Origin of the sequence: Micromonospora sp. WMMD1120, assembly GCF_029626235.1 — a bacterium.
Classification (GTDB): domain Bacteria; phylum Actinomycetota; class Actinomycetes; order Mycobacteriales; family Micromonosporaceae; genus Micromonospora.
In genome coordinates, this window is sequence record NZ_JARUBO010000005.1 from 3,684,967 (window position 1) to 4,141,257 (window position 456,291).

A 456,291-nucleotide genomic window follows, 5' to 3' on the forward strand; every position below is an offset into this window, starting at 1 on the left:
GGCCGGCGGCGCGATGGTCGAAACGGTGGTCTGCGCTATCGATCGCGAGCAGGGCGGGCGTGAGAATCTGGCGGCCGAAGGGCTGCGCTTGCACGCCGCCCTCACCCGTCGCGACCTGGAATCGTCCCCGCCGGGCTGATCGTCTGACAAGCCAGCTGCTTCACCGCCGTGCCATGCGCCCCGGGAGTGCCGCCCCGGCCGAGGCGCTTCGGGTGCGGACCGAGGGGTTCGTCGTGGCGTGGCGAGCTACCGGATCAGCGGTCTTCGTCGCCTTCGGTGGGGCGTGGCGGGCGGTTGTGCTTGGCCCACTCGTCGACCTCGTCCGCGTCCCAGATCGTCGTTCCGATCAACCGGGCGATCGGCTCGGGGAAGCCCGGTCGGCGGGTGATCTGGAGGACCCGCTGCCGCGACACGTTGAACAGGGCGGCTAACTCACCAGGCCCGTACAAGCGCGGTCGCTTCACGGCCTGAAAGTAGGCGTATCTAAAGCTTGACTATTGCCACTTACAGATTGACAAGTGAGGGAGAGGTGGTGTGTGGTGGAGTAGTCCATACCAGGCGACAGCAGATCGTCAGGAGGCCAGGTGCCGAAGCACGTGCCGTACGACGACTACCTGCTGGCCGTGGCGCTGACTCTGGCGCGCCGGCACCGTCCGGTCTGGTCGTGGAGGCATTGGCGGCGGATCTGCCGCTGTGGGGCGGATCTGCCGTGCCGTGCCCGCCACCGCATCCCGATCCGCCGAGGCTTCTGGCCGGGGGAGGAGCAGGAGTGACCACGCACGCCCCGGTCCTTCCGCTGTGGATCTGCGGTGGCTGCGACTCACTTTGGCCCTGCCGGACCCGGCGCACCGAGCTGGTTGCCGAGTTCGACGGCGCACCTGTGTCGTTGGCCCTCTACATGGGGTCCTACCTGATCTGGGCGGCCGAGGACCTGACCTGGGTGCCCGCCGGGCTGCTGCATCGGCGCTTCCTGGGCTGGATCCGGTGAGCCTGATCCGGCGGGGTGACGAACGGTTCCACCACAGCGACAACTCGCACAAGTGGATCCCGCCCGAACCGGACCACGACCAGGAGGTCTGGACCGAGATGGTCCGGCAGCACCAACTCCAGCACCTGGAGGAGGTCTCCAGCCGCAGGAAGCCCTCTCGATCATTTGATGCTGAGTAGTTGCAGGCGAACCGGGCTGACTACTCAGCATCAAATGATCTTGAATTTGGCGGCGGAACGCCCTACTGGCTCGCGTTCGACGATGCCGGATCACCAGGGCGGTTTGCCCAACGGAGTCAGTCGGTCGGCAGCAGCGGTCGCATGAACGTTCGCTCGTACCGCACGACACAACCCGACTCGTCGCGGATGCGGTCGGCGGCGACGAACTCCGGGTCGTCGCCGAACCGGGCGCGGTAACGCTCGTAGGCCGCCAGGCTCTCGAAGCTGAACAGCGCCTCGGCCTTGTCACTGGCGCCCTCGGCGGGCAGGAAATAGCCATGGTGCACACCACCGTGCTCGGCCACCAACCGCATCCATGTTCGGGCGAAGTCCTCGAACGCGTCGATCTGCGCGGGGTCGATCGTGTAGTGCACGACGCAGGTGATCATTCGATCACCATAGGGGAGTGCCTCGGTAACACCTGTGCTCCGCCGTACGAAGAAGGGGTGTGAGGGTTACGAGGGAGGGCTGCCGGTGAGTGAGCCGAGCCAAGTCGACGACGACATCTCCGGCATCGGTGCCGATCCGGTCGCCTTCGAGGTCTTCTACCGCCGGCACCTGGAGGCGGTGGGCCGGTTCGTGGCGCGGCGGGTCGACGATCCACACCTCGCCGCGGACCTGACCGCCGACGTGTTCCTGGCGGTGATCGAGTCGGCGGCCGGCTACCGGCCGGATCGGGGGAGCCAGATCGGCTGGCTGTACGGGGTGGCCCGCAACGTCATCGGCGACGAGCGACGTCGGGCGGCCCAACGGTTGCGGGTGCACGGCCGCCTGGCCGGACGACGCGACCTCGGGCCCGATGACATCGCCCGCATCGAGGAGCGGATCGACGCCGAGTCGGCCGCCCGGCGTACCTGTCGGGCGTTGGGCGAGCTACCCGAGGGCACCCGGACGCTTGTCGAACTCGTCGCGGTGGACGGCCTCACCGTCGCGGAGGCGGCGACGGTGCTCGGGATGTCGCCGGTCGCCGCCCGGGTGCGCCTGCACCGGGCCCGCCGTGTCGTCCGCGCCGTGCTCGCCCGACCGGCCGCCACCCTCGCTTGATGAGACGGAGCTGACGATGAACGAGACCGAACTGTCGCCGCGGGGTTTCGAGGAGCAACTTCTCCGGGACCTGACGGCACACGTCGCCCAACGGGCCGAGGTGGTGTCGGTGGCCCGTCCGGCCCGACGCCGTACCCGGCTCCTGGGCGGTTGGCGTCTCGCCGGAGCGTTCGGGCTGGCGGTGACGCTGACCGTCGGCGCGCTGGCGGTGCAGACGATGAGGGTGGGCGAACAGCCGCCGCCCACGGCGAGCGCGTCGGAGATCTTCCGGCTGGCCGCCGACGCCGCCCGGCAGCAGCCGGAGCTCACCGCACGGCCCGACCAGTACGTCTTCACGGAGTCCCTGGCGACGTTCCGCGAGCTGCCGGCCAGCGGCCCGTACCGAACCATCCGGAACCAACTGTGGCAGTCGGCCGGCGGAATCGCGTACACGCAGGGACGTTATCGACCGGAGACCGATCCGAACGGGTGGAGCGAACTGAGGGTGCTGCGCATCGACGATCCCGACGATCCCGAGAAGGAACTCGACGCGTTCCAGCCGCCCGCGTACCACGGTGACCTGCCCACCGATCCGGACGAGCTGTTTCGATACCTTCGGGAACACCCGGTCGACCTGCATCTCTCCGAAGGCGCCGACGAGGAGGCCGTCTACGGGGACGAGAGCATGGCGTACACGACCGCGCGGTCGATGCTCCGCGGTTACGTGCCGCCCCGGACGCTCGCGGCGCTGTTCGAGGTGCTGGCACGGCAGCCCGGAGCGGTCGTCATCTCGGGCGACGTGGTGGACGCGGCCGGCCGTCATGGGGTGGCGATCCGGATGCCCGGTGTCATCGGGGGCAACATGGACCTCATCTTCGACCGGGACTCCCACGTCTACCTCGGCACCCGAGGGTCGGTGATACGCGACGGCAAGGAGTCCCTGTACGACGCCGTCGCGGTGCTGCGTATCGCCATCGTCGACCGGCCGGGCCAGGTGCCCTGAGCGACGACGGGCCCGCAGGGCCGGACCGGTCAGGGCTGGGTGAACAGGGGACCGTAGTTCGAGCGGAACATCTGCTCGCCGAGCCGCCGCATGACCAGGTCACGCAACGCGGGTGGGAGCCCGGTGGCCCGGTCCCGCCGGTGGGTCTGGCTGAGCACCCAGTCGGTACGCGGGCGACGCCGCGCCTCGTACCCCCGCAACGCCTCGGCGACGGAGTCGGCGGCGGCCAACGACGATGCCAGCACGACGGCGTCCTCCAGGGCCATCGCCGCTCCCTGGGCCATGTTCGGCGAGGTGGCGTGGGCGGCGTCGCCGATCAGCAGCACCGGACCCCGGGTCCAGGAGTCGAGCACGACCTCCTGGTTCGGGCCGGCGTGCACTGTGCTGTCGTCGTGGTCGAGGGCCTTGAGCATGATGGCGGCCGGCTCGGTGAACGTCGCGGCGACGTCGTCGCGCCAGCCTGGCCGATCGACCGCCGGGCCGTCGTTGTAGTAGCAGTACGTCTGCTCGGCGCTGATCGGAATGGTCAGGAACTGCCTGCCGCGCCCCAACTGCACCGACCAGAACGGTTCGTCGTCGATCCGGGGCGCCACCCACCGGTACGCGTACTGGCCGAGGTCACGGGCCGGGTGGCCGTCGAAGGCCAGCCGGCGGACCGCCGAGTGCACCCCGTCCGCGCCGATCACCAGGTCGTACCGTCCGGCACTGCCGTCGTCGAACTCGACGGCGATCAGATCGCCCTCCCGCGCGAGCGCCACCGGTTGGCGGCCCCAGCGGATCGGGGCGTCGGCGACGCCGGCGAGCAGCGCCCGGTGCAGCAGTGCCCGGGGCAGTGACACGCACGGCCCGACGCCCTGCCACAGCGCGGCCACGTCGATGTCGAAGAGGCGCCGGCCCCGCTGGTTGGCGCTGCGCTGACGCCTGATCTCCACGGCGACGTCGGCGACCGGTTCCCGGAAATTGAGCACGTCGAGCACCCGTGTCGCGTTGCCGGTCAGGTAGATGCCGGCGCCGGAGTCGGTCGGCCCGGAGGCCCGTTCGACCACGTCGACGGTCGCGCCCCAGTCCCGCAACGCGGCAACCGTCGCCAGCCCGGCGACGCCCCCGCCGACGATCAGTACCCGGACACCAGTTCCCCGCACGACCCGGTCCTCCCGTCAACATCACCCCGCTGAGCTGCTGCTCAGAGCGCCGACCGAGGCAGCACTCTACGAGGCGCGCCGGAACGGGGGCTGAACCGGCGGAAAAAGGCTGCGAAGATCACGCTCATGACAACCGCCGAGGCGTACGTCGAATTCGCCAGCCGCGAGGCGCACGGTGTCTCGCCCGCGTACGAGCGTCTGTCGCTGGCGGTGTCCCGTGACGACGAGCTGCTCGCCCTGCTCGACCGGCTCCCGCCGGGCAAACGGCAGCCGAACCTGCTGTTCGGCGTCGTCCGCTGGCTCGGTGGCCCGGTCGACGACCCGGCCGCGTTCCACGACTACGCCGTGTCGCACTGGCCCGCCGTCGAGGCGGAGCTGCTCACCCGGGCCACCCAGACCAACGAGGCCGGCCGGTGCGCGCTGCTGCTGCCGGTGCTCGCCGCGCTGCCGCAGCCTCTCGCCCTACTGGAGGTCGGTGCGTCGGCCGGCCTCTGCCTCTACCCGGACCGGTACGCGTACCGCTACGGCGAGCACGGTGTGGGTTCGGGCGAGCCGGTGCTGGAGTGCGCCGCCGACGGGCTGACGCCGCCGACCCGCGTACCCGATGTGGTGTGGCGGGCCGGCCTGGACCTCAACCCGCTCGACGTGACCGACGGCGGCGACGTGTCCTGGTTGGACGCGTTGATCTGGCCGGAGCAGGAGCACCGGCGGGACCGGTTGCGGGCCGCGGTGGCGGTCGCGGCGGCCGACCCGCCGCTGCTGGTCCGCGGCGATCTGGTGGACGACCTGCCGGCGCTCGCCGCACGGGCGCCGGCCGGCGCGACGCTCGTGGTGTTCCACACCTCGGTCCTCTACCAGGTGCCGCCGCCACGCCGGGAGGCGTTCGCCCGGCTGGTCCGCGAGCTACCCGGGCACTGGGTCGCGATCGAGGGCCCGGACGTGCTCCGGTACGACGGGCTGCCGACCCCGCCGAGCGACGCGCTGCACAACGTCCTCGCCCTGGACGGCCGGCCGCTGGCCTGGACCAGGGGGCACGGCCAGGCGATGACCTGGTTCGGCTGAGCGCGCCGACGTGTCACGCCGCACCGTGACGCGCGCCGACGTGTCACGCCGCACCGTGACGCGCCCGACGTGTCACGCCGCACCGCTCAGCCCGTCGGTTCGGGCAGCCGGGCACGCAGGGCCTGGAGGAACCAGTCCACCGCCGGTGTCACCGGAACGCCTGTCGACCAGCCGTTGACGACCGACAGCAGGTCGAGGTACCGGTCCCGACGGGGATCGTTCGCGACGGTCAGCCGGTCCCACAGCCACCGGCGCAACGCGGCGTCGTCGGCTCGTCGGTGCAGCCGCGCGTACCGGTCGGTGGCCGCCGCGACCACACCGTCGGCCTCCGGACCGAACGGATCGAGACCGGCCGCGAGGGCGGGGGCCACCACGTCCCGGACCACAGCGACGGCGTCCGGGCGGGGCAGCCCCGGGACGTCGTGGTCGGCGGCGTGCTGCCGGGTCAACCGTCGCATGCTCGCCCGGAAGGTGGGGTCCCGGCACAGCTCGGCCAGCTCCAACCATGCCTCGATCTGCGCGGTGGTGGGGTCCTCGGGCAGCTCCGGCGTCATCGACACCAGCACACCCGAACACGCGGGCCGGTCACCCAGGTCGGCGAAGAGCGTGCCGAGGAAGTCCTCGACAAGCTGCCTCCGTTCCTGGGCGGTGAGCCGGGCCAACCGGTGCAGCTCCTCCATCTCCGCCGGCCCCGCCCCGCGTCGCGCCGCCAACGTGAGCACCGCCTGGCGCAGCCGGAGCACCCGGATCTGCACCGCCACCGCCTCGGCGTGCGTGGCGGCCACCTCGCGCAGCGGCACCTCATGGTTCACCACCCGCCGGATGGCGGCGAGATCCACGCCGAGGTCGCGCAGCGTACGGACCAGCTCCAGCCGGGCCACGGCGTCCGGACCGAACCGCCGGTAGCCGGCCGGGCTCCGGTCGGTCGGTGGCACGATCCCGCTGTCGGCGTAGTACCGGATTGTCCTGACGCTCAACCCGGTCCGCCGGGCCAGGTCACCGATCGTCTGTCGCGTCTCCCCGCTCATGCCCCCACCCTCGTGTCTCCCTCCGGTGGAGACTCAAGCCGCCGCCGGGCCGGCGAGGAAGGTCGTGATCGTCGCGGTGAACGCCTCGGGGTCGTCCAGCCACGGGTAGTGCCCCGCGCCCGGTTGAACGACCATCTCGGCGTGCGGAATCAGCTCCTCGAGCTGCGCCACCAGGCCCGGCGGCGCGCCCAGGTCAACCTCACCGGCGAGCAACAGCACCGGCTCTCGGCGCACGGCAAGCGCGGCACGGGTGGCCGGCGGGTCGAAGGCGCCGTCGGCGCCGAAGATCCGCGCCGCCTCCTCGTTGCGCTGACCGGGCTCGGCCGCCTGGTGGGCCCTCGCCGCCTCGTCCCACCGGCCGTAGAAGAACGGCGCGATCTCCTGCCAGGCGTCGGCGCTGGCGCGGCCCGCCACCATGGCGTCCAGCGCCGCTGCCGCCGCCGGGAACCACGGCTCGCCCACCCGGGCCCGGGTGACCTCCTGACGCAGGGCGGCGGTCGCCGTCAGACCGACCGCCCGGGTGCTCGGGGTGACCAGCGCGAGCCGGCCCACCCGCTCGGGGTGGCGGGTCGCGTACTGGAGTGCCACGTTCGCCCCGGCGGAGTGCCCGAGCACGTCCAGCCGATCCAGACCCAGATGCCGGCGCAGTGCCTCCACGTCGTCGACCAGCCGGTCGCAGCGGTAGGTGGAGACGTCCGCCGGGACGGCCGAGTGGCCGGTGCCGCGACTGTCAGGAATGACGAGCGTCCGGTGTACGCCCAGACCACCGAGGTCACCGAGGTACGCCGAGTCGCGCATCGGACCGCCCGGCAGGCAGACCAGCGGATCGCCGCCGCCGACGGTCCGGTAGGTGAGGCTGGTTCCGTCGGCCGCGGTGAACGAGGTCATGAGCACACCGTGTCAGGGCCGGCCGTCCAGCGGAACCCGTTCCCGGTGGCGTCCCTAGACTGCTGCGGTGAGCGGAGAGCGGAAACCCCTGGCCGACCGGCCGCTCACCGAGCCGCACCCGTCCCGGCTGCCGCCCGAGCACCCCGACCGGGCCGGAATCCTCGCCGCGCACGCCGCCGCGCTCGCCGCCGGGGAGGCCGGCTACCTGGACCCGGCGAGCGGGTTGTTCGTGCTCAGCGCGGCCTTCCTGGCCCGCCGCGGCACGTGCTGTGGACGCGGCTGCCGGCACTGCCCGTACGTGGACGATCCACCGTCCGGATAGGCGTCGGCGAGGGCTTCCGCACGCCACCGACACCCCGTACGGTGTCCGACGGGCATCTGGCGGGCGCCTTGTGCCGTCGGTCGGTTCGAGAGGGTGAAGCGTGCGCGGGCGGATCATGGTCGGCGGGCTGGCGGGGCTGCTGGTGAGCGGGTGCTCCGCCGAGGCCGAGCCGCCACGGGTGCCGCCACCGGTGCCGCCCGCGGTGCAGGCCGCGGCGGCCTCCTCCGGCGGCGCCTGCCGGTTGCTGGACTTCGGGGTGATCGAGCAGGTGACCAAGGTGCGCTTCGACGTGGCGGCAGCCAGCGAGCAGGGCGACACCCACAGCTGTGTGGTCCGGGCTGCGGGCGCGACGCTGCCGGAGCTGACCCTCAGCGTGTCCGAGACCACGATCGACAAGGCCACCTTCGCCGCGGACGTGGTGCCGGACCGGGCGGCGAAGGTCACCGGGCTGGGCCAGCAGGCGTACCAGCGCACCACCGCCTCCGCGAGTGGCCGGGGACCGGGCGCCGAGGTGGGCTGGCTGGCCGCCGATGGCCGACTGGCGACGTTGGGCTGGACCGCTGCGCGGGGCAGCGAGCGTGCGGCGGTGGAGAAGCTGACCGGCAGCCTGACCGCGCTGGCCAAGAAGGTCGACACCCGGGCGCTGTGACGCCTGGGTGCCGCGTGTGTCAGTTGGCGGCGACGAAGACCCGGGAGGCGACCTCGCGGGGGAGCCGGACCCGGTCGCCGGAGCGGTCGATCGACACCCCGTCGCGCTCCTGGGCGACCGTCACGGTGGCGCCCGGGTCGACACCGGCGGCGTGCAACTGGCGCAGCACGTCGCCGTCGGTCTGCACGCTCTCGCAGATCCGGCGGACCACGACCGGCCCGGAGAGGCCGGGGAATGCCAGGTTGCGCTCGCTCTCGCCGATCTCGGGCGTCTCCGCCTCGGGTGAGCCCAACCCCTCCAGACCGGGGATCGGGTTGCCGTACGGCGAGCGGGTCGGCCGGTTGAGCAGGTCGTAGACCCGCTTCTCCACCGCGTCACTCATCACGTGCTCCCACCGGCAGGCCTCTTCGTGGGCCTCCTCGTAGGGCATCCCGATGACGTTGACCAGCAGCAGCTCGGCCAGGCGGTGCTTGCGCATCACGGACACGGCCGTGTTGCGGCCCAGCGCGGTGAGGGTGAGGTGCCGGTCACCTTCGACGGTGAGCAGCCCGTCACGCTCCATCCGGGCGACGGTCTGGCTCACGGTGGGGCCGCTCTGGCGTAGCCGCTCGGCGATGCGGGCACGCAGCGGTGGCACCCCTTCCTCTTCCAACTCGAGGATGGTGCGCAGATACATCTCGGTCGTGTCGACCAGGTCGTGAGACTTCATAGCTTCAGCGGCCCTCCGGTGAACGATGGTACCTCGCCGGCCCGACCGGCAGCCGTCGCCGAACCGCGTGCCGCACGGCCGATTGGTGTTTGATGGTCGCCATGTCCGGTACCCAGGAGCCGCTGGTCGAGGTCGATCGGCTCGGCGTCGAGCTCGACCACGCCGATCCCCCCACCCTGCTCGACGTCCGCTGGCGGCTCGCCGGTCCGCCCGGCCACGCCGACTACCTCGCCGGTCACCTGCCCGGGGCGGTCTTCGTCGATCTGGACACCGCCCTCTGCGGGCCGCCGGGCGCGGCCGGCCGGCACCCCCTGCCCGACCCGGCCGCCCTCCAGGCCGCGCTGCGGGCCGCCGGCGTCCGCGCCGGTCACCCCGTCGTGGTGTACGACGGCGGCGACGGCATGGCCGCCGCGCGGGCCTGGTGGACGTTGCGCTGGGCAGGGCACCGGTCGGTGCGCCTGCTGCACGGCGGTTATCCGGCCTGGGTCGCCGCCGGCCGGCCGGTCTCCACCGACCCGCCGAACCCGCTCCCCGGCGACGTCGTGGTCCGCCCCGGTGAGCTGCCGGTGCTCGACGCGGGGCAGGCCGCCGCGCTGGCCGCCGCCGACGACGCCGTGCTGCTGGACGTGCGGGTGGCGCCCCGCTACCGGGGTGAGGTGGAGCCGATCGACCCGGTCGCCGGGCACGTGCCGGGCGCCGCGAACCTGCCCGCCGGGGAGTACGTCGGCCCGGACGGCCGGTTCGTGACCGCCGACGTGTTGCGGGAGCGGTTCGCGGCCGCCGGGGTGAGCGCTGCGCGCGCGGTCGGGGCGTACTGCGGCTCCGGGGTGACCGCCGCGCAGGCGGTGCTCGCCCTGCACCTGGCCGGCCGTACGGACGCGGCGCTCTACGTCGGATCGTGGAGCAACTGGGTGGCCGACAGCACCCGACCGGTCGCCTCCGGGCCGACGCCTGGCGGCTGACCAGCGCGTGCGGTGGGTGGTTGCCGGGCCTCGTGCGACGATGGGCTGATGTCCGACGACACTGTGGTTGTGTGGGACGAGTCGCTGCTCGCCTACGACATGGGTGACCATCCACTCGACCCGGTCCGGGTGGAGCTGACCATGGCCCTCGCCCGCGAACTGGGCGTCCTGGCCCGGCCCGGGGTACGCGTGGTCAAGCCGGTGCCCGCCGACGATGCCCTGCTCACCCGGGTGCACGACCCGGCCTACCTCGCCGCGGTGCGCAACGCCCCGCGCGACCCGCTCTTCGCCGGCTACGGGCTGGGCACCTCCGACAACCCGGTCTTCGAGGGCATGCACGAGGCCAGCGCGCTGATCGCCGGCGCGACGGTCGTGGCCGCCGAGGCGGTGTGGCGCGGCGAGGCCCGGCGGGCGGTGAACGTGGCCGGTGGCCTGCACCACGCGATGTCCGCCCGGGCCTCCGGGTTCTGCGTCTACAACGACCCCGCGGTGGCGATCGCCCGCCTGCTCGACCTGGGCGCGGAGCGGATCGCGTACGTGGACGTCGACGTGCACCACGGCGACGGGGTGCAGCAGATCTTCTGGGACGACCCCCGGGTGCTCACCGTCAGCCTGCACGAGACGCCGCTGGCTCTCTTTCCGGGCAGCGGTTTCCCCGACGAGACGGGTGGGCCGGGCGCGCAGGGCAGCGCTGTCAACATGCCGCTGCCGCCGGGTGTCGACAACAGCGGCTGGCAGCGGGCGTTCCACGCGATCGTGCCGTCGGTGCTGCGCACGTTCCGGCCGCAGGTGCTGGTCAGCCAGTGCGGCGCCGACGGGCACCGGCTGGACCCGCTCGCCGACCTCAACCTGACGGTGGACGGCCAGCGCGCCACCTACCTGGCGTTGCGTGCCCTCGCCGACGAGCTGTGCGACGGCCGGTGGGTGGCCACCGGCGGCGGTGGGTACGCGCTCGTCGAGGTGGTGCCCCGCGCCTGGACCCACCTGTTGGCGGTGGCCACCGGTCACCCCGTCGACCCGGCCACCCTCACCCCGCCCGCCTGGCGTGACCTGGCCGCCGCGCGTCGCCCCGGCCGGGAGGTGCCGCTGCGGATGACCGACGATGCCGACCCGTCGTACGAGCCGTGGCAGCCCACCGGCGAGCCGAACGCGGTGGACCGGGCGATCGCGGCCACCCGCAAGACGGTGTTCCCGCTGCTCGGGCTCGACCCGCACGATCCGCGGGACTGAGCCGGGGCCGACTCCGGTGACGAGCGTGGACCACCCCGTCGACGTGCTGCTCAGCGACGGCAGCACGGTCCAGTTGCGACCCATCGAGCCGACCGACGCGCCGGGCATCGTGGCGATGCACAGCCGGTTCTCCGAGCGCACCCGTTACCTGCGCTACTTCTCGCCGTACCCGCGTATCCCGGAACGGGACCTGGTCCGGTTCGTCACCGTGGACCACCGGGACCGGGAGGCGTTCGTGGTGCTGGCCGGCGACCGGATCGTCGCCGTCGGCCGGTACGAGCGGCTCGGCCCGCAGGCGCCCGAGGCGGAGGTGGCCTTCGTGGTGGAGGACGCCTACCAGGGCCGGGGCATCGGTTCGGTGCTGATGGAGCATCTGGCGGAGGCCGCCCGCCGCAACGACATCATGAGCTTCGTCGCGGAGGTGCTACCGGCCAACGGGACGATGCTGCGGGTCTTCGCCGACTTCGGCTACCAGGTCCAGCGCGAGTACGCCGACGGCGTGGTGCACCTCAGCTTCCCGATCGCGCCCACCGAGGCGACCCTCGAGGTGCAGCGCGGCCGGGAGCACCGCACCGAGGCCCGCTCGATAGCCCGGTTGCTCGCCCCGCGTGGCATCGCCGTCTACGGCGCCAGCGCCACCGGCCAGGGCGTCGGCGCGGCGGTGCTCGGGCACCTGCGCGACGGCGGTTTCACCGGCGCGGTGGTGCCAGTGCATCCGAGCGCGTCGACGGTGGCCGGGCTGCGGGCGTACCCGTCGGCGCGCGACGCCGCGACGCCGCTGGACCTGGCCGTGGTGGCGGTCCCGCCGTCGGCGGCGACAGCCGTGGTCGCCGACGCCGCGGCCGCCGGGGTGCACGGCCTGGTGGTCATCTCCGCCGGCTTCGCCGAGGCCGGCGCCGAGGGCGCGGCCAGCCAACGGGCGCTGGTCCGCGCGGCGCACGCCGCGGGCATGCGGGTCGTCGGCCCGAACTGCCTGGGGGTGGCCAACACCGACCCGACGGTACGCCTCAACGCCACCCTCGCCCCGGCGCTGCCGCCGGCCGGCCGGGTCGGCATCTTCAGTCAGTCCGGCGCGTTCGGAGTGGCGCTGCTCGCCGAGTCGGACCGGCGTGGTCTCGGGCTGTCCAGCTTCGTCTCGGCGGGGAACCGGGCCGACGTCTCCGGCAACGACCTCCTGCAGTACTGGCAGGACGACAGCGGCACGGACGTGATCATGTTGTACCTGGAGACCTTCGGTAACCCGCGCAAGTTCGCCCGGCTGGCCCGGCGGATCGGCCGCGCCAAGCCGGTGGTCGCGCTCGCCGCACCGGCCCGCCCGGTCGGGGTCTTCGGTGCTGCCGGACCGGACGAGGTGGCGGTGGCCGCGCTGTTCGCCCAGTCCGGGGTGATCCGGGTGGACACCGTCGGAGAACTGCTCGACGTGGGTGTGCTGCTGGCCAACCAGCCGCTGCCGGCGGGCGGTCGGGTCGGTGTGGTCGGCAACTCGTCGGCCCTGACCGGCCTCGCCGCCACCGCGTGCGTCGGGCACGGCCTGACCGTCGCGGACGGCTATCCCCGCGACGTCGGGCCGAGCGCCGGCGCCGCCGAGTTCGCCGCGGCGCTCGCCGAGACGGCCGGCGACCCCTGGGTGGATGCCCTGGTGGTGGTCTTCGCACCGGCCCTGCCCGGCCAACTGACCGACCTGGACGCCGACGTGACCGCCGCGCTGCCGGCCGCCCTCGCGCAGGGCAAGCCGACAGTGGCGACGTTCCTGGTCGGGCGGCTGCCGTCGGGCGTTCCGGCGTACGGCGGCGTGGAGGAGGCGGTGCGGGCTCTCGCCCGGGTGCACCGGTACGCCGAGTGGCTGCGCCGCCCGCCCGGAACGGTGCCCGAGCTGCCCGGCATCGATCGGGACGCCGCGCACACCGCCCTGCGCGCCGACACCACCGACCCGGGCCCGCTGCTGGCCGCGTACGGCATCGACGTGGTGGCCTCGGTGCCCGTCGACTCGGTCGACGCGGCCGTCGACGCGGCCGTACACCTGGGTTTTCCGGTGGCGCTCAAGGCGGCGGCCCCCGGGCTGCGGCACCGGCTCGACCTCGGCGCGGTCCGCCTCGACCTACCCGACGAGCCGAGCCTCCGGCGGGCGTACGCGGAGGTGGCGGCGACGTTCGGCGCGGACGCGCTGGTCCAGCCGATGGTCAGGCCCGGGGTGGCCTGCGTGGTGGAGATGGTGGAGGACCCGGCGTTCGGGCCGGTGGTCGGTTTCGGTCTCGGCGGGGTGGCCACCGAACTGCTCGGCGACCGGGCCTGGCGGGCGGTGCCGCTTACCGACATCGACGCCGCCGAGCTGGTCGACGAGCCCCGCGCGGCGCCCCTGCTGCGCGGGCACCGGGGCGCCGCGCCGGTCGACCACTCGGCGCTGGTGGAGCTGCTGCTGCGGGTGGGTCAGCTCGCCGACGAGCAGCCCCGGGTGCGCTCGCTGACCCTCAATCCGGTGCTCGCCCGCCCGGACGGCATCTCGATCCTGCACGCCGAGGTACGCGTCGGCGGCGCGGCCGTACGCCCCGACACCGGCCCGCGCCGCCTCTGACCGGACCCGTTCAGGCGCGGCTGGAGATCTGCTGGACTCCCCACGAGTTGCCGTCCGGGTCGGTGAAGAACACGAAGCCGACGTTGTCCAGTGGATGCGGCGTGGGCCGCGGGTTCACGCCGACCACCTGGATCTCGCTGACCTTGACCCCACTGTCGACCAGGTGCGCCCGGGCCCGCTCGATGTCGGGCACCACCAGTTGCAGGCCCTTGAGCGAGCCCGGCGGCATGTCCGGTACGACACCCTCGCCGATCACGATCGAGCAGCCCGAGCCCGGCGGGGTCAGCTGGATCAGGCGCTGGCCGTCACCGATCACCGTGTCGTGGTCCACCGTGAAGCCGAGCTGGTCGGCGTAGAACGCCTTGGCGCGGTCCAGATCCGAAACCGGCACGATCACCACTTCCAGCGTCCAGTTCATCAGGCTCTCCTCACGTCGTCGTGGAACCGGTGCCGCTAGCCTCACACACCCGACAGCAGGGGAGGCCCCGGCGAACCGCCGGAGCCTCCCCTGGGAACCGGGTGCCTCAGCAGGCGTACGCCTCGAGGCGCTGGGCCCGCTCCGGAGCGCGCAACTTGAGCAGCGTGCCCTTCTCGATCTGCCGGATCCGCTCCCGGGACAGGCCGAACTCCCGGCCGACCTCGTCCAGGGTGCGCTGCCGGCCGTCGTCCAGACCGAACCGCAGCCGGATGACCGCCTGCTCCCGCTGGGACAGCGTGGCCAGCACGACGCTCACCTCGTTGCGCAGCTCGCCCTGGGCGGCGGCGTCGCCCGCGTCGGCACGGGGATCCACAGCGGCCACGAAGTCGCCGAGGGCGCTCTCACCGTCGTCGCCGACCGCCTGGTCCAGGCTCACCGGCTCCCGGTCGTACGAGATCAGCTCGATGACCTGGATCTCCGGGATCTCCAGCGCGCGGGCGACCTCCGCGACCGTCGGCTCGCGGCCGAGCGTGACCGACAGCTCGCGGCGGGCCCGGACCATCCGGTTGACCTGCTCGACCATGTGCACCGGGATGCGGATGGTGCGGGCCTGGTCGGCCATGGCGCGGGTGATGGCCTGCCGGATCCACCAGGTGGCGTACGTGGAGAACTTGTAGCCCTTGGTGTAGTCGAACTTCTCGACCGCGCGGATCAGGCCGAGGTTGCCCTCCTGGATCAGGTCGAGGAACGCCATGCCCCGGCCGGTGTAGCGCTTGGCGATGCTGACCACCAGCCGCAGGTTCGCCTCCAACAGGTGATCCTTGGCCGCCCGCCCCTCAGCGACGATCAGCTCCAGGTCGGCCCGCAACTCGGCGGAGACCGGGGTGCAGGTGGCGAGCTTCTCGTCGGCGAACAGCCCGGCCTCGATGCGTCGGGCCAGGTCGACCTCCTGCGCGGCGGTCAGCAGCTTCGTCCGGCCGATGCCGTTGAGGTAGGCCCGGACCAGGTCGGTGGAGATGCCGCGCTCGTCGGTGGCGTCCAGGTCGACGAGGCCCTCGACGGTCCCGTCGGTGTCGGTCGTGGTGGCCTGTCGCTTCCGCTGTTCCGTCATCTGCAGGACCATCTCTGTCTCCCCGTTTCCACGTCTGTGCCGTGCCTCCGGCCCAGTGGTGCCGGTGTGAGAACAGCTTGGCGGGCGGGGCGTAAAACGGGAGTGAGGCGATCGGGCACCCGACAGGAATCGGTCGGACCGGTGGTGCGGTGTGTCGTCAGGTCCCGTGCTTGTCGGTGACGGTTACGTTGCGGACGGTCGACCACAGCGGTCGGTGGGGACGAGTGATGGAGGACGGCGTGGTCTTCAAACGGCTGATGAAGGCGATGGGTGTCGGCGGCCCGTCGGTGCAGACGGTGCTGGTCGACCCGAGCTGCCGTCCCGGCGGCCGGTTGGAGGGCCGCATCGAGGTGCTGGGCGGGGAGCACCAGGTCGACATCGACCACGTCAGCCTCGGGCTGGTGACCCGCGTCGAGGTCGAGAGCGGCGACAACGACTACGACACCACGCAGGAGTTCCACCGCCAGCGAATCACCGGCGCGTTCCGGCTGGAGCCGGGGCAGCGCTACGACCTTCCGTTCCGCTTCGACGTGCCGTGGGAGACACCGGTCACCGAGCTGTACGGCCAACACCTGCACGGGATGACGATGGGCCTGCGTACCGAGTTGGAAGTCGCCCGCGCCGTCGACGCCGGGGACCTGGACGCCGTGTCGGTGCACCCGCTGCCGGCGCAGGAGCGAGTGCTCGACGGGTTGCTACGGCTGGGCTTCCGCTTTGCGCGCGCCGATGTGGAGCGTGGCCACATCTACGGGGTACGCCAGACACTGCCGTTCTACCAGGAGATCGAGTTCGACCCGGCACCCCGGTACGCACGCTCGATCAACCAGTTGGAGGTCACGTTCATCGCCGACGCCCGGCAGCTACAGGTGGTGCTGGAGGTCGACAAGCGCGGCGGCGTCTTCAGCGAGGGCCGGGACGCCTTCGGCCGGTTCACTGTCGACCACGCCACCGCCGACAGCACCGACTGGCCGACCGAACTGGACAGTTGGCTCCAACAGTCCCTAACCCGCCGAGGCCTCTTCTCCTAACAGCCCCCCGGCCCTCCGCCCCGCCCCGCCCTCCGCCCCGCCCCGTCCTCCGCCCCGCCCCGTCCTCTCCGCCCGGTTGATCATGAAGTTATGGCCAGGACACGCCGGGTGGTTTCTAGGCTTCAGTGCAACTGATCTTGGTTGGGCTGGGGGTGCTGGTGGCGAGGCCGGGTGTGGTGACGTTTGGGCATCGGCAGGTGTTGGAGCATCTGTGGGGGGCAGGGCGGACGATTTCGCAGATCGCGGGTGTGCTTGGGGTGTCGGTGAGCACGGTCTCGCGGGAGGTGGGCCGGTATCACAGTGCCCGGCATGGGACGAAGAACCCGTTGGGGCGGTCGTTGCCGTCGGGGCGGGCTCGGGCGCCGTATCGGTGGGGGTATCAGGCGCAGTGGGCGCAGCGGCGTGCTGACGCGGCGCGGCGTCGGCCGAAGGCGACGAAGTTGGGGGCCGGGACGCGGCTGCGGCAGGTGGTGCGGGGCAGACTGGCGCGTAGGTGGTCTCCGACGCAGATCGCCGCGTGGCTGCGGGCCATGTTCGCTGACCGGCCGGAGTTGCAGGTGTCTCACGAGACGATCTACCAGGCGATCTACGTTCAGTCGCGGGGCAGCCTGCGGGAGGAGTTGACTCGGCAGGTCGCTCTGCGCTCGGGACGCGCCGACCGGCGTGCCCAGTCGCGGCTGGCGGCAGCGGATCGGGGCCGCCGCCCCTGGATCGGGGACCTGCACATCAGTAACCGGCCCGCCGAGGCCACCGACCGGGCCGTGCCGGGTCACTGGGAAGGTGATCTGGTCATCGGCAAGGGCGGCCGCTCGGCGATCGTGACACTGGTCGAACGCGCCACCCGCTACGTGATGCTCGGCGCGCTGCCGCACGGGCGTGACACCGAAGCCGTCATCGGCGTGCTCACCGACCTCGCCGCCCGACTACCGACGCACCTACGCCGCTCACTGACCTGGGACCAAGGCAGCGAGATGGCCGCCCACGCGGTCTTCACCGTCGCCACCGGCTGCCCGGTCTACTTCTGCGACCCCCACAGCCCCTGGCAACGCGGCAGCAACGAGAACACCAACGGCCTGCTACGCCAGTACTTCCCCAAAGGCAGCTACGACTTCCGCAGCATCAACCAGAGCGGCCTCGACGAGATCGCCCACGAACTGAACACCCGCCCCCGCCAAACACTCGACTGGGCAACCCCAGCCGAACGCCTAGACCACCTCATCGCCGCCTAACGATTGCACTCACCCCTTGACCCCAAGCCGACGTGGTTGGCAATAACTTCATGATCAACGGGGCGGGGGCGGGCGGGGCGGGGCAGGGGCAGGGGCGGGTAGGGGTGGGGCGGGTGGGGTTGGGGGTGTTAGAGGTCTAGGAGGAGGGTTTGGGGGCCGATGTTGACGCTTTCCACGTGCATGTGGGTGCGGAAGCGGCCGGTTTCGACAGTCGCCCCGCGTTGCCGGAGCGCGTCGACGACCGCCGTCACCAGTGGCTCGGCCACCTCGGCGGGGGCGGCGGCGAGCCAGCTGGGGCGGCGGCCCTTGCGGGCGTCGCCGTAGAGCGTGAACTGGCTGACCACCAGGATCGGCGCGCCGGTGTCGGCGGCGGACCGTTCGTTGTCCAGGATGCGCAGCTCGTGCACCTTGCGGGCCATCGTCTGCGCGGTCGTCGTCGTGTCCGTGTGGGTCACTCCGAGCAGTACCAGCAGGCCGTTCTCGATCGCGCCGACCACTTCGCCGTCCACTGCCACGCTGGCCCGCCCGACGGTCTGCACCACGGCACGCATCAGGTCAACACCGTCCCGCCAACCACGGCACCGGCAGCGACCGCCACGGCACCGGAAGCGACCGCCTCACCAACCGCGGCACCGGCAGCGACCGCCCCGGTACCGTCAACCGCCGCGCCGCCCGCGACCGCCCCGGTACCGTCAACCGCCGCGCCGCCCGCGACCGCCCCGGTACCGTCAACCGCCGCGCCGCCCGCGACCGCCGGAGCGTCGCCCGGGGCCACCCGGGTCACGGGGCCACCCGCTCGATGAAGCCGCGTTCCACCAGGTGCGCCACGATCGGGCCGGCGGCCTCGGCCATCTCGTCCGGTTCGACGTCGTGCGCGGCCGCCAGCAGGGCGATCTGGTCGCGTAGCGGCAACCGGCCGTCCGCGCCGCCGACAAGGGCGAGCACCAGCGGGTCGATCTCCTCGGTCCAGCGCAGCCCCTGCGGCATGGCGAGGACCTGCCGGTCCACCGCCCACCCCTCGTCGCCCATGGTCGCCTCCTGCCGCAGCTGCAGGCCCTCGGCGGCCCGGTAGCGCTCGGCGAGCAACTGTTCGGTGTCGCGTACCCGGAGGAAGTCCTGGCGGTCGAACCAGGCGGCGATCTGGTCGCCCAGCGGTGGACGTACCCGTTGCCGCAGGTCCTCCACCCGGACCACCGGATCGGCGTGCCCGCTGCGCCGCAGCGACACGATGCCGAAGCCGATCCCCTCCACCTTGTGCGCGTCGAACCAGTCGAGCCAGGCGGCCATCCGCTGCGGGTCGGCGCGCTCGCCGACGTCGGTGAGCCACAGGTCGACGTACGCCATCGGGTCGGCCACCTCACGCTGGATCACCCAGGCGTCCAGGCCGGTGCCGGCGAACCAGCCGGCGACCCGCTCGTCCCACTCCTCGCCGGCGACGTGCACCCAGTTCGCGAGGTACTGCATGGTGCCACCCTCGGTGAGCAGGTTCGGGGCGGCCGCCGCCAGTTCGGCGCCGATCGCGTCACCGACCCGACCCGAGTCGCGGTAGACGTGCGTGGTGGTGCCGGGCCCGACCACGAACGGTGGGTTGCTCACCACCAGGTCGAAGCGTCGACCGGCCACCGGCGCGACCAGGTCACCGTGCAGCAACTCCCAGTCCTGGCCGTTGAGCGCAGCGGTGGTCGCGGCGAAGCGCAGCGCACGCTCCGAGAGGTCGGTGGCGGTCACCGAGGCGGCGTGGGTGGCCAGGTGCAGGGCTTGGACACCGGAGCCGGTGCCGAGGTCCAGCGCGGTGTCGACCGGCCGTCGCATGGTCGCGCCGATCAGGGTCTGGGTGGCGCCACCGATACCGAGGACGTGCTCGGCGTGCAGCGGGCGCCCCGGCCGTGCGCTGGCCGGCACGTCGGCGAGCACCCACCAGTCGTCGCCGTACGGCTCCAGGTCGACACCGGCGCGTAGCCCGTCGCCGTGCCGCTCGACGAGTCCACCGGACAGCGCCTCCTCGAGGCTCAGCGGTGCCAGCGCGGCGGCCACTGCCGCCTCCGACTCGGTCTGGTCACAGATGAACACCCGGATCAGGGTGGCGAGCGGGTCACGCTCCTCGGTGGCGCGCAGCGCGGCCCGGTAGTCGTTGCGGGCCACCGCGCCGGTGGCCTGCGCGCCGAGCCGCCCGGCGATGCCGTTGCTGGTGAACCCGGCCCGGGTCAGCGCCGTCCGGAGCGCGTCGACGCCGGCGGGGGAGAGCAGCATGTCGTGTTCGTCCACCCGGACATCCTGCCTCCTGCGCCGTCCCGCGTCGGTGCCACCCGCCGGTAACCTCGGGGCGTCGCTGCCCGCTCAGGCGGCGGGGACAGGCAGGATGGTCCGTATGACGCTTGTGCTGCCCATCGACCCGGAAGCCAACAAGCTGCTGGAACGCAGTCCGCTGGCCCTGCTCCTCGGCATGGTCCTCGACCAGCAGGTGCCGATGGAGAAGGCGTTCTCGTCGCCGTACGTGCTGAGTCGGCGGCTCGGCCACGAACTGGACGCGGCGGAGTTGGCCGGGTACGACCCCGAGGCGCTCGTCGCGCTGTTCGCCCAACCGCCCGCGCTGCACCGGTTCCCGAAGGCGATGGCGGCGCGGGTGCAGGAGGTCTGCCAGGTGCTGGTGGAGCGCTACGACGGCGACGCGGCGCTGCTCTGGTCCGACGTCGCGGACGGGTCGGAGTTGCTGCGCCGGGTGTCCGCGCTGCCCGGTTTCGGGAGGCAGAAGGCGCAGATCTTCGTGGCCCTGCTCGGCAAGCGGTTCGGGGTGACCCCGCAGGACTGGCGGCAGGCGGCCGGAGACTACGGCGACCCGGGCGCGCGCCGGTCGGTGGCCGACGTCACCGACGCCGACTCGCTGCGTCAGGTGCGGGAGTACAAGCAGCAGATGAAGGCGGCGGCCAAGGCCGAGAAGGGCTGACGTTCAGGCGGCGGTGGGGTGGGCCAGCGAGGCCAGCGCCCGACGCACGTCGGCGAGCGAGACGGTGGCGGAGTCGTCCAGGTCGGCGAGGCCGGCCTCGATCCACTGGCGCATCAGCGTGGTGACGCCGATGCCCCGGGCGTCGGCGGCGGCCCGGACCCGCTCGTACGTCTCCAGGGGCAGCCGGACGGACCGGCTCACCATCGGCACGTCGGTGTCGGGGGTGGGTAGGTCCACCGCCGGGCTCTCGTCGATCAGGTCGGCGATCCGGTCGTCGCCGCCGTGGAACTGCTTGGTCGCGTCGTTTCGGTGCATCGTCACGGCCCCCCTATCGGCGAGATCTCCGCACGGCCTCGTCGTAGCGCTTGGACTCGACGTCGCTCAGCTCACGGGCGGAGAGGATGTCCCAGTCGTTGTCGGTGCCATCCGCCTCGGCGAGCAGCACCGCCAGTCGGCGGCCCCGACGGGCGGCGGCGTAGACCACCATCACGTCGTCGCCCAGATGGCGGATGACCCGTCGGGCGCTGTGCAGCGCCTCCCAGACTTCCCCGGGCGTGACGTCGTAGACCCTCAGGTTGGCCAACGCCTCGTCGGTGAAGCTGAACCTGCTGCCCACGACCGGGAGCGTACCACGCACGTAACACGGGATGGGATGGGTCGAAGTTCGCTGATCAAGGACCTGCGGTGACAGGATGAGTTGTCATCCCCTCGAGGAGGTCCGCGGTGAAGCGTCAGGCGTACCAGCCGATCCTGATCACCGATGCGTCGCGCAGCCAGGACGACCAGCTCACCAGCCGGCAGCGCCGGTACGCCCTGATGATGGGCATCCGGGTGCTCTGCGTGATCGCCGGCGCGATCCTGGTCGGCGCGAAGGCTCCGCTGCTCTGGCTCTGGCTGCCGCTGTGCGGCGTCGGCATGGTGCTCATTCCCTGGCTGGCCGTGCTGCTGGCCAACGACCGGCCGCCGAAGGAGGAGCACCGGCTGGCCAACCGGTTCCACCCGCGCCAGCGGGACGACACCCCGCCGATGAGCCTGACCGCCGAGGAGCGTCCGCACAAGATCATCGACGCCGAGCCCTGACCCGTCCGCGGGCCAGGGCTCGATCCGTCGCTGTGGTCGCCGGACGGCGACTACGGATGGGGCCGCGCTCCGACGGTGGAGACGGCCAGCGCGCCCAGATCGGTGGCGCGGCTGAGCGCAGCGGTCGGAGTGGCGCCGGCGAGCCAGGCGGTGAGCAGGCCCGCCGCGAACGCGTCCCCCGCCCCGGTGACGTCCGCCACCGCCACCCGGCGGGCCGGGGCCGCGCAGACGGCCGCCGTGCGGTCGACCCAGACCGCGCCGGCCGCGCCGCGCTTGACCACGACCCGCCGCGCCGTCGCCGACAACGCCCGCCCCTGCGCCGCCGGGTCGAGCCCGCCGGCCAGCACCGTGGCCTCGTCCGCGTTGACCAGGAGCAGGTCGATCTCGCGTACCCAACTCAGGAACGCCGCGGCGCCGACCCGCCGCAGCGGCGCCGCGGAGGCCGCGTCGACGCTCGTGGTGAGCCCGCGCTCGCGGGCGGCGGCCAACGCCCGCAGCCCCGCGCCGCGCGACTCCGGGTCCAGCAGGGTGTACGCGGACAGGTGCAGATGCCCGGCGTCGGGCACCCCGGCGAGGGCGCTGTCGACGTGCGCGGCGCTCAGTCGCAGGTTCGCGCCCCGCTGGCTGACCATGGTCCGCTCGTCGCCGTCGGCCAGCACGATGACGGTGCCGGTCGGGAGGCCCTCGACCCGGTCGACGGCGCAGTCGACGCCGGCCTGGCGCAACTCGGCCACCCGGACCCGCCCCGCGTCGTCGTCACCCACGGCGCCGACGAGCGTGACGTCGACCCGCTGCGCGGCGATCCACGCGGCGGTGTTGGCCGCCTGACCGCCGCCGCCGATACTGATTTCGGCGCCGGTGTCGGAGCCGGCCACCAGCGGCCCGGAGAGCACGGCGACCACGTCGGTGAGCACGTCCCCGACCACAACCACCCGGGCCGGTCGGGTCATGCGGGGGCGGTGGTGTTGCGGGCGGCGGCGGCGACCGCGATCCGCGCGGCCAGGTCGGCGTTGCGCAGGATGATCCGGACGTTCACCGCCAGGCTGGCTCCCTCGGTGGCCGAGTGGAAGTGCGCGAGCAGGTACGGGGTGACGGCCTTGCCGGTGATCCCGTCCCGCTCCAGCAGGGCCAGGCCGTCGGCGAGGGTGCGGTCGTGCAGCTCCGGGTCGAGCTGCTCGTCGACCGGCAGCGGGTTGGCGATGAGCACCCCACCGGTGTGTACGGCCTGCCCGTCGCGGGCGGCGAGCACGGCCGCCACCTGCTCCGGCGAGTCCACCGACCAGTCCAGGTCGAAGCCCGCGTCGGTGAGGTAGAAGCCGGGGAACCGACGGGTGCGGTAACCGATCACGGCGACCCCGAGGGTCTCCAGGCGCTCCAGCGTGGCGCCCACGTCGAGGATCGACTTGACCCCGGCGCAGACCACCGCGATCGGAGTCTGCGCGAGGGTGACCAGGTCGGCGGACTCGTCGAACGTGTGCGCGGCCTCCCGGTGCACCCCGCCCAGGCCGCCGGTGGCGAACACCCCGATGCCGGCGGCGGCGGCCACCGCGCTGGTCGCCGCCACGGTGGTCGCGCCGTCCGCGCCGGTCGCGGCCGCCACCGCCAGGTCACGGACCGAGAGCTTGCTCACGCCGTCGACGGTGGCCAGCCGGGTGAGCTGCGTGTCGTCCAAGCCGACCACCAGCTCGCCGCCGATCATGCCGATCGTCGCCGGAACGGCCCCGGCGGCGCGGACCGTCTCCTCGATCTCCCTGGCCACCCGCAGGTTCTCCGGCCGGGGCAGCCCGTGCGAGACGATGGTGCTCTCCAGGGCGACGACGGGTCGACCGGCACGCAGGGCTTCGGCGACCTCGGTGCCACAAGTGATGCGAAAGTCATTCACACGGGCACCGTACGGGGTCGCACCGCCGCTGGCCTCAAGTGGACCCGTCCGTGACGACCTGCCAAACTTGGCGGTTGGAGGTGCAGTCGTGAGCACAGAGGTTCTCGAGCGTCCGGAGCTGAAGGACGCCGACACCGGTCCCGAGATGTTCCATTACGTCCGTAAGGAGAAGATCGCCGAAAGTGCCGTCATGGGCACGTTCGTCGTCGCTCTGTGCGGCGAGACCTTCCCGGTCACCAAGGCGGCCAAGCCGGGTTCGCCGGTCTGCCCGAAGTGCAAGGAGATCTACGACTCGTACAGCGAGTAACAGTCGGCCGGAGTCGCGGCCGGCGACGTAGCCTGCGGCGGTGACCACCTCCACCGCGCTGCTCCTCGCCGACCTGACCGGGGTCGCGGTCTTCGCCGCCTCCGGCGCCTCGGCGGCGGTGGCCAAGCGGCTGGACCTGTTCGGTGTCGCGTTCGTCGGCTTCGTGGCCGCCCTCGGCGGTGGGATCATCCGGGACCTGGTCATCGACGAGGTCCCGCCACTGGCCTTCGCCGACTGGCGGTACGCGGCCACCGCCGCGATCACCGCGCTCGCCGTCTTCTGGCTGCACCCGCAACTGGCCCGCCTGCGTACGACGGTCCTCGTGCTGGACGCGGCCGGCCTGGCGCTGTTCACCGTCACCGGAACGCTCAAGGCGCTCGACGCCCGGGTGCCGGCGGTCGGTGCCTGCCTCATCGGCATGCTGACCGCCATCGGCGGCGGGCTCGGGCGGGATCTGCTCACCGCCGAGATCCCCGTCGTCCTGCGGCGCGAGATCTACGCGCTGGCCGCGCTGGCCGGCTCGGTCACCGTGGTGCTGCTGTACGTCACCGGGCAGGCCGCGCCCGCCCCACTGACCGTCGCCGCCCTGCTGGTCTTCGGGCTGCGTCTCCTCGCGCTGCGTCGACGCTGGTCGGCACCGGTGGCGACGCTGCGGCCACCACGTACCGGTGACCCGGAGTGGTGACGCCTTCCACTCCGGTGGTGGAGGCGACCAGCGTGGTGTCGCCTGGGCCCTCCGGCCCGCGCTGGTTATGCTGAGTCGGCCTTCGCGGCAGCTTCTGCGCGGAGGCGTTTTCATGGGCGGCGGATACTCGTGGCCCTCGCCCGGGGTCCGCCGTCGTGCGGTCGGAGAGGAGCTTCGCGTGGCAGCCCGGACGCCGGTGCTCGAGACGTTCCCTGCCCTACGTGCCTGGCAACGCAAGGCGCTGGTGGAGTACCTGCGCCGGCGTTCCGAGGACTTCACCGCCGTCGCCACCCCCGGCGCCGGCAAGACCACCTTCGCCCTGCGGATCGCGGCGGAACTGCTGGCCGACGGCACCGTCGAGGCGGTCACCGTGGTCGCGCCGACCGAGCACCTGAAGACCCAGTGGGCCGAGGCCGCCGCCCGGGTGGGCATCCAGCTCGACGCCGCGTTCCGCAACGCCGACGTGCACTCCGCCGCCGACTTCCACGGGGCGGTGATCACCTACGCGCAGGTCGGGATGGCCCCGCAGGTGCACCGGCGGCGCACGATGACCCGGCGCACCCTGGTCATCCTCGACGAGATCCACCACGCCGGCGACTCCCGTACCTGGGGCGACGGGGTGAAGGCCGCGTTCGAGCCCGCCGTACGCCGGCTGATGCTCACCGGTACGCCGTTCCGCTCCGACGACAACCCCATCCCGTTCGTCAGCTACGAGCGGGGCGGGGACGGGTTGCTGCGCTCCCGCGCCGACTCGGTGTACGGCTACTCCGACGCGCTGCGCGACGGCGTCGTCCGGCCGGTGCTCTTCCTGGCCTACTCCGGGGAGACCCGCTGGCGAACCAACGCGGGAGACGAGTTGGCGGCCCGACTGGGCGAGCCGATGACCCAGGACCTGGTGGCGCAGGCCTGGCGTACCGCCCTGGACCCGGCCGGCGACTGGATGCCGCAGGTGCTGCGGGCCGCCGACGCGCGGCTCACCGTGCTGCGCAACGCCGGCATGCCCGACGCCGGTGGCCTGATCATCGCCACCGATCAGCAGACCGCCCGCTCGTACGCCAAGCTGATCGAGCAGGTGACCGGCGAGAAGGCCGCCGTGGTGCTCTCCGACGACCTGGGGGCGTCCGCCCGGATCGCGACGTTCGCGGCGTCCGACCAGCGCTGGTTGGTGGCGGTGCGAATGGTGTCCGAGGGCGTCGACATCCCCCGACTGGCGGTCGGGGTCTACGCCACCAGCGCCAGCACCCCGCTCTACTTCGCCCAGGCGATCGGCCGGTTCGTCCGGGCCCGCCGGCCGGGCGAGACCGCGTCGGTCTTCCTGCCCAGCGTGCCGCACCTGCTCGGGCTGGCCAGCGAGATGGAGACCGAGCGCGACCACGTGCTCGGCAAGCCCAAGGAAGCCGACGGCTTCGACGACGACCTGCTGGAACGGGCGCAGCGCGACGACCAGGCCAGCGGGGAGCTGGAGAAGCGGTTCGCCGCGCTCTCCGCCACCGCCGAACTGGATCAGGTGATCTTCGACGGCGCGTCGTTCGGCACCGCGGCCCAGGCCGGCACCCCCGAGGAGGAGGAATACCTCGGCCTGCCCGGTCTGCTCACCGCCGACCAGGTCTCGCTGCTGCTGACCAAGCGGCAGGCCGCCCAACTCGCCGCCCAACGTCGTCGTACCGCCGAACGGGCCGCTGAGCCGGCCGCTGCGCCCACGGCAGCGCCGCCGGCACCAATGAGTGCCGCCCAGCGCCGCGTGGCGCTCAGACGCCAGCTCAACGCTCTGGTGGCCGCCCGGCACCACCGCACCGGCCAGCCGCACGGCAAGATCCATGCCGAGCTGCGCCGACTCTGCGGTGGCCCGCCGAGCGCCCAAGCCACCATCGAGCAGCTGGAGGAACGCATCGCCACCGTGCAGACCCTCTAGACCGCCCGAGCGGGCGCTGTCCGGTGACCTGATCGGCGGCTTCAGCCTGGCGGTTCTGGTCCGGCGGTTTTCGTCCGGTGTTGTTGGCTGTGCGCTGGTGGTCCCCATCCCGGCGTCGCCGGCCGCTGCGAACGGTTTGAGCCCGGCGGGGGGCTGCCCCGGCGGGCCCTGCGCTCGGGAACTCTGTCGCGTCGGCACCGCCTCCCGGTCCGTGCGGAGTCGGGCGCGCCGCTGCCCATCCCGGCCCTCGCGGTCTTCCGTGGTGTCCGCCCCTTGATCGCGCTCGATCCTGGATTGAGTGGTCTCAGCGTGTCGGCGAGGCCACTACATCGTGGTTCGAGCACGATCTTCGGCGCGGGGCGCGGGGCGCGGGGCGCGGGGCGCGGGGCGCGGGGCGCGGGGCGCGGGGCGCGGGGCGCGGGGCGCGGGGCGCGGGGCGCGGGGCGCGGGGCGCGGGGCGCGGGGCGCGGGGCGCGGGGCGCGGGGCGCGGGGCGCGGGGCGCGGGGCGCGGGGCGCGGGGCGCGGGGCGCGGGGCGCGGGGCGCGGTCCCGGCTCTGTCGATCATGAAGTTATTGCCCGCCCACTCGGCGTGTCGTGGTCACAACTTCATGATCGACCAGGCCGGCCCCGACGCGGCCCGGCCCGGACGCGGCCCGGCCGGGTCAGGCCGGACCAGGGCCGGGGTGGTAGCAAGAAGCCGGCCGGAGGCACCCTCGGGGTGCCTCCGGCCGGCTATGTCGGTTGGTTGCTGATCTAGTTCGCCATCAGATCGGCGCCACGCCAGCTGAAATCGGGATCAGTCGCGAACCGCTCGGTGATCTTCACGAGATCCTCCGCGTACTTGTTCGCGTGGTGTCCGCAGAACACCAGCTCGCTTCCACCCGCCAGAGTGATCCGGAGCTTCCCGGCAGCATTGCAGCGGTCGCACCGTTCATCGGCGGCTGGGGGCGCCACCGTCTCGGGCGGCGGCGTGAGGGTCGGGGTCATCGCCTTCCTCCTCTGGTCGTCACCGATGAACAATCTCTTCGGTCGTTGCTCACCTATCGTGCAACACCCTTACTAGGCACTGCCTTCCCTGTGTGCCCGCGGGGGACCGAGGTCACACCTGGAAGGGACAGTGTGCCGTGCACCCAGGGTGCCACGTCAACGATCACATTCGTGCATCCGGACGATCACCATCTGGTGTTGCACGCCAGGTGATCAAAACGACACGTTGGGTTGACGAAACCCGGTCAGTCCAGGTAATCCCGGAGAACCTGCGACCGGGACGGGTGACGCAGCTTGGACATCGTCTTGGACTCGATCTGCCGGATCCGTTCCCGGGTCACCCCGTAGACCTGGCCGATCTCGTCCAGCGTCCGTGGCTGGCCGTCGGTCAGGCCGAAGCGCAGGCGTACCACACCCGCCTCACGCTCGGAGAGCGTCTGCAGCACCTGCTGGAGCTGGTCCTGCAGGAGCGAGAACGACACCGCGTCGACGGCGACCACGGCCTCGGAGTCCTCGATGAAGTCGCCGAGCTGGCTGTCGCCCTCGTCACCGATGGTCTGGTCCAGTGAGATGGGCTCCCGAGCGTACTGCTGGATCTCCAGCACCTTCTCGGGTGTGATGTCCATCTCCTTGGCCAGCTCCTCCGGGGTGGGCTCGCGGCCCAGGTCCTGGAGCAGCTCGCGCTGGATGCGGCCGAGCTTGTTGATGACCTCGACCATGTGCACCGGGATGCGGATGGTGCGGGCCTGGTCGGCCATGGCGCGGGTGATGGCCTGCCGGATCCACCAGGTGGCGTACGTGGAGAACTTGTAGCCCTTGGTGTAGTCGAACTTCTCGACCGCGCGGATCAGGCCGAGGTTGCCCTCCTGGATCAGGTCGAGGAACGCCATGCCCCGGCCGGTGTAGCGCTTGGCCAGCGACACCACCAGCCGCAGGTTCGCCTCCAGGAGGTGGTTCTTGGCCCGCTCACCGTCCCGGGAGATCCAGCCCAGGTCACGGACCATCTCCCGGGCGAGCTTCTCCTCGCCCTCGTCGGCCGCCCGCAGCCGCTCGGCGGCGTAGAGCCCGGCCTCGATTCGCTTGGCCAGCTCCACCTCCTGCTCGGCGTTGAGCAGCGGAACCTTGCCGATCTGCTTCAGGTACGCCCGGACGGAGTCGGCGGAGGCGGTCAGCTCGGCGTCGCGGCGGGCCTGCTTGAGCGCCTCGGACTCCTCGTCGTCCCACTCGAAGTCGTTGTCGGTCGCCGAGGCGGCGGCGTCGGTCTCGGCGGCCTGGGCCAGCTCGGCCGGCTCCTCCACGACGACGTCCTCGATCGCGGCGGCCAGCTCCTCCGGGTCGATGTCGCCCTCGGCGCCCTCGCCCTTGGCCTTCGCGGCGGTCTTGGTCGGCTTCGCGCCAGCGGCGGCGGCCACCGTCGCCTTGGTGGCCCGGGTCGACTTGGTCGCCTTCGCCGGCGTGGCCGCCTCGGCGGGGCTGCCGGTGGCCTTGCGAGCGGCCACCTTGCGCGGTGCCGGAGTCGCCGGAGCGTCGTCCGCGGCGGGCGCCTGCTTCGGGGCCGGCGCGGCGGCCTTCTTGGTGGTCTTGGCGGTGGTGGCCCGGGATGCCGGCGTGGTCGAGCGGGCCGCGGCGACACGGCGGCGGGTGCTCGCCGAGCCGTCCACCACGACTGTCACTCCCGCCTCGGAGAGCGCCCGCAGGATCTTCTTGGCCTGGGCCGGAGTCACCTCGGCGGACTCGACGGTGCGCGCGAGCTGAGCCGACGTGAGCTGGCCACCGGCGCTCTGCGCGTGGGCGATCAGGGTGTCGGTGAGCGAGCGAACGTCGGCGCCGGGCTGGCGGGGTTCTGTCACGAATGACCTTCCGGAGGCGAAGAGCGGGCACGGCGGGTTCGTCCGGCGCAGCGAGGGTTACCGCGCCGGGCGGTGTGGTTGAGGGACCCTCGTGTCACGGTCCGGCCGGTGCTCGGCGGTCCGTGCCGCGTGGGCAGGGGTGAATTGTAACGCCGTCTGCGGCGATCATCCTGCTCCGCACCGCGTACCGCAGGTGGGGAGGGTCGGTGCGGCGGAGATGTGGACTTTGACGTAAGGATAACCGTGCTCACGATGGCGGGCGGCCCTCGCCGAGCACGGCGGCGGGCGGATCGCGACCGAACTGTTGTGTGAGCAGCCAAGACCGGGCCAGCCTTGCGGTGCCGCGGGCGCGGTTGGGCGGAGGCTGCCCGCCGGGCATGGACAGGGGCGCTATGCACTTAAGCGACAATACCAAGCGAAACGGTCATATTGCGTAGGCTCCGCGACCCGGCGCGTCCAGACGGATGAGGGCGTACTGGGCCGGGCCGGTAGTTTCACCCCGCCACGACACACCCGGAGTGCGGAAAGAGGCGAACCATGACCAACTCGGCACCCACGCCGCAGGAACTGCTCGCGATCGCGGTCGAGGTTGCCCGGGACGCGGCGGACACCGCGTACCGGATGCGCGTCGAGGGGGTCGAGGTGGCCGCGACCAAGAGCACCGTCACCGATGTGGTCACCGCCGCCGACCGGGCGGTCGAGCGCCAGATCCTCGACGCGCTCGCCGCGCGGCGGCCGGGCGACTCGGTGCTCGGCGAGGAGTACGGCGAGAAGGCCCCGGGGGAGGCCCGCAACGGCGTGCGCTGGATCATCGATCCCATCGACGGGACGGTCAACTACCTGTACGGGCTGCGTCACTCCGCTGTCTCGCTGGCGGTCGAGGTGGACGGGGTGGTGGTCGCCGGCGTCGTCCGCAACCTCTACACCGGCGAGGAATGGACCGCCACCGCCGGCGGCGGGGCCTGGCGCGACGGGGTCCGACTGCGCTGCTCCGGCGAGACCGACCTGGGTCAGGCGCTCGTCGGCACCGGCTTCGGTTACGACGCCGCCCGCCGTGCCCACCAGGCGAAGGTGGTCGCCGGGCTGATCGCCCACGTGCGGGACATCCGCCGGCTCGGCGCCGCCGCGATCGATCTGTGCCTGGTCGCGGAGGGGCGGCTCGACGCGTACTTCGAGAAGGGGCTCGCGGCGTGGGACCTGGCGGCGGGCGGGCTGGTGGCCGCCGAGGCGGGGGTCCGCGTCGCCGGCCTGGCCGGTCGTGCGCCGGGTCCCGACCTGGTCGTCGCGGCCCCACCCGCGCTCTTCGCGCCGCTGCACGACCGGCTGGCCGCGCTGGACGCCTCCGGCGGACCCTGACCCGTGCCGCGCCGCACGGCCTCGATCCGGGCCGGGTGCTCGACGGCCGGGCGCCGGGCCGTTACTTCTTCGCCGGCGGGGACGGGCAGGAGCCCTTGGGCGCCACCGGCGGGCCGGAGTCGCCGAGCGACTGGTTGACCTCGGTGGTGGTGGCGAGCTGCTGGAAGCCGTTGCCGAGCACCACGTCCACGGTGTCGTCGGCGCGCTTCGGGTCGTAGCCGGGCACGGCGTCGTTGAGGAAGTACGCCTGCAGCAGGTGCGCGGAGCCGACGCCCTTCGGGCCGAAGCGCAACACCGCGACGCCGTCGACCTGCTTCTTCTCGGTCGAGGTCTTCTTGACCTGGAACTGCCTGTTGCTGAACTCGTCGGCGACGGTGCGGGCGAGGCCCGGCTGGTCGGTGCCGTTGATCACGTTGATCTTGACGTCCTTGCGCTCGCGCAGCGTCAGGTCCGCCAGCGGCCACCCCTCCGGGCAACCGGCCGCGGTGCCCGCGTTGCCCTGGCTGTCGCGGACCACGGCCACGACGACGAAGACCAGGGCGATGATCGCCAGCAGGCCGACGACGACGAGCGCTCGCACGCGCGCAAAACTCATCAGGGCACTCCCGGGACCTCAGGTGGGTGGCGGCGGCCGGGAGCTGTCGCTCAGGCCGCCGGCCGTCGAATACGCCGCTGAGGTTAACGGTTGTCCGGCCGTCGCGTGGAAACAGTCCGACATGCCGGCGCGGCGACCGCGAAGGAGGTACTACTACCCCTATCTTCGTGTCGCCTGGATCACATTGGGAACAACTTCGCGTGCGGGGGCGTACATCTCAGCCGCAAGGGCGGTATACATGCCTCGCCCAAGGGGGGGTAAGGTTCCGCGCTCGCAGGGGAGTCGCCCCGGCGGGCTCGACCCGTTCGGTCCCCGGGTCGGGTGCCCGACACAAGTGGTGGCCGGCCAGCGGAACCGAAACAGCGTCGTCCGGCGTTACAACCGGAAGCGACAACATCGATATGGGAGAGTGAAACCGATGGCCACCGACTACGACGCCCCGCGTCGCGACGAGGTCGACCTCGGCGAGGACAGCCTGGAAGAGCTCAAGGCCCGGCGCGTCGACTCACAGTCGGGCGCGGTGGACGTCGACGAGGCCGAGGTGGCCGAGAGCTTCGAGCTGCCCGGCGCCGATCTGGCCGACGAGGAGCTCACGGTCAAGGTGCTTCCGATGCAGCAGGACGAGTTCCGGTGCGCCCGCTGCTTCCTGGTCCACCACCGTAGCCAGCTGGCAGTCGAGCGTAACGGCGAGTTGATCTGCCGCGAGTGCGTCTGACAACCACGACACCGGCGGCGGCCTCCGGAACGGGGCCGCCGCTACCGGTGTAGGCATGCGGCGGCGGTGGGTACCTGCTTGACTCGAAGCGGGTAGCCACAGCACCGGGAGGTCCGATGAGCGATCGAGGCGGCACCACCGACGGCGGCGCGGACGACCTCGGCGCCACCGACGGCGGCCCGGACGACCTCGGCGCCACCGTCGCGGCGCTGACCGCGGACGACATCCAGCCCGCCCGACGCCGCCAACTGTTGACCCGAATGGTCGGCCAGGCCCGCGCACGCGGCATCTCCGACCTGTTCAAGCCCCGTGCCGCCGTGCGCTGGATGGTCGACACGGTGGCCGAGGTCGCCCCGCACGTACCGGTGCGGGATCTGGACACGCTGCGCCGGCACTTCCCCGGTCTGGACGACGCCGCCCTGGCCGACCGGCTGGTCCGCAACGCGTCGCGGACCACCGCCGCCATCGGCGCGGCCGGAGGGGGCGTCGCCGCCGTCGAGTGGACGGTCGCCCCGACCCTGCTCTCGGCGCCCGTGCTGCTCGCCGCCGAGACGGTGGCGGTGGTGGCGGTGGAGTTGAAGCTGGTCGGCGAGCTGCACGAGCTCCACGGGGTGGCGCTACCCGGCTCCGGCAGCCAGCGGGCGGTCGCCCTGGTGCACTCCTGGGCCACGCAGCGCGGGGTCAACCCGATGGTGCCCGGCGTGGGGGTGGGAGCGGTGCTCGGCACCGCAGCCCGCAAGGAGCTGCGGGAGATGTTGCTGCGGCGGTTCGGTCGCAACCTCACCACCCTCGGGCCGTTCCTGACCGGCGCGGCGGTGGCCAGCTTCCTCAACCGCCGGGCCACCCAGCAGATGGCCGAGCAACTCCAGGTCGACCTGCGTCGGCGGGGCATCGCCCGACCCGCGCCCCCGCCGGCCCTGCCCGGGCCGCCGACCGGCACCTGAGCGGGTGTACACGGCTGGTCAGGCCGATCCACCCGGCGGCGGGCCGGAGACCGACTCGGCGTCCCGCGCGGCCAGCACCGCCTCGGCCAGCTCGACCGGGTGCCGCGTGCTCACCACCCAGAACGGGGTCGGGTCGGCGGGGTCGTCGAGGACGACCTGCACCGCGCCACTGATCCACGGCCGCTGCACCACGAAGGCGAGCGGGTCCGCGCCGACACCCAGCACCTCCCGGCGGCCGGCGGCGTCCAGCGGCACCACGTCGGCCACGAACCGCGCCGGCAGGCGGGCGTCGTCGACCCGCAGCTCCGAGTCGACCACCCCGACCCGGATCCGACCCAGCCACCACAGCCCGCCGGCGGTGAGAGGCAGCAGCACGGCGAAGGGCAGCCAGGCCCGGACCCCGGCGGCGCCCATCCAGATCTCGACGGCCAGCAGGGCGGCGGCCACCAGCCCGGCCAGCCACAGCCACCAGGGCAGATCCAGCCGCTCGGCGTACGACGCGCCGGTGGCGGCCGGCGGCTGACCGGCGGACGGGGACTGCGACATGCTCACTCCTGCGAGGGTACGGCGCACGGCGGCTCCCTGAACCGGCAGGATGGCAGGGTCACCCCGAGAACCCGACGAAAGAGGGGACAAGTGACCGACGTCGTACCCGTGCCCGTGCGGCTGCTCGATGCGGAGCTGCCGCTGCCCACGTACGCCCATCCCGGTGATGCCGGCGCGGACCTGGTGGCGGCCGCGGACGTGGAGCTGCCGCCCGGCGGCCGCGCCCTGGTGCCCACCGGCGTGGCCGTCGCGCTGCCGGAGGGGTACGTGGGCCTGGTCCATCCCCGCTCCGGTCTGGCGGCCAGGCTCGGCGTGACGGTGCTCAACGCGCCCGGTACGGTCGACGCCGGCTACCGGGGTGAGATCCTGGTCAACCTGATCAACCATGATCGGGACGCGCCGGCGAAGATCTCCCGCGGCGACCGGATCGCGCAGCTCGTGGTCCAGCGGGTCGCGCGGGCGCGGTTCGAGCCGGTGGTCGAGCTGCCCGAGTCCCGGCGCGGGACCGGCGGGCACGGGTCGACCGGCGGGCACGCCGGGCTGGTGCCGTCGCCGACGGGCCAGGACCGGGTCGAGAGGCGACCCGACGAGCCGGGCCGCGGGCAGACGGAAGAGATGGCAGGGTGAGTGTGAACAGCGGAGGGCGGGCGCAGTGATCTTCTCCCGAAAGCGGGCCGATGCCGGGCGGCAGACCCGCGACGAGCGGGCCGTCGAGGCTCCGGACCAGGGCGATGTGTCGCCGACGCTGGCGCGCGGCCCGTACGACGTCTCGGAGAGCTACGACGACCAGCAGCGGCTCGATCTGGGCAGCCTGCGCATTCCGGCCATCGCCGAGGTCGAGGTGCGGGTGCAGGCCGACCCGCAGGGCGTGATCCAGCAGGTCGTGCTGGTGCACGGGGACAACGCGCTCCAACTGGGCGTCTTCGCCGCCCCCCGGTCCGAGGGGATCTGGGACGAGGTGCGCGAGGAGATCCGGCAGTCGCTGCTGCGCGACGGGGCGAGCGCGCGGGAGGTGGACGGTGAGTACGGCGCGGAGCTACAGGCCCAGGTGCGTACCCCGGACGGGGTGACGAACCTGCGGTTCGTCGGCGTGGACGGGCCGCGCTGGATGGTGCGCGGCGTGTTCCAGGGCCCGGTGGCCACCGAGTCGGCGCTGTCCGGCCCGCTCGTGGAGTGCCTGGACGGCCTGGTCGTCGACCGCGGCCAGGACGCGAGGCCGGTCCGGGAGCCGCTGCCGCTGCGGCTGCCCCCGGAGATCGCCGACCAGGCGGGCGACGCCGCCGGCGAGCCGAGCCAGGCCTGAGCCACCCGCACCGACCCGCCGGAACCGGACTCGTCGGCGTACGCTGGCGGCACGGTCCCGGCGCCGCCAGGGCCGGGTCGGTGAGCGGAGAGGGTGACGCGGAGGTCATGACGACCGACGAGAGCAGGGTGTCGCTGCGGCGCCTCCTGCAACGGTTCACCGCCAGCGAGGCTGAGATCGACGCGCAGGAGCTGCGTCGGGAGAGCGCCGAGTGCGGCGGCATCCCGGCGCAGCAGTGTTCCCGGGGGCAGCTCGTCTCGGTCGCCGGTCGGCTGCGCACCGTGGTCTACACGCCGCGCACCAACCTGCCCACCCTCGAGGCCGACCTGTACGACGGCAGCGACGTGGTCACCCTGGTCTGGTTGGGGCGACGGCACATCGCGGGGATCGAGCCGGGCCGGCACCTGACCGCGCGCGGCCGGGTGGCGGTACGGGACGACCGCAAGGTCATCTACAACCCCTACTACGAGCTGGACTCGCCCAAGTGACGGCGGTGCGGACGGAAGGCCGGCGATGACGACGGGACAGCACCGGGCGGCCCAACCGGAGACCGACCCGCCGGAGGAGGAGCCGCTGCCGACGATCGCCGAGCAGATGGCCGACCAACTCGGCGGCTGGCGCGGCCTGGTCGAGTCCAGCATCCCGGTCGTCGTCTTCGTCTTCGCCAACATCATCGGTGAGCTGCGGCCGGCGGTGATCGCTTCGGTCGCCGTCGCGCTGCTGATCGCCGGGCTGCGGCTGGCCCAGCGCCGGCCGGTCCGGCACGCCGTCAACGGGCTGTTCGGTGTCGGTGTCGGCGCGGCCATCGCCTGGCGGACCGGTGACGAACGCGACTTCTACCTCCCCGGCATCCTCTACGGCATCGGGTACGGGGTCGCGCTGCTGATCTCGGCGGCCATCCGGCAGCCGCTCGTGGGCTGGATCTGGTCCGTGCTGGTCGCCAAGGGCCGTTCGGAGTGGCGCACCGACCCGAAGCTGGTGCGCACCTTCACCCAGCTGACCGTGCTCTGGGGCGTGGTCTGGCTGGCCAAGGTGGGCGTGCAGGCCGGTCTCTACCTCGCCCACCAGGACACCGCGCTGGGCGTGGCCCGGCTGGTGTTGGGCTACCCGCCGTACGCGCTGCTGTTGCTCATCACGGTCTGGACGGTGCGCCGGGCCACCCGCGAGGCGCCGCCGACCCCGCTGCCCAGCGTCTGAGGGAGCGCGGGCCGGTCGGTCGTCGGGTCAGCGGGAGCTACGCGTCCGTTCGACGCTGTCGGCACCGAGGATCACCGCGCGGACCTCGTCCTCGACCTCCGCGGTGCACACGAAGATCAGCTCGTCGCCCGCCTCGATCGGGTCGTCCGGGCTGGGCACCAGGACCCGCTTGCCGCGCAGGATCGCGACCAGCGCCGAGTCGCGGGGCAGCGGCACGGCGTGCAGCGGCTGACCGACGTACGGCGCGGTCGGCGGCAACGTGATCTCGACCAGGTTCGCCTCGCCCTGGCGGAACGTCATCAGGCGGACCAGGTCGCCGACGGTGACCGCCTCCTCGACCAGCGCGGCCATCACCCGTGGCTTGCTCACCGCGACGTCCACGCCCCACTGCTCGGTGAACAGCCACTCGTTCTCCGCCCGGTTGACCCGAGCGACCACGCGGGGTACCGCGAACTCGGTCTTGGCCAGCAGCGACAGCACCAGGTTGGTCTTGTCGTCGCCGGTCGCCGCGACCACCACGTCGCACCCGGCGACGTTGGCCTCCTCCAGGCTGGTCAGCTCACAGGCGTCGGCGAGCACCCACTCGGCGGCCGGCACCCGGTCCGGACGCAGCATCTTGGGTTGGCGCTCGATCAACATCACCTGGTGGCCGTTGTCGATCAACTCCTGGGCGATCGAGCGACCCACGTTGCCCGCGCCCGCGATGGCGACCCGCATGGCTCAGTGCCCTCCTTCCGGCGGCGTCGCCGCCACCGACGTGACAGACGCCGCGATGTCGTCGCTGACCAGCATGAACACCTGGTCGCCCTCCTGCACGACGGTAGATCCGGTGGGCAGCGTGCCGATGCCGAAGCGGATCAGGTAGGCCACCCGGGCCCCGGACGCCTCCTCCAACGCCCGCACCGGCCGGCCGATCCAGTCCTTGTGCACCGGCACCTCGATGATCGACACGGTGCTCGTGGGGTCGCGGAAGATCTCCACGTTGCCCTCCGGCACCAGGTGCCGCAGCATCCGGTCGGCCGTCCAGCGCACCGTCGCCACGGTGGGGATGCCCAGCCGCTCGTAGACCTGTGCCCGGCGCTGGTCGTAGATGCGGGCGGCGACCCGGGACACGCCGAACGTCTCGCGGGCCAGCCGGGCCGAGATGATGTTGGAGTTGTCGCCGCTGGACACCGCGGCGAAGGCGTCCGCCCGCTCGATGCCGGCCTGCCGGAGCACCTCGCCGTCGAAACCGGCGCCGGTGACGGTGATCCCGGCGAAGTCGGGGCCGAGCCGGCGGAAGGCGTCGGCGTCCTGGTCGATGACCGCGACCGAGTGCCCCCGGGACTCGAGGCTGTGGGCGAGGGTAGACCCGACCCGGCCACACCCCATGATCACGACGTGCACGCTGTCCCTCCCACAGTGCGTACCACTCCCGCTGCCGGTGACCTTCCGAGTGCGAGCCTGCCACGTCCCGATGGGCGGCGGGGACCGACCGTACCCCGTCGTGCCGGACCGCGGTGATCGCCCACCCCGGTGTTCCCATCGTGGTGGTCGTACCCTTGGCGTTCGTGGCCAGTCCCACCTCGCTGGTGAAGCGACTTCTCCTCGGTCGACCGTTCCGGTCCGACCGGCTGCAGCACACCCTCCTGCCGAAGCGCATCGCGCTGCCGGTGTTCGCCTCCGACGCGCTGTCCAGCGTCGCGTACGCGCCCGACGAGATCCTGCTGACCCTCTCCATCGCCGGGGCCTCGGCGTACGTGTTCTCCCCGTGGATCGCCATCGCGGTGGTCGTGGTGATGCTCACGGTGGTGGCGAGCTACCGGCAGAACGTGTACGCCTACCCCTCCGGCGGCGGCGACTACGAGGTGGCCACCGTCAACCTGGGCCCGAAGTTCGGCGTCGGGGTGGCCAGCGCGCTGCTGGTCGACTACGTGCTCACGGTGGCGGTGTCGGTCTCCTCCGGGGTCGCCAACCTCGGCTCGGTGGTGCCGTTCGTGGCCACCCACAAGGTCATGATCGCGGTGCTGGCGGTGGTGTTGTTGACCGCCGTCAACCTGCGCGGCCTGCGCGAGTCGGGCACCGCGTTCGCCATTCCCACCTACGGCTTCGTGATCGTGATGGGCGGGATGCTGCTCACCGGGCTGATCCGGGTCTTCGTGCTGGGCGACGAGCTGCGCGCGCCGAGCGCCGACCTGGTGATCCAGGCCGAGCACAGTGTGACCGGTTTCGCGCTGGTCTTCCTCCTGCTGCGGACGTTCAGCTCGGGCGCCGCCGCGCTCACCGGTGTGGAGGCGATCTCCAACGGCGTACCGGCGTTCAAGGCCCCGAAGAGCCGCAACGCCGCCACCACCCTGCTGCTGCTCGGCACGATCGCGGTGAGCCTGCTGGTCGGGATCATCTGGCTGGCCCGGCTGACCCACCTGCAGTTCGTCGAGGACCCGGCTCTGCAGATCGTCTCCGGCCCGGACGGGTACGTGCAGAAGACGGTCACCACCCAGCTCGGCGAGACGGTCTTCGGCTCCGGGTCGATCCTGCTCTACGTGGTGGCCGGGATGACCGCCCTGATCCTCTTCCTGGCCGCGAACACCGCGTTCAACGGCTTCCCGGTGCTCGGCTCGATCCTCGCCCAGGACCGCTACCTGCCCCGCCAGTTCCACACCCGGGGCGACCGGTTGGCGTTCTCCAACGGCATCACCTTCCTCGCCCTCTTCGCGATCGTGCTGATCGTCGGCTTCCAGGCCGAGGTGACGAAGCTGATCCAGCTCTACATCGTCGGGGTCTTCGTCTCGTTCACCGTCTCCCAGGCCGGCATGATCCGGCACTGGAACCGGCACCTGCGCACCGAGCGGGACCCGGAGAGACGCCGCCGGATGCAGCGGTCCCGGGCGATCAACACCTTCGGCGCGGGCCTGACCGGCACCGTGTTGGTGATCGTCCTGGTCACGAAGTTCCTTCTCGGCGCGTGGATCGCGATCGCCGCGATGGCGGTGATCTACGCGCTGATGCTCGCCATCCGCCGGCACTACGACCGGATCGCCGTCGAGCTCACCCCGCCGGTCGAGAGCCGGGCCGTGCTGCCCGCCCGCAACCACGCGATCGTGCTGGTCAGCAAGCTGCACCAGCCGACGTTGCGGGCCATCGCGTACGCCCGGGCCACCCGGCCGGACACGCTGACCGCGGTCACCGTCAACGTCGACGAGAACGACACCCGGGACCTCCAGGCCGACTGGGAGCGGCGGGAGATGGCCATCCCGCTCACCGTGATCGACTCGCCGTACCGGGAGATCACCCGGCCGATCCTCGACTTCGTCGCCTCCACCCGCCGTCAGTCGCCCCGGGACGTGGTCACCGTCTTCATTCCGGAGTACGTGGTCGGCCGCTGGTGGGAGAACCTGTTGCACAACCAGAGCGCGCTGCGCCTCAAGGGCCGGCTGCTCTTCGAACCGGGGGTGATGGTGGTCAGCGTGCCGTGGCAGCTCGCCTCGACGGCGAGCAAGAACCTGGACCGCCTGGACGCGGCGCTGTCCCGGACACCGGCGCGTGGACCCCGGCGTACCGCCGCGCCGGTGGCCCCCGCGGCGTCCGCCGAGACCGGCCCGGCGGGCCGGGGGAGCGACGATGACTGACCGGGGCGCGGAGCGCGGCACGGCAGCGGGCCCGGCGTCGGCGGCGTCGGCGGCTCCGTCGGCGGCGGCACGGTCGTCGGCGGCGGCGGCACGGTCGTCGGCGGCACGGTCGTCGGCGGCGGCTCCGTCGGCGGCGGCGTTCCCGGCCGGCCTGGCCGAGGCGGAGCGGGTCGAGCTGACCGTCGACGCCGTCGCTCCCGGCGGGCACTGCGTCGCCCGGGTGGACGGGCAGGTGGTCTTCGTCCGGCACGCGCTTCCCGGGGAACGGGTCATCGCCGAGGTCACCGAGGTGCACCGGGGGTTCGTCCGGGCCGACGCGGTGACCGTGCTGGACCCCTCGCCGGACCGGGTCGAGCCACAGTGCCCGTACGCGAAGCCGGGCGCCTGCGGGGGTTGCGACCTGCAACACGTCTCCCCGGCCGGGCAGCTGGCCTGGAAGACCGCCGTGGTGCGCGAGCAACTGACCCGCCTCGGCGGGCTCACCGAGGCCGAGCTGGACCGGCTCGGCGTCCGGGTCGAGGCGCTGCCCGGCGGGCTGCTGGGCTGGCGGTCCCGGGTGCGCTACGCGGTCGACGCCGCCGACCGCGCCGGCCTGCTCAAGCACCGCTCGCACGAGGTGGTGCCGATCGACCGGTGCCGGATCGCCCACCCGGCCATCCAGCAGTTGCCGGTGCTCACCTCCACCGGCGCGTCCTGGCCGGCCGCCGAGGCGGTGGAGACCGTCGCCAGCACCGGCGGGGACGTGACGGTCACCGAGGTCCGCGACGGGGCGTCCACCCCGGTCAGTGGTCCGACCGAGGTACGCGAGGTGGCCGCCGGACGGGACTGGACGCTGCCCGCGTCCGCGTTCTGGCAGGTGCACCCGGCCGCGGCGGACACCCTCGCGACGGCGGTGCTGGAACTGCTCGACCCACGACCGGGCGAGGTCGCCTGGGACCTCTACGGCGGCGCGGGGCTGTTCGCCGCCGGGTTGGCCGCCAGGGTCGGTCCGACCGGTCGGGTGACACTGGTCGAGGCTGCCGCCCAGGGCGTGGCTGCCGCCCGGTCGAACCTCGCCGACCTGCCCACCGTCGAGGTGGTGTCCGCCCGGGTGGAGACCGCGCTGGCCCGCCGCCGGATCACCGGCCCGGTCGACGTGGTGGTGCTCGACCCACCGCGCTCCGGCGCCGGGGCCCCGGTGGTCCGCGCGCTGGTCGCCGCCGGCCCGCGCGCCGTCGCGTACGTGGCCTGCGACCCGGCCGCCTTCGCCCGGGACGTCCGTACCTTCGCCGGCCTCGGTTGGCGGCTGGCGGCGCTGCGCGGATTCGACCTGTTTCCGATGACACAGCACGTCGAGCAGGTCGGTCTGCTGCTGCCGCCGGCCGGGCGCTGACCCGCCCGGTGCGTACCGCGCTGACCTGGCGCGTCACCGGGCGCCGGCCGTCGGTCGCCGGTGCCCGGCCGGAGGGTGGCCCGCGTCGACCGGCGGGCAGTCGGGGGATTCCGGGGCTCGGGCCAGGCTGCGGAGTATCGGATGGCCGATAGACTCTCCGGTCATGAGTGTTGAAGAGGACACGGCCAACCACGGCCGGCTGCTGGGGACGGTCCGCGGTCCGCAGGACGTCAAGCGGATGTCCGGCGAGGAACTGGACGTCCTCGCCGCCGAGATCCGGGACTTCCTGATCGCCAAGGTGTCCCGCACCGGCGGGCACGTCGGGCCCAACCTCGGTGTGGTGGAGCTGACGCTCGCCATGCATCGCGTCTTCGACTCCCCCCGCGACCGGCTCCTGTTCGACACCGGCCACCAGGCGTACGTCCACAAGATCATTACTGGGCGGCAGGCCGGCTTCGACAAGCTCCGCCAGCGCGGCGGCCTCTCCGGCTACCCCAGCCAGGCGGAGAGCGAGCACGACCTCATCGAGAACTCGCACGCCTCCACCGCGCTCTCCTACGCCGACGGCCTCGCCAAGGCGTACGCCCTGCGGGGTGAGACGCGCAGCGTCGTGGCAGTGGTCGGCGACGGCGCGCTGACCGGCGGCATGTGCTGGGAGGCGTTGAACAACATCGCCACCGCCGGCAACTCGCTGGTGATCGTGGTCAACGACAACGGCCGGTCCTACTCGCCCACCATTGGCGGACTGGCCGACCACCTCTCCTCGCTGCGGCTGAACCCGGGCTACGAGAAGGTCCTCGACACGGTCAAGGACGCCCTCGGCTCCACCCCGCTGGTCGGCAAGCCGATGTACGAGGTGCTGCACGCCGTCAAGAAGGGCATCAAGGACGCGGTCGCCCCGCAGGCGATGTTCGAGGACCTCGGCATCAAGTACGTGGGCCCGGTGGACGGGCACGACGTGGCGGCGGTCGAGGCCGCGCTGCGCGCGGCGAAGAACTTCGGCGGCCCGGTGATCGTGCACGCGGTCACCCGCAAGGGGTACGGCTACCGCCCCGCCGAGGAGGACGACGCCGACTGCCTGCACGGCCCGAGCAGCGCCTTCGACGTGGAGACCGGCGCGCTGCTGGCCGCCCCGTCGGTGAAGTGGACGCACGTCTTCGCCGACGAGCTGCTGGCCGTCGCCGACGAGCGTCCGGACGTGGTGGGCATCACCGCCGCGATGGCCGAGCCGACCGGCATCGCCAAGCTGGCCCGCAAGTACCCCGAGCGGGTGTACGACGTGGGCATCGCCGAGCAGCACGCCGCCACCTCGGCGGCCGGGCTGGCGCTCGGCGGCCTGCACCCGGTGGTCGCCGTCTACGCCACCTTCCTCAACCGCGCCTTCGACCAGGTCCTGCTGGACGTGGCGATGCACAAGCTGCCGGTGACCTTCGTGCTGGACCGGGCGGGCATCACCGGCCCGGACGGTCCCAGCCACTACGGCATCTGGGACATGTCGGTCTTCGGCGTGGTGCCCGGGTTGCGCATCGCCGCTCCCCGTGACGCCACCACGCTGCGCGAGGAGCTGCGCGAGGCGGTCGCCGTCGACAACGGCCCGACCGTGCTGCGCTTCCCGACCGGCGCGGTCGCCGCCGACCTCCCGGCGCTGCGCCGGGTCGGGCCGGTCGACGTACTCGCCGAGTCCGCCCGTACCGACGTGCTGCTCGTCGCCGTCGGCTCCTTCGGCCAGCTCGGGATGGAGGTGGCCGCCCGGGTCGCCGAGCACGGCTACGGCGTCACCGTCGTCGACCCCCGCTGGGTGCGTCCGATCCCGGCGGAGCTGGTCGAGCTGGCCGCCCGCCACCGGCTCGTGGTCAGCGTCGAGGACGGCGTGCGGGTCGGCGGGGTGGGTGACGCGCTCGCCCAGGCGATGCGCGACGCCGACGTCCGGGTTCCGCTGAAGGACCTGGGTGTTCCCGCCGACTGGCACCCGCACGGTACCCGGGCGCAGATCCTCGCCGACCTGGGCCTGACCGCCCAGGACGTGGCCCGCGACGTCACCGGCTGGATCTCCGGGCTGGACGCCACCACCGGGGATCGCCTGACCCCGACCAGCAACGCCTCGGCACAGAACTGATCCAGACGGCGGCGGGCGGCACCCCTGAGGGGGCGCCGCCCGCCGCACGTGTCAGAACCTAGCCCGCCGCCCCGCGCCCCGCGCCCCGCGCCCCCGCCGCCGTATTTCTCGGCGATCTTGCACTTGCTGCTGCGACAAATGCTTCTCAATCACTCATAACCGCTACCGAAAGTGCAAGATCGCGGGACGGGGCGGGACGGGGCGGGACGGGGCAAGGCGAGGCGGGACAAGGCGAGGCGGCGCGCGCGGCGCGGCGGGGCGCCCCGGCGATCTTGCACTTGCTGCTGCGACAAATGCTTCTCAACCACCCAAAACCACGACCGAAAGTGCAAGATCGCGGGGAGCGGGGAGCGGGGAGCGGGGTGGGTTTTAGCGGGGGGTTACTGAGCGGTAGTGGGTTTTGTCGGTGTTGGCGAGGCTGTAGGTCTGGGAGCGGGACGGGCTGGGGATGACCGCCAGGCCGGGGCGCTCGACCAGCACGGGAGTGCCCGGCGGGACGGAGAGCGAGCTGTCCCGGGTGGGTCGCCAGCTCAGCACGACGAGCGGCTGACCGGGGACGGGCAGTTCGTACGCCTGCAACGGGGTGGCCCGGTCGGCGGGTGACACCACCGGCGCGCTGCCGTCCGCCGGCCGGTAGACCACGGCGGTCATCGCGCCGGCGTCGGTGTCCCAGCTGAGCTGCTGCAACTCCGCCGGTGCGCCACCGCCGAGGGCGACCTCGCCCAGTGAGCGTACGGTGAGCTTCGCCATCGGCCAGGAGGTCGGCACGGAGCGCGGGGCGTCCCGGTCGCCGATCCGTCGGGGGATGCTGCCGAACGGCCCCCGGTCACCGGCGAGCACGCAGGTGTCCAGCCCGGTGAGGGCCCGCCGGCCGGTGCCGGACTCGTCGCGTACCAATGGGTAGCGGGGGTCGGCGGTGCCGGTGCCCAGGTCGAGCAGCCGGTCGGCGGCGCGGCCCCGGGGCAGCGACTCGGTGGCGCGCAGGGTGGCGGTGACGCCGACCGCGGTGCAGGAGGGCACGTCGACGGGGGCGCTCAGGCCGTCCGCGATGGACACCGTCCGGTCCTTCGGCCCGAGCAGGGTCTGCACCCGGGCGGAGACCAGGTAGCGCCGGCCGCCGCCCGTCTGCACGGGCAGCACGTCGGAGTAGACGAGGTAGCCCGGGTCGGTGTACTCGGTGGCGCGGGTGATCGTGTACCGGTCGCCGTCGCGGGTGAGTTGCAGCAGCCAGGAGGCGCTCTCGCCGGGCACGTCGGCGGCGACGAGCGCCACCGTGGCGCCGTCGATCCGGCCGGAGAAGAGGATGCCGGACGAGGGCAGGTGCACCCGGTCGTCAGCCGGCGACCGCCAGTCCCGGACCGCCGCCGTGACCGCCGCCGTCGCCGCGGCGTCCCCGGACAGGTCGCCTCGGGGCGGCCACACCGCGAGGGTGCCGTCCAGGCTGTCGTAGCCGACCCGGAGGTCCTGCGGCTTCCGGTCGGCGACCGGGCCGCAGGCCGTGCCGGCCAGCAGTGCGCCCAGCAGGACGGGAAGCGCCCTGCCGTACCGACGGCCTGAGGTCACCTGGCCCGCCCCCGATCGCTGCACCGTCGCTGTCGGAAAGCGTCATAGTACGAGATGTCCGGTGCGCGGCAGCAGGTGGCCGCCGTCCACGCCACCACAATGGACACCACCGGGGTTTTAGTGCGTTTTGGTTACTCCGGTAGACTCCGCCGACTGTGACGCCTGCCGAGTCCCGCGCCCTGCCCGCGCCGCACCCGGAGACGGCAGCCGACTCCGACGAGCCGGTGGGCTACCACACACCGGTCGGGCTCGTGGCCGGCCCGTCCACGCTCACCGATGCCTCCACCGACGAGGTCGAGGTCGATGGCGGCGCGCCCGACACCTCGCCGGGGAGCGCGACCGGCCAACCCACGCGGACGCGGTGGCGGCGGTGGACCCGACCCCGGCAGTGGACCCGACCTCGGCAGTGGACCCGACGGCGGCAACACCTGGCGGTGGGCGGGCTGTTCCTGCTCGTCGCGCTCTGGGTGACCAGCCGGATCTGGATGGACCCCGCCGGCCGGGTGGCCTCGCTCTACACCGGTGACCCGGCCCAGGTGCAGTTCTTCCTCGCCCACTCGGTACGGGTGGTGCTGCACGGCGAGTACCCGTTCTACACCGAGCAGTTCAACTACCCGGACGGCGTCAACCTGATGGCCAACACGGCCGTGCTGGCGCTGGGCATCCCGATGGTGCCGGTGACGCTGCTGTTCGGGCCGGCGGTCTCCTTCGTGGTGCTGGTCACGCTGGGCCTCGCCGGCACCGCGATGGCCTGGTACCTCATGCTCTCCCGGCACCTGGTGCGTACGCCGCTGGCGGCCGCCGTCGGCGGTTGGTTCTGCGGGTTCTCGCCGGCGATGCTCTCGCACGCCAGTTGGCACCCGAACATCATCAGCCAGTTCCTGCTGCCGTTCATCGTCTGGCGGGTGCTGGTGATCACCCGCTCCCGCCGGCCGGTGCGGGACGGGGCGGTGCTCGCCCTGCTGGTCACCGCGCAGGCGTTCATCAACGAGGAGATCCTGCTCTTCACGGCGCTGGCCTGCGGTGTCTTCCTGCTCGCGGTGCTCGCCCAGGAGCCGGCCCGCTGGCGGGCGGCGTGGCGGCCCCTGGCCGTCGGCGTGGCGACCTGCGCGCTGCTGGCCGGGGCGCTGCTGGCCTACCCCCTGTACGTGCAGTTCGCCGGGCCGATGGCCTATCACGGCCTCAGTGACGCGGTGCGGGACTACGGCAACGACGTCGCCGCGTTCTTCGCCCAGGGATCGCCCACGCTCGGCGGCAACCAGCGCGCCAACATCAACCTGGCGCCGAACTACTCGGAGGAGAACGCCTTCTTCGGCTGGAGCCTGTCGCTGCTCGCCATCGGCATCGTGGTGTGGCTGCGCCGGGAGGTGATCGTACGGGCGCTCGCGGCGACCGGAGTCTTCTTCGCCGTGCTCTCTCTCGGCGAGCGGGTCTCCTGGTGGGACCGCGAGCTGATCACCGGGCCGTGGCAGTGGCTGGTCCACCTGCCGCTGCTCGACGCGGTGGTGCCGACCCGGTTCGGGCTGATCACCAGCGTGGTCGTCGGCCTGCTGCTGGCGCTCGCCGTGGAGCGGGCCTGGGCGCTGCGTCCGGCCGACCGGCGCACCGTACGGACGCTCACCGCCGCCGGCGTGGCGTTCGCGTTGCTGCCGATCGCCCCGATGCCGCTGCGGATGGTCTCCCGGCCTCCGGTTCCGGACTTCATCACCGCCGACCGGTGGCGGGCGTACGTCGGGCCGGACCAGACGCTCGTGCCGATCCCGGTGCCGAGCATGGGCAACACGCACGGCATGCGCTGGGCGGCGTCCACGAACCTCGATTTCAAGATCCCCGGCGGCTACTTCCTCGCGCCCCGCAACGCCAACACCGGCGACCCCGGTCGGTTCGGTGGCCGGCCCAGCGGGATGGGTCAGTTGCTGGAGGAGGTGGCGACCACCGGGCGTACGCCGAAGCTCGACGACCGGCAGCGCCGACGCTTCACCGACGAGCTGCGGCACTGGCGGGCGGCGATCCTGGTGCTGCCGCTGCGGCAGCAGAACGCCGAGCCGCTGCGCCGTACCGTCGAGGAGCTGGTCGGTCCGGGCCGCCAGGAGCTGGATGTCTGGGTCTGGGACGTCCGGACGCTCAGCGACCGCTCGGTCTGATGACCACCGGGACGACGTCCCCGACCACCTCGTCCCCGGCGCCGGTCGGCACGTCCCGGCCGGCCTGGCCGGCGCACCTGCTGGTGGTGTCCGGCTATCTGGGCCTCGCCGTCGCGCTGACCGGCGGGCAGTGGGGTCACCCGTGGCGGCTGTTCCACCAGGCCGGTGACCAGATCCTCTTCGAGTGGATGCTGGCCCACGCGGCGCACGCCGTCGTCGCGGGGGAGAACCCGCTCTACAGCGCCGCGTTGAACGCGCCCGACGGGGTCAACCTGATGGCGAACACCTCGCTGCTCGGCCTGGGTGTTCCGCTGACCCCGGTCACCCTGCTGTTCGGCTCGCAGGTGGCGTTCTGCGTGGTGGTCGTCTGCTGCCTCGCCGGCACCGCCGCCGCCTGGTACGCGCTGCTGCGCCGCCGGCTGGTCGGCAGCCGGGCCGCGGCGGCGGTCGGCGGACTGGTCTGCGGCTTCGCGCCGGGCATGGTCGCCCAGGCGGGGGCCCACCCGCACATCGCCGCGCAGTTCCTGGTCCCGCCGATCCTCGCCCTGGTGTTCCGGCCCGGCGGCGACACGCCGCGGCACGGGTGGCGGTGCGGCGTCGCCCTCGGACTGCTGATCGTCTGGCAGGTCTTCATCGGCGAGGAGGTGCTCGTCTTCCTGGCGCTCGCGGCCGGGGTCTTCGCGTTGGCGTACGCGCTCGCCGACCGGGCGGCCGCCCGGCGGCTCGCCCCGGCGCTGCTCGTCCGGCTGGCGGTGGCGGCCGGGGTGGCGGTGGTGCTGCTGGCGTACCCGCTGTGGTTCCAGTTCCACGGCCCGCAGCACTACACCGGGATGGCGTTCGCCACGCACGGTTTCCAGTTGGACGCCGCGTCGTTCACCGCCTCGGCCCGGCAGACGGTGCTCGGCGACGACTGGCTGCCGGGGCTGCTGTCACCGAACCCGACCGAGGAGAACTCGTTCTTCGGCCCGGGACTGCTGGTGCTCGCCGTGGTGATCGTGCTCTGGCAGTGGCGGCGGCCACTGGTGCGGGCTCTGGCCGTCTGCGGGGTGCTCTTCGCGGCGCTCTCGCTCGGCAACGAGCTGCGGGTGGACGGCGACGCCACCGGCATCCCGGGACCGTACCGGCTGGTCGCCGAGCTGCCCCTGCTGGATCTCGCGGTGCCGGCCCGGTTCGCGCTGGTCTGCGTACCGGTGCTGGGTGTGCTGGTGGCGCTCTCGATGGACCGGGTCGCTTCCGGGTCCACCGTCGCGGCGGGTCCGCCGGTGCGGCTGCTGTGGGCCGGCGCGGTCAGCGCCGCGTTGCTGCCCCTGCTCCCGACGCCGATCCGGGTGGTGCCGGTCGCCCCGGTGCCGGCGTTCGTCGCCGACGGTGGCTGGCGGGCGCTGGTGCCACCGGGACGGACGGTGGTCGCGGTGCCGCCGGTCACCGGCGCCGGACGCAGTCCGGTCATGCTCTGGTCGGCCCGGACCGGTCTGGCGTTCTCCGCGCCGGGCGGCTACTTCATCGGCCCCAGCGGCCCGGACGACACGGCGGCCCGGTGGGGCGCACCGGACCGACCCACGTCGGTGCTGCTGCGCGGGGTCGCCGACACCGGCGCGGTGCCGGTCGTCACCGAGGAGGACCGCCGGCGGGCCGTCGAGGACCTGCGGCACTGGCGCGCCGCGGTGGTGGTGCTCGGCCAGGTCGAGCACGGGGACCCGGTCCGGCGGACCGTCGACGACCTGCTCGGCCCGGGGCGTCCGGTCGACGGCGGGTGGCTGTGGGACGTCCGGGACCGCGCCGGTTGAGCTAACCCACCAGGGCGCGCACGTCCCAGACCCAGACGTCGTCGACCCGCTGCGCCGGCCCGAGCAGGCCGGTGACCAGCTCGCGCAGCACCGCCTCGCTCGGGTGCGCCCCGAGCACCACCACCGACGCCCGCCAGAACCGCAGGTCCTCGACGGCCTGCCGGCGGTTCTCCTCGGTGAGCGGCGGGACCGCGCCACGGTCCATGGTGGCGTAGATGAGCGTGCTGGTGGGCCGGTTCGGCGCGCCGAAGACCCCTTCGCCCAGCTCGTTCGGGCCGATGAAGTAACCGCCCGGCACCGGGAACTCCTGCCCGGTCAGCGCGCTCCACCGCAGCGTCGGCAGCCCGTGCACGTTGCTCGGGATCGGCACCGGCACCAGGGTGCGCCCCGCCGGCACGTACGGCCGCCAGCCGCCGGCGGTGATGAAGTGCGGCGGCGGGTCGATCTGCTGGGCGGGCAACGGGCGGGGGAACAGCGGCAGCACGGCAAGGGCCACCGCCGCGTACCCCAGCGGGCGCAGCCACCGCCGACGGGCCGCGACCGGCGCGGGGGCGGCCGGGCCGTCGGACGCCGCCGGCTCGCCCGCGCGGGGGGCCGGCACCCGCGGCCGGTCGCCCGCCGCACGCCCCTGGCGGTACGCGGCGTCCCAGGTCAACGCGAGGAGTACGCCGACCGCGGCGGCCACCACGAGCGCCAGGCGGGTCGGCATCATCATCTCGACGAGCGGCAGGTCGTCGGAGACGTACGACCACGGGCCGGGGATGTCGGTCTCGACACCGTCGAAGCGCACCCACGGCCCGATCGAGGCCACCGTGAACACCACGACGAGCACCGCGACGATCCGGGCGGCCAGCGAGCGGCGCACGAGCAGCGCCAGCGCCACCAGCGCGAGCAGCACCAGCGGCCAGCCGAACCAGGTGTTCTGCTCGGTCAACCCGATCGTCTTCTCCACCGCCGGGTCACCGGCCCAGGTGTCCCGGGCGAAGGTGACGAAGGCGACCAGGTCCTCGCCCCAGTTGTGGAAGACGCCACCCTGTAGGCCGCGGTAGGACTGCGGGCCGTTGAACTGGAACCAGATCGGGTACGCGGTGAGCGCCAGCGCCAGCCCGCCGGCGACACCGAGCCCGGCCAGGAACGTGCCGGCGACGGCCCGGGTGGCCCGGGGCCGTTGCACGGCGTACGCCAGCACGACGACCAGGCAGGCCAGCGCGGTGAGCAGCAGCATCTCCTCGTTGATGAAGATCTGGTACGCCACCAGCGCGCCGAGCACCAGCCCGTTGCGTCGCCAGCGGCCCGGCTCACCGAGGCGGAGCACCCGCACCACGATCAGCGGCAGCAGGAAGTTGGACACGAAGTTGGGCTGGCCGTTGGCGTGGTGGACGATGCCCGGCGCGAAACCGAGGAACGCGCCGCCGACGAAGGCCGCCGCCCGGGAGCGCACCAGGTGGCGGGAGAGCATCCAGTACGCGGTGCCGGCGGTGGCGGCCAGCGCCCCGCCGAGGTACAGCGCGTACATCACCTGGGGGCCGAGCAGCATGGTCAGCGGGGCCAGCGGCAGTGTCACCCCGAGCAGCGAGGTGTTGGCCATCATGTTCACCCCGTCCGGGGCGTTCTGACGGGCCGTGAACAGCGGGTTCTCCAGGTGCCGCACCGAGTACGCGCCGTGCGCGAACAGCCACTCGAACCAGCTGTGGTCGGTGGGCAGGTGCGAGGAGACCCGACCGTTGACGTCGCCCCAGTAGTTGAGGCAGACGAAGACGCCCAGCAGCGCATAGGCTCCGAGGGTCAGCAGGTCGGCTCGGGCCGGGCGGCGTCGGGGCCGCCGTGTCGACTCGACCTCGGTCCGGTCGGCGTCGGTTACGGGATTCAGCGAGGGGTCTACCACCGGCAAGGCCACGACGCGCCATCGTACAGGCGCGGGTGCGTCGTTTTGTCGGGCCGGTGTGCGTACGGTCGATGTGCCGGACGTCGGGTGGTCGGCCAGCCGCACGCGGTGACGGAGGGACGATCCTTGGCGATCATCGAGTTGGGTGCGGTCAGGGACGTGCCGGCGGCGCCGGGGCGCCGGCCGCCCGCCGTCGGCCGCCGGCTGCGCGGCGCCGTGGTGCTGCTGCTCGCCCTGGTGGTGCTGGCCAGCTCCACCCGGTTGCCGCAGCGCAGCGTGGCAGTCGTGCCGGCGTCGCGCACCGCGACGGCGTACCTCACCGAGCACGACGTCTTCGTGGTCGACCCGCCGACAGCCGACGGGCCGCGCCACCTCACCGCGTACGCTCAGCCGACGTCGGACGGCGGGGTGCGGCGGCGCTGGCAGGCGTCGTTGGTCGGCCACGGTGACTACCTCGACGTGCGGACCGAGTGGGGGTTGGTGCTGACGATGGCGGTCACCGCACCGAACCGCCTGTTCCAGACCACCGCCTTCGACGCCGCGACGGGCCGCCAGCGGTGGCAGCAACCGGGGGCGCCGCAGCCGGTCGACGGCGGCGGTCTGCTGTTGACCGACGTACGGGAGAACGGGTCCGGCGCGTTGCGCCGGGTCGAGCCCGACAGCGGAGCGGTGCTGTGGTCCGTCCCGATCCCGTCGGCCGCCAATCCCGCCTATCACCTCGTTCGGGGTCGGGTCGACCGGTTCGTGCTGCTCCAACCCACCGGCGAGGTGCAGGTGTACGACGCCCGCACCGGCCGCCTGCTGCGCAGCGTGGACACGCTGCCCGGCGACCGGTCGGCGTTCCAGCGGGTGCAGGTCGTCGACGACCTGCTGCTGCTCGTGCCGCCCGGCAGCACCAGCCTGGTGAGCTTCGCGCTGGCCGAGTTGACGCCACTGTGGACGGCCGAGGTGCCGCTGGTGTCCCACGTGCTCGGCTGCGGCGGTCTGCTCTGCGCGGTGCCGCAGACCGGCGGCCTCCAGGTGCTCGACCCGGACACCGGCGCGGTGCGCTGGTCGGAGCCGGGTCAGGACGTGCTGGCCGACGTCCGGCGGGACCGGTTGCTGGTGGCGGTGCCCGGCCGGGGGTACGCGGTGCGCGACGCGGCGACCGGGCGGACCCGCACCGACCTCGGCGAGTGGGCGCTGATGCCGGTGCTCCGGCCGGACGATCCGCTGGTCGGCACCCGGCAGGGCGATGACGGCCGGTTGGTCGTCGCCGAACTCGACCTGCTGGCGGGCCGAGCGCGGGTCGTCGACGTGCTGCCCGGCGTCGCCGGTAGCTGCCAGGCGTCCCTGCCGGTCCTGCTCTGCCAGCGTCTCGACGGTACGACAGCGCTCTGGAGGTTGACACGGTGACCGGCCCGGTGATCGACCTCGGCGTGTTGCGGCAGGAGACCGACCCGGAGCCGCCGCCCCGCCGGCCGGGCAGACTCCGTCGACCCCGCGCCGACGGCCGGCCGCTGCGGTGCGCGCTGGCCCTGCTGTTCGTGCTGGTCACACTCGCCGCCGCTGCCGCGCCACCGCCCCGACGGACGCCGGTGACGCTGCCGGTCCCGGCCGGCGCCGACGTGCTCGTCGACGGTGACCTGCTGCTGAGCGTCGAGTCGACCGGCGCCGTGCCGATGCAGCGGCGGCTGTCCGCGTACCGGCTGCCCGAGGGTGCGCCGATCTGGCAGGCGTCACTGCCGTCCGAGGCCCGCTACTTCGGGCTCGTCCTGCTTGGCGACATGGTGCTGGCCACCGGGTACGAGGTCGGCCCGCAGGGTCGCGGAGCCGTGAGTATCGCGCTGGACCGGGCGACCGGCGCGTACCGGTGGCAACAGCCGGGTCGCGGCACGGCGCTGACCGACGGCAGCCTGCTGTTGCAGTCCGGCGGCGAGGGCGAGCCGGTCAGCATCCGCGCCGTCGATCCCTGCTGCGGCACCGTGCGGTGGCAGTTGCCACCGACCGCCGACGTCGAGATCCAGCACGCCGGGCGGGAACCGGACCGGGTGGTGCTCAGCCGGCGGACCGGGCCGACCGAGGTCCGCGAGGCGACCACCGGGAGGGTGCTGGCGCGCGCCGACCTCCGCCCGTCCGGCGGTGGCCCGCTCGGCTACGTCCAGGTGCAGGGCGACCAGTTGTTGACCATCGGTGGCGAGCCGACGGTGGTCACCGCGTACGGCCTGGACCGGCTGGACCGGCGCTGGAGCGCCAGTGTCGGGCGGGTCGAGTTCGCCATGGACTGCGGCCCGGTCCTGTGCCTGCGCACCGGCGCCGACGAGTTGCTGGCGGTCGACCCGGCGACCGGCGCGACGCGCTGGCGCAGTGACCGCTGGCGGTGGGGTTGGCCCTACCAGGGGCGGCTGATGGTCAGCACCAGCGGCGGTGGCACCGCCGAGCGGTACCTCGTGCTCGACGCGCTGACCGGCCGTCAGGTGGCCGACCTGGGCCGGTGGGAGCTGTACCAGATCGATGCCGGAGGCCGGTTGCTCGGCGTCCGCCAGCGCCCCGACGGTGGAGTGGTCGTCGGCGAGCTGGACGTCGGCGCCGCGCGGGTGCGGGTCCGCGACGTGCTCCCGCGCGCCGCCGGGGCTTGTCAGGGAATCAGCGGCAACCTGCTGTGCGCCGGGCCGGACGGCTCGTACCAGCTCTGGAGGTTGCGCGACTGAGCGCCGGCGCCGCCGGCGCCGGGCGGCGACTGACGACTGTTGCCGGTCGGCGCTAGGTTGTCGGTGGTCAGCAGCGAGGAGGCCGGGAATGCGGGTACTGGTGGTGGAGGACGAGCGCAACCTCGCCGACGCTATCGCGCGCGGGTTGCGCAAGCGGGGGATGGCCGTCGACGTGGCGTACGACGGCGACGCCGGGCACGAGGCCGCGTTCGTCACCCGGTACGACGTGGTGGTGCTCGACCGTGACCTGCCCGGAGTGCACGGCGACCAGATCTGCGCCGACCTGGCCGCCTCGGGCGCGCTGACCCGGGTGCTGATGCTCACCGCGAGCGGCACGGTGGCCGACCGGGTGGAGGGGTTGCAGCTCGGCGCGGACGACTACCTGCCCAAACCGTTCGCCTTCGACGAGCTGGTCGCCCGGGTGCAGGCGTTGGGCCGGCGGGCCACCCCGGCGGCCCCGCCGGTGCTCGAACTGGCCGACCTGGTGCTCGATCCGGCCCGCCGGGTGGCCACCCGCGCCGGGATGCCGGTGGACCTCACCAACAAGGAGTTCGGGGTGCTCAGCGAGCTGCTGAAGGCGCGCGGGGCGGTGGTGTCGAGCGAGGAGCTGCTGGAACGGGTCTGGGACGCCAACACCGACCCGTTCACCACGATCGTCCGGGTCACCGTGATGACCCTGCGCAAGAAGCTCGGCGACCCGCCCCTGATCGAGACGGTGGTCGGCGCGGGCTACCGCACCGCCGAGGTCCGGGCGTGAGCGCGAGGAGTGAGCCGGGTTTGCGAGCCCCGCAGTCGCGCACAGAGGTGGAACGGTGAGTCGGCGGTTGCGGCCTACCCTGCGGTTGCGGCTGACGCTGCTCAACGGGGTGCTGCTGATCGGCGCCGGAGCGATCCTGGTGCTGCTGGCCTGGCTGCTGGTCCGTGACGCGCTGCGTCCCACCGACGAACTGGTGCCCGGCACGACGGTGTTGCTCTCCGACGGCCGGCAGCTGGACGCCGCCCAGTGGCAACGGCAACTCGTCGACGCCGCCTCCGGTGAGTTGCTGGCCAAGGGTCTTGTCGCGTTGCTGGCGATCAGCGTGGTCGGGGTGGCCGGGGCGTATGCGGTAGCGGGCCGGGCGCTGCGCCCACTGCACCAGGTGACCGCCACCGCACAGCGCCTCGGCGAGGCGACCCTGGACCAGCGGATCGGTTACTCGGGCGCCGACGACGAGGTGGCCGAGCTGGCCAAGACGTTCGACGCCATGCTGGACCGGATCGCGTCCGCGTTCGAGGCGCAGAAACGTTTCGTGGCGAACGCCTCGCACGAGCTGCGGACGCCGCTGGCGGTGATGCGGACCGAGATCGATGTCACGCTCAGCGACGACGAGGCGGACGCCGCCGAGTACCGGCGGATGGCGACGGTGGTCAGGGACGCCTCCGAACGGGCCAACAGCCTGGTGGACGCGCTGCTGGTGCTGGCCCGCAGCGAGGCGCAGGCGGGGCGGCGGCTGGGCCGGCGTACCGAGTGTGACCTCGCCGCCGGCACCGCCAACGCGCTCTCGGCGATGCGCCGCGAGGTGGAACGGATCGGCCTGCGGGTGCAGACCTCACTGAAGCCCGCGCCGGTCGTCGGCGACCCCGGTCTGCTGGACCGGCTGGCCGGCAACCTGATCGAGAACGCGGTCCGCTACAACCACCTGCACGGCCGGCTCTGGGTGCGTACCGGCACCGACGGCGACCGGTCCTGGCTGGTCGTGGGCAACACCGGCTTCGAGGTGGACCAGGCCGACGTCCCCGGGCTGTTCGAGCCGTTCCGGCGCGGTGGCCGGGAGCGTACCGGCGCCCGTGGCTCCGGGCTGGGGCTGTCGATCGTCCGGGCGGTCTGCGACGCGCACGGTGGCACCGTACGGGTGATCGCCCAGCCCGGCGGCGGCCTGGAGGTGACGGTGACCCTGCCGTCGGCGGACGTGCCCGGCCCGGTGCCCGCCGCCGGCTGAAACGGGGTTGCGCGCGACGCGCACCCGCTGGCAAGATCACCGAGTCGGCTCAGAGTGTGAAGGGGGGTGCGTCGATGTCCACCGTTCCAGGCTCCGCACCTCTGGTGGTCGCAGGCTGACCCGGGCGGCGGAGCGTCCTCATCCGAACATGGAGGACCACCCGTGTATCCACGGATCCGCAACATCAGTTTCGATTGTCACGACACGTACGCCCTGGCCGGCTTCTGGTCGGCGGTGCTCGGCTACGCACGGCACGGCGCGGACGCCCCCGGTGATCCGGAGGCGGCCCTGGTGCCGGCGGGCGGCACCACCCCCCACCTGTTCTTCCAAAAGGTGCCGGAGGACAAGGTGACCAAGAACCGGGTCCACATCTGTCTGGAACCGGTCGACCGGACCCGGGACGAGGAGGTCGAGCGGGTGCTCGACCTCGGGGCCACGATGGTCGCCGACCGACGGCTTGCCGACGGAACGGGCTGGGCGGTGCTCGCCGACCCGGAGGGCAACGAGTTCTGCGTACTTCGCAGCTCCGGCGAACGTGTCGCCACCACCACTGTGGAGGACCACCAGTGAGCTCGACGATTCACAACATCAGCATCGACTGTTCCGACACGTACGCGCTGGCCGGCTTCTGGGCGCAGGTCTTCGACTGCCCCCGGCAGCCGGACGACTTCCCCGGTGACCCTGAGGCGATGCTCCTGCCGCCGGGCGGCCCGGAGGTGCTGTTCATCGCCGTGCCCGAGGGCAAGACGGTGAAGAACCGGCTGCACCTTGACCTGCAACCCGCCGACCGGACCCGCGCCGAGGAGGTCGAGCGACTGCTCGGCATCGGGGCGACGTTCGTCGCCGACCACGTCGGCCCGACCGGTGGGGGTTGGGTGGTGCTCGCCGACCCGGAGGGCAACGAGTTCTGTGTGCTCGGCAACGCGGCCGAGCGTGCGGCGGCAGCGGCGGCGCGGGCCGCCGCGCAGCACGCCTGACCCTTTTGGTACGACGCGGGACCCCGGCCACCCTCGGGTGGTCGGGGCCCCGATCGTCCGGCTCAGGAGCGCTGCTCGACCTGGCCCCGGATCGTGATGAACTCGGCCTTCGCCTGGTCGGCGGACTTGAAGTACAGCACCACCAGGCCCAGGCTGCCCCGGTCAGCCCAGAGGCAGATGCCCAGCGGCACGGTCTCGGCGGTGCCGTCCCCGCAGCGCGCCTCACCGCCGAGCGGACCCGCCTCGACCGGCGTCATGTTGGCCACGGTGAGCTGCTTGGCGAGCCCGGTCACCGCGTCGTCGAGCTCCTTCTCGGGGTCCGTCATCAGCCCCGACACCCCAGCGATCATGACCAGGTCCCGCTTGGTCGGATCGCCGTAGAACGCGCCCACGGCGCTGGTCTCGTTCTGCGCCTGCGACTTCATCCCGGTGACCAGGTCATCGGCGGCCGACTGGAGCTCCGGGTCGGTGATCTTCGGCCGGCCGGCGAGGGTGGCCGGCGCGACCACCCGGGTCTTGGTGGCGTCGACCACGTCGCCCACGTCGTCCTTGACGGCGATCCAGGTGATGGCCACACCGCCGACGCAGAGCACCAGCACCACGGCCAGCACGATCAGCACGATCTTGCCGACGTTCGACTTCTTCGCCGGCGGCGGGCCGGCGGCCAGGTGCGGGTCGCCGTACGGCGAACCGGCCTGCGCGGGTGGGAAGCCCTGCTGCTGCGGCGCCGGCCAACCGCCCTGTTGCTGTTGCTCTTGCGGCGGCGGCGGCCAGCCGCCCGGCTGCCCCTGCTGCGGCTGCGGCGACCAGCCGCCGGGCTGCCCCTGCTGCGGCGGCGGCCAGCCGCCGGGCTGCTGCGGCGGGTGGGACGGATCGTGCGGCGGCCCGTAGGGATTGGCCGGCGGCTGGGACATCTGTCAGCTCCAAGATGGGGGTGCGGAACGCGTGATCCTAACCCGTGTGGCGATCCCGGCGTTGTCCCTGCGTAGGCCCCATTCGGCGGCTGGTTGCCGACAAACGGTCGCGGTGGCCGAACCGTCCGTCGTGGACGGCCCGACCACCGCGACGGTGGAGCGACGAGCGGTCAGGCGGACAGGCTCGCCACCCCGCGCGGCAGGAACCGCTGCCCGGTGACCCGTTCGGAGGTGCCGCTACGGTCCAGGTACGGCGTGACGCCGCCCAGGTGGAACGGCCAGCCGGCACCGAGGATCATGCACAGGTCGATGTCCTGCGCCTCGGCCACCACGTTCTCGTCCAGCATCAGCCGGATCTCCTGCGCGAGCGCGTCCAGCGCGTTCTGCCGTACCTGCTCGGCGGTGAGCGGCTGGTCGCCGACCACGAGCAGCTTGGCGACCTCGGCGTTGATCTGGTCGTCGACGACGAGTGGCTGACCCGAGTCGGCGATCCGCTTCAGGTTCTCGCTGACCCCGAACCGGTCCGGGTACGCCGCGTGCAGCGTCCCGCCCACGTGGTAGGCGACCGCCGGCCCGACGAGCTGAAGCAGGGCCAGCGGGCGCATCGGCAGACCCAGCGGGTCCAGGGCGCTGTCCGCGACGTCCAGCGGGGTGCCGGCGTCGACAGCGGCGAAGACGGTGCCCAGGAAACGGGTGAGCAGCCGGTTCACCACGAACGCCGGGGCGTCCTTGACCAGGACGCTCGACTTCTTGAGCTGCTTGCCGACCGCGAAGGCGGTAGCCAGGGTCGCGTCGTCGGTGCGCTCGCCCCGGACGATCTCCAGCAGCGGCAGCACCGCGACCGGGTTGAAGAAGTGGAAACCCACCACCCGCTCGGGGTGCTCCAACTCGGCGGCCATCTCGGTGATCGACAGCGAGCTGGTGTTGGTGGCGAGCACCGTCTCCGGGGAGACGATCTTCTCCAGCTCGGCCCAGACCTGCTTCTTGACGCCCAGGTCCTCGAAGACCGCCTCGATGACGAAGTCCGCGTCGGCGAAGGCGCTCTTGTCGACAGTGCCGCTGACCAGGCCGTACAGCTTGGCGGCGGTGTTCTTGTCCATCCGGCCCTTGGTGACGGCCTTCTCGATCTGGGTGTGCACATAGCCGACACCCTTGTCCACGCGGGACTGGTCGAGGTCGGTCATCACCACCGGCACCTGGAGGCGGCGGGCGAACAGCAGCGCCAACTGGCTGGCCATCAGGCCGGCGCCGACGATGCCGACCTTGGTGATCGTGCGGGCCAGGCTCCGGTCCGGCGCGCCGGCCGGGCGCTTGGCCCGCCGCTGCACCAGGTCGAACGCGTACAGGCCGCTGCGCAGCTCCTCGGAGAAGACCAGGTCCGCGAGGGCCTCGTCCTCGGCGGCGGTGCCGGTGGCGAAGTCCGCGTCCTTCGCCGTCTCCAGCAGGTCCAGCGCCTTGTACGCGGCCGGAACCGCGCCGTGCAGCCGCTGGTTGAGGGTCTCCCGGGCGAAGTAGAGCACACCCGCCCACATGTCCTTGTCGACCTCGGGCCGGGTCACGGTCACCTGACCGCGCACCACGCCGGCGGCCCACTCCAGGGATCGCTCCAGGAAGTCGGCCGGCTCCAGCAGCACGTCCGCGATGCCCATCTCGGCGGCCTGCTTCGGCTTGAGCATCTTGTTCTGCATCAGCGGGTTCTGGATGATCACCTGGGTGGCGGCGGGGATGCCGATCAGGTTCGGCAGCAGTTGGGTGCCGCCCCAGCCCGGCACCAGACCGAGCGACACCTCGGGCAGCGCCAGCGCGGCCGCCCCGCCGGACAGCGTCCGGTAGTGGCAGTGCAACGCCAACTCCAGGCCGCCGCCCATCGCCGCGCCGTTGACGAACGCGAAGGTGGGCACCGCGCTGTCCTTGAGCCGCGCGAAGACCCGGTGACCGAGCCGGCCGATCTCCAACGCCTGCGCGCGGTCGGCGAGCTGCGGCAGGCCGACGATGTCAGCGCCCACACAGAAGATGTACGGCTTGCCGGTGACCGCGATGAACGCCGGGTCGGCGGCGAGCGCGGCGGTGATCGCCTCGTCCAGGCTGGCCAGCCCGCCCGGACCAAAGGTGTTCGGCTTGGTGTGGTCGAAGCCGTTGTCCAGAGTGATCAGGGCGGCGGGCCGGTCCAGCCCCGGCACGTTCACCTGGCGCAGCAGCGCCTTCGTGACGACCTCGTTCGGCGCCTTCACTTGTCGCCCTCCCAGTGTGGGTTCTCCCAGATGACCGTGCCGCCCATGCCGATGCCGATGCACATCGCGGTGAGGCCGTAGCGGACCTCGGGGTGCTCGGCGAACTGGCGGGCCAACTGGGTCATCAGCCGTACGCCGGAGGACGCGAGCGGGTGACCGATGGCGATCGCGCCGCCCCACGGGTTGACCCGGGGGTCGTCGTCGGCGATGCCGAAGTGGTCGAGGAAGGCGAGCACCTGCACGGCGAACGCCTCGTTCAGCTCGAACAGGCCGATGTCCTCGATGCTCAGCCCGGCCAGGCGCAGCGCCTTCTCCGTCGACGGGATCGGGCCGACGCCCATCACCTCGGGCTCGACGCCGACGAAGCCGAACGACACCAGCCGCATCGCTACCGGCAGGCCCAGCTCGCGGGCGGTCGCCTCGTCGGCCAGCAGGCTGGCGGTGGCGCCGTCGTTCAGGCCGGCCGCGTTACCGGCGGTGACCTTGCCGTGCGGGCGGAACGGCGTCTTCAGGGTGGCGAGCTTCTCCATCGACGTGTCCCGCGGGGCCTCGTCCACCGTGGCCAGGCCCCAGCCGCCCTCGGCGTCGCGGATCGACATCGGGACCAGGTCGTCCTGGAGCTTGCCGTTGGCGTACGCCTTGGCGGTCTTCTGCTGCGAGGCGAGCGCGAACGCGTCGGTGCGCTCCTTGGTGATGTGCGGAACCAGGTCGTGCAGGTTCTCCGCGGTCGCGCCCATGACCAGCGCGGACGGGTCGACGAGCTTCTCGGCGATGATGCGCGGGTTGGGGTCGACACCCTCACCCATCGGGTGCCGGCCCATGTGCTCGACACCGCCGGCGATGGCCACGTCGTACGCGCCCATGGCGATGCCGCTGGCCACCGTGGTGACCGCTGTCATCGCGCCCGCGCACATCCGGTCGATGGCGAAACCGGGGACGGTCTTGGGCAGCCCGGCCAGCAGGGCGGCAGTGCGGCCGATGGTCAGGCCCTGGTCGCCGATCTGGGTGGTGGCCGCGACGGCGACCTCCTCCACGCGCTCCGGCGGCAGCTGCGGGTTGCGACGCAGCAGCTCCCGGATGCAGCGGATCACCAGATCGTCGGCGCGGGTGTTGGCGTACATGCCACCCGCCTTGCCGAACGGGGTACGGACGCCGTCGACGAAGACGACATCCCGAACTTCACGGGGCACTGGAGCCTCCTTTTCGACCATGATTCGGCCTGCGCGCCGCGAGGCGGCGCTCCGGACCGAATGAGGGTCGGCCGGCACGGGCACGTTCCCCCGAATGCTACTTGCCAGTAACCAACCCCGACCCCGCCCCCCACTGTGGCCCACCCCACACCGCCCCCTGCCCCCCGGTCCCCCTGCCCCCGGTCTCCCGGTTGATCATGAAGTTGTGGTCACGACACGCCGGGTGGTTTCTAGGCTTCAGTGCAACTGATCTTGGTTGGGCTGGGGGTGCTGGTGGCGAGGCCGGGTGTGGTGACGTTTGGGCATCGGCAGGTGTTGGAGCATCTGTGGGGGGCAGGGCGGACGATTTCGCAGATCGCGGGTGTGCTCGGGGTGTCGGTGAGCACGGTCTCGCGGGAGGTGGGCCGGTATCACAGTGCCCGGCATGGGACGAAGAACCCGTTGGGGCGGTCGTTGCCGTCGGGGCGGGCTCGGGCGCCGTATCGGTGGGGGTATCAGGCGCAGTGGGCGCAGCGGCGTGCTGACGCGGCGCGGCGTCGGCCGAAGGCGACGAAGTTGGGGGCCGGGACGCGGCTGCGGCAGGTGGTGCGGGGCAGACTGGCGCGTAGGTGGTCTCCGACGCAGATCGCCGCGTGGCTGCGGGCCATGTTCGCTGACCGGCCGGAGTTGCAGGTGTCTCACGAGACGATCTACCAGGCGATCTACGTTCAGTCGCGGGGCAGCCTGCGGGAGGAGTTGACTCGGCAGGTCGCTCTGCGCTCGGGACGCGCCGACCGGCGTGCCCAGTCGCGGCTGGCGGCAGCGGATCGGGGCCGCCGCCCCTGGATCGGGGACCTGCACATCAGTAACCGGCCCGCCGAGGCCACCGACCGGGCCGTGCCGGGTCACTGGGAAGGTGATCTGGTCATCGGCAAGGGCGGCCGCTCGGCGATCGTGACACTGGTCGAACGCGCCACCCGCTACGTGATGCTCGGCGCGCTGCCGCACGGGCGTGACACCGAAGCCGTCATCGGCGTGCTCACCGACCTCACCGCCCGACTACCGACGCACCTACGCCGCTCACTGACCTGGGACCAAGGCAGCGAGATGGCCGCCCACGCGGTCTTCACCGTCGCCACCGGCTGCCCGGTCTACTTCTGCGACCCCCACAGCCCCTGGCAACGCGGCAGCAACGAGAACACCAACGGCCTGCTACGCCAGTACTTCCCCAAAGGCAGCTACGACTTCCGCAGCATCAACCAGAGCGGCCTCGACGAGATCGCCCACGAACTGAACACCCGCCCCCGCCAAACACTCGACTGGGCAACCCCAGCCGAACGCCTAGACCACCTCATCGCCGCCTAACGATTGCACTCACCCCTTGACCCCAAGCCGGTCCGGGTGGCTATAACTTCATGATCAACGGGGCGAGGCGGGCGAGGCGGGGCGAGGCGGGCGAGGCGGGCGGGGCGGGCGGGGGCGGGGCGGGGCAGGGCGGGGGGAGGGGGCAGGGTCGTTAGGGGGTGGGGGAGAGGGCTTGGGTTAGGTCGGGGGTTAGGAGTTTGATCTGCCACTCGCGGGCGTTGAGGCCGCGCAGGGTTTCCGCCACCGTCTCCTCGCTCAGGTCCTCGGGCGGGGTCCAGGCCAGTCGGCGGATCGAGTCCGGGGTGATCAGGTTTTCCGGGGGGAGGTTGTGCGCGCCGGAGATGCGGACCACCACCTCCCGGCAGCGGGCCAGCCGACCGGCCGCCACCGGGTCCCGTTCCGCCCAGCGGTGCGGCGGGGGCGGACCCTCCACCGTCGGCGCCACCGGCAGCGAGTCGTCAGGCAGCTGCCGGGCCTCGTCGAGCGCGGTGAGCCAGGTACGGGCCAACCGGCGCACCGACCGGCCGCCGAAACCGGGCAGGGTCAGCAGCGTCTTCTCGTCCTTCGGGTCCAGCTCCGCCGCGGCGATGATCGCCGAGTCGGGCAGCACCCGGCCGGGCGCGGCGTCCCGCCGGGCGGCGATCTGGTCCCGCGCGTACCACATCGAGCGGACCCGGGCCTGGGCGCGCGCCCCGCGCAGCCGGTGGATGCCCGAGGTGCGTCGCCACGGCTCGGCACGCACCCGGGGCGGACGCGCGCCGGTGCGTACCAGCGCGGCGAACTCCTCCGCGGCCCAGTCCGACTTGCCCTGCCGGCTCAGCTCGGCGTCGAGCGCGTCGCGCAGGTCGGTCAGCAACTCCACGTCGAGGGCGGCGTACGTCAGCCACGACTCGGGCAGCGGCCGGCTCGACCAGTCGGCCGCCGAGTGGTGCTTCTCCAGCGTGAACCCGAGCAGTTGCTCGGTCAGCGCGGCCAGCCCGACACGTTCGAACCCGGCCAGCCGGGCTGCCAACTCGGTGTCGAACAGCCGGCGCGGGCGCAACCCCACCTCGGCCAGGCAGGGCAGATCCTGGCTGGCCGCGTGGAGCACCCACTCGGCCTCGCCGATGACCGCGTCCAGCGCGCCGAGGTCGGGCAGGGGCAGCGGGTCGATGAGCACGGTGCCCGCGCCGGCCCGCCGGAGCTGCACGAGGTAGGCGCGTTGGCTGTAGCGGTAGCCGGAGGCCCGTTCGGCGTCCAGCGCGACGGGACCGGTGCCGGCCGCGAAGCGGGCCACGACCTCGGCGAGCTGGGCCGGTGTCGCGACCGGTTCGGGCGTGCCGTCACGGGGGGCGGTCAGCGGAACTGGCCCACCGGCGGACGGGTCGGCTCCCTCGCCCGCCGGCTGCGGCTGGGCCGACGGCGGCTGCTGAGGTGCGTTTCCCGGAAGGTCCTCGGTGGGCCGACGGCGCAGGGGTGGTTCGTCGGTCACCTGCCAACCCTAGTGCGCGCGGTGATCCTGCGCGTGCAGCCGGTCCGGCGTGTGTCGGTCAGGTGTCCGCGAGGTGTCCGTCGGAGGACCGGACATCCGGGCGGATCACCGCTCGTTCCGGCTCAGGCCGCGCCCGCGGGACGGCGGTCGGACAGCGCGGTCACGCCGGGCGGGGGAAGGCCGGCGGTGGAGGCGAGCAGCGCGCACCAGCCGAGCAGGTGGGGGGTCAGGTCGTCGTCGACCGGCGTCCAGGAGGCGCGGATCTCGATGTCGCCGATGGTCGGCGGCCCGGCGAGGTCGCCGAACCGGGTCGACATGGTCTGCGTCACCGTCCCGCCGATCGCCCGGTGGCCGGCGTCCTGCGCCTCCAGCGCGTCGGTGAGCCAGGTCCAGCCGACCCCGGGCAGCAGCGGGTCGGCGGCCAGGTCCACCTCCAACTCGGCGGTCACGTAGGTGACCAGCCGCAGGGTGCCCTGCCACGCCTCGTGCCCGACCGGGTTGTGCAGCAGGATCAGTCGGCCGGTCGCCACCTCGTCCTCGTCGCGCAGCACCGTCGCGGAGAGCGCGAACGCGTACGGGGCCAGGCGTTGGGGTGCGCCGACCTCCTCCAGCGTGATCTCCGGGCGGGGGGTCGCCGACCGCAGCCCGGCGACCGCGCGGGCGAACGTCTCCGGGAGCGCGATCGGGGGGGCCATGTCGGCAGCCTATGCCGCTGTCCGTCCCCCGCTTCGACGGCGCGCCGAGGCGCGTGCGGGGCGCGGGGCGTAAGGAACGGTGCCCTTCCTCTCACCCCCACCCGGAGCAGGGTGGTGGGCGTGGCACGATTGCGGCGATGACCACGGACACCACGGGCACTGCCGCCCGAGACGGAGACTCCCGCCCCGGCGGACCGGCCGACTCGCCCCTCATCCGGGCCTGTCGACGACAACCCGGCCCGCACACCCCGGTCTGGTTCATGCGCCAGGCCGGCCGTTCCCTGCCGGAGTACCGGGAGATCCGGGCCAGCGTGCCGATGCTGGAGTCCTGCCGCCGGCCGGATCTGGTCACCGAGATCACCCTCCAGCCGGTGCGCCGGCACGGCGTCGACGCGGCCATCCTGTTCAGCGACATCGTGGTGCCCGTCGCGGCGGCCGGCATCGACCTGGACATCGTGCCGGGCACCGGCCCGGTGGTCGCCGAGCCGATCCGCTCCGCCGCCGACGTGCAGCGGATCAACCCGATCACCCGCGACGACGTCCCGTACGTTGACGAGGCCGTCCGACGACTGGTGGTCGAGCTGGGCGACACCCCGCTGATCGGGTTCGCCGGCGCGCCGTTCACGCTGGCCAGTTACCTGGTCGAGGGCGGGCCGTCGCGGACACACGCGAAGACCAAGGCGCTGATGTACGGCGACGAGGAGCTGTGGAACGCGCTCTGCGCCCGGCTGGCCGAGGTGACCCTGGCCTTCCTCCGGGTGCAGATCGAGGCCGGCGTCTCCGCCGTGCAGCTCTTCGACTCGTGGGCCGGCGCGCTCTCCGAGGCCGACTACCGCCGCTACGTGCTGCCGCACTCGACGGCCGTGCTGAGCGGGCTGGCGGACGCCGGGGTGCCGCGGATCCACTTCGGGGTGGGCACCGCCGAGCTGCTCGGTGCGATGGGCGAGGCCGGCGCGGACGTGGTCGGCGTCGACTGGCGTACCCCGCTCGATGTGGCCAGCCGCCGGATCGGGCCGGACCGGGCGGTGCAGGGCAACCTGGACCCGGCCGTGCTGCTCGCGCCGTGGCCGGTGGTGGAGGCCGAGGTGCGCCGCATCCTGGAGCAGGGCCGGGCGGCCCCCGGGCACGTCTTCAACCTCGGCCACGGGGTGCTGCCGGAGACCGACCCGGACGTGCTGACCCGGGTCGTCGCGCTGGTGCACGAGCTGTCCAGTCGCCGGGCCGACCAGGGCTGAGCGGGCGATGCGGCAGCCCTGGCGGGTGGCGGTGGTCGGCGGCGGGATCGCCGGGCTGGCCGCCGCGGTCCGCCTGCGGGACCGCGCGCCCGCCGGCACCGAGATCACCGTGTACGAGCAGTCCGGCGCGCTGGGCGGCAAGGTGCGCACCGGTGAGCTGGCCGGTCAACCGGTGGAGTTCGGCGCCGAGTCGTTCCTGATGCGCGACCCCACCGGCGCCGAGAGCGCGGTGGTCGCGTTGATCCGCCGGCTCGGGCTGGGCGAGCGGATCGTGCACCCCACTGTGGGTCAGGCCGCACTGGTCGTCGACGGCGGATTGCGCCCCATCCCGGGCGGCACACTGGTGGGCGTACCCGGGGATCTGGACCGGGTGACCACCGTCGCCCGCCCGCTCGCGGACGCCGACGCCGACGGCGGCCGGCCGCTGGTCGGGCCGGACGCGGACGTCTCGGTGGGCGCGCTGGTCCGCTCCCGCTTCGGCGACGAGGTCGTCGAGCGGCTGGTCGACCCGATGCTGGGTGGCGTGTACGCGGGCCGCGCCGACGACCTCTCCCTGGTCACCACGATGCCGGCGCTGGCCCGCGCGGCCCGGGTGGAGCACACCCTGGTGGGCGCGGTCCGGGCGGCGCAGGCCGCCGCGCCGCGTGCGCCGGGCGCTCCGGTCTTCGGCACCCTGGCCGGTGGGCTGAGCACACTGGTCGAGGCGGCGGTGGCGGCCAGCGGCGCGACGGTACGGCGCAACGCCGCCGTCCGTGAGCTGACCCCGAGCGGTGACGGCTGGCGGCTCACCGTCGGCCCGACCCGGGACCCCGAGCTGGTGGACGTGGACGCCGTGGTGCTGGCGGTGCCGGCGCGACCGGCCGCCCGGCTGCTCGCCGGCCCCGCGCCGGCGGTGGCGGCGGGCGTCGGCGCGCTCGACTACGCGAGCGTCGCGCTGGTCACCATGGCCTTGCCGCAGCCCCGCCTGCCCGAGCTGTCCGGCTTCCTGGTGCCGAGCACCGAGGGCCTGCTGATCAAGGCGGCGACCTTCTTCACCACCAAGTGGGGGCACCTGCGCCGGCCGGACGGGCTGGCGCTGGTACGCGCCTCGGTGGGCCGCTACCGCGAGGAGGAGCAGCTCCAGCGCCCGGACGCGGACCTGTCGGCCACCGTGCACCGGGAGCTGTCGGCGGTGCTCGGCACCCCGCTGCCCGCCCCGGTCGACGGGCACGTGCAGCGGTGGGGCGGCGGGCTGCCCCAGTACGCTCCGGGGCACGCGGACCGGCTCGCCGCCGCGCGTACGGCGCTGCGCGCCGCGTACCCCACAGTGACCCTGGCCGGCGCCGGTTACGACGGCGTCGGCATCCCGGTCTGCGTCCGCTCCGGCGAGACCGCGGCCGAAGAGATCATCACAGCACTGGGAGGATCGGCGAGATGACCGAGCAGACCAACGCGGCCCGGTTGCGGGAGCTGAACGACAGCATCCGCTACACGATGTGGTCGGTGTTCCGGGCCAGCTCCCCGCTGCCGTCGCTGCGCGACAACGTCACGGGTGAGGTCGAGTCCCTCTTCGGCGAGCTGGCCGGCAAGGACGTGGTGGTCCGGGGCGTGTACGACGTCTCCGGGCTGCGCGCCGACGCGGACGTGATGATCTGGTGGCACTCGGCCTCCAGCGACGCGTTGCAGGACGCGTACCTGCGGTTCCGTCGCACCACGCTGGGACGGGCGCTGACCCCGGTGTGGTCGCAGATGGCGCTGCACCGGCCGGCGGAGTTCAACAAGAGCCACATCCCGGCGTTCCTGGCCGGCGAGGAGGCCCGCCCCTACCTCTGCGTGTACCCGTTCGTCCGCTCCTACGAGTGGTACCTGCTGCCCGACGCCGAGCGGCGTGAGCTGCTGGCCGAACACGGGAAGATGGCCCGCGGCTACCCCGACGTACGGGCCAACACCGTCGCGTCGTTCGCGCTCGGCGACTACGAGTGGATGCTCGCCTTCGAGGCCGACGAACTGCACCGCATCGTCGACCTCATGCGCGACCTGCGCGCCTCGGGCGCCCGTCGCCACGTCCGCGAAGAGGTCCCCTTCTACACCGGCCGCCGCCGCTCGGTAGCCGAGATCGTCAACTGCCTCGTCTGAACCCTCCCGCCCCGCCCCGCCCCGCCCCGCCCCGCCCCGCCCGCCCCACCCTCCGCGATCTTGCACTTTCGGTCGCCCTTTTGCGACTTATGCCCCCGTTTGCCGGGACAGTTAGTGCAAGATCGCGGCGAGGGGGGGTGTGGGGCCTGAGGGGTGTGGGCGCGAGGTTAGAGGGGGCGGAGCATGACCTGTTCGCGGTGTACGCCGTCAGGCAGGAGGTCGCCCGGTTCGTCGGTCTGGGCGAAGCCGGTTCGGTGGTAGAGGGCCTTCGCCGGCGCGTTGTGTGGCATGACGGTGAGCCGTAACCAGTCGGCGCCGCTCTCGCGGGCCCAGCGCGCCACGGCGTCCACCAACAGGTGGCCGACCTTCCGGCCGCGTGCCTCGGGGTGCACCCACATCGAGATCAGCTCCATGGTCAGCGGGTCGGCCGTGGGCACGCCGCTGGACATCCCCACCGGCCGCCCGTCCAGCACGGCCACCAGGTTGTGCGAGCCGGGGATGCCCAGCCGGTCGCGCCAGCGTTGCTCGCGGTCGCCGTCGCCCTGCCAGTCGGCGAGCCGGGAGCAAAACGCCTCGGGGGCCTCGGTGAGGGCGGCCAGTCGCAGCTCACGCCACATCGGCCAGTCGTCGGGAGTGAGCGCGCGGATCTCGACCATGGGGCGATGGTGCCCGGTCGGGGCGGCCGGGCACCATCGCATTTTCCCGCCGTCCGGCGCCGCGCCCCCGCCCGGGTGCGGCGCCGGACGGGGAATCAGCTGGCCGTCGTGCAGGTGACCAGCGGAACCGGGTTGCTGCCGTTCCACGAGCCGAGGAATCCGAACGTCGCGCTCGCTCCGGCGGCAAGGCTGCCGTTGTTACTGGTGTTACGTGCGGTGACCTGCGTGCCGCTGCTGCTGACCGTGGCGTTCCACGACGAGGTGACCCGCTGGCCGTCGCCGTAGTTCCAACTCACCGACCAGCCCTGGATGGGCGATCCGCCCGCGGTGACCTTGACCTCGGCCTGGAAGCCGCCGGTCCACTGGCCGGTGACCTGGTAGGTCGCGGTGCAAGCCCCGGCCGGCGGCGTCGTCGGGGGCGGGGTGGTGGGTGGGGGAGTGGTGGGCGGCGGGGTGGTCGGCGGCGGCGTGGTCGGGGGCGGGGTGCTCGTGCCGCCGAAGTCGACGTCGCTGCACAGGTAGTAGGACTGGTCCAGGTGACTGGCCTGCCAGACGGTGTAGACGATGTGTCGGCCGCTGCGTCCGGGCGCGCTGACCGGGATCTGAATCGAGACGCCACCGCTGTCCTGGTTCCACTGCGAGGCCGGGGTGTTGCCGATCTGACCGGCCAACTCCAGGTCGCTCCAGCGCAGCGGTTGGGTGGCCGCGTTGAAGCCCTGCCGGGTCACGTACACCCGGATGTAGTCGGCGCCGTGGCGGGCCTGGTCGAGGAAGCGCAGCCGGAAGCTGTTCGCCACCGACGTGGTCTTCCAGGCGCCGATGGTGTCCAGCGCGTTGTAACGGGGGCTCTGGGTCCGTCCGCCGCTGCACAGCTGGCCGTCGGGCACGGCCGCCTGGTGGTTGCCCGCGACGCCCTCGCGGTACAGCCCGTTCCAGTTCCACATGGCGGACGGGTCGGCCTGCCAGGCCTGCCAGCACATCGGGTCCTCGGTGGCCATCCGGGGGTTCTGGAAGTCGCTGCCCCAGCGCTGCCAGCAGCCGTAGTTACGCGACGCCGGGTCGACGACCGACCCGTGCGCCGAGGCGGACGGGGCCAGCACGGCGGTCAGTGCGGTCGTCAGCAGAAGTGTGGTGGCTGCCGCGATGGCGAGCAGCCAGAGCACCCGTGGTGATCGGGCGAGAGTGGACATGGAGCCCCCGGGGGGATGTGGTCGGACGACGACACCCGGATCGACGGGAGTTGCCCACTCCCGTGCCTGTTCGCTGGCTCCCGCGACGGCGCTACCCGGAACACTGCCAGGTCGATCGTCAGGCGTCAATGACCTTCCGCCGCATGGGCGTGTGCGGGATGCCGTCCTCGACGTACTCCGGGCCGCTGGCGGTGAAGCCGAAGCGCTGGTAGAAGCCGACCAGGTGCGACTGGGCCTCCAGCACGCACGGTCGGTCGCCGACGATCTCCAGCGCCGCCGTCATCAGTCGGCCGGCGTGCCCGCCGCCGCGCGCCGCCGGCGCCGCCACGACCCGACCGATCCGGGCGGTGCCGTCCGGGTCGGCCAGGATTCGCAGGTACGCCAGCGGCGCGTCACCGTCGGTCAGCCAGACGTGCCGGGTGCCCGGCTCGACGTCGCGCCCGTCGAGTTCCGGGTACGGGCAGCGCTGCTCGACGACGAACACGTCGACGCGCAGCTTGAGCAGGTCGTGGAAGGTGCGGGTGTCCAGGTCGGCGAAGGACGCGGTCTGGATCTCCGTGGTCTGGGAGGGCACCCGACGATGGTAGGCCGCGTCATCGGGTGCCCGGCCGGGGTGGCAGGTAGCTGGCGGCCACCGCGCTGAGCAGCAGCACGCCGCCGACGATCACCGGAAGCGGCAGCGGCTCGTGCAGCAGCGCCACCGCGAGCGCCGCGGCGGTCAGCGGTTCGAGCAGGGTCAGTACGGCGGCCACGCTCCCCGGGGTGGTGCGCAGCCCGGCGTAGAACAACGCGTACGCCACCGCTGTGGTGATCACGCCGAGGTGCAGCAGCAGCGCCACGGTGTCGGGGCGTACCGGCACGCCGATTCCGGAGACCAGGGCGAACGGCGCCAGGGTGAGCGCGCCGATCACGGTGGAGATGGTGGTCAGTGTCATCGGTGCGGTGTGCTGCGACACCTGCCGGCTGATCAGGGTGGTCACCGCGTACCCGAGGCCGGAGCCGGCCGCCGCGAGCAGGCCGAGCAGTGCGGCGGGCGCCGCCGCGCCGGGGTCGGCCGTCGCGGTGGTGATCAGCACGAGGCCGGTGACGGCCACGACCAGCGTGCCGAGGCGCAGCGGGCCGGGGACCTGTCGGGCGCGGGCCGACTCCCAGGCCACGGCGAGCACCGGGGCCAACCCCAGGCTGACGAGGGTGGCCACGCTGACCCCGGCCCAGGCCACGGCGGCGAAGTAGAGCGCCTGGTAGAGGCCGAGGCCGACGCCGGTGAGCAGCAGCGGTACGGGTGCGGCGCGCAGGGCGGCCAGGAGCGTGGGCAGTCGGCCGGCGGCGCACGCCAGCAGGACGAGCGCGGCGATGGCGAGGCGGTGGAAGCCGATGCTCACCGGGCTGAGCCCGGTGCTGTCGTGCAGGAGTCGCACCGCCACGCCGGTGGTGCCCCACAGCACGCCGGTGACGGTGATCTGGATCAGGCCGGTGCGGGCCTGGGGGACTGCCGGCGCCGGGGCGGCCGGGCGCGCGGTACGGGATAGGGACACGGATGCGCTCCGAAGGGTGAGCCGTTGACGGGGACGACGTCGACGGAGCGCGTACGACAGGATGGCCGAGCGGGGTCAGGTCACCCGGTCGACGAGAGGCGCGGCGCTCCGCTCAGGAGCGCGGCGGGGGCAGGACGCCCAGGATCGGTCGCATGGCGACGACCGTACCCCAGGAAGGGTGGTCGGCGCGGTCAGGCCGGGCGGGCGCCGACGGCGTCGCGGATCTCGGCGCCCTCGGCGCCCTCGACCGCGCGGGCGCAGTGCGCGCAGCAGAAGAACCGCCCGTTGACCTCGACACCGTGCCCGGAGATCTTGACCTGGCAGTGCTCACAGATCGGTGCCATGCGGTGGATCGCGCACTCGAACGAGTCGAAGGTGTGCACGTCGCCACTGACGGTGTGCACCTCGAACGCCATCCAGTAGTCGTTCCCGCAGACCTCACAGGTGGCCATCGAAATCTCCTTGGATCGGGACGGATGCCTACAGAATTGCCCAGTTCCCGACCTCGTCGCGGGGGAACGGGCATTCCGGCGGCGTGTCGGCGGGGAAGTGTCGCCCGTTGTGCCGGGTGAACCGCCGCGACTCCGGGAGGATCACAGTGATCAAGCGCAACCGGCTCTTCGGCACCCAGACCCGGGTCACCTTCTGCCTGCCCCGGGACGTTCCGCCCGGACCGGTCAGCGTCGTCGGCTCCTTCAACGACTGGCAGCCGGGTCGGCACGAGTTGGTGGCCCGCCGGGACGGCACCCGGACGGTGACGGTGCGGCTGCCGCCGGGGGAGCACCGGTTCCGCTATCTCGGCAGCGGCGGCGTGTGGTTGGACGACGAGTCGGCCGACGAGGTCGACGACCGGGGCAGCCTGCTGCGACTCTGACGACGAAAGTCGCCACCATCGATGTATTTATCGATGACAGTCTTTACTGTTAACAATGTTTAAATTACTTTGAGGGGCACCTCACCGGATTCGCCGAAGGAGCTGCCCGATGCGTCGAAGAATCAGCGTCCCGCTGGTGGCGGCAGGTGCCGTCGCCGCCACCCTCACCGTCGCCGCGCCCGCGCAGGCGCACGGCTACGTCTCCGCCCCGCCGAGCCGGCAGGCGCTCTGCGCCCAGGGCCGGGTGCCCGACTGTGGGCAGATCAAGTACGAGCCGCAGAGCGTCGAAGGGCCCAAGGGCCTGCGCAGCTGCCACGCCGGCATCTCGCAGTTCGCCGTCCTGAACGACGACAGCCGGGGCTGGCCGGCCACCTCGGTGGGCAGCTCACTGACCTTCACCTGGGTGAACACCGCCCGGCACGCCACCAGCAACTGGGAGTACTGGATCGGCAACACCCGGGTCGGCGTGGTCAACGGCAACAACCAGCAGCCCGGCGCCACCGTGTCGCACACGGTCAACCTCGGCGGGTTCTCCGGCCGGCAGAAGATCCTCGCGGTGTGGAACATCTCCGACACGGCGAACGCGTTCTACTCCTGCGTCGACGTGCAGATCGGCGGCGGCGGCTCGAACCCCACCCCCACGCCGACCCCGACGGCGACCCCACGGCCCACCCCGACCCCGACGCCGACCAACCCGCCCACCCAGGGCGGCACGTGGGCGAGCGGCCGGGCGTACCAGGTCGGCGACCAGGTCACCTACGGCGGCGCGACGTACCGCTGCCGGCAGGCGCACACAGCGATCCCGGGCTGGGAGCCGCCGAACGTGCCGGCGCTCTGGCAACAGGTCTGACCGCGCGGGTGCGGCCCCCGGGTCGCACCCGCGTCGCCACCCCCGCGTGAAGGGAGCCCGGCATGCGCCGTCGTACCCCGTTGGTCCTCCTCGTCGCCCTGCTGCTCGGCGGCGGCGCCTGCGCAGCCTCGCCCACCCCCCGGCCGCAACCGGCCCTCGCGTCCCCGGCCGGCTCGGCGGCGGCCGGGGCCGCGCCGGAGGCGGACCCGATGAGTGGCATCGACGTGGTGTTCCTGAGCACGATGGTCGGGCACAGCGAACGGACGTTGCAGATCGTCCGGCTGGCCCGCGACCGGGTGCGCGACGACAGCCTGCGCACGCTGGCCGCCGCCATCGAGGCGACCGAGGCCGACGAGCTGGCCGCCATGCGCCGGTGGCTGCCCACCGACGGGCCGGGCGCCAGCGCCGCCGCGCACCACCACGACGGGCACGGCGACGACGCGGCGCTCGACCGGCTCCGGGCCGCGCCGGCCGCCGACGTCGACCGGGTCCTGCGCCAGGTGCTCGCGGACCACCAGCGCTGGGCCGCCGACCTGGCCCGGGCCCAGGTCGGCGTCGGCCGCGACGAACGGGTCCGCGACCTGGCCCGGCGCATCGAACAGTCCCGGACCGCCGAGGTCGAGCTTCTCGGGGGTACGCGGTGAGTGGCTGGCGGGCCGCGCGGACGACTCAGGTCAGCGGGGTTCCAGCCGCACCGAGATCGAGTTGACGCAGTGCCGGGTGTCCTTCGGGGTGAAGCCCTCGCCGTGGAAGACGTGCCCCAGGTGGCTGTCGCAGCGGGCGCAGCGGATCTCCGTACGCGACATGCCGAGGCTGCGGTCCTCGATCTCCTTCACCCGGCCCGGGATGGCGTCGTCGAAGCTCGGCCACCCGCAGTGCGAGTCGAACTTCGTGTCGCTGGAGAACAGCTCCAGACCGCAGGCCCGACAGTGGTAGACACCCGCGGTCTTCGTGTCCACGTACTCGCCGGTCCACGGGCGTTCGGTGCCGGCCTCGCGCAGGACGTGGAACTCCTCGGGGGTCAACCGGACCCGCCACTCGTCCTCGGTCTTCGGCAGCTCGTTGTCGTCAAGACTCACCCGCCAACGGTACGTCGAACGTCGGGGGCGTGGCATATGGTCGCGAGATGGCGGGCACCAGGGCGGCGGTCACCGAGGTCGAGGTGGCCGGCCACAGCGTACGGCTGAGCAGTCCGGATCGGGTGATCTTCCCGGCGCGCGGGTTCACCAAGGCGGACGTCTTCCACTACTACCTGTCGGTCGGCGACGGGATCATGCGTGCCCTGGGCAACCGGCCCACCACCCTGCAACGCTTTCCCGAGGGCATCGAGGGCGGGGCGTTCTTCCAGAAACGGGTGCCGACCCGAGGGGTCCCGCCGTGGGTGTCCACCGCGCAGATCACCTTCCCCAGCGGTCGGAGCGCCGACGAGCTGTGCCCGGCCGACCTGGCGCACGTGGCCTGGGCCGCGCAGATGGGCACCATCGTGTTCCACCCGTGGCCGGTGCGCGCCGCCGACGTCGACCGACCCGACGAGCTGCGCATCGACCTGGACCCGCAGCCCGGCACCGACTTCGCCGACGCGGCGCGGGCGGCCGGCGAGGTCCGGGCGCTCCTCGACGAGCTGGGCGTGACCGGTTGGCCGAAGACCTCCGGCGGTCGGGGAGTGCACGTCTATCTGCGCATCCAGCCCCGCTGGACGTTCACCGAGGTGCGCCGCGCCACCATCGCGCTGGCCCGGGAGGTGGAGCGCCGCAACCCCGACCTGGTGACCACCGCCTGGTGGAAGGAGGAGCGCGGCAGCCGGGTCTTCGTCGACTACAACCAGATGGCCCGCGACCGCACGATCGCCTGCGCCTACTCGCTGCGGGCCAACGCGCGGGCCACCGTCTCCACCCCGGTGAGCTGGGACGAGCTGCCCGACGTCGACCCGGACGACTTCGACCTGCGCACCGTGCCGGCCCGGCTGACCGAGCGCGGCGACCCGCACGCCGGCATCGACGACCACCCGTGGGACATCACGCCCCTGCTGGAGTGGGCCGAGCGCGACGCCGCCGCCGGCCAGGGCGACCTGCCCTACCCGCCGGACCACCCGAAGATGCCCGGCGAGCCGAAACGGGTGCAGCCCAGCCGCGCCAAGCGCACCCCCGACGAGGGCTGACGGCCCGCTCTCGTTCACCCGGGCGGGTGTGCCGTCCACGCCAGGAACCTGGTGAACAGCTCCCGTGGGTCGGGTCCCGGGTCGGGGTTGAGTGCGTACAGGTCGGCCGTCGCGTCGAACAACTGGCTCGCCAGGTAGACCGACAACCCCACCCGATCCGTCCCGTACTGCGCCCGCAGCAACATCCGGGCGAGCGGGCACGGCCAGGCGCCGGCACAGACCCGGCACAGCCACGTGGGCCGGCGCGGCAGGTGCTGATGCACCGGGTGCAGGCCGCTCAGCGGTCCGCCGAGAGGCGACTGATCATCCGACGTAGACATGCCCCTAACGGTGACCGGTAAGTTGACCCGGGTCAAGGAGTCGGGTCATCTGTTTACCGTCCGCCTTATGGATCTGGTGGGCGCTGCGGAGATTCGCGCGATGCTGGGCGGCATCAGCAAGCAGCGCGTTTACGTGATTACCAGCCACCGGAACTTTCCAGAGCCCGTAGCTGACCTGGTGCAGGGCAAGGTCTGGCGACGGTCGGACGTGGTGGCGTGGATCAGGGAGCACCGGCCGGAGTTGGCCGAGGACTGACCGGTTCCGCGGGGCCGGTTTCTGTCGTACACCTGTTCTAGAATTTGCTGGTGATCGATGAGTTGGCGCGGGCGGAGGCTGCGGTCGCGGCCTGCGCCGACGCCCCGGCCTGGGCGCTCGCCGAGCGCGATCTGATCACGGTGCTCGACGCCACGCACCGGGTGCAGCAGCGCCTCGCGGCGGTGCAGGTGGCGGTGGTCCGCGAGCTGGACGGGCGGGGCACGGCGGTCGAGCGGGGCGCGTCCTCGACGACGGTGTGGCTGCGCGAGCGCCTGCGCCTCGATGTCTCGGCCGCGCGCCGGCTGGTCGGCCTCGCGGCCTCGCTCGACGTCGCGCCGCCCGGGGTGCGCGCGGCGCTCGCCGACGCGAGCGTCACCGTGGAGCAGGCCCGGGTCATCGCCGACACCGCCGCCACGGTGTCGGTGACGGCCGGGCCGGAGGTCGCCGACAAGGCCGTCGATGTGCTCGTCGATTGGGCGCGGCGGTTCGATCCGACAGTGCTGCGCCGGTTGGGCACCCGGATTCTCGACCACGTCGCGCCCGACCTCGCCGACGCCGCCGCGAGGGCCGCGCTGGCCGCCGAGGCCGACCGCGCCGCCCGGGACCGGCACCTCACCCTCTCCACCCGGGCCGACGGCCGCCTACGCCTCACCGGCACCCTCGACGCCGAGACCGCCGGCCTGCTCCGCGCCGCGATCGACCCGCTGAGCGTGCCCGCCGGCCCCGACGACACCCGCTCACCCGAGCAACGCCGCCACGACGCCCTCGCCGACGTGTGCCGCCTCGCCCTACGCACCGGCGACCTGCCCGAGCACGGCGGCGACCCCGCCCAGGTCGTCATTACCACCGGTTATGACGCGTTGGCCGGTCAGGTGGGCGCCGGAGCGCTCGACACCGGCCTGCACCTCACTCCCGACACCGTGCGCCGGCTCGCCTGCGACGCCACAGTCCTGCCCGCCGTCCTCGGCGGCGCCGGCCAGGTCCTCGACGTCGGCCGACAACGCCGACTCGTCACCGGCCCCCTGCGCCGGGCCCTCATCCTGCGTGACGGCGGGTGCGCCTTCCCCGGCTGCGACCGGCCACCACGCTGGTGCGACGCCCACCACATCCGGCACTGGGCCGACGGCGGCACCACCAGCCTCGACAACGCCGTCCTGCTCTGCGGTCACCACCACCGCCACCTCCACCGGACGCAGTGGAGAGTCCGGCTCGGCGACGACGGACACCCGGAGTTCGTCCCACCCGCCTGGCTCGACCCCGACCAGCTTCCGCGCCGCAACCACTACCACCGACGAACATAGGCACCGCCGCCGTAGCCGTGCCGCCGCTCGGCGGCTTGGCCGCTCCGCCGCTTGGTCGCGCCGTCGTGCCGCCGTGCCGCCGCTTGGTCGTGCCGCCGTGCCGCCGCTTGGTCGCGCCGCCGCTTGGTCGCGCCGCCGCTTGGTCGCGCCGTCGCGCCGCCGTGCCGCCGCTTGGTCGCTTCGCCAGTCGGCGGCTTGGCCGTGCCGCCGTGCCGCCCGACAAGCTGCGCCACCTCGGCCCGGTCAGCGGCCTCGGCGCGCGCATCCGCGCCGGCCGGGCCAGTTGACGTTGTCGATACCCTTCAGGGCCGGACGGGGGAGGGTCACGCATGCTCAGGGACGTCAGATCGGTACGGGTGCTCGCCTACTTCCCGTGTCAGTTGTCCACCCGGTCCGGGCCCGCGGGTGCGGTGCCCGCCGGGTGGAGCGTCACCGACGGCCTCGACGACCTCGCGCTCCAGCCGTACGGTCAACGGCTGCTCGACGAGCTGCTGGGCAGCATGCCCCGGCCGACGATGCACATCAGCGGCGGCCCGGAGCTCCTGCGGGTGGCCGGGGAGGAGGTCGACGCCTCCCTGCTGCCCACCTCGGAGGCGGGCGCGTGGCAGGTGGTGTCGGCCCGGATCAGCGTCTGGAACGTCGACTGTGGTCTGCTCTGCGTCACCTACCAGCTCCCGGACGGGATCGTCGGCGGCGTCGACGACCTGGTCGTCGAGGTCGCCGCGCCGGTGCAGCGGATGGTGCCCGCCGTGACACGTCTGCTGCGCGCCGTCCTGCCGGCGCCGGACGGCGCGGACGAGGTGTTCGTCCTCTGGGCCAACACCACGTTCGCCGTCCAGGTGGACCCGGACTGCGAGCCGGCGCGACGGCGGGCCATCGCCGAGGTGTTCACCCCGGACGGTGTCGACTGCACGCCGGACGGCATGCGGGACGGCGTGTTGCGGGTCGGCACGCACACCACGGCGGTGGTCAGTCACTTCGGGTCCCGTCCGGCAGCGCTGTTGGCGCGGTTGACCGGTGTGCACCACGTCTGCTGGGCCGCGGCGCTGCGCTACGACGCGGTGTTGTCGGCCGAGCTGTCGCAGATCGAGCCGGGGCGAGCCGGCCTGTCGATGAGCGCCCTGGAGGAGCAGGCCAAGCGCATCCTCAGCGGATACCACCGCATCCGCCTGTTCCGGCTCGGGTACTCCTCGGTGGAGGCGCACCTCGACGCGGCCGGCGGCACCGTCTGGAACGCGCTGGAGCAGCAGTGGAAGTTCCGGCTCGTGCTCACCGTGCTGGACGAGCGACTCGACTTCGTCCGGACGTTGCACCAGCAACTGGTCGGCCGTCTCCAGGACCGCCGCTCCCGACTGCTCAACGAGTTGGTGCTGGCCTTCACCTTCCTGAACATCTTCGCCATCGTGCTCGCCGCGCTGACCTTCGTGGCGCTGCCGAGCCTCGACGTGGGACTCCTGGCCGCGACGATCGCCGTGGTGATGCTGGTCGTGAACCTCAGCGCGTACCTCGTCTTCCGGCGTCAGATCAACGATCCGGGTCGGCACGCGGGAGCGCCGACCGACGCGTGACCGGCCGCCGACCGCGCTGGCGCGCGCCTGGTGCCCCGTCCATGTGGATCGTCTCGTACTAGCCTCTCTCGCATGGCCTTGCGACCCGACGAGTTCTACGACCACGCGCTCGCCGCAGCGGACGACGAGCGTCGGCTGCCCCTGGCACGGATGACGGGGTGGGACATCAGTCCGTTCGAGCCGGACGGGCTGCGCGTCGCGTCGCTGCGACCGCCGGTGCTCCCGGAGCCGCCCCGGCACGGCGAGGACGCCGCGAGCTGCGACCTCTGCCGCCAGCGCGACGACGGCATCTGGTTCAACGAGCGGTGGCGGCTCACCCGGGTCCAGGGGGTGGGCGTCCCGCTGGTGCTCATGCTGTTGCCGCTCGACCACCACGACATGGCGGATCTGCCGGACGAGCTGGCCGCCGAGCTGGGGTTGTTGAGCACCCGGATCGTCCGTCACGTGCAGGCGCTCCCGCACATCTCGCGGGCGCACGTCTACCGCTTCGGGGACGGCGCCGCCCACCTGCACGTCTGGTTCTTCGCCCGGCCCGCCGGGCAGGCCCAGTTGTTCGGGTCGTGGCTGGTCGCCTGGGACGACCTGCTGCCGGAGTATCCGGCGGACCTGGCCGACGCGGACGCCGCGCTGGTGGCGGACGCGTTGGTCGCGTCCCATGGCGGCCGTCGGGTGTCGGACCCGGCGGCTAGCCTGCCGGCATGACGAGCGCCGAGCTGGATGAGTTGGTCGTCGCGGACGCCGACGCGTTGCGGGACTGGTTGTCGGCCAACCACGCCACCTCGCCCGGCGTCTGGCTCGCCCTGACCAGGAAGGGCGGCACGGTCACCACGCTGACCTGGCAGCAGGCGGTCGACGAGGCCCTCTGCTTCGGCTGGATCGACGGGCAGGCCCGCAAGCGGGACGAGGAGTCCTCCTGGATCCGGTTCACCCCGCGCCGCCCGCGCAGCTCCTGGTCCCAACGCAACGTCGCGAACGTGGCGCGCCTGGAGGAGCAGGGCCGGATGCGGCCGTCGGGCCGTGCGGCGGTGGAGGCGGCGAAGGCGGACGGCCGGTGGGCGGCGGCCTACGCCCCGCCGTCCGAGGCGGAGGTGCCGGCCGACCTGCTCGCCGCCATCGCCGCCGAGCCCGCCGCCCAGGCGATGCTCGACGTCCTCACCAAGGCCAACCGGTTCGCCCTCATCCATCGCCTCAACGCCGTCAAGCGCGCCGAGACCCGGGAACGCAAGATCCGCGAGTTCGTCGCCATGCTGGCCCGGCACGAGACGTTCTACCCGCAGAAGGCGAGGCCTGTGGCATCGGGCGAGGCGATCGGAACCGATTGACTTTCGATAGGTAACGAGCGAAACTCGATGCATGGTTACAGAGCATCGAGCGGTTGCCGCTCTCCGGGTCTTTCTCGTGGTGTTGTTCGGGGTCCTCGTGGTGTTCCAGACCCTCTCGCTGCCCGGGCAGTTCGCCCACATGGCCGCCGAGTCGCCACAGGACGCGCATCTCCGCTGGCCGGCGACCGCCGTGACGGTCTTCTGGGTGCTGTGCGTCCAGGTGGTCATCGTCGCGACGTGGCAGCTGCTCAGCCTGGTCAAGAACGACCGCATCTTCACCCCGGCGTCGCTGAAGTGGGTGGACGCGATCGTGTGGGCCATCGCCGCCGCGTGGGTGGTGCTGGTGGCGGTCTTCCTCTGGGTCGGCTTCAACGCGGACGACCCCGGGCTGCCGCTGCTGCTGTTCCTGCTCACCGTGGGCGTGACGGTGCTGGGGCTGCTGATGGTGGTGATGCGGGCGCTGCTACGGCAGGCCACCTCACTGCGTACCGACATGGAGGCGGTGATCTGATGCCCATCATCGTCCGCATCGACGTGGAGTTGGCGAAGCGCAAGATGAGCGTCGGCGAGTTCGCCGAGCGCGTCGGCCTCACCCCCGCCAACGTGGCGGTGCTCAAGAACGGCCGCGCCAAGGCGGTGCGCTTCAGCACCCTCGAGGCGATGTGCCGGGTGCTCGAGTGCCAGCCCGGAGACCTGCTCGAGTGGGTGGAGGAGGAAACCCCATGAAATACGCCCTGATCGTCGGCATCGTCCTCGCGGTCGCGCTCGGCGTCACCGTCGTCGTGCTCGGCGGCGCCGACGATTCCCCGGGTCTCCAGCTCATCGGCGTCGGGCTGGTGGTCTGCGCCGTGGTGTTCGGCGTCCGCTCGCTCCGGCGTCGCGGCTGACCCGTCCCGACAGTCGCCCGGCTCCGGCCGACCCATCCCCAGTAACGATCAAGTAACGGGCGCGAACCTTTCCCGGGAGGTGAGCTGTCTTGATGGTCGTCGGCCCGCCAGGGCCAGGGGAGGCGTCGGATGAAGTTGGTGTGGAGGCGGGCCCGCGAGGCGCGAGGGCTGCTGGTCGCGGCAGTGATCGCGGCCCTCGTCGCCGTCGCGTTGGTCACCGGGCTGTCCGACTACAACCGCCGGGCGGTGGAGGCCGGGCAGCGGGCGCTGATCGCCGCCGCGCCCGCCGAGGAGCGCGGCCTGCTGGTCAGCGGCTCCGGCGGACGCGACGCGGCCGAGTTCGCCGAGCGGGACTCGGCGGTACGCGCCAGCTTCGCCGACGGGTTCGCCGGTGTCCCGGTCAGCGTCGCGACCGCCCGGTACGGCACCGGCCGGGAGCTGACCGGAGACCTCGGACAGGTGTCCCGGCCGGACGACGAACCGATCTTCGCCAACCTGGCCACGCTCGACGACCTCGCCGGTCACGCGGAGCTGACCAGCGGCGCCTGGCCCCGCCCCGGGTCGAACCCCGTCCAGGTGAGCCTGCCGGAGCGGGTCGCGGGCACGCTGGGCCTCAGCGTCGGCGACCGCGTCCCGGTACGCGACCGTGCCACCGAGCGACGTGGCGAACTGGTCCTCGCCGGCACCTGGCGGCCTCGCGACCCGACCGACGCGTACTGGCTGCTGGCCCCCGGTGTCGGGGCGGGCAGCGCCGGCTCCGGCACCTCCTATGGGCCGTTCGCGCTCGACCCGGCCGACTTCGCCAGCACCTTCCCGGGCGCGGTGTCGGTGTCCTGGCTGGCCCAACCGGACCTCGGCGGCGTCGACACCGCCGACCTGCCCGCCGTCCGGGCGGCCCTCACCGAGGCGACAGCGGCCGTCCCCGAGGCCGCCCGGCTCGGCAGCTCCGCGCAGGTGGCGACCAAGATGGAGACGCTGCTGGACCGGATCACCCGCGCCGACCTGGTGGGCCGGTCCTCGCTGGCCACCCCGCTGCTGCTCATCCTGGTGCTCGGCGGGTACGCCCTGGTGCTGGTCGCCGCCCTCCTGCACGAGGACCGCAGACCGCAGACCGCGCTGCTGCGCGCCCGTGGCGCGGCCCGTCGGCAGTTGGCCGGCCTGGCCGCCCGCGAGGCGACACTCGTCGTCGCCCCGGCCGCGGTGCTCGGTCCGCTGATCGCCGGTGTGGCGCTGCACCACGTCCGCCCCGGCGGGTCGGACGACCTCGCCACCGCCGGCGGCAACAGCACACTCGTGTGGGCGGCGGCAGCGGCCACCGCCGCCGGCTGTCTCGTCGCCATGGTGCTGCCGACCCTGCGCGGCGCAGGCACGTACGTCGCCGACATGGCGGCCCGGTCCCGCCCGAACCGCGCGGCGAGCGTGCAGCGTGCCAGCGTCGACCTGGTGCTGGTGGCCCTCGCCGTGCTCGCCTGGGCGCAGCTGCGCCGGTACGCGTCCCCGCTGGCCGGCTCGGGCGGACGGCTCGGGCTCGACCCGCTCCTGGTCGCCGCCCCGACGCTCGGTGTGCTGGCCGGCGCCGTGCTGGCGCTGCGGGTGCTCCCGCCGCTCACCCGGTTCGCCGAGCGGTTCGTCGACAGGCGTCCCTGGACGGCCACCATGTTCGGCATGTGGCAGGCCGGTCGGCGTCCACACGCCGGCCCGGTGCTGCTGCTCGCCCTCGCCGTCGGCGGTAGCACCCTGGCCTGGTCCCTGATCAGCACCGGGGAACGGTCCCAGGTGGAGCAGGCCGGCCACACCGTCGGCGCCGACCTGCGGGTGACCGAACGGACCGGGACCGCCCCGCCCGGCCGGGCCGGTGAACTCGCCGCCCTGCCCGGCGTGAACCGGGTGCTGCCGGCGTGGCGGGACGAGATCCGGGTCGGGCGGGAGGACCTGTCGGCGACCGTGATCGGCATCGATCCGGCGAGCGCGCCGGGCGTCGTCCGGCTCGCCGACCGCCTCGGCGACGGGACGGCGGCGGAGCGGTACCGCCGGATGGTCGGCGCGCGGGGCGAGCCGGCCGGCATCGAACTACCGGCCGGAACGCGGGCCATCACCGGCACGGTCCGTACCCCGGTGGCCGACGCCGTGCGGCCGCTGAAGGTCGCGGTGACGCTCCTGGTCACCACCCCCGACGGGCTCGCCCTGCGGTTGCCGGCGGCCGACGCCGACAGCGACGGCCGGGCCACCCGGTTCACCGTACGGCTGCCCGAGCTGGGCGGGGCACGGCTGCGGCTGGCCGGTTTCGAGGCCGACGGTGGACTCGCCGCCGGCAACTCCTACCGACTCCAGGTGGACGGGCTGGCGGCGGTCACCGCCGACGGCGTCAACCAGCCGGTCGAGGTGGGCGGCGACTGGGTCATGTCGGCCCCGGGGGAGAAGCCCACCCCGGTGGGGACCAACGGCACCGGGTTCGCCACGGACCGCGCGGTCGAGGTGATTCCCGGCGGCCAGTTCGCGTACCAGCCGACCACCCGGTTCGCCGTCGTACCGGCCGGCGGGAACACGCCGGTGGCGGTGCTGATGACACCGGGGGTCCGCAACGCGCTCAGCCTGCGGGTCGGCGACACCGTCGACCTGACCCTCTCCGGGGCGACGCTGCCGGTGCGCCTGGTCGGCGAACTGGCCGCGGTGCCGGCCACCACCGGGGAGGGCGTCCTGCTCGACCTGCCCGCCGCCGTCGACGCGATGATCCGCGGCAGCGGCACGGTGCGACCCGTACCGGAGTGGTGGGTCGGCGCCGCCGACGCGACCGCCGCTGCCGACGCCGCCAGTGACCTGCCGGGAGTGACGGTGCTCAACCGGGAGGCGACGGTCGAGTCGGCCGCCGACGACCCGTACTGGCAGGGCTCGCGTACCGGAATGCTGGCCGCCGCGCTCGGCGCGGTGCTGCTCGCCCTCGTCGGCCTGGTGGTGGACGTCTGGGCCACCGCCCGGCGTCGGATCGGCGAGTTCGCGGTCCTGCACACCCTCGGCGCGACGCCCCGGCTGATGGCCCGGGCGCTGCTGGCCGAACAGACCTTCCTCGCCGGCATCGGCGTGACGGTCGGGTTGGCGCTCGGCGCCGCGGTCGGCGCGACGATGGCCCCACTCGTCATCCTCACCCCGGCCGCCGGCCGGCCGATCCCCCCGGCGACGTTCGCGCTGCCCTGGGTGCCGATCGGCCTGACCGCCGCCGGTCTGCTGCTGGCGGCGCTCGCCCTCAGCGCGTTCATCGCCACCGGCATCCGTCAGCGGGTGGCGGCGGCGCAGCTACGAATCGGGGGAGAACGATGAGCGTCGGCGCGGCGGTCCGGCGGGTCCGGGCGTACGGCGGGCAGTTCCTGCTCCTGGGGGTGCTGACCCTGGTGGTCACGCTGCTCATCAGCGGGGTGCCCCGGCTGGTCAACAGGCTCGCCGAACAGGGACTGCGGGCGCAGTTGAGCAGCGAGGCGCCCGCGCGTCGGGACATCTCGTACGCCTCGGAGGCGGTGACCGCCCCGGCCAAGCGGACGGCGATGGACAGCGCGGCCGAGCGGTTCGACGCCCTCGGCGCGGAGCTGCCGCCGCCGGTGCGGTCCGGGGTGACCGAGCGGTGGTACGCCGTGGAGAACCCGCCGGCCCGGGTGGTCGGACCGGACCTCGCGGCCCGCAACCTGCTCGTGGACCTGGGGCTGCGGGCGGTGCCGGGCGTGCAGGGCGCGGGCACCCTGGTCGAGGGGGCGTGGCCGAGCGAGACGTACGTGCCGGACCGGCCGATCGAGGTGGCGCTCGACGCCGACGTGGCGGCCAAGCTGAACCTGCGCGCCGGCAGCCAACTGCGCATCGGCCTCGCCGACGAGAACGGCACCCTGTCCGACGCCGAGCCGATGGTGGTGTCGGGGCTGTTCCGCCCCGCCGACCGGGCGGACGGCCTCTGGGACGGGCTGCCACCCCTGCTGCAGGTCATCGAACCGCTCGGCGACGGCGAGCCGTTCACCATAGTCGGTGTGGTCGCCCAGTCGGCCCTCAACAAGCGGGCCGCCGAGGGCTGGCCGATCCAGTCCACCTGGCGCTACCGGCTCGGCGTCGACACCATCGGCGCCCGGCACCTGGATCGGATGATCGACGGCCTCCAGGAGGTGCAGCGCCGTAGGCCGGCGGACCTCACCGTCGCGCTCGGCGTCGACGTGCCGCTGCGCGCGTTCGCCGCCCAGGTCGACGCCGCCCGGACCCTGCTCGCGGTGATCGCGGCCGGGGTCCTGGCCACGCTGGCCGGGCTCATCGTGCTCGCGGCCAGCCTCGCCATCCGACGGCGACGCGCGGAGTTCGCGCTGCTGCGCGCGCGTGGCGGCGCGGCCACCGCCGGCGCCCGGCGCAGCCTCGCCGAAGCGGCGCTGGTGGTGCCGGTCGCCGCCGTCCTGGGCTGGTGGCTGGGCACCCTGTTCCCCGGTGACCCGGACCCCACCGCGCCGTACGCCATCGCCGCGACCGCACTGGTCACGCTGGCGCTGCCACTGGCGACGCTCGCCGTACCGGCCGGTCAGGCGGCGCGCCGGGACCTCGTCCGGGTCCGCCCGTCGGCCCGCCGGGTCACCATCGAGGTCTCGCTGCTGCTGCTGGCCGGGCTCGCCGCGGTGCTGCTGCGCCGACGGGGGCTGACCCTCGGCGAGGTGGACCCACTGCTGGTGTCGGTGCCGGTGCTGCTCGCCGTCGCGGCGGCGGTGCTCGCGCTGCGCGCGTACCCCTGGCCGTTGTTGCTGATCAGCCGGCTGGCCGCGGGTACCCGGGGCAGTGTCGCGTTCCTCGGCACCGCGCGCGCCGGCCGTTCGGCGGTCGCCGCCCCGCTGGTGGTCGTGGTGTTGGCCATCGGCACCGCGGCGTTCTGCGCTGTCGTCGCGGCCGGCGTGGACGCGAGCCGGGCGCGGGCGGCCGAGCAGATCGTGCCCGCCGACGCGGTGATCCGCGGCGAGCGGTTCGCCCCCGACACGGTGGACGAACTGGGCCGCCTGCCGGGTGTGCGGGCCGTCACGCCGGTGCTGGAGACCGACGAACGGCTGGCATCCGACGAGCTCGGCACCGACGCGCGGCTCGCGCAGACGGCGGTGCTGCTCGTCGACGGGGCGGGCCTGGACACGGTGGCTCGCGAGTCCGCGGTGGACCTGCCGATCCCGGCCGCGCTGCGCGCCGCCCGGCCCGGCCCGGGGGCGCTGCCGGCGATCGTCTCGCCGGCCGTCGCCGCCGACCTGACCAAGGCCGGCCTGGACGACTCCGCCTTCGTGGAGGTCCAGGGTCAGCGGTACGAGTTCCGGGTGGCCGGCACCGAGGAGGGGTTCGCGCTGCTGTCGGCGGACGCCAGCCGGTTCGTGATCCTGCCGTGGCAGGCGCTGCCGGCGCGGAACACCGCTCCGGTGCCCACCAGCCTGCTGGTCGCCGGTGACGCGCTGGACGCGGAGGCGCTACGCGTCGCCGGTAACCAGGGGCAGGAGCGCTACCAGCGCGAAGGCACCGTCACCGGCCGGGACCGGCCCCTCAGCGTCACCGTCGACACCCGGGCCGACGTCCGCCGGAATCTCAGCGACGGAGGCGCGAACGGGGTCCTGGCCTTCGGGTTCGTCGCCGGAGCTGCCGGCGGCACCGTGCTCGGGTTGCTGGCCATCGCGTTCACGGTGCTGGCCGGCGCGCGTGCCCGGGGTCAGGTGCTGTCCCGGCTACGCACCCTCGGCCTGTCCCGCCGGCAGTGGCGGGGGCTGTTGCTGGTCGAGCTGACCCCGCTGGTCGCGGTGTCGGTGCTCACCGGCGCGCTGGTCGGCGCGGTGCTGCCCGTGCTGCTCAACCCGGTGCTCGGCCTGTCCGCGTTCACCAGTGGTGTGCCGGTCCGGGTGGCCTTCGAACCCAGCCTGATCGCCGCGGTGCTCGCGCTCGGGGCGGTCGCCCTCGGCTTCGCGGTCGCCGTGGAGGCCCTGAACAACCGCCGGTTGCGCCTCGGTGAGGTGCTTCGGCTCGGAGAGGAGAGCTGAGATGACAGCCACCGCCCAGACGCCACTGGTGCCGGACCTGGCCGCCCTGCAACAGCGGGCAGCGCAACGTGCCGCCGAGCGGGCCGGCGGGCAGGACCGCCTGCGCGGGCACATCGTCTGCGACGGTCTGGTGCGCATCTTCAAGACCGAGGGGGTGGAGGTGGTCGCCCTACAGGGGCTCGACCTGGTCATCGACCGGGGCGAGCTGGTGGCGATCGTCGGCGCCTCCGGGTCGGGCAAGTCGACGTTGCTCAACATCCTCTCCGGGCTGGACACCCCGACCGCCGGCATCGCCCGGGTGGCCGACTACGACCTGCTCTCGCTGTCGGCTAAGCGGCGGCTCAGCTACCGGCGGGAGCTGGTCGGGTTCGTCTGGCAGCAGACCGGCCGCAACCTGCTGCCGTACCTCAGCGCGCTGGAGAACGTCGAACTGCCGATGCAGTTGGCCGGGAAACGCAGCCGGCGGGCACGCCGTCAACGGGCCCGGGAACTGCTCGACCTGGTCGGCGTGGGGTACTGCGCCGACCGGCGGCCGGGGCAGCTCAGCGGCGGCGAGCAGCAGCGGGTCGCGGTGGCGGTGGCGGTGGCCAACGACCCGGAGGTGCTGTTCGCCGACGAGCCGACGGGTGAGCTGGACGAGGCGACCGGCGCCGAGGTCTTCGCGGCGCTGCGCACCATCAACGCCGAGCTGGGCGTGACCATCGTGGTGGTCACCCACGACCACGCCGTGGCCACGCAGGTCCGCCGGACCGTCGCGATCCGCGACGGCCGGACCGCCTCGGAGGTACGCCGGACCGCGCGCATCGGCGCGGACGGCAGCACCGAACTGGTCAGCGAGGAGTACGCGGTGCTGGACCGCAACGGCCGGATGCAGTTGCCGGCGGCGTTCGTCGACGCGCTGTCGCTGAAGGAACGCGTCCGGCTCGACCTGGAGCCGGACCATGTGCAGGTACGGCCCGGTGACCGGGCCGCCGACGAGCGGGGAGCACGGGCATGAGCGGGCGGGACATGGTGGTGACCGGCGCGGCCGGTTCCGGCGGCGCGTCGGCGACGGGTCCGGACGAGGTGGTCCGGGTCAGCGGTGTGAGCCGGACGTTCGGCCGGGGCGAGCACGCCGTGCACGCGGTGCGGGACGTCTCGTTCACCGCCCACCGGGGCGAGTTGGTCGCCATCCGGGGGCGTTCCGGGGCGGGTAAGACCACCCTGCTGAACCTGGTCGGCGGTCTGGACCGGCCGGACAGCGGTCAGGTGACCGTGGCCGGGCACGAGGTGACAGCGGCCGGTGAGGCGGAGCTGCTGAAGCTGCGCCGGGGCACCGTCGGATTCGTGTTCCAGACCTTCGGGCTGGTGCCGATCCTCTCCGCCGCCGAGAACGTGGGCGTGCCGCTGCGGTTGGCGCAGGTGCCGGCCGCCGAGCGGGAACAGCGCGTCGCGGTGCTGCTGGAGCTGGTGGGCCTGGGCGGGCACGCGGCGCAGCGCCCGTACGAGCTGTCCGGTGGCCAGCAGCAGCGGGTCGCGGTGGCCCGCGCGCTCGCCAACGAACCGGATCTGCTCATCGCCGACGAACCCACCGGCCAGCTCGACTCGGAGACCGGGCGGTCCATCATGGATCTGCTGCGCGCCGTGGTGCACGCCCGGGGCATGACGGCCCTGGTCGCCACGCACGACCCGGCCCTGATCGACCTCGCCGACCGGGTCCTCGTCCTGCGCGACGGACGCCTGGTCGACGGCTGACCGCTGCTCTCGGCTGAACTCTGGTCCGCTGCCCTCCGCGTGGTCCGTGGTCCGCGGTCCGTGCTTTTCATCCTGCGGCTTGGTCAGAATCGACTGGCCGTCGTGGTCTGTTCGCTCCCTGTAGAGCTGCCCCAGATATGGACCGTGCGGCGGCGGGTGGGGCGGGACGGGGCGGAACCGGGACGGGGCGGAACCGGGACGGGGCGGAACCGGGATGGGACGTGGCGGTGGTCGTTGGGCCTGCCGTCGACACGGCTACGGCCCCAGCGGCATCATCGGCCCAGAGTTCGCTGCCGGAGAAGTTCCGCTGCCGCGGTGGTCTCGCTGCCCCAGAATCGGGGCAGCTCTACAGGCAATGAGAACGAACATCGGGGCCCGACGTTCGCCCGCCGACTCCGGCCAGCGCGCCGGCGGTCAGAGGGCGAGCTTCATGCCCTCGTGGCTGGCCACGAAGCCGAGGCCCAGATAGAAGCGGTGCGCGTCGGTGCGGGTCTTGTCGGTGGTGAGCTGCACCAGCGCACAGCCGCGTTGCCGGGCCTGGTCGATTGCCCAGGTCATCAGGTCCCGGCCCAGCCCCTGGCCGCGCCGGTCGGAGCGAACCCGGACCGACTCGATCAGGGACCGTTCGGCGCCGTGCCGACCGAGGCCGGGGATGTAGGTGATCTGCAGGCAGCCGACTACCTCACCACGGTGCTCGGCGACGATCAGGTGGTTGCGCGGGTCCGCCTCGATGTCAGCGAACGCCCGCTCGTAGGCGTCGTCGACAGCGGTGAAGTCGCGGGCCTTACCCAGGACGTCATCGGCGAGCAGGGCGATGACGGCCGGCAGGTCTGCCCGGACCGCCTCCCGGTAGATCACGTCGGTCATGTCGTGATCTTGGCACAGGCCGTCAGCGGGCCGGGCAGCGCTTCCCCTCCGCCGGCACGGTCAGGTCGATCAGGTAGGCGTCGACGGCGTCGGTGATGCAGGACGTCTGCGGGTAGGCCGTGTGCCCCTCGCCCTCCCAGGTGAGCACCCGGCCGACCCCCAGCATGGAGGCGAGCCGTGGGGTCTGCTCGTACGGCGTCGCCGGGTCGCCGGTGGTGCCGACCACCACGATCGGCGGCGCGCCGTCGGCCTTCCCGGTCGGGTACGGGTCACGCCCGCCCGGCCACTCGACACAGCTCAGCATGCCGACCGCGAGCGCCGGCCCGAACAGCGGGTATTTCGCCCGCCACTGCGACTGCAACCGCCGGATCTGCTCCCGGCTCGGCTTCTCGGTCTCGTCCGCGCAGTTGATCGCCAGGTTGGCGTCGAACAGGTTGGAGTAGTGCCCGTCGTCCTCCCGGCCGGCGTACGAGTCGGCGAGCCGGAACACGTCCTTCGGGTCGCCCTCGGCCAGCCGGTCGATCGCCCGCGCCAGCTCCTGCCAGCCGGACTCCGTGTAGAGCGACGAGATGACCGCGTAGAACACCCAGCCGGCGGTGGCCTCCCGCCCGTCCGCTCCGCGTACCGGAGAGACCCTGGCCTTGTCGATGGCCGACGTCACCGCGGCGCGCGCGTCCGGGGCGATGGGGCAGCGGCCGGCGTTCGCCGCGCACCAGCGGGTGAAGTTGGTGAAGGCCCGCTCGAAGCCACGGGCCTGGCTCTCCGAGCCCTCCACCAGCCGTTGCTGCGGGTCGACAGCGCCGTCGAGCACCAGCGCCCGCACCCGCTGGGGGTAGAGCTGGGCGTACGTCGCGCCCAGCAGGGTGCCGTAGGAGTAGCCGAGGTAGGTGAGCTTGTCGTCGCCCACCGCGGCGCGGACCGCGTCCATGTCGCGGGCGGCCTGCTCGGTGCCGTACAGCGGGAGTTGGTCGCCGTAGCGGTCCCCGCAGCCGCGCCCGATCCGCTGGCTCAGACCGACGAAGTCGTCGAACGCCCGCTGGCTCGTCGGGTCGGGGTCGAAGCCGAAGCTGGCGTCCAGGTCGGCGTCGGAGATGCACTTCACCGGGCTGGACCGGGACACCCCACGCGGGTCGAAGCCGACGATGTCGAAGCGCTCGGTGATCGACGCGGGCAGCCCGCCGAACTGGGTGCCGAAGGAGAGATAGACGGCGGTGTCGACGCCGGAGCCGCCCGGCCCGCCCGGGTTGACCACCAGCGAGCCCACCCGGTCGCGCTGCTTGCTGGACCGGGCGCGCAACAGGGCGATCTCGAAGGTCTGCCCCGCGCCCGGCCCGGCGGTCGCCCCGGTGCCGGTGCCCCAGTCCCTCGGCACCGCGATGCGGGCGCAGTCGTAGCGCATGTCCGGCGCGCCGCGCCCGACCAGCTCCTCGGGGATCTCCGGGCAGGGCCGCCAGGTCGGCGCGCTGCCGGTCGGCGCGGCCTCGCCCTGCACCTCGGTGCGCGGCGCGAACGCCGGCAGCGTGCAGCCGGCGGTGAGCAGCGCGGCCACGGCGAAGCCGGCCATCGTACGACGGACGCGGCGGGCCCGTTCGGCGGTGCGGGTCACGTGGTCCTCCGGGATCGGGTCGACGGTCAGGCTACGCCGAGCCGGTGGCGGCCCGGTCCACGGTGGTGGCCGGGTCGCCGCGCAGCACCTGGTCCACGTCGAAGCGGATCGGACGGTCGAGCTGGTCGTAGCGGCACGAGCGGGGATCGCGGTCCGGACGCCAGCGGACGAACTGGGCGGTGTGCCGGAACCGCTCGCCCTCCATCGCGTCGTAGCCCACCTCGACCACCAGCTCCGGGCGCACCGGCTCCCATTCCAGGTTCTTCGTGCCGGTCCACCGGCTCACCCCGCCGGGGATGCGTTGGCCGCGCTCGTGGTCGCCGTGCACCCACGGGTGCTCGCCGCCGGTGTCCCGGTAGGGCGCCAGCTCGTCGAGCAGCTCGGCGCGGCGGGCCATGCTGAACGACGCGCTCACCCCCACGTGGTGCAGGACGCCCGCGTCGTCGTAGAGGCCGAGCAGCAGCGAGCCCACCACCGGGCCGGACTTGTGCCAGCGGAAGCCGGCGACCACCGCGTCGGCGGTGCGGGAGTGCTTGACCTTGAACATCAGCCGCTTGCCCGGCTCGTACGGCAGGTCGGCGGGCTTGACGATCAACCCGTCCAGCCCGGCGCCCTCGAAGACGTCGAACCAGCGACGGGCGATCTCCGGGTCGGTGGTGACCTGGGTGACGTGCACCGGCGGGCGCACCCCGGCCAGCGCCTCGACCAGCCGCTCCCGGCGGCGCGGGTAGGGCTCGTCGAGCAGCGCCTCGTCGCCGATCGCCAGCAGGTCGAAGGCGACGAAGTCGGCCGGGGTGGTCTCGGCCAGCATCTTCACCCGGGACGCGGCCGGGTGCACGCGCTGGGCCAGCAGCTCGAAATCCAGCCGGGGCTGGCCGCCCGGCCCGTCGCGCCGGATCACGATCAGCTCCCCGTCGACCGCGCACCGCTGCGGGAGCTGCCGCCGGGCCTGCTCGACCACCTCGGGGAAGTAACGGGTCATCGACTTGCCGCCCCGGCTGGCCAGCTCGACCTCGTCGCCGTCGCGGAACACGATGCACCGGAACCCGTCCCACTTGGGCTCGTAGGTCACCCCGGGTGTGGTGGGCAGCTTGGCGACGCTCTTGGCCAGCATCGGCTCGACCGGCGGGTTGATCGGCAGGTCCACGCCGACCAGTCAATCAGACGGCACCGACAGCCGTGAGGCACATCACCGTGGCCGGCAGGGCGGCGTGTCCCCGTACGCGCCGCTCGTCCCGGCCGGGCGAATCACATAGCCGCAGGTCAGAGCTACTTTCGCGAGGTGTCCGAGTGGGTCTGTGACTGCTGCGGGCGGTGGCGGGTGAGCGTGGAGCTGATCCGGGGCCGCTACCGGTACCGGCTCACCCGCCGCTACCCGCAGCGGTTCGGCGGGGGCCGCAACGTGCTCGGCGAGGTCGGTTCGGTGGCGGAGCTGGAGGAGCTGCTGCGGAGACAGACCCCGCTGACCCTGGCCGACCTGCACGAGGCCGCCTGAGCGCCGTCCCGGCGTCCACTCAGGACCCCGATATGCTGCCCCGAACGGGTCGCCACGGGAGGCACACCATGCGGTTCGCTACCGACACGGAGATCGCCGCCGACGTCGAACAGGTCTGGGCGGTGCTCGCCGACGTGCCGCGCTGGCCGGAGTGGACCGCCTCCGTGACGCGGGCCGAGCGGGGTGAGCCGGGGCCGCTCGCCGTCGGCGCGACCGCACGACTGACCCAGCCGAAGTTGCGGCCGGCCCTCTGGCGGGTCACCGAGCTGACCGACCGGCGGGCGTTCGTCTGGGTCTCCGACTCCCCGGGGGTACGGACCACCGGCGAGCACCTGTTGGTGCCGCTACCCGACGGGCGTACCCGTGTCGAGCTGGCGATCGACCAGTCCGGCCCGCTGTCCGGCCTGATCGGCCGGCTGTACGGCGGGTTGCTGCGCCGCTACCTGCGGATGGAGGCTGACGGGCTCAGGCGTCGCTGTGAGCGGGGCTGACGGCCGGGGCGGCCGTACCCTGACCGTGTCCGATGGGGGTTGAGGAGGAGTGGTGGCCGAGCTGACGTACCCCGAGGTGGGCTCGACCCGGCACGGGGCGCTGCCCGGCGGGTACCACCACCTGCGCCACCGGTTCCCGTTGCCGGCGGGCTGCTTCGACGTCGCGGCCGAGGCGGTGCTGAGTTGGCGGTTGCACCGGGCCGCCGGCGTCCGGATGCGCACCGACGCCCCGCGCGCCACCGAAGGCGTGCTGGTCAGCGCCGGCCTGGGCGTCGGCCCGGCCCGCGTCTGGGGGCCGTGCCGGGTGGTCTGGAGCGAGGAGTCGCCGGGGCTCGCGGGCTTCGGCTACGGCACCCTTGCCGGGCACCCGGAGCGGGGTGAGGAGGCGTTCGTGGTCGGCCACGACGACGACGGCACCGTCTGGTTCGAGGTACGCGCGTTCAGTCGCCCGGCCCGCTGGTTCACCCGTGCCGGCGGGCCGGCTGTCCGGGCGGTGCAGCACACGTACGCGTGGTGGCTCGGCCGCACCCTGCGCCGGCTCTGCGCGACCCGCTGACCGCGGCGCCCCCTGCTCAGTAGCGGGCGAAGGAGCGGATCGGCGCGCGCGGGCCGTACTTCGGCGCCTGGATGCCGGCGGCTGCCAGCAGGAGACACACCCGACCCCGGTGACCTCGGAACGGCTTCAGCAGCTCCAGCAGCCGGGCGTCGTCGCCCCTGGGCTCGCCCGCCAGCGCCCAGGCCACGGTGTTCGGGATGTGGTAGTCCCCGACGCTCACCGCGTCCGGGTCCCCGTACGCGATCCGGACCACCTCGGCGGCGGTCCAGGGGCCGATGCCCGGGATGGCCGTCAACCGGCGGGTGGCCTCGGCGGTGTCGACGCAGCGCTCCAACCGGTCGGCGAGCGCCGCGGCGCGGCGGAGCGTGTCGGCCCGCCGCTGCTCCACCCCGAACGGGTGGAACACCCAGTACGGGGTGGCGGCGACGGCGGCGGGTGTGGGCGGCAGGAGCAGCGGCTGGAACGGACCGGGCGCCGGCTCCCGGAAGTGCCGCACGGTGGCCGCGTACGCCCGGTAGGCCTCCTTGCCGGTGACCTTCTGCTCGAAGATCGCCCGCAGCAGCCGGGGAAACACCTGCCCGGTCGCGGGCATCCGGAGCCCGCGGTGCTCCCGGGCCAGCCGGGCGACCACCGGGTGCGCCTCGGCCAGCTCGGCGAAGCCGGTCAGGTCGTCGCGGAGCCCCGCGATCGCGTCGGCGCGGGCCAGGACGTGCTCGGCGCCCGGCCCGTAGCCCTCGGCGAGCAACGCGCCGTCGGCGGGCCGCAGCGCGAGCGTGGCCGGCCCGTCCGGGGTACGGGTGGCCCACCAGAACGTGCCGGCGGCCACCCGGGCGCACGGGTCGTACGGGCTGAAGGTGAGCGCGTGGACCGAAGCGGCCAGCCGGTAGCCGACCGGAGGGTGCAACACCCTGGTCGCGGCGGCTTCGGTGGCGGTCACCCGCCCACTCTGCCACGTGCCGGACGGGACGCCGGCACCACCGGTGTGCCGACGTCCCGGGTACGACGGTGGCCGGCCGCGCCCTCCCCGGCGACGACCGACCACCGTGACCTCGCGGCGATCCGGGCTCAGTACGAGTAGCCCGACCCGCCCGCGTCGCTGGCGCCGCTGTTCGACGGGGGCGCGACAGCCTTCGGCGTGGAGGTGGGCAGGCAGCTCAGGTTCTTCTTGCCGTCCGGCTGGACCACGAACCAGGTGCCGCCGACGGCCTGACCCTTCCACTGGCCGGGCTTCTTGTCGCCGATGTAGCGGTACACCGGCCAGCCGCCGATGGTGAGCTGGCGGGTGCCGTCCTGACGGGTCACGCTGCCGACCTTGTCGTCGGAGACGCCGGTCAGCTGCGGGTTGCCGTCGGTCAGCGACGGCGGCCACACCTCGGCGCACTTGTCGACGCAGTTCGACGACGGCGGGTCGGCGGTGTCCTTGTCGAAGCGGTACAGGATCCAGCCGTCCTCGTCGGTGACCACCTTGCCCATCCGGGGGACGCTCTTGCCGGTCAACTTCTCGGTCAGGTCGACGTTCGCGGGCGGGGCCTCGGCGGCCGGCGCCTCGGCGGACGGCGACGCCTCCGCCTCGACCGATGCGGTGGGCTCGGCCGCGGCGACGGCGACCGGCTCCGCCGCGCTCGAGTTCGCGGGGTCGTAACCCGCGGGAGCGCAGGCCGTAAGTGCGACCATCGCGCTCGCGACGATGACGGTCCGCTTCATCTGTGCCACGTGCCCTCCTCATTCTTGGCAGTTCGCCCATTGGTACGGCGGGCAGACTGTCAAGGTTGAACGAGTAACAGTGGTCAATTTCACTGAGGTTGATCTGAACCGAACGGGGCTGTGCTGCGTACGCCCCCGCGAACGGTTCCGCCGGCAACGACAGATCGGCGCCGGCCATTGTGACAATGACCGGCGCCGACAGCGTACGCGGATTACAGCGGTACGGTGACCAGCGGACTCGCCACGCCATTGGCGTCCACCGACTGCACCTGGAGTTGCTTGATGTCGGTCGTCAGGGCCGACGTCGACGCGCTCAGCTCAAGGCCCTGCGGCCGGGTGTTGGTGCCGTAACCGCCCTCCGGCACCGACCAGGTGGAAATGACCTCGGTGCTGGCATTTTTGCGCACCACCACCAGTCGGCAGACCCGCGGCCCGGGCAACCTCCGCATGCTGAAGTTGATCCGGGTGCCGTACTCCCGCTTCACCAGGAACATCGTCGTCTGCACGCCCGTCGTCGGGTCGGTCGCGTCGACCTGGTCGCCCTCCTCCTCGGTGCCGCCCACGCCCGGACCGCTCGGCGCGGCCGTCGGCCCGCTCGTCGGCGGGTCGCTCGGCGTGCTCGGCGTCGACTCGGCGAGCACCCCCGGCGGCTGCTCGTTTCCGGCCACCTGAACGAAGCCGTAGCCGCTCAGGCCACCGAACACCACCACCGCGGCGGCCGTCGCGAGCATCTGCCGGAACCGGGTACGTCGCCGGTCCGCCCGGACCGCGCCCAACGTCCGGTTCAGCAGACCCGGGTCGGTGGCGGTCTGCTCCAGCGCCATCATCGTCTCGCCGTCGATGTCGGAGAGCAGGCCGACCACCGGCACCATCGTCTCCAACTCGGCCGCACACGCCCAGCAGGTGGCGAGATGCTCCTCGAACCGCTCCGTGTCCTGCTCGTCGAGCACGCCGAGCGCGTACGCCGCGACGTCCATGTGATCCGGCCGGCTCATTCTGTCACCCCCCGCTCCTGCAGAGCCGTGCGCAGCGCGCGCAGCGCGTAGTAGACCCTCGACTTGGCCGTGCCGAGCGGCAACCCCAACTCCTCGGCCGCCTCCGGCACCGTCCGCCCCCGGAAGTACGTCGAGATCAGGATCTCCCGGTGCGACTGACTGAGCGTACGCAGGGCGTCCGCCACCGTCATCGTGCGCAGCACCCGTTCGGTGCTGTCCGCCTCGGCGAACGCGGTGAGGTCACGGTCGTACGTCTCCGGCGGCCGGGCCTCCTGGCTGCGGTGCTCGTCGATGGCGATGCGCCGGGCCACGGTGACCAACCAGGGCCGCAACGAACCCTGCCCCTGGGTGCCCAGGCGGTGCGCGTTGCGCCACGCCCGCAGCAGCGTCTCCTGGACGATGTCCTCCGCGCGCTGCCGGTCCCCCCCGGTGAGGCGCATGACGAACATCAGCAACGGACCGGCGTGCTCGGCGTAGAGCTGCCTGATCAACTGGTCGGAGTGGTTGGCCTCGGTGGACGTCGCCTGATGGCGTCCGGGCGCCGGTCGGGGCGTCACCGGACCATTCTGGCGAGACGTCGCCCGCGCGTCGACCCCCCGGGCAGACGAGGTCGACCGTGACGTCGGCCGCGCTGACAACCAGTCAGCGCGTACCGCGTCGCCGTGCCAACCGGCCGCCACTGCGTGCATGCAGACCTCCGGGATTTCCGTGACCGACGCCGGCCCATGAGGCGGGCCGCCCGGTGGTACGCACGACCGACCGGAACGGATCAACGAACGGCGGAAAATTTTCCCGGCTGCGGTGTGGACGCTCAGCGGCGTACCGAGAAAAGGCCCGGCGGTGGCGGGTCGGAGCCGGTGGCGTCGGCGTCCCGCACGACCGCCGCGCCGCCGGCGAACCGGTCCAGCTCGTCGCCGGCCACCACCCGACCGGGGAACCAGTCGCCGGCGGCACGCCGGGACAACTCCGGAACCGGTGGTGTGGTCCGCCCCGCGACCAGCACCAGGTTTCCGTACCGCCGCCCGCGCAGCACCGCCGCGTCACCCACCAGGCACGCCTGCGGCAGCACCGAGCGGACCGTGGCCACCTGCCCGCGGGCGTGCCGCAGCGGCGGGCCGTCGGCCAGGTTCGCCAGGTACCACCCGGTGGGGCGCAGCACCCGGGCCACCTCGGCGGCATACTCCACCGAGGTCAGGTGCGCCGGGGTACGCGCGCCGGCGAACACGTCGGCGACCACCACGTCGTAACTCGCCTCCCGGGTGGCCGCCAGCACGGCCCGCGCGTCCTGCACCCGGACCCGCAACCGCCCGTCCGACGGCCACGGCGCCACCCGGCGGACCAGCTCCACCAGAGCGCCGTCCACCTCGGACACCCGCTGGGTGGACCCCGGCCGGGTGGCCGACACGTACCGGGGCAGGGTCAGGGCCCCGCCACCCAGGTGCAGCACCCGCAGCGGTACGCCGGCCGGGGCGATCAGGTCGACGGCGGCGGCCAGCCGCCGGACGTACTCGAACTCCAGGTGCGTGGGGTCGGTCAGATCGACGTGCGACTGCGGCGCGCCGTCCAGCAGCAGCGTCCACGAACCGGGCCGGTCCGGGGCCGGGACCAGCTCCGCCAGCCCGGTGTCCACCTGCTCGACCACCCGGTCACCGGCCCGCTTACGCCCCATCGCGGATCCCCACCCTCACCGGGCCGCGCGGGCCGCGGCGGTCAGCGCGCGGTGCAGCAGCCGGGCATCGCCGAGCAGGGCCCGCAGCCTGCGCTCCAGGCCGGCGATCGGGATCAGGTTCTGCGGGGCCCGCGGGTCCTTGTAGGGCGTGGAGGCGAAGCGGGGCAACGTCACCAGCGACAGGTCGGCCAGCTCGATCGCCGCCTCGACGGGCAGGTCGGGGGAGCACTCCACCCGGACGATCCCGGCCCACGGCGCGCCCACCGCCACCGGCAGCCGCAAATACCACGACCAGCCACCCCAGGCGGTGCCCAGCCGGAACACCGGCGACCGCTCACCGGACGCCAGGCCGGTCACCACCGCCGTCAGCCGGGCGTCCAGATACTGACTGTGCTGCGTCTTGATGTAGCCCAGGGTGCGGGGCAACTGCCGGCGACTACGCAGCGGACCGTCCACCACCAGCAGGTCGCCGTCCACCCGCGCGGCGTCGGAGACCGCCACCTCCAACGCGGTCAGCGGGGCCTGCACCGCCGCCGGCAACTTCGCCAACTCACCGGAGCCACCCACCCGGTGCACCGGGTACCGGACCGCGCCCGCCACCACGTCCTGCGCCGACGGGCTCGCCGTGAACAGCCCCCGGCCCACCCGGGTGCCCGCCAACTGCGCCGCGCCGTTACCCAGGTCGCACCGGACCACCCCGGCCGCGTACGAGGCGGCCAACCCGGGAAACGAGCCGCCGTCGGTCTCGGCCGTCCAGATGCTCGCGTCGATCCGGCGGACCCCGTCGACGAGCAACACCACGTCCGGCGCCCGCACCCCGGGGCGTACCCCGATCGCCCGCCAGTCCACAGCGGGCAGCTCCACGTCCGCGTCGACCTGCTGGCTGCTCGGCGCGGCCGGGCCGGCGGCGGACGCCTCGAACGACGCCCCGTAGGCCGGGTCCCACGAATCGACGAAGAACGAGGCGTCGCTCCTCGCGCTCACCGGCCGGTCCGTTCCACGCGGGCGGACCGGGCGTCCTTGCGCACCTCGAAGCGGACCGGAATCCGCTCGGCCAGCGCCGACACGTGGGTCACCACGCCGACCATCCGGTCGCCCCTGGCGGCCAGGTTCTCCAGTGTGGCCGCCACCGTGTCCAGGGTGGCGGCGTCCAACGTGCCGAAGCCCTCGTCCAGGACGATCGACTCCAGGCTCGCCGCCGTCGTCGACATCCCGGCCAACTGCTCGGAGAGCGCCAACGCCAGCGCCAGCGACGCCTGGAACGTCTCGCCGCCGGAGAGGGTCCGCACACCCCGACGCAGGCCCGCGTCGTGGTGGTCGACGACGGCGAACTCGCCCTTGTCGTGCACCAGCTCGTACTGCCCGCCGGAGAGCTCCCGCAGGATGCCCGACGCGCCGTCGACCAGCAGGTCCAGCGCCTCGGCCAGCAGCCACCGCTCGAAGTTGTTGGCCCGCAGGTGCCCGGCGAGGGCGCGGGCGACCCGCGCCTCCCGCTCGTGCCCGGCCCGCTGCTCGCGCAGCTCCCCGGCCTGCTCCCGGCGCTCCACCAGTCGCCGGCGGTCCGCGTCGGCCCGCTCCACCGCGACGGTCGCCGCGTGCACCGGATCGTCGCCGACCGGCACGTCGGCCGCCGCGAAGAGCGCCGCCATGTCCCGCTGCACCGCCTCCGCCACGGCCTCGGCCTCGGCGACGGCGGCGGCCCGGCCGGCCCGATCGGCGCGCCGCCGGTCCGCCTCGGCTGTCGCCCAGCCGGTCAGCGCCGTCCACGCGGCGGCCACGTCGTCCCGGTCGGCCGCCGGTGGACCGAAGCGGGCCAGCCCGTCCCGGGTGGTGTCGAAGGCACGCCACCCGGCCCGCAGCCGCTCCTCCGCGGCGTCCACACCGGCCCGGGCCCGGCGCGCGGCCTCCCGGCCGGCCCGGACCGCCGTCGCCGCCTCCTCCAGGGCCCCGCGCAACCGGGCGTGCTCGGCCAACTCCCGCCGCAGCACAGCCGGCTCGGCCGCACCGGCGAGCTGATCGTCCAACTCGGCCAGCCGGGCCTCCAACTGCTGCTGCTGGGCCCGCGCCCGCACCAGCAGGCGCTCCAACTCCCGGGCCGCCTCGTCCCGTTGCCGCACCGCCGCCTGCGCGGCCTTCGTCGCGGCCCGGGCCGCCTTGCCCGCCGCCGTCGCCGCCACCACCGCCGAATCGGCGGGCACCGCCGGCACCCGCGCCACCGGCTGCTCGCACACCGGGCAGGCCGCGCCCTCGTGCAGGTGCACCCGCAGGCTGACCGCCAGATCGGTGGCCTTCGCCTCCTCGTGCGCCCGGAACGCCGCCTCCAACGCGGCGTCGGCCCGCTCGGCGTCCGCGCGGGCGGCCTCCAGGGCGGCCACCGCCGTCGCGTGCTCGTCGTCCGCCGTGCGCACCGCCGCGCGGACCGTGTCGGCCTCGCCGGCCAACCGGTCCCGATCGTCGTACGCCCGCAGCAGCAGTCGCAGCGCGCTCTCGTCGCCGGCGCCGGCCAACTCGCCGCGCAGCTTGTCCTCGCGCTCCTCGGCCAACGCCACGGCGGTGGCCGCCGCCTCGGCGTCGGCCCGCGCGGCGGTGACCGCGCGCGCCACGGCGGCCACCCCGGCCGGCGCGCGTACCCCTGTCAGCACGGCCAGCTCGTCGTCGAGAGCGGTCAGCGCCGCCGTCGCCTCCCGTGCGGCGACCCGGGCCGCCGACAACCGCGGCACCGCGGCGGTCACGGCGGCGGCCAGCTCGGTCATCCGGTCGACCCGGGCGTCGGCCTCGGTCAACGCCTCGTCGCCCACGTCGGCCAGCCCGGCGAGGACCTGGTCGACCGCCTCCAACCGGGCGTCCGCCTGCGCCGCGCGGGCCGTCGCCCGCTTCTGCACCTCCTCGTAGACGCCGAGGCCGAGCAGATTGACCAGGATCTGCTGCCGGGTCGCCGGCTTGGCGTGCAAAAAGTCGGCGAACTGCCCCTGCGGCAGCACGACGCAGCTGGTGAACTGCTCGTACGGCAGCCCGACCGCCTCCAGCACCGCCTGCTCCATCTCGGCGGGGGTGCCGGCCAGCACCTCGCCGAGGTCGTCCGGGCTCAGGCCGGTGTCCAGTTTGGTCACGTCGAAGCCGGCGGGCATCACCTGCAAACCGGCGTTCGCGGTCTTGACGTTGCCCCGGCCGTCCCGGCGCACCACCCGGGTCGCCACGTACCGGGCGCCGCCGGACTCGAAGACCAACCGCACCCGCGCCTCGGTCGCCGACGGCGCCAGCGCGTTCGCCAAACCCCGGGTCCCGCCCCAGCGGGGCACCGTGCCGTAGAGGGCGAAACAGATGGCGTCCAGCACCGTGGACTTGCCGGAGCCGGTGGGGCCGATCAGGGCGAAGAAGTCGGCGTCGGTGAAGTCGATGGTGGTCTCGTCCCGGAAGACGGTGAACCCGGCCAGGTCCAGACGCATCGGACGCATCAGTGCTCGACCTCCTCGAACAGCTCGTCGAAGAGCTCCCGGACGCCCTCGTCGTCGTGGCCACGGCTGTCCAGGTAGTCGCCGAACAACTCCCGGGGCGAACGCCCGGACCGCTGCGCGACGCGCGCTCCGCTGCCCGGAGCGGCCAGCAGCTCCGGGTCGATCCGGATCTCCAGCGCCCGGGGGAGCAGCTCCTGGACCTCCTCACGCAGACCCGCGCGGGGCTGCTCCCGCACAAACACCCGCAGCCAGGCGTCCGGCGCCTCGATCTCGGCGAGCTGGGCCAGGGTGCCGCGCACCGTCCGCAGCGCGCTCGCCGCGGTCACCGGCACCTCCCGCACCCGGGCCGCGGTGCTGGCCGTCACCTCCACCACAGTCACCGAGGGGACGTTCTCCTGCTCGCCGAAGTCCACGGCGAGCGGGCTGCCGCTGTAGCGCACCGGGCAGGGCCCCTCGACCCGCTGCGCCCGGTGCAGGTGGCCCAGCGCCACGTAGTGCGCGGTGGCCGGAAACACGGTGGCCGGCACGGCGTAGCCCAGCACGGTGTGCGCGTCGCGCTCGCCACCACCGGCGGCGGCGCCGGTCACCGTCAGGTGCGCGGTCACCAGGTGCACCCGGTCCGGTTCGGTGAAACCCTCGGTGAGCCGCCCCAGCACCCGGCCCAGGTGGTCGGCGTACGTCTGGTTGGCCTCGGCGGCGGTCAGCTCGTACATCTCCAGCGCGCGGACCGCGTAGCGCTGGGACAGGAACGGCAGCGCGGCCAGCCGCCAGCGCTCCCCGTCGGCGGTGACGCCGTCGATCACGTGCTCGTCCGGGTTTTCCCGCACGCTGCCGCGCAGCGTGATGCCGGCGGCCTCCGCCCAGGGACGCAACGCGTCCAGCGCCGGGCCGTTGTCGTGGTTGCCACCGATCGCGACCACGTCCGCGCCGGTGCGCCGCAGCGCCGTCAACGCCCGGGTGACCAGGCGGGTCGCCTCCGAGGTGGGGGCGGCCGTGTCGTAGAGGTCACCCGCGACGATCACCAGATCCGGCTGCTCGGCGCGGGCGATGTCGATCACCCCGGCCAGCACGGCCTTGTGCTCCTCGGCCCGGGACTGCCCCTTGAGCACCTTTCCCACGTGCCAGTCGGAGGTGTGCAGGATCTTCATGGGTGTGCCGGCCCCCAGCTAGAACGGGATGTCGTCGTCGGTGCCGCCGCGACCGGAACCCACCACGGCGAACGGATCGGCGGACTGGGTGATCGAGCGCAGCGTCTCCGATGGCGCCCGGCCCGCCTCGGAGACCCGGGTGGCCCACGCCGGGAACGGGAACTCCAGGCAGAGCGGGACCGGGATGTCCGGCTGGTTGACGAACATGGTGCCCGGCTTCGCCAGCAACGCGCGTTGGCGCTGCGCGGGTGGGAGGAAGCCGTATTCCGGGCGGGACGCCTCGGCCGGGTCGAGCCGACCGACCACCCGGATCGCCGAGTTGGTGACGATCCGCCGCTCCACCTCGCTCGCCGTCTGCTGCGCGCCGATCAGGATCACACCGAGTGAGCGGCCCCGCTCGGCGATGTCGAGCAGCACCTCCTTGATCGGGGAGGAGCCCTCGCGGGGGGCGTACTTGTTCAACTCGTCGAGGACCACGAAGAGCAACGGCTTCGCGGTGCCCGCCTTCTCCTTGCGCTCGAACTCGCTCTTCAGCGTCACACCGACCACGAACCGCTGCGCGCGGTCCGGCAGGTTGTGCAGGTCGACCACGGTGACCTGGGCCGACTCGCTGGTGTTGATCGAGTGCGGGCGGCGGGCGGCGAGATCGCCGCGGATCAGCCGGGCGAGGTCCTTCTTGCTGCCGATCAACCGCCGGGCGAACGCGTTGACGGTGCCCAGACCCACCGCGCTGCCCGCCCAGTCGGAACGGGTCTCGTCGTCGTTGAGCTGGTCGACGATGTGGTCGACCAGGTCGCCGTACGAGCCCAGCCGGACCCCGTCGATGCTCACCCCGCCGTCGGCGGGCTGGGCGTGGCGGGCCAGGTGCGCGGCCACCGAGTGGACCACCATCGTGTACTGCTGGCGCTCGTCGTCGGCGTCGGCGAAGACGTACGGCAGCAGCCGGTCGGCGCAGAACTCGCTCAACGTCCAGTAGAACGAGTCCACCCCGGTCAGCCGGCTGCTGACATCCGGGGTGCCGGCCGCGTCACCGACCCGGGGCGGCGCGTAGACCCGGACGTCGGGGAAGGCCCCGGCGTTCAGGCCGAGCTTCGCATACGCCGCGCGGGTGGGCTCGTCCAGCCGCGTGTTGGGGTGGTCGAGGAAGAGCAGGTCCTCACCCTTGACGTTGAAGATCAGCGCCTTGGCGTTGACCGCGTCGCCGCCCAGCACGCCGGAACGGAAGACCGAGTAGAGCAGGAAGGTGGCGAAACTGGTCTTGGTGGCCACCCCGGAGATGCCGGAAATGGAGACGTGCGCGCCCCGGCTGCCGTCGAGGAAGTCGGCGTTGAGGTAGACCGGCACCCCGTCCCGACCCATCCCCATCGGAATGCGTCGCTCCATCCGGTCGAAGTGCAGCGCGCGGGCCCGCGCGTCGCCCTCGGCCCGGTGCACCACCGCGCCCGGTGTCGGCGGCACGTAGAGCTCCGGGTCGACCCGGGTGGTGGTGATCTCGGCTGCCTCCTGCACCATTGCCGGCAGTGTGCCGTCGGCGATGGCGAACACGTCGGAGTCGAACTGGGCGCCCTCGTGCCGGGCGCGCACCTGGGTGACCACGCCGGCGATCGTCACCGGCTCGCGGTCGGGCAGGTCCCGTCGGGTGACCACCACGTCGTCGAGCTGGAGATAGCTGCCGGGGGTCACGGCCGTCCAGAACTGCAACGGGGTGGCGTCGGCGGTGCCCAGCACCCGCCCGACCGCCTCGCCCGGAGTGTCGAGGTCGGCGTCGGTCATCGGGCGAGGCGGGTCGGTCGGGCACTACGGTCGGCACGCATGCAGTGCATCCTGCCCGAGGAGTACGACAGGTCGCCACGCGACGCGGCGGAGGACACCAGACGCCGTCACACCGGCGACGGTGGGTGTGCGGCCGGACGACCGCCGGTCACCGACGGGCGTGGCGGAGCAGGAGCACGCCGTCGTCGGCGGCGAGCACGTGTCGCAGCGGCAGGTGTCGGGGCGGCGCCTCGGCTCCGCTGGTGATCCGTCCCGGGCCGGGGCCGGCGAGCAGCGGCGCGACGGTGAGGCACAACTCGTCCACCAGGTCGGCGGCGGTGAGCGCGCCGAACAGTTGCGGGCCACCCTCACAGAGCAGCTGGGTCAGCCCACGCCGGTGCAGCTCGGCGAGGCCGGCGGCCAGGTCGATGCGCTCGCTGTCGCCGCGTACCAGGTCGGCGACGTCGACCAGGCCGGGCGGTGGCTCGGCCTCGGCGTGGGTGAGCACGATCGGGCGGGTCGGAGCGTCGGCGAAGGCGGCCTGCGCCGGGTCCAGGTCGAGCGAGCCGGAGACGACCACGAGCGTCGGATACTCGGCCAGGCCGTGCTCGCGCCGCCAGGCGCGGCGGCGCTCGTCGAGGCGGATCGCCCGGTACCCCTCGTGGCGCAGCGTTCCGGCGGCCACCACCAGAGCGTCGCAGACCATCCGGAGCAGGCCGAACACCCGCTTGTCCGGCTCGCCGGAGAGCCCGGCGGAGTAGCCGTCCACGGTGACCGCGCCGTCCAGGCTGGCGACGAAGTTGACCCGCAGGCGGGGGCCGTCGGCACGGCCGTAGAGCGCGGTCAGCTCGGCGTCGTCAAGCGGCTCCGTCGACGGCTGCGGCCAGAGCCGCCGGATCGGGATTCCGACGTTCATTCGCCGGCCGGACCGGTGACCGGAGGGGTCGGTTGGGCGGTACGGTGCTGGCAGTCGCACCAGTTCCGGCCCGGGCAGTCGTCGTGTCGCCGGGCCCGGCACGCTCGGCAGATCATGCTCGCAGCCTAAGCCGCGGGAGGGTAGGACAGCATGCCGCGTCAGATCTTCCAGCTGAAGATGTCCCTCGCCGGCGTCCGCCCGCCGGTGTGGCGGCGGGTGCTCGTGCCGGCCGGCTACACGCTCGACCGCCTGCACCGGGTGGTGCAGCACGCCATGGGCTGGCGGGACTGCCACCTGCACTCGTTCGAGATCGACGCCGTGCAGTACGGCGAACCGGATCCGGACGGCGAGTTGGCGCTGCACGACGAGTTGGACGTCCGGCTGGACGCGGTGCTCGGCAAGGGCAGCCGGTTCTCCTACACGTACGACTTCGGCGACTGGTGGGAGCACGACCTGGTCGTGGAGGACGCGCTGACCGCCGACCCCGACGAGCGGTACCCGGTCTGTCTGGCCGGTGAGCGCGCCTGCCCGCCGGAGGGTGTCGGCGGGCCGCCGGGTTACCAGGCGCTGCTGGTGGCCCTGGACGGCCGGACCGGCGTCCCGGACCTCGACGAGCCACGGCACGCGCTGCTCCTCGACTGGGCCGGCCCGACCTTCGACCCGTCCCGCTTCGACCCCGACGGCGCCACCACGCTCCTGCGGCGCTTCTGCTGACTCCGGCGCCCCGCCGTCGCCGGTCGGGGGAGTGGCGTCGGGTACGCCGTCAATTCCCTTGATCACCAGGTCGGGGCGGTGGACGTCATCGGCGGTAACGATCTGGGAACGCTCCCATCGTCCTATTGACACTCCCGTTACCCGCCGGCAATCTCATGGGAGCGCTCCCGAGGTGGCGTGGGTCACGCAGAGATCCCCCGACCCGGAGCGATCGGCAACCCCCCACCACACACATCCAGCCTCACCACCGAAAAGAGGGGTCAGCGAATGAGTGTCACCACGCGGCGTACCCGCCTGGCGGCCGCTGCCCTGGCCGCGATCACCGCAATCGGCGGTCTCGCGGCCTGCGGCAACGACGACGACAAGCCGGCGGCCGGCGAGAAGCCGGCCAAGCTGGTCGTCGACACCTTCGGCGAATTCGGCTACGAAGAGCTCGTCAAGCAGTACGAGAAGGACACCGGCATCAAGGTCGAGCTGCGCAAGACCGCGCAGCTCGCCGAGTACCGGCCGAAGCTTGTCCGCTACCTCGCCACCGGCAAGGGCGCGGCGGACGTCACCGCCCTGGAAGAGGGCATCCTCAACGAGTTCAAGGCCAACCCGCGCAACTGGGCCGACCTCAACCCGCTGGTGGCCGACCACTCGAAGGAATACCTGCCCTGGAAGTGGGAGCTGGGCAAGGCGCCGGACGGCCGGCTGATCGGCCTGCCGACCGACGTCGGCAGCCTCGCCGTCTGCTACCGCAAGGACCTGTTCCAGGCGGCCGGCCTGCCCACCGAGCGCGACCAGGTGTCGGCGCTCTGGCCGGACTGGAAGGGCTTCCACGACGCCGGTCTGAAGTACAAGCAGGGCAGCGGCGGCAAGGCGTTCATCGACTCGATCACCGCCGTCTCCAACGGCGTGATGTTCCAGGGCAACGGTGATCTGTTCTACGACAAGGAGAACAACATCATCGCGGACACCAGCCCCGCGGTGAAGAACGCCTGGGACACCGCCACCTCGATGGTGGACATCTCCGCCAAGGCGTCCACCTGGTCGCCGGAGTGGTCGGGTGGCTTCAAGCAGGGCACCTTCGCGGCCACCTTCTGCCCGTCCTGGATGCTCGGCATCGTGTCGGAGAACTCCGGCGCGGCCAACAAGGGCAAGTGGGATGTCGCGTCCGTGCCGGGTGGCGGCGGTAACTGGGGTGGCTCCTGGCTCGCGGTTCCGGAGCAGAGCAAGTACCCGAAGGAGGCGGCGAAGCTCGCCGAGTTCCTGACCAGCGCCAAGAGCCAGGTGGAGGCCTTCAAGGCCAAGGGCCCGCTGCCCACCCACCTGGAGGCGCTGAAGAACGAGGCGTTCACCAGCTACACCAACGAGTACTTCAGCAACGCGCCGACCGGCAAGATCTTCGGGGAGAGCGTCGCCAAGATCCAGCCGACCTACCTGGGCCCGAAGCACCAGGCGGTCAAGGAGAACGCGCTCGAGCCGGCCCTGCGGGCGTTCGAGAGCGGGCAGGCCGACAAGGCGAAGGCCTGGGAGCAGTTCACGAAGGACGCAAAGACTCAGGGTGCCTTCTGAGTGATTCTCCGCCGGTGGCGTTCGGGACTCGACTTCCCGGACGCCACCGGCCGGTCCCCTCCGCGTAGCGCCCTGCGCGAGGGCCCCCGGGCCTCGCCGGAAAAGGAAATTCGTATGAGCCTGTCGGCCACGACGGCGCCGCCGTCGCCAGCAGCACCGCACTCCCCGGACGTCTCGCCCCGGCATCGCCGGCAGCGGTCCCTCAACCGCCTCGACATGAAGTTCTCGCCGTACCTCTACATCGCGCCGTTCTTCGTGATCTTCGGCGCGTTCGGGCTGTACCCGATGGTGCGTACCGCCTGGATGTCCCTGCACGACTGGGACATGATCGGCGACCACTCGTTCATCGGCTTCGACAACTACACCCGGTTGTTCTCCGACGAGTACTTCTGGAACGCGCTGGTCAACACGTTGGGCATCTTCGCCCTGTCGACCATTCCGCAGCTGTTGCTCGCCCTCTTCCTGGCGAACCTGCTCAACCGGACCTTCCTGCGCGCCAAGACCTTCTTCCGGATGGCCATCTTCATGCCGAACGTGGTGTCGGTGGCCGCTGTCGCGATCGTCTTCGGGATGCTGTTCCAGCGGGAGTTCGGCCTGTTCAACTGGCTGCTCGGCCTCGTCGGTGTCGACCCTGTCGACTGGGACTCGCAGCGGTGGAGCTCGTGGTTCGCCATCTCCTCGATGGTCAACTGGCGGTGGACCGGCTACAACACGCTGATCCTGCTCGCCGGCATGCAGGCGATCCCGAAGGACCTCTACGAGGCCGCGGCCATCGACGGCGCCAGCCAGTGGCGGCAGTTCTGGCAGATCACCCTGCCGATGCTCAAGCCCACCTTCATCTTCGTGGTCATCCTGTCCACGATCGGCGGGATGCAGCTCTTCACCGAGCCGCTGCTCTTCGGCAACGGCAACATCATCGGCGGCAACCAGCGGGAGTTCCAGACGCTGGCCATGTACATGTACGAGATGGGCATCTCGAACCTCAACACCGCCGGCTACGGAGCCGCGGTCGCCTGGGCGATCTTCATGATCATTGTCGTGGTGTCGCTGTTCAACTTCCTACTCGTCCGCCGCTCGGCGAAGTGAGGAGAGATCGATGATCTCGGCTTCCCAGCGCCTGTGGCGCACCAGCCCGCTCACCTACGTGGCGCTCGTCCTGGCCGCGCTGCTGTCGATCTACCCGTTCTACTACATGATGGTGATCGGCACCCGCAGCCTGGAGTCCATCAACGACGTGCCGCCGCCGCTCACCCCGGGCGGAGCGTTCGGCGACAACTTCGGGCGGGTGCTCGACAACGACGCCGCCAACTTCCTCACCGGCATGCTGAACTCGATCATCGTCTCGTCGGTGGTCACCCTGTCGGTGGTGCTCACCGGTTCGCTGGCCGGGTTCGCCTTCGCCAAACTGCGGTTCCGGGGCAGCAACGCCCTCCTGCTGGCGATCATCGTCACCATGATGATCCCGACCCAGATGGGGCTCATCCCGCTCTGGGGCATGATGCAGGACCTGGGGTGGTACGACACCCTCTACGCGGTCACGGTGCCGTTCCTGGTCAGCGCCTTCGGCGTGTTCATGATGCGGCAGTACGCCAGCCAGGCCATCTCCGACGAGCTGATCGAGGCCGGTCGCGTCGACGGGGCCAGCACGTTCCGGATCTACTGGAACATCGTGCTGCCCGCGCTGCGTCCCGCCGCCGGCGTCCTCGGTCTGCTGACCTTCATGGAGACCTGGAACTCGTTCCTCTGGCCGTACGCCATCCTCACCCCGGAGAACCCGACCCTTCAGGTCTCGCTCTCCTTCCTCTCCTACGCCTACTACACCGACTACTCCCAGGTGTTCGCCGCCACGGCGATCGGAACCATCCCCCTGGTGCTCGTTTTCCTCGTGTTCGGCCGCCAGATCATCGGCGGGATCATGGAAGGTGCCGTCAAGTCGTGAGCAACCCCGCCAGCCCACCCGCCGTCGACGTCCTCGACGAGCGGCCCGGGCTGACCTTTCCACCCGGATTCCTGTGGGGGGCCGCGACGGCGGCGTACCAGATCGAGGGGGCCGCGGCCGTGGACGGTCGCACCCCGTCGATCTGGGACACCTTCAGCCACACCGACGGTCGGGTCGTCGCCGGGCACACCGGCGACGTGGCCTGCGACCACTACCACCGGCTGGGCGACGACGTCGCGCTGATGGCCGAGCTTGGCCTGAAGTCGTACCGTTTCTCGGTCTCCTGGTCGCGGGTGCAGCCCGGCGGCACCGGCGCGGCCAACCCGCAGGGCCTGGACTTCTACCGGCGACTCGTCGACGAGCTGCTGGCCAACGGCATCGAGCCGTGGCTGACGCTCTACCACTGGGACCTCCCGCAACCCCTGGAGGACGCCGGCGGCTGGCCGGCCCGGGACACCGCGGCCCGCTTCGCCGACTACACCGAGCTGGTGGCCGACGCGCTCGGTGACCGGGTGCGCTACTGGACCACGCTGAACGAGCCGTGGTGCTCCGCGTTCCTCGGTTACGGGTCCGGCGTGCACGCCCCCGGCCGCACCGACGGGGCGGACGCGGTACGCGCCGGGCACCACCTGATGCTCGGGCACGGCCTGGCCGTGCAGGCGTTGCGGGCCATCCGGCCGACCGCCGAGGTGGGGGTGACCGTCAACCTCTACCCGGTCGACCCGGCCAGCGACACCGCCGCCGACGCCGACGCGGCCCGACGGATCGACGGGCTGGCCAACCGGTTCTTCCTGGACCCGCTGCTGCGCGGGTCGTACCCGGAGGACCTGGTCGCCGACCTGCGCCCGGTCACCGACTTCACGCACGTGCGCGACGGCGACCTGGCGACCATCTCCACCCCGCTGGACCTGGTCGGCATCAACTACTACAGCCGGCACGTGGTCGCCGCGCCGACCGACGGCGGGCAGGTCGACCCGGGGCCCTCGTGCTGGCCGGGTAGCGAGGACGTCCGGTTCGTCACCCGAGGTGTCCCGGTCACCGACATGGGCTGGGAGATCGACGCTCCGGGCCTGGTCGAGACGTTGCGCCGGGTGCACGGATACACCGATCTACCCCTGTACGTCACCGAGAACGGCTCCGCGTTCGTCGACGAGGTGGTCGACGGTGAGGTCGACGACGTCGACCGGTTGGCCTTCTTCGAGGCACACCTGCGTACCGCGCACGAGGCGATCGACGCCGGGGTGCCCCTGCGGGGATACTTTGCCTGGTCGCTGATGGATAATTTCGAATGGGCCTGGGGTTACACCAAGCGCTTCGGCATGATCCATGTCGACTACGACAGCCAGGTCCGTACCCTCAAGTCCAGCGCCAAGTGGTACGCCTCGGTGATCCGGCGCAATGGTCTGGCCGCACAATAGGCTCGGGCCAGCCATCAGGACGGTCCTGGTGTCCACCTCACGCAGGTGGCGCCGGGTCCGCCCGCCGTCGGAGGAGCAGACGATGACAACGCAGCGCACCCGGTCGCTCGGGCGCCCGACCCTCGACGCGGTCGCGGCGCGTGCCGGCGTCGGCCGGGGCACCGTCTCCCGCGTGGTCAACGGCTCACCGCAGGTCAGTCCGGAGGCCCGGGCCGCGGTCCAACAGGCCATCGCCGAGCTGGGGTACGTGCCGAACCGGGCCGCCCGCGCGCTGGTCACCCAACGGACCGACTCCGTCGCGCTCGTGGTCTCCGAGTCCGGCGAGCGGGTCTTCACCGAACCGTTCTTCGCCGCGATCGTACGGGGCATCAGCTCCGGGCTGCTGGAAACCCCGATGCAGCTCTGGTTGGCCATGGCACAGTCGCCGGTCGAGCGGGAACGGGTCGAGCACCACCTGACCAACCAGCACGTCGACGGCGTACTGCTGCTGTCGTTGCACGACTCCGACCCGCTGCCGACCCTGCTGGAGGAGCGCGGCCTGCCCGCGGTGCTCGGCGGCCGGCCGGCCCGGATGCTGCAACCCGGCGCCCAACCGGCGTGGTTCGTCGACGTGGACAACGCCGGCGGGGCCCGGCAGGCGGTGGAATACCTGGCCACCCAGGGCCGGCGGCGCATCGCCACCATCGCCGGCACGCAGGACATGGGCGTCGGCCTGGCCCGGTTGGCCGGTTACACCGAGGCCATCAAGGCCACCGGGGTCGGCGTCAACCCCGACCTGATCGCGTACGGCGACTTCAGCGAGGGCAGCGGTGCCGCCGCCATGGGCCGGCTGCTGGAGGCCTGCCCGGACCTGGACGCGGTCTTCGTCGCGTCCGACCTGATGGCGTTCGGGGCGCTGCGGACCCTGCGCGAGGCCGGCCGGCGGGTGCCGGAGGACGTCGCGGTGATCGGCTTCGACGACGCGACGATCGCCGTGCAGGCGGACCCGCCTCTGACCACGGTCTTCCAGCCGGTGGAGGAGATGGGCCGACAGATGGCCCGCCTGCTGGTCGCCCGCATCCGCGGTGAGGACCTCCCCGCCCCGCACGTGGTGCTGGACACCCAGCTCATCCACCGCGCCTCCGCCTAACCCAACCCCCGCCGCCTGCCCCCCCGGCGGCCTGGCCCCGGCTGGCCCGCCCCCGGCTGGCCTGGCCCCGGCTGGCCTGGCCCCGGCTGGCCTGGCCCCGGCTGGCCTGGCCCCGGCTGGCCTGGCCCCGGCTGGCCTGGCCCCGGCTGGCCTGGCCCCGTTGATCATGAAGTTATTACCACTCGTGTCGGCGTGTCGCGACAACAACTTCATGATCAACCGGAGTGGCGCGGGTTTCTGTGCCTGACCTGCGCCAAGATCGTGCTACATCCTGGTTGTAGTGGCCTCCGGCCGCCGGGTTACCACTACAACCAGGATGTTGCGCGACCGTGGGGGCGTGGGGGCGTGGGGGCGTGAGGGCGTGAGGGCGAGGTGCAGGCCGCCGAGGCCGGGCACGTCAGGCGCGGTCCATCGGGGTCCGGCTCGCCCTTGCCACGTCCGTGCCGGCTCGCCCTTGCCACGTCCGTGCCGGCTCGCCCTTGGCACGTCCGTGCCGGCTCGCCCTTGGCACGTCCGTGCCGGCTCGCCCTTGGCACGTCCGTGCCGGCTCGGTCTGTGTCCGTGCCGGCTCGGTCTGTGTCTGTGCCGGCTCCATCGCCTCCGTCGGGGCTCGGTCGCGTCCGTCCCCGCTCGGCGACGTCCGTCCGGGTTCGGCTCGGCCGTGCCCGGTTCATGGCCGGGTCGGCCATGCCGGTTCGTGGCCGGCTGGTGGCCGCCGCAGGTCAGGTTGCCCGCCGGAAGAAATGGTGGCCGGGTCCGGGGTGGGCGCGGGTGGTGGGGAGAGGGCTGGTTCTCAGGTCGGAGTGGGCAGCCAGCGGCGTAGTTCGCGCTTGGCCAGGGAGTTGCGGTGGACCTCGTCGGGACCGTCGGCCAGGCGTAGGGTGCGCGCCTGCGTCCAGAGGGCGGCCAGGGGGGTGTCCTGGCTGACGCCGGCCCCGCCGTACCCCTGGATGGCCTTGTCGATCACCCACTCCGCCATGGCCGGTGTGCCGATCTTGATGGCCTGGATCTCGGTGTGCGCGCCCTTGTTGCCGACGGTGTCCATCAGCCAGGCCGTCTTGAGCACCAGCAGCCGGGCCTGCTCGATGCGGACCCGGGACTCGGCGATCCACTCCCGGACCACGCCCTGCTCGGCGAGGGGCCGGCCGAAGGCGACCCGCCCGAGCGCCCGCTTGCAGAGCAACTCCAGTGCCCGCTCAGCCATCCCGATCAACCGCATGCAGTGGTGGATCCGGCCCGGCCCGAGGCGGGCCTGCGCGATGGCGAAGCCGGCGCCCTCGGCGCCGATCAGGTTCTCCGCCGGCACCCGGACGTCGGTGAAGTCGATCTCGGCGTGCCCGCCGTGGGAACCGTCGGTGTAGCCGAAGACGGTCATCCCGCGCCGTACGTGCACGCCGGGGGTGTCCCGGGGGACCAGCACCATGCTCTGCTGGCGGTGCCGCTCGGCGCCCGGGTCGGTCTTGCCCATCACGATGAAGATCTCGCAGCGGGGGTCCATCGCGCCGGACGACCACCACTTGCGACCGTTGATCACGAACTCGTCGCCGTCGCGGGTGATCCGGGTGGCGACGTTCGTGGCGTCGGAGGAGGCGACGTCCGGCTCGGTCATGCAGAACGCGGACCGGATCTGCCCCTCCAGCAGCGGCATGAGCCAGCGCTCGCGCTGCGCGTCGGAGCCGAACTCGGCCAGCAGCTCCATGTTGCCGGTGTCCGGCGCGGCGCAGTTGAGCGCCTCCGGCGCCAGGTGGGGGCTGCGTCCGGTCAGCTCGGCCAGGGGCGCGTACTGGAGGTTGGTCAGGCCGGCGCCGTAGCGCCGGTCGGGCAGGAACAGGTTCCACAGGCCGCGCTTGCGGGCCTCCGCCTTCAGCTCGGCCAACACCGGGGTACGCGACCAGGGGTCCCCGGCGGCCACCTGCTCGGCGTGTACGGCCTCGGCCGGGTGGACGTGTTCGGTGAGGAACCGGGTCAGCTCGTCGCGCAGCTCCTCGGTCCGACTGTCGTAGGCGAAGTCCATCACCGCTCCCTGGCGGCGGTCAGCCCGTGCGCGACCAGCGGTGCCACCATCTCGCCGATCCGGTCGAAGCCCTCGCCGAGCGTCTGCCCGAGCGTGTGCCGGTAGTGGATGCCCTCACAGATGACGGCGAGCTTGAAGCAGCCGAGCGCCACGTGCCAGTGCAGCGGCCCGACGTCCACGTCGCTGCGTCCGGCGTACCTTTCGATCAGTTCGGCGCCGCTGGGGAAGCCGGCCCGCGGGCCGAGCCCGTCGGCGACCGGATTGCCGTCGGCGGTGTCGCTGCCGCCCAGCACGTCCCAGTAGGTCAGCAGCAGGCCCAGGTCGGCCAGGGGGTCACCGAGGGTGGCCATCTCCCAGTCGAGCACCGCGTGGACGGCCACCGGGTCGGCCGAGGCGAGGAGATTGTCCAGCCGGTAGTCGCCGTGCACGATCCGGCCCGCGTTCGCGCCCTCCGGCGCGGTCGCGGCGAGGAGGTCCCGCAACTCCTCGATGCCGGGCAGCGGGCGGCTGCGCGAGCGGTCGAGCTGCCCTGCCCAGCGACGGACCTGTCGGGCCAGGTAGCCCTCGGGGCGGCCGAAGTCGCCGAGCCCGACCGCTGACGGTTCGACGCGGTGCAGCGCGGCGAGCGTGTCCATCATCGCCATCGCGAGGGCGCGGCGGCGCTCGTCGCCCAGCGGGTCGGTCTGCGCGCGGGTGCGGAACACCTCGCCGGGCATCCGTTCCATGAGGTAGAACGGCGCGCCGATCACCTCGGGGTCGGCGCAGAGCAGCAGCGCGCCCGGGACCGGCACCTCGGTCGGCGCCAGAGCCGAGATGACCCGGAACTCGCGGGCCATGTCGTGCGCGGTGGCGAGCACGTGCCCCAGCGGTGGGCGGCGCAGCACGACCTCGCGGTCGCCGAGGCGCAGCAGGTAGGTGAGGTTGGACTTGCCGCCGGCGATCAGCTCGGCGCGCGGCGGCCCGACCGCCAGCTCGGGCCGGTGCCGCGCCAGGTAGGCGTGCAGGCGGTCGAGTGCGACCCCGGCGGGAGGGTCGGGGACGGCCGCCGGCCGCGACACGTCGACGGCCGGATCGCTCATCCGACTAGTTGATGGCAGCCCGCTCACGTTGTCAAGGTCAGATTTTGCCCTCGGGACATGCCTCTGCAACAGGGACGAAATGGTCAACTACCAGGCTGAGTCCAGCCTGCCGGCCGCTCTTTCCGCCGGCCCGCCGAGCGGAGGGACAGACATGTTGCTGCGAGTTCGGGTCACCCTGCCGGACCGTCCGGGCACGCTCGGGCAGGTCGCCCGGACGCTGGGCATCTCCGGGGCGGACATCGTCCAGGTGGTGGTCCTCGAACGGCTCGGCGGGCGTGCGGTCGACGATTTCACTGTGGTCTGGCCGGGCGCGGGGCGGGTGGAGCGGCTGCTGGCCGGTCTCGCGGCGATACCGGGCGTGCGGGTGGACGGCGTGTGGCGGGCGATCGGCGCGCCCACCACCACCGGGCAGGACGCGGAGCTGCTGGCCCAGGTGGCCGCCAACCCGGCCGACGGGTTGGCCACCCTTGTCGACGCGGTGCCCGGTCTGCTCGCCGCCGACTGGGCGGTGGCCGCCGTGGTGCCCGTCGACTGGGCGTCCAACGGGGGCGGCGGGGCCACCGTGGGGCACGCGAGCTGGCGCGCGCCCGTACCCCCGCGGTTGCCGGAGGTGACCCCGCTGCGCGGTCGGTCGATGACCATGCCCGACGGCACCCACCACGCGATCGCGCCGTTCGGCCGGGCGGGCCTGGTGCTGGTCGCGGCCCGGGAGCACAACGAGACCCTGTCGGCGGCGGCGTTCCACAGCACCGAGGTGGACCGGCTCACCCAGCTCGTCCGGGCCTGCGCGGTGATCCTCGGTGACCGGCTGGACCTGGTCGGCGCGCCACCGGTGGTCACCGGCCCGTGAGCGGTCGCCGACCCGTGGCCGGCCCGAGGAGTTTCCCGGGCGACACGGCCGGGCAACCGGGCGGCAACAGGCGGCGGTGAGGCTCGTACCCTGGGAAGGGAGCCAACCATGGCGTTGTGGCGGATCCGGGCGACTGTGGACGACCGGCCGGGGTACCTGTCGGTCCTGACGGCGAGCCTCGCGCTGCGCGGGGTCAACATCCTGACCGTGCAGGTGCAGCCCACCGAGCAGGGCGCGGTGGACGACTTCCTGGTCGACGCGCCGGACGCGCTGGACGAGGCCGAGCTGGTCGCGGCCGTCGAGCGGGGGCGGGGTCGGGACTGCTGGGTGGCGCGCAGCGAGGCGCGCGGGCTGGTCGACCAGCCCGCCCGGATGCTCGCGCTGGCCAACCGCCTGGTGCGGGACCCGGACGCGACGGCCGAGGTGTTGCAGGCGCTGCTCGGCGCCGACGTCGTTAGCTGGCGGCCGGCGGCGGCCGAGGTACGACTGGGCATCGACGGCACCAGCATGGTGCTGGCCGACCCGGCGGGCGGTTCGTTCGCGCTGCGCCGGGCCGCGCCCGACTTCACCCCGGCGGAGTACGCGCGGGCGCAGGCCCTGGTCGAGCTGGCGGCCACCGTCGACGCGCGGCGCTGTCGCAGTCACGTCGAGGGCGCCTGCGGGGCGCCGGACGCGTAGCCCGACTTCCCGCGCCCGTCGCGGGTGGCGGGCTGGCCGGTGCGGTAGGGGCGGTTGCCCGACCAGGTTCGACGAGCGGGCTTCCCAAGCGTTGGCGGGGCCATTACATTGTCGGTTATCCATGGGAGCGCTTCCATGACTCCCGTGGACACACCGCCACCCCGCTGTCGCCGGTGGCCGAGCCGCCCGCACGCCGTCCCGCGTCGGTGCGACCGCCGGCGGCGCCTCCGACAGGAGTCCGCCAATGCGCCACCTGACCTGGCCGTCCAGCGGTCACCCCGGTCGGTCACCGGTCGCCGACCAGCCCTGGCCCCGACGGTTGCTGTCGGCCGGCGTCGCACTGCTGACGGGCCTCTCGCTCGCGGTCGTCGCGCCGCCGCCCCTGCCGGCCGCCGCGGCCACCTACAACTACGCCGAGGCGTTGCAGAAGTCGCTGCTCTTCTACGAGGCGCAGCAGTCCGGCGAGCTGCCGGACTGGAACCGGGTCTCCTGGCGCGGCGACAGCGCGCTCACCGACGGCGCCGGCACGGGTGTGGACCTCACCGGCGGCTGGTACGACGCCGGCGACCACGTCAAGTTCGGCTTCCCGATGGCGTTCAGCGCCACGATGCTCGCCTGGGGCGCGGTGGAGTACCGCAGTGGCTACGCCTCCTCCGGGCAGCTCCCGCACCTGCTCAACAACCTGCGCTTCGTCAACGACTACTTCATCAAGGCGCACCCGTCGCCGAACGTCCTCTACGGGCAGGTCGGCAAGGGCGACGACGACCACAAGTGGTGGGGTCCGGCCGAGGTGATGCCGATGGCGCGGCCCGCGTACAAGATCGATGCGAGCTGTGGCGGCGCGGACCTGGCGGGGGAGACGGCGGCGGCGATGGCCGCCTCCTCGATGGTGTTCCGGCCCACCGACGCGACCTACGCCGACCGGCTGCTCACCCACGCGCGCCAGCTCTACACCTTCGCCGACACGGTGCGGAAGTCCTACCACGAGTGCATCACCGACGCGACCAGCTTCTACCGGTCCTGGAGCGGCTGGCAGGACGAGCTGGTCTGGGGCGCGATCTGGTTGTACCGGGCCACCGGCGACGCCAGCTACCTGGCCAAGGCCGAGAGCGAGTACGACAAGCTCGGCACCGAGAACCAGAGCACCACCCGCTCCTACAAGTGGACCATCGCCTGGGACAACAAGCAGTTCGGGGCGTACGTGCTGCTGGCGAACCTGACCGGCAAGCAGAAGTACGTCGACGACGCCAACCGGTGGTTGGACTACTGGACCGTCGGGGTGAACGGGCAGCGGGTTCCGTATTCTCCGGGCGGGATGGCGGTGCTCGACTCCTGGGGCGCGCTGCGCTACGCGGCCAACACCTCCTTCGCCGCGCTGGTCTACAGCGACAAGACCACCGACACCACCCGCAAGGCGCGTTACCACGACTTCGCCGTCCGGCAGATCAACTACGCGCTCGGCGACAACCCGCGCAACTCCAGCTACGTGATCGGGTTCGGCGCCAACCCCCCGCGCAACCCGCACCACCGCACCGCGCACGGCTCCTGGTGGGACAGCCAGACGGTGCCCGTGGAGACCCGGCACACCCTGTACGGCGCGCTGGTCGGCGGACCGTCCTCGGCCAACGACGCGTACAGCGACAGCCGGTCGGACTACGTGATGAACGAGGTGGCGACCGACTACAACGCCGGCTTCACGTCCGCGCTGGTGCGGCTCTACTCCGAGTACGGCGGCACGCCGCTGGCGAACTTCCCGGTCGCCGAGACGCCGGACATCGACGAGATGACGGTGGAGACCACTGTGGCCCAGGCCGAGCCGCGGGCCACCGGGCTCAAGGTGATGGTCTACAACAAGTCGGCGTTCCCGGCCCGCGCGCTGACCAACGGGAAGTTCCGGTACTACTTCCGGCCCGACGGCACCGGTCCGGTGCAGGTCACCCCCGGCTACACCCAGGGCTGCCCGTCCCCGACCACCGCCAAGCAGTTCAGCGGCGACATCTGGTACGTCGAGGTGGACTGCACCGGCTACACGATCGCCCCGGCCGGCCAGTCGCAGCACCGGATGGAGGTCCAGTTCAAGATCGGTGTGCCGGAGGGCGGCACCTGGAACCCCACGAACGACCCGTCGTACCAGGCCACCGCCGGGCCCAACCGCAAGGTGCCGCTCTACGCCGGTAGCACCCGGATCTGGGGCGAGGAGCCGGGGCCGGTGGTGCCGGACACCACGGCGCCGACCGTCCCGGGCACCCCTGCCGCGTCCGCCGTCACGTCGAGCGGGCTCACGCTGACCTGGGCGGCGTCCACCGACACGGGCGGCAGCGGCCTGGCCGGCTACGAGATCACCCAGTCGCAGACGGGCAGCGACGCGCTGGTGCTGCGGACCGCCACCACCAACACGCTCGCGGTGACCGGGCTGGTGCCGGAGCGGACGTACCAGTTCACGGTGCGGGCCCTCGACGGCGCCGGCAACCGGTCCGCGTCGTCGGCTGCCCTCAGCGTCACCACGCCGGCCGGACCGGCACCGGACACCACCGCGCCGACCGCGCCCGGCACCCCGGTCGCCTCGGCGGTCACCGCCACCGGGCTCACGCTGAGCTGGGCCGCGTCGACCGACAACGTCGGCGTCACCGGCTACCGTGTCTACCGGGAGGCCGGCGCCACCGACGCGCTGGTGGGCTCACCGACCGGCACCACCGTCGCGGTGTCCGGGCTGACCGCCTCGACCGCGTACCAGTTCTACGTGGTGGCGGTGGACGCGGCGGGCAACACCTCCGCGGCGTCCGCGCCGGTCGCGGTGACCACCGCGGCCCCGCCGGTCGGCGGCGCCTGCTCGGTGGGGTACGCCAGCACCGACTGGAGCACCGGCTTCACCGCCAACGTCTCGATCACCAACACCGGCACCACGGCGATCAACGGCTGGACGCTGCGGTTCAGCTTCGCCAACGGGCAGACGGTCAGCCAGGGCTGGTCGGCGACGGTGACCCAGAGCGGCGCGGCGGTCACCGCCACGAACCTGTCCTACAACGGCACGATCGCGCCGGGCGCGACGGTGAGCTTCGGCTTCAACGGCACGCACGGCGGCACCAACCCGAAGCCGACGGCCTTCACCGTCAACAACACCGCCTGCACGGTGGCCTGAGCCGCCGGCTGGGGTCTTGGACAGTTCCCGTCCCCGCCGGACGGGAACTGTCCAGGCTCCGCGGGCGGTTCACGGGAGGTGTTCTGCCGCCAGTTGACGCAACACTTCGTGCAGCCGGGGGGCCAGAGCGCGGGCGTACGTGGCGGTCAGGTGGTGCGCGTCGCGGTAGACGAGCACCCCGTCGAGCACCGCGGGACACCGTTCGGTGGGGCAGATGTCGGCGTTGAGATCGGCGAGGCGGACGGCGGGTAGCGCGGCGGCGGCGCGTTCCTGGGGGATGCCCCAGGTGAGCGCGCGTTCCCGGGGCTGCGCGCAGGCACTGAGCCGCTCCCGGTTGGCCGAGGCGCACTCGGCCATGTCCACCTGGAACGCCGGGGTGTCCCGGATGACGACAAGCGGCAGGCCGGCCCCGCTCACCTCGGCCCAGGTCCGCGACAACGCCGCAGTCTGGGCGTCCGTCGTCGCCGTCCCGGGCGCCGGTGTGCTGCCGTCGACGAGCGGGATCTGGGTAACGCTGGAGACGATGAGCAGCCGGGGACGCCGCTCGCCGGTGAGAGCCGTCCGCAACCGGCGGTTCCACTCCGTACAGCTGTGGTCCGGCCGCCCGGCGACGCTGATCGGCGTGCTCAGGAAGGAGCAGGCCGTCTTGATGTAGGTGACCAGCCGCCAGCCCCGCTCGGCCGCGATGACCTGGAGGGCCGGTACCCAGTGCGCCGCGTGGGAGTCGCCGGCCAGCGCCACCTCGACCGACGAGTCCCGGTCGCCGTAGACGCAGCTGCGCAGGCTCGCGTCCGAGGCCTGGGTGACGCAGTCGTCGCGGTAGACGTCGGCGACGTCGTCGCGGGCGTGCAGCGGGTCGGGGGTGATGCGGGCCGGACTGTCCACCGGCACCGCGCCCGCCGGGGCGGCCTCGACGGGTGGGGCCGGCGGCCGGACCGCCAGGTGCAGTCCGATTCCGGCGCAGGCGGTGAGGCTGGTGGCGACCAACCCCAGGCGCAGGACACGGGCCCGGGACAGCCGCGCGTACCGGAAGGGGTTCTCCACCAGGCGGTAGGTCAGCACCGCCGGGACCGCCGAACAGACAATCATGGCGAGTCCGGCGGTCGTGTCCAGCGGGCCCCAGCGCGCTTCCGCCACCACCAGCAGCGGCCAGTGCCACAGGTACCACGAGTACGACGCGGCCCCGACCGCCCGTGTCGGCCGCCTGTTGAGCAGCAGGGCCGGTCCGTACCGTCCGGCGCCGGGCCCGGCCGCGATGATCGCGACGGCGCCGAGGGTGGGCGCCAGCGCCAGGTAGCCGGGGTAGGCCGCAGTCTCCGGCCGGATCAGCATCGCGCTGAGGGCGACAGCGGCCATACCGGCCCAGCCGAGCGCGATCGCGGCCGGACGCGGCAGCCGGGACAGGCGTCCACCCAGGATCGCCAGCGCGCCGCCCAACGCCAGTTCCCACCCGCGGGTGGTGGTGACGAGGTACGCCCGCGCGGGTTCGGTCTGACTCAGGTGGATCGACCAGGCCAGCGACGGGATGCCGACCATCGCGAGGGCGGCGAGCAGGGGCGCGGACAGCCTGTCGTCGAGGAACCGTCCGCGGTGCCGGCCCGGCCGCCCGGGCGAGGTCGTGCGCCGGATGCCCGGGGACGTACGCCGGGCGACACCGAGGGCGACGACGAGCAGGAGCAGCGGCCACACCAGGTAGAACTGCTCCTCCACGGCCAGCGACCAGTAGTGCTGGAGGATGCTGGGCGCCTGCTCGGAACGCAGGTAGTCGGTGGACTGCTCGACCAGCCGCCAGTTCATCGCGTAGCCGGCGCTGGCCAGCGCGTCCAGGGCGGTCCCGGCCCAGCGGATCGGGGGCAGGAACAGGTAGGTGAGCAGGAGGCTCGCCACTAGGACGACGGTGGCGGCCGGCAGGAGCCGTTTGGCGCGTCGGGCGTAGAAGTCGACGACGCGGATCCGGCCGGTCCGGCGGATCTCGTCGACGAGGAGGCCGGTGATCAGGAAACCGGAGATGACGAAGAAGACGTCGACGGCGACGAAGCCGGCGGGAAGCGCGGGGATGCCGGCGTGCCCGACCAGCACCAGCACCAGGGCGAGGCCCCGCAGCCCTTCGATGTCGCCACGGAACCGGCCGGCGAGAACCGGGCCGGCGCTCCTGACTGGTCCGGCCGTCGGCACGCTCATCAACGCACGATAAGCGCGACTTGTCCGTTATGGGGGGGATGTGGCCAACGGTAGTGCCACTCGCGTCCGGCGCGTTGCGCTGGGGCCCGGGACTGCTACGAGCGGGCTCACTCCACCAGGTCGTCGGCGAGCAGGTCCATCAGCAGGCCGTCGTGCCAACGCCCGTCCGCGCCGCGCTCGTAGCGGCGCAGCACCCCGACCGGCCGGAAACCCGCCTTCGCGTACGCCCTGATGGCGGCGCTGTTCGCGGCGGCCGGGTCGATGGTGAAGCGGTGGTGACCGTACTCGTCGATCAGGTGCCGGGCCAGGGTGCGGATCGCGTCCACACCCAGACCGACCCCGCGCTCCGCCGGATCGAGGAAGACGTCCAGGCTCGCGTGCCGGTAGTCCGGGTCCGACTCGGCGTACCACTGGATCGCGCCGATCACCCGGCCGTCGTGCTCGATCGCGTAGACGTGCAGGTCGACGTCGGCCAGGTCGGCGTGGACGGAGTCGGACAGGTCGTCGCCGCCGCGCCACCACCGGCGTACCTCCGGGTCGGCCCGGATGGCCGCGAGGGCCGGCACGTCCGCGACCGTCGCCGGCCGCAGGGTCACCGCCCGCCCCCGCAGCACGGCTCAGCCCCGGCTCTCGCCGTGCTCGACGCAGACGGCCGACCAGCCCACCGGCAGCACCTGGACCTTCATCCGACGTCGGCACCGGGGGCAGAAGCGGGGCGGCTCCAACTCACGGGCCGACGCGCAGGCCGGGTGCGCGGTGGCCGTCGTCGGCTCACCGCACCTGTCACACCACAGGTCCGTCGTCGTCATCGTCGTCACAGCGTGGCAGACAGCGCCTTGACCGGCATCTTCAATTCCTCCAGCAGGTCGAGGTCGGCGGTCGCCGGTCGACCCAGTGTGGTCAGGTAGTTGCCGACGATCACCGCGTTGATGCCGCCGAGCAGCCCGTCGCGGGTGCCCAGGTCACCGAGGGTGATCTCGCGTCCGCCGGCGTACCGCAGGATGGTGCGCGGCATGGCCAGCCGGAACGCGGCGATGGCGCGCAGCGCGTCCTTGCCCTCGACCACCGGACGGTCACCGAGCGGGGTGCCGGGACGCGGATTGAGGAAGTTGAGCGGCACCTCGTGCGGGGCCAGCTCGGCGAGCTGCGCGGCGAACTCGGCCCGCTGCTCGACGGTCTCGCCGAGACCGAGGATGCCGCCGCAGCACACCTCCATGCCGGAGTCGCGGACCATCCGCAGCGTCTCCCAGCGCTCCTCCCAGGAGTGCGTGGTGACCACGTTCGGGAAGTACGACCGGCAGGTCTCCAGGTTGTGGTTGTAGCGGTGCACGCCCATGTCGACGAGGTCGTCGACCTGCTCCTGGGTGAGCATGCCCAGTGAGGCGGCGACCTGGATGTCGACCTCGGCCTTGATGGCGGCGACGCCCTCGCGCATCTGCTTCATGAGCCGGGCGTCCGGGCCGCGTACCGCCGCGACGATGCAGAACTCGGTGGCGCCGGTCTTGGCGGTCTGCTTCGCCGCCTCGACCAGCGACGGGATGTCCAGCCAGACCGAACGCACCGGGGAGGTGAACAGGCCCGACTGGGAGCAGAAGTGGCAGTCCTCCGGGCAGCCGCCGGTCTTGAGCGAGACGATCCCCTCGACCTCGACCTCCGGGCCGCACCAGCGCATCCGCACCTCGTGGGCGAGTTGCAGGGCGGCGGGCAGGTGCTCGTCGGGCAGATTCAACACGGCGAGAATGCCGGCCTGGTCGAGGCCGACACCGTCACCCAGGACCTGGGTCCGGGCCTGGTCGAGGATCTCTGGCATGGCTCGTACCCTACTAGGCCCGTTCCGGACCTCCAGGTCGAGCCGTCGCGGGCCGGCCAGGGGCTCCAGGGCAGGCCTGGGCGCCCCGATCAGCCGCAACGGCCTGGCAGCCCGGGTGCCGGCGGCCGACTGGATTCGTCGGGCCGGTGGTGGCGGGTGGTAATTTCGCCCGGCGGGTGTCGGGTCGACCGGCAGGGACTCGGTGGAGGGGTGACGGTGGCGGACTGGCTGGCGGCGCTCGACCGCCGCGCGCAGCTGCGGGCGAAGGCCGGGCTCACCCGGCGACTGCACCCGCGCCCCGCCGATGACCAGATGATCGATCTGGCCGGCAACGACTACCTCGGCCTGGCCGCCCACCCGGAGGTCACCGCCGCGGCCACCGCGGCCCTCTCGGCGTACGGGCTGGGGGCGACCGGGTCGCGTCTGGTGCGCGGCTCCACCGACGCGCACCACGCGCTGGAGGACGAGCTGGCCCGCTGGCTGGGCACCGATCGCGCGCTCGTCTTCTCCAGCGGATACCTGGCCAACCTCGGCGCGCTGCGGGCCCTCGTCCAGCCCCGGACACTGCTCGTCAGCGACGCGCACAACCACGCGTCCCTGATCGACGGCTGTCGCATCTCCGGCGCGGAGACGGTGGTCACCCGGCACGCCGACGTGGACGCTGTCGCCGCCGCGCTCGCTGCCGCTCCGGGCCGACCGGCGGTGGTGGTGACCGAGTCGGTCTTCTCGGTCGACGGTGACCTCGCTCCGCTGGCCCGGCTGCACGCGGTGGCCCGCCGCCACGGCGCGTTGCTGCTCGTCGACGACGCGCACGCGCTGGGAGTGGTCGGCCCGTCCGGCGCGGGCGCGGTGGCCGCCGCCGGTCTGGCCGGCGAGCCCGACGTGGTGATCACCGCCACCCTGTCGAAGGCGCTCGGTGGCGCGGGTGGCGTCGTCGCCGGCCCGGCCGAGTTCGTCAGGCACCTGGTCGAGACCGGGCGCACGTTCATCTTCGATACGGCGCTGCCACCGGCGGTAGCGGCCGGCGTGCACGCGGCGCTGCGGCTGGCGCGAGCCGGCGACGACACGCGCGCGGAGCTGTCCGACCGGGCGGCGGTGGCGGTCGCCCGGCTGCGGGCGGCCGGGCTGACCGTGTCCGCCCCGGACGCGGCGGTGGTGTCGGTGACCGCCCCCGGGCCGGAGGCGGCGAGCGCCTGGGCCGCGGACTGCCGGGACCGGGGCGTCGCGGTGGGCTGCTTCCGGCCCCCGTCCACCCCGGACACCCGCTCCCGCCTGCGGCTCACGATCAGCGCAGGAGTGCACCGCGCCGAGTTCGAGCGGGCCCTGGACGTCGTCGTGGAGTGTGCACCGTGAGCGCGAGGAGTGAGCCGGGTTTGCGAGCCCCGCAGTCGCGAACAGAGGTGGCACCGTGAGTGGTTGGCAGGGGCCGGTGTTGGTCACCGGCACGGACACCGAGGTCGGTAAGACGGTGGCGACCGCGGCGATCGCGGCCGCGGCGCAGGCCGCCGGGTTGCGGGTGGCGGTCATCAAACCGGGCCAGACCGGTACGGCCGGCGGGGAGCCCGGCGACGTGGACGCCGTCAACCGGCTGGCCGCCCCGCTGACCGGTCGGACGCTGGCCAGCTTCCCGGACCCGCTCGCCCCGCTGGCCGCCGCCCGGGTCGCCGACCTGCCACCGCTGGAGTTGTACGCGGCGGTGGACGCGGTGCGCGAGGAAACCGACAAGCACGACCTGGTGCTGGTCGAGGGCGCGGGTGGGCTGCTCGTGCCGATGGGGCTGCGCCCGTCCGGGGAGCCGTGGACGATGGCCGACCTGGCGGTGTCGCTCGGCGCGCCCGCCGTGGTGGTGGCCCGCGCCGGGCTGGGCACGCTCAACCACACCGCGCTGACCCTGGAGGCGCTGGACCGGCGGGCGGTGCCGGCCGGCGTGGTGATCGGCGCCTGGCCGGCCCGGCCGGAGCTGGTGCACTGGACGAACCTCACCGACCTGGTGCCGAACCTGCTCGGCGCGTTGCCCGACGGCGCCGGCGCCATGGACCCGGGCGTGTTCCGGCGCTCCGCGCCCGGGTGGCTCACCCCGGCTCTGCACGGGGTGCTCGACGACTGGCGGGTCTGGGCCGAGGAGAGCGGCTGAACACCTGACTTTCGTCGGTGTCCGCCCAGGTCGGGCGTGGGTAGCCTGACCGCCGTGCGGATCCTCGACTCCGCGCCGCCGGGTCTGTCGGACCGGCGGCGTCGCCTGCTGCTGGACGTGCTGCTCTGGGTGGTGGTCGCCGCCCCGGTCGGCTACGCGGGGGTCAGCCCGCCCTACCCGGGGTACGCGGTTCCGCTGCTGGCCGGCAAGCTGCTGGTGCTCGCCGTGGCGGTGCTGGCGAGTCGGCGGCATCCGCTGGTCGCCGTGGTGCTGGTGCTGCTCGGGCCGCTGGTCGACGGCAACTTCGTGTTCGCCATCCCGGTGTTCAGCTATCTCGCGGGCCGGCGCGGCACCGGCGTCGGCCCGGCGGTGACGGTCTTCCTGCTGGTCGCGGCGGGCGGCACGGCGCTGAACCTGGTGCTGCTCGGCACCGGCGCGGCCACCTGGTTCCTGCTCGCCTCGGTGCTGCTCTTCGCCGCCGTGTTCCCCTGGCTGGTCGGGCGGTACCGGCGTCAGCAGCGGGAGTTGGCCGACGCGGGCCGCCGGCACGTCGAGGCGTTGGTTCGTGAGGAGCGCGGCGCAGCCGAGCGGATCCGGCTGCGGGAGCGGGCGCGGATCGCCGGCGAGATGCACGACTCCCTCGGTCACGACCTGAGCCTGATCGCGCTGCGCGCCGCCGCCCTGGAGGTCGCCGCCGACCTGGACGACCGGCACCGGGTCGCGGCGGGGGAGTTGCGGGCCAGCGTCTCGGCCGCCACCGAGCGGCTGCACGAGATCATCGGGGTGCTCCGGGAGGACTGTGGCGGGTCGCTGCGCCCGAGTGGGGAGACCGTCGCCGACCTGGTCGACGGCGCCCGGGAGGCGGGCCTGGCGGTACGGCTGGACGCCGCCCCGGCGGTCGCCGAGCTGCCGGCGATGACCGGTCACGCGGCGCACCGCGTGGTCCGGGAGGCGTTGACGAACGCGGCCCGGTACGCGCCGGGCGCCGCCGTCGACGTACGCCTGACGCGGGACGGTGACCGGGTCGCGGTGAGCGTGGTCAACGACGCCGCGCCGGCCGGGCCGCTGCCCGGACCACGGTCGCGGGGCAGTGGGCTGCTGGCGCTCGCCGAGCGGGTTCGGCTCGCCGGCGGGACGCTCGACGCCGGTCACCGGCCCGATGGCGGTTTCGCGGTGCGGGCGGTGTTGCCGGCCACCGCGCCGCCGCCGGACGCGATCGAGCCGGGCGCACCTGCCGAGGAGCCGCTCGGTCGCCCGGAGCGGGGGCTGGAGGCCGAGCGGCGGCTGCACGACGCCCGTCGCCGGGTCCGGCGCAGCCTGCTCGTGGCGCTCCTCGCGCCGGCCGGCTTCGCTCTGGTGCTCTCGCTCGTCTACTACCCGGTGGCGACCGCGGGAACGGTGCTGGACCGGGCCACCTTCGAGCGGATGCCCGTCGGTACGGCCCGTGCCGACCTGGCCGGGCTGCCCCGGCGGCAGGTGGAACGCCCGATGTCGGACGACCGGTCGGACTGCGAGTACTACACCGACGGGAACTTCCCCCTCGCGCAGCCGACCTGGCGGCTGTGCTTCACCGATGGTCGGCTGACCAGCAAGGAGTGGATCGCGTAGTGCGCACCGACATGACCGGAGCGGCGCCGGTCCGGGTGGTCCTGGCCGACGACGAGGCGATGATCCGGGCCGGCGTCCGGGCCATCCTCGGCACCGATCCGACAATCGCAGTGGTCGCCGAGGCCGGCGACGGGCACGCGGCGGTGGAGCTGGTCCGTGCCCATCGACCCCGGGTGGCGCTGCTGGACATCCGGATGCCGCGGCTGGACGGGCTCGCCGCCGCCGCCGAGATCCGCCGACTGGCGCCGGACACCGCGACGATCATGCTGACCACGTTCGGCGAGGACGACCACGTGGCCCGGGCGCTCGGGCACGGCGCGAGTGGTTTCCTGCTCAAGGCGGGCGACCCGCGGGAGCTGCTCGCCGGCGTGCACGCGGTCGCCGACGGCGGGGCGTACCTGTCACCGAGGGTGGCCCGTCGGGTCATCGAGCTGGGGGCGGGGCGACTGGCCCGCCGGCCGGCCGCGCGGGACCGGACGGCGGGGCTGACCGAGCGGGAACGCGAGGTGCTGGCGCTGGTCGGGGCGGGGCTGTCGAACGCCGAGATCGCCCGCCGGCTGCACCTGGTGGAGGGCACCGTGAAGAGCTACCTCACCAGCATCTTCACCCGGCTGGACGTGCGTAACCGGGTGCAGGCGGCGATCCTCGCGTACGAGGCGGGGCTGGTCGACGGCTGAGCGGGGACCGGCACCCGGCCCCCGCCCAGCCCGCACCCCGCTACGCGTCGCGACGGCGCAGCGCGACCCGGCCCAGCACCAGCGCGGCGGCGGCCCAGCCGGCGAGCAGGAGCAACCCGACCAGGCTCGGGTACGGGTCGGTGTCGCCGAGCATGAAGTGCCGCCCGGCCACACCGGGGAACACGTCGGCGATCCGGTTCAGCACCTCGATGTCCGGCTCCTGGAGGGACAGCGGCACGATCATCAGCGTGGCGAGGAGCACGACGACGGTGAGCACCGCGCTGCGCAGCAGCGCGCCGAGGCCCAGCGCGAGCACACCGATCAGCGCCAGGTAGACGGCGACCCGCACGATGTCGCCGATCGTGCCGGCGGCCGGTGCGCTGCCCCACTCGCCGAGCACCGGCCGGGCGACCAGGGCCCCGACGCCACCGAGCAGCAGGCCGAGGGCGAAGGTGACCGCCGCGGCGACCACCGCCTTGGCCAGCAGCACCCGGCCCCGGGACGGGGTGCACTGCAACGTGGTCCGGATGGTGCCGCTGGTGAACTCGGCGGTGATCGCCAGCAGACCCAGGGCGAGCACCGCGTACTGGGTCAGCTCGACCGAGTCGACCAGCACGCTGCCGAGGGTGACGACGCCCCGGTCGTCGGTCGGGTCGTCGTTGGTGTTCGCGTTGGCGACGTAGATCGCCAGTTGACCGGCGCTCGCGGCCATCACCAGCAGCCCGGCCAGCGCCGTCCACCAGCTGCTGCGGACCGAGGTGAGCTTGGTCCACTCGGCGGCCACGACGCCGGGACGCGGAAGTGTCCTCATCGCCGCGCACCCCCGCCCGCGTACTCGACGCTGTCGGCGGTCAGCTCCATGAACGCCTGCTCCAGCGACGCGCCGTGCGCGCTCAGCTCGTGCAGTCGTACCCCCAGCTCGTGGGCCAGGTCCCCGACCCGGTCCGGGCTGGTGCCGGTGACCGTCAGCTCGTCGCGGCCGGCGGCCTGGACGGTCGCGCCGGCGGCGGTGAGACGCGCGGCGAGGCTGGCCAGCCCGTCCGGGTGCGGGCTGCGCACCCGGACCGCGACGGCGCCGCGCGCGACCACCTCGTCCGTCGGCGCGTCGGCGAGCAGCCGTCCCCGGCCGATCACCACGAGCTGGTCGGCGGTGAGCTGCATCTCGCTCATCAGGTGGCTGGAGACGAAGACCGTCCGTCCCTGCTCGGCGAGCGACCGCATCAGCTGCCGCACCCAGCGCACCCCGTCCGGGTCGAGGCCGTTCACCGGCTCGTCGAACATCAGCACCGGCGGGTCGCCGAGCAGCGCGCCGGCGATGCCGAGCCGTTGCCCCATGCCGAGCGAGAGGGTGCGTCCCGGCTTGCCGGCGGCCCGCCCGTCCAGCCCGACGGTGTCCAGCACCTCGTCGACCCGGCGCAGCGGGATGTCGTTGCTCTGCGCCATGGCCCGCAGGTGCGCCCGGCCGGACCGGGACGGGTGGATGGCACGGGCGTCGAGCAGCGCGCCCACCTCGTGCAGCGGTCGGCGCAGCTCCCGGTACGCGCGCCCGCCGACCAGCGCCTGCCCGGAGGTCGGACGGTCCAGGCCGAGGATCATGCGCATGGTGGTGGATTTGCCGGCCCCGTTGGGGCCGAGGAAACCGGTGACCCGTCCGGGTGCGATGTCGACTGTCAACGCGTCGACGGCGACGGTCGACCCGAACCGTTTCGTCAACCCACGTAGTGTGATCATGCGCTGACGCTAGGCGGGGAGTTGGTTGTCGCGTCGCGTTCGAACGGCAGCGGGTGACCCTGACCTTCGTCAGGTCGGCGACGACGTGGTCACCGGATGTAGTCGGTGAGTAGGGCCGGGGTGAGCCCCGACCGATGGATCGCCTTCAGGGCCGCGAGCAGGTCGTCCATCAGCGCCGGCCGGAAGTGCATGAGCAGGATGTCGCCGGGCCGCACCACCTTCTCGGGGGTCTGGTAGCGGACCTTCCCCTCGTGCACGGTCTCGGTCCAGTGCAGGACGGCCTTCGCGCCGCAGTCGTACGCGGCCCGCAGGGTGGTGGAGTCGTGTTCGCCGAACGGCGGGCGGAACAGCGTCGACCGCCTGCCGAACAACGTCTCCAGCCGGTCCGCCGCGCCGCAGATCTCCCGCTTCTGGTGGTCGTACGAGCGGCCGGCCAGGGAGGTGTGGTTGATGGTGTGGTTCTCGACGACCCCGCCGGCCACCTGGATCGCCCGGAAGTAGACGTCGTGCTCCTCGGCCGCCGGCGAGTTGAGGAACATGGTGACCGGGATGTGCGCCCGCCAGACGAACTCGGCCACCGCCGGTGGACGGGCCAGACCCCCGTCGTCGATGGTGATGAAGGCGACCTTCTGCTCCGTCGGCAGACGGTGCCAGAACGCGGCGGTGCCGGTGGTGGGCAACGGCACCGGTTGCGGCGGTGGGGCGGCGGGGAAGGTCGGGACCTGGGACACGTACCACTCCAGGCTCCCCGGCGCGGGCCGCGCCGGGGGCGACGCCGATGGCGTGGGCTGTGTCGTGGTCGACGGCGTCGGCGTCCCTGCGGACGGGCTCGGCTGGTCCGCTGTGATCCGTCGGGCGTGCAGTGCCGGGTCGGCTGTGCAGGCGCTCAGCGCGAGCAGGGTCAGAAGTGTGACGACGGCGGAGATCCGGCGCGCAGGGGTCGCAGACACGCCCGGAAACCTACCGAGGCGCGGTCAGGCCCGGTCAGCCGGTGCGCGACGGACCACGAAGGCGTCCGGCATCCGGAAGGTCAGGTTGTCCGGGCACCAGGGCGCGCGGACCACGTTCACCCCGTCCAGCAGCGACGTCGCCTCGGCCACCACCACCGCCGCCTCCATCCGGGCCAGCACGTCCCCCACGCAGCGGTGCGCGCCCGCCCCGAACGCCAGGTGCCGGCGGGACCCACGCTGGCCCGGCCGGAACTCGTCGGGGAACGGCACGACGGCTGGGTCCCGGCCGGCGCGGGCCAGCCACAGCACCAGGCTGCTGCCGGCCGGCACCTCCGTCCCGCCCAGGGCGCTGTCTGTCGCGGCCACCCGCCGCCAGGTGACGATCGGCGGTTCCAGCCGCAGCCCCTCCTCGACCACGTCGGCCACGGCGACGTCACCGGCGCGCAGCCCGGCCCGTACCCCGGGCTCGCCGGCCAGTCGGTGCAGCAGCAGGGTGAGGAACTGCGAGGTGGTCTCCTGCCCGGCGACGAGCAGGAAGAAGAGCGCGCCGACCACCACGTCGGGCGGGTGCCCGGCCGCGCGCAGCTCGGCGGCGAGCCCGCCGCCGGTGGCCGCGAAGGCGCGCAGCACGCTGTGGAAGCGGCCCACCTCGGCGGCGAGCGCCACCTGCCGGTCGGCGTCCAGCGGCGCCCAGAACAGCTCCAACGCGGCGCGGGCGAACTCCTTGACCACGTCGACCGACGCGTCCGGCAGCTCGACCAGCCGGGCGAGCACCAGCAGCGGCAGGTCGGCGGCGAGCGTCGCGTACAGGTCGACCGGCTCGCCGGCGTCGAGCGCGGCGCCGATGCCCGCGACCCGATCGTGAACCAGCGTGGTGAGCCACTGGCGTTGCGCGGCGACCCGGGCCGGGCGCAGCGCGTCGGCGACGATCGCCCGAATCGCCGGGTGGTCGACGCCGGAGTTGTTCGCCAGGGTCGGCGGTAGCCGGAACCGGTGCCCGGCGAGCACCCGGAGCGCGGTCACCGGCATCGGTGTCACCGCGTCCAGCGCGTTGTCCGGCCGGTAGGTGACCGGGTCGGCGAGAACCTGGCGGACCAGCGCGTGCCGGGTGACCACCAGGTGGGTGCCGCCGACGTGGTCCGGCACCCGGGCCACGTCCGGCCACGCGGGGTCGGACACCTGCGTCCAGCTGCGGAACAGCACCCGGACACGCTAGCCGGAGGCTCCCGGCAACCCGGCTCGCAGCCGCCAGACGGTGGTGCGCTTCACCCGTACGCTCTCCAGCGCCTCCGGCACCGGCACGTCGTACGCCGCCAGCTCGTCGAAGCGGTCCCGGGGCAGGAACGCCCGACCGGGGTCACCGACGAGCGCCGGCGCGCCGGCCCTGGTGGCGCGGAGCAGGAACCGCAGCACCCGGCGGGCCATCGCGGCGCTGTAGAAGACGTCCCCGGCGAGCACCACCTCGGCGTCCCCGGCGTCGGAGTCGAGGATGTCGCCGAACTCGGCGTCGACGCGTACCCCGTTGGCCTCGGCGTTGAGGGCGACGGCCGCGACGGCCAGCTCGTCGACCTCGACGGCCCGCACGGACGCCGCGCCGGCCCGCGCGGCGGCGATGGCCACCAGGCCGGAGCCGGAGGCGAGGTCGAGCACCCGGCGGCCGGCGACCAGCTCCGGGTGGTCGGTCACGTACCGGGCGAGGGCCTGCCCACCCGCCCAGGCGAAAGCCCAGAACGGCGGCGGCCGGTCGGTGGAGAACTGGCCCTCGGTCAGCTCCCACAGCCCGATCGGCTCGTCCGCCTGGTGCAGGCGCACCTCGGGGACGAAGGCGACCGGAGCCAGCCGGGCGTGCAGCCGGACGAACGTGCTGGAGAGCTCGGACACCCGGCGATTCTCGCGTACCGGCGATCCGGGCGAGTCGGCGGCACCGGTGAGGGGTTCACCACTCTCGGTGAAAACACCACTCGCCATTGCCGCTCGATGCGAAGACACCCGTCTGTCCGGCCCGCCCGCTTCCTCCTAGCGTTGCCGGAAAGGACGAGAAGGAGCGAGGTGGTGGTGATCGTGTGGCGGTACGCGCTGCGGGTCGGGGCGTTGGTTGCCGGCGTGACCGGGACGGTGCTGACCCTGGGCACACCGGCGCAGGCGGCCTTCGCCACCGAGTTGGGCGGGCTGCCCGGACAGTTCACCGCCGGTGAGCAGGTACGGACCATCTCCGCTGTGGTCTCGCAGACGGACCGGCGTGGCGGGTGCGCGAAGGTGCGCTGGTCGATGGTGCTCAGCGTGCAGGGCATCCGGCTCGACCAGGTGAAGATGGACCGGGTGGAGGAGAACGGCGAGTTCCCCGTGGAGATCCGCGCCGATGGTGACACCGCCCGGCTGACCGACCGGCAACTCGACCCGGGCACGCTCTGCCCGGGTCGCACCGTCACGGCCCGCTACCGGGTGGCCTTCGACCGGGACGTCACCCAGGGACGGGTGACGCTCGCCGCCGAGGCGTACGACGTCAACCTCCGCCTGCTGGCCCGGCAGACGGCCACCCGCTCGGTGGTGGGGGCGGCCGTGCCGACCAGGTCGCCGAAGCCGAGCGCGACGACAGCGGCTCCCACCGAGACCGCGAGCGCGCCGGCCGAGAGCGCGGACACGGCGACCGAGGAGCCGGTGGTCGACTACCCGGCGGACGCCGTGCCTCCGGCGGCCAGTCGCCCGGTGTCGCAGTCCGGTGGGTTCGGTGTGGTGCAGGCCGCGTTCCTGCTCGGCGGGCTGCTGCTGTCGCTCGGGGTGGGGTTGCTGCTGCGACTGCGCCACCTGGCCCGGGAGAGCGCAGGCGAGGTCGACGACCCACCCGTGGACCGGCGTTGGGAGCGCCCGGTCGCCGTCGACCCCTGGCGACCGGCCCGCCGCTGATCGGGGGCGGTGGGGCCGACGGGACGACCCGCCGGCCCCACCGTGGTCACGACGAGAACGCCTGGAACTCGGCGATCCGGACCTGGTTGCGCGCCGGGCTGGCGGTCGCGCAGTCGGTCGTGGTGGCCGGGTCGTCGTCCTGCTCACCCGCGTACTGCGGGCCGCCGGTGCACTGGCTCGCCAGCACCTCCAGGCGCAGGTGGGTGGCGACAGTGGTGGGCACCGCGAACGAGCGGAGGTTGATGTCCCGGCTGTACGCCCGGTACGCCCCGCCGGGGAACGCGTCGGCGGCGCTGGTGTAGATGCGTCGCCAGCGCGCCGGGTCGGCGCAGTCGGTCGTCGTCGCGTCGCAGGCGGACACCGCGAACGAGCGCAGCGCGCTGAGCGCGTTCTGGCTGCCGGTGTCGGCGTCACCGGTGCTCGCCGGGCGCAGCATCGCGCTGACGTTCACCCGCCTGACCGGCTGCGGAGCGCCCCCGGCCAGCGCCACGGTGAGCTGCCGGCCGGCGACCCCGTCCAGCGAGGCCCAGTTCGTCGCCTCGGTGTCGTCGGCGACCCGGTCCAGGTTGACCCCGTCACCGCTGATCGTCGCCCCGGCGGCGGTCGAGGCCAGGTTGCGGCTCAACCGCAGGTCGACGTACCCCTGCTTGCCGGCCGTGGCGACCACGCTGAGCCGCTGGTGGCCGAAGCCCGGCGCGACGGCGAGCAGGTCGTACGTGCCGGCGACCAGCTCCACGGTGTCCGGGATCGGCGTCGCCGGGTCGGTGTCGGCGACCGGCACGGCACGCGCCTCGTAGTGTCCGACGTAGACCCGGATCGGCGCGTCGGCGCTGTCCCCGCGCGGGCGCAGGGTGAACGTCGCGTTGCCGCCCTGCGGAGCGGCGAAGCTCGGCGTCGGGTCGGTGTCGCCGGCGCCGTTGGTGGCGGCGTCCCGGCCCATCCCGGAGCGGGCGAACTCGGCCCAGATCAGGTCCTGGTTGGCGCCGCCGAAGCGGAGCCGGTCGGCGGTGAGCATGTTGTCCCGCATGTCGAGCATGCTGACCTGGCTGGCGGCCTGGAGCAGGAACGAGTCGAAGACCAGTTGCGACCAGCGCCGGTTGCCCGGGCACTGGTCCGCGGCGACAGTGCCCTGCGCGCAGTCGAGCTGCCGCTGCGGTGTGCCGATGCCGTAGCGCTTGACCAGCGCGGAGCGGACCCGGAAGTTGGTGGCCCCCCAGATCTCCCCGTCGGCGTGCACCGCGGGGCCACCGGTGTTGTAACCGATGTCGGAGTAGTTGAGCGGGCTGCGGCTCAGGTCGTAGTTGCGGATGCCGCTGACCAGGTTGCCGGTGACATAACCACCGGTGATGAAGGGCGTCTCGCCCGGCGCGCGCAGCCCGTGCTGGAACAGGTACTCGGCGGCGAGCAGGTCGCCCCACGACTCACCCATGGCCCCGCCCTGGTGGCCGCTGATCCCGCTGTCCGGACCGGCGATCATCCGGTTGGTGATCGCGTGGGTGTACTCGTGGCCGATCACCGTCATGTCGTAGTCGCCGTCCACACAGGGCGGGTACGGCCCGCCCGCCTGCGGCTGCCACAGGTACATGTTCGTGGTCGGCGGCAGCCCGTCGCGCGGGGTGCCCTGGTTGGCGTTGTTCCGGTTGCCGGTCAGCGCGCCCTGCTGGGCGCGGCCCTGCTCGGCGTCGCCACCCAGCCCGGACGCGGTGAGGTTGACCGCCTGGAGGTTCCACGCCGACTCGGTGAAGCCCAGCCGGTACGACCAGTCGTGCATCCGGTTGTGCATGGCGAACAGGTTGGCGATCGACGCGTCGGCGTCGTTGCGCTGGGCGGAGGTGAACACCGCCGGGTTGCACTTCGCCTGGTGCCACTGATCCGTGAACGGGTATTCGTAGCGCCGCTCCGGGCTGGGGGCGGCCGGGACGACAGGGGTGTTCGCGCCCCAGGAGAGCACCGTGTTGGCCGAGTTGCCGCGCGAGGTGAAGGTCGGTGTCGCGGTGGCCGCGTCGACGTCCCACGGTTGGCCGGTGGCCGGGTCGCGGGAGGCCGCCTGGCAGCCGGGCGCCGGGTCGCCGCACCAGCGCACCCTCGGGTCCACCCCGGGGCCGAGGTCACGCGGCGGGGTGGCGGGGAACACCGCCCAGCTCGGGTTGTCCGAGTCGAAGTCGACGAGGTCCTCGCGGACCAGCACCCGCCCGGTGATGCCGTCCACGTAGCTGGTGAACGCGGCCGGGTGCTCGGTGTCCGCGCCGATCATGGTCACCTCGTAGGCGGCCCGTGCCCCGTCCAGCGGGGTGGGCACGGCGACCTGCCGGACGGTGTGACTGGCCACCGCGTCGGCGGTCAGCCCGACGTCGGCGAGCGCGGCCGCGTACGCCTGCTCGGCGGTGCGGGTGGCGGGCGCCGGCGCGGCGGTGTCGCGGGCCAGCGACGAGCTGACCGAGAGCACCGTCCGGTCGGCGACCGCGAGGGTGACCAGCCCGTCCGGGCCGGCCGGCAGGTCACCGAAGCGCTGCCGCAGGGTGACCACGCTGCCGCTGCCGATCTGCCGGACCAGCACCCGCTCCATCCGGGTCACCGAGGCGGCGTCCATGCCGAAGAGGTCGCTGTTGGCGGTCAGGTAGGCGCGGGCGGCGGCCTCCGGGTCGGCGGGCAGCCCGGTGGCGAGCGGGGCGCGGCCGGGGCCGAGCGCCTGCGGGGTGCCGAGCCGGTTCCACCGGACGTCGGGGTCGGCGGCCCGGGCCAGGCCGCGCTGGCGGGCGTCGGGCGCCGCCGTGCCGATGCGGTTGTCGGCGTCGGCGGGTTCGTGCTGCCCCTGCGCGAACGGCCCGGACGTGCGTTCGGCGGACGCGGCGCCGCCGGCCGGAGCCGCGCTGCTGACGCCGGTGGGGAGCAGCGCGGCGACCGTCGTCGTCGCCAGGATGGCGATGAGCCGGCGTCGACGCCGGCTCATCGGGGGTGACCACTCCGGTTGTGACACGGGACCTCCTCGTGGGAGCGGGATGGCCGGCGATCGCCGACATCGCTGCGCGGTGACGCATGCGCATCTGTGAATATCAGTCGATCGAGGTCACGGCAAGGTCCGGGCTACCGCCGAGGTCGCGAGTTCGAGACGCGTCAAATTTACAAAGAATCTACTATTGTAAATTCGCCGCTCTGCTGGCACTGTCGGGGCAGGACCCGAGCGCGGGAGGTGGCCATGGCCGTCGATGCCGACCCGACCGTCGAGCCCGCCGACTGGCGGGACCCCCGCAAACCGCTCTGGCCGCTGGCGCTGCTGGTGCCGGCGCTGCCCTTCGCCGGCTTCGTCCTCTGGCGCGCCGGCGTCGGCGCCTCGTCCTGGTGGCTCACGCCGGTCGTCGTCTTCGGGCTGATCCCGGTGATCGACCTGCTGCTCGGCGACGACCGGCAGAACCCACCGGAGGAGGCGGTGCCCCGGCTGTCCGCCGACGGCTACTACCGCTGGCTGACCTACCTCTACCTGCCGGCCCAGTACGCGGCCCTGGTGCTCTGCTGCGCGGTGTGGACCGGCGACGCGCTCTCGGTGGCCGGCGCGGCCGGTCTGGTCGCCACCGTCGGCGTGGTCAACGGCATCGCCATCAACACCGCCCACGAGCTCGGCCACAAGCGGGAACGGGTGGAGCGCTGGTTGTCCAAGGTGGCGTTGGCGCCGACCGGGTACGGGCACTTCTTCGTCGAGCACAACCGGGGTCACCACGTACGGGTCGCCACCCGGGAGGACCCGGCCAGCTCCCGGCTGGGGGAGGGTTTCTGGGCGTTCTGGCCGCGTACCGTCTTCGGCAGCCTGCGCTCGGCGTGGCGGTTGGAGACCGCCCGGTTCCGGGTGCGTGGCCGATCCCCGTGGACCCTCCGCAACGAGCTGTTCAACGCCTGGGCGCTGACCCTGCTGCTGTACGTGGCGCTGACCCTGGCCTTCGGCCCTGGTGTGCTGCCGTTCCTGGCGCTCCAGGCGGTGGTCGGCTTCACCCTGCTGGAGGTGGTCAACTACCTGGAGCACTACGGTCTGGCGCGGCAACGCACGCCTGCCGGCCGCTACGAGCGGGTCGACCCACGGCACAGCTGGAACAGTGACCGCACGGTCACCAACGTCTTCCTCTTCCAGCTCCAGCGGCACAGTGACCACCACGCCAACCCGCTGCGCCGCTACCAGACGCTACGGAGCTTCGACGTCTCGCCGCGGTTGCCGGCCGGCTACGCCACGATGGTGGTCGTCGCGCTGGTGCCGCCGCTGTGGCGGAGGGTGATGGATCGCCGGGTGCTCGCCCACTACGACGGCGACCGGACCCGGGCCAACCTGCACCGCCGGGGCTGACCTCAGTTCGGCGCCCAGTCCGGGTCGCGGCCGAAGGCGGCCAGCAGGTGGTCCTGTTCGTCGGCGTCGTCGGGCACCGACACCCCGCCGCGGACCAGGTTGTTGCGCCGGTAGTCGTCGATCTCGCCGGCGAACCACCGGGCGGCGGCGTGCACCGCGTCCGGGTCGAGCCGGGGCTGGGCGCCGATCGCGACCGCCACGTCCCATCCGTGGATGAGGTGTTCGGCGAGGAGCTGCTGGAGGTATTCGGCGGCCGGGGTGTCGCCGGCGGAGAGGTGCACCGTGCGGTCGACGGCGCCGGGATGGGTGGCGGCGATCTCGGCCTGCGCGGCGGCCTCCCGGGCCATCCCGATCGGGTCGGCGCCGAGCTGGTCGCCGTCGAGCCGGTCGCCGACCTCACCGATGGTCCGGCCGGCGAGCAGCGGGACGCTCCACCGGTCCTCGGTCACCACGTGGTTCACCAGCGTGCGGACGTCCCAGTCGGAGCAGGGCGTCGGGTCGGACCACTGGCCGGGTTGGATCTGGTCCACCCGGTCGACGAACTCGGCCAGGCTCCGGCGGTACGCCTCCAGCAGATCCATGCTGCGATTGTTCCGGCCTGCGGGGCCCGAGGAGCCGTTTTCGCCCGTCCCGGTGCCGCCGGCCGCCCGGCTCAGTCCAGGTCGGCCGGGTCCAGGCCGAGTTCCCGGGCGGTGACCAGGCGGACCCACTCGCCGAACTGCCGGCGGGAGATCACCCGGTCGTGGACGGCGAGCTGGACGGCCAGGCCGTCCATCACCGCGCTGATCCGCCAGGCGGCCCCGTCCGGGTCGGCGCACTGGAAGGTGCCGTCGGCCACCCCGGCGGAGATCACCGCGGCCAGGTCCTGCCGCCAGCGCAGGTCGAGCCGGCGGGACACCTTCTCCAACTCCGGGGTACGCAGCGACTCGGACCAGCCGTCGATCCACATCGACCAGGCGGTGGCCCGGCCGGCCGGGGTGTAGAGCTTGAGGATCCGGCGGAGCTTGGTCAGCGGCGGGGCCGCGGAGCGGGTCACCGCGTCCAGTCGGGCCAGATCCTGTTCGACCGCGTACGCGAAAGCCTGCGCGAGCAAGCGCTCCTTCGTCGCGAAGTGGTAGAACACCAACGCCTGACTGACGCCTGCGGCGTTCGCCACGTCCGCCGTCCGGGTGTTGGCCAGACCGCGCTCCACGATCACGTCGCAGGCGGTGCGCAGCAGGGCATCCAGGCGGATCTCGGCCGCACGTCTCGTCACGACCGTTACCGTAGCCCATGTGACTGAACACGAACAGTTACCACCGCGCGCCGATTCGCGCGGTGACAGTCGGAAGCCGGACACTTCCTCGGGGTGTCGTCGGTCGTTCCACAAGTGGTGTTCATCGAGGTCCGCAGCCTGGCCCCGACCTGCTGGGATATCCACCGACGGCCATGCGACACGGTGATGACGATGATTGCGTGCTGATGTCGGAATGTGACGCGCGGTGATGACCCGTGGAGCAGCGGGGCAGCCCCCTAGGAAGCTTGCCGGTAGTGGTCCCGACCCGTTCCGAACCCCTGCGACGCGCTTCCGCCACCGCGTCCGGCTCTGCTCCGACGGTTCCGCGCGGCTCCGGTCCGGAGGTGCCGCCCGGCCGTTCCGGGGTGCGGCGGGACGCGCCGAGGTGACCCCGAGTTGGCAGACGTTCGCCGGCTCGGCTAAAGTTCTCATCCGTCACCGGGGAACACCCGGGGGCGTGCGGACGTAGCGCAGCTGGTAGCGCATCACCTTGCCAAGGTGAGGGTCGCGGGTTCGAATCCCGTCGTCCGCTCGGAGATGCCGCCACGCATGACGGGGGCAACCTCGGTGGGGTGGCCGAGAGGCGAGGCAACGGCCTGCAAAGCCGTGTACGCGGGTTCAAATCCCGTCCCCACCTCGGCAAAAAAGCTCGGGCGATTGGCGCAGTGGGAGCGCGCTTCCTTGACACGGAAGAGGTCACTGGTTCAAACCCAGTATCGCCCACCACAGAGAACGGCCCGTGACCGGAAGACCCGGTCACGGGCCGTTCTGGTATGCGGCGGTGACCGCACCAAACGCTGCGCCGGTAGCCGATTCCGCGCACGATCTCCACCCGCAGCATGGCGTCGACGGCGGTTCCGGCTAGCCGGCCTCGCGGAGCAGCGCCTCGGCGAGGTCGGTGCGGGCGCTGATCAGCGTCCGGCCCCGCCGGTGGGTCAGCACCAGGCCGGCCGCCCGCAACGCGCCGAGGTGCTGGGAGACGCCGCCGGCCGTCATCCCACTGCGCCGGGCCAGCTCGGTGGTGCTCAGCGGAGCGACCAACTCGGTGAGCAGCCGGCCGGCTCGTGGCACGGACGACCTCACAGCGGAGGGGCGACGTCCCGCCGCTCCTCGACGTGGCGGTACTCCACCGGCTGCTCGGTGGTCGTGACCACCTGGCGGCGGCGACCCCAGATCAGCGTGGTCATGATCAGGCCGAGCACGCCCGCGCCCATCAGGATCCAGCCGACCACGTCGAGGTTGATGCCGCCGACGCTGGCGTCGAGCGCGAAAGTGAGGATCGCGCCGAGCGCGATCAGGAAGATGCTGGTGCCGATACCCACGACAGCCTCCTTAGGGGGTGTGGTGCGCTGTCGAGGTTCTTCAGTACCCCGCTGCCAACCAGCGCAATCGCGACAGTCCAGGGGGCCGCGCGAGGCGATCTTGGCATCGGGTAGAGTTTCCCCCGTCGCCGGCGCTCGTCGGCGACGTGCGGACGTAGCGCAGCTGGTAGCGCATCACCTTGCCAAGGTGAGGGTCGCGGGTTCGAATCCCGTCGTCCGCTCGCGATCCACCCCCGACCGCCGACTCGGGCGGTCACCACGGGCGATTGGCGCAGTGGGAGCGCGCTTCCTTGACACGGAAGAGGTCACTGGTTCAAACCCAGTATCGCCCACCATCAGTAGAAGAACGCGTCGCCTGAGGCCCGCCACCGGACAGCCGGTGGCGGGCCTCAGCGGTTCAGCCCACTACTCGCCGGCGCGGAGCACCTCGCTGAGCCGGTCGCGTCGGCGCAGTGTCGACTCGACAGGCACGACGGTGGCGGCCGCCGCCACCAGCGCCGCGCCCAGCAGGCCCAGCAACCACCACGGCACGACCGCCGTCGGGTCGGCGGCCTGGCCGGTGAGCAGCCGCAGGTCGAGCGGGCCGAGTGTCAGTCGGGCGAGCAGGACCCCGAGGAGCGGGCCGCACACCGCGGCGACCACCACCGGCGGCAGCAGCTCCCCGGCGGCGACCCAGCGGGCGTCGCGGGGCCGCAGGCCGAGGGTCCGCAGCCGGGTCAGGGTCTGCCACCGCTCGGACGCGCCGGCGGCCGCCGCGAGCGCGAGGCCGAGCACTCCCAGCGCCAGCAGCACCGCGACGGCCGTCCACGACAGCCCGAGCAGCCCGGCGGTCAGCGGCGCCACCCGCTGCTCCCGCAGGACGTCGGCCCGCAGCACCACATCGGCCGCGACACCGCTGTTCGACACGGCCCGCGCCGCGCCGGGACCGGTCACCCAGACGGTGTTCGGTACGGCGGGCAGCCCGGCCCGGCCGAGCGCCGTGGCGTCCACGATGACGACGTCGCCGGCGCCGCCGACGGGGGGAGCGGTACCGACCACGGCGAGACGGATCGCCGGGGCGTCCTCCCGCGGAAGTTGTAGGCGGGTGCCGATCCGCGGCGCACCGCCGCTGGACCGGACCAACGCGGGGACGTCCCCGGAGCCGGGTGCGGTGAGCCGGGCCAGCGCCGGCGCGTCGGGCAGCGGGGTGCTGGCCAGCAGGCGCTGGAACGCGGCGGCGTCCACGACCACCAGGCGGGGGGTGAGCGGTGCCGACTCGCTGAAGACGCGGGCCGAGTCGGTCACCCGCGCGACGACGACCTGCCCCACCCCGGGCGCGGCGGCGATGCGCTCGGCGAGCGCGGGCGTGGCGGCCTCGGCGTCCGCGGCGACGTCGAGCCGGGCGTCGGCGCCGACGGTGCTCCACGCGCCGTCGGCCAGACCCCGGGTGACGGTGCCGGAGAGGATGAGCGCGAACGACGCGAGCGCGGTCGTGCTGACCAGCACCAGCAGCGGCAGGGCGCGGCCGGCCGTCGTGGCCGCCCGGGCGGCGCCGAACACGGCCAGCGGGCGGCGCGAGCGCAGCGCCTGCCGGAGCGCGAGCCGCGCTCCGAGGGGCAGCAGCCGGAGCAGGACGAGCGCGCCGACGAGCGCGCCCAGGGCGAGGAAGCTGGTCGGCAGGATCAGGTCCCCGGTCAGCGCGCCGGGCTGCCCGTCGGCGGCGACGGGCAGCAGCCCGCCCTGGTGCAGGGTGACGAGGGCGGCGACGGCGGCGGCCAGGACAGCGGCCTCCACCGCGGCGCGGCGTAGCTGGCCGGTGGCCCGCATCCAGCGCCGAGCAGCGGGGTTGGCGGGTTGCCGCCGGTCGCGGCTGGCCCGGGAGGCGGCGAGGGTGCCGAACGCCGGAGCGGCGACGACGCCGGCCAGGACCACGGGAGCAGCCCAGGCCCAGGAGACGCCCGTGGTGCCCACGCGGGCGAGCACGAGCCCCACGGCGGCGGCCGACACGGACACCACAGCGGACTCGATGACCAGCTCCGCGCCGAGGTCGGGCAGCGCCGCCCCGCGCTGCCGGGCGGCGCCCAACACCGGGGTACGGCGGCGGGCCAGCAGGTCGGCGGCGAGCAGCAGGACCAGCACCGTGGCGGTCAGCATCCCGACGAGCAGGACGGCGGCCTGCGCCAGGGCGGCGCCGACGCGGCCCCGGGCGTCGCGCAGTGTGGCGTCGAGCTGGGACTCCCACCGCAGGGAGTCGTCGCGCGCACCGGACGAGCCGGAGGCCGCCTTCAGCGTGACCACCCGAGCGGCGAGCGTCGCGGTGCTGTCCCAGGTGAGCGCGGCGGGTTCGGGAGCGAAGTGGATCGTGCGCCGGAGCTGGTCCTCGTCGACGGCGAGCCGGGCGTCCGGTAACGAGTCGCGGGACAGCAGACCGGCGAAGCGGGTGATCCCCACGCCGTCGGCGCCGGGCACGGGGCGCAGCAGCGCCGGGGCGAGCCGCCAGGCGGGATCGGTGCCGTCCGCGGGCCGGTAGATGCCGCTGATCCGGACGTCCCTGTCGTGGCCCTGGCCGTCGACGACCGGGATCCGATCACCGGGACCCAGGTCGAGCGCGGCGGCGTCCGCCTCGGAGAGGCCGACCTGCACCGGCCAGGGCGGTCCGTCGGAGGAGGTCTCGACGAACTCGTCCGGGACAGCGGCACCGGGAGCGGTGCCGGCGACCCAGGTCACCGCCGGGCCACCGGCATCCCCGGCCAGGTAGGTGAAGTGGAACGTACGTGGGGCGGTGCCGTCGGTGACGGTGAGGATCGGGCCGTCGACGACCGCGACGGGCGGGAGCAACGCGGCGTCGAGGTCGGGCCCGAGCGCGTCGGTCGCGCGGGCGCGGAGGTCGTCGACGTCGTCGGCGAGGCGGGCGGTGCGCACCCGTCCGCCGGTCGGGCCGTCGTCGCGTGCCCAGTCGGCGTGGACGCGGACGTTCGAGTCGGTGCCGGCGCGGCGGACCGCGTCCTGGACGGCGTCGTCGGCGGCGACGCGGAGCAGCGCCGGCACGGCCCCGGCGAGCAGCACGACGGCCGCGATGACGGCGGCGGTGAGCAGCAGCGGTCCCGCGTCGGCCCGGCCACGACCGCGGATGCTGGGCCAGTGCGGCGCCGGCCACCGGCGGGCCAGCCACCCGTTCACGGCGTCACCCGCAGGTGCGCGGCGTCGGCCCGGCGGACCTGCACGGTGACCACGACGGCGACCGCCAGCAGGCAGCCGGCCAGCAGTACGCCGAGCAGCGCGGCCTCGGCCGGCCACGGCCAGTGTGGCTGGGCGGCCGGCACCGGCGCGGCGCCGGTGTCGGAGCGTACGAGCGGGGGCGCGATGACACGGGTGGCGAGCCCGCCGACGGCCGTGCCCGCCGCGAGCAGCGGCAGCAGAACCCCGGCGTGCTGCCCGAACAGCACGGCCCGGATGCCGCGCCGGGACATCCCCAGACCGCGCAGCCGCGCCACCTCGACCGCGCGGGCCCGCAGGTCACAGGTGACGTGCAGGACGACGCCGGCGAGCAGCAGCAGGGCCGCGGCCGGGACGACGAGGCGCAGCGCGGCCGGCAGCCCGGCCCGCAGCGGGCCACCGGCGAGGCGGGCGGTCTGTGCCTCCAGGGTCGTGACGGTGCCCAGGTGCAGGGCGGTGGCCCGCTCGGCGGCGGTGCCGGCGGGGTGGCCGACCCACCAGGCGTCGACCGGGAACGTCAGGTCGCCGGTCACGGCGCGGGCGCGCGACAGCGTGTCCAGGTCGGCCAGGACGGCGACGGCGCCGGGGGCGGACGGCACCGTCGGCACGACCTCGGTGACGATGATCGGGACGGGTGTGGTGCCGACGGTGACGCTGAGTTGGCTGCCGTTGTCGACGCCGACCTCGTTGGCGAAGCGGGCGGAGACGGCGACGGGCACCCGACCGGGGTCGGGGAAGGCGGTGGCGACCAGGGTCCGGGAGGCGTCGTCGGCACCGCCGAGGTCCACCGTCGCGGCCATCCGCAGCGCGGTTCCGGTCGGCGTGGCGGACAGCAGGACGCTGGGGTCGATCAGCTTGCCCGGGACCGGCGGCGCGGACGTGGCGGTCCAGTCCGATCCGTCGGTGGGGCGCTGCGCCGACCCGGCCGGCGGCACGGTGAGGGTTACGGCGACGGCCACGCGTCCGCCGGCCGGGTCGCCGGTGACCGGCAGGGCCACCGCGACGAGACGCAGCCCGTCAGCCGTCGCGCAGGCGGGCAGCCGAACCTCCCGGCCGTCGAGCGGTACGGCGGGACCGGCGCAGGGCGTCCGGAGGCCGGTGGCGTCCTGGAGCAGCAGTTGGGGCGTCACGCTGAGCGGGCTGCCACCGGCGCTGGTCCCGCTGAGGACGAGCGGGGCGCCGGCCGGGATGGCGAGGCCGGTGGCGCGGGTGCGGGGGGCCAGCGCCGCGCCCACGTCCGCCCAGTCCCGGTCACCGTCCAGCCGCCCGCGCAGCAGCGCGTCGGCGCGCGTGGTGTCGACGGCGACCAGGCGCGGCGCGTCGCCGGCGGTGCCGAGCCACTGGCCGACAGTGGTGCCCCGGTTGATGGCGGGGCTCACCGCTCCCGCGGTGGCCGTGCCGACGACAGCGCCCTCTCCCGCCGCCGGCGCCGTGCCGAGGGTGAGTGCCAGGTCCGTTCCGACGGACAGCGCGGCCTGGTCGCGCTGCGACTGGTGCCACGTCCGGTCGAAGGCGAGCCCGAAGGTTCCGGCAGCGCAGGCCAGCCCGACGAGCAGCCCGGCGGCGACCGCCTGTGGCCGGCGGGCGGCCTCGGCGACCGCCAGGGGAATCGCCAGCCCGCGGGCGCGGTACGCGAGCCGGTCCGCGCCGCGCAGGGCGGGCAGCACCACCCGCAGGACCAGGGCGGCGCCCGCGGTGAGCAGCAGCGCCGGTGCGAGCACCCGGACCGCGTCGGCCCGGACGGTGGCGGCGGCGGGCTGCGCGTACAGCTGCCACCACCCGACGGCGGCGAATACCGCGAGCAGCAGGTCGGCGCCGGATCGGGCCAGCAGTTCGCGGCCGCTGCGCCGGTCGCCGGCCGCCGGGACGGGCCGGACCGCCAGGGCGGTGAGCACCGCGGCGAGCAGCAGCGCGCCGCCGGCGACCGCGAGGACCTGGACGCCGGTGACGGCGGGGCGGACGGCCAGGCCGGCGGCGTCCAGCGGTGGCAGGTGGGTCAGGCCGGCGTGCAGGACCGACGAGGCCGGTACGGCGAGCCCGGCGGCGACGGCGGCGACGAGCCCCGCCTCGACCGTGGCGGTGGCGGCGAGTTGGCGACGGCTGGTGCCGAGGGCGGACCGCAGGGCGGTCTCCTCGGCGCGGATGCCCGCGACCAGCCGGCCGGCGAGGACGAGCGCCGTCGCGGTCAGCACGCCGCCGAGGACGGCGACGGCGAGCACGACGGCGCCGGTGGCGTGCCGTTGGTCGGCGGCGGCGCGCAGGGTCAGCGGCAAATCGGCGGCGACGCGCGCGAGCTGGACACGGTCGCCGAGGGTGGCGGCCAGCCGGCGGTCGGCGGTGCGCACGGCCGCGGCGGCGGTCTCCAGCTTGCGGCGGGTCCCGTGCGACAGGTCCGGATGGGCGGTGACCTGCATCCGGTCGACTGTGGCGCCGGTGGTGACCAGGTCGTCGAGGTCGACGAGGAACGGGCCGTAGGCGTTGACGGGCTGGAGGAAACGGCCGTCGCGGTAGCCGGTGGCGGCGCCGGCCGCGGCCAGTGGGTCGCGGTCCCAGCCGCGCCCGGCCAGCGGGCGTACCACCCCGACGACTGTCACGTCGATGGCCGGGACGGGCGCGTGGGCCAGCTCGGCGCCGAGGCGCACCCGGCTACCGGGGGTGAGGCCGAGCAGCCGGGCGGTGGACTCCAGCAGCACCGCGTCGCCCGGCTGCCGCGGCCAGCGTCCGTCGACCAGTTCGGCTCGGGTCGGCAGGTCGTCCAGCCCGGACAGGTACGCCTGCGCGGGGACCGTGGTGCCCGGGGCGAGCGTGGGTGGCAGCGCCCGCAGCACCGTCGACGCCCGGGTGGCGGTCGTCACCGGGAACGGGGCGAGAGCGGAGTTCACGGCGGTACGGGTGTCGGCGGCGACGGACGACGCGTCCGGGCCCTCGACGGTGCCGGTGTAGACGGTCACGTCGACGTCGGCGGGATCGGCGCGGGCCATGGCGACCTCCAGCGCCCGCTCGGCGGTGCGGGTGACCAGCAGGGTGCAGGCGCCCAGCACCGTCGCGCCGATCGTGACGACCCCGAGCAGGGCTGCCAGCAACGGCCACTGCGCGCGGGCGCGCCGGCCGACCAGCCTCAGCATCGTGGCGTCACCCGGCGTCCGGCACCGGCGCGTACGGCTGCCCGGCCGCCTGTTCGTCGAGGTGCCCGTCGTGGATGCGGATCACCCTGTCGGCCAGGGACATCATCACCGGGTCGTGCGTCGACACCAGGACGGTGACGCCCTCGGATTCCACCACCGCGCGCAGCAGGGCCATCACCGACAGGCCCGTCTCGGCGTCCAGTTGCCCGGTGGGCTCGTCGGCGAGCAGGAGCCGGGGCGAGGCGGCCAGCGCACGGGCGATGGCCACCCGCTGCTGCTGCCCGCCGGACAACTCGGTCGGCCGCTGCCGGGCGTGGTCGGCGAGACCGATCAGCTCCAGCAGCAACCCGACGCGGCGCTCACGCTCGGCCGGGGCGACGCGGGCCAGCCGCAGCGGCGCGGCGACGTTCTCCGCCGCCGACAGCACCGGGATCAACCCGAAGCTCTGGAAGACGTACGACACCCGCTCGCGCCGCAGCCGGGACAGGCCGTCCTCGTCGAGCGCGGTGACGTCGGCGCCGTCGACGTGCACGGTGCCCTCGTCCGGGCGGTCCAGGCCGCCGACGACGTTGAGCAGGGTGGTCTTGCCCGAGCCGGATCGGCCGACGAGCGCCACCATCGAACCGGCGGCCACGTCGAACGACACCCCGCGCAGGGCGTGCACGACGCTCGGCCCGGTGTGGAACCGGCGGTGTACGTCGCGCACGCGCAGCAGCGGCTCGCCGCTCATTCGCCGTTTCCCGCATCGGGGCGGATCGTGATGTGGTCGGGCTCCAGGGCCAGCCGGACCCGGCGGGTCAGCGCCAGCGCCTCGCGGAACTCGCGGGGCACCTGGACCCGCCCGGCCCGGTCCATCACGGCGTACTCCTCGGCGACGAGCTGCGTGTCGCCCTCCGCGTCGGTGGTGGTGCGCCGCAGCACCTCGCTGCTGGTGCGCCCGTCCCGGATCGCGACGGTCCGTTCGACCTGGCCGCTGACCTCGGGGTCGTGGGTCACCACGACGACGGTGACGCCGTAGCGCCGGTTGACGTCGCGCAGCACGCCGAAGACCTCCGCGGAGGTCGCCGCGTCCAGCTCGCCGGTCGGCTCGTCGGCGAGCAGGACCTTCGGCTGGTTGGCCAGCGCCACAGCGATCGCGACCCGCATCTGCTGCCCTCCGGAGAGCTGCCCGGGGCGGCGCTCGGCGCAGTCGGCGACGCCGAGGCTGTCCAGCAGTTCGGCAGCGCGCTCCCGGCGCTCCCTCTTCGGGGTACGGGCCGCCGTCATCGGCAGGTCGACCATCTCCCGAGCGGTCAGGTAGGGGATCAGGTTGCTCGCCGTCTGCTGCCGGACGAACCCGACGGTGCGCCGCCGGTACTCCACCCGGTCGGCGCGGGACATCGCCAGCAGGTTCCACCTGTCGACCCGGACCCGACCGGCGGTGGGGGCGTCGAGGCCGGCCAGGATGGACAGCAGCGTCGACTTGCCGGACCCGGACGCCCCGACGACGGCGACCAGCTCGCCGCTCCGCACGGCCAGGTCCAGCCCCTGTAGGGCCTGCACCTCGATCGAGCCGGTCTGGTAGATCCGTACCAGGTTCTCGCAGACGATCAGCGCGTCCCGGCCGAACTCCGGCGCCCGCGCGGAGGGCTGCGGCAGGGTGAGCATTGAAGCAGTCTCGCAACCGGTGGCTCCGTTGACCATGCCCGGGGTGGCTTTCCCGCAACTCGGGGGAGGGTCTGCGGGAGCGGATGGCGAACCTGCCGGGTCTCCGCGCCGACTGAACAGGCGAAGGAGGGCCGATGAGCGATGAGTTGCTGGTGGTCCGCTGTCAGTTGGGCGAGCGGGAGGCGTTCGTCGAGTTGGTGCGGGGCTGGCATCCGGCGGTCGAGCGGTACGTCGTGCGGATGCTTGGCCGGTCCGACGACGACGTGGTGCAGGAGATCTGGCTGGCGGTCGTCAGGGGGCTGCCGAAGCTGCGCCAACCGGACCGCTTCACCCCGTGGCTGTTCGCCATCGCGCGCCGGGCGGCGCTGGCCCGGACCACGACGGAGGGTGGCTGAACGTCGGGGCGCCCCACGGCCGCCGGAGCCGGTGTCCGCACGGGCGCGTTCAGGCCGGCACCACCGGCAGGTCCAGCACGTCGGCGATGTCGCGTCGGGGGGTCGGCCGGCCGGGCTGGCCGTACCCGACGCGCAGCACCATCTGCGGAGTGCCGAACCGCCCCAACGCCAGCCGTAGCTGCTCCCGCGCCGAGGGCACCTCGATCGGCTGGGAGAGCAACGACACGCTGAGCCCGTCGTCGGTGGCGGTGAGCAGCAGTCGTTGCAGCGCCTGCCCGGCGACCACCTGGTCCACCGCGCTGTTGCCGGCCGAGCCCAGCACGCCCACCAGGGGCTCCGGCTCGAAGTCCCGCCCGGGGGCGCGGTCGCGTCCACCGTATCCGCGGGACGGGAGGACGTCCTGGGGTTCGCTGTGCGGGCCGCCGGCCGCGACGGGCACACCGTCGGGGCTGGGCTCGTCTCGCAGCCACCGTTCCCGTTCGGCCCGGTACGCGGGGTCGCGCTCCAGCACCCGGTGCGCGCCCCGGGCGACCTCGCCGAGCGCGGAGACCGCGCTCACCCCGATCAGCAGTTCCAGCCAGCACTGCTCGCCCCGGGCCGCCTCGCCGAGCCGCCACCGCGCGTCGGCCGGCACCGGGTCGGGCCAGAACGGCAGTCGGTTGCTGAACCGGCGCGGGATGGCCGCGTACAGGCTCTGCTCGGCGGGGGTGGGCCGGCGCGGCAGGTCCGGCACCAGCCGGGCCAGCAGATCCGGCTCGGCCGGGTCGGGGCGCAGCCGCACCCGCGCCGGCAGGCCGGTCACCGCCAGCGCCATCCGCAGGTTGAACACCAGCGCGCCGCAGGCGATCCGGACCCCCCACCCGCTCGGGTCGGTGGCCGGCAGCCGGCGCGTCGGGTCGGCCAGCACCTCGATGCCGCCGTCGCGCAGCCGCAGCCGCCACGGTTGGGTGTTGTGCAGCGACGGCGCCCGCACCGCGTCGACGGCGGCGGCCCGCAGGTGCGCCGGGGTGTAGCCGGTGTCCATGGGTGGTGCTCCTCTCCCGCTGGGCCGACCGGGTGCGGTCACCACGGCCGGTGTATCCACCCTCCGCCGTCGCCGGGAGGGCGAGCAGGGCCGGACGTCCCGAGCCGCCGGGCCGACCGCCCACGACCACCGGGTTCGTGGTGGTCGGGACCTTCGGCCCGTGTGCCGGGGCCGGGGCACCGGGTAGAAACGACTGATGATCCGTGTGTTCCTCCTCGACGACCACGAGGTCGTCCGCCGGGGCCTGGCCGACCTGTTGCAGAGCGGCGGCGACATCGAGGTGGTCGGCGAGTCCGGCTCCGCGCAGGAGGCGGCCCGGCGCATCCCGGCCCTGCGGCCCGACGTGGCGATCCTCGACGCCCGGCTGCCCGACGGCAACGGCATCGACGTGTGTCGCGACGTCCGCGCCGTCGACTCGTCCATCAAGGGCCTCATCCTCACCTCCTACGAGGACGACGAGGCGCTGTTCGCGGCGATCATGGCGGGTGCCGCCGGCTACGTGCTCAAGCAGATCCGCGGCACCGACCTGGTGGACGCGGTGCGCCGGGTGTCGGCCGGGCAGTCGCTGCTCGACCCGGCGATCACCACCCGGGTGTTGGAGCGCATCCGCAACGGCGTCGAGCAGCCGCGTGAGCTGAGGTCGCTCACCGAGCAGGAACGGCGGATCCTGGAGTACGTGGCCGAGGGGCTGACCAACCGGGAGATCGCGGCCAGGATGTTCCTGGCGGAGAAGACGGTGAAGAACTACATGTCCAGCGTGCTGGCCAAGCTGGGCCTGGAGCGCCGCACCCAGGCCGCCGTCCTGGCCACCCGCCTGCTCGGCAGGAGCACCTGATCGTCCGCTCAGTCGCGCAGCGGCACGCTCCACCGCAGTCGGGTGCCGTGCGGCTCGACCGGGCCGACCTCGAACGTGCCGCCGTGGCCCTCGGCGCGTTCCCGCAGGTTCACCAGGCCACCGCGGGCGGCGGCGCCGTCGCAGCCCACCCCGTCGTCGGTGACCGTGAGGCTCACCCGCCCGGCGTCGGCCTGTACGACGACGTCGACCCGGCTGGCCCCCGCGTGGCGGACCACGTTGGACAGCGCCTCCCGCAGCACGGCGGTGAGATCGGGGCGGATCGGGTCCGGGACGGCGCTGTCCACCGGGCCGATCAGCTCCAGGCGCGGCGGGAACCCGAGCGACCCGGTGGCCCGCTCGACGGCGTCCCGGAGCTCGGTACGCAGCGCGGCGGTCATCGGGGTCCGCAGCTCGAAGATGGTCCGGCGGATGTCGCGGATGGTGGCGTCCAGGTCGTCCACCGCCGCGTTGATCCGCTTGGCCACCTCGGGTCGGGACATCATCGGCGCGGCGCTCTGGAGTTGCAGACCGGTGGCGAACAGCCGCTGGATCACCACGTCGTGTAGGTCGCGGGCGATCCGCTCACGATCCTCCAGGACCACCAGCAACTCGCGTTCCTCCTGGCCGCGGGCCCGTTCCATGGCCAGCGCCGCCTGCCCGGCGAAGCTGCCGAGCAGCGCCACCTCGTCGTCGCTGGCGCCGCCGCCGCGCTCCGGTCGGTGCGCGACGACCAGCACGCCGTGCAGGGTCTCGGCGGTGGCCAGCGGCGAGATCACCGCCGGCCCGGTGTGCAGCAGCGCCGGCCACGGCGCGGCGTGCGCCAGGTCGTCGACCTGGTCGTGGCTGCCCTGCGCGACGGCCTCGCCGAAGCTGGTGTCGGCGGCCGGCAGGGCCGTGCCGATCAGGGCCGGCGCCTGCTCGTCGAGGCCGTCGACGACCTCGACGGTGAACCGCTCCGCGTCGTCGTCGTAGAGCAGCACCAGCGCCACCTCCGCCTCGGCGACCTCCCGGGCCCGGCGGGCGACGAGCGCCAGCGCGTCGGTACGGCGCACCTCGCCGAGCAGCACCGAGGTGATCTCCGCGGTCGCGGCGAGCCACCGTTCCCGGCGGTGCGCCAGGGCGTAGAGACGGGCGTTCTCGATGGCCACGCCGGCGGCCGCTGCGAGCGCGACGACGATCTCCTCGTCGTCCTCGGTGAACTGCGCGTCGCCCTGCTTCTCGGCGAGGTAGAGATTGCCGAAGACCTGGTCGCGGATGCGCACCGGCACGCCGAGGAAGCTGTGCATGGGCGGGTGGTTGGCCGGGAAGCCGTAGGAGCGCGGGTGCTGGGTGATGTCCGGCATCCGCAGCGGCCGGGGATCGTCGATGAGCAGGCCGAGCACGCCGCGCCCATGCGGCAGGTCGCCGATGCGTTCGTGCTGCTCGGGCGTGATGCCGTGCACGATGAAGTCGTGCAGCAGCCGGTCCGGGCCGACGACGCCGAGCGCGCCGTAGCGCGCGCCGACCAGCTCGCAGGCGGACTGCACGATACGACGCAGGGTGGTGCGCAGGTCCAGGTTGGTGCCGATGCCGACCACCGCGTCGAGCAGGGCGCGCAGCCGCTCCCGGCTGGTGACCACCTCGCCGACCCGGTCCAGCATCTCCTGCAGAAGCTCGTCGAGATGGACGCGGGACAGCGGGCTCAGGCCGAGCGACGGGGTCGCCGACGGGTCCTGTCGGGGCGGCGGCACGCTGCTGGTCATCGGGGGATGGTAGCGCCGGTGCCCTCGTCCCCGGACCCCCTCAGCGGACGGCTGACGTGTCGACCACCTGCGCGGTGGTCAGTCGCGGCGTGTGCGGTGGCCCGGCGTGCGCCGGGTCCGCGATGCCCAACCGGAGGACCAGGTACGGGAAGCCGATCCCGGCGAGCAGTTGACGCAGCGTCTGCCGGGTGCCCGGCACCTCCACCGCCGCGCTGAGCGGCACCACCGACACGCCGGCCCGGGTGGCGGTGAGCCAGCCGGCGGAGAGCGCCTCGCCCGCGCGCAGCCAACTGCCCCGCTCGTCCTCGTCGCCGTGCAGCATCGCGTACACCGCCGCCTGGTCGTGGCCCGGACCGATGGGCAGGCTGCCCGAGCGGCCGAATTCGCGGCCCGGCACTGTGGTCTGCGAGGGCTGCTCGGGCAGCACCTCTGACGGCAGCCCGGTGCCGGCGCCGGCCCGGCCCGTCCAGTACGCCAGTTCGGCGCGCATCTCCGGTTCCTCCGCCTCGACCGCGTGGGCCTGCCCGGCCGCGGCGGCCACCTCCAGCACCTGGTCACGGTCGAGGACCCGCATCCGGCAGCCCTCGGCGGTCACCGCGTGGGTGATCTGCTCGATCGCGGCGGTCGGCACCGGCTCGTCGCTGACCGGCCGCCGGTCGGTGTGCCGTATCCGCATGCACTGCACCAGGCGCATGGCGTCCGGGTCGGCGGTGCTGCGGCTCAGGTCGGTCAGCCGGGCCATCAACTCGCTGTCGTCCGGGTCGGGCAGCCGTCGCACCGCGGCGCGCCACCCCTGCGCGGCCAGCGCGATCCGGGCGTGGTGCAGGGCGGTGCCACAGCTGATCGCGAGCAGCCGGCCGTCCGGGTCGGAGGCGGCGAGCTGCCGGTCGGCGACCGAGCGCAGTTCGAGCGCGTCGGGGAGCACCCGCCACCGCCACGGCTGGGTGTTGTGCACCGAGGGGGCGTGGCCGGCGGTGGCGGCGGCCTCCGCCAGCGCGGTGGTCAGTTCGCTCTCCTGACTCATGCTCACGACCTTTCCGTCTCTGCTCATCGTGCCTCACGACGCGGTGCCGCGCGGTGGGTTGCCGCTCCATCCTGTGGCAATCCGGTGCGCTCCCGCACGGGCCGTAGGTCCCGCCCGTACCGGGTCGTACCGCCCGGACGAATCAGGCGGTGTGGCGTCGGTGCGCGGCGGTGGGCTGCGACGATGCGCAGATGGCAGCGGAGCCGACCGAGTGCGTCGAGCCGCAGCCGGCGCGCGGCCGCGTCCGGCGGTGGTGGGCGTGGACGCCGCTGTTCGGGCTCGGTGTGGCGGTACTCGCCGGCGCCGCGCTGCGGATCGGCGGGCAGCGGACCGCCGCCGAGGCGATCTGGGCGGCCGTCACGGTGGCCGCGCTGCTCCCCGCCGCGTGGTCGATGCTGCGCTCGCTGTGGCGTCGGCACTTCGGCGTCGACGTGATCGCCGTGCTGGCCCTGGCCGGCGCGCTCGCGGTCGGGGAGTACCTGGCCGGGGCGGTCATCGCGGTGATGCTGGCGACCGGACGCTCGCTGGAGGCGTACGCGCAGCGCCGCGCCACCCGCGACCTGCGGGCGCTCCTGGCCCGAGCCCCGCGTACCGCCCGTCGACGGGGGGCGGGAGGCGGCGTCGAGGTGGTGCCGCTGGATCAGGTGGAGGCGGCGGACCGGCTGCTCGTCGGCCCCGGCGACGCGGTGCCGGTGGACGGGACCCTGGACGAGGCGGCCACCCTGGACGAGTCGGTGGTGACGGGCGAGTCCCGGCTGCTCCAGCGGGCGGCCGGGGAGACGGTCGCCAGCGGCGTGGTGAACGCGGGGGCCGCGTTCGGGATGCGGGCGACGAGGAACGCGGCGCAGAGCACGTACGCCGGCATCGTGCGGTTGGCCGAGGAGGCGACGGCGCACAAGGCCCCGATGGTCCGGCTCGCCGACCGGTACGCCGCCGCGTTCGTACCGTTCACGCTGGTCCTGGCCGGGCTGGCCGGGCTGCTCGCCGGTGACGTCGTCCGGTCGGTCGCGGTCTTGGTGGTGGCCACCCCCTGCCCGCTGCTGCTGGCCACCCCGATCGCCATCGTCTCCGGGTTGTCCCGGGTGGCCCGGCGTGGCGTGCTGGTCCGTGACGGCGGCTCACTGGAACTGCTCGGCCGGGCCCGTACCCTGCTGGTGGACAAGACCGGCACGCTCACCGCCGGCCGCCCGCGGGCGGCCGAGACCGTCGTCGCCCCCGGCGGCGACCGGGACGAGGCGCTGCGGCTGGCGGCCTCGGTGGAACAGCTCTCCCCGCACGTGCTGGCCGCCGCGCTGGTCCGGCAGGCCCGGGAGCGCGGGCTGGCGCTGACCGAACCGGCGGACGTGACCGAGGAGCCGGGCCGGGGGGTCACCGGCCGGGTCGACGGCCGGTTGGTCAGTGTCGGTCAGGTCACCGGCGAGCTACCGGACTGGGCGGACCGGGCGCGGGCCCGCGCCGAACTGGCCGGCTGGTCGACGGTGTGGGTCAGCGCCGAGGACGCGGTGCTCGGCGCGATCCTGCTGGAGGATCCGGTACGCCCCGACGCCCGCCGGACCGTGCGCCGGCTGCGCGCGGCGGGGCTGCGGCGGATCGTGCTGGTCACCGGCGACCGACCGACGACCGCCGCGCAGGTGGCGGCAGCCGTCGGCGTGGACGACACGCTCGCCCGCTGCACACCGCGGCAGAAGGTCGATCGGGTCCGGGCGGAGGCCGACCGGGCGGTGACGGTGATGGTCGGCGACGGGGTGAACGACGCCCCGGCGCTGGCCCAGGCGCACGTGGGCGTGGCGATGGGCGCGACCGGGGCGAGAGCCTCGGCGGACGTCGCGGACGCGGTGCTCACCGTGGACCGGCTGGACCGGCTCGCGGACGCTGTGGAGATCGCCCGGTACGCCCGCCGGATCGCCGTGCAGAGCGCCGTCGTCGGGATGGGACTGGCCGTGCTGGCGATGCTCGCCGCGGCGGCCGGCCGGCTTCCCCCGGTGGTCGGCGCGTTCCTTCAGGAGGGCATCGACGTGCTGGTGATCCTCAACGCGCTGCGGGCCCTGCGGGGTGGACTGCGCCGCCGTGCCGTCGCGCCGCGTACCCGGGAACTGCTCGCCCGTGCCGCCGAGGAGCACCGGGCGGTACGCGAGGTGCTGGCCGGGCTGCGCGACACCGCCGACCTGGTCGCCACCGACCCGGCCTCGCCGGGGTGCCTGCCGGCGGTACGGGAGACGCACCGCCGCCTGACCGAACAGGTGCTGCCGCACGAGGATGCCGAGGACCGGCAGCTCTACCCCGCGCTGACCGAGCCGTTGGGCAGCGGCGAGGCGACCTCCACGATGAGCCGCGCGCACGTGGAGATCCGTCGTCAGGTCGACCTGCTCGGCGTTCAACTCGGGCAGTCCGACGACGGTCGGCTGCGCCGAGACCAGGTCCCGGACCTGCTCGCCACCCTGTACGGGTTGGACGCCGTGCTGCGCCTGCACCTGGCGCAGGAAGAGGAGGAGTTCTTCAGCCTCGACCCGGCCGAGCCGGCGCCCGAGCGGCGCTGACGCGGGCCGCGGTCGGCTCGGGACGACTCCGGCGTCCCTCAGCGTTCGCGGACCACCGCGACCGGGCAGTTGGCGTGTTGGATGAGCTGTTGGCTGACCGACCCGAGCAGCATGCCGGCCAGCCCACCCCGGCCGCGGCTGCCGACCACCACCAGCCGCGCGTCGCGGCTCGCCGCGATCAGCGTCGACGCCGGGCTGCCCGCGACCAGGTCGACGGTGATGTCCAGCTCGGGAAAGGTCCGCCGCCACGGCTCCAGCGCCGCCTCGACGGACGCCCGCTCGTCGGGGACCCCGGCCGCCCCACCGGGGCCCGGTGTCCAGGCGTGCAGGACGCGGAGCGGCACCCGCCGTCGCGCTGCCCGTTCGGCAGCGAAACCGAGCGCCACCAGCGACGGGTCCGAACCGTCCACACCGACCGCCACCGGGCCGTCCGGCCCGCCGGCCGTCCCGTCGCGGACCACCACCACCGGGCAGCGCGCGTGCGCGGCGACCGACACCGCCGTGGACCCGGCCAGCAGACCACCGAACCCGCCGTGGCCCCGGCTGCCGAGCACCAGCAGGCCCGCCTCGGCCGAGCGTTCCTGCAACACCAGGGCGGGCGGGCCGTCGTACACCTCGCCGGTGACCGTCAGGCCCGGGTTCGCGGCGGCGGCGTCGGCCGCCGCGCCGCGGACCAGGTCGTCGACCTGACGGCGGGCGGTGTCGTCCGGCCACACGCCGGGGGCCACGCCGGGACCGACCCAGCCGGCCACTGTCAGCCATTCGAAGACGTACGCCAGCCGCACCGGTTGTCCGCTGTGCCGGGCCTCCTCCAGCGCCCAGTTCAGGGCCACCGAGGCGTCGGTGGAGCCGTCGTAGCCGACCAGGATCTCCGCGTCGCGCACGGGTCCTCCTTCAGGGGTTGGTGGGATCGGTCTCGCGGACCCAGCGCCACTCCGCGACCCGGGGGTCGTCCTCGCCGTACTGGCGGGTGTAGTCGCGGGCCGCCTGCCGGGCGTCGGCCATCTGCTGGCGCAGGTGCGCGGCGCGGGCGGCCAGCCCGGGCACCCGGTCGATGACGTCGATGACCAGGTGGAAGCGGTCCAGGTCGTTGAGCATCACCATGTCGAAGGGCGTGGTCGTGGTGCCCTCCTCCTTGTAGCCGCGCACGTGCAGGTTCTCGTGGTTGGTACGGCGGTAGGTGAGCCGGTGGATCAGCCACGGGTAGCCGTGGTAGGCGAAGATGACCGGGCGGTCCTTGGTGAAGATGGTGTCGAACTCGTTGTCGGTCAGGCCGTGCGGGTGCTCGGTGTCCGGCTGGAGTCGCATCAGGTCGACAACGTTCACCAGTCGCACGGTCAGCTCCGGCAGGTGCCGGCGCAGCAGGTCGGCGGCGGCCAGCGTCTCCAGGGTGGGTACGTCTCCGCAGCAGGCGAGCACGACGTCCGGTTCGTTGCCGGCGTCGTTGCTGGCCCACTCCCAGATGCCCAGACCGCGCCGGGTGTGTTGGATCGCCTCGGTCATGGTCAGCCAGTTCGGCGCCGGTTGCTTACCGGCCACCACCACGTTGATGTAGTGCCGGCTGCGCAGGCAGTGGTCCATGGTGGCGAGCAGCGTGTTGGCGTCCGGCGGCAGGTAGACCCGGACCACCTCGGCCTTCTTGTTCACCACGTGGTCGATGAAGCCCGGGTCCTGGTGCGAGAAGCCGTTGTGGTCCTGGCGCCAGACGTGGCTGGACAGCAGGTAGTTCAGCGAGGCGATCGGCTGTCGCCAGGGGATGGCCCGGGTCACCTTCAGCCACTTGGCGTGCTGGTTGACCATCGAGTCGACGATGTGGATGAAGGCCTCGTAGCTGGTGAACACACCGTGCCGGCCGGTCAGTAGGTAGCCCTCCAGCCAGCCCTGACACAGGTGCTCGGAGAGCACCTCCAGCACCCGGCCGTCGGGGGAGAGGTGGTCGTCGCCGGGAACCGTGGCGGCCACCCAGGCCCGGTCGGTCACCTCGAAGGCGGCGCCCAGCCGGTTGGACGTCACCTCGTCCGGCCCGAACAGTCGGAACGTCTGCGGGTTGGCGCTGATGACGTCGCGGATCCACGGCCCGAGCGCCCCGGTCGCGCCCACCATCGGCTGGCCGGGCTCGGGGACCTCCACCGCGTAGTCACGGAAGTCCGGCAGGGTCAGGTCGCGTAACACCACGCCGCCGTTGGTGACCGGGTTGGCGCTCATCCGGCGGTCCCCACGCGGGGGCAGCGTGAGCAGTTCGTCGACCGGCGCGCCGGTCACGTCGAACAGCTCCTCCGGCCGGTAGCTGCGCAGCCAGTGTTCCAGCTCGGCCAGGTGCGCCGGATTGTCGCGGACCCCGGACAGCGGCACCTGGTGGGCGCGGTAGGTGCCCTCCACCTGGGCGCCGTCGACGTCGCGCGGACCGGTCCAGCCCTTCGGCGTACGCAGGACGATCATCGGCCAGCGGGGACGTTCGACGGCGCCGCCGGAGCGCACCCCGCGCTGGATCGACGCGATCTCGTCCAGCGCCCGGTCCATCGTGGCGGCGAGCGCGCGGTGCACCTGCGGCGGGTCGTCGCCGGCCACCACGTACGGCTGGTAACCCGACCCGCGCAGCAGGTCGAGCAGGTCGGTCTCGGGGATCCGGGACAGCACGGTCGGGTTGGCGATCTTGTAGCCGTTGAGGTGCAGGATCGGCAGCACCGCGCCGTCGCGGGCCGGGTTGAGGAACACGTTGGAGAGCCAGCTACCGGCCAGCGGCCCGGTCTCCGCCTCACCGTCGCCGATCACGCAGGCCACCACCAGGTCCGGGTTGTCGAACGCGGCGCCGTAGGCGTGGCTCAGCGCGTACCCCAGCTCCCCGCCCTCGTGGATCGAGCCCGGCACGTCCGCCGCGACGTGGCTGGGGATGCCACCCGGGAAGGAGAACTGGCGGAACAGCCTGGCCATGCCGACCTCGTCGCGCCCCACGTCGTGGTAGCGCTCCGACCAGGTGCCCTCCAGCCAGGTGTTGGCCACGATCGCTGGGCCGCCGTGGCCGGGCCCGGTGACCAGCATGGCGTTCAGGTCGCGCGCCACGATCACGCGGTTCAGGTGGGCGTAGATCAGGTTGAGCCCGGGGCTGGTGCCCCAGTGCCCGAGCAGCCGCGGCTTGATGTCGTCGGGGGTCAGCGGGTCGCGCAGCAGCGGGTTGTCCAGCAGGTAGATCTGCCCGACGGTCAGGTAGTTCGCGGCGCGCCAGTAGGCGTCCAGCCGGCGCAGCTCGTCGTCGGTGAGGGCGTGGCGTACGTCGGGAGCGGTATCCATCAGGCTGCCTCTCGCGGTTGGGAGTGGGGCGTCCGGTGTCCAGCCTGGCCGCCGCGGACGCCCTCGGGTCAGGGCCGTTGGTCCCTCGACGAGGAGGGCTGCGACCCGGTCAGTGGCATCGTGGCGAGACCGCGGACGACGACCACCGGCGCCGGGGAGTGGTAGAGCAGGGATTGGGCGACCGCGCCCAGCATGGCCCGGCCGGGTTCGTCACCGCGGGCGGCGACGAGCGCCAGCTGCGCGGCGCGGGACGTGTCGACGAGCACGGCGCCGGGGTCGCCGCGTACCACGCGACACTCGGTCGGCACCCCGCCGTGCCGGTCGGTGTGCTGGGCCAGGGCCGCGCCGAACTGCTCGGCGACCGCGTCGGTGTCCTCGTCGTCCTCGACGACGCGAAGCGCCAGCAGGCGGGCGTCCCGACCGGCGGCACAGCGCAGCGCCCATCGCAGGGCGAGGTGGGAGCTGGACGAGCCGTCCACGCCGACCAGCACCGGGCCGTCCGGCGGCGGCTCGCGCCGGACCACCAGCAGGGGGCAGCCGGCCCGGGCGGCCAACTGCACGGCCGGCGTGTCGGCCGGGACGCACTGGCCGCTGCCGGCGATGCCGCTGTCACCGACGGCCAGCAGGAAGGCGCTCTCCGAGCGGCGGATGAGGGTGGGCAGCATGGCGCCCGCGACGATCTCGCCGCGGACGGTCAGCCCCGGCTCCGCCTGGTGCGCGCGTTGGGCGGCCTGGGTGATCAGTTTCTCGGCCTGGTCGCGTGGAGCGGCGACGGTGTCGGCGGAGAAGGCGGCGTGCCAGTCGAAGGTGTGCAGCAGGTGCAGCGGTCGGCCGTGTCCGGCGGCCTCCCGCGCGGCGTGGTCGACGATCGGGAGGTCGAGGTCCGACCCGAGGCCGACCAGCACCGCGGCGTCGGCGGGTGCGGCCATCCGATATCACCTCCCGGGCGTCGCGCCCGGCACGACCAAGCTGTCCCTGACCGAGCGTAGTCGGATGAGCACGGTGGCGGAGCCGGATCGAGCGGCTGCGTCGCCCACACCGTCAACCAGGGTTGACACGGTCGGCACTGTCAACGTATGTTGACAGCATGAGTCAGGCGACCGAACTCGCGGCGGCAGCCGGCAGCACCGACCCCCGGGTCGGGCTGCGCGCCGTCCGCGCGCTGCGCCGGCTGCTCGAGCGGCTCGAGGTGGTCCAGGTGGACAACGCCCGTCGACAGGGCTGGTCCTGGCAGGAGATCGCCGACGCGCTCGAGGTCAGCCGGCAGGCGGTGCACAAGAAGCACGCCGGGCGACCGGCGGTCAACACATCCTGGGAGGCGTGATGTTCGAACGGTTCACCGACCGGGCGCGCGACGTGGTGCGGCGGGCGCTGGAGGAGGCGCGGGCCGAGGGTCAACGGCCCGTCGGCACCGAGCACCTGCTGCTCGCCCTCCTCGACGACGATGCCGGCCTGGCCAGCCGGGTGCTCGCCGACGCCGGTGTGCGCGCCGACGACCTGCGCGAACGCGTCCGCGCGCACACCGCCACCGGCGGCGCCGGTCTCGGCGACGCCGACGCGGCGGCCCTCCGGGAGATCGGCATCGACCTGGCCGCCATCGTGGCCCGCATCGAGCAGTCCTTCGGCCCGGACGCGCTGCGCGAGGCGGTGCCGGCGCCCCGCCGTCGCTGGGGGCGCAAGCGCTACCTCGGCACCCCGTTCTCGCCCCGCTCGAAGAAGGCGCTGGAGTTGTCCCTGCGGGAGGCGTTGCGCCTGCGCCACAGGCACATCGGCACCGAGCACATCCTGCTCGGGGTGCTGCGGGAGGGCGGCGGGCTGGGCGCGTTGGTGCTCACCGAGTCCGGCGTCGACCTCGACGACCTGCGCCGGCGGGTGGAGGCGGCGCTGCGTACGGCGGCGTGACTGGCACGGCCGACCTGAAACCTGATTGTGGCACTTCCGACGCCTGTCGATCGCCGGGTCGCCGGAGCGGCCCGCATGCCGCACACTGGCGCCGTGGATGCTGGACAGGACAGGCGGCCCGCGGGCGGTGACGGTGGGCTGCGCTCCGCCGTGGTGGTCAACCCGTCGAAGGTCGACGATCTCGACGAGCTGCGCCGCACCGTCGACGACGCCCTCACCGCGGCCGGCTGGCCCGCGCCGCAGTGGCACGAGACGACAGTCGACGACCCGGGCCGGGGGCAGACCGAGCAGGCCGTCAAGGACGGCGTCGACCTGGTCTTCGCCTGTGGCGGCGACGGCACCGTGATGTCCTGCGTCAGCGGGTTGGTCGGCACCGACGTCGCCCTCGCCGTGCTGCCGCAGGGCACCGGCAACCTGCTCGCCGCCAACCTCGGGCTCTCCACCGACCTGGCCGCCGGGTTGCAGGTCGCCGTCGAGCGCGGTCGACGGCTGCTCGACGTCGGCGCCGTGGAGGACAAATACTTCACGGTGATGGCCGGCATGGGCTTCGACGCGCAGATGCTCGCCGCCACCAACGAGACCACCAAGGCCCGCATCGGCTGGCCGGCGTACGTGGTGGGCGCCGCCCGTCACCTACGGGACCGGCCGATGCGGGTGCAGATCCGGATCGACGACCGCCCGCCGGTCCGCCGACGGGCGCGCTCGGTTCTGATCGCCAACGTCGGCCGGCTCCAGGGCGGGGTGACCCTGCTGACCGAGGCCGAACCGGACGACGGCTGGCTCGACGTCGCCGTGCTCACCCCGCGCAGTCTGCGACACTGGCTCGCGCTCGGCTGGGCGGTGATCCGCCGCAGCGGTCAGGTGCCCCGGCTGGAGGTGTTCCGCGGCCGGCGGGTCGTGGTCACCAGCAACCGGGCCCAGCCCCGCGAGCTGGACGGCGACCTGATCGCCCCCGGCCGGCAGCTCCGGGCCGAGGTCCGCCCGCGGGCGCTCTGGCTCTGCGTCCCGCAGCCCGAGGAGGCCCCGGACCTGGCCGTCGACGCCGAGGGTGCCGGGGAGCGGGGCGAGCAGCTGATCGAGGAAGCGCGCCGTGAGTAGCACCCGGATCGTGCCGGAGACGCGCCTGATGGCGGACGAGGAGCTGTCCGCCGACGACGCCTGGCACACACTGCGCCGGCAGGGCGGCTGGCACCTGCTACGCGACGCGTTCATCAGGTTCCGCTACGGCGACGGGTTCAGCCACTCCCGGGCGTTCGCGCTGCAACTCTGCCTCGCCGTGGTGCCGTTCCTGATCGCCCTCACCGGGCTGATCTCCGAGCTGGGCGTCGAGGAGGGCGGCCAGGTGGTCGCCGACACCGTCCTGGCGCTCACCCCCGGGCAGAGCGCGCAGATGGTCGCCGAGCTGCTCGGCGAGGGCGAACGCGTCGAGGACGCCGGCGAGCTGGCGCTCACCCTCGGTCTGCTCACCGGGCTGGTCGCGCTGACCACCACGATGGCCCAGATCGAGCGGGGCGCCAACCGCATCTACGGTGTGGAACGGGACCGGCCGGCGCTGCGCAAATACCTGCGGGCCGCCGTGCTGGCCGTCACCGCCGGCCTGCCCGCGCTCGCCGGCTTCCTGATCCTGGTCGGTGGCGGCGCGATGGGCGACTCGGTACGCGAACACTACGAGTGGGGTTCGCTCGCCCACGGCATCTGGGACGTGATCCGCTTCCCGCTGAGCCTCGGGCTGACCGTCCTCGCCGTCGCCGTGCTCTTCCGGCACGCGCCCCGCCGCAACCAGCCCGGCGTGTCCTGGCTGCTGTTCGGCGCCGGAATCGCCACCGCCCTGTGGTGGTCGGCCAGCCTGCTGCTCGCCGGGTACGTGCGGTTCAGTGACGGTTTCGGGCAGACCTACGGCGCGTTGACCGGCATGATGGCGCTGCTGCTGTGGGCCAACCTGACCGGGATGGCGCTCTTCGGCGGGCTGGCCTTCGCCGCCCAACTGGAGGCGCTGCGCATCGGCGTGCAGGAGCCGGCCCAACCGGACCTGTGGGAGCCCGACACCGACCGCGTCGGGCTGTTCGACACCGGGGACATGACCGCCCTTTAGGGCGCGTGTCAAAGCCCCTGGCCGGACGAGGACTTTGACACACGCCCCAGCCCCGCCGCGTGTACGGCGGACGCGGATCGGGTAGAAGCGCCTCGCCAACGGCGACAAGGGAGGTGCGGGATGACCGCGGTCAAAGAGGTGGCGCGGCGTCCGATCGGTCATTTCGCCGAGCGGAGCATCGCCGGTCTGCTGGCGGTCACCGGCGCCGGGGTGGCCTTCGGCCTGCTCCTGCTGCTGGTCCGGACGCGGTGGAGCCCCCTGCAGGACGCCGACCACGCGCTCGCCGAGTGGTTCAACGGGCTCGTCGCCCCGCACCACGCGCTGGTCACCGTCCTCCAGGCGGTCACCGACCTGGGCGGCCGGCCGATCCTCATCTGGTTGGTCACCATCGCCGTGGTCGGGCTGCTGATCCGGCGTCAGCCCCGGCTCGCCGTCTACCTGATCATCACCGGCGTCGGCGGCCTGATCCTGGACCCGTCCCTGAAGACGCTCGTCGGCCGACTCCGCCCGGTGGTGGACGTGCCGATCGCCAGCGCGCCGGGCAACAGCTTCCCGAGCGGGCACGCGCTCGGCTCGTTCGTCGCGTACGGGGCGCTGCTGCTGGTGTTCCTCCCGGCGATGGCGCCGCGCTGGCGTAAGCCGGCGATCGTCGGAGTGGGCGTGCTGGTTGCCCTCATCGGCCTGACCCGGATCGCGCTGGGCGTGCACTTCGTCTCCGACGTGGTGGCCGCCTGGCTGCTCGGCGCCGCCTGGCTGGGCGTCACCGCGTACGCGTTCCGGCTGTGGCGTCGCGAGCGGGGCCGGCCGGTGCCGCCGCTGACCGAGGGCCTGGAGCCGGAGGCGGGCCACGACATCGCCCCGGCCCCGGCCGAGGAGCACGTGCTGGCCCATCCCCGCTCGGCGGTGGCCGAGCTGCTGGTCGGCTGGGTGCTCGTCTTCGGCGCCCTCTACGGCTTCGGCATGTACGTCAGTTACCACGCCAAGGGCACCTTCCTCGACACCCTCGACACCGACGTGCCGCGCTGGTTCGCCGACCGGCACACCGACGCGTTGACCGAGGTGAGCTGGTGGTGGAGCAAGTTCGGTGACACCCACGCCATCCTGCTGATCTCGCTGGTGTTCTGCCCGCTGGTGCTGGCGGTGTGGCGGCGCTGGCGGCCGGTGCTCTTCGTGGCGCTGGCGATGGTGGGTGAGCTGACCCTCTTCCTCGCCTCCGCGCGAGCCGTCGACCGGCCCCGCCCGGCCGTGGAGAACCTGGACGGTCCGATGCCCACCTCGTCGTTCCCGTCCGGACACATCGCCGCCACGATCTGCGTCTGGTTGGCGATCACCCTCATCGTGTTCCCGCGTACCGACCGCTGGTGGCGGTGGATCTTCGTGGGGCTGGCCGTGCTCATGCCGGTCGGGGTGGCCACCTCCCGGATGTACCGGGGGATGCACCACCCGACCGACTTCATGGGCGCGATCCTGCTCTCGGCGCTCTGGATCGGGCTGCTCTACTTCGTCGTTCGTCCGAACGCCGACCTCGCCGAGGGCAACCGGCCGGCCATCGAGTCGGAGGACGTGGACACCCTCGACGACGAGCTGGCGCGGGCCGGCCGACCCGGCTGAGGGCCGTCGTGCTGCGGGTGATGACCTGGAACATCCGCACCGGCGGCCGGGATCGCGGCGGCGTCGACCGGCTGGACGGGGTGGTCCGGGTCGTCGACGCGCAGGCGCCGGACGTGCTGGCCCTCCAGGAGCTGCGGGGCTTCGACAGTGACGGGCTGATGGCCGACGTGGCGGACCGGGTGGGGATGACACCCCACCTGGCCCGGTCGTGCGTCGGGCAACCGGTGGCGGTGCTGGTCCGGCCGCCGTACCGGCTCCTCGACGCGGGGACGCTGCGCCGGCCGTTCCACCACGCCGCCGCCCGCGTGGTGGTGGCCACCGCCGCCGGGCCGCTGACCGTGCTCGGCGCCCACCTATATCCGTACTCCGGTGGCCGTCGGCAGATGGAGGTCGACTGGCTGGTCGCCGCGCTGCGCCGCGCCCCGGGGCCGCTGACCCTCGTCGCCGGTGACCTCAACTCGCTCGACCCGGCTGTCGACCACACCGCCCGGCTCGCCGGTCTGCCCGCCCTGTACCGGCGGCGGCACCTGCGCCGACGCGGCGGCGCGGTGGACACCCGCGCGGTCGCCCGACTGCTCGACGCCGGTCTGGTCGACCTCTGGCCCGCCCGCAACGCCGACGCGCCGGAGGCCGACGGTCACACAGTGCCGACCGGCCTGGGTGGGGCCGAGTTCGCCGGGATGCGGCTCGACTACCTGCTCGCCAGCCCGGCGTTGGCGCAGCGGGCCGGCGCCTGCCGGGTGGTCCGCGACGACGGGGCCGGCACCGCGTCCGACCACTACCCCGTCATAGCCGACCTGGACCTCGCCGCCGGCTGAGCCGACGGTCCGCCGGTCCGCGTGCAACCGGCATCGCGTCCGCGCCCATCCAAGGGTGACAGTGTCGGAGCGCCTCAGAGCACCAGGTTGAGCAGCACGGTCAGCACCACCGAGGCCAGGATCGAGAAGAGGATCATCAGGAGGCAGCCGAGGCCGCCGCCGAGCGGGCGGATCTCCACGTTGCCGAAGCGCATCTGGTTCACCTGTCCGTGAGAACGGGAAGCGGGGCGAGCAGGCGGCGGATCACGTCCGCCACCGCTGTCGGATGTGTCGTCGGCGCGTTGTGCGGCGCACCGGCGACCACGGCCACCTCGGCGTCCGGCACCAGCCGGGCCGCCTGGTCGCGCCACGCCCCCGGCGCGACCGGGTCCTGGGCACCGCCGAGCACCACCGTCGGCGCGGCGATCCGCACCAGGTCCGCCTCGATGGCGTTGCGGACCGAGTGCGACAGCGTCGCGAGGACCCGCCAGGGTCGGGCGTTCCAGACGTCCCGCACCAGGATCGGGGCCTGCAACGGCGCCTCACGGGTGCTGTCCACCAGCCACCGGCCGACCTGCGCCCGGCGGGAGCGGGCGGTCGGGTCGCTGGTCGGCCCGGCCAGCACCAGCGCGCGTACCGCGTCCGGCTGGGTCGCGGCGAGCGCGGCGGCCACCTCCGCGCCGAACGAGTGCCCGAGCAGACAGACCGGCGGCAACCCGTACGCGGCCAGCCAGGCCGACAGGTGCGCGGCGTGCCGGCGCACGTCGTACGCGCGGCGGGGGTGCTCGCTCAGGCCGAAGCCGGGCAGGTCCGGCACGTACACCGGATGGGTGCCGGCGAGCGCGGCGGCCAGCGGGGTGAGATACCGGTGCGAGACGGCCAGCCCGTGCACCAGCACCACGGGCGGCGCGTCGGTCCCCGGGCGGACGCCGAGCCGGGTGTGGGTGCGCAGCCCGTCGACGCGCCGCCAGTCACTGGTCAACCCCGCCGCCGGCTCGGGCGCGGCCATGGCGAGGCGCAGCTCGGCGAGCCCGAACGTGCCGGGGAAGAAACTCACAGTTCGCGCAGCCGGGGCAGCAACTGGTCCTGCGCCCAATCCAGGAACATGGGCTGGCCGTCCCCGCCGACCTGGATGATCGCCACGTGCGTGAAGCCCGCGTCGACGTACTTGCGGAACGCCTCGACGTGCGCGTCGACGTCCGGGCCGCAGGTGATGCCCTCGGCGACGTCCTCCTCCCTGACGAACTGGGTGGCGGCGGCGAAGGACTCCGGGCCGGGCAGGTCGGCGTTGACCTTCCAACCCATCCCGAACCAGCGGAACTGGTCGTGCACGATCTTGCGGCACTCCGCCTCGTCCGGCCCGTAGCAGATGGCCACCTGCCCGTACCGGGGCTGGCCGGCGCCGCCGGCGTCGTCGTACATCTCGATGATGTGCCGGTCGGGCTCGGTGGCGATGATGCCGTTGCCGTAGTCGGCGGCGAGCGTCGCGGACTGCCGACCGGACGCGGCGACGGCCATCGGCACCGGCCGCTCGGGACGGTCCCAGACGTAGGCGTCGGGCACGTCGAAGTGGTTGCCGGAGAAGGTCAGCGTCTCGCCGTTGAGCAGCGGTCGGATGATCTGCAACGCCTCCTCGAACATCTCGTGCCGCTGCTGCACGTGTGGCCAGCCGCCGACCACGTGCTCGTTCAGGTTCTCCCCGGCGCCCAGGCCGAGGGTGAACCGACCGTCCGAGAGCACCCCTACGGTGCTGGCCTTCTGCGCGATGACCGCCGGGTGGTAGCGGCGGATCGGGCAGGTCACGAAGGACATCAGCTCCGCGCGGGAGGTGGCGTGGGCGACCGCGCCGAGCACCGACCAGGCGTACGGGGAGTGGCCCTGCGAGTCCAGCCAGGGGTAGTAGTGGTCGGACATCACCAATTGGTCGAAGCCGGCCGCCTCGGCCCTCACCGCGTGGTCCACCAGCTGCTTGGGACCGGCCTGCTCGCACATCAGGGTGTAGCCGACGTTGACCATCCTGGTTTCCCCTTCCCACCGACGGATCGTTCCCGGGATACCCCGCTGGGCGGCGCTCAACCCTCCGTCCGGTTCACCCCCGGAGTGCTTGACGGATCGGGGTGAGCTGCCTACCGTCGCTCTTAACCGGTTAAGACCCGGAGGGTGGCGCGCATCCTGTGGTGGGGATGATCGCCCCGCGACGGCCCGCGCCCGCGTGGGCCGTTGCGGCTGTCTGGGTCACTGGTTCGCCGTACTGAACCGGTTGCGACGGCAAACCCATCGCCCTACGCTGATGCCTGCGCCGAGAGTCGGGCGCGGCTGCCGGGCTGCAGCCGCCTTCCCCTGTCACGTCCCACCCCTGTCGGGCACCGGGGGTCCCCCCTGAGGAAGGCCATGAAGACTCGACTCTCCGTCGCCGGCGCGGCAGTGTTGGCGATGCTCGTCGCCGCGCTGACGTTCGGCCAGCCGGCGCAGGCCGCGGCCGGTTTCTCCGTCGCCAACGGCAAGCTGTACGACGCCAACGGCGCCGAATTCGTGATGCGCGGCGTCAACCACGCGCACACCTGGTACCCGCAGCAGACCAGCTCGTTCGCCGACGTGAAGGCGCTCGGCGCGAACACCGTGCGTGTGGTGCTCTCCAGCGGCGACCGGTGGACCCGCAACACCAACGCCGACGTCGCCAACGTCATCTCGCTGTGCCGGGCCAACCGGCTGATCTGTGTGCTGGAGGTGCACGACACCACCGGGTACGGCGAGCAGAGCGGGGCGATCACCCTCGCCCGCGCCGTCGACTACTGGCTCAGCATCGCCGACGTCCTCACCGGCCAGGAGCCGTACGTCATCGTCAACATCGGCAACGAGCCGTACGGCAACCAGAACTACGCCTCGTGGGCCACCGACAACGCCGCCGCGATCAAGCGCCTGCGCGCCGGCGGGCTGACCCACACGATCATGGTGGACGCGCCGAACTGGGGCCAGGACTGGTCGTTCACCATGCGCGACAACGCCGCGTCGGTCTTCGCCGCGGACCCGGCGCGCAACACCGTCTTCTCCGTCCACATGTACGGGGTGTTCGACACCGCCGCGGAGATCAGCGACTACCTGGGCCGGTTCCGCGCCGCCGGGCTGCCCATAGTGGTCGGCGAGTTCGGCTTCAACCACTCCGACGGGGACCCGGACGAGGACGCCATTCTCGCGTACAGCCAGGCCAACGGGATCGGCTGGCTGGGCTGGTCGTGGAGTGGTAACGGCGGCGGCGTCGAATACCTCGACCTGGCCACCAACTTCAACCCGGCCAACCTGACCACCTGGGGGCAGCGGCTGTTCAACGGGGTCAACGGCATCCGGCAGACCGCCCGGGAGGCCAGCGTCTTCGGCGGCACCCCGCCGCCGACCACGCCCCCGCCCACCACGCCTCCACCGACGACGCCCCCGCCCGCCGGTGGGTGTACGGCGACGTACACGGTGACCAACCAGTGGCAGGGCGGCTTCCAGGGCGAGGTACGGGTGACCGCCGGCGCCAGCGCGATCACGGGCTGGACCACCCGGTGGACCTTCGCCAACGGCCAGAGCGTCACCCAGTCCTGGAACACCGCGCTGACCAGCAGCGGAGCCACGGTGACCGCGCGCAACGTGGGGCACAACGGCCGACTCGCGGCCGGCGCCAGCGCCAGCTTCGGCTTCCTCGGTAGCTGGACCGGCAGCAACACCACACCGCAGGTGAGCTGCACCGCCAGTTGACCATCAGACCGGTGGCCGGGTCCGATCCGGGCCCGGCCAACGGCATCCGTCAGGGTCAGTGCTCCCCGGTCAGGTTCACGATGACCACCCCGGCGATGATCAGAGCGATGCCGGTGAGCTTGACCGGGCCCACCGACTCGCCGAGGAACACCGCCCCGATCGCGACGATCGTCGCGGTGCCCAGGCCCGACCAGAGGGCGTACGCGACGCCCACCGGTATCTCCCGGACGGCCTGGGCCAGCAGGAGGAACGCCAGCGCGTACCCGGTCAGGCAGCCCAGCGTCGGCCAGAGGCGGGTGAAGCCGGCGGTGCTCTTGATCAGGCTGGTCGCCAACACCTCGGCGAGGATGGCGATCCCCAGCAGCACGTACGCCATAGGTGTCGCGCCATCCTTCCTGGTCGGTGACATCGTCCGCGCCCAGGCTAGTGCCGTCGGAAGCCGGCCGGCGCTCACCGCCGCCGACTCCGCCAAGAGGCTGGCAGGGCAGATCTGGGACAGTTCCCGCCCGCGCACCGGCACGTGTCCACGAAGGACAGTGCGTGCGGCGTCAGCCGGGGCCTGATCCGGCGGCGAGGCGGGCCGCCCGCATGGTGAGGTAGAGCTGTTCCGGACGGCTGCTCGTCCGCGCGGCGGCGTCCCGGTAGTCGACGATCGCCCGCGCCCGGTCGCCGGCCATCTCGTGCAGGTGGGCGCGAGCGGCGGCGAGCCGGTGCTGGCCGGCCAGTCGTGGGTCGTCGGCGAGCGCGTCGAGGGCGGCCAGTCCGGCGGCCGGCCCGTGCACCATGGCGGTCGCGACGGCCCGGTTGAGGGCCACCACCGGAGTGCCGGCCAGGCGTTCCAGCACCTCGTAGAGCGCCAGGATCTGCGGCCAGTCGGTCTGCTCGGTGTTCGGCGCCTCGTCGTGCAGCGCGGCGATGGCGGCCTGCACCTGGTACGGGCCGACCGGTCCGCGCGGGAGCGCCCGGGTGACGAGGGCGACGCCCTCGTCGATCGCCGCCGCGTCCCAGCGGCTCCGGTCCTGGTCGGCCAGCGAGATCAGCTCACCGGACGGCCCGGTCCGCGCCGGCCCGCGTGCCTCGGTGAGCAGCATCAGCGCCAGCAGACCCGCCGACTCGCTGTCGTCGGGCAGCATCGTGTGCAGCGCACGGGTCAACCGGATGGCCTCCGCCGCGAGGTCGACCCGGCGCAGGTCCGGGCCGGTGGTGCTGGTGTGCCCCTCGGTGAAGACCAGGTAGAGCACCTGGCGGACGGCCGCCAACCGTTCGGCGCGCTCCGCCGGCTCGGGCATCCGGAACGGCAGCCCGGAGGTCGTGATGCGGTGCTTGGCGCGGCTGATCCGCTGCGCCATTGTCGCCTCCGGCACCAGGAACGCGCGGGCGATCTCGGCGGTGCTCAGGCCACCGACGGCGCGCAGGGTCAGCGCGACCGCCGACGCCGGGGCGAGCGCCGGGTGGCAGCAGAGGAAGAGCAGCACCAGTGTGTCGTCCCGCTCGGCGGTCAGCTCCTCGTCCGCCGGGGAGGCGTACCGCCGGTCGTCCGGGTCCTGCCGGGCGACCAGGTCCTCGCGGCGGCGGCGGGCCTGCTCGCCGCGGACCAGTTCGATCATCCGGCGGTAGCCGACCTGGATCAGCCAACCCCGCGGGTTCGCCGGCAGTCCCTCGGTCGGCCACTGCGTGGCGGCGGCGAGCAGCGCCTCCTGTACGGCGTCCTCGGCGGTGGCGAAGTCGCCGAAGCGGCGGGTGAGCACGCCGAGGACCTGCGGCGCCAGATCGCGCAGCAGGTCCTCGACGTGGGTGTCGACGGTCAGCCCTCACACCTCCTGCGGCGGGGCGGACATCACCGGGTGCACCTCGATCGGCATGTTCAGCGGCCGACCACCCGGGCCGGGCGCCGTGGAGATGTACGCGGCCAGCTCCACCGCCCGCTCCGGGCTCGCGCAGTCCACGACCCAGAAGCCGGCCAGGAACTCCTTCGTCTCGGCGAACGGCCCCTCGGTCACCACCGGCGCCCCGCCGTCCCCGGCGCGGACGATCCGGGCCTGCTGCGGACCGCCGAGGCCCTGCCCGTCGACCCACTCACCGGCGGCGGTCAGCTTGTCGTTGACCTCGCCCATGAAGGCGATGTGCGCCCGGATCTCCTCCGGGGTCCAGGTGTCGATGCTCGGGAAGTCGGTCCCGGCGGCGCTGAACTGCATCAGCAGCATGTACTTCATCGTCGTACTCCTCACGACCGCGCACCCGTCGTCGGTGCTCTCACACTGAGGTAGAAGCCAGCGACACCGTTCTCGACACTCCGCGCACAGAAATTTCTAGCCGGCCTCGTCCACCTCGAGCACCAGGCTCTGCTCCGGGTGCAGGGAGGGTATCTGCACGCCCACCCGGGCCAGCGCGGCCCCGCTCACCGTGACACCTTCGGCCAGCCAGGCAGGCCCGGACAGGTCGATGGCCGCCGGGGCCGGCACGTCCGGGACCGGCCGGACCCGGTACCGCCGGGCCGGGTCCAGGCCGGGCAGCCGCACCGCGCCGGGCACCTGCGTCACCGACGTGGTCAGGCGCGCCACCGCGTACACCGCTCGGGTCTGGTCGGTCGCGACCACGCCGTGCGCCCAGACGGCCGGGTCCGGGTGGTCGACCCGGACCACCCGGCCGGCGTGCAGCAGCGGGCGCAGCCGTTTGTGCAGCGCCACCCAGGCGGCCAGCTCGGCCTGCTCGGCGGCGCTGATCGAGGCGATGTCCCACTCGATGCCGTGGTGGCCGAAGAGCGCTGTCGCGGCCCGGAACCCCAGATCGTGTACGCGTCTGGTGGTGTGCGAGCGCTCCGGGCCGATGTGCGTGCCGATCAGCTCCGGCGGCAGCAGCAACCCCGTCCACCGCTGGATGCCGAGCCGTTCCAGGGCGTCGTTGCAGTCGCTGGCCCAGACCCGGTCGGTACGGGCCAGGATGGCCAGGTCCACCCGCGCGCCGCCGGACGAGCAGCTCTCGATCTCCACGCCCGGGTGACGCCGGCGCAGCTCGTCGAGGAGCCGGTAGACGGCGAGGGTCTGCCCGTGCACCCCGGGCCGGCCGTGGTGCCCCGCCTCGGTGAGGTCCCGGTTCTGGTCCCACTTGAGATACCTGATCCCGGGGTGGGCGCTGAGCAGCGTGTCGAGTCGTTCCCACACGTAGTCGTACGCCTCGGGGCGGCCCAGGTCGAGCGCCTGCTGGTGACGCCAGGCCGGTGGCAGACGCCCCGGCACGGCCAGCACCCAGTCGGGGTGCGCGCGGAACAGGTCCGAGTCGGGGTTGACCATCTCCGGCTCGACCCAGAGCCCGAACTCCAGGCCCCGGCCGGTCACGTGTTCGATCAGCGGTAGCAGGCCGTCGGGCCAGACGGTCTCGTCGACGTACCAGTCACCGAGCCCGGCGGTGTCGTCGCGCCGGCCGCGGAACCAGCCGTCGTCGAGCACGAACCGCTCCACACCGATCCGCGCGGCCCGGTCGGCGAGCGCCCGCAGGCGGTCCAGGTCGTGGTCGAAGTACACCGCCTCCCAGACGTTGAGGGTCACCGGTCGGGGGGAGCGCGGGTGCCCGGGACGGGCCCGCAGGTGGGTGTGCAGCACGTCGCTGAGCCCGTCCAGCCCGGCGTCGGACCAGACCGCGTAGAGCACTGGAGTGTCGTACGACTCGCCGGGGGCGAGCCGGATCTCCCCGGGAGCCAGTAGCTCCCCACCACCGAGGGTCGACTCCCCGGTGGGCCGGCGCTCGGCGACGGTGACGTGGTTCCCGCTCCACGCGGTGTGCACCGCCCAGACCTCACCGTGGCCGAAACCGAACCCGGCGGTGCCGGCCACCAGCAGCAGCGGGGCGTCGTGCCCGGTCCGGCCGTGTCGCCCCTCGCGGACCCAGGCGCCGTGCTGCCACCGGTGCCGCTGCGGCGAGCGTTCGCGGCACCACCGGCCGGTCAGGTCGAGCAGTTCGGTGGCGACCGCTGGGACCGGCAGCACCGGCGTCAGCTCCCGCACCTCGTACGCGCGGTCGCCGTCGTTGCGCAGCCGGTGCCGCAGGGTCAGCAGGCCGTACGGGTCGAGGGTGAGTTCGATGGTCAGTCCGAGGCCGGCGGCCGGGTCCGACGCCCGTACCGTCACCCGGGCCGGCCCCTCGGCGGGCTGGTCGACGTCGAGACCGTCCAGCCGGAACGCGGTGGACCAGTCGGCGCCATCCCGGTGCCCGGCCAGCCCCGGTCGACCGCTCCAACCGGCGCTCGCCTCGGGCAGCAGGGACAGCACTGTCGGCGCGTCGAAGCTGCTGGGCACCACCGGTGGCACCGTGGCGCGGGTGAGCTGGCGCAGGCCCTCGTCGTCGAGGTCGCCGACGTCGCCGCCCCAGTGCACGACCCGGGGCAGCCCCGGGCCGCGCGCGTCGAGCACCAGGCTGGTCCGCGCGCGGCGCAGGTGCAGGATCGTCATCCTTTGGAGGCTCCCAGGGTCAGGCCCCGAACGAAGTGCCGCTGGAGCATAAAGAAGATCACCAGGGTGGGGATCGCGACGAGGACGCTGCCCGCCGAGACCAGGTTGTTGTCGGTGAAGAACTCGCCGCGCAGGTTGTTGAGTGAGCTGGTCACCGGGAACTTGTCGCCGGTGCGCATGAGGACGGTGGCCCAGAAGAACTCGTTGTAGATCCAGGTCACCTCCAGGGTCGCCAGCGCGGCCAGGGCCGGCCGGCACAGCGGCATGGTGACCTGCCAGTACTGCCGCCAGACGCTCGCCCCGTCGACCATCGCGGCCTCGTACAGGTCGCTCGGCAGCGCCTTCATGTAGTTGCTCAGCACGAAGACGCAGAAGCCACACTGGAAGGCCACGTTGATCAGGATCAGCCCCCAGTAGCTGTCGTAGAGCAGCTCGGAGTCGCTCAGGAACTCCGGCAACGGCACCTGCGTGAACAGTCGGAACAGCGGGATGAGCAGCGCCTGCTGGGGGAGCAGGTTGGCGGCGGTGAACACCCCGAGCAGCACGAGGTTGAGCTTCCAACCGAACCGGGCGATGACGAACGCCACGCAGGAGGCGAGGAAGAGGGTGAGCAGCACGGCCGGAACGGTGATGTAGACCGAGTTGAGGAAGTGCTGGCCGAACTCCGCCGTCCGCCAGGCGGTGACGTAGTTGTCGATCGTCCAGCCGCCGAAGGAGACGTACCCGTTGGCGGCGGTGTAGTCGTACGAGCGGAACGACGTCAGGATCGCCCAGCCGATCGGGAAGAGCCAGGCCAGCGAGATGACGATGAGGAAGCCGTGCAGCACCATCCGTGCCGGGGTCACTGTGCGGCGGCGGGCCGCGGCGTCGACGCTCATTCGCGGTTCTCCCTCATCACTGTCGCCAGGTAGATGGTGATGAAGACGAGCGAGACGACCAGCATGATCGTCGCGAGTGCCGAGCCGAAGCCGATCCGGCTCGCCTCGCCCACCACGTTCTGGGTGACCAGCGCGGAGATCAGCTCCAAGCCGTTGCGGCCCTTGTTGACCACCCAGACCAGGTCGAACGCGCGCAGCGACTCGATCACGGTCACCACCAGCACGATGATGTTGATCGGCCGCAGCACCGGGAACACCACCCGGAAGAAGGTGCGGCTCTCCGACGCGCCGTCGACCGCCGCGGCCTCGCGCAGCGACGGGTCCACGCCCTTCAGGCCGGCGAGGTAGAGCAGCATGATGTAGCCGACGTGCCGCCAGCCGGAGGCGACCAGGACCGCCCAGATGTTGACGTTCGAGTCGCCGTACCAGTCGACGTTGCTGCCGAAGACGGCGTTGATCAGTCCTTGGTCGCGCGAGTAGAGCAGTTGCCAGACGAAGCCGATCAGCGCCAGCGAGAGCACCACCGGCAGGTAGAGCGCGGTCTGGTAGAAGCGGCTGCCGCGCAGCTCCTTGTCGAGCAGGACGGCCAGGAACATGCCGAACGGGGTGGCGACCACGAACAACGCCGCCAGCCAGAGCAGGTTGTGCTGGATGGCCGGCACGAACGGCGGGTAGATGTTGACCACGTCGCTGTAGTTGCGTCCGCCGACGAACTCGATCTCGTTGAGTGGGCCGATGCCGTCCCAGTTGGTGCCGGAGAGCAGCACGGTGGCCGCCGCCGGCAGCCAGACGAACCCGGTGACGAGCAGCAGCGGGACGAGCACCATCAGCGTGATGACCACGCGGTCGGTACGGGACAGGAGCCGTAGCCGTCGGCGGCGGCCACCGGTGGAGGTGGTCGTCGCCGGCGGCGGCACGGCGCGATCCGCTTGGATCAGGGGCAGGTCGGACACGATGTCCTCCCCCTTCCGCCGTCAGTCAGTGAAGATCGACTTCTTCTGGTTCTCGATGGACGTGGTGAGCCCGCCGATGTCCTTCGGGTCCTTGATGAACTGCTGGAGCGCCGGGATGATCACCGTCGAGGCGAAGTCCGGCCGGGTGTCCCGGTCGAGGAACTGGGCGATCTCGGTGGCCGACCCGACCAGTTCGGCGGCCTTTTTCTGCAGGGCCGTGTAGCCGCCGACGTTCGCGCCGCTGTTGGCGACGAGGACGGCTGGGTCGTTCTTCAGCGTGATGTCGGCGGACTCCTTGCCGCCGAGGTATTCGAGCAGCTTGCGCGCGTTGTCCTCGTTCTTGGGCTTGCGGGCCATCATGTAGCCGTCGATCGGAGCGTCCAACGCCTTGGCGCCGATCGCCGGGTCGATCTCCGGGAACGTGAAGAAGTCGAGGTCGTCCTGCTCCTCGTTGCTGAACTGCTGACCGACGAAGAGGCCGAGCAGGTACATCCCGCTCTTCTTCTGCTGCAACGACTGGGCGGCCTCCTGCCAGGTGCGCCCGAGCGCGTCCGGCTGGTGCAGGGGGAGCAGGCCGGCCCAGGTGTCGAAGACCTTCCTGACCTTGTCGGAGGTCCACGCCTCCTTTCCGGCCATCAGGTCGACGTGGAACTGGTAGCCGTTGATCCGCAGGTTGAGGATGTCGAAGGTGCCCATCGCCGGCCAACCGTCCTTGTCGGCGAAGGCGATCGGGGTCAGGCCGTCCTTCTTCATCTGCGCGCCGAGGGCGGTGAAGTCGCTGAGGGTCTTCGGCACCTGGTAGCCGTACTGCTGCCAGACCGACTTGCGGTAGAAGACCGCCCACGGGTAGTACGTCGCCGGGACGAAGTACTGCTTGCCGTCGTCCCCCGTGGACGCCTTCTTGAAGGCGTCGGAGAAGCCGGAGAGCTTGCCCCACACGTCGCTGATGTCACCGGTCAGGCCCTTCGCGGCGAAGAAGCGCATCCGGTAGCCGGCGAACCAGGTGAACACGTCGTCCGGCTTGCCCTGCAGGTAGTTGTTGATGTTCTCCTGGAACGTGTTGTGGTCGACGGTGTTCACCGCGACCTGGACGCCGGAGGCGGTCTTGAACCCGTCGGTGACCTTGGCCAGGACGTCCTTCGGCTTCGGGTCGGACTGGTTCGAGCCCAGCGAGACGTCTGTGCTGGACCCGCCGGAGCCGGAGTCGTCGCCGCAGCCGGCGAGCATGCCGGTGCCGAGCAACGCGCCGGTGCCGGCCGCGCCGGCCAGCAGCGCGCGCCGGTTGATGCCGGCGACCGAGGGCGGTACGAGTCGAGCCAGGTACTCGGCTTGGGATCGGGGACGGGACATCGGTGCCTCCTGTTGATGAAGAGGTGCTAGACCCAACGGTCATCAGGGGTGGTGAAGGCAGGTCCGGCGTCGTGATCACACAAAGATCCACCGAGAATCCACATTGGCGAACACGAACGGCCATTGGGGCCTCAAGCTACCTGCCCGTCGGGCGCTGTCAATAGGGCAGTTCGCCTCCGCTGACCCAGTCGTGATACGGCTGTTACCCGACAGGAGGCAAAAGAAGATCAATGTTGGAACCTGTTGACTTCCGCCGCACGGGGGGTGCACGCTCAGCTGTCATGCGGCGATGGCAGGGCGACGGCATCTCTTTCGGCGGCGACTACAACCCCGAGCAGTGGCCCGAGGAGACCTGGTCGGAGGACGTCGACCTGATGCGTCGGGCCGGGGTCAACCTGGTCTCCGTCGGGATCTTCTCCTGGGCACTGCTGGAGCCGACCCCGGGACGATTCGAGTTCGGCTGGCTGGACCGGGTGCTGGGCCTGCTGCACGACGGGGGCGTCCAGGTCGACCTGGCCACCGCGACGGCCAGCCCGCCACCCTGGCTGGCCCGACAGCACCCGCAGACGCTGCCCCGCCGGGCCGACGGCGTGACCCTGTGGCCGGGCGGCCGGCAGGCGTACTGCCCCAGTTCGCCGATCTTCCGGGAGCGGTCGCTGGACCTGGTCCGCGCGGTCGCCGGCCGGTACGCCGAGCACCCCGCCGTCGTCATGTGGCACGTCTCCAACGAGCTGGGCTGCCACAACGTGCACTGCTACTGCGACGTCAGCGCCGAGGCGTTCCGGGGCTGGCTGCGCGAGCGCTACGGCGACCTGGACCGGCTCAACGACGCCTGGGGCACCGCGTTCTGGAGCCAACGCTACGGCGACTGGGCCGAGATCAATCCGCCGCGCGCCGCGCCGACCTTCGCCAACCCCACCCAGCAGCTCGACTTCCTGCGGTTCTCCTCCGACGAGCAGCGCGCCCAGTTGCGCGCCGAACGCGAGGTGCTGAGGACGCTGGTCCGCCAGCCGGTCACCACCAACTTCATGATCGGCCTGGGCGTGAAGCACATGGACTACCACTCCTGGGCCGCCGACGTGGACCTGGTCTCCAACGACCACTACCTGACCGCCGCCGACCCGCTGGCACACCTCGGACTGGCGCTCGCCGCCGACCACACCCGGGGCGTCGCCGGCGGCGCGCCGTGGCTGCTGATGGAGCACTCCACGAGCGCCGTCAACTGGCAGCCCCGCAACGTGGCCAAGCTGCCCGGGCAGCTCCGCCGCAACAGTCTCGCGCACGTGGCCCGGGGCGCCGACGGGGTGCTCTTCTTCCAGTGGCGCGCCTCCCGGGCGGGAGCCGAGAAGTTCCACTCCGCCCTGGTCCCGCACGCCGGGCCAAACACCAAGGTGTTCCGCGAGGTCTGCCAGCTCGGCGCCGACCTCAGGGCGCTCGCCGAGGTGCGCGGCAGCCGGGTCGACGCCGACGTGGCGATCCTGTTCGACTGGGAGGCGTGGTGGGCGGTCGAGCTGGATTCGCACCCCAGCGTCGACGTCACCTACGCCGACCGGTTGAACGCCCTGTACGGCGCGCTTTGGCGGGCCGGCGTCACCGCCGACATCGTCCACCCGTCGGCCGACCTCGGTGGCTACCGGCTGGTCCTGGCGCCGACCCTCTACCTGGTTCGGGACGCCGACGCCGAGGCGCTACAGCGCTACGTCGAGGCCGGCGGCACGGCGCTGGTCACCTACTTCAGCGGGATCGTGGACGCCAACGACCACATCCGGCTGGGCGGCTACCCGGGTGCGTTCCGGGATCTGCTCGGCGTGCGGACCGAGGAGTTCTTCCCGCTGCGCGAGGGTGAGCGGGTGCACCTCGACGACGGCAGCGTGGCCGACGTGTGGACCGAGTGGCTGCACGCCGAGGGCGCGGACGTGCTCGCGTCGTACACCGATGGGCCCCTGCCGGGCGTGCCGGCGCTGACCCGGAACGCGGTGGGCGACGGCGCCGCCTGGTACGTCGGCACCCGGCTGGACGAGCCGGCCACCGACCGGCTGGTCGCCCGGCTGCTCGCCGAGGCCGACGTCCGCCCGGCGGCGCCGGCGCCGTCCGGGGTGGAGGTGGTACGCCGCCGCGACGGCGACCGGACCTGGCTGTTCGCAATCAACCACACCGACGACGAGGTACGCGTCGCGGCGACCGGCGTCGACCTGTTGACCGGCGGGCGTTGCGGCGGTGAGCTGGGTCTGCCGGCCGGTGGGGTGGCCGTCGTCCGGGAGGACCGGGCCGACGGGCCGAGCTGACCCCGGCGACGGTCACGGCGCGAAGGAGGTTCCCAGATGCTCGCCCAGCAGCGGCAGACCGCCATCCTCGATCTGATCCGCCAACGTGGCGGCGTACGGGTGAGTCACCTGGTCAGCAGGTTCGGCGTGTCCGACATGACGATCCGGCGCGACCTGGAGGTGTTGGCCGAGCGCGGCCTGGTGGACAAGGTGCACGGCGGGGCGACCCTCGCCGGGCCGGGCTCGGCCGACGAGCCCGGCTTCGCCGCCAAGTCGATCCGCCAGCAGGCGGAGAAGCGGGCCATCGCCGAGCGGGCCGCGACGATGGTGGAGCCCGGGATGGCCATCGCGCTCTCCGCCGGCACCACCACCGCCGCGCTGGCCACGCTCCTGTCCGACGTACGCGGGCTGACTGTGGTGACCAACTCGATCCCGGTGGCCGACGCGCTCTACCAGGACCCGCGCGCCGACCAGACAGTCGTGCTGACCGGCGGCATCCGTACCCCGTCGGACGCGTTGACCGGGCCGGTCGCCGAGGCGGCGATCAGCGCCCTCAACGTCGACCTGCTCTTCCTCGGCGTGCACGGGCTCAGCCCGCGTACCGGCCTCACCACGCCGAACCTGCTGGAGGCGGGCGTCAACAGGTGCCTCATCGGCGCCGCCCGCCGGCTGGTGGTCCTCGCCGACCACACCAAGTGGGAGACGATCGGCATCGCCACCATCGCCCCGCTGGAGGCCGCCGACGTCCTGATCACCGACGCGGGCCTGCCGGCGGAGGCCCGCACCACGATCGGCGAACAGGTCGGCGAACTCGTCGTCGTGGACCCGTGACAGTGATCGACTCGGGTTTCTGAAAGTCGGGGTGTTCTCTTCGGCGGGACACCCCGACTTCTAGGAACACGAGTCGATCACCCTGTCACCGGCTCGCGGGCGTCTAGGGTTCGTCGACGGGCAGGCAGCCGCCGTCGTGGTCGGCCCGCCGCCCGCACCGCCGGCGCTCCGGCATGATCCGGTCGCAGAGAACCCAGTGTCGTACGTGCTGCGCGTCCTCGGCCGACACGGTGGTGCCGCCGACGTCGACCTGTGGCGTCGGAGCCAGCGACCGGGCGAGCCGACGGGCCAGGCTCAGCGCCTCGGTCAGGTCGGCGACCGCCACCGGCAGGTGGATCACATGCCGGGGTGGCGGTTCGGCCGAGTCGGTCGGCTCGGTGAAGGCCAGCGCGGCGGCCCGGGGCAGCGGTACGAAGATGCACTCCGGCGGGATCACCACTGCCGCCTCTCGGGCCAGGCGCTCTGCCGGGCCCGCAGCGCACGCTTGACCCGCGCGTTCTCCTCGCTGAGCAGCGCCAGATCGTGGTGCAGCGCAGTCAGGTCGAGCGCAATCCGGTGCAGGAACCGCCGCACCTCCCGGGGGTCGAGGCCCCGACGGCCGAAGCCCACGGTGGCGAACTGATGGTCGCGTACGTGCCGCGGATGCAGCCGGCCACCGTCGTGGAACGCGCCTCTGATCATCGGGCACCTCTCCTCATCGGTCGATGGGTGGGTCGGGGTCGCGAGAGCGCCCTTCTTCGTGGTAGGTATTCGGTCAAGTCGGTTCGGAGCCGGGATTCCGCATATCCCGACGCTCTAGTTGAGACCCGACGAGAGCCGGTATGCGACTGCCACTCGCGAGGCCGTCTCTCGTCACCTTCTCGGCTGTTGGCACAGCCGCGGTTGCCGTGTTGGCACCGGGTATCCCGGGGACCGGCGATCACCCTCACCCGGAGGCCACGTTTCCACTGGCCTCGGCATTGGTGCAACGACACCAACAAGTCCGTCATGAGGGACGTCGAAAGAGGGGACCCATGCCCGCCAGGCGTGAATCGTTCGTCCAGACATTGCGTGCCCAGTGGCTCGGCCAGCAGATGCGTCAGTTGCGGGAACAGCGCGGCATCACGCTCAAGCAGGCGGCCGAGTTTCTGGAGCGGGACTTCTCGTCCATCGCCCGCTGGGAGCGTGCCGAGTGGCCGTTTCGACGGGGAGTTGTCGAATCTCTCCTCGACCTGTACGGCGAGCACGACGGGCGGGAACGCAACCGCTTCCTCCAGCTCGCCGAAGACGCCTGGCGGACCGACCGTTGGGACGACGACTACGACGAGTTGGTGGACGCCTCATTCATCGACTTTCCCTGGTTGGAGACTAGAGCCGAGCGCATCTGCTCGTGGGATGCCTTTCTCATGCCGGGGCTCATGCAGACGGCGGCCTACGCGGAAGCCGTGATCCGTAACGCCGAGGGAGAACAGGCGACAGGCTTCTCGATCAGCAAGTGGCTGCAATTGAGGATTGACCGTCAGCGTGTGCTCACACGCGAGCCCGCCGTCCGGGTAGCGGCCGTCATCGACGAGAGCGTTCTTCGTCGACCAGTCGGGAGCCCTGCCGTGATGCGCGGCCAACTACAGCACCTCGCCGAGTTGATGCGACGGCAGAACATCGACGTCCGCGTTCTGCCGTCACGGGTCGGCCTGCACGCCGGGCTCGACGGCTCGTTCGTCCTTTTCCCGATGCCCAAGCCCTACCCCGAGGTGGCCTATGCCGAGACTCGGGGTGGGCGCCGGTTCATGGAATCTCCGAAGTCGAGACGTTACGCGCTTGCGTACCATCGCCTTCAGGATGTCGCGCTTGGTCGGCGCGAGACGGCCGAGCTGATCGCGAAGATCACGGAGGAACTGCCATGAACGAGGCACTGCCGGCCGTGGCCTGGCACATCAGCACTCAGAGCAACAGCAACGGCGGAAGCTGTGTCGAGGCGGGGCCGGTTCTGGACGGCTCTGGCCGGGTGGCGGTGCGCGACAGCAAGGACCGCGCGGCGGCGACCCTGGTCTACCCGGCAGACGGGTGGATGTCCTTCGTAGCCGGGGTGAAGGACGGCGACTTCGTAAGCACCGAGCCCTTGATCGACTCGGGTTCCTGAAACTCGGGCTGTTCCGGTCGTGGTGACAGCCCGAGTTTCAGGAACCCGAGTCGATCAAGAACTGGGTGGCGCTGCGTGCGGGTCGGCGGGCACCATCCGGTGGTGGGAGCGCGCGGGTTGGCGGACGTGTTCGACCGGGCAGTGCAACGGTTGCGTCGTACCGTCGAGAATGGCGACTCTGACGACGGCTCGGAGCTGCTCCGGCAGGCGGCCGACGGGGGGGCGTCGGCGGTCCGCCTGGCGGTCGGGCACCTTGCCGATCCGGACCGCGTCGTGCGCGCGGCGGCGTGCGACCTGCTCGGCTTCGCGAGCGACGTGCACGGGGACGACCTGCGCGCGGATGCCGCGGCGGCCCTGATCTCGCTGGCCGCCACCGAGACCGATCACGAGGTGCACTGCTCGATCGCCCGCGCGTTGGGCGCCACCTGCGACCCTCGCACCCTGCCGACCCTGGTCACGCTCGCGCGCAGCCCCGACAGCGACGTACGGTTCCAGGTCGCCGTCGCGGTGCCGGCGGTCCTCGACGATCCTCCGGCCGAAGCCGGCGAGGCGGTGCTGATCGACCTGTGCAGCGACCCCGACGCGAGGGTGCGGGAGTGGGCCACGTTCGGGCTCGGCTGGGTGAGCACCGCCGACGGGAACGCCGTTCGGCAGGCGCTGTGGGACCGTACCCGCGATGTCGACCCGGAGGTCCGCGCGGAGGGCGCCCGAGGGCTGGCCCGGCGGCGGGACGCTCGGGCGCTTCCCCTGGTACGCGAACTTCTCGCCCAGGACGAGGTCCACAACTTCACCTTCGAGGCCGCCGCCTACCTCGGTGACCCGTCACTGCTGCCACTGTTGGAGGGCTTCGATTCCGACGCCGACCGCGTCGCCGAGGCCCTGCTCGAGTGCGATCCGGTGCGTCGTTCCCAGCGCGACGAGTCTGCGTGGCGGCTCTTCGACGCCATCCACCGCCGTCGCCCCGACCTGCGGCTCACCATTTTCGGCGAGCGGTGCGACCTCGGTCTGCACCTCGACGTCACCGGCGGCTCGGGCGTCACCGGCCACTGGTTCGCGGATGCGCTGCTCAGTCGGGCAGGGAACGATCCGGATCGGGCCGCCGAGCTGGTGATTACGGCGGTTCAACGCTGATCGACTCGGGTTTCTGAAAGTCGGGGTGTCACCACGACCGGGAGACCACGATTTCCGTGAACCCGAGTCGACCAAGCGCGGGAAGGGGGCGCGGACACGGCGCGCTTCACAGCCACCTCACAGGGGGTCTGGATAGGGTGCCGTTCGAGTCAACGTCCGACTCCAGCCTGGAGCGGTCGGCGTCGCACAGGAGTTCCGATGGTCTTCAAGAAGATGTTGAGCGCGTTCGGTGTGGGCGGTCCCAGTGTGGACACTGTGCTGACCAACCCCAACACCCGGCCCGGCCTCACCCTCGACGGGCAGGTCAACCTGGTCGGCGGTGACGCCCCGGCGGCCATCGAGCAGGTGGTGATCGGTCTCGTGACGCGGGTCGAGGTCGAGGGGCACGACACCGAGTACGCGGGCACCATGGAGTTTCACCGGATGGCGGTGAGCGGCGCGTTCGAGCTGGCCCCGAAGCAGCAGCTGTCGATCCCGTTCCAGCTCCCGGTGCCGTGGGAGACCCCGATCACCGACGTGTACGGGCAGCGCCTGCACGGCATGACGATGGGCCTGCGCACCGAGCTGGCCGTCGCCCGAGCTGTCGACAAGAGCGACCTGGACCAGGTGGCGGTGCACCCGCTGCCGGTGCACGAGCGGATCCTGGAGGCGTTCCAGCGCCTCGGTTTCGGGTTCAAGCACGCCGACCTGGAGCGTGGGCACATCCGGGGTGTGCAGCAGACGCTGCCGTTCTACCAGGAGATCGAGTTCTTCGCCTCCCCGCAGTATTCGAGCAGCATCCGCGAGGTCGAGCTGACCTTCGTGACCAGCCAGCGCGGCGTCGAGGTCATCCTGGAGTGCGACAAGCGCGGCGGGTTCCTCAGCTCCGGGCACGACGTGTTCGGCCGCTACCAGGTGTCGCACGCCGACGCCGACCGGGTGGACTGGACGCAGGTCGTGGACGGCTGGCTGCGGGAGACGACCTCCCACTACGGCAACCTGCGCGCGCAGTACGGCCACGGCCACGGGTACGGCCCGGGTCACGGGCACGGCCGCGGCGGAATGGGCGGCATGGTGGCCGGCGCGGCGCTCGGCGTCGCCGGCGGCATGATCGCCGGCGAGATGATCGAGGACGCCTTCGAGGGCGACTTCGGCGACTTCGGCGGCGACGAGTAACAGCCACCGACGACAGTGGCCTCCGGGAGATGCTCCCGGAGGCCACTGTGTTCCCGTACCACGGGGTCAGTGCTTGCTGCGCTCCTTGCCGGACCGGCGCGCGGAGCCGGCCTTCGACAGACCACGGCTGACCAGGTAGCCACCGGTCAGAATGGTCAGGAACAGCCACGCCTGGCTCGGGTTGTCGATGTTCAACCCGTTGGTGGTGCCGCCCCGCCAGAACGCGGAGATCACCAGCAGCGCGACAGCGGCGGCGTAGACCCAGAATTCCGTCGTCAGGAACGCCTGCTTGGTCTCCGTACCCGGCGACGGCATCGGGTCGCGGTGCCCGTCCCGCATCGACGGCATCTGCTGGGTCGGCATGTCCCGCATCGCGGCGGGGTTCTGCGGGTCGTTCATGGGCCGGTTCATCGGCCGGGTGGAAGCAGCCTGCGTGCTCATCTGGTCCTCCTCAGGATGCGATGAGTCGTTCCTGCTTTTCCCTCGCCCCGCTACCGCGTGTCGGCCACGGCACGGTTGGCTGTCATGGCGGGGACGACCATCGACTACCCGACGCCGCCGAGCAGGTAACACCGATCGCCGGCCGGAAAAATCCGGCCGGCGATCGGGCTGGTCGGGGTCAGCGCAGGCCGTTGCGGATGGCCACCCGCACCAGCAGGTCCGGGTCGTCGGTGATGAGGCCGTCGACGCCGAGGTCGATCACCCGCTGCATGACCGCCGCGTCATCGACGGTGTACGGGATCACCTTCAGGCTGTCCCGCGTCTGCAGGGTCCGGACGTCCGGTCCGTGGAAGTATGCCGGGTTCTCCCGCAGGTACCAGTCGGTCGAGGCGACGGTGCCCTGCTTCGGGTCGTGCACCTGCCAGTTGGCCGACACGGTGCCCGCGCCCGCGGCCCGGGTCAGCCTGCCCAGGTCCTGGTACTTCCACCAGTCCAGCCCGCCGGTCCACGGGCTCTTCACCGACGGGTCGCCGTACACCGCCTGGAGCGAGCACTCGTCGGCGAGGCTCGCGCACTCGGCCGGGCCGTACTGCCAGACCAGGGCGACGGTGCCGATCCGCCGGTCGAGCTGGCGGGCGTACGTGATGGTGCGCCAGTCGAACGACTGGATGGTGGCCCGGCTGGTGAAGCCGGCCCGCTGGATCGCGTCGACGAGCTTGCGGGTGAAGCTGCGGTACGGCTCGGTGTCGTTCACCACCGGGCTGATCTTCGTCTCGATGTTCATCCCGATGTCGGTCCGCCCGCTCGCCCTCACCAGGGCGAAGACCTCGTCCAGGGTGGGGATCCGGGCGCCCGGCGCGGGCACCTGGGCGGGCAGCTCGGGCAGCGTCTTCGTGCCGCAGTCAACGGTCTTGAGCTGCGCCAGGGTCAGCTCGTGCACCGGCTTGCCCACGTACGGGAACATCGGGTCGTTACGGCGCACCGGCCTGGTGTCGACGCAGTGCGACCCGTTGACGGTGCGGTCGTGCAGCACCACGAGCGTGCCGTCGGCGGTGACCCCGGTGTCCAGCTCCAGCGTGGAGATGGCCCGGTTGGACAGCGCGTTCGCGAACGCGGGCAGGGTGTTCTCCGGCCGGGTGGCCCGACCGCCCCGGTGCGCCTGGATGTCGAACGGGGCCGCGTACGCCTTCGGCAGCCGGTAGCCGCGCTGCGCCAGCACCCCCCGCAGCCGGTCCGGGTAGTCGGTGATGATGCCGTCCACGCCGTCGTCGATCAGCTTGGTCATGGTCGGCACGTCGTCGACGGTCCACGGGATCACAGTGATCCCGTAGCGGTGCGCCCGCGTGACCATCTCCTTCGTCACGTACGGCTGGTAGCCCGGGTCGGTGACGGTGCCGTTCTGCGGCATGCCGTGCACCGGCGAGAAGGCGCTCGCGCCGAAGCTGCGGATCGCCTCGATCGGGTCGCCGCCGAAGTCGTCGATGTCCAGCCCGCCCAGCCACGGCGAGGCGCCCGGCTGACCGGTCTGCAGGAAGTCGTAGTTGGTCAGGGCGACCAGCGGCAGCTTCGGCTCGACCTGGCGCATGCGCATCAGCGCGCCCCAGTCGAAGCTCTGGATGGTGACCTGCCTGAGCAGCCCGGCGGCGCGGACCTCGGCCGCGGTGACCTGGACGAACTGCTCGCGGGGCGCGGTCTCGGCCGGCGCGCCGGCCTCCACCTTGGTCTCGACGTTGAGCGTCACGTCCTTCGCCCGGTAGCGGTTCACCAGCGCGAAGACCTCACGCAGCAGCGGCATCCGGGCGCCCGGGACGGCGAGCTGGCCGGGCTTGTCCGGCAGCGTCTTCGAACCGCAGTCGAGCGAGCGCACCTGGGCCAGGCTGAGCGTGTTGACGTACTTCCCGACGTACGGGAACTCCGGGTCACCCGGCGTCACCGGGGCGGTGTCGACGCACTTGGCGCCGCTGACCTTCCGGTCGTGGGTGACGACGGCCTGGCCGTCCTCGGTGATCTGCACGTCCAGTTCGAGGGTGCTCACCCCGAGTTGCAGGGCGTTGCCGAAGGAGGCGAGGGTGTTCTCCACCCGCAGCCCGAGGCCGCCCCGGTGGGCCTGCACGTCGAATGTCCGGTCCGGTCGCGGCTTCGCCTGGGCGGGCACCGCGAGCCCGGTCGTCACCGTCGCGGCCACCAGGGCCGCGACGGCGGTACGGCGTACTGTGCGCACGCTATCCCCTCCTGCCGGCGGGCATCTCCCACCGGTCGCCGGCCAGCATGGGCAGCGCGGGCGGCGGGCAGGCGGCCGGTGGGCGGCGCGCCGGTGAACCGCCGTGGACGACCTCAGGGCCGGGCCGGGTTTGGTCGGCCGGTGGCCGGGCACGCAGTCGGTTCCACAGCTTCTGCGAGGTGATGGACGTGCGTGAGGACGACATGCGGCAGGACGCCGCCCGCGAGGCCGAGGACCGGATCGCCGGCGGCGTGTACGGCAAGGGCGCCCTCGACGAGGTGACGGTGCCCCGCACCGATGTGGAGAGCCAGATCCAGCGCGACGACCCGCTCGATCCGGCGGACGAACGGATCGATCCGCGGGTGCTGCACGACGGCGGTCCGGTCGGCGGGCAGGGCGCGGTGACCACCACCGGCGGCACCGCCGGGCCGGCGAGCGTACGCCGGGTGGCCCGGCAGCCGGAGCGGCACCGGGGCATCGTCGCCCCGACCACCACCGGTGACGCCACCACCGGCGGCCTGAGCACCCCGATGGGCGGTGGCACCAGCGACCAGTCCACGTCCGCCACCGGCCCGGCCAAGTCCATCCGGGACCGGTCCTCCGACTGACCACCCCGCGCCGCCCCCGTTCGACAAGGGTGTCGGCGGGGGCGGCGCGTCCGTCGGTCAGCGCGGGCGCAGGACGCCCAGGCGTTGGGTGGCACGCGTGAGCGCCACGTACAGGTCGCTGCGCCCGCGCGGGGACTCGGCGACCATCCGGTCCGGGTCGACCACCAGCACCGAGTCGAACTCCAACCCCTTGGCCTGGGCGACGGTCAGCACCACCACCCGACTCTCCAACTCCGGGTGCTCACCCACCGCGGCCTCGGGCACCGCGGCGGTCACCGCCGCGCCCAGCTCGCCCACCCGGCCCGCCGGCACCAGGACACCGAGCCGGCCGTCGGTCAGCCCGGCCGCCTCCCGGGTGACCTCGGCGACCAACTCCGCCGCCAACCGCTCGTCGGGCACCGTCCGGTCCCACGGGGGTACGCCGCTCTCGCGCACCGAGCGCGGCGGACGCAGCGCCGGGTCGATAGCGGCCAGCACGTCGGCGGCGACCGCCATGATCTCGGATGGGGTGCGGTAGCTGACCGTCAACTCGGTCAGCCGCCACCGCTGCGCGACGTACGGGGCGAGGGCGTCCGCCCAGGACGGTGTGCCGCTGAGCGCGCCGGTCTGGGCGACGTCCCCGACGATCGTCATCGACCGGCTCGGGCAGCGGCGCATCAACAGCCGCCAGGCCATCGGCGACAACTCCTGCGCCTCGTCCACGATGACGTGCCCGAACGCCCAGGTCCGGTCCGCGGCGGCCCGCTGCGCGGTGGTCAGCCGGTCCGCCTCCTCCTGCCGTTCCAGCAGCCGGTCGGCGTCGATCAGGTCGGTCACGCCGAGGATCTCGCCGCCCTCGGCCTCGTCCTCGACGTCGATCGAGCGGGAGCCCCGGGCGATCTCCAGCACGCCCTCGGCGTACTCCCGTTCCATCATCCGGATGCGGTCCCGCCGGGCGGCGGCGGCGCGCTCGTCCTCGCCGAGCAGCTCGGCGGCCTCGTCCAGCAACGGGACGTCGGCCGGCGTCCAACCCCCCGGCTCCCGGTGCAGCAGCGCCCGCTCGTCGGCGCTGAGCATCGGCGCGGCGGCGGCGATCCGGTCCGGGTCGGCGTACAGGTCGGCGAGCAGCCGCTGCGGGGTCAGCACCGGCCACAGCCGGTCGAGCGCGGCCTGGATCTCCGGCTCCTCACGCAGCTCCCGCCGGATCTCGGCCCGGTCGGCCTCGTCGAGGAGGTTGTCCCCGCCCAGCGGGTCGGCGCCGATGCGTTCGGCCACCTGCTCGGCGAGCGCGTGCACGATCTCCACGTCGAACAGCGCGCGGGCCAGGTTGTGCGGCCGGTCGATTCGACGCACCCGGTCCCGGGCGGCCCGTACGGTCTCCGGGTCGAGGGTCAGCGTCTCCCGCTCGACCTCGATCTCCAACGGCTCGTCGGGCACCCACTGCCGGTCCCGCACGGCCAGCGCCACCACCTCGGCCAACGCCGCCCGGCCCTTCAGCGCCGCGGTTTCGGCCGGTTCGGTCCGGCGGGCGTTCACACCGGGAAAAAGATCAGCCTGGGTACGCAGCAGCACGCCGGTCTCGGCCAGCGTCGGCAACACCTGGGAGATGTAGCGCAGGAAGGTCGCGTTCGGGCCGACCAGCAGCACGCCCCGGCTGGAGAGTTCGCGGCGGTGCGTGTAGAGCAGGTACGCCGCCCGGTGCAGCGCGACAGCGGTCTTGCCGGTTCCGGGGCCGCCCTGCACCACCATGACGCCCGGCAGTTCCGCCCGGATGATCTCGTCCTGCTCGGCCTGGATGGTCTCGACGATGTCGCGCATCCGGCCGGTCCGGCCCGCGTTCAGAGCGGCGAACAGCGACGCCTCGCCGGTCAGCTCCTCGTGGGCGCCGGGGGAGGCGGTGTCGATGTCGAGCACCTCGTCGTTGAGCCCGGTCACCTTGCGCTGCCGGGTACGCAGGTGCCGACGACGGCGTACGCCCTGGGGGTTGGCGGCGGTGGCGAGGTAGAACGGGCGGGCGGCGGGGGCCCGCCAGTCCATCAGCAGGGGGTCGTAGTCGCCGCTGGTGTCGAAGATGCCGATCCGGCCGATGTAGCGGCGGGAGTCGTCGTCACCGTCGAGACGGCCGAAGCAGAGCCCGTTCTCCACGGCGGAGAACTGCTCGACCTGGTCGGCGTACATCGCCACCGAGCTGTCGCGCTGTGAGCGGTCCTGGAGGGTGCCGCCGGTGTTGCGCAACTCCGCGGTGAGCCGGCTCGCGGCCTGCTCACGCAGCCCGTCCAGTCGGTCGTAGAGCATCGAGACGTACTCCTGCTCGCGACCGATCTCGTCGTCGAGCGGCAATTCGCCGGAACCGCCGGAGTGCCTTGACAAGCCGTCTCCCTAAAGATTAGAATCCTTTGCAGGAACGGCTTTCAGCCGTTCTTTTTTGTGCCCTCGAACTGTTGAAGATAGCGCGTTCCGCCGGTCCGCACCAAGCCGGTCGGTCCGGCGCGCCGGTGATCGCGAGGTGGCGGCGACATGATCCTGCGAGCCGGCCAGCGAGTGGTGTTCATCGGCGACAGCATCACCGACTGCGGGCGGCGCGACGCCGCCGCGCCCTACGGCGACGGCTACATGAGCCTGGTCCGTGCCTTCGTCGACGCCCGGCACCCCGAGCTGGAGCTGACCTGGGTCAACCGGGGTGTGAGCGGGGACACCGTGCGGGACCTGGCCGCCCGCTGGGAGGACGACGCCATCGCCGAGCGCCCCGACTGGCTCGCGGTGCTGATCGGCATCAACGACATCTGGCGACACTACGGTGACCGGCCGCACGAGGCGGTCGGCATCGAGGAATACGAGCGCACCCTGCGGGACCTGCTCCGCCGGGCGGTCACCGCCACCGGCTGCCGGTTGATCCTCGGCGACCCGTTCTTCATCGAGCCCGACCGCGCCGTCCCCCAGCGCGCAGACACCGACCGGTACGCGGCGGTGATGGCGGGTCTGGCCGCCGAGTTCGACGCGGTGCACGTCGCCAACCAGGCGGCGTTCGACAGGGTGTTGGCGGTGAGCCCGGCGCGACGCTGGGCCGACGACCGGGTTCACCCGTACCTGCCCGGCCACGCCGTGCTGGCCGACGCCTACCTCACCGCCCTCGGCGCGGTCGCCCACTGACCAGGGGTGCGTCGCGCACCCCGCGCGTGGTCCTCCGCGTGCCCGGTGGCTGGATGTACTGAAGAGCGGTATACCTCACAGGCATATTCATACCCATGAGGTATACCGCTCACCAGCGTGTCCGCCCCGACGCGGAGACCGTGCGGATCAGCCGCGGGCGACCTGGTAGAGCCGCTCCGGAGTGACCGCACCGGCCAGCACCCGACCGTCGTCGGTGAGCAGCACGGTGACCAGCTTGCTGCTGAACAACCGACCGCTACCCCAGTCACCGCTGACCGCGGGCAGCCCGCCGAGCAGCTTCGCCACGTCGACGTCGGGTGCGGCGCCGGTCGGCTTCGCGCTGGCCGGCCTGCCGCCGGGGCGGGCGTCGACCCGGGCGACCAGGACCGTGGTCCAACCCTCGCCCACCGCGCGGACCGGCGGCTCACCGCCGGGTACGCCGTGGCCAGGGCGCTCCGGCGCCGGCCGCTCGGCCTTCTCCTCGGTGACGGTCACCCCCGGCGGCGGGTTGAACCGGAACTGGTCGGCGTCGGGGCGACGGTAGTCGACCTGCGTGAAGGCCACCTCGAAGGCCGGCTTGTCGCTGCCCTTGGCGAGCACCTCGAAGCGCAGCGGCACGTGCTGCCTGGCGTCGATGGCGATCCGTAGTTGGTGCACCAGCGAATCGGTGTCGCGCGGCTGGAGCACCAACTCGTACGCGTCCTGACCGGCGACCGTCGCCGAACGGCCGACGCTGACCTCGGTGCTCGGGTCGATCGCGCCCAACGCCAGGTCGGCGGCCTGCTGCGGGGTGGCCGGCAGGTTCGGCACGCGCTCGGCGGCGGGCTTCACGGCCCCGGGGTCGCCCAGCGTGAGGTGGCGGGCGGTGTTGGTGTGGCTCTGCCAGGTCCACACGTCCCGGCCGTCGCGGATCAGGTCCTGCTCGCCGAGGGTGTCCAGCAACGCGACCCGCTGCTTGTCCGGGCCGGAATACCAGACCCGCAGCGTGTGCGTGCCGCTCAGCAGGGTGGTCAGTTCGTTGCCGGGCACCAGCCCGACGAGTTCTGGCAGACCGAGGTCGGCGCGCTGCACGACGGTCCCGGACAACCCCTCCAGCCGGGAGGTCTGGAGATCGACGAGCAACTGGGCGGCGGTACGGGGCGGCAGGCTCGGCTCGGCCTCGGCGGCGAACGTGCCGACTGCTGCGCCACCGCCGATGACGGCGACGGCCGCGGTGGCCGGGACCAGCCACCGAAGGACGGGACGGCTTCTCAGGACGGACATGGTGGCACCTCCTGAGCCCATCCTGCCCCCACCCTGCTGTGAACGCGCTGAGGACGCCGAAGGATCGATTGACCCGGGTGGCACCCTTGAGCTGTGCGTGTGCTGGTGGTGGAGGACGAGGCCCGGTTGGCGACCGCGCTCCAGCGTGGCCTCCAGGCGGAGGGATTCGCCGTGGACGTGGCCGGGACCGGCCCGACCGGGCTGGAGGCGGCCCGACACGGCGGGTACGACGCGATGATCCTCGACGTGATGTTGCCGGGCCTCTCCGGCTACGAGCTGGTTCGGCGGTTGCGCGCCGAGCAGCACTGGTTGCCGGTGCTGATGCTCTCCGCCAAGGACGGCGAGTACGACCAGGCCGACGGCCTCGACTGCGGCGCCGACGACTACCTGACCAAGCCCTTCTCGTACGTGGTGCTGCTGGCCAGGCTGCGGGCGTTGCTGCGTCGGGGCGCGCCGGAGCGGCCGACCGTGCTGACCGTCGGAGACCTGCGGCTGGACCCGGCCCGCCGGCGGGTCACCCGCGCGGACACCGAGGTGGCGTTGACCGCGCGGGAGTTCGCGCTCCTGGACTACCTGATGCGCCGCCCCGGCCAGGTGATCTCCAAGGTCGAGTTGCTGGACCACGTCTGGGACGCCAGCCTGGAGACCGCGCCGAACGCCGTCGAGGTGTACGTCGGCTACCTGCGACGCAAGCTCGGCCGGGACCGACTGGAAACCGTTCGGGGTGCCGGCTACCGGTTGGCGACGTGACCACCACCGGCCGGGCGTCCGTCGCCCGGGGGTGGCGCCGCTGGGCGCCGATGCTCGGGCTGCGCGGGCGACTGCTGGCGATCGGCGTGTTCGGCCTCACCGTCGGGCTGGCCCTGGGCGGGATGGTGCTGCTCGGCGCGCTCGGCTACGTGCTCGAGCGGACCGTCGACACCGAGGCGTTCCGGACCGCCGACGCCGTCGCGTTGCTCGCCGCCGAGGACGCGCTGCCCGATCCGCTGCCGGTGGCCGGAGGACAGGTCCGGGTGCAGGTGATCGACGCGCAGGGGCGGATCCGGGCCGCCTCGATCGACGCCGATCGGATGGTGCCGATGGTCCGGCCCGAGCGGCTGAACCGCGACGGCCGGCAGCGACTGGAGGCGGCGGCGGAGCGGGTCGGGCTGGTCGGCCCGGTCCGGGTGGTCGCCGTGCCGGCCGGCACGGCGGACGACCCGCGCTTCGTGCTGGTCGCCCGTTCGATGGCCGACGTGCGACACAGCATGCACGTGGTCCGGACCATCCTGTTGATCGCGTTTCCGCTGCTGGTGGCGGTGCTCGCCGCTGTGGCGTGGCGGGTGGTCGGCGCCACCCTGCGGCCGGTCGAGGCGTTACGCCGAGGCGCCGAGGAGATCACCGGGCGGGCCGGCGCCGGTCGACTGCCGCTGCCCGCGTCGGCCGACGAGATCCACCGCCTGGCGGTCACCCTCAACGGCATGCTCGACCGGCTGGAGTCCGCCCGCGCCCGTCAGCGGGCCTTCGTCTCCGACGCCGCCCACGAGCTGCGCAGCCCGTTGACCAACATCCGTACCGAGCTGGAGGTCGCCCAGCGACTGGCGGACCGCACGGACTGGACGGCGGTGACCAGCAATCTGCTCGCCGACACCGACCGGTTGAGCCGGCTGGTGGACGACCTCCTGCTGCTGGCCCGGCTGGACGAGACCCCGCCGGTCCGGGGGACCGGTCCGGTGGAGCTGGGCGCCCTGCTGGCCGAGGTCGCGGGCCGCTACCCGTCGCCGCCGGTGCGGGTGACGCCGTCGGCGGGCCCGCTCTGGACGGTCGGCAACCCCGACGAGCTGCGGCGGGTGCTGGCGAACCTGGTCGACAACGCGGTGCGGCACGCGTACACGAGCGTGGTTCTCGCGGCCGGGGCCGGCGGACCCGGCGCCCACCTGGTGACGGTGACCGACGACGGCCCGGGGATTCCCGCGGCGGACCGGGAACGGGTCTTCGACCGGTTCACCCGGCTGGACGACGGGCGCGCCCGCGACGCGGGCGGGGCCGGTCTGGGCCTGGCCATCGTCCGGGAGCTGGTCCGGCGCGCGGGCGGCACCATCAGCCTGACCGACGCCGCCGACCAGCAGGGGCTGCGGGTGCGCCTGTCGCTGCCGGCGTTACCGGCCGACGAGGACTGTCACCCCGGAGGGGACGCCCGGTGACGGCGACCGGGCGGTGCGCGGCGCGGCGGTCGGGTCAGCGGCGGCGGGTGCAGACCTGCGGGGAGCGGGCCACGGTGTCGGTGGACCAGGCGACGGCGACGGTGAAGCAGAAGTCGTTGGTGCGGTTGAGCGCGTAGACGACGAAGCTCGTCGTGCCGGCCGGCAGCGTCGCGAAGATGTTGTGCGGCTGGCCGGTGCGTCCACCCGCGATGACCACCGGGCCCTCGCCGCCGGCCGGGTAGGTCCACTTCAGCGCGACGCTGTCCCGGTTGTCACGCAGGGTCACGTCGCTGGGCGGGGTGCCGGGCGACACCAGGGCATCGGCGGACGGGGGCGCCGCCCCGTTCGCGGTCGGCGCGGGGCTGGTGGTGGGGGAGACGCTGGCCGGTGGCGGGGTGGGCTCGTCGTCGCCGCCGACCCGGGCCACCCCGGCGATCACCGCCGCCGCGCCGAGCAGCACCACGGCCACGCCGGCCACCAGCACCGGCACCAGCCGGTTGCGCTGCTCCGGCGGGGCCCGGTGCACCGGCACCGGCAGCAGCCGCGACGGGGTGTACGGGTCCGGCGGCGCGTACGGATCGGTGGGCACGTCGGGTCGGCGCAGGCGGTACACCCCGGACTGCTCCGCGTCGCCGCCGGCCAGGCCGACCACCGACGGGGGAACCGGCGGCTCGAAATGCGCCGCGTCCTCCTCCGGCGCGGGCGGCCAACCGACCCCCGTCGACCCGACCGGCTCGTCGGCGGGTGTCCGCGGATTCGGCACCGCGCCACCGGCGGCCGCCGCGTGCTGGGGCGTCGACGGCTGGTAGCCCGACTCGGCCGACGGCCCCTCGTGCGGCGGCGTGCGGGCCGCCGGCACCACCGGCGTGTCGCGGGCCGTGGGCGGGTTGTCGGCGCAGACGTGGTCGGGATTGGCCGCCGCCCGGGCCAGGGACGCCACCTGCGCGGCGAGGGGGTCGTCGGCGGGCAGGTGTTGCCGGCACAGCTCGCGGGCGAGCGCCAGGTTGTCGTGGGCCTCGGCGAACTGCCCGCAGTCCCGCTGCATCGCGCCGAGCCGCGCCAGCATCTTGATGCCGCTGGGGTGGCCGTCGCCGTACACCTCGCGGTGCAGCTCCCAGGCGTCCTGGAGGCGGTCGCGGGCCACCGTGCACTGGCCGCGCGCGTACTCCACGGTGGCCAGGTCGGCGTGCGCGGCGAGCACCCGCAGCGACTCCGGGCCGTCCTGCGCGGTCAGCTCGATGATGACTTCCTGGTAGAGCCGTGCGGCCCGGGAGTGGCTGCCGACCCGGTGCAGCACCGCGGCCAGGGTCGCCGCGGCGGCGACCGTACGCGGGTCGGCGCGGCCGTGCAGTCGGGTGGTGGCCGCGTACGCGAATGCGGCCCAGCCACGGGCCGAGTGCGGCTCGCCGAGCGCGATCAACACCCGCGCCTGGAGGCTGGCCGCCTCGGCCAGCTCGGCTGTGGCGTTGGCGGGGCGGGGGTCGGCGTCGGTGAGCGCGTCGGACAGCAGTCGCTGCGCGCCGGCGAGATCGCCGGCTGACACGAGGTGGTGCGCCTGATCAGTCAGTTCACCGAAGCCGGAGGACACGCCCCATCGTGCTCGTCTGACGACGGTAAGTACAAGACCCGGGCCGGTGTCGATTGGTCAGGATCCGGTCAGGTGCTCGGCCAGGGTCTCGCTGATCCGGCGTAGTTGGTCGACCTGGGCGGGGCTCAACGCGTCGAACAGGTGTCGGCGTACACCTTCGACGTGGCCGGGCGCGGCGGCGGCGAGGGTGGCGAAACCCTCGTCGGTGAGGACGGCGATCTGCCCGCGCCGGTCGGTGGGGCAGTCCTCGCGACGGACCCAGCCGGCGGCCTCCAGCCGGGCCACGGCGTGCGAGAGCCGGCTGCGCGACGAGCCGGCGGCCTGGGCCAGCTCGCTCATCCGCAGTTGGCGGCCGGGGGCCTCGGAGAGCTGGACCAGGATCTCGTAGTAGGCGTGCGGCATGCCCGCCTCGCGTTGCAGCTCCCGGTCCAACGTGTCCATCAGCACCCGGGAGGCGGTGAGGTAGGCGCGCCAGGTGCGTTGCTCGTCAGGGTCCAGCCAGCGGGTCATGACAGTCATCATACCTCTTGTAGTTGAAGGCTCAACAAATTCACGCTAGTCTCGGGAGCATGGGTATCCACCGGCTCAACCACGCGGTCCTCTACGTCAGTGACCTCGCCCGCAGCGTCGCGTTCTACACCGACGTGCTGGGCTTCCGTCCGGTGCCGATGACTCCGGACGGCTTCCGGGGCGCCGCCTTCCTCCAGGCGCCCGACTCCACGAACGATCACGACCTGGGCCTGTTCGAGATCGGCGCCGCCGCCGGGCGGTCCACCGCCGGTCGTGCCACCGTCGGCCTCTACCACCTCGCCTGGGAGGTGGACACCCTCGACGAGCTGGCCGCCACCGCCGAGCGGCTCGCCGCCGCCGGGGCGCTGGCCGGCACCTCCGACCACGGCACCACCAAGAGCCTCTACGGCAGAGACCCGGACGGTCTGGAGTTCGAGGTGGTCTGGCTGGTCCCGGCCGACCTGCTCGACGACACCGCATTGGCCGCCCGCAAACGGATCGGTCGGCTCGACCTGGACGCCGAGCGGCGGCGCTACGGCGGGCAGACCCACGGTGGGGTGGGGATCTCCGTCCCGGTCTGACCCGCCGTACGGTAGAACGGACCGATGTCTACCGACTACCTGCGCGAGCTGCTGGTCCGCCAGTTGGCCACCTGGCTGCCCACGGCCCTGCGCCGCTCGCGGCGGGCCACCGTCGCGCTCGCCGGCGTCGACGCGGAGGTCGCCGAGGCGGTGTTGCGGTTGGTCGGCGGCCACGCCGACCACCTGCGCGGCCGGCAGCTGACGCTGGTGGTGCTGGCCGACGGCGCGCCCGAGCTGCCGACCCGGCTCGGCCCGGTCGAGGCGGAGCTGCCCGCCGAGGTCACCGTGCACCTGCTGCCCGGTGACCCGGGGCGGCTCCCGGTCGCGATCAAGGCGGCGGGGGCGGCCGGCGCGCCGCTGTTCTCCTTCGTGGACCTGCCCGGAGCGGTGCCCCCGGCCCTGCTCACCGCCGCCGCCAACGGGCGCGCCGGGGAGCTTCTGCTGCGCACTGACCGCAGCGCCCGGGCCGCGCTCGTCGCCGCCGGGTTCCCGCTCGTCGCCGAGGTGACGCCGGTGTTGCCGGCGGATGCGTCGATCGGGCTGCTCGCCCACGCCAGCCGATCCGACCGGAGCCTGGAGGTGGTCCGGGACGCGCTCTGGACGGTCGGCGCCGCGTTCGACGTCGGCTACCGCGATCCGAGCGGCGCGTCGGTCGACGTGTCCGGCACGCCCGATCTCGAACCGCTGGCCCGTGAGCTGCTGGCCGAGCTACGCCGGGGCGGGTCGCGCCCGGTCACCGAGCTGCGCCGGCACACGGTGACCGCGACCGTCTACCGGGCCGCCCACGCCAACCAGGCGCTGACCGATCTGCTGGACGCGGGAGAGGTGCGCCGCGACCGCGACGCCGGCCGCCTGGCCGGCGACGAGCTGATCACCCCAACCCCCTAACCCGGTCCCCCAAGCCACGCGATCTTGCAGTTCCTGTCGCGGCATAAGGGATGTTCCTCGTGAAACGGCAACCCAAAGTGCAAGATCGCCGGAGTCGGGCCGGGGTGGGGTGGGGTGGGGGCGGAGACGCCGAGCGGGGTGCCGGTGCGTGCACCGGCACCCCGCTCGGCTCCCGGGAGGCTACGACCGGGCCTTGTCCTGCTTCCAGGACAGCGGGCCGGGCAGGTCGACTCGGTGCGCCCGCGCCTTGGAGTTCCAGGACCAGCGCCCGATCTTGATGCTCCACGAGGAGAAGCCGTTCTCGGTGAAGTTCAGGATGATCGGTCCGTACTTCTTGCGCTTCCGAAACATGAGGCCCATCGGGAGGTCTCCCCTCGTCATCGTTCCCTGCCGTGTCGAGATCGAACATTCCCGAACGGGCGACTTCCGAAACCCTCTCGCCGTCCGGCCTGGACGGTGCCGGGCGCGACCTTCAATCCTTATTGAACACACCTCGGTAGACGCTGTTCGGCGCTGTGAGCCTGGTCAGCGGGGCTGCCACGCGTCCGGCAGCGCGGTCAGCCTGCGCACGTGCGCGGGCAGTCGACCGCTGACGATCTCGGCGAGGCTCACCTCGTCGACCACCCGCCGCACCGCGGCGCGGACCGCCACCCAGAGGCCGGGCAGGTTCTCCGCCGAGCCCTCGTACCGCGTCTCCTCCGGGCGCAGCCCGCGTACCCCGGCCAGCGGGCCCTCGACGGCGCGCAGCACCGCGCCGACAGTCACCTCGCGCGGCGGGCGGGCCAGCGTGTAACCGCCCTCGGCGCCGCGCTGCGCGCGGACGAGGCCGGCCCGGCGTAGATCCGCCAGGATCGCCTCCAGGAACTTGCGGGGCATGTCCTGCTCCGCGGCGATGGCCTGGGTGGACAGCAACGATGGGTACGCGGTGGCGAGGCTCAGCGCCGCCCGTACCGCGTAGTCGCCGCGCGCGGAGATCTGCACGGTGTCATCATGCCCGCCCCGGGCCGCCGGGCCGGGCAGCGGGCGGTCCGGGTCTCGCGGTGTGACCGCCGTTGGTGGTCTCGACGGTGCCGGAGCGGAACCGCCCGCCGTTGGCGCCCGTCGGCTCGGCCGGCGGTCGCTGGCGGACCACCCGGTTGCCCGCCGGCTGGTCGCGGGCGGCCCGGAAGGCGCCGGGGCTCACCCCGACCTCGCGGGTGAAGAAGCGGCCGAAGTTCGTGGGCTCGGAGAAGCCGAGGTGCCTGCCGATCTGCGCGATCGGCTGGTCCGTCGCGGCCAGGAGGCGAGCGGCCTGCAACGCGACCCGCTCGTCGATGACCTGCTTGGCGCTGCGACCGGTGACGGCCAGGCAGGCCCGGGTCAGGGTACGCACCGAGCACCCGAGGCCGGCGGCATAGTCCTCCACCCGCCGGGTGTGCGGGTAGCCGTGCTCCACCTCCCGGTGGAACCGGTGGAACGTCTCCTCCTCGGGCCGGGCCGGTGACCGGTCGGCCTGGGCCAGCGCCAGCCGCAGCAACAGCACCGCCAACTGGTGCCGCAGCAGCGCGCGGGCGGTGGGACCGTCGGGGTGCCGCTGACAGTCCACCACCAACTGGCTCACCTCGTTGATCACCGCGTCCTCGTCCTCACCGGCCAACTGGCGCCAGGTCACGGCCGTGGCCAGGTCGAGGTCGACGTCGCGCAACGCGTGCGGGTCCCAGGCCACCACCGTCGCGTCGAACTGTGGGCCGACGCAGCGCAACACCTGACCGGGGCGTACCCGTAACAACGTGCCGGGCCGACAGGGCAGCGGGTGGAAGTCCAGCTCCGCGTCGCCGTGCCCACGAGTGGTCAGGATCAGCAGCTCCCGCTCGACGATCACCGGGCGACGCCAGCCCGTATCGCCGGCGAGGCCGGCCAGCGCGAACGTGGCGATCTCGTCGGTGCGGGGGGACGTTCCGATCGGCGGCGCGGGGGAGGGACCGGTGAAGAGCATCGCTAGCGACGGTAGCCCGAACCGCAGGTCATCGCATCCCGGTCGAGCCAGGGGGCGGAATCCGCGGGAAACCGCGGGCTTGTCGCGGTCCCGGTGGTCGGGCTACGTTACCCGGCGGTAGTGCCGTCCGTTGGTGGGGGAACCACGCCCGCCGGGCCGGCGAGCCCCGCCGACTCGCGATGGGATGGGCATGACGCAGCTGTTCTCGGTCGAAGGAAAGACGGTACTGGTCACCGGCGGATCGCGGGGGATCGGCCTGATGATCGCCCAGGGCTTCGTCCGGGCCGGCGCACACGTGATCATCTCGTCCCGTAAGGCGGACGTCTGTGCGGCGGTCGCCAAGGAACTCTCCGCCGAGGGCCGCTGCGACGCCATCCCCGTCGACCTCGGCGACGACGCCGGCGCCGAGGCGCTGGCCGCCGCCGTCCGCGACCGCTTCGACCGCCTCGACGTGCTGGTCAACAACGCGGGCGCGACCTGGGGCGCGCCGCTGGAAAACTACCCGGAGGCCGCGTTCGACAAGCTCTGGGCGGTCAACGTCAAGGCCGTCTTCCGGCTCACCACCGCGCTGCTGCCGGCGCTGCGCGCCGCCGCCAGCGCCGACGACCCGGCCCGCGTGATCAACATCGGGTCGATCGACGGCATCCGGGTGCCGTGGATGGAGGTGTACGCGTACTCGGCCACCAAGGCGGCCGTGCACATGCTCACCCGCAGCCTCGCCCACCAACTGGCCGGCGAGCAGATCACCGTCAACGCGATCGCGCCCGGCCCCTTCGAGAGCAAGATGATGGCGTTCGCGCTCGACGACCCGGAGAGCCGCGCCGCGATCGAGCAGCAGGTCCCGCTGGGCCGCATCGGCCGCCCCGAGGACATGGCCGGCACCGCCATCTACCTGGCCTCACGGGCTGGTGCGTACCTCACCGGCGCGGTCATCCCCGTCGACGGCGGCATCACCACCCACGGTTGAGCACCGGCTGGCCCCGGGGCGGGCTGTGCGCGTACCCCCGGGCATGCCGGGGCCGCGCGGACTCGGCAGATCCGCGCGGCCCCGGTTCGCTCGTTTCAGCGACCGGCGAGCAGCCGGTTCACCGCCGTGTCGACGTCCAGGTGCTCGGCCTCCCGGCCGCGCGGGACGACGACGTACGTGCGTCGAAGGAAACGCACCAGGACGCTGCGCGGCACCTCGAAGAGGGCGTTGCCGTCCGGTGACGAGAGGGCCAGCGCGACGAAGTCGCCGCGCGGTGTGGCCCAGGGCCAGACCCGCACATCCCCGATGCCGGCCGGCTCGTCCAGGCCGGTGACCAGAAGTTCGCGAGCGAACGACCAGCTCACCGCCTCACCTCCGGCCGATTCGGCATGGAACAGGACATGGACCGCATACGGGTCAGCAGGGTCGTAACGCAGGCTGGCACGCACCGGCAAGGCGGTGGCGTCAGGCGCGACGAGCCTTAGCGACGTCTCGACCTCTACGGTCGTCGGTCGGATGACACTCATGGACGTTCTCCCCCCGGCACCGCTGCGGAACGCGCGTGTCCCGCTTTTCCCATACTCAGGTGCTACTCCTGGCTACGCTCCGCCATACGCTGACTTCACCCAGTGGTGGGAAGGGGGACGGAAAGCCCGCGTGAATGTGAGGATTCATGTAGGATTTCCGGTTCTGCCCAGTGCGTGATGCCGCCCGGCATCGGGTGGCTCAGTCGTCGACTTACTCCGGTAACGTCCAGTCGGGCGTTGCAGTGACGGGCCCGAGCGACACTGGGGAGTGAAATGGTGGCGAACCGATCCTCAATGGATCCGGCGACGGCACCCGGCCCACCGAAAGTCGCGGTCCGGGCAGCCGAAAAGCGGGGGTACGCAGTGCCGAAGGAGCAACCCGAGCTGGCCAGACGGTCGAAGCCCGGCGGCGGTGGTGTCGACCGCCCCGGTGGCGGTGGCGCTCGTGCCCGCGGAGGCCGGGCCGGCGCCGGCGGCGGTCGTGGCGGTGCTGGCGGCGATGCTGGTGGCGCCGGCGGCGTCGGTCGCGGTGGCGGCGTGGCCGTCCAGGACCCGCCGCGTCGTCCCCGCTGGCGGGAGCGGATCGCCCTCACCCTCGAACTCATCCGGGCCAATCCGACCGGCCGGATCGCGCTCAAGATATTCATCGCGATCGCCGGGGCGCTCGTGGTGACCATCGGCATCGCCCTCATCCCGCTACCAGGGCCGGGTTGGCTGCTGGTGATCGCCGGGCTCGGCATCTGGGCCGTCGAATACCACTGGGCCCGCCGGCTGCTCGGCTTCACCCGCCGCCACGTCCACGGTTGGACGCGCTGGGTGACCCGACAGTCACTGCTGGTGCGAGTCGTGCTCGGCTCCGTGGGGCTGGTCTTCGTGGCGACAGTGGTCTGGCTGTCGCTGAAGTACAGCCTCGGCATCGACGTGATCGCCGAGGCGATGCACTACCTCGCGACGCACTGACCCCGGATTTCCGGTCCGGTTCCACGATCGGGTAGAGTCAGTGTCGCTGAGGGCGATTAGCTCAGTGGGAGAGCGCTTCGTTCACACCGAAGAGGTCGCTGGTTCGATACCAGCATCGCCCACCCTTAGTTCGCGCAGGTCAGAAGCCCGTTGCCGGCTCAGTCGGTAACGGGCTTCGCCGTATGTGCTGCTCACATTGGGAGCAGATTGGGAGCATGGCGCTGCCGCCGATGGTTGCCTGACATCTCTAGAGTCCTCGTCTGGCGTTCGTCGACGTCCGTCCGCTCGGGTCCATTGCTGGTGAACTCCCTTCGCGACCAGGTTGGATACATCTCAAACGGTCGGTCCTCGGCGACTGGAGTCCCCGCAGCTGACCGGAGCACCCGTACGTGTGTGAGGAGGACACGCGGGTCGCAGGAAACAGCAGCTCGAACGGCGGAGCGCCCCACGCGCGTGAGGAGGCCGGAACGCCCAGAGCGTGCGCGGGAGATGCGCGCATAAGGGGCGTGGGCCGTCGACGCCTGCCACAAGGCAACGGGGCAGCACGTCCCGGCACCCGCCGGAAGTAGAGGCAACGCGGTTTGTCGAGATCGCCGTCCTCAGCGCTGTCGGCTCCGTCTGAAAACTTCAGGCGGAGCCGACAGGCCCATTGAAGAGAGCCAGTCCCATCGACGTACCGCTTTTGGCCGTCGGTGCTGCTGTCGGTATGGCCCCGGAAGGCGAGACTCAAGTTCCATCAGCAGTTTTCTGACCAGGGCTCCTGCTGGGAGACCTCTTCGGGATGCTCGGAGGCGTCAGCGTTGGCACCTCCCGGCGGCAGCAGAACGGTGTCCGCGCATGGCCGAAGGGCGGCCCGTCGTCGCGGCGGGCCGCCCTTTGTCCAAGCCTCAGACGGGGGGAAACGCCCTGACCAGGCGCTTCGGGGTGGAGACCTCTCGGCGGACCCGAAGCCATCAGCGTTGGCACCCCGAGGAGGGGGTAGGGCGGCGTCCGCTCAGGCCGATGAGCGTGCAGCTGATCTGTCGAGATGCGCTCAGCCTCCTCTTCGGAACGGGCGACTGATCACGTGCTGCTGATCTGCTGCCTCACTTGGGTGAGTGAACGTTGTGCGACGGAGGTGCAGGGCGAAGGCGGTGATCCAGGTCCAGCCAAGTCCGATGGTGAGACGCTGGTACAGGCCGCGGTGTTCGGAGACGGCCAGACCTTGGATGAGTAGAAGCATGGTCACGCCGGCTATTGCGCTGATTATCGCCCAGATCCAGGACCGACGCCGGGCAGAGTGAAACGCCCAGGTGAAGGTCAGGAGCGGTAGGGATAGGAAAACAACGCTGCCTGCGGCGTTGTGGGCGGTGCCGTGCCAGGTGTGCCGGGCCTGCCCGGCGACATCGGTGGTGAACAGCCCGGACGCGATGAGGGCAACACCGAACAGGCCGGTCAGGGCCGCCGCGATCCAGGCGGCCGAGCGGGGGTGCAGGACGCGGCGTATACCGAGGGCGAATGCCACGAACAGTGAGCCGCACACGAGGAAGTTGGTGATCTGGATCCATCCGGTCGACCCGAGTGCCAATTCGCTGGCGGCTTGGCGGATCGGACGGTATCCGGGCTGTAGCGCGCCGCCAACGAGGATCACGATGACGAACAGAGGCCCGGCGGCGGCGCCGCACGCGAGGAGCCGCCGGGTGGTGACGTTTTCCTTCATGACTCCATTGGGCGTGCGGGACCGAACTTGTGGTAGCGGCCGCCGTCGGTCGGTGTGGCGACGATGGTGGCGGTTTCGAACCTACTTTCGTCGGTATGGGCAGGACGGGGTGCTCGGTTCCGGCCTACCGTTGCCGCCGTGGTGGGAGTTGGCTGGAGTTGGGCGGAGCCGGTCGTGAAGCGGGATGACTTGCCGAGGCGGCGGCTGGTTGACGCTGTCGTGGTGGCGGTCGCGTTGCTCGCCGGTCTGGTGTTGCTGGCCGGGCCGACCGCCGACCTGCCCGGCGGCTACGGCCTCACACCGGTGGTCTTCGCGGCGACGGCCGGCGCGCTGTTTTGGCGCCGGAGCGCACCGGTCACGGTGGCCTGGCTTGCTTTCGCTGGCAGCGCCGTCCTGGCCGCCGTCGAGACCCTCGCACCGGGCGACTCGATCCGGCCGGGCGAAAACACGATCATGTTCCTCACTCCCGCCGCCCCGTTCGCGGCCTACGCGGTCGCGGCCTACGCCGCTCGTCGCGTTCGAGGCTGGGCGGCGGTGGTTGCTCTCGCGGCTGCGGCCACGGCACCGTTGCCGCCGCCTTGGGCGCGACTACGCTCCGGCCTGGTGCTGCTGGGTGTGCCGGTCCTTCTCGGCCTTTACCTGGCAGCACGCCGCCGCATGGTCAACATGCTGCGCGAGCGGGCCCGGTGGGCCGAGGCTGACCGGTACGCCGCAGCCGAGCGGGCCGCCGCAGGTGAACGTGAGCGGCTCACCGCCGAGATGCACGATGTGGTGACGCATCAGGTCACCCTCATCGTGCTGGAGGCCGGGGCGCTCGGGCTGACCGCAGCCGATGTGGCGACTCGGGTGGCCGCGGAGCGGATCCGAGAGGCCGGTTGCGCGGCACTCGACGACCTTCGCGACCTGGTCCGGGTCCTGCCTGAGCAGCCGTCAGTCCGGGAGCCGGTGCCGGTACTGCTGCCCGATTTGCGACCACTGGTAGGCCCGGCGGCTCTGGAGGTGACGGGTACCCCGGTGTCGGTGTCCCCAGCGGTCGGGCAGGCGGTGGTCCGGGTCGTCCAGGAAGCGCTGACCAACGTGAGGAAACACGCGCCGGGTGCCCGTATAGAGGTGGGGGTGCAGTACGAGGGCGGCGGCGTGCGAGTTGTTGTCCGCAACGGAGTGGTTCGGTCGACGGCGGATGCGCGGCTGGCCGCTTCCGGGTCGGGAACCGGGCTGCACGGGTTGCGGCGTCGGGTCGAGTTGCTTGGCGGCACGTTCATGGCCGGGCCCGAGCCTGGCGGCGGTTTCACGCTGCGGGCGTGGCTGCCCGGCGTACAACACGACGGGTCGTCATGATCCGGGTCGTGGTGGCCGATGACGATCCGTTGGTCGGTGCGCACCTGCGCACAATCCTGGCGAGCGCCGGCGACATTGAGGTGGTCGACATCGTGGCAGACGGGGCCGCGGCGGTAGAGGCAGCCATCCGGCACCGTCCGGACCTGGTCCTGATGGACCTGCGCATGCCGGGCGTCAACGGACTGGTCGCCACTGATCAGATCGCCGCCCTGAACCCGGCCCCGTTCGTGGTGGTGCTGACCACGTTCACGGCCGATCGGTATGTGGCTGCCGCGCTGCGCGCCGGAGCCAGCGGGTACGTGCTCAAAACCACGCCGCCGCGCGAGTTCGTCGACCTCATCCGCACCGCCGCCGCCGGCCACACGATCCTGCCGCCCGGTGCGGCCCGGGTCCTGCTGCCCGCCGGCCCGTCGGTGACGCTGCCGAACAGCCTGTCCGAACGGGACCGGGAGATCCTGACCGGCCTGGGCCAGGGCCTGACCAACGCGCAATTGGCGGCCCAACTGCACCTCACCGAAGCCACCATCAAGGGCTACGTCTCGCGGGTCCTTACCCGACTCGGCTGCACCAACCGGACCGAGGCGGCCCTCCTCGCCCAGCGCGCCGGACTCGTCAAGTACGAATAGTCCGAGGCCAGCGGCACGCGGGATTCGCTGGTTGACCGCTTGATCGAGTGCACGCTCATGCCGCGATCTGCGCGACTGCGGCTGAACTGTTGGACCCTGGTTGAGCCGTTTCGGGAGCCCGCTCACTGTGAGGGGGCTCCCCGGAGCCTGGCCCGGCTTGAACGGTGCTGCCATCCCTGGTCAGTGACGTGCGGTACCGGCGCCGCACGTTGGGCAGGCCGGCCTCCGAGGCTAATGCGTCCAAGACCTGATGGAGGATCCATTTACATCGGGGATTGTTCCCGCTCTCCATTCTGGTAGGCCCGACCGTCAGCCATGGTCGTAGCGGCGGGGAGGTGGCTTCTGCGGTCGCCGTACCTCGGGCCAGTGTCCGCGATTCCGCGAGAAACGACTGCGGGATTAACCATCGCCGGTCGCCCGCCGCAGCTTAGTTGTGACGACGATCTGCCGGGCGGCGGCATGGACTGCGGCGGCCAAGTCATCGACGGTGATGCCGGCCGGTGGCGGCACGAGTGCATCCGGGTCAGGGTCGACACCGTCAAGGCGCAGCAGGGCGTGGAAGTGCACGCCTGCCCGGCGCTGCATCTCGGCGACCTTGCCGTGCGACACCCGGACCGGCGGCACCCGGCGCACTGTGCCGGAGCCGGTGGCGACCTGGACGAAGGGGATGCCGCGACGTCGGCAAAGGGCGGCGAGGTGACGTTCGACGGCCTGTTTGGTGCGCCGCCACAGCTCGCCCGAGAAGTAGTTCCAGACGGCCTGGTGCTCGTGGTCGTAGCAGTCCAGACACAACGGCTGCCCGAGCCGCGGATCGTCGGCGTCGTGGCGGACGAAACACGCCGCGAGCTGCCCGTGCTGGCAGGTGCCGGCGGCGCTTCGGGCGCGACACGGGGCGGGCCGGCAGTCGCAGCGCTGCCGCGTGGCGCAGGTGTGGCGGGCGACGTGGCGGTGGTGAACCGCGCCGAAGGACGGGGCGGTGAAGGTGGCGAAGGCGACTGGGTGTCGACCAACCGAGTCGGCTACGCCCTTGCCGCCGGTCAGGCCGCAGCGGACAACCTGGTAGGCGTCGCCAGCGTAGACCCAGGCGCAGTCGCGGCACTGCGATTCGCGGCGGTTGCCGCACGCCTTGTAGAGCGCGTGGTCAGGCAGCTCGTCGGTCTGGAGTTGGCTGGTAATGCGGCCCGTGGTCGTCTCGACGGCCGCGAGGGTCCCGGTAAGTCGGATTGGCCGAGCGCAGCCGCCGGCAGCGGCGATGTGCTCAAGCCAGCCGGAGAATTCCGGGGTGGCGGCGCGGTGCAGGGCTTGGGCGTTCCGGCCGACGGCGAGGCCGGACCGGTGCAGAGTGAGCGGGGTGGGCACGGTCTTCTCTTCAGGGGGTGGCAGGGACGGGAGACGAAGCACCACCAGCCGTGGACGTTGGTCCGCTGGTGGTGTTCGTCGTGTCTCCTGGCACCGCCGGGAGGGCGGCTGACGCCGGAGGGCGGGTTCGTGGTGGTGCCACGTCCCGCCGATGGTTGTGTCCTCTCGCGTTCGTCGAGCTGGTGATGAAGGCCGGCACGGGTGAGGAGCCTGGAATGTCGGCATCGGAGCGGTTGCCGCAGGCTGTCCCCACCCGTGTAGGTGTGCGAACCCGGGCCATCGCGGACGGCAGTTATGCCGTGCTGGGCCGCTCAGTGGATTCGGAGAACCGGCACGGCGGCTGGTGCGACCGGGAGCCGGCGGGATGTGACCCGCATCAGCGGCAGGAAGGCCGCTCGGCATCTCCGAGGTCGAGTCCAGCGATTCGGCAGGAAGGCCGCGCTGGCGTGCTCGACGAGCGCCAGAGTAGCACCGGGTGCCGACACGTCAACCTGCCGTGATGTCCTCGGATGGAGGTGGGGCGGCTGGCTGCCGGCGGTGTAGGAGGACTTTCTGTACGTCTATCAAGGCGGCCCCGAGACGGGCCGCAAGCGCCGCCGCCTGGGCGCGCGTCCGTCTCTCCAGTTATGGAGTTCAAGAAGACCGACAGCGGCGGCGAGTTGGAGTGAGGCGGCCGGGACGCGCTGGCGCCATGGGCGCCTGCGGTGAACGGCAAGGTCGAGATCGGCCTCGAGGAGGATGGGGTTCACGTCAGCGTCGACCGGGACGGCTTCCCCCATCTCGGAGTCATTCAGTACAAGCCTGATACCGATCCGATGTTCCTCGCCAGAGACCGGGCACGCGGCGGGCCCGAACTCATGGCGCCGTTCGTACCCAACACGCACGACCAGTGGATCAACGGCCAGCGCCCGCGGCCAAAGTCGTGCTGCGTGACGGATGTCTCCGGATGATCAGGTGGTTGGTTAGAAATCTCGCGCTCTGTGCCGGGCTGCTCCTGGTGGCGTGCCTATTCTATGGAGCGGTGTACGAAGGCGCGACTGCGAACTCAGTGATTCGGAGCATCCTGGTAAGGGTTGGTGTACCGACGGCACTCATGTCCGTGCTGCTGTTCCTCATCGGCCAGCGGGTCTCGCCGGCCGCTTATCGGCTGGCGGCACTCAGCGGCGCCCTTGTCGCAGGCTGCGCCGGTCTGCTGGGGGATTACCGGGTGCTCACCGTTCAACTCACCACTCAGGTGGTGTTCGGGACGCTGATGTCGAAACCGAAACCGAAACCGAAACCGTAGCCGTAAGCGATCTGTGTAGCGTGGTGGGGGCGGGGTGACGGCTCCGCCCCCACTCTCGTGCCGCCTGCCGAAGTGCCAGCCGGTGTCGAATCTGGCTGCCCGCACGGTTGCTAAAGTGGACCGCATGCCGCGCATCGAGATGACTACGACAGTCCGGGCGACTCGCGAGGCCGTGTTCGACGCGAGTGTGGATGTCGATCTGCACACCAGGTCCATGGGCGCCAGCGCCGAACGAGCGATCGATGGCGTCATGACCGGCCGGTTGAAAGTCGGTGACACGGTCAGGTGGCAGGCGGTCCACTTTGGCATCCCATGGCGCATGACCGTGCGGATAACCCAATTCCGTCGGCCGTCGTACTTCGTCGACGAGCAGGTCCGTGGCCCATTCACCCAATGGCGCCACGAGCACAACTTCATGCCCGATCCAACAGACCCGTCCATCACTGTCATGCGGGACGTCATCGGTTTCATTGCGCCGGCAGGACCCGTAGGGGCCGTCGTGGCACACCTGATTTTGAAGCCGTATCTTCAGCGCCTCATCGGGCGCCGTAATGCGTTTTTGGCGGCGTCTGTCACCGGGAGCGCGTGCACCACTGAATGATCGCCCCGTTGACGCCGCTGGGGCGGCTCTCGTCCCTTAGGTTCACGACGCCCGCCTGTGCTGAATCGACGTCTTCCGATGCATAGGCTCCGGCAAGCCGTAGCACCTCATTACGACATGAGGAAGTGACGAGGCGAAGACGCTTGTCGCGGGCCGGTTCGTGCGGGCCGAGCCGCTGGCGACGGGCCGGGCAGTTCGAAGAGGGCTGCTGTCGGAGGTCAGACGAAGGCCAGTTAGTCCTCGGTCATCGCGATGACCGTCTGTTCGATGCGTGCCGGCGGCTCGTTGGGTGAGCACCCCTCAAGACATCCGGATCTGCCGGCGACCCAGCCACCCGAATCTGTCGCCGACCGGGCGGACGGCAGTCACAGGCGGGCAGACGCGGAGTGCGTGCGTGGATGTTGCTCCTCATGACCTGGTATCAGTCGCAGTGGTCTGCTGCTGCCACACAGCCCGGCGAGGCCCGAAGTCGGATTGGTTCGCCTTTCCGAGGCCTGCCGCCCGATCTGGCCTCGTTGGGCCATACGTATGGCCGACTCCGCGACGCGTCGATGATCGCTGGCGTTGCCAGATGGTTTCCTGTCCCGTCTCTTCATTCCGCGCAAAGTCCGACGCGCTGTTCATCCGGTCCGATCGGCGAAGCGGGTGGTCCGCATGGCTGTCCGAAGAGCGTGCGTAGGGCCAGCTACGATGCTTCGCGGATCGCCAACCCAATAGGCGCGTTGAAGTATCACGCGGTCGAGCGGCCCATCACGACCGCGCTTCACAACAGTGGTCCTTCGGCGCGCCGGACGACCCCAAGGGCCGCATCGGCAACCGGCTCAAGCAAACCGAGCGGGGCACGCCCACCGGCACGGTGACCACCGACTACACCTACCCCTCCCCGAAGGCGAACCAACCACACCGCCTCGACGGGTGGAGCCGAACCGACAACACCGGCACCACCACCGGGTCGTACACCTACGACGAGTCCGGCAACACCACAACCCGCCCAGGCCCGGCCGGCCCGCAAACCCTGACCTGGACCGTCGAGGGTCAACTCGACAAACTGACCGACAGCACCGGCACGAACTCCTACACCTACGACGCCTCCGGCAACCGACTCATCGCCAAGGACGCCACCGGCAGCACCCTGTTCCTCGGCGACCAAGAAGTCCGACGCAACGCCAGCACCGGCCAAGTGACCGCCACCAGGTACTACTCGTTCAACGGCGAGACCATCGCCCAACGGACGCTCACCGGCATCACCTGGCTTGCCAGCGACCACCAGGGCACCGCCCAAGTCAGCGTCGCCAACGACACCAACCAGACGATCACCCAGCGTCGACAAACCCCGTACGGCGCACCCCGAGGGGCCGCGGTGTCCTGGCCTAACAAGCAGGGCTTCCTCGGCGGCTACCAAGACCCGACAGGCCTCACCCACCTAGGCGCCCGAGAATACGACCCCACCATCGGCCGGTTCATATCCGTCGACCCGGTCAACGACCCAGGAAATCCTCAACAACTTCCGGCGTACACCTACGCCGCGAACAACCCCACCACCTACAGCGACCCCAGCGGCCGCATCATCGCCGAATACGCCAGAGTCGACGAGCCCGGCGGCAATTGGAAACAACTCTGCTCAGGAGGCATAACCGGCTACGAATGCCAAGCAATCGTCGAAGACGGCAAGAAAAACAAACAGACCCGCCGTGATAAGGGCATGGTCAACAACAAGGCCGTTCACGAACTCCTCGACGGGCTCGCCTTTATCCCCGGCCTGGGAGTAGCTGCGGATGGCGCCAACACCGCCCTCTTCATTTACGAAGGGGATTACGGCACCGCCGCCGAGGCGCTCATGCCGGGCCCTTCAATCTGCGCTGCTGCCAGAAGCGTCTGCAAGAAGGCCGAGAAGGAGCTAGCCGACAAGGCGCAGGCTCTCATCGGGCGGGCTACCAAGGGTAAGGTCGACCCTAAGATCAACCCGGGCAAAGATGCCAGCGAGATGGCCCAAATCAAGTCTGAGGCACGGGACAAGGGCTTTTCGGTAACGCCGAAGCCGCCAACAGTGCCAGGGAAGAAGCCAGATGCGGGCAACAAGGGCAAGCCGGCCAAGAACGACAGCGGGACGACCGCCAAGAAGGAAGGCTGCAAGCACAGCTTCGATCCCGCGACTCCGGTCCTCATGGCCGACGGCAGCGCTCGCCCCATCGCTGAGGTGGCGGAGGGTGACGAGGTCCTAGCGCATGACCCGGAAATAGGGGTCACCTCCGCCCAAGCGGTAGAGGCGCTACACGTCAACCAGGATGAGGCCCTCACGGACCTGTCAGTCCGAACTGAGGACGGCACATACACCACCCTCAAGACGACCCAGCACCACCCGTTCTGGAGCGACAGCCGGCGTGAGTGGGTTGACGCCGCCGACCTCCGACCGACGGAAAGACTTAAGAGCGCATCTGGTGACGTGACAACGGTTGCCGAGGTATTCACCTATCAAGGTGACAAGGTCATGCGCGACCTCACGGTAGCCAACATCCACACGTACTATGTGCTCGCCGGCACAACCCCGGTACTCGTCCACAATTGCCCTTCTGGGGTAGGCGGCGATGAAGCTGCTGAAGCGACCGTTCGAATGCGGCACTACACCAACTCTCGTGGCGCTGCTGGCATCATGGAGAGTGGCGTTATTAAAGCCAGCGACCAAAACAAGGTGTTCATGGTGCCCGCGCGAGGGAAGCCGATGAGCCCGCGCGATGCTGAGGACACTTTGGGTATTGGCCGTGGTCGTGGCCGTAAAGTCATTGAGTTTGATGTGCCGGCCAGTAGTGTAAGTAGTAGATCTAACCCTACAATGGGTATCACCGAGTGGGTGGCCGATGGTGATTTGCCAATTTCTAACGCCAGGGTGGTTCGATGACTGAGGGCGACGGCAAGCATTGCCAGCTGAGGGTCGATGAGGCGATCCAGGTCGCCACCGACCTCAATGAGTTCGTCGTCGCATTCGACCAGATTCTTTCGCGTATTGCTTTTGGGGAAGCAAATTCGGACTTGCTGACTAGCTATTTCTCAGAAAGAAACGTTCGGCAACGACTTGCTTCGGCGCGCAGTGCGATCTTCGACGCTCTTGAGCAGGTGATTGGGCAGGAGGCGTCAGATAGGATTGCGGAAGAAGGTTACAGGCACTTCGACTGATCTGCTGCTGAAATTTCTATGCTGCCATCTATTCTCAATCTTTGTGACAGTGAGGTAAAGCCAGAGGATTGAGTGCAATTGGTGACGGAAGGCGTGCGACCTCCGCCTTCCGTCACCATTCTGGAAATCAGCAGGTGGCTCATACACCGGGCGAGGGCTGCGCTCGTGTACGCGGTGATGCACTGGCGTTGCTGTCGCGGTTGATGTCAGTTGATCAGACTGATTCGAGATCATCGAATAACCATCTGGATGCGTGTACCCGTCGGTATGCGCAGATTGGAAGCGCTCTGTTTCGCCTGGCGTGCGCGCGGGGCCGTCGGCCTTGAGCGCGCGTCAAAGGCTCGCCGTCGGCCTGCCTCATCACCGGCCACTGCTGGCGCCGGATATCGTCCTGACGGCCGTTGTGGTCGGCATAATCGTGATCCTTCTCGCGGGGTATGGGACGGTGCTAGTGCCGTGACCACGAACGTTCACGGTGTTGGATGACACGCCGTTCGACCTGTCGGGCGGACGGTGCCGCGGCGGTCAGGCTGTGGCGGTGGCAGATCTTGTACGTGTACGGCGGCTGAGTGACCACGAAGGTCAGCAGCTGCTCAGAATCACTCGCCGGGGAACCGGTTCGGCGATCCGACTACGGCGGGCGATGGTCGTGCTCGCGTCTGCCGGTGGGAACACGGTGCCGGCCATCGCCCGTCTGGTGCAAGCGGACGAGGACACGATCCGGCAGGTCATCCATCGGTTCAACGAAATGGGGATGGCCAGCTTGGACCCTCAGTGGGCGGGTGGCCGTCCCCGCCAGATCAGTCCTGACGAAGAGCAGTTCATCGTCGAGACGGCCACCACCCGCCCCGAGAAGCTGGGGCGTCCGTTCACCCGGTGGAGCATCCGCAAGCTCGCCGACCACCTACGCCTGCATGCCACCCGGCGGGTCCGCATCGGGCGGGAGCGGCTGCGGCAGATCCTGCACCGGCACAAGATCACCTTCCAGCGGACCAAGACGTGGAAGGAGTCCACCGACCCTGACCGGGACGTCAAGCTCGCCCGGATCGAGTACGTGAGCAGCCATTTCCCGCAGCGGGTGTTCGCGTTCGACGAGTTCGGGCCCCTCGTGATCCGTCCCCAGGCCGGCGCCGGGTGGGCGCCCGCGGGCCATCCGCACCGGCTGCCCGCGAACTACCACAAGCTGCACGGTGTCCGGCAGTTCCACGGCTGCTACTCCGTCGGCGACGACCAGCTCTGGGGCGTCGTCCGACGTCGCAAGAGCGCCGCGAACACCCTGGCCGCGCTCACGTCGATCCGCGCCGCCCGCCCGGACGGGGCACCGATCTACGTCATCCTGGACAACCTCTCGGCACACAAAGGCCTCAAGATCCGAGCGTGGGCGGCTCGGAACAAGGTCGAGCTCTGCTTCACCCCGACCTACGCCTCCTGGGCCAACCCGATCGAGGCCCAGTTCGGGCCGCTACGCACCTTCGTGATCGCCGGCTCGAACCACCCCAACCACACCGTCCTGACCCGGAAGATGCAGACCTACCTGCGATGGCGCAACGCCAACGCCCGCCACCCCGACGTCCTGGCCGCCCAACGCCGCGAACGCGCCCGCATCCGCAGCGAACGACAGCGACGATGGGGCCAACCCGCCACCCACGCAGCCTGACCCCAAACACCGTGGACGTTCGTGGTCACGGCACTAGCCGGCTGGGCTGAGCTGGGCGACCACTGACCAGATGACACGAAACGAGTCCGGGTGCCGGACCCACGCCGCCCCGGCCGACCCGCCAGGGCCGAGCGTCGGGCAGGCGTGGGTCCGGCGTCACGGCGCCCCCAGGGCTTGGTGACCACACCCGATCGGCCCGGGCGGGCCGTGAGTGCGCCCGGTCCGCGTCATCACGGCTTCCGGGCGGTCAGCACCATCCAGGTGAGCTGGTGACTCACACTCAGGTCGATCTTGGTGTCCCAGCGCTTCAGGAGCTGGTCGTACTCACCGCTGGTGAACTGCTCCAGGAACCCGTCACGGTCATTGACCAGGCGGGCGCGTCCTTCGACCTCCGATGCCAGGAGGTCCTCGGTGCGGTCCTCGGCGGTGACGTCGCAGAAGCCGACCCGCCGCATCATCGTCGCGTACGCCTCCTGGTTGACAAGGTGGAAGCCACTGGAGTTGTGGAGCTCCTCGAAAGCCGGCGAGGACGGCGATTCGCCCCGGCAGTAGTCGGTGACGAGGACCCGTCCGCCGGACCGCAACGCCGTGAGGAGCCGGGACCAGGCACGCTCCCTGTCGCGCTCGCTGAGGTACATGAGGCAGTCCCGGGTCCAGACCAGGTCGACCGACTCCGGGGCCAGCTCCATCGTGCACACGTCACCGGTCTCGAACCTGATGCCGTCCACCGGTTCTGCGGCCAGGCGGTCGAGGCAGAGCTGGGTCATGTCGGCGGAGGCGTCGACGGCTCGAATGTTCACGCCGTAGCGGGTGGCCATCCGGACCGCGTCACCGCCCAGGCCGCTTCCGATCTCGAGTACGTCCATCCCCGCCCAGACGGGCTGCCGGGCGATGAGTGCCTCGAAAATCTCGTCACTTGACGGGCCCTGATATCCGCTGCCGTAGATCCATTCCGAGCGTAGTGCGCCGCGGCGGGAGAAGCGCGGTGAGAACGGCCCGACCGGTGGGATCTCCTCGTTGACCATCATGGTGTGGTGTCCGCCTCTCTCCGGGGATGCTGCGGGGTTACGGCTACGAGCCACTGAAACTGGCGATCGTCTTGGCCACGCCCGGCAGCTCGTACTCGATGTGGTTGCTCGCGACCAGCAGCGGGTCCCAGCCGTAGGGATCTATGCCGAGGTCGCGCAGCTGGCCGGCGAACGTCAGCCAGTCCAGCGTCTCGCCAGGCTGACCGGCGGCGTGCAGCATGGCGAGCAGCTTCTCCGCGACCGCCACTGCGTCGTGCTCGCGACCGGCGCGTTCGATGTCGGCGCGGAGTCGGGCCAGGGCACGCTCCGAGTGGAGATCGTGCGCGGCGATGGCGGCATAGACCTGGTCGACTTCCTGTCGGCAGTCGTAGGCGGCCCCGTCCTGGAACGCCCCGGCGAGACGGGTGTGTAGCTGTGACAGCGCGGGTTCAGGAGTCAGGATCGCCAGTTCCCTCAGGATGTCCAGCGGTTCGTCGGGGCAGTGCACGTTGGCGAAGATGCGGTTGATGGCACCCAACGTCGACCGGAGACTCTCCGGGCTGCGCTTGCTCGGATCGGACGAACCCTTGATCGCGGTCAGGCGGCTACTGCGGGGAACCGTCGCGGTCAGCCGAGTGTCACGGAGAAACAGCATGAGGGACAGATCGAAACAGTAGACCCCTTCACCAATGGCCTTGCTGTCCTCGCTGATCGCGTTGAACTGGAAGCGCCACAGAGCCCGGGACATCTCCGGGGTGAGGTGGAATGGCACCGCCATGATTGGCTCGAAACCGTGCTGCCTGACGAACGCCAGACAGTCGTCGACCTGACGGCGGGCAATCGCATCCGGCTGGATCACCAGGACGGTGAGCTCGGTCAACAGCGATTGTAGGGCCGCGCCATGCGCCCGTTCGGCCGCGGCGAGTCCGGCGGTCAGATAGCCGCCTGTCTCCACCTCGTAGTGCTCGAGCTTGCCTGGCAACTCGGTCAGGGTCGCCGGGTCTATCGTCGTGGCTGACACGTGCCTACCTCCGCGTTTCCTCGGCCGCACGGCCGGTTCTCAGGTGTACTGGCAAGTTCTGTTGGGCCGGGCTGCTGCCTGCGAACAGCTCCAGCGTGTCCTCGAGCTCGGCGAGGAAGCGTTCCAGTGTCGTCAGGGACAGTTGGCCCATGTTGGCGACGCGGAAGTGGCCGGCGGCGAGCCTTCCCTGCCCGGCGTAGATGACGAACCCTCGTCGTTTGAGCTCGTCGTGCAGTCGCTGATACGGCACGCCGGGTGGCAGGAGCACGGTCGACACCGAGTTGGATCGATACTCCGGTGCTACCAGCAGCTCGAGTCCGAGCCGTTCCAGCCCGGTCCGCAGGAGCTGGGCCCGCCGCTGGTAGTCGGCCGACCGCGCCGGATACCCGCCCTGCTCGCGGAGTTCCTTGAGCGCGTCGTCGAGGGCGTAGTAGACCTGCACCGCGGGGGTGAAGAGCACGTCGCCCGCCCGCTGCGCGGCAAGGTTCGCGGCAAGGTCCAGATAGGTGCTCCTGGACGGGACAGCGGCTATCCTCGCCGCGCCCTTCTGAGCGCTGACGAGCACGAAGGACGCGCCGGGCAGGCCGTGCAGTCCCTTGTTCGCCGTGCCGCAGATGAGATCGGCATGGATGGTTCCCAGGTCCGGCTCCTCGTGGCCGGTGGCGCTGATCGCGTCGACCACGAAGACCGCCTCGGTGCCCGCGACGATCTCACCGATCTCTCGCACCGGGTTGATGAGGCCGGCGCTGGTCTCGTGCATCACCACGGCCACGGCGTCGATGTCGGGGTGCGTGGCCAGAACGTCCAGCACCGCGCCGGGATCGATCGGCTGGTCCCACGACGCGGTCACCTCGTACGTGCTGATGCCGTGTGCCTCGCACATGCGGCGCATCCGCTCGCCGTACGCGCCGTTGCTCAGCACGAGGACCGACCGGTTCGGGCGGACCGAGGCGAGCAGGCTCATCTCGACAGCTGCCGTTCCCGAACCGGAGATCACCACAGCCTCGTGGCTGTCCGCGAGGTTCAAGGCCTCCACCAGGCCGGACCTGATCGAACCCAGCAGGTGGGCGAATTCGGGCTCGCGATGGCACAGGTCCCCGCGCCCCAGGGCCGCACGGACACGCGCCGAGGTGTTGGCAGGCCCGGGGTTCAGCAGCACCAGGTTCTCGTCCGTCACGTCTCCTTCCTCCGGTCGCCGACGCGCTCGCGAACCCGTCGATGGCGCAGCACGATGTCCATCGCCTCCTCAGCGGTGGTGCGCTGCGGTCGCCCGTCGACGCGAAGGACGTGCCATCCCCACGCCTTGGCCGCGTCGACGAGATCCTGGGCAACCGCCGACTGGAGGTCGACGAACGCGGCCCTACCGGTCCGACCCGCCAACCACAGGTCTTCAGCTGGGCCCAGGCGGCCAAGGCCACGGCGCCACTCGTACGACCGCTCGGGGTCCGCGTCGAGGAGGATCCCTATGTCGGGCTGAAGGTAGGCATCGCCGTACGCGGTCCGGATCAGGTCCGAGAACCGGTCCAGTGTCTCGTCGGGGATTGCCGGGTCGGGCAGCTCCCGGGCGATGCGCAGCACCTTGGCGGCACTCTTGTAGCCGAAGCCGTCCGACAGGGCGATGGCTCCGCGCCTGAGCGCCGGCTCCACGGCCTCGGCCCGTACGATCTGGTCGATGGCGTACTCGGTCCACATCGTGGACACCGGCCCGGACCGTCGGACACCGGCCACGCTGTCGGGCAGCAGCTCGATGAACCGGTCGGTGGTCATTCCCTCGAACTGCAGTGGAATCACGGCGTCCACCGGCGAGCCGGACCGGTGCCCACCGCCGAACAGCAGCCGCCACGCCTCCAGCCACAGCCGTTCGAGACTGGCGCCGGGATAACCACCGGTGTCGGCTGCCTGACGGATGACCGACTTACGCCCGACATTCACCCACTCCAGGCCCGCGTCGTCGAAGGCACGGCCGAGGTGGGTCAGGAGCGACGTCTTCCCGGAGCCGTCGATGCCCATCAGGGCGATGGAGATCCCCCGTTGCTGCTCCATCGTCAGCGTCCGGTCTCTGCGCCCGAGACGGCACCACCCGCCACGCCCTTGAGGAACGACAGCTTCGAGAGGTAGCCCACCTCGACCTTGATGCCCCACTCGGTGAGGAGGCGCTGCACCTCCTCGCTGAGGCGGAAGAGCTCCGGCTCGACCGTCTCGGCCACCACACCGAAGGCCGCCCGGGACTTGTGGTACTCGATCTCGAGTTGCCGGAGAACCGAGCCCTCCGACCAGACCTCGTCCATCTCGAGACCGAAGTAGTGTCCGCCACGGGCGGACTCCACGTTGACGTCGAACCTGGTCCTGCGCATGTGGGGAAGGGGCCGAAGCTCGGCGCCCGGCACCGATTCCCGGATGTGGTCCTCGAACTGGCTGGGTTCGAGCACGACGCCCTCGACGCACCGCTCGAAGCGGCGCAGGGTGTCCTCGGCGAAGAACTTGTACTTGACCTCGTAGGTGCCGTCGTGCGCCGTCATGAACGCGATGTAGCCGGCGCGCTCCGGTGGACCGACGACCTCGAAGGTTTCCTGCTCATACGTCCAACGCTGCATCTCGTTACCGAGGTCCGGAACGAATCCCGGCAAGGCGCGACGCTGCACGGCGTCGGCGAGTCGGTGGGCGACCTCCCATGGCACCGTGTCGTCGAGCATGGAGAGCTTCAGCTCGATCTCGGTGTCGGCGTCGAACCGGACCGTCTGCGACGCCTCGTCGCTGAAGCGTGCCAGGAGTCCAGGCTCGTGGAGACAAGCGTGCTCGACGGAGCGCACGAGAGGCTCCCCAGCCGGGACGGGCCCGGCCCAGATCCGTGAGAAGAGCATGCCGGACTCACGGATGCGAGAGCACGAATAGACGGCGCGCTCGACCCCACCGTCGCCCGGCCACTCGGCGACCAGGAAGGTGGGCACCACGCGACCTCCGGCGGGCGTGATCGGCTCGCTCTGGAGCCGGTACAGATCACCGGTACGCCGGTCGAACGGCAGACCGGTGAACACGGCACGCGGAGTGGGAAAGGTCTGGTGGCGGTCGGGAGCCTGCCCAGCCTGGTCCCAGCCGAGGATCTGGTCGGCGACCACTTCGTCGTACGTGAGCCATTCGGTGGTGCCGGCGGGCTCGCCGGTGGCCGGCAGCCGAATCGCGGAGACGGCCGCCGATCGGGGCGCCTCGAGGCCGCGGAAGGCGACCGCGACCTCGCTGAACACCAACCAGCGCGTGACGTTGCTCAAGAAACTTCTCCCTTCGGTTCGGCGAGGACCGCTTCAGGCCGCCCGCTGCGATAGGTGTGCGCAGCCCACACCGCGGCTGAGACCGCCGCCAGCACCAGCGCCGGTGCCCAGAACCAGGCGTCGTCGAGGCGGCTGGCCCAGGCGTAGATGAACCCGGACAGCGGGATGGCGCCGGTGATGAACATGCGAATCACGGCGTTCACCCGGCCGGCAAGCTCGATCGGCACGGTCTCCTGCCGGTAGGTGATGGATGCGACGTTGCTCGCGCCGAGCGCGAACGAGATCAGCGTGTAGCCGGCGACCTTCACCGCCGGGTGCGGAATCGCGATGACACACAGCGAGGCGAACGACATGAGCTGGAACGCGAGGATGCGCCACTCGACCGGCCGGGAGGGGAACATGTGCGGCCCGAGCCGGCTGCCGAACGCACCGACGAGCAGGCCGGCCGCGAGCACGATCGAGATGACCACCGCTTCGATGCCGTCGTCACCGAAGGTCGTCACGAGCACCGTTTCCAGGTCTCCGACCGCCAGGTTGGCGGTCGCCATCGTCACGACCAACCACAGGATCGCGGGACGTACGACCCAGCGAAAACCGATCCCGAGATCCTCGCGCAGCCTCGACCGCGGTCCATCCTGCGGAATGCCGGGTAGCAGGAGGGCGGCGAGCCCAGCGGCGAGATAGAGGGCCGCGATGAACCAGGACGCGGTCGCCGGGCCCTTGACGGAGAACACGAGTCCCCCGAGCAGCAGACCGATGACCTTGGAGAACTCGATCGCGGACGCGAGCTTGGCGACAGCCACATCGCGCTGACTCTTGTCGATGAGCTTCGGAATCAGCACGAACTGCCCCGTGATGCTGACCACCACTCCGCCGAATCCGGACAGGAGGAGCAGTAGCGCCACCGCGAGCCGGTTGGACAGCACCATTGTCAGCAACGCCAGGCAGAGCGCCTGTTGGATCTGGGCCAGTACGAAGACGGTGCGTTTGTCGAAGCGGTCGATGATGGAGCCCAGAATGGGTGAGGCAATGTAGGCGACACTGCGCAGGGCAAATGCGACCAGCGCCGCAGCCACCGAATCCGTCTGGGCGAGGATCGCAAGCGGCACCACGATACCGAGCTGCCAGTCCGCGACCTTCGAGAGCATCGACGCGAAGATGACGACGCGTAGGGCTCTGGTGCCATTGTCACGCTGACTCATCGAGGCAGCCTCCTGTGGGGTCATAGGGCTCCAGGCCGTTGCCCAGGAAGAACTGCAACGCCTCGCGACTGTCCGGATCGGTGTAACTGCCGAGGCAGGGGTGCGGGGCGACATCGTCGTAGGCGGCAACGCGCCTGCGGATCTCGCTCCGCACCTTGGGCGAGGCCCGGCCCTGCCGATCAAAGGAATCCCGGGCCTGGGCGATGATGGTGAGGGTGGACCCCACGTTGCGGCTCCGGCGCGCGGTGTGCAGGGGTGAGCTGAAGTTCAGAAACAACCCCGTGTCCTCGAGCCAGAGCGTCCAGGACGACTCGTGCGGCTTGGGCAGGACAGCGTCGGGGTGCTTGAGTGCATTGGCGTTCATCACCGCCTGGACGATGCGTGTCGCCAGTTTGAACTCATCGTCGATCGACTGGGCGCCGGCATCGTCCACGAAGATGACGCCGATGGCGTCGGGGACGTCCCGGATGATGTCGCACAGTTCTCGCAGGAGTGTCACAGCGCGGCTCTCCACCGCATCGGCACCCCGGACGATGTCGAAGTAGATCTCGCGGGTGGTGAAGGGTTGCGTCGAGAAGACGCACGGAAATTCCCGCGTATTGACCACCTCCTCGAAATCCCGTGCCAGTTCGAGCAGCCTGGGTGAGCAATCCACCGCCTCCGCCTCCGCCAGGAGGCGATCAACTCGTCGCAGCATGGCTGCCCCTCGTTGTGGCGGCGGAAGCGCTCCGATCTCCGCGAATGAACCGCACCGCTCGCGCGGCAAGATCGTCGAACCGTTCCCGCGTCTCGGCGCCGATGACGAGCTTGTGGCCGTAGTCCGTGCAGTGGCGGACCGTGCCAGCGACAGCAGGAGTGGCGAACTGGTACGAGAGGACGCCGGGTATCGCGTCGAGGAGATCGTCAGCGCGAGTGTCCTGACCCCTGTCGGAGTGGTACATGCCGACGATGCCGAAAACCGCCGTCGCGCGGTCGCCCTCGTCCGGAAGGTGAGGCACAACGCCGGACTGCAACTCGATCGCCGCCCGGATCAGATTGACGCCGGTCCCGCGGAAGACGATGTCGTCGATACCGCCGCCCCCGGGACGGGCGGCAGCCTCGCAGAAGACCAGCCGACCGGCCGGCGTGTGGAAGTACTCGACATGGGTCACACCGCACGTCAGGCCGAGATGCCGGAGGACGAGCGCGTTGTCGGCACGGATCGCGTCCTTGAGTGCGCCGTCCTCCAGGAGCACGCTGCCCGCCACCGAGTTGGCACCGTACTGGCCGGGTGCCGCGATGTACTCCGAAACCGCTGAGAAGAGCACCTGACCGTCGTGTACGACGGCGTCACAGTGGTACATCGTGCCGTCGATGAACTCCTCGACCTCCAGGCCGTCCGATCGGCGCTCGAGCTCCCGCGCCGCCTCGTTGGCCTGCGCTATGTCACCGACGATCCGGACGTCGGAGGAGCCGACGCCCCAGCGGCTCTTCACCACGATCCGGCCCGTCCACGGCACCGACTCGATGACCTCCCCGCGCTCGAGCGAGCGGTACCTGGGCAGCCCCTGGTAGCCAGCCAAGGCGAGGGTGTCCTTCATCAGGACCTTGTCCCGGAACCGCAGCGTGGCCTCGAAGTTCATGCCCGGCAGGTCGAAGTCCTCGCGCAGTCGCGCCGCCAACAGCATGTCCTTCTCATGGATCGCGACGACCCGTTGGACACCGTGGTGCCGTATCGCCCATCGGGCAACGGCCTCGACGCGGCTCGCATCGTCCATGTCGAGCACGGCGACGTGCGGGAACGCGGTGGACTTGTAGCCCTTGAGCCCTTCACCGAACGTACGGGTGATGAGGAAGCGATCGGTGGGCGGCGCGGGGAGGTAGTCGTTGTCGGCGCCCACCGTCCATGGGAGGGCGTGCCGGTTGATGACGAGCGTCCGCATCACGACACCGCCTCGGTGACGACAACCGGCTGCGCTCGAAGTGCGGCGACAGCGGAGTGGCATGCCTGTGCGCTCGTACCGGACACGATGGCCCAACCGACCCGGTCGCGAGAGCTCCGCAGGTCGTTGACGACATCGCCGACCTTGACCTCGATGGCCCAGTCCTCGACAGTGACGCCGTCGGAGACGCAAGCTGGCTCGGTGGTCCGCGTCACCGTGCCGGGCGGCGCGGTGAAGTAGGTGATCGCGGCGGCGTTGGCCCGTGGGCGCGGGTCCACCGGCGACTCTCCCAGGGGCCAACCCAGGCTGAGCCGCCGCCAGTCGAGGCCACAGGTGATGGCGACGAGATCGGCGATGCCGTCACCGCCGGGACGGTTGTGCGTTTCGATGATCTTCACCCCGTGGTTGCTCACCTTCAACTCGGTGTGTGCGGGCCCGTCCCGCAGGCCCAGGGCGTCCAGCAGCTCACGGACCGATCGCTCGATCAGGTTCGACTCCCCGGCGGTGAGCGTCGTAGGCGGGGTCAGATGACTGACCTCTACGAAATGCCCCGCGACGCCCTTCTCGACGATCGCCACGACGTCGTGTCGGCCCGCCCGGGAGAAGCTCTCGACGCTGTACTCGGGACCGTCGACGTACTCCTCGAAGATGTTGCCGTCGGTGTACAGACGTGCCTCGTCAGCCGCGTCCAGTCGACGCACACCCTCGCTTGCGGTCCCCGACACCGGCTTGACGATCACGTGGTCGTGGCCGGCGAACAGCTTCGCTACCGCATCCTCGTCACGTGCGTCGGCGAACGCCACGCTGAGCTGAGGCGCACGCTGGGCCAGCAGCTCACGCATCAACAATTTGTCGCGCATCACCCTGACGACGTCGACCGATGTCGCCGGGGTGCCGAGCAGCGTCGACAGCACAGCGGCCGGCTGCAGCCCACCCTCGGTGACCGAGACGACCGCCTTCGGCCGGCGTGGAGAGAGGATCTCCTCGGCGAAGCGCGCGAGGACCCTCTCGTCGCGGAAGTCCAGCGTGAACGCCTCGTCGACGTCGTCACGGATCAGATCAGGCACGTGACTGCCGGGTAGCTGCACGAAGATCAACGGCTCTCCCAGCGTCTGGGCGACCCGGGCGATGTTCGTGGATGCGCCGACGACGACCAGACTCACAGCCCGCCTCCGGAGAGCTCGAGCTCCGCGAGTCTGGCCTCTGCGAGCTTCTCGAACTGGACCTGTTGCTCCAGCATCCGGCCCATGCCCTGCAACTCGAAGACCCGGCTCAGGGAGGCGATCCGGGACTCGACGTGGTGGCTGGTGCCGTCCTGAATGATCTGCTCGAGCACCTCCTGCATGGCAGCGATCGAGCCGCGCAGCGCATGATTCGCGTAGATCACCGCGCCGAAGCCCAGGGCCTCGAGGTCCGCGGCGGTCACCGTGTGGTAGGTGGTCGGCACGACGACGAGCGGGATCTCACCAGGGAAGCGCTGGCGGAACTCGCACACCTGATCCGGGCTCGACTGCTTGGAATGGATCAGCAGGGCATCGGCCCCGGCCGACGCGTACGCCTCCGCCCGCCGAAGCGCCTCGTCCATTCCCGCGCCGGCGATCAGTGCCTCGATCCTCGCCACCACGACGAAGTCCGGATCTGTCCGGACCTGGGTGGCGGCAATGATCTTCGCGGTGAAGTCACGTACCGGGGCCAGGTCCTGATTGCCCTCCACGAAGCTGTTGAGCTTGGGATACTGCTTGTCTTCGATGCACACGCCGGCGATGCCGGCCCGCTCGTAGCGCTGGACCATGTCAACGACGTTGTTGACGTTCCCGAAGCCCGAGTCACAGTCCGCGAGCACCGGAATGTCGACCGCAGCAGCGATGTCCGCTGCGGCTTGCAGGCTCTGGCTCATCGACAGGATGTTGGCGTCGGGAACCCCGGCCAGGGCCGAGATCTCAAGGCCGCTGGCCCAGATCGCGTCGAAATCCGCCTCGGAAGCCATACGAGCGCTCAGGGGACTGTGCGCACCCATGATGCGGGCAATCGAGGGCGCCGATAGGATGTTACGCAGAGCAGCCGTCTTGGTCATCTGGCGACAACCCTTTCTACTGGTCAGGGACAGGGCGGCAGGAGACGCGCTCGACCGTCGACCTCATCGGCTGGGCGAACACCTGGCTCGACTGGACGAGTTCGGCCAAGGCGCAGCCGTACGGTGTGGACCGGGAATGATGCGCCGCAGTTGGGTGGACCGGGCGCAGCGGAAGCGTCGCTCTGGCGCTCCGAGGCTTTTGCGCCACATCGCCGAGGGGTAACGACGTCAGGCGGGCCCGATCAGGCGGATCGGGCCGGGAATGTCGGGCGGGCACGCCGCAGCAATTGGTCGGGCGCCGACATTGAAGCGCGCCCTTCAGCGGCCGAAGCCGGTGTCTGCGGGATTCAGCCCGGCCCCGGAGCGAATCGGCGACGCAACCGAGCTCTTCGGCAATAATCGGCCCGTGGCATGGGTTCTCTGGCGCTACGCCAGAAAGACCGGAACGGTTTACGCGTCGCTGTTCTGCATGCAACAGACAAGCTATTCATCCTTGCTCGGAGGTGGCGAAGGGCAGCCAGAGGCCGAACAGGAAAACAGGGTCCTGACATCTCCGAGCCCATGTCGGACCCGGATAAACGCGCATGCCAGCGGCATAAATGCCGCAGAACCGCCCTGAATCAGAGCGCCTTACCGGTCTTGCCCCCGTTAACTGTTGCGGGCCTTTAAGCGGCCTACACATGTATGCATGGAAATTCTCACATGTTGCGCTGTTGTGTCAAGGGCCGCACCGGCGCGGGCAGGAGCCGGATCGGGCCTCGCGCGACCACTCTGCGCGGGCCGGTCGGACCTCCGGACCACGCAGCGCTACCGAGCGGTACGACGTCCGGGTCATCAGAGCCCTCCGGGCCCGGTTCCCTGCTCGCTCCTCCACGCCAGCAGCTGGCGATACGCCTCCCTGCCGTCCGGCACCCAGTCCCACTCGGCGAGCCGCCGACGAAGCTCCTCCTCGGTGATGAACGTGTACCAGGCGACCTCGCTGGCCTGCGGCTGCACCGGCGACTCGCACCGGATCTCGTAGACGGAGGACCACCAGGTGTGTTCTGGAGTCGCATAAAGGAATTTGAACAGTGGGGTGGGAGCGGGCAGTCCTGAAATGCCCAGTTCCTCCTCCGCCTCGCGCAGCGCCGCCTCGTCATATGATTCGCCAGCGCCGACCACCCCGCCGACGAACATGTCGTACATGGATGGGAAGACAAGCTTCCGCGCCGTGCGGCGGTGCACGAATATCTCCCCGGCGGCGTTCCGTGCCAGGACGAAAGTGCAGCGGTGACGCAACCGGCGGGCGTATGCGTCACTGCGCCGCGCCTGGCCCACCACTCTGTCGTGCTCGTCCACGATGTCCAGGACTTCGTCCGCTGAGAGCGGTGAGTTGTCAGCCATGCTGGCATCCAAGCAGAGGCCGGTGGCGGGACGCCATCGGTGGCTGCCTGTCCGACACGCCGCCGGGGCGCCGACCGCCGCTTGGAACCGGGCTGCGACCGGCAGCGGCGCACGAGCCGGTCCCGCTCGATTACCCGAGTGATCAGCACCGTTATCACCGGCACCATCGTCGGGCGTGACGAACGGCTACCCTTGGACCATGTCGGATGAGTCGGGGTTGGACAAGCATTCCGTCTGGCGCAGCACGGACCAGGGCCGCAATGAGGGAAAAGTGACCACCTCCGTCCCGTCGGCCGCAGTCAGGAAAATGCGTCATGTGGAGGCCTGCCTCGGGCATCCGGTCCAATACGACAGCCGAACCACCGGTTTCGAAAAATTCGATCTGCCGTACGTGGCGCTGCCGGAGACGGACCTCTCCCAGATCGACACGCGGACGAATTTCCTTGGGCGCCCGTTGCGCGCTCCGGTCCTCATCGGCGCCATGACCGGCGGCACCGAACTGGCGGCCACCATCAATCGAAACCTGGCCGTCGCCGCCGACCACCTGGGCCTTGGGCTCATGCTCGGATCCCAGCGCATCATGGTCGACGACGCGACCGCACGGTCGTCCTTCGAGGTGCGTAAGTACGCCGCCGACGCGTTGCTCGTCGGAAACCTCGGCCTCGCCCAGCTCAACAGTGGGTACACAGCCGCGCAGGCCCGCCTGGCGGTGGAACTGGTGGGCGCCGACGCCCTGGCCTTTCATACCAATCCCCTGCAGGAGGCAATGCAGTCCGGCGGGGACGGCAACTTCCGAAGTCTGGTGAGCCGGCTGGCGGAGGTCGTCGACGCGGTGCCATTTCCGGTCCTGCTGAAGGAGGTGGGGCACGGCATCGGTGCGGTGACCGCCGGACGCCTCGGGGACGTCGCGCTGGCGGCCGTGGATGTGGCCGGGGCGGGCGGCACGTCGTGGAGCCGGGTGGAGCAGTACGTCGCACATGGCGAGGTGCGCCATCATGAGCTCGCGGAGTGGGGCATCCCCACCATGCAGGCTCTCTGCGAGGTCAAGCAGGTCATGCCGAGGATGCCGTTGATCGCTTCGGGAGGCATCAGGTCCGGCGTCGACGCCGCGAAGGCGATTGCCCTCGGCGCGAGCGTGGTGGCGGTGGCGCTACCACTGCTCGAACCGGCGACACGGTCACCGGAGGCTGTCATCGGCTGGTTGGAGCGCTTCCTCTGGGAGTTGCGCGTGGCCATGCACTGCGCCGGCTGCGCGAACCTGGCGGAGCTGTCCGCGGTCGGCCGCCTGCAGCCGCGGTTCTGAGCATGCGCGCGGCGGGCAGTCTCCTCCTGGCCGGCGACCACCGAACACTCTCGGGCATCGACGCGCGGCACATCCGGCGTCGGTGTCGTCTATTGACATATCAGCCCACGCTGACGAGCATCTACCAACGTCATCCGGCGTCCGCTGAGGCGGGGTGCCGAGAACGGGGGAAGCGGAAGCGGCTCAAGGGATCTCTCAGCCATCCGGCAGGGAGCATCTCGGCGTGAGCGCGCGCCGTGTCGACCAGGAGATCACCGAGGAGGCGGGACGTCCTGTCCACGTCGTCACACTCACCACACGCTCAGACCATCATCGATCGGCTCGCGCACCATGGCGTCACCCATGCCACCGGCGTGCCCTGCTCATATCTCAAAGGACTGTTCAGTCTGCTCGAGGCCGGGGCCCGGCACGCCGCAGGCATCCGCTACCTCCCCGCTCCGAGGGAGGATACGGCCCTCGGTGTCGCGTCCGGAATCGCCGTCGGTGGCCAGCGGCCGGTGGTGCTCATGCAGAACTCCGGTCTCGGGTACTCGTTGAATGTCCTGACGTCGTTCAACCTGATCTACGACGTTCCCCTGCTGCTCATCGTGAGTTGGCGCGGATGTCCGGGTGCGGGCGACGCGGTGGAGCATGACGTCATCGGGGAGAAGCTTCCCGCGCTGCTCGATCTGTTCGAGCTGCCCTACGAGATTCTTGCCGCTCGTGACCCCGCCGCGAGCGTCGACCGCTGTATGAAGCTGATGGCCGACACCTGCCGACCCACCGTGCTGATCGTCCCTGAAGGGGTTTGACGTGTTGACCTCGGAAGCGGTCATGAAGCGGGTGATCCGGGCGGTGCCGGACGCCTGCGTCGTGTCGACCTGCGGATATCCCAGTCGAGAGCTTTACAACATCGAGGACCGCCCGGGCAATCTGTACCTGCTCGGCTCGATGGGCATGGCAGCCCCGATCGCGTACGGGATCGCACTGGCACGCCCCGGACGTCACGTCGTCGCCTTCGACGGCGACGGCTCCGTGGCCATGAATCTCGGTTGTCTGACCCTGGCGGCGGAGACAGCCGCATCCGTCATTCACGTCGTGCTCGACAACGGCATGCACCAGAGCACCGGTGGACAGAAGTCCCTGCTACCCACCAGTCTGACAACCGTCGCCCGGGGCGCGGGTTATCCGACCGTGCTGAGCCTACGTTCCGAGGACGACCTCGCCGCCCTGGACACCATCGGCGAGCACCGAGGGCCGTTGTTCGTGCACGCCACCGTGGTACCCCGCCAGTCGGGAGCCGGTCGTCGTGTCCAGCAGACACCGCAGGAGTTGGTCGCACGCGTCGGCGCGTTCCTCGACATGAGCTGATCCCGACCAGCGGCCTCGACATCTCTGAGCCGTCCAGGGTGGGTGGGAGCCTGTTCGGAGGGTCGCACTCGACTCCGCAGGTGTGGACGGCCGTCGCCTCGTCGCCGGTTGCGTGGAGGTCCGACGATAGGATCGGCGAACACCGATCGATGTGCGTTCGCCGTCCCTTGCAGGAGGTGTCGTGCCGGACCTGATCGTGGCGCTCCAAAGACGGATCGACGTCAATGCTGTGCGTGCCGTGAACACCTACCAGCGAGAGGTGCCCGAGTACGCGTCACCGTCACCGGAGCAGCTCACGCACATGCTCGACTTCGCGCGTTTCATCCGCCGCGTGAGTCTGGAGCGCGTACGGGACGACACGCCGCTCGACGAGGACGACCTGGCGGCCATCGGCGACGTCGGCCGACGACGGGGCGAGGACCGGCTCTCGCTGGCGTCGCAGCGGCAGGCGCTCAGCACCCACACCGCACTGATGCTGCGCGACGTGGTGGAGACCGCTACCGCGGCAAACACCGAGGACGTGCTCCACATGGCCAACTGGCTCGGGCGGGAGGGTAACCGAGCCCGCGGCGCCTACCTGGACGGGTACCTGGTTGGCGTCGCACAGACCTGGTCGATGTCGGCTCAGGTCCAACTACTCGCGCGGTCGCTGCTGGCCGACGAACCACCGCCGACGGGCATCGCTCGGGCGGCCGGCGTACGTCTCGCGCAGCACTGGTTGGTGACGGTTGTTCGGTTCGACCCGCCGGGCCTGACCGCGCCGGCTCGCAAGCGCATCGTCGCCGCGGTGCTGGCGTCCTGGCGGATCCCGATGTCCTGGCTCGGGCCGGCGGAGTTGGTGCTTGTCACGCCGGCATCGGTCGATGCGCCGACGGCCACGTCGGCATGGCTTGTCGACGGTGGCGTTCACGGTCCGGCGGCGGATCGTACCCTGGACCTGGTCCGCGGCATCGCGGTGGACTCCGGCCGTGAGTGCGCCGCCGGCGCTGCCCTCGGGCCTGTGGGCCAGCTGGCCGGTGTGCTGGACCAGGCACGACAGATCAGCCGACTGACGTCGGCGGAGCGAAGGCCCCAGCACCTCTACAGCGTGGCGGACAGGTTCGTCGAGCTCGGAGCCGTCCGCTCGCCCCAGATGGACGGTTGGCTGCGGGAGCTCATCACCCGACTCGAAGCCGGGCCGGACCTGATCCGCACCCTCGACGCGTACTACCTGCACGACATGTCCCGACCGGCGACGGCGCGGGCGCTCGGCGTGCACACCCGCACGCTCGACTACCGCCTGCGACGCGTAGAGGAGCTGACCGGGCTGCGTCCGGCCTCGACCCGCGGCGTACGGATCCTGACCGCCGCCGTCGCCTGGGCGTTCGCCGACCGACTGCGGGAGGAATGACGAGGCGGGGCGTAGCCGGTCGACCGCCGCTGACACCGCGACGGTCGACCGGTTCGATCCGTGCGGCCTCCTCAGCAGCTGACCTGCACGATGGGGGACTGTGTCGTCAGCGTCACTGACGGTGGGTAGTAGCCACCGGGAGCGGTGTACGTGTGGATGCCCTTGGTGACGTAGTAGTTCGGCACACCCTGGCAGATCGTGAAGGCGACACCCGTGTACTTCTTGTTCCCCGGGCCGGAGTTCAGGCTTCCGACCGACACCAGGAAGAATCCGCTGCCCGGGACGTACTGGTACAACTCGGCCTGAGCGCCGATGTACGGGACCGGCGCGTCACACCACGACTCGGCCTTGCCGTCGATGCTGCCCGGGATGCCGTTGCCGCCCGTCGACGCATGTGGGTACTGGGCCCGTGCGCTGCAGGTGATCACATTCGCGGCGGCTGCCGTGGCCGGCCCACGAGCGGTCGACGTCCGGCTGAACGTGGGCGTCGTCGCCGTGGCCTGCTCCCCGGCCAGAGCCTGTGCCGCTGCGAGCACCGGCTGCGGGATCGTCCCGGCAGCCGTTGCGGACTCTGCCGCACTGGCCGGAGTGGCAACGGCGGCCACGGAGACCGCCAGCAGTGCGGCGAGCCCCATTCCGAACACGCGACGTCTGAGCATCTTCCCCTCCTAGAAATCGTTCCCCGGAGTAGCTGGGGAATCGAAGAACATGGTGAGGAAACTATTCAGCGAAAGGTACGCCGGCGTCTTCGTGAAGAATCGCAAAATCGCGCCCTGGCCGACTCCTGTCTTTGTCATGCCGCGCAACGGGCGGCGCCGGCCCTGACGCTGACGGCTGCTCTCGGCCGGCGGTCAGGCGTCCTGCGAAGGCGATGTCGAAGGCGTTCAGGGCGGCAACGGGTGACCGCTGCTACCTCGCCGCAGGCATCACGGCACTGATCACCACGCCCGCCCCGACCGTCGCGACAACCGCACCGGCAGCATCGACGACACCTCACCCACCCCCGATGGCACGAGGTCACCCACGCCGCGGCCGACGCTCACCACCTCATGACTGGCCGAACGCCCACTCGACCCGGACACTGAACAGGAAGCGCCACGGGACGTGACCCGTCCGCCCGGCACGACAGCCTCTCCACCGGCTGTGGGGGTTGGCGGGCGTGGCTCACGCCGTACCCGTGCTGGCAGGTGGACTGGCTGACGAGCCGGCAGGCGTGGTCGCTGACCGCGGCGCTGCTCGGAGGCCGCACGACCACGCGCGGCCCGGCTCAGCCGTCGAACCGCCTCCACGGGATTCCGAGACCGCCCAGTGGACGTAGCACGCTGCGGTGCGCGGCGCCGATCCACACGGAGAACTCTCCGTGCCAGGAGTCGGTCACTTCGGCGATCAGGCCCGGCGCGACGAAGAAGCGGGTCGAGTCATTCGGCCAGCGCCACGGCTCCCACGGCACCGGCGTCAACCCTGCGGTGACCAGCTCCACGTGTTCGGCTCCAAGCTCATTGCTCAGGGCGAGGTAATGGGCGTTCATCATCGTCTCGTAGACGGCGAATTTGACGAGGAAACCGCTCATCCGCTCGTGCTCTGGCCGCAGCCCGTAATCATCCTGGTCGATCAACACCGCGGGGTCGTCGTCCGATGGGTCGAACAGCCAGACGAAGCCTCCCTGGTTCTCGTGCCCGAACTCGATGAGGCCGTTGTGCGCAAGCCTCCACTTCTCTGGGCGTCTCAGGAAGTTCTGCTGGCCGAGGAGGGCTGGTCGGCGTCGGGCCAGTCGGTAGAAGGCGGCCAGTGGTTCGGGCACCGTCCAGCCGCTCGCGGCGAACTCGCCGAGGTCCTCGGCGGTTGCGGGAACCCAGCCTTCGACGAACTGACGGAGCGCGGTGGCCGGGGCGGACCGGACGTTGGCAAGCCAGGTCAGGTCCGGCAGAGCTGCGGGTTCGGTCGACGGCCGGACGCGGTCGAGAACGTCACCGGTCAGTTCCGGGTCGATCATCAGCGCGGCACTGAACAGAACCCCATCGCTGTAGTGGCCCTGTGCGGGCTTGCCGAAACCCAGGTAGAGACAGCCCGTGGGAAGGCGCGCCAGCAGGTGGATCGGGCGGACATCGCGTTGTTCCGCCCGGCCCCACCGGGGCGAGGTCGGCGAGTGCCCGAACAGTCGAACGCCGACGTCCTCGGCGAATGGCCCGTGAAGGTGAAACTCTTGACTGCTCCATACCCCGGTGACGTCCAGGCCGTCTCTCGCATTGGCGATGATCACCGATGCGTCTCTGCCGAGGACGACGGACGCGCCGTCAGCCTCGTGGACGACGAGGTCGTCGCCGGCGAGTCGTATCGCGGCGCTTTCGGTCATGATGTCGTTCGGGGTGACCGGCACGGCGGAGAGCCTAGACGGTCAGATCCGGGGGAGCTGACGGCCGTCGGGCAGCGTACGGCCGATCAGTGCTGCCGTGCCAGCCGACCGCCGGGCACGCTCGCCCCGCCCCTCTACCCTCGGACCTTGTGATATCTGAGCTGGCTGATGTCGTCGCGGCGTGCGGGTCCACGGTCGCGGTCGTCGTGACTGTCATCTTCGCCCTCCGTCAGCTGCGCTCGGCGCAGACCGCCAACCAGACTCTCGTCGCGATCGAACTGCTGACCCGGGACCGCTCCAGCGACGAGTTCCTCCGCGCTGAGGACTTCGTCCTCAACGAGCTTGCCGTTCGACACCCGGCACCCGGTCTCAGCGTCAGCGACCTCCCGGCCGAGGCCCGCCACCAGGTGGTCCGGCTGTCCCTGTACTACAACGGTCTGGGCCAGATGCTGGCCTTCGCGGCGGTCGACCCGAGGCTGCTGGTGGGGACGGTCAGCTATCGCTCCCGACAGGCCTGGCGCATCCTGGAGCCCTACATCCTCGCCGAGCGCGCCCAACGCGGTGAGACGTACCTGTCCCACTTCGAGCACCTCGTCCACGTGGCCACGCACAACCCGTGGGCCCTGGCGGTACGGAAGTTCGGCCTCAAGCGCTTCGACAGCTATCCGGCCGAACTGCGGATGCGGGACGGCTCGCCGGACGCGTTGCCGCGTGAGCACGAAACCGCCTGATCTGGACGGAGGCTAGCGTTCGCCACCGACAAGGCTGGGCGAGTCGCCCTCTCCCGACACCTTCGCGCTCACCAGTGAGGTGAGCACCGACAGCACCGCGGCACCGGAGGCGATGCCCCCGGCCGCCGCCCAGTCCGCCTGCCACGCGTTGAACGCGACGTCGGCGCCCCAGTAGAGCAGCAGGCCCTGCGCGGCGCTCTTCACCGCCCGCTCGGCGGCGGCCTTCCAGAACTTCGTGGTGAACATCGTGGTACCTCCGGGGGTGGGTTCATCGGACGATCCATACCTCAAGAGTGCCTGGTCAGGAGCGGTTTGTGCACGCCGCGCGACCATCCGGGATCGGGCATTGGCGGGCGTCAGGGCCGGTGAGCGCGGACAATGGCACGGATGGCGCCCGCCTTCGTCCTGCACCTGCACCGCAGACCCCGGCCGCACTTCGACCTGCGGCTGGAGGAGGGTGGCGTGCTGCGCTCCTGGGCGGTGCCCCGTGGCCTGCCGGACACCCCCGAGCAGAACCGTCTCGCGATCACCGTGCCGGACCACGACCTTGCACACCTCAGGTACGAGGATGCCGACAAGTCGATCGCCGACATCGGCACGTGGGAGGAGCACGACCGCACCGACCGGCGCATGCTGTTCACGTTGCACGGTCGCGCGGGTTCCCGGCGATACGCGCTCATCCGCACCGCGGACGGGTGGCTGCTCCACCTGACCAGGGAGCAGCCACCCGGGCGGGCCTAGCAGGGCGGGACGCCGTTGGCCGGCGTCCGCGTAACCGGACGGGTGCCGTGGACAGGCTCAGTGCGTCCAGCCGGCGGCGTGCATAGCGTTGTGCAACCAGCTGCCTGAACTGAGCGGCCGGACGGTGTTGCCATCGTCGACCTGGTGCGGGAAGCGGGACAGGACCTGGGCGAGATCCTGCTCCGCCGGTCGGGGCAGTTGGCCGAGCGCCTCGTCGAGTGTCAGACCGCTCGCCTCGACGACCTCGGGGTGCTTGCCGACGTACGCCGCAACGTGGTCGATCACGGCCGCGAGACGCTGGCGTAGGCGGGCGGCGTCGGGCGCGTCGCGGCTCTCCGCCAGCTCGACCAGTTGCCAGGCCGGCCCGAAAACGGGCAGCAGTCGTCCGCCCGCCGCGTTGAAGAACTCCAGGGCTCCACGACGGGTGTCGGCAGCACCGAACCCATCCTCGATCATCTGCCGCACGTTCGAGTAGACGTGGGCGAAGGTGTCGTCGGAGGCGATGGCGACGATCGTGGTGGTCGTGCGTGGGGCGCTGACAATTGGGGTCGAGGATTCGTCCACTCTGCTTTCCTCCCGTACAAGCGTGATGTGGAAGCTCACCTGTCGCCGTCAGGCTAGGCAGTCAGGTCAACCCGACCACGACATGACGAATGTCAATTGGTGAACGCCTACTGCCGTGGGGTGCGCGCGGGTTGATACTGATGACCGCCGATTGCCGATAGCGTTCGCACTGACACTGTCCGCGTACCCTGAAAGGTTCTGCCATGAGCTCTGGCCGCCGGCGGCTGTTGCGAACTGTCGCCGCCACGCTGTTTCTGCTTGCTGAGGTGGCCCTCCTCGCCGTTCCCGCCGAGGCCGCGGAGAGAGGCCCGGACCTCGTTGTCGACGCGTCCGGGACCCGGATCACGTTGGGGGTCGACAGGAAGGTCGTCTATCTGAAGATCAGCAATCGGGGCGACGAGACCCCGGGCGAGGTGATCGTCAATGTCCGCCAGCCGCCGGAGGGCCCTGATCCCATGCCGGTCGCCCTGCTGTGGCATACCGGAAGTGGGGTGGGCGAGTGCGACGGCGATTTCGGCGGGTTCTACTGCCGACTGTTGCCGGAACTGATTCCGGGGCCGGGGGAGACCGTCGACGTTCCCATCGACGCGTTCGTGCGTGGGACGGCACCCTATGAGAGCAGGTTCGAAGCATCGCTCACGGTCCGGCCCGAACAGGACGCCAATCCGGCCGACAACACCAGGTGGTTCCCGCTGACGCTGGTCGACGAGCCGAGCGCGGACCTCTCGGTGGTGGCCCGGGACGTGCGGCAGTCGGTACGGGTCGGCGCCGACGGCATCCCCGAGCCCACCGGCACGCTGAACCCGGGTGAGACCGGTGCCGTCTGGCACACCATCGCCAACCAGGGCCGGAAGACTGTCACCGGAGTTCGGGTCACGCTGCGTCTGCCCAAGGGGGTGACCTTCACCCGACAGCCGGCCCAGTGTGTGCTCGGCGACGCCCGGCGGTCGGCGGTCTGCACCTACCGGAGCCTCACGCTCGTCCCGGCCGCCCAGGACACCGACCCGAACGACGCCGTCCACTCCGCGGTCGAGCTGTACAACCTGGTGACGACTGCGACATCCGCCACCGCGCCGGCGACGATACGCGGTGGATCGGTGCGGGTGGAGGGCCTCGCCGAGCAGGCGACGAACGACCGCTCCGCGCCGGCCAGCGCCGAGTTGCCCGCGAACGCGGTCGCCGTGCGGGTGGCCGACGTGGACCCTGGTGACAATCAGGACGGGTTCGCCGTGGTGCTGGTGGCGAGCAGCGGCGGTGACACCGGCGGCGGCGACGGTAACGGGGATGGCGGCGACGGCGGTGGTGGCGGCGGCGACGGCGGGTTGCCGGTCACCGGGCCGCAGGCCGGCCTGGTCGGTGGGATCGGCATCGCCGCGCTGACCGTCGGAGGCGTGTTGCTGCTCGCTACCCGCCGTCGCCGGACGATCCTGGTGATTCCCGAGGGGGCCTCGTCAGCGGAAGGCGTCGACGGTGCGCGCCGCCCAGGCGGCGAAGGGGCGCGGTGACCTGCCCAGGACCTCCGCGACGTGCGGGCTGATCCGCCGCTCACCGTCGGTCGGCTCACCGAGGATGGCCAGCGTGCCCTCGACCACCGGTGGGGGCATGAACCGCAGCATCTGCTCGCGGGCTTCGTCGGCCGTCTGCTCCACGAAGCTGACCGGCTCACCGAGCGCGGCGGCGAGGTCGGCGACCCTTTCCCGTGGGGTGCCCAGGGCCGGGCCGGTCAGTTCGTAGGTGCGGCCGTCGTGCGAGCTGTCGAGCAGCACGGCGGCCGCCACCTCGGCGATGTCGGCCGGGTCGACCACGGGCAGACCGACGTCGCCGAAGGGCGCGGCGACCGTCCGCGCGGCCCGTACCGCCTCTGCCCAGGCGAAGGCGTTGGAGGCGAAGCCCCCGGGGCGCAGGATCGTCCAGCCGAACCCGGATCGGCGCACGAGGTCCTCGATGGCGTGCAGGGGCGCGTGGGACGGCGATTCCGGCCGGGTGGCGACCGCCTGCGAGGACTGCAACACGATGCGCTTCACGCCACCGGCCGCCGCGACCCGCAGGATCTCGCGCACGTCGAGATGGGCTCCGGCGCCCTCCACGAGCAGGTACAGCGCCTCGGCGCCGGCGAGCGCCGGGCGCAGGCTCGCCGGCTGTTCGAGGTCCGCGTGGTGGTGGCGGACCCCGTCGGGCAGGACGAGCGGGCGTCGCCCACGGGACACCGCCGTCACCGCGGCACCCGAGGCGGCGAGAGTCGCCGAGAGTGTGCTGCCGACGTTTCCGGTGGCTCCTACCACGACAAACATGTCTGTTCCCCCAGTTCGACCGCGTCGTTCGCGCGGCTGGAGGAAACGCTAGTTGCGTCGATATAGTAGGTACCTAGAGGATAGTAATGGTTGTGTGACGGAGGGCACGTGCAGCAGTCGACGGACCCCGAGTTGGCATGCCCGGTCGCGCCGGTGGTCGACATCGTGTTCAGCCGGTGGACCACGCCGATCCTGTGGGCCCTCAACGAATACGGCCGGCAGCGCTTCGTGGAGCTGGAGCGCAGGCTGACCAGCATCACCCCGAAGGTGCTCACCCAACGGCTCCGTCAACTCGAACGCGACGGGCTCGTGTCGCGCACCTACCACGCCGAGGTGCCCCCTCGCGTGGAATACGAGATCACCGAGTTGGGCGCCAGCCTCGGTCCGCTCTTCGCGCACCTGACCACCTGGGCCGACGCCCACCTCGGAGAGGTCGACCGCGCTCGGCACGCCTACGACGCTCGGCGTTAGAAGCCACACCAACAACTTCAGGTGTACGGCCATCGCCGCCGGGCATCGGCACCGGACGCGGGAGTCGTGCGCGCCTGTCACCTCAGCTGAGTCGATCGAGCTTCTCGCGAGCGGCGGTGCCCGGTCGAGGCGTGAGGACGACGAGACGCAGGTCGGTGTTCTGCGTGGTCAGGACGTTGGCGTCCAGCGGGATGGCGCCCACGTCCGGGTGTACGGCGGTCTTGTGCGCGCTCTCGTGACTGGCCACCGCGCGAAGGGCCCAGAGGCGGCGGAACCTGTCGTTGTCGGCCATGCGGGCGATCAGCGCCGGCACGTCGGGGTCGTTCGGATAGCGGGCGCTGGTGGCGCGCAGGTCAGCCACCAGCGACTGCTCGAAGTAGGCGCGCTCGGTGTCGGTCTGACGCACCCGCGGGTTCCGGGACTCGAACTGCACGATGAGGGCGTTGCGATCGTCGGCCGTCGCGCCCGTCGGATCGCCGAAGACGGCCGCGAAGAGCCGGTTCCAGTGCAGCAAACGCCACAGCGCGTCGTAGACGGCCGCCGGAGTGTCGTCGAGGTGGTCGATGACGCGGTGCAGGCTGCCGGGAATCAGGCAGGGTATCCGGTCCGGGGCGGCGGCGAAGCCGGCGAGGCGCATCAGATGCGCCTGCTCGTCGTCGGACAGTCGTAACGCGCGGGCCAGGGAGGTGCACACCTGCGCCGATGGCGTGGCGGCCCGACCCTGTTCGAGGCGTGCCACGTACTCGGGGGAGATGCCGGCCAGTGCCGCCAACTCGCCGCGCCGTAGCCCGGCGACGCGGCGGGGGGACGCGTTCGGAAGTCCGACGACGACCGGGTCCGTGCGGTCCCGCCAGGCCCGCAGCGCGGCTCCGAGGTCACTCATCACCACATGATCCTCCAGGTGTCAGCGCGGGGCCGGGTGGTACCAGCGGTACGCGGAAGAGCCGTGCCTTCCACAGTGGCGGCTGCGGCCACGATGATGCAGACCATGAGCAGAGTGACCAGGATGAACCACATCGGAGTGCCGGTCAGTGACCTGGCCCGGTCGGTGCGGTGGTACGAGGACGTCCTCGGCATCGCCCCGAACGGTGTGACGATCTCGGCGACGAACCCGGCGATCGGTGCCGTCGTCGAGGTCGAGAACCCGTCGATCCGGGCATCGTTCGCGCTGGCCGGCGACAACGTCCTCCTGGAACTGATCCAGTACGACAGCCCGCAGCCGAGGCCCTTCACCGGGCGCAACTGCGACGTCGGAATAATGCACCTGTGTTTCGAGGTCGACGACCTCGACGCGGCGCACCGCGACCTGGTGGAGCGGGGCGTGCACGTCAACGCCGAGCCGGTCGTGCTCCAGGACGGCGACGGCGTCGACGCGGGAGCGCTGGCCGGGACGAAGATCCTCTATCTTCGTGACCCCGACGGCATCCAGTTGGAACTGTTCGAGTTGCCCTCGTAGGAGCGTCGGCCGACCGGATGGGAGCTAGCGCCGTTACCCGCCATCTGCGCGATATCAGTTCGAAGTCCTTCGTCGCCCGGAAGAGGGAGCTGGCCGGCATCGCCTCGGTGACGGACGCTGCGGGGCGGGGCCGTGGCGGAGCGCTGCTCGTCCTCGGTGACGCGGGGATCGGCAAGTCGACGCTCATCGACGAGGCCGCCGCGCGGCTCCACGGGTGGCGGGTGCTGCGCGCCACTGGTGTCGAGTTCGAGAGCGAACTGCCCTACGCGGCCCTGCACCAGTTGTGTGCGCCGCTGCTCGACCACCGCGCCGGGCTGCCCGCACCGCAGCGGCGTGCGCTCGACACGGTGTTCGGCCTGCACGCCGGGGCCACCCCGAGCCCGATGCTGGTCGGCTTGGCCGTGCTGGGCCTGCTGAGTGCCGCGAGCCGGCGCGGGCCGGTGATCTGCGCGATCGACGACGTGCAGTGGATCGACGCGGGTTCCCGGCAGGTGCTGGCGTTCGTGTCGGCACGCGTGGCGACGGATCGGATCGCCATGGTCTTCGCCGCCCGCGACGCCGCCCCGGTGCCGGAACTCGGTCGCCTACCGGCCCTCACCGTCGGCGCGCTCACCGACTCGGAGGCCCTCACCCTGCTGCGGTACCGGACACCGTTGGGCCCTGAGGCCGCGATCGTGCAGCGGGTCCTGTCCGAGGCAGCCGGCAACCCACTCGCCCTGGTGGAGTTCGCCCGCGACGCCGGACCGTTCGGGCTACCCGGAGACGCCACGGCGGGCACTGTGGAGCGCCGCTTCGCGAGTCGGTTCCTGCGACTGCCGGCACCCACGCGCGCGGTCCTGGCGCTGGCCGCCGCCGAGCCGACAGGTGACCTCGCGCTGCTGCGACGCGCCATGGCGATCCAGGGCCTCGACGCCGCGGACCTGGCCGCGGCCGAGGACAGCGGCCTGGTGGTGGCCGGACCCCGGGTGCACTTCCGGCATCCGTTGGCGCGTTCCGCTGTGTACCGGTCGAGCAGCGCCAGGGTACGACGGCGGGCACACGCGGCGCTCGCCGCCGGTACGGACGCCACGGGCGACCCCGACCGGCGCGCCTGGCACCAGGCGAACGCGATCAGCGGCCCGGACGAGGAGACCGCGGCGGAACTGGAGCGTTCGGCCGGACGGGCGCAACGCCGCGGCGGCTTCGCGGCCGGAGCCGCGTTCTTCGAGCGCGCCGCCCGACTGACACCGGACCGGTCGCGGCAGGCCCGCCGGTTGTTGGCCGCGGCGCGGGAGCGGCTGGCTTCGGGAGCGCCCTCCTTAGCCCGGGAGTTGGTGGACGAGGCCGAGCGTCTCCGCCCGGACCAGGCCGACCGCCACGCCGCGCGGCTCCTCCGCGCGATGATCGACTATCACGTGACGCGCAGCATCCCGGCGACCATCGCCCTCATCGACGCGGCCGACGGCGTGGGACCCGACGAGGTCCGCGAGACCTACCTGGAAGCCTTCGCGTCGCTCATGTTCAGCGTCGACGAGCCCGGCAGGTTGCGCCGGCTCGCCCTGCACATCCGGGAGCGGGTGCCCCGGCGTCAGCCGCCGCGTCCGGTCGACCTGCTGTTGCAGGCGCTCGTCGAACAGAACCTCCGTCCGGTGGACGAGGCGATGCCCGTGATGCGCCGCACCGTGGACGCCTTCCGGGAGCGCGCCCGCGCGCCCGACGCGGACCCGTGGTGGATGGAACGCGCCAGCGTGTTGAGCGTCGACCTCGGGGACAGCGACGCCATGGAGGAGATCACCGACCGCCAGGTGGAGCTCGCCCGGGCGCAGGGCGCCTACGCGATCCTTCCCCATGCGCTGCGCTTCCAGGCGGTCGCCCGGACGATCGTGGGCCGCTTCGCCGACGCGGAACTCTGCATCATCGAGGCGCGCGCTGTCGACGAGGCCGCCGGGACGTCCAACCTCGTCGGGTCCGACCTGATGCTCGCCGCGTGGAGGGGAGACGCCGCCCGGTTCCGGGAGATCCGGGAGAAGCTGCGTGGCTGGGTCGGGGTGAACCCCACAGCGTTGCACTACGCCAACGGCGTGCTGTGCAACGGCAGCGGTGACCACGAGACGGCGCTCGACGCGTTGCTGCTCGTACGGGACCAGCACCGCGCTGGCGCGTACACCGTCACCGCCTTCCACCATGAGCTGGTCGAAGCCGCCGCGTACGTCGGACGTCCCGAAGAGGCCAAGGAATCGGCGGTCTGGATCGGCGCCGTCGCACAAGGCAACCCGAACGCGTGGACGACCGGCGCGCACCTACTGGCGTGTGCTCTGCTCGACCAGGGACTCGGGGCGCAGGACCACTACCGCTCGGCGATCAGCCGGTTCGCCGACAGCAGGATGCGAGTCCACTACGCGCGTGCCCGCCTGCTCTACGGGGAGTGGCTGCGACGGGTCGGTCGCCGCACCGAGGCGCGGGTGGAGTTGCGCGCGGCGCACGATCTTCTCGCCACCATCGGCGCGCGCGGGTTCGCCGCCCGTGCCGCCCGCGAACTGGACGCCCTCGGCGAGCCGACTCTGGTCGACGACGCCGACCCGCTCGCCGGGCTGACCGCGCGGGAACTGCTCGTCGCCCGCAAGGTCGCCTCCGGCGCGGGCACCAAGGAGGTCGCCGCGCTGCTCTTCGTCAGCCCACGGACGATCGACGCCCACCTGCGCAACCTCTACCGGAAGCTGGGCATCTCCTCACGCCGGCAACTGCGCGAACTCCTGCGTTGACCGCGCCGTCCGAGCCGGCGACGAACGGCCCCGCCGGTACGGGGGCGGGTTGGCCACAGCGTCACGTCACCCGCCGGGCCGCTCACACTCGCGCTCGGCGCGCGTCTTCAGCTCCGTCAGCCACGTCTCCAGACCAGCGGCGAGAGCCGCGGTGGAGAAATCGACGTCCTGCTCCACCTGCGCACCGCGCCACGTCTCCTCGGTACGCACCAGAACCCGGCCGTCGACCTCGGTGAACGTCCACACGTGCACGCCCTCGTCGATGCTCAATCCGGCACCGATCGCCGGCCCGTTCCACCGAAGGCAGCTCTGGCGCTCAAGCTGCCGGACGGTGGACGTGACGACGAGAGTCGTCGCCGGGTTCAGCGCGGTCTCGCGCACCGGCGTCGTCCAGCGGAACGACGAACCGGGACGCAGGGGCCCACGATCGAGCCGTTTGCTGGAGAGGACCGGCGTCTGCCACGACGGCCAGCGTTCCACGTCGGTCTGGATCTTCCAGACGGTCCGCGGCGAAGCGTCGATCATTTTCTCCGACCGGTAGCGAATCTTCGCCGTCGTGTCGACAGTCCTGCCCGCGCAGCGCAGTGTTCCGTTGTCGGAATCTCCAACGCGCGCGGCCTCGGCCGGAGCGGGCGCACCCGCCACGGCCACCAGGCCGGCCACGGCCATCGCGACGGCAACCACACGACCATCCATCAGTCGGTCGTCTCCTCGGCGGTGCGCCTGAGCCGATCCAGCCACCCGGCCAGGGTCGCGTCGAGGCCCTCCTGGAACGACGCGGGGTCGGCATCGACGGGCGGACCGGCGAACGACTCCTCGGTGGACACCCGCACACCCTCGCCGACCGGGGTGAGCGCCCAGACGTGCACGCCGAGCACGCCGTCCGACCCATTGCCGTACCCCCGCCACACGAGGCGTTCCCGCGGCCGTACCTCAAGGATCGTCGACTCGATCTCCATGCCGGCGGCGGACCACCGGAACACGGAGCCCGGCGCGAGCGGGCCTGGTGTTTCGACGCGTGCGTACGCGACCTCCGGCAGCCAGGACGTCCACGCGTCGATGTCCGTGAGGATCTGCCACAAAGTGCCCGCCGACGCGCCCACCGTGACGCTGTGGCGGCTGACCACCGGGGCCGACGCGTCGATGCCGGCCTCCTCGACGTCCGTCATGTTCTCCATCGTGAAGCCTCCCCGCGACCATTGACGATCAGAACGCCGGGCTGGGGCGAGCCGCTGGATCCACACCCGGCACAAGCGATGGTGCCGAGACGCCGACCGGACGCGCATCGGCAAGAATTGCCTACTTCTCAGGAATCTGCGGGTGCTGACCGTCTGATGCGGTGCCGCCGGCAGCGCGGCGAGCGCACCACCGGCGCCAGCCGGGCCGGGTGGAGCGGCGTGCGTGGCTAGCGCGGCCCGCCAGGCTGGACGCCGGTGCTCGGGGCGACGTCGGCTGGTGCGTCGACGCCGGCGATCGCGGCCAGATCGGCCTCCGGTATGCCCAGCGCGCCCGCGATCTCGCGAACCAGGACCGGGTGTGGATTGTGCGACCCGGCTCGCGCCGCATGGATGGTCGACATCGCACGGGCGGTACGCACGGCGAGTTCTCGCACGGAGACGCCCCGGTTGTCCATGAGTGTGCGCAGCACGGCGCCGAACGGGTGCGGCTCCGGGGCACCGGCCTCGGCGAGTGCGGGCCCGATGACCGTGTCGCCGATCTTCGCCTGGAAGCGCAGCAACCGGTTGTCGTCGAATCGGACGCGTGCGGAGAACGGCAGTGTCCGTCCCGCGTCGCCCTCGATCGTGCCCGCCACCGAGACCTCGGTGAACGCGTTCCTCTGCCGGTCGTGGTCGCTGGCGATCTCGCGCGGGCGGGCCGGCTCGACGTGCGTGACCCGCCAGGTGCCGTTCCACCAGGGGAGTTCGGCCAACAGGTCGTTGAAGAACTGTGGCAGGACCGTGAGGTCGACCGGCTTCGGCCTCGTCCTGTGCACAATCCCGGGCCAGTACGCCAGCGCCCTGCGGACCGCGGGGGTGAGTACCCGTCCAGCGACATCCATCGCGGCAGCCTAGCCCGGGAGTTTCACAGCGACGGTGGCTGTGCGGCGGGCGAAACGTCGGCATTGGCGCGTGGTGAACGACGGGTATCCCGAACGGTAGTTAAGCACCGATCATTGCCCGGAGATCGATGTGAGTCATTCTCACCTCCGGGTGGATCGCCCGGGCGCGGAGGGCGAGACGTCGCACCGGAAGCCGGGCGTGACCGTACGGCCCTGCTCCGCGTCCCCGGAGGATCGCCATGCCCCGTCCCGCTCTCCGCACCCGGCTCGCGGCGTTCACCGCCGCCGCCCTGACCGCGAGCGTCCTGACGGTGACCCCGCCGTCACCGGCGCCGGCCGCACCCAGCGTCACCGTCACCAGCTTCGCCGCCAACGACTACTGCCTCGGCCAGTGCGCCGACATCCTGCCCCCGGGGCAGAACGGCAACGCCACGCTCGTCGCCATCCTGGCGCACCAGGCGCTCGGCACCCGCCCGGCGCACTCCAGCGACCAGCTCGACGAGTACGCGAACCTGGTCTACAACTACGCCGGGCTGACCGACGAGCAGATCGCGCACTTCTACAACGACGCCTCGTTCGGCGTCCCGGCGGCGCAGGTGGAGAGCACCGTCTCCCCGCGCGCGGACGTCACCATCGTGCGGGACAAGGCCACCGGCGTCCCGCACATCACCGGCACCACCCGCGCGGGCACCATGTTCGGCGCGGGCTACGCCGGGGCGCAGGACCGGCTCTGGGTGATGGACCTGCTGCGGCACGTCGGCCGGGGCAACGTCACCTCGTTCGCCGGCGGCGCCCCCGGCAACCGGGAGCTGGAGCAGAGTGTCTGGGCCAACTCGCCCTACTCGGAGGCGGACCTCCAGGCCCAGGTGGACGCGCTGCGCACCAAGGGCGCGCGGGGTCAGCAGCTCTACACCGACGTGGTCGACTACATCGCCGGCATCAACGCCTACATCGACAAGTCGATCGCCGATGACAACTACCCGGGCGAGTACGTGCTCGCCGGGGCCGGCAAGCCGAAGCACTTCACCATGACCGACCTGATCGCCACCGCCGGAGTGATCGGCGGCCTGTTCGGTGGGGGCGGTGGCAGCGAGATCCAGTCCGCGCTGGTCCGGGTGGCCGCGCGGGCCAGGTACGGCGCGACCGAGGGCGACCGGGTGTGGGCGGCGTTCCGCTCGCAGAACGACCCGGAGACCGTGCTGACCCTGCACGACGGGCAGAGCTTCCCGTACGGGGCGACGCCGCCGGGCGCGACCAGCGCGGTGCTCCCCGACGCCGGCACCGTTGTCGCCGAACCGCTCGCGTACGACCAGACCGGCGGGGCCGCCGCCCGCACCGGCGCCAGCACCGCCACCAAGGAGCTGCTCGGCGGCCTGAGCAACCTGCGCGCGCACGGCATGTCCAACGCGGTGGTGGTGTCCGGGCAGCACACCACCACCGGCAACCCGGTGGCCGTGTTCGGGCCGCAGACCGGCTACTTCGCGCCGCAACTGCTCATGCTTCAGGAGTTGCAGGGTCCGGGCATCAGCGCGCGCGGCGCGGCGTTCGCGGGCCTCAACCTCTACGTGCTGCTCGGCCGGGGTCAGGACTACGCCTGGAGCGCGACCTCCGCCTCCCAGGATCTCACCGACACGTACGCGGTGCCGCTCTGCACCACCGACGGCAGCGCCCCGACGCTGCGCAGCAACCGCTACCTCTACCACGGTCAGTGCCTCGCCATGGAGGCGCTGGAGCAGCGCAACTCCTGGTCGCCGACGCTGGCCGACTCCACCCCGGCCGGCTCGTACACGCTGCGCGCGCTGCGCACCAAGTACGGGCTGGTCGCCTACCGGGGCCTGGTGAACGGGCAGCCGACCGCGTTCACCAAGCTGCGCTCCACCTACCGGCACGAGGCCGACTCGGCGATCGGATTCCAGGCGTTCAACGACCCGGCGGCGATGGGCAGCGCGGCGGCCTTCCAGGCGTCCGCGGCCAACGTCGGGTACGCTTTCAACTGGTTCTTCGTCAACTCGACCGAGGCGGCGTACTACAACTCCGGATCGAACCCGGTCCGGTCGTCCGCCACCGACCCGAACCTGCCCGCGAAGGCGGAACCGGCGTACGAGTGGGTCGGCTGGAACCCGGACACCAACGACGCCACCTACACCCCGGCGTCGGCGCATCCGCAGTCGGTCAACCAGGACTACTACGTGAGCTGGAACAACAAGCAGGCGCGGGACTTCGGGGCGGCCGACGGCAACTTCAGCTTCGGCTCCGTACACCGGGGTCAGCTTCTGGACGGCCCGGTGCGGGCCGCGATCGGCCAGCGCAAGCTCGGCCGCGCGGACGTCGTCAAGATCATGGCGGACGCGGGGGTGACCGACCTGCGCGGCCAGCAGGTCCTCGGCGACCTGCTGCGGGTGCTGGACAGCGCGCCGGTCACCGACCCGGCGCTGGCCGACGCGGTCGCCAAGCTGCGCGCCTGGCAGCAGGCCGGTTCCCGCCGGGTGGAGACGTCTCCCGGCTCCAAGGTCTACCAGCACGCCGACGCCATCCGGATCTTCGACGCCTGGTGGCCGCTGCTGGCCTCGGCGCAGTTCCGCGGCGGCCTCGGGCCGGACCTCTACGCCGCCCTGGTGGACGCCATCGAGGTGAACGAGTCGCCGTCGGGGGGCCAGAACGGCGCGCGGGACGGCACCGTGAGCTGGGCGTCGCAGGGTCAGGCGCACAAGGGCTCGTCGTTCCAGCACGGCTGGTGGGGCTACGTCGACAAGGACCTGCGTACCGTGCTCGGTGACTCCGTCGCCGGCGGGCTCGGCCGCGCGTACTGCGGCAACGGCAACCTCGGCGCGTGCCGGCAGTCCCTGCTGGACGCGCTCGGCCAGGCCGCCGCGGTGCCGGGCACCACCGTCTACCCGGGCGACAAGTCCTGCGGGGCCGGTGACCAGTGGTGCGCCGACTCGATCGTCCACTCCGGGCTCGGCGGCATCACCCACCCGGCGATCGCCTGGCAGAACCGCCCCACCTACCAGCAGGTCGTCTCGTTCCCGGCACGCCGCGGCGACGACGTCACCAACCTCGCCCAGGGCCGCCCGGCGACCGCGTCGAGCACCCAGTTCCTGACCAGCAACACCCCGGGCAAGGCCGTCGACGGCAGCCTGAGCAGCAGGTGGGCCAGCAGCTACAACGACAACCAGTGGCTCCGCGTCGACCTCGGCACGGCCCGCACGGTCAGCCGGGCGGTGCTGCGCTGGGAGGCGGCCCACGCCACCTCGTACCGGATCGAGGTCTCCGGCGACGGCAACTCCTGGACACCGGTGTTCACCACCACCACCGGCAACGGCGGCGTCGACAACGCCACCTTCGCGCCGGTCACGGCCCGCTACGTCCGGGTGTACGGGGTCAAGCGCGCCACCTCGTACGGATTCTCGCTCTACGAGTTCGAGCTGTACGGAAGGTGACCCACCCGGAGGGGTCGGCGGGTTCCACCCCGTCGGCCCCTCCGGGATGCGCGCCGCGCCCGGGTGCGGGTCGGCGCGACAAGCGCCTGGGCGGTGCTGGGAATCCGACTCATGCCCGTCCGGCGGGACCGGCCCGGCGCCGGACACGGTGGAGCGCCCACGCTACGGTGACTCGGTGCGCATCCGTTGGATACCGTACGTCATCGCGGGTGTCGCGCTCCTCGCCGCACTTGCCGTCCTGGCGCGCGACCCGAAAACTCTCGACCTCGCCGACAAGTACGCCAGCGTGCTGAGCCTGATCGTCGCGGGCACCGCCCTGCACCTGGGCCGACGCAGACAGCCGCCGGTGGACGCGGACGGTGAGGAGGCGGCGCGGAAGCTGGCCGAACACGTCAAACGGCAGTGGCAGCAGGAGATCGGGGTTCGCCTTCTGCGACACCCGAGGCCGCTGCGGCTGCGCTGGTCCCCATCCCGGTCCACGGCCGCTGGGGTTCCCCAGGCGAAGCCCGGCCGTCTCGACCGTGACGGACACGCGGCCCAGCACCTGGTGGCGCTGGTGCGCCGCACCCGTCCCCGGCAACTCGTGGTGCTGGGCGAACCGGGATCAGGCAAGTCCAGCCTGATGGCCCTGTTCGTGGTCGACGCCATCGACCTGCGCCACACCGGTGACCCGGTTCCGGTGCTGCTGGCGCTGCCCACCTGGGACGCGGGCGAGCCCCTCGACGAGTGGATCGCCCGGCGCATCGACGAGGACTATCCCGGCCGGGCCGGGCGGCTGGTGCGCGAACAGCGGATCCTCCCCGTCCTCGACGGGTTGGACGAACTTCCGCTGCCCGCGCTCCACCAGGCGTTCGACGAGCTGAACCGGATCGCTCCCATCATGCCCGGTCTGGTGGTCACCTCCCGACCCGGCGAGTACGACGACGTGGTCAGCGGTAGGGGTCCGCTCTCCGCCGCCGCCGTCGTCCGGATCGAACACGTCGCTCCGGACGACGCCGTCGCCTTTCTCACCGAGAGCGACCTGCGCGGCAGCGCCCGGTGGGCACCCGTCGCCGACCGCCTGCGCCGCGACCCTCGCGGCGACCTCGCCACCACCTTCGCCAACCCGCTGATGATCTCGCTGGCCCGGTCCGCCTACCAGTCGCCGAAGAGCGACCCGCGGCTACTGCTGACCATGGACGCGGGCACCCTCGAACGGCACCTGCTCGAGAAGTTCCTGACCAACGCCTACCCGGGCGACGCGCCCCGCCGCTGGCTCACCGTCCTCGCCGCCGGCACACGGCTGCGCTGGTGGACCCTGGCCACCCAGGTGCACCCGACCGTCATCGTCGTCACCATCGGCCTGCTCGTCGCCGCGCTCGGCGCGGCGGCCGGCGGCGGGTTCGCCGCCCTGAGCGGCTACCGTCCGGGTGTCGCCACCGCCTACGCGGCGGTGACCGGTCTGGCTGTCGGTGTCCTCGCCGGACGTCGCGCCGCCCGCGTGCACCAACCACCCGGCATGTTGGCTGTCGTCGCCGCCGCCCTGCGCGATGGCCTGGTCAGCGGCGCGATCTTCGCGGTCGGTGCGACGGTCGTGCTGATGAGCGCGACCTCGGAGCCGGCGGTCGAGTTCTTCGGTCCGTTCGGTGTGGTCGGTGTGGTCGGCGGTTCCCTGCTCGGGATCATCAGCAACGGCCTGGCGGCGGGCCGCCGGATGGTGCCGCAGCGCTTCGGTCGTCGCCTCGGCGCGCTGCCCCGGCGGCTGGTCGAGGGTTGCCTGACCGCCGTGCCGTTCACGGTGCCGGTGGCTACGGTGGTCGCCGCGCTCAATGCCGTCGACCGGTGGGACCCCGAGCGCGGCTGGCTCGCCGTGCTGCCGCAGGCCCTGCTGGACACGCTCGTCATCGGTGCCGCCGGGGCGCTGGTGGTCGGTGTTCCGGTCGGGGTCGGCCGCTGGCTCAGCGTTCCCGGCGAGGCCGACGAGGGTACGGACGGCACCGCGACGTTCCGTTCCTCGCTGCGTGCCGAACGTGAGACGCTGCTGGTCACCACCGCTGGTGCCGCGCTGGCGGTGGGTGCGGTGACCGCCGCGGTGGTGGGGTTGGCCGGCGCCGGACTGGCCGGCGTCGGCGGTGGGAGCCCGGCGGTGGCCGCCGCGGTGGCGGCGGCGCTCGCGGCGACACTGGTGGCGGTGCTCGCCGCGTTCGGTTCCGGCGCGCCGTGGGTCGCGTACACGATCTCCCGGCTGTGGCTGGCGGCACGCGGTCGGCTGCCCTGGGACCTGACCGGCTTCCTGGAGGCCGCGCACCGTCACGAGGTGCTCCGCCAGGACGGTCCGGCCTATCGTTTCCGGCACGACCGCCTGCGGTCCCACCTTGCCGGCGCTCCGCCGCTGACGCCCAGGCGGGACCGGTATGCCGCACACCGTCGAGGCACCGTCGTCACCGCGTTCGCCGGCGTGGTCCTCATGCTGGTCACCGGCGTGACCGTGGTGCCCGACGCGCTCGAGAGCGTGGCCGCGAAGCTGGCCGCCACCGCCTGCCGGGTCTCGATCACGGTCGACGTCACACCTGAATACCAATCGAGGCTGGTCACGGCCGTCAGACGCTTCAACGAGAGCCGTAGCGCCGTCTGTCAGCCTGTTTGGTTGGTCAGCGGCTCCCGCGACCCACTGGCCACGCCCGATCCCGACCAGGCTCAGGTGTGGATCCCGGTCTCGTCGGCCATGGTCGACCTGTTGCGGAGCCGCGAGCCCGGGGTCGTCGCCGACGGAGACTTCGACCGTCACGCCTACGACCCCCTCGTCCTGGCGGTCCCCGCATCGGCCGCCCAGCGATTCGACGGCGTCGGCTGGCCGGACGTCGCCGGTTACCTACGAGAGGCGACGTCGTCCCCGCGGGTCGTGGTGCCGAACCCCACACGGTCGATCAGCGGGCTGAACACCGTGTACGGGCTCCGCGAAGTGGTGGGCGCTACAGCGGCGAAGGTGGCCTCGGCCGAGATCACCTCCGCCGAGGTGACGCGGGGAGTCGCTGACCTCTTCGCCAAGGCCACGGTCACCGAGGACGAGACCAGATTCCTGTGCGCCGGCAGCGGCTCTGCCGACACGGTCGTCATCACCAGGGAGGAGATCGTCAGCAGCGCCAACAGGGGCGAATCCTGCCGATCCGGTCGGCCAACGTTCCGGTGGGCCACGATCCGGCTCACCGACGGCGCGCTGCCGGCAGACATGCCGTACGCGGTGCTCTCGTCGGCGAGCAGGGCGCAGCGCCTCCTCGCCGAGGACCTCAAGAAGTTCCTCCGGGAGAGGATCGCCCACGTCTGGCCGTACCCACCCCGCGAGACACCAGGCAGGGCCAACACCCGCGCGCGGCTCGCCCCCGGGCTGCCCGCACAGGTCGCCGCACTGTGGGAGACGATTCGCCCACCGGTCACCTCGGTTCTCCTGGTCGACACCTCCGGATCGATGGCCGGACGCGCCGGATTCGTGATGCTGGCCGCGGTTCAGGGAGGCGTCAACCGGCTCAGACCTGTCGACCGGCTCGGGCTCTGGACATTCTCCGACCGGTCCGGCGGTGGAGATTCGGGAATCCGGGCGCACGTGCCAACCGGCCCCGCTGCCGACGTCCGGGAACGGGTCAGCCAGGAGTTGGCCCGACAGCGAGCCGCAGGTGCTGGCACCGACCCGCACGCGGCCATCCTCGCCGTGCGGGAGCACGTCCGGGAGACCGAGCCGGCGACCCGGCCGGTGAATGTGATCGTCGTGACCGACGGTCAGGACACCAGCCGCATCCCGGCCGGCGAGGTCATTTTCGCGCTACGTCGGCAGGACGGCCCCATCGTCCGGGTGATCGGCATCCTCCCCGACAGCGCGAGCCCGCTCGTGATCAAGGGTCTGACCGAGATCAGCGAGGCGAGTGGCGGAGCCACCTTCACCACCGCGACCTCTGACGACGTGGCCGAGGCGTTGCGGACGGCGCTGAGTCTCTATTGAGAGCTGCGCGTCGACGAGCTGCCGCACCGATACGCCGTCCGTCGGCCCTGACGCCCGCCGCGCCTGGCCGACCGACGCGGAGTTGATGCCGGCGGGTCCACCCGTGCCGGCGGTGCCCTCGGTAATCACCCTGCGGAGGTGGTCGAACGCGCTCCGGAAGCGTCGCGCCAGCCCGACGGCGGCGGCCGAAATTCCCGCTGAAAAACGGTAACCAAATCGGCCCGTCCATCCGTCTGGTACGTGACGGATCGCCATGGCTGGCGGTCGGCCGAGGGGAGATACGGGACATGGGCGACGTGCGTGGGCGTCTTCGGGACGACCTGGCCCGACATCCCGCGCCACCGCTGGGCGATCTGGTCCAGCGGTCGGTGGCGCAGGGTCGCCGGCTGCGTCGCCAGCGCCGCCTGGCGCAGGTCGGCGTCGGCGGTTCGGCGCTGGCGACCCTGCTCGTGATCGGTTTCGCCGCCGGGCCACTCGACATCGGTACGAAGGACGCCGGCCGGCCCGGCACATCGACAGTCGCTTCGCCGGGTGGGCTGGTCGACACGGCCACACCGGCTCCGCCCGAGGCCCCCGCTGGCCTCCCGGACGGGTTCGTGCCGGGCACCGGCGAGGCCCAGGGCGCGGCGCCTCCACTGTCCGCGCGGGGGACTCCGTCGACCACGGTGATCGACACCGTGCGGATCGGGGCGGGCCCGGACGGTGAGCTGCTGACCGCCACGCCGCAGGGCGCCCTACAGCTGTTGACACGGCTCCTGCCCTCGGGAAAGACCAGCGGTTACGCGAGCCTGCCGAGCGGCGGGGCGGGCCCGGGGACGCCGTCGGTCCAGCTCTACCTGGATCGCGGCGAGGGTCCGGGCATGCTGTGGCTCGCCATCCACCAGGACAGGCCCGGCCAGGGCCCGGCCCCCGGGACGGTGGAGCTGACCGAGGTGCCCGGCAACTGCATACGGGACAAGACGGTCACCGTTCACCACGGAGACGGTCTCCGGATCGAGTTGACGGTCTCCACCTGTCTGGCCTGGGACGGCAAGGCCACCTCGCCGGCACCGCCGGCCCTCTCCGTCGACGAGGCGACCGCTATCGCCGCCAATCCGCTCTGGGGGACGAAGCTACCGGCCGAGCTGGTCAAGATCGGTGAGAAGAACTTCGCGTCGCTGGCCCGGTCGAATGGCTGACGACGATTTCGTGGAGTTCGCCCAGGCGACCGCGGGTCGACTGCGCCAGGCCGCGTTCCTGATGTGCCGCGACTGGCACCTCGCCCAGGACCTCACCCAGACGACCCTGGCCAAGGTGTACGCCAACTGGCGACGGGTCCGCCGGGCCGACGACCCCCACGCGTACGCCCGCAAGATCCTGCTGCGCTGCCTGCTCGACCACCAGCGGCGGCGCTCCAGCCGCGAGTTGGCCGTGCCGACGCCGCCGGACCGGGGCGAGGAACATCCGGCCGAGCTGCGCATGACGTTGCTCGACGCGGTCGCCACCCTGCCGTTGCGGGACAGGGCGATCATCGTGCTGCGCTACTGGGAGGACCTGAGCGTCGAGACGACCGCCGAGATCGTGGGCGTCTCCACCGCCGTCGTCAAGAGCCAGAGCATGCGGTCCCTCGACCGCCTGCGCGAACTGCTCGGCGAGACGCGATCCGAGCTGTTCGCCGAGGAACGCCATTGACCGGGTCGTCTGCGGCGCGACTCGCTGTGGCATCGAGCAGTGTGGGGGAGGATTCCGTGTCCATATCGAGCAGCAGGGCGTGCCGAGGCCCGAGTCGCGGCAGCGGCCGCGAACGGGTCGCTGTCGTGTCGGTGCTCCTGGCGGCGATGGTGGTGCTGGCCGCCGGGTGTCAGCGGGCGGAGCCCGGTGCCGGTCCCGCCGAGCGTTCCAGCGCGAGCGTGCAGCCGGCCGGCCGGAGCCCGTTGCTGGGGGCCGGGGATCTGGGATCGGGCTGGCGGGAGGACGACTCCCGGAGCGGATCACCGCCCTGGCCGTGGGAGCAGGACACCTGCCCCACCTACCGCAGCGGCGACTACCCGGCGAAGTCGCATCGGCGGGCCGCGGTGCAGCGCTACTACCGGCCGTCCGACGGCTCGTCGCCGGCCCACCACGTCGTGGAGACGTACGAGCCCGGCTGGGCCGAGCGAAGTCTCGACGATGTCCGGCTGGTCCTGCTGCGGTGCGCGAGTTACCGGGTCCACGGGTCGCAGGTCTCCTTCGAGATCGTCGATCCGCGATATCTGGGAGGCAACGGCATGCTCGTTCGAGGTCGCATCGACCACGGCGCCGTCCCGAGCACCGTCACGCACTTCGTGGTGCTGAGACGGGGCGATACGGTCTCGACGATCAGCCTGCCCGACTCCGGCAGCCGGGCAGCCGTGGATGCGGTCGCGGCGAAGGCGGTGGCCCGTCTTGGCTGAGCGCAACGGTCGGCAGTTGCCGCGCCGCTGGGTCCTCTCCGCGGCCACCCTGTCTCTCGCCGGCGTCGCGACGGCCGCCTACGGTGCCACGCGCGGTCACCACGGCGACGGTTCGTCGGCCGGGTCCGCCCCCGCCAGCCCGGCCCCCAAGACGCCGGCAGTCGACCGGATCACGCCGGCGGCGAACCGCATCAGGGCCTACGTGCAGCGGTACGACGGCCATCTGGCGGTCGCGGCACTGGATCGGCAGGGGACGACCACGGTGACGGCCGGCGCCGGACGCTTCGAGACGGCCAGCATCGTCAAGGTCAACATCCTGGCGGCGCTGCTGCTGGGCCAGGAGCCCCCGGGCAAGGCGTTGAGCGCCAACACCAAGCGGTTGGCCGAGGACATGATCATGTCCAGTGACAACGACGCCGCGGTCGCGCTGTGGCAGCGGATCGGGGGCTCGCGCGGCCTCACCGCCGCCAACCGCACCCTCGGTCTGCGGGAGACCAAGCCCAACTCCCACTGGGGCCTCACCACGACCACCGCCGCCGACCAGCTCCGTCTGCTGGCCGCGCTGACGGCGCCGACAGGGCCGTTGACCCCGCAGGACCGTGCCTACGTCATGGGCCTGATGAAGAAGGTGATTCCCGAGCAACGCTGGGGAGTCCCCGCCGCGCGGGAGCCGGGCAACCCGTCCGTCTACGTCAAGAACGGCTGGGACACCGCCGACAGCGACGGTGGCCGCTGGATCGTCAACAGCATCGGACGCATCGTCGAGGCCCGTCACGACTGGCTGGTCGCGGTGCTCTCCGACCACCACGTGAGCCAGGAGGAGGGCGTCCGCGTCGTCGAGAAGGCCGCCACGTACGTGCTCAAGGAGCTGCGTGCCGCCACCGCGGGCGACGGTCCGCAGCCGGGCTAGGTCGCGCCGACAGTGCCGGCCTGCGCGCCGACGCTATCCTCCGATCGTGGGACTGCGGTTCGAGGTGCGTCAGTCCGACTCGGACTGGGTCGACACCGTCTGGACCTGCACGAGCGAACGGGTCACCGAGATGACGTCGGTCGCGGGAGTGCGGTGGGGCCTGGTGTTCTGGGAGCAGGCCGGTCGGGCGTACGCGGGCGTCACCGGCCCGGAGACTCGCACCCGCGCGGCGCCGGTGCCGGAGGGCGCGACGTTCACCGGCATCGAGTTCGCCGTGGGCACGTCCCTACGGGCCGTGCCCACGCCGGCGCTCGTCGACGGCGGCATCGTGCTGCCCGACACCGGACGGCGGACGTTCCGGCTGGACGGCGCGCGCTGGGAGACGCCCGGCCCGGACGACGTCGAGGCCCTGGTCGAGCGGCTGGTCAGGGCCGGGACGGTGGTCCACGATCCGCTCGTCCGCGAGGTGCTGCGCGGTCACCGCCCGCCGGTCTCCGGGCGCAGTGTCGAACGTCGCTTCCGGGCCGCGACCGGTCTGACACAGGGCGGCGTCCGGCAGATCGAGCGCGCCCGTACGGCCGCGGTCCTTCTGGCTGCCGGCGAGCCGGCGGTCGACGTCGTCGCCAAGCTCGACTACTTCGACGAGCCGCACCTGGCGCGGGCGCTGCGCACCTACGTCGGCCGCACCGCCGGCCAACTGCGCGAGGGCGTCGGCGGCGCGATCGCCCTGGACCTGGATCAGCGCCGGACGTCGTAGACCAGTTTCAGGATGCCGTTCGAGTACGTCTCCGACTCGCGCAGCGTGAGCATGTGCTTGTCCCGGTCGGCCCGGCCGAACAGGGTCTTGCCGGCGCCGAGCAGCACGGGGAAGACGAGCAGGTTGTACTGGTCGATCAGACCCGCGTCCGACAACCGGCGAGCCAACTCCGCGCTCCCGTGGATGAAGATGGCACCGCCGTCACCCTCCTTGAGCGCGGCGACGTCCGCGGTCGAGCGCAGGATCGTCGTCGGGCCCCACCCGTCCACCAGGGCGTCGTCGGTCAGCGTGCTCGACACGACGTACTTGGGCAGCTCCCGGTAGCCGGCGTGGTCCTCCGAGCCGGGCCAGACCGGTGCGAACACCTCGTAGCTGTGCCGGCCGAACATCAGCGCCGTCGTCTCGGCGAGCTCCTCGCCCTTCAACGACCACGCCTCGGGGACGAACTCGAGGTCCTTGAACACCCAACCGCCGCTGCGGTGCTCCTCACCCGGCCCGCCGCCCGGCGAGTCCACCACGCCGTCGAGCGACATGAAACCGGTGTAGACCACGCGACGCATCGTGTTCACTCCTCAGGTTCGGCGGGGTGCTGGACCCAGGCTAGATGGAGGCGGTGGCGACCGTCTTGGACAGAAACGACAGCAGCTACCGGGCTGACATCCGGGAGCTGGGAAGCGGGTGGCCGGCGGCTCGCGGACAATGGGGTCATGAAGCGAGAGGTTGGCCTGATGCGGATGACCGGGGCGCGCGCCACCGGTGCGGCGGCGACCGGCGCGGCGGCCACCGGCGCGCGGGCCGCGGGGGCGGCGTCGCTCGGCGCCCTGGCCGTCGGGGCGCTGGCGGTGGGCGCCGTGGCGGTCGGCGCGCTGGTCATCGGGCGGCTCGCCATCCGCCGGGCGGTCGTGCGGGAGCTGCGGGTCGGCCGGTTGGAGATCGACGAGCTGGTGGTGCACCACCGAGCCGGCGAGGGGTGACCAGCGCGGGGTCGGTGCGCACTGCCGGCTCCGGCTGGCGCGGGAGTGCCGCGCCAGCCATCCGGTCACCCGGTCACCCGCTGGTCCATCGATCGTGGTGGATCACCGCCGACACCGGCCGTCGCTGCCGCCAGCCGTGGCGCTCCAGGTCCGGCGTCTGCTCCAGATGGGTGACCGGGCCGAGGCAGAGCCACGCCACCGGGCGGACGGTGGCCGGAATGCCGAGCAGGTCACGCAGGAACGGCTCCCGGTAGAACGAGACCCACCCGACTCCGAGGTGCTCGGCGGTCGCGGCCAGCCACAGGTTCTGGATCGCCAGGCAGACCGAGTAGAGGCCGGCGTCGGCTATCGCGTGCCGACCGAGCACCGCCGGCCCACCCCGCTCCGGGTCGTAGGTGACCACGACCGACAGCGTCGACTCGCGTACACCATCGATCTTGATCCTCGCGAAGCGTTCCGCCGCCGCGCCGTCGAGGGTGGCCGCGAAGATGTCCCGCTCCTGTTCCACGTGCCGGTGGAACTCGTGGCGCAGCCCGGGGTCGCGGACCACTATGAAGTCCCAGGGCTGGGACAGGCCGACGCTCGGCGCGGCGTGCGCCGCCGCGAGGACCCGCTGCAACGTCTCGTCGGGGATCGGCGCCCCGGTGAACTGGGCGCGTACGTCCCGGCGGCGGTGGATGGTCTCGTAGAGTCCGGTGTTCACGGCAGGCTCCCGCTGCGCTCGTGCCCCGTTCGGGGCCGGTGACGCGAGGCCGGTCTTCGGACTCCCGGATCTGCGCTGGTCACCCGCCTTCCCAGCCCTCTCGGGGCCAGTGGCTGCGTCTGGGACGCGTGGGTGGCAGCTCCCCGGTCACCGCGGCGGGCCCGTGCCGGATTCACACCGGCTTCCCGATTCTCCCCACTCGCGCGGGGCACCTCGCAACGTGTGTGCCACCGCCCACCATAGTCGGGAAACGGACGGGGTGGTGCCGGGGCGTGACGGCGTCGGAGGCCGCTCACCCGGGGGCGCCGACGACCGGCTGCCGAAGGATCGTGCGCCGCCGGTCGGGGGCGACCCTGCGGAAGTCGCTGAGGTAGATCTCGTGGTGCCGCCCGCTCATCCGGAGCCCGTTGCCGGGGATGAACTCGTCGTGCAGGTGGGCGAGCACGGCGGTCTCGTCGTCGAAGGACCCGATGTGCAGCGTCTGTACGCACCGGCCCTCGGACAGCGTCTGGACGCGGACGTCGTCGAGACGCGCCGGTCGGCGCTTGGCGCCGGCCTGCCCGACGGCGGCCGCGACCATGGACTCGTCGATCCAGTCGGGAACCATCAACAGCAGCGTCCAGTTCCACAGTGACTTGTCCCGCGCCGTGGTGAAGGACGTCATGTCCTCGGCCCACCACAGGCCCTCCAGCGGCGGGACGACGTAGTCGCGCCCGAGGTCACGCTTGCTGGCGAACTTCAGCGTGTACGCCACCGGGTAGAGCGTCTCGATCGCCTCGGTGAACGCGGGTGCGGTGTTGGGGTCGCCGTGGCCGTCGACCATCAGGTACCGCATGTCGGGCACGTCGACCAGCCGGAACCGGCCGCGCTGCGCCCGGTAGGCGTCGAGGGTCCTCCTGAAGTCGACCTTGCCCACGCTGGTACCGGTCACGGGGCGCACCGGACCCGCTGCGGATCACCGGCGACGGCGTGCCATCCACTGCCAGATGTGGGTGCCGTTCTGGCTCGGGTCGTTGCGGGCCACGTAGATCCACGACCAGTGACCGGGGAACCGGTATCCGTTCCAGACGACATTGTCGTACAGGGTAACCAGCGATCCCGGGATGAGGTCGTGGGCGTGGATGGTGTTGGTCTCCGGGGGCACGGTGTCGTCGTCGAGCGACGTGACCAGCCAGGTCGGGGTGCGGATCGCCGCCAGCTCCGCGTCGGTGACCAGCGGCGGGCCGTCCCCGCCGAGCGGCTCGACGACGCCGCAGATCGGCACCGACGCGGCGAACAGGTCGGGATAGGTGACCGTCATCTCCAGGGACATGTAGCCACCGTTGCTGCAACCGACCACGTGGATCCGGTCGGGGTCGACCCGCTCCCGGCGGACGAGGTCCTGGATGATCTCGCGGATCAGCGGGGCGAACCGCGGGCCGTCCTCCATCCAGTAGGACGTGCTCTGCGGCGCGACGACGTACGCGCCGGAGAAGATCCGCTGCGCCTCCGGCGTGGCGAAACCGAGCGCGCCACGGTTGGCGCGCAGCGTGGTCTCGTTGTCGTAGTAGTCGTCGGGCAGCGACGCGCCCTCGCCGGCGCCGTGCAACCAGACGATCAGCGGCCGGCGACCGTGGCGGAGCGAACGCTCGGGGGAGTAGAGCCGGTATTTCATGCCGGAGCGCGAGACGTGGTGCGTGAACGCGTCGACCTCGGGGTTCGACAGCCGCCCCTGTACGAAGCGCGTGATGGTGACCGGCGAGCCGTGCCGCCGGACGAGTGGGGTGTTCTGCGTGATGGTGTAGACGAGATCGAGCCGGACGTTGCGGCCCTTGCTCAGGATGTAGCCCAGGGTGCCGCCACCGGTCTGACCCTCGGCGTGACTCAGCTCCAGCACGACGTTCCCGCGTCGGTCGAGCCGGGCCGCGGTCACCGTACGGTCCAGGTCGTACTCGCTGAAGATCAGGTCACCGGGCGCGATCGGGAGCGGGCTGGTCGCCGTGGCGTGCACGCTGAACGTTTCGGGGGTGAGCGCGGTGCTGTCGATCGGCCCGAGGCGGCTGGTGTCGAGGGTGACCGAGGTGACCTGTTCACCACCGTCGAGCGTGCGCGCGTCGAGGGTGAAGCTCACGCTGGTCCGGTGGTGGCGGTCGCCGGCGTGGGCGGCGGTGGCGGGCAGCGCCAGGCCGATGGCGGCACCGGCGCCCCCGGCCAGGACGGTGCGGCGAGTGACAGGCGTGGACATGCGAGCCCCCGTACCTAGCGGCGTAGATCGTTGTCGATGGCATTTCAACCTAACGCCGCCGAGATCCGGGGGCAACCGGTGCCGCCGTGCGCGATCAGCGCACCCCAACCCACCGTCGAAGGGGCCGCGCGGCACGCGCGACCCCTTCGACGGGTGCTGTCAAAGGCGCTGATCGGCGCGGTGGCCCCCGTAGGGGCATCCGTCGAAGCAGTCTGTTGTGGAGAGCCGATTCGTGGTTGCCCCCTGTCAGCGACCCTGTAGTCGCTTCACGTTGTCGCCGAACGTCCAGCCCTTCGACCCGTCCCAGTTGGCCGACCAGGTCATCAGCCCTTTGAGGCCGGGTACGGAGTTCCACGCCTGCGTGACCAGCGAGGTCGACAGGTAGCCGCCGCCGGCGCCGATCTGCGCGGGCAGGCCCGGAACCTGCTTGTCGTACGGGACGCGGATGGTGGTGCCCTGGATGGTGAGGCCGTTGTTGAGGCACTGCGTCTGCACGGTGAAGCCCTGCACCGTGCCCGCCGGGTACGAGTCGCCGACGCAGCCGTACATGCTGCCGTTGTAGTACTGCATGTTCAGCCACCACAGCCGGCCGTTGTCCACGTACCTCTTGATGATCGGCAGGTACGAGCCCCAGATCGAGCCGTAGACCACGCTGCCGCCGGTGACGTAGGCCGTCTCCGGTGCCATGGTCAGGCCGAAGTTCGACGGCATCCGGGCCAGCACGCCGTCGATGATCCGGATCAGGTTGGCCTGCGACGTGGACAGCGTGTTGATGTTGCCGCTGCCGGTCAGGCCGGTCTCGATGTCGATGTCGATGCCGTCGAAGTGGTAGGCCGTCAGGATCGGCACGATCGTGGCGATGAACCGGTCGGCGACAGCGGTGGAGCTGAGGTCGATGCCCGCGGCGGCCCCGCCGATCGACATCAGGATGGTGGCGCCGGCCGCCTTGGCCTGGCACATCTCGGCCGGGGTGGCCACCTTCACGCCGGCGTCCATGCCGTTCTCCCAGAGGACCGTTCCGTCGGCGCGGATCACCGGGAACGCCGCGTTGATCACGTTGTAGCCGTGCTGGCTCAGCCGGCTGTCGGTGATCGGGATCCAGCCGAGTCCGGGGTGTACGCCGTTGGACGCGCCGTCCCAGTTCTCCCAGTAGCCCTGCAACACCTTGCCGGTGGGCCGCGACTTCACCGCGCAGGTCCCACCCGTCGGCGGCGGTGTGGTCGGGGAAGGGGTGGTCGGTGGCGGCGTGGTGGGCGGCGGGGTCGTCGGTGGCGAGGTGGTCGGCGGCGGAGTGGTCCCGGAGCACGCGCCGAGGTCGCGCCAGAGCGACGGGGTGGAGGCGGGATTCCAGCCGGCACCCGGGTGCGCGGTGTGGGTGACCAGTGCCTGGTAGAGCCGTCCGCCGTAGGTGACCTGCGCACCCGCCTGGTAGGTGGTGCCCTCGGCCCAGCCCGGGGCGGTGCAGGCGACCATCGGCACGGCGGTGGTCGAGGAGACGGCCGCCACGCTGCTGGGGACGAAGGCGACGGCGGCCGTGACGGTCATCGCCGCCCCGGCCACCACTGCGAAAATCCGACGGCTTCTCATGGCTCACTCCCCGGCTTCGGCGACCCGCGACCTCCACATATTGACGTTCGTAAAGTTTAATATCAAGGGTTGTTTACAGATTCCGCCGGGCCGGGTCCAGCACAGCCGGCGCGAGCACCGACTCGCACCACTGCCGGAACGTCGTCCCGGCGCCTGCCGCACCGGCGGGCGGGTAGACGCCGGCCGCCTGCGCCTCGGCCATCTCCACCATCGCGTCGAGTGTCGCCGCGCTCGCTCCGAACGACGCGTACCGGGCGCGGTAGTCGGCGAGCGTGGCCTGGTGACAGGTGACCGGTCGCCCCAGGCTCTCGGACATGATCTGTGCCATCTGGCGTGGGGTGTGGTCGACGGGCTCGCGCACGGGCACGCCCCGTTGACCGCTCCACGTCCGGTCGGCGAGCAGTTCGACGGCCGCGCGAGCGATGTCGCCGGTGGCCACCGCCGCGAGCGGGGCATCCGGGTCGGCGGGGAGCACGAACATCCCCTGGTCCCTGATCAGCTCGACCTGGTGCAGCAGGTTCTCCATGAAGAACGCCGCCTGTAGCGAGCGGTAGGCGGCGCCGCTGGACTCGAGCACCTCGTCCATCGCCCAGGCCGCCGAGAGCAACCCGGCGGGGCCGGCGAATCCGCGGCCGAGCGAGGAGACGGCGACGAGACGGGGTACGCCGTGCGCGCGTACGGCCTGCGCGACCGGGCGCGCGAAGCCGAGGTAGTGCGCCCTCACGTCGGGGGCGGCGAAGTCCGGCGGTACGAGCACGAACGCGGCCGTCGCCCCGATCAGCGCGGTGTCGAGCACCGTCGGATCGGCGTGCGAGCCGACGACCACGTCGGCGTACTCGCGAAGGCTCTCCGGCAGGCGGGACGGGTCACGGACGATCAGGCGCAGCGGGGCGCCGGCGGCGCGAAGTGACTCGGCGACGGCCGCGCCGATCGTGCCTGTCGGTGTGCTGATGACGATCATGGTGCCATCGTCGCCCTGGGCCCGGTGAGTCGAGAAGGACCAGTTCAGACACGATCATTACCCTGGGGGCATGAATGAGGTGGAGTCCCGGCCGCTGCGTTATTTCGTCGCCGTCGCCGAGGAACTCAACTTCGCCCGCGCCGCGCGGCGGATCGGCATCGCCGCGCCGGCCCTGTCCCGTGCGATCTCCGGGCTCGAACGGAACCTCGGCGTACGGCTGTTCGAGCGCACCACCCGCAGCGTCACCCTCACCGAGGCGGGCGCGGCGCTCCTGGCAGACGCGGGGGCCGCACTCGCCGCGCTCGACGCCGCCGCCCGGCGGGCCCGGCGGTCCGCCGGGGCGGCCGGCGGAAAGTTGGTGCTCGCCGTGAAGGCCGACGTCGAGGGTGGGCTGCTCGCGGACGTGCTCGCGGCCTACCGGGGCCGAGGCCGAGGCCGTACCGATCGAGGTCCTGTTCTGCGGCTGGCGCGAACAGCCCGGGCTGCTGCGCGCGGGCGAGGCGGACGTGGCGATCGTCGTCGAGCCGTTCGACACCGAGGGCCTGGACGTGGAGCCCCTGACCCGGGAGCCGCAGGTGCTGGCGCTGCCGACCGGGCACCCGCTCGCCGAGCGACAGGGGCTGCGGCTGGCCGACGTCGAGGCCGGGCGCCAGCGGGTCGCCCCCGGCGCCCACGTGTACGTGCGACGGGGGGAGCCGCCGCCACCGTTCGGGGACATCGTGCAGATGCTGCGTCAGATCGAGCTCGGACGGATGATCGCGCTGCTCCCTGTCTCGGTCGCCGAGCGCACCGCCCGGCCGCAGCTGACCTGGTGCCGGGTGGACGACGCCCCGGAGGCAGCGTTTGCTGTGGCGTGGCCGCAGAACTCGCGCTCGCGTGCGGTGGCGACGTTCGTGCGGGTCGCCACAACCGTCTCGGCCAGCCGCGCGCCCGGCACCGCGTAGAGCGTCGAGGGCTGGGACGCTCCTACCGATGCGAGCCGTCCGCTGTGCACGTCAGGATGGCTGGACCTGGTCGAAGAGGGCGAGGGCTTCGGCGGGCGCTTCCGTCGGCGAGGCGGCTGCCTCGCCGACGGACCGCACCGGAGAGACGTCTACGGTTTGCGGGCGAGGAGCCCGACGAAGGTGTGGTAGGTGTCGGTCTGCGCCGGGGCGGGCGCATCCGGCTCCGGGCGCCACTCGGCGAGCGGGACCAGCCCCGGCTCGAGGATCTCCAGCCCATCGGCGAACGAGAGGATCTCCTCGTCCGTCCGCCAGCGGCCGGTGCCCAACGACTCGTTGAAGACCCGCTCGACCTCGCGGGCCTTGCGGGAACCCTCCGGGTCGCGCTCGCCCGGATCGCGGAAGTGTGAGATCGCGACGTAGCTGCCGGAGGGCAACGCGTCGATCAATTCGGCCGCCACCGCGCGCGGGTTCTCGTCGTCACCGAGGTGGTGCAGGATCGCGAAGAGCAGCAGGCCGATCGGCCTGTCGAAGTCGAGGAACCGACGTGCGTCCGGGTGGTGGAGGATCTCCTGCGGCGCCCGGATGTCCGCCTGGATGACGGTCGCCGTGCCCTCCGCCGCGAGCAGGGCCCGCCCGTGGGTCAGCACGATGGGGTCGTTGTCCACATAGACCACCTGAGCCTTCGGGTTCTGCTCGGTGGCGACCTCGTGCACGTTGCCCTGGGTGGGAAGCCCCGACCCGATGTCGAGGAACTGGTCGATGCCCGCCTCACCGACGAGGAAGCGGATCACGCGACGCAGAAAGGCCCGGTTGGCCTGGCCGGCCGCCGGTCCGTCCGGGGTGATCCGCAGGGCGTGTTCGGCGACCTTGCGGTCGGCCTCGAAGTTGTCCTTGCCGCCGAGGAAGAAGTCATAGACCCGCGCCACGCTGGGAATGTTGGGGTCGATGCCGGAGGGGGCCGCTTTGTCGCGGGTCACAGGCGTCTCCATTCGAGTCGAATCAGCGCCGGCTCTGATCTGTGGGCGGCGGTGCCGGCGTTGCGGCGAGTGTAGCGATTGGACAGACAGATTATTCACCCCCGACTGGTATCGCTCCCACGGCTGCCGCGGCGCGTCGGCGACGTCCACGAGCGGCACGCCGTCGCCGCCTGCTGCGTCCCCGACGTGTGGACCAGCTCTGCGCTCAGCTTGAGGCGTCCAGGTCGAGGCCGGTCAGGTCGGCCGACAGCGCCCAGAGGCGGGCCGCATCGGCACTGTCGATCGGGTCGCCGTCGGGCACGTGGCAGTCCGTGCAGTAGTCGCCGCCGTACCCGTCGAGGTCGCCTGACGTCGCGGCCCAGAGCTGCGTCGCGGCGCCCTGGTCGACGGTCTTGAACAGCCCCGGCGTCGACACGCCGTCCGCGTCGATCCAGCCGGCGGCGACCATCTCACTCGCGGCTAGGTGGCGCTGCAGCGGCGTGCGAATCCAGCCCGGGTTGGCGGAGAAGGCCCGAACCCCGTACGACGCGCCGAGCAGGTCAAGGTGGTGGGCGAAGAGGACGTTGGCGAGCTTGGACTGGCCGTACGCCTCCCACTTGTCGTAGCCGTGCGCGAAGTGCACGTCGTCCCAGCGGATACGCCAGTCGGGGCTGCGCCCCGAGGTGACCGAGACAACCCGGGCCGTGCCGGCGGCCGTGAGCGCGGGCCACAGCAGGCTGGTCAGCGCGTAGTGGCCCAGGTGGTTGGTGGCGAACTGCGCCTCCCAGCCGGGACCCACCCGGGTCTCCGGGCACGCCATGATCCCGGCGTTGGCGATCAGGATGTCGAGCGCGGCATGGTCGCGCCGGAACCGTTCGGCGAACGCGCGGACCGAGTCGAGGTCGCCGAGGTCGAGCCGGTCGACCTCGGCGCCGGCCACGCCGTCCAGCGCCTGTCGCGCCGCGTCCGGTCGGCGAGCGGGAACGACGACCCGAGCCCCGGCCCCGGTGAGCGCGAGGGTCGTGGCGAGACCGAGGCCGGAGTAGCCGCCCGTCACGACGGCGGTCCGACCGGTGAGGTCGAGGCCGGCGAGGACGTCGCCGGCCGTACGGTGAGCGCCGGAGGCGGCGCGTGTCGTGTCACTGGTCATGCCAGCGGACGCTAGGTGCTAGACCACGGTCTAGGTCAACAGGCTACGGTCGATGCCGTGACGGACCCGGGACTGAGCATCGGACAGGTGGCCCGGCGCACCGGGCTGAGTGTGCACGCCCTGCGGCTCTACGAGCGCGCGGGTCTGCTGGCCAGCGAGGTCCGGCGCGACGCGTCCGGCAGACGCGTCTACAGCGCCTGGGACGTCGAGTGGTTGGCGAACTGCGTGCGGTTCCGGGCCTCCGGAATGCCGCTCGCGACGATCGGTCGACTGGCCCAGCTCGTCCGGGAGGGCAGCGGCAACGAGGCGGAACGGCTCGAACTGCTGCGCGAGCACCGGCGCCAGGTCGTCGAACGGATCGCGCGGCTGCACGACTGCCTCGACCTCGTCAACGCCAAGGTGGACAGCTACGAGCGGCACCTCGCCGCCGGCGCCTCCGGCGACCCCTGGCAGCAGCAACCCCAACCGGTCAACTGATCTGCTCGGCCAGCGCGACGACGTCGCCGGTGTCCGGCCCTCCTGTGACGTATCGCCCACCCGCGCGGGCAGCCACACCCGCCGGCCGATACCTACAGTCGGGCCATGAGCACTGATGCACCGGTGCGGGCCTGGCTCCGCCAGCGCGGAGCGGAACGGATCGCGCATCCGGGAGGCACCCTGTTCGCCCACCTGTGCCGCGTCAGCGAGCGCCTCGCCGCGTTGGGCTGCGACAGTACGGTGCAGGTCGCGGGCCTCACCCACGCCGCCTACGGCACCGACGGCTTCGACCTCGCCCTGCTGGACCCGGCTGATCGCGGCGTGCTGCGGGATCTCGTCGGTGCCGACGCCGAGGAGCTTGTCTACCTGTACGGCGCCTGCGACCGCGACCGCAGTTGGCGCGCGCTGGCCGAGACCGGGCAGGTGGTCGACCGCTTCACCGGCGAGGTGCGGACGCCGGACGCGGAGCGGCTGCGGTGGCTCACCGACCTGAGCATCGTCAACGAACTGGACGTCATCGCGCACGATCCCGCGCTGGCGGCCCGGCACGGCGCGTACTTCCGGGACCTGTTCGCCTCGTGGGCCGCACTCGCCTCCGAACAGGTCATCCAGGACGCGCGGCGGGTCCTGCGATCGTGACCCCCGCCCGGGTACGTGTGCGGGCCGTCTACCCCGGCAGCTTCGATCCCTTCACCCCCGGGCACCTGGATGTGGTGGGCCGGGCACGGAACCTCTTCGACGAGATGGTCGTGCTCGTCGCGGTCAACAGCGGTAAGCGTCCGGACCTCGGTGCCGAGGAGCGTGCGGCCGCCCGCGCAGCCCGAACTCGCCGCGGTGTCGTCGACGGTGGTACGCCTGCTCGGAGACAGGTCAGCCGGGGGTGAGGACGCAGAACTCGTTGCCCTCGGGGTCGGCGAGGACCCGCCAACGCATCTCGCCGGGCAGGTCGACGGCGCTCGCGCCGAGCGCCTGTAGGCGGTCCGCCTCGGCCGCCAGGTCGTCACCCGGGTAGGGGCGGACGTCGAGGTGGACCCGGTTCCACACGGTCTTGACGTCGTCGGTGCGGATGAACTCGAGGTAGGGGCCGACGCCCTTCGCGGAACGCAGCATCGCGCCACGGTCGGTCACCTTGTGCACCGTCCAGTCCATCGCCGCGCCCCAGAAGCGGGCCATGGTCCGGGGGTCCGCGCAGTCGACGACAACGGCGGCGATCGGGCCCGTGTCCTGGTAGACCGGGCGGGGCTCCAACACGCAGAACTCGTTGCCCTCGGGGTCGGCCAGGACGGTCCAGGGCACGTCGCCCTGACCCACGTCGGCGGGTGTCGCGCCGAGGTCGATCAGGCGCGCGACCACCTCCGCCTGGTGGGCCTGCGAGGTGGTGGCGAGGTCGACGTGTACGCGGTTCTTCACCGCCTTGGGTTCCGAGGAGGCGACGAGGTCGATGCAGACGGCGACGGGGTCGGGATAGACGAAGCCCTCGGGTTCGAGGTTGATGACGCCGGGCCCCTCGCTGGAGACCTCCCAACCGAGTACCTGCGCCCAGAAGCCGCCCAGAGCGGATTCGTCCTGAGCCTTCATGTTGATCTGCACCAGCCGGGTCGCCACGTCGACGATGCTAGCGGCGTGCCAACAACAAGATCAACCGTGTGCCGTCCTGCGGGTGCGCCGCGCGGCGACGTAACGGCGGATCTTCGCGGACTTTCCGCAGTCGTCCATGCTGCACCAGCGGCGACTTCGGTTCTTGCTCTCGTCGGTGAAGAGGAACCGACAGCCCTCACATGCCTTGATCCGGTCCAGCGTCCCGGCGGTGAGAAGCTCGACGGCCGCGTGCACCACCGGCCGGACCGGTCGGGCGAGCGTCCGGTCGGCACGCCAGGTCCAACCGAACCCGTTGTCACCATCGAGGTGGGCGTGGCCCAACGCCTCCGTCTCGTGGTCGCGTAGGCGGGTCAGCGCGGGCGCGGTGGGGCTCCGGCCGGAGGCCACCGCCCGGAACACCTCGTCGATGTCGTCACGGATGCGCAACGACAGCCCGAAGGCGGCACGGGCGCCAGCGGGGTCGGCCCGGGACAGCCGGCGCAGCGCCGCTGCCTCCGGCTTGTCGAGTACGCCCGTGTAGGCGCCCCAGGCCACCAACTCGGGATAGCCGGTCAGCACATCGTCGTCGGGTGGGCCGACGGGCGGACCGGAGCGGGTGTTGACGAGATCCAGGGCGATATTGCCCCCGACCAGTCGCATCCGGGTCACGTCCACAGGTGTTTCCATCGAAACCCACTTTACCGGTTGACCGAGATCGAAGGGCGCCGCTACGGTGTTTCCATCATAGTCAGTTTAGACAGAAACAGCGGAGGGGTCGGATGGGACGCGGGCGGGCTGTCGGAGCGCTGATCGGCCTCTCCGGAGGCACGTTTCTCTACACCACCGCCGAGGCGCTGCCGGTCGGGTTGCTCCTCCCGATGGCGGCGGACCTGGAGGTCACGCCGTCGCAGATCGGCATGCTCGTCACCGCGTACGGCGCGGTGGTGATGATCGCCTCGGTCCCGCTGACGGCGCTGGCCCGCCGGGTTCCCCGTCGATGGCTGCTGTCGACGCTCCTGGTCGGCTTCGTCCTCGGCAACGTGGTGCTGGCGTTCGCGAGCACCGTCACGCTGCTCCTGGCGGCCAGGATGGTCACCGCGGCGACGCACGCGCTCTTCTGGGCGGTGGTGGTGCCCGCCGCCGCCGAGCTGTTCCCACCCGCACGACGTGGGCGGGTGGTCGCCGTCGTCTTCGCCGGCGGCACCGTCGCGCTGGCCCTGGGGGTGCCCGCCGGCACCTGGCTGGGCGAGCGCGCCGGTTGGCGGGCCTCGTTCCTGGCGGTGGCCGGGCTCGGCGCGGTGGTGGTGCTGCTGGTGGCCACGTTGCTGCCGTCGGGGCGGCCGGAGGAGGGGCACGCCGCCCGGGGCGCCACGCCCGACGCCCGGCGCTTCTGGCTGATGGTGGGAGTGGCCGTCCTGGCGACCGCCGGGGCCATCGCGGCCTACACCTACGTCGCCCTCTTCGTCACCGAGGTCAGCGGATTCTCCGCCGCGTCGGTCGGCTACCTCCTGCTGGCCCGGGGCATCGCGAGCGTGTTCGGCATCCTCGCCATCGGCCAGATACTGGACCGCGACCCGTGGCTTGCCATGCTCGGCACCGTCGCGCTGCAATCCACCGCCCTGCTCGGGCTGTACGCTCTCGGTCACCGTCCGTCCGCCTCCGTCACCCTGATCGCGGTGGCCGGGCTGGCGTTCGCCGCGTTCACCGCGACGCTCGGCAGTCTCGTGCTGCACCTGGCGCCCGGGCGCTCCGACCTCGCCGCCGCCACGGTCTCCGCCGCCGTCAACGTCGGCATCACCGCCGGGGCGTTCGTCGGCGGGCTCGCCCTACCGGCCCACGGTGTGCGTAGCACGGTGCTGATCGGCGCCCTGCTCGGCTTCGTCGCCCTGGGATTGGCGATCGGCGACCAGCTCGTCCGGCGGGAGGCCGCCGCGGCACGGCAGCGGGCGTCCGCGTAGCGGCGTACGCCGCTGGTGAGCGCTTCCGGGCGAGGCGGTCACCGTCGAAGGTGGCGCTCGAAGACCGCCCGCTGATCACGCACGTAGGCCGCGTCGGCCAGGTACTGGACGTGGTGCCCGTCGGCGAGGTGGCCGGCGTACGCCCGGTTCCCGGCCCCGGCCTGGGTCCGCATGAAGTCGACGAGCGCGTGCAGCCGGGCCGCCACGGTGTCGACGAGCCCGGCGCGTCCGGCGTCGTCGAGGCCGTACTCGTCGCAGAAGAACCGCAGCCGGGCCGCCTGCTCGGCGGTGGTCCCGAAGCCGTCGGCGTTGCCGGGCGCGGTCATCGGGACCCAGCGGTACGCGGCGTAGGCGACGTCCCACCGGCGCGGCCCCGGCTGGGCGTGGTCGAAGTCGATGATGCCGACGACGCGGTCGCCGTCGAGGACGCAGTTGTGCGGGGCGTAGTCGCCGTGGCAGATGACCTCGACCGGTTCGGTGGCGGCGACCTGCCAACCGTCGCGTGGCGCGTGGCGCGCGTACTCGACGGTCGCGTCGTGATACGCGCGGAGCAACCGGGCGGCGGTCGCCAACGCCTCGGCGGAGGCCGCGGCCGGGCTGGCCGGATAGTCGGAGACATCGCCGGGCAGGAAGTCGAGGATCTCGTGACCGTCGTCGGTCATCCCGAGGAAGCGGGGCGAGCCGCGAAAGCCCCGCGCGGCCAGGTGGCGCAGCAGGCCGTGCACGCGAGGCGACCACGGCCCGGTGGGTCGCCGCACCGTCGCACCGACGCGGATCACCTCGTTGACACCACCGCCGGTCAGCACCTCCCGGTCGACCATCCCGCCCCTCCCTCCGACAGCGCCGATCAGCAATCATCCGCGACGATCGGGTACGCGAAAACCGGTATTTGCCGGGTGCGGGAGTGTGACGTTTGGTGGCATCCGGCACGGGTAGACCGGCCCGAGCCATTCGCCAGGTAGTGCCGGACCAGCCCGTGCGATCGGAGTTGTGCGATGAGAGCTGTGGTCTTTCACGGACTCGGAGACGTCCGGGTGGACACGGTCGACGATCCGGGCATCGAGGAGCCGACCGACGCGGTGGTGCGGCTGACCACCGCCGCCATCTGCGGCACGGACCTGCATTTCGTACGGGGCACGGTGCCGGGGATGAAGGAGGGGAAGATCCTCGGCCACGAGGGTGTGGGCGTGGTGGAGGCCGTCGGCAGGGACGTCCGTAACCTCAGGCCCGGTGACCGGGTGGTCGTCTCGGCGGTGCTCGGCTGCGGGTCCTGTGGCTTCTGCCGGGCCGGGCACTTCGCGCAGTGCGACAACGTCAATCCCTACGGCCCCCGCTCCGGGACCGGGTCGTTCGGCTCGCCCGAGCAGCAGGGTCCGTTCAACGGCTTGCAGGCCGAGTACGCGCGGGTGCCCTTCGCGCACACCAACCTGTTCCGGATACCCGCCTCGATCTCCGACGACCAGGCGATCACGTTGTCGGACATCTACCCGACCGGCTACTTCGGCGCCGTCGTCGCCGACGTCAGCGACGGAAAGGTCGCGACGGTGTGGGGCTGCGGGCCGGTCGGACAGTTCGCCGTCCGATCGGCGTTCCAGCGCGGCGCGGCGCGGGTCATCGCCGTCGACGGTCACCCCGATCGGCTCGAGCACGCACAGGCGGCGGGCGCCGAGGTGATCAACTTCAACGAGGTCGACCCGGTCGAAGCGATCATGGACCTGACCCGGGGCATCGGCGCGGACTGCGCCATCGACGCGGTCGGGGTGGACGCGGAGAGCCCGAAGTCCGGGCCGGCGAGCGGCGCGGCCCGAGACGCCGACCAGCGACACCGCGACGAGCGGGCGCAGATCGCGCCGGAGAGCAACCAGCGGGGCGAGCACTGGAAACCCGGTGACGCGCCGAGCCAGGCCCAGTCCTGGGCCGTCGACAGCCTCGCCAAGATGGGCACCCTGGGTATCGTGGGCGTCTACCCGATGACCGACAGATTCTTCCCGATCGGCACGGTGCTCGCCCGCAACCTGACCGTCAAGGCGGGCAACGGCAACCACCCCCGCTACATACCCCGGTTGATGGCCATGATCGAGGCCGGTCAGGTCCACCCGGAGAGCGTGCTGACCCAGCAACAGCCCCTCGCCGACGCGATCGCCGCCTACCAGCAGTTCGATCTGCGCAGCCCCGGATGGCTCAAGGCGGTCCTGCGCCCCTGACGACTGCCCGTACGGTCACGAGGTCGCGGACGACCCGGGAGGCCCGGTCAGGGCGGTGGGCACGAACTCCAGGAGTTGGAGCCGGCCGTCGAAGGTGCGCGAGTCGACCACCTGTAGCGCCACGTCCGGCCACCCCTCGGCAGCGCCGTACCCGTCGAGCGAGGTGATGTAGTCGACCGTCAGTTCCGGCATGTCAACGCCCTCCCTGTCGTGCCGCCGGTGTCTCGCCAGTATCGACCCGCCGACGTGCCTGACGGGTCGCGCCACGCCCCGGCACCGCCGCCCGATCCCCTAGGCTCGCAGGCCGATCCACTGACCAGCGGCGGGAGGGTGGTGACGTGCGTTTCGAGCACCGCGACGTCGAGACGGACGCGAGCGTCGTCGACCGGGTGTGGCGCACCCACAGCGCGGTCGGGGACACCATGACCTCGGCGGCGCGCACCTGCTGTCACCTGGTGCTCACCCGGATGCGGGGGCGTCTGCACGTCAGCCTGCGCGGACCGGAGACGAGGGCGACCACCGCGCCGGTCCCGCCGGACGCCGAGTTCCTCGGGGTCCGGCTGGCCCTCGGCGCCGTCCTGCGGCCGCACCCCGCCGCCTCGATCGTCGACGGATTCGTCCCCCTCCCGGTGACCGAGTCCGGCCGGGTGGTCATCGGTGGGGAGGACTGGGAGGCGCCGACGTACGAGAACGTCGAGCAGTTCGTCCGGCGCCTGCTGGGCGCGGGGATGCTGGTGCGGTCGCCGCTACGGGCCGAGGAGCATCCGGCCGGGCACCCGGAGGTCCGTTCCCAGCGAACCCGTCAGCGGCGTCATCGCGCGCTCACCGGCCTGTCGCGGACCGCCGTGGCGCAGATCGACCGGGTCAACGCCGCTGCCACGATGCTGCGTCACGGCGACGACTGGCGCGCCGTCGTCGAGACGCTGGGCTACTTCGACCAGGCGCACCTGGGGCATGCGCTCCGTCGCTACCTCGGGCGCACCGCCCGGGAGCTACGGGGGGACGACGACGCGGCGATGTCGTTCCTGTACAAGATCCGTCCGTCGCCGGGGAGCTAACCTCCGTTCGCCGGCCGCCCCGGTGGTTGTCCCGACCCGGACCTCGGAGGAGAAACGTGCTGCTCAGCGTCAACGTCTTCGTCAGCCTCGACGGAATCATGCAGGGGCCGGGAGCGCCGGACGAGGATCGCTCGGGCGACTTCGACCGCGGCGGGTGGCTCGTCCCGCACGCGTCCGCGCACACCAACGAGGTCGTCCAGGGCTGGTTCCGGAGGGCGGACGCCTTCCTCTTCGGGCGTACGAGCTACCGCCTGCTCGGCGGGTACTGGCCGCAGGTCACCGCGCCCGACGACCTGATCGCGACCAAGCTGAACACGCTGCCGAAGTACGTGGTCAGCACCACGCTGACCGACGAGCAGGCCGACTGGAGCCCGACCACCGTCCTCCGCTCCGACATCGTCGAGGCGGTGCGTCGGCTCAAGGAGCTGCCCGGTGGGGAACTCCAGGTCCACGGCAGCTGGCGGCTCGTGCAGACGCTGCACCAGGCGGGGCTGGTCGACCTCTACCGGCTGCTTCAGTACCCGGTCGTCGTCGGCGCCGGGAAACGTCTGTTCCCGGACGGATCGACGCCCGCGACGTTCTCCCTCAGCGACGGGCCCGGAGTGGTGCTACCCGGCGGTGTCACCTCGCTGACGCTGAGGCCCGCCATGCTGGGCGCGCTCTCGTCCGGTGCGTACACCGTGCGGACCGGACGCTCGACGGCGGTCGTCGACTGACATCCGGCGCAACCACCGCCGCGCCTACAGTCCAGGCATGGACGCCAAGACCGACGAGTTGAGGGCGGCGCACGACGTTTTCGCGGAGTTCTATGTGGGCTACCTCGCCGATGCTCTGGACCGCATGCCCGCGGAACGAGCCATTCTCGATCTGTTCTGCGATCTGGCACGGAGGTTCGGAACATAGGACTACCATCGAGAACGATCGATGTCGAGCGTGGCGGAGCGACCGAGCCCGCCGACAGCCGACGGACACGCCCGACAGCACGCCGGGCTGCGAGGAGTTGCGCCGTGACCATGCACCGCCCGGAAACCATACTCGCTCAGGCTGTCGCGTCCGTGCTCGTCATGGGCTCGCTCGCCGGTCCGGCCAGCGCCGCCGAACCGCCGACCCGACCGGACAACCCCTACGTCGGCGCCCGGGTCTACGTCAACCCCGAATGGTCCGATCGTGCCGCCGCGGAGCCCGGGGGCGACGCCGTCGCCGGGCAGCCGACCGCCGTCTGGCTGGATCGGATCGCCAGTATCGGTGGCGCGGCCGGGGCGATGGGCCTGCGCGCGCATCTGGACGCGGCCGTCGCGCAGCACGCCGATCTCGTCCAGGTGACCCTCTACAACCTGCCGGCCCGCGACTGTGGCCGACACGCCCCGCAGGGCGAGTTGTCGATCGAGGACAGCGACCGGTACCGAGCGGAGTTCGTCGACCCGATCGTTGAGACCCTCGCTGCTCCCGAGTACGCCAACCTGCGGATCGTCGCCTTCGTCGAACCAGGCTCGCTGTCCGATCTGGTGGTCAACACCGGCAGTCGGTACCACGCCACAGCGGGCTGCGACGAGGTGTTGGCACGCGGCACCTACCTGGAGGGTGTCGGGTACGCCCTGGCCCGGCTCGGCACCCTGCCCAACGTCTACTCCTACCTGGACATCAGCCACCACGGCGACGTCGGCTGGCCGGAAGACTCCGAGCCGCTGCGCACAGTGCTGCTCCAGGCCACGACCGCCGCCGGCAGCACGCCGGCCAACGTCCACGGATTCGTCACCAACGTCGCCAACTACTCGGTGCTGCGCGAGGAGCACTTCCGCGTCGACGACGTCGTCAACGGCCAACCGGTGTACCAGTCGAAGTGGGTCGACTGGAATCCGTTCGTCGACGAGGTGCCGTACGCGCGGCACATGCGGGAGAGCTTGACGGCGGCGGGCTTTCCGGTGACGGCGGGAGTGGTGGTCGACACCTCTCGCAACGGGTGGGGCGGCCCCAACCGACCCACCGGACCGGTCGCCACCGGCGACCTGAACCGGTACGTCGACGGCAGCCGGATCGACCGGCGCGCGGTCGTCGGCAACTGGTGCAACCAGGTGGGGGCCGGCCTCGGCCAGCGGCCTGCCGCTGAGCCGGAGCCGGGCATCGACGCCTACGTCTGGGTCAAGCCGCCCGGTGAGTCCGACGGCGCTGCGAGTCGCCCGATCATGGGACAGCCGTACGAGCCGATGTGCGACCCGTATTATGCCTCGCCGCGCGGATCCTCGTACGACACCGGAGCGACGCCGAGCGCCCCGCCGTTCGGCGAGTGGTTCCCGGCGCACTTCCGGCAGTTGCTGGCGAACGCCTGGCCACCGCTCTGACGGCCCTACCTCGGCTGCCGTCGAAGTTCGCGCGCCACACCGTGCCGGCGGAGAGCCCAGGCGAGCCGCCGGACGCCGCGATGCCGGACGAACAGTACGGCGGCGCGCCGGATCAGCCCGACCCGGTTGTCACTCACCTGGTTCTCCACCGCCTGCCAGATCAGTTCCCGCACCGTGGCGTTGTCCAGCACGGCCCGCACCTCGCGGCGTACCGCCGGGTCCTCCACCGCCGACGTGACGGCGGCGGCCAGACCCGGGCGGTCCGCGAGGGGCTCCACCAGCGCCGCGACGAGCGGGCGGCGCACGTCGTCCCGCTCCAGCAGCAACAACACCGCCGCACGGATCTCGACGGTGTCCAGCGCGGACCGCAGCAGGCTCAACAGGCTGCGCTCCACCTCGTGGCCGTGGTCCGGGACGGACAGTGCGGCCAGCAGCACCGCCACCTCGTCGAGGTCGACGAGGTGACGCACCCCGTCGCGGAACTCGGGCAGCCCCCACGCGACCTGGAGACCCCTGAGGAGATTGCGGTTCATGAGCGTCCGCTACCCGCCGGCGGCAGTGGACGAAACCCCATGATGCCGTGGCGGACGCCGCCGACAGCACGCCGGCGCTGTCGGACCGTCAGGGTCGGTCGTGCAGGAACCACGCGCCACCGGCGGGCAGGGCGACAGCGACCTCCCACTGGCTCAGATCGAGGTTCGGGGCGAGCGCCTTGATCTGCCCGGCGGCGGTCCACGCCTCGTCACCCGGCGACGGCCGGCGACCGACCTGGAACTGGAGCATGGTGCCCCAGGAGGCGACCAGGCGGGCGTCCCACCGGTCCCGCCACCGCGCCAGCACCTCGGCGAGCTGCTGCCGGTGTTCGAGGGTGAGAGCGCCGTAGTGGTCCACCCAGTACCCCGAGCTGCGTACGTCATCGGTGGGGAGCAGCATGAGCAGGACGCTGTCCGGCGTGAACCAGTAGTCGGTCTGGGTGAGGAACTCCACTGTGGCCAGAACCTCGGCGTACCGGTCGGGGTCGGCGAGCAGCCGGTCGTAGAGCGCCCGCTCCAGCGCGGGGCGCGAGGTCGGCAGCGCCACATCCGACGCCAGGTCGGTCAGGTCGGCGCCGGCCACGCCGTGCGCGTAGTACTCGGCCTCGCCCTCCTGGACCTCGTCGTCCGCCCCGTGGTGGCGGTAGGTCGACCAGGGGTCGGACGACCTGGCGGCCTCGGCGAACGCCAGCAACTCCGACTCCGCCGGCCCCGGCTGGGGCTCCGGCCGCAACTCCAGCCTGCCGACGAAGTCGTCGGTGATCAGGATCGGGCGGCGTCCGGTGACCGGGACCAGGGCCTCGGCGGCCTGCCAGGCCGTCAGCAGTCGGCCGGGGTCGACGCCGCCGACGAGGACGGTGCCCCCGGGGCCGTATCCGGTGGGCAGGCCGGCGAGGGGAGTGCCGAGGAGGGCCGCTTCGATCTGGTCGAGGTCGCTGAGCACCCCGGGAGTGTGGCAGACCAGCACCCGGTGCGGTGCCCCACGCCGAGGGCAGTACGGGTGGCGCGTGCGGCGTAGCCTCGGCCCATGCGTCTGCTCGCCGGTCTCGCCCGGTCCACGCCCGCCGCCGACGATCTGCTCCGGTTCGGGCCGGTGACGATGTCCGCCGAGCGTCTGCTGGAGTGCGCCAGCGCGGTCGCCGACGACCTGCACGGGGAGCCGGTTGTCGCGGTGCACGCCACGGCCACCGCCGAGACCGTGGTGGGGGTGCTCGGGGCGCTGCTCGGCGGGGCCGCCGTCGTGCCCGTGCCGCCCGACTCCGGGCCCCGGGAGCGGGCGCACATCCTGCGGGACTCGGGCGCGACGCTGTTGCTGGCCGGGGCGGAGGACGTGCCGGCGGAGGTCGACGTCCGACGCGTCGACCTGACGCGAACCTCCAGCACCCGCCATCCCGAGCCGGGGCCCGAACAGCCCGCGTTGATCATGTATACGAGCGGCACCACGGGGGCGCCGAAGGGAGCCGTCCTGACGCACGGTGCGGTCGAGGCCGGCATCGACGCGCTCGCCGAGGTGTGGGCATGGACCCCCGACGACGTCCTGGTGCACGGGCTGCCCCTCTTCCACGTACACGGTCTCGTGCTCGGCGTGCTCGGCGCCCTGCGGGTCGGTTGCCGGTTGCGCCACACCGGACGCCCGACCCCCGAGGCGTACGCCGCGGCGGGCGGCAGCCTCTACTTCGCGGTGCCGACCGTCTGGTCGCGGATCTGTGCCCAACCCGACGTCGCCGAGCGCCTCAGTTCGGCACGGCTGCTGGTCTCCGGCAGCGCCGCCCTGCCCGGTCCGGTGTTCGATCGGATGCGTCAGCTCACCGGTCACCGGCCGGTCGAGCGCTACGGCATGACCGAGACGCTGATCACGCTGAGCAATCGCGCCGACGATCCGGCCCGGCGGCCCGGCGTGGTCGGCGCGCCGGTGCCGGGTGTGCGGACCCGGGTGGTCGACGAGGACGGGCGGGCGGTGCCGGCCGACGGCACGGCCATCGGGGAGCTGTGGGTGCGCGGTCCCATGCTGTTCAGTGGCTACCTGGGCAGACCCGACATCACGGCGGCGGTGCGCGACGACGACGGGTGGTTCCGCACGGGTGACATCGCCAGCGTGGCGCCGGACGGGGCACACCGGATCGTCGGCCGCCGGTCCACCGACCTGATCAAGAGCGGGGGCTACCGGATCGGCGCGGGCGAGGTCGAGGACGCCCTGTTGGCCCACCCGGACGTCCGCGAGGCTGCCGTCGTCGGCACGCCGGACGATGACCTCGGCCAGCAGGTGACCGCCTTCGTCGTGGCCGACCAGGTGACCGCCGCCGAACTCGTCGACTTCGTGGCCCGGACGCTCTCCGCCCACAAACGGCCCCGGCGGATCAGCTTCCTGGACGCGCTGCCGCGCAACGCGATGGGCAAGGTGCAGAAACACCTGCTCGTCGATTGACGGGCACCCGGCTCGATTCTGGTGCGCGGCCACCGCGACGCCGCCGTAATCGGCTCGTTCCGTCGACTCACCTGCACCGGGTGCGCCTACTCGGCGTCCTGGTCGGCGCGGAAGTCGCCCGGCCTGTGCTGGAACGGCCCGGTGGACCCGTTCTTCCGACTGCCCTACTGGCTGAGCGCCAGGTGCTGCGGCGGGCGGACGCTCTGGGCGTTCAACCCTGCCCACCTGGACCTCATGGAGGGGTACGTCGGCGCTCGGCTGCGCGAGCGGCGTGCGAAGCCCGGCGGCATGACGTTGGTGGCGCGGCTGCCGAGGTGGATCAAGGATGCCGCTAATCGGGACGAGCTGCTACGGACGATCAGGCGACTCCGGGCCTCGGTGGACTGGCAGGGTTGATTGAATCGAGATGGGTCAATAGATTGAGGGCGGGCACCGCCGGGTCCGGGCGTCCGGGCCGTCGGCGGCTGACAGGTCCACTCCCCGAGCCGGGCACCTCGGTCGTACGCGCCGACCAGACGCCGTGGCGCACCGCCGCGCCGCACAGTGGGCGGGTTGTCGCATCGCATCCGGGCAGGACGCGCACCCCCGTCCGAGCTTCTCGGCAGAAGGACAACTCATGAGATTTTTCCGTGCCCGCCCCGCCTGGGCCGTGCTGGTGGTCGCCGCCCTGACCGCGACCGGAACGGCGGTGCTCACCGACCCGGCCGGCGCCGCCCAGGGATGCCAGGTCACCTACACGCCCAACCAGTGGCCCGGCGGGTTCACCGCCGCGGTGAAGGTGTCGCCCGGCGACACCGCCGTCTCCAGTTGGACCGTCACCTGGACGTACGCCGGCGACGAACGCATCACGAGCGGCTGGAACGCCACCGTTACCCAGTCCGGCACGACGGTCACCGCCCGCAACGCGTCGTACAACGGCAGCATTCCGGCCGGCGGCTCCACCGAGTTCGGCGTGCAGGGGACCTTCGGCTCCAGCGGTGGCGCGCCGACCGGATTCAGCCTGAACGGCGTACCGTGCAACGGCGCCGCGCCGACCACGCCCCCGCCGACCACGCCTCCACCCACGACGCCCCCGCCGACCACGCCCCCGCCCACGACGCCCCCGCCGGTCGGGTGTGCCGGGGCGGTGCTCTGCGACGGCTTCGAGAACCAGACCGGCTCGACGCCGTCCGGCGAGTGGAGCGTGGTGAACCCGGACTGCTCCGGTGCCGGCACCGCCAGCATCGACACCACCACCACGCACAGCGGGAGCCGGGCGGTCCGGATCAACGGGGCGGCGGGCTACTGCAACCACGTCTTCGTGCGGTCCTCGAAGAACCTCGCCAGCGTGGGTAGTGTCCGCTACGCGCGGATCTGGGTGCGGCACACCACCGCCCAGCCCACCGATCACACCACGATGATCACGATGACCGACGCCGCCGACAACAACAGGGATCTGCGGCTGGGCGGCCAGAACGGCGCCCTCCAGTGGAACCGCGCCTCCGACGACGCGACGCTGCCCGAGCAGAGCCCGGCCGGGGTGGCGCAGAGCGTGCCGCTGCCCACCAACCGGTGGGCCTGCGTGGAATTCATGGTGGACGGCGCGACCGGCCAGCTCCGTACCTGGCTGGACGGCGCCGCCATCGCCGGGTTGACCGCCGACGGCGTGCCGACGCACGACATCGACGGCCAGTGGTACAACCGCACCTGGCGGCCGCAGCTCACCGACCTGAGGCTGGGCTGGGAGAGCTACGGCGCCGGGGCCGACACCCTCTGGTACGACGACGTCGCGGTCGGGTCCAGCCGGATCGGCTGCTGACCCGTCGAGATCGAGCGGTGCCGGGCGGCTGGTCGAGGTGTTCCTCGGCCAGCCGTCGGTGTCACCGAGGGGCCGTCAGCCGAAGCGGTCGGCCAGCTTCGTCAGCTTGGCGACGTACGCCGGCCAGTCGTGGCCGTCGGGGAGGACGCTGTTCTCCCGTCGCAGGCCGATCGTGGTGTCGATCTGCTCACGCAGGATGTCCGCGTGACCGGCGTGCCGGGCCAGGTCGGTGGTCACGTGGATGATGATCCGGTGCAGGGTCGCGTCCTGCGCGCCGGGCCGCCACCACGGCACCCGTCCCGGCGCGTCCAGCGGAAGCTGCTCGATCGTCTCGTCCACGAACAGCGCGACCCGGCGGTACAGGTCGATCAGCCCGTCCTTCGTCTCGTCCTCGTACGCGTACCAGTCCGCCTGCGGGTCCTCGTCGTACGCCTCCATCGGGACCAGTTCGTCGGGCGTCGGGAACTGCCGCCCGAAGGTCTGCCCGAAGTAGCCGGCCTCGACGTTGAGGCAGTGCTTGATGATCCCCAGGAGGTTGTTGCCGGTCGCGGTGCGGGGGAGTCGCACCTCGCGTTCGCTCAGCCCGTCGAGCTTCCAGATCAGGTCCTCGCGAGTCCCCCGGAGGTATTCCCGCAGGGCGGTCTTCGCGTCGCTCAGGTCAGCCATGCCGGCCAGTCTCGCGCACCCGACCGACAGCCACCGACCGACCCGGAGTCGTCGGGGGGCGTGGTTAGTCTGCCGGGATGACTACCCCACCCTCTGCCGCCGTCGGGGCGGCGTTCCTCGCCGACGGTCCCGCTGACGGCCTCGATCTCCGCCTGTTCGGACAGTTCGCCGGGTCCTGGCTCCTGGACTGCACGGAGTACGACCCGGACGGCTCGTCGACGGTTCGACGGGGTGAGTGGCATTTCGGGTACGCGTTGGGCGGTCACGCGACGACCGACGTCTGGGTCCTGCCCGGGGTCGAGCACGGCGTCAGCGTACGGTTTCCCGACCCTTCGGCCGGTCCGGGCGTGTGGCGCTCGACCTGGGTCGGGCCGGGGCGACACCGCGTGCACACGTTCCTGGCCGCACGGGTGGGCGCGGACATCGTCCTGGACGGCGGTGACCTGCGGTGGACCTTCTTCGACATCGAGCCCGACAGTTTCCGCTGGCGCAACGAGGCGCGCCAGGACGACGGCGTGTGGAGGCTCGTGCAGTCGTTCCGGGTGTGGCGACGGAGCTGACCCGTCGAGGGTCGATCGGTGGGCCGGCGTGTGGCGCCGACCCACCGACAATTCCGTCGCGCCTCAGCTTCCGGCGCAGGTGGTGGTGGCCCCGTTGCCGTTCCCGGTGCCCTGGAACCCGAAGCTTGTCGACTGGCCGGCGGCCAGGCGACCGTTGTAACTCTGGTTCGCGACGGTGACGGTGCCGCTGGTGCCGCTGCCGACGCCGTTCCACATCGAGGTGACCGCCGCGCCGCTCGGCAGGTTGAGGGTGACCCGCCAGCCGGTGAGGGCGGCGGTCCCCGCCGTGACGGTGACGTTGGCGACGAAGCCGCCGTTCCACTGGTCCTGCACCGCGTAGACGGCGGTGCAGGCGGGAGTGCCGCCCGGGGGTGGCGTGGTGGGCGGTGGCGTGGTGGGCGGCGGGGTGGTGGGCGGTGTGTCGTCGCCGAGCGTCAGGTTCTTCTGCTGGACGGTCCACTGGGTGCGGCACAGGCCGCAGTTGGCGCCGACGAAGTTGGTCCCGGCGGTGGTGTCGCCCTTGAGCCGCCACTTCAGGTAGAGCACCGCGACCCGGCCGAACTCACCGCCGTTGGTCTGGTCGTAGGTGCCGCCGTGCCCGACGTTCAGGTTGCCCATGAACGCGGGCAACCCGGACGGTAGCTTGCCCCAGTCGTCCATGGCGTTGGGGTACGCGATGTCGCTGGGCCCACCGACGAAGTAGGCGATCGGTTTGGTCAGCCTCCGCAGCTGGTAGTCGTCCGCGTCGTTGAGCAGGCCGCTGCTGAAGATGCCGGTCGTGGTGACGCGCGGGTCGTTGGAGACGGCGTACGCCTCCAGGCCGCCGCAGGAGAAGCCGGCCACGGCGACCCTGCTCGTGTCGATCTTGTTGTAGTACTTGCTGCCCTGCCGGGCGTTCTCCGCGAACGCCCAGTCGATGGACTGGGTGAGCATCTGGGAGTTCGTCGACCCGGACCCGTTCGGCGCGCCGTTGGCGATGGCGAGGAAGCCGTGCGAGGCGATCTCGCGCAGGAAGTTGCCCTGGGAGAGGCCGTTGCCCGAGCAGCCTCCGTTGCCCCAGGCCAGGATCGGTAGGCGCTCGGACGGCAGCGTCTGCGGACGGAAGATGGTGTGGTTGGCGAGGCTGGGGGAGGTCTCGTAGTCGGCGGGGTAGGGGCCGGAGCCGCCGACCGCGGCGTCCGCGGGTGTCACGCCGATCGCCATGATCGCTGCGGTGACCGGCAGCAGCAGTGCCGCCAGCCCCGCGTAGACCTTCGATGTCCTTCTCATGCGCCCTCCAACGGATGTCACGACGGCGCTCCCTGCGGTGGCGGTGGTGGTCGTCCGTCCACGCCCTGACCAAGGTGATCAGCGCTGGCCGCGCGTCTGATGGATGGGGGCGGCATCCATCGCCCGGCCGCGCTCTCCCTGGGCGATCCGACGGGAGCTGTGTGCAGTTACTATCACCGCAGTAACGATAAGTGTCAATCTGTTCCGGCGTCCGCCCGCGTCCCGCCGGTCGGCTCCGGGTGGTCGGGGTCGGTGGAGACCCGGAAGTGCGTGATCCACGCGGCGGCCTGCGGCCAGTGCGGCGTGGCCACCTCGACGAGGCGGGCCTCGGCGAGCGAGCCGAGCGTGGAGTGGATGTCCAGGAAGGTCTCCCGGGCCTGCTGGCGGGGCCAGTGCCTCGGCAGCAGGTGCGCGGGCAGGTCCGGGTCGAGGTCCGCGAACCTCCGCCAGGAGTCCATGGCGGAGGTCCGGGCCACCAGGGCCCGGACCGGGGTCACCGTGCCGGCGCGTGCCGCCGCGCGTAGCTCCGCGTAGCGGGCGACGAAGTCCGCGTACCCCGAGGCGAGGGTGGTCAGGTCGTACGCGGACGCCGGACCGTGCGGTCCGGCCTCCTCGTCGAACCGGACGTGCAGGACGGACCACCGTGCGCCGTCGGCGTCGCGCAGCACCTCGTCCAGCGCCTCGCGCACCGGGGCGGCATCGGACCCCGGTCGGATCCACACGCTGTCGTACAGGCCCACGAAGCGCAGCGCGCCCAACGTCCGGCGTACGGCGTGCCGGGCGGCCTGACCGGCGCTCGGGATCGAGAACGACACCAGCAGCCACTCGCCGGTCCAGCGCGGGGGTCGGGCGCCGAAGCTGAGGAAGTGTCGCATCCGGGTGCGGTGCCTGGCGATCGCCGTCGGCGTGAGGTGGTAGACCGGTGGGCGCCCCCGCCCTCGTACCGCGATGAGACCGCGCTTGACCAGCCGCGACAGCGCGGCGCGGGCGCTCGCCTCGCTGACCCCGAACTCGGCCAGGATCGCGATGATCGCGGTCGACGGCAGGTCCGCGTCGGCGGAGTCGAGATATTCGCCGAGCACCGTGGTCAGCAGGTGTTGCGGACTGGACCCGACCTGGGCCCGGGGGGCTCGGACGTCGTCGGCCGGCTCGCGTGCATCCACCTCCTCAGACTGCCGCACCGGGCGGGCGGGACGCGCCCGGCGGTCGCTCCGGGCCGTGAACGCCGCCGACCTCCGACCGGTCGGGGGTCGGCGCACTATCGTTTCGGCGTGCACATCCGTTTTGACGTACCCGCCGATCCCGCCTACCCCGGCCGCGTGGCCGCCGCTCTGGCCGGTGTTCGGCTGCGCCGGTACACCTACGTCGGCGCGGCCCTCGCGGTCGTCGGAGTGGTCGGCCTCGCCGTCGCGTGGAGCACCGGCTCGGGTCAGCGCATCTCCCCGCTGTGGACGGCGTTGCTCATCGGTGGCGTGCTGTCGATGCTGTACCTGCCGTGGGTGCGCACGCGCGCCCAGCGCCGCTCCGACAGGTACGCGGTCGAGGGCGGGTACGACATCACCGACGACAACATCATGATGCGCAGCGGTTCGGAGTCCGGCGGCATCGCCTGGGACGGCGTCGCGCAGGTGCGGGAGACGCCCGACTTCTGGATCGTGTACGTCGGCCGGATGCCGGCGACCGTGATCCCACGCTGGTTGATGTCGGCCGAGGATGCCGAGACGTTGCGGATCTTCCTGGCGGAACGGGGGCTGCTCCGGTGAGCCCGCGCCTATCCTCGATATCGTGCAGCGCGCTGGAATACAGCCTCGACGGCCGGTCGCCGGTGGTGTGCCGGCCCGGCGACGCGCTCACCGTGCCGTACGGCGTGCACCACCAGGCCCGCAATGTCGGTGAGGGCGTCGCCGTCGAGTTGGCCACCTACGTGGTGGAGAAGGGCAAGCCGCTCCTGACCAAGGTGGAGTGAGCCGGTCCGTCGTTTGCGGACTCGACGCGTCGGGCACAGGGGGTGCCATGACGAGTGAACGGGTGAGTTCCGCCGGCAGTGTCGCGATGCGCGTCCTCGGTGTGGTGTTGGTCGTCGTGGGCGTCCTGGGGTTCGTCGGCAGCCTGACCCAGGGCAACGTCGTCGGGCTGGTCCTCGGCGTCCTCTTCGCCGCCGGTGGCGCGATGCTGATCAAGCGCTCCGGCGGTCCGGCCACGCGCTGAGCGGCGGCCGCGACGCGGGTGGGGGGCCGGGCGACGCGCCCGACCCCCCACCGTCCGGGCGGCGTCAGCCCAGGTACTTCTCCCACGGGCCGGTGATGGCCAGGGTGAGACCGGGGTCCTGCATGTTGACGAACAGCACCTTGCCGTCGGCCGAGAAGGTCGGCCCGCAGAACTCCGAGTCGTTGAGCTGGTTGCGGGCGATCGGGTAGGTCGGGCCACCCGGGATCGTGCTGAGCACGTGGGAGGCGCCCGAGCCGTCCTCGGCGAGCACGAGGCTGCCCCACGGGGTGACAGTCACGTTGTCCGGACCGTCGAAGGTGAGGTCGGTGTACTTGACCGGCGTCCCCTCCTCGGACTGGGTCTGGTGCGGGAAGTACGTCACCAGCTGGATGGTCTGGTCCTTGAAGTTGTAGAACCACACCATGCCGTCGTGCGGCGCCGCGTCCGCCGGCAGGTCACCCTCGTCCCAGGCGTACGAGTTGACCACGTACACGCCCTCGTCGGTGGCCCACACGCCCTCGAACTTGCGTCCCCGGGTGACCTGGCCGTCGGCGAACTGCTCACGGACGGACGTGGTGCGGGCGTCGCGGTCGGGCACCTCGATCCAGCGGACCGGGAAGGGGCGGCCGAGCTGGGCGGAGGTCAGGTAGGCGACGTCCGGCAGCACCGAGCCGTCGTCCATGATGATCTGCATCGCGGCGAGGACGCCGGCGTTCGGCGCGAGGCGGGTGAGCACGCCGGGGCCGACCCTGACGCCGTGCGGCGCGGTCCAGCGGTAGAAGAGGCCGTTGGGTCCGTCGGCGTCCTCGGAGAGGTAGATCCGGGTGCGGTCCTTGTCGACGGCCAGGGCCTCGTGGGAGTAGCGGCCGAGGCACTTGATCGGCCTCGGGTCCGCGCTGCCGTCGGCCCACACCTCGAAGACGTAGCCGTGGTCCTTCTGGTAGACGCCGGAGCGGTCACCCTCCTCCCAGGTGTCGCCGGCCCGGTCCTCCGTCTCCTCGCAGGTGAGCCAGGTCCCCCACGGGGTCGGCCCGCCGGCGCAGTTGGAGATGGTGCCGGAGAGCGCCACGAACTCACCCAGGTTCCGGCCCGCCCCGTCCGTCGTGATCACGGTGCAACCGCCGGCGTCGACGGCGCCCGGGTCGTAGACCGTCCCCTTGACGTGCGGCACGCCGAACTCGGCGCCCGGGTCGATCTCGTGGTTCTGGATCAGGGTGTAACGGCCGTGGCCGGCGTCGTAGACGGCCATGCCGTCGTGGTCCGACGGGGTCACGCCCTGCCCGCGGTCGAGCCGGGTCACGCCGGTGCGGGTGACGATGGTGTAGCGGAAGCCCTTGGGCAGGGCCAGGATCCCCCTGGGGTCGTCCACGAGCGGCGGGAAGGGCACGTTGCCGGGCTTCGCCGGCGGGTGCGGCCGGGCCGGGCTGGCCTGCGCCAGCGACGGCAGGCCGCCGGCGACGGCGAGGCCCACACCGGCGGCGGCGCCGCCCGCGAGGAAGGTACGACGAGAGGAAGGCACTGGATCAACTCCTGGTCAGGGCGTGGCACGACGCCTGCCAGCCAAACGCCGGAGGCGAACAGCGACACGTCCCGCAAGGGGTCGGCCGGTGACATCGGAGTGAAGAATCAGGGTCTATCGACCGGCATCGCGCTTCCACTGAGTGGAAGGGCCGGGTGCGGTGCGTGCGCGTCGCGCGCGACGATCCGCACCCGGCGGCTTCGTGCAGGAGGAGGTTCGGTCGGATGGTCTTCGCGCGTGACCAGTGGTATGTGGCGGCCTACGGCAGCGAGGTCGGACGGACCCTGCTCGCCCGTACCCTGCTCGGTGAGCCGCTGGTGCTGTACCGCACCGGGGCCGGGGAGGCGGTGGCGCTCGCCGACCGGTGTGTGCACCGGCGCTTTCCACTGTCGGAGAGCCGGCTCGACGGTGACACGATCGTCTGCGGCTACCACGGCTTCACCTACGACCCGACCGGCGCGTGTGTCTTCGTACCCGGTCAGCAGCGCATCCCGCGCACCGCGCGGGTCGCCTCCTACCCGGTGGTGGAGCGGGACTCCTTCGTCTGGGTGTGGATCGGCGACCCGACGGTTGCCGATCCGGCGACGGTCCCCCGCGCGCCGTGGCTGGACGACCAGCGGTACGCCGTGGTGCACGGCATGGAGCCGTTGAACGCGCGGTACGGCCTGCTGGTGGACAACCTGATGGACCTGTCCCACGAGACCTACCTGCACGGCGGTTACATCGGTACGCCAGAGGTGGCGAACACCCCGATCACCACCGAGGTGGACGAGGACCGGGGCGTCGTCTACGTCAGCCGGCACATGGACGACGCCGAGTGCCCGCCGTTCTACGCGCGTTCCACGGGCATCCAGGGTCGGATCACCCGCTGGCAGGACATCGAGTACCACCCGCCCTGCCTGTACCTGTTGCACAGTCGGATCGCGCCACAGGGCGTCTATCCGCCGGCCGAGGGCCCGGACGACGCGGCCTTCCACGCCGAGATCGTGTACGCCATCACCCCGTCGACCGCGCACACCACCTACAACTTCTGGGCGGTGGCCCGCGACTTCGCGATCGACGACGAGTCGGTGAGCGACTACCTGCGGCAGAGCAACCACACGGTGGTCATGCAGGACGTGACGGCGCTGAACATCCTGGAGCAGGTGATCGCCGCCGAGCCGGACGCGTACCAGGAGCTGAGCATCAACATCGACACCGGCGGCCTGGCCGCCCGGCGGCTGCTGGCCCGGATGGTCGGGTCGGGGGCGGTGGGGGCGGCGCGGTGAGGTCCAGGGTCTACCGGATCCGCTGGTTGCCGGGCACCGACACGCTGCGCGGGACCTGCCACTGCGGCGCCGAACGCAGCGCTGACGATCCGGTCGAGCTGTGGGAGTGGCTGCTGGCCCACCCGCGTGGCCACCGGGCCGGGCCGGCGGCGGCGCCCGGCCCGCGGGCGCGGGCCACGGTGCCGGCGTGACCGCCGACGAGCTGGCCGGCGTGGAACTGGTGGTGGCGGGTCGGGCGCGGGTGGCGGCGGAGGTCGTCGCGATCGACCTGCGCCGCCCGGACGGCGGTGACCTGCCCGGGTGGACCCCGGGCGCGCACCTCGACCTGGAGCTGGGCCCCGGGCTGCGGCGTCAGTATTCACTCTGCGGCGAGCCGGCGGACCGGTCCACACTGCGCATCGCCGTGCAGCGCGAGCCGGCCGGGCGCGGCGGTTCCCGGCTGGCGCACGACCGGCTCACCGTCGGCGCCACCGTCCGGGCGGGTGGACTCCGCAACACCTTCCCGCTGGTCGCGGCGGACCGCTACCTCTTCGTCGCCGGCGGCATCGGCATCACCCCGATCCGGCCGATGGTCGCCGCCGCCGACGCCGCCGGGGCGGACTGGCGACTGGTGTACGGGGGCCGCACCCGCGCCACGATGGCCTTCGCCGACGACCTGCGCCAGAGGTACGGCGAGCGGGTGAGCCTGTGCCCGCAGGACGAGACGGGGCTTCTCGACCTGGCCGGGTTGCTGGGCCGACCGGGCGGTGGGCTGGTCTACTGCTGCGGCCCGGAACCGCTGATCCGGGCGGTGGAGGAGCACTGTCGGGGTTGGCCGCCCGGCTCGCTGCACGTCGAGCGGTTCACCCCGGCGGGCGGGGCCGACGCGGACCAGCGGGAGATCGAGGTGGAGCTGGCGCTCTCCGGGCGTACGGTGCTGGTGCCCCCGGGCACTCCGATCCTGCGTGCGGTGGAGGAGGCCGGCGTGCCGGTCCTCTCGTCCTGCCGGGAGGGCACCTGCGGCACCTGCGAGACACCGGTGCTCGCCGGTGTGCCGGAGCACCGCGACAGTCTGCTCACCGAGCAGGAGCGGGCGGCCGGGGACGTGATGCTGATCTGCGTCTCCCGGGCCCGTACGCCCCGACTCGTGCTGGAGCTGTGACCGGACGGCGTACCCGGGGATGATGGCGGGGTGCGCGGGCAGCCCGGACGGTCGGTGACGAGCAAGGTGCTGGCGCTGCTCGCGGTCTTCACCCCGGCGAACCCCGCGCTGAGCCTCAGCGAGCTGGCCCGGCGCGCCGGGCTGCCGCTGTCCACAGTGCACAGGCGGGTCGCGGAGCTGGTCGAGTGGGGGGCGCTGGAGCGTGGCGACGACGGGCGTTACCGGATCGGCCTGCGGCTGTGGGAGGTGGGCTCGCTCGCGCCACGCGGGCTGGCGCTGCGGGAACTGGCGCTGCCGGTCATGGAGGACCTGTACGAGGTGACCCACGAGAACGTCCAGCTCGCCGTCCGGCAGGGCCTGGAACTCGTGTTCATCGAACGGATCGCGGGGCGGCACGCCGTACCGGTGCTGACCCGGGTGGGTGGTCGCTTCGCGCTGCACGCCACCGGTGTCGGGCTGGTCCTGCTCGCGTGCGCGCCCGTCGCGGTACAGGAGCAGGTGTTGGCCGCTCCGCTGGAGCGGTACACCGACCTGACCATCACCGACCCGAGGCGGTTGCGCGCGTGCCTCGCCGAGGTGCGCAGGGCCGGGTACGCGGTCAGCGACCGCCAGGTCACCATGGACGCCCTGTCGGTGGCCGCGCCGATCCGTGGGCCGGGGGGCGTGGTGGCGGCGATCTCGCTGGTGGTCGCGTACGACCGGGCGGACCGGCTGGCCCTGGCGCCGCTGGTGCAGGCCGCGGGTCGGGTGCTCTCCCGGGCGCTGGGCGGTCCGGGTGGGCCACCACCGGCGCGGGTGCCGTTACCGCCGGGCCACCGGACGCAGTAGCTTGTCCGCATGGTCATCGTTGCGCCCGCGTCCGCGTCGACCGGTGGCCCGCGCGATTCCGCCACCGGCGACGGGTCCCGCCGGTGGTGACCGACGACGCGTCGGCGGAGCGGTCGTCGGCCGTCGGCCGGGCCCGCGCCCAGCGGCTGCTGGTGACGCTGCTCGGCGACTACTGGCACGCCGGGCACGCCCCGTTGCCGTCCGGCGGGCTGGTCGCGGCGCTGGCCGAGTTCGACATCGCGCCGGCCAACGCCCGCGCGACGCTCAGCCGTTTGACCCAGCGCGGGGTGCTGGAACGGACGAAGGAGGGGCGGCGGACCAGCTACCGGCTGACCGGGTCGGCGTCGCAGATCCTGCGCCGCGGCGCCCGGCGCATCTTCGCCACCACTGACGAGAACGCCTGGGACGGCTGCTGGACGTTCATCGCGTTCACGTTGCCGCTGGACGACACCAACCAGCGTCGGCTGCTGCGGGCCCGGCTGCGCTGGCTGACGTTCTGGCCGTTGTACGACGCCACCTGGGTCACCCCGCACGACCGGTTCGACGAGGTCCGCGAGCAGTTGAGCGAACTCGGCATCAACGACGCGGTGGTGCTGCGTACCACGGACCTGGCCCTGCTGCCGGCCGGTCGGGCGCGGTTGGAGACCGCCTGGCGGATCGACGAGCTGGCCGAGGGATACCGGGCGTTCCTGAAGCGGTACGACGATCTGGCCCGGCTTGCCGCCGCCGGCGAGGTGTCGCCGAGGCAGGCGCTCGTGCAGCGCACCGAGCTGGTCAACGACTGGCGTGCCCTGGTCGGCGAGGACCCGGATCTGCCGCCCGACTTCCTGCGGGCGTCCTTCCCCCGTGCCGAGGCGCGGTCGATGTTCCTGCGTACCTCGGCGGCCCTCGCCGCGCCCGCGCAACGCCGCTTCGAGGAGATCGTCCGGACCGCCGACGGGTCCTGAGGTCGGTTGGCGTCACCCCGCACCCGACCCGGTTCCCGGGTCGGCGCTCGCTCGCGTCCACGGTGGATGCATTGCAAAGACGTTGACCTTTGATCAGATTCTGCATTATGTTTCCGGTTCGAGCGGCATCGACGGAAGGCACTGCGCATGTCACTTGCCGGCAAGGTCGCCATCGTCACCGGATCCGGGCGCGGTCTCGGTCTGTCCTACGCGCAGGAGCTGGCCCGAAGGGGTGCGTCGGTCGTCGTGAACGACGTCGACGCCGAGGCCGCGGCCGACGCCGTGGCCGCCGTCGAGGCGGTGGGCGGCCGGGCCGTGCCGGTGGTCGCGCCGGTCGGCCCGACCGAGACCGCCACGGAACTGGTCAACGCGGCGGTGGACCGCTTCGGGCGGCTGGACGTCCTGGTCACCAACGCCGGCGTCCTGCGCGACACGGTGCTGTGGAAGATGAGCGACGACGACTTCGACACCGTGGTCACCGTGCACCTGCGCGGCACGTTCACCACAGCGCGCGAGGCGGTCCGGCACATGCGGCAGGCCGGCGAGGGTGGCCGGATCATCTGCATCGGCTCACCCACCGGTCAGCGGGGCAACTTCGGCCAGACCAACTACGCCGCCGCCAAGGCGGGCATCGTCGGGATGGTCCGCACCTGGGCACTCGAACTCGCGCGCGCCGGCATCACCGCCAACGCCGTCGTGCCGGTCGCCGCCACCGCGATGACCGCGACCGTCCCCTACTTCGCCGCGGCGGTGCGGGCCGAGGCGAACGGTGAGCCGATGCCCCAGTTCTTCCGGCAGCAGCTCGGATTCGGCACCGCGGACGACGCGGCCGGGCTGGTCGCCTTCCTCAGCTCGGACGCCGCCGCCGCGGTGACCGGGCAGGTGATCGGGGTGGGGGGTGACCGCCTGCAGATCTGGACCCACCCGGAGGCCGCGCTGACCGCGCACCGCGAGGGCGGCTGGACCTACGACGCGCTGTGTCAGGAGTGGCCGTCGACGTTCGCCGCCGCCGCGCAGAGCGTCGGGGAACGCTTCCCGGACCTGCCCGGGGAGTTCCGGCCCGCGACCTCCTGAGCGACCCGACGACGACAAGGTTGCCGCCTGATGTACCAGCCCGCGATCGACCCGGACGCCGTCACCGCAATCGACATGCACGTGCACATCGAGGTCGACGACCACGGTCATGCCTCGCTGCCCGAACCGCTGGTGGCGGCCGTGAGCCGGTACTTCCGGACGGACGGGCCACGGCCCGCCGTCGACGCGGTGGCGCGCTACTACCGGGAGCGGCGGATGGCCGCCGTCGTCTTCACCGTCGACGCGCGGACGCAGCTACGGCACCCGCCGCTGTCCAGCGTCGACATCGCCCGCGCCGCCGCCGAGCACGCCGACGTGCTCATCCCGTTCGGATCGGTCGACCCGCGCACCGGTGCGGCCGCCCTCGACCTCGCGGCCCGTCTCATCGAGGAGGAGGGCGTACGCGGCTTCAAGTTCCACCCCACGGTGCAGGGGTTCGACCCCGGTCACGAGGAGTACGCGCCGCTGTGGGGTCTGCTGGAGCGCTCGGGCGTGCCGGCGCTGTTCCACACCGGGCAGACCGGCATCGGCGCGGGCCTGCCCGGCGGCTACGGACTGCGGCTCGGGCTCTCCAACCCGATGCTGCTCGACCCGATCGCCGCCGACTTTCCCGACCTGCAGATCATCATGGCCCATCCGTCGGTGCCCTGGCAGGACGAGGCGTTGTCGGTCGCCACGCACAAGCACAACACCTGGATCGACCTGTCCGGCTGGAGTCCGAAGTACTTCCCGGCCGAGCTGGTGCGGCACGCCAACTCGCTGCTGAGACGACGGGTGCTCTTCGGCACCGACTACCCCCTGCTCACCCCCGACCGCTGGCTGCGCGAGGTGACGGCCACCGACCTCAAGCCGGACGTGCTCCCGGGCATCCTGAAGGACAACGCCCTCCGCCTGCTGCGTCTTGCCCGGTGACGACGAGAGGAAGCGTCATGACCAGGACCATCACCTACGACCAACTCACCGAACTCGAAGGCACCGACCTCGGTCCCGGCGACTACCGGACGGTCACCCAGGACCAGGTGAACCTGTTCGCCGACGCGACCGACGACCACCAGTGGATCCACGTCGACCCGGAGCGGGCGAGAACCGGCCCGTTCGGCGCGCCGATCGCGCACGGCTTCCTCACCCTCGCGCTGGCCATCCCGCTCTGGACCGAACTGCTCGAGGTCAAGGGGGTGTCGACGAAGGTGAACTACGGGCTCGACAGGGTGCGTTTCCCCGCGCCGGTCACTGTCGGGTCGCGGGTGCGGATGCGGGCCACCATCGCCGAGGTCGCCGAGATCCCGGGCGGCTACCAGCTCACCGTCGACCAGACGATCGAGGTCGAGGGCGCCGCCAAACCGGCGGTCGTGGCCCGGGGGTTGTACCGCTTCTACGCCTGAGCGCCGGCGTCCGCCGAGCCGGACGAGCACACCCACCTCCACCACCGGGAGACTGCTGATGCGCCAGCACGGGATCGGCGCCTGGGTGGCCAAGCGCCGACTCAGGTCCCCGGACAAGGTCGCCCTTGTCCACGACGAGCAATCGACGATGACGTACGGGCAGTTCGCCGACGCCGCGGACCGGGTCTCGGCAGTGCTGCGCGAGCGGGGTGTCGGCAGGGGTGACGCGGTCGCCCACCTCGGCGCGAACAGCCCGGACTTCCTCGCCGTGCTGTTCGGCGCGGCGCAGCTCGGCGCCGTCTTCGTGCCTGTCAACACCCGGCTCGCCCCGCCCGAGATCGCCCACGTCCTCGCGGACTGCGACGCCCGGGTGCTGATCCACGACCCGGACCTCGGCGCGCCGGTGGCGTCCGCCGCGCCGGTCGCCGGCACCCGGCACGTCATCGTGACCGGGGAGGGCACCGCCGAGCGACCGGGACTCGCCCCGCTGAGCCGCACCGCACCGGCGTTCACCGGCCCCGTCGACACCAGCCACCAGGACCCGGCGGCGATCGTCTACACCTCCGGCACGACCGGGCGGGCCAAGGGCGCCGTACTGACCCACGGAAACCTCACCTGGGTCGCGCTCAACTGCGTCGTCGACTACGACGTCGTCTCGACCGACGTCGCGCTCATGATCTCGCCCCTGTTCCACGTCGCCTCGCTCGGCATGGGTGCTCTCCCCGTCCTGCTCAAGGGCGCCACCATGGTGCTCGAGAAGGGCTTCGAGCCGGGTCGCGCGCTCGCCCAGATCGAGCGGCACGGGGTCACCATGCTCAGCGGCGTGCCGACCACCTACCAGCTGATGGCCGACCACCCGAACTGGGCCCGCACCGACCTGTCGACGCTCGCGAAACTCACCTGCGGGGGCTCGGCCGTGCCGACCCGCATCCTCGACGCGTACGAGGCGCGCGGGCTGTCGTTCGCGCAGGGGTACGGCATGACCGAGGCCGGACCGGGCGCGACCGCGCTGCCGCCGTCGATGACCCGGGTCAAGCAGGGCAGCGTCGGTCTGCCGCACTTCTTCACCGACGTGCGGATCACCGACGCGAGCGGCGCGCCGGCGCCTCGCGGTGAGGTCGGCGAGATCGAGGTGGCCGGGCCGAACGTCTTCGCCGGCTACCACGGGCTTCCGGAGGCGACCGCCGGGGCGTTCACCGCCGACGGGTGGTTCCGCTCGGGCGACCTGGGTCACCTGGACGCCGACGGCTACCTCTACATCTCCGGTCGGCTCAAGGACATGATCATTTCGGGTGGCGAGAACATCTACCCGCCCGAACTCGAACGCCTGATCGAGGCCATCGACGGGGTGACCTCGGCGGCGGTCATCGGCGTGCCGGACGAGCGCTGGGGGGAGGTGCCGTGGGCGGTAGTGACCGTCCGGGAGGGGGCCTCGGTCGACACCGACAGCGTGCGGGCGTTTCTCGACGGCAGGGTCGCGCGCTACAAACTGCCCAAGAACGTCGTCATCGTGGACGACCTGCCGAGGACCGCGTCGGGGAAGGTGCGAAAGACCGACCTGCGGGCCCGGTTCGGCGGTTAGCCGCGACGAGGTCGGCGAACTCGGCGCTGGACGCCTCGGCCAGTTTCTCGTGCATCCGGCGGTAGGTCTCCGCCGACCGGGTGGCCGGCCACTGGGCGTCCATGAACTCGGGCGGCAGCCTCGGGTCGGCCCGCAGCAGGGCGAGCCAGTCCGCCACGAGCATGGTGCGCACGCTCAGGGCGCTGGGCGCCAGCGCCGTCGCGGCCGCGTCCCCCCAGAGGTTGATGAACGCGAGGTGCTCGCGGCGGATCGCCTCGATGTCCCACGCGGCGCGCACGCTCTCGCCGATCGGGAATCCGGCGAGTTCGCGGGCGTGGAAGGCGACCACCGGGTGGGGCGCGAGGGCCTGGCGCAGCGGCTCCAACGACCCGGCCAGGTCGACCTCCCCGGGGGCCAGCCAGAGCCCGTCCCGCAGCGGCGCGAAACCCTCCCAGGTGAGGGTCGACCGGAGCCGGTGCCGCAGCGTCCGCTGCCCCTCGGGGATCGAGAAGGTGACGAGCGTCCACCCGCTGCCCTGCGGGTCGAACGGTCGTGGTCCACGAACCCGGTCGGTCGCCTCGCGGAGCACCGCCGCCCCGTGCCCGGTCAGCGAGAACAGGGTCTCCCGGCCGCTGCGGGCGCGGCCGAGGATGCCGCTGCGCACGAGACGGTCCAGGGTCGCGCGGGTGGTCGGTGCGGCCACGTCCGCGCCCTCCAGGACGCTGATCAGGGCGCTCGCCCGGATCGGCCCCGAGTCGCCGTCGACGACGTGCTCACCGAAGAAGGCGAGCAGCAGGTGTTTCGGCTGGCGTCTGCCCACGGCCCTTCCTCTCGGCACTGCCGTCGCCCGGCCGCCGGTCACGGCGCGCACGGCGGGGACAGGACCGACCCGCGCTTGGCCCGTTGGATCTGGTCGTAGACGTGCGTCCGTAGCTGCGTGAAGCGGGGCAGGGCGCGGGTCGTGATCTGGTCGCGCTCGGCCGGCAGGTCGATCGTGAGGTCCTCCTGGACCCAGGTGGGCGAACGGGACAATACGAGAACGCGCTCGCCGAGATACACCGACTCGTCGATGTCGTGGGTGACGAAGATGATCGAGATGCCCCGGCTGACGTGCAGCTCGCGGACCAGGTCTTCCAGGTCCGCCCGGGTCTGGGCGTCCACAGCGGCGAACGGCTCGTCCATGATCAGCACCTCGGGCTGGTAGGCGACGGCCCGCGCGATGGCGACCCGCTGCTGCATCCCCCCGGAGAGCTGCCACGGGTGGCTGCGCGCGACGTGGGTCAGGCCCACCGCGTCGAGGGCGTCGGCGACCCGCTTGGCCCGTTCGGCGCGGGACAGCTTGCGGTGCCGCAGCGGAAGGTCGACGTTCCCGCGTACGGTCAGCCACGGGAAGAGGCTGCGACCGTACTCCTGGAAGACCACCGCCATCGCGGGACTCGGCCCGGTCACCGGTGCGCCGCTCATCTCGACCACGCCGTCGGTGGGCCGCAGCAGGCCGGCGAGGCACTTCAGCAGCGTGGTCTTTCCGCAGCCGGACGGTCCGACGACGCAGACGAGTTGACCGGCGTCCATCGTGAAGCTGACGTCCCCGATCGCCTCGACGTCCCCGGTCGACGACTCGTAGACCTTGCGCAGGTGCTCCACCCGCAGCAGCGTGCTCCGCTCAGGCACGGTTGACCTCCCTGATTCCGTGGTACCACCGCAGGACGCGCCGCTCGACGAGACCGAAGGCGACGGCGAGGCCGACGCCGACGAGACCGAGCAGCAGGATGCCGCTCCACATCTCGGCGATGAGGTAGTTGCGCTGGAAGTAGGCGATCCGGTAGCCGAGCCCGGAGGACGAGGCGAACATCTCGGAGATGACCATCAGGATGAGCGCGACGGAGAGCGCCTGACGGACCCCGGCCATGATGCGCGGGCTGGCGGCGGGGAGCACCAGGAACCAGAGCCGCTCCCATCGGGAGATGCGGAACGACGCCGCGGTCTCCGTCAGGACGCTGTCGGTCGCCCGGACCCCCTCGATCGTGTTCAGCAGGATCGGCCAGACCGCGCCCGATACGACCACCACCACCTTCATCGTGTCGGTGATGCCGAGCAGCAGCATGGCCACCGGGATGAGCACCGGCGGCGGGATCGCCCGGAGAAACTCCAGCACCGGCTCGAGCAGGTCACGCAACGAGTGGACCAGGCCGATGACGGTGCCGGCGGCGACGCCGAGCACCACCGACGCGACGATGCCGAGGCCGAGACGGGCCAGGCTCGGCAGCACGTCCGCCACGAACGCGGGGCCCACCCAGGTGTCCACGAAGGCCTTCGCGATCGTCGACGGAGCCGGAAAGAACAGGCTCGTCGTCCTGGTCGCCAATAGACCCCAGACCACCAGGAGCAGCACCGGCAGGCCGAGCGCGTGCAGCACGCCGGCGGCGACCCGGGCTCCGGCCCGCCGGCCGCGCGGCACGACGGCCAACCGACCGGGGTACGCGCTCACCACGCCTCCTCTCCCCGTACCGACTGGTGCCAGGACAGCACCCGGCGCTCGATGAACCGGAAGACGAGGTTCACCAGCAACCCGAGCAGGCCGGTGACCACGACGAGGGCGTAGAGACCGGTGGCGTCCCCGGCGGACCGGGACAGCTCGATCATGCGGCCGAGGCCGAGGTTGCCGATCACCATCTCCGCGGTGATGGCGAGGATGAGCGCGACCGCCGCCGCCAGCCGCAGACCGGTCATCAGGTACGGCAGCGCGGTCGGAAGAACCAGGTGCGACAGTTGTCGGTGGCGGGGGAGGCCGAAGCTGCGAGCGGTGTCGCGGGCGACCGTGTCGACGTCGGCGACCCCGTAGATGACCTGCACGAACACCTGCCAGAACGACGCGTAGACGATGATGACGAGGGCGGCCCGCGGCTGGATGCCGAACATCAGGACGGCGAGCGGGATGAGGGCGACCGAGGGGATCGGCCGGAGGAACTCCACCGTCGTGTGCGTCGCGCGCCGGAGGAACGGCACCAGGCCGACGATCGTGCCGAGGACGACGGCGGCGGTCGTCGCCACGGTCAGGCCGATCGCCCAGGACGTCATGGTGCTGCCCAGACGCCGCCAGAACGCCAGGTCGACGAGCTGTTCGGCCAGTCGCGCCAGCACGTCCGTCACATACGGCAGATATCGCGGGTCGACCAGCCCCAGCGCCGGGACCAGCTGCCACACGACGAGGAAACCGGCCAGGCCGGCGGCGCCCAGCGTGGCTCTGCGCAGCGCCCGCCGGCGTCGGGTGGAGAGGACGGGCATGGCCGCTACTGCTGCTGGATCAGGCGGCCGAGGTTGGGCTGCTGGTCCAGCACCTTGTATTTCCCGGCGAGTTCGGCGAGCGTCAGCAGGCTCTGCCTGTCGACCTCCCAGCCGAAGGCCGGGAGCCGCACCGAGTCCGCCACCGGCGGGGGCAGTTGCAGGTTGTCCTTGATGGCCTGCCGGACGGCCGCCTCGTTGGCCGGGTCGTTGGCCCAGCCCAGCGTCTTCTTCATCGCCGCCGAGAAGTCCTCGACCAGCTTCGCGTCCTTGTCGGTGCGCTCCTTGGTGGTGATCGTGGTGAGGGTGGTCAGTCCGGGCACGACCGCCTGGTAGGGCGCGACGACGAAGGTGTCGCCACGGCTCTTGAGCTGCGTGACGAAGGGCTCCGGCACCCAGGCCGCGTCGATGTTGCCCGCTTCGAGCTGGGCCGGCGCGTCCGGGAAGGCGACCTCGACGAACTTGATGGTGGACGGGTTGCCGCCGTCCTTCTCCACCGCCGCCATGATCGTCACATCACCGGCGGCGCCCAGGCTGTTGACGGCGACCCGCTTGCCGGCGAGGTCGGCCGGTCGGGTGATGCCCGACTTCTTCGAGGCGACCACGGCGTTGATGTCGTCGCCGTCGGCGTACGAGGAGGCGTAGTTGCCGATGATGACCACGCCGAGATTGCGCAGGTCGGCCCGGAACGCGCCGAAGGGCTGACCGATGGCGAAGTCGATGTCGCCGTTCAGCAGGGCGGGAATGGCCTGCGCGCCGCCCTGGGCGGGCAGCACCTCGACCTGGAGCCCGCGTTCGGCGAAGATGCCGGCCTTCATGCCGCCCCACAGCGCGGCGGTCTCGGTGATGGGCAGCGCCGCGACCCGGACCTTGCGCAGCTCGCCCGAGGGCTGGTCGGACGGGCTGGACGCGTCGGAGTCGGTGCATCCGGACAGGGCGATCGCGGTGACGGCGACCAGCCCGAGAGCCATGACCTTCTTCATTGACGAGGCCCTTTCCTTCGCGGAGGTGGTGGGTGCGTCGAAAGCCGGCGGATGCCTCGGATCTGCGGGTGGACTACCGCTGTGCGGGGGCACGCCGCTGTGCTGGCCATGGTCGAGCACCCAGACATCGAAAGTCAAGAATTCTCGACGCCCGTCAGGAAAAAGTAGAACAACGGCGCGCTCAGACCTCGGGTAGGCCCACGTAGTTCTCGGCCAGGCTGGTGGCGTAGGCGCGGGACGTGGCGACGTACCGCAGCGTCGCGATCTGGAGATTCCGCTCGTACGGGTCGTCGTGCTCCAGCCGGTGCAGCATCGAGGTCATCCACCAGGAGAAGTGCTGCGCCCGCCAGACCCGGCGCAACGCGGTCGCCGAGTAGCTGTCCAGCAGGTCGGGGCTGTGGTGCTGGTACCACGCGGCGAAGGCGTCCCCGAGCAGCGCGACGTCGGCGAGGGCCAGGTTCATGCCCTTCGCGCCGGTCGGCGGGACGATGTGCACGGAGTCCCCGGCCAGGAACAGCCGCTCCCACCGCATCGGCTCCACCACCAGGCTGCGCATCGGGGTGACGGATTTCTCCAGGATCGGACCCTCGTTGAGCGACCAGCCCGGCACCGTCTCCAGCCGGGTGCGCAGCTCCGCCCAGATCCGCTCGTCCGGCCACGCGTCCAGGTCCTCGTCCGGGGCGACCTGGAGATACAGTCGCGAGATCTCGGGCGAGCGCATGCTGTAGAGGGCGAAGCCGCGCTCGTGGTTGGCATAGATCAACTCCTCCACCGCCGGAGCGGCGGCGGCGAGGACACCGAGCCAGGCGAACGGGTAGGTCCGCTCGTAGGTGGTCAGCACCCCCTCGGGCACCGCGCCGCGGCTCACCCCGTGGAAGCCGTCGCAGCCCGCCACGAAGTCACAGCGCAGCTCCTCCACGCGCCCGTCGCGTCGATGGTGGATCGTCGGCGAATCGGAGTCGAGGCCGCTCAGGCGGACCGCCTCGGTCTCGAAGAGGATCGTGCCGCCGGCCGCCAGGCGGGCGGCGATGAGGTCCTTGACCACCTCCTGCTGCCCGTAGACGGTGATCGCCCGCCCGGTCAGCTCGGTCATCGGCACCCGGTACGACTCCCCGGCGAAACGCAGCTCGATGCCCTCGTGCCGCATCCCCTCCCGGTGCAGCCGCTCGCCGACGCCGCTGCGCCGCAGGAGGTCCACCGAGCCCTGTTCGAGGACGCCCGCCCGCAGCCGGCGCTCGACGTAGGCGCGGCTGCGGCTCTCCAGCACCACGGACTCGATGCCGCGCTGGTGCAGCAGGTGTGACAGCAGGAGCCCCGCCGGCCCGGCGCCGACGATGCCGACCTGGGTACGCATCTGCGACGGCCTCCTCTCAGAACGGGTACCGCGCGACGGCGCCCCGCATGGTGAGCCACTGGGTCTCGGTGAACGCCTCGACGTTCGCCGCCGGTCCGCCGAACCGGGAGCCGGTGCCGGACGCGCCCACGCCGCCGAACGGCGCCACCGCCTCGTCGCTCACCGTCTGGTCGTTGATGTGCACGATCCCGCTGGGGATCTGGTCGGCCAGCGCCATCGCCCGCATCACGTCGCGGCTCAGGATGCCCAGCGACAGGCCGTACTCGGTCTGCCGGGCCAGGGCCACCGCCTCGTCCTGGTCGGCGAAGGTGACCACCGGCGCGACCGGGCCGAAGACCTCCTCGGCGTACGCCGGGCTGGCCGGCGTCACGTCGACCAGGACCGTGGGTCGGTAGAACAGATCCTGGTACGTGCCACCGGCCGCGAGTTTGGCGCCCGCGTCGACGCTCGCGGTGACCAGCGCGTGGATCTTGTCCCGCTGGTGCGCGTCGATGACCGGCCCGAGCGCCACCTGCTCCTTGGCCGGGTCCCCGACCGGCAGGTGGTCCGCCTTGTCGGCGAGCCGCTCGGCGTACCGCCCGGCCAGGCTCTCGTGCACCAGGTGGCGTCCGGTGGTCATGCAGATCTGGCCCTGGTGCAGGAAGGACCCCCACGCGCCGGCGGACACCGCGAGGTCCAGGTCGGCGTCGTCGAGCACGATCAGGGCGGAGTTGCCGCCGAGTTCCAGGTGTGCCCGCTTGAGGTGCCGGGCGGCGGCCGCGCCGACCTGACGCCCCGCCGCCGTGGAGCCGGTGAAGCTGATCAGCCGGACGTTCGGGTCGGCCACCAGCGCCTCGCCGGTCTCGGCCCCACCGGGCAGGACGTGCAGCACCCCCTCGGGCAGCCCGGCCTCCTCGAAGACCCGGGCGATGGTGACCCCGCCGCAGACAGCGGTGCGGGTGTCGGGCTTGAGCACCACGGCGTTGCCCAGCGCCAGGGCCGGTGCGACGGAACGGATGCCGAGGATCAGCGGGACGTTGAACGGCGCGATCACGCCGACGACGCCGACGGGCAGGCGGCGGGCCAGGCTGAGCCGTGGCTGCGCGCTGGGGATGATCTCGCCGAGCGGGTGGGAGGCCAGCGCCGCCGCCTCGTAGCACTCCTGCGCGGCGGTGTCGGTCTCCAGCTCGGCCTTGGGCGGGACGGACCCGGACTCCCGCACGATCCAGTCGCCGATCTCGGCGGCGTGCCGCGCGAACAGGTGCCCGGCCCGGCGCAGGATCGCGGCCCGCTCGGTGTAGCAGGTGGCGGCCCACCCGCGCTGCGCTTCGGCGGCGCGGGCGCAGGCGCGCGCCACGTCGTCGGGGTTGGCCACGCCGACCTGACCGATCTCCTCCCCGGTCGCCGGCGAGCGGACGGTCGACGTGCCGCCGGCCGAGGTCACCCACCCGCCACTGTGGACCTTGCCCAGCCAGTTCCTGTCGTCGAGCAGCGTCACGGTGGTCCTCCCGGGAGCGTGGGCCTCGGAGTTGTTCGCCAGCCGAACGGCCGTTCTCTTTCTGAACGTTGGCACGAGGTAGGGCTCGCGTCAACGCGTGGCCGGAGTTCCCCGGCGTTGACGGATGCCGATCGCCGCCGTACGTTCGATCTCAGTACGGGCGTCCGCATCGCGAACAGCGGACGCCGCCCGCGTGCACCGGGGAGGCTCATGGCGAAGCTCGTCTCGCTCGCCGACGGGGTGACCGAGCTGGTCCGTGACGGTGACACGGTGGCCCTGGAGGGGTTCACCCATCTCATCCCGTTCGCCGCCGGCCACGAGATCATCCGGCAGGGGCGGCGTGACCTGACCCTGGTCCGGATGACCCCCGACGTCATCTACGACCAGCTCATCGGCGCCGGCTGTGCCCGCCGACTGGTGTTCTCCTGGGGCGGCAACCCGGGTGTGGGGTCGCTGCACCGCTTCCGGGACGCCGTGCAGCACGGCTGGCCGCGTCCGCTGGAGCTGGAGGAGCACAGTCACGCCGGCATGGCGAACCGCTACGTGGCCGGCGCGTCCGGGCTGCCGTTCGCCGTGTTGCGCGGCTACACGGGCACCGACCTGCCCCGGCACACCACGAACATCCGGCCCATCACCTGCCCGTTCACCGGCGAGGTCCTGACCGCCGTGCCCGCCCTGCGTCCCGACGTGACGGTGGTGCACGCGCAGCGCGCCGACCGGGCGGGCAACGTGCAGATGTGGGGGATAACGGGAGTGCAGAAGGAGGCCGTGCTCGCCGCGCACCGGTCGCTGGTCACCGTCGAGGAGATCGTGGACGAGCTGACGCCGGTCGCGGGGCAGGTCGTCCTGCCCGGCTGGGCGGTCACCGCGGTCGCCGCGGCGCCCGGCGGCGCGCACCCCTCCTACGCCCAGGGCTACTCGCTGCGGGACAACGACTTCTACCGGTCGTGGGACGCGGTCAGCCGCGACCGTGACACCTTCCGCGCCTGGCTCGACACGCAGGTGCGCCAGGCCGGGGCGACGGCATGACCGACGCGGCGGCGACCACCGGCTGGACGGCGGACGAGATGATGACCGTCGCCGCCGCCCGCCAACTGCGCGACGGCACCGCGTGCTTTGTCGGGATCGGGCTGCCCAGCACCGCGGCGAATCTCGCCCGGGTCACCCACGCCCCGAACCTGGTGCTCATCTACGAGTCGGGTTGCCTGGGCGCGAAGCCGGACCGGCTGCCACTGTCCATCGGCGACGGCGTCCTCGCCGACACCGCCGACGCTGTGGTGTCGGTCCCCGAGGTGTTCAACTACTGGCTCCAACCCGGACGGGTCGACGTGGGTTTCCTCGGCGCGGCGCAGCTCGACCGGTACGGCAACATCAACACCACTGTCGTCGGTGGGGACTACGACACCCCGACGGTCCGCCTGCCCGGCGCCGGTGGCGCCCCGGAGATCGCCGCCTCCTGCGGCGAGGTCGTGGTGATCGTCCGGCAGAACCACCGGACGTTCACCGAGCGCGTCGACTTCGTGACCTCGGTCGGGTACGGGTCCGGTCCGGGCGACCGGGAACGGCTCGGCCTGCGCGGCGGCGGCCCCCGACTGGTGATCACCGACCTCGGCGTCCTCGCGCCCGACCCGGTCACCTGTGAACTCACGCTGACCCACCTGCACCCGGGTGTGACGCGCGAGCGGGCGCGGGCGGCCACCGGCTGGGACCTCGCCGTCGCCGAGCGGCTGCCCACCTGCGCCCCGCCGACGGAGCGGGAGTTGGCGGCGCTGCGGGCGTTGGAGGCGACGAAACAGGCGGCGCCGGCGGTGCTGCCCGCACCTGCGACGGGAGAGGGATCATGACCACCCGGGACACCGTCCACCAGCCCGGCGCCGGCCTGGTGCTGCCGCGCTACCGGCGGGACGACGTCGACGTCCACCCGCCCCTGCTCAGTCCCGGATACCTGTCGACAGTGGCGCGGGCCCCGCGGCAGCCACTGACGTACCTGCCGCAGCGGCTCACCGAGATCACCGGACCGTTGCTGGGGGAGGGGCGGCTGGGCGAGCACGACCACGACCTGACCCGCCAGCACGACGGTGAGCCGCAGGGACAGCGGATCATCGTGCACGGGCGGGTCCGCGACGGCGACGGGCGGCCGGTGGCCGGCACCCTGGTGGAGATCTGGCAGGCCAACGCCGCCGGCCGCTACCGGCACGCGAGCGACACCTGGCCGGCGCCGCTGGACCCGAACTTCGCAGGGGTGGGCCGGGCGCTGACCGACGACCAGGGGCGCTACCGGTTCGTCACTGTGCAGCCCGGCGCGTACCCCTGGCGCAACCACGACAACGCCTGGCGGCCGGCGCACATCCACTTCTCCCTGTTCGGCCGCGCGTTCACCCAGCGCCTGGTGACCCAGATGTACTTCCCAGGCGACCCGCTCTTCTTCCAGGACCCGATCTTCAACTCGGTACGCGACCCGGACGCCCGGCAACGGATGGTCGCCCGGTACGACCACGCCACCACCGCACCCGAGTGGGCGCTGGCGTACGAGTTCGACATCGTGCTGCGGGGCCGGGAGAGCACGCCCTTCGAGGACGACGGGGACGACGATGAGTGAGCGGCTGGGCGGCACACCCGCGCAGACGGTCGGGCCGTACCTGCACATCGGGCTGCGGTGGCCCGACGGCCCGTACGTCGTACCCGAGGGCACGCCGGGCGCGTTCTGGATCCGCGGCCAGATCGTCGACGGCGTCGGCGCGCCGGTGGTCGACGCGTTGGTGGAGAGTTGGCAGGCCGACCCGGACGGCCGGTTCGACCACCCGGACGACCCGCGTGGCGCCCGGCGGCCGGCGGTGGCCGGCTTCCGGGGCTTCGGCCGCAGCGAGACCGACGGGCAGGGGTGCTACCGGCTGCTGACCGTCCGACCCGGTCCGCTGCCCGACCCGGACGGCGGCACCGAGGCTCCCCACCTGACCCTGTCGATCCTCGGGCGGGGGCTGCTGCACCGCCTCGTCACCCGGCTCTACTTCCCGGACGAGCCGGCGGCCAACGCCGCCGACCCGGTGCTGCGCGCCGTCGACGCCGACCGGCGGGACACCCTGCTGGCCAGCCCGGCACCGGACGGGTTCCGCTTCGACATCCGCCTCCAGGGTGACAGTGAGACAGTCTTCTTCGCCGTCTGACCGCCTGCTCGGCGCGCTCTCCGGCACCCCCGACGTCGACAGCGAACTGGACGACGGGTCGCTGCTGCGGGCGATGCTCGACGCGGAGGCCGCGCTCGCCCGGGCCGGCGCGGACGCCGGCGTGCTGCCCGTCGCGGCGGCCGACGCGATCGTCGCGCAGTGCCACGTCGAGCGGTACGACGCGGCGGCTCTCGGTCGCGCGGCGGACGCCGCCGGCAACCCGGTCGTCCCCCTGGTCCGCGAGCTGACCGCCGCCGTGCCGGAGCATGCGCGGGCCTGGGTGCACCTCGGAGCGACCAGCCAGGACATCCTGGACACCGCGTTGACGGTGGTGGCCGTACGCGCGCTCGGACCCCTGCTGCGCCACCTCGACGCGGCGGTGGACGCCGCTGCCCGGCTGGCCGACGCCCACCGGAACACCGTCCGGGTGGCCCGGACCCTCGGGCAGCAGGCGGCGCCCACCACCTTCGGTCTCACCGCGGCGGGGTGGTTGACCGGTCTGGCCGAGGCGCGCGACCGGCTGCGGCAGGCGGGCGGCACGCAACCCGCCCAGCTCGGCGGCGCGGTCGGCACCCTGGCCGCGCTCGGCCCGGCCGGTTTGGAGGTCGCCGAACGGTACGCGGCGCTGCTCGGCCTGCCCGCGAGCCCGCTGCCCTGGCACACCCGCCGGCAACCTCGACTGGACCTGGCCGCCGCCCTCGGCGGGCTGCTCACGGCCACCGGCAAGGTCGCGCTCGACGTGGGGCTGCTCGCCCAGACCGAGGTCGGCGAGGTCGCCGAGGGTGGGGCCGGGCGGGGCGGCTCCTCCGCGCTGCCGCACAAGCGCAACCCGGTCGGCTCGGTCCTGATCGGGGCCGCCGCGCGGCGCGGTCCGGGGCTCGTCGCCACGCTGTTCGCCGCGGCCGTGCAGGAGCACGAACGGGCCGCCGGCGCCTGGCACGCCGAGTGGGAGCCGCTGCTCGACCTGCTGCACCTGGCCGGCGGCGCCGCCGCCCGCTGTGCCGAGCTGCTGACCGGTCTGCGGGTGCGCCCGGAGCGGATGCGGAGCAACCTCGACGCCACCGGTGGCCTCGTGCTCGCCGAGGCCGTCGCCGCGCGACTCGCCCCCGCCGTCGGTCGCGGTGTCGCGCACGACCTGGTCGCGCGGGCGGCCGCCGCGCCGTCGTTCCGTGCCGCGCTGCTCGCCGACGCGCGGATCCGCGCCCACCTGTCCGAGGCGGAGGTCGACGAGGCGCTCGACCCCTCCCACTGGCTCGGCTCGGCCGGTCTGTTCGTCGACCGGGCGCTGGCCGCCGTCCGAAGGACGGGGACGTGACCAACGGGTTGCACACCACGGTGGATGGTCCGTCCGACGCGCCGGTGCTGCTGCTCGGCAGCTCCCTCGGCACCGCCGGCGCGATGTGGGAACCGCAGGTCGCGGCCCTGACCGAACGGTTCCGGGTCATCCGGTACGACCACCTGGGCCACGGTCGCTCGGCGGTGCCGCCCGGACCGTACACGATCGGTCTGCTGGGTCGTGCGGTGCTGCGGACGCTGGACCACCTGGACGTGCCCCGGGCGCACTACGCCGGTCTGTCCCTCGGCGGCATGGTCGGCATGTGGCTCGCCGCGCACGCGCCCGACCGGGTCCGGCGGCTGGCGCTGCTCTGCACGTCGGCGTCGCTCGGCCCGAGCGCGCAGTGGCGGGAGCGGGCGGCGACGGTACGATCGGCCGGCCTGCCGGCGATCGCCGACACGGTGGTGGCCCGCTGGTTCACCCCGGGCTTCGCCGCCGCGCGACCGGACGTGGTCGCGACGTACCGCGCCATGCTGACCGCGACGTCCTCCGCCGGCTACGCCGCCTGCTGCGAGGCGATCGCCGGGATGGACCTGCGCCCCGACCTCGGCCGGATCGACGCGCCCACGCTCGTCGTCGCGGGAGCGGACGACCCGGCCACACCGGTCACGCACGCCCACGAGATCGTCCGACGGATTCCGACGGCCCGGCTGACGGTGGTCGAGGCGGCGGCGCACCTGGCCACCGTCGAGCAACCCGAGCGGGTGTGCCGACTCCTGCAGGACCACTTCGACGAGGAGGCCGGTGACCGGTGAACGACGGTGAGCGGTACGAGGCGGGCATGACGGTACGCCGGCAGGTGCTGGGTGACGCGCACGTGGACCGCGCGATCGCCGGCACCGACGACTTCACCGCCGACTTCCAGGACTTCATCACCCGCTACGCCTGGGGGGACGTGTGGAGCCGACCCGGGCTGGACCGGCGCGCCCGTAGCTGCGTCACCCTGGCGGTGCTGGCCGCACTCGGCCACGAGGGGGAGTTGGCGCTGCACGTCCGCGCCGCGGTGCGCAACGGCCTGACCCCGGCGGAGGTGGCGGAGGTCCTGCTCCAGGTCGGCGTCTACGCTGGTGTACCGGCGGCCAACCGGGCGTTCGCGGTGGCCCGGGAGGCCCTGGGGCGGGAGGCTGGTTGAGCGTGCGCGAGGAGGCGGCGAGATCGCCGGAGTTCGTGCAGTCGCTGGAGCGCGGGCTCGCCGTGATCCGGGCGTTCGACGCCGAACATCCGCAGCTCACGCTCAGCGAGGTGTCCCGAAGGACCGGGCTGACCCGGGCGGCGGCGCGCCGGTTCCTGCTGACCCTCGTCGAGCTGGGCTACGTGCACACCGACGGGCGGCTCTTCTCGCTGCGGGCGCGGATCCTCGACCTCGGTTACGCGTACCTGTCGAGCCTGAGCCTGCCCGAGATAGCGCGGCGGCACATGGAGGCGCTCGTCGCGCAGGTCCGCGAGTCCTGTTCGGTGTCGGTGCTGGACGGCCACGAGGTGGTGTACGTCGCCCGCGTCCCCACGAAACGGATCATGACGGTGGGGATCAGCGTCGGCACGCGGTTCCCCGCGTACGCGACGTCGATGGGACGGGTGCTGCTCGCCGCCCAACCGGCGGACTGGCTGGACGACTATCTCGCCACGGCGGAGCTGCGGCCGTTGACCCGGCGCACCGTGACCGACCCGGCGAAGCTGCGCGGCGTCCTCACCAGGATCGCCGCCCAGGGGTACGCGATAGTGGACCAGGAGTTGGAGGAGGGCCTGCGGTCGCTGGCCGCGCCGATCCACGGTCGGGACGGCTCGGTGATCGCGGCGGTGAACGTCTCCGCGCACGCCACCCGGGGGTCCTTCGAGATGATCCGTCGGGATCTGCTGCCACCGCTGCTGGCGGCCGCGAAGCGGATCGAGGAGGATGTCCGGGGTGGGTCTGGACGGGCGTCGACGGCAGCCGCCGATCCGCCGGGCGCTGCGGTCGGCGGAACCGTCAGATCGACCTGCTGGTGAACGGTATGCCGCAGAGTCATGTATATGCCTCTGCGGCATACCGCTCACTACCGCGTCCGCGCCCGACGGAGGTTACCCACGGTAACCACCGGACCGCTCCGCCGCGCGGTCAGCTACGGGTGGACCACCGCTGGTTCTGTTGGCCGTTGCACGACCAGAGGATGAGCTTGGTGCCGTTGGCGGTGCCGGCGGCGTTGGCGTCGAGGCAGAGCCCGGACTGGACGCCGGTGATGGTGCCGTCGGCGTTGAGGTTCCACTGCTGGTTGGCGCCGCCGTGGCAGTCCCAGATGATCGCCTGGGTGCCGTTGCTGGTGCCGCCGCCGTTGGCGTCGAGGCACTTGTTGCCGTATACCTGAAGTTGCTTGGCGGCGGTGGAGGTCCACCGTTGGGCGGTGCTGTTGCTGATGCAGTCCCAGAGCTGCACCTGGGTGCCGTTGGTGCTGGTGCCGTTCGGGACGTCGACGCAGCGGCTGGACTGGGCGCCCACGACCTGGACGTTCTGTTGCGGGTTCCCGCCACCGGCCGGCGCGTACCCGGCGGCGGCGATGTTGGCCTGTACGGCGTTCTCGGTGGCCGCCGTCGGGAAGCCGGAGGTCAGCACGCCCTCGAAGAAGGTGCCCCGGCCGGTGATGCTGTTGTCGCCACCGATTCCGAGCAGGATGGCCCCCTCCTTCTTCATCGGGTGGTAGCCGGCCGGGCGTGGTCCGTCGAAGTAGGTGGTCAGACCGCCCGACTGCGCGTTGCCGCCCCGGATCGCCCAGTGGTTCGGCTCGCCCTTGACCATCGCGGTGACGAATCGGTGGTTGATGGACGCGATGTTGTTGTAACCCGCGTTCACCCCGGAGAACAGCCCCCACTCCAGGTCGGCCATGATCCACGGGCCGCTGCCCGCGCCGTAGCCCCACTGCTTGTTGGCGCCGAAGTAGACGGTCTCCATGATGGCCCGCTCGTCGGCCAGGTTGTTCGTCTGCGCGTTGCCGTAGTCGAAGCAGCACCACTGGTTGTAGTGGGTGCCGTCGACCACCGCGTAGATGCCCTCCGGTTGGTCGCCGGTCGCGACGCCGTTGGTGTTGTTGTTGCGGTAGCCGGTGCCGGGCGCGATGTAGACGCCGTATGCCTTCTGTCCCCCGACGGTGACCGGCGCGGCCTTGGCGTCGGCGAGGTTGTCGTACCCGCCGGGGGCGGGGCCGACGAAGTGACCGGGCGGCGCCTGGGTGAGCCGGTTGTTGCGGCCGGACTGGTCGTAGATGACGGTGATGACGCAGGTGGTGTTGGCGCAGAAGGTGTCCTGGGTGGCCGCGTTGGCGTAGCCTCCCGCGCCCAGCACGCCGACGTCGCGGGTGGTGTTGTCCGACGATCGCCGGACCTGGTAGAGCGGGCCGTCGTAGGCGCCGTACAGCGCCCGCGTGGTGCTGTGCGCGGCCACGCACGGCGTGCCGCCCGAGGCGTAGATGTCACACGGTCCGGTGCCGGCGGCGCGGGCGACGCCCGGCGTGTCGGAGAGCGCGTAGGTGCCAGCGGCGGTGACGAGAAGCACCACAGTGGCGGCCAGGCGACCAAGTGTTTTCTTCGCGTTCATTGGATCCTTCCGGTGCGGCTGGGGGCGGTGGTGGAAATGCATTGATCACACGTAATACCTATGACATTAATTGTCGTCCATCTATGGCGCCAGTCCGGATCCGGTGGTCGGTGAATGGCGGCCCGCGGGGTGGATATGCTCGTCCGCGGAGCTGGGGGCGTCCCCGTGCCGGGACAGGGATCGATTCGGGGGCGGCGAGTGAACATCGGGGAGATCGCCCGCCGGGCCGGCGTGTCCCGCAGCACCGTCTCGTACGTGTTGAGTGGAAAGCGCAGCGTGTCGGAGGCGACCCGGCAGCGGATCCAGGCGGTCATCGACGAGTTGGACTACCGGCCCAACGCCAGCGCCCGGGCGCTGAAGGAGGGCCGCACCCGGACCCTCGGGCTGGTGATCCCGCCGGCGAGCCAGCGGCTGACCGACATGCAGCTGGGCTTCGTCGCCAGCGTCGTCGAGGCCGCGGCCCGGCACGATCTCGACGTGCTGCTGTCCCCGTCGGGTGGGGACCATGACCGCTCCTTCGAGCGGATCGTCACCGGGCGCCGGGTGGACGGCGTCGTCCTGATGGAGATCCGGTTGACCGACGACCGGGTGACCCGGCTGACCAGGGCCGGCCTCCCGTTCGTCACGATCGGGCGGACCGCCGAGCCGCACGGCATGAGCTGGATCGACATCGACTACGCCGGGCTGATCGGCCGCTGCGTGCACCACCTGGCCGACCTCGGGCACCGGCAGGTGGCGCTCGTCAACCGCTCCGCCGAGTTGGTGGCGGCGGGCTACGGTCCCAGTCATCGCGCGCTGGCCGGCTTCCGGGCCGCCGCCGAGGAGCGCGGCCTGACCGGTGTCGAGGTCTGCTGCGGCGACGACTCCGTCTCCGGCGAGGCGTGCATGGAACAGCTGCTCGCGACGCACCCGGAGGTGACGGCGGCAGCGACCATCAACGAGGCCGCGCTGCCCGGCATGCAACGCGCGCTGACCAGCGCCGGGATGTCGGTGCCGGGTGACTTCTCGGTCACCGGGGTCGCCGCCCAGCACTGGGCGGAGGACTTCCGCCCTCCGCTGACCGCCGCCGACGTGCCGATGGTCGAGATGGGCGCCGAGGCGGTGTCGCTGCTGCTGGAGGCCATCGCCGAGCGCGACGCGGTGCCGCGACACCGCCTGTACAGCCCGCCCATCTCGCTGCGTTCCAGCACCGGTCCGGTCCCGGCCCGCTGACGCCGCCGGACCTACCGGCCCGCGCCCCGCCGCCGCTCCTGCGCGGCGGCGAGGATGAGATAGCTGCTGGCGGTCCAGGTGTACGCGCGGTCGCGCAACCCGGCGCCGGTCTCGGCGTCGAAGTTCTCCGCGAAGCCGGACTTCTCACACAGCGCGAGGAAACGTCTACTGATCTCGTCGGCGAGCCGGGTCTGACCGGCCCGCCGCAGGCCGTCCTCGACCAGGACCGTGGAGGGCGCCCAGATCGGGCCCCGCCAGTAGCCGTCGGCCAGGTAGTGCGCCGAGTCGGTCGGCTCGGTGGCCAGCCCGTGCGTGGTCAGGTGGGTCTCCGCGCCCCGGGCCAGGGCGGCGGCGACCGGGTCGGGCAGGTCGGCCCCGAGCGCCACCGGCATCAGGTCGAGCAGGCTGCGGCTCGCCCGCCGCTGCCCGGTGTGCGGGTCGCGGGCGGTGAAGCGCGCGCCGTCCCACAGCTCCCGCAGCATGGCGTCGTTGATCCGGTCGGCCTCCCCCGACCACTGCTCGGCGGGCTCGCCCAGCTCCGTGGCGAGGTCGGCGAGGCAGCGCAGTTGGGAGACCAGGAACGCGGCGAGGTCGGCGGTCTGGACGACCCGTCCGCCGTCGAAGGTGGTCGCGTTGTCCCAGCCGCTGTCGTTGCCGTGCTGGTAGTGGGGCAGGTCGTGACCCGGGGCGCGCCGGGCGTCGAGCCAGAACCGCGTCCAGCGGGCCAACCGGTCGTACGTCTGCGTCAGCGCCGCCCGGTCCGGTGGCGCAGGGAGGCGACGACGCAGGTGCCGCAGCGCCCAGCCGTGGATCGGCGGCTTGACGTAGTTGTGCAGGACCTCGGAGTGGGTGACCGAGTCGGGTAGCGCGCCGGCCTCGTCCTGGTGGTCGAAGGGCAGGTGGAACTGGTGCCAGGCCAGCTCCGGCTCACCGGCGGCCAGGGCGATCGCGTTGAAGCAGTGGTCCCAGCTCCACACCTTGTCCATCCAGTGCTTGGACATGAGCACCGCCGGGCGGGTGACGAACCCGGCCGGTGCGACGGTGGCCGACCACAGGACGTACGCGGCCAGCTCGGCGGCCGGCGTGTCCGGGCCGCGCCAGGGCGCCACCGCGTCGACGAACGCGGCGAACTCCGCGTTCCGGTCCTGGCGCAGCCGCTCGAAGCTCATTGAGCCGACGTACGGGCGGCGGGCGGTGGCGTACTCCTCGATCGCGATCTCCCAGGGCTGGTCGCCGGAGAGCTCGACGGATCGGTCGGCGGTGCCGAGCGCCTGCACGCCGTCGGTGCGGGCGAGCGCGCCGGAGAGCACCGTGATCCGGTAGCGGCGGCCGGTCTCGTACGAGGTGAAGACGTGCGACCCGTCGAGCGGGTCGAGGTAGAGGTAGGTGCCGCTGAACGGGGTGAGGGTGCCGGCCGCGGCGGCCACCCGCAGACCGAGCCGCCGGCCCCGGACGCGCAGCGTGTCCGGCCCGTCGTAGACCGCCTCGATCCGGTCGGCGCCACTGCGCCAGATCAGCGACGCGGGCGTGGCGACGACAGTGGTGTCGGCGACGGTGGGGGTCAGCCGCAGCACGGCGTGCAGGCCGGTCTGGTGCGAGACCAGGTGCAGGTCGTCGGCGTACGTCTTCTCGGCGACCACCGGGGAGATGTTGAACCAGGATCCTCGGCAACTGAACGGGATGTCCTGGATTCCGAACTCCGGACCGGACGGGGCGACGGTCATGGGTGGCGGGTGCCTTTCTGTGGTGCGGGTGGTCAGTCCTTGACAGCGCCGGCGGTCACACCCGTCGAGACGTACCGCTGGGCCAGGACGAGCAGCACGGCGGCGGGCACGGAGGCGACGACAGCGGTCGCCATGATGGCGTTCCACTGCTGGTTGTTGTTGCCGATGTAGTGGTAGATGCCGAGGGTGATCGGCTGGTGGTCACCGCCGCCGGCGAGGGTGGAGGCGAAGATGAAGTCCGACCAGGACCACAGGAACGCGAACAGCGACACGGTGACGATCGAGTTGCGGCTGACCGGGAGCACCACCGACCAGAAGGTCCGCAGCCGACTCGCGCCGTCCACCACGGCGGCCTGGAGCAGCTCGTCGGGGAGCCCGGACATGAAGGCCGTGAAGATCAGCACGCCGAACGGCACGGCGAGTGTCGTGTCGGCCAGGATCAGGCCGGGCAGGGTGTTGAGGACACCCAGGTGGAGATAGATGGCGTAGAAACCCATCGCCATGATGATCCCCGGGATCATCTGCGCGATCAGCAGCACGAAGCTCAGCGCCCCGCCGCCGGGCGGCCGCAGCTTCGCCAGCGCGAAACCGGCGGGCGCCGCGAGCGCCACGGTCAGCACCACGGTGCCGAGCCCGACGAGGAAGCTGGTGCCGAGGTACGGGAGCTGCTGGTCGAGCACCGCGCGGTAGCCGTCCAGGGTGCCGTTGGTGGGGAACAGGTGCGGCGGGCTGGCCCGCATGTCCTGGTCCCTGGTGAACGACACGTTGATCATCCAGTAGACGGGGAAGAGCATCAGCCCGGTCAGCACCAGGCCGACAGCGGTCTTCCACCAGGTTCGAGGGGTGGGAGTGGTCATCGTCGGTGCTGCCTCCGCTCCATCCGGACGTAGCCGAGGCCGGCGATCAGGGCCATCACGATGAGCAGGTTGCCGACCGCCGCTCCCGGCCCGAACTCGGGCAGCAGGTTGCCGAAGCCGAGGCGGTACGACCAGGTGGCGAGCGTCGCGGAGGAGTCGGTGGGGCCACCCCTGGTCATGATCCAGATGATGTCGAAGACCTTCAGCGTGTAGATCAGCCCGAGCAGCAGCGTGATCGCGGAGACCGGTCGCAGCAGTGGGAGGGTGACCGACCAGAACCGTTGCCAACCCGTCGCGCCGTCGAGCGCGGACGCCTCGTACACCTCGGTCGGGATCGCCTGCAAACCGCTGTGGAGGACGACCAGGTTGAACGGGATGCCGATCCAGATGTTCGCGATGATCACCGAGGCCAGCGACCAGCCCGGCGAGGTGAGCCAGTTGACCGGCCCGACGCCCACCACGCCGAGCGCGGCGTTGACCAGCCCCGAGTCGCTGTTGAGCAGCCACGACCAGGTCGACGCCGAGACGATCAGGGGCAGCAGCCACGGTACGAGGATCAACGCCCGCAGTGTGCGCGACAGCGGGAAGTGCCTGTGGAAGAAGAGCGCCAGGGCCATGCCGATGCCGAACTGGAAGACGAGCGACGTGACGGTGAAGACCACTGTGTGGGTGAGTGTCGACACGAAGGCCGGGTCGGTCAGCACCGTCCGGTAGTTGTCGAGCCCGGCGAAGGGCGCTCCGCCCTGCACGAACGAGCGGACTGTGTATTCCCGCAGGCTCAGCTCGACGTTGCGGTAGAGCGGGTAGGCGTAGAACGCCGCCAGGTAGATGGTCACGGGTGCCAGGAAGCCCCATGCCGCCCAGCGGTTCGGTCGGCGTACCCGGGACGGGGGAGGCGCGGGTGGGGCGACGGCGGTCGCCCCACCCGGCTCTCGTACGGCGGTGGTGTCTGTCGTGGGAGCCATGGTGTCGCTTCGGCGCGGTTACCGGTTCGTGGCCGCGGCCTGTGCGGCGGTCAGTGCCTCGCCGGGTGACTTCCCGCCGCTGAGGGCCGCCTGCACCGCGGTCCACAGCGACTCGGAGATCTTCGGGTACTTCGTGCCGAGGTTGTCACCGGTGCGTCCCTTGGCGGCCCGGACCGCCTCGACCCAGACCTTGAGCTTGGGGTCGGCCGCCGCCTGCCGCTCCTGCACGGCGGCGACGGGCGCGACGTAGGAGAGCGTGGTGTCCGTGGTGAGGAGGTTGTCGGCGCTGGTCAGGCAGGCGACGAGTTGCTGCGACGTGGCGTACCGGCCGGTGTTCTTCTGCACCGGTATGGAGACGAACTCGCCGCCGGTGGGCGCCGGGGCCGGCCCGCCCGCGGCGGCCGGGATGGCGATGGTGCCGTACGGGAAGCCGACCTTCTCCGCGTTGGCCAGCTGCCAGGTGCCGTTCTCGGCGAACGCGTAGTCGCCGGTGGCGAACTCCTGCCAACTCGTCGTCTGGGTGTTGTTGATGACCGAGTTCGGGGCGTGGCCCCGCTTGAGCCAGTCCGTCCAGAGGGTCAGCGCGGACACCGCCTCCGGCGAGTCCAGCTTGGTCAGTTGGGCCCCCGACCCCCAGAACCAGGGCAGGAACTGGAAGCTGCCCTCCTCGGTGCCGATCGCGGAGAAGGTGATGCCCTTCTTGCCCTTGGCCTTGACCTTGTCCAGCGCCGCGTTCAGCGACGCCCAGTCCGTGACGGTGGCGGGGTCGACGCCGGCCGCGTCGAGGACGTTCTTGTTGTAGTAGAGCGCGAGGGTGTTCGCCCCGATCGGCACCCCGTAGGTCTTGCCGTCGCTCTGGCCGGCGCCGAGCAGGTTCGCCTCCATGGCCGAGACGTCCAGCTTGTTGTCGTCGGTGGTGGTGAGCGCGCCGGCCTCGGCCAGTGTCGAGATGACCGGGTTGTCGACGATCAGGACGTCCGGTGAGTTGCCCTGCTGGGCGGCGAGCAGCGCCTTGTTGGTCAGGTCGGTGGTGTCGTAGCCGGTCCGCTCGACCGTCACGCCGGCGGAGGTGCCGCACTTCTTGAGCAGCGCCACCCACTCGGAGTCGTCGGCGAACTGGGGGTACGGGTCCCAGACGAGGTAGGCACCTTCGTCGGCGGGCGTGTCGGAGGACGACGAGCAGGCGCTGCCGGCCGCCGCGGCGAGGGCTATCGCGGCGACGGCGGCCAGGCGCCGCCGCCGACTGATTCCGGTCATCTGGTGCCTCACTCCAAGTCGATCGTCAGGGGTGGGTGGTGTGACAGTCGGGGACCGGGCAGAGCCCGACCAGGAGGCGAATCGATTCGACGAATCGGTTCGCCCGAAGATAAGTCGGTCCGAACCCGTGGTCAAGGGATTGGCGGCCGGTCGGGGAAACACAGTCTTCATCGAGCTGTCGTTTCATTGACATCGTTCAGTGCGCGGACCTACGATCCGTGCGAATCGATTCGCAAGCGCTGCCCTCCGGAGAGCGTCCCCCACGCCCCACCAAGGAGCCGCCCGTGAAAACCCCGTCCCGCGGCAGGTCCGGACGAGCCGGCGCGTTCGTCGCCCGACTCCTGGTCGGTCTGCTCGCCGCCACCACCGCCGTGACCGTCGCCCCAGGCCCTGCCCAGGCCGCCGACGAGTCGATCAGTGTGAACTTCTCCAGCACCAGCGGCGCGCCGACCTATCGCGCGTCCGGCTGGATCTACGGCATGACCGAGAACGCCAGCGGCCCCGCCGACCGCTTCTACCGCGACGTCAGGTTCCAGTACATGCGCGCCGGCGGCGCGCAGCTCCCGGGCAGCGGATGGGTAGGCGGCACGTACGACCGGCGGTGGAACTCCACACTCGCCCAGGCGCGCCGGACCGTCGCACTCGGCGGCCAGTTCATCATCCTGCCGCACGACCTGTGGGGCGCCGACGGCGCCGGGATCTCCCGCTTCCCCGGCGACAACGGCAACTGGACCGACTACGACAACTTCCTGACCCGGCTGATCGGCGACGTCCGGGCGTCCGGGCTGTCCGTGCAGTGGGACATCTGGAACGAACCGAACATCACCATCTTCTGGAACCGGCCGATCGCGCAGTACCTGGAGCTGTGGCGCCGCACCTACCAGCGCATTCGCGCGGAGTTCCCGAACCAGCTCATCGTCGGTCCGAGCTGCGCCTGCGTGCCGTCGACGAACCACGCCTTCTGGAACCAGTACCTGGACTTCGTCCGCTCCACCAACACGGTGCCGGACATCATCAGTTGGCACTCGCTGCCGGGCGACCCGGTCGCCAACGTCGCCGCCGCCAACGCCACCCTCGACCCGCGTGGCATCCCCCACCCGCGTCCGTACCAGATCAACGAGTACGGCGCGCCGGACGAGCAGAACCCGGCCGACGGCGCCTGGTACGTCGCCCGGCTGGAGCGGGCCCGCGCGGACGGCCTGCGGGCGAACTGGGCCAGCGGTGGCAGCCTGCACAACGACCTCGGCAACCTGTTGATCCGCAACTCGGCCGGGCAGCACCAGCCGAAGGGCGAGTGGTGGAACTACCGCTTCTACGCGTCACAGACCGGCGAGAACGTCGGCGTGACCCCCAGCCAGTCGTACGACGCGTACGCCACCAAGGCGACGGGCGTGGCGAAGGTGCTCGTCGGTGCGGGCCGGACCACCGGGAACCTGACGCTCAACCTGCAGCGGCTGGACACGACCAGCGGCATCGTGCAGAACAACCAGGTCCGGGTGCTCACCCAGCGCATCCCGCACAACAACGGCGGCGCGGTGCAGGGGCCGGTCACGGTCTCCAACAGCGTGGTGAACGTGTCCAACAACAACGCCACAGTGACCCTGCCGTACTCCAACCAGACCGACACCTACGCGCTCACGCTGCTGCCCCCCTCGGACGGCGGCTTCCAGTCGGTGGCGGTGGCCCAGCACTCGCAGCTGTGCCTGAACAACCCCGGGCAGAACGCCGCCGACGGCAACGTCCAGCAGCAGAACCTCTGCGACGGTGGTGACCAGCAGCTCTGGAACTTCCGGCCGGTCGCCGGTGTGGCCAACACGTACACGGTCGTCAACCAGCAGAGCGGCAAGTGCCTCGACGTCAACGGCGTGTCCACCGCCGACGGCGCGGCGGTGCACCAGTGGACCTGCTCGACCGGTCTCAACCAGCAGTTCACCCTCCGCAAGGTGACCTACTCGGGCAACGACTCGCACGACTACCAACTCGTCGCCCGGCACAGCAACAAGTGCGTCGACGTCAGCACGGTCTCCACCGCGCCGGGCGCGGTGGTGCACCAGTGGACCTGCATCCCGCCCAGCCAGGGCAACCCACGCAACCAGACCTGGCGGATTCTGGGGCGGTAGCGGTCCTCGGGGAGGTGATGCGCTGGCCGCCGAGCGGGGGTCAGCGCGTCACCCCGCCCGTGACATTCATTGACATGGATTAATCAAAGATCCTACGATTCGCTGCGAATCGATTCGCCGACACCACCAGCCGCCCGTGGCCCGTCGACAATCCCCGGCACTTCCCCGACCCGAGGAGCCACCTCGTGCGAACCCCGTCCTACCGAGAATCAGAAACATCCTACGATCTCAGTCCGAGACGTCGCCGCGTCCGGCGTCTGGCCCTCCTGGCTGGCGCGCTGGCAACAGTCCTCGCCGGTGTCGGCGCCGCCTCCGCGACCCTGCCTCCCACCGCCGAGGCCGCCGTGCTGGCCGCGATCGAGCCGGGGCAGAGCACCACCATCGTCGGCACCCAGTCCGGCCGCTGCCTGGAGGTGCCCAACTCCAGCACCACGAACGGCACCCAGACCCAGCTCTGGGACTGCAACGGCGCCGCCGGCCAGACCTGGACCTGGACGTCGAGCAGACAACTCACCGTGTACGGCAACAAGTGCCTGGACGCCAACGGCCGGGGCACCACCAACGGCACGTCGGTGATCATCTGGGACTGTAACGGCCAGAACAACCAGCAGTGGAACGTCAACAGCAACGGCACCATCACCGGCGTGCAGTCCGGGCTCTGCCTGGACGCCAACGCCGCCGGGACCGCGAACGGCACCAGGATCATCCTCTGGGCCTGCAACGGCGGCGCCAACCAGCAGTGGACCTCGCCGACGACCCCGCCGCCCCCGACGACGACCCCGCCGCCGAGCGGCGCACGCCCGTGTGACATCTACGCCTCCGGCGGCACCCCGTGCATCGCGGCGCACAGCACGACGCGGGCGCTCTACGCGGCGTACGCCGGCAACCTCTACCAGGTACGCCGCTCGTCGGACAACACCACCCGGAACATCCCGGTGTCCGGCGCGGGCGGCACCGCCGTGGCGGCCAACCAGGATTCCTTCTGCGCCGGCACCACGTGCGTGATCACGGTCGTCTACGACCAGTCCGGGCGCGGCAACGACCTCTGGTACCAGGGCTCCAGCGTGGTCCCGGGCTCACCGCAGAGCAGGCCGGCGATCGCCACCTCGGAGTCGTTGACGGTGGGCGGCGCCAAGGCGTACTCGCTGTACATCAACCCGGGTAACAGCTACTGGCGCGACGGGCACCTCACCGGGGTGCCGACCGGCGCCGCTCCCGAGGGCATGTACATGGTCACCAGTGGCACCCACGTCAACAGCGGCTGCTGCTTCGACTACGGCAACAGCGAGACGACGCGCAAGGCCGACGCCGCCGGGGCGATGGACGCCATCAACTTCAGCAAGCAGTGCTGGTTCGGCGGCTGCTCCGGCACCGGCCCCTGGGTGCAGGCGGACCTGGAGTGGGGTCTCTTCCCGGGCGGCAGCCAGACCTGGAACCCGAACCAGCGTTCGTTCACCAGCAAGTTCGTCACCGCGACGCTGAAGAACAACGGCACGACGCGCTTCGCCATCAAGGGCAGCGACGCGCAGGCTGGCAACCTCTACACGCTGTACGACGGCGCGCTCCCGCCGGGCTACAGCCCGATGAAGAAGCAGGGCGCGATCATCCTGGGCAGTGGCGGAGACTGCTGCAAGCCCGACGGTGGCGCGAACCTGAGCGCCGGCACCTTCTACGAGGGCGCCATGGTCGCCGGCTATCCGTCCGACGCGACCGAGAACGCGGTGCAGGCCAACGTGGTGGGCGCTGGCTACCGCTGACCCGGACGACGCCGGAACGAGCCGTGCGCCGGTCACCCCCCAGTGGTGACCGGCGCACGGTCCTGTCGAGGTCGGCCTGGTGTCAGGCGAGGGCGCAGGACGCGCCGTTGAGGGTGAACGCGGACGGTCGGGTGTTGTTGCCGCTGTGGGTGGCCTGGAAGCCGATGGTCACCGAGCCGTTGACGGGGATGCCGCCGTTGTAGGCGACGTTGCGGGCCGTCACCTGCCCGGAGTTGGGCGAGTAGGTGGCGTTCCAGCCCGAGGTGATGGTCTGCCCGCTGGGCAGGGTGAAGACCAGCGACCAGCCGTTGACGGCGCTGGCGCCGGTGTTGGTGATGGTGATGTTCTCGGTCAGGCCGTTGTTCCAGGCGTTGATCGCGACGGTCACCCGGCAGGCGCCGGTGGTCGGCGGTGGCGGGGTGGTCGGTGGCGGGGTGGTCGGGTCCGTGGGCGGCGTCGTCGGGCCGGTCAGCCCGAAGAACTGCACGGCGGCGGCGGCCATACCGCCGGAGGGCAGGCTGTGACCGGCGCCCTGGATGCTGTACGCCTCGACCTGGACGGTGCCGTTGCTGTCCGCGTACCTGCGCCGGTTCCAGTTCGTCTGGGGCGTGTCGGTGGAGGTGGGTGTCTGGCTCAGCCCGAACACGTTCGTCCACTGCTCGATCGTCTCCTGCAACAGCGAGTACGGCACGAGCGTGTCGTTGGTCCCGTGCCACAACTGCACCCGCGGCCGTGGTCCGGAGTAGCCGGGGTACGCCTGACGCACCGCGTCACCCCACTGCTGCGGCGTCCGGTTCATGTTCCCGCCGGTGCACTGGCTGCTGCCGGGCGGGTAGTCCGCCGCGTTGGCGAAGCAGTTGAACGGCACCCCCATGAACGCCGCGCCGGCCTTGAACACGTCGGGGTAGAGCGCCAGCATGTGGTTGGTCATCATGCCGCCGGACGAGCTGCCGGTGGCGTAGACCCGGTCCGGGTCGGCCGAGTACTGCTGCTGCACGTACCGGATCATCGAGATGATCGACACCGGGTCGCTGCCGCCTCCGCGTCGCTTGGCCGCGTCCGACCACGTGTCGAAGCAGTTGCCGAAGCCGGCCTGCTGGGTCGCGGACGGGTAGATGACGATGAACCCGTAGCGGTCGGCCTGGCTGGCGAACTCGCTGCCGGAGTAGAAGCCGGGGCCGGAGCCGCCGCAGCCGTGCATCGCCACCACTGTCGCCGGCCGCGCCGGTCGGTTGTCCGGCACGTAGACGTGCATGCGCATCCGCCCCGGGTTGTCGCCGAAGCTGGTCACCTCGGCCAGCGACGCCGCGTACGCGGGCCGGAACGCCGGGACCACGAGGCCGGCCGTCACGAGTGACACGGCCATGGCGAGCAGCAGTTTCCTTCTGATTCTCAACGGACGACTCCTTCGACTGCCTGGTCAAGGCTGGAATTGGTCGCGCGGTCCGCTCGCGGGTGTGCCCGACTCCCGCGGGTGTTCGCGCGTTGCCCGCTACCGGCTGGCTCGCCCTGGTCCGGCTCTCGGACGGCCTCGCATGACAAATAGTGTTCCCCTCGGACCAACAAGTGTCAATTGAAGTGCCTCTATCGCTCTGGCGTCGCGGTCGGGCGTCGCTGACCTGCGCTTCGGAGGGCGGGCGTGTGCCGCCGGTGACTGTGAGCGATAACAGAATGCCGGTCCGACGGGGTGGGTCGGAGTTCGGCGTGACGCCTCACCCGCTGGTCACGGGGCAGCTCGAAGCCCCCCGGAGGGGCGGCCAAGACCGGGCGAATCGCGGCGTTCCGGTGGATTGGCATGAAGGCCTTGTTACGTCTTGACGAACGACATGTTATCGCTCACCCTCGATATCGAGGTCTACCGATGTTGCGGCTCACCGGGCGGGTCGCGTCGGTCGTACCTCGGATCGAGACGTCCCTCCGGGCATGCGGACGTCACCTCGGGACCCGGCGGACGCCGGCAGTGGCCTCACCGGAGCGTGTCCGGGCTGGTATCGGAGTCCGTCCCGAGCGAAGTGGCACATCACCACCACCGATGCAACCACTGAAGAGGAACCACATGAAACCGATGAGAACGATGCTGGCGGCGGCGACCCTCGCCGTCGCCCTCACCACCGGTATGACTGTCGCGCTGACTCCCGCGTCGGGCGCCGGCACGACCCTGAAGGCGGCGGCGGCGGAGAAGGGGCGCTACTTCGGCGCGGCTGTCGCCGTCAACAAGTTGTCGACGAGCGCGTACACGACGATCCTGAACCGCGAGTTCAACAGTGTCGTGGCCGAGAACGAGATGAAGTGGAGCTCCACCGAGCCGCAGCAGAACACCTTCACCTTCGGCAGTGCCGACCGCCTGGTCAGCCACGCGCAGGCCAACGGCATGAAGGTGCGCGGTCACACGTTGCTGTGGCACGCGCAGCAGCCGGGGTGGGCGCAGGGCATGTCGGGCAGCGCGCTGCGCAGCGCGATGATCAACCACGTCACCCGGGTGGCGTCGTACTACCGGGGGAAGATCGACTCCTGGGACGTGGTGAACGAGGCGTTCGCCGACGGTGGTTCCGGTGGCCGGCGCGACTCGAACCTGCAGCGGACCGGCAACGACTGGATCGAGGCGGCGTTCCGGGCGGCGAAGGCGGCCGACCCGGGCGCGAAGATGTGTTACAACGACTACAACACCGACGGCATCAACGCGAAGTCGACGGGGATCTACAACATGGTGCGGGACTTCAAGTCCCGTGGCGTGCCGATCGACTGCGTGGGTTTCCAGTCGCACCTGGGCACCTCGTTGGCCTCGGACTACCAGGCCAACCTCCAGCGGTTCGCCGACCTGGGCGTGGACGTCCAGATCACCGAGCTGGACGTGATGACCGGCGGCAACCAGGCCAACATCTACGCGGCGGTCACCCGCGCCTGCCTGGCCGTCTCGCGCTGCAACGGCATCACCACCTGGGGTGTTCGCGACTGCGACTCGTGGCGTGGGTCGGACAACGCGTTGCTGTTCGACTGCAACGGCAACAAGAAGGCCGCGTACAACGCCGTGCTGGACGCGCTCAACGGCGGCTCGACCCCGCCCACCACGCCTCCGCCGGGCTCCGGGGTGGACACCAGCGCCTGGTACGTGCTGTTGAACCGGAACAGCGGCAAGGCGCTCGACGTCTACGCCAACGCCACGAACGACGGGGCGCGGATCAGCCAGTGGACGCGCAACAACGGCACCAACCAGCAGTGGCAGTTCGTGGACTCGGGCGGTGGCTGGTACCGGCTGAAGGCCCGTAGCTCCAGCAAGGTGCTGGACGTCTCCAACTTCTCCACCGCCGACGGTGGCGCCATCGTCCAGTGGTCGGACCTCAACGGCACGAACCAGCAGTTCCGGCTGGCCGACTCGGACGGCGGCTACGTGCGGCTGATCAACCGCAACAGCTCCAAGGCCGTCGAGGTGCAGGGCGCCTCCACGGCGGACGGCGGCAACGTCGTCCAGTACGCCGACTGGGGTGGCAGCAACCAGCAGTGGCAGCTGGTCCGGATCGGCTGATAGCCGTTCCGGTCCGCACGGACGGCGGCCCACCCGGCGGGTGGGCCGCCGTCGACCGGCAGGTGCCCCGTGCCGCCCGCCCATCGACGTCGGTCGTTTGACGTATGACGTCTTTGCCGTTACGTTCCATCCCGCGGGCCGCACGGTTGCCGAAGGGCACGCGGCGCACCGCGCGGTCGACGCCCTGCCCCGAGCCCGGATCGGGGCGCCGCGGACGCCGCGCATCCCGCACGCCACCCCCACGTGTCGACGCCACCACCGGACGCCGCACGCACGTCAGGGCACGCGTGGAATCTGCTCGTGGATGACCCCGATCGAAGGAGTGGATCATGAAGGCCATCGGTGAGGCCCGTCCCGCCTCGCGAGAGAGACGTCGCTGGCGGACAGGGTTGGCCGCGGCGGCGGCAGCGATCATGGCGGCCGGCACGCTCGTCTCCGTCAGCGCGGCGCCCGCGGCGGCGGCGACGGTCGACACCAACGCCTGGTACGTCCTGGTGAACCGCAACAGCGGCAAGGCGTTGGACCTGTACGCCTCGGCCACCAACGACGGCGCGCGGATCAGCCAGTGGACGCGCAACAACGGCACCAACCAGCAGTGGCAGTTCGTCGACTCCGGGGGCGGCTTCTACCGGCTGAAGTCCCGGCACTCGGGCAAGGTGCTCGACGTCAGCAACTTCTCCACCGCCGACGGTGGCGCCATCGTCCAGTGGTCCGACCTCAACGGGACGAACCAGCAGTTCCGGCTGGCCGACTCGGACGGCGGCTACGTGCGGCTGATCAACCGCAACAGCTCCAAGGCCGTCGAGGTGCAGGGCGCCTCCACCGCCGACGGCGGCAACATCGTCCAGTACTCCGACTGGAACGGCGCCAACCAGCAGTGGCAGCTCGTCCCCACCGACGGCGGCACGACCCCGCCGCCGACCGGCGGCAGCGGGTGCGGCAAGGCGCCGACGCTGGCCAGCGGCACGCACACGATCCAGAGCAACGGCAAGAGCCGGACGTTCACACTGCGGGTGCCCGCCAACTACAACAACAGCAACCCCTACCGGTTGATCTTCGCGTTCCACTGGCGGGGCGGCACCATGCAGGACGTCTCCTCCGGCGGCACCAGCGGGACCCCGTGGTCCTACTACGGGCAGCAGGAGCAGTCGAACAACAGCGCGATCCTGGTCGCGCCGCAGGGCCTCGGCAACGGCTGGGGCAACTCCGGCGGTGAGGACATCGTCTTCGTCGACAACATGATCAGCCGGATCGAGAGCAGCCTCTGCGTCAATCCGCGGCAGCGGTTCGCCCTCGGCTTCAGCTGGGGCGGTGGCATGAGCTACGCCATCGCCTGCGCGCGCGCCACTGTCTTCCGGGCCGTCGCGGTCATCTCCGGCGGGCAGATCAGCGGGTGCAGCGGTGGCACGCAGCCGATCGCGTACTTCGGACTGCACGGCATCTCGGACAACGTCCTGAGCATCTCCCAGGGACGCGCGCTGCGCGACACGTTCGTCCGTAACAACGGGTGCGCCGCCCAGAACCCGCCCGAGCCGGCCGGCGGCAGCCGTACGCACATCACCACCACCTACTCGGGCTGCCGCTCCGGCTACCCGGTGCAGTGGGCCGCGTACGACAACGGGCACATGCCCGGCCCGGTGGACGGCACGTACGCCGAGAGTGGCATCACGACCTGGACCAAGGGTGAGATCTGGCGGTTCTTCGCCCAGTTCTCCTGATCGCGCCCGATCACCCGGCGGCGCCCGCTCCCGTACCTCGGGGGTGGGCGCCGCGTGGTCGGGGCGGCGGTCAGCGCCGCAGGCGTACCGGGTCGTTCGAGCCGCTGCGGCGGACCAGCCAGGCCTCGGTGATGTGGGTGAACATCGCCTGGGCGGCGCCGTCCGGGTCGTGCGCGGCGATGCGCTCGTAGATGCGCCGGTGGCCCTGGTTCGACGCCACGCACAGGGCGCGCTCGGTGCGGCCCATGTAGCGGGCGGTGTTGATCACCTGGCTCTCCAGTGCCCGCACCACACCGCGGGCGATCCGGTTCCCGGACGCCTGCATGATCGCGTCGTGGAAGGCCCGGTCGTGATCGTGGTAGGTGACGTGGTCGTCGACCAGCTCGTCCATCCGGTCGACCATGGCGGCCAGTCGCTCGATGGTCTCCGCGTCGGCCTGGCGGGCGGCGACGTTCGCCATGTCGGACTCCAGCACCCGTCGGGTGACGACCAGATCGTCGAGGATGGCGAGGCTGTCGTCCATGGCGATGGTGGCGGCGAGGACGAGTTCGTCGAGCATGTCCCAGTTGGCGGGCGGGGTGACCATGGTGCCGGCGCCCTGGCGGACCTGGACCAGCCCCTTCTCCTGAAGGATCTTGACCGCTTCCCGGACGACGGTCCGGCTCACCGAGAAGGTCTCGCAGAGGACCGGCTCGGGCGGGAGGGGCGTGCCGGACGGGTGGACGCCGCGGACGATGCGTTCCACCAGTTCCGCGGTGACCGCGCTGGCGAGGTTGGTCGGCCGACGTACCCATGCCGGGGTCACCGGGCTGTTGAGGGCCGTCTCCTGGGATGGCGTCATGTCCCCCTCCGAAAGGCTCGCCGTGGCACGACGTCCGGGTCAGTGTACGGCCGAGTATTGACGTCACACGTCATACGAGTTACCTTCCGGTCACCATTGGCTCGCGGGGTACCCGCCGGCCACCCCCCTTTCTGAGGTGACAACTGATGAGACAGCGCGCTATGTGGTCGGCCGTCCTCATTGTGGGCCTGGCGTTGACCGGTTGTGGAAGTGCCAGCGATTCGGGTAAGGCCACCAGCTCGGACGGCAAGCTGGTGGTGTGGGACTGGAAGTCCGGCGAGACGTTCGCCAAATCCTATCTGGACAAGGCCAAGGCCGACTTCAAGAAGAAGCACCCGGACGTCACCGTCGAGTTCGTCGCGCAACCCTTCGACCAGTACTACACGCTGCTCGGGGCGGCGATCCAGGCCGGCAAGGGTCCGGACGTCATGCTGTTCAACGGCGGTGGCCAGATCCGCGACCGGGTGGACGCGCTGGTGCCGATCACCGACCACGTGGCCGAGGACAAGCAGCGGCTGGCGGGCTGGGAGGCGTTCACCAAGGACGACAAGGTCTACGCCAGCCCGGTGACGCTGCAGGGCTACCCCATCTACTACAACAAGAACATCTACCGCAAGGCCAACCTCGACCCGGCAAACCCGGCCACCACCTGGGACAAGTTCGTCGCCGACTGCGACGCCGTCGCCAAGGCCGGCGCCAAGTGCTTCGCCCTCGGTAACAAGGAGGGCGTCGGCATCCAGTTCTGGATCTCCAGCCTCGGGTCGACCACGCTCACCCCGCAGGAGTACGACGCCTGGATCGCCGGCAAGCGCGACTGGAACTCGGCGAACGTCAAGCGGCTCTTCCAGACCTGGAAGGAGGCCGGCGACCGGAAGATGAACAGCGACGGGGCCAACTCGACGGCGATGTTCAACGACTCCTTCGCGCTCTTCCAGTCCGGCAAGGCCGCCCACGTCATGGGTCTGATGTCGGACGTCGGGCACTGGAAGGACTTCAACGAGTTCCTCACCCCGGAGCAGCTCGGCGTCATGAAGGCCCCGGTCGTCACCGCCGGCACCACGCCGACCCTCCCGTACGACGGTGGCATCGGCTACGCGGTCGCCAAGTGGACCAAGGACCCGAAGGTGGCCGCCGACCTGGTCCGTTCGCTGACCTCGGCCGACGCGCTGAAGGCCTTCTACGCCGACGCCGGCGCGATCGCCTCCGACACCACCATCGACGTGTCGCAGGCCGGCCCGGCCGTCTCCACGCTCGTCAGCGAGCTGAAGAGCGGCAAGCCCGCGCTGCACGTGGCGCTGTCGTCGAAGACGATCGACCTGATGGGCCGGCTGTCGCAGCAACTGCTCAGCGGTTCGATCACCGTCGACGAGGTGGTGAAGCAGTTGGCCGCTTCCGACCAGGCGGGCTGACCTCGTGCCGATCGGAGACACGCAGTCGTCGGTCCGTCCGGCTTCGGCCGGACGGACCGGCGGGGCGGTCGTTCCCGCCGCCCAGCGCGGGGGCGTACGTCCCCGACGTGCCGGCAGCAGCCGGGGAGCCGAACGCTTCGCCCCGTACATCCTGGTCGCCCCGGCCGTTCTGATCATCGTGCTGCTGCGCCTGTACCCGCTGATCCTCGGTGTCAACTTCTCCTTCACCGGCGACGGTGAGCAGAACGGAACAGCGGTCGGGTTCGGCAACTACCGCGAGCTGTTCCACGATCCGCTGTTCCGGACCGCGCTGAGCAACGTCGGGCTGCTGGTCCTGCTGCTCCCGGTGGCGGTGGCGATCCCCGGCCTGCTCGCGACCTTCATCTACCTGAAGGTGCCGGGCCACCGCTTCTACCGCAGCGTCTACTTCTTCCCGGCGGTGCTCTCGCCGGTCATCGTCGGCGCGATCTTCAACCTGTTGCTCGCCTTCGACGGTCCGCTCAACGCCATCTTCGGGTCCTTCGGTCTCGGCCCGGTGGACTGGCTCGGCGACCCGGACATCGCGATGGTCGTCGTCGTGGGCGTGCACATCTGGGCCACCTTCGGAATGTCCCTGGTGGTCTTCCTCGCCGGCTTCGCCACGCTGGACGCCGCGCTGCTGGACGCCGCCCGGATGGATGGCGCCTCACTCAGCCAGGTCATCCGGCACGTGATCATCCCGAGCCTCTCACGCACCATCCAGTTCGTCTTCGTGACCACGATGATCGGCATGTTGACCTCGATGTTCGGCCTGCTCTTCGTCATGACCAGCGGAGGACCGGAGGGGTCGACGTACCTGCCGGAGTACTACATCTGGATTCAGCAGGGCCAGATGAACCGGCCGGCGCTGGCCTCGGCCGCGTCGACGATCCTCTTCGTCATCATGCTGGTGGTCGGGCTGTTGCAGGTCAAACTGCTGGAGCGCGCGGGGAAGGAGGACTGATGTCCCGCGTCCGTCTGGGCTGGTGGTTGGTCGCCATCCCGATGTCACTGCTCGCGCTGGCGACGATCTATCCGCTGCTGTTCACCGCCAACGTCGCGATGAAGACCCGGCGTGAGTACATCCTCGACCGGTTCTCGCTGACCGAGGCGCTGCGCTGGGAGAACATCAGCACGGCGTGGAGCAGCGTCGGCATGGGCCGCTACTTCGTCAACTCCATCGTCGTGGTGACGTTGTCGGTGGTGCTGCTCCTGCTGCTCGGGTCGATGGCCGGCTTCGCCCTGAGCCAGCTACGGTTCCGGGGCTCGTCGGCGCTCTTCCTGGGCTGCCTCGCGGGGCTCTTCATCCCGTTCCAGGTGATCATGGTGCCGCTCGCCCGGATCATGGCCGACACCGCGCTCATCGACACCTACCCCGGGCTGATCCTCGTCTACGTGGCCCAGTTCCTGCCCTTCACCGTCTTCCTCATGACGAGCTACTACCGGGGCATTCCACCGGAGATCATCGACGCCGCGCGGATCGACGGCAACACCGTGTACGGCGTCTACCGGCGGATCATGCTGCCGCTGGGCACCCCGGCGTTGATCTCGGTCGGCATCCTCGACCTCCTGTTCTGCTGGAACGACGTCCTCATGGCGCTGGTGATGATGCCCTCGGCCGAGAACCGCACGCTGATGATCGGCGTGACCTCGCTGCGCGGGCAGTACTCCGACAACATCCCGACGTTCGCCTCCGGCGTGCTGATCGCCGCGCTACCCGTCCTGTTGGTCTACCTGTTCCTCCAGCGCCAAATCGCCGACGGTGTCGCCGCCGGTTCCACGAAGGGTTGACATGCGGATCACGGGATATCGGACGCTCACCACGGTCCAGGAATGGGGGCGGCCCGTCGGCGACGCCAACGGGGTGTTCGCCGACGGGGTGGTGCCGATCTCGATCGTCCTCGTCGACACCGACGAGGGCATCTCGGGAGTCGGCCTCGGGCCGCACGTGGAGATCGAGCGGATCTTCGCCGCCATCGACGGTGAGGACCCCCGTGCGGTGACGACCCTGTACGACCGGATGCTGCGGCACACGTTCAAGGCGGGCCACGCCGGCCCGGTGTTCGGCACGATCGGCGCGCTGGACACCGCGCTCTGGGACATCAAGGCGCAGGCCGCCGGCGAGCCGCTGTGGCGGCTGCTGGGCGGGCGCGACCGGCGGGTCACCGCGTACGCGTCCGGACTGGACATCGGGCTCACCGACGACGAACTCGTCGCGGAGTACCAGGTCTACGCGAGCCACGGCCTGCGCGCGGCGAAGCTCAAGGGTGGCCTCGACATCGAGAGCGACAGGCACCGCCTCGGCCTGGTCAGGGAGGTCCTGACCGAGGCCGGGCACGGCCGGCGGCCGGGTCTGATGCTCGACGTGAACGAGGCGTGGACCCGGAAGCAGGCGGTACGGCACGTCTGTGAGCTGGAACGCACGCTGGACCTGATCTGGATCGAGGAGCCGGTCCGGCGCTGGGACGCGGAGGGTCTCGCCGCCGTCAGCCGGGGAGTGAACGCGTCGGTCGCCACCGGCGAGAACCTGACCGGTCTCGAACAGTACCGGCCGCTGATCGCCGCCGGGGCGGTCGACGTCGTCCAGATGGCTGCCGTCTGGGGGGTGACCCACTTCCTGCGGGCGGCCGCCCTGGCCCACGCCTACGACCTGCCGGTGAGCCCGATCGGCAACAGCCCGATCGGGCTGCTGCACGCCGCGACCTCGGTGCCGAACCACCTGACCAGCGAGTTGCAGGACCTGCGTCCCCCGGTGGGCATCTCCGTCGACGTGCACGTCGAGGACGGCGCCTTCGTCCTCGGCGACTCACCCGGGCTGGGCGTCCGGGTGAACGAGGGGCAGCTCAGGGCGGCCGACCGCCTCCCGGGGACGCAGACGGCCGACAGCCCCAACGTACGACCGGAGCGGGCCGGACGGCGGTTGCTGGCCGGGTTCGACGGCGTCATTCCCGCCCGTCAGGTGCCCGCGGTGCCGCTGAACTCCCGCCCCGAGGTGTCGCCGACCGTGACGCACTGAGCTGACCAGCAGAGGACGGCAGGCGTGGGTGCACCGCGATGTGGTGCACCCACGGCCATGCCCGGTCGGCGCGAGGGACGTACCGACCGTCGAGACGGAGGAACGATGAAGGCAGTCGTGTACCGGGGGGCTCGGCACCTCGGGATCGAGGAGCGCGACCCGGAGCCACCGGGCCCTGGTCAGGTGCGGATCGCCGTGGCGTACACCGGGATCTGCGGTACGGATCTGCACATCTACCACGGCGACATGGACGCCCGGGTCGGCGCCTCCGCCGTTCTCGGGCACGAGATGTCCGGGCGGATAGCGGCCCTCGGCGAGAACGTCACCGGCTGGAGCGTCGGGCAGCCCGTCACCGTGCTGCCGACCCGCCCCTGCGGGGGGTGCGCGGCCTGCCGACGGGGCAACTCCCACGTGTGTCACGCGATGAACTTCCTCGGCATCGACTCACCCGGGGCCATGCAGTCCTCCTGGACCGTTCCGGAGGAACTGGTCCTGGCGCTGCCGGAGGAGTTGCCGCTGGACCACGCGGCGCTCGTCGAGCCGGTGGCGGTCGCCGTGCACGACGTCCGGCGGGCGAACGTCACGGCCGACGACCAGGTGGTCGTGGTCGGCGGAGGGCCCGTGGGGGTGCTGATCGCCACGGTCGCCCGAGGCCGTGGCGCGCGGGTGCTCCTGGTCGAGCCGGACCCGTTCCGCCGGGCGGTGGCGGAGGAGGTCGGTATCGAGGTCGTGGACCCGGGCGCGACCGACGTCGTGGCGTTCGTCGACGACCGCACCGACGGCGCGGGCGCCGACATCGCCTTCGAGGTGTCCGGCGCCGCCGCCGGCGTGGCCACGGCGGTCGATGTCCTCACCACCCGGGGTCGACTGGTGCTGGTGGCGATCCACCCGAAGCCCCGGGAGGTCAACCTGCACCGGTTCTTCTGGCGTGAGCTGGAACTCCTCGGCGCCCGGCTGTACCAGCGCGACGACATGCAGGAGGCGATCCGACTGGTGGCCTCCGGCGCGATTCCGGCGCGGCAGCTCATCTCCCGGGTCGAACCGGTGCAGGCGGCGGCTGAGGCGTTCGCGGCGCTGGAGGGTGGCGGTGTGCTGAAGGTGCTGCTCGACGTACGGGAGGGGAACCGGTGAGCGAGTTGTTCGATCTGTCCGGGCGGACGGCTGTGGTGACCGGGGCCCGGCGGGGCATCGGGCTCGCCATGGCCGAGGCCCTGGCCCGGGCCGGCGCCGACATCGTGGGCGTCTCCGCCCAGCTCGAGGCGAGCGGCAGCGAGGTGGAGCGTCGGGTACGCGCGCTCGGCCGTCGCTTCACCGGGCTGCGGGCGGACCTCGGCGACCGGGCGGCCGTACACCGGCTGGCCGGGGATCTCGTCGCCCTCGGACCGGTGGACATCCTGGTGAACAACGGCGGCACCATCGCCCGCACCCCGGCCGTGGACCACCCGGACGAGATGTGGGACCAGGTGATCGAGGTGAACCTCAGCAGCCAGTTCGTGCTGAGCCGGGAGATCGGCCGGACGATGGTCGAACGCGGCCACGGGAAGATCATCTTCACCGCTTCGCTGCTGAGCTTCCAGGGCGGCATCACCGTCCCCGGTTACGCCGCCTCGAAGTCCGGGATCGCGGGGCTCACCAGGGCGCTGGCGAACGAGTGGGCGCCGCGCGGGGTGAACGTCAACGCCATCGCGCCCGGCTACATCGCCACCGACAACACCCAGGCGCTGCGCGACGACCCCGACCGCGACCAGGCGATCCGGGCGCGCATCCCGGCCGGCCGGTGGGGCCGGGCCGATGATCTGGGCGGTGCCACGGTGTTCCTGGCGTCGGCCGCCTCGGACTACGTCAACGGCGTCGTGCTGCCCGTCGACGGCGGATGGCTGGGCCGGTGACCGGCGACCAGGCGCCCCGGCGAGCCGGAATCGTCGACGCGCACCACCACCTCTGGGTCCGCGCACGGCACCCACAGCCGTGGATCGACCCGGTCACCATGGCGGCCATCGACGCCGACTTCGAGCCCGCCGACCTCGCGCCGGTGGCCCGGGCGGCCGGGATCACCGAGACGGTCGTGGTGCAGTCCATCGCCTCCGAGACCGAAACGGTGGACCTGCTGGGCGTGGCCGCGCGGGACTCCCTGGTCCGTGGGGTCGTCGGCTGGGTGGACCTCACCGCCGACGACATCGCGGACCGTCTCGACCGCTTCCGGGCCGCACCCGGCGGGGACCGGCTCGTCGGCATCCGCCACCTCGTGCAGTCGGAGACCGACCCGGCGTACCTGGACCGTCCGGACGTACGGCGGGGGATCGCCGCCGTGGGCGCCGCCGGTCTGGTCTACGACCTGCTGGTCCGCCAGCACCAGCTGCCGATGGCCGCGCGGCTGGCGCGCGACCTGCCCGAGGTGAGCTTCGTGCTCGACCACCTGGGCAAGCCCGCGCTGGGTCGTCCCGAGGTGGCCGAGTGGAGTCGGGACCTGCGGGTGCTGGCGTCCGCGCCGAACACCACGGCGAAGCTCTCCGGGTTGGTGACCGAGGTCCAGGGACCGGACTGGACGACGGAGGACCTGCGCCCCGCCGTCGAGGACGCGCTCGACGCCTTCGGCCCGGATCGGCTGATGTTCGGCTCGGACTGGCCGGTCTGCCTGCTCGCCAGCTCGTACGGCCGGTGGGTGGAGGCGTTGGCGGAGCTGCTGGGCGACCAGGACGTCGCCGCCCAGGAGCCGATCTGGGGTGACACGGCCCGCCGCGTCTACCGGCTGGGGTCGTCGTGAGGGCGGGTGCGCTGCCGCGCCGCCCGGCGGTACGCCTCAGCGAGTTGGGCTTCGGCGCTGCCCAGGGCGGCAACCTGTACCGGGCGACGACGGACGAGGAGTTCGACGCCGCGGTCGACGCCGCGTGGGAGGCGGGGGTGCGCTACTTCGACACCGCGCCGCACTACGGCCTCGGCCTGTCCGAGCGGCGTCTCGGTGCCGCGCTGCGTCAGCGACCGCGCGACGAATACGTCGTGTCGACGAAGGTCGGCCGCCTCCTGGTGCCGTCGCCACAGGACACGCACCTGCGGGACTCCGACGGGTTCGACGTTCCCGCGACGCACCGGCGGGTGTGGGACTTCAGCCGGGACGGTGTCCGTCGCTCGCTCGAGGCCAGCCTGGATCGGCTCGGGTTGGACCGGGTCGACGTCGTCTACCTGCACGACCCGGACGACCACTGGGAGTGGGCGGCGAGCGAGGCCGTGCCCGCCCTGGTGGAGCTGCGCGACCAGGGGGTCGTGGGCGCGATCGGCGCCGGGATGAACCAGTCGGCCATGTTGGCGCGGTTCGCGCGGGAGACCGACGTCGACGTGCTGATGTGCGCCGGCCGGTACACCCTGCTCGAACAGGGCGCGGCCGAGGACCTGCTGCCCGTCGCCGAGCGCGGGGGAGTGGGCATCGTGATCGCGGGCGTCTACAACTCGGGGCTGCTGTCCCGGGAACGGCCACCGGCTGACGCCGTCTACAACTACCAACAGGCGCCCGAGGACCTGATCGAGCGGGCGCGGCGGATCGCGACGGTCTGCGAGGCGTACGGCGTGACCCTGCCGCAGGCGGCGCTCGCCTTCGTCCGGCGGCACCCGGCAGTGGTGTCGACGGTGGTCGGCGTCCGCACCGAGGCGCAGGTGGCCGAGACGGTACGACGGTCGGAGGCGGTGGTGCCGGAGGCCCTGTGGGACGCCCTGGTCGAGGCCGGGTTGCTCGCCGTGCCGCCGTCGGCGGTCCGCCCGGCCTGAACGACGGACGCCTCGGCCGGGACCGGCTCCGCTCATCGGATACCGGCCCCGACCGGGGCGTCACGCGTCACCGCGACAGCCGCGGATCACACAGCGGTGAACCGCCACTGCTGGTTGGTGGCATTGCTGCAGTTCCACTGCAACACCCGGGCGCCGTCGGCGGTGGAAGCACCGTTGACGTCCAGGCAGAGCCCGCTCAGCGCACTCTTCACCGTGTACACGCCGGAGGTTCCGGTCGCGGTGGCGGTGAACTTCTGCTGGTTGCCGTTGTTGCAGGTCGCCTGCTGGAGGAAGGCCCCCGCGGCGGTGGAGCCGCCGGCCACCTCGGCGCACTTCCCACTGTGCACCGCCTTGAGGTAGAGCGCGCCGTTGCCGGCGTCGACCGCCTGCCACCTCTGGTTGTTGCCGCCGGTGGCCGCCCACTGGTTGATCTGGGCCCCATCGGCGGTCGAGACACCGCTGACGTCCATCAGCTTGCTGCTGTGCACGGCGGCGACCGTGTAGGTCTTGCCGGCCAGGCCGCCGGGGGTGCCGGTGCCGGGGGTCCCGACGCCGTTGCCGCCGAAGGTGTGCGAGTCCAGGTCGAACGAGTTGTTGCTGTTCTTGAACACCATGTAGAGCGTGTGCGTCCCGCCGAGGGCGGCGACGCTCACCGGTGTCGTGGACTGGTAGTTGTCCCAGCCACCGGTGCTGGGCACCGTGGTGGTGGCCAGCAGCGTGCCGGTCGGCGAGTCGGCGCGCAGCTCGATCGAGCCGCCGCCGGACGGCGACGACAGTCGGTAGCTGACCGTCGAGATCCCGGACAGGTTCATCGGGTTGAACGCGATCCAGTCGTTGCTGGAGATGTCACCGATGCGCTTGGTGCTCTCCGCCGCGGCCTGGTCGACGACCCGGATGCCGGACTGGCTGCTGAAGTACTCGGACTGCTTGTGCTTCGGTTGCAGGATCGCCTGCGCGGTGCCGGTCAGCGGCGCCCCACCGCTCGGGCCACCGCTGTCGGTGTACCGGGCGTTCAGCACGTAGAACAGGTTGGCGCCGTCAGGGTGCCCGCCGAGCAGGTCGGTGGAGATGGTCCCCGAGCAGCCCGGGTACTCGGTGGTCTCGTGCGCGTGGTCGTCGTGACCCAGCGCCGGGTTGAGGAAGACCTTCGAGCAGTCGACGGTCCCGCCGTCCGGGTCGGTCACGGTGATCTGGTACGGCACCTTGTCACCGAAGGTCAGCATGCCGCCGTTGCCCGGTGTGGTGATGGTGACCACCGGCGCGCTGTTGCCGACGGTGATCGGGACGTTGGCGAAGCCGGTCTTGCCGGTGCTGTCGGTGACCTTCAACTGGGCGGTGTAGTTGCCGTTGGCGGTGTACACCTTCGACGGGTTGGCCGCCGTGGAGGTGGTGCCGTCGCCGAACGTCCAAAGGTAGCTCAGCGTGTTGCCGTCCGGGTCGGACGTGCCCGCGCTGCTGAACTGCACGGTCAGCGGCGCGCTGCCGCTGGTGGGCGTGCCGGTGGCCTTGACGATCGGTGACCGGCCGCCCTGGTTGTAGTCGATCCGGTAGAGCCCGGAGTCGCTGTTGCCGCCGCCGAAGTTGGTGCCCCACTCCAGCAGGTAGAGCGACCCGTCCTTGCCGAACTCCATGTCCATCGGCTTGTTGAACCGCACGTTGGGCAGGAACGGGTTGGTGCGGGTCACCGCCGAGGAGGAGTCGAAGTGCACCTCCTTGACGTAGTTACGCGCCCACTCGTAGAAGAAGTGCACGCCGTCGTAGTAGGGCGGGAACTTCGTCTCCGAGGGGTTCGCCGCGTCGTACCGGTAGATCGGCCCACCCATCGGAGCGGAGCCGCCGGAGCCCAGCTCCGGGAAGGTCGACGAGGTGCCGTAGCCGTACCAGATGTTGGGGCTGACGACCGGCTTCAGGCTGGTCAGGCCGGTGTTGTTCGGCGAGTTGTTGACCGGTGCGGAGCAGTTGAACTTCGCGCCGACGACGCCGGTGTCCGGGTTGAACGGGGCGTACGGCTGGTTGTTGCCGTGGCAGAACGGCCAGCCGTAGTTGCCGGCCTGCTTGATCACGTTGAGCTCGACCAGGCCCTCCGGGCCCCGGTTGGTGGTGGGCGGGTTCCGGTCCGGACCGTAGTCGGCCAGGTAGACCCAGCCGTTGGCCGGGTCGATGGAGAAGCGGAACGGGTTGCGGAAGCCCATCGCGTAGACCTCGGGCTTGGTCTGCGCGGTGCCCTGCGGGTAGAGGTTGCCCGTCGGGATGGTGTAGCCACCGTTGGCCGAGGGTCGGATGCGGAGCAGCTTGCCGCGCAGGTCGTTGGTGTTGCCCGCGCTGCGGGCGGCGTCCAGGTTCGACTTGCCCGATCGCCAGTCCAGCGGGGCGTAGCCCTGCCAGTTCGGGTCCAGGTTCGGCGGCGTGTCGTCGCCGGTGCCGATGAAGAGGTTGCCGTCCGGACCGAACTTGATGTAGCCGCCGGTGTGGCCGGGCTCCGGGAACGTGCGGTCCCGGTACGCCGGGATGTCGATGATCGTCACACCGCTGGACGTGTTCAGCGTGTCACCGCTGACCGTGTAGCGGGAGACCCGGTTGACGTCGGTGCTGCTGCTCGCCGGTGAGTGGTACAGGTAGATGTAGCCGTTGGTGGCGAAGTTGGGGTCCAGCGCCATGCCGGTCAGGCCGTCCTCACCGCCGGTGTAGACGCTGAGCGTGCCGGCGGTCACCGTACTGTTGGTGGAGGGCTTGAAGATCTTCACCTGGCCGCCGCGCTGGACGTAGAAGACGCGGCCGTCCGGCGCCACACCCATCGCCATCGGGTCGACGGTGTTGTCGTCGAGGGTGCGCTTCTCGAAGTTGCCCCAGACGGTGCCGCCGCAGTCACCGGCGGCGTTGCCGGCGGCCCACTTCACGCCACCGAGAACGTGGTTCTGGAAGTTCGTCTCGCTGTAGGAGGCGATCGCGTGGCCCATCGCGGTGGCCCACACCCGCCCGCCTCCGGTGTTGCGGCACCAGGAGATCGGGTGGTCCGGGCCCATCGCCCGCGACCCCGGGTTGTAGGTGCGCTCGTCGGCGGTCACCAGCACGTGCACGTTGCCGCGCGGGTTGGCGTCGAAGTTGTACCACTCCTCGCTGCGGGTCCACCGGTCCGGCAGGCTGGCCGTCGACGGGTGCTTCTTGTCGGCGACGATGGCGGTGCCCTGCAGCACGCCGGGGGAGTGCTCGGGCATGTGGGCGCCGCCGTTGATGGTCTGGTCCCACCACGGGTACTCGCCCTCGATGCCCATGTCGGTGGCGTTGTGGATGCCGACGATGCCCTTGCCGCTGGCGAGGTAGCCCTCCACGGCCTGGCGCTGGGCGGTCGAGGTCCAGACCATGCCGGAGGTCTGAAACATGATGATGACGTCGAAGGTCGCCAGGTTGCTGGCGGTGAAGACGCTGGAGTCCTCGGTCGCGACGATCTCGAAGTTGTTGGCCGCCGCCTGTTGCTGGAACATGGAGATTCCGGCGGCGATCGAGTCGTGCCGGTAGCCGACGGTCTTGCTGAACAGCAGGGCCCGGAAGGCGGGCGCCGCCGACGCGGGTGGGGCGAGTCCCAGTGCCAGTAACAGACCGGCGATCACTGAGATGAGCAGTGTGTTGCGACGCATTGGCGTCTCCTCGGTTGGACGGGCAACTCCGATAGCGACCACGGGCCCCACGGCGCGCCCCGGTTGTGCCTGGACGCGCGTGCTGGCACGAGGGTGGTGGTCGGTCCTCGTGCCGCTCGCCGAAGACGGCAGTCAGACCCGCAGGACGTTACACAGCGTGATGATGGCAGTGGGTCTCGTCCGGTGATCCTCGGGGTCAGGATGAGGTAGGAATAGGTGCCTGTCAATTGAAGACCTAACGTCCGACGTCCTGCCCTGGTGACGACGGTCGTGATCGACTGCCTCGGCACGGCCTCGCTGCCGCGCGAGTAGCGGCCCTGACAATCAGCCCCGGTCGAGGATTGCGGACCTCCATCCAAACATCTATCTTCATACGTGTGATGTTTCCTCGATGTCAAGGGAATGTTCGCAACATAAGAACGTAAGCATCCGTCGATGTCTACGAAAGTTCGATGCCCATCGGCTCGAGGCCGCCGTAGAGTCTCGATCGAACCGTGTTGATGACTACTGTCTGTGAGGGCCTTCGGGATGTCAGACCCACAGCCGGTGCCGTTACTCACCCTTCGCGGCATCGGCAAGTCCTTTCTCGGGGTGCGCGTCCTCGCGGATGTCGACCTCGACGTCGCCCCGGGTGAGGTGCACGCCGTCGTCGGCGAGAACGGCGCCGGCAAGTCGACCCTCATGAAGATCGTTTCGGGTGGACACGCCCCGGACGAGGGCACCATGGAGTTCGCTGGTGAGCCGCGCGCGTTCCGTGGCCCACGTGACGCGCAGCGGGCCGGCGTCGGCATCATCCACCAGGAGTTCAACCTCCTCCCGGAGCGCACCGTCGCGGAGAACGTCTATCTGGGGCACGAGCCCGTCCGCCGTGGGCTGGTCGACCGCCGGGCGATGCTCGACCGCACCCGACAGCTGCTCACGTCGATCGGCGAGACCTCGTTGCCGGCCGACGCCCGGGTGGGGCAGCTCGGTGTCGCGCAGCAGCAGGTCGTGGAGATCGCCAAGGCGCTCGCCCTGGACGCGCGGCTGCTCATCATGGACGAGCCGACCGCCGCCCTCGCCGACCACGAGGTCGAGTTGCTCTACGGTCTGGTGCGCCGACTCCAGGAGCGGGGGATCGGCCTGCTGTACGTCTCGCACCGGCTCACCGAGGTCTTCGACCTGTCCGACCGGATCACCGTTCTCAAGGACGGGCGGCGGGTGACCACTGTGGACACCGCCGCCACCACCGCGGACGAGTTGGTGCGCCACATGGTGGGTCGGGAACTCTCCAGCTACTACCCCGACCGGGCCGACCCGGACGACATCGGCGCGGTCCGACTGAGTGTCCGCGGCGCGGGCAACCGGAAGCTGCGCGACATCAGCGTCGAGCTGCGTGCCGGCGAGGTGCTCGGCATCGGCGGTCTGCAGGGCTCCGGGCGGTCGGCGCTGGCCCGTGCGCTCTTCGGGGTGGCCCCGTTCACCACCGGCGAGGTGACTCTCGACGGCGCGCCCGTCCGGCTCCGCTCGCCCCGCGCCGCGATGCGGGCGGGCATCGCCTACGTCACCGAGGACCGCAAGGGTGAGGGGATCGTCGCCCGGCAGTCGGTGCTGGACAACGCGCTGCTGGCCAGCCGGGCCGTCTTCGCCGCGCGATCCGGGCACGCGGCCCGCACCGCACGGGTGCGCGAGCTGCTCGCCGCCGTGGAGGTCCGCGCCGCCGGCGACGACCAGGAGATCCGCTTCCTGTCCGGGGGCAACCAGCAGAAGGTCGTGCTGGCCCGTTGGCTCGCGCTCACGCCACGGATCCTGCTCTTCGACGAGCCGACCAGGGGCATCGACGTGGGCGCGAAGTCCGCCATCCACGACCTCGTCCGTCGCCTCGCCCGCGACGGCGCGGCGGTACTGATGATCTCGTCCGACCTGCCGGAGCTGCTGGGAATGAGTGATCGAATCGTCGTCATGCGGGACGGTCGCGTCGCGGGCGAACTGCCCTCCGGCGCGAGCGAGGAGGACGTCATGGCGCTGGCGGTCGGGACGGTCCGGGAGGTCGCCGCATGAGCGCGCTGTCGCTCCTGCCGGCCCGCCGGCCCGTACCCGGTGTCTTCGTGGCCCTCACCCTCACCCTGGCCATCGGCTGGCTGATCGTCCTGCTCGACGGGGGTCAGCTGTTCAACCAGTCCACCACCGTCAGCCTGCTGCACGTCGCCGCCGGCCTCGGGCTCGTCGCGGTCGGTCAGACCCTGGTCATCCTGGGCGGCTCCCTCGACCTCTCCGTGGCGTACGTGATCAGCCTGAGCACCCTCGTCGCCGCCGAGACGATGAACGGCAGCGACGGCGCGGTGCTGCCGGCGATCGGCCTGGTGCTCGCCGTCAGCGCCGGCATCGGGCTGTTCAACGGGCTGCTCGTCACCAAGCTCCGGATCAACGCGTTCATCGCGACCCTCGGCGTCGGGCTGTTGCTCAAGGGTTACCTGGACAACGGCTACGACGGCCCGGCCGGCACCACCGCGCCCTCGCTCGTGCAGTCGCTCGGCTACCAGCGGGTCGGACCGGTCCCGGTGTCGTTCCTGCTGCTGGTCGCGGTGACCGCGGTGGCCTGGTTCGCGCTGTCCCGGACCCGCTTCGGCCACCACCTGATCGCCGTCGGCGGAGACCCGGAGGTGGCCCGGCTCTCCGGTGTCCGCAACGACCGGGTCCTCGTCCTCGCCCACATGTTGTGCTCGATCTGCGCCGGGCTGGCCGGCATCTACCTCGCCAGTCGCCTCGGCTCGGGGGCGCCCCGGGTGGGCACCGAGGGTCTCTACGACCTGGAGTCGATCGCCGCCGTGGTGATCGGCGGCACCGCCCTCGCCGGTGGGCGTGGCGGTGTGGTCGGCACCGTCGGCGGGGTGCTGCTGCTCGCCAGCATCGACGCCATCTTCAACCAGCTCGAGGTCGACGCCTTCTTCAAGCAGGTGATCCGGGGCGCCATCATCATCGCCGCGGTCGCCGTCTACGCCCGCCGGGCCCTGCGGAAGGCGAGGTCCTAGCCATGCAGACCGTTCAGCAGCGTGCGCTGCCACTGCGCCTGCCCCGGGTCCGCCCCGGCGGCGTCCTGCCGATCCTGTTGATCCTCGCGGTGTTGTTGGTGCTCGTCGGCATCCGACAGCCCGACTTCCTCGCCCCGCCGTCGCTGATGTCCTTCCTCGGCCGGTCGGCGCCGATCATCCTGCTCGCCGCCGGCCAGTACTTCGTGATCGTCTCCGGCGAGTTCGACCTGTCGGTCGGGTCCCTGGTCACCGCGCAGGTGGTGGTCGCGGCCCGGCTGATCGACAGCGACCCGGCGCAGACCTGGCCGGTGGTGGTGCTGCTGCTCGTCTTCGGCGCGCTCGTCGGCCTGGTCAACGGCCTGGTCACCACCAAGCTGCGGGTGCCGTCGTTCATCACCACCCTCGGCATGTTCCTGATCCTCGTCGGTGCCGTCTACCTGTGGTCCGACGGCGCGCCCAAGGGCGGGCTCTCCGAGGAGTTCCGGCGGTTCGGCCGGCGGGCCTTCGAGGACGTGCCGCTGCTCGGTCGGGTGCCGTACGCGCTGCTGGTCCTCGTGGTGCTGGCGGTGGCGGCCGTGCTGCTGATGCGCTCCGACTTCGGCCGGACGTTGGTCGCGGTCGGCGACAACCCGCGCACCGCCGAGTTGAGCGGGGTACGCGTCTGGCGTACCCGGACCATCGCCTTCATCCTCAGCGGGCTCGCGGCGGCCGTGGCGGCGATCCTGCTGGGCGGCTACAGCGGGGTGTCGTTCCAGGCCGGTGCGGGCCTGGAGTTCGGCGCGATCACCGCGGTCGTCCTCGGTGGCGTCGTCCTGGGCGGCGGCCGCGGCGCGGTGCTCGGCGCGATGCTCGGCGCGCTGACCCTCGAACTGCTGTTCGCCCTGATGAATTTCTACGGCGTCTCCGGCGCCCTCAGGTCGACCGTCCAGGGCGGGATCATCCTGCTCGCCGTGGCGGTCTCGGCAACGCGTTCTTCGTCGAGATAAAGGGGAAACCATAGTGCGACGTTCCATAGCGGCGGTCGCCGCCGTCACCCTGCTGTCCCTTGCCGCCTGTGCGACCGACGAGCCGGGTGCCAGCCCGTCCAGCAGCGCCTCGACCGCGGGCTCGGGCACCGGGGAGCAGTCGAAGTTCTTCGTGCAGGCCGACTACGACGCCGAGCTGTCGCTGCTCACCGCCACCCCCACCGGGCCCGCGGACAAGCCGTGGGAGCAGGTGCTGAACCCGGCGATGGTGGACACCGCCAAGTTCAAGAAGAAGGGACCGCACAAGATCTGCTTCTCCAACGCGGCCCTGAACAACCCCTGGCGGCAGGTCGGGTTCAAGACCATGCAGGCCGAGGTCGAAGCGCAGAAGAGCCGGATCGCGGAGTTCGTGCACGTCGACGCCGAGGGCAAGGACCAGAAGCAGATCGCGGACATCAACGACCTGCTCGGCAAGGACTGCGACGCGCTGATCGTCTCGCCGAACACCACCGCCACGCTCACCCCGGCCGTCGAGGCGGCCTGCCAGGCGGGGCTGCCGGTGGTCGTCTTCGACCGTGGCGTCAACACGAAGTGCCCGGTGACCTTCATCAACCCGATCGGCGGTTACGGATTCGGCCACGTCGGCGCCGAGTTCGTCAGCCAGAAGATGAAGCCCGGCGGCAAGGTCCTCGCCCTGCGCATCCTGCCCGGCGTCGACGTGCTGGAGACCCGCTGGTCGGCCGCGAAGGTGGCGTTCGACAAGGCGAAGGTCGACGTGGTCGGCGTCGAGTTCACCGACGGCGACCCGGCCAAGACCAAGAAGATCGTGGACGACTACATCCAGCGGTACGGCACGATCGACGGCGTCTGGATGGACGCCGGTGCGGTGGCCGTCGCGGCGGTCGAGGCGTTCCAGGACGCGGGCAAGCCCGTTCCGCCGATCAACGGCGAGGACCAGCTCGACTTCCTGAAGATCTGGAAGGACAAGCAGCTCACCGCTATCGCGCCGACCTACCCGACCTACCAGTGGCGTACGCCGATCATCGCGACGCTGCGGATCCTCGACGGCGAGCAGGTCTCCAACCCGTGGAAGCTGCCGCAGCCGACCGTCACCCAGGACAACCTGGACCAGTACCTCGACGCGAACATGCCGCCGCTGCACTACGCGATGTGCGGCTGCAAGGACCTGCCCGGTTACCCGCAGCGCTGGAAGTAGGACCTGATGTACGCCATCGGCGTCAACCCCTGGGTGTGGGCCTCGCCGGTCGATGACAGGGCGCTGGCCGAGCTGATCCCGCGGATCGCCACGTTCGGCTTCGACGCTGTCGAGTTGCCGATCGAGCAGCCCGGCGACTGGGACCCGGTCCGTACCCGGGACCTGTTGGCGGAGCACGGTCTCGCCGCGGCCGGCGTCTGCGCGGTCACCCCGCCGGGGCGGGAGTTGGTCGACGCCGCGCCGGACGTGGTCGAGTCGACGGTGGCGTACCTCAGCGGCTGTGTGGCGAGCGCGGCGGCCGTCGGCGCGGGATGCGTCGGCGGCCCCGTGTACGCCTCGGTCGGGCGCACCTGGCGGATGTCCCCGGCAGCCCGCGCCGCCTGCTACGCGGACTTCCGGCGGGCCCTGGCGCCGGTGGCGGAGCAGGCGGCCGAGTGCGGGGTGAGCATCGGGGTCGAGGCGCTGAACCGCTACGAGACGAGCGTCGTCAACACGATCGAGCAGACCGTCGAGTTGATCGACGGTCTGCCGCCGAGCGTCGGCATCATGATCGACACATATCACATGAACATCGAGGAGGCCGATCCCTACGCGGCGTTGGCCCTCGCCGGCCCGCACATCAAGCACGTCCAGGTCAGCGGCACCAACCGGGGCGCACCCGGCGCCGACCACTTCGACTGGCCCCGCTTCTTCACGGTCCTGCGGGACACCGGCTACGCCGGCTCGATCTGCATCGAGTCGTTCACGGCGGAGAACGAGACCATCGCCACCGCTGCGGCGATCTGGCGTCCGTTGGCCCCCTCGCAGGACCGGCTCGCCACCGACGGCCTGCGCTATCTCCGGGAGACCCTCGGGTAGCGCCCACCCACCGCCCACCACGCCTCCTGCCCGCCCGCCGAGGCGTTTCGCCCCCCTGCCCTCCGCACGTCAGGAGCACCGTCCCGTGTCCTCTTCCCCTCCGCTGCGCCGGCTGCTGGCCGGCGCCGCCGCGACGGCGATGACCGCAGTGGTCGCCGTGACCGTCGCGGCCTCCCCGGCCGCCGCCGCGACCACCACCCTCTACGCGTCGCCCACCGGCACCGGCACCGGTTGCTCGGCCAGCCAGCCGTGTTCGCTGACCGCCGCCCAGGCCGCGGTGCGCGCCCAGAACAGCGCGATGTCCGGTGACATCGTGGTGGAGTTGGCCAACGGCACCTACCGGCTGTCGGCGCCGCTGCGGTTCACCGCCGCCGACTCCGGCACCAACGGGTACCAGGTGATCTGGCGGGCGGCCGCCTCCGCCCGTCCGATCATCACCGGCGCCCGTGCGGTCACCGGCTGGTCGCAGGTCGACGCCGGCCGCAACATCTGGCGTGCGAACGTCGGCGCCGGGCTCGACTCCCGTCAGCTCTACGTCAACGGCGCGGTCGCCACCCGGGCGCGGACGGCGGTGAACCGTGCCGACTTCACCTTCACCACCAGCGGCATGCGGTTCAGCAACAGCGCGCTGAGCTACCTCAACAACCTCGGCAACCAGAACCGCGTCGAGGTGGAGAGCGTCGGCTCCTTCACCGACCGGTACTCGCCGGTGCAGAGCATCAGCGGGAACTTCCTGACCATGCAGCAGCCCGCGTGGAACAACAACACCTTCGGGTTCGACACCCTCTCCAGCCCGCACCGCGCCGGCCCGTTCTACCTGACCAACGCGTACGAGTTCCTGGACTCGCCGGGAGAGTGGTACCTCAACCCGAGCAACGGCCAGCTCAACTACATCCCGCTGTCGGGGCAGAACATGGGTTCCGTCAGCGTCGAGCTGCCCCAGCTGCAGTCGCTGGTGAACGTCGGCGGCACGTACGACTCGCCGGCGCACCACATCTCGTTCAGCGGCATCACCTTCACCGGCACCAGCTGGCTCGGCCCCAGCAGCAGCAACGGCTTCGCCGACCAGCAGACCGGCGCGCACATCACCGGCACCTGGTCGCGGCCGTCCGACGCGCTGACCTCGTGCCAGGCCGGCTGCCCCCAGTTCGAGGCCACCCGACCGAACTGGAACCAGATGCCCGCCGCCGTGCAGGTCTCGGCCGCCAACACCATCACCTTCAGCGACTCGCAGTTCGTCAACCTCGGGCAGACGGCGATCGGCATCGGCAACGACGCCAACGCCCACGCCAGCGGTGTCGGACTGGGCGCCAGCAACATCACCGTCACCCGCTCGGAGATCGCCCGTAACTCCGCCGGCGGCATCGTGGTGGGCGGCGTCCGCGCCGACGCCCACCACCCGAGCGACCAGCGGATGGTCAACCGCAACATCACCATCAGCAACAACCGGGTGCACGACCTCGGCCTGGAGTACCGGGGTGTGGTCTCGATCCTGACCACCTACGTGAGCACCGCGCTGGTGTCGCACAACGAGGTCTACAACATGCCGTACACCGGTCTGTCGGTCGGCTACGGCTGGGGCGCCAACGACGCGGGCGGCAGCCAGCACTACGCGAACCGGGGCCTGTACAACTACCAGCCGCGGTACACGACGGCGACCACCGCGTCGAACAACCAGGTGATCGGCAACTACGTGCACGACGTCATGCAGCAGATGACCGACGGCGGCTGCATCTACACGTTGTCGGCGAACCCGGGCGGCACCATCAACGAGAACTACTGCCTGCGGACCAACGGCTGGTTCGGGCTCTACTTCGACGAGGGGTCGCGTTACTACACCGCCCGCAACAACGTCTTCTCGAACACCGGCACCTGGGCGACCGCCAACTACTGGTACGCCGAGAACATGGGCAACTTCACCGTCACCAACAACTGGGCGACGAACAACAGCACCAACGTGACGAACGGCGACCGCGGCAACGTGGTCAACAACAACGTCACCGTCACCGGCGGCTGGCCGTCCGGCGCGCAGACGGTGATCAACGCCGCCGGTGTGCAGAGCGGTGGCAGCACCAACCCGCAGAACGTGCAGATCGTGGGCGTCCAGTCGGGTCGCTGCGCCGAGATCGGTGGATCGGTCACCACGAACGGCACGCAGGCCCAGCTCTGGGACTGCATCAGCGGCGCCACCAACCAGCGCTGGACCCACACCGCCAGCCGGCAACTCATGGTGTACGGCACCAAGTGCCTGGACGCCTCCGGCCAGGGCACCAGCAACGGCACCCAGGTGGTGATCTGGGACTGCAACGGCGGCGCCAACCAGCAGTGGAACCTGAACGCCAACGGCACCATCACCGGCGTGCAGTCGGGTCTCTGCCTGGACGCCAACGGCGCCGCGACGGCGAACGGCACGAAGTTGATCCTCTGGTCCTGCAACGGCGGCACCAACCAGCAGTGGCAGGTGCGTAGCTGAGCGTCGGACGGCCCGCCCGGCGTCGGCCGGGCGGGCCGTCCCCTTCGGTGACCTACCCGCCGACCGGACCAGGCTCCGCTGTGGCGACCGGGCACCCTCCTCATGCGGGGAGGTCGCCCGGCGCTGCATGGCCAGCTACCCGGCGCGTCCTGCGCAGACGAGCGCGCCAACGCCCCCCACCGCCGCTCTCCAAAACTGACCCCCCGCCCCCGGCCCCGCCCCCGGCCCCGCCCCCGGCCCCGGCCCCGCCCCCGGCCCCGGCCCCGGCCCTGGCCCTGGCCCCGGTCCGGCCCTGGCCCCGGTCCGGCCCTGGCCCCGGCCCCGGCCCCGGTTGATCATGAAGTTAGCGCCACGACACGCCGCTGTCGATGGCCATAACTTCATGATCAACCAGAGTCGACCGGGCCGACCAGCGCCGACCGGGTCGACCGGGCCGACCAGCGCCGACCGGGTCGACCGGGCCGACCAGCGCCGACCGGGCCGACCAGCGCCGACCGGGCCGACCGGGCCGACCGGGCCGACCGGGCCGACCAGGGCCGACCGGGCCGACCAGCGCCGACCGGGCCGGCCGGGGGCGGTGGCGTGTGTCGGGTGGACTGCAACAAACCTGCAAGCGCCAGCTCTTGCCTTCGCGGAAACCGCTTTCCTACGATTGCGTTACATCGATGTTTCGGTTAGCAAAAACGCGATCAGTGTCGATATCGGCTCCCTGCTCGTGGGGCACGACCCTGCTCTGGTCAGGGGATGAGAGACATCGACACAATCTCTGCGATTCACTGTCGACTATTCCTTCGTGATTTTCGGCGGTCGGCGGGTGGTCGCGGCCAATGCGAAGGTGAGGCGAGATGAGACGACCAGTCGCGCAACGAATTCAGGCGACACTGGCGACCGCGGCGGTAGGGCTGACGGTCGCCGTGGTCCTGCCGTCCCCGCGGCCGGCGGTGGCGGCCGGGAGCGCCACCGGGTACGCCACCCAGAACGGCGGGACCACCGGCGGCGCGGGTGGTCAGACGGTGCGCGCCAGCACGGGTACGGCGATCCACGCGGCGCTGTGCGGTCGGGCCAGCAGCAGCACCCCGATCGTCATCGAGGTCACCGGGACCATCAACCACGGCAACACCAGCAAGGTGTCCGGGTCGAGCTGCAACACCGCCGCGGGCGTGATCGAGCTCAAGCAGATCAGCAACGTGACCATCATCGGGGTCGGCAGCGCGGTCTTCGACCAGGTGGGCATCCACATCCGCGACTCCAGCAACATCATCATCCAGAACGTCACGGTGCGGAACGTCAAGAAGTCGGGCTCGCCTACCTCCAACGGCGGGGACGCCATCGGCATGGAGAGCACGGTGCGCAACATCTGGGTCGACCACGTCACCCTGGAGGCCTCCGGCGGGGAGTCGGAGGGGTACGACGGTCTCTTCGACATGAAGGACAACACCCAGTACGTGACGCTGTCCTACAGCATCCTGCGCAACTCCGGTCGTGGTGGCCTGGTCGGGTCCAGTGAGAGCGACACGTCCAACGGCTTCATCACCTACCACCACAACCTCTACGAGAACATCGACTCCCGCACGCCGCTGCTGCGCGGTGGCATCGCGCATATCTACAACAACCACTACGTGGGCCTACACGAGTCGGGCATCAACTCCCGGGCCGGCGCGCGGGCCAAGGTGGAGAACAACTACTTCCGCGACTCGAAGGACGTCCTGGGGACGTTCTACACCGACCAGCGCGGCTACTGGCAGGTCAGCGGCAACGTGTTCGACAACGTCACTTGGTCCAGCCCGGGTGGCGACACCTATCCCGCCGGCCCCAACCCGACCTCCACCACCACCGTCGGCATCCCGTACGCGTATCGGCTCGACGGGGCGAGCTGCGTACCGGACGTCGTCCGGCAGACGGTCGGCGCCAACACGGGCCTGCGGGTGTCGGACGGCGGTTGCACGCCACAGACGCCGCCCCCCACCACCCCGCCGCCGACCACGCCTCCGCCCACGACGCCTCCGCCGACCACTCCGCCTCCGTCCGGCGGCGCCAACCTCAGCCTCGGCGCCGGGGCCGACGGCTCCACCAAGGCCAGCGGGACGAGCTACGGCAACGTGCGCGACGGCGACCTCGGCACCTGGTGGTCCCCGGCCGGCTCGACCGGCACGATCTCGATCAAGTGGGGCTCGGCCACCCGGGTGTCCCGGGTCGTCATCCGGGAGCCGTCCGGCACCCAGGGTTCCATCGGGTCCTGGCAGCTCGTCAACAACGACAACGGGGCCGTGCTGGCCTCCGGTAGCGGGGCGGGGGTGATCACCTTCTCCGCGACCACCCTGAGCAAGATCAATTTCAAGATCAACAGCTCCAGCGGTACGCCACGGGTCGGCGAGTTCGAGACGTACGCCAGCTAGCTGGGTCCTGAGCACCGTCGGGAAGGCGGATGTGGTCGTGAGCGGTATACCTCAGAGGCATAGTTATGACTCTGAGGTATACCGCTCGTCGGCAGTCCGTCCGGGACTGTCAGCCGAGCGCGTCCGTCACGAATCCGTCGACGGGAGCGTGTCCATGAAGGAGCTGACCGAGAAGACGGCTCGACCGGGGCCGGCCGGGCCGTACCCGGGTGGGCTGGAGAGGCCGTGGGCGTCCATCGTCGCCCGGTAGGCGTCCAGCAGGCGCACGTGGTATTCGAGCGGCGCGCCCTGCGGGTTCGTCCGGCCCAGCGGGGTGGTGGGCTCCGGACACCAGGTGGTGAACCTGGGCGTGATCCCCCGCGACATGAAGTAGTCGAGACCCTCGGTGGTGGAGTCGATCGCCTCGCTCACGCTGGTGAAGCCGTGCGGGGCGGCCATCTCCACGCCCGCCACGAAGTTGGGGATCACGTTGCGCGGGCCGAAGACCTCGGCCGAGTCGAGGATGCGGCGGTGCCACTCCTCCCGACCGACGTACCGCTCCTTGCCCGGGCAGTACAACTCGAACAACCGCTTGTCCCACACCTCGTAGTTCGGGTGGTAGATGCGGATGCCGTAGTCGTGGAAGCGCTGCACGTCGGCGCGGGGCAGCGCCTGGGCGACGACCTTGCCGATCCACCGCCCCGGGAAGCGCTCCTCGATCGCCTGGGCGTACTGCCCGTAGAAGTCGGCCTCGGCCAACCCGCCGACGTGCGAGGTGATGCTGCCGCCGGTCAGGGTGTACGCCTGCGACGCCCGGTTGGTGTCGTACCGGTCGATGATCTCCAGCGCCTCCAGCACCTCGTCGACGGGCTTGACCCCGGTGTAGGGCCGGCCGGCCTGCTTGTGCTGCCGCCAGTTGTGGTTGATGTCGCAGTACTGGCACTCCTCCTTCGCGCCGAAGTACTGGCAGACCCGGAACGCGGTGAGGTAGATCAGGTAACCCCATTGGATCGTGGGGGCGACCTCCATCACCGACTTGCCGTTGGCCAGGGTGTGCCGGTAGTAGGCCGGCATCGGGGGGAGCCCGACGTCGGCGATCGGTCGGCCGTCGAGGAACAGGCGCAGCCGGCCGTCGTCGTCGGTGGCGACCCGGTACGGCGAGCTGGGGTTGGTGCGGACCGACACGACGGTACGGCGCAGCTCGTACGGCCCGCCGGTGAGCACGATCTCCTCCGGCGGCCGGCGCAGCGCGGCCGTCCCCAGCTCGGGCAGCGTGCGGTGGTCGAAGGAGAAGATGAAGTACGACTTCGGCTTGACGTCTCCGTGCTCGTTGTCGGTCAGTGCCGCGTCGTCGAAGGCGAGGCCGCCGCGCAGCAGGTCCTCCTTGAGGACCGCCTCCCGGGGTACGTGGGGGAAACGCCCCATCAACTCTTCGACAAGGTCGGTACGAGACGCCATGCGGTTCCTCCTGAACGTGGTACGCCGAAACCGGGTGGCGTACGCCACCCGGTCCTCGGTTGATCAGCCCTGCTTGGTCTCCCAGAAGATCTTCGAGATCTCCTCGATCTTGGCGAGCAGCTGCTCGGCGACGGCCGGGTCGGTGGCGCCCTTCGCGCCGCTGGCGCCGGCCAGCTTGGTGGCCTCGTTGAAGAGACCGTGCAGGTGCGGGTACTTCTCGAAGTGCGGCGGCTTGAAGTAGTCGGTCCAGAGCACCCAGAGGTGGTGCTTGACCAGCTCGGCGCGCTGCTCCTTGATGATCAGCGCCCGGGTGCGGAACTCCGGGTCGTCGTTGGCCTGATACTTCTCGGCGATCGCCTTGACCGACTCGGCCTCGATCCGGGCCTGCGCCGGGTCGTAGACGCCGCACGGCAGGTCGCAGTGCGCGCTCGCGACGGTACGCGGCCGGAGAACACGTGGCAGCTGCATCAGTATCCCTTCGACAAGGTCTGTGGTGACCGACGGGAGGTTAAGACCTCAACCGCACTTCATGTCAAGAGCTGGGGTCGTGCTCCAGTGTGCCTGTCGGTGTGGGCCCGCACCGCGCAGGGTCACCTGCGAAGAGGTGGGTAGGGAGCGACCCTTCAGCCTTTCCGGACGCCCTGCTTGCTGATGATCGCCAGGAGCGCCGCGTGCGTGGGCTCGTCGGCGGCCACGACGAGACCGTTGCCGCCCGCGTGTAGCGGTTGGCCGTCGAGCGCGGTGACCACGCAACCGGTCGCGCGGCAGAGCGCGATCCCGGCCGCGAAGTGAACGCTGCGGGCCAGGTCGCGACGGTCCGTCACGTAGGCGGCCCGGCGGCCGGCGGCGACCCAGGCCACGGCCAGGCTCGTGGAGACCACCCGGGGCTGGAACTGGTCGATGAAGTCGTCGTCCGCGAGCAGCCGGGCGCCCAGGAAGACGTCCCGACTCGGGAAGGGCGGGTCGAGGTTGACGTCGACCAGCTTCGACTGGGCGGACGGGGCGAGTGGTTCGTCGGTCCCCGCGTGGCGGACGTACGCTGCGTTCCCGTCGGTCCAGAACACCTCGCCGCTGAACGGGTCGGCCGCCGCCGCCACCGTGCCGCCCGTCCCGCTGTGCAGCGCGACGTTGACCGAGGCCAGCATGGTGCGCGCGGCGTAGTTCAGCGTGCCGCACAGCGGGTCGACCAGCCAGGTGCGTCCGTTCCCGCCCGAGCCGGTGCGTCCGCTCTCCTCGCCCACCACGTCGTCCTGCGGTCGCGCCGCGCGCAGGACGTCGAGGATGGCCTTCTCCGCCTCGATGTCGGCGGTGGTGGCGAAGTCGTCCCCGATCTTCGTGAACCGGGTCAGCGACGAGCCGTAGTGTGACCGGACGACAGCGGCACCGGCCTCCGCCGCCGCTACTGCCAACGCCTCGTCTGTGATCGACATGCTCGAACGATAGAAGAGCGACAGTGCCGCCGCCACTGACGGGGGCCGGCCAGGTCGGCCGGTCCTCGGCGCGTGCGGTCGGCCGCTGTTCACGCCTCGATCGTCGGCAGAGCGGCGACGACCTCCCAGCCGTGCTCACACGGGCCGGCGGTCAGGGTGCCGCCGCGCGCGGCGACCTGCTCCCGTAGGCCGGAGAGACCCCGCCCGCCGCGTCCGGCCCGCCGTTGCGGGGGCGGAGGGCCGGTCGTGTCGTTGCGAACTCGCACCTCGATGCCGGCGGCGTCGCCGGTGACGGACACCTCGACCCGGGCCGCCGTCGCCGCGTGCCGCCGGACGTTGGTCAGGGCCTCGACGACGATCCGGTACGCCAGGGCGGCGCTGTCCCGGGCCGCCTCGCCGACCGACGAGTCCTGCACCAGCCGCACGTCGGTGTGACCCGCGGCGCGGAACCGGTCGATCAGGCCCGGCAGGTCATCCAGTGTGGGCCACGGCTGTACCGGGACGGAGTCCGGTTCGTGCAGCAGGCCGACCATCTGGTCCATGGAGGCCAACGCGGCCAGTCCGGCGGCCTCGATCCGCGCCAGCGCCGGCCCGGCGGCCTCCGGACGGCTGTCGGCGACGAAGCGGGCAGCCTGTGCCTGGGTCACGATCCCACTGACCTCGTGGGCGACGAAGTCGTGCAGGTCACGTGCCACCTGCAACCGCTGCGCACGCCGGGCCTGCTCGACAGCGACGGCCCGCCGGTGCGCCATCAGCCGCGGGTACCCGCCGACCACGATCGCGACGACAGCCGGCGTCGTCCAGACCGCTGCCGCGGCGGTCCGTTGCGCTGTCGGCATGCCGTCGGTGACCGACCAGAGCAGGAGGGGCAGCCCCGCCGCGGCCAGCCCGGCGGCGCCGGCGATGTGCCGGCTCGGTCCCCACCGGACCGCGGCGGCCGACAGCGCCGCGAGGACGACCATCACCAGGACGACGAGGTGCGGCGGGCTGCCGAGGTCGCCGACGAACGCCACACCGAGCGTCGAGGCACTGGCCGTCATGCTGATCCAGCCGAGGTGCCGACGCATCATCCCCTGATGGTAGGCGGGCATCGCCGTACGCCGATCGGCCTAGCCGACCAGGCGCGACGTGCCCCGCCTCGGCCTATCGGCAGATGGTGGCGCGCGCCCGGCACGGCCGAGGCTGGTGGGGCAGCGGCGAGCGGACGCCGCGCGCGAACGAGGAGCGACATGTCTGAAGGAGCTTCGTCGGCGCCGCTCACGGGCCGGACGCAATGGTGGCGACGGTCCTGCCGGCACTGCGGACAGGGGGCGACGGTCAGGAGACCGCTGCCCGCACCAGCTCGGTGACCTTCTTCTCCACCGCCGGGCTCCACTTCTGCAACGCGTACGCCACCGGCCACAGGTCGCCGTCGTCGAGGGTGGCGGCGTCCTGGAAGCCCAGTGTGGAGTACCGGTAGTTGAACTTGCCGGAGTCCTGGAAGAACAGGACGATCTTGCCGTCCGCGTTCGCGTAGGCGGGCATCCCGTACCAGGTCTTCGGTGCCAGGTCCGGGGCGGCCGCGGTCACCGTCACGTGCACCCGCTCGGCGAGGGCCCGGTCGTCCGGCTCCATCTGGGCGATCCGGTCGAGGACCGCCTGGAGTCCGTCGGCCTTCTTCGCACCCTTCCGGCCCTCGGCGCGTAGCTCGGCGGCGCGCTCCTTCATCGCGGCCCGCTCCTCGGGGGTGAAGCCGTCGGGCTCGGTGGTCGTGGTCTTCGCGGACATGCGCGGGCTCCCTCTCGTCAACAGGCTCGGCGCGGTGCTGGCCGCCTGGGAGAAGGCTAGGCCGGGCCGGGCGGCGGGGCTTCTCGATTCCTGATCGGTGTCGGCGGCGGCGTCGCTGGCGGTTTGTCCTGATCGTCTTGTTTGCTCGGATGCCCACCCGCTGGCTAGGTTGGCGGCCGGACAGCGCGACATTTCGGGGGGACCGGGCATGAGCAGCACCGCCGACCGGATGGCGGCGGCGTACACCGACGCCATCGAACTCCTCTGCCGGGTCACCCCGAAGGGCTGGTACGCCGAGCGGGGCACCGCTCGCGCGGCGCTCACCCGGGCCGGCATCCCGACGCTCAACGGGGTCTTCGAGACGACCACCGAGCCGGATCTCGGCGCGCTCGACGAGTTGGCGACCGAGGTCCGTCGGCAGACGCCGCACTGGTCGATCATGATTCGCGGCGCGGCGGGCGACGAGGTCGCCGACCTCGCCGCCCGACACGGCCTGCGCGGACGCAGCGAGCTGCCGTTCCTGGCCTGCGCCACCGCCGACCTCGTGTTCCGCGCCGACCCGGCCCGGCAGACGCTGGTGCGCCGGATCGACGCCGCCGAGAACGAGCGGTACACCGATGCCCTCACCCGGAGCTTCGAGGCCCCCGACGGCGTGTTCGGCTCGCTGATGGGTGGCGCGGTGCTCGACGCCGACGCCATCTCCGGGTATCTGGCCGAGGAGTCCGGCGCCGCGATCGGCACCGCGCTCGGGATGCGTACACCCGGCGTGGTCGGGGTGTTCAACATCGCCGTCGCGCCGTCCGCCCGGGGTCGTGGCCTGGGCCGGGCGCTCACCGAGGCGGTGCTGCGCGACGGCGTCGCCGCCGGCGCGGACGCCGCCTACCTGCACAGCAGCGCGATGGGCCGAGCGCTCTACGAGTCGTTGGGTTTCGCGCTCGTGGAGACCTGGACCGTGTTCCAGCCGAGCTGACGGAGCAGACCGGGTCGAAGGAGGAGGAACAGTCATGACCTTCAGCGAGAACGTCCGCTCGGCCTTCCGGCGCGGCGAGACCGATGCCGTGGTGCGGATGAGCGAGGCCGAGATCGCGCGGGCTCGGGCCGCCGGCGACCCGGCGGGCGAGGTGGAGGCCCGCTACAGCCTCGCCCGGGTCGCCATCCGCGGCGGTGACCTGGTCGGCGGGGAGGACCGGGCCCGGGAGGCGCTCGCGGTGGCCCTCGGCTCCGGCGACCGGAGCCTGGAGGAGCGTCCGAGGCACGTTCTCGCCGCCGTGGCGCGGATGTCCGGCGACCTGCTCCGCGCCCGGGACCTCTACCGGGAGAGCATCGCGCTCAACGAGGCCCTCGGCCAGTGGAAGACGGTCAACTCCGAGAAGCACAACCTGGCCTTCTGCGAGCTGGGCCTGGGCAACCTAAACGTGGCGAGGGCACTGTTCGCCGAGAGCCGCGAGCGGGTGTTCCGCAACGACTGGGCCGAGTTCGTACCGTACGTCTGCGTCGCCGGCGCGGCGGTCGCCGCGGCCGACGGCGACCACTCGCGGGTGGCGCTGATGATCGGTGTCGCGGACGCCGCCTTCGCCGCGCTCGGTCAGGTGCCCGACCCGGACGACGCCGCCGACCTCGCCCGGATGCGGGCCGCCGCCGTCGAGGCGCTCGGCGTCGACGCCTTCGACAGGGAGTACGCGGCGGGTCAGCTCCGCGAACCGCGGGCGGCCTTCGCGTCCGACGAGGGCTGAACGTGGCGCTCCCCGTCGTTCGGAACCGATTCGTACGGGCTCGGACACGTGCCGATGTTGCTGCCGGCGGAGAGCGGTGATTGGCTGTCCCCGTCCTGCTCGTCGACAGGGGTCGGCTGGCGGAGCGCAACGAACCATGGTGCGCGAATCGCAACGGGGGATCGTGGTGGTGGCGTGCGTCCTGGACGGATCTGTCGCGCCGGTGGGGTGACCCGGGCCCGTTACACTCCTCTGCGTGCCCGACGGAGCTCCGGTACCGAGCAAGGCGAACACCCCCGAGGAGTACGTGGCAGCGCTCCGCCAGCTCAAAGCCTGGTCGGGGCGCTCCTTCCGGGATCTGGCCCGGTCGGCCCGGGACAAGGGGCGCACCCTGCCCGTGAGCACACTGGGCTCGGCGCTCAGCCGACAGACCCTGCCCTCGATGGACATCGTCATCGCCATCACCGAGGCGTGTGATCTGCCGCCGGAAGAGGTGGCCGAATGGGTACGCCTGCGGCGGCAGTTGGCCCAGTGGGAAGTCGAGGAGGAGACGACTGTTGCCGCAGTCGTCACCGAGGCGGATCTGTTGCCGCCCTATCTGCTGCCGAACGGGCCGACCTCGTTCGTCGGGCGCGGACCGGAGCTGGAGCGCGCCGGCCACCTGCTGACAGCCGAGGGGCGGAGCGCCCGGACGGTGCTGATCACCGGCCCGGCCGGGGTGGGGAAGACGACGCTGGCGGTCCGGCTCGCCCAACTGGCCACCGGTCATTTCCCGGACGGGATCCTCTTCGCCGACCTGCGTGGCCCGTACCCCCGGTCCGGCATATCCTGGCACGTCCTCGGCGTCTTCCTGCGGGCGCTCGGCGTCAACAGCCGCTCGGTGCCCGCCGCGCTCGAGGACCGCATCAACCTCTACCGCAGCCTGCTGGCCCAGCGCGGCGTGCTGATCGTCCTCGACAACGCCGCCGCCGGCAGCGACCTGCAGAGCCTCATCGTCTCCGGGGCGACGACAGCCACCATCGTCACCAGCCGGAGCGTGCTGCCGGGGCTGGACGGCTTCCGGGTTCCCCTGAGCCTGCTCAGCGAGGGGGAGGCGGTGGAGATGGTCGAGGGCGCGATCGGTCCGGACCGGGTTCACCGGGAACGATCCTCCGCATTCGAGATCGTCAACCGGTGCGCCCGGCTGCCGCTGGCCGTGTGGATCGCCGCGGCCCGTCTCGCCGCCCGCCCGGACATGCCCCTGAGCGCCCTGGCCCGGGCACTCGCCGACGAGCGCCGCAAGCTCGACGAGCTGACGGCGGGCGACGTGGCGGTGCGCGCCAGCATCGAGCTGACCCACGCGACGCTCTCACCACGGCAGCAGGAGGCGCTGTCCCAACTGGCGCAGATCACCACCGTCGACGTCGCTCCATGGGCGCTCGCCGCGCTGCTGGACAGCTCGCCCGCCGCCGCGACGAGGCTCCTCGACGACCTTGTCGAACTCCACCTGTTGCTGGTGCACTACACCGACGACGCCGCGCCGCGCTACCAGATGCACGACCTGGTCTCGGCGTTCGCGCGCGACAAGGCGGCGCAGCTCCTCCCGCCGACCCGGACGGAGCAGGCGAGGATGCGCATGCTCGGGGGAGCGCTGGACCTCGCCTGCGCCGCTGGTAGGCGGATCAACACCGACTTCGACGAGGTCCCCTTCGCCGCACCGTCCTGGTCGTTCAGCGCCTCCACGCGGGACGAGGTGCTGAACGACCCGCTCGCCTGGTTCAGGGACGAGTACGGCTTCCTCACGGCGCTGGCCGAGGACATGCTGTCGACGGTGCCGCTCCCCGCGGCGTGCCTGATCGTGGCGCTCGCGCCCTTCATGCAGCTCTCCGGCTATTTCGACGACTGGCTGCACCTGCACACCCGCGCGGCGGCGGTGGTGGACAGCGGCCCGATCGGTGCCAGCCTGCGCCGCAACCTCGGGGAGCTGGCGACCATCGTGGACGACTACCCGGTCGCGGAGCGGCACTACCGCGCCGCGATCGCCATGCTCGATCCCGCCGACGAGGCGCGTCTCGCCAGCACGTCGGCCGGGCTGGCGTACCTGTGCCGGTTGCAGGGCCGGTACGCCGAGGCGGCCGAGCTCTTCGGCAGAGCCGCCGACCTGGCCGGCGCCGCGGGTAACGACAACTGTCTCATCTACGCGACGACCGGGCTCGGGGTCACGATGATGGAGCAGGGCCGCCTCGACGAGGCGGTGGCGATGTTCGACGAGAGCCTGCGGCGTAGCGAGGCCACCGGTTACCTGCCGGGGCAGGCGCAGGCGTGGCGCTGCCTCGGGCAGGTCAGCCGACAGCGTGGGGACTACGCCGCGGCCGAGCGGCACTACCGCAGCGCCGAGGCGATCAGCCTGTCGCTGGGCGACCAGTTGGCCGCCACCCACGCCAGGTGTTGGCTCGGCGACGTCCTCGTCAAGCAGGGGATGGTGGTCGAGGGTCGCCGTGTCCTGGCGGAATCACTCTGGGCCTACCGGGCGGCGGCGAACCGCTGGGGCGAGGCGGCCGCTCTGCACTGCCTGGCCGAGGCGCAGTTGTCGGCCGGGAGACCGGATCTCGCGCGACACCGCTCGGAGGTGGCGGTCACGATCTGGCGAGAGGTCCGTTCGCCCTACTGGCTGGCCGCCGCCGAGGCCACCCTGCTCAGGGCGCGGCAGGCCATTGACTGTGGATGAGCCGCCCTCCGGCACGAGCCCGGCCCCGGGCCGGAGGCGGCGGTGATCCGCCCCGTCAGCTCCCGGCCCGGGCGGCCGCGATCGTGCGTCCCCGCTCCGACTCGGGGAAGCGGTCGAGCATGACGCGCAGGTCGTCGGCGCTCACGTTGGCGCCGAACGCCTCGCTGCCCGGCTCCAGGCGTACCCCCTCGGCGAGCGGACCGGCGACGACCGGATCGAAGCCGAGCGCGTCCACCAGGGCGGCGACCTCGGTGAGGTCGGCGTCGTCGTCGCCGGCGACGGCGATGGCCTTGCGGCCGGTCGTGCCCGCCGGCCGCGCCTCATCCTCAAGATCGTGGTAGCCCATGTGGTTGAACGCCTTGACGAGGCGCGAGCCCGGCAGGTACGCCCGGACGATCTCGCTCGACGAGGTATGCGGGTCGGTGAGGTCGTCGCGGATGCCGTCGATCTCCCACCAGTAGTTCATGGCGTCGACGACGAGCTTGCCGCGCAGCGCCTCGACGGGGACCGTGCGGTACTTGCCCAGCGGCAGCGCGAGGACGACGATGTCGGCGTCCGCCGCCGCGTCGGCAGCGGTGGTGGCGACCGCCCCGGGCGCGAGGACCTCCACGGTGAGGGCGATCTTCGCCGGGTCCCCGGACCCGGCGATCAGCACCCGGTAGCCGGCGGCGACGGCGAGCCGGGCGAGCACCGTGCCCACCTTGCCGGCCCCGAGGACACCCAGTGTCGTGGGCCGGCCGTGGTCGTTGTCGTTCATGTCGTCCTTTCGCTGCGGGGAGGGTCGGGGTACGCCGGTCAGCTCGCCAGGATGTCGCGGACCATGGGAATGACCTTGGAGCCGTACAGCTCCACGGCACGCATCCGGGCGCTCGCCGGCTGCGCCCCGGCCGAGTAGATGAGGTCGAAACGGCCGACGCCGAGGCTGCGGATCGCCCGGGCCATCCGACGCGCCACGGTCTCCGGCGATCCGATGTAGAGGGACCCGTGCTCCACCTCGGAGTCGAACTCCTGGCGGCGGATCGGCGGCCAACCCCGCAGCTTGCCGATCCGGTCCCGCATGACCCGGTAGTGCGGCCAGAACACCTCCTTGGCCTCCTCGTCGGTGTCGGCGATGAAGCCGGGCGAGTGCATTCCCACCGGGTGCGCGGTCGTGCCGAGCTGGTCGGCGGCCCGGCGGTAGAGGTCGATGTACGGCGCGAAGCGCTCGGGAGCGCCGCCGATGATGGCGAGCATGAGCGGAAGACCGTACTGGGCGGTGCGGACGACCGACTGCGGGGAGCCACCGACGCCGACCCAGGTGCTCAGGTGACCCGACTCGGTCTTCGGAAAGACGTCGGCGTTCTCCAGTGGCGCGCGCAGGGTGCCGCTCCAGGTGACCGGCTTCTCGTCCAGCAACTTCACGAACAGCTCGATCTTCTCCTCGAACAGCGTGTCGTAGTCGCGCAGGTCGTAGCCGAACAGCGGGAACGACTCGGTGAACGAGCCGCGACCGAGGATCACCTCGGCCCGGCCGTTGGACAGCGCGTCGACGGTGGCGAACCGCTGGAACACCCGGACCGGGTCGTCCGAGCTGAGCACCGTCACGCCGGAGGCCAGCCGGATCCGGGAGGTACGGGTGGCGATGCCGGCCAGCACCGTCTCCGGCGTCGACACCGAGTACTCGGGGCGGTGGTGTTCGCCCAGCGCGATGACGTCGACGCCCAACTCGTCCGCGAGCACCGCCTCGTCGACGACCTGTCGGATCGCCGCCGCGTGGGTGACGAGCCGGCCGGCGTCGTCCTGCGGTACGTCGCCGAACGTGTCGAGGCCGAACATGAGGTCAGACATTGGTGGACTCCTTCGCGAGCAGTTCCCGGACCCGTGGCGCCACCTCGCTGCCGAGCAGTTCGATGGTGCGCGCGCGTGCCGTGCGGGGCAGGTGCATGATGTCGTACTTCAGGTCGAATCGGCTCAGCCGCAGATCCCGGGCCACGGTGGCGATCTTCTGGGCCACCGTCTCCGGGGACCCGACGAAGAGCGCGCCGTGGTCGATTTCCGCCTCGTAGCGCGTACGGTCCGGTTTGTAGAAGCCGCGTTCCTCGGCGAGCGCCGCCACGACCGGCTGCCAGTAGCGCCACCACGTCTCCACCGCCTCCTCGTCGGTGTCGGCGACAAGGCCGAGTGAGTGCTGCCCGATTGGCTGTGGGGTATGCCCGAACTGTTCGAGCGCCCTGGTGTAGAGGTCGACGTGACCGGCGAAGCGTTGCGGACGCCCGCCGATGATCGCGAGCATCAGCGGCAGCCCGTGCCGGGCGGCGCGGATCACCGAGTTCGGGCTTCCGCCGACACCGATCCAGGTGGGAATGCCGCCCTCGCGCATCCGTGGGTGCAGGCGCTGCGCGGTCAGTGGGCTGCGCACCGTACCGGACCAGGTGACCGTTTCCTCCCGTTGCAGCCGCAGGAAGAGGTCCAGCTTCTCCTCGAACAACCGCTCGTAGTCGGCCAGGTCGTAACCGAACAGCGGGAACGACTCGGTCGCCGAGGCGCGCCCGAGGACCAGTTGGGCGCGGCCGTCGGAGACAGCGTCGAGGGTCGCGAACTCGTGGTACAGACGTACCGGATCGTTGGTGCTGAGCACTGTGACCGAGGTGCCCAGGCGAATCCGCTCGGTGGCGGTCGCGGCCGCCGCCAGCAACACGGGTGTCGCGGAGTCGTTGTGGCCCTCCCGGTAGTGCTCGCCGACGCTGAACACGTCGAGCCCGACCGACTCGGCGAGCCGTGCCTCGTCCACCAGGAGCCGGACGGTCTCGGCGTCGCTCAGGACCCGGTCGCCGTCGGTGGCCACCTCCCCGAACGAGTTGAGCCCCAGCTCGAAGTCCGTGGCTGTCATGGTCCCCCTCCTCGTGCGCTGCGCCGGTGGCCGCTCTGCGGAACGCTCCTACCGGTTGACGTGTCAATCATGTTAACTTGGCGATTGACGCGTCAATTCCCGGGAGAGTGCGATGGCGGAAACCACACCCGTGCGGCGCGGGGGGCGTCAGTTCCCGACCGCCGACGAACTGCGGATCTGGCGGGACTTCATCGAGACGACGGCGGCGCTCGGCTCGCGCCTGGAGTCCCGCCTGCAGAGCGACTCGTCGCTGTCGACGGGGGACTACGCGGTGCTCCTCGCGCTGAGCGAGGCCGACGGGCAGTCGATGCGGTCCTCCGAGCTGGCCGCGCACATCGGCTGGGAGCGGAGCCGGCTCTCCCACCACCTGGGCCGCATGGAGCGTCGCGGCCTGATCAGCCGCCGGGAGTGCCCGACCGTTCCCCGGGGCGCGGAGGTGCTGCTCACGGCGGCCGGCGCCGAGGCGTTCGGCGGTGCCACCGTCCCGCACCTGCGCGCCATCCGGGAGCTGTTCGTCGACGCCCTCACGCCGGCCCAGATCGTCGCGGCCGGCGAGATCGCGGCGGCGCTGCGCGTACGCCTCGACGCCCTGCGCCAGGGGTGATCGCTGCAGACTGATGACGGCGAGTGTGCGAGCGATTGCCGAGAGCTACCTCCGGGTGGTCCAATCCTCCAGGAGCCGGCCGCACCGCCCGGGAGGTACGTCCATGACCGACACCGCCACCGCCGAGGTCCGCACCGGCACACCAGGTCGGCCGCGTTCCCCGGGCACCGACTCGGTGCTGCCGGAGCTGCGCGAGATGTGGTGGGAGACGGGGGTGCGGGCGCGGGCCGAGGTCGGCGTCTTCGCCGTCTTCGCGGAGCTGCCCCGGCTGGTCTGGACAGCCCTGGGCATCAGTTGGCGCGCCGACCGGCTCCGTACCGGCGTGGTCGCCGCCGCGACGGTCGGCGCGGGGGTGATGGCCGCCTTCGGACTGCTGGCCACGCAGCGGGTGCTGGTGGAGCTGTTCGCCGGCGGGCCGACCGCCGACAAGGTGCGCGCGGCGCTGCCCGCCCTGGCGGTGCTGGCGGCGACCGTCGCGCTCCGCGCCGGCATGGGCATCGCCACCGGGTACGCCCAGAACGGGCTGACCCCCCGGGTGAGCCGCGAGGTGGAGCGTGGCCTGTTCGAGGTGTCCACCGCCGTCCGGCTGGAGGCGTTCGACGCCGACGCGTTCGCCGACGACATGGAACGCGCGTCCCGGGGGACCGAGTCGACGATCGGGCTGGTGCAGGCGTCGATGAACCTGCTCGCCGGGTTGGCCGGGCTGCTCGCCGTGGCGGCCGCAGTCGTGATCATCCACCCGTTGCTGCTGGTGGCGCTGCTGGTCGCCACGGTGCCCAACGCCTGGGCGTCGTTGCGGTCCGGGCACCTGCGCTACCGGACGTACACCGCCGGGTCGGTGCGCCGGCGTCGACTGTGGCTGCTGCACAAGCTGATGGCCGAACGCGCCTCGGCGCCGGAGCTGCGCTCGTACGGGCTGCGCGGGTTCCTGCTCGACCAGTACGACCGGGTCATGCGCGTGGAGACCGACATCCAACTCGCCCTCGCCCGCCGGGTCACCACGACCACCACGGTCGGGGCGGTCATCGGTGGCCTCGCCACCGGCACCGTGTACGTCCTGCTCGGACTGCTGCTCCTGGACGGGCAGATCCCGCTCGCCGCCGCGGCGACCTGCGTCATCGCGGTGCAGTCGGCGCAGCGGTCGCTGGCCATCGCCACCTTCCAGGTCGACCACGTCTACACCCAGGGCCAGCACTTCGGTGACTACACGGGCTTCATGGTCCGGGCCGCCGCCTACCTGCCGGACGGCACCCGGACCGGGGGTGGCGCCCCGGCCGAACGACTGCGCGAGTTGGCGGTCCGGGACGTGAGTCTGCGCTACCCCGACCGGGACACCCCGGCGGTGGACGGCATCACCCTGACGATCACCGCCGGGCAGACCGTCGCGTTCGTCGGGGAGAACGGCTCGGGCAAGTCCACCCTCGCCGCGATGATCGCCGGGCTCCGCGCGCCCAGCGGGGGCGCCATCGAGTGGAACGGCAGGCAGTTGTCGGACTGGGAGGCCGGCGGGCTGCGCGCCCGGATCGCCGTGGTGACGCAGGAATATCACAAGTGGCCGTTCACCGCCGCCACGAACATCGCCATCGGCGACGTCGACACCGAGGCCCGGCAGGACCGCATCGAGGCCGCCGCCGCCCGCGCGGTCGCCCACCAGATGATCGAGGAGCTTCCCCACGGGTACGAGACGCTGCTCGACCGCACCTTCGCCCGCGGGCAGGACCTCTCCGGCGGTCAGTGGCAGCGCATCACCGCCGCCCGCGGATTCCTGCGCGACGCCGAACTGCTGATCATGGACGAGCCGTCCTCCGCGCTCGATCCGCGCGCCGAGGATGCCCTGTTTCAGGCCATCCGTGACCGCAGGGGGAGGGCCACCACCATCCTCATCACGCACCGGCTCGCGAACGTCCGGCACGCCGACCGGATCTTCGTGCTGCACCTGGGTCGACTCGTCGAGGTCGGTACGCACGACGACCTCGTCGCCGCCGGCGGCCGGTACGCGGAACTGTTCGCCCTCCAGGCCGCCGGCTACGACACCACAGTGGCCGAGGGAGGTTAGGCTGCGGTCCATGTCGGCGTCGCGGTGGCGTGGTCGACCGGCGGACGCGGCCCTGGTGCTCGTCGTCGGTCTGGTCGCCCTCGTCGGCCTGGTGGTGCAGTCGCGCGGCATCGACACCGCCGCCGAGTGGACGGCGCTGCCGGTGGTGCTGGCGTCCTCCGGCGCGCTGTTCGTCCGCCGCCGTCATCCGGTGCCGGTGGGCGTGGTGGCGCTGGTCGCCGTTGGCGCGTACGGGGCGCTGCTGCACAGGCCGGGCCCGATCATGCTGGTCTTCGTCGTGGCCCTCTACACGGTCGTCGACGAGGGGTTCCTCTGGGTCGCCGTCGGGCTCGGCATCGTCTCGGTGCTCGCCTTCGCCCTCGCGGACAGCGACAACCGCTCCCCGGACAGCATGAACGGTGCGACGCTGCTGCACGCCGGTTGGCTGGTAGCGGTCATCGTCGGCGTGACCCGCAACCGCCGCGCGTACCTCGCCGAGGCGCGGGCCCGGACGGTCGCCGCCGAGCAGCGGATGGCGGAGGAGGCCCGGCGACGGGCCACCGAGGAGCGACTACGCCTCGCCCGCGATCTGCACGACCTCCTCGGCCACCACCTCTCGCTGATAAACGTGCAGGCCAGTGCCGCGTTGCACAGGCCGGACCCGGTCCGCACCGAGCAGGCGCTCACCGCGATCAAGCAGACCAGCGGGGAGACGTTGCGGGAGCTGCGGGCGACACTGGGCGTGCTGCGGCAGGAGGGCGCGGAGGTGGCGGTGCCCGCGCCCGGTCTGACCCGCATCGAGGAGCTGGTCACCACCGCCGGTCGGGCCGGGTTGACGATCCGCGCCGAACTGACCGAGACCCGGTCGCTGCCCCGGGAGGTCGACCTGGCCGTGTACCGCATCGTCCAGGAGGCCCTGACCAACGTGGCGCGGCACGCGGACGCCACGACCGCTGTGGTCCGGGTCCGGGCCGACGATGACGACGTGCTGGTGGAGATCGAGGACGACGGCGCCGGTCAGTCGGGCGCGCCGGGCAGCGGAATCCTCGGCATGCGGGAGCGGGCGCGGGCGCTCGGCGGTTCGGTGGTCACCGGCGCGCAGCCGGGCGGCGGCTTCCGGGTCCGGGCCCGACTGCCGCTGCGACAGGTTCCGACGCCGGTGGGGGAGCAGTGATCCGACTGCTGCTCGCCGACGACCAGACGCTGGTGCGTGCCGGCTTCCGGTCCATCCTGGACGGCGAGGAGGGCATCGAGGTCGTCGGCGAGGCCGCCGACGGCGCCGAGGCGGTGCGGCTCGCCGGGCGGCTGCGGCCGGACGTCGTCCTGATGGATATCCGGATGCCGGTGCTGGACGGCCTCGCGGCCACCGGGCGGATCGTGGCGACCTCGGCCGCCCGCGTGGTCATCCTGAGCACGTTCGACCTGGACGACTACGTCTACGGCGCGCTGCGGGCCGGGGCGAGCGGCTTCCTGGTGAAGGACACCGAACCGGCCGAACTGATCCACGGGGTGCGGGTGGTGGCCCGGGGTGACGCGTTGATCGCGCCGTCGATCACCCGTCGGTTGATCGCGGAGTTCGCGGCCCGGGCCGGGCATCCCGACCCGGGGCCGCGACTGGAGATGCTCACCGAGCGGGAGCGGGAGGTGCTGACCCTGGTCGCCGCCGGGCTGTCCAACGACGAGATCGCCGCGCGGTTGGTGCTGAGCCCGGCCACCGCCAAGACGCACGTCAGCCGGATCATGACCAAGACCCGGGTGCGGGACCGGGCGCAGTTGGTGATCCTCGCCTACGAGTCCGGCCTGACCGTTCCCGGCTGGCTGACCAGCTCCTGACCTCCCCGGCTGGTCCGCACCGCCGGGTGCGTCGGCGGTGCGCGGTTCAGGCGGCCTGCCGCCGGGCGCGGAGCACCGCCAGCCCGCCGAGGAGCACGCCGACCAATCCGACCGCCACTGCCACGACGGCGCCGCCGAGCCCGTTGCCGGTGCCGACGCCACCGTCGGAGGTGGCCACCACCACGCCGCCGAGCGCGGTGCCGAGGAGTGCTGTCGCCACTGCCAGCCCGCCTCCCAGGAGGCCGGAAGCGGTGCCGAGCCGGCTGTCGGGGCGGCCCAGCGCCAGCCCACCGATGACGATGCTGACCAGCCCCAGCAGGACGGCGGTGCTGGCGCCCAACCGTCCCGTGCTCATGGCGACCGCCGCGGTCGGCTGCGCGGCGGGTGCGGCTACGGCGGTGACGAACAGGTGGCGGACGGACATGGCGGATCTCCTCGATCGCGGGGCAGCTTCCGGCCGAAGCCTAGGAAGCGGACCGAGCCCGAGTCGTCATGCCGGAGATGACAGAGGCATTACCACCCTCGGAGTACGGATGCGTGCGGTCGTACCGCCACGGGTGACGTCGCCTCAGATCGCGCCCGGGGGTCGAGCGGACAGTTGCCGCAGTGAGCGGAGCTCGCTCTGGAGGCTGGTGATCTGCTTGTCGACGTCGACGAGCCAAGCGGCGGCCTTCTCGACGGTCATCGCGCTCTGCGGCACGCGTACCAGCTTGCTGATCCGGTCCAGGACCACAATGGCGCGGTCTGACTCACCGGCCCCCGCGAACAGCCGGCGCAGCTCCGCGACGACGTCCGACAACTCGCGGCCGACGTCCTCCACGCGCCGGGCCATCGACCCCTGCTCAAGCAGCTGTGGGACGGTTCTGGCGAGCCGGCGCAACAGGCCGACCTTGCCGTACGCCTCCGTCACCCACTTCTCGACGTGCACCGCCGTCTCCAGACTGGTGTGGTACGCCCGCAGACCACCACCGGTGAGCGGGGCGGCGCAGGGGGAGCGTAGGAACGCGGTCAGGTCCGGTGCCGGCCCGCCCAGGGTCGGCCACATCTCGCTCAACGCCGCCGAGTTCCCGTCCCGGTAGTCACGGATCGTCGCGGAGAAGGCATCCGGATCGTCGAGCAGGATCTCGTACAGCCCCCAGTCGTACCGGAAGGCGAGGGTTTGCACGGCGAGGACGGTGTCGCGGTCGAGCTGCCGGCGCACCAGCATCTGGAGCGTGTAGGCATTGACGAACCGCTTGATTTCACGCGGGTTGACCTGGCCGTCCACCGCGATGTGATCCAGATAGCCCCGCACCCGGTCCTGGAGGTCGGCGCGTTGCTCCTCGGGCAACCTCGCTGACTCGCAGATGCTGGCGAGGAGTTCGTCCAACTGCTCCGCCACCATCGGCGGCAACGTGTACGGCACCTGGAAGATCTTCTTGACGTATTCACGCTCCAGCAGCCGAGCCCGTCGTGCGGTGCCGATCGCCCCGGCCTGGCCTACCTCGCTGACCGCTGCGGGAAGGGCCTTCGCCACCTTCACCTGCACGGCCTGCTCCACGACTGACTGGTCGAGACCCACCACGAAGACGAAGCCGGGCAGGTCGAAGAAGAGTTTCATCGACTCGATGACGTCCAGCGCGGTGGACGGCAGGCACCGGTCGAGGTCGTCGATGAAGACCACCACCCGTTCGATGCCACTGGTCGTCATGGTCTCGAAAGCCTTCTGCAACTCCTCGAAGCAGGAGTAGTAGAGCGACTGCGCAGCGGTGTCGGCGAGCTTGCCGTCGCCCACCAGGTCGTCGACCGTCGCGCCACCGTCGTACTGCACCGTGGCGACCCCGAGTATCCCGATCTCCGCCGACATGCCCCGGGCGAGCGCCCGCACGACGCGACCCACCCGCGCGGCCGCCTCACGGACGAGCTGCCGGGCGGCCGGGTCACGCTCGGCGGCCAACCGCACGAGCTCACCGCGGATGGTGTCGAGCAACGGAACGATCAGGTGTGGTTCTCGCTCGTAGCGCCAGGCGTTGAACCACGGCGCGAGGGTGCGGTTCTTGTCGAGATTCGCCTCGACCGCCTGCATGAGAGTGGTCTTGCCGGACCCCCAGCCGCCGAATATGCCCACGGCGAACTGGGGCTCACTAGTCTCGATCATGGTGGCGAGGGCACGTCCGATCCGAGTGAAACCGAGCGCTGGCGCGTCGGACGGAGTGTCGAGAAGAATCCGTTCCCTGGACACACAAACCCCATTCACCATCGGGCGGAGTGGTCAGCCGTACGTTCCGGCTCGCGCCATCCGCAGAACCGCGCGGCCAACACCTCCACCATGAATCGGTCGGTCAACGCCGTCCGGCCGTTTGCCGTCGCCAGTTGCCGAACCGTCGACCGCCCGTGGCTGTCGACCACCCAGCACGTCCGGTCAGGTAGCTGGACGAGGAGCGTGTCGTGGTGTTCGAGGAACTTCTCTACCACCGCCGGCAGCTCGGCGTAGTCGCGGGGTGCCGTCCGGCGCGAACCCGCGTACGCGAGCAGCGTGTCCGCCGCGGCGGCCAGCACGTCAACCGGTTGCAGGAGGCGTGTCAGCTCGGCCGCCGGGATGCTGCGGTGCACCGAGTGTGGCACCAGATCCAGCGCCACCGGCACCTGTGCCGCCACCGCCGCGCGCATGATCCGTTCGGTGCCGGCGCGGGTAGCGTCCCGGAAGAGCGCGTGACCGGACACCACGAGGACTCCGACGTCGTCGAGCGCGCCGGTGAGTTGGTTGATGGTGTCCTCACTCCACTGTGTCGCGGAGGCGCCGGGATCGACGAGCATGATCCGTTCCTGGTCGTTCAGATAGGTGATCACGGCGGTGCCGACGGTACGCGGAGACGGGTTGACGATCAGATCCACACCGGCGGCCCGGAGTGTGGCCAGTGGACCGACGATGCCTGGAGGGTCGGCGCCGGCCACCGCGAGCCGGACCGGGCCGAGGCCCAACCGGACGGCGTGCAGAGCGATGTGCGAGCCGCTTCCACCAAGCCGCATCGAGGTGCGGCCGTAGGCGTGGTCGAGAAGTTCGGCATCGAGCGTCAGCGGCACGTTCGGCTCGGCGATGACGTCGAGCATGACGTCAGCCACGATCAGCATGCCCCGTGGGCGCACCGCCATCCCCAGCTAGACCCGGCTCGACACGTCCACCCAGACCGGCAGCGACCGCATCAGGGCGAGCATGAGCGGTTGCACGTACAACGACTCCCGGGTGATCCGATCGACAGTCAGTGCGCCAACCAGCCCGGTGACGGGCGGACGGTCGGCGTGGGCCAGTGAGCTCAGGTCGCCCATCGCGGCGCCCTGTCGAATGCGGACCGCCACCTGCTCGGGTAGTTCGAAACTGGCGGTGCGACTGATCCCGGTGACGTCCTGATGTCGCACCACCACCCACCCGATCGCCATCAACGTGCCCTCGACGGAGTCCACACCACCTTCGATGCCGACCCAGAAGTCAGCGCTCGGCAGGGCGACGTGAGCCCTTTCCGCACGGTGGCGTGCTCCGGCCAACGTCTCCTGATCCGAGAGGGGCTGCGTGGGTGCGGTGGGCACGTCCACCGGTCGGGTGACGATCAGACGGTCGAGCAGGAGCGGAAACGCCTGTTCGACCGCCGCCAACTTGACCGGGTTGCGCGACCCCACCGCGACGGTGAGCGGCGGTGCGGTGGGCTCGTGGATGTCACGCATTCGACGCCTCCGTTGGCGATGTTCCCGCCGCCTGCCACACGGCTGTCGATCGGGTCGCCTCGTGCGCCACGACGCTTCCCGGCAGGGCCTGACCGATCTGCTTGCGGAACCCCGACGGCGAGTAAAAGACGTCCCGTCGCAGGTGAGCGATCCATCCGGGGTCGACGCGGAACAGCGTGATATCGAGCGCTGCGCGGACGCCGAGGCGTCGGCGGTAACCGGGAAAGGCGCGGATCGCCGCGGTCAGGTGTGGCCAGGCGGACCGCGAGCCGGGCATGGTGAAGTCGACGATCACCGCAACGCCGTCGGGCGCCAACACCCGGCGGATCTCCGCGGTGGTGCCGCGCAGCGACAGGTGGTGCAGGACGCCGTAGCTGTAGACCAGGTGGACCGACCGGTCGAGCAGCGGAATCCGCTCGGCGTCGCCGGCGAGCCAGGACACCCCCCCCGAACCGGACCCCTCCCGCCCGGCCGCGAGTCGGACGGTGCAGACGCACCGGTCCAACCCGACGACCCGGTCGAACCGTGCCGCCAACTCACGGGCCACCGCCCCGGTGCCGCAGCCCAGGTCCAGCGCCACCCCGCCGGTCCGGGGAGCGGCCTCAACGAGTAGGCCGGCCACGGACGCAGCCCGCTGCGCCTCCCAGAGTGACCGGCGTCGGGCGGCACGCCCGCTCGCCAGTCGGTGTGACTGCCGACCCCGCCGGGCGGACCCCCCACACCGGTGGCACTCGGTTGGCGTCCTGGTCATGCCGGCGCGGGCCCGGAGCGACCGGAGGCCCAGGTCAGGTATGGCCATTCCGAACCACCGAGGGCATAGTCCCCGGCGTCGAATCCGGGGCCCACCATTCGGCCGCCGTCGTCGACCCGCTCGTCGTGCCAGATGCAGGTGACGTCGATGTCCGCTGCGGACAGCAGCCTCCGACGGGCGACGTCGGCCAGGAACAGCGTGGCGACACTCAGTCGCCGCAGCCTCGCCATCGGCAGGCGGGACCGGAGTTCGTCCAGGCAGGCGGCCATGGTGCGACCCGAGGCGACGATCACGTCGACCAACACGAGTCGAGCTCCGGGGACGGCCGGCAACGAGACGTACGCCACGCGGGGCTGTTGGTGGTGTGCCTGACGGATCGGTGCCATCACCCCGCTCGGGCCTGGTCCGACCACGTCCCGCCAGGCCGACTGGAGCAGCAGACCGCCCCGCATGACGAAGATCGGCACCAGGACGTCGCCCGGCTGTGCCGCTCGCTGGAGCCCCTGCAACAGGATCTTCCCCATCGCGGAAACCAGCCTGCTCGCCTCCAGCGGGTCCGCGCGCCGGGCGAGCAGGTCGCGCTTGAGCCGGTCCGCCTCCCGAGAGACGATCACCAGTAGCGGTGTCGCCGATGCGTCGGCGTAAGACTCTGGCTGCATCACGATCGTCCCTCCCACTGGCGTAGGAGGCCGGGCAGCCGGCGCGTTCGGCGGTTCGTCTCGCCCGACTCGGCGATCAGCCGTTCCAGCATGGCGACGCGGTCAGTGAGCGCGGCGAGATCGTCGGTAGCCGCGGACGCCGTCGACGTGACGTCGGCGAGGCGGTCGGTCAGCTCGCGGATGACGGCGCGAACCACGCTCAGTTGGCCGGACTTCTCCAGCCGGTCGCGGTAGAGGATCAATCCCGAGGTCGCCTCCAACACCGCCCAGGACGGTGCCGCGTCCGGCACGGTGGCGACACTCCAGTACGTGTCGTCCACGTGCCTCGCCCGCATGTCGGCGACAAGGGAGTGCACGATGTCGTCCATCGGGTCCACGCCCAGTTTGAGCAGCGCGATCAGGCTCCGCTCGGCCGGCAGATGGGTCCAGGTCAGGCGGCTGCCGACCGGGAGGTCGCTCGGGTAGTCCTCGCTGTAGTGATAGTGCTCCAGCCACGGGTTCGACCGGTCCGTGACCTCCCGCAACAACCACTCGCGCGACTCGTCCAGGGTGGACGGCTCGGCGCCCGCGGCCAACAGGCCCTCCACCGCGTGACTCGTGTGGGCGAGAGAGCCCGACCGGCCGGTTCGGCTGCCCCAGGCACCTCCTGGCAGCCGCCGTCGACGTATCCACTCGGCGGCCGCGCCCACGCTCGCCTGGACTCCGTCGTGGTGCTGCCCGACCAGGGTCAGGGTACGGATCGCGTACGCGGTGCAGGTGACGTCGCTCAACTGGTCCTTCGGCAGATTGCCCCACCCGCCGTCCGGGTTCTGGGCCCGCCGCAGCCAGGCGGCGCCCCCCGCTATCGCGTCCTGTGCGTGGCCACCCAGCGATACCAGCGCACCGAGGACGAGACAGGTCGTCAGGGTCAGGCAGATCCGTCCCTCAAGTTCGGGTTTCGTCCACCCGCCGTCGGCCTGCACCACGTCGACCAGGTACTGGCCGGCCCCGTCCATCTGGTAGTCGCGGCGGCCCTCGTGAATCAGGGCCAGTGACTGCACGACGCACGCGGTCCCGGTGACCGTTGGCTGGCCGCCCTCGTCGAGGAACTGCCGCCAGCCGCCGCCAGGACTGGCGCCGATGTATCGACTACGGGCGTACTTCGCGACGCTGTCCAGTTCCCTGCGGGTGCGGTCCAGTTCCATGGTGACGCCGAGCATCTTCGCGTCGAACGTCCACAGGTCCTCGGTCACGGCACCGCCCATCATGCTCGACAGGGCCACATCGGAGATCGATGGCGCTTCCCGTCATACGATGTTGGCGGCTGACGTTGGGTCTCGTCAATGACGGCTGACCGTCGGCGGGAAATCTCCGGATCGGTGGAGCAGAGCTGGCCCGGGCGTCACCTCTGCCAGGTGTCGATGGCGCGCACCCCGTCGCGGAGGGTCCGGTCCAGGATCGTGGGGTTGCCGCTGGTGCCCTCCCACCCCTGGTCGTCGAGGACCGTCACCGCGTCGTCGACGCGGGCCACGGCGATCTGGCTGGACGCCAGGCGGCCGGTGCGCTCGCCGCTCAGAGCCGTCTCCGGCCATGTCCGGGTCAGCAGCAACGCCTCGTCGCCGACGCCGGTCAGTGTCTTGCTCTGCACCGTGACCGGCCCGGACCGCTCGTAGGTCGGGCACGCCTCGATGGCGGTCCGCAGACGGGTCAGGTACGCCGAGGCGCCGTCGCCGTCGAAGCTGAAGATGGTCTGGTGGATCATGCCCTGCGGCACGTTGCTGGACGGCTCGTCGGCCAGCTTGTAGGTGACCGTCATCGCGGCGCTCGCTGTCACCTGCCGATCCCCGGTGCCGAACTCGTTGGCGCAGAGCTTCGGCAGGGCGTCCCCGACCGACGTCGCCCGCCGGGGAGACTTGCGCAGCTCGGTGGGCAGCTCGACGAAGGCCGACGTCGGGATGGTCGCCGGCGCGCTGTCGCTCGGCGATGCCGGTCCGGTCGGGGTCGTCGACGCCGGGGCGGAGGTCGGCGCCGTGCTCGTCGGGGCGGCGGCGGGCGGGTCCTCGGTGGCGGTGCAGGCCGTCGCGAGCGCAACGGTGCCGAGCAACGGGACCAGCGCGGCCAGGCGGCGCGCACGGGCGGTCGGTGCGTGGCGGTATCGGCTCATGATCACCCCTCGGCTCTACCCGGGCAGTTCCCCGCGGCGAGTGATCCGAAACGACCACGCACCGCAATCGGACGCTAACCGGACGGCCGGCAAACGGGACGTCGCCACACCGATGGCGCTGCGATCGGCCATCTGACCAGCGTGTTCGCCCGGACCCGGTCAGCGGGTGCGCTTCGTGGCCCGCTTGCGCGGCGGCGTGAGCAGGTCGGCGATCTGCGCGATGGCGGCGGGCACCAGGCGGTAGTACGCCCACACCCCGCGCTTGTCGCGTTCGAGCAGGCCGGCCTCGGTGAGGATCCGGAGGTGGTGGCTCACCGTCGGTTGGGAGAGGTTGAGCGCCGCGGTGAGGTCGCTCACCGACGCCTCACCGTCCGGTGCGGACTGGATCAGGCTGAGCAGTCGCAGTCGCGCCGGATCGGCGAAGGCCTTGAGCACCCCCGCCAGTCGCTCGGCGTCGGCCCGCTTGATCGGATCGCCGGTGAGCGGCGAGATCGCAGGCATGGCAGTTTTCGCAGTTCCCACGCCTGCCATAGTGACACCAAAACCATCAATAAGCTGGCAGAACAGACATCAGTCCGCCGATGGCGTCCGGATGGCCGCTACGGAGAGCCGCCAGTGCGCCGACCGGCGACGATCGTGGCGGCGTAGGGGCCGTGTGGGGCGCCGCCGCACCCCACACGGCCCTACACCGACGTACCCGCCGTCGAATCAGCTGGGCCCGCCGGGGTCAGCGCCGGGGCTTCGGCGCCACGCGCGGCTGCACGTACGGCGGCCCAGCGAAGATCAGGTCGGACTTCAACTCGTGGTACGCCCGCTTGGGTTGGTAGTTCTCGTCGTAGAGCGTGGCCAGACCCTCCGGCGGGTCGTCGAACCAGCCCGGCACCCACGAGTGGTTGTCACTGAAACCCCAGACGGTGTACGACAGGCAGCTCCGGACCGCGAGGCACGCCTTCATCAGCACGCTGAAGTTCGCGGCCGAGGCCTGGAGGCGTGGGTTGATCTCCTCCGCGTCGCCGGCCTGGACACCCTCCGTGAGCCGGCTGCGGACGTCGACCTCGGTGAAGGCGGTGGCGACGCCGAGCCCGGCGAACCTCTTCAGCGCCGCGGTCACCTGGAGGGTGTCGAAGTTGCCGTACTGGGTGCCCAGGTGGCCCTGGGAACCGACGCCGTCGATCGGCACACCCTGGGCCCGCAGGCTCCTGGTCATGTCGTAGACGAACTGGGTCTTGTCGTCCGCCGGGTTGCCGGACCCGAACGCCTCGATGTTGTAGTCGTTGTAGAACAGCAGCGCCCTGGGGTCGGCGGCCCGTGCCCAGCGGAACGCGTCGGCGATGTAGCCGGGCCCGAGGTTCTGCGCCCAGAAGCCCTTGTAGTGCAGCGTCGACGGGGTGTCCCAGGGGTCGCTGACCGCCTCGTTGACCACGTCCCACTGCCAGATCTTGCCCTTGTAGCGGTTGACGACCGTGGTGATGTGCCTGCGCAGCAGCTCGCGCAGCTCCTGCTTGCTGATCGAGCCGTCGGCGACACCGCTGGTCAGCCAGGCGGGTAGCTGGTTGTGCCAGACCAGCACGTGGCCCCGCACGCTCTGCCGGTTGCGCTTTGCGACCTCGACGAGCTGGTCGGCCGGCCCCCAGTTGTAGGTGCCGCGGGTGGGCTCCAGGCTCTCCCACTTCATCGCGTTCTCCGCGGTGACCGAGGAGAACTCGGACTCGACCAGCTTGCGGTACTGCGGGTCGTTGGCGTCGTTGAGGGCGTCCAGGTTGACCGCCGTGCCGACGTGCAGCCCGTGCCGCATGCCGAGGGTGGCGAGGCTCTGCGCGGTGGGGTCGTACGGCCGGCTCGCGGTGGCCGGCACCGTGTTCAGCGCCGCGACGGTCGCGACGGCGACCGCGCCGACCGTCGTCCACTGCCTTAACTTCATGTGCCTACCTCTCGATCAATAGATAGATGTCGATCTAGAAGGTGAGGGTCGGGTGTGGGCATGGTGGAGCTGGGGTTGTGGTCGGGCGTCGGCAGCCGCGTCAGTGGCTGGCGACACCGGTAGTTCCGGCCGGAAACCGGAAACCTGCTCGAAACGTTAAGGCCGTCTATGTCCGGGCGTCAACGCTGAAAACTTCCGGAAATGGCTCAGGTGAGCTGCGAGACCCTGACTGGCCGACCGCCGAAACTTTCGGGATCGGGGTGCGGTGCCGTGCGCCGGACGCGGCGCTCAGCGCAGACCGGCGAAGAGATCGTCCTCGGGCGTTGGCGCGCCCGTGCGGTCACCGACGCGGAGGAAGGTCTCCACGCCCATCAGCTCGACGAACCGCTCCTGGCCGAGTTGGAGGAAGAAGATGTTCTCGGTCTGACTGGCGTGGGTGGCCAGCGCGGCGAACTTCTGCGCGCCGTAGCCGCGCGTGTCGACCCAGGTGGTGATGTCCTCGTCGGGAAGGCCGAGCTGCGGGCCGTCCGCCTCCGGTTCGGCCCACTCGATGCCGAGTTCCTTCATGACCCGACCGAACTCCGCGAACGCCGAGCGCGGCACCGTGGTCCAGTAGACCTTCGCCGGGACGTCGGTCTGCCGCACCGCCTCCATGGTGATCCGGTGGGCCTGGATGTGGTCCGGGTGGCCGTAGAACCCGTTCTCGTCGTACGTGACGATCACGTCGGGCTGGTACCGCCGGATCAGCTCCGCCAGCCGGGCCGCAGCATCCGCCACGGGTGTCGTCCAGAACGAGCCGGGCAGGTCGTTGGTGGACCACCCCATCATGCCGGAGTCGGCGTACCCGAGCGTCTCCAGGTGGCTGACCCGCAGCTCGGCGCAGCTGGCCGCCAACTCGGCCTGGCGCATCGCCACCACGGCGGCCGGGTCGTGCCCCGGGTCGCCCGGCTTCACCCCACCGGGACCGTCGCCGCAGCGCCCGTCGGTGCACGTCACGAGGACCGTCCTGACCCCCTCCGCGGCGTAGCGGGCGAGGACGCCGCCGGTGCTGGTCGCCTCGTCGTCCGGGTGGGCGTGCACCGCCATCAGGGTCAGGGGTCGCTCAGCCATGTGCTCACCCTACGCAACGCGGCCGAGCGGTATGCGCCGAGTGGTTGTCGGCCGAAACGGCGCGCGGGACCGCCGCCGGTTCCTAGATTCGGCAGTGGTCGACAGGTTCCGGCAGATCGGGTACAGGGGGAAGCCGATGGCAAAGGCCGCCGCGGGATTCACCGACGTGCGACAGATCGACGCCGGGCTCCTGAACGTGGGCTACGTGGACGCCGGGCCACCCGACGGGGAGGCGGTGATCCTCCTGCACGGCTGGCCGTACGACATCCACAGCTTCGTCGACGTCGTGCCGGTGCTCACCGCCGCCGGATACCGGGTCGTCGTGCCGTACCTGCGCGGCTACGGCACGACCCGGTTCCTCTCCGCCGACACCATGCGAAACGGCGAACCGGCGGCGATGGCGCTCGACCTGGTAGCGCTGATGGACGCGCTGAAGATCGACACCGCCAAGCTGGCCGGCTTCGACTGGGGAGCGCGTACCGCCGATGTCGTGGCGGCGCTCTGGCCCGAGCGCTGCCGGGGGCTGGTCTCGGTCAGCGGCTACCTGATCGACGGCCAGGCGTCGGGCCGGGTGCCACTGCCCCCGAAGGCGGAGTTCGCGTGGTGGTACCAGTACTACTTCGCCACCGAACGCGGACGGGAGGGGTACGACAGGAACCGGCGCGACTTCGCCCGGCTCATCTGGCAGACGGCGTCGCCGAAATGGACGTTCGACGACGCCACGTTCGACCGCACCGCGGCGTCGTTCGACAACCCCGACCATGTCGACATCGTGATCCACAACTACCGCTGGCGGCTGGCCCTCGCCGACGGCGAGGCCCGGTACGACGAGATCGAGCAGCGTCTGGCCGGTAAGCCGAAGATCAACGTACCGAGCATCTCCCTGGAGGGGGATGCCAACGGCGCGCCGCACCTGGAACCCGGCGTCTACGCCAAGCAGTTCGCCGGTCAGTACGAGCACCGCACCGTCGGCGGTGGCGTCGGGCACAACCTGCCCCAGGAGGCGCCGCAGGCGTTCGCGGAAGCGGTGCTGCAGGTCTGATCCGTCAGCCCCGGTGACCTGCGGCGACCCTCCGGCCCGGCGTGAGCGCGGCGGACCCGACGTACGCTGCCGCGATGAGCGCACCGCGTCGCATCCTCGTCTACGGCGTGTACGGCTCCGGCAAGTCCACACTGGCGGCACGGCTGGCCGACCGTCTCGGGCTGCCCTGGCATCCGGTCGACGACCTGCTCTGGCAGCCGGGCTGGGTCGAGGTGCCGGTGGCACAGCAGCGCGGCCGGATCGAGGAGATCTGCCGGCGTGACCGCTGGATCATCGACGGGGCCTACCACGGCTGGCGGGACGTCGTGCTGGCCCGCGCCGACCTGGTCGTCGGCCTGGACCTCCCCCGGTGGCGCTCCTTCTGGCGGCTGCTCCGCCGCACCGTCCGCCGGGTGCTGACCGGCGAGGTCATCTGCAACGGCAACCGCGAGTCGCTGAGCAGCGTGCTGTCCCGCGACTCGATCCTGGTGTGGCACGTCACCGCGTTCCGCCGGGCCCGTCGACGGATGCGGGCCTGGCAGGGCGATCCGTCCGCGCCGCCGGTGGTGCTGCTGCGCACCCCTGCCGAGGTGGACGACTGGCTGGCCGGACTGCCCCGGCGCTGAGCGGCGAACGCCAGCGGCGCTCTGGCCGGCACGGGTGTCAGGCCGGCCGGACCGCCCGTCCGAGGGCGCAGGGCGAGGAGGGGCTGTTGCTGCCGGCCGGGAACCGGAACCGGCGCAGCTCCTCGATCCGGAAGCCGGCCGCCCCGATCGCGGCCACCGTGTCCCGACCGGTGTGGCAGCCGGCGAACAGCCTCGGCCACAGCGTCGCGTCCAGGAGCCGTTGGGCGCGGCGTACGCGGCTGCCGTCCTCGGCGGCGACGTGTTCGAGGAAGCGCAGCTCGCCCCCGGGCCGCAGCACCCGGCTCGCCTCGGCCAACGCACCGGCCGGGTCGGGCACCGTGCACAGCACCAACGCGACCACCACCGCGTCGAACTCGCCTCTCCCGGCCGGTAGCGCCTCGGCCAGGCCGTCCACGACGGTGACCGGAACCGGGGCGAAGGGCGCGGCGCGCTCGGCGGCGGCGCGCAACCGTCGTTCCGGTTCGACGGCGACCACCTCGGTCACTCCCGGCGGGTAGTGGGCGAACATCCGACCGTTGCCGGCACCGATCTCGATCACCCGTCCGGACAGGCCGGCGACCAGGTCGGCGCGGAACGCCGCCGTGCCGGCGCGGTCCATGGCGACGCTGAGTCGCTGGTAGACCCGGGCGAACACCGGGTGGGACACCGTTGCCACGGTTACCTCCAACCGACGGTTGCGCACTGTCGAACTGTTTCGCGCCGATTGTGCTGCACCGACGCACGGTTTGCGTCTTACTGGTGGCGAACACGACTCGATCCAGCGTAGACAGGACGTGGTAGGACCATGAAGATCGTCGTCATCGGGGGCAGCGGCCTCATCGGCTCCAAACTCGTGGACCTCCTCCGCGCCCGCGGCCACCAGGCGGTGCCGGCGTCGCCGAAGACCGGCGTCAACACGCTGACCGGCGAGGGGGTGGCCGGCGCGCTGACCGGTGCCGAGGTCGTCGTGGACGTGTCGAATTCACCCTCGTTCGAGGACGCCGCGGTGCGCGAGTTCTTCGAGACGTCCACCCGGACGCTCCTCGCCGCCGCCACGGACGCCGGGGTGGGTCACTACGTGGCGCTCTCCATCGTGGGCTGCGACCGTATCCCGGACAGCGGGTACATGCGGGCCAAGGTCGTCCAGGAGGAGCTCATCGCCGAGGCGGAGATCCCGTACTCGGTGGTGCACGCCACCCAGTTCTTCGAGTTCCTGCAAGGGATCATCGACGCCGGAACGGAGGGCGACACCGTGCACCTCGCGCCGGTGCTCATCCAGCCGATGGCGGCGGACGACGTCGCGGCGGCGGTGGCCGAGGTGGCCCTCGGCGCGCCGACGAACGGCGTGGTCGAGGTGGCCGGCCCGGAGCAGTACCGCCTCGACGAGCTGGCCCGATCCGTCCTCGCCGACGAACAGGACGCCCGGTCGGTGGTGGTCGATCCGGACGCCAGATACTTCGGCGCCCGGCTGGGCGAGCGCTCGCTCGTCCCGGCGGACGGCGCCCGCATCGCGGCGACCAGCCTCGCCGACTGGCGTACCCGGGCGAAGCGCGCGGGCTGACCGGCACGCTACGTCGGCGGCCCGGGCCCGTCCGCGCGCCGGCCGAGTCGGCGCGTGAGCTCCCGGACGGCCTCGGTGAACGGCTCGTCGGCTTCACCCGGCCAGTGCCCGTGGATGGGCGGGGCGACGCTGTCGCCGGGCGGGGCGACCACGCCGCGGGGATCACGGAGCCGTCGGTCCACCCGATCGGCCGGGTCGTCGGCGCTGGCCGGCGTCGGTCCGGGGGAGAAGATCCAGCCGCCGATGGGGTCGGTGTCGCGCCACAGGTTGATCCAGCGCCAACCCACCCGGCGGCCGATCTCACGCAGCGCCGCGTCGTCGACGAAGGCGGGGAAGAGCCGTGCGTAGAGGCGGCGCAGCGGTGATCCGTGGGTGAGCAGGGCCACCCGGCTGCCGACCTGCGGCGGCAACTGGAGCACCGTCGCGGCGAGCAGGACCGAACCGTGACTGTGTCCGGTGAGCAGCACCGCGTTCCCGCGCTCGACGAGGTGGGTGATGCGGCGTGCCAGCTCCGGCACCGCCCGCTCGGCATAACAGGGCGGCGCGAACGGGTGTGCGGCGCGCGGCCAGAAGGTGCCGAGGTCCCAGAGAACGGCGACGTGCCGACGGAACGGGGCGGTCCGGTAGGCGAAGATGCCGCCGACGACCAGCGCGAGGATGACCGCGGCGATCACCCAACTGCCGACGGCGATGCCGAAGGTGACGGCGTCCGCCGGGAGTCCGGCGTTCCGCTCGAGCACGTCGCCCGGAAACTGCCCCAGCAGGCCGATGGTGGTGGTGGCGGTGCCGAGGCCGGCGAGACACCCGTAGACCACGGCCAGCGGCACCACCTTCTCGGTGAAGCGGGCCTGGGCTATCGCGTCGCGGACCTGGCGTAGTCGGGGGCGGGCCTCGGCGGGCGGGTCCGGATAGTCGCGGGCGACGATCGCCGCGGCCGCCCGACGCCGACCGGGTCGGGAGATGAGGATGACGAGGCCGGCGACGACCGCCGTGACCAGCAGCGCCCGGAAGAAGCCGTAGATCGCCCAGGTGTAGACCCGGGGAGGCCCGGCGGCGATGCCCTCCCCGGTCGGCGCGTCGCGGTCCAGGAAGTCCGCCACCCGGTAGACCAGCTCGGCGGAGTACGCCACCGCCAGGCTGATCCCGGTGGCCGCGACGACGAGAGCGCCCAGCCCGAACAGCGGCGTGGCACCGCGTGGCCGGTCCCGGTGCCAGAGCAGCACCACGCCGAGGGCCACCAGCAGCGCCGTCTGGGCGACGAACACGCCGGCCACCAAGCCGTCCTGGCCGGGCAGTCCCTGCTCGTCGTGCCACGGTCGCGGGTCGGTCAGCACGTGCGCCACGACGCCGACGGTCAGGACGATGGCGCCGGTCCGGAGGGCACGGGTCACCCCGTCGAGCCTCTGGTTGTCGGCGGCCCGATCGATGAGCGGCGGTGTGCAGAGCAGCCCGGCGCAGGCGGTCAGGACCAGTCCGGTGGCCGCCATGAGCGCGATCGTGACGAGCGAGCCGCCGCCCGCGGCACGCGCCACCAGCAGGCTCAGGTCCAGCGTCGCGAACGCCGCCGCGACGTGGATGGCACGCAACCGGCCCACCAGCGGTTCGGCGTCCCACCGCCCGATCGTGCCGAGCCGCGACGTGGTGAGCCCCTGCTCGGGCGCCCGGAACGCCTCGAAGGTCCGGCCGGGGCGGTTGCTGATCCGCCAGATCAGGCCGATCGCGGCGACCGGGACCAGCGCGAGCGTCGCCAGCCGTACTCCGACCGGTCGCCCGCCCAGCCAGGACAACCAGCTTCGCCCGGTCAGGCAGTCGGACGAGGCCAGGCATGTCCAGCCGACCAGGTCCAGGGCGACACCGGCGATGGCGAGCACGTACAGCACGGTGAGGGTCAACCCCAGCAGTCGGCACAGGGACTTGACCACCGCCTCGGAGCCGGGGCTCGCCGGGCGCATCCAGATCGCGACGTTGACCAGCATGAAGGGCAGCAGGAAGACCACCGCCAGGGTGCGGGCCACAGTGCCGGAGGGCAGATCCCCCCAGCGGTACGCCTCGAGCGTCACCCCGGGCAGGCCGGCCGGGTCCGCGCACCGGGGCCGTGGCCGGTAGAAGCCCCCGGACTGGTCCCCCGCCACCTGCCCGGCCTCCCGCAGGTCCAGCACCTGTGCAGCGCTCGCGCCCGAGACCCCGTGCACCCGGAGTTCCACGACGTCGCCGGAGCTGTCCGGCCCGCTCAACCGTAGTGACCCATCCGACGTCCCCCCGAGGCGTCGCGTGTCCCGCGGGCCGGCCCCGACGTCCCGCGCCGCCGACCGCGGCGACGGCAGAGCGGGGTACCCGAACCGGGCGGCCTCAATCGCGGCACTACCGCCCGGGCCGGGTCCGATCCGCCAACGCTGCCGATTCGGGCAGGTCGTCCGGGTGGCCCTTGGCCAGCTCCGTCCGATAGCTGCGCGGCGACAACCCGGTGGCCCGCTTGAAGGCGACGCTGAGGGCGCTCTCCGAGCCGTACCCGACGGCCTGCGCGATGGTGGCGACGGTGTCCGTCCCACGCCGGAGGCGCTCTGCCGCGAGCTCGATCCGCCATCCGGTCAGGTATTCCAGCGGGCCCGATCCGACGACCTTCTTGAAGCGGGCCGCCAGCGTCGACCGGGAGACGGTGGCAGCCCGGGCGACCTCGTCCACCGTCCACCTGTGCGCGGGGCGGGCGTGCATCGCGCGTAACGCGGGCGCGACCACCGGGTCGGCGAGACCGGCCAACCAGCCGGCGGAGGACCTGTCGGCGCGCGCCAGATGCAGCCGGAGAACCCGGATCAGCAGTACCAGCGCCAGGTGCTCGGCGACGAGGTGGGAGCCGAGTCGCGTGGATCGCAGCTCCGCGTCGATCTCGCCGAGGGCCCACTGGACGGTGCCGGCCTCCGGGGTGTCCGCCGGCACGTGGATGACCGGCGGGAGATCGTCCAGCAGGAGGGTACGGGCCCGCCCGCCCAGGGAGAACGCTCCGCCGATGAGGAGCACGTCGTCGCCGTCGCCGACGCGCGCCACGCCGTCGGCGGCGGCGGCGAAGATCGGGTACGCGGGCTGGACCGGCGCGTCGGGGTCGGTGAACAGGGTGTAGGCCACCGGCCGGGTCAGCAGGAAGCAGTCCCCCTCGCCGAGGCTGATCGGTGCGGCGAGGCCGTCGACGCGCAGCGCGCACCGGCCGCGCCGGACGGCGTTGAACTTGGCCCCGGCCGGCGGGTCGAACCCGACGGCCCAGCCTCCGCCCCCGACCAGCGCGGCGGAGACGTGGCTTTCCGCGCCGAGCAGGGCCAGGACGTCCTCCAACGGGTCCATCCGCACCTCCTGGACGCCCACGAAAGTATGATGGACTCCAGAGTATAGGCAGTCCGAGTCAGTCGTTCGTAGCGTGGGTTGCATGACAGCAAACCCAGGCATCACCACCCCGTTCGATGCCGGCACGACCGCCGCCGAGATCGTCGAGGGTGTCGACCTCACCGGCCGCCGAATGATCGTTACCGGGGGTGCCTCCGGCATCGGGGCCGAGACGGTGCGCGCGCTGGCCGGTGCCGGCGCCGAGGTCACCGTCGCGACCCGGAATCCACGAGCGGCCGACGGACTCGTCGAGGAGTTCGGCACCGGCGCCACCCGGGGGACGGTCCGGTCGTCCGCCCTCGACCTCGCCGACCTGGCGTCGGTCGACGCCTTCGTCGCGGCCTGGCAGGGTCCCCTGGACGTGCTCGTCGCCAACGCCGGAATCATGGCGCTGCCGTCCCGCCAGTTGACCCCCGAGGGCTGGGAACTCCAGCTCGCGACGAACCACCTCGGCCACTTCGCGCTCGCCCGAGGGCTGCACGACAACCTGCGGGCCGCCCGGGCGGCCCGGGTCGTCGTGGTCAGCTCCGGCGCGCACCTGGCCGCGCCGTTCGACTTCGACGATCCGCAGTTCGAGCGGCGCCCGTACGACCCGTGGTCGGCCTACGGCCAGTCGAAGACCGGGGAGGTGCTGCTCGCGGTCGGCATGTCGCGCCGGTGGGGGAGTGACGGGATCACCGCGAACGCCCTCAACCCCGGGTACATCTTCACCAACCTCCAGCGACACATCGACGACGAGACGATGCGGGCGATGGGTGCCATGGACGAGGCGGGCAACCTCATCGAGGCGGACTACTACAAGAAGCCCGCCCAGGGCGCGTCGACCACAGTGCTCCTCGCCGGCTCGCCCCTGCTCGACGGTGTGAGCGGCCGGTACTTCGAGGACAACCAGGAGGCCCCTGTCGTACCCGGTGGCCCCGACGCCACCGGTGGCGTCGCCGCGCACGCGATGGACCCGGTCGCCGCCGACCGGCTCTGGGCGTACGCCGAGCAGACCCTTGCCGCACGCTGAGCGCGGCCGGCCCCCGGCGGCGAGGATTGAGCAGATCGTGACGGGGTAGGCGCCGCCATGGTCGCTGCCGGTCGGCGCGGGGCGGAGGCGCGCGCTCCGGTAGTCGTGCGGCTGCGGGACCGCGCGACGGCGACACTGGGCGAACGCTTCCGTCGGGTACGGACCATCGGCGGCCTGGCAGTGCAGGCCGGGCTCGCCGCGGCGCTGTCCTGGTTGGTGGCGCACGAGGTGCTGCACGTGTCACAGCCGGTGTTCGCGCCGATCTCGGCCGTCTCGACCCTCGCCGCCTCCGTCGGTCAGCGGCTGCGCCGCACGGTCGAGCTGATCATCGGTGTCACCGTCGGCGTGCTGATCGGTGACCTGCTGCTCGTGGTGATCGGCACCGGATGGTGGCAACTCGCCCTGATCGTGGTGCTGGCGATCGTCGTCGCGCTGTTCCTCGTCGGCAGCGCGGCTGTGGTGCTCCAGGCCGGGGCGACGGCGGTGCTGATCTGCACGCTCAGCCCGTCCATCCGCGATCTGGAGATCCCCCGGTTCGTGGACGCGTTGGTCGGGGGAGGAGTGGCGCTGCTGGTCACCGCGGTGCTGCTGCCGTTGAACCCGCTGCGGGTGCTCAACCGGGCGGCGCGGCCCGCGTTGGACCTCCTCGTGACCCAGCTCGACGCCACCGCCGACGCGTTGCGCGAGCGCGACGCCGCTCGGGCCCGGACCGCCCGGGACGAGCTGCGGCAGAGCGCTGGCAAGTTGAAGGCGTTCGTCGAGGCGACCCAGGGCGCCCGGGAGGCCAGCACGCTGTCGCCGGTCTACCGGCACCAGCGGTACGGGCCGATCGGACGCTACGCGCGGGCGGCCGAGCCGATCGACCGGGCGGTACGCAACAGCGGAACCCTGATCCGGCGGGCCGTGACGCTGATCGAGGACGGGGAACCGGTTCCGGAGCCGCTGCCGAGGGCGGTGGCCGACCTCGCCGAGGCCGTCCGGTCACTGAAGCGGCAGTTCGCCGCCGGCGTCGAGCCGGACCGCGCGCGGGAGCAGGCGCTGCGGGCGGTCCGGACGGCGGGTCAAGCCTACCGGGAGGGTGTCGGCTTCTCCGGTGCTGTCGTGGTGGCACAGGTCCGTACGACGGTCAGCGATCTTCTGGCCGCCAGCGGGTCAGCCCAGGAGGACGCGAACGACCTGGTCCGCAGGGCCTTCGGTGACCTGTGAGAACGAACCGGCGCAGCGGTTGGCAGTGCTCTGAGCCACTGGTGTTGCACCCTGAGCCAAAGTGGTGCCATGATGGTGCCATGGAGCTGAGATCGTACGTCGAGAATCTGCGCGCCGAGTTCGCCGTGGCCGCCGAGGGCGTCGACCCGGAGGCCCGGGTGTTGGCCGAACGACTCTTCACGCAGTTGGAGGCGGCCACCCGTCTCACGCTGCTGGAAGCCCTGTCCGACGCGGCCGACGAGATCACCCGCGATCTCGCGCCCGGGTCGGTGCACGTCCGCCTGCGCGGGCGTGAGCCCGACTTCGTGGTGACGCCGGCCAGCCCACCGGCCGAGGCGGCGCCCGAGGTCACCGGCCCGCCTCCGCTGTCGGCGCCACCGCCGGTTCCCGAGGGCGACGACGGCGGCACGTCCCGGATCAACCTGCGGCTCCCCGATCACCTCAAGGCCAGCGTCGAGGAGGCCGCCGGTCGCGCCGGGCTGTCGGTCAACGCCTGGCTGGTGCGGGCCGTCGCCGCCGCCGTTTCCGGCGGCGAGACGGAGCGCCGTCCACCCCGCCGTCCGGAGCCGCGCTCCGGCCAGCACATCACCGGCTGGGCCCGCTAACCCCCCTCCGGTACCCCTCTCCACCGCGCCGCTGACCAGCGGCGACCGTCAGCGACCACAGTTCGGGAGAGCACCATGCCTGTTTTCGAGACGCCAGAGCCGATCACCGCGCGGATCGAGATCCCCGTCGGGGATGTCTGGATCGCCGCCAGCGACCGCACCGACACGGTGGTGACGGTGCGTCCGCGTGACCCGTCCAGCAAGGCCGACGTCAGCGCCGTCGAACAGACGACCGTCGAGTACGCCGCCGGGCACCTGGTGATCCGGGTGCCGAAGAGCTGGCGCCGCTACGGGTTCGGCACCGGGCCCTCGGTCGACGTCCTGGTCGAGGCGCCGACCGGGTCCCGGCTGCACGCCGAGTCGTCCTGGGCGGCGTTCCGGTGCGAGGGGCGACTCGGCGAGTGCCGGATCAAGACCGGAGGCAACGTCCGGCTCGACGGGACCGGGCCGCTGGACATCGACTCCAGCCACGGCGAGGTCGCTGTCGAGCACGTCCTGGGCGCCGCCCGGGTGAAGGTCTCGTCCGGCAAGGTGCGCCTCGGCGCGGTCGACGGCACCACCGAGATCAAGAACTCCTCCGGCGACTGCTGGATCGGCCGCAGCGGCGGCGACGCCCGGGTCAACACCGCGTACGGCGACATCACGGTGGACGTGGCGGCGGCCTCGGTGACGGCCCGCACCGCGTACGGCAACCTCCGGCTGGGCGAGGTCGCCCGCGGAGCGATCGAGTTGCAGACCTCCTACGGGGCCATCGAGGTCGGCATCCGGCGCGGCACCGCCGCCTGGCTCGACGTCAGCTCCAAGCACGGTCGCGTGCACAACGCGCTCGAGTCCACCGACAGCCCGGCGGAGACCGACGAGACCGTCGAGGTCCGGGTGAGCACCTCCTACGGCGACATCACGCTCCGCCGCGCCTGATCCGCCCCGCGAGACCACCGACGAGGAGACCATGAACAGCTCCCTGAACCCCGCGATCGTCGCCACCGACCTGCGTAAGTCCTACCGCGACAAGGTCGTGCTGGACGGCATCGACCTGATGATCACCGAAGGCACGATCTTCGCCCTGCTCGGGCCCAACGGGGCCGGCAAGACCACCACCGTGCAGATCCTCTCCACCCTCGTCGACGCCGACGGCGGCATCGCCCGGATCTTCGGCCACGACCTCACCCGGGAACCCGACGCGGTCCGCCGACTGATCGGTGTCACCGGTCAGTTCTCCGCCGTCGACAACCTGCTCACCGGGCGGGAGAACCTCAACCTGATGGCCGACCTGTGTCACCTGGACCGGGTCGCCAGGCGGCGACGGAGCAGCGACCTGCTCGAGCAGTTCGACCTGACCGAGGCGGCCGGCAAGCCGGTGTCGACGTACTCCGGTGGCATGCGTCGGCGGCTCGACCTCGCGATGACCCTGGTCGGCGAGCCCCGCGTCATCTTCCTGGACGAGCCGACCACCGGGCTCGACCCGCGCAGCCGCCGGGCCATGTGGGAGGTCATCCGGGGGCTCGTCGCCGAGGGCGTCACCATCCTGCTCACCACGCAGTACCTGGAGGAGGCCGACCAGCTCGCCGACCGCGTCGCGTTCCTCGACCACGGTCGACTGATCGCCGAGGGCACGCCCCGCGAGCTCAAGCGGCTCATCCCGGGCGGTCACGTCGTGCTGCAGTTCGCCGACGAGGCGGGGCTCGACTCGGCGGCCCGTACGTTCGCCACCGCCACCCGCGACGACGCGGCGCTCACCCTCCAGGTGCCGAGCGACGGCGGCGTCGGGTCCCTGCGCGCCCTGCTGGACCAGCTCGATCGCGGCTCGATCGACGTGGCCGGGCTCTCCGTGCACACCCCCGACCTCGACGACGTCTTCCTCAGCCTCACCGGTCGACCCGACCCCCGGGCCGGCCGACCCGACCACGAAAGGGCTCCCGCGCGATGAGCACCCTCTCCCTCGCCGCCCGCGACTCGGGCACGATGCTGCGGCGCAACCTGCTGCACATGCGCCGCTACCCGTCGATGACCTTCCTGCTCATCGGCATCCCCGTCATCCTCCTGCTGCTCTTCGTGTACGTCTTCGGTGGCACCCTCGGCGCCGGCCTCGGGCCGTCCGGCGACCGCGCCGACTACGCCAACTACGTCACGCCGGGCATCCTGCTGATCACCGTGGTCAGCGCGGCGCAGGGCACCGCGATCTCGGTCGCGATGGACATGACCGAGGGCATCATCGCCCGTTTCCGGACGATGGCGATCTTCCGACCGTCGGTGCTGACCGGCCACGTGTTGGGCAGCCTCATCCAGACCATGCTCGGCCTCGCGGCCGTCGTCGGCGTGGCCCTGCTGATCGGTTTCCGGTCCACCGCCGGCCCGCTCGAGTGGCTTGCCGCGATCGGGGTCCTCGCCATGATCACCTTCGCGCTGACCTGGCTGTCCGTCGCCCTCGGACTGGTCAGCGACAGTGTCGAGACGGCCAGCAACCTGCCCATGCCGCTGATTCTCCTGCCGTTCCTGGGCAGTGGGTTCGTGCCGACCGACTCCATGCCGACGGCGGTGCGCTGGTTTGCCGACCACCAGCCCTTCACGCCCGTCATGGAGACCCTTCGGGGGCTGCTCCTCGGCACCGGGATCGGGGCCAACGGCGTCATCGCTGTCGCCTGGTGCGCCGTCATCACTGTGCTCTGCTTCCTCTGGGCCAAGACGCTGTACAACCGCAACCGGTCCGCCTGACCCGATCCGGCCCGACCCGGGCGTGGACCAGTGACCGACGACCCGGCCCCGGTGGGCCGGGTCGTCGCCGTGATCTCCGGCTCTGGTGCTGTCGGTTGTCCGGCGCGGTGCCGCCCCGTCATCGTCGCGGCCGAGTCGATCAGAAGGCCGGCACCGGAAACGTCGATTGTTATCGATAACACCTAGCGGAGGGCTGGCCCGGTCCGACGGGCGGTGTCGTCGATGCCGCCCGGTCGTGGGCAGGTGGTCCCGAAAGGCCGTTCCGCGGGATCGATCACGAGGGCGGTGACGGATGATGATGTTATCGCTGACATCGCGGCGGGACCCCGACGGTCGCCGCCGCGCCGGACCCTCGCCTGTCGGCGGTGCCTGTCGGGGTCGTCGGCCCCCCGGCGCCCCCGGCGTTCGTCCCCGTGGTTGACCAGTGACCGGTCGGCACCTTTCGCAGTGGTCTGTCATCAACTCGCCCGAACTCGTCCTCCTTCTGCGTTCCGTTACGGAGCTGTTGCGGGGGGATGTCTTGACGACTCTGGATGTGAGCGTTAACACTATCCCCGTTAACGGTGGAGGTGAACATGAACCGTGTGGACGGAGCTGACGACCGCTACGTCGTCGGTGTCGACTTCGGCACCCTGTCCGGGCGAGCTCTGGTGGTCCGTGTCGGTGATGGTGCCGAGTTGGGGACCGCGGTGCACGAGTACGGCGACGGCGTGATCAGCACGGCCCTTCCGGGAGGGCGACCCCTTCCCCCGGACTGGGCCCTGCAGAACCCGGACGACTACCGCGACGTGCTGCGGTACGCCGTTCCGGCGGCCGTGTCCGCGGCCGGAGTGGATCCGGCGGCGGTGGTCGGCATCGGCATCGACTTCACCGCCTGCACCGTGCTGCCGACGCTCGCCGACGGCACCCCGCTCTGCGAGACGCCGGCACTGCGCGACCGTCCGCACGCCTGGGTCAAGCTGTGGAAGCACCACGCCGCGCAGCCGCACGCGGACCGGATCAACGCGCTGGCCCACGAGCGGGGCGAGCCCTGGATCGGCCGGTACGGCGGCAAGATCTCCGCCGAGTGGCAGTTCGCCAAGGGCCTGCAGATCCTGGAGGAGGACCCAGAGGTCTACGACCTGGCCGAGCGCTTCGTCGAGGCGGCCGACTGGATCGTCTGGCAGCTCTGCGGCGTCGAGACCCGCAACGTCTGCACCGCCGGTTACAAGGGCATCCTGCAGGACGGTCAGTACCCGTCACCGGAGTTCCTGACCGCGCTCAACCCCGCCTTCGGCGACTTCGTGGCCAAGCTGGACGGTCCGCTGCTGCCCCTGGGTGAGCGGGCCGGCGCGCTCACCGCCGAGGCCGCCGCGTGGACCGGCCTGCCGGAGGGGATCGCGGTGGCCGTCGGCAACGTCGACGCGCACGTCACCGCGGCGTCCGCCCAGGCCGTGGAGCCCGGTCGGCTCGTCGCCATCATGGGCACCTCCACCTGCCACGTGGTCAACGGCACGGAGGTCGCCGAGGTGGCCGGCATGTGCGGCGTGGTGGACGGTGGCATCAGCCCCGGCGCCTGGGGGTACGAGGCCGGGCAGAGCGGAGTCGGCGACATCTTCGGCTGGTTCGTCAAGCACGCCGCCCCGGCCGGTGTCGACTCGCACGAACGCCTCACCGAGCTGGCCGCGAGCCAGCCCGTCGGCGCGCACGGTCTGATCGCCCTGGACTGGTGGAACGGCAACCGATCGCTGCTCGTCAACCACGACCTCAGCGGAATGATCGTCGGGATGACCCTGGCCACCCGGCCGCAGGACATCTACCGCGCGCTGCTGGAGTCCACCGCGTACGGCACGCGAATGATCATCGAGGCGTTCGTCGACGCCGGGGTCGCGGTGAACGACCTGGTGATCGCCGGCGGCCTCACCAACAACGCGCTGCTGATGCAGATCTACGCCGACGTGACCAGGCGGCCCTTGAACATCATCGCCTCGGCGCAGGGGCCGGCGCTGGGCTCGGCGATCCACGCCGCCGTCGCCGCCGGCGCGTACCCGTCGATCCACGAGGCGTCGCGGGCGATGGGCCGGGTGCACGAGGCCGTCTACCGCCCGGACCCCGAGCGGGCCCGTGCCTACGACGCCCTGTATGCCGAGTACCGGGCGCTGCACGACCACTTCGGACGCGGCGGCAACGACGTCATGCTCCGGCTGCGGGCGATCCGCAACGCGGCGGTCGGCACCGCCGAAACCACACCCGAGACCGCGTTGGAGGTGGTCGCGTGAGCGCCGAGGTGACCCGACAGATCCGCGAGCTGCGGGAGACCGTCGCCCGTCTGCACGCCGAGCTGACCCGCAACAACCTGGTCGCCTGGACGTCCGGCAACGTTTCCGCGCGGGTTCCGGGCGCGGACCTGCTGGTGATCAAGCCGAGCGGGGTGAGCTATGACGACCTCACCCCCGAGACGATGGTGGTGTGCGACCTGGAGGGCGCCCTGGTCGAGGGCGACTTCGCCCCGTCCAGCGACACCGCCGCCCACGCCTACGTCTACCGGGCTATGCCCGAGGTGGGCGGCGTCGTGCACACGCACAGCGGGTACGCGACCGCCTGGGCCGCGTGCGGGGAGTCGATCCCCTGCCACCTGACCGCGCAGGCCGACGAGTTCGGCGGGGAGATCCCGATCGGTCCGTTCGCGCTGATCGGCGGTGACGACATCGGCAAGGGCATCGTCGCGACGCTGGCCGGGCACCGCTCGCCGGCGGTGTTGATGCGCAACCACGGCGTGTTCACCATCGGCCGCGACGCCCGCGCCGCGGTGAAGGCGGCGGTCATGTGCGAGGACGTGGCACGTACCTCGTACCTGGCCCGCACCCTCGGGCGGCCGGTGCCGATGGCCCAGGCCGACATCGACGCCCTCTACGACCGCTACCAGAACGTCTACGGTCAACAACCAGTCGCACCGGCGGGTTCCTGACCCCTTCCCCGGTCATCGGGGACCCGCCGGTCTGCACCACGACGCACCAGCACGCACCACCCGCGTACGCCGCTCTGTCCCACCCGGCGGTTGGCGCGGTTACCCACCACATCCAGCCAAGGAGATTCGATGGGAAAGATGCGAACGCAGTCCGTCCGGTGGCGCGCTGTCGCGGTCCTCGCCAGCGCGTTGCTGGTGGGAGGCGTGGCGGCCTGCGGCAACAGTGACACCGGCGGCGGCGGGTCCAAGGACGACGGCAAGATCACGATGGGCTTCTCGCAGGTCGGTGCGGAGAGCGGGTGGCGGACGGCGAACACCACCTCGATCAAGGAGGCGGCCGCCGCGGCGGACATCGAGCTCAAGTTCGACGACGCCCAGCAGAAGCAGGAAAACCAGATCAAGGCGATCCGCAACTACATCCAGCAGAAGGTCGACGTGATCGCCTTCTCGCCGGTGGTGGAGTCCGGCTGGGACACCGTGCTCAAGGAAGCCAAGGACGCCAAGATCCCGGTCATCCTGACCGACCGCGCGGTGGACTCGGCCGACAAGTCGCTGTACAAGACGTTCCTCGGCTCGGACTTCGTCAAGGAGGGCCGACTCGCGGGTGAGTGGCTGGTCGAGCAGAAGAAGACCGCCTCCGGACCGGTGAACATCGTCGAGTTGCAGGGCACCACCGGTGCGGCGCCGGCCAACGACCGGAAGAAGGGCTTCGCCGAGGCCATCGCGGCCAACCCGAACCTGAAGGTCATCGCCTCGCAGTCCGGCGACTTCACCCGGGCCGGCGGCAAGCAGGTCATGGAGCAGTTCCTCAAGGCCAACCCGAAGATCGACGTGCTGTTCGCGCACAACGACGACATGGGTCTGGGCGCGCTCGAGGCGATCACCGCGGCCGGCAAGGTGCCCGGCAAGGACATCATCATCATCACCGTCGACGCGGTGAAGGACGGCATGCAGGCGCTCGCCGACGGGAAGTTCAACTTCATCGCGGAGTGCAGCCCGCTGCTCGGCCCGCAGCTGATGGACCTGGCCAAGAAGATCCACGCGGGCGAGGAGGTGCCTGCTCGGATCGAGACCGAGGAGACCACCTTCACCCAGGAGCAGGCCAAGGAGGCCCTGCCCAACCGTAAGTACTGATCCACGGCGGGGTCGCCGCGCTTGCGCGGCGACCCCGCCGCGTCGTTTCCTTACCCACAACGGACCGGGCCTGGCCCGCGACCATCCCGTACGACGCCCACCGAGCGACCCGCAGGGACGAGCGGTGGGGATCGCTGGGGGCGTCGCGGCCCTTCCGTGTCGACGACCCAGAAGAGGTCTGATGGGATGACGGATAGCCGTCCGGTCCTGACGATGACCGGGATCAGCAAGTCCTTCCCCGGGGTGCGCGCACTCCACGATGTCAACTTCCGGCTCTTCCCCGGCGAGGTGCACGCCCTGATGGGCGAGAACGGCGCCGGCAAGTCGACCCTCATCAAGGTGCTGACCGGTGTCTACGACACCGACGACGGCACGATCACCCTGGCCGGCGAGCCGGTGTCGTTCACCGGACCGATGCAGGCGACCGCCGCCGGGGTGAGCACCGTTTTCCAGGAGGTCAACCTCTGCACCAACCTCTCGGTGGCGGAGAACATCTTCATCGGCCGTGAGCCCCGGCGGTTCGGCGCGGTGCGCTGGGGTGAGGTGCGCCGCCGTGCCCGCGCCCTGCTGGCCCGCCTCGACCTCGACCTCGACGTCAGCGCGCCGCTCGGCTCCTACTCGTTGGCGATCCAGCAGATGGTCGCCATCGCCCGCGCGATCGACATCCAGGCCCGGGTGCTGATCCTGGACGAGCCGACCTCCAGCCTCGACGCCGGTGAGGTGGCGCAGCTGTTCCGGATGATGCGGAACCTGCGCGACGAGGGCATCGCCATCCTGTTCGTGACCCACTTCCTCGACCAGGTCTACGAGATCGCCAACCGGATCACAGTGCTCCGCAACGGCGGTCTGGTCGGCGAGTACCTCACCACCGAGCTGCCCCAGCTCTCCCTGGTCGAGAAGATGATCGGCAAGGAGCTCGACGTCCTGGAGGGCATCGAGGAGCACTCCCGCCGGGACCTGGCCGCGCTGGAGGAGGGCACCCCGCTGGTGGCGGTGTCGAACTTCTCCCGCTCGGGCGCGGTCGAGCCGTTCAGCCTGACCATCCACTCCGGTGAGGTGGTGGGCCTGGCCGGTCTGCTGGGCTCCGGGCGTACCGAGGTCGCGCGGCTGCTGTTCGGGGCCGACCGCCCCGACGGCGGCCAGGTCGCCATCGACGGGACGGCCAGCAGCCTGCGTACCCCCGCGCAGGCCATCGAGCACGGTGTCGGCTTCTGCTCGGAGAACCGCCGCGCCGAGGGAATCGTGGCCGACCTGTCGGTGCGGGAGAACATGATCCTGGCCATGCAGGCGGCCCGCGGCTGGCTGCGGCCCATTCCGCGCCGCCGCCAGGACGAGCTGGTCGACAAGTACATCAAGGCGCTCAACATCCGGCCGGCGGACCCGGAGGTGCCGGTCCGGAACCTGTCCGGCGGCAACCAGCAGAAGGTGCTCCTGGCCCGGTGGCTGATCACCGAGCCGCGGCTGCTGATCCTGGACGAGCCGACCCGGGGCATCGACATCGGCGCGAAGACCGAGATCCAGAAGCTGGTGACCCAGCTCTCCGACGGCGGCATGGCGGTGCTGTTCATCTCCGCCGAGCTGGAGGAGGTGCTGCGGCTCAGCCACAAGGTGGCGGTGATGCGGGACCGGCAGATGGTCGCGCAACTCGCCAACGACGACAGCCTGGACGCCGACCGCATCATGCAGACCATCGCCAGCGGATCCCACCGGGAGGAGGCGGACCGATGAACGACACCACGAGCCGCTATCGGGCGATGACGGGTCACCGGCTGTTCTGGCCCGCCGTCGTGCTGTTCGTCATGCTCGCCGCGAACACTGTCTACCGGCCCGGGTTCCTGTCCATCGAGCTGAAGGACGGGCACCTGTACGGCACACCGATCGACATCCTGCGGCTGAGCGCGCCGTTGATCCTCGTCGCGCTGGGCATGACGCTGGTCATCTCCACCGGCGGCATCGACCTGTCGGTCGGCTCGCTCTGCGCGATCAGCGGCGCCATCGCCTGCATGTACATCAGCAAGCAGCCCGACCAGAACAGCCTCGGCGTGGTGGCGACCGCCCTCGCGATGGCGCTGGGCGTCTCGCTCGTGCTCGGGGCCTGGAACGGCGTGCTGGTGGCCGTGATCGGCATCCAGCCGATCATCGCCACCCTGATCCTGATGGTGGCCGGCCGGGGCCTCGCCCAGCTGATCACCGAGGGGCAGATCATCACCATCAACTCCGAGCCGTACCGGGCGATCGGCCTGGGGCACCTGCTGACGCTGCCGTTGGCCATCTTCATCGCCCTCGCCGCGGCGCTGCTCGTCGCCGCGTTCACCAGGCGGACCGCGCTCGGCATGATCGTCGAGTCGGTGGGCGGCAACTCCGAGGCCAGCCGGTTGGCGGGCATCCGCTCCGGCCGGGTGGTGTTCCTGGTGTACGTGGTCGGCGCCGCGTGCGCCGCGGTGGCCGGCTTCATGATGACCGCCAACGTGTCGAGCGCCGACGGCAACGCCGCCGGCCTCTGGGTGGAGCTGGACGCGATCCTCGCCGTCGTCATCGGCGGCACGTCCCTCGCGGGCGGTCGGTTCTTCCTCAGTGGCACGATCCTCGGCGCGCTGATCATCCAGACCCTGACCACCACCGTGTACGCCATGAACATCTCGCCGCAGACGTCGCTGCTGTTCAAGGCTGTCGTCGTCATCGCCGTCTGCCTCGTCCAGGCGCCGGCCTTCCGGGCCCGGTTCCGCCGCCGCAGGCGCGGCACCCCGCCGCCCGTCGCCATCGCCGACAAGCCGAAGGAGCAGGTGCCGGCATGACCACTGGATCGCTCACCGTCCCTCGGACCCGGCTCCGGCTGCCGAGACGGCAGATACCGGTGCTGGCGACGCTCGCCCTGCTGCTGGTCATGTACGGCATCGGCGTGTCCCAGTACACGGCGTTCTCCAACGTGCAGGTCATCTTCAACGTGTTCATCGACAACGGCTTCCTGCTCGTCGTCGCGGTGGGCATGACCTTCGTGATCCTCACCGGCGGCATCGACCTGTCGGTCGGGTCCGTCGTCGCGATGACGGCGATGGTGTCCGCCGCGCTGCTCGAGAACGGCATGCCGGCGGCGCTGGTGCTCGTCATCGCCCTGCTCATCGGCCCCACACTCGGCCTGCTGATGGGTTGTGTCATCCACTTCTTCGAGATCCAGCCGTTCATCGTGACGCTCGCCGGGATGTTCTTCGCCCGGGGCATGTGCACGTTCATCTCCGGCGCGTCGATCCCGATCACCGACGGGTTCTGGACCTCGATGTCGCAGGAGCGGATCGGCAACCCCTCCGGCAACTTCGTGTCGATCAGCGTGCTGATCGCCTTCGCCGTGGTCCTCGTCGCCGCGTACACGCTGGCCTACACCCGGCTGGGGCGCAACGTGTACGCCATCGGCGGCAACCCGCAGTCGGCGCTGCTGATGGGCCTGCCGGTGGGGCGCACCCGGATCGCCGTCTACACGATCAGCGGCCTGTGCTCGGCGATCGGCGGCATCCTGCTGTCGTTCTACACCCTCTCCGGCGCTCCGCTGATCGCCGTGGGGATGGAGCTGGACGTCATCGCCGCCGTCGTCATCGGGGGCACCGTGCTCACCGGTGGCGCCGGCTACGTCTTCGGTACGGTGCTCGGCGTCCTGGTCCTGGGCGTGATCCAGACCCTGATCACCTTCGACGGCAGCCTCAACTCCTGGTGGACCAAGATCGTGATCGGCGGCCTGCTCTTCGCGTTCATCCTCCTTCAGCGTCTCATCGGAATTCGTTACAAGTGACCGCCCCTCTCGCGGAAGGCAACCCCATGGCACCACACACCGCACCCGAGATCTGGTTCCTCACCGGCAGCCAAGGCATGTACGGCGAGGAGACGCTCCGCCAGGTGGCCGAGCAGTCCCGTCAGATCGCGGCCGCGCTCGACGACTCACCGCAGATTCCCGCCCGCGTGGTCTGGAAGCCCGTCCTGACCAACAGCGGCGAGATCCTGCAGGTCTGCCGGGACGCCGCCGCCCAGGGCGCGATCGGGGTCATCGCCTGGATGCACACGTTCTCACCGGCGAAGATGTGGATCTCCGGCCTGGACGCGCTGCAGACGCCGCTGCTGCACCTGCACACTCAGTCCAACGTTCTGCTGCCGTGGAACGACATCGACATGGACTTCATGAACCTGAACCAGGCCGCCCACGGCGACCGCGAGTTCGGGTACATCCAGACCCGCCTCGGCGTTGCCCGCAAGACGGTGGCCGGCCACGTCAGCGACCCGCGGGTCGCCGCTCGGGTCGGCGCCTGGGCGCGCGCCGCGCTGGGTTGGTCGGCGATGCGGTCGCTGCGGCTGGCCCGCTTCGGTGACAACATGCGCGACGTCGCGGTGACCGAGGGCGACAAGGTCGAGGCGGAGCTGCGCTTCGGGGTGTCGGTGAACACCTACGGCGTCAACGACCTGGTCGAGGTGGTCGGCGAGGTCACCGACGCGCAGGTGGACGACCTGGTCAAGGAGTACGAGGACACCTACCGCGTCGTCGGCGAGCTGGCCTCCGGGGGCGAGCGGCACGACTCGCTGCGCTACGCCGCGCGCCTGGAGCTGGGCCTGCGGGCGTTCCTGGACGCCGGCGGGTTCCGGGCGTTCACCACGAACTTCGAGGACCTCGGCGGGCTGCGCCAGCTGCCGGGCATCGCCGTGCAGCGGCTGATGGCCGACGGCTACGGCTTCGGTGGCGAGGGCGACTGGAAGACCTCCGTCCTGGTGCACACCATCAAGTCGATGGCGGTGGGCGTGGACGGCGGCACGTCGTTCATGGAGGACTACACCTACGACCTCACCCCGGGCGAGGAGTTGGTGCTCGGCGCCCACATGCTCGAGGTCTGCCCGACCATCGCGTCCGACGTACCCAACGTGGAGATCCACCCGCTCAGCATCGGCGGCCGGGAGGACCCGGTCCGGCTGGTGTTCGACGCCGCGCCCGGCCCGGCGGTCGTGCTGGGGCTGGCCGACATGGGGGAGCGCTTCCGCCTCGTCGCCAACGAGATCGACGTGGTCGCCCCGCCGCAGCCGCTGCGCCGGCTGCCGGTGGCCCGGGCGGTCTGGCGTCCGCGCCCCGACCTGCCGGTGTCGGCCGAGGCGTGGATCACCGCCGGCGCACCGCACCACACGGTGCTCTCGCAGGCGGTGGGCGTGGAGGAGCTGCACGACCTGGCCGAGATGAGCCGTACCGAGCTGGTGGTCATCGACGCCAAGACGGAGCCTCGCCGCTTCGCCGACGAGTTGCGCTGGAACCAGGCCTACCACCGGCTGGCCCGCGGCTTCTGACGATCCTCCGACAGTGATCGACTCGGGCCCGTCGGCCCGGGTCGCTCACGCCCTGGGCCGTGATCCACTCGGCTTCCTTGACGTCGGGCCTTCCGTGCCCGCCGCATACCGCGCTGTCAAGGAAGCCGAGTGGATCACGAGTTTCCGACCCCCGTCGTGTCCTGCCTCGTCACCTGGTTGTCCCTGCCGGGTCATCCCCGTCGTGTCCTGCCTCGCGCCTACCGGCGCCGCGGTCGCCCGCGCGGCCGCCGACCGATGTTTCGGCTTGACTACGGTCTTGTTATCGATAACAGTAAGCATCAATAGGGTTCGATTCCTGCGCCGCGCCGGCTCTGATCCGCGTGCCTCCCCGTCGAGGTCGAACGATCTCCGGGTCCGGGCGCAGGTTGCTGTTAGCGATCACATCATCGGTCCGGCGGTGTGCCGACCAGCGATGCGGCGGCCGGCTGAGCACGTCCGGCGCCTCAGGCCAGCGAAGGAGGATCATGTTTTCCACTGGACGGGTTCCGCGCGGAGCGCCACGCCGGCGCGGGAGATTGTCAGTACTCGGCGCGGCGGTGGTGGCGGTGGTGATCGGCGCGGCCCTCGCCGCTGTCGCCCCGTCGCCGGCCTCGGCGGCGACCGTGGACACCAACGCGTGGTACGTGTTGGTCAACCGCAACAGCGGCAAGGCTCTGGACGTGTACAACCTGGCTACCAACGATGGTGCCCGGATCACGCAGTGGACCCGGAACAACGGCAACCAGCAGCAGTGGCAGTTCGTCGACTCCGGTGGTGGGTACTACCGGTTGAAGTCGCGGCTGTCGGGCAAGGTGCTCGACGTCTACCAGCGTGCGACCGCCAACGGCGCGGCGATCGTGCAGTGGTCGGACAACAACGGCACCAACCAGCAGTTCCGGTTGGCGGACTCGGACGGTGGTTACGTTCGGCTGATCAACCGGAACAGCAACCGGGTGATGGAGGTGCAGGGCGCCTCGACCGCCGACGGTGGCAACATCGTGCAGTACGACGACTGGAACGGCGCCAACCAGCAGTGGCAGCTCGTCCGCGTCGACGGGAGCACGCCGCCCACCACGCCACCCCCGTCGAACGGCACCTTCACGAACCCGGCGATCTGGCAGGACTTCGCCGACGTCGACATCATCCGGGTCGACAACGTCTACTACCTGACGTCGTCCACCATGCACTACTCGCCCGGCGCGCCGGTGCTGCGCTCCTACGACCTGGTCAACTGGGAGTTCGCCGGGCACGCCGTACCGCGCCTGGACTTCGGCTCGAAGTACGACATGAGTGGTGGTAGCAACGCGTACGTCGACGGGATCTGGGCGTCGACGCTGAACTACCGGCCGAGCAACAGGCAGTACTACTGGGCCGGGTGCATCGACTTCGCGCAGACGCACATCTACACCGCGTCCGCCGTCGACGGCGCCTGGAGCAAGCACACCACCATCCCCAACTGCTACTACGACGCCGGCCTGCTGTTCGACGACAACGACACCCCGTACATCGCGTACGGCAACGGCACCATCAGCGTCGCCCAGCTCTCCGCAGACGGGAAGTCCCAGGTCCGCGCCCAGCAGGTGTACCAGACGCCGTCGAGCATCGGCACGCTGGAAGGTGCCCGGTTCTACAAGCGCAACGGCGCCTACTACATCTGGCTCACCCGCCCGGCCAACGGCCAGTACGTGCTGAAGTCGACGAACGGCCCGTTCGGTCCGTACGAGCAGCGGCAGGTCCTGCTCGACCTGCCCGGCCCGATCTCCGGCGGTGGTGTGCCACACCAGGGCGGCCTGGTGCAGACCCAGAACGGCGACTGGTACTACATGTCCTTCGTCGACGCGTACCCCGGCGGCCGGATGCCGGCCCTGGCGCCGATCACCTGGACCGGCGACGGTTGGCCGGTGCTGCAGACGGTCAACGGCAGGTGGGGCGACAGCTACCCGAAGCCGAACCTGCCCGCGCCGCCCCGGGCGGTCAAGCCGCTCATCGGCACGGACACCTTCGCCGGCACCACGCTGGGCCCGCAGTGGGAGTGGAACCACAACCCGGACACCAGCAGGTTCTCGGTCAACAACGGCCTGAACCTGCAGACCGCCACCGTCACCGGCGACCTGTACAAGGCGCGCAACACCCTGACCCACCGCATTCAGGGCCCCACCTCGACGGCCACCATCGAGTTGGACTACTCCACCATGCGCGACGGCGACCGCACCGGCCTGGCGGTGCTGCGCAACTCGTCGGCCTGGATCGGCGTCCGGCGCGACAACGGCACCACCCGGCTGGTCATGCAGAACGGCCTGACGATGGACGGTAGTTGGAACACCACCAGCACCGGCAGCGAGGTGGCGAGCACCGCCGTCTCCGGTGGCCGGATCTGGTTGCGCGCCAACGCCGACATCAGACCGGGGTCCGGACGGCAGGCCCGTTTCTCGTACAGCACCGACGGTGTCAACTTCACCTCGTTCGGGAACGCCCTGACGCTGGCGAACAACTGGCAGTTCTTCATGGGCTACCGCTTCGCCATCTTCAACCACGCCACCCAGGCGCTCGGTGGCGCGGTCACCGTGCGGAGATTCGATCTGACCACACCGTGACGCCTGTCACAACGCTGTCGTAGTGACCGGTGGCGCGGGCGCCGTACACCTGACGTGGTGGTGTGCCCGCGCCACCGGCAGCCGTCCTCGCCGGCCTGCCCGACGCTCTGTCCAGGAGCGTGGGGCAGGCCGGCGTTGGCGCGGCCGTAAGTCGGACGACCGGCGCTCCCGGCGGGAACTGTGTCGCAGGACTCCGGCACGTCGCACAGTCCGGGCAACGCGGTGCCATGTCCGGGGCGCTTGCTGGCGTAGACTGTCGGCGATCCAGCGCTGGTCACCTGGGATTCAGCACCGGCGTGGTGACTGAGCGAGGGGACCGGGCCGGGCCGCTCCAGTCAACGTCGACCGGGCCGCGGGCCGGACACGTAGCGGGGGGAGCGAAATGGCCGTCCACGGTCCCGCGATGACGGACGTCGCCCGTCTCGCCGGTGTCTCCCATCAAACCGTGTCGCGGGTGCTCAACGGGCACCCCAACGTCCGTGAGCAGACCCGGCTGCGGGTGCGGGCGGCGATCGCCGAACTCGGCTACCGCCCCAACGGCGCGGCACGCGCGTTGGTGACCGGTCGATCGCAGGTCATCGGTGTGGTCGCGCAGAACACGACGCTCTACGGCCCGGCCTCGCTGCTCGCCGCGCTGGAGCAGACCGCCGCCGAGGAGGGCTTCGCGGTCAGCGTCGGCAGTGTGCGCAACCTCGACCACCGTTCCATCTCGGCAGCCGTCGAGCGGCACCTGTCGCACCGGGTCGCCGGCATCGTGGTCATCGCGCCGGTCGAGTCGGCGGGTGAGGCGTTGGCCCGCCTGCCGCAGGACGTCCCGCTGGTCACTGTCGACGGTGACCCGAGCGGGCCGGTGCCGTTGGTGACCGTCGACCAGGTGGCGGGCGCGCGAGCGGCCACCCAACATCTGCTCGACGCGGGCCACCGCACCGTGTGGCACGTCTCCGGGCCGTCCGACTGGTTCGACAGCGTGGGGCGGATCGACGGCTGGCGGCAGGCGCTGCTGGCCGCCGGACTGGAACCGCCACCGCCGATGCCGGGGGACTGGTCCGCCGCCTCGGGCTACCGGTCGGGGCAGATGTTGGCACGGATGCCGGAGGTCACCGCCGTCTTCACCGCCAACGACCACCTCGCGCTGGGCGTGCTGCGGGCGTTGCACGAGTTCGGCCGGCGGGTGCCGGGCGACATCAGCGTCGTCGGCTTCGACGACGTGCCGGAGGCGGCATACTTCATCCCTCCGCTGACCACTGTGCGGCCGGACTTCGACGCGGTGGCACGCGCGAGCCTGCAGATGCTGCTGACCCAGATCGAGTCGGGCACCGGTGGAGCGCTGCGGCAGACGATCGCGCCGGCCCTGGTCGCCCGCGAGAGCGTCGGCCCGCCGCGGCACTGACGACGGCGCGGCGCCGACGCTGGGCGACGCGGTGGTAGCTATCCGTAGGCGTCAATGTCACGAAGTCTTGTGCATAAGACGTGCGTCGATCGGACCTGGCACCTCACGCATCGATTATTGATGATGCCGATGCGGGAAGGTATTGAACCTCGTGAAATGTCGCCGTAACATGACTGGCGTCGCTGTTAACGCTAACAAAGATTGGCGTCCGGCTATCAGTCCGCTGACCGGCGATCCTCAACACGGGCGGGCGCCACCGACGAGGAGGCTCGATGAACCGCATCACCCGAGGTCGACGATGGGGCAGTGTGCTGGCGGCGGGACTGCTGCTGGCCGGCGCCCTGGTCGGCCTGCGTGCCCCCGCCGCCCAGGCGCTGGACAACGGCGTGGCGCGCACTCCCCCGATGGGGTGGAATTCGTGGAACACGTTCGGCTGCAACATCAACGAGTCGCTGATCCGGACGATGGCTGACGCGATCGTCAGCAGTGGGATGCGCGATGCGGGCTACCAGTACGTCGTCGTCGACGACTGCTGGTTCAACCCCAACCGGGACAGCTCGGGCAACCTCCAGGGCGACCCGACCCGGTTCCCCAGCGGAATGAAGGCGCTCGGCGACTACCTGCATGCCCGCAACCTCAAGTTCGGTCTCTACCAGGTGCCCGTCGACAAGACCTGCGCCCAGTACTTCGGCGCCTACCCGGGCGCGACCGGCAGCCGGGGCCACGAGGTCCAGGACGCCCGGCAGTTCGCCGCCTGGGGAGTGGACTTCCTGAAGTACGACTGGTGCTCGCCGGAGGGCAGCATCAACGACCAGGTGACCACCTTCGCCAAGATGCGCGACGCGCTGGCCGCCACCGGCCGACCGATCGTCTACAGCATCAACCCGAACAGCATCCACGCCAAGACCGGCCCGCAGCGCAACTGGGGCGACGTGGCCAACATGTGGCGGACCACCGAGGACATCACCAACGCCTGGGACACCGGCCAGACCAACGGCTACCCGATGGGTATCCAGAACATCATCAACGTGACGGTGCCGTTGGCCTCGTACGCGCGTCCGGGTGGGTTCAACGACCCGGACATGATGGAGGTCGGCAACGGCGGAATGAACGACACGGAGATGCGCAGCCACTTCGCGATGTGGTCGATCATGGCGTCGCCGCTGATCGCCGGCAACGACATCCGCAACATGACCGCCGCGACGCGGACCATCCTCAACAACGCCAACCTGATCGCCATCAACCAGGACTCCCTCGGGTTGCAGGGGACGCAGGTGTCGTTCGACGGCACGCGCCGGGTGCTGGCCAAGCGGCTCGCCAACGGTGACGTCGCCGTCGCGCTGTTCAACCAGGGCTCCTCGACGACGACGATCTCCACCACGGCCGCCGCCATCGGCAAGTCCGGCTCGTCGTTCACCCTCGTGGAGGCGTGGACCGGCACCACCAGCTCCAGCACCGGGACCATCAGCGCCAGCGTCCCCGGGCACGGCACGGTGGTCTACCGGGTCAGTGGTGGTGGAACGACCACCCCGCCGCCGACCACGTCGAGCGCCCTCGTCAGCGCCTCCTCCGGCCGCTGCCTGGATGTGCCGCAGAGCAACACCGCCAACGGCACCCAGCCGGTGATCTGGGACTGCAACGGCGCCGCCAACCAGAACTGGACCGCCAACGGTCAGGCCCTGCAGTCGCTCGGCAAGTGCCTGGACGCGCCGACGAACGCCACGGCCGGGTCCAAGGTGCAGCTCTGGGACTGCAACGGCGGGGCCAACCAGCGGTGGACCAGCAACACCAACGGCACGATCAGTAACGTGCAGACCGGGCTCTGCCTGGACGTGAACAACAACGCCACGGCCAACGGCACCACGGTGATCCTCTGGACCTGCACGGGCGCGGCCAACCAGCGCTGGTCGCGGCGGTAGCCGATCGGGCGTCGCGCCCGACCGGGTCGCGGCAGCCGATCTGAACGCTGGTGCCCGCGGACGACACGCCGTCGTCCGCGGGCATCGGTCTGTCCGGCGCCGGGTCGTCGGGCGCCGGTCGGTCCGGCGACCGATCCGCCGGGGTGGTCTGTCGGGCGTCGCCGCGATGATGCAGAGTCGTCATGTTCCGCCCTTCCGGCGGATCGACCACATGACTACGCTCGCCTGGATGCTCCGTTACGAGACCGTGACACCGGTATTTCCGGCCAGGTGTTGACGCAATCTATGTGAGCGCTAACACTACCCGAAAGATGACAGTTGGCCCCGGCAGTCGGCGGGGGAGTCCAAGAGAGGAGAACCCCGTGGGCAGGAGATTCCTGGTTGCTCTCAGCACCGCGGCACTGGCGTTGAGCCTGACGGCGTGCAGTGGTGAGGGCGCGGGTGGCGGTGGTGACACCGGCAGTGACAAGCCCGGCGACCTGACCATCGGCGTGTCGATGCCGACCCAGACGTCCGAGCGGTGGATCGCCGACGGCAACGCGGTGAAGTCGAAGCTGGAGGCGAAGGGCTACAAGGTCGACCTCCAGTACGCCGGCGACGACATCCCCACCCAGTCGCAGCAGGTCGACCAGATGATCACCCGGGGCGCGGACGTCCTGGTCATCGCGGCGATCGACGGCACCGCGCTCAGCAGCCAGTTGCAGGCTGCCGCTGACGCGAAGATCCCGGTCATCTCCTACGACCGGCTCATCCGCGGCAGCAAGAACGTCGACTTCTACGTCAGCTTCGACAACTACAAGGTCGGCGTCGCCCAGGCCACCGGCCTGCTCGTCGGCCTCGGCCTGCAGAACAAGGACGGTTCGAAGGGCACGGCGAAGGGCCCGTTCAACATCGAGCTGTTCGCGGGTTCGCTGGACGACAACAACACCCAGTTCTTCTTCGGCGGCGCGATGGACACGCTGAAGCCGTTCATCGAGAACGGCACGCTGCGGGTGAAGTCCAAGCAGACCACCATCGAGCAGGTGGCCACCCTGCGCTGGCAGCAGGAGACGGCGCAGAAGCGCATGGAGGACCTGCTGACCTCCAGCTACAACGACGGCTCGAAGGTCGACGGCGTGCTCTCCCCGTACGACGGCATCTCCCGGGGCATCATCACCGCCCTGCAGAACGCCGGCTACGGCACCGCGGCCAAGAAGCTCCCGGCGGTGACCGGCCAGGACGCCGAGATCGCGTCGATCAAGCTGATCAACGACGGGGTGCAGACCTGCACCGTCTTCAAGGACACCCGTCTGCTGGCCGAGCAGGCCGTGAACGCCGCCGAGGCGTTCCTGCAGAAGAAGCAGCCGCAGGCCAACGACACGCAGACGTACAACAACGGCGTCAAGGTCGTTCCGTCCTACCTGCTGCCGATCGTCACGGTCTACAAGGACGACATCAAGACCGCGCTGATCGACTCCGGCTACTGGACGGCGGAAGAGGTCGCCGCCGGTCAGGCCAAGAAGTAAGCCAATCGTCGGGCCCGGCGGTCACCGCCGGGCCCGACGTCTGGGCGGAGGACGTCCAGACCTCACCGGAGGACAGTGACAATGGATGACACCATCCTCGAGATGCGTCGCATCACCAAGACCTTCCCCGGCGTGACCGCGCTGGAGGACGTCAGCCTCGCCGTGCGTCGCGGGGAGATCCACGCGATCTGCGGGGAGAACGGCGCCGGCAAGTCCACCCTGATGAAGGTGCTGTCCGGCGTCCACCCGTCCGGCTCGTACGACGGCGAGATCCTCTTCGACGGCAAGCCGGTGCAGTTCCGGGGTATCCGGGACAGCGAGGCCAACGGCATCGTCATCATCCACCAGGAACTCGCCCTGGTGCCGTACCTGTCGATCGCGGAGAACATCTTCCTGGGCAACGAGCGGCGCGGCCGCAGCGGGCTCATCGACTGGAACCTGGCCAACGCCGAAGCCGACAAGCTGCTCGCGTCGGTCGGGCTGCACGAGAACCCGGTGACCCCGGTCATCCAGCTCGGTGTCGGCAAGCAGCAACTGGTGGAGATCGCCAAGGCGCTGTCGAAGAAGGTGCGCCTGCTGATCCTGGACGAGCCGACCGCCGCGCTCAACGACATCGACTCGGCCCACCTGCTCGACCTGCTGCGCAACCTCAAGGAGCAGGGCATCACCTGCATCATGATCTCGCACAAGCTCAACGAGATCACCGCCATCGCCGACTCCACCACCGTCATCCGGGACGGGCGCTCGGTCGAGACCCTCGACATGCGTTCCGAGCAGGTGACCCAGCAGCGGATCATCAGGGGCATGGTCGGCCGCGACCTGGACAGCTTCTACCCCGACCGCGAGTCGTCGCCCGGCGAGGAGGTCCTCCGGATCGAGGACTGGACGGTGCGGCACCCGGTCCAGGAGCGGATGGTCGTCGAGGGCGTCAACCTGAACGTCCGCGCCGGTGAGGTCGTCGGCATCGCGGGTCTGATGGGCGCCGGGCGTACCGAGCTGGCGATGAGCGTGTTCGGTCGGTCCTACGGGCGCGACATCAAGGGCCGACTCTTCGTCAAGGGACGCGAGGTGCAGGCGCGCACCGTGGCCGAGGCCATCGACAACGGCATCGCCTACGTCACCGAGGACCGCAAACGGTACGGCCTCAACCTCATCGACGACGTACGGCGCAACGTGTCCGCCGCCGCGTTGGACCGGCTGTCCCGGCTCGGCTGGGTGAACGGCAACGAGGAGATCAAGGTCGCCGAGGCGAGCCGCCAGGAGATGAACATCCGCACGCCCAGCGTCATGGCGGTGGTCGGCAAGCTCTCCGGCGGCAACCAGCAGAAGGTCGTGCTGTCCAAGTGGCTGTTCACCGACCCGGACGTGCTGATCCTCGACGAACCCACCCGGGGCATCGACGTCGGTGCCAAGTACGAAATCTACACGATCATCAATCGGTTGGTGGCCGCCGGCAAGGCGGTGATCGTCATCTCCTCCGAGCTGCCGGAGCTGCTCGGGATGTGCGACCGCGTCTACACCCTCGCCGCGGGCCGGATCACCGGTGAGATGCCGGTGGCCGAGGCGACTCAGGAGAGCCTCATGGAGCTGATGACAAAGGACAAGGAGCTCGTCGGATGACCAGCATCAAGACCCCTTCGACGGAGCGTCCGACGCCACCGGAGAGCACACCCGCCGCCGCCCTGCACAGCGGGACGAGCGACCTGCGGGCGCTGGTGTTGAACAACCTGCGACAGAGCGGCATCTACGTCGCCCTGGTCGTCATCGTCGCGCTCTTCGCGGTGCTGACCGACGGGGTGCTGCTGAGCCCCGGCAACATCACCAACATCGTGCTCCAGTACTCGTACATCCTGGTGCTGGCGATCGGCATGGTCATCCTGATCATCGGTGGGCACATCGACCTGTCGGTCGGGTCGGTGGTCGCGTTGACCGGAGCGGTCTCCGCGGTCCTGGTGATCCAGCAGGGTCACCCGTGGTGGATCGGCGTGCTGGCTGCGCTGGCCGTGGGCATCGCGGTCGGAGCGTGGCACGGCTTCTGGGTGGCGTACGCGGGCATCCCGGCCTTCATCGTGACCCTGGCCGGCATGCTGCTGTTCCGGGGTCTCACCCTCCGGGTGCTCGACAACATCTCGCTGTCGCCGTTCCCCGCCGAGTACCAGAAGGTCGCCGCGGGCTTCCTCAACGGCCTGCTCGGTGGCAACGGGTTCGACGCCTTCACGTTGCTGATCGGCGCGATCGCCGTCGCCGGGTACGCGGTGAGTGGGTTCCGCACCCGGGTGGCGCGGATCCGCTACCAGCAGCCTGTGGAGTCGTTCCCGCTGTTCGTCGCCCGGGTCGTGGTGGTCGGTTCGGTCATCATGTACTTCGCCTGGCAGTTGGCGCACGCCCGCGGTCTGCCGATCGTGTTGATCATCCTGGCGTTCCTGGTGCTGGTCTACGGCCTGCTCACCCGGCGTACCGTCTTCGGTCGTCAGGTCTACGCGATCGGCGGCAACCTGTCGGCGGCGGCGCTGTCCGGGGTGAAGGTGCGCACCGTCAACTTCTGGATGTTCGTCAACATGGGCTTCCTGGCGGCGGTGGCTGGCGTCATCTACTCGTCGCGGTCCAACGGCGCACAGCCCGCGGCCGGCAACATGTTCGAGTTGGACGCGATCGCCGCGGCCTTCATCGGCGGCGCGGCGGTCACCGGCGGTGTCGGCACCGTGGTGGGCGCGATGGTCGGTGGTCTGATCATGGCGGTGATGAGCAACGGCATGCAGCTGATGGGCATCGACCAGTCGACGCAGTCGGTGGTGAAGGGCCTGGTGCTGCTCGTCGCTGTCGCCTTCGACGTCTACAACAAGCGCCGGGCCGGCACGGCCCGCTGACGGCTCGACAGCACCCACGCGCGCCCCTGCCCGTCCGCGGGCAGGGGCGCGCGTGCTTCTCGGCCGTGCTCGCGCCGCCGGCCACCTCCCCTCGCCAGGGTCGGACTTCATCCGTCGCGGCGCTGTAGAGCTGCCCCGGATATGGGGCGTGGGCGCCGAGGCCGCCGCCGAGGAGCCCAGCGGATACGGAAGTGCCGGCGCCGTTGGCGCTGTCCCACTGCTGGATGGGCCTCGTCTCGTGCGGTGCTGTAGAGCTGCCCCGGAGACGGGGCGCGGTGCGACTGCGTGCCCGCGGCGACGTTGTGCCTGCCGCAACGTTGTGCCTGCCGCGACGTTGTGCCACTGCCATGACTGGGCGCGGCCGGTCGCCTCGTCAGCTCGTGCGGTGCTGTAGAGCTGCCCCGGAGACGGGGCGCGGCGCGACTCCGTGCCCGCGACGACGTTGTGCCTGCCGCGGCGTTGTGCCTGCCGCGGCGTTGTGCCACTACCACGACTGCGCGTCGCCGGTCGCCTCGTCAGCAGGGCCAACCGGAGATCTTGGCCAGGCCTGTCCGGAAAGGACGGACCTGGCCAAGATCTGCCGTGGGCCGTGGGCCGTGGGCCGGGGTGGCCGTGGGCCGGGGTGGCCGTGGGCCGGGGTGGCCGGTGCTCACGCTCCGCCGTGCTGCCCCATATCCGGGGCAGCTCTACAGGGCGCGGCTCCCGGACCTGCCCCCGCCGTCGGCCGGTCGGTCCGGCCGTCCGGCGGTCTCGTCGGTCAGTGGCAGTTGCCGGTGCCGCTGTCGGTGTAGCTCTGCCCGGCGACCGGCACGAACTGCCAGTCGTAGCTGCCGGAGTGCAGGGTGAACTTCAGTACGCCCCAGGCCGAGCTGTTGCGCGCCTCGCTGTTGGGCTGGATGGTGCCGAAGCCGTAGTGGCTGGCGCCGCCCATGCCGGCCACGAAGCTGCGCAGACCCCGGCTGGAGTCGGCGCCACCGGACGGGTTCATCGGCGCGAACCGCTCGTACACGTGGTTGTGCCCCCAGACCACGACGTCGGCGTTGTAGTCGTAGAGCGCCTGGTAGAGCGGTCGGGTCGACGTCGACGGCGCGTGGTTGGAGCTGGACGTGAACAGCGGGTGGTGCCAGTACGCGATGGTGCACGGCTTGCTGCTGGCGGCCAGGTCGGCGCGCAGCCACTGCTCCTGCGCCGAGCCGGCCGACATGCTGATGTTCGAGTTCAACGACACGACGTGCCAGTTGCCGAGGTCGTACGAGTAGTAGCCCCGCCCGCTCGGGCCGGCGTTCGTACCGAAGTAGTTGTAGTAGCCGGTCGCGCCGGACGTGTTGTAGTCGTGGTTGCCCGGCGACGGGCGGGTGCGGCTCTTGTGCCGACCCCAGGTGGGCTCGTAGTAGCTGGCGAACTGCGACGCGGTGCCGCTGTCGTAGACGTTGTCACCGGTGGTGAAGACCGTGCCGGAGATGTTGTCGAGCAGCGCCGCGGTGGCGCTGTCCCCGGAGCCGGAGTCGGCGATGTCGCCGGCGCCGACGAGCACCGGGTCCCCGGTGGGCGGCGTGGTGGTGCCGGTGGTGACCACCAGCTGCGGGGCGTCCGCGCCGGACTCGCGGGTGTCGTAGTACGCGCCGTCGCCGCTGGCCGAGGTGGCACCGAAGCTGTACGTGCCGTTGCCCGTGACGGCCGAGGTGACGTCGATCTCGTACCAGGTGTTGCCGCTGACCGCGCCGATCGTGCCGAGCGTGGCGCCGTCGATGGCCGGCTGGTTGTTCCAGGTGGTCCCGGTCTCCGACCACGTCGTGTTGGACATCCGGCGGAACGTGCCACCGGCGTCGCTGCCGCTGTTGCCGCTGATCGTGCGCAGCCGCAACTTCGCGCTGGTGACAGTGCCGCTGACATTGCTCACTGTGAAGCGCAGGAACGAGCGGCGTACCGGTGAGTTGTCGACGACGAACTGGGTGGCCGTGCCGTAGTTGGTGGCGGCGGTGTCGTTCTGCACGTAGGTGTCGGCGACGGGCGTGAACGTCACGCTCGCCGCCGACGCCACGCCGGCGCCGGTCACGACGAGGGCGGTCGCGCCGAGGACCACAGTGGCCACTCCCAGCGTCACCGACCGACGGGGGGATCGAATGTCCATCCAGGACTCCTTACATCGCGGGAAGAGCGCAAGGAATGTAGGAGAGTCGACGGTCCGGTGGGCCACTGCCACATGAACAGTACGCTCAGACAGTCAAACATCTCGATGTTTGTCGGATGTTCACCCGCCGCACGCCTGCCGGACCCCGACGAGCCCTTGCCGCCCCCGCGCCCGGTCGCCACGATGGCTGACCGTCAGCTACCGACCGGAGGAGATGCGCGTGTACCTGTCGACCGTCTCCCGACCGGCCGACGACCCACCCGGACCCGCGCGGCGAGGGCGACGGTTCGCGCTGGTCAGCGGCAACGTCGTCGCGCTCGGCACGGTCAGTCTGATCACCGACGTCTCGGCCGAGATGGTGGCCGCGGTGCTGCCGCTCTACCTGGTGCTGGGCCTGCACCTCAGCCCGGTGGCCTTCGGGCTGCTCGACGGGGTGCACACCGGCGCGACGGCCCTGCTGCGCGTCGTCGGTGGGTTCCTCGCCGACCGGTTCCGGCGGCGCAAGCTGGTCGCCGGCGTCGGCTACGCGCTCTCGGCGGTCGCGAAACTCGGCCTGCTGCTCGCCGGCCGGTCGGTGCCGGCGATCGGCGCCGTCATCGCCGTCGACCGGCTCGGCAAGGGGATCCGCAGCGCGCCGCGCGACGCGCTGATCACGCTCTCCACCCCACCGGAGGCGCTGGGCCGGGCGTTCGGGGTGCATCGGGCGATGGACAGCGTCGGCGCGTTCCTCGGTCCGCTCGCGGCGTTCGCGGTCCTGCTCGTCGTCGGCCAGTCGTACGACGCGGTCTTCGTCACCAGTTTCTGCGTCGCCGCGCTGGCCGTCGTGGTGCTCGTGCTGTTCGTTCGGGAACGTACCCCGGAGGAGCCGGCCGACGGCGGCGGCGAGCCGACGGTGAGCGTCCGCGAGGCGTTCGGCCTGTTCCGCGCCGCCCCGGCCCGCCGGCTGGTGCTCGCCGCGGCGCTGCTCGGGTTGGCCACCATCGGCGACGGGTTCGTCTACCTGCTGCTGCAACGCCGCGAAGACCTCGGTCTGCGCTGGTTCCCCCTGCTCGCGGTGGGGACCAGTCTCGCCTACCTGCTGCTCGCCGCCCCGCTCGGCGTACTGGCCGACCGGATCGGCCGGCTGCCCGTCGTGGTCGGCGGCTACACCGCTCTGGGACTGACGTACCTGCTGCTGGCCGGGCCGGTCGACGGCCTGCCGCTGATCGCGCTGACCCTGACGCTGTACGGCGCGTTCTACGCGGCCACCGACGGCGTGCTCATCGCGCTCGCCGGCCCGGTGCTGCCGGCGCGGCTGCGCACCACCGGCATCGCGCTGGTGCAGACCGGGCAGGCGCTGGCGTACCTCGTCTCGTCGGTCCTGTTCGGTCTCGCCTGGCAGGTGTGGGGCCCGGAGAACGCGGTCCGGGCGGCGGCGGTGGCCGTGGCCGCCGTCCTGGCCGGCACGGTGCTCCTGCTGGCTCCGCCCATCCGATCCACCACCCGGAAGGTTCCCCGATGACCGCGATGTCGACCCGAGCGAAGCTCGGCGTGGTGACCGCCGCGACAGTGCTGCTGGGCAGCGTGGCCGCCGGCTACGTGGCCACGGCGGCGCAACCGCAGCGGACCCCGCCGCCGGCCACCGGCGAGCAGGCGGTCACCCTGACGCCCGGCCCGCGCCTGCTGGCCATCACCGACCGGCACCTCTCCACCGTCGCCGCGACCGACCCCGCCGGGTCGCGCACCGTCGCCGGCCTGGAGTGCCTGCGGGTGTACGCCGCCGCCGGCACCGGGGTCTGCCTTAAGCCGGAGACCGCGTGGTCGTACCAGGTGGTGGTCCTGGACGCCGCGCTGCGCGAGACCCGGGCGGTGAGTGTGCCGGGCCTGCCGAACCGGGCCCGGGTCTCGGCGTCCGGCCGGATGGTCTCCTGGACGACGTTCGTCGGCGGCGACTCCTACACCTCCAGCGGGTTCTCCACCCGCACCGGCATCATCGACACCAGGAACGGCGTCACCGTCGCCTCGTTGGAGGAGTTCGCGATCACGCGGGACGGCCGCGGCTACCGCAACCCGGATGTCAACTACTGGGGCGTCACCTTCACCGCGGACGACAACCGCTTCTACGCGACCATGTCCACCGGAGGCAAGAGGTACCTGGTCCGGGGTGATCTCGCCGCCCGCCGGGTGGAGACGGTGAAGGAGAACGTCGAGTGCCCGTCGCTGTCCCCGGACGGCACCCGCATCGCGTTCAAGGAGGCGATCGACGCCGACCCGGCGAAGGGCTGGCGGCTGTCGGTCCTCGACCTGGCGAGCATGCGCGTCACGGCGACGGCCGAGACGGCCAGCGTGGACGACCAGGCCGCCTGGCTGGGCGGCGGCACGCTGGCGTACACGCTGCGGAAGGACGACGGTCAGCCCGACGTCTGGAGCGTCAGGGCGGACGGGTCCGGGGCGCCGACGCTGCTGATCCCCGGCGCCGAGTCGCCGTCCCCGCTCAGCTGAGACGAACGTGCCGGGCGGCCAGGACACCTGACCGCCTTGGCGCGGCCAACAGCACGTCATGTCCGATTCCGCGACGCACCCATCGCCGTTCATCGACGTTGCCGAGGCTGTCGACCATGACAAGGCTCAGTCGTCGCATCTTCGTCCTCAGTGGACTGGTGACCGCCGGTGTCGCTGTGACACCACGCCAGAACGCCCGCGCCGCGGTGCCGTACCCCTTCAAGCTCGGTGTCGCGTCGGGTGACCCCGCGCCGGACAGCGTGGTCCTCTGGACCCGGCTGGCGCCCTCGCCGCTCAACGCCGACGGGCAGGGTGGCATGGCCAACGCCGACGTGACTGTCGAGTGGCAGGTGTCCACCACCGACCGGTTCGCCTCGCTGGTCGCCTCCGGATCGGTGGTGGCCCGGTACGCCGACGCGCACTCCGTGCACGCCATCGCCGGTGGGCTCGCCGCCGACTCCGACTACTACTACCGGTTCCGGGCCCAGGGCCAGATCTCCCCGGTCGGACGGACCCGGACTGCCCCGGCGCCCAGCAGCTTCGGCCGGGACCTGGTGATGGCATTCGCCTCCTGCTCCCACTACGAGGCCGGTTACTACACCGCGTACCGCCGGATGGCCGAGGACAACCCGGGGCTGATCCTGCACCTCGGCGACTACATCTACGAGGGCGGCGTCGGCAGCTCCGGGGTTCGCCAGCACGTCGGCGCCGAGATCGTGTCGCTGGCCGACTACCGCCGCCGGTACGCGCTCTACAAGTCCGACCCGGACCTCCAGGCGGCGCACGCGGCGGCGCCCTGGCTGGTGGTGCCGGACGACCACGAGGTGGAGAACAACTACGCCAACATGGTCCGCAACGACAGCAGCCCGACGCTGACCGCCGCGCAGTGGACCGCCCGGCGGACCGCCGCGTACCGCGCCTACTACGAGAACATGCCGCTGCGCCCCGCGTCGGCGGCGAACGGCAACAGCATCCCGCTGTACCGGCGCGTGCGGTGGGGGCAGCTCGCCACCTTCCACATGCTCGACACCCGGCAGTTCCGCGACGACCAGGCGTGCGGTGACGGCTGGAAGGTCTGCGCGGACGCGGACCTGGCGTCCCGTTCACTGACCGGCGCGACCCAGGAGGCGTGGCTGCTCGACGGGCTGGCCCAGCGCTACGGCACCTGGGACATCCTCGGCCAGCAGGTCTTCTTCGCCCAGCAGTTGGACGCGAACGGGGCGATGAGCATGGACGCCTGGGACGGCTACCGGGCCTCCCGCAGCCGGATCCAGACCGGCTGGCAGCAGCGCGGCGTACGCAACCCGCTGGTGCTCACCGGTGACGTGCACCGGTCGTGGGCCAACGACCTCAAGGCCGACTACGCCAACCCGTCCTCGGCCACCATCGGCACCGAGCTGGTCTGCACGTCGATCAGCTCGACCGGCAACGGCAGCGGCAGCACCACGGTCCCGAACGCGGCGGCCAACCCGCACCTGAAGTTCTACTCGGACCGGCGCGGCTACGTCCGTACCACGATCAGCCGCAGCCAGGTCCGCGCGGACTTCCGCGCGGTGAACTCGGTGACCGAGCACGGCGCGGCGGCCTCCACAATCCGTTCGTTCGTCATCCTCGACGGCCAGCCCGGCCTCCAGGCCGGTTAGGGGAGCGCCACCATGACCGCGATCACCGCACTGCTCACCGCGTCCCTGCTGGTGCCGAACCTGGCGCTGGCACCGACGGTGATGACCGCCGAGGCGGTCACCTGGACCACGGCGAACAGCGTCGCCACCGGCGACCAGGACCTGCCCGCCATCGCCATGAACCGCGCCGGTCACGTCGCGGTGGTGTGGGAGGACGACCGGGACAGCACCGCCCCGGAGGACGACACGCACAGCGAGGTCTACCTGCGACTGTTCCGCGACGGCACGCCCGCGTACGAGCTGAAGCTCTCCGGCGGGGGAACGAGCGGAGCCGCCTGGCGGCACATCAGCCCCGACGTGGGGCTCGACGACCGGGGCAACGCCGTGGTGGTCTGGGCCGCCGACGGCGACGGCAACGGCTACTACAACATCCAGTACCGGGTGGTGTCGCCCGCCGGGGCGGTGCTCGGCTCGGGACAGGCCAACGCCGACGACGCCGGGCAGCAGATCTGGCCGAAGGTCGCCGTCGACCCGGACGGCGCGCCGAGCAACGCCGCCGCCGTGGGTTTCAGCGTGGTCTGGGAGGACGTGCAGGGGACCGCGCCGGCCACCGTCCGGGCCGCCGGCTTCACCGCGGCCACCACCAAGGCGTACGAGGTGACCGCCTCGCAGACGACAGGCGCGCACCACCGCCCCGACGTGGCGGTGTCCGCCTCCGGCGAGGCGCTGGTGGTCTGGGACGAGGACGCCGACGCGAACGGCTCGTACAACATCGGTCTGACCCGACTGGCGCGGGAGAACGGCGCGGTGGCGCTGTCCCGTCGCACGGCCAACGTACAGGGCGGCGGGCAGCAGCAGCGCGCCTCGGTCGCGGCGAACTACGCCGGTGACTTCACCGTCGCCTGGGAATCCGACCACACCGGCGCCCGGGGCGTCTGGTCCCGGTCGTTCACGGCGACGGGGACCGCCCGGCACGACGAGGTCCCGGTGTCCACCGGGACCGGTGCCGGCGTACCCAGCGTCGGCATCGACGACCAGGACAACGTGGTGGTGGGCTGGACGGTCGCGGGTGCCAACCCGGACGTCTGGGCGCGTGGCCTCAACCCGGACGGTACGTCCGCCGGTCGGCTGCCGGCCCAGGCGCTGAGCCAGACCACCACCGGTCGTCAGGAGCACATGGCCGTCGCCGCGTCGCCCTGGGGTGAGGTGAGCGTCTGCTACACCGACGACAACGACGGGAACGGGTTCGACCAGGTGCTTCTGGGCCTGGGCACGACGAACTCCACCTGGCTGATGTCCGCCGAGGAGCTGCGCCGACTGAAGGCCCGGGCCCGCGTCACGCACTGAGCCGACCTGCCGACGAGCACGGGGCTGCGTCCGCACGGTCGGATGTGGCCCCGTGCCCGGACCGCCCGGCGGTGGCCTCAGGCGGTCGGGTCCGGCCCGTCGCTGGCCCTCGCCCCGTCGTTGACGGCCGGGGACGACGGGTTCGTCGAGGCGCGCAGGGTGATCGACTGGTCCGTGTGGTCGACCTCGAAGAGCGTCCCGGCCGGGAAGGCCGCGAACGTCTCGGGTGGCAACTGGAGCGTGCCATCCCCGGCCACCACGGCGAAGTCCCGGCCGTTTCGCCCCTCGGCGCCGACGCGACCGTCCCGGATGGTGACGGCTCGGCCCAGCCGAGCGCCGACCTTGTCGTCGTGGGTCACCACCACCACCGTCGTGCCCCGCTCCGCATTGACGGTGGTCAGAGCCGCGATCACCTCGTCCCGGCCGGACGCGTCGAGCTGGCTTGTCGGCTCGTCGACCAGCAGCAGCCCCGGACCGGCGGCGAGCCCCTGCGCCAGCGCGGCCCGCTGACGTTGCCCGGGGGACAGCTCGCCCACCCGCCGGGCACCTGCGCCGGCGAGGCCGACGAGGTCCAGGAGCGCCTCCGGCGGATCGAGCCGGCGTCCGGCGAGACGTGCCGCGGGTCGCTGCGCCAGCCACACGTTGCGCGACAGCGACAGGTACGGCAGGAGGTTGCGTTCGGCACCCTGCAACACCGTGCCGACCGTGCCTCCACGGAGGGCAGCGAGACCCTTTGTGGAGAGCCGGGACAGCTCGTGGTCGCCCACGTACACCCGGCCGGCGGACGGTTGCATGAGCCCGCCGAGGATCGCCACCAGCGTGGACTTGCCCGAGCCGGACGGACCCACCAGCGCCAACATCTCGCCGGCCGCGATGTCCAGGTCCACCCCGGAGAGAGCGACGACATCGCCGGTGGCGGTCGGATAGATGTGGATCAGCCGGTGGCAGGTGACGGCCACTCCGCCGGACGAGTGTGCGACGGGCGCCGGCTTCTCCCGCCGCGCGAGGGTCATCGACCGCTCCGGCGGCGTACCGAGGTGGCGACGACCCGACCGAGCACGACAGCGGTGAGGGCGAACAGGGTGAGCGCGGGCACCGCGAACAACAGCAGCCGGCCGGCGTCCGGCCAGTCGGGTATCGGAGCCGGTGAACGGCCGTCACTGAACAGGCGTTGCCCGCTGCGGGTGAGAAGCCAGATCACCACTGTGACGAGGGTGCCCGACCCGGCCGCGAACGCGACCGGCCACCCGTAACCACCACGCACGGCACGCGGTGAGAGCCCTTGCCGGCGGAGCGCCACCAGCATCGCCACCCGGGCACGCTGCTCCGCGGCAGCCGTCGCCACCATGCCGGCCGCCCCGATCAGCACCCCGGCCAGCGCGGCGAACACGTTGAAGCGCAGCGCCAGCGCCGCGCCCTGCCGGTCGAACCCCTCTCGTACCTGGGCGATCGTCCGGTCCGACCGCACTACCAGACCCTGGGCGCGCAGCCGGTCGAGGACGTCGGCGGGCGCCGAACGGGCCAACCAGACCTCCTCGTTGCCGTTCTGGCTGGCGACGGCGAGCCGGTCCGCGTACTCCAGGTCGGCGATCAGCCCGGCGCCACCGAGCCTCGGCAGGCGGTCGGCCAGGCCCAGAACCGACCCACTGGTCGGTGTCCCGTCGACGCCGTCGTACGCGTACAACCCGCGCAGCGTGGTCCCCCTCGACCGGGTCAGGTAGATCGGCAGCGGGGAGGGCGCGTCGACGACGGCGACGCCCGCCGGGGCCGACCGCCGGTTCTCCGACACATCGAGGACCAGCCCCTCCCTCGTTCCGCTCGCGGTGTCGAGGGAGGTGTCGTCAGGATCGAGCAGCCGCCAGCGTCGCAGGTCGGCAAGGTGTGCCCCGGTCAGCACGACCGTCTCGGCGGCGCCGTCGCCCTCCGTGGCGCGCAGCTGCTCGAACTGGACCCTGAGTTGTCGGGACACCACCGGAGCGACGATTTCGATCTTGGCTAGTCGGCACTCCCGCGCGCACTCGGGCACCTGGAGGACGTAGTCCCCGCGGCCGGGCTGGATGTCGTCGCGGGGCAGGACCACCCGGGTGCCGTCGCGGCCGGAGATGGTGAGCGCGAGGCGGACCCGGTTGCCGGCGAAGACCTCGGCGTCGAAGTCGGCGGAGACGGTCATGATGAGCTGTCGCCCGCGCAGGTACACCGGTGTCCCCGGTGTGGGCGGGTGGATCGTGCGGGCGATGTCCGCCAGCGACACGCCGTAGGACGGATGCGGTGCCGCCACCCTCGCCAGCCGCTCGGAGTCCACCGCCAGCAGTGGAGTGCCAGCTGCGTCGGGCGAGCCGGAGACCACCGCTGCCATCGCGAACGCCCCTTGCGGATCAACCGCACGCACGGCCGTCAACAGGTGTGAGCGGGATGTCGCGTCGACCTCGACCACGCGCGGCGCGCCGACCTCGACAGTCGCCCGGTCGCGGTAGGCGGCCGAGGCGACCTCGCTCGCCGCGACGGTGAAGGCGAGCATCGCGACCACCACTGTGAGCAGCGCGATCAGCGGCCGGAAGCGGGGTTGCCGGGCCACCTGCACAAGGGCCAGGCCGGCAGTCGTCCGGCCGCGGGCCAGCAGCGCCGCACCCACCGCCGCGCCGGCGATCATCGCGAGCCGGGCCAGCAGCACCGCCGCGGCCAGCGCCCCGGCGACCGGCGCCACCAGCGCCAGCCCGCTGGGCGATCCGCCGGAGCGCAACTGCACCACGGCGGCCACGGCGACGGAGACCGCTACGACGTCACCGATCGTCGCCCGCCACCCTCGTACCCGCGCCGGCACCCGACGCAGCAGCTCGACGACCGGCGCGGAGATCATCCGAGCCTGGGCCAGCAGCACGGCGGCGAGGGCGCCGAGAGCGCCGACGGCGGCGAACCCGATCACTGTGGCGTCCATCGTGACGTCGGCGTCCGTCGCGAGGGTGTGCGTGGCGAGCAGCTTCGCGGCGGCCAGGCCGCCCAGGCAACCGAGGGGGATCGCGACCACCACGGGCGCGGCGTGCTCGGCGATCGCCAGCGCCCACAGTCGTCGGCGCTGCACTCCGCGGAGCAGGAGCAGGCCCTGCTCCGGCCGGCGCTGGTCCACCGCCGAACCGATCGCGACGAAGAGCACCAGCCAGCAGAGCAGGACGAGCAAACCGGCGCCCAGCGCCACACCGTCGGCCAGTTGCCCGCGCTGTCGCGTGACGCGGTCGAGCAGGCTGGCCAGGCTGTTGCCGGCACCGAAGCCCTCGCGGCTCCCGTCGCGCTGCACCACGTTGACGACGGCCAGCAGGTCCGGTGCGGGCCGGGAGGCCAGCAATTCCTCGGTGAGGTAGAGGTCGGCCGTGGAGCGGTAGAGGATGGCCTGGTCGTCGACGAGGGGGGAGGCGTCGGCGGTGAAGATGGCGTCCTCGGCGCTGCCCGCGATCGACGTGACGGCCGAGCCGGCGGCGGGTGGCCGGATGAACTCCGCGCCCAGCCAGAACGGCTCGGTGACGTCGAGCGGTCGGTAGACACCCGTCACCCGCACGGGTACGCCGTCGAACGTGAACTGGTCACCGACGGCGACACCCAGCCGCGCGGCGGTGTGCGTGCTGACCATGACCTCGGGCGGTTGGCCCTTCGACGTGGCGCGGGGGCAGGCCCCGACCACGGCGACGCGCTCGCAGACACCCGACCGGAAGGTCAGGTTCGAGGTCACCCGGCCCGCCCGGCCGGCGGCGACGCCACCGCTCTGCGAGCCCAGGACGACCTCGAACCCGGCCGGCGTGAGCCGCCTGACCTGGTCACCGAACACGGTTCGACCGGGGTCGTTGGGCATGCCTGGATATTCGACCGGGTCGGTGAGTCGTACCCGGAGCTCGTTGGGGTTCGCGCTGGACAGTTCGCGATCGGCCAGGGCCCGACCGGCGGCGGCGACGTAGCTCGGTGCCGCCGCGGCGGCGGCACCGGCGAGCACCGCGAGCAGGAGCACCACCAGCGCCTGCGCCCGGCGGGCCACCAGCGCGCCCCAGATGACTGTCAGCATTGACGGCGATGCTAGCCGTGGAAGCGGCAGCGTACTGCCCCGCGCGGGCCGGGCGCGATCCGCCGGTCAGCGCACTGTCTCAGCTCCGGACGATCTCCGCCCGCCCCTCGACGAGGTGCAGCTCCGCCTCGCAGGCGGCGGCCACCTCCGGGTCGTGGGTGGCGAACACGACGGCGGCGCCCCGGCGTGCCTCGTCGTGCAGGAGATCCAGAACCCGCTGCCGATTCCGCGCGTCCAGTTCGCTGGTCACCTCGTCGGCCAGCACCACATCGCCGCGTAGGGCCAGCCCGCGGGCGACCGCCGTCCGCTGCTGCTGGCCGCCGGACAGCTCCTCGACGAGTTGGTCGGCCTGCCCGGTGAGGCCAAGGTCAGCCAACATGGCGGCGGCCCGCCGACGGGCCTCGGGCGGTGTCACACCGTCGGCGACGAGTGTCACCTGCAGATTCTCGGTGGCGGTCAGGATGGGTGCCAGGCCGTTGTCCTGCGGAATCAGGACGATCCGGCTTTCCACCGCGTGATCACGGTCGCGTAGCGGCTGCCCGTCGACGATCACCGCTCCGTCTCGTGGTCGCAGCAGCCCCGCCATCGTGTTGAGCAGTGTGGTCTTGCCGGCACCCGAGGAGCCCGTCAACGCGAGCACCCGGCCAGGACGCACGGCCACCGAGATCCCCCGGAGCAGGGGTGGCGCGTCGCCGTAGCCGACGGACACCCCTTGGATGGTCAACATGTCACCGCTCCTCTCCGGCACCGACGATCCGCAGACTGCCACGGTGGACGGAGCCGCACAATCACGTAGGAAACCTTCGCTACGTCCGTTGACTTCGATGTTTTGCTACACAACAATCAGCATCAACATCGATATCTGTCTCTTTGTTCGGCGGCTACCGCAGCGGGAGTGAGGGCACGATGAGACACGGTCGACGACTGGTCGGCGGCGCGGCCGCGGCCCTGTTGGTGTGGTGCGGGCGGCCCGGGCCGGCACGGCGTACACGATGTGTCAGGGGTGGATCCGCGTCATCCACGACCGGGGCTACTCGACCGACTACTACCACTTGTGGAACAGCATCTCCGTCAACGGCGCCAGCGTCGGCCAGGGCGCTGTCCTGGGCAACACCGGCACCGATGTCACCTGTGGCGGCGCCGCTTCCGGTCGGCACGTGCACTTCGGGCTGCGGCAGAACAGCGCCTACGTGCCGATCGCCGACCACTCCATCGGCAAGTGGGTGCTGGCCAACGGGGCCGCCGCCTACCAGGGTGGGGCGCGGCACGGCTCGGCCTGGGCCGGCGTCGGCGGTGGGCTGTACAACTACGGCGCGCTCGGCCTGAACCAGGCGGTCGTCGACGCGAACGGCGGTGGCACGCTCACCCGGCGCTCCGGGCCGGGCACCGGCTACGGCGCGGTCGGCTCGGTGGGCGACGGCGCGACGGTCACCGTCTCCTGCTCCGCCAACGGCACCTCGCACACCGGGCGGTACGGCGCCACCGCCCTGTGGAACCGCCTGAGCGACGGCAGTTGGGTGTCCGACGCGTTCCTCTGGACCGGCCTGAACGGGCCGGTCAACGGCTGGTGCTGACCGGTTCGACGCTCGCCAACCCCGACACCGCGAGGAGTGCCCATGTCCGTTCGCGCCATCCGCCGGCTCCTAGTCGTCCTGACCACCACGGTGAGCGCCGTCGTCACGGTCGCCGCACCGGCCGTCGCCGACCCGGTGGGCACGCCGGCGTCGGCCACCCCGCTGTCCGCCGCGTTCGACGCCGCCGCCGCCAGGTACGACGTCCCCCGCGACCTGCTGGTGGCGCTGGCGTACGCCGAGTCGCGGCTGGACCCGCACGGCGGTACGGCGAGCGCGGCCGGCGGGTACGGGCCCATGCACCTGGTGAGCAGCCCCGGCGTGCGCACCCTGGACGAAGCGGCAGCGCTCACCCGGCTCAGCCCTGCCGTGCTGCGCGCCGAACCCGCGGCGAACGTCCTCGGGGCGGCGGCCGTGCTGCGCTCGTACGCCGATCAGGCCGGCCTGAACGCCCTGACCCGCGACGACGTGAACGGGTGGTACGTGCCGGTCGCCCGGTACGGCGGCGCCACCGACGCGTCGGTCGCGCGGCTCTCCGCCGACACGGTCTACGACCTGCTGCGTACCGGGTTCGCCGGGCCCGGCGAGACGGTGCCGGGGCGGCCGGTCGCACCCCGGCGCGGCGGTCTGGAGCGGGCCGCCGTGCTCGGTGACGTAGGCACCCTGAGCACCGACTACGGGCCGGCGGCGTGGGCCCCGGCCAGCACGAGCAACTACACGGTGGCCAGCCGGCCGGGCAGTCACCCGGTGGACCGCATCGTCATCCACGTGACGCAGGGCTCGTACGGCGGGAGCATCAGCTGGTTCCAGAACCCGGCCGCGAGGGTCAGCGCCCACTACACCGTCCGCTCCTCGGACGGGGCTGTCACCCAGTCGGTGCGGGAGAAGGACATCGCCTGGCACGCCGGCAACTGGACGTACAACACCCGGTCGATCGGCATCGAGCACGAGGGGTACGTGGACAACCCGGCCTGGTTCACCGATGCCATGTACCGCGCGTCCGCCGCGCTGACCCGCACCCTCGCCGCGCGGTACGGCGTCCCGAGGGACCGGTCGCACATCATCGGGCACGTCGAGGTGCCCGGTGCGACCCACACCGATCCCGGACCGAACTGGAACTGGACCTACTACCTGCAGCTGGTCAACGGGATCACCGGCATCGGTTCCGGCACCGTGAACACCGAGTCGTCCAGCCTGAACGTGCGCTCCGGCCCCGGCACCGGCTACCCGGTCGTCGGCTCGGTCGCCGACGGCGCCACGGTCGCCGTCTACTGTCAGGCCGTCGGCAGCACCGTCACCGGGCCGCTCGGCACGACAGCCATCTGGAACCGGATCGGCACCAACCGCTACGTCTCCGACGCGTACGTGTTCACCGGCCACGACGGGTACATCCCGAACGTGCCGCGTTGTTGACCGGCGCGACCCGACGCCGGGATCGATCAGGTGGGGGTCGGCGGGGCGAAGAGCAGGTCGAGCTGGGCGTCCAGCGCGTCCAGTGCCTGCTCGGGCGTGTACTGCCCACCCAGCAGGTAGACGCCGAGCCCCTCCATCAGCGCCAGCAGGCCGGCCGCGGCGGGCTCGCCCCGCCCCTCGGGCAGGACGCCGGCGATGAAGTCCGTCAGCTGGCGGGTGCCGGCACGGAGACCGGTCGCGGCGGCCGGACGCACCGCCGTGTAGGCGAGGAACGCCAGCGCCACCCGCCCGTCGTCCCGGGTGCTCTCGTCGAGGGGCAGTAGCGCGGCGAGCAGCGTCCGCAGCAGCAGCCGGGGCGGTGGACGCTCGCCCAGTCGCGCCACCGCCTCGGTGACCCGGATCTGGCTGCGCTCGCGGACCACGCTCAGCGCGAACGCCATCATCTCGTCCTTGGTCCGGAAGTAGTGCTGGACCATCCCGGCGGACACGCCGGCCTCGGTCGCCACGTGGCGGAGGCTCACCGCCTCCAGGCCCTGGTCGGCGGCGACCCGCATCAGCGCGTTCGCGATGAGGGTGCGTCGCTCCTGGTGGTCGACCTTCTTGGGCATGACCTCGATCGTTTCACAGGGGTTGGTCCGGGCGCCGCTTCCGTGGGCGACGGTTACCGGCGGGCGGTCTCTCCGGCCGGGGTGCCCCGCGCGCTGCGCAGCAGACCGTCCGGGTCGTCGGCGTACAGTCGCAGCTCGTCGACCGGCGCGGACCTGGCCCTGGGCAGGTCGAGGGTGAGCGGCCGGCGCAGCAGGACGTCGACGCTCGTCTGGCTGCCGACCGACACGGACACCACCCGACGGTCACCGTCCTGCTCGACCTGCACCGACCGGCTCGACGGCAGTGAGCGGTGACGTTTGCGCAGCGCCTCGACGTCCGTCCACGGCAGCCAGACGTCGATGCCGGAGCTGAGCCGCACCCGCAGGCCCCGGTCGCCCACCACGTGCGGGTGGATCGTCATGCTCGCGTACAGCCCGATCATCCAGAGCAGACCCCAGACGCCCAGGCCGAGCACGATCCACCGGGCTGGCCGCCACGGCACCACGTGGGTGACGACGAGGTCGAAGACCGGGATCTCGACTGCCGACAGGGCGATGAAGATGCCCAGGATCGGCTTGACCACGCCGAGGTAGCCGAACGGCTCGTCGCCGGGCCCCAGCGGCAGCGGGCGACGCCGCGCCCACAGGTAGAGGCTGCGCCACATGGCGGCCTCGGCCACCACCGCCCGGCGCAGCAGCTGTCCCACACCCGGCCGGGTCGGTGTCTTCGTCTCGGTCATCGTCGTCCTCACGGTGGGGTGCTGGTCAGTGGACGGTGACGGTTCCGGCGCCGCCGTCGACGGTGACGAGCTGCCCGGTGGTGATCGTCCGGGTGGCGTCCGGTACGCAGATGACGGCGGGGATGCCGTACTCCCGGGCCACCGTCGGGCCGTGGGCCATGACCGCCCCGGTCTCGGTGACCAGCGCGGCGGCGGTGAGGAAGAGCGGCGTCCACCCGGGGTCGGTGGTCGCGGCCACCAGCACGTCGCCCGGTTCGACGTGGGCGCTGCCCGGATCGTGGACGACCCGGGCCGGTCCGGTCACCCGGCCCGCTGCCGCGCCCACACCCGCGAGAGTCCCGTCGCCGGCGGCCGTCGCCGGCAGCGTCGTCTCGACGTCGGTGCCGTCGGAGAGCAGCGCCACCGGCACCGAGCGACGACGCAGCTCCCGGCGGTGCGCGGCCCGCCGGGCGGCGACAGCGCCGCGCAGGTCGACACCCTGGTGTACGACGGTGTGCACCTCGTCGAGCGTCAGGAACATGATGTCGTCGGGCCGGTCCAGCAACCCCGTGCCCCGCAGGTCCGCGCCGATCAGCAGCAGTTGTCGGCGGCTCTCGCGCAGCGGGTACAGGCCGGCGAACTTTCCCGCCTCGCGCAGACCGGCGAGCGACCGGGCCCGGCGCAGCAGGAACCCGGCGATCGTGCCCCGGACGGGCCGCCGACGTCGGGTGCGCGCTACCAGCTCCTCCAACGCCGTCTCCGCCGCCGCGGCGGCCTGCTGGAAGCGCCGGTCGGGGCCCTGCTCCGGGTCGGTGACCCGCAGGTAGTTGGCGAGCGCGGCGAAGACCGGCGTCGGGTCCTCGGCCCAGCGCGGCACACCGAGGTCGACCTCGGCGACGCCCCGGTGACCGTAGTTGTCGAGGAAGGCCCCGATGCCGAGATCGGGCAGCGTTCCGTCTAGCTGGCGGGCGGCCAACTCGGACGGTGGTGTGTCCAGCAGGAGTCGCCGGTGCTCGCCCACGCCCTGGGCGATCCGCCAGAGGGCCAGGTCCATCTCGATGGTCACGTTGTGCGGCATGCCGGCCAGCGTCGCGTGGATCTCGTCCGCCTCGGCGACGCCCTTGAGCAGAGCGGCGGGCAGCGCGGCGGCGAGCATCCCGGCGACGATCGGCCACATGATCGCGTCGGCCCGGTCGTCGTCAGGCGCCTGGAGGAACCGCAGCCGGTCGGCGGCGGTCCGCAGGTCGGCGGGGGCCGCCGAGCGTGCTCTCAGCTGCTCGATGGCCGCGAACATCCGGGTGCGCGCGGTGTCGGGACGGGCCAGGGCCCGCAGGATGCCGACCACGGCGCGGCCGGCGGTGCGCAGCGACGCGGCGCCCTGCGCCCGACCGCGTCCGGCGCGGCCGGCGGTCGGGGCGAAGCGCGGGTCGGCGAGGACGTGGCGCATCACCGCCTGCGCCCGGGGGCCGAAGTCGACAGCCAGCAGCTTGACCAGTCGCCTGCGCGACGACCGGTCGCGGGCCAGGTCGGTCAGGTCGCCGTAGAGCCGGCCGCCGATGTCGACGATCTCCACCCGGACGCCGAGCGCGGCGAGCATCGCGGTGATCTGCGCCCGGAGGGTCGCCATGCCCATCGGCGTGACCGGGCGCAGCATCCCCTGGACGTGCCCGAACTCCAGGTAGACGCGGGGGAGGGGCTTGTCGGTGGCCGGTGGCGGGGGGAACAGGCTGGTGATCGGACGCGACTGCAGCAACCACAGCACGTCGTCGGCGTCGAGCGCCCACTCGATGTCCTGCGGGCAGCCGAAGTGACCCGCCAGCCGCTGGCCGACGGCCCGCAGCCGAGCCAGGTGCGCGGGCGCCAGGCACCCGGTGTCGTCGCGCGCGACGTCGTCGTCGAGGACGTAGTGGTCCACCGCCGTCGCGCCGTCCACCACAGCGGTGCCGAGGCCCGGCGCGGCGTCGACCACCATCTCGTCGCGGCGGCCGGTGAGCGGGTTCGCGGTGTAGAGCACGCCCGCCACCACGGGCGTGACCATGCGTTGCACGACGACCGCCATCGCCAACCCGTGCTCGTCGATCTCGTGGGCCCTGCGGTAGGCGATCGCGCGGTCGCTGTGCAGGGAGGCCCAGCACTTCTCGATGGCGGCGACCAGCTCCGCCGTGCCGGTGACGTCGAGGACGCTGTCCTGCTGCCCGGCGAAGCTCGCGTCCGGCAGGTCCTCGGCGGTGGCGCTGGAGCGTACCGCCACCCGGCCCGCCCCGAGCCGTTCGTACGCGGCGACGACCTCGGCGACGGGAACGACGCCCAGCCGGTGCGCCTCGGTGGTGAGGCAGAAGCCGTCCGGGACCCGTTCGCCGTGCCGGATCAGCGCGCCGAGCCCGGCCGCCTTGCCGCCGACCAGGTCGGTCATGTCGGCGGTCAGCTCGGACAACCCGATCACGCGCATGCGATCCCACTTTCTTGGCAATGCGACTGTATTGCTTACGACCGTAGCTCTTTTGCGATGCGACTGCAATGTGATCACTTCCGTGACGGGTGGTGGGTGGCGGCGTTGCCGGGGTCTGCCATGCTCGGCCGCGTGAGCACCGGCCGCCCGACCCGAGCCCGTTCCCACCGCCGCCCCCGCAGGCGGGCCCTGTACGTCCTGCTCGCGCTGGTCGCGGCGGCCGTCGTCCTCGGCGTCGCGGTGGTCGTGGTGCCGATGCTGCGACCGGCCGGGCCGCGCCCGCTCTTCCAGATGCCGGTCGCCTGCGGTGAGACCTGGCAGCTCAGCACCTATCCCGGCCACGACGACTACGACGTCGACTTCTTTCCGGTCGAGGGTGAGGCGTGGGGCCGCCCGGTCCTCGCCTCCGCCGCCGGCACGGTCTCCGTGGCGGGCATCAACGGGTCACTGGGCGGGCGTACCCCGGAGAACCCGGAGGGGCCGCGCGGTCGCGGTGGCGGCTACTGGGTGAAGATCGACCATGGCGGCAGGTGGGAGACGCAGTACCTGCACCTGCTCGAACCGCCGCTGGTGCGGGTGGGCCAGGAGGTCGCCCAGGGGGAGCAGATCGGGCGGCTCGGCAGCACCGGCAACTCCGGCGCGCCGCACCTGCACTACGAGCAGCGTCGAGGCTGGGAGAAGGTGGAGACGCACTTCGACGGCGCGCCCTCGGGCATCACCACGGACGAACGCGAACAGATCCTGCGGCGGGTGAGCAACAACTGCCCGACCGTCCCCTGAGGACCGCGGTTTACCCGCCCCGGCTCGGGGCACTGGTCTGGGGACAGCGCAGCCGCAGGGGAGGAGTTGGCGATGACCAAGGGCGACGTCGAGACGTACCACGAGAACGGGCAGTGGAAGAACAAGCCCGAGGGCAACCAGCGGGCCAGCAGCACCCATGACGCGAAGGCCGAGGCGCAGGCCGAGGGCCGCGAGATGGCCGCCGACCGTGGCGTCGAGCACGTCATCAAGAAGCAGGACGGCACGATCGGGGAGAAGAACACCTACCCGCGTAGCCGGGACCCCCGGGAGATCCCGGGCTGAACGCTTTCTCGCGGTGGTGACCGACCTCCCCGGCCAGGCCGGGGAGGTCGGATCGTTTCACGCCCAGGCCAGGCCAGCTTTGTCCCTTTAAGTACGTTTTAGAGGGATATAGTCCCTTCGGGGCTGGAGTGAAAGCTGGGAGTGGGCATGTCGTTTTGGGTCCGGCGTCGTCCGACCAGGATCGCGGTGCTGGCGGTGGCCGTGACCGTGGGGGCTCTCGCCGTCGCGCCGCCTTCGGCGTCGGCGGCCGGTTCGGTGCTGTTCGACCAGCCGTTCCGCAACAACACAGCGAACGGCGTCGGCGCGGTGGCGGTGCCGGGCGTGCCCGTCGCCCTCGCCACGAACGCCGCCTGCCTCACCGCGGCGGGCAACTCGACCACCGGGCCGCTGCTCAGCTGCACCACGTCCACCGACCCGCAGGGCTCGGGCAAGCTGCGCCTCACCCCCGCCACCACCAACCGCGAGGGTGGCGTGTTCGGCGCGGTGAGCGTGCCCACCTCGCAGGGCCTGCACGTCACCTTCAACACCTACCAGTACGGCGGCAGCGGCACCGGCGCGGACGGCCTCGCCTTCGTGCTGGCCGCCGTCGACCCCGCGAACCCCAGAGCCCCGGCGACCCTCGGCCAGCCGGGCGGCTCGCTCGGCTACTCGGCGGCGTTCAATGGTGTGTCGGCGGGGCTGTCCAACGGGTACCTGGGCATCGGGCTGGACGTCTTCGGCAACTTCAGCAACAGCGTCTACCAGGGCACCGGCTGCACGAATCCGCCGTACATCTCGACCACCGGCGGGCGCGTCCCCGGTCAGGTCGTGATCCGTGGGCCGGGTCGCAACAGCGTCGGCTACTGCGCGATCAACAGCACCGCCACCACCACCTCATCGGCAGCGCTGCCGCTGCGGGCGAGCACCCGTGCGGCCTCGGTGGTGCCGGTCGAGGTGGTCGCCAACACCACCGGCTCCCCGTTCACCACCGACACCGGCATCACGGTTCCCGCCGGTCAGTACCGGGTCAGGTTCACCCCGGTCGGTGGGTCGGCGCGGACCCTGGAGGGCGCGCTCCCGGTGGTGTCGCCGAGCCTCTACCCGTCGCCGACCTGGTTGAACGCCAGCGGCTACCCCCGGCAACTCGCGTTCGGCTGGGTGGGCTCGACCGGCTCGGTCACCGACTTCCACGAGATCGACAACGCCCGCGCGGTCAGCTTCAACCCGGTGCCGGACCTCAACGTGTCGCAGACCAGCGCGGTCGGGGCGTCCCCACAGCCCGGTGACCCGGTCACCTACTCGATCACCGCCGGGGTCGACGCGGGGGCCGCCGAGACGTCGCCGATCTCGGTCACCCAGACCGCCCCCGCCGGTGTCGTGCCGCGCGGGGCCTTCGGGTCCGGCTGGGTCTGCGCCGCGCCCGTCGGGCAGAGCGTCACCTGCACCAACAGCAACGGTCCCTTCGCCGGGGGAACCGCGCTGCCGCCGATCACCGTCGTCGCGACAGTCACCGGCACCGGAGTGACGCCGACGCTGATCCAGACCGCCACCGTGGCGACCTCGTCCTCGATCGACGCGAACCCCGGCCTGTCCACCTCCACCACGCCGGTCACCCCGGCCACCGCGCCCAGCGGCGTCACCGTCACCCCGGCCTCGGGCTCGATCTCCGGGGGTGGCGCGGTCACCGTGGGCGGCAGCAACCTCGCCGGTGCCACGGCGATCACCATCGGTACGACGGCGGAGCAGCAGGCCGGCACGTCGGTGCTGCTGTTGCCGTGTACCTCCGGCCCGGCGGCCGGCTGCTTCACGGTGAACCCGGACGGCACCCTCGGCATCTCCGCCATGCCCGCCCGGTCCAGCCCGGCTCCGGTGACCGTCAGCGTCGTGACCCGGGGGTCCGCCGGATCGGGGGCCTACACGTACGCGTCCACGCCGGGCACACCGGCCACGCCCACCGCCGTCGCCGGCGTCACCAGCGCCACGGTGAGCTGGACCGCACCGGCGAGCAACGGCAGCCCGATCACCGGATACCTGATCACTCCGATCCGCGACGGCGTCACCCAGCCGACGCTCTCCTTCGACGCCTCCACCACCAGCCGTACCCTGACCGGCCTGACCGCGGGCGCCTCGTACGCCTTTCGGGTGGCGGCGGTGAACGCGTTCGGCACCGGCGCGGCGAGCCCCGCTTCGGCGGCGGTGGTCCCGTACACACTGCCCGGCGCACCGACGATCACCTCCGCCACGGCGGGGACCACCGCCGCCACGGTGAGCTGGACCGCCCCGGCGAACGGAGGCGCGCCGATCACCGGCTACACGGTGACGCCGTACCTGAATGGTGTGGCGCAGACCCCGCAGACCTTCACCGGAACCGCCACGACCCAGGTCGTCACCGGGCTGACCGGCGGTGCCACGTACACCTTCCGGTTGGCCGCGACCAACGCCGCCGGCACCGGCCCACAGTCGGCCCCCTCCGCGTCGGTGACCGTCAATCCGCCACCGACCCTCACCTTCCCACCGCCACCGCCGGGCAAGGCGTACGTCGAGTACCAGTACCAGCTCACCGTTGCCGGCGGCACCGCACCGTACGCCTGGTCGGTGAGCGCCGGGAGCCTGCCCGCCGGGCTGACCCTGGACCCGGCGACCGGCCTGCTCTCCGGCACGCCCACCGCGTCCGGGACGTTTTCGTTCACCGTGCGGGTGACCGACTCGTTCAACCAGTCCGCGACCCGTGGCGTCGAGCTGGTGATCAGCCCGCTCGGTGGGCTGGCCATCAGCGTCCCGGCGATCTCCCACCTGGGCACCGTCAGCTCGGGAACGACAGGCGTCTCTGGTCAACTCGGCCCGGTGACCGTCACCGACGACCGTGGACCGTTCTCCGGGAACTGGGTGAGCGTCGTCTCCAGCACGAACTTCACCACGGGCTCCGGGTCGAGTGGCGAGACCATTCCCAACGCCAGCATCACGTACGCCTCGGGCGCCGCGGTGGCCGCCAGCGGTGTCGGCACCTTCGTCCCGCAGCCCGGCGCGGTGCTCGACACCCCGCGTACGGCCGCCGGTTGGTCCGGGCAGGCCGGAGGCCCGAACTCCGCCACCTGGAATCCGACGCTGTTCGTGCGGCTTCCGTCCGGGGTGGTGGTCGGCGACTACCGGGCGGTCGTGACGCACTCGGTCATCTGAGAGGGCGGTCCGCGGTAGAACGTCGAAGGCACCCGCGCGAAGCTAGAGCGCATGGTCAACCACCACGTCCTCACCGTAGACGAGCCCGGAAGATTCACCCTCGCCCAGCAACAGAACTAATCCTCCGAACCGCCCTCTCACAGGTGATCGAATTCGCCGTGGCGGTTGCGCCACAAACTGAGGACCAGGAGAACCGGATACACGGCGAGGAGCCGGCTGAGGTAGAAGGCCGCCGCGCAGATCAGGATGGTCGACACTCCAGACCGGTAGGTCACGTACCCGAGAAGTCCGGTCGACGAGAGCACCAGAGCCATCTGGAGGTGTGGCGACAGTGCGTCGCTGAGCCTCGCCCATGGCCTGATGCTGATGACGAAGAGGGCCGGCGGCCCGAGCACGGTCACGATGAAGACGGCCCACCAGCGCGACTCGTGCACCACGATGCCGTTGACGAACAGCGGGACGGCGATGATCAGAACGTGCAACGAGTACGTCAGCATCTCGGGGAACCACCCTCGTACCGGGAGGACATCGGCCGCGCCAGGTTCGAAGTCGTCGCCGTCGGAAGGCGCAGGTCGGCTCGCTGACGGCGACGCACTCGACAGTGATGGCTCCCATCCATTGTCTTCGCTGCCGAGCGCGTTCTGCAACGAGAATCGCCGAGTGACCCTGATCTGCCGCCCGGATCGCGGTCACAGGCGATGTGAGCACCGGCTCCGGCGCGGAAGCCTCTTGCTCCCGGCGGGCGCTCAGCCTCAGAACTCACATTCAACCCATCGAGCCACCGCTATCAACAGCGAGCCCGCCGGAAGGACGCCAACCGGACGCAACGCATAGGTCAGGTCAAGTTACTGCGGACCGCCCTCTGCGGACCGTCGCCGGAGACGGCGCTGCCCGGCCGCTCCGGAGGGAACAGCCGGGCAGTCGTGTGGGCGGGGACGTCAGGCCAGTTGGGCCCGTTGCCGGCGGACGAGGTACCAGCCGGCGAGGGTGAGCAGCACCAGCACGGCGACCGCGCCGACCGCGTAGACCAGCCAGCCCGGGCCGGTGGGCTTCCCCACGGCCATCGGCGCCGCGACCGGCAGGACGATCTTCCCGGTGGCGGTGCGCTCCACGGTGCCGCTGGCGAGCTTCGCGTGCACCTCCCAGGTCCCGGCGGGCAGGGCCTGGTTGACCTCGATCCGGACCTGGCCGTTCTGGCCGGGCAGGATCGTCACACCGTTCGTCACCTTGAAGGGGCCGGCCCGAACCGCCGCCTTGCTCAGCGTCAGCGTGCCGGTCATGTCCAGCGCGCGCTCGCCGGTGTTGGTGACAGTGGCGGTGACCACCGGGAACTCGCCGGGGCCGGGCTCCGCCGCCAGCCCGTCGATACGGAAGTCCGTCGGTGGCTCACCGCCCGGCCCGATGTCGAGGTAGACGCGGATGCCGACCCGGTGGATCTGGGTGACGTTGCCGGTGCGCTCCTTCGCGCTGGTGACCTGCGCCCAGATCGCCGCGTACCGCTCGCCCTTCGACGCCTTCCTCGGTACGGCGATCTCGACCTCGACGGGCCGGCGCTCGCCCGGGTCCAACTCCATCGTGGCGGTCTTCAGCCTGATCCACCCGCTCAGCTCGTTGCCGGTACGCCCCTCGGGCACCGTGAACGAGTTGTTCTCGACCGACGCCGCCCCGGAGTAGAACTCGACCTTCTGCGTCTCGCCGGAGGTGTTGCGCACCTCGACCCGACGGTTGATCGTCGTCCCGGGCTTCAGGTGGTCCACGATGTAGACCTGGGCACGGGGGTCCTGCACCCGGCTGGCCGGGATGTCCAGCATGCGGATGCTGATCGCCGCGCCGTCGGTCGGCTGCTGTCGGTGCTCCCGCACGGCAACGGCTGGCGCCGCCGGAACCCCGAGCGCCACGAGGGCGACCGAGGCCAGCAGCGCCAGCCGGCCGAGCGGCTCAGAACACCGAATGTGTCACCGTCCCGGTGTAGACACCCTGGACGGTGCCGACGGGCACGTTCACCACCAGGGTCGGGTTCCAGGTGGCGAAGTTGTTGCCGGTGCCGCCGGTGTGGCTCATCGCCGTCCGGGGGACGTTGATGATGACCTGCTGGGCGGCGGTCGGCTGGCCCGCCGTGAAGGTGCCGCCACCGGCGGTCGCCGTCGGGGGACCGGACCAGTACAGGACGTTGATGTTGGGGATCGTCTCCCCGGAGCTGCCGCCGCCGGTCACGAAGTCCGTGGAGATGACCGTGGCGTTCCAGTTGGGGGTGAGCGACCCGCGCTGGTCCAGGACGGTCACCGGGCCGAGCTGACCGGTGATGGTCGAGCCCTCCACGCCGTGCCCGATGTTGGCCGACGCCGGTACGGTGATCGACAGGCCACCGGCGGCGTCGACGGTGAGGGTCACGATGGTGTCGCCCGTCGTGTCCGCGGCGGCCGGCCCGGCGAGCGTGACGGCGGCGGCGATGCCGGCCAGGCCCGCGAGAAGTTTCCTGCGCATCAAGTCTCCTTTGGTCTCCGAATCGCCTATCAATGGCTCTTCGAGACTATCCACGCAAAACGGTCATAAGGGTTGAATTCGCGAGCGTCACCCGGTGGTCGGCGTCCGCGCTTCGCCGTGTCCGCCCAGACGATGGTCCGGAACGTGTCTAGGCCGGGACCACGTACGGGAACGTGGCGGCGCGGGCGGCCTTCGTGACGTCCGGGGTGAGCCCGGACGTGGTGCCCGTGTTGAGGATCAGGGAGAACATCACCTCGGGCGCGTTGTCCGCCATGGTCCGGCCGTTGCGCACCGCGAAGCCGTAGTTGGCGGCCGTGCCGACCTTGTAGGACAGCATGTCCGGGTAGAGCTGCCGCGCGACGTTCCAGCCGTACGCCTGTGGGTCCGGCGCGGTGCCGTTCGCCGCGACCACCCGCGCGACCGCGTTCGCGATCTCCGCGCCGTCCTCGGTGAGGTCCCTGCTCGGGTGCCGGAGGTTGGCGGGGTTGGAGAAGTCGGTGTCGTGGGGCCAGAAGATCGGCCACATCATCGGGTGGCCGGCGCGGTTGATCTGCCGCCAGCCACCGGCGTCGGTGGCCAGCATGGTGCGGCACCACACGCCGATCTCGGTGCCATCGCGCAGCAGTGGCTCGTCGTGGGAGACCTCGAGAACGATCGACTCGACTGTCGTGCCGGCGAAGCTGTTCCTGGCCTGGTCGGCGCGCCAGGCGGAGTGGTCCACCGCCGACCCGTCCTTGACCGCGCCGTTGATGGTGGCGAGTTCGTCGAGGTCGACGAAGAACGGGTCGGTGATCCGCCCGGCCCAGACCCGGACGGTGCCGCCGCTCGTCACCTCGCCGGTGCGTCCCTCGGCGACGGGGGTGCCCATGGCGGCGTCGTCGCGGGCGTCGGCGCCGGTCAACTCGTACAGCTGGAAGGTCTGGATGCCTTCGCCGTTCGGCTCGCCGAAGGCGAACCGGTAGGTCAGGTCCTCCAGTTCGGAGCCGTTGATATGGATCTTGATCTCGTAGCGGGCCTCGGCGTGGAACCCGCGCTTGATGTCAGCCCTGGTCACCGAGCTGTTGACGTCCATGACGAACACCGTCGCGCGGTCGCCGTCGAAGACGTACAGGTCGTCGATGTAGAGCTGCCCGCTCTGGGCGGCGAGGGGGGTATCGAGATGATGCGACATGAACTCACTCCCGGATCGGCCACAAATGGACTAATCCGAAAATAGGGGCATGCCGACATGGTGGTGGGCCGTTCGCGATGATCCCGAACGGCCCACCCGATCGCCTCCGCGTGGTCAGAAGCGGGACCACTTCTGGTTGGCGGCGCCGAGGCAGTCCCACAGGTGCAGCTTGCCGCCGTTGTTGGGGTTGGCCTCACGGACGTCCACGCACCTGTTGGCGTTGAGATTGACCAGGTCGCCGGCGGCGTTGAGGGTGAACCGCTGAGCGCTGTTGCCGTTGCAGCTCACCAGGTTCACCTCGGTGCCGTTGGCGGTGCCGGCCCAGGCCGGGTCCATGCACTTGCCCATCGCGCGGATGGTCCCGTCGGCGGCGAAGGTCCAGCTCTGGGCCGCCGTGGTGTTGCAGTCCCAGATCTGGAGCTTGGCGCCCTCGACCGGGTTCGCGCCGGGGATGTCGATGCACCGGCCGCTCTGGGCGCCCCTGATCCGGCTGGTGCCGGGAGCCGGGTCGCCCCCGCCCGGGGTGTAACCGTTCACCCGCACGTAGTCGACGAGCATCTGCTGCGGGAACTGGGTGGAGCCGTCCGGGTAGCCGGGCCAGTTGCCGCCCACCGCCACGTTGAGGATCATGAAGAAGGGGTGGTCGAACACCCACCGGTTGCCGCCGAGTCGGGCCGGGTCGACCCGGTGGTACTGCACCCCGTCGACGTACCAGGTGATCACGTTCGGCTCCCAGTCCACCCGGTAGGTGTGGAAGCCGTCGGCGAGCGGGCTGCCGAGGGTCCGGCTGCCGGTGATGCCTCCACCGCCCGAGTAGCCGGGGCCGTGCACGGTGCCGTAGACGGTGTTGGGTTCCCGCCCGATGTTCTCCATGATGTCGATCTCGCCGGCGTCGGGCCAGCCGCCGCCGGTGCCGAGCATCCAGAACGCCGGCCAGATGCCCTGGCCGCGCGGGAGCTTGATGCGGGCCTCGAAACGCCCGTACGTCTGGGTGAAGGTGGCGGCGGTCAGCAGCCGGGCCGAGGTGTACTCGCAGCGCCCGTAGTGGCACTGGTAGTTGGCGGGGTTGTCTCGGCGGGCGGTGATCACCAGGTTGCCCTGCCCGTCGTGGACGGCGTTGCTGGTGCTGTTGGTGTAGTACTGCCGTTCGTTGTTGCCCCAACCGCCGCCGCCGATGTCGAACCGCCACTTGCTCTGGTCGACGGGCGTGCCGGCGGGAGAGTTGAACTCGTCCTGCCAGGTGATCCCGCCGATGGCGGCCTCGGCTCGGTCCGGTTGCGGAGGGAGGACGAGGGCTGAGGCGGTCGCGACGAGGGCGGCCGCCATGAGTACGAGGGGGCGGAAGCGGGCTCTGTGCACGGGAGGCTCCTCGGCGGGTGGTGGAGGCGGTGAGTGAGGCGGAGAGCGCTCTCCATAACGAAGCATGTCGATACTCCGTCTTATCTGTCAAGAGTGTTTCCAATGCCGCGACCGTCCGTTACCATCCGATGACCGGCGATCCCTCCGAGCTGGACGCCGCCGACCCGCCGTCGCGGGCGGGAGTTACTCGATAGCTGTCGAATCGACCTTTCCTATTGCCGTGGGGCGTCCAGCCGGGACAGGATGGCGAGGCGTGCCGGAAACGTTCCCGTAACCTGCGCGCTGCTGGTCTCTGTCACGAGGAAGTGGGAGTCAGTCATGAGCGAGGCGTCGACGGCGCTGGGTGTGCGCCTCTATCCGGACCTGGTCGAGCGGGGCGGTCTGGCTCCCGCGATCATCGAAGCCGCTGCCCGGCACGGGCTCGACGTCGGCCAGGTGACCGCCCCCGAGCAGGGCCGGGCCCGCTTCACCTGCGCCGATCTGGGGTCCAGCGAGGGCGTCGTCTGCGTGAAGCTCGGATCGCAGGCTCGCTACTTCATGATCGACGTACGGGTCGCGGGCGAGGTCGTCGTCCGTGGCGATGTCATGGACCTGGCGCAGGTCGTCGAGGTCGCCGCAGCCTGGTGCGCCGGCCTGACGGTCGCCGAGCTCACCGCACGGTTCCCGTTCATGGAGGAGATCAAGCACCGTCCCGCGCCGATGGCCCAGGCCGGCTGACCGGCCCCGGTCTCAGCAGCGCAGCCGGGGCGGCAGCGGCGACCCGGCGTCCACCGTGCGGTTCAGGTAGGTCGACGCGACGAAGGCGACGAGGCGTTCCGCGTCAGTCGCCGTGGAGGCAAGCCCGAAGGAGGCGCGGACCGCCCCGCCCGTCGGCAGGTCCAGGGCCGACAGATACTGGTCGATGGTGTCGACCCGGGCCAGCAGTCGCCGCCGCGTCGACGTCCGGCTGATCCCGAACGCGCCCTCACCCGCGCCCGGATTGCAGAAGCAGCCGGTACGCAGGGAGAAGCCCGCCGCCGCCGATTCCCGGGCGACGAGCCGTTCGTCGACGAGCGTGCCGTCGGGCTGGCGGAGGTTGAACGTCACGGTGCCGCCTCGCCCCAGGGCCGTCGTCGGCCCGTACACCTGGACCAGCGGCCCGCCGGTGTCGTGCCGCAGCGTGGTCAGCCGCTCCAGCAACCACCCGGTGAGCAGGTCGACCCGGGTGTGCACGAGGTCCACACCGATCGAGTCGAGCCAGCGCAGACCGAACTCCACGTCGGGGATGCTGAGGAAGTTGAGCGTGCCGTCCTCGAACGCCGACTCGTCGTCCATCGGCCGGTGCCAGTCGCCCTGCACACTGACCGCGCGGATCGTGCCGCCCGCGAACCACGGCCGGCGCAGCCGGGCCAGCGCCTCGCGGCGGGCGAGCAGCGCACCGATTCCGGTCGGGTAGCCGAACATCTTGTAGAAGCTGAGGCAGACGAAGTCCGGCCGGACGACACCGAGGTCCAGCCGGTTCGTCGGCGTGAAGGCCGCGGCGTCCAGCAGCACGTCGTAGCCGCGCTGCTGGGCCACCGTCACCCAGCCCAGCGGGTGCTGCACGCCGGAGAAGTTGCTCTGCGCCGGGAACGCGAACAAGCCACGACGACCGGTCCGGCTGGACCGGCGGAGCAGACCACCGCGGCCGGCGTCGAGCGTCGCCACCAGATCGGACTCGGCGACCCGCAGCTCCGGGCCGACCACCGGCACGTACCGGACGGGCGCGCCGGCCGACCGGGCGTACTCCCGGATGCCGTTCACCGAGTTGTGGTTGTCCCAGGTCAGCACCAGCGGCGCGGCAGGGCCGAAGGCGAAGGCCTCACCGACCAGTCGGCAGGCGCCGCTGGCGTTCGGGGTGAAGACGACCGCGTACTCGGCCGGGTCCGCGCGGAAGAAGTCGAGCACCGCCCGCCGCGCCGACTCCACCAGGGCGTCCGCCGCCGCGCTCGTCGGGTTCTCCGAGTGCGGGTTGCCGAACAGGCCGGCGAGCAGCCGGTCGTGGTGGTGGCGCACCTGGGCCTGGGCCGCGACCCCGGCTCCGGCGTAGTCGAGGTACACCTGTCCGTCGGTGTCCAGGTGCTGGTACTCGGTCGCGCGCAGGTCGTCGATCCGCCGGGTGCTGGTGTAGCCCGGCAGCGTGGCGGGGGAGGTGTGCGGCATCGGTTCAGGCCGCGTCACGGGAACCTCGTCGCGCCAGCACCGCACACGCGGCGACCAGGAAGAGGACCGTGAAACCGGCGAGTATCAGCCAGTTCACCCACACCGGACGGGCGAAGCTGTCGCCGTACGTGGCCAGCAGCGGCGGGCCGAGCGGGGAGCCGCCGTCGCGCCACAGCCGCTCGACGCCGGCGGTGTGCCCCAACCCCTCGAACGCCCACCGGTTGGACATCGCGTAGCTGAGCCACTGACCGCCGACCGCCATCGCCGGGACCGGCAGGATCGCGCCGACGAACAGCACCTGCGGGAAGCACAACATCGGCAGCATGAGAGTCGCCTGGGCCGCGTCGGACACCGCCGCCGAGCACAGCAGACCGAGGGCGAGCGCCGCGGCCGACGAGAGCAGCAGTGTCGCGTACAGGGCGGCGAAGTCCCGCGCGCCGACCGGCGGCAGCCGGTCGATGCCGCGCAGCACGCCGAGTAGCGCCAGGTCCACCAGGGCCAGCAGCGGTAAGAGCACCGCGACCTTCGCCAACAGGTACGGCGCCAGGCGTACGCCCGCCAGTCGCTCGCGGCGCAGGATGGGCAGCTCGGTGCAGATCTGGAGCAGCCCGTAGGTGAGCCCGAAGAAGAAGCCACCGAAGGCGATCCAGAACAGGATCATCACGGTGACGGTAGGGCTCGGCCGGCTCGGCTCGAACGCTCCGGGACGGAACAGCAGCGCGAACATGCCGAGCACCAGCAGCGGTGAGCCGAGCAGGATCGCCAGGGTCAGCCGGTTGCGGGCGACGATCTCCGCGTTGCGCGCGGTGAGCACCGCCCACTGCCGTAGCCGGCCGACCCGCCGGGGCGGCGGTCCGTGCCCGTCGCCGGTGACAGCGAGCGGTCGGCCCGTGTCATGCGGCGTCGTCGCGGTGGGCGGCCGGTCGTCGCGCTGCGCGGCGAAGCGTTCGGGCCACTCGGCGGGGTGTGCCACCTGGTCGAGCCGCAGGTGCACCTCGACGAGCGACGGTAGGTCGAAGAACTCCCGGGCGGCGTCCGGTGTGCCGGCGAACGCCAGGCGGCCCTGGCGGGTCAACACGATGACCCGGTCGCAGTGGTCCACGTCGGTGACCTGGTGGGTGGTGAGCACCACCGTCGTCCCGGTGTCCGCGAGCGCGCGGAGCACCCGGAGCAGCTCCACGGCGATCGTCGGATCCAGCCCCGTCGTGGGCTCGTCCAGGAAGAACACCCCGGGTCGGGCGAGCAGTTCGACGGCGATGCTGGCGCGTTTGCGCTCACCGCCGCTGAGCAGGCCCACCGGCGTGGCGGCCCGTTCGGTGAGCCGCAGCTCGGCCAGCACCTCGGCGACGCGGTCACCAGCACCGACCGGCCCGGCGGGGCGCAGCCGGGCGGCGTAGCGCAGGGTGCGGGCCAGTGGTAGTTCCCGGTGGATGATGTCGTCCTGCGGAACGAGGCCCACCGCGCCCGTGGTGCCGGGGCCGTGGTGCGTCACGCTGCCCGCCGTCGGCCCGCGTACTCCGGCGAGGGTTTCCAGCAGGGTGGTCTTGCCGGCGCCGCTGGCGCCGATGATCGCGACAAGCTCGCCCGGCGCGATGCCCAGGGAGATGTCGTCCAGGACCTGGCGACCGCCCCGGACGCGCTGCCCGAGACCACTGGTGGCGATGCCGACGCCGGTGCACGGGGGAGTCGTGGTCTGCTCGGTCGTCATGTCCGTCGCCCGATCCGGTCGGTGAGGGGTCCACCTGAACATCGTTCCTCACCGATGTTACTGAGTGGACGGGTCGGTGTACCGGCCGGATCGGCCGTCGCTGCCAGCCCACTCAGTCGATCGGGGTCCGTGCCTCCGCCGGCACCTGGAGAAGGTCCAGGCAGTTACGCCACAGCGTCTCCAGCTGGGTCGGATCGTTGAGCAGCTTCGCGAGCAGGACCCGTCCCTCGATCTGGGCCACGATGGACCGGGCGGCCTCCCGGACGTCGACCGACGGGCCGGCCAGCCCGCGGTCCTTCGCCTCGACGACGACCTTCTCGATGAGGGCGATCTGCTCTTCGAAGATCTCCTGGAGCCGACCACGGATCTCCTCGGCCTGGTTGCTGAGTTCGAGGGCGAGGTTGCCGAACAGGCAGCCGGTGACCACCCCGGACTTCTGCTGGCCGACGCGCTGGATCTCCTCGGTCGCCACGAACAGGTCCCGTAGCCGCCGCAGCGGGTCGTGCTCGGTGCCGAGCAGTTGCTCCCACTGGCGGCGCTGGGCGACCCAGTGCTCGTCGATGACGGTGCGGGCGAGGGCCTGCTTGGATTCGAAGAAGTAGTAGAAGCTGCCCTTTGGCACGCCGGCCGTGGCGCAGATCTCGGCCACCCCCAGGGCCGAGTAGCCCCGCTGCTCGATCAACGTGGCGGCAGCGTCGAGGATCTTGTTCCGCGCGTCACTGGTCCGTCCCATGCATTGGAGAATACACGACCGGTCGGCTAGCTTTTAGTAGACCAGTCGTCTAGTGATCGTCCGGTCGGACTACCAGGTCCGGCCCCGCAGGGCTTCGGCCAGTCAGGAAGGGTTTCCATGAGCACCAGTCAGGCACAGAAGGTCGTCGTGATCACCGGTGCGTCCCAGGGCATCGGCGCGGGCCTGGTGGACGCCTACCGCAAGCTCGGCTACGGCGTGGTCGCCACGTCGCGCTCGATCGGCGCGTCCGACGACCCGCAGGTCGTCACCGTTCGGGGCGACATCGCGGACGCCGACACGGCGCAGCGGGTGGTGGACGCCGCCCTCGACCGCTTCGGGCGTGTCGACACCCTGGTGAACAACGCCGGCGTCTTCGTCGCCAAGCCGTTCACCGACTACACCGACGAGGATTTCGACAAGGTGACCGGGATCAACCTCGCCGGGTTCTTCCACCTCACCCGGCGCGTCATGCCGCACCTGCTGGCCAGTGGCGCCGGCCACATCGTCAGCATCACGACCAGCTTCGTCGACCAGCCCAACTCGAACGTCCCCTCGGTGCTCGCGTCGTTGACCAAGGGCGGCCTCAGCTCGGCCACCAAGTCCCTGGCCATCGAGTACGCGGGTCGCGGGGTGCGGGTCAACGCCGTCGCGCCCGGCGTCATCAAGACCCCGATGCACCCGGTCGAGACGCACGAGACGCTCGCCGGCCTGCACCCGGTGGGCCGGATGGGCGAAACCAGTGACGTGGTCGAGGCCGTCGTCTACCTCGAGTCCGCCCCGTTCGTCACCGGCGAGATCCTGCACGTCGACGGTGGCCAGAACGCCGGTCACTGACCTGACCCGATCCGCAGAGGAGCAGACGATGCCGATCGTCACCATCCAGATCACCCGCGAGGGCAGCACGCCCGGCACGTCCGCGGCGACCGCCGAGGAGAAGGCCGCCCTGATCAAGGGGGTGAGCGAGCTGCTGCGCGACGTCCTGAACAAGCCATTGACGTCGACCTTCGTGGTGATCGACGAGGTCGCGACCGAGAACTGGGGTCGTGGCGGCCTCCCGGTCGCTCAGTTCCGGCGACAGCAGAGCGCCGAGTAGGCCCGGCCCTCGCCGGTGCGGTGTGTCTCCGCGCCGGCGGGGGCCCGCTGAGCGTCGCGCTCGGGCTACCCCGCGACCTCGGCGAAGAACCGCCGCAGAGCGTCGGCGACCAGGATGGGTGCCGTCATCGTCACGAAGTGCGACTGGCCCGGCCAGACGACACGACGTGCCGTCGGCATCGCCGCGGCCAGAGCGCTGACTGTCGTGGGCATCGGCTCCCACGTGTCGGCGCCCGCCAGCAGGAGCGTCGGCACGCTGATCGAGGACCACCGCGCGATGTCCGTGCTGTCCGCGGCGAGGGCCTCGAGATCGTGCAGCCAGCCGATCGCCGAGCGTCGGGCCTCGACCGGGTCGGGCGTCCGGTCGCCGGCCGAGGCGGCGAGCGCGGCGACGATCTCGGCCGGAACCCGCGTCACGTCGTTCAACGCCGCTGCCATCGCCGGGGCGTCGTCGCGTGCGAAGGCGGAACGGTACCTGGCGAGCAGCGGTGCGATCCCTGCTCCGGCGGCGTAGAGCGGAGGCTCGAAGACGGCCAGCGAACGTAGGCCCTGAGGGTCGGCCGAGGCGGTGTGCAGCGCCACTGTCGCTCCGTAGGACGCTCCGACGAGATGGACCGGCTTGCCCGAGGGACGGCGTGCCGCCTCGATGACGGCCAGCAGGTCGGCGGTCTCGTCCGGGAAGGACTTGGGGCCCGGCGGAACGTCGCTGGGACCGTACCCGCGCCGGGCCGGCATCCACACCGTGTGCTCCCGGGCGAGGCCGCCCGCGACGGCGGCCCACGAGTGCAGCCCGCCACCCGAACCGTGCACGAGTACGACGGGGTCCCCGGCCCCGAGACGCCGCACCACCAGACGGGTCCCGTCGGGGGATTCGATGGTCAGGTCTTCGCTGTTCACTTCTGCTCCCGAGGGCCGGTCGGCCAGTTGCTCAGTGTGGTGTGCACCGCGTCGAGGATCGAGTGCCAGGACGCGTCGACGGCGCGCGGATGCCCGAACCCGTCGACGGTCTCGAGGCTCGTGAACCCGTGCAGGGTGCTGCGGACGAACCGGATCGCGTCGGTCAGCGCGGGCTCGTCCAACCCGTAGCCGCGCAGCATCGCGTAACTCAGGTCGATTAAGCGCAGGTGCCCGGCGGAACGTGTGCCGACCTCGGGCGGCAGCGGGAGTTGGGTCGCCGCGTACTGCCCCGGGTGGGCGAGGGCGAACGCGCGCCAGGCGTCGGCGAACGCGTCGAGCGCGTGGCGGCCCGCACGACCGGCCACGGCGATCGCGAGCCGGTCGGCGAACCCGGCCGCGGCCCGCACCGCGACCTGCTCGATCAACGCGTCACGACTGCGGACGTGCGCGTACAACGCGGCGTCGGACACCCCGAAGTGCCGAGCGACGGCCGCGACGGTCAGTCGTGCCAGGCCGACCGTGTCCGCCAGGTCGACCGCGGCGGCGATGACGCGCTCGCTGGTGAGGCCCTGTCGCGGCATGGCAATCCTTTGGTAGGCTAGGAAACTACTTAGGTGCCCTAAGATAGCACGTGCCCTGATCCAGCCGGCCGGCCCGTGACATGAACGGGGCGCTGGGGGAAAGACCGGCCGTCGCCGATCAGGAGGGCCGGGACGAGAGTCGTCGTCTCATCGCGGCACCCTGGCCGACGCACCGGAGTTGTACCGCCGCTTCGACCGCCGGGAGGACGGGGTCATCAAGGCGGTGCTGCGTCCGGGCTGCCGCACGGACGGCGGCCGGTGTCCGTCGAATCGGCCTTAAGGGGCGTTAGGTCACGATCCCTGCCCTGGTGGCGGGCGCGTCGAGGTGACAGTCGCCGATCCGGCTCTTCGGGAGAGGTGAGGGTCACACCAGCCGCCGCTGGGTTCGCGTGGTGTGCCGGAGGCGCTGCCGACCTCGCGACCCGATCAAGGTCATTCGATGGTGTCGAGCGCGCGGGCGCGTCCACCGTCGTCAGGTCACCGCGGATCATGCCTGGTCGCGGCGCGTGTCAGGGGGGCGCCGGGCCTGGTCGCCGCAGAGCTATCGTTTGACAACGTTGCCACCGGCGCGCGAAGGTGCCGGGAGGGGCTGCGGATGCGGCTGTGACGGGCGAATACTGCGCTACGTCTATATTGCCGGATTGTTACATTTTCAACAGGCCCTCGCCTTGCGGATGACCCTCCGGCCGCAATACGTTGCCGTCAACAACAAAACCAAGTGAAGGTTCAACCTTCCGGAGGCAACCGATGACGTTGGCGAGGTGGTACGAGCGATGAGCGACGTGCCGACCCTCCTTGAGATGCGCTCCATCACCAAGGAGTTCCCCGGAGTCAAGGCCCTCTCCGACGTCAACCTGGTGGTTCGCGCCGGCGAGATCCATGCCATCTGCGGCGAGAACGGTGCGGGCAAGTCCACGCTGATGAAGGTGCTCAGCGGGGTCTACCCACACGGCAGCTACGACGGCCAGATCGTCTACCAGGGTGCGGAGGCGCGGTTCTCCGACATCCGGGCGAGCGAGAACGCCGGAATCGTGATCATCCACCAGGAGCTCGCGCTCATTCCCGGGATGTCGATCGCCGAGAACATCTTCCTCGGCAACGAACCGCGCAAGCGGGGCTCGATCGACTGGAAGGCCGCGAACCGGATGGCACTGGACCTGATGGCCCGGGTCGGTCTGGAAGAGGACCCGGACACCCTGGTCAAGGACATCGGTGTCGGCAAGCAGCAGCTCGTGGAGATCGCCAAGGCGTTCGCCAAGGACGTGAAGCTGCTCATCCTGGACGAGCCCACGGCCGCGCTGAACGAGGCGGACTCCCAGCACCTGCTGGACCTGCTGCGCGGATTCCGCTCGCGGGGCATCACCTCGATCATGATCTCGCACAAGCTGAACGAGATCGAGGCGATCGCCGACCAGATCACCATCCTGCGCGACGGCCGGACCGTGGAGACCCTCGACGTCAAGGCCGACGGGGTCGACGAGGACCGGATCGTGCGGGGCATGGTCGGCCGCGAGCTGAGCAGCCGCTTCCCGGACCACACCCCGAAGATCGGGGAGGTCTTCTTCGAGGTGCGCAACTGGAACGTCCGGCACCCGATCTCCGCGGAGCGGCAGGTCTGCAAGAACGAGAGCTTCGTGGTGCGTCGCGGCGAGATCGTCGGCTTCGCCGGTCTCATGGGCGCGGGCCGCACCGAACTCGCGATGAGCGTCTTCGGCCGCTCCTACGGGGTGTACGAGTCGGGCACGATCATCAAGGACGGCAAGGAGATCGTGCTGAAGTCGGTGGCGGACGCCATCGACAACGGGCTCGCGTACGTCAGCGAGGACCGCAAGGCGATCGGCCTCAACCTGCTCGACGACATCAAGACGTCGACGGTGGCCGCCAAGCTGTCCAAGATCTCGCACCGCGGCGTGCTGAGCGAGGTCGAGGAGTACCAGGCGGCCGAGGCGTACCGCAAGGAGTTGCGGACCAAGGCCCCGACCGTGGACGAGGGCGTCTCCAAGCTCTCCGGCGGCAACCAGCAGAAGGTCGTCCTGGCCAAGTGGATGTTCACCGACCCGGACCTGCTGATCCTCGACGAGCCGACCCGCGGTATCGACGTCGGCGCGAAGTACGAGATCTACGGCATCATCCAGCGGCTCGCCGACCAGGGGAAGGGCGTCATCGTCATCTCCTCGGAGCTGCCTGAGCTGATCGGGCTCTGCGACCGCATCTACACCGTGTTCGAAGGCGCCATCACGGGCGAGATCGCTCGGGCGGACGCGGACCCGGAGACCCTCATGAAGCAGATGACCTCGACGAAGAAGTTGGCCACCCGATGAGCAGCCGTTTGAAGGACCTTCAGAAGAACCTGTTCGGAGGCACGACCTCCAACGCCCGTCAGTTCGGGATGATCTTCACCCTGGTGGCGATCGTCGTCCTGTTCCAGATCCTGACCGACGGCCTCACCCTGCGCTCGGACAACCTGATCGCGTTGTTCCAGCAGAACTCGTACATTCTGATCCTGGCCATCGGCATGCTGATGGTGATCGTCGCCGGGCACATCGACCTGTCGGTCGGCTCGGTCGCCGCGTTCGCCGGCATCCTGGTCGCCAAGTCGATGACCGAGTGGAACCTGCCCTGGCCCGCCGCCATCCTGTTCGGCCTCGCCATCGGCGCGGTCATCGGCGCCTGGCAGGGCTTCTGGGTGGCGTACATCGGGGTGCCGGCGTTCATCGTCACCCTGGCCGGCATGCTGCTGTTCCGCGGCGGCAACCAGTACATCGGTAACGCCAACACCATTCCGGTGCCGGAGGGCTTCCGGGAGATCGGTGCCGGCTTCCTGCCCGAGTTCGGGCCGAACACCGGCTACAACAACGCGACGTTGCTGCTCGGCCTGGCCGCCGCGGTGGCGGTGGTGTGGCGCGAGCTGCAGGCACGCAAGACCCGCAAGGCCATGGACGCCGACCCGGCCCCCATGTGGATCTCGATCCTGCGGATGGCCGTCATGGTCGGGGTGATCGCCTTCGCCTCGCTGCGCTTCGCCAGCGGTCGCGTCGGCACCAGCTTCCCGATCTCCGGCATCATCCTGGTGGCGCTGGTCATCGCGTACTCCTTCTACACCCGCAACACGGCCGGCGGCCGGCACATCTACGCGGTGGGCGGCAACTCCCGGGCGGCCGAGCTGTCCGGCGTGAAGCTCAAGCGGGTCAACTTCTTCGTCATGATGAACATGTCCGTCCTGGCCGCGCTGGCCGGCATGATCTTCGTGGCCCGTTCGGCGGCCTCCGGCCCGCAGGACGGCAACGGCTGGGAGCTGGACGCCATCGCCGCGGTCTTCATCGGTGGCGCGGCCGTCTCCGGCGGCATCGGCACCATCAGCGGTTCGATCGTCGGTGGTCTCGTCATGGCCGTGCTCAACAACGGCCTGCAACTGATGGGCGTCGGCACCGACCGGGTCCAGATCATCAAGGGCCTGGTCCTGCTGCTGGCCGTCGCGATCGACGTCTACAACAAGAGCCAGGGGCGCTTCTCCATCATCGGGAGCCTGATGCGGCCGTTCCGCCGCGAGGACTCCGCCCCACCCGCCTCACCGCCGGACGCGGAGCGCGAGCCCGCCAAGGCAGCGGTGTCCGGCTGACGGCCACCGACCTCTCCACCCGTCTCACATCCAGAAAGGCAAGTCCTCACCATGCGTAAATTCTTCGGCACGTCGGTGGTCGCCGTGAGCGCCGCCGCGATGCTGGCCCTCGCGGGCTGCGGCTCCGGCCGTGACGGCGACTCCGGCAGCTCCGGTGGCGGCGACGCCAAGGGCTTCGCGGCGAACTCGCTGATCGGCGTGGCCCTCCCGGCCAAGACCTCCGAGAACTGGGTCCTCGCCGGTGACCTGTTCACCAACGGGCTCAAGGAGGCCGGTTTCCAGGCTGACGTGCAGTACGCCGGCGCGTCGACCACTGTCGCCGACCAGCAGGCCCAGATCACCGCCATGACCACCAAGGGCGCCAAGGTCATCGTCATCGGCGCGACCGACGCCGCGCAGCTGTCGACCCAGGTCGCCGCGGCGCACGCCGCCGGCGCCAAGGTGATCGCGTACGACCGCCTCATCACCAACACGCCGGACCTCGACTACTACGTCGCGTTCGACAACTTCAAGGTCGGCCAGCTCCAGGGCCAGGCCCTGCTGGACGGCATGAAGGCCAAGAAGCCGAACGGCCCGTACAACATCGAGCTGTTCTCCGGCTCGCCGGACGACAACAACGCCGGTGTCTTCTTCAACGGCGCGATGGACGTGCTCAAGCCGGAGATCGACAAGGGCAACGTCGTCGTCGCCTCGGGCCAGAAGGACGTCAAGCAGACCGCCATCCAGGGCTGGAAGGCCGAGGGTGCGCAGGCCCGCATGGACCAGCTGCTCACCTCGACCTACGGCAACAAGGAGCTGGACGGCGTCCTCTCCCCGAACGACACCCTGGCCCGCGCGATCCTGACCTCGGTCAAGGGCGCCGGCAAGCCGATCCCGGTGGTCACCGGTCAGGACTCCGAGGTGGAGTCGGTCAAGTCGATCGTCAAGGGCGAGCAGTACATGACGATCAACAAGGACACCCGCAACCTGGTGAAGGAGACCATCAACATGGTCAAGGCTCTCCAGGCCGGTAACACCCCGCAGGTGAACGACACCAAGTCCTACAACAACGGCAGCAAGGTCGTCGACACGTTCCTGCTCCCGCCGGTGGCCGTCACCAAGGCCAACGTGGTCGAGGCGTACGCCAACGACCCGAAGCTCGCGCCGCTCACCAAGTAATCACCGCACGGTAGGTAGCACCAACGATGGGTCCCGGGTCTCCTCTTCCGGGACCCATCGTCGTCTCCGCACCCCCGCGCCAACCGGCATCGACCCGGAAGGAGGTCTGACCGTGGCGACACCCGTCCGGTCCAGGCCAGCCGGCGTCGGCCGTGCCACCGAAGCCCCACTGCCGTCGCTGCCCGGCGCGAGCCAGGAGGAGATCCGACGGCAGAACCTCGGCGCCGTGCTGCGCTACGCGCACCTGCACGGGCCGACGTCCCGGGCCGAGCTGACCAGCCGCCTCGGTCTCAACCGGAGCACCATCGGCGCCCTCGCCGCCGACCTGGTCGCCAGCGGCCTGGTCACCGAGGAGACGCCGACCACCGCCCGCCGCGCCGGCAGACCGTCGCTGGTGGTCAGCCCCCGCTCCGACCGGGTGTACGCGCACGCGCTGAGCATCGACGCGGACCGGCTGCGAGCCGCCCGGGTCGGCCTCGGCGGGCAGATCCTGGATCGGCGGGAGATCCCGCGTCCCAGTGGCATGTCCGCCATCGACGCCGTCGGGCCCCTCGCCGGCCTGGTCCGGGACATGGAGCGCTTCGTCGCCAGCGACGCGCTGCTGGTCGGCGGGGCCGCCGCTGTCACCGACACCACCCGTGACCCGGACGGGCGGATCCGGATCGCCAGCCTCGACGAGGCGCTCGGCCCCGCGCTGGAGGCGGAGTTCAGCGCCGGCCCCGGCTTCGTGGTCGGTGACCTGGCCGACATCGCCGGTCTCGCCGAGCATGTCCGCGGCGTGGCGGTGGGCGTCGACGACGCCATCTACCTGCACGGCGACCTGGGTATCAGCGCCGGCATCATCGTCGGCGGCCGACTGATGGTCGGTCACCGCGGACACAGCGGCAAGGTCGGCCACATGGTGGTCAAGCCGAACGGCCTGCCCTGCGGCTGCGGTTCGCGGGGCTGCTGGGAGACCGAGATATCCGAGGCGGCGCTGCTGCGGCACGCGGGTCGGGACCCGAGCGACCGTGCGGCGGTGGCCGAGGTGCTGCGTGCGGCGGCCGACGGCGACCGGACCGCCCGGGAGGCAGTCGAACAGGTCGCCGACTGGCTCGGCTTCGGCGTGGCGAACCTGGTCAACGTGGTCAACCCGGATGCCGTGGTCTTCGGTGGCTCACTGCGGGACATCTTCACCGCCGGGGCGGACACCGTCCGCCGCCGGCTGGACTCCATGCCGCTGCCGGGCTCCCGGGAGCACCTGCGGTTGCGCGCCGCCGCGCTCGGCCGCGACGCCGTCCTGATCGGCGCCGCCGAGCTGGCCTTCGACAAGCTGCTGGCCGACCCGCTCAACGTCGGCGTCGCCGGTCCGGCCGACTGACAGGCGTGTGTCGGCCTGCGATGCGCCGACCGGGCGTCACCTCCGCAGCGGCGGATGCGGTAGCAGGCGGTATACCTCACAGGCATGTTTATGACTCACAGGTATACCGCCTCTCGGCGTCCCATCCCGCGGGCGAGTGCCCGGTCGGGCCCCCGGTGGCGCGGGCCACCGGGGGCGGGCCACGTCAGCCGGCCGGTCGGAGCACCCGGCCCGGTCCGGCGGCGTTGTCGGCGGCGGCCTGGCTGCGCTGGGTTCCGGTGACGCAGACGTCGTCACCGATGAACGCCTCGCGCCAGACGTAGCCGGAGACGCAGGTGTGCGGGCCGTACGGGCCGCTGACCCAGCGGCTCGCGGCGACGGCGTTGTCCGCCAGCACCTGGGAGCGCGTCGTGCCGGTGACGCAGACGTAGTCTGACTGGTCGGCGTCGCGCCAGACGTACCCGCTGACGCAGGTGTTGGGGCCGGACACCAGTCGGGCCGGGTTGCGCCGGGACGCGGCGGCGGCGTTGTCGGCGGCGGCCTGGGTGCGCTGCGCCCCGGTGACGCAGACGTCGTCACCGGCGTACGCCTCGCGCCAGACGTAGCCGGACACGCAGGTGTGCGGGCCGTACGCGCCGTTCACCCAGCGGCTCGGCGCGGCGGCGTTGTCCGCCCACACCTGGCTGCGGGTGGCGCCGGTGACACAGACCAGGTCGCCGGCGCGGGCCTCCCGCCAGACGTACCCCTGAAGGCAGCGGGTGACCACGTCGGTGGTCACCGTGACCGAGGCGTTGTTGCCGGAGATCCAGTTGACGCTGATCTGCACGCCGTTGGCGTTCAACGACTGCGCCGGACCGCCGCCGGGGCCGGTTCGCAGCAGGGTCGGAGTGCCGTTGCGGACCTCGTGCAGCAGCACCGTGTCGGCGGGGATGCCGGCGCTCCAGCCGGTCTTGCGACGGAATTCGACAGTGTAGTAGTGGAACAGGTCGGCCGGGTCGAACGGGATCCGGACCAGTTGCGGGCCGCTCGCTGCGGGGACCTCCAGCGGGGCCAGCGTAAGGCTGCGCGAGCCGACCCCGTCGGCGGCCATGGTGAACACGCGGTTCTTCGGCAGCCAACCCAACTCGTCGCGGTGCGGCCCGTTCAGCCCGACGGCGCTGGTGCCGTAGTTGGCGGTGCCGAAGGCGTAGATGTGCATGGCGCTCATCTCGTCCCACGGGTCGTCGTACTCGCCGGGCTGCGACCACGGTGCGTTCTGGTAGGTGGTGTCGTTGGAGAACGAGTGGCCCAGGTTGTAGCCGTGCAGCATCTCGTGGGCGGCGAAGCCGACGTTCCAGGCGCCCGGGTCGAGCAGCACCCGACCGCCTGCGGCGCCGCTGTCCACCCAGTCGTTGAGCATGACCGCGATCCGGTTGCCGGCGGGCACCGAGTAGCCGGCGGCCGACGCGGTGTCCACGCAGCGCTGGATGCGGGCCCACCTGTCGATCGTCTGGAACTGCGCGAGGGTGTACGACATCGTGTACCAGCCCCGCACCACCGAGCCGGCCAACGACACCCGCCCACCGGACTGGTCGGCGAGGTAGTCCGCCACCCCGCCGGTGCCGACCCCGGCCGAGGTGAGGAAGTTGGCGAAGTGCGACGGCGGCTGCGGCTCCGCCGGCTTGTCGCTGAACTTGCACAGCAGCACCGACCAGGGGGTCGCGTTGCGGATCGGGCTGGCCGCCGCCGGGGCGGCCGGCAACGCCACAGCGCCCGCCACGGCGCAGGCCAGGGCCACCGCCGACGCGGTGACCCGATGGAGAATTCTCGACTTCACGCGTGCGCTCCCATCCCGCGGCCCGTCGGACGCGGGCCCCGCGGTCCACATCGGAGCACCCCGGGTGACCGGGTGGTCGCTTGCAGTCGTGTTGACGACGGGCTGGAATCCGACTGCGCCGGTGGACGGGTGATCGCCGAGGCCCCCGCGCCCCGACGAGCACCCGCCCCCGTGAACGGGATTCGCGCTGCTGGCTAGGCGATCCGGCGGACCCGGCGCACCGCCAGGTAGAGCAGGAGCAGGGCGAGAGCGACGAAGATGCCCGTCTCGATGCTCTGGAACAGCCAGAACCGGTCCGCCGGCTGGTAGAGCTGCCAGTTGTACGCACCCGGTTCGAGACCCAGCTCGGCCCCGCAGGCGCGACCGTCCGGCCCCTTTCCTCCGGGCGGGCACTGGATCCGGGTGTCCTCCGCGATCATGGTCCCGTCCGGGTTACGGACCCCCTGGGTGAGAATCCAGTCGCCCCGCCCGATGTCCTCGATCCCCTTGCCCTCGATCGGGAAGGTCAGCGTGCGCGCCGGCTGGTAGTGCGGCCGGAGCAGGAGCTCCACCGCCGCCCGTACGCCGATGAACCCGGCGAGGGTGATGCCCATGGCGGGCAGCATCCGCTTCCAGATGGTGCCGGCGAAGATGCCCAGCGCCACGGCGAAGAGGGTGTAGCCGATCGGGACGATGCCCTGGAGGTCGAAGACGATCAGACCGAGCCGGCCTTCCCGGGCGGCGTCGGTCAGCGGTGCGACCCACCACGAGATGCCCAGCCCGTAGACCGCCGCCAGGGCCACGACGGCCGCGCCGACCAGACCGAACTTCACCAGTGCCCAACGGACCCGGCCGACGCCCTGGGTCCAGACGAACCGGTGGGTGCCCTGCTCCACCTCGCGGGCGACGAGCGGCGCGCCCCAGAACAGGCCGACCAGCACCGGCAGTGTGATCAGCAGGACGGCCACCAGGTTCAGGCTGCCGTACTGGCTGCTGAAGCGCTGGAAGCCCGCCTCGCAGTCGCTCCGGACCTCCTGCGTCACGTTGGTGTCGCTGAGCTGGCGCACACAGGTGGCCAGATCCAGGTCGGCGAAGGTGCTCCGCATCGCCACGCCGATCGGCACCAGCACCGCGGCCAGCACCGCGAGCGCCAGCACCGTGTAGAACGCCTGCTTGCGGTGTTGCCGCCAGGTCAGCCAGATCATGCCGCCACCCCCCACTCGCTGTGCCGGGCCTGCGTGTCGCGTTCGGCGAGGTAGGCCAGGACGATGTCCTCCAGGCTGACGTCGCGGATCGTCCAGGCCGGGTCGGTGACCGGGCCGTCGGTACGGACCAGCAGCGTGGACTGCCGGTCGGTGTGGCTGGCCCGGACCACGGCGGCGACGCCCCCGATGACGCCGCCGTCGTGCCGGGGACCGACGAGTTGGTGATGCGCGGCCACCAGGTCGTCGACAGCGCCGGTGAGCTGCACCTGGGCGGAGTTGAGCACGATCAGGTAGTCGCAGACCCGTTCCAGGTCGGCCAGCAGGTGCGAGGAGAGCAGCACCGTCGTTCCCGAGTCGGCCACGCTGCCCATCAGCGACTGGAGGAACTCCCGCCGGGCGAGCGGGTCGAGGCTGGCGACCGGCTCGTCGAGCAGCAGCAACCGGGGTTGCTTGGCCAGCGCCAGGGCGAGCGCCACCTGGGCGCGTTGCCCGCCGGAGAGCTTGCCCACCGGCCGGTCCGGTGGGATGCCGAGCTGTGCCAGCCGGGTACGCGCCAGCGTCCCGTCCCACCGCCGGTTCAGCCTGGCGCCGCCGCCGACCAGTTCGGCCGCCGTGAAATCCCGGTACAGCGGGGTGTCCTGGGCGACGAAGCCGATGTCGGCCAGGCCCTCCGTGTCGCCGTACGGCGATCGGCCGAACACCCGCACCGTGCCCGCGTCGGGCTTGAGCAGCCCCACCGCCAGGTGCAGCAGCGTGCTCTTGCCCGCGCCGTTGGGGCCGACCAGCGCGGCGATCCGGCCGGCCGGCACGTGCAGCGAGCAGTCCCGTAGGGCCCACGTGCTGCCGTACCGTTTGCCCAACCGGTCTGCCTCCAAGACCATGTCCATCCGTTGTCCTCTCAGTGTGGTCACGCGGGTTCGTTCTGCGGGGTGTCGGCGGCCAGGGTGGCCCGCAGGGTCGTCTCCACCAGGGCGATGACGTCCTCGGCCGTGAGGCCCGCCGCCTGCGCCCGGTGCAGCCAGGCGACCAGGTCGTCGCGCAGCTCGGCCTGGTTGGGCAGGGACGCGCCGGCCAGGGTGCGCTGGACGAAGGTGCCCACCCCGGGTCGGCCGCCGACCAGACCCTCGATCTCCAACTCCCGGTACGCCTTGAGCACCGTGTTGGGGTTGATCGCCAGGGACTGCGCGACGTCGCGAACCTTCGGCAACTGGTCGCCCGGCGCCAGCAGGCCGACCCGCAGGGCCTGCTTCACCTGCTGCACGAGCTGCACGTAGGTGTTCACCTTCGACCGGCTGTCCAGTACGAACTCGATCACTCGTGATGATCCTTCCTGTTGTCCTACGACAGTAGGACTAATAGACAGCTTCACGGCTCGGTGGACCGGTGTCAAGCGGGTGACCGGCTTCGGCCGGCCGGGCGACCAGTCTCCGGCCGGCTCCGCCTGTCGGCGCTGTGGCACCCGGGGGTCAGGGGTTGGCACCGGCGGGTCACCCCCTCGGGAAGGCGTCGGTAGCAATCCACGCAGACGGGAGGTGTTCCATGGTCACCAACGAAGTGACGACGTCGAGGGCGACGCCGCTACAGGTCGCCCGCGCCCGGGGTCGCGTACGCGGCCGGCTGATCCTGCTCGGCCCGGCCTTCGTCGCCGCCGTCGCCTACGTCGACCCGGGCAACTTCGCCACCAACTCCGCCGCTGGCGCCCGCTACGGCTATCTGCTGGTCTGGGTCGTGGTGGTGGCCAACCTGATGGCGATGCTGGTGCAGACACTCACCGCGAAGCTGGGACTGGCCACCGGTCGCAGCCTGCCGGAGCTGTGCCGGGAGCGACTGCCCCGGCCGGTGAACCGGGTGATGTGGGTGCAGGCCGAACTGGTCGCCATGGCCACCGACCTGGCCGAGGTGATCGGCGGCGCGGTCGCCCTGTACCTGTTGTTCGGCATCCCCCTGCTGCCCGGCGGGATCATCATCGGCGCCACCGCGTTCGCCGTGCTCGCCCTGCGCTCCCGCGGATTCCGCGCCTTCGAGATCGCCATCGCCGTGGGGCTCGGCGTCATCGTGCTGGCCTTCGCGGCGAACCTGCTCGCCGCCGGCTCCGACCCCGGCTCCGCGGTGGCCGGCCTGGTGCCCCGGCTCCAGGGCACCGACAGCGTGCTGCTCGCCGCCGGAATCCTCGGCGCCACCGTCATGCCGCACGTCATCTACGTGCACTCCGCGCTGACCCGCGACCGCATTCCCGCCACCACCGACACCGAACGCCGTACGCTCTTTCGCGGTCAGCGGGCCGACGTGCTGCTCGCGCTGAGCGCCGCCGGGGCGGTGAACCTCGCCATGCTGCTGATCGCGGCGGCCAGCTTCCGGGGCGGCGGACCGGGCGGCGCGGACAGCCTGGAGGGCGTGCACGCCGGGCTCGGCCAGACCATCGGCACCGCGGCCGCCTTCGGCTTCGCCGTCGCGCTGCTGGTGTCCGGACTCGCCTCCACCAGCGTCGGCACTTACGCCGGCGAGGTGATCATGCAGGGCTTCCTGCGGCGGCGGATACCGCTGCTGCTGCGCCGGCTGGTCACAGTGCTTCCCGCGCTGGCGGTGCTCGCCATCGGCCTCGACCCGACGCGGGCGCTGGTGCTGTCCCAGGTCATCCTCAGCTTCGGCATCCCGTTCGCGCTGATCCCGGTGGTCGCCTTCACCCGCCGGCGGGACCTGATGGGCAACCTGGTCAACCACCCGCTCACCACCGCCGCCGCGTCGGCGGTGGCCGTGCTGGTGGTCGCGCTCAACGCCTTCCTGCTCTGGCAGGTCGCCACCGGCTGAGCCAGCTCAGCCGGCCGGACCAGCTCAGCCGGCCGGACCAGCTCAGCCGGCCGGACCAGCTCAGCCGGCCGGGCCAGCTCGCGCCGCCGGCTCACCCGGCGGCGCGGGCGCGACGGTCGTCAGGTGCGGCGGCCCTCGTCCCGGGTGGGGATCTCCTGACGCTGTTCGAGGGCGTCGGCCGGGTTGGCGTCGGCCGGCAGCGACGTCACGTCCTCGAGCGTGCCCGCCGGGAAGGCGCCCTGCTCGGCCAGGTCGGCCTCGGCGGCTTCCGGGTCGACGTCACCCGACACCCGGTCCGGTGGCCCGACGTCGAACGCGTCCTGCCGCTGCTCAAGGGCATCCGCCTCCGGGGGCGGGATCGTGCCACCCTGCTCATCCCGGTTCGTGCTCATCGGAGCCTCCCACTCGGCGGGTGTCGACAGGTCGCCGGGCCGCTGCCTACCCGCCATCGCGGCACTCAGGCCGCCATGCCGGTCCTGATCTGCGCAGTTTCCGGGAGAGTGCTGCCTTCCCGGCGGGGCAAGCAGCACTTTCCCGGTAGTTGCGCGGATCTGGGGAGGGCCTGCGGTCAGGCGGCCGGGTGCGCGCCGGCCCGGCAGGACGCCGCGGTCGCCCCCCGCACCGTCAGCGGAGCCCCGAGATCCACCGGAGCCGGGCCACCCGAGCAGCTCAGCGCGCCCGCCTCGCCGCCCGCGACGGTGGGTGCCGACGTGCTGCCGGTCAGCGCCAGCGCCCCGGACACCCGTGCCCCCACCAGCGTGACGCCGCCGGTGGTGCCGGTCAGCGCCACCGCCCCGCGTACCTCGGTGCGCAGGAGCTGCACGTCGGACGCGCCCGACGAGGTCAGGCTGCCGGCGATCGAGGACCCCTCGGCGACCAGAGCCGCGCCGGGCGCGACGGTGACCGGGCCCTGCACGCTGGCCGCCCGTAGGCAGGTGACGCCGGTGGTGACAGTCAGTGGGCCGGTGTGCCGACCGGTGACCACAGAGGTGCAGGTCGGTGGTGGCGGGAGCACGGTGGCCACGAACGCGCGGGACGCCCCGATGTTGCCCACCGCGTCGATGCCCCGGTATTCGATGGTGTGCCGGCCGTACCCGGGGGAGCGCTCCGCGAACGGGGACACCGACAGGCCACCCGAGCCGAGGTTGCCGTAGACCAGGCCGTCCACGTCCGTGCCGGTGGCGGTGAACAGGAACGGCGACCGGGCGTCGGTGGGCCAGCCGTAGTAGTTGTGCCAGCCGTCGCCGTCGAGGCGGAACTCCGAGGTGACCCGACCGGCGGTGTCGTCGGTGCCGGTCAACCCCATGGTGAACGGGCCGTTGAAGACGTACTCGACGGGACGGCCCGGTCGGGTGACGGTGAGCAGCGGCTCGGAGAGGGAGTAGTCGACGTCGGGTCCGGTGGCGTCGACGGTCCAGGTGCGGGTCACGACCTCCCGGGTCGCCCGGTCCTCGACCCGGGCGGTCAACCGGTGGGCGCCCCGGGACAGCCGCAGGGCGGCGAGGTCCACGTCCCGGTCGCTGCCGGTGTCGGCCACCGGGCGGCCGTCGAGTGACCAGCGCACCCGTGGCGCCCGGTCGGTGGGCTGGCTGGTCCGCACGTACACCACGTCCTGCGCGCCGACCGGCCGGTCGGTCGCGGTGGACCCGGTGATCGCGAGCGGCGTCGCCTCCGGCGGCGTCCGCACCCCGGTGTCCACCGTCCACGTGCGGGTCTGGGTCAGCGCCGCCGAGCCGCGGACCGCCGGGTCGCGGACGAAGTCGGTCGGGTCGGTGACGGTGGCGGTGACGGTGTGCCGGCCGGGAGTCAGCCGCAGGGTCCGCAGGTCCAGGTGCCGGGCGTTGCCGGTACGCGGCACCGTCCGGCCGTCCACCGCCCAGGTCACCGTCAGCGCGTGGCTCACCGGGTGCAGGGTGTCCACCCAGAGCAGCCGGTCCGCTCCGACCGCCTGGTCAGTGGCCGTGCCGCCGGCCAGGATGGCGACCCGGCCGGCGATGCGCTCGGTCATCCGCTCCCGGCCGACCTGGTCGAAGTAGAAGCCGAGGGACTTCATCATCGAGTGCCGGCTCGGCCGCCACACCCCGCGTCGCAGGTAGAGACCACCCTCGTAGCGGCCGATCGTGCCGCCCGCCTCGCTGGGCTCGCCCAGCCAGCGCCACCACTTGGCCCGCGTGTCGCGCATCTGCCGCTCGGTCAGCACCGTGTGGTGCGCCGAGTCCGGTTCCGGCCCCTCGTAGGTGTCGCCGGGAATCCCACGGCCGTAGTAGTCGTACTCGTCCTGCAGGCCGCCCAGCGAGTGGCCCAGCTCGTGCGGGCTGATCAGCGCGGAGAGCGCGTTGCCGCCGGAGGCGGTGGCGTTGCTGCCGCCCGCCCCGCCGTAGGTGCCGCTGTTGGCCAGGGCGATCAGCTGCCGGTTACCCGGGTTGGTGCCGACGGCCAGGTCGGCGTACGCGTTCGCGGCCACACCGTCGACGGTGAGCAGCCGTTGCACGCTGGCCGGGTTGCACCCGCCCCAGAAGCCCATGCCCAGCGCGGTGTCCCGGCGCGGCGCGGACAGGTCGGGGTCGCAGTCCACGCCGGACTCCGGGGAGACGATCTCGACGGCGTAGACGTTGAAGTAGCTGCGGTAGGACTTGAACGGCTCGATCGTCCAGAGGGTGTTCAGGTGCCGGTCCACGTGCGAGCGGAAGGTCGGCAGGTCGGCCTCGGTGTAGCCGTCGCCGAGCAGGACCAGGTTGAAGCGCTGCGTGGGGTCGCCGGTCACCTGGATCGGCACCACTGTGGCCGGGGCCGCGCTGCTCGCCGGTGCCGCGCCGGCCGGTGCGCCGACCGTGAGCCCGGCCGCGAGGAGAGCCACGACGCACCATCCCGCTCGTAACCGCACAGCGCCCCCTTCGACGTGCCGAGGGTCGGGCGTGCCGCACGCCGGGCGGGTGGCGCCGGCGGGCGGGCTCGCCGTGACCGCGATCACCCGACCGTACCGGGCGGCGCGGAAATCTATAACCCTCCGGGGTCCGCAGTGGAGGGCGCGGCGGCCCGGCGGGCGGCGGCGGCCAACGCCGTCGCCAGCAGCGCGCACACCGCGCCGACCAGGAACAGCAGCGAGGCGGCCGGTTGGCCCAGCCACTCCCAGTACGGGTGCCAGACCGGGTGCGGCTCGCCGCGGTGGTGAGTCAGCAGGGACGGGGCAGCCAGCAGCACCGGCAGCCACCACAGCACCACCGCCACACCGAGCAGGCCGTGCACCAGGCCGCGTCGGCGGCGGCCCTCGGTGCGGCGACTGACCCAGCCGAAGGCCACCCAACCGGCCAACGCTCCCACGAGCGTGCCGAGTACCCCGGCGGGAAGCACCGCCGGCGGTGGCGCACGGTTGAGATCGACCGACAGGTACGAGGCGTCGGGCGCGGTCTGCGAGGAGATCCAGGCGTTCAGCACGGTGTCGCCGCGTCGGGCGAGCAGCGTGGTGTTCGTGACCGGCAGCGGGGTGGCGCACGTCTTGTCCGCGCAGCTCATACCGTCGGTCACCTGCGGGTCGTACACCCGCCAGCCGGTGGCGGTCAGGCGCTCCCGGGCCGTCGAGACGATCTGCTCGGCGGGCACCGGCGGCGCGCCCAGGGCGGCGGCGGTGGTGGCGCTCTCCTGGTATTCGCCGCCGTCGCCGAAGAGCAGGGTCTTGACGGTGCCCAGGCGCAGCGCGTGCCCGTACACGACGAAGAGCGCGGGCGGGGTGTCGATGTCGCCGAGATCGTGGCCCGGGAAGACCTCGGTCAGGATGGCCGCGGCCTCGGCCCGGTCGGGCTGTGGCGGAGACGTCTCCCAGGCGGCCCGGCTGGCCAGCGCGCCGGTGCAGAGGCCACCGATGACCGCGGCGAGCGCCACCCACCCGACGGCGGCGCCACGGACCGGCCGGAGGAGTCGGCCGAGCGGCGGGTGTCCGGGCCGGTCGGCCCGCGCGGTGTCCGGCACGGCATGGCCCACCCTTCGACGGCGTGATCAGGTTGGGCGACAGTACATCGACGGGAGCCCGGCCGGGTCCCCCGATGACCACCGCCGGAGGCCGGGATCGGCCAGGATGGGCGGGTGGCCGGGCCATGGCCGCGACGAGGAGGGTGGGCGATGCGGGTACGCGGACGGTTGACCGGAGCGCGGCGGGCGGGAGCGGCGTTGGCCGTCCTGCTCGCCGGAGGGCTGCCCCCGGCCGTGGCGCTGGCGCCCGGTGCCGCCACGGCGGGCGCGGCGGCCTCCGGGACCCCGGTCTGCCAGGTGCGCGACAACCGGCTCCGGGAGATCTCCGGGATGGTCGCCACCGACGAGGGGTACGTGGTGATCAACGACGGCGCCGACGACGAGGCGCGTCGCCGGATCTTCTTCCTGGACCAGGGCTGCGCGGTGGTCCGGACCGTCTCCTTCCCGTCCCGCCCGCGCGACACCGAGGACCTGGCCATCGCCCCGGACGGCACGATCTGGGTCGCCGACAT

The 456,291-nt window shown here is 71.7% G+C and carries 419 protein-coding genes, 6 tRNA genes, 4 pseudogenes and 1 riboswitch (2 of these 430 cut by a window edge); of the genes and pseudogenes, 233 read left to right on the forward strand and 196 right to left on the reverse strand.

What is annotated here, in order from left to right:
• A protein-coding gene (pyrE, locus tag O7634_RS17315) for an orotate phosphoribosyltransferase (RefSeq protein WP_278151155.1) crosses the window boundary here: on the forward strand, nt 1–139 show its final stretch. The gene continues 386 nt to the left of window position 1, outside the view; only the last 139 of its 525 coding nucleotides appear in the window; its start codon lies off the left edge, out of view; it ends in the stop codon at nt 137–139.
• Between the two features lie 115 nt (nt 140–254).
• On the opposite strand, the gene O7634_RS17320 is transcribed toward pyrE, so the two are convergent.
• Nucleotides 255–464 (reverse strand): DNA-binding protein, encoded by a 210-nt coding sequence (locus O7634_RS17320; RefSeq protein WP_203150194.1) that lies wholly within the window; start codon nt 462–464, stop codon nt 255–257.
• 120 nt (nt 465–584) lie between these two features.
• Here O7634_RS17320 and O7634_RS17325 point away from each other — a divergent pair, with 120 nt between their 5' ends.
• The 3 genes from O7634_RS17325 to O7634_RS17335 are packed head-to-tail and all read left to right on the forward strand — an operon-like array spanning nt 585 to nt 1,167.
• Entirely contained in the window at nt 585–773 is a 189-nt protein-coding gene (locus tag O7634_RS17325; RefSeq protein WP_278151156.1) for a hypothetical protein, read from the forward strand.
• Nucleotides 770–988 carry a hypothetical protein gene (locus O7634_RS17330; RefSeq protein WP_278151157.1) on the forward strand — a complete coding sequence of 73 codons (219 nt, stop codon included), beginning with the start codon at nt 770–772 and terminating at the stop codon, nt 986–988. The genes O7634_RS17325 and O7634_RS17330 overlap by 4 nt, the downstream gene beginning before the upstream one ends.
• Nucleotides 985–1,167, forward strand: a complete 183-nt coding sequence (locus O7634_RS17335) for a hypothetical protein (RefSeq protein WP_278151158.1) — start codon at nt 985–987, stop codon at nt 1,165–1,167. Before O7634_RS17330 ends, O7634_RS17335 begins: the two co-directional genes overlap by 4 nt.
• A 116-nt stretch (nt 1,168–1,283) precedes the next feature.
• On the opposite strand, the gene O7634_RS17340 is transcribed toward O7634_RS17335, so the two are convergent.
• Nucleotides 1,284–1,595 (reverse strand): NIPSNAP family protein, encoded by a 312-nt coding sequence (locus O7634_RS17340; RefSeq protein ID WP_278151159.1) that lies wholly within the window; start codon nt 1,593–1,595, stop codon nt 1,284–1,286.
• Nucleotides 1,596–1,680: 85 nt separating this feature from the next.
• Here O7634_RS17340 and O7634_RS17345 point away from each other — a divergent pair, with 85 nt between their 5' ends.
• Together O7634_RS17345 and O7634_RS17350 are read left to right on the forward strand one after the other, a co-directional pair.
• Complete coding sequence (locus tag O7634_RS17345) at nt 1,681–2,250, forward strand: sigma-70 family RNA polymerase sigma factor (protein WP_278151160.1); 570 nt, start codon at nt 1,681–1,683, stop codon at nt 2,248–2,250.
• Between the two features lie 16 nt (nt 2,251–2,266).
• Nucleotides 2,267–3,232 (forward strand): CU044_5270 family protein, encoded by a 966-nt coding sequence (locus O7634_RS17350; RefSeq protein WP_278151161.1) that lies wholly within the window; start codon nt 2,267–2,269, stop codon nt 3,230–3,232.
• A gap of 29 nt (nt 3,233–3,261) precedes the next feature.
• On the opposite strand, the gene O7634_RS17355 is transcribed toward O7634_RS17350, so the two are convergent.
• Nucleotides 3,262–4,374, reverse strand: coding sequence for an FAD-dependent monooxygenase (locus tag O7634_RS17355; RefSeq protein ID WP_278151162.1), 1,113 nt, complete (start codon nt 4,372–4,374; stop codon nt 3,262–3,264).
• Nucleotides 4,375–4,500: 126 nt separating this feature from the next.
• On the opposite strand from O7634_RS17355, the gene O7634_RS17360 reads away from it, so the two are divergent.
• Nucleotides 4,501–5,436 carry a DUF2332 domain-containing protein gene (locus O7634_RS17360; RefSeq protein WP_278151163.1) on the forward strand — a complete coding sequence of 312 codons (936 nt, stop codon included), beginning with the start codon at nt 4,501–4,503 and terminating at the stop codon, nt 5,434–5,436.
• 86 nt (nt 5,437–5,522) lie between these two features.
• Here the strand turns inward: O7634_RS17360 and O7634_RS17365 are convergent, their stop codons facing one another.
• Together O7634_RS17365 and O7634_RS17370 are read right to left on the reverse strand one after the other, a co-directional pair.
• Nucleotides 5,523–6,464, reverse strand: coding sequence for a MerR family transcriptional regulator (locus tag O7634_RS17365; RefSeq protein WP_278151164.1), 942 nt, complete (start codon nt 6,462–6,464; stop codon nt 5,523–5,525).
• A gap of 33 nt (nt 6,465–6,497) precedes the next feature.
• Entirely contained in the window at nt 6,498–7,352 is an 855-nt protein-coding gene (locus O7634_RS17370; RefSeq protein WP_278151165.1) for an alpha/beta hydrolase, read from the reverse strand.
• Between the two features lie 67 nt (nt 7,353–7,419).
• On the opposite strand from O7634_RS17370, the gene O7634_RS17375 reads away from it, so the two are divergent.
• Both O7634_RS17375 and O7634_RS17380 read left to right on the forward strand, forming a co-directional pair.
• A complete protein-coding gene (locus O7634_RS17375; protein ID WP_278151166.1) occupies nt 7,420–7,674 on the forward strand; it encodes a DUF5522 domain-containing protein in 255 nt (84 codons plus the stop codon).
• A gap of 100 nt (nt 7,675–7,774) precedes the next feature.
• Entirely contained in the window at nt 7,775–8,323 is a 549-nt protein-coding gene (locus O7634_RS17380; RefSeq protein ID WP_278151167.1) for a hypothetical protein, read from the forward strand.
• Between the two features lie 19 nt (nt 8,324–8,342).
• Here O7634_RS17380 and O7634_RS17385 read toward each other — a convergent pair whose 3' ends face one another.
• The gene (locus O7634_RS17385; RefSeq protein WP_278151168.1) at nt 8,343–9,032 is read right to left on the reverse strand and encodes a metal-dependent transcriptional regulator; all 690 of its coding nucleotides are present in this window, start codon (nt 9,030–9,032) and stop codon (nt 8,343–8,345) included.
• A gap of 101 nt (nt 9,033–9,133) precedes the next feature.
• On the opposite strand from O7634_RS17385, the gene O7634_RS17390 reads away from it, so the two are divergent.
• The 3 genes from O7634_RS17390 to O7634_RS17400 are packed head-to-tail and all read left to right on the forward strand — an operon-like array spanning nt 9,134 to nt 13,796.
• A complete protein-coding gene (locus O7634_RS17390) occupies nt 9,134–9,994 on the forward strand; it encodes a sulfurtransferase (protein WP_278151169.1) in 861 nt (286 codons plus the stop codon).
• A 48-nt stretch (nt 9,995–10,042) separates the two neighbouring features.
• Entirely contained in the window at nt 10,043–11,224 is a 1,182-nt protein-coding gene (locus tag O7634_RS17395) for an acetoin utilization protein AcuC (RefSeq protein ID WP_278151170.1), read from the forward strand.
• Between the two features lie 16 nt (nt 11,225–11,240).
• Nucleotides 11,241–13,796 (forward strand): bifunctional GNAT family N-acetyltransferase/acetate--CoA ligase family protein, encoded by a 2,556-nt coding sequence (locus O7634_RS17400; RefSeq protein ID WP_278151171.1) that lies wholly within the window; start codon nt 11,241–11,243, stop codon nt 13,794–13,796.
• A 10-nt stretch (nt 13,797–13,806) separates the two neighbouring features.
• Here O7634_RS17400 and O7634_RS17405 read toward each other — a convergent pair whose 3' ends face one another.
• Together O7634_RS17405 and sigB are read right to left on the reverse strand one after the other, a co-directional pair.
• Entirely contained in the window at nt 13,807–14,214 is a 408-nt protein-coding gene (locus tag O7634_RS17405) for a VOC family protein (protein WP_278151172.1), read from the reverse strand.
• Between the two features lie 106 nt (nt 14,215–14,320).
• Nucleotides 14,321–15,325, reverse strand: a complete 1,005-nt coding sequence (gene sigB, locus O7634_RS17410) for an RNA polymerase sigma factor SigB (RefSeq protein ID WP_278151173.1) — start codon at nt 15,323–15,325, stop codon at nt 14,321–14,323.
• A 239-nt stretch (nt 15,326–15,564) separates the two neighbouring features.
• Between sigB and O7634_RS17415 the strand changes: the two genes are divergently transcribed.
• Nucleotides 15,565–16,353, forward strand: a complete 789-nt coding sequence (locus tag O7634_RS17415) for a sporulation protein (RefSeq protein WP_278153994.1) — start codon at nt 15,565–15,567, stop codon at nt 16,351–16,353.
• A 263-nt stretch (nt 16,354–16,616) separates the two neighbouring features.
• Complete coding sequence (locus O7634_RS17420) at nt 16,617–17,582, forward strand: IS30 family transposase (RefSeq protein WP_347404255.1); 966 nt, start codon at nt 16,617–16,619, stop codon at nt 17,580–17,582.
• 128 nt (nt 17,583–17,710) lie between these two features.
• On the opposite strand, the gene dtd is transcribed toward O7634_RS17420, so the two are convergent.
• From dtd to O7634_RS17435, 3 genes are read right to left on the reverse strand one after another with little or no spacing between them, the layout of a single operon-like run.
• Nucleotides 17,711–18,133: a D-aminoacyl-tRNA deacylase gene (gene dtd / locus O7634_RS17425; protein WP_278151174.1), complete on the reverse strand. Its 423-nt coding sequence runs from the start codon at nt 18,131–18,133 to the stop codon at nt 17,711–17,713.
• Nucleotides 18,133–18,366 carry a hypothetical protein gene (locus tag O7634_RS17430; RefSeq protein WP_278151175.1) on the reverse strand — a complete coding sequence of 78 codons (234 nt, stop codon included), beginning with the start codon at nt 18,364–18,366 and terminating at the stop codon, nt 18,133–18,135. The genes dtd and O7634_RS17430 overlap by 1 nt, the downstream gene beginning before the upstream one ends.
• Nucleotides 18,363–19,847, reverse strand: a complete 1,485-nt coding sequence (locus tag O7634_RS17435; protein ID WP_278151176.1) for a methyltransferase — start codon at nt 19,845–19,847, stop codon at nt 18,363–18,365. Before O7634_RS17435 ends, O7634_RS17430 begins: the two co-directional genes overlap by 4 nt.
• Before the next feature lie 94 nt (nt 19,848–19,941).
• Here O7634_RS17435 and O7634_RS17440 point away from each other — a divergent pair, with 94 nt between their 5' ends.
• Complete coding sequence (locus O7634_RS17440; RefSeq protein WP_278151177.1) at nt 19,942–20,526, forward strand: HhH-GPD-type base excision DNA repair protein; 585 nt, start codon at nt 19,942–19,944, stop codon at nt 20,524–20,526.
• 3 nt (nt 20,527–20,529) lie between these two features.
• Here O7634_RS17440 and O7634_RS17445 read toward each other — a convergent pair whose 3' ends face one another.
• Together O7634_RS17445 and O7634_RS17450 are read right to left on the reverse strand one after the other, a co-directional pair.
• Nucleotides 20,530–20,841: a hypothetical protein gene (locus O7634_RS17445; RefSeq protein WP_278153995.1), complete on the reverse strand. Its 312-nt coding sequence runs from the start codon at nt 20,839–20,841 to the stop codon at nt 20,530–20,532.
• A 13-nt stretch (nt 20,842–20,854) separates the two neighbouring features.
• On the reverse strand, nt 20,855–21,142 hold the full coding sequence (locus O7634_RS17450) for a hypothetical protein (protein WP_074318059.1): 288 nt from the start codon (nt 21,140–21,142) through the stop codon (nt 20,855–20,857).
• Between the two features lie 107 nt (nt 21,143–21,249).
• On the opposite strand from O7634_RS17450, the gene O7634_RS17455 reads away from it, so the two are divergent.
• Entirely contained in the window at nt 21,250–21,606 is a 357-nt protein-coding gene (locus O7634_RS17455; protein WP_278151178.1) for a DUF3099 domain-containing protein, read from the forward strand.
• A 50-nt stretch (nt 21,607–21,656) separates the two neighbouring features.
• Here O7634_RS17455 and O7634_RS17460 read toward each other — a convergent pair whose 3' ends face one another.
• Together O7634_RS17460 and O7634_RS17465 are read right to left on the reverse strand one after the other, a co-directional pair.
• Nucleotides 21,657–22,556, reverse strand: a complete 900-nt coding sequence (locus O7634_RS17460; RefSeq protein WP_278151179.1) for a PfkB family carbohydrate kinase — start codon at nt 22,554–22,556, stop codon at nt 21,657–21,659.
• Nucleotides 22,553–23,488 carry a pseudouridine-5'-phosphate glycosidase gene (locus tag O7634_RS17465; protein WP_278151180.1) on the reverse strand — a complete coding sequence of 312 codons (936 nt, stop codon included), beginning with the start codon at nt 23,486–23,488 and terminating at the stop codon, nt 22,553–22,555. Before O7634_RS17465 ends, O7634_RS17460 begins: the two co-directional genes overlap by 4 nt.
• Nucleotides 23,489–23,576: 88 nt before the next feature.
• Between O7634_RS17465 and O7634_RS17470 the strand changes: the two genes are divergently transcribed.
• From O7634_RS17470 to O7634_RS17480, 3 genes are all read left to right on the forward strand, one after another.
• Nucleotides 23,577–23,795 carry a DUF3039 domain-containing protein gene (locus tag O7634_RS17470; RefSeq protein ID WP_278151181.1) on the forward strand — a complete coding sequence of 73 codons (219 nt, stop codon included), beginning with the start codon at nt 23,577–23,579 and terminating at the stop codon, nt 23,793–23,795.
• A 40-nt stretch (nt 23,796–23,835) separates the two neighbouring features.
• The gene (locus O7634_RS17475; RefSeq protein ID WP_278151182.1) at nt 23,836–24,480 is read left to right on the forward strand and encodes a TRIC cation channel family protein; all 645 of its coding nucleotides are present in this window, start codon (nt 23,836–23,838) and stop codon (nt 24,478–24,480) included.
• Between the two features lie 178 nt (nt 24,481–24,658).
• Nucleotides 24,659–26,392, forward strand: coding sequence for a DEAD/DEAH box helicase (locus O7634_RS17480; protein ID WP_278151183.1), 1,734 nt, complete (start codon nt 24,659–24,661; stop codon nt 26,390–26,392).
• Between the two features lie 754 nt (nt 26,393–27,146).
• Here the strand turns inward: O7634_RS17480 and O7634_RS17485 are convergent.
• Both O7634_RS17485 and O7634_RS17490 read right to left on the reverse strand, forming a co-directional pair.
• A complete protein-coding gene (locus tag O7634_RS17485; protein WP_278151184.1) occupies nt 27,147–27,380 on the reverse strand; it encodes a hypothetical protein in 234 nt (77 codons plus the stop codon).
• Between the two features lie 245 nt (nt 27,381–27,625).
• On the reverse strand, nt 27,626–29,230 hold the full coding sequence (locus O7634_RS17490; protein WP_278151185.1) for an RNA polymerase sigma factor: 1,605 nt from the start codon (nt 29,228–29,230) through the stop codon (nt 27,626–27,628).
• 537 nt (nt 29,231–29,767) lie between these two features.
• Here O7634_RS17490 and O7634_RS17495 point away from each other — a divergent pair.
• Nucleotides 29,768–30,586 carry an inositol monophosphatase family protein gene (locus O7634_RS17495; protein ID WP_278151186.1) on the forward strand — a complete coding sequence of 273 codons (819 nt, stop codon included), beginning with the start codon at nt 29,768–29,770 and terminating at the stop codon, nt 30,584–30,586.
• A gap of 61 nt (nt 30,587–30,647) precedes the next feature.
• Here O7634_RS17495 and O7634_RS17500 read toward each other — a convergent pair whose 3' ends face one another.
• On the reverse strand, nt 30,648–31,166 hold the full coding sequence (locus tag O7634_RS17500) for a LytR C-terminal domain-containing protein (protein ID WP_278153996.1): 519 nt from the start codon (nt 31,164–31,166) through the stop codon (nt 30,648–30,650).
• 433 nt (nt 31,167–31,599) lie between these two features.
• Here O7634_RS17500 and O7634_RS17505 point away from each other — a divergent pair, with 433 nt between their 5' ends.
• A complete protein-coding gene (locus tag O7634_RS17505) occupies nt 31,600–31,896 on the forward strand; it encodes a DUF4193 domain-containing protein (RefSeq protein ID WP_007075406.1) in 297 nt (98 codons plus the stop codon).
• Between the two features lie 116 nt (nt 31,897–32,012).
• A complete protein-coding gene (locus O7634_RS17510; protein ID WP_278151187.1) occupies nt 32,013–32,840 on the forward strand; it encodes a hypothetical protein in 828 nt (275 codons plus the stop codon).
• Between the two features lie 18 nt (nt 32,841–32,858).
• Here O7634_RS17510 and O7634_RS17515 read toward each other — a convergent pair whose 3' ends face one another.
• A complete protein-coding gene (locus O7634_RS17515; protein ID WP_278153997.1) occupies nt 32,859–33,386 on the reverse strand; it encodes a DUF3093 domain-containing protein in 528 nt (175 codons plus the stop codon).
• A gap of 90 nt (nt 33,387–33,476) precedes the next feature.
• Between O7634_RS17515 and dut the strand changes: the two genes are divergently transcribed.
• From dut to O7634_RS17535, 4 genes are all read left to right on the forward strand, one after another.
• Entirely contained in the window at nt 33,477–34,013 is a 537-nt protein-coding gene (dut, locus tag O7634_RS17520) for a dUTP diphosphatase (protein ID WP_278151188.1), read from the forward strand.
• 25 nt (nt 34,014–34,038) lie between these two features.
• The gene (locus tag O7634_RS17525) at nt 34,039–34,689 is read left to right on the forward strand and encodes a DUF3710 domain-containing protein (protein ID WP_278151189.1); all 651 of its coding nucleotides are present in this window, start codon (nt 34,039–34,041) and stop codon (nt 34,687–34,689) included.
• 107 nt (nt 34,690–34,796) lie between these two features.
• Entirely contained in the window at nt 34,797–35,177 is a 381-nt protein-coding gene (locus tag O7634_RS17530; protein WP_278151190.1) for an OB-fold nucleic acid binding domain-containing protein, read from the forward strand.
• A gap of 25 nt (nt 35,178–35,202) precedes the next feature.
• Nucleotides 35,203–35,886: a DUF3159 domain-containing protein gene (locus tag O7634_RS17535; RefSeq protein ID WP_278151191.1), complete on the forward strand. Its 684-nt coding sequence runs from the start codon at nt 35,203–35,205 to the stop codon at nt 35,884–35,886.
• A 27-nt stretch (nt 35,887–35,913) separates the two neighbouring features.
• On the opposite strand, the gene O7634_RS17540 is transcribed toward O7634_RS17535, so the two are convergent.
• Together O7634_RS17540 and O7634_RS17545 are read right to left on the reverse strand one after the other, a co-directional pair.
• A complete protein-coding gene (locus O7634_RS17540; protein ID WP_278151192.1) occupies nt 35,914–36,603 on the reverse strand; it encodes a TrkA family potassium uptake protein in 690 nt (229 codons plus the stop codon).
• Between the two features lie 3 nt (nt 36,604–36,606).
• Nucleotides 36,607–37,272: a TrkA family potassium uptake protein gene (locus O7634_RS17545; protein WP_278151193.1), complete on the reverse strand. Its 666-nt coding sequence runs from the start codon at nt 37,270–37,272 to the stop codon at nt 36,607–36,609.
• Nucleotides 37,273–37,436: 164 nt separating this feature from the next.
• On the opposite strand from O7634_RS17545, the gene O7634_RS17550 reads away from it, so the two are divergent.
• The 3 genes from O7634_RS17550 to dxs all read left to right on the forward strand — a co-directional run bounded on the left by O7634_RS17550 (nt 37,437) and on the right by dxs (nt 42,982).
• Complete coding sequence (locus tag O7634_RS17550) at nt 37,437–39,494, forward strand: APC family permease (protein WP_278151194.1); 2,058 nt, start codon at nt 37,437–37,439, stop codon at nt 39,492–39,494.
• Entirely contained in the window at nt 39,487–40,866 is a 1,380-nt protein-coding gene (locus O7634_RS17555; RefSeq protein ID WP_278151195.1) for a TRAM domain-containing protein, read from the forward strand. The genes O7634_RS17550 and O7634_RS17555 overlap by 8 nt, the downstream gene beginning before the upstream one ends.
• A gap of 163 nt (nt 40,867–41,029) precedes the next feature.
• Entirely contained in the window at nt 41,030–42,982 is a 1,953-nt protein-coding gene (gene dxs, locus O7634_RS17560) for a 1-deoxy-D-xylulose-5-phosphate synthase (RefSeq protein WP_278151196.1), read from the forward strand.
• Between the two features lie 369 nt (nt 42,983–43,351).
• Here dxs and O7634_RS17565 read toward each other — a convergent pair whose 3' ends face one another.
• The gene (locus O7634_RS17565; RefSeq protein ID WP_278153998.1) at nt 43,352–44,506 is read right to left on the reverse strand and encodes a hypothetical protein; all 1,155 of its coding nucleotides are present in this window, start codon (nt 44,504–44,506) and stop codon (nt 43,352–43,354) included.
• 467 nt (nt 44,507–44,973) lie between these two features.
• Here O7634_RS17565 and O7634_RS17570 point away from each other — a divergent pair, with 467 nt between their 5' ends.
• Together O7634_RS17570 and O7634_RS17575 are read left to right on the forward strand one after the other, a co-directional pair.
• Entirely contained in the window at nt 44,974–46,689 is a 1,716-nt protein-coding gene (locus O7634_RS17570; RefSeq protein ID WP_278153999.1) for a hypothetical protein, read from the forward strand.
• Entirely contained in the window at nt 46,689–48,476 is a 1,788-nt protein-coding gene (locus tag O7634_RS17575) for a hypothetical protein (RefSeq protein WP_278151197.1), read from the forward strand. The genes O7634_RS17570 and O7634_RS17575 overlap by 1 nt, the downstream gene beginning before the upstream one ends.
• A gap of 1 nt (nt 48,477) precedes the next feature.
• Here the strand turns inward: O7634_RS17575 and O7634_RS17580 are convergent, their stop codons facing one another.
• The gene (locus O7634_RS17580; RefSeq protein WP_278154000.1) at nt 48,478–50,361 is read right to left on the reverse strand and encodes a hypothetical protein; all 1,884 of its coding nucleotides are present in this window, start codon (nt 50,359–50,361) and stop codon (nt 48,478–48,480) included.
• A 126-nt stretch (nt 50,362–50,487) separates the two neighbouring features.
• Between O7634_RS17580 and O7634_RS17585 the strand changes: the two genes are divergently transcribed.
• The 6 genes from O7634_RS17585 to O7634_RS17610 all read left to right on the forward strand — a co-directional run bounded on the left by O7634_RS17585 (nt 50,488) and on the right by O7634_RS17610 (nt 56,007).
• Nucleotides 50,488–51,756, forward strand: a complete 1,269-nt coding sequence (locus tag O7634_RS17585) for a PQQ-binding-like beta-propeller repeat protein (protein ID WP_278151198.1) — start codon at nt 50,488–50,490, stop codon at nt 51,754–51,756.
• Nucleotides 51,753–53,051, forward strand: a complete 1,299-nt coding sequence (locus O7634_RS17590) for a hypothetical protein (protein WP_278151199.1) — start codon at nt 51,753–51,755, stop codon at nt 53,049–53,051. The genes O7634_RS17585 and O7634_RS17590 overlap by 4 nt, the downstream gene beginning before the upstream one ends.
• Before the next feature lie 88 nt (nt 53,052–53,139).
• A complete protein-coding gene (locus O7634_RS17595) occupies nt 53,140–53,808 on the forward strand; it encodes a response regulator transcription factor (RefSeq protein ID WP_278151200.1) in 669 nt (222 codons plus the stop codon).
• 55 nt (nt 53,809–53,863) lie between these two features.
• Complete coding sequence (locus O7634_RS17600) at nt 53,864–55,030, forward strand: HAMP domain-containing sensor histidine kinase (RefSeq protein ID WP_278151201.1); 1,167 nt, start codon at nt 53,864–53,866, stop codon at nt 55,028–55,030.
• A 162-nt stretch (nt 55,031–55,192) separates the two neighbouring features.
• On the forward strand, nt 55,193–55,600 hold the full coding sequence (locus O7634_RS17605; RefSeq protein WP_278151202.1) for a VOC family protein: 408 nt from the start codon (nt 55,193–55,195) through the stop codon (nt 55,598–55,600).
• Complete coding sequence (locus O7634_RS17610; protein ID WP_278151203.1) at nt 55,597–56,007, forward strand: VOC family protein; 411 nt, start codon at nt 55,597–55,599, stop codon at nt 56,005–56,007. Before O7634_RS17605 ends, O7634_RS17610 begins: the two co-directional genes overlap by 4 nt.
• A gap of 62 nt (nt 56,008–56,069) precedes the next feature.
• Here the strand turns inward: O7634_RS17610 and O7634_RS17615 are convergent, their stop codons facing one another.
• The 3 genes from O7634_RS17615 to O7634_RS17625 all read right to left on the reverse strand — a co-directional run bounded on the left by O7634_RS17615 (nt 56,070) and on the right by O7634_RS17625 (nt 60,342).
• Nucleotides 56,070–56,921, reverse strand: a complete 852-nt coding sequence (locus tag O7634_RS17615; RefSeq protein ID WP_278151204.1) for a hypothetical protein — start codon at nt 56,919–56,921, stop codon at nt 56,070–56,072.
• A gap of 170 nt (nt 56,922–57,091) precedes the next feature.
• Complete coding sequence (locus O7634_RS17620) at nt 57,092–59,152, reverse strand: 3-hydroxyacyl-CoA dehydrogenase NAD-binding domain-containing protein (protein ID WP_278151205.1); 2,061 nt, start codon at nt 59,150–59,152, stop codon at nt 57,092–57,094.
• Entirely contained in the window at nt 59,149–60,342 is a 1,194-nt protein-coding gene (locus tag O7634_RS17625) for a thiolase family protein (RefSeq protein ID WP_278151206.1), read from the reverse strand. Before O7634_RS17625 ends, O7634_RS17620 begins: the two co-directional genes overlap by 4 nt.
• 378 nt (nt 60,343–60,720) lie before the next feature.
• On the opposite strand from O7634_RS17625, the gene O7634_RS17630 reads away from it, so the two are divergent.
• Entirely contained in the window at nt 60,721–61,686 is a 966-nt protein-coding gene (locus O7634_RS17630; protein WP_347404235.1) for an IS30 family transposase, read from the forward strand.
• A gap of 151 nt (nt 61,687–61,837) precedes the next feature.
• Here O7634_RS17630 and O7634_RS17635 read toward each other — a convergent pair whose 3' ends face one another.
• The gene (locus O7634_RS17635) at nt 61,838–63,157 is read right to left on the reverse strand and encodes a ribonuclease D (RefSeq protein WP_278151207.1); all 1,320 of its coding nucleotides are present in this window, start codon (nt 63,155–63,157) and stop codon (nt 61,838–61,840) included.
• Nucleotides 63,158–63,279: 122 nt separating this feature from the next.
• Nucleotides 63,280–63,852: a DUF3000 domain-containing protein gene (locus tag O7634_RS17640; RefSeq protein WP_278151208.1), complete on the reverse strand. Its 573-nt coding sequence runs from the start codon at nt 63,850–63,852 to the stop codon at nt 63,280–63,282.
• A 137-nt stretch (nt 63,853–63,989) separates the two neighbouring features.
• Between O7634_RS17640 and hemE the strand changes: the two genes are divergently transcribed.
• Genes hemE through hemQ form a run of 3 tightly spaced genes read left to right on the forward strand, consistent with a single transcriptional unit; the run spans nt 63,990 to nt 67,202 of the window.
• Nucleotides 63,990–65,087, forward strand: coding sequence for a uroporphyrinogen decarboxylase (gene hemE / locus O7634_RS17645; RefSeq protein WP_278151209.1), 1,098 nt, complete (start codon nt 63,990–63,992; stop codon nt 65,085–65,087).
• Between the two features lie 7 nt (nt 65,088–65,094).
• Complete coding sequence (hemG, locus tag O7634_RS17650) at nt 65,095–66,504, forward strand: protoporphyrinogen oxidase (protein ID WP_278151210.1); 1,410 nt, start codon at nt 65,095–65,097, stop codon at nt 66,502–66,504.
• Nucleotides 66,501–67,202 (forward strand): hydrogen peroxide-dependent heme synthase, encoded by a 702-nt coding sequence (gene hemQ, locus O7634_RS17655; protein WP_278151211.1) that lies wholly within the window; start codon nt 66,501–66,503, stop codon nt 67,200–67,202. The genes hemG and hemQ overlap by 4 nt, the downstream gene beginning before the upstream one ends.
• A 167-nt stretch (nt 67,203–67,369) precedes the next feature.
• Here the strand turns inward: hemQ and O7634_RS17660 are convergent, their stop codons facing one another.
• From O7634_RS17660 to O7634_RS17680, 5 genes are all read right to left on the reverse strand, one after another.
• Nucleotides 67,370–67,858, reverse strand: a complete 489-nt coding sequence (locus O7634_RS17660) for a GNAT family N-acetyltransferase (RefSeq protein ID WP_278151212.1) — start codon at nt 67,856–67,858, stop codon at nt 67,370–67,372.
• 95 nt (nt 67,859–67,953) lie between these two features.
• Nucleotides 67,954–69,048, reverse strand: coding sequence for a lytic polysaccharide monooxygenase (locus O7634_RS17665; RefSeq protein WP_278151213.1), 1,095 nt, complete (start codon nt 69,046–69,048; stop codon nt 67,954–67,956).
• A gap of 118 nt (nt 69,049–69,166) precedes the next feature.
• Nucleotides 69,167–69,622 carry a GNAT family N-acetyltransferase gene (locus tag O7634_RS17670; protein ID WP_278151214.1) on the reverse strand — a complete coding sequence of 152 codons (456 nt, stop codon included), beginning with the start codon at nt 69,620–69,622 and terminating at the stop codon, nt 69,167–69,169.
• Between the two features lie 19 nt (nt 69,623–69,641).
• Nucleotides 69,642–70,583, reverse strand: a complete 942-nt coding sequence (locus tag O7634_RS17675; protein ID WP_278151215.1) for a DMT family transporter — start codon at nt 70,581–70,583, stop codon at nt 69,642–69,644.
• Between the two features lie 191 nt (nt 70,584–70,774).
• On the reverse strand, nt 70,775–71,035 hold the full coding sequence (locus tag O7634_RS17680; RefSeq protein ID WP_278151216.1) for a Prokaryotic metallothionein: 261 nt from the start codon (nt 71,033–71,035) through the stop codon (nt 70,775–70,777).
• A 146-nt stretch (nt 71,036–71,181) separates the two neighbouring features.
• Here O7634_RS17680 and O7634_RS17685 point away from each other — a divergent pair, with 146 nt between their 5' ends.
• From O7634_RS17685 to O7634_RS17695, 3 genes are all read left to right on the forward strand, one after another.
• Nucleotides 71,182–71,457: an isoamylase early set domain-containing protein gene (locus O7634_RS17685; RefSeq protein ID WP_278151217.1), complete on the forward strand. Its 276-nt coding sequence runs from the start codon at nt 71,182–71,184 to the stop codon at nt 71,455–71,457.
• Between the two features lie 109 nt (nt 71,458–71,566).
• On the forward strand, nt 71,567–72,307 hold the full coding sequence (locus tag O7634_RS17690) for a lytic polysaccharide monooxygenase (protein WP_278151218.1): 741 nt from the start codon (nt 71,567–71,569) through the stop codon (nt 72,305–72,307).
• Nucleotides 72,308–72,369: 62 nt separating this feature from the next.
• The gene (locus O7634_RS17695; protein ID WP_278151219.1) at nt 72,370–72,951 is read left to right on the forward strand and encodes a DUF305 domain-containing protein; all 582 of its coding nucleotides are present in this window, start codon (nt 72,370–72,372) and stop codon (nt 72,949–72,951) included.
• A gap of 30 nt (nt 72,952–72,981) precedes the next feature.
• Here the strand turns inward: O7634_RS17695 and msrB are convergent, their stop codons facing one another.
• On the reverse strand, nt 72,982–73,386 hold the full coding sequence (gene msrB, locus O7634_RS17700; protein WP_278151220.1) for a peptide-methionine (R)-S-oxide reductase MsrB: 405 nt from the start codon (nt 73,384–73,386) through the stop codon (nt 72,982–72,984).
• A 47-nt stretch (nt 73,387–73,433) separates the two neighbouring features.
• Here msrB and ligD point away from each other — a divergent pair, with 47 nt between their 5' ends.
• Nucleotides 73,434–74,465, forward strand: coding sequence for a non-homologous end-joining DNA ligase (gene ligD, locus O7634_RS17705; RefSeq protein WP_278151221.1), 1,032 nt, complete (start codon nt 73,434–73,436; stop codon nt 74,463–74,465).
• Between the two features lie 14 nt (nt 74,466–74,479).
• Here ligD and O7634_RS17710 read toward each other — a convergent pair whose 3' ends face one another.
• A complete protein-coding gene (locus O7634_RS17710) occupies nt 74,480–74,785 on the reverse strand; it encodes a hypothetical protein (protein WP_278151222.1) in 306 nt (101 codons plus the stop codon).
• 67 nt (nt 74,786–74,852) lie between these two features.
• Here O7634_RS17710 and O7634_RS17715 point away from each other — a divergent pair, with 67 nt between their 5' ends.
• From O7634_RS17715 to O7634_RS17770, 12 genes are all read left to right on the forward strand, one after another.
• On the forward strand, nt 74,853–75,041 hold the full coding sequence (locus O7634_RS17715) for a hypothetical protein (RefSeq protein ID WP_278151223.1): 189 nt from the start codon (nt 74,853–74,855) through the stop codon (nt 75,039–75,041).
• 50 nt (nt 75,042–75,091) lie between these two features.
• Entirely contained in the window at nt 75,092–76,342 is a 1,251-nt protein-coding gene (locus O7634_RS17720) for an HNH endonuclease signature motif containing protein (protein ID WP_278151224.1), read from the forward strand.
• 329 nt (nt 76,343–76,671) lie between these two features.
• A complete protein-coding gene (locus O7634_RS17725) occupies nt 76,672–77,910 on the forward strand; it encodes a hypothetical protein (RefSeq protein ID WP_278151225.1) in 1,239 nt (412 codons plus the stop codon).
• A gap of 72 nt (nt 77,911–77,982) precedes the next feature.
• On the forward strand, nt 77,983–78,612 hold the full coding sequence (locus tag O7634_RS17730) for a hypothetical protein (protein WP_278151226.1): 630 nt from the start codon (nt 77,983–77,985) through the stop codon (nt 78,610–78,612).
• Nucleotides 78,609–79,232: a YdeI/OmpD-associated family protein gene (locus O7634_RS17735; RefSeq protein WP_278151227.1), complete on the forward strand. Its 624-nt coding sequence runs from the start codon at nt 78,609–78,611 to the stop codon at nt 79,230–79,232. Before O7634_RS17730 ends, O7634_RS17735 begins: the two co-directional genes overlap by 4 nt.
• Nucleotides 79,233–79,263: 31 nt before the next feature.
• Nucleotides 79,264–79,743: a DUF2975 domain-containing protein gene (locus O7634_RS17740; protein ID WP_278151228.1), complete on the forward strand. Its 480-nt coding sequence runs from the start codon at nt 79,264–79,266 to the stop codon at nt 79,741–79,743.
• A complete protein-coding gene (locus tag O7634_RS17745) occupies nt 79,743–79,958 on the forward strand; it encodes a helix-turn-helix transcriptional regulator (RefSeq protein WP_278151229.1) in 216 nt (71 codons plus the stop codon). Before O7634_RS17740 ends, O7634_RS17745 begins: the two co-directional genes overlap by 1 nt.
• Nucleotides 79,955–80,119: a hypothetical protein gene (locus O7634_RS17750; protein ID WP_278151230.1), complete on the forward strand. Its 165-nt coding sequence runs from the start codon at nt 79,955–79,957 to the stop codon at nt 80,117–80,119. The genes O7634_RS17745 and O7634_RS17750 overlap by 4 nt, the downstream gene beginning before the upstream one ends.
• 129 nt (nt 80,120–80,248) lie before the next feature.
• Nucleotides 80,249–83,434 carry an ABC transporter permease gene (locus O7634_RS17755; RefSeq protein WP_278151231.1) on the forward strand — a complete coding sequence of 1,062 codons (3,186 nt, stop codon included), beginning with the start codon at nt 80,249–80,251 and terminating at the stop codon, nt 83,432–83,434.
• The gene (locus O7634_RS17760; RefSeq protein ID WP_278151232.1) at nt 83,431–86,136 is read left to right on the forward strand and encodes an FtsX-like permease family protein; all 2,706 of its coding nucleotides are present in this window, start codon (nt 83,431–83,433) and stop codon (nt 86,134–86,136) included. Before O7634_RS17755 ends, O7634_RS17760 begins: the two co-directional genes overlap by 4 nt.
• A 1-nt stretch (nt 86,137) precedes the next feature.
• Entirely contained in the window at nt 86,138–87,133 is a 996-nt protein-coding gene (locus O7634_RS17765; protein ID WP_278151233.1) for an ABC transporter ATP-binding protein, read from the forward strand.
• 11 nt (nt 87,134–87,144) lie between these two features.
• Complete coding sequence (locus O7634_RS17770) at nt 87,145–87,870, forward strand: ABC transporter ATP-binding protein (RefSeq protein WP_278154001.1); 726 nt, start codon at nt 87,145–87,147, stop codon at nt 87,868–87,870.
• Between the two features lie 414 nt (nt 87,871–88,284).
• On the opposite strand, the gene O7634_RS17775 is transcribed toward O7634_RS17770, so the two are convergent.
• From O7634_RS17775 to O7634_RS17785, 3 genes are all read right to left on the reverse strand, one after another.
• Nucleotides 88,285–88,737, reverse strand: a complete 453-nt coding sequence (locus O7634_RS17775) for a GNAT family N-acetyltransferase (RefSeq protein ID WP_278151234.1) — start codon at nt 88,735–88,737, stop codon at nt 88,285–88,287.
• Between the two features lie 22 nt (nt 88,738–88,759).
• A complete protein-coding gene (locus O7634_RS17780) occupies nt 88,760–90,301 on the reverse strand; it encodes an alpha/beta hydrolase (protein WP_278154002.1) in 1,542 nt (513 codons plus the stop codon).
• Between the two features lie 73 nt (nt 90,302–90,374).
• Nucleotides 90,375–91,490, reverse strand: coding sequence for an ATP-dependent DNA ligase (locus O7634_RS17785; RefSeq protein ID WP_278151235.1), 1,116 nt, complete (start codon nt 91,488–91,490; stop codon nt 90,375–90,377).
• A gap of 135 nt (nt 91,491–91,625) precedes the next feature.
• On the opposite strand from O7634_RS17785, the gene O7634_RS17790 reads away from it, so the two are divergent.
• From O7634_RS17790 to O7634_RS17800, 3 genes are all read left to right on the forward strand, one after another.
• Nucleotides 91,626–91,838: a hypothetical protein gene (locus O7634_RS17790; RefSeq protein WP_278151236.1), complete on the forward strand. Its 213-nt coding sequence runs from the start codon at nt 91,626–91,628 to the stop codon at nt 91,836–91,838.
• Nucleotides 91,839–91,906: 68 nt separating this feature from the next.
• Nucleotides 91,907–92,329, forward strand: coding sequence for an SRPBCC family protein (locus tag O7634_RS17795; RefSeq protein ID WP_278151237.1), 423 nt, complete (start codon nt 91,907–91,909; stop codon nt 92,327–92,329).
• A gap of 52 nt (nt 92,330–92,381) precedes the next feature.
• Nucleotides 92,382–92,885: a DUF1990 domain-containing protein gene (locus tag O7634_RS17800; RefSeq protein ID WP_278151238.1), complete on the forward strand. Its 504-nt coding sequence runs from the start codon at nt 92,382–92,384 to the stop codon at nt 92,883–92,885.
• 16 nt (nt 92,886–92,901) lie between these two features.
• Here O7634_RS17800 and O7634_RS17805 read toward each other — a convergent pair whose 3' ends face one another.
• From O7634_RS17805 to O7634_RS17850, 10 genes are all read right to left on the reverse strand, one after another.
• Nucleotides 92,902–93,822: a DNA-3-methyladenine glycosylase 2 family protein gene (locus O7634_RS17805; protein ID WP_278151239.1), complete on the reverse strand. Its 921-nt coding sequence runs from the start codon at nt 93,820–93,822 to the stop codon at nt 92,902–92,904.
• A 128-nt stretch (nt 93,823–93,950) separates the two neighbouring features.
• The gene (locus O7634_RS17810; RefSeq protein ID WP_278151240.1) at nt 93,951–94,598 is read right to left on the reverse strand and encodes a hypothetical protein; all 648 of its coding nucleotides are present in this window, start codon (nt 94,596–94,598) and stop codon (nt 93,951–93,953) included.
• A gap of 203 nt (nt 94,599–94,801) precedes the next feature.
• Nucleotides 94,802–95,584 (reverse strand): zf-HC2 domain-containing protein, encoded by a 783-nt coding sequence (locus O7634_RS17815; protein WP_278151241.1) that lies wholly within the window; start codon nt 95,582–95,584, stop codon nt 94,802–94,804.
• A complete protein-coding gene (locus O7634_RS17820; RefSeq protein ID WP_278151242.1) occupies nt 95,581–96,273 on the reverse strand; it encodes a sigma-70 family RNA polymerase sigma factor in 693 nt (230 codons plus the stop codon). Before O7634_RS17820 ends, O7634_RS17815 begins: the two co-directional genes overlap by 4 nt.
• A gap of 122 nt (nt 96,274–96,395) precedes the next feature.
• Complete coding sequence (locus O7634_RS17825) at nt 96,396–97,253, reverse strand: fused MFS/spermidine synthase (protein WP_278151243.1); 858 nt, start codon at nt 97,251–97,253, stop codon at nt 96,396–96,398.
• 15 nt (nt 97,254–97,268) lie between these two features.
• Entirely contained in the window at nt 97,269–98,237 is a 969-nt protein-coding gene (locus O7634_RS17830; protein ID WP_278151244.1) for a hypothetical protein, read from the reverse strand.
• Nucleotides 98,234–100,708, reverse strand: coding sequence for an SMC family ATPase (locus O7634_RS17835; protein ID WP_278151245.1), 2,475 nt, complete (start codon nt 100,706–100,708; stop codon nt 98,234–98,236). The genes O7634_RS17830 and O7634_RS17835 overlap by 4 nt, the downstream gene beginning before the upstream one ends.
• Complete coding sequence (locus tag O7634_RS17840) at nt 100,708–101,856, reverse strand: exonuclease SbcCD subunit D (RefSeq protein WP_278151246.1); 1,149 nt, start codon at nt 101,854–101,856, stop codon at nt 100,708–100,710. The genes O7634_RS17835 and O7634_RS17840 overlap by 1 nt, the downstream gene beginning before the upstream one ends.
• Nucleotides 101,857–101,874: 18 nt before the next feature.
• Nucleotides 101,875–103,629, reverse strand: coding sequence for an ATP-binding protein (locus O7634_RS17845; protein ID WP_278151247.1), 1,755 nt, complete (start codon nt 103,627–103,629; stop codon nt 101,875–101,877).
• 148 nt (nt 103,630–103,777) lie between these two features.
• Nucleotides 103,778–104,524: a pyrimidine reductase family protein gene (locus O7634_RS17850; RefSeq protein ID WP_278151248.1), complete on the reverse strand. Its 747-nt coding sequence runs from the start codon at nt 104,522–104,524 to the stop codon at nt 103,778–103,780.
• A gap of 150 nt (nt 104,525–104,674) precedes the next feature.
• Here O7634_RS17850 and O7634_RS17855 point away from each other — a divergent pair, with 150 nt between their 5' ends.
• From O7634_RS17855 to O7634_RS17880, 6 genes are all read left to right on the forward strand, one after another.
• Nucleotides 104,675–105,238, forward strand: a complete 564-nt coding sequence (locus O7634_RS17855; protein WP_278151249.1) for a plasmid pRiA4b ORF-3 family protein — start codon at nt 104,675–104,677, stop codon at nt 105,236–105,238.
• Nucleotides 105,239–105,505: 267 nt separating this feature from the next.
• Nucleotides 105,506–106,795 (forward strand): extracellular solute-binding protein, encoded by a 1,290-nt coding sequence (locus O7634_RS17860; protein WP_278151250.1) that lies wholly within the window; start codon nt 105,506–105,508, stop codon nt 106,793–106,795.
• Between the two features lie 114 nt (nt 106,796–106,909).
• On the forward strand, nt 106,910–107,881 hold the full coding sequence (locus tag O7634_RS17865) for a sugar ABC transporter permease (protein ID WP_278151251.1): 972 nt from the start codon (nt 106,910–106,912) through the stop codon (nt 107,879–107,881).
• Between the two features lie 10 nt (nt 107,882–107,891).
• On the forward strand, nt 107,892–108,734 hold the full coding sequence (locus O7634_RS17870; protein WP_278151252.1) for a carbohydrate ABC transporter permease: 843 nt from the start codon (nt 107,892–107,894) through the stop codon (nt 108,732–108,734).
• Nucleotides 108,731–110,152 carry a GH1 family beta-glucosidase gene (locus O7634_RS17875; RefSeq protein ID WP_278151253.1) on the forward strand — a complete coding sequence of 474 codons (1,422 nt, stop codon included), beginning with the start codon at nt 108,731–108,733 and terminating at the stop codon, nt 110,150–110,152. Before O7634_RS17870 ends, O7634_RS17875 begins: the two co-directional genes overlap by 4 nt.
• 82 nt (nt 110,153–110,234) lie before the next feature.
• Nucleotides 110,235–111,281: a LacI family DNA-binding transcriptional regulator gene (locus O7634_RS17880; RefSeq protein ID WP_278151254.1), complete on the forward strand. Its 1,047-nt coding sequence runs from the start codon at nt 110,235–110,237 to the stop codon at nt 111,279–111,281.
• Between the two features lie 793 nt (nt 111,282–112,074).
• Here O7634_RS17880 and O7634_RS17885 read toward each other — a convergent pair.
• A complete protein-coding gene (locus O7634_RS17885) occupies nt 112,075–113,295 on the reverse strand; it encodes an acyl-CoA dehydrogenase family protein (RefSeq protein WP_278151255.1) in 1,221 nt (406 codons plus the stop codon).
• Nucleotides 113,295–114,374: a phosphotransferase family protein gene (locus tag O7634_RS17890; RefSeq protein ID WP_278151256.1), complete on the reverse strand. Its 1,080-nt coding sequence runs from the start codon at nt 114,372–114,374 to the stop codon at nt 113,295–113,297. The genes O7634_RS17885 and O7634_RS17890 overlap by 1 nt, the downstream gene beginning before the upstream one ends.
• Before the next feature lie 151 nt (nt 114,375–114,525).
• On the opposite strand from O7634_RS17890, the gene O7634_RS17895 reads away from it, so the two are divergent.
• From O7634_RS17895 to O7634_RS17905, 3 genes and pseudogenes are all read left to right on the forward strand, one after another.
• The gene (locus O7634_RS17895) at nt 114,526–115,224 is read left to right on the forward strand and encodes an amino acid-binding protein (protein ID WP_278151257.1); all 699 of its coding nucleotides are present in this window, start codon (nt 114,526–114,528) and stop codon (nt 115,222–115,224) included.
• Nucleotides 115,225–115,332: 108 nt separating this feature from the next.
• Nucleotides 115,333–115,845 (forward strand): annotated as a pseudogene (locus O7634_RS17900) (ACT domain-containing protein); the annotation flags it as partial.
• 301 nt (nt 115,846–116,146) lie between these two features.
• Nucleotides 116,147–119,041 (forward strand): glycoside hydrolase family 9 protein, encoded by a 2,895-nt coding sequence (locus tag O7634_RS17905; RefSeq protein WP_278151258.1) that lies wholly within the window; start codon nt 116,147–116,149, stop codon nt 119,039–119,041.
• 69 nt (nt 119,042–119,110) lie between these two features.
• Here the strand turns inward: O7634_RS17905 and O7634_RS17910 are convergent, their stop codons facing one another.
• The 4 genes from O7634_RS17910 to bioB form a co-directional block, all read right to left on the reverse strand.
• A complete protein-coding gene (locus O7634_RS17910) occupies nt 119,111–121,222 on the reverse strand; it encodes an acyltransferase family protein (RefSeq protein WP_278151259.1) in 2,112 nt (703 codons plus the stop codon).
• Between the two features lie 107 nt (nt 121,223–121,329).
• On the reverse strand, nt 121,330–121,836 hold the full coding sequence (locus tag O7634_RS17915) for a GNAT family protein (protein ID WP_278151260.1): 507 nt from the start codon (nt 121,834–121,836) through the stop codon (nt 121,330–121,332).
• 3 nt (nt 121,837–121,839) lie between these two features.
• Nucleotides 121,840–122,031 carry a hypothetical protein gene (locus O7634_RS17920; protein ID WP_278151261.1) on the reverse strand — a complete coding sequence of 64 codons (192 nt, stop codon included), beginning with the start codon at nt 122,029–122,031 and terminating at the stop codon, nt 121,840–121,842.
• 5 nt (nt 122,032–122,036) lie between these two features.
• Nucleotides 122,037–123,032 (reverse strand): biotin synthase BioB, encoded by a 996-nt coding sequence (gene bioB, locus O7634_RS17925; protein ID WP_278151262.1) that lies wholly within the window; start codon nt 123,030–123,032, stop codon nt 122,037–122,039.
• A 216-nt stretch (nt 123,033–123,248) separates the two neighbouring features.
• Here bioB and O7634_RS17930 point away from each other — a divergent pair, with 216 nt between their 5' ends.
• From O7634_RS17930 to O7634_RS17945, 4 genes are all read left to right on the forward strand, one after another.
• A complete protein-coding gene (locus O7634_RS17930) occupies nt 123,249–124,385 on the forward strand; it encodes an 8-amino-7-oxononanoate synthase (RefSeq protein ID WP_278151263.1) in 1,137 nt (378 codons plus the stop codon).
• Between the two features lie 76 nt (nt 124,386–124,461).
• Complete coding sequence (gene bioD, locus O7634_RS17935) at nt 124,462–125,166, forward strand: dethiobiotin synthase (protein WP_278154003.1); 705 nt, start codon at nt 124,462–124,464, stop codon at nt 125,164–125,166.
• A gap of 54 nt (nt 125,167–125,220) precedes the next feature.
• Nucleotides 125,221–126,774 (forward strand): histidine kinase, encoded by a 1,554-nt coding sequence (locus O7634_RS17940; protein ID WP_278151264.1) that lies wholly within the window; start codon nt 125,221–125,223, stop codon nt 126,772–126,774.
• Between the two features lie 11 nt (nt 126,775–126,785).
• A complete protein-coding gene (locus tag O7634_RS17945; RefSeq protein WP_278154004.1) occupies nt 126,786–127,451 on the forward strand; it encodes a response regulator transcription factor in 666 nt (221 codons plus the stop codon).
• A 40-nt stretch (nt 127,452–127,491) separates the two neighbouring features.
• Here the strand turns inward: O7634_RS17945 and O7634_RS17950 are convergent, their stop codons facing one another.
• From O7634_RS17950 to O7634_RS17970, 5 genes are all read right to left on the reverse strand, one after another.
• Nucleotides 127,492–128,262, reverse strand: a complete 771-nt coding sequence (locus tag O7634_RS17950; protein ID WP_278151265.1) for an ABC transporter permease subunit — start codon at nt 128,260–128,262, stop codon at nt 127,492–127,494.
• Entirely contained in the window at nt 128,259–129,182 is a 924-nt protein-coding gene (locus O7634_RS17955; protein WP_278151266.1) for an ATP-binding cassette domain-containing protein, read from the reverse strand. The genes O7634_RS17950 and O7634_RS17955 overlap by 4 nt, the downstream gene beginning before the upstream one ends.
• A gap of 89 nt (nt 129,183–129,271) precedes the next feature.
• The gene (locus O7634_RS17960; RefSeq protein ID WP_278151267.1) at nt 129,272–130,132 is read right to left on the reverse strand and encodes a polysaccharide deacetylase family protein; all 861 of its coding nucleotides are present in this window, start codon (nt 130,130–130,132) and stop codon (nt 129,272–129,274) included.
• Nucleotides 130,133–130,156: 24 nt separating this feature from the next.
• Entirely contained in the window at nt 130,157–131,335 is a 1,179-nt protein-coding gene (locus O7634_RS17965) for a cytochrome P450 (RefSeq protein ID WP_278151268.1), read from the reverse strand.
• Nucleotides 131,336–131,344: 9 nt separating this feature from the next.
• A complete protein-coding gene (locus O7634_RS17970) occupies nt 131,345–132,013 on the reverse strand; it encodes a 50S ribosomal protein L11 methyltransferase (protein ID WP_278151269.1) in 669 nt (222 codons plus the stop codon).
• Nucleotides 132,014–132,181: 168 nt separating this feature from the next.
• Between O7634_RS17970 and O7634_RS17975 the strand changes: the two genes are divergently transcribed.
• Nucleotides 132,182–133,036: a hypothetical protein gene (locus O7634_RS17975; protein WP_278151270.1), complete on the forward strand. Its 855-nt coding sequence runs from the start codon at nt 132,182–132,184 to the stop codon at nt 133,034–133,036.
• Nucleotides 133,037–133,082: 46 nt separating this feature from the next.
• On the opposite strand, the gene O7634_RS17980 is transcribed toward O7634_RS17975, so the two are convergent.
• The gene (locus tag O7634_RS17980; protein ID WP_278151271.1) at nt 133,083–136,013 is read right to left on the reverse strand and encodes a M36 family metallopeptidase; all 2,931 of its coding nucleotides are present in this window, start codon (nt 136,011–136,013) and stop codon (nt 133,083–133,085) included.
• A 219-nt stretch (nt 136,014–136,232) separates the two neighbouring features.
• Between O7634_RS17980 and O7634_RS17985 the strand changes: the two genes are divergently transcribed.
• Entirely contained in the window at nt 136,233–137,366 is a 1,134-nt protein-coding gene (locus O7634_RS17985) for an alkane 1-monooxygenase (RefSeq protein ID WP_278151272.1), read from the forward strand.
• Between the two features lie 2 nt (nt 137,367–137,368).
• Here O7634_RS17985 and O7634_RS17990 read toward each other — a convergent pair whose 3' ends face one another.
• Together O7634_RS17990 and O7634_RS17995 are read right to left on the reverse strand one after the other, a co-directional pair.
• A complete protein-coding gene (locus tag O7634_RS17990; RefSeq protein WP_278151273.1) occupies nt 137,369–137,947 on the reverse strand; it encodes a TIGR03086 family metal-binding protein in 579 nt (192 codons plus the stop codon).
• Nucleotides 137,948–138,018: 71 nt separating this feature from the next.
• The gene (locus O7634_RS17995; protein WP_278151274.1) at nt 138,019–138,621 is read right to left on the reverse strand and encodes a TetR/AcrR family transcriptional regulator; all 603 of its coding nucleotides are present in this window, start codon (nt 138,619–138,621) and stop codon (nt 138,019–138,021) included.
• A gap of 480 nt (nt 138,622–139,101) precedes the next feature.
• Here O7634_RS17995 and O7634_RS18000 point away from each other — a divergent pair.
• From O7634_RS18000 to O7634_RS18010, 3 genes are all read left to right on the forward strand, one after another.
• Nucleotides 139,102–139,174, forward strand: a tRNA-Gly gene (locus O7634_RS18000).
• 34 nt (nt 139,175–139,208) lie between these two features.
• A tRNA-Cys gene (locus tag O7634_RS18005) sits at nt 139,209–139,279 on the forward strand.
• A 14-nt stretch (nt 139,280–139,293) separates the two neighbouring features.
• A tRNA-Val gene (locus tag O7634_RS18010) sits at nt 139,294–139,368 on the forward strand.
• A gap of 135 nt (nt 139,369–139,503) precedes the next feature.
• On the opposite strand, the gene O7634_RS18015 is transcribed toward O7634_RS18010, so the two are convergent.
• Both O7634_RS18015 and O7634_RS18020 read right to left on the reverse strand, forming a co-directional pair.
• On the reverse strand, nt 139,504–139,713 hold the full coding sequence (locus tag O7634_RS18015) for a helix-turn-helix domain-containing protein (protein ID WP_278151275.1): 210 nt from the start codon (nt 139,711–139,713) through the stop codon (nt 139,504–139,506).
• Between the two features lie 8 nt (nt 139,714–139,721).
• Nucleotides 139,722–139,964, reverse strand: a complete 243-nt coding sequence (locus O7634_RS18020; RefSeq protein WP_278151276.1) for a DUF6458 family protein — start codon at nt 139,962–139,964, stop codon at nt 139,722–139,724.
• 148 nt (nt 139,965–140,112) lie between these two features.
• Between O7634_RS18020 and O7634_RS18025 the strand changes: the two genes are divergently transcribed.
• Together O7634_RS18025 and O7634_RS18030 are read left to right on the forward strand one after the other, a co-directional pair.
• A tRNA-Gly gene (locus tag O7634_RS18025) sits at nt 140,113–140,185 on the forward strand.
• A gap of 39 nt (nt 140,186–140,224) precedes the next feature.
• Nucleotides 140,225–140,299 (forward strand) — tRNA-Val (locus tag O7634_RS18030).
• Between the two features lie 70 nt (nt 140,300–140,369).
• Here the strand turns inward: O7634_RS18030 and O7634_RS18035 are convergent.
• The 4 genes from O7634_RS18035 to O7634_RS18050 are packed head-to-tail and all read right to left on the reverse strand — an operon-like array spanning nt 140,370 to nt 147,931.
• Nucleotides 140,370–143,123 (reverse strand): FtsX-like permease family protein, encoded by a 2,754-nt coding sequence (locus O7634_RS18035; protein WP_278151277.1) that lies wholly within the window; start codon nt 143,121–143,123, stop codon nt 140,370–140,372.
• Nucleotides 143,120–146,284 (reverse strand): FtsX-like permease family protein, encoded by a 3,165-nt coding sequence (locus tag O7634_RS18040; protein ID WP_278151278.1) that lies wholly within the window; start codon nt 146,282–146,284, stop codon nt 143,120–143,122. The genes O7634_RS18035 and O7634_RS18040 overlap by 4 nt, the downstream gene beginning before the upstream one ends.
• 7 nt (nt 146,285–146,291) lie before the next feature.
• Nucleotides 146,292–147,014 (reverse strand): ABC transporter ATP-binding protein, encoded by a 723-nt coding sequence (locus O7634_RS18045; RefSeq protein ID WP_278151279.1) that lies wholly within the window; start codon nt 147,012–147,014, stop codon nt 146,292–146,294.
• Nucleotides 147,011–147,931, reverse strand: a complete 921-nt coding sequence (locus O7634_RS18050) for an ABC transporter ATP-binding protein (protein ID WP_278151280.1) — start codon at nt 147,929–147,931, stop codon at nt 147,011–147,013. Before O7634_RS18050 ends, O7634_RS18045 begins: the two co-directional genes overlap by 4 nt.
• Before the next feature lie 134 nt (nt 147,932–148,065).
• Here O7634_RS18050 and O7634_RS18055 point away from each other — a divergent pair, with 134 nt between their 5' ends.
• Nucleotides 148,066–148,326, forward strand: a complete 261-nt coding sequence (locus tag O7634_RS18055) for a sigma factor (protein ID WP_278151281.1) — start codon at nt 148,066–148,068, stop codon at nt 148,324–148,326.
• A gap of 49 nt (nt 148,327–148,375) precedes the next feature.
• Here O7634_RS18055 and O7634_RS18060 read toward each other — a convergent pair whose 3' ends face one another.
• Nucleotides 148,376–149,350: a nitroreductase gene (locus O7634_RS18060; RefSeq protein ID WP_278151282.1), complete on the reverse strand. Its 975-nt coding sequence runs from the start codon at nt 149,348–149,350 to the stop codon at nt 148,376–148,378.
• A 196-nt stretch (nt 149,351–149,546) separates the two neighbouring features.
• Between O7634_RS18060 and O7634_RS18065 the strand changes: the two genes are divergently transcribed.
• Nucleotides 149,547–150,185 carry a response regulator transcription factor gene (locus tag O7634_RS18065; RefSeq protein WP_278151283.1) on the forward strand — a complete coding sequence of 213 codons (639 nt, stop codon included), beginning with the start codon at nt 149,547–149,549 and terminating at the stop codon, nt 150,183–150,185.
• Between the two features lie 8 nt (nt 150,186–150,193).
• Here O7634_RS18065 and O7634_RS18070 read toward each other — a convergent pair whose 3' ends face one another.
• Nucleotides 150,194–151,927 (reverse strand): GAF domain-containing sensor histidine kinase, encoded by a 1,734-nt coding sequence (locus tag O7634_RS18070; RefSeq protein ID WP_278151284.1) that lies wholly within the window; start codon nt 151,925–151,927, stop codon nt 150,194–150,196.
• A 40-nt stretch (nt 151,928–151,967) separates the two neighbouring features.
• A complete protein-coding gene (locus O7634_RS18075) occupies nt 151,968–152,978 on the reverse strand; it encodes a nitroreductase (protein ID WP_347404265.1) in 1,011 nt (336 codons plus the stop codon).
• Nucleotides 152,979–153,142: 164 nt separating this feature from the next.
• Here O7634_RS18075 and O7634_RS18080 point away from each other — a divergent pair, with 164 nt between their 5' ends.
• Nucleotides 153,143–155,488, forward strand: a complete 2,346-nt coding sequence (locus tag O7634_RS18080) for a heavy metal translocating P-type ATPase (protein ID WP_347404266.1) — start codon at nt 153,143–153,145, stop codon at nt 155,486–155,488.
• Between the two features lie 38 nt (nt 155,489–155,526).
• Here O7634_RS18080 and O7634_RS18090 read toward each other — a convergent pair whose 3' ends face one another.
• The 3 genes from O7634_RS18090 to O7634_RS18100 all read right to left on the reverse strand — a co-directional run bounded on the left by O7634_RS18090 (nt 155,527) and on the right by O7634_RS18100 (nt 159,705).
• Complete coding sequence (locus O7634_RS18090; protein WP_278151286.1) at nt 155,527–156,372, reverse strand: universal stress protein; 846 nt, start codon at nt 156,370–156,372, stop codon at nt 155,527–155,529.
• 10 nt (nt 156,373–156,382) lie between these two features.
• Complete coding sequence (locus O7634_RS18095; protein WP_278151287.1) at nt 156,383–158,776, reverse strand: phosphoketolase family protein; 2,394 nt, start codon at nt 158,774–158,776, stop codon at nt 156,383–156,385.
• Nucleotides 158,777–158,844: 68 nt separating this feature from the next.
• Nucleotides 158,845–159,705, reverse strand: coding sequence for a universal stress protein (locus tag O7634_RS18100; protein ID WP_278151288.1), 861 nt, complete (start codon nt 159,703–159,705; stop codon nt 158,845–158,847).
• Between the two features lie 158 nt (nt 159,706–159,863).
• On the opposite strand from O7634_RS18100, the gene O7634_RS18105 reads away from it, so the two are divergent.
• The 6 genes from O7634_RS18105 (at nt 159,864) to O7634_RS18130 (ending at nt 165,199) form a co-directional block, all read left to right on the forward strand.
• Nucleotides 159,864–160,100 (forward strand): HTH domain-containing protein, encoded by a 237-nt coding sequence (locus tag O7634_RS18105; protein WP_278151289.1) that lies wholly within the window; start codon nt 159,864–159,866, stop codon nt 160,098–160,100.
• Nucleotides 160,100–160,678: a Clp protease N-terminal domain-containing protein gene (locus tag O7634_RS18110; RefSeq protein ID WP_278151290.1), complete on the forward strand. Its 579-nt coding sequence runs from the start codon at nt 160,100–160,102 to the stop codon at nt 160,676–160,678. The genes O7634_RS18105 and O7634_RS18110 overlap by 1 nt, the downstream gene beginning before the upstream one ends.
• Before the next feature lie 75 nt (nt 160,679–160,753).
• Nucleotides 160,754–161,776, forward strand: a complete 1,023-nt coding sequence (locus O7634_RS18115; protein WP_278151291.1) for a diacylglycerol kinase family protein — start codon at nt 160,754–160,756, stop codon at nt 161,774–161,776.
• The gene (locus O7634_RS18120) at nt 161,769–162,770 is read left to right on the forward strand and encodes a YihY/virulence factor BrkB family protein (RefSeq protein ID WP_278151292.1); all 1,002 of its coding nucleotides are present in this window, start codon (nt 161,769–161,771) and stop codon (nt 162,768–162,770) included. The genes O7634_RS18115 and O7634_RS18120 overlap by 8 nt, the downstream gene beginning before the upstream one ends.
• Before the next feature lie 120 nt (nt 162,771–162,890).
• On the forward strand, nt 162,891–164,381 hold the full coding sequence (locus tag O7634_RS18125) for a phosphatase PAP2 family protein (protein ID WP_278151293.1): 1,491 nt from the start codon (nt 162,891–162,893) through the stop codon (nt 164,379–164,381).
• Between the two features lie 8 nt (nt 164,382–164,389).
• Complete coding sequence (locus O7634_RS18130) at nt 164,390–165,199, forward strand: endonuclease/exonuclease/phosphatase family protein (RefSeq protein WP_278151294.1); 810 nt, start codon at nt 164,390–164,392, stop codon at nt 165,197–165,199.
• Nucleotides 165,200–165,398: 199 nt separating this feature from the next.
• Here O7634_RS18130 and O7634_RS18135 read toward each other — a convergent pair whose 3' ends face one another.
• Both O7634_RS18135 and O7634_RS18140 read right to left on the reverse strand, forming a co-directional pair.
• Nucleotides 165,399–166,235 (reverse strand): alpha/beta hydrolase, encoded by an 837-nt coding sequence (locus O7634_RS18135; RefSeq protein WP_278151295.1) that lies wholly within the window; start codon nt 166,233–166,235, stop codon nt 165,399–165,401.
• Complete coding sequence (locus tag O7634_RS18140) at nt 166,232–167,194, reverse strand: TIGR03557 family F420-dependent LLM class oxidoreductase (RefSeq protein WP_278151296.1); 963 nt, start codon at nt 167,192–167,194, stop codon at nt 166,232–166,234. Before O7634_RS18140 ends, O7634_RS18135 begins: the two co-directional genes overlap by 4 nt.
• Before the next feature lie 375 nt (nt 167,195–167,569).
• Here O7634_RS18140 and O7634_RS18145 point away from each other — a divergent pair, with 375 nt between their 5' ends.
• The gene (locus O7634_RS18145; protein WP_278151297.1) at nt 167,570–168,916 is read left to right on the forward strand and encodes a cellulase family glycosylhydrolase; all 1,347 of its coding nucleotides are present in this window, start codon (nt 167,570–167,572) and stop codon (nt 168,914–168,916) included.
• A 55-nt stretch (nt 168,917–168,971) separates the two neighbouring features.
• On the opposite strand, the gene O7634_RS18150 is transcribed toward O7634_RS18145, so the two are convergent.
• The 7 genes from O7634_RS18150 to O7634_RS18180 all read right to left on the reverse strand — a co-directional run bounded on the left by O7634_RS18150 (nt 168,972) and on the right by O7634_RS18180 (nt 176,542).
• On the reverse strand, nt 168,972–169,292 hold the full coding sequence (locus O7634_RS18150) for a multidrug efflux SMR transporter (RefSeq protein WP_278151298.1): 321 nt from the start codon (nt 169,290–169,292) through the stop codon (nt 168,972–168,974).
• Between the two features lie 172 nt (nt 169,293–169,464).
• The gene (locus O7634_RS18155) at nt 169,465–170,724 is read right to left on the reverse strand and encodes a sigma-70 family RNA polymerase sigma factor (RefSeq protein ID WP_278154006.1); all 1,260 of its coding nucleotides are present in this window, start codon (nt 170,722–170,724) and stop codon (nt 169,465–169,467) included.
• A gap of 3 nt (nt 170,725–170,727) precedes the next feature.
• Nucleotides 170,728–171,129, reverse strand: a complete 402-nt coding sequence (locus O7634_RS18160; RefSeq protein ID WP_278151299.1) for a YciI family protein — start codon at nt 171,127–171,129, stop codon at nt 170,728–170,730.
• A 96-nt stretch (nt 171,130–171,225) separates the two neighbouring features.
• Nucleotides 171,226–173,361, reverse strand: coding sequence for an alpha-galactosidase (locus O7634_RS18165; RefSeq protein WP_278151300.1), 2,136 nt, complete (start codon nt 173,359–173,361; stop codon nt 171,226–171,228).
• Nucleotides 173,358–174,239, reverse strand: coding sequence for a carbohydrate ABC transporter permease (locus O7634_RS18170; RefSeq protein ID WP_278151301.1), 882 nt, complete (start codon nt 174,237–174,239; stop codon nt 173,358–173,360). Before O7634_RS18170 ends, O7634_RS18165 begins: the two co-directional genes overlap by 4 nt.
• Nucleotides 174,236–175,192, reverse strand: a complete 957-nt coding sequence (locus O7634_RS18175; RefSeq protein ID WP_278151302.1) for a sugar ABC transporter permease — start codon at nt 175,190–175,192, stop codon at nt 174,236–174,238. Before O7634_RS18175 ends, O7634_RS18170 begins: the two co-directional genes overlap by 4 nt.
• 21 nt (nt 175,193–175,213) lie before the next feature.
• Complete coding sequence (locus O7634_RS18180; protein ID WP_278151303.1) at nt 175,214–176,542, reverse strand: ABC transporter substrate-binding protein; 1,329 nt, start codon at nt 176,540–176,542, stop codon at nt 175,214–175,216.
• 281 nt (nt 176,543–176,823) lie between these two features.
• Here O7634_RS18180 and O7634_RS18185 point away from each other — a divergent pair, with 281 nt between their 5' ends.
• Both O7634_RS18185 and O7634_RS18190 read left to right on the forward strand, forming a co-directional pair.
• Complete coding sequence (locus O7634_RS18185; RefSeq protein ID WP_278151304.1) at nt 176,824–178,827, forward strand: beta-galactosidase; 2,004 nt, start codon at nt 176,824–176,826, stop codon at nt 178,825–178,827.
• A 36-nt stretch (nt 178,828–178,863) separates the two neighbouring features.
• Complete coding sequence (locus O7634_RS18190; RefSeq protein ID WP_278151305.1) at nt 178,864–179,637, forward strand: DeoR/GlpR family DNA-binding transcription regulator; 774 nt, start codon at nt 178,864–178,866, stop codon at nt 179,635–179,637.
• A gap of 103 nt (nt 179,638–179,740) precedes the next feature.
• Here the strand turns inward: O7634_RS18190 and O7634_RS18195 are convergent, their stop codons facing one another.
• Together O7634_RS18195 and O7634_RS18200 are read right to left on the reverse strand one after the other, a co-directional pair.
• Complete coding sequence (locus O7634_RS18195) at nt 179,741–179,977, reverse strand: hypothetical protein (protein WP_278154007.1); 237 nt, start codon at nt 179,975–179,977, stop codon at nt 179,741–179,743.
• Between the two features lie 92 nt (nt 179,978–180,069).
• On the reverse strand, nt 180,070–180,318 hold the full coding sequence (locus tag O7634_RS18200) for a DivIVA domain-containing protein (protein WP_278151306.1): 249 nt from the start codon (nt 180,316–180,318) through the stop codon (nt 180,070–180,072).
• 332 nt (nt 180,319–180,650) lie between these two features.
• On the opposite strand from O7634_RS18200, the gene O7634_RS18205 reads away from it, so the two are divergent.
• From O7634_RS18205 to O7634_RS18220, 4 genes are all read left to right on the forward strand, one after another.
• Entirely contained in the window at nt 180,651–181,520 is an 870-nt protein-coding gene (locus O7634_RS18205) for a helix-turn-helix transcriptional regulator (protein ID WP_278151307.1), read from the forward strand.
• Complete coding sequence (locus O7634_RS18210; protein WP_278151308.1) at nt 181,517–181,756, forward strand: DUF397 domain-containing protein; 240 nt, start codon at nt 181,517–181,519, stop codon at nt 181,754–181,756. The genes O7634_RS18205 and O7634_RS18210 overlap by 4 nt, the downstream gene beginning before the upstream one ends.
• A gap of 102 nt (nt 181,757–181,858) precedes the next feature.
• The gene (locus O7634_RS18215; protein ID WP_278151309.1) at nt 181,859–182,887 is read left to right on the forward strand and encodes a HEAT repeat domain-containing protein; all 1,029 of its coding nucleotides are present in this window, start codon (nt 181,859–181,861) and stop codon (nt 182,885–182,887) included.
• A 198-nt stretch (nt 182,888–183,085) separates the two neighbouring features.
• Nucleotides 183,086–184,042, forward strand: a complete 957-nt coding sequence (locus O7634_RS18220) for a sporulation protein (RefSeq protein ID WP_278151310.1) — start codon at nt 183,086–183,088, stop codon at nt 184,040–184,042.
• A gap of 66 nt (nt 184,043–184,108) precedes the next feature.
• Here O7634_RS18220 and O7634_RS18225 read toward each other — a convergent pair whose 3' ends face one another.
• Together O7634_RS18225 and O7634_RS18230 are read right to left on the reverse strand one after the other, a co-directional pair.
• Nucleotides 184,109–184,483 (reverse strand): hypothetical protein, encoded by a 375-nt coding sequence (locus O7634_RS18225; protein ID WP_278151311.1) that lies wholly within the window; start codon nt 184,481–184,483, stop codon nt 184,109–184,111.
• 178 nt (nt 184,484–184,661) lie between these two features.
• The gene (locus O7634_RS18230; protein ID WP_278151312.1) at nt 184,662–186,704 is read right to left on the reverse strand and encodes a glycerophosphodiester phosphodiesterase family protein; all 2,043 of its coding nucleotides are present in this window, start codon (nt 186,702–186,704) and stop codon (nt 184,662–184,664) included.
• Between the two features lie 188 nt (nt 186,705–186,892).
• Between O7634_RS18230 and O7634_RS18235 the strand changes: the two genes are divergently transcribed.
• Entirely contained in the window at nt 186,893–187,312 is a 420-nt protein-coding gene (locus O7634_RS18235; protein ID WP_278151313.1) for a hypothetical protein, read from the forward strand.
• Nucleotides 187,313–187,369: 57 nt separating this feature from the next.
• Here the strand turns inward: O7634_RS18235 and O7634_RS18240 are convergent, their stop codons facing one another.
• A complete protein-coding gene (locus tag O7634_RS18240; RefSeq protein WP_278154008.1) occupies nt 187,370–189,586 on the reverse strand; it encodes an ATP-binding domain-containing protein in 2,217 nt (738 codons plus the stop codon).
• A 222-nt stretch (nt 189,587–189,808) separates the two neighbouring features.
• Between O7634_RS18240 and O7634_RS18245 the strand changes: the two genes are divergently transcribed.
• Nucleotides 189,809–190,441 (forward strand): SGNH/GDSL hydrolase family protein, encoded by a 633-nt coding sequence (locus O7634_RS18245; RefSeq protein WP_278151314.1) that lies wholly within the window; start codon nt 189,809–189,811, stop codon nt 190,439–190,441.
• A 147-nt stretch (nt 190,442–190,588) separates the two neighbouring features.
• On the opposite strand, the gene O7634_RS18250 is transcribed toward O7634_RS18245, so the two are convergent.
• Entirely contained in the window at nt 190,589–191,704 is a 1,116-nt protein-coding gene (locus O7634_RS18250) for a sigma-E factor regulatory protein RseB domain-containing protein (protein ID WP_278151315.1), read from the reverse strand.
• 93 nt (nt 191,705–191,797) lie between these two features.
• On the opposite strand from O7634_RS18250, the gene O7634_RS18255 reads away from it, so the two are divergent.
• Nucleotides 191,798–192,454, forward strand: a complete 657-nt coding sequence (locus O7634_RS18255; protein WP_278151316.1) for a response regulator transcription factor — start codon at nt 191,798–191,800, stop codon at nt 192,452–192,454.
• Between the two features lie 74 nt (nt 192,455–192,528).
• Entirely contained in the window at nt 192,529–193,887 is a 1,359-nt protein-coding gene (locus O7634_RS18260; protein ID WP_278154009.1) for a HAMP domain-containing sensor histidine kinase, read from the forward strand.
• A gap of 34 nt (nt 193,888–193,921) precedes the next feature.
• Here the strand turns inward: O7634_RS18260 and O7634_RS18265 are convergent, their stop codons facing one another.
• Complete coding sequence (locus O7634_RS18265; RefSeq protein ID WP_278151317.1) at nt 193,922–195,475, reverse strand: tetratricopeptide repeat protein; 1,554 nt, start codon at nt 195,473–195,475, stop codon at nt 193,922–193,924.
• 57 nt (nt 195,476–195,532) lie between these two features.
• The gene (locus O7634_RS18270; RefSeq protein WP_278151319.1) at nt 195,533–195,994 is read right to left on the reverse strand and encodes a MarR family transcriptional regulator; all 462 of its coding nucleotides are present in this window, start codon (nt 195,992–195,994) and stop codon (nt 195,533–195,535) included.
• A gap of 50 nt (nt 195,995–196,044) precedes the next feature.
• Here O7634_RS18270 and O7634_RS18275 point away from each other — a divergent pair, with 50 nt between their 5' ends.
• Nucleotides 196,045–196,566, forward strand: a complete 522-nt coding sequence (locus tag O7634_RS18275) for a VOC family protein (protein ID WP_278151320.1) — start codon at nt 196,045–196,047, stop codon at nt 196,564–196,566.
• Between the two features lie 24 nt (nt 196,567–196,590).
• Nucleotides 196,591–197,454, forward strand: coding sequence for a hypothetical protein (locus O7634_RS18280; RefSeq protein WP_278151321.1), 864 nt, complete (start codon nt 196,591–196,593; stop codon nt 197,452–197,454).
• A gap of 180 nt (nt 197,455–197,634) precedes the next feature.
• Here O7634_RS18280 and O7634_RS18285 read toward each other — a convergent pair whose 3' ends face one another.
• The 3 genes from O7634_RS18285 to O7634_RS18295 form a co-directional block, all read right to left on the reverse strand.
• Nucleotides 197,635–197,814 carry a DUF4236 domain-containing protein gene (locus O7634_RS18285; RefSeq protein WP_088990736.1) on the reverse strand — a complete coding sequence of 60 codons (180 nt, stop codon included), beginning with the start codon at nt 197,812–197,814 and terminating at the stop codon, nt 197,635–197,637.
• 165 nt (nt 197,815–197,979) lie between these two features.
• Nucleotides 197,980–198,435 carry an Rrf2 family transcriptional regulator gene (locus O7634_RS18290; protein ID WP_278151322.1) on the reverse strand — a complete coding sequence of 152 codons (456 nt, stop codon included), beginning with the start codon at nt 198,433–198,435 and terminating at the stop codon, nt 197,980–197,982.
• 7 nt (nt 198,436–198,442) lie between these two features.
• Nucleotides 198,443–199,429, reverse strand: a complete 987-nt coding sequence (locus tag O7634_RS18295; protein WP_278151323.1) for an AraC family transcriptional regulator — start codon at nt 199,427–199,429, stop codon at nt 198,443–198,445.
• Nucleotides 199,430–199,619: 190 nt separating this feature from the next.
• Between O7634_RS18295 and O7634_RS18300 the strand changes: the two genes are divergently transcribed.
• Complete coding sequence (locus tag O7634_RS18300; protein WP_278151324.1) at nt 199,620–200,396, forward strand: glucose 1-dehydrogenase; 777 nt, start codon at nt 199,620–199,622, stop codon at nt 200,394–200,396.
• A 95-nt stretch (nt 200,397–200,491) separates the two neighbouring features.
• Here O7634_RS18300 and O7634_RS18305 read toward each other — a convergent pair whose 3' ends face one another.
• Nucleotides 200,492–200,923 (reverse strand): SsgA family sporulation/cell division regulator, encoded by a 432-nt coding sequence (locus O7634_RS18305; RefSeq protein ID WP_007457244.1) that lies wholly within the window; start codon nt 200,921–200,923, stop codon nt 200,492–200,494.
• Nucleotides 200,924–201,217: 294 nt separating this feature from the next.
• Here O7634_RS18305 and O7634_RS18310 point away from each other — a divergent pair, with 294 nt between their 5' ends.
• Together O7634_RS18310 and O7634_RS18315 are read left to right on the forward strand one after the other, a co-directional pair.
• Nucleotides 201,218–201,883: a TIGR02611 family protein gene (locus tag O7634_RS18310; RefSeq protein WP_278151325.1), complete on the forward strand. Its 666-nt coding sequence runs from the start codon at nt 201,218–201,220 to the stop codon at nt 201,881–201,883.
• Between the two features lie 50 nt (nt 201,884–201,933).
• Nucleotides 201,934–202,005, forward strand: a tRNA-Val gene (locus O7634_RS18315).
• 911 nt (nt 202,006–202,916) lie between these two features.
• Here O7634_RS18315 and O7634_RS18320 read toward each other — a convergent pair.
• Nucleotides 202,917–203,582 (reverse strand): DUF998 domain-containing protein, encoded by a 666-nt coding sequence (locus O7634_RS18320; protein ID WP_278151326.1) that lies wholly within the window; start codon nt 203,580–203,582, stop codon nt 202,917–202,919.
• A 234-nt stretch (nt 203,583–203,816) separates the two neighbouring features.
• Here O7634_RS18320 and O7634_RS18325 point away from each other — a divergent pair, with 234 nt between their 5' ends.
• Nucleotides 203,817–204,920 carry an ATP-binding protein gene (locus O7634_RS18325; protein ID WP_278151327.1) on the forward strand — a complete coding sequence of 368 codons (1,104 nt, stop codon included), beginning with the start codon at nt 203,817–203,819 and terminating at the stop codon, nt 204,918–204,920.
• A gap of 8 nt (nt 204,921–204,928) precedes the next feature.
• Nucleotides 204,929–205,546, forward strand: coding sequence for a response regulator transcription factor (locus O7634_RS18330; protein ID WP_278151328.1), 618 nt, complete (start codon nt 204,929–204,931; stop codon nt 205,544–205,546).
• Between the two features lie 429 nt (nt 205,547–205,975).
• Here the strand turns inward: O7634_RS18330 and O7634_RS18335 are convergent.
• Nucleotides 205,976–206,905: pseudogene (locus O7634_RS18335) on the reverse strand (replication initiator); the annotation flags it as partial.
• A gap of 704 nt (nt 206,906–207,609) precedes the next feature.
• Between O7634_RS18335 and O7634_RS18340 the strand changes: the two are divergent.
• The 6 genes from O7634_RS18340 to O7634_RS18365 all read left to right on the forward strand — a co-directional run bounded on the left by O7634_RS18340 (nt 207,610) and on the right by O7634_RS18365 (nt 213,619).
• Nucleotides 207,610–207,855 (forward strand): hypothetical protein, encoded by a 246-nt coding sequence (locus O7634_RS18340; RefSeq protein WP_278151329.1) that lies wholly within the window; start codon nt 207,610–207,612, stop codon nt 207,853–207,855.
• A gap of 143 nt (nt 207,856–207,998) precedes the next feature.
• Complete coding sequence (locus O7634_RS18345; protein ID WP_278151330.1) at nt 207,999–208,190, forward strand: hypothetical protein; 192 nt, start codon at nt 207,999–208,001, stop codon at nt 208,188–208,190.
• A gap of 124 nt (nt 208,191–208,314) precedes the next feature.
• Entirely contained in the window at nt 208,315–208,791 is a 477-nt protein-coding gene (locus tag O7634_RS18350; RefSeq protein WP_278151331.1) for an SRPBCC family protein, read from the forward strand.
• A gap of 856 nt (nt 208,792–209,647) precedes the next feature.
• Nucleotides 209,648–211,687: an HYD1 signature containing ADP-ribosyltransferase family protein gene (locus tag O7634_RS18355; protein ID WP_278151332.1), complete on the forward strand. Its 2,040-nt coding sequence runs from the start codon at nt 209,648–209,650 to the stop codon at nt 211,685–211,687.
• Nucleotides 211,684–211,962, forward strand: coding sequence for a hypothetical protein (locus tag O7634_RS18360; RefSeq protein ID WP_278151333.1), 279 nt, complete (start codon nt 211,684–211,686; stop codon nt 211,960–211,962). Before O7634_RS18355 ends, O7634_RS18360 begins: the two co-directional genes overlap by 4 nt.
• 538 nt (nt 211,963–212,500) lie before the next feature.
• Nucleotides 212,501–213,619: an IS630 family transposase gene (locus tag O7634_RS18365; RefSeq protein WP_278151334.1), complete on the forward strand. Its 1,119-nt coding sequence runs from the start codon at nt 212,501–212,503 to the stop codon at nt 213,617–213,619.
• Between the two features lie 230 nt (nt 213,620–213,849).
• On the opposite strand, the gene O7634_RS18370 is transcribed toward O7634_RS18365, so the two are convergent.
• From O7634_RS18370 to O7634_RS18420, 11 genes are all read right to left on the reverse strand, one after another.
• Nucleotides 213,850–214,647, reverse strand: a complete 798-nt coding sequence (locus tag O7634_RS18370) for a methyltransferase domain-containing protein (protein WP_278151335.1) — start codon at nt 214,645–214,647, stop codon at nt 213,850–213,852.
• Between the two features lie 43 nt (nt 214,648–214,690).
• The gene (locus O7634_RS18375) at nt 214,691–215,647 is read right to left on the reverse strand and encodes a nucleoside-diphosphate kinase (protein ID WP_278151336.1); all 957 of its coding nucleotides are present in this window, start codon (nt 215,645–215,647) and stop codon (nt 214,691–214,693) included.
• 4 nt (nt 215,648–215,651) lie between these two features.
• Nucleotides 215,652–216,824 (reverse strand): aminotransferase class V-fold PLP-dependent enzyme, encoded by a 1,173-nt coding sequence (locus O7634_RS18380; protein WP_278151337.1) that lies wholly within the window; start codon nt 216,822–216,824, stop codon nt 215,652–215,654.
• On the reverse strand, nt 216,821–217,690 hold the full coding sequence (locus tag O7634_RS18385; protein WP_278151338.1) for a hypothetical protein: 870 nt from the start codon (nt 217,688–217,690) through the stop codon (nt 216,821–216,823). Before O7634_RS18385 ends, O7634_RS18380 begins: the two co-directional genes overlap by 4 nt.
• A 2-nt stretch (nt 217,691–217,692) precedes the next feature.
• Nucleotides 217,693–218,913: a hypothetical protein gene (locus O7634_RS18390; protein ID WP_278151339.1), complete on the reverse strand. Its 1,221-nt coding sequence runs from the start codon at nt 218,911–218,913 to the stop codon at nt 217,693–217,695.
• Nucleotides 218,910–220,115, reverse strand: coding sequence for an MFS transporter (locus O7634_RS18395; RefSeq protein ID WP_278151340.1), 1,206 nt, complete (start codon nt 220,113–220,115; stop codon nt 218,910–218,912). Before O7634_RS18395 ends, O7634_RS18390 begins: the two co-directional genes overlap by 4 nt.
• Nucleotides 220,102–220,812, reverse strand: coding sequence for a YqcI/YcgG family protein (locus tag O7634_RS18400; RefSeq protein ID WP_278151341.1), 711 nt, complete (start codon nt 220,810–220,812; stop codon nt 220,102–220,104). Before O7634_RS18400 ends, O7634_RS18395 begins: the two co-directional genes overlap by 14 nt.
• On the reverse strand, nt 220,796–221,995 hold the full coding sequence (locus O7634_RS18405; RefSeq protein WP_278151342.1) for a hypothetical protein: 1,200 nt from the start codon (nt 221,993–221,995) through the stop codon (nt 220,796–220,798). Before O7634_RS18405 ends, O7634_RS18400 begins: the two co-directional genes overlap by 17 nt.
• Nucleotides 221,996–222,036: 41 nt before the next feature.
• Entirely contained in the window at nt 222,037–223,200 is a 1,164-nt protein-coding gene (locus O7634_RS18410) for an ATP-grasp domain-containing protein (protein WP_278151343.1), read from the reverse strand.
• A complete protein-coding gene (gene aepX, locus O7634_RS18415; RefSeq protein ID WP_278151344.1) occupies nt 223,197–224,111 on the reverse strand; it encodes a phosphoenolpyruvate mutase in 915 nt (304 codons plus the stop codon). The genes O7634_RS18410 and aepX overlap by 4 nt, the downstream gene beginning before the upstream one ends.
• An 834-nt stretch (nt 224,112–224,945) precedes the next feature.
• Entirely contained in the window at nt 224,946–225,494 is a 549-nt protein-coding gene (locus O7634_RS18420; protein ID WP_278151345.1) for an NUDIX domain-containing protein, read from the reverse strand.
• 199 nt (nt 225,495–225,693) lie between these two features.
• Here O7634_RS18420 and fni point away from each other — a divergent pair, with 199 nt between their 5' ends.
• From fni to O7634_RS18440, 4 genes are all read left to right on the forward strand, one after another.
• Nucleotides 225,694–226,797 carry a type 2 isopentenyl-diphosphate Delta-isomerase gene (fni, locus tag O7634_RS18425; protein WP_278151346.1) on the forward strand — a complete coding sequence of 368 codons (1,104 nt, stop codon included), beginning with the start codon at nt 225,694–225,696 and terminating at the stop codon, nt 226,795–226,797.
• 236 nt (nt 226,798–227,033) lie between these two features.
• The gene (locus O7634_RS18430; protein WP_278151347.1) at nt 227,034–227,588 is read left to right on the forward strand and encodes a thiamine pyrophosphate-binding protein; all 555 of its coding nucleotides are present in this window, start codon (nt 227,034–227,036) and stop codon (nt 227,586–227,588) included.
• Between the two features lie 22 nt (nt 227,589–227,610).
• Nucleotides 227,611–228,147 (forward strand): thiamine pyrophosphate-dependent enzyme, encoded by a 537-nt coding sequence (locus tag O7634_RS18435; protein ID WP_278151348.1) that lies wholly within the window; start codon nt 227,611–227,613, stop codon nt 228,145–228,147.
• Between the two features lie 181 nt (nt 228,148–228,328).
• Nucleotides 228,329–229,537 (forward strand): PucR family transcriptional regulator, encoded by a 1,209-nt coding sequence (locus O7634_RS18440; protein WP_278151349.1) that lies wholly within the window; start codon nt 228,329–228,331, stop codon nt 229,535–229,537.
• A gap of 71 nt (nt 229,538–229,608) precedes the next feature.
• Here the strand turns inward: O7634_RS18440 and O7634_RS18445 are convergent, their stop codons facing one another.
• Together O7634_RS18445 and O7634_RS18450 are read right to left on the reverse strand one after the other, a co-directional pair.
• Nucleotides 229,609–230,196, reverse strand: a complete 588-nt coding sequence (locus O7634_RS18445) for a hypothetical protein (RefSeq protein WP_278151350.1) — start codon at nt 230,194–230,196, stop codon at nt 229,609–229,611.
• Between the two features lie 608 nt (nt 230,197–230,804).
• On the reverse strand, nt 230,805–231,914 hold the full coding sequence (locus O7634_RS18450; RefSeq protein ID WP_278151351.1) for a hypothetical protein: 1,110 nt from the start codon (nt 231,912–231,914) through the stop codon (nt 230,805–230,807).
• 125 nt (nt 231,915–232,039) lie between these two features.
• Here O7634_RS18450 and O7634_RS18455 point away from each other — a divergent pair, with 125 nt between their 5' ends.
• Nucleotides 232,040–232,621 (forward strand): hypothetical protein, encoded by a 582-nt coding sequence (locus tag O7634_RS18455; RefSeq protein WP_278151352.1) that lies wholly within the window; start codon nt 232,040–232,042, stop codon nt 232,619–232,621.
• Between the two features lie 12 nt (nt 232,622–232,633).
• Here O7634_RS18455 and O7634_RS18460 read toward each other — a convergent pair whose 3' ends face one another.
• Nucleotides 232,634–232,867, reverse strand: coding sequence for a holin (locus tag O7634_RS18460; RefSeq protein WP_278151353.1), 234 nt, complete (start codon nt 232,865–232,867; stop codon nt 232,634–232,636).
• Nucleotides 232,868–233,008: 141 nt separating this feature from the next.
• Here O7634_RS18460 and O7634_RS18465 point away from each other — a divergent pair, with 141 nt between their 5' ends.
• A complete protein-coding gene (locus O7634_RS18465) occupies nt 233,009–233,362 on the forward strand; it encodes a DNA polymerase ligase N-terminal domain-containing protein (RefSeq protein WP_278151354.1) in 354 nt (117 codons plus the stop codon).
• A 57-nt stretch (nt 233,363–233,419) separates the two neighbouring features.
• Here the strand turns inward: O7634_RS18465 and O7634_RS18470 are convergent, their stop codons facing one another.
• Complete coding sequence (locus O7634_RS18470) at nt 233,420–233,926, reverse strand: hypothetical protein (protein ID WP_278151355.1); 507 nt, start codon at nt 233,924–233,926, stop codon at nt 233,420–233,422.
• Nucleotides 233,927–234,129: 203 nt separating this feature from the next.
• Between O7634_RS18470 and O7634_RS18475 the strand changes: the two genes are divergently transcribed.
• Nucleotides 234,130–235,431: a hypothetical protein gene (locus O7634_RS18475; RefSeq protein WP_278151356.1), complete on the forward strand. Its 1,302-nt coding sequence runs from the start codon at nt 234,130–234,132 to the stop codon at nt 235,429–235,431.
• Here O7634_RS18475 and O7634_RS18480 read toward each other — a convergent pair.
• Nucleotides 235,378–236,217 carry an NAD(P)H-binding protein gene (locus O7634_RS18480; RefSeq protein WP_278151357.1) on the reverse strand — a complete coding sequence of 280 codons (840 nt, stop codon included), beginning with the start codon at nt 236,215–236,217 and terminating at the stop codon, nt 235,378–235,380. The two genes, O7634_RS18475 and O7634_RS18480, sit on opposite strands and share 54 nt — an antisense overlap.
• Nucleotides 236,218–236,325: 108 nt before the next feature.
• On the opposite strand from O7634_RS18480, the gene O7634_RS18485 reads away from it, so the two are divergent.
• The gene (locus O7634_RS18485) at nt 236,326–236,688 is read left to right on the forward strand and encodes a helix-turn-helix domain-containing protein (RefSeq protein ID WP_278151358.1); all 363 of its coding nucleotides are present in this window, start codon (nt 236,326–236,328) and stop codon (nt 236,686–236,688) included.
• A gap of 82 nt (nt 236,689–236,770) precedes the next feature.
• On the opposite strand, the gene O7634_RS18490 is transcribed toward O7634_RS18485, so the two are convergent.
• Nucleotides 236,771–237,571, reverse strand: coding sequence for a helix-turn-helix transcriptional regulator (locus O7634_RS18490; RefSeq protein ID WP_278151359.1), 801 nt, complete (start codon nt 237,569–237,571; stop codon nt 236,771–236,773).
• Nucleotides 237,572–237,694: 123 nt separating this feature from the next.
• Between O7634_RS18490 and O7634_RS18495 the strand changes: the two genes are divergently transcribed.
• Both O7634_RS18495 and O7634_RS18500 read left to right on the forward strand, forming a co-directional pair.
• Nucleotides 237,695–238,144, forward strand: coding sequence for a VOC family protein (locus tag O7634_RS18495; protein WP_278151360.1), 450 nt, complete (start codon nt 237,695–237,697; stop codon nt 238,142–238,144).
• Nucleotides 238,145–238,161: 17 nt separating this feature from the next.
• Complete coding sequence (locus O7634_RS18500) at nt 238,162–240,885, forward strand: LuxR family transcriptional regulator (protein ID WP_278151361.1); 2,724 nt, start codon at nt 238,162–238,164, stop codon at nt 240,883–240,885.
• Nucleotides 240,886–240,951: 66 nt separating this feature from the next.
• Here the strand turns inward: O7634_RS18500 and O7634_RS18505 are convergent, their stop codons facing one another.
• The 3 genes from O7634_RS18505 to O7634_RS18515 form a co-directional block, all read right to left on the reverse strand.
• Nucleotides 240,952–241,554, reverse strand: coding sequence for an SRPBCC family protein (locus O7634_RS18505; protein ID WP_278151362.1), 603 nt, complete (start codon nt 241,552–241,554; stop codon nt 240,952–240,954).
• Nucleotides 241,555–241,580: 26 nt separating this feature from the next.
• Entirely contained in the window at nt 241,581–242,054 is a 474-nt protein-coding gene (locus tag O7634_RS18510; RefSeq protein WP_278151363.1) for an SRPBCC family protein, read from the reverse strand.
• Nucleotides 242,055–242,290: 236 nt separating this feature from the next.
• Nucleotides 242,291–242,944 carry a helix-turn-helix transcriptional regulator gene (locus O7634_RS18515; RefSeq protein ID WP_278151364.1) on the reverse strand — a complete coding sequence of 218 codons (654 nt, stop codon included), beginning with the start codon at nt 242,942–242,944 and terminating at the stop codon, nt 242,291–242,293.
• 239 nt (nt 242,945–243,183) lie between these two features.
• Here O7634_RS18515 and O7634_RS18520 point away from each other — a divergent pair, with 239 nt between their 5' ends.
• The 7 genes from O7634_RS18520 (at nt 243,184) to O7634_RS18550 (ending at nt 254,435) form a co-directional block, all read left to right on the forward strand.
• Nucleotides 243,184–246,384: a penicillin acylase family protein gene (locus O7634_RS18520; protein WP_278151365.1), complete on the forward strand. Its 3,201-nt coding sequence runs from the start codon at nt 243,184–243,186 to the stop codon at nt 246,382–246,384.
• Nucleotides 246,385–246,559: 175 nt separating this feature from the next.
• A complete protein-coding gene (locus O7634_RS18525; RefSeq protein ID WP_278151366.1) occupies nt 246,560–250,357 on the forward strand; it encodes a VWA domain-containing protein in 3,798 nt (1,265 codons plus the stop codon).
• 287 nt (nt 250,358–250,644) lie between these two features.
• The gene (locus O7634_RS18530) at nt 250,645–251,535 is read left to right on the forward strand and encodes a hypothetical protein (RefSeq protein WP_278151367.1); all 891 of its coding nucleotides are present in this window, start codon (nt 250,645–250,647) and stop codon (nt 251,533–251,535) included.
• Complete coding sequence (locus O7634_RS18535) at nt 251,528–252,028, forward strand: SigE family RNA polymerase sigma factor (protein WP_278151368.1); 501 nt, start codon at nt 251,528–251,530, stop codon at nt 252,026–252,028. Before O7634_RS18530 ends, O7634_RS18535 begins: the two co-directional genes overlap by 8 nt.
• A gap of 125 nt (nt 252,029–252,153) precedes the next feature.
• Complete coding sequence (locus O7634_RS18540) at nt 252,154–252,768, forward strand: hypothetical protein (RefSeq protein ID WP_278151369.1); 615 nt, start codon at nt 252,154–252,156, stop codon at nt 252,766–252,768.
• The gene (locus O7634_RS18545) at nt 252,761–253,678 is read left to right on the forward strand and encodes a serine hydrolase (protein ID WP_278151370.1); all 918 of its coding nucleotides are present in this window, start codon (nt 252,761–252,763) and stop codon (nt 253,676–253,678) included. The genes O7634_RS18540 and O7634_RS18545 overlap by 8 nt, the downstream gene beginning before the upstream one ends.
• A gap of 46 nt (nt 253,679–253,724) precedes the next feature.
• A complete protein-coding gene (locus tag O7634_RS18550) occupies nt 253,725–254,435 on the forward strand; it encodes a helix-turn-helix domain-containing protein (RefSeq protein WP_278151371.1) in 711 nt (236 codons plus the stop codon).
• On the opposite strand, the gene O7634_RS18555 is transcribed toward O7634_RS18550, so the two are convergent.
• Nucleotides 254,417–254,995 (reverse strand): dihydrofolate reductase family protein, encoded by a 579-nt coding sequence (locus tag O7634_RS18555; RefSeq protein WP_278151372.1) that lies wholly within the window; start codon nt 254,993–254,995, stop codon nt 254,417–254,419. The two genes, O7634_RS18550 and O7634_RS18555, sit on opposite strands and share 19 nt — an antisense overlap.
• A gap of 147 nt (nt 254,996–255,142) precedes the next feature.
• Here O7634_RS18555 and O7634_RS18560 point away from each other — a divergent pair, with 147 nt between their 5' ends.
• A complete protein-coding gene (locus O7634_RS18560; protein ID WP_278151373.1) occupies nt 255,143–255,409 on the forward strand; it encodes a hypothetical protein in 267 nt (88 codons plus the stop codon).
• Between the two features lie 73 nt (nt 255,410–255,482).
• On the opposite strand, the gene bluB is transcribed toward O7634_RS18560, so the two are convergent.
• The 5 genes from bluB to O7634_RS18585 form a co-directional block, all read right to left on the reverse strand.
• Nucleotides 255,483–256,112 carry a 5,6-dimethylbenzimidazole synthase gene (bluB, locus tag O7634_RS18565; protein WP_278151374.1) on the reverse strand — a complete coding sequence of 210 codons (630 nt, stop codon included), beginning with the start codon at nt 256,110–256,112 and terminating at the stop codon, nt 255,483–255,485.
• A gap of 29 nt (nt 256,113–256,141) precedes the next feature.
• Nucleotides 256,142–256,343: riboswitch (cobalamin riboswitch) on the reverse strand.
• Between the two features lie 61 nt (nt 256,344–256,404).
• On the reverse strand, nt 256,405–257,043 hold the full coding sequence (locus O7634_RS18570; protein WP_278151375.1) for a GyrI-like domain-containing protein: 639 nt from the start codon (nt 257,041–257,043) through the stop codon (nt 256,405–256,407).
• Nucleotides 257,044–257,067: 24 nt separating this feature from the next.
• The gene (locus O7634_RS18575; RefSeq protein ID WP_278151376.1) at nt 257,068–258,336 is read right to left on the reverse strand and encodes a prolyl oligopeptidase family serine peptidase; all 1,269 of its coding nucleotides are present in this window, start codon (nt 258,334–258,336) and stop codon (nt 257,068–257,070) included.
• Between the two features lie 246 nt (nt 258,337–258,582).
• Nucleotides 258,583–259,923: a glycosyl hydrolase family 18 protein gene (locus O7634_RS18580; RefSeq protein ID WP_278151377.1), complete on the reverse strand. Its 1,341-nt coding sequence runs from the start codon at nt 259,921–259,923 to the stop codon at nt 258,583–258,585.
• Nucleotides 259,924–259,996: 73 nt separating this feature from the next.
• On the reverse strand, nt 259,997–260,884 hold the full coding sequence (locus O7634_RS18585; RefSeq protein ID WP_278151378.1) for an NAD(P)H-binding protein: 888 nt from the start codon (nt 260,882–260,884) through the stop codon (nt 259,997–259,999).
• Between the two features lie 70 nt (nt 260,885–260,954).
• On the opposite strand from O7634_RS18585, the pseudogene O7634_RS18590 reads away from it, so the two are divergent.
• Nucleotides 260,955–261,086: pseudogene (locus tag O7634_RS18590) on the forward strand (LysR family transcriptional regulator); the annotation flags it as partial.
• A gap of 184 nt (nt 261,087–261,270) precedes the next feature.
• A complete protein-coding gene (locus tag O7634_RS18595) occupies nt 261,271–261,828 on the forward strand; it encodes a LysR substrate-binding domain-containing protein (RefSeq protein WP_278151379.1) in 558 nt (185 codons plus the stop codon).
• Nucleotides 261,829–261,977: 149 nt separating this feature from the next.
• On the opposite strand, the gene O7634_RS18600 is transcribed toward O7634_RS18595, so the two are convergent.
• Complete coding sequence (locus tag O7634_RS18600) at nt 261,978–262,805, reverse strand: SAM-dependent methyltransferase (RefSeq protein ID WP_278151380.1); 828 nt, start codon at nt 262,803–262,805, stop codon at nt 261,978–261,980.
• A gap of 205 nt (nt 262,806–263,010) precedes the next feature.
• Nucleotides 263,011–263,934 (reverse strand): SDR family NAD(P)-dependent oxidoreductase, encoded by a 924-nt coding sequence (locus O7634_RS18605; RefSeq protein WP_278151381.1) that lies wholly within the window; start codon nt 263,932–263,934, stop codon nt 263,011–263,013.
• 57 nt (nt 263,935–263,991) lie between these two features.
• On the opposite strand from O7634_RS18605, the gene O7634_RS18610 reads away from it, so the two are divergent.
• The 3 genes and pseudogenes from O7634_RS18610 to O7634_RS18620 form a co-directional block, all read left to right on the forward strand.
• Entirely contained in the window at nt 263,992–264,411 is a 420-nt protein-coding gene (locus O7634_RS18610) for a MerR family transcriptional regulator (RefSeq protein ID WP_278151382.1), read from the forward strand.
• Between the two features lie 105 nt (nt 264,412–264,516).
• Nucleotides 264,517–265,050: a DUF6817 domain-containing protein gene (locus O7634_RS18615; protein WP_278151383.1), complete on the forward strand. Its 534-nt coding sequence runs from the start codon at nt 264,517–264,519 to the stop codon at nt 265,048–265,050.
• Nucleotides 265,051–265,067: 17 nt separating this feature from the next.
• Nucleotides 265,068–265,217, forward strand: a pseudogene (locus O7634_RS18620) (adenylyltransferase/cytidyltransferase family protein); the annotation flags it as partial.
• Between the two features lie 64 nt (nt 265,218–265,281).
• On the opposite strand, the gene O7634_RS18625 reads toward O7634_RS18620, so the two are convergent.
• Both O7634_RS18625 and O7634_RS18630 read right to left on the reverse strand, forming a co-directional pair.
• A complete protein-coding gene (locus tag O7634_RS18625; protein ID WP_278151384.1) occupies nt 265,282–266,016 on the reverse strand; it encodes a VOC family protein in 735 nt (244 codons plus the stop codon).
• Nucleotides 266,017–266,049: 33 nt separating this feature from the next.
• Nucleotides 266,050–266,676 (reverse strand): ABATE domain-containing protein, encoded by a 627-nt coding sequence (locus O7634_RS18630; RefSeq protein ID WP_278151385.1) that lies wholly within the window; start codon nt 266,674–266,676, stop codon nt 266,050–266,052.
• Nucleotides 266,677–266,768: 92 nt separating this feature from the next.
• On the opposite strand from O7634_RS18630, the gene O7634_RS18635 reads away from it, so the two are divergent.
• A complete protein-coding gene (locus O7634_RS18635; protein ID WP_278151386.1) occupies nt 266,769–267,947 on the forward strand; it encodes an MFS transporter in 1,179 nt (392 codons plus the stop codon).
• 38 nt (nt 267,948–267,985) lie between these two features.
• On the opposite strand, the gene O7634_RS18640 is transcribed toward O7634_RS18635, so the two are convergent.
• A complete protein-coding gene (locus tag O7634_RS18640) occupies nt 267,986–268,768 on the reverse strand; it encodes a phosphotransferase (RefSeq protein WP_278151387.1) in 783 nt (260 codons plus the stop codon).
• A gap of 174 nt (nt 268,769–268,942) precedes the next feature.
• On the opposite strand from O7634_RS18640, the gene O7634_RS18645 reads away from it, so the two are divergent.
• Nucleotides 268,943–270,151: a zinc-dependent alcohol dehydrogenase gene (locus O7634_RS18645; protein ID WP_278151388.1), complete on the forward strand. Its 1,209-nt coding sequence runs from the start codon at nt 268,943–268,945 to the stop codon at nt 270,149–270,151.
• A 15-nt stretch (nt 270,152–270,166) separates the two neighbouring features.
• On the opposite strand, the gene O7634_RS18650 is transcribed toward O7634_RS18645, so the two are convergent.
• The gene (locus O7634_RS18650; protein WP_278151389.1) at nt 270,167–270,343 is read right to left on the reverse strand and encodes a hypothetical protein; all 177 of its coding nucleotides are present in this window, start codon (nt 270,341–270,343) and stop codon (nt 270,167–270,169) included.
• Nucleotides 270,344–270,489: 146 nt separating this feature from the next.
• Between O7634_RS18650 and O7634_RS18655 the strand changes: the two genes are divergently transcribed.
• The 4 genes from O7634_RS18655 (at nt 270,490) to O7634_RS18670 (ending at nt 273,548) form a co-directional block, all read left to right on the forward strand.
• Nucleotides 270,490–271,209: an AraC family transcriptional regulator gene (locus O7634_RS18655; protein WP_278151390.1), complete on the forward strand. Its 720-nt coding sequence runs from the start codon at nt 270,490–270,492 to the stop codon at nt 271,207–271,209.
• Nucleotides 271,210–271,265: 56 nt separating this feature from the next.
• Nucleotides 271,266–271,925 (forward strand): dihydrofolate reductase family protein, encoded by a 660-nt coding sequence (locus O7634_RS18660; RefSeq protein WP_278151391.1) that lies wholly within the window; start codon nt 271,266–271,268, stop codon nt 271,923–271,925.
• Between the two features lie 37 nt (nt 271,926–271,962).
• Nucleotides 271,963–272,112, forward strand: coding sequence for a hypothetical protein (locus O7634_RS18665; RefSeq protein ID WP_278151392.1), 150 nt, complete (start codon nt 271,963–271,965; stop codon nt 272,110–272,112).
• A 110-nt stretch (nt 272,113–272,222) separates the two neighbouring features.
• Nucleotides 272,223–273,548: a glycoside hydrolase family 6 protein gene (locus O7634_RS18670; RefSeq protein ID WP_278154010.1), complete on the forward strand. Its 1,326-nt coding sequence runs from the start codon at nt 272,223–272,225 to the stop codon at nt 273,546–273,548.
• A gap of 5 nt (nt 273,549–273,553) precedes the next feature.
• Here O7634_RS18670 and O7634_RS18675 read toward each other — a convergent pair whose 3' ends face one another.
• Nucleotides 273,554–274,081 carry a hypothetical protein gene (locus tag O7634_RS18675; protein WP_278151393.1) on the reverse strand — a complete coding sequence of 176 codons (528 nt, stop codon included), beginning with the start codon at nt 274,079–274,081 and terminating at the stop codon, nt 273,554–273,556.
• Nucleotides 274,082–274,169: 88 nt separating this feature from the next.
• Entirely contained in the window at nt 274,170–275,024 is an 855-nt protein-coding gene (locus O7634_RS18680; protein ID WP_278151394.1) for a DUF4253 domain-containing protein, read from the reverse strand.
• A gap of 84 nt (nt 275,025–275,108) precedes the next feature.
• On the opposite strand from O7634_RS18680, the gene O7634_RS18685 reads away from it, so the two are divergent.
• The 3 genes from O7634_RS18685 (at nt 275,109) to O7634_RS18695 (ending at nt 278,304) form a co-directional block, all read left to right on the forward strand.
• Nucleotides 275,109–276,506, forward strand: a complete 1,398-nt coding sequence (locus tag O7634_RS18685) for an acyl-CoA synthetase (RefSeq protein WP_278151395.1) — start codon at nt 275,109–275,111, stop codon at nt 276,504–276,506.
• A 21-nt stretch (nt 276,507–276,527) separates the two neighbouring features.
• Nucleotides 276,528–276,902, forward strand: coding sequence for a hypothetical protein (locus O7634_RS18690; RefSeq protein WP_278151396.1), 375 nt, complete (start codon nt 276,528–276,530; stop codon nt 276,900–276,902).
• 220 nt (nt 276,903–277,122) lie between these two features.
• Nucleotides 277,123–278,304 carry a cellulose-binding domain-containing protein gene (locus tag O7634_RS18695; RefSeq protein ID WP_278151397.1) on the forward strand — a complete coding sequence of 394 codons (1,182 nt, stop codon included), beginning with the start codon at nt 277,123–277,125 and terminating at the stop codon, nt 278,302–278,304.
• A gap of 75 nt (nt 278,305–278,379) precedes the next feature.
• Here O7634_RS18695 and O7634_RS18700 read toward each other — a convergent pair whose 3' ends face one another.
• Nucleotides 278,380–278,970, reverse strand: coding sequence for a DinB family protein (locus O7634_RS18700; RefSeq protein WP_278151398.1), 591 nt, complete (start codon nt 278,968–278,970; stop codon nt 278,380–278,382).
• Nucleotides 278,971–279,047: 77 nt separating this feature from the next.
• Between O7634_RS18700 and O7634_RS18705 the strand changes: the two genes are divergently transcribed.
• Nucleotides 279,048–279,530, forward strand: a complete 483-nt coding sequence (locus O7634_RS18705; protein WP_278151399.1) for a hypothetical protein — start codon at nt 279,048–279,050, stop codon at nt 279,528–279,530.
• A 63-nt stretch (nt 279,531–279,593) separates the two neighbouring features.
• Here O7634_RS18705 and O7634_RS18710 read toward each other — a convergent pair whose 3' ends face one another.
• Both O7634_RS18710 and O7634_RS18715 read right to left on the reverse strand, forming a co-directional pair.
• A complete protein-coding gene (locus tag O7634_RS18710) occupies nt 279,594–280,799 on the reverse strand; it encodes a cellulose binding domain-containing protein (protein WP_278151400.1) in 1,206 nt (401 codons plus the stop codon).
• A gap of 194 nt (nt 280,800–280,993) precedes the next feature.
• Nucleotides 280,994–281,962: a PaaX family transcriptional regulator C-terminal domain-containing protein gene (locus tag O7634_RS18715; protein WP_278151401.1), complete on the reverse strand. Its 969-nt coding sequence runs from the start codon at nt 281,960–281,962 to the stop codon at nt 280,994–280,996.
• Between the two features lie 108 nt (nt 281,963–282,070).
• Here O7634_RS18715 and O7634_RS18720 point away from each other — a divergent pair, with 108 nt between their 5' ends.
• Genes O7634_RS18720 through O7634_RS18730 form a run of 3 tightly spaced genes read left to right on the forward strand, consistent with a single transcriptional unit; the run spans nt 282,071 to nt 283,007 of the window.
• On the forward strand, nt 282,071–282,562 hold the full coding sequence (locus O7634_RS18720) for a YcxB family protein (RefSeq protein WP_278151402.1): 492 nt from the start codon (nt 282,071–282,073) through the stop codon (nt 282,560–282,562).
• On the forward strand, nt 282,559–282,765 hold the full coding sequence (locus O7634_RS18725) for a hypothetical protein (RefSeq protein ID WP_278151403.1): 207 nt from the start codon (nt 282,559–282,561) through the stop codon (nt 282,763–282,765). The genes O7634_RS18720 and O7634_RS18725 overlap by 4 nt, the downstream gene beginning before the upstream one ends.
• Nucleotides 282,766–282,812: 47 nt before the next feature.
• Complete coding sequence (locus tag O7634_RS18730; RefSeq protein ID WP_278151404.1) at nt 282,813–283,007, forward strand: hypothetical protein; 195 nt, start codon at nt 282,813–282,815, stop codon at nt 283,005–283,007.
• Nucleotides 283,008–283,071: 64 nt separating this feature from the next.
• Here the strand turns inward: O7634_RS18730 and O7634_RS18735 are convergent, their stop codons facing one another.
• Nucleotides 283,072–284,526 (reverse strand): alkaline phosphatase PhoX, encoded by a 1,455-nt coding sequence (locus tag O7634_RS18735; protein WP_278151405.1) that lies wholly within the window; start codon nt 284,524–284,526, stop codon nt 283,072–283,074.
• A 224-nt stretch (nt 284,527–284,750) separates the two neighbouring features.
• Between O7634_RS18735 and O7634_RS18740 the strand changes: the two genes are divergently transcribed.
• The 9 genes from O7634_RS18740 to O7634_RS18780 all read left to right on the forward strand — a co-directional run bounded on the left by O7634_RS18740 (nt 284,751) and on the right by O7634_RS18780 (nt 292,748).
• Nucleotides 284,751–285,794 (forward strand): aromatic ring-hydroxylating dioxygenase subunit alpha, encoded by a 1,044-nt coding sequence (locus tag O7634_RS18740; protein WP_278151406.1) that lies wholly within the window; start codon nt 284,751–284,753, stop codon nt 285,792–285,794.
• Nucleotides 285,791–285,985, forward strand: a complete 195-nt coding sequence (locus tag O7634_RS18745) for a hypothetical protein (protein ID WP_278151407.1) — start codon at nt 285,791–285,793, stop codon at nt 285,983–285,985. The genes O7634_RS18740 and O7634_RS18745 overlap by 4 nt, the downstream gene beginning before the upstream one ends.
• A complete protein-coding gene (locus O7634_RS18750) occupies nt 285,982–286,935 on the forward strand; it encodes a PDR/VanB family oxidoreductase (RefSeq protein ID WP_347404267.1) in 954 nt (317 codons plus the stop codon). Before O7634_RS18745 ends, O7634_RS18750 begins: the two co-directional genes overlap by 4 nt.
• 54 nt (nt 286,936–286,989) lie before the next feature.
• Nucleotides 286,990–287,763 carry an IclR family transcriptional regulator gene (locus tag O7634_RS18755; RefSeq protein WP_278151408.1) on the forward strand — a complete coding sequence of 258 codons (774 nt, stop codon included), beginning with the start codon at nt 286,990–286,992 and terminating at the stop codon, nt 287,761–287,763.
• Nucleotides 287,764–287,846: 83 nt separating this feature from the next.
• Nucleotides 287,847–288,710, forward strand: a complete 864-nt coding sequence (locus O7634_RS18760; RefSeq protein ID WP_278151409.1) for a PaaX family transcriptional regulator C-terminal domain-containing protein — start codon at nt 287,847–287,849, stop codon at nt 288,708–288,710.
• A gap of 147 nt (nt 288,711–288,857) precedes the next feature.
• Nucleotides 288,858–289,784: an SDR family NAD(P)-dependent oxidoreductase gene (locus O7634_RS18765; RefSeq protein ID WP_278151410.1), complete on the forward strand. Its 927-nt coding sequence runs from the start codon at nt 288,858–288,860 to the stop codon at nt 289,782–289,784.
• Nucleotides 289,785–289,814: 30 nt separating this feature from the next.
• The gene (locus tag O7634_RS18770; RefSeq protein WP_278151411.1) at nt 289,815–290,696 is read left to right on the forward strand and encodes an amidohydrolase family protein; all 882 of its coding nucleotides are present in this window, start codon (nt 289,815–289,817) and stop codon (nt 290,694–290,696) included.
• A 17-nt stretch (nt 290,697–290,713) separates the two neighbouring features.
• Nucleotides 290,714–291,166 (forward strand): MaoC family dehydratase, encoded by a 453-nt coding sequence (locus O7634_RS18775; RefSeq protein WP_278151412.1) that lies wholly within the window; start codon nt 290,714–290,716, stop codon nt 291,164–291,166.
• A gap of 58 nt (nt 291,167–291,224) precedes the next feature.
• Nucleotides 291,225–292,748, forward strand: a complete 1,524-nt coding sequence (locus O7634_RS18780) for a long-chain fatty acid--CoA ligase (protein ID WP_278151413.1) — start codon at nt 291,225–291,227, stop codon at nt 292,746–292,748.
• Here O7634_RS18780 and O7634_RS18785 read toward each other — a convergent pair.
• The 7 genes from O7634_RS18785 to O7634_RS18815 all read right to left on the reverse strand — a co-directional run bounded on the left by O7634_RS18785 (nt 292,672) and on the right by O7634_RS18815 (nt 299,823).
• Nucleotides 292,672–293,547: a PaaX family transcriptional regulator C-terminal domain-containing protein gene (locus tag O7634_RS18785; protein WP_278151414.1), complete on the reverse strand. Its 876-nt coding sequence runs from the start codon at nt 293,545–293,547 to the stop codon at nt 292,672–292,674. The two genes, O7634_RS18780 and O7634_RS18785, sit on opposite strands and share 77 nt — an antisense overlap.
• Nucleotides 293,548–293,585: 38 nt before the next feature.
• Nucleotides 293,586–294,398 carry an ABC transporter ATP-binding protein gene (locus tag O7634_RS18790; RefSeq protein WP_278151415.1) on the reverse strand — a complete coding sequence of 271 codons (813 nt, stop codon included), beginning with the start codon at nt 294,396–294,398 and terminating at the stop codon, nt 293,586–293,588.
• A complete protein-coding gene (locus O7634_RS18795; RefSeq protein ID WP_278151416.1) occupies nt 294,391–295,215 on the reverse strand; it encodes an ABC transporter permease in 825 nt (274 codons plus the stop codon). Before O7634_RS18795 ends, O7634_RS18790 begins: the two co-directional genes overlap by 8 nt.
• The gene (locus O7634_RS18800) at nt 295,212–296,012 is read right to left on the reverse strand and encodes an ABC transporter permease (RefSeq protein WP_278151417.1); all 801 of its coding nucleotides are present in this window, start codon (nt 296,010–296,012) and stop codon (nt 295,212–295,214) included. The genes O7634_RS18795 and O7634_RS18800 overlap by 4 nt, the downstream gene beginning before the upstream one ends.
• Nucleotides 296,013–296,017: 5 nt before the next feature.
• Nucleotides 296,018–296,992: an ABC transporter substrate-binding protein gene (locus O7634_RS18805; protein ID WP_278151418.1), complete on the reverse strand. Its 975-nt coding sequence runs from the start codon at nt 296,990–296,992 to the stop codon at nt 296,018–296,020.
• Between the two features lie 181 nt (nt 296,993–297,173).
• Nucleotides 297,174–298,346, reverse strand: coding sequence for a 4-hydroxybenzoate 3-monooxygenase (locus tag O7634_RS18810; protein WP_278151419.1), 1,173 nt, complete (start codon nt 298,344–298,346; stop codon nt 297,174–297,176).
• A gap of 16 nt (nt 298,347–298,362) precedes the next feature.
• Entirely contained in the window at nt 298,363–299,823 is a 1,461-nt protein-coding gene (locus O7634_RS18815; RefSeq protein ID WP_278151420.1) for a benzaldehyde dehydrogenase, read from the reverse strand.
• Nucleotides 299,824–300,033: 210 nt separating this feature from the next.
• Here O7634_RS18815 and O7634_RS18820 point away from each other — a divergent pair, with 210 nt between their 5' ends.
• Genes O7634_RS18820 through O7634_RS18855 form a run of 8 tightly spaced genes read left to right on the forward strand, consistent with a single transcriptional unit; the run spans nt 300,034 to nt 306,309 of the window.
• A complete protein-coding gene (locus tag O7634_RS18820) occupies nt 300,034–300,852 on the forward strand; it encodes a CoA-transferase (RefSeq protein WP_278151421.1) in 819 nt (272 codons plus the stop codon).
• The gene (locus O7634_RS18825) at nt 300,849–301,667 is read left to right on the forward strand and encodes a CoA-transferase (protein ID WP_278151422.1); all 819 of its coding nucleotides are present in this window, start codon (nt 300,849–300,851) and stop codon (nt 301,665–301,667) included. The genes O7634_RS18820 and O7634_RS18825 overlap by 4 nt, the downstream gene beginning before the upstream one ends.
• On the forward strand, nt 301,664–302,422 hold the full coding sequence (gene pcaH / locus O7634_RS18830) for a protocatechuate 3,4-dioxygenase subunit beta (RefSeq protein WP_278151423.1): 759 nt from the start codon (nt 301,664–301,666) through the stop codon (nt 302,420–302,422). The genes O7634_RS18825 and pcaH overlap by 4 nt, the downstream gene beginning before the upstream one ends.
• Complete coding sequence (gene pcaG / locus O7634_RS18835; RefSeq protein WP_278151424.1) at nt 302,415–302,987, forward strand: protocatechuate 3,4-dioxygenase subunit alpha; 573 nt, start codon at nt 302,415–302,417, stop codon at nt 302,985–302,987. The genes pcaH and pcaG overlap by 8 nt, the downstream gene beginning before the upstream one ends.
• A complete protein-coding gene (pcaB, locus tag O7634_RS18840; RefSeq protein WP_278151425.1) occupies nt 302,962–304,302 on the forward strand; it encodes a 3-carboxy-cis,cis-muconate cycloisomerase in 1,341 nt (446 codons plus the stop codon). The genes pcaG and pcaB overlap by 26 nt, the downstream gene beginning before the upstream one ends.
• Nucleotides 304,299–305,078 (forward strand): 3-oxoadipate enol-lactonase, encoded by a 780-nt coding sequence (gene pcaD / locus O7634_RS18845; RefSeq protein WP_278151426.1) that lies wholly within the window; start codon nt 304,299–304,301, stop codon nt 305,076–305,078. The genes pcaB and pcaD overlap by 4 nt, the downstream gene beginning before the upstream one ends.
• Nucleotides 305,075–305,455, forward strand: a complete 381-nt coding sequence (gene pcaC / locus O7634_RS18850) for a 4-carboxymuconolactone decarboxylase (protein WP_278151427.1) — start codon at nt 305,075–305,077, stop codon at nt 305,453–305,455. Before pcaD ends, pcaC begins: the two co-directional genes overlap by 4 nt.
• Before the next feature lie 2 nt (nt 305,456–305,457).
• The gene (locus O7634_RS18855; RefSeq protein WP_278154012.1) at nt 305,458–306,309 is read left to right on the forward strand and encodes an IclR family transcriptional regulator; all 852 of its coding nucleotides are present in this window, start codon (nt 305,458–305,460) and stop codon (nt 306,307–306,309) included.
• Between the two features lie 109 nt (nt 306,310–306,418).
• Here the strand turns inward: O7634_RS18855 and O7634_RS18860 are convergent, their stop codons facing one another.
• On the reverse strand, nt 306,419–307,888 hold the full coding sequence (locus tag O7634_RS18860; protein ID WP_278151428.1) for an arabinofuranosidase catalytic domain-containing protein: 1,470 nt from the start codon (nt 307,886–307,888) through the stop codon (nt 306,419–306,421).
• 198 nt (nt 307,889–308,086) lie between these two features.
• Between O7634_RS18860 and O7634_RS18865 the strand changes: the two genes are divergently transcribed.
• Nucleotides 308,087–309,100, forward strand: a complete 1,014-nt coding sequence (locus O7634_RS18865) for a LacI family DNA-binding transcriptional regulator (RefSeq protein ID WP_278151429.1) — start codon at nt 308,087–308,089, stop codon at nt 309,098–309,100.
• Nucleotides 309,101–309,111: 11 nt separating this feature from the next.
• Here the strand turns inward: O7634_RS18865 and O7634_RS18870 are convergent, their stop codons facing one another.
• From O7634_RS18870 to O7634_RS18885, 4 genes are read right to left on the reverse strand one after another with little or no spacing between them, the layout of a single operon-like run.
• Complete coding sequence (locus tag O7634_RS18870) at nt 309,112–310,824, reverse strand: trehalase family glycosidase (RefSeq protein WP_278151430.1); 1,713 nt, start codon at nt 310,822–310,824, stop codon at nt 309,112–309,114.
• A gap of 32 nt (nt 310,825–310,856) precedes the next feature.
• Entirely contained in the window at nt 310,857–311,681 is an 825-nt protein-coding gene (locus O7634_RS18875) for a carbohydrate ABC transporter permease (protein WP_278151431.1), read from the reverse strand.
• Nucleotides 311,678–312,646 carry a sugar ABC transporter permease gene (locus tag O7634_RS18880; protein WP_278151432.1) on the reverse strand — a complete coding sequence of 323 codons (969 nt, stop codon included), beginning with the start codon at nt 312,644–312,646 and terminating at the stop codon, nt 311,678–311,680. The genes O7634_RS18875 and O7634_RS18880 overlap by 4 nt, the downstream gene beginning before the upstream one ends.
• Before the next feature lie 18 nt (nt 312,647–312,664).
• Nucleotides 312,665–313,903 (reverse strand): extracellular solute-binding protein, encoded by a 1,239-nt coding sequence (locus O7634_RS18885; RefSeq protein ID WP_278151433.1) that lies wholly within the window; start codon nt 313,901–313,903, stop codon nt 312,665–312,667.
• Between the two features lie 284 nt (nt 313,904–314,187).
• Here O7634_RS18885 and O7634_RS18890 point away from each other — a divergent pair, with 284 nt between their 5' ends.
• Both O7634_RS18890 and O7634_RS18895 read left to right on the forward strand, forming a co-directional pair.
• Nucleotides 314,188–316,023: an RICIN domain-containing protein gene (locus O7634_RS18890; RefSeq protein ID WP_278151434.1), complete on the forward strand. Its 1,836-nt coding sequence runs from the start codon at nt 314,188–314,190 to the stop codon at nt 316,021–316,023.
• A gap of 185 nt (nt 316,024–316,208) precedes the next feature.
• A complete protein-coding gene (locus O7634_RS18895) occupies nt 316,209–317,780 on the forward strand; it encodes an arabinofuranosidase catalytic domain-containing protein (protein ID WP_278151435.1) in 1,572 nt (523 codons plus the stop codon).
• A gap of 82 nt (nt 317,781–317,862) precedes the next feature.
• Here O7634_RS18895 and O7634_RS18900 read toward each other — a convergent pair whose 3' ends face one another.
• Nucleotides 317,863–319,176, reverse strand: a complete 1,314-nt coding sequence (locus tag O7634_RS18900) for a PHB depolymerase family esterase (RefSeq protein ID WP_278151436.1) — start codon at nt 319,174–319,176, stop codon at nt 317,863–317,865.
• A gap of 660 nt (nt 319,177–319,836) precedes the next feature.
• Between O7634_RS18900 and O7634_RS18905 the strand changes: the two genes are divergently transcribed.
• Nucleotides 319,837–321,303, forward strand: coding sequence for an endo-1,4-beta-xylanase (locus O7634_RS18905; RefSeq protein WP_278151437.1), 1,467 nt, complete (start codon nt 319,837–319,839; stop codon nt 321,301–321,303).
• 329 nt (nt 321,304–321,632) lie between these two features.
• Complete coding sequence (locus tag O7634_RS18910) at nt 321,633–323,021, forward strand: RICIN domain-containing protein (RefSeq protein ID WP_278151438.1); 1,389 nt, start codon at nt 321,633–321,635, stop codon at nt 323,019–323,021.
• A 70-nt stretch (nt 323,022–323,091) separates the two neighbouring features.
• On the opposite strand, the gene O7634_RS18915 is transcribed toward O7634_RS18910, so the two are convergent.
• Nucleotides 323,092–323,862: a FadR/GntR family transcriptional regulator gene (locus tag O7634_RS18915; protein WP_278151439.1), complete on the reverse strand. Its 771-nt coding sequence runs from the start codon at nt 323,860–323,862 to the stop codon at nt 323,092–323,094.
• Nucleotides 323,863–324,008: 146 nt separating this feature from the next.
• Between O7634_RS18915 and O7634_RS18920 the strand changes: the two genes are divergently transcribed.
• The 8 genes from O7634_RS18920 to O7634_RS18955 all read left to right on the forward strand — a co-directional run bounded on the left by O7634_RS18920 (nt 324,009) and on the right by O7634_RS18955 (nt 332,064).
• Entirely contained in the window at nt 324,009–325,271 is a 1,263-nt protein-coding gene (locus O7634_RS18920) for an extracellular solute-binding protein (RefSeq protein ID WP_278151440.1), read from the forward strand.
• A 4-nt stretch (nt 325,272–325,275) separates the two neighbouring features.
• Nucleotides 325,276–326,253 (forward strand): sugar ABC transporter permease, encoded by a 978-nt coding sequence (locus tag O7634_RS18925; RefSeq protein ID WP_278151441.1) that lies wholly within the window; start codon nt 325,276–325,278, stop codon nt 326,251–326,253.
• Entirely contained in the window at nt 326,253–327,080 is an 828-nt protein-coding gene (locus O7634_RS18930) for a carbohydrate ABC transporter permease (protein ID WP_278151442.1), read from the forward strand. The genes O7634_RS18925 and O7634_RS18930 overlap by 1 nt, the downstream gene beginning before the upstream one ends.
• A gap of 1 nt (nt 327,081) precedes the next feature.
• Nucleotides 327,082–328,305, forward strand: coding sequence for a mandelate racemase/muconate lactonizing enzyme family protein (locus O7634_RS18935; RefSeq protein WP_278151443.1), 1,224 nt, complete (start codon nt 327,082–327,084; stop codon nt 328,303–328,305).
• A gap of 105 nt (nt 328,306–328,410) precedes the next feature.
• Nucleotides 328,411–329,436, forward strand: coding sequence for an alcohol dehydrogenase catalytic domain-containing protein (locus tag O7634_RS18940; RefSeq protein ID WP_278151444.1), 1,026 nt, complete (start codon nt 328,411–328,413; stop codon nt 329,434–329,436).
• Entirely contained in the window at nt 329,433–330,194 is a 762-nt protein-coding gene (locus O7634_RS18945) for an SDR family oxidoreductase (protein WP_278151445.1), read from the forward strand. Before O7634_RS18940 ends, O7634_RS18945 begins: the two co-directional genes overlap by 4 nt.
• Nucleotides 330,191–331,069: an amidohydrolase family protein gene (locus O7634_RS18950; protein ID WP_278151446.1), complete on the forward strand. Its 879-nt coding sequence runs from the start codon at nt 330,191–330,193 to the stop codon at nt 331,067–331,069. The genes O7634_RS18945 and O7634_RS18950 overlap by 4 nt, the downstream gene beginning before the upstream one ends.
• Nucleotides 331,066–332,064: an aldo/keto reductase gene (locus tag O7634_RS18955; protein WP_278151447.1), complete on the forward strand. Its 999-nt coding sequence runs from the start codon at nt 331,066–331,068 to the stop codon at nt 332,062–332,064. The genes O7634_RS18950 and O7634_RS18955 overlap by 4 nt, the downstream gene beginning before the upstream one ends.
• An 86-nt stretch (nt 332,065–332,150) precedes the next feature.
• Here the strand turns inward: O7634_RS18955 and O7634_RS18960 are convergent, their stop codons facing one another.
• A complete protein-coding gene (locus tag O7634_RS18960) occupies nt 332,151–335,699 on the reverse strand; it encodes a ThuA domain-containing protein (RefSeq protein WP_278151448.1) in 3,549 nt (1,182 codons plus the stop codon).
• 528 nt (nt 335,700–336,227) lie between these two features.
• On the opposite strand from O7634_RS18960, the gene O7634_RS18965 reads away from it, so the two are divergent.
• From O7634_RS18965 to O7634_RS18995, 7 genes are all read left to right on the forward strand, one after another.
• Complete coding sequence (locus O7634_RS18965; protein ID WP_278151449.1) at nt 336,228–337,739, forward strand: sugar ABC transporter ATP-binding protein; 1,512 nt, start codon at nt 336,228–336,230, stop codon at nt 337,737–337,739.
• Nucleotides 337,736–338,710 (forward strand): ABC transporter permease, encoded by a 975-nt coding sequence (locus O7634_RS18970; protein ID WP_278151450.1) that lies wholly within the window; start codon nt 337,736–337,738, stop codon nt 338,708–338,710. The genes O7634_RS18965 and O7634_RS18970 overlap by 4 nt, the downstream gene beginning before the upstream one ends.
• A 2-nt stretch (nt 338,711–338,712) precedes the next feature.
• Nucleotides 338,713–339,696: an ABC transporter permease gene (locus O7634_RS18975; RefSeq protein WP_278151451.1), complete on the forward strand. Its 984-nt coding sequence runs from the start codon at nt 338,713–338,715 to the stop codon at nt 339,694–339,696.
• 13 nt (nt 339,697–339,709) lie between these two features.
• Nucleotides 339,710–340,891, forward strand: a complete 1,182-nt coding sequence (locus tag O7634_RS18980; RefSeq protein ID WP_278151452.1) for a substrate-binding domain-containing protein — start codon at nt 339,710–339,712, stop codon at nt 340,889–340,891.
• Nucleotides 340,892–340,897: 6 nt separating this feature from the next.
• Nucleotides 340,898–341,749 (forward strand): sugar phosphate isomerase/epimerase family protein, encoded by an 852-nt coding sequence (locus tag O7634_RS18985; RefSeq protein ID WP_278151453.1) that lies wholly within the window; start codon nt 340,898–340,900, stop codon nt 341,747–341,749.
• 139 nt (nt 341,750–341,888) lie between these two features.
• On the forward strand, nt 341,889–344,222 hold the full coding sequence (locus tag O7634_RS18990; RefSeq protein ID WP_278154013.1) for a ricin-type beta-trefoil lectin domain protein: 2,334 nt from the start codon (nt 341,889–341,891) through the stop codon (nt 344,220–344,222).
• An 845-nt stretch (nt 344,223–345,067) separates the two neighbouring features.
• On the forward strand, nt 345,068–346,618 hold the full coding sequence (locus O7634_RS18995; protein WP_278151454.1) for a pectate lyase: 1,551 nt from the start codon (nt 345,068–345,070) through the stop codon (nt 346,616–346,618).
• Nucleotides 346,619–346,744: 126 nt separating this feature from the next.
• On the opposite strand, the gene O7634_RS19000 is transcribed toward O7634_RS18995, so the two are convergent.
• From O7634_RS19000 to O7634_RS19020, 5 genes are all read right to left on the reverse strand, one after another.
• Complete coding sequence (locus tag O7634_RS19000) at nt 346,745–348,055, reverse strand: radical SAM protein (RefSeq protein ID WP_278151455.1); 1,311 nt, start codon at nt 348,053–348,055, stop codon at nt 346,745–346,747.
• A 63-nt stretch (nt 348,056–348,118) separates the two neighbouring features.
• Complete coding sequence (sodN, locus tag O7634_RS19005; RefSeq protein ID WP_278151456.1) at nt 348,119–348,523, reverse strand: superoxide dismutase, Ni; 405 nt, start codon at nt 348,521–348,523, stop codon at nt 348,119–348,121.
• Between the two features lie 155 nt (nt 348,524–348,678).
• Nucleotides 348,679–349,485 carry an inositol monophosphatase family protein gene (locus tag O7634_RS19010; protein ID WP_278151457.1) on the reverse strand — a complete coding sequence of 269 codons (807 nt, stop codon included), beginning with the start codon at nt 349,483–349,485 and terminating at the stop codon, nt 348,679–348,681.
• An 89-nt stretch (nt 349,486–349,574) separates the two neighbouring features.
• Nucleotides 349,575–350,555, reverse strand: a complete 981-nt coding sequence (locus tag O7634_RS19015) for a sensor histidine kinase (RefSeq protein WP_278151458.1) — start codon at nt 350,553–350,555, stop codon at nt 349,575–349,577.
• Between the two features lie 247 nt (nt 350,556–350,802).
• Entirely contained in the window at nt 350,803–351,252 is a 450-nt protein-coding gene (locus O7634_RS19020) for a hypothetical protein (protein ID WP_278151459.1), read from the reverse strand.
• Nucleotides 351,253–351,460: 208 nt separating this feature from the next.
• On the opposite strand from O7634_RS19020, the gene O7634_RS19025 reads away from it, so the two are divergent.
• The 3 genes from O7634_RS19025 to O7634_RS19035 all read left to right on the forward strand — a co-directional run bounded on the left by O7634_RS19025 (nt 351,461) and on the right by O7634_RS19035 (nt 355,671).
• A complete protein-coding gene (locus O7634_RS19025; RefSeq protein WP_278151460.1) occupies nt 351,461–352,222 on the forward strand; it encodes a GNAT family N-acetyltransferase in 762 nt (253 codons plus the stop codon).
• A gap of 34 nt (nt 352,223–352,256) precedes the next feature.
• Nucleotides 352,257–352,985 carry a tetratricopeptide repeat protein gene (locus O7634_RS19030; RefSeq protein ID WP_278151461.1) on the forward strand — a complete coding sequence of 243 codons (729 nt, stop codon included), beginning with the start codon at nt 352,257–352,259 and terminating at the stop codon, nt 352,983–352,985.
• Between the two features lie 235 nt (nt 352,986–353,220).
• A complete protein-coding gene (locus O7634_RS19035) occupies nt 353,221–355,671 on the forward strand; it encodes a tetratricopeptide repeat protein (protein ID WP_278151462.1) in 2,451 nt (816 codons plus the stop codon).
• Nucleotides 355,672–355,726: 55 nt separating this feature from the next.
• Here the strand turns inward: O7634_RS19035 and O7634_RS19040 are convergent, their stop codons facing one another.
• Genes O7634_RS19040 through O7634_RS19050 form a run of 3 tightly spaced genes read right to left on the reverse strand, consistent with a single transcriptional unit; the run spans nt 355,727 to nt 358,540 of the window.
• Entirely contained in the window at nt 355,727–356,428 is a 702-nt protein-coding gene (locus O7634_RS19040; RefSeq protein ID WP_278151463.1) for an NAD(P)-binding domain-containing protein, read from the reverse strand.
• 38 nt (nt 356,429–356,466) lie between these two features.
• Nucleotides 356,467–357,498, reverse strand: a complete 1,032-nt coding sequence (locus tag O7634_RS19045) for an LLM class flavin-dependent oxidoreductase (RefSeq protein WP_278151464.1) — start codon at nt 357,496–357,498, stop codon at nt 356,467–356,469.
• Complete coding sequence (locus O7634_RS19050) at nt 357,491–358,540, reverse strand: LLM class flavin-dependent oxidoreductase (RefSeq protein ID WP_278151465.1); 1,050 nt, start codon at nt 358,538–358,540, stop codon at nt 357,491–357,493. Before O7634_RS19050 ends, O7634_RS19045 begins: the two co-directional genes overlap by 8 nt.
• 112 nt (nt 358,541–358,652) lie before the next feature.
• On the opposite strand from O7634_RS19050, the gene O7634_RS19055 reads away from it, so the two are divergent.
• The 4 genes from O7634_RS19055 (at nt 358,653) to O7634_RS19070 (ending at nt 363,012) form a co-directional block, all read left to right on the forward strand.
• Nucleotides 358,653–359,144 carry a MarR family transcriptional regulator gene (locus O7634_RS19055; RefSeq protein ID WP_278151466.1) on the forward strand — a complete coding sequence of 164 codons (492 nt, stop codon included), beginning with the start codon at nt 358,653–358,655 and terminating at the stop codon, nt 359,142–359,144.
• Nucleotides 359,145–359,340: 196 nt separating this feature from the next.
• The gene (locus tag O7634_RS19060) at nt 359,341–361,200 is read left to right on the forward strand and encodes an ABC transporter ATP-binding protein (protein WP_278154014.1); all 1,860 of its coding nucleotides are present in this window, start codon (nt 359,341–359,343) and stop codon (nt 361,198–361,200) included.
• Nucleotides 361,201–361,210: 10 nt separating this feature from the next.
• Nucleotides 361,211–362,353, forward strand: a complete 1,143-nt coding sequence (locus tag O7634_RS19065; RefSeq protein ID WP_278151467.1) for a sensor histidine kinase — start codon at nt 361,211–361,213, stop codon at nt 362,351–362,353.
• Nucleotides 362,350–363,012, forward strand: a complete 663-nt coding sequence (locus O7634_RS19070; protein ID WP_278151468.1) for a response regulator transcription factor — start codon at nt 362,350–362,352, stop codon at nt 363,010–363,012. The genes O7634_RS19065 and O7634_RS19070 overlap by 4 nt, the downstream gene beginning before the upstream one ends.
• 46 nt (nt 363,013–363,058) lie before the next feature.
• Here O7634_RS19070 and O7634_RS19075 read toward each other — a convergent pair whose 3' ends face one another.
• The 11 genes from O7634_RS19075 to O7634_RS19125 all read right to left on the reverse strand — a co-directional run bounded on the left by O7634_RS19075 (nt 363,059) and on the right by O7634_RS19125 (nt 373,295).
• A complete protein-coding gene (locus O7634_RS19075; RefSeq protein WP_278151469.1) occupies nt 363,059–363,436 on the reverse strand; it encodes a DUF6223 family protein in 378 nt (125 codons plus the stop codon).
• Nucleotides 363,437–363,580: 144 nt separating this feature from the next.
• Complete coding sequence (locus tag O7634_RS19080) at nt 363,581–365,251, reverse strand: P-loop NTPase fold protein (protein WP_278151470.1); 1,671 nt, start codon at nt 365,249–365,251, stop codon at nt 363,581–363,583.
• Nucleotides 365,245–366,123, reverse strand: a complete 879-nt coding sequence (locus O7634_RS19085) for a carbohydrate kinase family protein (RefSeq protein WP_278151471.1) — start codon at nt 366,121–366,123, stop codon at nt 365,245–365,247. The genes O7634_RS19080 and O7634_RS19085 overlap by 7 nt, the downstream gene beginning before the upstream one ends.
• A gap of 27 nt (nt 366,124–366,150) precedes the next feature.
• Nucleotides 366,151–366,711, reverse strand: a complete 561-nt coding sequence (locus O7634_RS19090) for an inosine/xanthosine triphosphatase (RefSeq protein ID WP_278151472.1) — start codon at nt 366,709–366,711, stop codon at nt 366,151–366,153.
• Nucleotides 366,704–367,510: a class I SAM-dependent methyltransferase gene (locus O7634_RS19095; protein ID WP_347404269.1), complete on the reverse strand. Its 807-nt coding sequence runs from the start codon at nt 367,508–367,510 to the stop codon at nt 366,704–366,706. Before O7634_RS19095 ends, O7634_RS19090 begins: the two co-directional genes overlap by 8 nt.
• Nucleotides 367,459–368,121: a uracil phosphoribosyltransferase gene (locus tag O7634_RS19100; protein ID WP_278151473.1), complete on the reverse strand. Its 663-nt coding sequence runs from the start codon at nt 368,119–368,121 to the stop codon at nt 367,459–367,461. The genes O7634_RS19095 and O7634_RS19100 overlap by 52 nt, the downstream gene beginning before the upstream one ends.
• Nucleotides 368,121–369,353 (reverse strand): prenyltransferase/squalene oxidase repeat-containing protein, encoded by a 1,233-nt coding sequence (locus O7634_RS19105; RefSeq protein WP_278151474.1) that lies wholly within the window; start codon nt 369,351–369,353, stop codon nt 368,121–368,123. Before O7634_RS19105 ends, O7634_RS19100 begins: the two co-directional genes overlap by 1 nt.
• A gap of 149 nt (nt 369,354–369,502) precedes the next feature.
• On the reverse strand, nt 369,503–370,264 hold the full coding sequence (locus O7634_RS19110) for a hypothetical protein (protein WP_278151475.1): 762 nt from the start codon (nt 370,262–370,264) through the stop codon (nt 369,503–369,505).
• Between the two features lie 159 nt (nt 370,265–370,423).
• The gene (locus O7634_RS19115) at nt 370,424–370,765 is read right to left on the reverse strand and encodes a metalloregulator ArsR/SmtB family transcription factor (protein ID WP_203146772.1); all 342 of its coding nucleotides are present in this window, start codon (nt 370,763–370,765) and stop codon (nt 370,424–370,426) included.
• 226 nt (nt 370,766–370,991) lie between these two features.
• Complete coding sequence (locus tag O7634_RS19120; protein WP_278151476.1) at nt 370,992–372,185, reverse strand: endo-1,4-beta-xylanase; 1,194 nt, start codon at nt 372,183–372,185, stop codon at nt 370,992–370,994.
• Between the two features lie 288 nt (nt 372,186–372,473).
• Nucleotides 372,474–373,295 (reverse strand): PIG-L family deacetylase, encoded by an 822-nt coding sequence (locus O7634_RS19125; protein ID WP_278151477.1) that lies wholly within the window; start codon nt 373,293–373,295, stop codon nt 372,474–372,476.
• A 136-nt stretch (nt 373,296–373,431) separates the two neighbouring features.
• Here O7634_RS19125 and O7634_RS19130 point away from each other — a divergent pair, with 136 nt between their 5' ends.
• Entirely contained in the window at nt 373,432–374,337 is a 906-nt protein-coding gene (locus tag O7634_RS19130) for an alpha/beta hydrolase (RefSeq protein ID WP_278151478.1), read from the forward strand.
• Nucleotides 374,338–374,411: 74 nt separating this feature from the next.
• Nucleotides 374,412–374,942: an adenylate kinase gene (locus tag O7634_RS19135; protein WP_278151479.1), complete on the forward strand. Its 531-nt coding sequence runs from the start codon at nt 374,412–374,414 to the stop codon at nt 374,940–374,942.
• Between the two features lie 37 nt (nt 374,943–374,979).
• On the opposite strand, the gene O7634_RS19140 is transcribed toward O7634_RS19135, so the two are convergent.
• Nucleotides 374,980–375,618 (reverse strand): class I SAM-dependent methyltransferase, encoded by a 639-nt coding sequence (locus O7634_RS19140; RefSeq protein WP_278151480.1) that lies wholly within the window; start codon nt 375,616–375,618, stop codon nt 374,980–374,982.
• A gap of 129 nt (nt 375,619–375,747) precedes the next feature.
• Between O7634_RS19140 and O7634_RS19145 the strand changes: the two genes are divergently transcribed.
• Nucleotides 375,748–376,503: an SDR family oxidoreductase gene (locus tag O7634_RS19145; RefSeq protein WP_278151481.1), complete on the forward strand. Its 756-nt coding sequence runs from the start codon at nt 375,748–375,750 to the stop codon at nt 376,501–376,503.
• An 8-nt stretch (nt 376,504–376,511) separates the two neighbouring features.
• Here the strand turns inward: O7634_RS19145 and O7634_RS19150 are convergent, their stop codons facing one another.
• Both O7634_RS19150 and O7634_RS19155 read right to left on the reverse strand, forming a co-directional pair.
• Nucleotides 376,512–378,737, reverse strand: coding sequence for a hypothetical protein (locus tag O7634_RS19150; RefSeq protein ID WP_278151482.1), 2,226 nt, complete (start codon nt 378,735–378,737; stop codon nt 376,512–376,514).
• A 127-nt stretch (nt 378,738–378,864) separates the two neighbouring features.
• Nucleotides 378,865–379,857 carry an AraC family transcriptional regulator gene (locus O7634_RS19155; RefSeq protein ID WP_278151483.1) on the reverse strand — a complete coding sequence of 331 codons (993 nt, stop codon included), beginning with the start codon at nt 379,855–379,857 and terminating at the stop codon, nt 378,865–378,867.
• 61 nt (nt 379,858–379,918) lie between these two features.
• Between O7634_RS19155 and O7634_RS19160 the strand changes: the two genes are divergently transcribed.
• The 19 genes from O7634_RS19160 to mmsB (O7634_RS19250) all read left to right on the forward strand — a co-directional run bounded on the left by O7634_RS19160 (nt 379,919) and on the right by mmsB (O7634_RS19250) (nt 405,076).
• Nucleotides 379,919–380,887: an SDR family NAD(P)-dependent oxidoreductase gene (locus O7634_RS19160; protein WP_278151484.1), complete on the forward strand. Its 969-nt coding sequence runs from the start codon at nt 379,919–379,921 to the stop codon at nt 380,885–380,887.
• 57 nt (nt 380,888–380,944) lie between these two features.
• Nucleotides 380,945–382,093 (forward strand): FUSC family protein, encoded by a 1,149-nt coding sequence (locus O7634_RS19165; protein WP_278151485.1) that lies wholly within the window; start codon nt 380,945–380,947, stop codon nt 382,091–382,093.
• Nucleotides 382,094–382,173: 80 nt separating this feature from the next.
• Nucleotides 382,174–382,698, forward strand: a complete 525-nt coding sequence (locus O7634_RS19170; RefSeq protein WP_278151486.1) for a hypothetical protein — start codon at nt 382,174–382,176, stop codon at nt 382,696–382,698.
• Nucleotides 382,699–382,773: 75 nt separating this feature from the next.
• A complete protein-coding gene (locus O7634_RS19175; protein ID WP_278151487.1) occupies nt 382,774–383,616 on the forward strand; it encodes a DUF4097 family beta strand repeat-containing protein in 843 nt (280 codons plus the stop codon).
• A 31-nt stretch (nt 383,617–383,647) separates the two neighbouring features.
• A complete protein-coding gene (locus O7634_RS19180; protein ID WP_278151488.1) occupies nt 383,648–384,625 on the forward strand; it encodes an ATP-binding cassette domain-containing protein in 978 nt (325 codons plus the stop codon).
• Nucleotides 384,622–385,410: an ABC transporter permease gene (locus O7634_RS19185; protein ID WP_278151489.1), complete on the forward strand. Its 789-nt coding sequence runs from the start codon at nt 384,622–384,624 to the stop codon at nt 385,408–385,410. Before O7634_RS19180 ends, O7634_RS19185 begins: the two co-directional genes overlap by 4 nt.
• Nucleotides 385,411–385,985: 575 nt before the next feature.
• Nucleotides 385,986–387,668 carry a ribulokinase gene (gene araB, locus O7634_RS19190; RefSeq protein WP_278151490.1) on the forward strand — a complete coding sequence of 561 codons (1,683 nt, stop codon included), beginning with the start codon at nt 385,986–385,988 and terminating at the stop codon, nt 387,666–387,668.
• Nucleotides 387,665–388,357 (forward strand): L-ribulose-5-phosphate 4-epimerase, encoded by a 693-nt coding sequence (locus O7634_RS19195; protein ID WP_278151491.1) that lies wholly within the window; start codon nt 387,665–387,667, stop codon nt 388,355–388,357. The genes araB and O7634_RS19195 overlap by 4 nt, the downstream gene beginning before the upstream one ends.
• A gap of 138 nt (nt 388,358–388,495) precedes the next feature.
• Nucleotides 388,496–389,491 (forward strand): ABC transporter substrate-binding protein, encoded by a 996-nt coding sequence (locus tag O7634_RS19200; RefSeq protein WP_278154016.1) that lies wholly within the window; start codon nt 388,496–388,498, stop codon nt 389,489–389,491.
• Nucleotides 389,492–389,677: 186 nt separating this feature from the next.
• A complete protein-coding gene (locus O7634_RS19205; RefSeq protein ID WP_278151492.1) occupies nt 389,678–391,219 on the forward strand; it encodes a sugar ABC transporter ATP-binding protein in 1,542 nt (513 codons plus the stop codon).
• Nucleotides 391,216–392,286: an ABC transporter permease gene (locus O7634_RS19210; protein WP_278151493.1), complete on the forward strand. Its 1,071-nt coding sequence runs from the start codon at nt 391,216–391,218 to the stop codon at nt 392,284–392,286. Before O7634_RS19205 ends, O7634_RS19210 begins: the two co-directional genes overlap by 4 nt.
• Complete coding sequence (yjfF, locus tag O7634_RS19215; protein WP_278151494.1) at nt 392,283–393,272, forward strand: galactofuranose ABC transporter, permease protein YjfF; 990 nt, start codon at nt 392,283–392,285, stop codon at nt 393,270–393,272. The genes O7634_RS19210 and yjfF overlap by 4 nt, the downstream gene beginning before the upstream one ends.
• A 26-nt stretch (nt 393,273–393,298) precedes the next feature.
• Nucleotides 393,299–394,801, forward strand: coding sequence for an L-arabinose isomerase (araA, locus tag O7634_RS19220; RefSeq protein ID WP_278151495.1), 1,503 nt, complete (start codon nt 393,299–393,301; stop codon nt 394,799–394,801).
• A 485-nt stretch (nt 394,802–395,286) separates the two neighbouring features.
• Nucleotides 395,287–397,395: an RICIN domain-containing protein gene (locus O7634_RS19225; RefSeq protein WP_278151496.1), complete on the forward strand. Its 2,109-nt coding sequence runs from the start codon at nt 395,287–395,289 to the stop codon at nt 397,393–397,395.
• A 403-nt stretch (nt 397,396–397,798) separates the two neighbouring features.
• The gene (locus O7634_RS19230; protein WP_278151497.1) at nt 397,799–398,785 is read left to right on the forward strand and encodes a LacI family DNA-binding transcriptional regulator; all 987 of its coding nucleotides are present in this window, start codon (nt 397,799–397,801) and stop codon (nt 398,783–398,785) included.
• A gap of 272 nt (nt 398,786–399,057) precedes the next feature.
• On the forward strand, nt 399,058–400,704 hold the full coding sequence (locus O7634_RS19235; protein WP_278151498.1) for a ricin-type beta-trefoil lectin domain protein: 1,647 nt from the start codon (nt 399,058–399,060) through the stop codon (nt 400,702–400,704).
• A gap of 362 nt (nt 400,705–401,066) precedes the next feature.
• Nucleotides 401,067–402,209, forward strand: coding sequence for a multiple monosaccharide ABC transporter substrate-binding protein (gene chvE / locus O7634_RS19240; RefSeq protein WP_278151499.1), 1,143 nt, complete (start codon nt 401,067–401,069; stop codon nt 402,207–402,209).
• Nucleotides 402,210–402,290: 81 nt separating this feature from the next.
• Complete coding sequence (gene mmsA / locus O7634_RS19245; protein ID WP_278151500.1) at nt 402,291–403,829, forward strand: multiple monosaccharide ABC transporter ATP-binding protein; 1,539 nt, start codon at nt 402,291–402,293, stop codon at nt 403,827–403,829.
• A complete protein-coding gene (mmsB, locus tag O7634_RS19250) occupies nt 403,826–405,076 on the forward strand; it encodes a multiple monosaccharide ABC transporter permease (RefSeq protein ID WP_278151501.1) in 1,251 nt (416 codons plus the stop codon). Before mmsA (O7634_RS19245) ends, mmsB (O7634_RS19250) begins: the two co-directional genes overlap by 4 nt.
• Nucleotides 405,077–405,833: 757 nt before the next feature.
• Here the strand turns inward: mmsB (O7634_RS19250) and O7634_RS19255 are convergent.
• Nucleotides 405,834–407,207 (reverse strand): DNRLRE domain-containing protein, encoded by a 1,374-nt coding sequence (locus tag O7634_RS19255; RefSeq protein WP_278151502.1) that lies wholly within the window; start codon nt 407,205–407,207, stop codon nt 405,834–405,836.
• A 220-nt stretch (nt 407,208–407,427) separates the two neighbouring features.
• Between O7634_RS19255 and O7634_RS19260 the strand changes: the two genes are divergently transcribed.
• The 4 genes from O7634_RS19260 to O7634_RS19275 all read left to right on the forward strand — a co-directional run bounded on the left by O7634_RS19260 (nt 407,428) and on the right by O7634_RS19275 (nt 412,657).
• Nucleotides 407,428–408,708, forward strand: coding sequence for an MFS transporter (locus tag O7634_RS19260; protein ID WP_278151503.1), 1,281 nt, complete (start codon nt 407,428–407,430; stop codon nt 408,706–408,708).
• Nucleotides 408,705–409,688, forward strand: coding sequence for a hypothetical protein (locus O7634_RS19265; protein WP_278151504.1), 984 nt, complete (start codon nt 408,705–408,707; stop codon nt 409,686–409,688). Before O7634_RS19260 ends, O7634_RS19265 begins: the two co-directional genes overlap by 4 nt.
• 116 nt (nt 409,689–409,804) lie before the next feature.
• Nucleotides 409,805–411,331 (forward strand): alkaline phosphatase D family protein, encoded by a 1,527-nt coding sequence (locus tag O7634_RS19270; protein ID WP_278151505.1) that lies wholly within the window; start codon nt 409,805–409,807, stop codon nt 411,329–411,331.
• Nucleotides 411,332–411,343: 12 nt separating this feature from the next.
• Nucleotides 411,344–412,657, forward strand: coding sequence for a hypothetical protein (locus O7634_RS19275; protein ID WP_278151506.1), 1,314 nt, complete (start codon nt 411,344–411,346; stop codon nt 412,655–412,657).
• A gap of 77 nt (nt 412,658–412,734) precedes the next feature.
• Here the strand turns inward: O7634_RS19275 and O7634_RS19280 are convergent, their stop codons facing one another.
• The 3 genes from O7634_RS19280 to O7634_RS19290 all read right to left on the reverse strand — a co-directional run bounded on the left by O7634_RS19280 (nt 412,735) and on the right by O7634_RS19290 (nt 417,432).
• Nucleotides 412,735–413,670, reverse strand: coding sequence for an ATP-binding cassette domain-containing protein (locus tag O7634_RS19280; protein WP_278151507.1), 936 nt, complete (start codon nt 413,668–413,670; stop codon nt 412,735–412,737).
• Nucleotides 413,667–416,705 carry an FtsX-like permease family protein gene (locus tag O7634_RS19285; protein ID WP_278151508.1) on the reverse strand — a complete coding sequence of 1,013 codons (3,039 nt, stop codon included), beginning with the start codon at nt 416,703–416,705 and terminating at the stop codon, nt 413,667–413,669. The genes O7634_RS19280 and O7634_RS19285 overlap by 4 nt, the downstream gene beginning before the upstream one ends.
• 79 nt (nt 416,706–416,784) lie before the next feature.
• On the reverse strand, nt 416,785–417,432 hold the full coding sequence (locus O7634_RS19290; RefSeq protein ID WP_278151509.1) for an ATP-binding cassette domain-containing protein: 648 nt from the start codon (nt 417,430–417,432) through the stop codon (nt 416,785–416,787).
• Nucleotides 417,433–417,664: 232 nt separating this feature from the next.
• Here O7634_RS19290 and O7634_RS19295 point away from each other — a divergent pair, with 232 nt between their 5' ends.
• Complete coding sequence (locus tag O7634_RS19295) at nt 417,665–418,279, forward strand: peptidoglycan DD-metalloendopeptidase family protein (protein ID WP_278151510.1); 615 nt, start codon at nt 417,665–417,667, stop codon at nt 418,277–418,279.
• 42 nt (nt 418,280–418,321) lie between these two features.
• Nucleotides 418,322–419,689: an N-acetylmuramoyl-L-alanine amidase gene (locus tag O7634_RS19300; protein WP_278151511.1), complete on the forward strand. Its 1,368-nt coding sequence runs from the start codon at nt 418,322–418,324 to the stop codon at nt 419,687–419,689.
• 26 nt (nt 419,690–419,715) lie between these two features.
• Here O7634_RS19300 and O7634_RS19305 read toward each other — a convergent pair whose 3' ends face one another.
• From O7634_RS19305 to O7634_RS19315, 3 genes are read right to left on the reverse strand one after another with little or no spacing between them, the layout of a single operon-like run.
• Nucleotides 419,716–420,297 (reverse strand): TetR/AcrR family transcriptional regulator, encoded by a 582-nt coding sequence (locus O7634_RS19305; protein ID WP_278151512.1) that lies wholly within the window; start codon nt 420,295–420,297, stop codon nt 419,716–419,718.
• 53 nt (nt 420,298–420,350) lie between these two features.
• Nucleotides 420,351–421,016, reverse strand: a complete 666-nt coding sequence (locus O7634_RS19310) for a hypothetical protein (protein WP_278151513.1) — start codon at nt 421,014–421,016, stop codon at nt 420,351–420,353.
• A gap of 25 nt (nt 421,017–421,041) precedes the next feature.
• Nucleotides 421,042–423,444, reverse strand: a complete 2,403-nt coding sequence (locus tag O7634_RS19315; RefSeq protein WP_278151514.1) for a PEP/pyruvate-binding domain-containing protein — start codon at nt 423,442–423,444, stop codon at nt 421,042–421,044.
• 120 nt (nt 423,445–423,564) lie between these two features.
• Between O7634_RS19315 and O7634_RS19320 the strand changes: the two genes are divergently transcribed.
• From O7634_RS19320 to O7634_RS19330, 3 genes are all read left to right on the forward strand, one after another.
• Nucleotides 423,565–424,224, forward strand: a complete 660-nt coding sequence (locus tag O7634_RS19320) for a M23 family metallopeptidase (protein ID WP_278151515.1) — start codon at nt 423,565–423,567, stop codon at nt 424,222–424,224.
• A 72-nt stretch (nt 424,225–424,296) separates the two neighbouring features.
• Complete coding sequence (locus tag O7634_RS19325; RefSeq protein WP_278151516.1) at nt 424,297–424,527, forward strand: DUF2188 domain-containing protein; 231 nt, start codon at nt 424,297–424,299, stop codon at nt 424,525–424,527.
• A 147-nt stretch (nt 424,528–424,674) separates the two neighbouring features.
• Nucleotides 424,675–427,683 carry a fibronectin type III domain-containing protein gene (locus O7634_RS19330; protein WP_278151517.1) on the forward strand — a complete coding sequence of 1,003 codons (3,009 nt, stop codon included), beginning with the start codon at nt 424,675–424,677 and terminating at the stop codon, nt 427,681–427,683.
• 137 nt (nt 427,684–427,820) lie between these two features.
• Here the strand turns inward: O7634_RS19330 and O7634_RS19335 are convergent, their stop codons facing one another.
• The 5 genes from O7634_RS19335 to O7634_RS19355 form a co-directional block, all read right to left on the reverse strand.
• The gene (locus O7634_RS19335) at nt 427,821–428,180 is read right to left on the reverse strand and encodes a hypothetical protein (RefSeq protein WP_278151518.1); all 360 of its coding nucleotides are present in this window, start codon (nt 428,178–428,180) and stop codon (nt 427,821–427,823) included.
• A 441-nt stretch (nt 428,181–428,621) separates the two neighbouring features.
• Nucleotides 428,622–429,545 carry a hypothetical protein gene (locus O7634_RS19340; protein ID WP_278151519.1) on the reverse strand — a complete coding sequence of 308 codons (924 nt, stop codon included), beginning with the start codon at nt 429,543–429,545 and terminating at the stop codon, nt 428,622–428,624.
• A gap of 76 nt (nt 429,546–429,621) precedes the next feature.
• Nucleotides 429,622–430,167 (reverse strand): hypothetical protein, encoded by a 546-nt coding sequence (locus O7634_RS19345; RefSeq protein ID WP_278151520.1) that lies wholly within the window; start codon nt 430,165–430,167, stop codon nt 429,622–429,624.
• A gap of 148 nt (nt 430,168–430,315) precedes the next feature.
• The gene (locus O7634_RS19350) at nt 430,316–431,338 is read right to left on the reverse strand and encodes a DUF4331 family protein (RefSeq protein WP_278151521.1); all 1,023 of its coding nucleotides are present in this window, start codon (nt 431,336–431,338) and stop codon (nt 430,316–430,318) included.
• 114 nt (nt 431,339–431,452) lie between these two features.
• Entirely contained in the window at nt 431,453–432,664 is a 1,212-nt protein-coding gene (locus tag O7634_RS19355; protein ID WP_278154017.1) for a family 16 glycosylhydrolase, read from the reverse strand.
• A 351-nt stretch (nt 432,665–433,015) separates the two neighbouring features.
• On the opposite strand from O7634_RS19355, the gene O7634_RS19360 reads away from it, so the two are divergent.
• Nucleotides 433,016–433,414 (forward strand): hypothetical protein, encoded by a 399-nt coding sequence (locus O7634_RS19360; protein ID WP_278151522.1) that lies wholly within the window; start codon nt 433,016–433,018, stop codon nt 433,412–433,414.
• Between the two features lie 12 nt (nt 433,415–433,426).
• Here O7634_RS19360 and O7634_RS19365 read toward each other — a convergent pair whose 3' ends face one another.
• The 3 genes from O7634_RS19365 to O7634_RS19375 form a co-directional block, all read right to left on the reverse strand.
• Complete coding sequence (locus O7634_RS19365; RefSeq protein WP_278151523.1) at nt 433,427–434,896, reverse strand: aminotransferase class V-fold PLP-dependent enzyme; 1,470 nt, start codon at nt 434,894–434,896, stop codon at nt 433,427–433,429.
• Nucleotides 434,883–436,586, reverse strand: coding sequence for an ATP-binding cassette domain-containing protein (locus O7634_RS19370; protein WP_278151524.1), 1,704 nt, complete (start codon nt 436,584–436,586; stop codon nt 434,883–434,885). Before O7634_RS19370 ends, O7634_RS19365 begins: the two co-directional genes overlap by 14 nt.
• Before the next feature lie 112 nt (nt 436,587–436,698).
• Complete coding sequence (locus O7634_RS19375; protein WP_278151525.1) at nt 436,699–437,319, reverse strand: TetR/AcrR family transcriptional regulator; 621 nt, start codon at nt 437,317–437,319, stop codon at nt 436,699–436,701.
• Nucleotides 437,320–437,436: 117 nt separating this feature from the next.
• Here O7634_RS19375 and O7634_RS19380 point away from each other — a divergent pair, with 117 nt between their 5' ends.
• Together O7634_RS19380 and O7634_RS19385 are read left to right on the forward strand one after the other, a co-directional pair.
• On the forward strand, nt 437,437–438,153 hold the full coding sequence (locus O7634_RS19380; RefSeq protein ID WP_278151526.1) for an SDR family oxidoreductase: 717 nt from the start codon (nt 437,437–437,439) through the stop codon (nt 438,151–438,153).
• 28 nt (nt 438,154–438,181) lie between these two features.
• Nucleotides 438,182–438,412 (forward strand): 4-oxalocrotonate tautomerase family protein, encoded by a 231-nt coding sequence (locus tag O7634_RS19385; protein WP_278151527.1) that lies wholly within the window; start codon nt 438,182–438,184, stop codon nt 438,410–438,412.
• Nucleotides 438,413–438,477: 65 nt separating this feature from the next.
• Here O7634_RS19385 and O7634_RS19390 read toward each other — a convergent pair whose 3' ends face one another.
• Complete coding sequence (locus O7634_RS19390; protein ID WP_278151528.1) at nt 438,478–439,308, reverse strand: alpha/beta fold hydrolase; 831 nt, start codon at nt 439,306–439,308, stop codon at nt 438,478–438,480.
• Nucleotides 439,305–439,889, reverse strand: a complete 585-nt coding sequence (locus tag O7634_RS19395) for a TetR/AcrR family transcriptional regulator (protein ID WP_278151529.1) — start codon at nt 439,887–439,889, stop codon at nt 439,305–439,307. The genes O7634_RS19390 and O7634_RS19395 overlap by 4 nt, the downstream gene beginning before the upstream one ends.
• A gap of 773 nt (nt 439,890–440,662) precedes the next feature.
• Here O7634_RS19395 and mmsA (O7634_RS19400) point away from each other — a divergent pair.
• From mmsA (O7634_RS19400) to O7634_RS19415, 4 genes are all read left to right on the forward strand, one after another.
• Nucleotides 440,663–442,210 carry a multiple monosaccharide ABC transporter ATP-binding protein gene (gene mmsA / locus O7634_RS19400; RefSeq protein WP_278151530.1) on the forward strand — a complete coding sequence of 516 codons (1,548 nt, stop codon included), beginning with the start codon at nt 440,663–440,665 and terminating at the stop codon, nt 442,208–442,210.
• On the forward strand, nt 442,207–443,508 hold the full coding sequence (mmsB, locus tag O7634_RS19405) for a multiple monosaccharide ABC transporter permease (RefSeq protein ID WP_278151531.1): 1,302 nt from the start codon (nt 442,207–442,209) through the stop codon (nt 443,506–443,508). The genes mmsA (O7634_RS19400) and mmsB (O7634_RS19405) overlap by 4 nt, the downstream gene beginning before the upstream one ends.
• Before the next feature lie 51 nt (nt 443,509–443,559).
• Nucleotides 443,560–444,666, forward strand: a complete 1,107-nt coding sequence (locus O7634_RS19410; RefSeq protein WP_278151532.1) for a sugar-binding protein — start codon at nt 443,560–443,562, stop codon at nt 444,664–444,666.
• Between the two features lie 169 nt (nt 444,667–444,835).
• On the forward strand, nt 444,836–446,026 hold the full coding sequence (locus O7634_RS19415) for an ROK family transcriptional regulator (protein WP_278154018.1): 1,191 nt from the start codon (nt 444,836–444,838) through the stop codon (nt 446,024–446,026).
• A 184-nt stretch (nt 446,027–446,210) separates the two neighbouring features.
• On the opposite strand, the gene O7634_RS19420 is transcribed toward O7634_RS19415, so the two are convergent.
• The 4 genes from O7634_RS19420 to O7634_RS19435 form a co-directional block, all read right to left on the reverse strand.
• Nucleotides 446,211–447,821 (reverse strand): hypothetical protein, encoded by a 1,611-nt coding sequence (locus tag O7634_RS19420; RefSeq protein WP_278151533.1) that lies wholly within the window; start codon nt 447,819–447,821, stop codon nt 446,211–446,213.
• 194 nt (nt 447,822–448,015) lie between these two features.
• Nucleotides 448,016–449,005: a transporter gene (locus O7634_RS19425; RefSeq protein ID WP_278151534.1), complete on the reverse strand. Its 990-nt coding sequence runs from the start codon at nt 449,003–449,005 to the stop codon at nt 448,016–448,018.
• Nucleotides 449,002–449,892 (reverse strand): ABC transporter ATP-binding protein, encoded by an 891-nt coding sequence (locus tag O7634_RS19430; RefSeq protein WP_278151535.1) that lies wholly within the window; start codon nt 449,890–449,892, stop codon nt 449,002–449,004. The genes O7634_RS19425 and O7634_RS19430 overlap by 4 nt, the downstream gene beginning before the upstream one ends.
• Nucleotides 449,893–449,912: 20 nt before the next feature.
• Nucleotides 449,913–450,320: a GntR family transcriptional regulator gene (locus tag O7634_RS19435; protein ID WP_278151536.1), complete on the reverse strand. Its 408-nt coding sequence runs from the start codon at nt 450,318–450,320 to the stop codon at nt 449,913–449,915.
• Between the two features lie 224 nt (nt 450,321–450,544).
• Between O7634_RS19435 and O7634_RS19440 the strand changes: the two genes are divergently transcribed.
• Nucleotides 450,545–451,813: an Nramp family divalent metal transporter gene (locus O7634_RS19440; RefSeq protein ID WP_278151537.1), complete on the forward strand. Its 1,269-nt coding sequence runs from the start codon at nt 450,545–450,547 to the stop codon at nt 451,811–451,813.
• A gap of 119 nt (nt 451,814–451,932) precedes the next feature.
• Here O7634_RS19440 and O7634_RS19445 read toward each other — a convergent pair whose 3' ends face one another.
• From O7634_RS19445 to O7634_RS19455, 3 genes are all read right to left on the reverse strand, one after another.
• On the reverse strand, nt 451,933–452,205 hold the full coding sequence (locus tag O7634_RS19445; RefSeq protein ID WP_278151538.1) for a hypothetical protein: 273 nt from the start codon (nt 452,203–452,205) through the stop codon (nt 451,933–451,935).
• A 176-nt stretch (nt 452,206–452,381) separates the two neighbouring features.
• Nucleotides 452,382–454,670: a M64 family metallopeptidase gene (locus tag O7634_RS19450; protein ID WP_278151539.1), complete on the reverse strand. Its 2,289-nt coding sequence runs from the start codon at nt 454,668–454,670 to the stop codon at nt 452,382–452,384.
• A gap of 140 nt (nt 454,671–454,810) precedes the next feature.
• The gene (locus O7634_RS19455) at nt 454,811–455,779 is read right to left on the reverse strand and encodes a hypothetical protein (RefSeq protein ID WP_278151540.1); all 969 of its coding nucleotides are present in this window, start codon (nt 455,777–455,779) and stop codon (nt 454,811–454,813) included.
• Nucleotides 455,780–455,929: 150 nt separating this feature from the next.
• Here O7634_RS19455 and O7634_RS19460 point away from each other — a divergent pair, with 150 nt between their 5' ends.
• Nucleotides 455,930–456,291, forward strand: the beginning of a protein-coding gene (locus tag O7634_RS19460) for a hypothetical protein (RefSeq protein ID WP_278151541.1). Its footprint extends 742 nt past the window's final position; only the first 362 of its 1,104 coding nucleotides appear in the window; it begins with the start codon at nt 455,930–455,932; its stop codon lies beyond the right edge, outside the window.

Bases quoted from the DNA above. Each gene is read 5' to 3' on its own strand.
- O7634_RS17340 (WP_278151159.1), bottom strand. From the start codon at position 1,595: ATGATCACCTGCGTCGTGCACTACACGATCGACCCCGCGCAGATCGAC.
- O7634_RS17350 (WP_278151161.1), top strand. From the start codon at position 2,267: ATGAACGAGACCGAACTGTCGCCGCGGGGTTTCGAGGAGCAACTTCTC.
- O7634_RS17360 (WP_278151163.1), top strand. From the start codon at position 4,501: ATGACAACCGCCGAGGCGTACGTCGAATTCGCCAGCCGCGAGGCGCAC.
- O7634_RS17365 (WP_278151164.1), bottom strand. From the start codon at position 6,464: ATGAGCGGGGAGACGCGACAGACGATCGGTGACCTGGCCCGGCGGACC.
- O7634_RS17370 (WP_278151165.1), bottom strand. From the start codon at position 7,352: ATGACCTCGTTCACCGCGGCCGACGGAACCAGCCTCACCTACCGGACC.
- O7634_RS17385 (WP_278151168.1), bottom strand. From the start codon at position 9,032: ATGAAGTCTCACGACCTGGTCGACACGACCGAGATGTATCTGCGCACC.
- O7634_RS17390 (WP_278151169.1), top strand. From the start codon at position 9,134: ATGTCCGGTACCCAGGAGCCGCTGGTCGAGGTCGATCGGCTCGGCGTC.
- O7634_RS17395 (WP_278151170.1), top strand. From the start codon at position 10,043: ATGTCCGACGACACTGTGGTTGTGTGGGACGAGTCGCTGCTCGCCTAC.
- O7634_RS17405 (WP_278151172.1), bottom strand. From the start codon at position 14,214: ATGAACTGGACGCTGGAAGTGGTGATCGTGCCGGTTTCGGATCTGGAC.
- sigB (WP_278151173.1), bottom strand. From the start codon at position 15,325: ATGACGGAACAGCGGAAGCGACAGGCCACCACGACCGACACCGACGGG.
- dtd (WP_278151174.1), bottom strand. From the start codon at position 18,133: ATGCGTGCCGTGGTGCAGACCGTCGGGCGGGCCAGCGTGGCAGTGGAC.
- O7634_RS17440 (WP_278151177.1), top strand. From the start codon at position 19,942: ATGGTCCGTATGACGCTTGTGCTGCCCATCGACCCGGAAGCCAACAAG.
- O7634_RS17445 (WP_278153995.1), bottom strand. From the start codon at position 20,841: ATGCACCGAAACGACGCGACCAAGCAGTTCCACGGCGGCGACGACCGG.
- O7634_RS17460 (WP_278151179.1), bottom strand. From the start codon at position 22,556: ATGACCCGACCGGCCCGGGTGGTTGTGGTCGGGGACGTGCTCACCGAC.
- O7634_RS17485 (WP_278151184.1), bottom strand. From the start codon at position 27,380: ATGACCCCGACCCTCACGCCGCCGCCCGAGACGGTGGCGCCCCCAGCC.
- O7634_RS17495 (WP_278151186.1), top strand. From the start codon at position 29,768: ATGACCAACTCGGCACCCACGCCGCAGGAACTGCTCGCGATCGCGGTC.
- O7634_RS17505 (WP_007075406.1), top strand. From the start codon at position 31,600: ATGGCCACCGACTACGACGCCCCGCGTCGCGACGAGGTCGACCTCGGC.
- O7634_RS17510 (WP_278151187.1), top strand. From the start codon at position 32,013: ATGAGCGATCGAGGCGGCACCACCGACGGCGGCGCGGACGACCTCGGC.
- O7634_RS17515 (WP_278153997.1), bottom strand. From the start codon at position 33,386: ATGTCGCAGTCCCCGTCCGCCGGTCAGCCGCCGGCCGCCACCGGCGCG.
- O7634_RS17530 (WP_278151190.1), top strand. From the start codon at position 34,797: ATGACGACCGACGAGAGCAGGGTGTCGCTGCGGCGCCTCCTGCAACGG.
- O7634_RS17535 (WP_278151191.1), top strand. From the start codon at position 35,203: ATGACGACGGGACAGCACCGGGCGGCCCAACCGGAGACCGACCCGCCG.
- O7634_RS17540 (WP_278151192.1), bottom strand. From the start codon at position 36,603: ATGCGGGTCGCCATCGCGGGCGCGGGCAACGTGGGTCGCTCGATCGCC.
- O7634_RS17555 (WP_278151195.1), top strand. From the start codon at position 39,487: ATGACTGACCGGGGCGCGGAGCGCGGCACGGCAGCGGGCCCGGCGTCG.
- dxs (WP_278151196.1), top strand. From the start codon at position 41,030: ATGAGTGTTGAAGAGGACACGGCCAACCACGGCCGGCTGCTGGGGACG.
- O7634_RS17575 (WP_278151197.1), top strand. From the start codon at position 46,689: ATGACCACCGGGACGACGTCCCCGACCACCTCGTCCCCGGCGCCGGTC.
- O7634_RS17595 (WP_278151200.1), top strand. From the start codon at position 53,140: ATGCGGGTACTGGTGGTGGAGGACGAGCGCAACCTCGCCGACGCTATC.
- O7634_RS17615 (WP_278151204.1), bottom strand. From the start codon at position 56,921: ATGTCCCAGCCGCCGGCCAATCCCTACGGGCCGCCGCACGATCCGTCC.
- O7634_RS17640 (WP_278151208.1), bottom strand. From the start codon at position 63,852: ATGGCCCCCCCGATCGCGCTCCCGGAGACGTTCGCCCGCGCGGTCGCC.
- hemE (WP_278151209.1), top strand. From the start codon at position 63,990: ATGACCACGGACACCACGGGCACTGCCGCCCGAGACGGAGACTCCCGC.
- hemG (WP_278151210.1), top strand. From the start codon at position 65,095: ATGCGGCAGCCCTGGCGGGTGGCGGTGGTCGGCGGCGGGATCGCCGGG.
- hemQ (WP_278151211.1), top strand. From the start codon at position 66,501: ATGACCGAGCAGACCAACGCGGCCCGGTTGCGGGAGCTGAACGACAGC.
- O7634_RS17660 (WP_278151212.1), bottom strand. From the start codon at position 67,858: ATGGTCGAGATCCGCGCGCTCACTCCCGACGACTGGCCGATGTGGCGT.
- O7634_RS17665 (WP_278151213.1), bottom strand. From the start codon at position 69,048: ATGTCCACTCTCGCCCGATCACCACGGGTGCTCTGGCTGCTCGCCATC.
- O7634_RS17680 (WP_278151216.1), bottom strand. From the start codon at position 71,035: ATGGCCACCTGTGAGGTCTGCGGGAACGACTACTGGATGGCGTTCGAG.
- O7634_RS17690 (WP_278151218.1), top strand. From the start codon at position 71,567: ATGCGTCGAAGAATCAGCGTCCCGCTGGTGGCGGCAGGTGCCGTCGCC.
- O7634_RS17695 (WP_278151219.1), top strand. From the start codon at position 72,370: ATGCGCCGTCGTACCCCGTTGGTCCTCCTCGTCGCCCTGCTGCTCGGC.
- ligD (WP_278151221.1), top strand. From the start codon at position 73,434: ATGGCGGGCACCAGGGCGGCGGTCACCGAGGTCGAGGTGGCCGGCCAC.
- O7634_RS17710 (WP_278151222.1), bottom strand. From the start codon at position 74,785: ATGTCTACGTCGGATGATCAGTCGCCTCTCGGCGGACCGCTGAGCGGC.
- O7634_RS17715 (WP_278151223.1), top strand. From the start codon at position 74,853: ATGGATCTGGTGGGCGCTGCGGAGATTCGCGCGATGCTGGGCGGCATC.
- O7634_RS17725 (WP_278151225.1), top strand. From the start codon at position 76,672: ATGCTCAGGGACGTCAGATCGGTACGGGTGCTCGCCTACTTCCCGTGT.
- O7634_RS17730 (WP_278151226.1), top strand. From the start codon at position 77,983: ATGGCCTTGCGACCCGACGAGTTCTACGACCACGCGCTCGCCGCAGCG.
- O7634_RS17735 (WP_278151227.1), top strand. From the start codon at position 78,609: ATGACGAGCGCCGAGCTGGATGAGTTGGTCGTCGCGGACGCCGACGCG.
- O7634_RS17740 (WP_278151228.1), top strand. From the start codon at position 79,264: ATGGTTACAGAGCATCGAGCGGTTGCCGCTCTCCGGGTCTTTCTCGTG.
- O7634_RS17745 (WP_278151229.1), top strand. From the start codon at position 79,743: ATGCCCATCATCGTCCGCATCGACGTGGAGTTGGCGAAGCGCAAGATG.
- O7634_RS17750 (WP_278151230.1), top strand. From the start codon at position 79,955: ATGAAATACGCCCTGATCGTCGGCATCGTCCTCGCGGTCGCGCTCGGC.
- O7634_RS17755 (WP_278151231.1), top strand. From the start codon at position 80,249: ATGAAGTTGGTGTGGAGGCGGGCCCGCGAGGCGCGAGGGCTGCTGGTC.
- O7634_RS17760 (WP_278151232.1), top strand. From the start codon at position 83,431: ATGAGCGTCGGCGCGGCGGTCCGGCGGGTCCGGGCGTACGGCGGGCAG.
- O7634_RS17765 (WP_278151233.1), top strand. From the start codon at position 86,138: ATGACAGCCACCGCCCAGACGCCACTGGTGCCGGACCTGGCCGCCCTG.
- O7634_RS17770 (WP_278154001.1), top strand. From the start codon at position 87,145: ATGGTGGTGACCGGCGCGGCCGGTTCCGGCGGCGCGTCGGCGACGGGT.
- O7634_RS17775 (WP_278151234.1), bottom strand. From the start codon at position 88,737: ATGACCGACGTGATCTACCGGGAGGCGGTCCGGGCAGACCTGCCGGCC.
- O7634_RS17780 (WP_278154002.1), bottom strand. From the start codon at position 90,301: ATGGCCGGCTTCGCCGTGGCCGCGCTGCTCACCGCCGGCTGCACGCTG.
- O7634_RS17795 (WP_278151237.1), top strand. From the start codon at position 91,907: ATGCGGTTCGCTACCGACACGGAGATCGCCGCCGACGTCGAACAGGTC.
- O7634_RS17815 (WP_278151241.1), bottom strand. From the start codon at position 95,584: ATGAGCCGGCCGGATCACATGGACGTCGCGGCGTACGCGCTCGGCGTG.
- O7634_RS17820 (WP_278151242.1), bottom strand. From the start codon at position 96,273: ATGCACGCAGTGGCGGCCGGTTGGCACGGCGACGCGGTACGCGCTGAC.
- O7634_RS17825 (WP_278151243.1), bottom strand. From the start codon at position 97,253: ATGGGGCGTAAGCGGGCCGGTGACCGGGTGGTCGAGCAGGTGGACACC.
- O7634_RS17835 (WP_278151245.1), bottom strand. From the start codon at position 100,708: ATGCGTCCGATGCGTCTGGACCTGGCCGGGTTCACCGTCTTCCGGGAC.
- O7634_RS17840 (WP_278151246.1), bottom strand. From the start codon at position 101,856: ATGAAGATCCTGCACACCTCCGACTGGCACGTGGGAAAGGTGCTCAAG.
- O7634_RS17845 (WP_278151247.1), bottom strand. From the start codon at position 103,629: ATGACCGACGCCGACCTCGACACTCCGGGCGAGGCGGTCGGGCGGGTG.
- O7634_RS17850 (WP_278151248.1), bottom strand. From the start codon at position 104,524: ATGAACGTCGGAATCCCGATCCGGCGGCTCTGGCCGCAGCCGTCGACG.
- O7634_RS17855 (WP_278151249.1), top strand. From the start codon at position 104,675: ATGCCGCGTCAGATCTTCCAGCTGAAGATGTCCCTCGCCGGCGTCCGC.
- O7634_RS17860 (WP_278151250.1), top strand. From the start codon at position 105,506: ATGAGTGTCACCACGCGGCGTACCCGCCTGGCGGCCGCTGCCCTGGCC.
- O7634_RS17865 (WP_278151251.1), top strand. From the start codon at position 106,910: ATGAGCCTGTCGGCCACGACGGCGCCGCCGTCGCCAGCAGCACCGCAC.
- O7634_RS17870 (WP_278151252.1), top strand. From the start codon at position 107,892: ATGATCTCGGCTTCCCAGCGCCTGTGGCGCACCAGCCCGCTCACCTAC.
- O7634_RS17880 (WP_278151254.1), top strand. From the start codon at position 110,235: ATGACAACGCAGCGCACCCGGTCGCTCGGGCGCCCGACCCTCGACGCG.
- O7634_RS17885 (WP_278151255.1), bottom strand. From the start codon at position 113,295: ATGGACTTCGCCTACGACAGTCGGACCGAGGAGCTGCGCGACGAGCTG.
- O7634_RS17890 (WP_278151256.1), bottom strand. From the start codon at position 114,374: ATGAGCGATCCGGCCGTCGACGTGTCGCGGCCGGCGGCCGTCCCCGAC.
- O7634_RS17895 (WP_278151257.1), top strand. From the start codon at position 114,526: ATGTTGCTGCGAGTTCGGGTCACCCTGCCGGACCGTCCGGGCACGCTC.
- O7634_RS17905 (WP_278151258.1), top strand. From the start codon at position 116,147: ATGCGCCACCTGACCTGGCCGTCCAGCGGTCACCCCGGTCGGTCACCG.
- O7634_RS17910 (WP_278151259.1), bottom strand. From the start codon at position 121,222: ATGAGCGTGCCGACGGCCGGACCAGTCAGGAGCGCCGGCCCGGTTCTC.
- O7634_RS17920 (WP_278151261.1), bottom strand. From the start codon at position 122,031: ATGACGACGACGGACCTGTGGTGTGACAGGTGCGGTGAGCCGACGACG.
- bioB (WP_278151262.1), bottom strand. From the start codon at position 123,032: ATGCCAGAGATCCTCGACCAGGCCCGGACCCAGGTCCTGGGTGACGGT.
- O7634_RS17945 (WP_278154004.1), top strand. From the start codon at position 126,786: ATGACCGGAGCGGCGCCGGTCCGGGTGGTCCTGGCCGACGACGAGGCG.
- O7634_RS17950 (WP_278151265.1), bottom strand. From the start codon at position 128,262: ATGAGGACACTTCCGCGTCCCGGCGTCGTGGCCGCCGAGTGGACCAAG.
- O7634_RS17955 (WP_278151266.1), bottom strand. From the start codon at position 129,182: ATGATCACACTACGTGGGTTGACGAAACGGTTCGGGTCGACCGTCGCC.
- O7634_RS17985 (WP_278151272.1), top strand. From the start codon at position 136,233: ATGGCCGTCGATGCCGACCCGACCGTCGAGCCCGCCGACTGGCGGGAC.
- O7634_RS17990 (WP_278151273.1), bottom strand. From the start codon at position 137,947: ATGGATCTGCTGGAGGCGTACCGCCGGAGCCTGGCCGAGTTCGTCGAC.
- O7634_RS18040 (WP_278151278.1), bottom strand. From the start codon at position 146,284: ATGCTGAGGCTGGTCGGCCGGCGCGCCCGCGCGCAGTGGCCGTTGCTG.
- O7634_RS18045 (WP_278151279.1), bottom strand. From the start codon at position 147,014: ATGAGCGGCGAGCCGCTGCTGCGCGTGCGCGACGTACACCGCCGGTTC.
- O7634_RS18050 (WP_278151280.1), bottom strand. From the start codon at position 147,931: ATGCTCACCCTGCCGCAGCCCTCCGCGCGGGCGCCGGAGTTCGGCCGG.
- O7634_RS18055 (WP_278151281.1), top strand. From the start codon at position 148,066: ATGAGCGATGAGTTGCTGGTGGTCCGCTGTCAGTTGGGCGAGCGGGAG.
- O7634_RS18060 (WP_278151282.1), bottom strand. From the start codon at position 149,350: ATGGACACCGGCTACACCCCGGCGCACCTGCGGGCCGCCGCCGTCGAC.
- O7634_RS18065 (WP_278151283.1), top strand. From the start codon at position 149,547: ATGATCCGTGTGTTCCTCCTCGACGACCACGAGGTCGTCCGCCGGGGC.
- O7634_RS18070 (WP_278151284.1), bottom strand. From the start codon at position 151,927: ATGACCAGCAGCGTGCCGCCGCCCCGACAGGACCCGTCGGCGACCCCG.
- O7634_RS18075 (WP_347404265.1), bottom strand. From the start codon at position 152,978: ATGAGCAGAGACGGAAAGGTCGTGAGCATGAGTCAGGAGAGCGAACTG.
- O7634_RS18080 (WP_347404266.1), top strand. From the start codon at position 153,143: ATGGCAGCGGAGCCGACCGAGTGCGTCGAGCCGCAGCCGGCGCGCGGC.
- O7634_RS18095 (WP_278151287.1), bottom strand. From the start codon at position 158,776: ATGGATACCGCTCCCGACGTACGCCACGCCCTCACCGACGACGAGCTG.
- O7634_RS18100 (WP_278151288.1), bottom strand. From the start codon at position 159,705: ATGGCCGCACCCGCCGACGCCGCGGTGCTGGTCGGCCTCGGGTCGGAC.
- O7634_RS18105 (WP_278151289.1), top strand. From the start codon at position 159,864: ATGAGTCAGGCGACCGAACTCGCGGCGGCAGCCGGCAGCACCGACCCC.
- O7634_RS18110 (WP_278151290.1), top strand. From the start codon at position 160,100: ATGTTCGAACGGTTCACCGACCGGGCGCGCGACGTGGTGCGGCGGGCG.
- O7634_RS18115 (WP_278151291.1), top strand. From the start codon at position 160,754: ATGCCGCACACTGGCGCCGTGGATGCTGGACAGGACAGGCGGCCCGCG.
- O7634_RS18125 (WP_278151293.1), top strand. From the start codon at position 162,891: ATGACCGCGGTCAAAGAGGTGGCGCGGCGTCCGATCGGTCATTTCGCC.
- O7634_RS18140 (WP_278151296.1), bottom strand. From the start codon at position 167,194: ATGGTCAACGTCGGCTACACCCTGATGTGCGAGCAGGCCGGTCCCAAG.
- O7634_RS18145 (WP_278151297.1), top strand. From the start codon at position 167,570: ATGAAGACTCGACTCTCCGTCGCCGGCGCGGCAGTGTTGGCGATGCTC.
- O7634_RS18150 (WP_278151298.1), bottom strand. From the start codon at position 169,292: ATGGCGTACGTGCTGCTGGGGATCGCCATCCTCGCCGAGGTGTTGGCG.
- O7634_RS18160 (WP_278151299.1), bottom strand. From the start codon at position 171,129: ATGAAGTACATGCTGCTGATGCAGTTCAGCGCCGCCGGGACCGACTTC.
- O7634_RS18165 (WP_278151300.1), bottom strand. From the start codon at position 173,361: ATGACGATCCTGCACCTGCGCCGCGCGCGGACCAGCCTGGTGCTCGAC.
- O7634_RS18170 (WP_278151301.1), bottom strand. From the start codon at position 174,239: ATGAGCGTCGACGCCGCGGCCCGCCGCCGCACAGTGACCCCGGCACGG.
- O7634_RS18180 (WP_278151303.1), bottom strand. From the start codon at position 176,542: ATGTCCCGTCCCCGATCCCAAGCCGAGTACCTGGCTCGACTCGTACCG.
- O7634_RS18185 (WP_278151304.1), top strand. From the start codon at position 176,824: ATGCGGCGATGGCAGGGCGACGGCATCTCTTTCGGCGGCGACTACAAC.
- O7634_RS18190 (WP_278151305.1), top strand. From the start codon at position 178,864: ATGCTCGCCCAGCAGCGGCAGACCGCCATCCTCGATCTGATCCGCCAA.
- O7634_RS18200 (WP_278151306.1), bottom strand. From the start codon at position 180,318: ATGATCAGAGGCGCGTTCCACGACGGTGGCCGGCTGCATCCGCGGCAC.
- O7634_RS18205 (WP_278151307.1), top strand. From the start codon at position 180,651: ATGCCCGCCAGGCGTGAATCGTTCGTCCAGACATTGCGTGCCCAGTGG.
- O7634_RS18210 (WP_278151308.1), top strand. From the start codon at position 181,517: ATGAACGAGGCACTGCCGGCCGTGGCCTGGCACATCAGCACTCAGAGC.
- O7634_RS18220 (WP_278151310.1), top strand. From the start codon at position 183,086: ATGGTCTTCAAGAAGATGTTGAGCGCGTTCGGTGTGGGCGGTCCCAGT.
- O7634_RS18225 (WP_278151311.1), bottom strand. From the start codon at position 184,483: ATGAGCACGCAGGCTGCTTCCACCCGGCCGATGAACCGGCCCATGAAC.
- O7634_RS18240 (WP_278154008.1), bottom strand. From the start codon at position 189,586: ATGCTCTACGACCGACTGGACGGGCTGCGTGAGCAGGCCGCGAGCCGG.
- O7634_RS18245 (WP_278151314.1), top strand. From the start codon at position 189,809: ATGATCCTGCGAGCCGGCCAGCGAGTGGTGTTCATCGGCGACAGCATC.
- O7634_RS18250 (WP_278151315.1), bottom strand. From the start codon at position 191,704: ATGTCCGTCCTGAGAAGCCGTCCCGTCCTTCGGTGGCTGGTCCCGGCC.
- O7634_RS18270 (WP_278151319.1), bottom strand. From the start codon at position 195,994: ATGACTGTCATGACCCGCTGGCTGGACCCTGACGAGCAACGCACCTGG.
- O7634_RS18275 (WP_278151320.1), top strand. From the start codon at position 196,045: ATGGGTATCCACCGGCTCAACCACGCGGTCCTCTACGTCAGTGACCTC.
- O7634_RS18280 (WP_278151321.1), top strand. From the start codon at position 196,591: ATGTCTACCGACTACCTGCGCGAGCTGCTGGTCCGCCAGTTGGCCACC.
- O7634_RS18285 (WP_088990736.1), bottom strand. From the start codon at position 197,814: ATGGGCCTCATGTTTCGGAAGCGCAAGAAGTACGGACCGATCATCCTG.
- O7634_RS18295 (WP_278151323.1), bottom strand. From the start codon at position 199,429: ATGCTCTTCACCGGTCCCTCCCCCGCGCCGCCGATCGGAACGTCCCCC.
- O7634_RS18300 (WP_278151324.1), top strand. From the start codon at position 199,620: ATGACGCAGCTGTTCTCGGTCGAAGGAAAGACGGTACTGGTCACCGGC.
- O7634_RS18305 (WP_007457244.1), bottom strand. From the start codon at position 200,923: ATGAGTGTCATCCGACCGACGACCGTAGAGGTCGAGACGTCGCTAAGG.
- O7634_RS18310 (WP_278151325.1), top strand. From the start codon at position 201,218: ATGGATCCGGCGACGGCACCCGGCCCACCGAAAGTCGCGGTCCGGGCA.
- O7634_RS18320 (WP_278151326.1), bottom strand. From the start codon at position 203,582: ATGAAGGAAAACGTCACCACCCGGCGGCTCCTCGCGTGCGGCGCCGCC.
- O7634_RS18345 (WP_278151330.1), top strand. From the start codon at position 207,999: ATGTCCGTGCTGCTGTTCCTCATCGGCCAGCGGGTCTCGCCGGCCGCT.
- O7634_RS18350 (WP_278151331.1), top strand. From the start codon at position 208,315: ATGCCGCGCATCGAGATGACTACGACAGTCCGGGCGACTCGCGAGGCC.
- O7634_RS18360 (WP_278151333.1), top strand. From the start codon at position 211,684: ATGACTGAGGGCGACGGCAAGCATTGCCAGCTGAGGGTCGATGAGGCG.
- O7634_RS18370 (WP_278151335.1), bottom strand. From the start codon at position 214,647: ATGATGGTCAACGAGGAGATCCCACCGGTCGGGCCGTTCTCACCGCGC.
- O7634_RS18385 (WP_278151338.1), bottom strand. From the start codon at position 217,690: ATGGAGCAGCAACGGGGGATCTCCATCGCCCTGATGGGCATCGACGGC.
- O7634_RS18395 (WP_278151340.1), bottom strand. From the start codon at position 220,115: ATGAGTCAGCGTGACAATGGCACCAGAGCCCTACGCGTCGTCATCTTC.
- O7634_RS18400 (WP_278151341.1), bottom strand. From the start codon at position 220,812: ATGCTGCGACGAGTTGATCGCCTCCTGGCGGAGGCGGAGGCGGTGGAT.
- aepX (WP_278151344.1), bottom strand. From the start codon at position 224,111: ATGACCAAGACGGCTGCTCTGCGTAACATCCTATCGGCGCCCTCGATT.
- O7634_RS18420 (WP_278151345.1), bottom strand. From the start codon at position 225,494: ATGGCTGACAACTCACCGCTCTCAGCGGACGAAGTCCTGGACATCGTG.
- fni (WP_278151346.1), top strand. From the start codon at position 225,694: ATGTCGGATGAGTCGGGGTTGGACAAGCATTCCGTCTGGCGCAGCACG.
- O7634_RS18435 (WP_278151348.1), top strand. From the start codon at position 227,611: ATGAAGCGGGTGATCCGGGCGGTGCCGGACGCCTGCGTCGTGTCGACC.
- O7634_RS18445 (WP_278151350.1), bottom strand. From the start codon at position 230,196: ATGCTCAGACGTCGCGTGTTCGGAATGGGGCTCGCCGCACTGCTGGCG.
- O7634_RS18460 (WP_278151353.1), bottom strand. From the start codon at position 232,867: ATGTTCACCACGAAGTTCTGGAAGGCCGCCGCCGAGCGGGCGGTGAAG.
- O7634_RS18465 (WP_278151354.1), top strand. From the start codon at position 233,009: ATGGCGCCCGCCTTCGTCCTGCACCTGCACCGCAGACCCCGGCCGCAC.
- O7634_RS18475 (WP_278151356.1), top strand. From the start codon at position 234,130: ATGAGCTCTGGCCGCCGGCGGCTGTTGCGAACTGTCGCCGCCACGCTG.
- O7634_RS18480 (WP_278151357.1), bottom strand. From the start codon at position 236,217: ATGTTTGTCGTGGTAGGAGCCACCGGAAACGTCGGCAGCACACTCTCG.
- O7634_RS18490 (WP_278151359.1), bottom strand. From the start codon at position 237,571: ATGAGTGACCTCGGAGCCGCGCTGCGGGCCTGGCGGGACCGCACGGAC.
- O7634_RS18495 (WP_278151360.1), top strand. From the start codon at position 237,695: ATGAACCACATCGGAGTGCCGGTCAGTGACCTGGCCCGGTCGGTGCGG.
- O7634_RS18500 (WP_278151361.1), top strand. From the start codon at position 238,162: ATGGGAGCTAGCGCCGTTACCCGCCATCTGCGCGATATCAGTTCGAAG.
- O7634_RS18505 (WP_278151362.1), bottom strand. From the start codon at position 241,554: ATGGCCGTGGCCGGCCTGGTGGCCGTGGCGGGTGCGCCCGCTCCGGCC.
- O7634_RS18510 (WP_278151363.1), bottom strand. From the start codon at position 242,054: ATGACGGACGTCGAGGAGGCCGGCATCGACGCGTCGGCCCCGGTGGTC.
- O7634_RS18515 (WP_278151364.1), bottom strand. From the start codon at position 242,944: ATGGATGTCGCTGGACGGGTACTCACCCCCGCGGTCCGCAGGGCGCTG.
- O7634_RS18520 (WP_278151365.1), top strand. From the start codon at position 243,184: ATGCCCCGTCCCGCTCTCCGCACCCGGCTCGCGGCGTTCACCGCCGCC.
- O7634_RS18530 (WP_278151367.1), top strand. From the start codon at position 250,645: ATGGGCGACGTGCGTGGGCGTCTTCGGGACGACCTGGCCCGACATCCC.
- O7634_RS18535 (WP_278151368.1), top strand. From the start codon at position 251,528: ATGGCTGACGACGATTTCGTGGAGTTCGCCCAGGCGACCGCGGGTCGA.
- O7634_RS18555 (WP_278151372.1), bottom strand. From the start codon at position 254,995: ATGCGTCGCGTGGTCTACACCGGTTTCATGTCGCTCGACGGCGTGGTG.
- O7634_RS18560 (WP_278151373.1), top strand. From the start codon at position 255,143: ATGAAGCGAGAGGTTGGCCTGATGCGGATGACCGGGGCGCGCGCCACC.
- O7634_RS18575 (WP_278151376.1), bottom strand. From the start codon at position 258,336: ATGTCCACGCCTGTCACTCGCCGCACCGTCCTGGCCGGGGGCGCCGGT.
- O7634_RS18580 (WP_278151377.1), bottom strand. From the start codon at position 259,923: ATGAGAAGCCGTCGGATTTTCGCAGTGGTGGCCGGGGCGGCGATGACC.
- O7634_RS18585 (WP_278151378.1), bottom strand. From the start codon at position 260,884: ATGATCGTCATCAGCACACCGACAGGCACGATCGGCGCGGCCGTCGCC.
- O7634_RS18605 (WP_278151381.1), bottom strand. From the start codon at position 263,934: ATGACCAGTGACACGACACGCGCCGCCTCCGGCGCTCACCGTACGGCC.
- O7634_RS18615 (WP_278151383.1), top strand. From the start codon at position 264,517: ATGAGCACTGATGCACCGGTGCGGGCCTGGCTCCGCCAGCGCGGAGCG.
- O7634_RS18630 (WP_278151385.1), bottom strand. From the start codon at position 266,676: ATGGAAACACCTGTGGACGTGACCCGGATGCGACTGGTCGGGGGCAAT.
- O7634_RS18635 (WP_278151386.1), top strand. From the start codon at position 266,769: ATGGGACGCGGGCGGGCTGTCGGAGCGCTGATCGGCCTCTCCGGAGGC.
- O7634_RS18640 (WP_278151387.1), bottom strand. From the start codon at position 268,768: ATGGTCGACCGGGAGGTGCTGACCGGCGGTGGTGTCAACGAGGTGATC.
- O7634_RS18645 (WP_278151388.1), top strand. From the start codon at position 268,943: ATGAGAGCTGTGGTCTTTCACGGACTCGGAGACGTCCGGGTGGACACG.
- O7634_RS18650 (WP_278151389.1), bottom strand. From the start codon at position 270,343: ATGCCGGAACTGACGGTCGACTACATCACCTCGCTCGACGGGTACGGC.
- O7634_RS18665 (WP_278151392.1), top strand. From the start codon at position 271,963: ATGGACGCCAAGACCGACGAGTTGAGGGCGGCGCACGACGTTTTCGCG.
- O7634_RS18670 (WP_278154010.1), top strand. From the start codon at position 272,223: ATGCACCGCCCGGAAACCATACTCGCTCAGGCTGTCGCGTCCGTGCTC.
- O7634_RS18675 (WP_278151393.1), bottom strand. From the start codon at position 274,081: ATGAACCGCAATCTCCTCAGGGGTCTCCAGGTCGCGTGGGGGCTGCCC.
- O7634_RS18685 (WP_278151395.1), top strand. From the start codon at position 275,109: ATGCGTCTGCTCGCCGGTCTCGCCCGGTCCACGCCCGCCGCCGACGAT.
- O7634_RS18695 (WP_278151397.1), top strand. From the start codon at position 277,123: ATGAGATTTTTCCGTGCCCGCCCCGCCTGGGCCGTGCTGGTGGTCGCC.
- O7634_RS18700 (WP_278151398.1), bottom strand. From the start codon at position 278,970: ATGGCTGACCTGAGCGACGCGAAGACCGCCCTGCGGGAATACCTCCGG.
- O7634_RS18705 (WP_278151399.1), top strand. From the start codon at position 279,048: ATGACTACCCCACCCTCTGCCGCCGTCGGGGCGGCGTTCCTCGCCGAC.
- O7634_RS18710 (WP_278151400.1), bottom strand. From the start codon at position 280,799: ATGAGAAGGACATCGAAGGTCTACGCGGGGCTGGCGGCACTGCTGCTG.
- O7634_RS18730 (WP_278151404.1), top strand. From the start codon at position 282,813: ATGACGAGTGAACGGGTGAGTTCCGCCGGCAGTGTCGCGATGCGCGTC.
- O7634_RS18740 (WP_278151406.1), top strand. From the start codon at position 284,751: ATGGTCTTCGCGCGTGACCAGTGGTATGTGGCGGCCTACGGCAGCGAG.
- O7634_RS18765 (WP_278151410.1), top strand. From the start codon at position 288,858: ATGTCACTTGCCGGCAAGGTCGCCATCGTCACCGGATCCGGGCGCGGT.
- O7634_RS18770 (WP_278151411.1), top strand. From the start codon at position 289,815: ATGTACCAGCCCGCGATCGACCCGGACGCCGTCACCGCAATCGACATG.
- O7634_RS18775 (WP_278151412.1), top strand. From the start codon at position 290,714: ATGACCAGGACCATCACCTACGACCAACTCACCGAACTCGAAGGCACC.
- O7634_RS18780 (WP_278151413.1), top strand. From the start codon at position 291,225: ATGCGCCAGCACGGGATCGGCGCCTGGGTGGCCAAGCGCCGACTCAGG.
- O7634_RS18800 (WP_278151417.1), bottom strand. From the start codon at position 296,012: ATGCCCGTCCTCTCCACCCGACGCCGGCGGGCGCTGCGCAGAGCCACG.
- O7634_RS18805 (WP_278151418.1), bottom strand. From the start codon at position 296,992: ATGAAGAAGGTCATGGCTCTCGGGCTGGTCGCCGTCACCGCGATCGCC.
- O7634_RS18810 (WP_278151419.1), bottom strand. From the start codon at position 298,346: ATGCGTACCCAGGTCGGCATCGTCGGCGCCGGGCCGGCGGGGCTCCTG.
- O7634_RS18820 (WP_278151421.1), top strand. From the start codon at position 300,034: ATGGCGAAGCTCGTCTCGCTCGCCGACGGGGTGACCGAGCTGGTCCGT.
- O7634_RS18825 (WP_278151422.1), top strand. From the start codon at position 300,849: ATGACCGACGCGGCGGCGACCACCGGCTGGACGGCGGACGAGATGATG.
- pcaH (WP_278151423.1), top strand. From the start codon at position 301,664: ATGACCACCCGGGACACCGTCCACCAGCCCGGCGCCGGCCTGGTGCTG.
- pcaG (WP_278151424.1), top strand. From the start codon at position 302,415: ATGAGTGAGCGGCTGGGCGGCACACCCGCGCAGACGGTCGGGCCGTAC.
- O7634_RS18860 (WP_278151428.1), bottom strand. From the start codon at position 307,888: ATGAACGCGAAGAAAACACTTGGTCGCCTGGCCGCCACTGTGGTGCTT.
- O7634_RS18870 (WP_278151430.1), bottom strand. From the start codon at position 310,824: ATGACCGTCGCCCCGTCCGGTCCGGAGTTCGGAATCCAGGACATCCCG.
- O7634_RS18875 (WP_278151431.1), bottom strand. From the start codon at position 311,681: ATGACCACTCCCACCCCTCGAACCTGGTGGAAGACCGCTGTCGGCCTG.
- O7634_RS18880 (WP_278151432.1), bottom strand. From the start codon at position 312,646: ATGGCTCCCACGACAGACACCACCGCCGTACGAGAGCCGGGTGGGGCG.
- O7634_RS18885 (WP_278151433.1), bottom strand. From the start codon at position 313,903: ATGACCGGAATCAGTCGGCGGCGGCGCCTGGCCGCCGTCGCCGCGATA.
- O7634_RS18905 (WP_278151437.1), top strand. From the start codon at position 319,837: ATGAAACCGATGAGAACGATGCTGGCGGCGGCGACCCTCGCCGTCGCC.
- O7634_RS18910 (WP_278151438.1), top strand. From the start codon at position 321,633: ATGAAGGCCATCGGTGAGGCCCGTCCCGCCTCGCGAGAGAGACGTCGC.
- O7634_RS18915 (WP_278151439.1), bottom strand. From the start codon at position 323,862: ATGACGCCATCCCAGGAGACGGCCCTCAACAGCCCGGTGACCCCGGCA.
- O7634_RS18920 (WP_278151440.1), top strand. From the start codon at position 324,009: ATGAGACAGCGCGCTATGTGGTCGGCCGTCCTCATTGTGGGCCTGGCG.
- O7634_RS18930 (WP_278151442.1), top strand. From the start codon at position 326,253: ATGTCCCGCGTCCGTCTGGGCTGGTGGTTGGTCGCCATCCCGATGTCA.
- O7634_RS18935 (WP_278151443.1), top strand. From the start codon at position 327,082: ATGCGGATCACGGGATATCGGACGCTCACCACGGTCCAGGAATGGGGG.
- O7634_RS18940 (WP_278151444.1), top strand. From the start codon at position 328,411: ATGAAGGCAGTCGTGTACCGGGGGGCTCGGCACCTCGGGATCGAGGAG.
- O7634_RS18960 (WP_278151448.1), bottom strand. From the start codon at position 335,699: ATGCGTCGCAACACACTGCTCATCTCAGTGATCGCCGGTCTGTTACTG.
- O7634_RS18965 (WP_278151449.1), top strand. From the start codon at position 336,228: ATGTCAGACCCACAGCCGGTGCCGTTACTCACCCTTCGCGGCATCGGC.
- O7634_RS18970 (WP_278151450.1), top strand. From the start codon at position 337,736: ATGAGCGCGCTGTCGCTCCTGCCGGCCCGCCGGCCCGTACCCGGTGTC.
- O7634_RS18975 (WP_278151451.1), top strand. From the start codon at position 338,713: ATGCAGACCGTTCAGCAGCGTGCGCTGCCACTGCGCCTGCCCCGGGTC.
- O7634_RS18985 (WP_278151453.1), top strand. From the start codon at position 340,898: ATGTACGCCATCGGCGTCAACCCCTGGGTGTGGGCCTCGCCGGTCGAT.
- O7634_RS18990 (WP_278154013.1), top strand. From the start codon at position 341,889: ATGACCGCAGTGGTCGCCGTGACCGTCGCGGCCTCCCCGGCCGCCGCC.
- O7634_RS18995 (WP_278151454.1), top strand. From the start codon at position 345,068: ATGAGACGACCAGTCGCGCAACGAATTCAGGCGACACTGGCGACCGCG.
- O7634_RS19000 (WP_278151455.1), bottom strand. From the start codon at position 348,055: ATGGCGTCTCGTACCGACCTTGTCGAAGAGTTGATGGGGCGTTTCCCC.
- sodN (WP_278151456.1), bottom strand. From the start codon at position 348,523: ATGCAGCTGCCACGTGTTCTCCGGCCGCGTACCGTCGCGAGCGCGCAC.
- O7634_RS19010 (WP_278151457.1), bottom strand. From the start codon at position 349,485: ATGTCGATCACAGACGAGGCGTTGGCAGTAGCGGCGGCGGAGGCCGGT.
- O7634_RS19015 (WP_278151458.1), bottom strand. From the start codon at position 350,555: ATGATGCGTCGGCACCTCGGCTGGATCAGCATGACGGCCAGTGCCTCG.
- O7634_RS19020 (WP_278151459.1), bottom strand. From the start codon at position 351,252: ATGTCCGCGAAGACCACGACCACCGAGCCCGACGGCTTCACCCCCGAG.
- O7634_RS19025 (WP_278151460.1), top strand. From the start codon at position 351,461: ATGAGCAGCACCGCCGACCGGATGGCGGCGGCGTACACCGACGCCATC.
- O7634_RS19030 (WP_278151461.1), top strand. From the start codon at position 352,257: ATGACCTTCAGCGAGAACGTCCGCTCGGCCTTCCGGCGCGGCGAGACC.
- O7634_RS19040 (WP_278151463.1), bottom strand. From the start codon at position 356,428: ATGAACGACAACGACCACGGCCGGCCCACGACACTGGGTGTCCTCGGG.
- O7634_RS19045 (WP_278151464.1), bottom strand. From the start codon at position 357,498: ATGTCTGACCTCATGTTCGGCCTCGACACGTTCGGCGACGTACCGCAG.
- O7634_RS19050 (WP_278151465.1), bottom strand. From the start codon at position 358,540: ATGACAGCCACGGACTTCGAGCTGGGGCTCAACTCGTTCGGGGAGGTG.
- O7634_RS19055 (WP_278151466.1), top strand. From the start codon at position 358,653: ATGGCGGAAACCACACCCGTGCGGCGCGGGGGGCGTCAGTTCCCGACC.
- O7634_RS19060 (WP_278154014.1), top strand. From the start codon at position 359,341: ATGTGGTGGGAGACGGGGGTGCGGGCGCGGGCCGAGGTCGGCGTCTTC.
- O7634_RS19065 (WP_278151467.1), top strand. From the start codon at position 361,211: ATGTCGGCGTCGCGGTGGCGTGGTCGACCGGCGGACGCGGCCCTGGTG.
- O7634_RS19075 (WP_278151469.1), bottom strand. From the start codon at position 363,436: ATGTCCGTCCGCCACCTGTTCGTCACCGCCGTAGCCGCACCCGCCGCG.
- O7634_RS19080 (WP_278151470.1), bottom strand. From the start codon at position 365,251: ATGGTGAATGGGGTTTGTGTGTCCAGGGAACGGATTCTTCTCGACACT.
- O7634_RS19085 (WP_278151471.1), bottom strand. From the start codon at position 366,123: ATGCTGATCGTGGCTGACGTCATGCTCGACGTCATCGCCGAGCCGAAC.
- O7634_RS19090 (WP_278151472.1), bottom strand. From the start codon at position 366,711: ATGCGTGACATCCACGAGCCCACCGCACCGCCGCTCACCGTCGCGGTG.
- O7634_RS19095 (WP_347404269.1), bottom strand. From the start codon at position 367,510: ATGGCCATACCTGACCTGGGCCTCCGGTCGCTCCGGGCCCGCGCCGGC.
- O7634_RS19100 (WP_278151473.1), bottom strand. From the start codon at position 368,121: ATGCAGCCAGAGTCTTACGCCGACGCATCGGCGACACCGCTACTGGTG.
- O7634_RS19110 (WP_278151475.1), bottom strand. From the start codon at position 370,264: ATGAGCCGATACCGCCACGCACCGACCGCCCGTGCGCGCCGCCTGGCC.
- O7634_RS19115 (WP_203146772.1), bottom strand. From the start codon at position 370,765: ATGCCTGCGATCTCGCCGCTCACCGGCGATCCGATCAAGCGGGCCGAC.
- O7634_RS19120 (WP_278151476.1), bottom strand. From the start codon at position 372,185: ATGAAGTTAAGGCAGTGGACGACGGTCGGCGCGGTCGCCGTCGCGACC.
- O7634_RS19125 (WP_278151477.1), bottom strand. From the start codon at position 373,295: ATGGCTGAGCGACCCCTGACCCTGATGGCGGTGCACGCCCACCCGGAC.
- O7634_RS19130 (WP_278151478.1), top strand. From the start codon at position 373,432: ATGGCAAAGGCCGCCGCGGGATTCACCGACGTGCGACAGATCGACGCC.
- O7634_RS19135 (WP_278151479.1), top strand. From the start codon at position 374,412: ATGAGCGCACCGCGTCGCATCCTCGTCTACGGCGTGTACGGCTCCGGC.
- O7634_RS19145 (WP_278151481.1), top strand. From the start codon at position 375,748: ATGAAGATCGTCGTCATCGGGGGCAGCGGCCTCATCGGCTCCAAACTC.
- O7634_RS19160 (WP_278151484.1), top strand. From the start codon at position 379,919: ATGACAGCAAACCCAGGCATCACCACCCCGTTCGATGCCGGCACGACC.
- O7634_RS19165 (WP_278151485.1), top strand. From the start codon at position 380,945: ATGGTCGCTGCCGGTCGGCGCGGGGCGGAGGCGCGCGCTCCGGTAGTC.
- O7634_RS19170 (WP_278151486.1), top strand. From the start codon at position 382,174: ATGGAGCTGAGATCGTACGTCGAGAATCTGCGCGCCGAGTTCGCCGTG.
- O7634_RS19175 (WP_278151487.1), top strand. From the start codon at position 382,774: ATGCCTGTTTTCGAGACGCCAGAGCCGATCACCGCGCGGATCGAGATC.
- O7634_RS19180 (WP_278151488.1), top strand. From the start codon at position 383,648: ATGAACAGCTCCCTGAACCCCGCGATCGTCGCCACCGACCTGCGTAAG.
- O7634_RS19185 (WP_278151489.1), top strand. From the start codon at position 384,622: ATGAGCACCCTCTCCCTCGCCGCCCGCGACTCGGGCACGATGCTGCGG.
- araB (WP_278151490.1), top strand. From the start codon at position 385,986: ATGAACCGTGTGGACGGAGCTGACGACCGCTACGTCGTCGGTGTCGAC.
- O7634_RS19200 (WP_278154016.1), top strand. From the start codon at position 388,496: ATGCGAACGCAGTCCGTCCGGTGGCGCGCTGTCGCGGTCCTCGCCAGC.
- O7634_RS19205 (WP_278151492.1), top strand. From the start codon at position 389,678: ATGACGGATAGCCGTCCGGTCCTGACGATGACCGGGATCAGCAAGTCC.
- O7634_RS19210 (WP_278151493.1), top strand. From the start codon at position 391,216: ATGAACGACACCACGAGCCGCTATCGGGCGATGACGGGTCACCGGCTG.
- yjfF (WP_278151494.1), top strand. From the start codon at position 392,283: ATGACCACTGGATCGCTCACCGTCCCTCGGACCCGGCTCCGGCTGCCG.
- araA (WP_278151495.1), top strand. From the start codon at position 393,299: ATGGCACCACACACCGCACCCGAGATCTGGTTCCTCACCGGCAGCCAA.
- O7634_RS19225 (WP_278151496.1), top strand. From the start codon at position 395,287: ATGTTTTCCACTGGACGGGTTCCGCGCGGAGCGCCACGCCGGCGCGGG.
- O7634_RS19230 (WP_278151497.1), top strand. From the start codon at position 397,799: ATGACGGACGTCGCCCGTCTCGCCGGTGTCTCCCATCAAACCGTGTCG.
- O7634_RS19235 (WP_278151498.1), top strand. From the start codon at position 399,058: ATGAACCGCATCACCCGAGGTCGACGATGGGGCAGTGTGCTGGCGGCG.
- mmsA (WP_278151500.1), top strand. From the start codon at position 402,291: ATGGATGACACCATCCTCGAGATGCGTCGCATCACCAAGACCTTCCCC.
- mmsB (WP_278151501.1), top strand. From the start codon at position 403,826: ATGACCAGCATCAAGACCCCTTCGACGGAGCGTCCGACGCCACCGGAG.
- O7634_RS19255 (WP_278151502.1), bottom strand. From the start codon at position 407,207: ATGGACATTCGATCCCCCCGTCGGTCGGTGACGCTGGGAGTGGCCACT.
- O7634_RS19265 (WP_278151504.1), top strand. From the start codon at position 408,705: ATGACCGCGATGTCGACCCGAGCGAAGCTCGGCGTGGTGACCGCCGCG.
- O7634_RS19270 (WP_278151505.1), top strand. From the start codon at position 409,805: ATGACAAGGCTCAGTCGTCGCATCTTCGTCCTCAGTGGACTGGTGACC.
- O7634_RS19275 (WP_278151506.1), top strand. From the start codon at position 411,344: ATGACCGCGATCACCGCACTGCTCACCGCGTCCCTGCTGGTGCCGAAC.
- O7634_RS19280 (WP_278151507.1), bottom strand. From the start codon at position 413,670: ATGACCCTCGCGCGGCGGGAGAAGCCGGCGCCCGTCGCACACTCGTCC.
- O7634_RS19285 (WP_278151508.1), bottom strand. From the start codon at position 416,705: ATGCTGACAGTCATCTGGGGCGCGCTGGTGGCCCGCCGGGCGCAGGCG.
- O7634_RS19290 (WP_278151509.1), bottom strand. From the start codon at position 417,432: ATGTTGACCATCCAAGGGGTGTCCGTCGGCTACGGCGACGCGCCACCC.
- O7634_RS19300 (WP_278151511.1), top strand. From the start codon at position 418,322: ATGTCCGTTCGCGCCATCCGCCGGCTCCTAGTCGTCCTGACCACCACG.
- O7634_RS19305 (WP_278151512.1), bottom strand. From the start codon at position 420,297: ATGCCCAAGAAGGTCGACCACCAGGAGCGACGCACCCTCATCGCGAAC.
- O7634_RS19310 (WP_278151513.1), bottom strand. From the start codon at position 421,016: ATGACCGAGACGAAGACACCGACCCGGCCGGGTGTGGGACAGCTGCTG.
- O7634_RS19315 (WP_278151514.1), bottom strand. From the start codon at position 423,444: ATGCGCGTGATCGGGTTGTCCGAGCTGACCGCCGACATGACCGACCTG.
- O7634_RS19320 (WP_278151515.1), top strand. From the start codon at position 423,565: ATGCTCGGCCGCGTGAGCACCGGCCGCCCGACCCGAGCCCGTTCCCAC.
- O7634_RS19325 (WP_278151516.1), top strand. From the start codon at position 424,297: ATGACCAAGGGCGACGTCGAGACGTACCACGAGAACGGGCAGTGGAAG.
- O7634_RS19330 (WP_278151517.1), top strand. From the start codon at position 424,675: ATGTCGTTTTGGGTCCGGCGTCGTCCGACCAGGATCGCGGTGCTGGCG.
- O7634_RS19335 (WP_278151518.1), bottom strand. From the start codon at position 428,180: ATGCTGACGTACTCGTTGCACGTTCTGATCATCGCCGTCCCGCTGTTC.
- O7634_RS19345 (WP_278151520.1), bottom strand. From the start codon at position 430,167: ATGCGCAGGAAACTTCTCGCGGGCCTGGCCGGCATCGCCGCCGCCGTC.
- O7634_RS19350 (WP_278151521.1), bottom strand. From the start codon at position 431,338: ATGTCGCATCATCTCGATACCCCCCTCGCCGCCCAGAGCGGGCAGCTC.
- O7634_RS19355 (WP_278154017.1), bottom strand. From the start codon at position 432,664: ATGGCGGCCGCCCTCGTCGCGACCGCCTCAGCCCTCGTCCTCCCTCCG.
- O7634_RS19360 (WP_278151522.1), top strand. From the start codon at position 433,016: ATGAGCGAGGCGTCGACGGCGCTGGGTGTGCGCCTCTATCCGGACCTG.
- O7634_RS19370 (WP_278151524.1), bottom strand. From the start codon at position 436,586: ATGACGACCGAGCAGACCACGACTCCCCCGTGCACCGGCGTCGGCATC.
- O7634_RS19375 (WP_278151525.1), bottom strand. From the start codon at position 437,319: ATGGGACGGACCAGTGACGCGCGGAACAAGATCCTCGACGCTGCCGCC.
- O7634_RS19380 (WP_278151526.1), top strand. From the start codon at position 437,437: ATGAGCACCAGTCAGGCACAGAAGGTCGTCGTGATCACCGGTGCGTCC.
- O7634_RS19385 (WP_278151527.1), top strand. From the start codon at position 438,182: ATGCCGATCGTCACCATCCAGATCACCCGCGAGGGCAGCACGCCCGGC.
- O7634_RS19395 (WP_278151529.1), bottom strand. From the start codon at position 439,889: ATGCCGCGACAGGGCCTCACCAGCGAGCGCGTCATCGCCGCCGCGGTC.
- mmsA (WP_278151530.1), top strand. From the start codon at position 440,663: ATGAGCGACGTGCCGACCCTCCTTGAGATGCGCTCCATCACCAAGGAG.
- mmsB (WP_278151531.1), top strand. From the start codon at position 442,207: ATGAGCAGCCGTTTGAAGGACCTTCAGAAGAACCTGTTCGGAGGCACG.
- O7634_RS19410 (WP_278151532.1), top strand. From the start codon at position 443,560: ATGCGTAAATTCTTCGGCACGTCGGTGGTCGCCGTGAGCGCCGCCGCG.
- O7634_RS19425 (WP_278151534.1), bottom strand. From the start codon at position 449,005: ATGATCTGGCTGACCTGGCGGCAACACCGCAAGCAGGCGTTCTACACG.
- O7634_RS19430 (WP_278151535.1), bottom strand. From the start codon at position 449,892: ATGGACATGGTCTTGGAGGCAGACCGGTTGGGCAAACGGTACGGCAGC.
- O7634_RS19440 (WP_278151537.1), top strand. From the start codon at position 450,545: ATGGTCACCAACGAAGTGACGACGTCGAGGGCGACGCCGCTACAGGTC.
- O7634_RS19445 (WP_278151538.1), bottom strand. From the start codon at position 452,205: ATGAGCACGAACCGGGATGAGCAGGGTGGCACGATCCCGCCCCCGGAG.